The organism is Halomonas sp. LS-001 (genome assembly GCF_052983955.1).
In genome coordinates this window covers 2361333-2822705 of record NZ_CM129816.1, presented here as the reverse complement: position 1 = coordinate 2822705, position 461373 = coordinate 2361333, and the positions used below count along the sequence as shown (strand labels likewise).

The 461373-nt window shown below is 54.1% G+C and carries 391 protein-coding genes, 9 tRNA genes and 1 riboswitch (2 of these 401 running past the window's edge); of the genes, 264 read left to right on the top strand and 136 right to left on the bottom strand.

Translation table 11 applies throughout. The features are described from left to right. Positions 1-1174 carry the 3' portion of an RNA-binding domain-containing protein gene (locus ACU6TU_RS12705; RefSeq protein WP_447141771.1) on the top strand. The gene continues 233 nt to the left of window position 1, outside the view, so the window shows 1174 of its 1407 coding nt (coding positions 234-1407); its start codon lies beyond the left edge, outside the window; its stop codon occupies positions 1172-1174. Between the two features lie 281 nt (positions 1175-1455). Here ACU6TU_RS12705 and ACU6TU_RS12700 read toward each other — a convergent pair whose 3' ends face one another. Then, positions 1456-2730, bottom strand: a complete 1275-nt coding sequence (locus ACU6TU_RS12700; protein WP_447141770.1) for a type II toxin-antitoxin system HipA family toxin — start codon at positions 2728-2730, stop codon at positions 1456-1458. Beyond that, positions 2723-3040 carry a helix-turn-helix domain-containing protein gene (locus ACU6TU_RS12695; protein WP_447141769.1) on the bottom strand — a complete coding sequence of 106 codons (318 nt, stop codon included), beginning with the start codon at positions 3038-3040 and terminating at the stop codon, positions 2723-2725. Before ACU6TU_RS12695 ends, ACU6TU_RS12700 begins: the two co-directional genes overlap by 8 nt. A 174-nt stretch (positions 3041-3214) precedes the next feature. Here ACU6TU_RS12695 and ACU6TU_RS12690 point away from each other — a divergent pair, with 174 nt between their 5' ends. Beyond that, positions 3215-3691: a LabA-like NYN domain-containing protein gene (locus tag ACU6TU_RS12690; protein ID WP_447141768.1), complete on the top strand. Its 477-nt coding sequence runs from the start codon at positions 3215-3217 to the stop codon at positions 3689-3691. A 128-nt stretch (positions 3692-3819) separates the two neighbouring features. Here the strand turns inward: ACU6TU_RS12690 and ACU6TU_RS12685 are convergent, their stop codons facing one another. Continuing rightward, positions 3820-4116: a DUF1330 domain-containing protein gene (locus ACU6TU_RS12685; protein ID WP_447141767.1), complete on the bottom strand. Its 297-nt coding sequence runs from the start codon at positions 4114-4116 to the stop codon at positions 3820-3822. 575 nt (positions 4117-4691) lie between these two features. Between ACU6TU_RS12685 and ACU6TU_RS12680 the strand changes: the two genes are divergently transcribed. Continuing rightward, positions 4692-6347, top strand: a complete 1656-nt coding sequence (locus ACU6TU_RS12680) for an FMN-binding glutamate synthase family protein (protein WP_447141766.1) — start codon at positions 4692-4694, stop codon at positions 6345-6347. 107 nt (positions 6348-6454) lie between these two features. On the opposite strand, the gene ACU6TU_RS12675 is transcribed toward ACU6TU_RS12680, so the two are convergent. Then, on the bottom strand, positions 6455-7366 hold the full coding sequence (locus ACU6TU_RS12675; RefSeq protein WP_447141765.1) for a LysR family transcriptional regulator: 912 nt from the start codon (positions 7364-7366) through the stop codon (positions 6455-6457). A gap of 153 nt (positions 7367-7519) precedes the next feature. Here ACU6TU_RS12675 and ACU6TU_RS12670 point away from each other — a divergent pair, with 153 nt between their 5' ends. After that, positions 7520-8470, top strand: coding sequence for a pirin family protein (locus tag ACU6TU_RS12670; RefSeq protein WP_447141764.1), 951 nt, complete (start codon positions 7520-7522; stop codon positions 8468-8470). Between the two features lie 58 nt (positions 8471-8528). On the opposite strand, the gene ACU6TU_RS12665 is transcribed toward ACU6TU_RS12670, so the two are convergent. Next, positions 8529-9407, bottom strand: coding sequence for a pirin family protein (locus tag ACU6TU_RS12665; protein WP_447141763.1), 879 nt, complete (start codon positions 9405-9407; stop codon positions 8529-8531). A gap of 171 nt (positions 9408-9578) precedes the next feature. On the opposite strand from ACU6TU_RS12665, the gene ACU6TU_RS12660 reads away from it, so the two are divergent. The 4 genes from ACU6TU_RS12660 (at position 9579) to ACU6TU_RS12645 (ending at position 13945) form a co-directional block, all read left to right on the top strand. Next, positions 9579-11258 carry a mechanosensitive ion channel family protein gene (locus tag ACU6TU_RS12660; RefSeq protein ID WP_447141762.1) on the top strand — a complete coding sequence of 560 codons (1680 nt, stop codon included), beginning with the start codon at positions 9579-9581 and terminating at the stop codon, positions 11256-11258. A 162-nt stretch (positions 11259-11420) separates the two neighbouring features. Beyond that, a complete protein-coding gene (locus ACU6TU_RS12655; protein ID WP_447141761.1) occupies positions 11421-11993 on the top strand; it encodes an isochorismatase family protein in 573 nt (190 codons plus the stop codon). Further along, a complete protein-coding gene (locus ACU6TU_RS12650) occupies positions 11990-13372 on the top strand; it encodes a nicotinate phosphoribosyltransferase (protein ID WP_447141760.1) in 1383 nt (460 codons plus the stop codon). Before ACU6TU_RS12655 ends, ACU6TU_RS12650 begins: the two co-directional genes overlap by 4 nt. A 21-nt stretch (positions 13373-13393) precedes the next feature. Then, positions 13394-13945, top strand: coding sequence for a macro domain-containing protein (locus ACU6TU_RS12645; RefSeq protein ID WP_447141759.1), 552 nt, complete (start codon positions 13394-13396; stop codon positions 13943-13945). Between the two features lie 87 nt (positions 13946-14032). Here ACU6TU_RS12645 and ACU6TU_RS12640 read toward each other — a convergent pair whose 3' ends face one another. The 4 genes from ACU6TU_RS12640 to ACU6TU_RS12625 all read right to left on the bottom strand — a co-directional run bounded on the left by ACU6TU_RS12640 (position 14033) and on the right by ACU6TU_RS12625 (position 17177). Further along, complete coding sequence (locus ACU6TU_RS12640) at positions 14033-14686, bottom strand: hypothetical protein (protein WP_447141758.1); 654 nt, start codon at positions 14684-14686, stop codon at positions 14033-14035. Beyond that, the gene (locus tag ACU6TU_RS12635) at positions 14670-16043 is read right to left on the bottom strand and encodes an AAA family ATPase (RefSeq protein ID WP_447141757.1); all 1374 of its coding nucleotides are present in this window, start codon (positions 16041-16043) and stop codon (positions 14670-14672) included. Before ACU6TU_RS12635 ends, ACU6TU_RS12640 begins: the two co-directional genes overlap by 17 nt. Positions 16044-16120: 77 nt before the next feature. Then, positions 16121-16654, bottom strand: coding sequence for a hypothetical protein (locus ACU6TU_RS12630; protein ID WP_447144249.1), 534 nt, complete (start codon positions 16652-16654; stop codon positions 16121-16123). A 79-nt stretch (positions 16655-16733) separates the two neighbouring features. Then, entirely contained in the window at positions 16734-17177 is a 444-nt protein-coding gene (locus ACU6TU_RS12625) for a MerR family transcriptional regulator (RefSeq protein ID WP_447141756.1), read from the bottom strand. 73 nt (positions 17178-17250) lie between these two features. Between ACU6TU_RS12625 and ACU6TU_RS12620 the strand changes: the two genes are divergently transcribed. Beyond that, positions 17251-18288: an SO_0444 family Cu/Zn efflux transporter gene (locus ACU6TU_RS12620; protein WP_447141755.1), complete on the top strand. Its 1038-nt coding sequence runs from the start codon at positions 17251-17253 to the stop codon at positions 18286-18288. Between the two features lie 53 nt (positions 18289-18341). Here the strand turns inward: ACU6TU_RS12620 and ACU6TU_RS12615 are convergent, their stop codons facing one another. Continuing rightward, a complete protein-coding gene (locus tag ACU6TU_RS12615) occupies positions 18342-21491 on the bottom strand; it encodes an acyl-[ACP]--phospholipid O-acyltransferase (protein WP_447141754.1) in 3150 nt (1049 codons plus the stop codon). A gap of 197 nt (positions 21492-21688) precedes the next feature. Here ACU6TU_RS12615 and ACU6TU_RS12610 point away from each other — a divergent pair, with 197 nt between their 5' ends. Then, positions 21689-22552: a putative RNA methyltransferase gene (locus tag ACU6TU_RS12610; protein ID WP_447141753.1), complete on the top strand. Its 864-nt coding sequence runs from the start codon at positions 21689-21691 to the stop codon at positions 22550-22552. A gap of 248 nt (positions 22553-22800) precedes the next feature. Here the strand turns inward: ACU6TU_RS12610 and ACU6TU_RS12605 are convergent, their stop codons facing one another. Further along, positions 22801-23007: a cold-shock protein gene (locus ACU6TU_RS12605; protein ID WP_027336479.1), complete on the bottom strand. Its 207-nt coding sequence runs from the start codon at positions 23005-23007 to the stop codon at positions 22801-22803. Between the two features lie 314 nt (positions 23008-23321). After that, positions 23322-24326, bottom strand: a complete 1005-nt coding sequence (locus ACU6TU_RS12600; RefSeq protein ID WP_447141752.1) for an NADP-dependent oxidoreductase — start codon at positions 24324-24326, stop codon at positions 23322-23324. A 135-nt stretch (positions 24327-24461) separates the two neighbouring features. On the opposite strand from ACU6TU_RS12600, the gene ACU6TU_RS12595 reads away from it, so the two are divergent. Beyond that, complete coding sequence (locus ACU6TU_RS12595) at positions 24462-25937, top strand: hypothetical protein (protein WP_447141751.1); 1476 nt, start codon at positions 24462-24464, stop codon at positions 25935-25937. 144 nt (positions 25938-26081) lie between these two features. Here the strand turns inward: ACU6TU_RS12595 and ACU6TU_RS12590 are convergent, their stop codons facing one another. Beyond that, positions 26082-26849, bottom strand: coding sequence for an ABC transporter ATP-binding protein (locus ACU6TU_RS12590; RefSeq protein ID WP_447141750.1), 768 nt, complete (start codon positions 26847-26849; stop codon positions 26082-26084). Between the two features lie 482 nt (positions 26850-27331). On the opposite strand from ACU6TU_RS12590, the gene ACU6TU_RS12585 reads away from it, so the two are divergent. The 8 genes from ACU6TU_RS12585 (at position 27332) to ACU6TU_RS12550 (ending at position 48403) form a co-directional block, all read left to right on the top strand. Beyond that, positions 27332-27844 (top strand): RNA polymerase factor sigma-70, encoded by a 513-nt coding sequence (locus tag ACU6TU_RS12585; RefSeq protein WP_447141749.1) that lies wholly within the window; start codon positions 27332-27334, stop codon positions 27842-27844. A 138-nt stretch (positions 27845-27982) separates the two neighbouring features. Continuing rightward, on the top strand, positions 27983-28189 hold the full coding sequence (locus tag ACU6TU_RS12580; RefSeq protein ID WP_447141748.1) for a FecR/PupR family sigma factor regulator: 207 nt from the start codon (positions 27983-27985) through the stop codon (positions 28187-28189). Positions 28190-28426: 237 nt separating this feature from the next. Continuing rightward, entirely contained in the window at positions 28427-28672 is a 246-nt protein-coding gene (locus ACU6TU_RS12575; RefSeq protein WP_064236157.1) for an MbtH family protein, read from the top strand. Next, complete coding sequence (locus ACU6TU_RS12570; protein WP_447141747.1) at positions 28662-29402, top strand: thioesterase II family protein; 741 nt, start codon at positions 28662-28664, stop codon at positions 29400-29402. The genes ACU6TU_RS12575 and ACU6TU_RS12570 overlap by 11 nt, the downstream gene beginning before the upstream one ends. Continuing rightward, positions 29380-30081, top strand: a complete 702-nt coding sequence (locus ACU6TU_RS12565; protein WP_447141746.1) for a 4'-phosphopantetheinyl transferase family protein — start codon at positions 29380-29382, stop codon at positions 30079-30081. The genes ACU6TU_RS12570 and ACU6TU_RS12565 overlap by 23 nt, the downstream gene beginning before the upstream one ends. Next, complete coding sequence (locus tag ACU6TU_RS12560; RefSeq protein ID WP_447141745.1) at positions 30074-31075, top strand: TauD/TfdA family dioxygenase; 1002 nt, start codon at positions 30074-30076, stop codon at positions 31073-31075. The genes ACU6TU_RS12565 and ACU6TU_RS12560 overlap by 8 nt, the downstream gene beginning before the upstream one ends. 180 nt (positions 31076-31255) lie before the next feature. Beyond that, complete coding sequence (locus tag ACU6TU_RS12555) at positions 31256-36499, top strand: amino acid adenylation domain-containing protein (RefSeq protein ID WP_447141744.1); 5244 nt, start codon at positions 31256-31258, stop codon at positions 36497-36499. A gap of 3 nt (positions 36500-36502) precedes the next feature. After that, a complete protein-coding gene (locus ACU6TU_RS12550; RefSeq protein ID WP_447141743.1) occupies positions 36503-48403 on the top strand; it encodes an amino acid adenylation domain-containing protein in 11901 nt (3966 codons plus the stop codon). A gap of 74 nt (positions 48404-48477) precedes the next feature. Here ACU6TU_RS12550 and ACU6TU_RS12545 read toward each other — a convergent pair whose 3' ends face one another. The 4 genes from ACU6TU_RS12545 to ACU6TU_RS12530 form a co-directional block, all read right to left on the bottom strand. Then, entirely contained in the window at positions 48478-49407 is a 930-nt protein-coding gene (locus ACU6TU_RS12545) for an ABC transporter substrate-binding protein (protein ID WP_447141742.1), read from the bottom strand. 111 nt (positions 49408-49518) lie between these two features. Further along, complete coding sequence (locus ACU6TU_RS12540) at positions 49519-51720, bottom strand: TonB-dependent siderophore receptor (RefSeq protein ID WP_447141741.1); 2202 nt, start codon at positions 51718-51720, stop codon at positions 49519-49521. A 119-nt stretch (positions 51721-51839) separates the two neighbouring features. After that, complete coding sequence (locus ACU6TU_RS12535; RefSeq protein ID WP_447141740.1) at positions 51840-53132, bottom strand: lysine N(6)-hydroxylase/L-ornithine N(5)-oxygenase family protein; 1293 nt, start codon at positions 53130-53132, stop codon at positions 51840-51842. A 23-nt stretch (positions 53133-53155) separates the two neighbouring features. Then, positions 53156-54262 (bottom strand): GNAT family N-acetyltransferase, encoded by a 1107-nt coding sequence (locus tag ACU6TU_RS12530; RefSeq protein ID WP_447141739.1) that lies wholly within the window; start codon positions 54260-54262, stop codon positions 53156-53158. A 390-nt stretch (positions 54263-54652) separates the two neighbouring features. Here ACU6TU_RS12530 and fhuB point away from each other — a divergent pair, with 390 nt between their 5' ends. The 3 genes from fhuB to ACU6TU_RS12515 are packed head-to-tail and all read left to right on the top strand — an operon-like array spanning position 54653 to position 59122. Continuing rightward, positions 54653-56653 (top strand): Fe(3+)-hydroxamate ABC transporter permease FhuB, encoded by a 2001-nt coding sequence (gene fhuB / locus ACU6TU_RS12525; RefSeq protein ID WP_447141738.1) that lies wholly within the window; start codon positions 54653-54655, stop codon positions 56651-56653. Next, a complete protein-coding gene (fhuF, locus tag ACU6TU_RS12520) occupies positions 56650-57438 on the top strand; it encodes a siderophore-iron reductase FhuF (protein WP_447141737.1) in 789 nt (262 codons plus the stop codon). The genes fhuB and fhuF overlap by 4 nt, the downstream gene beginning before the upstream one ends. Before the next feature lie 28 nt (positions 57439-57466). After that, positions 57467-59122: a multidrug ABC transporter permease/ATP-binding protein gene (locus tag ACU6TU_RS12515; protein ID WP_447141736.1), complete on the top strand. Its 1656-nt coding sequence runs from the start codon at positions 57467-57469 to the stop codon at positions 59120-59122. Between the two features lie 12 nt (positions 59123-59134). On the opposite strand, the gene ACU6TU_RS12510 is transcribed toward ACU6TU_RS12515, so the two are convergent. After that, positions 59135-60127 (bottom strand): LLM class flavin-dependent oxidoreductase, encoded by a 993-nt coding sequence (locus tag ACU6TU_RS12510; RefSeq protein ID WP_447141735.1) that lies wholly within the window; start codon positions 60125-60127, stop codon positions 59135-59137. 105 nt (positions 60128-60232) lie between these two features. Continuing rightward, positions 60233-60859 (bottom strand): CDP-alcohol phosphatidyltransferase family protein, encoded by a 627-nt coding sequence (locus tag ACU6TU_RS12505; RefSeq protein ID WP_447141734.1) that lies wholly within the window; start codon positions 60857-60859, stop codon positions 60233-60235. Between the two features lie 268 nt (positions 60860-61127). Between ACU6TU_RS12505 and ACU6TU_RS12500 the strand changes: the two genes are divergently transcribed. Together ACU6TU_RS12500 and ACU6TU_RS12495 are read left to right on the top strand one after the other, a co-directional pair. After that, on the top strand, positions 61128-62000 hold the full coding sequence (locus ACU6TU_RS12500; RefSeq protein WP_447141733.1) for a tellurite resistance TerB family protein: 873 nt from the start codon (positions 61128-61130) through the stop codon (positions 61998-62000). Between the two features lie 2 nt (positions 62001-62002). Continuing rightward, a complete protein-coding gene (locus ACU6TU_RS12495; RefSeq protein ID WP_447141732.1) occupies positions 62003-62482 on the top strand; it encodes a phosphatidylglycerophosphatase A family protein in 480 nt (159 codons plus the stop codon). 11 nt (positions 62483-62493) lie between these two features. On the opposite strand, the gene msrA is transcribed toward ACU6TU_RS12495, so the two are convergent. Together msrA and ACU6TU_RS12485 are read right to left on the bottom strand one after the other, a co-directional pair. Continuing rightward, the gene (gene msrA, locus ACU6TU_RS12490) at positions 62494-63132 is read right to left on the bottom strand and encodes a peptide-methionine (S)-S-oxide reductase MsrA (RefSeq protein ID WP_447141731.1); all 639 of its coding nucleotides are present in this window, start codon (positions 63130-63132) and stop codon (positions 62494-62496) included. A 160-nt stretch (positions 63133-63292) separates the two neighbouring features. Further along, on the bottom strand, positions 63293-64201 hold the full coding sequence (locus ACU6TU_RS12485) for a LysR family transcriptional regulator (protein ID WP_447141730.1): 909 nt from the start codon (positions 64199-64201) through the stop codon (positions 63293-63295). Between the two features lie 153 nt (positions 64202-64354). Between ACU6TU_RS12485 and ACU6TU_RS12480 the strand changes: the two genes are divergently transcribed. The 8 genes from ACU6TU_RS12480 (at position 64355) to ACU6TU_RS12445 (ending at position 74383) form a co-directional block, all read left to right on the top strand. Beyond that, positions 64355-65863, top strand: a complete 1509-nt coding sequence (locus ACU6TU_RS12480; protein WP_447141729.1) for a CoA-acylating methylmalonate-semialdehyde dehydrogenase — start codon at positions 64355-64357, stop codon at positions 65861-65863. A 26-nt stretch (positions 65864-65889) separates the two neighbouring features. After that, on the top strand, positions 65890-67554 hold the full coding sequence (locus ACU6TU_RS12475; RefSeq protein WP_447141728.1) for a GMC family oxidoreductase: 1665 nt from the start codon (positions 65890-65892) through the stop codon (positions 67552-67554). 190 nt (positions 67555-67744) lie between these two features. Beyond that, positions 67745-67951, top strand: coding sequence for a cold-shock protein (locus tag ACU6TU_RS12470; protein WP_447141727.1), 207 nt, complete (start codon positions 67745-67747; stop codon positions 67949-67951). 192 nt (positions 67952-68143) lie between these two features. Further along, entirely contained in the window at positions 68144-68809 is a 666-nt protein-coding gene (locus tag ACU6TU_RS12465) for an alpha/beta hydrolase (RefSeq protein WP_447141726.1), read from the top strand. A 123-nt stretch (positions 68810-68932) separates the two neighbouring features. Continuing rightward, positions 68933-69613 (top strand): hydrogenase subunit MbhD domain-containing protein, encoded by a 681-nt coding sequence (locus ACU6TU_RS12460; protein WP_447141725.1) that lies wholly within the window; start codon positions 68933-68935, stop codon positions 69611-69613. Then, a complete protein-coding gene (locus ACU6TU_RS12455; protein WP_447141724.1) occupies positions 69610-71100 on the top strand; it encodes a complex I subunit 5 family protein in 1491 nt (496 codons plus the stop codon). Before ACU6TU_RS12460 ends, ACU6TU_RS12455 begins: the two co-directional genes overlap by 4 nt. Next, the gene (locus ACU6TU_RS12450; protein ID WP_447141723.1) at positions 71097-72602 is read left to right on the top strand and encodes a proton-conducting transporter transmembrane domain-containing protein; all 1506 of its coding nucleotides are present in this window, start codon (positions 71097-71099) and stop codon (positions 72600-72602) included. Before ACU6TU_RS12455 ends, ACU6TU_RS12450 begins: the two co-directional genes overlap by 4 nt. Continuing rightward, positions 72599-74383, top strand: a complete 1785-nt coding sequence (locus ACU6TU_RS12445) for a proton-conducting transporter transmembrane domain-containing protein (RefSeq protein ID WP_447141722.1) — start codon at positions 72599-72601, stop codon at positions 74381-74383. Before ACU6TU_RS12450 ends, ACU6TU_RS12445 begins: the two co-directional genes overlap by 4 nt. A gap of 166 nt (positions 74384-74549) precedes the next feature. Here the strand turns inward: ACU6TU_RS12445 and ACU6TU_RS12440 are convergent, their stop codons facing one another. Both ACU6TU_RS12440 and ACU6TU_RS12435 read right to left on the bottom strand, forming a co-directional pair. Then, positions 74550-75959 carry a PhoH family protein gene (locus ACU6TU_RS12440; RefSeq protein WP_447141721.1) on the bottom strand — a complete coding sequence of 470 codons (1410 nt, stop codon included), beginning with the start codon at positions 75957-75959 and terminating at the stop codon, positions 74550-74552. 163 nt (positions 75960-76122) lie between these two features. Beyond that, positions 76123-77010, bottom strand: coding sequence for a LysR family transcriptional regulator (locus ACU6TU_RS12435; protein ID WP_447144248.1), 888 nt, complete (start codon positions 77008-77010; stop codon positions 76123-76125). 108 nt (positions 77011-77118) lie between these two features. On the opposite strand from ACU6TU_RS12435, the gene ACU6TU_RS12430 reads away from it, so the two are divergent. The 9 genes from ACU6TU_RS12430 (at position 77119) to ACU6TU_RS12390 (ending at position 86671) form a co-directional block, all read left to right on the top strand. Beyond that, positions 77119-77988 (top strand): cation diffusion facilitator family transporter, encoded by an 870-nt coding sequence (locus ACU6TU_RS12430; protein WP_447141720.1) that lies wholly within the window; start codon positions 77119-77121, stop codon positions 77986-77988. A gap of 49 nt (positions 77989-78037) precedes the next feature. Further along, positions 78038-78505: a Cys-tRNA(Pro) deacylase gene (gene ybaK / locus ACU6TU_RS12425; RefSeq protein WP_447141719.1), complete on the top strand. Its 468-nt coding sequence runs from the start codon at positions 78038-78040 to the stop codon at positions 78503-78505. Positions 78506-78639: 134 nt separating this feature from the next. Next, positions 78640-80037, top strand: a complete 1398-nt coding sequence (gene dbpA / locus ACU6TU_RS12420) for an ATP-dependent RNA helicase DbpA (RefSeq protein ID WP_447141718.1) — start codon at positions 78640-78642, stop codon at positions 80035-80037. A 33-nt stretch (positions 80038-80070) separates the two neighbouring features. After that, on the top strand, positions 80071-80949 hold the full coding sequence (locus tag ACU6TU_RS12415) for a PA4780 family RIO1-like protein kinase (RefSeq protein WP_447141717.1): 879 nt from the start codon (positions 80071-80073) through the stop codon (positions 80947-80949). 116 nt (positions 80950-81065) lie between these two features. Continuing rightward, on the top strand, positions 81066-82961 hold the full coding sequence (locus ACU6TU_RS12410) for an ABC transporter ATP-binding protein (RefSeq protein WP_447141716.1): 1896 nt from the start codon (positions 81066-81068) through the stop codon (positions 82959-82961). Positions 82962-82989: 28 nt separating this feature from the next. Beyond that, the gene (locus tag ACU6TU_RS12405; RefSeq protein ID WP_447141715.1) at positions 82990-83997 is read left to right on the top strand and encodes a zinc-dependent alcohol dehydrogenase family protein; all 1008 of its coding nucleotides are present in this window, start codon (positions 82990-82992) and stop codon (positions 83995-83997) included. 88 nt (positions 83998-84085) lie between these two features. Further along, complete coding sequence (locus tag ACU6TU_RS12400) at positions 84086-84649, top strand: NUDIX hydrolase (protein ID WP_447141714.1); 564 nt, start codon at positions 84086-84088, stop codon at positions 84647-84649. Then, on the top strand, positions 84646-85812 hold the full coding sequence (locus ACU6TU_RS12395) for a hypothetical protein (protein ID WP_447141713.1): 1167 nt from the start codon (positions 84646-84648) through the stop codon (positions 85810-85812). Before ACU6TU_RS12400 ends, ACU6TU_RS12395 begins: the two co-directional genes overlap by 4 nt. A gap of 25 nt (positions 85813-85837) precedes the next feature. After that, entirely contained in the window at positions 85838-86671 is an 834-nt protein-coding gene (locus tag ACU6TU_RS12390) for a mechanosensitive ion channel family protein (protein WP_447141712.1), read from the top strand. A 65-nt stretch (positions 86672-86736) separates the two neighbouring features. On the opposite strand, the gene ACU6TU_RS12385 is transcribed toward ACU6TU_RS12390, so the two are convergent. After that, positions 86737-87468, bottom strand: coding sequence for a YebC/PmpR family DNA-binding transcriptional regulator (locus ACU6TU_RS12385; protein ID WP_447141711.1), 732 nt, complete (start codon positions 87466-87468; stop codon positions 86737-86739). 188 nt (positions 87469-87656) lie between these two features. Between ACU6TU_RS12385 and ACU6TU_RS12380 the strand changes: the two genes are divergently transcribed. Continuing rightward, positions 87657-88274 carry a LysE family translocator gene (locus ACU6TU_RS12380; RefSeq protein WP_447141710.1) on the top strand — a complete coding sequence of 206 codons (618 nt, stop codon included), beginning with the start codon at positions 87657-87659 and terminating at the stop codon, positions 88272-88274. Between the two features lie 156 nt (positions 88275-88430). Next, the gene (locus tag ACU6TU_RS12375) at positions 88431-88919 is read left to right on the top strand and encodes a glutathione peroxidase (protein WP_447141709.1); all 489 of its coding nucleotides are present in this window, start codon (positions 88431-88433) and stop codon (positions 88917-88919) included. Positions 88920-89246: 327 nt separating this feature from the next. Here ACU6TU_RS12375 and ACU6TU_RS12370 read toward each other — a convergent pair whose 3' ends face one another. Then, positions 89247-89636 carry a DUF7079 family protein gene (locus ACU6TU_RS12370; protein WP_447141708.1) on the bottom strand — a complete coding sequence of 130 codons (390 nt, stop codon included), beginning with the start codon at positions 89634-89636 and terminating at the stop codon, positions 89247-89249. A gap of 193 nt (positions 89637-89829) precedes the next feature. Here ACU6TU_RS12370 and fabV point away from each other — a divergent pair, with 193 nt between their 5' ends. The 8 genes from fabV (at position 89830) to astB (ending at position 98859) form a co-directional block, all read left to right on the top strand. Further along, positions 89830-91026, top strand: coding sequence for an enoyl-ACP reductase FabV (gene fabV, locus ACU6TU_RS12365; RefSeq protein WP_447141707.1), 1197 nt, complete (start codon positions 89830-89832; stop codon positions 91024-91026). Positions 91027-91099: 73 nt separating this feature from the next. Next, a complete protein-coding gene (locus ACU6TU_RS12360; protein WP_447141706.1) occupies positions 91100-91303 on the top strand; it encodes a hypothetical protein in 204 nt (67 codons plus the stop codon). Between the two features lie 169 nt (positions 91304-91472). Beyond that, positions 91473-92450 carry a GlxA family transcriptional regulator gene (locus tag ACU6TU_RS12355; protein ID WP_447141705.1) on the top strand — a complete coding sequence of 326 codons (978 nt, stop codon included), beginning with the start codon at positions 91473-91475 and terminating at the stop codon, positions 92448-92450. Positions 92451-92639: 189 nt separating this feature from the next. Beyond that, a complete protein-coding gene (locus ACU6TU_RS12350) occupies positions 92640-93854 on the top strand; it encodes an aspartate aminotransferase family protein (protein ID WP_447141704.1) in 1215 nt (404 codons plus the stop codon). 10 nt (positions 93855-93864) lie between these two features. Then, positions 93865-94989 carry an arginine N-succinyltransferase gene (locus ACU6TU_RS12345; RefSeq protein ID WP_447141703.1) on the top strand — a complete coding sequence of 375 codons (1125 nt, stop codon included), beginning with the start codon at positions 93865-93867 and terminating at the stop codon, positions 94987-94989. Continuing rightward, positions 94989-96017, top strand: a complete 1029-nt coding sequence (astA, locus tag ACU6TU_RS12340; RefSeq protein WP_447141702.1) for an arginine N-succinyltransferase — start codon at positions 94989-94991, stop codon at positions 96015-96017. Before ACU6TU_RS12345 ends, astA begins: the two co-directional genes overlap by 1 nt. A gap of 23 nt (positions 96018-96040) precedes the next feature. Beyond that, positions 96041-97513: a succinylglutamate-semialdehyde dehydrogenase gene (gene astD, locus ACU6TU_RS12335; RefSeq protein ID WP_447144247.1), complete on the top strand. Its 1473-nt coding sequence runs from the start codon at positions 96041-96043 to the stop codon at positions 97511-97513. Then, the gene (astB, locus tag ACU6TU_RS12330; RefSeq protein WP_447141701.1) at positions 97510-98859 is read left to right on the top strand and encodes an N-succinylarginine dihydrolase; all 1350 of its coding nucleotides are present in this window, start codon (positions 97510-97512) and stop codon (positions 98857-98859) included. The genes astD and astB overlap by 4 nt, the downstream gene beginning before the upstream one ends. A gap of 29 nt (positions 98860-98888) precedes the next feature. On the opposite strand, the gene ACU6TU_RS12325 is transcribed toward astB, so the two are convergent. From ACU6TU_RS12325 to ACU6TU_RS12275, 11 genes are all read right to left on the bottom strand, one after another. After that, complete coding sequence (locus tag ACU6TU_RS12325) at positions 98889-100001, bottom strand: aldose epimerase family protein (protein WP_447141700.1); 1113 nt, start codon at positions 99999-100001, stop codon at positions 98889-98891. A 127-nt stretch (positions 100002-100128) separates the two neighbouring features. Next, positions 100129-101517: an MFS transporter gene (locus ACU6TU_RS12320; protein ID WP_447141699.1), complete on the bottom strand. Its 1389-nt coding sequence runs from the start codon at positions 101515-101517 to the stop codon at positions 100129-100131. A 62-nt stretch (positions 101518-101579) separates the two neighbouring features. Continuing rightward, positions 101580-102644, bottom strand: coding sequence for a 1,4-beta-xylanase (locus tag ACU6TU_RS12315; RefSeq protein WP_447141698.1), 1065 nt, complete (start codon positions 102642-102644; stop codon positions 101580-101582). 359 nt (positions 102645-103003) lie between these two features. Next, positions 103004-103933: an SMP-30/gluconolactonase/LRE family protein gene (locus tag ACU6TU_RS12310; RefSeq protein WP_447141697.1), complete on the bottom strand. Its 930-nt coding sequence runs from the start codon at positions 103931-103933 to the stop codon at positions 103004-103006. 72 nt (positions 103934-104005) lie between these two features. After that, positions 104006-104620: a 2-dehydro-3-deoxy-6-phosphogalactonate aldolase gene (locus ACU6TU_RS12305; RefSeq protein ID WP_447141696.1), complete on the bottom strand. Its 615-nt coding sequence runs from the start codon at positions 104618-104620 to the stop codon at positions 104006-104008. A gap of 47 nt (positions 104621-104667) precedes the next feature. Then, on the bottom strand, positions 104668-105636 hold the full coding sequence (locus ACU6TU_RS12300) for a 2-dehydro-3-deoxygalactonokinase (protein ID WP_447144246.1): 969 nt from the start codon (positions 105634-105636) through the stop codon (positions 104668-104670). A gap of 5 nt (positions 105637-105641) precedes the next feature. Beyond that, positions 105642-106436, bottom strand: coding sequence for an SDR family NAD(P)-dependent oxidoreductase (locus tag ACU6TU_RS12295; protein ID WP_447141695.1), 795 nt, complete (start codon positions 106434-106436; stop codon positions 105642-105644). A 99-nt stretch (positions 106437-106535) separates the two neighbouring features. After that, positions 106536-107684 carry a galactonate dehydratase gene (dgoD, locus tag ACU6TU_RS12290; protein WP_447141694.1) on the bottom strand — a complete coding sequence of 383 codons (1149 nt, stop codon included), beginning with the start codon at positions 107682-107684 and terminating at the stop codon, positions 106536-106538. 61 nt (positions 107685-107745) lie between these two features. Continuing rightward, entirely contained in the window at positions 107746-108522 is a 777-nt protein-coding gene (locus ACU6TU_RS12285) for a FadR/GntR family transcriptional regulator (protein ID WP_447141693.1), read from the bottom strand. Between the two features lie 291 nt (positions 108523-108813). Continuing rightward, positions 108814-109053, bottom strand: coding sequence for a Fic family protein (locus tag ACU6TU_RS12280; protein WP_447144245.1), 240 nt, complete (start codon positions 109051-109053; stop codon positions 108814-108816). Positions 109054-109126: 73 nt separating this feature from the next. After that, a complete protein-coding gene (locus ACU6TU_RS12275; protein WP_447141692.1) occupies positions 109127-109291 on the bottom strand; it encodes a YhfG family protein in 165 nt (54 codons plus the stop codon). 186 nt (positions 109292-109477) lie between these two features. Between ACU6TU_RS12275 and ACU6TU_RS12270 the strand changes: the two genes are divergently transcribed. The 3 genes from ACU6TU_RS12270 (at position 109478) to ACU6TU_RS12260 (ending at position 112302) form a co-directional block, all read left to right on the top strand. Continuing rightward, positions 109478-110089: a DUF1294 domain-containing protein gene (locus ACU6TU_RS12270; protein WP_447141691.1), complete on the top strand. Its 612-nt coding sequence runs from the start codon at positions 109478-109480 to the stop codon at positions 110087-110089. 48 nt (positions 110090-110137) lie between these two features. After that, entirely contained in the window at positions 110138-111460 is a 1323-nt protein-coding gene (locus tag ACU6TU_RS12265; protein WP_447141690.1) for a DUF2252 domain-containing protein, read from the top strand. Positions 111461-111579: 119 nt separating this feature from the next. After that, entirely contained in the window at positions 111580-112302 is a 723-nt protein-coding gene (locus ACU6TU_RS12260) for a trimeric intracellular cation channel family protein (RefSeq protein ID WP_447141689.1), read from the top strand. Here ACU6TU_RS12260 and ACU6TU_RS12255 read toward each other — a convergent pair. After that, positions 112284-115304: a hypothetical protein gene (locus ACU6TU_RS12255; RefSeq protein WP_447141688.1), complete on the bottom strand. Its 3021-nt coding sequence runs from the start codon at positions 115302-115304 to the stop codon at positions 112284-112286. The two genes, ACU6TU_RS12260 and ACU6TU_RS12255, sit on opposite strands and share 19 nt — an antisense overlap. A 152-nt stretch (positions 115305-115456) precedes the next feature. Here ACU6TU_RS12255 and ACU6TU_RS12250 point away from each other — a divergent pair, with 152 nt between their 5' ends. From ACU6TU_RS12250 to ACU6TU_RS12230, 5 genes are all read left to right on the top strand, one after another. Further along, a complete protein-coding gene (locus ACU6TU_RS12250; protein ID WP_447141687.1) occupies positions 115457-116164 on the top strand; it encodes a DUF3581 family protein in 708 nt (235 codons plus the stop codon). A gap of 196 nt (positions 116165-116360) precedes the next feature. After that, complete coding sequence (locus tag ACU6TU_RS12245) at positions 116361-117344, top strand: TRAP transporter substrate-binding protein (RefSeq protein ID WP_447141686.1); 984 nt, start codon at positions 116361-116363, stop codon at positions 117342-117344. Then, positions 117344-117907, top strand: a complete 564-nt coding sequence (locus ACU6TU_RS12240; protein WP_447141685.1) for a TRAP transporter small permease — start codon at positions 117344-117346, stop codon at positions 117905-117907. The genes ACU6TU_RS12245 and ACU6TU_RS12240 overlap by 1 nt, the downstream gene beginning before the upstream one ends. Further along, entirely contained in the window at positions 117904-119169 is a 1266-nt protein-coding gene (locus tag ACU6TU_RS12235) for a TRAP transporter large permease (RefSeq protein WP_447141684.1), read from the top strand. The genes ACU6TU_RS12240 and ACU6TU_RS12235 overlap by 4 nt, the downstream gene beginning before the upstream one ends. Before the next feature lie 122 nt (positions 119170-119291). After that, entirely contained in the window at positions 119292-119525 is a 234-nt protein-coding gene (locus tag ACU6TU_RS12230) for a hypothetical protein (RefSeq protein WP_447141683.1), read from the top strand. A gap of 8 nt (positions 119526-119533) precedes the next feature. On the opposite strand, the gene ACU6TU_RS12225 is transcribed toward ACU6TU_RS12230, so the two are convergent. The 3 genes from ACU6TU_RS12225 to ACU6TU_RS12215 form a co-directional block, all read right to left on the bottom strand. Beyond that, positions 119534-120409, bottom strand: a complete 876-nt coding sequence (locus ACU6TU_RS12225; protein ID WP_447141682.1) for a transglutaminase family protein — start codon at positions 120407-120409, stop codon at positions 119534-119536. After that, positions 120406-122805, bottom strand: coding sequence for a circularly permuted type 2 ATP-grasp protein (locus ACU6TU_RS12220; RefSeq protein WP_447141681.1), 2400 nt, complete (start codon positions 122803-122805; stop codon positions 120406-120408). The genes ACU6TU_RS12225 and ACU6TU_RS12220 overlap by 4 nt, the downstream gene beginning before the upstream one ends. A gap of 113 nt (positions 122806-122918) precedes the next feature. Further along, on the bottom strand, positions 122919-123806 hold the full coding sequence (locus ACU6TU_RS12215) for a transglutaminase family protein (protein WP_447141680.1): 888 nt from the start codon (positions 123804-123806) through the stop codon (positions 122919-122921). A gap of 424 nt (positions 123807-124230) precedes the next feature. On the opposite strand from ACU6TU_RS12215, the gene ACU6TU_RS12210 reads away from it, so the two are divergent. From ACU6TU_RS12210 to ACU6TU_RS12200, 3 genes are all read left to right on the top strand, one after another. Beyond that, the gene (locus ACU6TU_RS12210) at positions 124231-125718 is read left to right on the top strand and encodes a circularly permuted type 2 ATP-grasp protein (protein WP_447141679.1); all 1488 of its coding nucleotides are present in this window, start codon (positions 124231-124233) and stop codon (positions 125716-125718) included. A 4-nt stretch (positions 125719-125722) separates the two neighbouring features. Further along, positions 125723-126718, top strand: a complete 996-nt coding sequence (locus tag ACU6TU_RS12205; RefSeq protein ID WP_447141678.1) for an alpha-E domain-containing protein — start codon at positions 125723-125725, stop codon at positions 126716-126718. A gap of 378 nt (positions 126719-127096) precedes the next feature. After that, positions 127097-128596: a CoA-acylating methylmalonate-semialdehyde dehydrogenase gene (locus ACU6TU_RS12200; protein ID WP_447141677.1), complete on the top strand. Its 1500-nt coding sequence runs from the start codon at positions 127097-127099 to the stop codon at positions 128594-128596. A gap of 110 nt (positions 128597-128706) precedes the next feature. Here ACU6TU_RS12200 and ACU6TU_RS12195 read toward each other — a convergent pair whose 3' ends face one another. Further along, positions 128707-129399 carry a hypothetical protein gene (locus ACU6TU_RS12195; protein ID WP_447141676.1) on the bottom strand — a complete coding sequence of 231 codons (693 nt, stop codon included), beginning with the start codon at positions 129397-129399 and terminating at the stop codon, positions 128707-128709. Positions 129400-129556: 157 nt separating this feature from the next. Here ACU6TU_RS12195 and ACU6TU_RS12190 point away from each other — a divergent pair, with 157 nt between their 5' ends. Beyond that, positions 129557-130147: a peroxidase-related enzyme gene (locus ACU6TU_RS12190; protein ID WP_447141675.1), complete on the top strand. Its 591-nt coding sequence runs from the start codon at positions 129557-129559 to the stop codon at positions 130145-130147. 121 nt (positions 130148-130268) lie between these two features. Then, positions 130269-130374, top strand: a riboswitch (TPP riboswitch). Continuing rightward, complete coding sequence (locus ACU6TU_RS12185) at positions 130364-131758, top strand: sodium:solute symporter (RefSeq protein ID WP_447141674.1); 1395 nt, start codon at positions 130364-130366, stop codon at positions 131756-131758. Its footprint overlaps the riboswitch before it by 11 nt. Here the strand turns inward: ACU6TU_RS12185 and ACU6TU_RS12180 are convergent. Continuing rightward, positions 131736-132914, bottom strand: a complete 1179-nt coding sequence (locus ACU6TU_RS12180) for an MFS transporter (RefSeq protein ID WP_447141673.1) — start codon at positions 132912-132914, stop codon at positions 131736-131738. The genes ACU6TU_RS12185 and ACU6TU_RS12180 overlap by 23 nt on opposite strands. A 136-nt stretch (positions 132915-133050) precedes the next feature. Here ACU6TU_RS12180 and ACU6TU_RS12175 point away from each other — a divergent pair, with 136 nt between their 5' ends. From ACU6TU_RS12175 to ACU6TU_RS12160, 4 genes are all read left to right on the top strand, one after another. After that, positions 133051-134265: a zinc-binding dehydrogenase gene (locus ACU6TU_RS12175; protein ID WP_447141672.1), complete on the top strand. Its 1215-nt coding sequence runs from the start codon at positions 133051-133053 to the stop codon at positions 134263-134265. Then, the gene (locus ACU6TU_RS12170) at positions 134262-135296 is read left to right on the top strand and encodes a proline racemase family protein (RefSeq protein ID WP_447141671.1); all 1035 of its coding nucleotides are present in this window, start codon (positions 134262-134264) and stop codon (positions 135294-135296) included. The genes ACU6TU_RS12175 and ACU6TU_RS12170 overlap by 4 nt, the downstream gene beginning before the upstream one ends. 266 nt (positions 135297-135562) lie before the next feature. Further along, positions 135563-136129, top strand: a complete 567-nt coding sequence (locus ACU6TU_RS12165) for a DJ-1/PfpI family protein (RefSeq protein ID WP_447141670.1) — start codon at positions 135563-135565, stop codon at positions 136127-136129. Between the two features lie 161 nt (positions 136130-136290). Continuing rightward, positions 136291-136653 carry a ribbon-helix-helix domain-containing protein gene (locus ACU6TU_RS12160; RefSeq protein ID WP_447144244.1) on the top strand — a complete coding sequence of 121 codons (363 nt, stop codon included), beginning with the start codon at positions 136291-136293 and terminating at the stop codon, positions 136651-136653. A gap of 131 nt (positions 136654-136784) precedes the next feature. Here the strand turns inward: ACU6TU_RS12160 and ACU6TU_RS12155 are convergent, their stop codons facing one another. After that, positions 136785-136970 carry a DUF1289 domain-containing protein gene (locus ACU6TU_RS12155; protein ID WP_447141669.1) on the bottom strand — a complete coding sequence of 62 codons (186 nt, stop codon included), beginning with the start codon at positions 136968-136970 and terminating at the stop codon, positions 136785-136787. Positions 136971-137541: 571 nt separating this feature from the next. On the opposite strand from ACU6TU_RS12155, the gene ACU6TU_RS12150 reads away from it, so the two are divergent. From ACU6TU_RS12150 to ACU6TU_RS11935, 44 genes are all read left to right on the top strand, one after another. Further along, entirely contained in the window at positions 137542-137715 is a 174-nt protein-coding gene (locus ACU6TU_RS12150; RefSeq protein WP_100821258.1) for a YqaE/Pmp3 family membrane protein, read from the top strand. Positions 137716-138020: 305 nt separating this feature from the next. Further along, positions 138021-138458: a DVU3141 family protein gene (locus ACU6TU_RS12145; RefSeq protein WP_447141668.1), complete on the top strand. Its 438-nt coding sequence runs from the start codon at positions 138021-138023 to the stop codon at positions 138456-138458. A gap of 80 nt (positions 138459-138538) precedes the next feature. Further along, positions 138539-140191 (top strand): polysaccharide biosynthesis/export family protein, encoded by a 1653-nt coding sequence (locus ACU6TU_RS12140; RefSeq protein WP_447144243.1) that lies wholly within the window; start codon positions 138539-138541, stop codon positions 140189-140191. A 186-nt stretch (positions 140192-140377) separates the two neighbouring features. Beyond that, complete coding sequence (locus ACU6TU_RS12135) at positions 140378-141175, top strand: ABC transporter permease (protein WP_447141667.1); 798 nt, start codon at positions 140378-140380, stop codon at positions 141173-141175. Between the two features lie 3 nt (positions 141176-141178). Continuing rightward, positions 141179-142264 carry a chain-length determining protein gene (locus ACU6TU_RS12130; RefSeq protein ID WP_447141666.1) on the top strand — a complete coding sequence of 362 codons (1086 nt, stop codon included), beginning with the start codon at positions 141179-141181 and terminating at the stop codon, positions 142262-142264. A gap of 28 nt (positions 142265-142292) precedes the next feature. Further along, on the top strand, positions 142293-142592 hold the full coding sequence (locus ACU6TU_RS12125) for a nucleotidyltransferase domain-containing protein (protein WP_447141665.1): 300 nt from the start codon (positions 142293-142295) through the stop codon (positions 142590-142592). Next, positions 142589-143077 (top strand): hypothetical protein, encoded by a 489-nt coding sequence (locus ACU6TU_RS12120; RefSeq protein WP_447141664.1) that lies wholly within the window; start codon positions 142589-142591, stop codon positions 143075-143077. Before ACU6TU_RS12125 ends, ACU6TU_RS12120 begins: the two co-directional genes overlap by 4 nt. 176 nt (positions 143078-143253) lie before the next feature. Next, positions 143254-144189: a DUF4351 domain-containing protein gene (locus tag ACU6TU_RS12115; protein ID WP_447141663.1), complete on the top strand. Its 936-nt coding sequence runs from the start codon at positions 143254-143256 to the stop codon at positions 144187-144189. A gap of 288 nt (positions 144190-144477) precedes the next feature. Continuing rightward, on the top strand, positions 144478-145413 hold the full coding sequence (locus tag ACU6TU_RS12110; protein ID WP_447141662.1) for an ABC transporter ATP-binding protein: 936 nt from the start codon (positions 144478-144480) through the stop codon (positions 145411-145413). Then, entirely contained in the window at positions 145410-146657 is a 1248-nt protein-coding gene (locus ACU6TU_RS12105) for a dTDP-glucose 4,6-dehydratase (protein ID WP_447141661.1), read from the top strand. The genes ACU6TU_RS12110 and ACU6TU_RS12105 overlap by 4 nt, the downstream gene beginning before the upstream one ends. A gap of 211 nt (positions 146658-146868) precedes the next feature. Next, on the top strand, positions 146869-147234 hold the full coding sequence (locus ACU6TU_RS12100) for a GxxExxY protein (protein WP_447141660.1): 366 nt from the start codon (positions 146869-146871) through the stop codon (positions 147232-147234). A 148-nt stretch (positions 147235-147382) separates the two neighbouring features. Further along, positions 147383-148297 carry a dTDP-4-dehydrorhamnose reductase gene (gene rfbD, locus ACU6TU_RS12095; protein WP_447141659.1) on the top strand — a complete coding sequence of 305 codons (915 nt, stop codon included), beginning with the start codon at positions 147383-147385 and terminating at the stop codon, positions 148295-148297. A gap of 180 nt (positions 148298-148477) precedes the next feature. Next, positions 148478-149383 (top strand): glucose-1-phosphate thymidylyltransferase RfbA, encoded by a 906-nt coding sequence (rfbA, locus tag ACU6TU_RS12090; RefSeq protein WP_447141658.1) that lies wholly within the window; start codon positions 148478-148480, stop codon positions 149381-149383. A gap of 45 nt (positions 149384-149428) precedes the next feature. Then, positions 149429-151366: a hypothetical protein gene (locus tag ACU6TU_RS12085; RefSeq protein WP_447141657.1), complete on the top strand. Its 1938-nt coding sequence runs from the start codon at positions 149429-149431 to the stop codon at positions 151364-151366. Next, positions 151366-153291 (top strand): hypothetical protein, encoded by a 1926-nt coding sequence (locus ACU6TU_RS12080; RefSeq protein ID WP_447141656.1) that lies wholly within the window; start codon positions 151366-151368, stop codon positions 153289-153291. Before ACU6TU_RS12085 ends, ACU6TU_RS12080 begins: the two co-directional genes overlap by 1 nt. Continuing rightward, positions 153284-154303 carry a tetratricopeptide repeat protein gene (locus ACU6TU_RS12075; RefSeq protein WP_447141655.1) on the top strand — a complete coding sequence of 340 codons (1020 nt, stop codon included), beginning with the start codon at positions 153284-153286 and terminating at the stop codon, positions 154301-154303. The genes ACU6TU_RS12080 and ACU6TU_RS12075 overlap by 8 nt, the downstream gene beginning before the upstream one ends. A gap of 75 nt (positions 154304-154378) precedes the next feature. Further along, on the top strand, positions 154379-155419 hold the full coding sequence (locus ACU6TU_RS12070) for an SDR family NAD(P)-dependent oxidoreductase (RefSeq protein ID WP_447141654.1): 1041 nt from the start codon (positions 154379-154381) through the stop codon (positions 155417-155419). Positions 155420-155486: 67 nt separating this feature from the next. Beyond that, positions 155487-156677 carry an NAD-dependent epimerase/dehydratase family protein gene (locus tag ACU6TU_RS12065; protein WP_447141653.1) on the top strand — a complete coding sequence of 397 codons (1191 nt, stop codon included), beginning with the start codon at positions 155487-155489 and terminating at the stop codon, positions 156675-156677. An 8-nt stretch (positions 156678-156685) separates the two neighbouring features. After that, the gene (locus ACU6TU_RS12060; RefSeq protein ID WP_447141652.1) at positions 156686-159934 is read left to right on the top strand and encodes a glycosyltransferase; all 3249 of its coding nucleotides are present in this window, start codon (positions 156686-156688) and stop codon (positions 159932-159934) included. A 33-nt stretch (positions 159935-159967) separates the two neighbouring features. Further along, positions 159968-160888 (top strand): hypothetical protein, encoded by a 921-nt coding sequence (locus ACU6TU_RS12055; RefSeq protein WP_447141651.1) that lies wholly within the window; start codon positions 159968-159970, stop codon positions 160886-160888. A 44-nt stretch (positions 160889-160932) separates the two neighbouring features. Beyond that, positions 160933-161916, top strand: a complete 984-nt coding sequence (locus ACU6TU_RS12050; RefSeq protein ID WP_447141650.1) for an NAD-dependent epimerase/dehydratase family protein — start codon at positions 160933-160935, stop codon at positions 161914-161916. 41 nt (positions 161917-161957) lie between these two features. After that, the gene (locus ACU6TU_RS12045) at positions 161958-162971 is read left to right on the top strand and encodes a sulfotransferase family protein (protein ID WP_447141649.1); all 1014 of its coding nucleotides are present in this window, start codon (positions 161958-161960) and stop codon (positions 162969-162971) included. Positions 162972-162993: 22 nt separating this feature from the next. Further along, on the top strand, positions 162994-164808 hold the full coding sequence (locus tag ACU6TU_RS12040; protein ID WP_447141648.1) for a glycosyltransferase: 1815 nt from the start codon (positions 162994-162996) through the stop codon (positions 164806-164808). Further along, complete coding sequence (locus ACU6TU_RS12035) at positions 164805-166121, top strand: glycosyltransferase (protein WP_447141647.1); 1317 nt, start codon at positions 164805-164807, stop codon at positions 166119-166121. The genes ACU6TU_RS12040 and ACU6TU_RS12035 overlap by 4 nt, the downstream gene beginning before the upstream one ends. Next, entirely contained in the window at positions 166114-167712 is a 1599-nt protein-coding gene (locus ACU6TU_RS12030; RefSeq protein ID WP_447141646.1) for a glycosyltransferase, read from the top strand. Before ACU6TU_RS12035 ends, ACU6TU_RS12030 begins: the two co-directional genes overlap by 8 nt. A gap of 7 nt (positions 167713-167719) precedes the next feature. Beyond that, positions 167720-169582 carry a GSCFA domain-containing protein gene (locus tag ACU6TU_RS12025; RefSeq protein ID WP_447141645.1) on the top strand — a complete coding sequence of 621 codons (1863 nt, stop codon included), beginning with the start codon at positions 167720-167722 and terminating at the stop codon, positions 169580-169582. A gap of 228 nt (positions 169583-169810) precedes the next feature. Then, positions 169811-170518 (top strand): phosphoadenylyl-sulfate reductase, encoded by a 708-nt coding sequence (locus tag ACU6TU_RS12020; RefSeq protein ID WP_447141644.1) that lies wholly within the window; start codon positions 169811-169813, stop codon positions 170516-170518. A 91-nt stretch (positions 170519-170609) separates the two neighbouring features. Next, the gene (locus ACU6TU_RS12015; protein WP_447141643.1) at positions 170610-171359 is read left to right on the top strand and encodes an IS5 family transposase; all 750 of its coding nucleotides are present in this window, start codon (positions 170610-170612) and stop codon (positions 171357-171359) included. 108 nt (positions 171360-171467) lie between these two features. Next, a complete protein-coding gene (locus ACU6TU_RS12010; RefSeq protein ID WP_447141642.1) occupies positions 171468-172583 on the top strand; it encodes a hypothetical protein in 1116 nt (371 codons plus the stop codon). Between the two features lie 6 nt (positions 172584-172589). After that, positions 172590-173465, top strand: coding sequence for an MBL fold metallo-hydrolase (locus ACU6TU_RS12005; protein WP_447144242.1), 876 nt, complete (start codon positions 172590-172592; stop codon positions 173463-173465). A 297-nt stretch (positions 173466-173762) separates the two neighbouring features. After that, the gene (locus ACU6TU_RS12000) at positions 173763-174737 is read left to right on the top strand and encodes a hypothetical protein (protein WP_447141641.1); all 975 of its coding nucleotides are present in this window, start codon (positions 173763-173765) and stop codon (positions 174735-174737) included. A gap of 42 nt (positions 174738-174779) precedes the next feature. Beyond that, positions 174780-175184, top strand: coding sequence for a nucleotidyltransferase substrate binding protein (locus tag ACU6TU_RS11995; RefSeq protein ID WP_447141640.1), 405 nt, complete (start codon positions 174780-174782; stop codon positions 175182-175184). Beyond that, the gene (locus ACU6TU_RS11990) at positions 175181-175501 is read left to right on the top strand and encodes a nucleotidyltransferase domain-containing protein (RefSeq protein ID WP_447141639.1); all 321 of its coding nucleotides are present in this window, start codon (positions 175181-175183) and stop codon (positions 175499-175501) included. The genes ACU6TU_RS11995 and ACU6TU_RS11990 overlap by 4 nt, the downstream gene beginning before the upstream one ends. Positions 175502-175729: 228 nt before the next feature. Further along, complete coding sequence (gene glmM / locus ACU6TU_RS11985) at positions 175730-177067, top strand: phosphoglucosamine mutase (RefSeq protein ID WP_447141638.1); 1338 nt, start codon at positions 175730-175732, stop codon at positions 177065-177067. A 187-nt stretch (positions 177068-177254) separates the two neighbouring features. Beyond that, on the top strand, positions 177255-178346 hold the full coding sequence (locus tag ACU6TU_RS11980; RefSeq protein ID WP_447141637.1) for a hypothetical protein: 1092 nt from the start codon (positions 177255-177257) through the stop codon (positions 178344-178346). 231 nt (positions 178347-178577) lie between these two features. Next, a complete protein-coding gene (glmS, locus tag ACU6TU_RS11975; protein WP_447141636.1) occupies positions 178578-180419 on the top strand; it encodes a glutamine--fructose-6-phosphate transaminase (isomerizing) in 1842 nt (613 codons plus the stop codon). 276 nt (positions 180420-180695) lie between these two features. Continuing rightward, positions 180696-181241, top strand: coding sequence for a dTDP-4-dehydrorhamnose 3,5-epimerase (gene rfbC / locus ACU6TU_RS11970; protein WP_447141635.1), 546 nt, complete (start codon positions 180696-180698; stop codon positions 181239-181241). A 96-nt stretch (positions 181242-181337) separates the two neighbouring features. Further along, positions 181338-183425 (top strand): glycosyltransferase, encoded by a 2088-nt coding sequence (locus tag ACU6TU_RS11965; protein ID WP_447141634.1) that lies wholly within the window; start codon positions 181338-181340, stop codon positions 183423-183425. Between the two features lie 65 nt (positions 183426-183490). After that, positions 183491-184657, top strand: a complete 1167-nt coding sequence (locus tag ACU6TU_RS11960) for a nucleotide sugar dehydrogenase (protein ID WP_447141633.1) — start codon at positions 183491-183493, stop codon at positions 184655-184657. Positions 184658-184721: 64 nt separating this feature from the next. Further along, the gene (locus tag ACU6TU_RS11955; RefSeq protein WP_447141632.1) at positions 184722-187772 is read left to right on the top strand and encodes a glycosyltransferase; all 3051 of its coding nucleotides are present in this window, start codon (positions 184722-184724) and stop codon (positions 187770-187772) included. Next, positions 187769-189160: an alginate O-acetyltransferase AlgX-related protein gene (locus ACU6TU_RS11950; protein WP_447141631.1), complete on the top strand. Its 1392-nt coding sequence runs from the start codon at positions 187769-187771 to the stop codon at positions 189158-189160. Before ACU6TU_RS11955 ends, ACU6TU_RS11950 begins: the two co-directional genes overlap by 4 nt. Positions 189161-189174: 14 nt before the next feature. Next, entirely contained in the window at positions 189175-191481 is a 2307-nt protein-coding gene (locus ACU6TU_RS11945) for a glycosyltransferase family 2 protein (RefSeq protein ID WP_447141630.1), read from the top strand. Between the two features lie 848 nt (positions 191482-192329). Further along, positions 192330-193373 (top strand): glycosyltransferase, encoded by a 1044-nt coding sequence (locus ACU6TU_RS11940; RefSeq protein WP_447141629.1) that lies wholly within the window; start codon positions 192330-192332, stop codon positions 193371-193373. Positions 193374-193528: 155 nt separating this feature from the next. Continuing rightward, positions 193529-194341, top strand: a complete 813-nt coding sequence (locus tag ACU6TU_RS11935; RefSeq protein WP_447141628.1) for a phosphoadenylyl-sulfate reductase — start codon at positions 193529-193531, stop codon at positions 194339-194341. Between the two features lie 144 nt (positions 194342-194485). Here ACU6TU_RS11935 and ACU6TU_RS11930 read toward each other — a convergent pair whose 3' ends face one another. Together ACU6TU_RS11930 and ACU6TU_RS11925 are read right to left on the bottom strand one after the other, a co-directional pair. Continuing rightward, entirely contained in the window at positions 194486-195946 is a 1461-nt protein-coding gene (locus ACU6TU_RS11930; RefSeq protein WP_447141627.1) for a cytochrome P450, read from the bottom strand. A gap of 82 nt (positions 195947-196028) precedes the next feature. Continuing rightward, positions 196029-197756 (bottom strand): SLC13 family permease, encoded by a 1728-nt coding sequence (locus tag ACU6TU_RS11925; protein ID WP_447141626.1) that lies wholly within the window; start codon positions 197754-197756, stop codon positions 196029-196031. A gap of 136 nt (positions 197757-197892) precedes the next feature. Here ACU6TU_RS11925 and ACU6TU_RS11920 point away from each other — a divergent pair, with 136 nt between their 5' ends. From ACU6TU_RS11920 to cysQ, 4 genes are all read left to right on the top strand, one after another. Beyond that, the gene (locus ACU6TU_RS11920; protein ID WP_447141625.1) at positions 197893-198801 is read left to right on the top strand and encodes a helix-turn-helix domain-containing protein; all 909 of its coding nucleotides are present in this window, start codon (positions 197893-197895) and stop codon (positions 198799-198801) included. After that, positions 198798-199700: a sulfate adenylyltransferase subunit CysD gene (gene cysD, locus ACU6TU_RS11915; protein ID WP_447141624.1), complete on the top strand. Its 903-nt coding sequence runs from the start codon at positions 198798-198800 to the stop codon at positions 199698-199700. The genes ACU6TU_RS11920 and cysD overlap by 4 nt, the downstream gene beginning before the upstream one ends. Beyond that, positions 199700-201604: a sulfate adenylyltransferase subunit CysN gene (cysN, locus tag ACU6TU_RS11910; protein ID WP_447141623.1), complete on the top strand. Its 1905-nt coding sequence runs from the start codon at positions 199700-199702 to the stop codon at positions 201602-201604. Before cysD ends, cysN begins: the two co-directional genes overlap by 1 nt. Before the next feature lie 106 nt (positions 201605-201710). Next, on the top strand, positions 201711-202493 hold the full coding sequence (gene cysQ, locus ACU6TU_RS11905) for a 3'(2'),5'-bisphosphate nucleotidase CysQ (RefSeq protein ID WP_447141622.1): 783 nt from the start codon (positions 201711-201713) through the stop codon (positions 202491-202493). Between the two features lie 79 nt (positions 202494-202572). On the opposite strand, the gene rfaH is transcribed toward cysQ, so the two are convergent. Genes rfaH through ACU6TU_RS11875 form a run of 6 tightly spaced genes read right to left on the bottom strand, consistent with a single transcriptional unit; the run spans position 202573 to position 214911 of the window. Continuing rightward, complete coding sequence (gene rfaH / locus ACU6TU_RS11900; RefSeq protein WP_447141621.1) at positions 202573-203085, bottom strand: transcription/translation regulatory transformer protein RfaH; 513 nt, start codon at positions 203083-203085, stop codon at positions 202573-202575. A 15-nt stretch (positions 203086-203100) separates the two neighbouring features. Continuing rightward, positions 203101-204432 (bottom strand): aminotransferase class I/II-fold pyridoxal phosphate-dependent enzyme, encoded by a 1332-nt coding sequence (locus tag ACU6TU_RS11895; protein ID WP_447141620.1) that lies wholly within the window; start codon positions 204430-204432, stop codon positions 203101-203103. Continuing rightward, the gene (locus ACU6TU_RS11890; RefSeq protein ID WP_447141619.1) at positions 204429-211868 is read right to left on the bottom strand and encodes an SDR family NAD(P)-dependent oxidoreductase; all 7440 of its coding nucleotides are present in this window, start codon (positions 211866-211868) and stop codon (positions 204429-204431) included. The genes ACU6TU_RS11895 and ACU6TU_RS11890 overlap by 4 nt, the downstream gene beginning before the upstream one ends. Next, positions 211865-213490, bottom strand: coding sequence for an LTA synthase family protein (locus ACU6TU_RS11885; protein ID WP_447141618.1), 1626 nt, complete (start codon positions 213488-213490; stop codon positions 211865-211867). Before ACU6TU_RS11885 ends, ACU6TU_RS11890 begins: the two co-directional genes overlap by 4 nt. Beyond that, positions 213483-214289 carry an SDR family NAD(P)-dependent oxidoreductase gene (locus tag ACU6TU_RS11880; RefSeq protein WP_447141617.1) on the bottom strand — a complete coding sequence of 269 codons (807 nt, stop codon included), beginning with the start codon at positions 214287-214289 and terminating at the stop codon, positions 213483-213485. The genes ACU6TU_RS11885 and ACU6TU_RS11880 overlap by 8 nt, the downstream gene beginning before the upstream one ends. A gap of 49 nt (positions 214290-214338) precedes the next feature. After that, complete coding sequence (locus tag ACU6TU_RS11875; protein ID WP_447141616.1) at positions 214339-214911, bottom strand: FlgO family outer membrane protein; 573 nt, start codon at positions 214909-214911, stop codon at positions 214339-214341. Between the two features lie 292 nt (positions 214912-215203). On the opposite strand from ACU6TU_RS11875, the gene ACU6TU_RS11870 reads away from it, so the two are divergent. The 14 genes from ACU6TU_RS11870 to ACU6TU_RS11805 all read left to right on the top strand — a co-directional run bounded on the left by ACU6TU_RS11870 (position 215204) and on the right by ACU6TU_RS11805 (position 229553). Beyond that, on the top strand, positions 215204-216187 hold the full coding sequence (locus ACU6TU_RS11870; RefSeq protein ID WP_447141615.1) for an OmpA family protein: 984 nt from the start codon (positions 215204-215206) through the stop codon (positions 216185-216187). Positions 216188-216731: 544 nt separating this feature from the next. Continuing rightward, positions 216732-217598: an MBL fold metallo-hydrolase gene (locus ACU6TU_RS11865; protein ID WP_447141614.1), complete on the top strand. Its 867-nt coding sequence runs from the start codon at positions 216732-216734 to the stop codon at positions 217596-217598. Positions 217599-217646: 48 nt separating this feature from the next. Continuing rightward, a complete protein-coding gene (locus tag ACU6TU_RS11860) occupies positions 217647-219464 on the top strand; it encodes a SulP family inorganic anion transporter (RefSeq protein ID WP_447141613.1) in 1818 nt (605 codons plus the stop codon). Between the two features lie 27 nt (positions 219465-219491). Beyond that, complete coding sequence (locus ACU6TU_RS11855; protein ID WP_447141612.1) at positions 219492-219680, top strand: YgaP family membrane protein; 189 nt, start codon at positions 219492-219494, stop codon at positions 219678-219680. Positions 219681-219690: 10 nt separating this feature from the next. Beyond that, the gene (locus ACU6TU_RS11850) at positions 219691-220152 is read left to right on the top strand and encodes a YeeE/YedE family protein (protein ID WP_447141611.1); all 462 of its coding nucleotides are present in this window, start codon (positions 219691-219693) and stop codon (positions 220150-220152) included. Beyond that, positions 220149-220556 (top strand): DUF6691 family protein, encoded by a 408-nt coding sequence (locus ACU6TU_RS11845; RefSeq protein ID WP_447141610.1) that lies wholly within the window; start codon positions 220149-220151, stop codon positions 220554-220556. The genes ACU6TU_RS11850 and ACU6TU_RS11845 overlap by 4 nt, the downstream gene beginning before the upstream one ends. Before the next feature lie 170 nt (positions 220557-220726). Beyond that, positions 220727-221410 carry a response regulator gene (locus tag ACU6TU_RS11840; RefSeq protein ID WP_447141609.1) on the top strand — a complete coding sequence of 228 codons (684 nt, stop codon included), beginning with the start codon at positions 220727-220729 and terminating at the stop codon, positions 221408-221410. Beyond that, on the top strand, positions 221407-222738 hold the full coding sequence (locus ACU6TU_RS11835) for an ATP-binding protein (protein WP_447141608.1): 1332 nt from the start codon (positions 221407-221409) through the stop codon (positions 222736-222738). The genes ACU6TU_RS11840 and ACU6TU_RS11835 overlap by 4 nt, the downstream gene beginning before the upstream one ends. Positions 222739-222777: 39 nt before the next feature. After that, positions 222778-223443, top strand: coding sequence for a c-type cytochrome (locus tag ACU6TU_RS11830; protein ID WP_447141607.1), 666 nt, complete (start codon positions 222778-222780; stop codon positions 223441-223443). Beyond that, entirely contained in the window at positions 223443-224507 is a 1065-nt protein-coding gene (locus tag ACU6TU_RS11825) for a c-type cytochrome (RefSeq protein WP_447141606.1), read from the top strand. The genes ACU6TU_RS11830 and ACU6TU_RS11825 overlap by 1 nt, the downstream gene beginning before the upstream one ends. A 549-nt stretch (positions 224508-225056) precedes the next feature. Further along, on the top strand, positions 225057-225740 hold the full coding sequence (locus ACU6TU_RS11820) for a methylamine utilization protein (protein ID WP_447141605.1): 684 nt from the start codon (positions 225057-225059) through the stop codon (positions 225738-225740). A 36-nt stretch (positions 225741-225776) separates the two neighbouring features. Further along, entirely contained in the window at positions 225777-228137 is a 2361-nt protein-coding gene (locus ACU6TU_RS11815; protein ID WP_447141604.1) for an EAL domain-containing protein, read from the top strand. Between the two features lie 124 nt (positions 228138-228261). Next, on the top strand, positions 228262-229047 hold the full coding sequence (locus ACU6TU_RS11810) for a DUF3034 family protein (protein ID WP_447141603.1): 786 nt from the start codon (positions 228262-228264) through the stop codon (positions 229045-229047). A gap of 35 nt (positions 229048-229082) precedes the next feature. Then, the gene (locus ACU6TU_RS11805) at positions 229083-229553 is read left to right on the top strand and encodes a group I truncated hemoglobin (RefSeq protein WP_447141602.1); all 471 of its coding nucleotides are present in this window, start codon (positions 229083-229085) and stop codon (positions 229551-229553) included. Between the two features lie 16 nt (positions 229554-229569). On the opposite strand, the gene dsbG is transcribed toward ACU6TU_RS11805, so the two are convergent. Further along, positions 229570-230346 carry a thiol:disulfide interchange protein DsbG gene (gene dsbG / locus ACU6TU_RS11800; protein ID WP_447141601.1) on the bottom strand — a complete coding sequence of 259 codons (777 nt, stop codon included), beginning with the start codon at positions 230344-230346 and terminating at the stop codon, positions 229570-229572. A 264-nt stretch (positions 230347-230610) separates the two neighbouring features. Here dsbG and nrdR point away from each other — a divergent pair, with 264 nt between their 5' ends. The 11 genes from nrdR (at position 230611) to ACU6TU_RS11745 (ending at position 243504) form a co-directional block, all read left to right on the top strand. Next, positions 230611-231108 (top strand): transcriptional regulator NrdR, encoded by a 498-nt coding sequence (nrdR, locus tag ACU6TU_RS11795; protein WP_447141600.1) that lies wholly within the window; start codon positions 230611-230613, stop codon positions 231106-231108. Continuing rightward, positions 231102-232241: a bifunctional diaminohydroxyphosphoribosylaminopyrimidine deaminase/5-amino-6-(5-phosphoribosylamino)uracil reductase RibD gene (gene ribD, locus ACU6TU_RS11790; RefSeq protein WP_447144241.1), complete on the top strand. Its 1140-nt coding sequence runs from the start codon at positions 231102-231104 to the stop codon at positions 232239-232241. Before nrdR ends, ribD begins: the two co-directional genes overlap by 7 nt. A gap of 77 nt (positions 232242-232318) precedes the next feature. Then, positions 232319-233461: a bifunctional 3,4-dihydroxy-2-butanone-4-phosphate synthase/GTP cyclohydrolase II gene (gene ribBA, locus ACU6TU_RS11785; RefSeq protein WP_447141599.1), complete on the top strand. Its 1143-nt coding sequence runs from the start codon at positions 232319-232321 to the stop codon at positions 233459-233461. Positions 233462-233535: 74 nt separating this feature from the next. Next, positions 233536-234024: a 6,7-dimethyl-8-ribityllumazine synthase gene (gene ribH / locus ACU6TU_RS11780; RefSeq protein ID WP_447141598.1), complete on the top strand. Its 489-nt coding sequence runs from the start codon at positions 233536-233538 to the stop codon at positions 234022-234024. Continuing rightward, entirely contained in the window at positions 234021-234518 is a 498-nt protein-coding gene (gene nusB / locus ACU6TU_RS11775; RefSeq protein WP_447141597.1) for a transcription antitermination factor NusB, read from the top strand. The genes ribH and nusB overlap by 4 nt, the downstream gene beginning before the upstream one ends. Before the next feature lie 36 nt (positions 234519-234554). Beyond that, complete coding sequence (gene thiL / locus ACU6TU_RS11770) at positions 234555-235520, top strand: thiamine-phosphate kinase (RefSeq protein ID WP_447141596.1); 966 nt, start codon at positions 234555-234557, stop codon at positions 235518-235520. Next, a complete protein-coding gene (locus tag ACU6TU_RS11765) occupies positions 235517-235990 on the top strand; it encodes a phosphatidylglycerophosphatase A family protein (RefSeq protein ID WP_447141595.1) in 474 nt (157 codons plus the stop codon). Before thiL ends, ACU6TU_RS11765 begins: the two co-directional genes overlap by 4 nt. A 40-nt stretch (positions 235991-236030) precedes the next feature. Next, positions 236031-237278, top strand: coding sequence for a DUF945 family protein (locus tag ACU6TU_RS11760; RefSeq protein WP_447141594.1), 1248 nt, complete (start codon positions 236031-236033; stop codon positions 237276-237278). A gap of 155 nt (positions 237279-237433) precedes the next feature. Continuing rightward, positions 237434-239887 (top strand): endopeptidase La, encoded by a 2454-nt coding sequence (gene lon / locus ACU6TU_RS11755; RefSeq protein WP_447141593.1) that lies wholly within the window; start codon positions 237434-237436, stop codon positions 239885-239887. A 213-nt stretch (positions 239888-240100) separates the two neighbouring features. Beyond that, complete coding sequence (locus ACU6TU_RS11750; RefSeq protein ID WP_447141592.1) at positions 240101-242290, top strand: methyl-accepting chemotaxis protein; 2190 nt, start codon at positions 240101-240103, stop codon at positions 242288-242290. A gap of 161 nt (positions 242291-242451) precedes the next feature. Further along, a complete protein-coding gene (locus ACU6TU_RS11745; protein ID WP_447141591.1) occupies positions 242452-243504 on the top strand; it encodes an oxidoreductase in 1053 nt (350 codons plus the stop codon). Between the two features lie 76 nt (positions 243505-243580). On the opposite strand, the gene nudE is transcribed toward ACU6TU_RS11745, so the two are convergent. Further along, positions 243581-244195, bottom strand: coding sequence for an ADP compounds hydrolase NudE (nudE, locus tag ACU6TU_RS11740; protein ID WP_447141590.1), 615 nt, complete (start codon positions 244193-244195; stop codon positions 243581-243583). 70 nt (positions 244196-244265) lie between these two features. Here nudE and yrfG point away from each other — a divergent pair, with 70 nt between their 5' ends. From yrfG to rsd, 9 genes are all read left to right on the top strand, one after another. Continuing rightward, positions 244266-244967 carry a GMP/IMP nucleotidase gene (gene yrfG / locus ACU6TU_RS11735; protein WP_447141589.1) on the top strand — a complete coding sequence of 234 codons (702 nt, stop codon included), beginning with the start codon at positions 244266-244268 and terminating at the stop codon, positions 244965-244967. After that, complete coding sequence (gene hslR, locus ACU6TU_RS11730) at positions 244957-245346, top strand: ribosome-associated heat shock protein Hsp15 (protein WP_447141588.1); 390 nt, start codon at positions 244957-244959, stop codon at positions 245344-245346. The genes yrfG and hslR overlap by 11 nt, the downstream gene beginning before the upstream one ends. Positions 245347-245381: 35 nt before the next feature. Beyond that, positions 245382-246257 (top strand): Hsp33 family molecular chaperone HslO, encoded by an 876-nt coding sequence (hslO, locus tag ACU6TU_RS11725; RefSeq protein ID WP_447141587.1) that lies wholly within the window; start codon positions 245382-245384, stop codon positions 246255-246257. A gap of 313 nt (positions 246258-246570) precedes the next feature. After that, entirely contained in the window at positions 246571-248127 is a 1557-nt protein-coding gene (locus ACU6TU_RS11720; protein WP_447141586.1) for a phosphoenolpyruvate carboxykinase, read from the top strand. Positions 248128-248306: 179 nt separating this feature from the next. Then, positions 248307-248819 (top strand): peptide-methionine (R)-S-oxide reductase MsrB, encoded by a 513-nt coding sequence (msrB, locus tag ACU6TU_RS11715; RefSeq protein ID WP_447141585.1) that lies wholly within the window; start codon positions 248307-248309, stop codon positions 248817-248819. 51 nt (positions 248820-248870) lie between these two features. After that, entirely contained in the window at positions 248871-251231 is a 2361-nt protein-coding gene (locus ACU6TU_RS11710; RefSeq protein WP_447141584.1) for a Tex family protein, read from the top strand. Between the two features lie 227 nt (positions 251232-251458). Further along, the gene (gene gshA / locus ACU6TU_RS11705) at positions 251459-253114 is read left to right on the top strand and encodes a glutamate--cysteine ligase (protein ID WP_447141583.1); all 1656 of its coding nucleotides are present in this window, start codon (positions 251459-251461) and stop codon (positions 253112-253114) included. Positions 253115-253141: 27 nt separating this feature from the next. After that, entirely contained in the window at positions 253142-253642 is a 501-nt protein-coding gene (locus ACU6TU_RS11700) for a disulfide bond formation protein B (RefSeq protein ID WP_447141582.1), read from the top strand. Positions 253643-253767: 125 nt separating this feature from the next. Then, the gene (gene rsd, locus ACU6TU_RS11695; RefSeq protein ID WP_447141581.1) at positions 253768-254256 is read left to right on the top strand and encodes a sigma D regulator; all 489 of its coding nucleotides are present in this window, start codon (positions 253768-253770) and stop codon (positions 254254-254256) included. Positions 254257-254328: 72 nt separating this feature from the next. Here rsd and ACU6TU_RS11690 read toward each other — a convergent pair whose 3' ends face one another. Further along, positions 254329-257391, bottom strand: a complete 3063-nt coding sequence (locus ACU6TU_RS11690) for an efflux RND transporter permease subunit (protein ID WP_447141580.1) — start codon at positions 257389-257391, stop codon at positions 254329-254331. Next, positions 257375-258466, bottom strand: a complete 1092-nt coding sequence (locus tag ACU6TU_RS11685; RefSeq protein WP_447141579.1) for an efflux RND transporter periplasmic adaptor subunit — start codon at positions 258464-258466, stop codon at positions 257375-257377. The genes ACU6TU_RS11690 and ACU6TU_RS11685 overlap by 17 nt, the downstream gene beginning before the upstream one ends. 248 nt (positions 258467-258714) lie before the next feature. On the opposite strand from ACU6TU_RS11685, the gene ACU6TU_RS11680 reads away from it, so the two are divergent. Beyond that, positions 258715-259689, top strand: coding sequence for a malate dehydrogenase (locus ACU6TU_RS11680; protein WP_447141578.1), 975 nt, complete (start codon positions 258715-258717; stop codon positions 259687-259689). Between the two features lie 134 nt (positions 259690-259823). On the opposite strand, the gene ACU6TU_RS11675 is transcribed toward ACU6TU_RS11680, so the two are convergent. After that, positions 259824-260480, bottom strand: a complete 657-nt coding sequence (locus ACU6TU_RS11675) for a histidinol-phosphatase (protein ID WP_447141577.1) — start codon at positions 260478-260480, stop codon at positions 259824-259826. A gap of 174 nt (positions 260481-260654) precedes the next feature. On the opposite strand from ACU6TU_RS11675, the gene ACU6TU_RS11670 reads away from it, so the two are divergent. Further along, positions 260655-261197 carry an RNA pyrophosphohydrolase gene (locus ACU6TU_RS11670; protein WP_447141576.1) on the top strand — a complete coding sequence of 181 codons (543 nt, stop codon included), beginning with the start codon at positions 260655-260657 and terminating at the stop codon, positions 261195-261197. Positions 261198-261239: 42 nt separating this feature from the next. Beyond that, positions 261240-263501, top strand: a complete 2262-nt coding sequence (gene ptsP, locus ACU6TU_RS11665; RefSeq protein WP_447144240.1) for a phosphoenolpyruvate--protein phosphotransferase — start codon at positions 261240-261242, stop codon at positions 263499-263501. 31 nt (positions 263502-263532) lie between these two features. Here the strand turns inward: ptsP and ACU6TU_RS11660 are convergent, their stop codons facing one another. Next, positions 263533-264321: an NRDE family protein gene (locus tag ACU6TU_RS11660; RefSeq protein ID WP_447141575.1), complete on the bottom strand. Its 789-nt coding sequence runs from the start codon at positions 264319-264321 to the stop codon at positions 263533-263535. Between the two features lie 208 nt (positions 264322-264529). On the opposite strand from ACU6TU_RS11660, the gene ACU6TU_RS11655 reads away from it, so the two are divergent. The 8 genes from ACU6TU_RS11655 (at position 264530) to ACU6TU_RS11620 (ending at position 272119) form a co-directional block, all read left to right on the top strand. Next, a complete protein-coding gene (locus tag ACU6TU_RS11655) occupies positions 264530-265753 on the top strand; it encodes a response regulator (RefSeq protein ID WP_447141574.1) in 1224 nt (407 codons plus the stop codon). Next, positions 265750-266547, top strand: a complete 798-nt coding sequence (locus ACU6TU_RS11650) for a sulfite exporter TauE/SafE family protein (protein WP_447141573.1) — start codon at positions 265750-265752, stop codon at positions 266545-266547. Before ACU6TU_RS11655 ends, ACU6TU_RS11650 begins: the two co-directional genes overlap by 4 nt. 17 nt (positions 266548-266564) lie before the next feature. Next, positions 266565-267353, top strand: coding sequence for a prolipoprotein diacylglyceryl transferase (gene lgt / locus ACU6TU_RS11645; RefSeq protein ID WP_447141572.1), 789 nt, complete (start codon positions 266565-266567; stop codon positions 267351-267353). Positions 267354-267422: 69 nt separating this feature from the next. Further along, a complete protein-coding gene (locus ACU6TU_RS11640; RefSeq protein ID WP_447141571.1) occupies positions 267423-268253 on the top strand; it encodes a thymidylate synthase in 831 nt (276 codons plus the stop codon). Next, positions 268250-268813, top strand: coding sequence for a dihydrofolate reductase (locus tag ACU6TU_RS11635; protein WP_447141570.1), 564 nt, complete (start codon positions 268250-268252; stop codon positions 268811-268813). Before ACU6TU_RS11640 ends, ACU6TU_RS11635 begins: the two co-directional genes overlap by 4 nt. A 33-nt stretch (positions 268814-268846) precedes the next feature. After that, the gene (locus ACU6TU_RS11630) at positions 268847-269602 is read left to right on the top strand and encodes a ProQ/FINO family protein (protein WP_447141569.1); all 756 of its coding nucleotides are present in this window, start codon (positions 268847-268849) and stop codon (positions 269600-269602) included. A gap of 241 nt (positions 269603-269843) precedes the next feature. Then, a complete protein-coding gene (locus tag ACU6TU_RS11625) occupies positions 269844-270932 on the top strand; it encodes a porin (protein ID WP_447141568.1) in 1089 nt (362 codons plus the stop codon). A 125-nt stretch (positions 270933-271057) separates the two neighbouring features. Beyond that, positions 271058-272119 (top strand): patatin-like phospholipase family protein, encoded by a 1062-nt coding sequence (locus ACU6TU_RS11620; RefSeq protein ID WP_447141567.1) that lies wholly within the window; start codon positions 271058-271060, stop codon positions 272117-272119. A 3-nt stretch (positions 272120-272122) separates the two neighbouring features. On the opposite strand, the gene ACU6TU_RS11615 is transcribed toward ACU6TU_RS11620, so the two are convergent. Both ACU6TU_RS11615 and ACU6TU_RS11610 read right to left on the bottom strand, forming a co-directional pair. Next, the gene (locus ACU6TU_RS11615; RefSeq protein WP_447141566.1) at positions 272123-273367 is read right to left on the bottom strand and encodes a capsule biosynthesis protein; all 1245 of its coding nucleotides are present in this window, start codon (positions 273365-273367) and stop codon (positions 272123-272125) included. Between the two features lies 1 nt (position 273368). Further along, on the bottom strand, positions 273369-275417 hold the full coding sequence (locus tag ACU6TU_RS11610) for a capsular polysaccharide biosynthesis protein (RefSeq protein WP_447141565.1): 2049 nt from the start codon (positions 275415-275417) through the stop codon (positions 273369-273371). Positions 275418-275644: 227 nt separating this feature from the next. On the opposite strand from ACU6TU_RS11610, the gene chrA reads away from it, so the two are divergent. After that, complete coding sequence (chrA, locus tag ACU6TU_RS11605) at positions 275645-276826, top strand: chromate efflux transporter (RefSeq protein ID WP_447141564.1); 1182 nt, start codon at positions 275645-275647, stop codon at positions 276824-276826. Between the two features lie 17 nt (positions 276827-276843). Here chrA and ACU6TU_RS11600 read toward each other — a convergent pair whose 3' ends face one another. Continuing rightward, the gene (locus ACU6TU_RS11600) at positions 276844-277125 is read right to left on the bottom strand and encodes an XRE family transcriptional regulator (protein WP_447141563.1); all 282 of its coding nucleotides are present in this window, start codon (positions 277123-277125) and stop codon (positions 276844-276846) included. Positions 277126-277285: 160 nt separating this feature from the next. Between ACU6TU_RS11600 and purE the strand changes: the two genes are divergently transcribed. After that, entirely contained in the window at positions 277286-277786 is a 501-nt protein-coding gene (purE, locus tag ACU6TU_RS11595; RefSeq protein WP_447141562.1) for a 5-(carboxyamino)imidazole ribonucleotide mutase, read from the top strand. Positions 277787-277803: 17 nt separating this feature from the next. After that, positions 277804-278919, top strand: a complete 1116-nt coding sequence (locus ACU6TU_RS11590; protein WP_447141561.1) for a 5-(carboxyamino)imidazole ribonucleotide synthase — start codon at positions 277804-277806, stop codon at positions 278917-278919. 109 nt (positions 278920-279028) lie between these two features. Here ACU6TU_RS11590 and ACU6TU_RS11585 read toward each other — a convergent pair whose 3' ends face one another. The 5 genes from ACU6TU_RS11585 to ACU6TU_RS11565 all read right to left on the bottom strand — a co-directional run bounded on the left by ACU6TU_RS11585 (position 279029) and on the right by ACU6TU_RS11565 (position 283530). Then, positions 279029-279793: a transporter substrate-binding domain-containing protein gene (locus ACU6TU_RS11585; RefSeq protein WP_447141560.1), complete on the bottom strand. Its 765-nt coding sequence runs from the start codon at positions 279791-279793 to the stop codon at positions 279029-279031. A gap of 284 nt (positions 279794-280077) precedes the next feature. Next, positions 280078-280806: an ABC transporter permease gene (locus tag ACU6TU_RS11580; RefSeq protein WP_447141559.1), complete on the bottom strand. Its 729-nt coding sequence runs from the start codon at positions 280804-280806 to the stop codon at positions 280078-280080. Then, positions 280806-281510: an ABC transporter permease gene (locus ACU6TU_RS11575; RefSeq protein WP_447141558.1), complete on the bottom strand. Its 705-nt coding sequence runs from the start codon at positions 281508-281510 to the stop codon at positions 280806-280808. The genes ACU6TU_RS11580 and ACU6TU_RS11575 overlap by 1 nt, the downstream gene beginning before the upstream one ends. Before the next feature lie 77 nt (positions 281511-281587). Then, positions 281588-282358 carry an ABC transporter ATP-binding protein gene (locus ACU6TU_RS11570; protein WP_447141557.1) on the bottom strand — a complete coding sequence of 257 codons (771 nt, stop codon included), beginning with the start codon at positions 282356-282358 and terminating at the stop codon, positions 281588-281590. Positions 282359-282549: 191 nt separating this feature from the next. Further along, entirely contained in the window at positions 282550-283530 is a 981-nt protein-coding gene (locus tag ACU6TU_RS11565; protein ID WP_447141556.1) for a succinylglutamate desuccinylase, read from the bottom strand. Between the two features lie 228 nt (positions 283531-283758). Here ACU6TU_RS11565 and wrbA point away from each other — a divergent pair, with 228 nt between their 5' ends. Then, complete coding sequence (wrbA, locus tag ACU6TU_RS11560) at positions 283759-284358, top strand: NAD(P)H:quinone oxidoreductase (protein WP_447141555.1); 600 nt, start codon at positions 283759-283761, stop codon at positions 284356-284358. A 74-nt stretch (positions 284359-284432) separates the two neighbouring features. Here wrbA and ACU6TU_RS11555 read toward each other — a convergent pair whose 3' ends face one another. From ACU6TU_RS11555 to ACU6TU_RS11540, 4 genes are all read right to left on the bottom strand, one after another. Continuing rightward, positions 284433-284789, bottom strand: a complete 357-nt coding sequence (locus tag ACU6TU_RS11555; RefSeq protein WP_447141554.1) for a DUF5362 family protein — start codon at positions 284787-284789, stop codon at positions 284433-284435. Positions 284790-284904: 115 nt separating this feature from the next. Beyond that, entirely contained in the window at positions 284905-285987 is a 1083-nt protein-coding gene (locus ACU6TU_RS11550) for a tartrate dehydrogenase (protein WP_447141553.1), read from the bottom strand. Between the two features lie 43 nt (positions 285988-286030). Next, positions 286031-286564: a lipocalin family protein gene (locus tag ACU6TU_RS11545; RefSeq protein WP_447141552.1), complete on the bottom strand. Its 534-nt coding sequence runs from the start codon at positions 286562-286564 to the stop codon at positions 286031-286033. Positions 286565-286850: 286 nt separating this feature from the next. Beyond that, positions 286851-287633, bottom strand: coding sequence for a M90 family metallopeptidase (locus ACU6TU_RS11540; protein ID WP_447141551.1), 783 nt, complete (start codon positions 287631-287633; stop codon positions 286851-286853). Between the two features lie 281 nt (positions 287634-287914). On the opposite strand from ACU6TU_RS11540, the gene ACU6TU_RS11535 reads away from it, so the two are divergent. Beyond that, a complete protein-coding gene (locus tag ACU6TU_RS11535; RefSeq protein ID WP_447141550.1) occupies positions 287915-288214 on the top strand; it encodes an MGMT family protein in 300 nt (99 codons plus the stop codon). 109 nt (positions 288215-288323) lie between these two features. Here the strand turns inward: ACU6TU_RS11535 and ACU6TU_RS11530 are convergent, their stop codons facing one another. The 8 genes from ACU6TU_RS11530 to hutC form a co-directional block, all read right to left on the bottom strand. After that, positions 288324-289892 (bottom strand): GNAT family N-acetyltransferase, encoded by a 1569-nt coding sequence (locus ACU6TU_RS11530; protein ID WP_447141549.1) that lies wholly within the window; start codon positions 289890-289892, stop codon positions 288324-288326. A gap of 58 nt (positions 289893-289950) precedes the next feature. Next, complete coding sequence (locus tag ACU6TU_RS11525) at positions 289951-290868, bottom strand: DMT family transporter (RefSeq protein ID WP_447141548.1); 918 nt, start codon at positions 290866-290868, stop codon at positions 289951-289953. A gap of 189 nt (positions 290869-291057) precedes the next feature. Continuing rightward, positions 291058-292404: a Na+/H+ antiporter family protein gene (locus ACU6TU_RS11520; protein WP_447141547.1), complete on the bottom strand. Its 1347-nt coding sequence runs from the start codon at positions 292402-292404 to the stop codon at positions 291058-291060. 75 nt (positions 292405-292479) lie between these two features. Then, entirely contained in the window at positions 292480-294030 is a 1551-nt protein-coding gene (gene hutH, locus ACU6TU_RS11515; protein WP_447141546.1) for a histidine ammonia-lyase, read from the bottom strand. Between the two features lie 29 nt (positions 294031-294059). Then, positions 294060-295739: a urocanate hydratase gene (gene hutU, locus ACU6TU_RS11510; protein WP_447141545.1), complete on the bottom strand. Its 1680-nt coding sequence runs from the start codon at positions 295737-295739 to the stop codon at positions 294060-294062. A gap of 71 nt (positions 295740-295810) precedes the next feature. Beyond that, positions 295811-296776, bottom strand: coding sequence for a formimidoylglutamase (gene hutG, locus ACU6TU_RS11505; RefSeq protein ID WP_447141544.1), 966 nt, complete (start codon positions 296774-296776; stop codon positions 295811-295813). Beyond that, positions 296766-297980 (bottom strand): imidazolonepropionase, encoded by a 1215-nt coding sequence (hutI, locus tag ACU6TU_RS11500; protein WP_447141543.1) that lies wholly within the window; start codon positions 297978-297980, stop codon positions 296766-296768. The genes hutG and hutI overlap by 11 nt, the downstream gene beginning before the upstream one ends. A 300-nt stretch (positions 297981-298280) precedes the next feature. Next, positions 298281-298997: a histidine utilization repressor gene (hutC, locus tag ACU6TU_RS11495; RefSeq protein ID WP_447141542.1), complete on the bottom strand. Its 717-nt coding sequence runs from the start codon at positions 298995-298997 to the stop codon at positions 298281-298283. Positions 298998-299213: 216 nt separating this feature from the next. On the opposite strand from hutC, the gene ACU6TU_RS11490 reads away from it, so the two are divergent. Continuing rightward, a complete protein-coding gene (locus tag ACU6TU_RS11490; RefSeq protein ID WP_447141541.1) occupies positions 299214-301226 on the top strand; it encodes an oxidoreductase in 2013 nt (670 codons plus the stop codon). Between the two features lie 58 nt (positions 301227-301284). Here the strand turns inward: ACU6TU_RS11490 and ACU6TU_RS11485 are convergent, their stop codons facing one another. Then, entirely contained in the window at positions 301285-301599 is a 315-nt protein-coding gene (locus ACU6TU_RS11485) for a high-potential iron-sulfur protein (RefSeq protein ID WP_447141540.1), read from the bottom strand. A 324-nt stretch (positions 301600-301923) separates the two neighbouring features. On the opposite strand from ACU6TU_RS11485, the gene ACU6TU_RS11480 reads away from it, so the two are divergent. The 4 genes from ACU6TU_RS11480 to ACU6TU_RS11465 all read left to right on the top strand — a co-directional run bounded on the left by ACU6TU_RS11480 (position 301924) and on the right by ACU6TU_RS11465 (position 307292). Further along, positions 301924-302199 (top strand): Lrp/AsnC family transcriptional regulator, encoded by a 276-nt coding sequence (locus ACU6TU_RS11480; protein WP_447141539.1) that lies wholly within the window; start codon positions 301924-301926, stop codon positions 302197-302199. A gap of 51 nt (positions 302200-302250) precedes the next feature. Then, complete coding sequence (locus ACU6TU_RS11475) at positions 302251-303108, top strand: DNA/RNA non-specific endonuclease (protein WP_447141538.1); 858 nt, start codon at positions 302251-302253, stop codon at positions 303106-303108. A 355-nt stretch (positions 303109-303463) separates the two neighbouring features. After that, positions 303464-305464: a nidogen-like domain-containing protein gene (locus ACU6TU_RS11470; protein ID WP_447141537.1), complete on the top strand. Its 2001-nt coding sequence runs from the start codon at positions 303464-303466 to the stop codon at positions 305462-305464. Between the two features lie 64 nt (positions 305465-305528). Further along, complete coding sequence (locus tag ACU6TU_RS11465) at positions 305529-307292, top strand: Ig-like domain-containing protein (protein ID WP_447141536.1); 1764 nt, start codon at positions 305529-305531, stop codon at positions 307290-307292. A gap of 311 nt (positions 307293-307603) precedes the next feature. Here the strand turns inward: ACU6TU_RS11465 and ACU6TU_RS11460 are convergent. From ACU6TU_RS11460 to ACU6TU_RS11450, 3 genes are all read right to left on the bottom strand, one after another. Continuing rightward, positions 307604-307690: transfer RNA gene (locus tag ACU6TU_RS11460), tRNA-Leu, on the bottom strand. 97 nt (positions 307691-307787) lie between these two features. Then, positions 307788-307874, bottom strand: a tRNA-Leu gene (locus ACU6TU_RS11455). Between the two features lie 76 nt (positions 307875-307950). Continuing rightward, positions 307951-308037 (bottom strand) — tRNA-Leu (locus tag ACU6TU_RS11450). A 282-nt stretch (positions 308038-308319) separates the two neighbouring features. On the opposite strand from ACU6TU_RS11450, the gene rnr reads away from it, so the two are divergent. The 9 genes from rnr (at position 308320) to ACU6TU_RS11405 (ending at position 316375) form a co-directional block, all read left to right on the top strand. After that, positions 308320-310731, top strand: a complete 2412-nt coding sequence (rnr, locus tag ACU6TU_RS11445) for a ribonuclease R (RefSeq protein WP_447141535.1) — start codon at positions 308320-308322, stop codon at positions 310729-310731. Between the two features lie 67 nt (positions 310732-310798). Next, a complete protein-coding gene (rlmB, locus tag ACU6TU_RS11440; RefSeq protein WP_447141534.1) occupies positions 310799-311623 on the top strand; it encodes a 23S rRNA (guanosine(2251)-2'-O)-methyltransferase RlmB in 825 nt (274 codons plus the stop codon). 253 nt (positions 311624-311876) lie between these two features. Continuing rightward, complete coding sequence (gene rpsF, locus ACU6TU_RS11435) at positions 311877-312269, top strand: 30S ribosomal protein S6 (RefSeq protein WP_447141533.1); 393 nt, start codon at positions 311877-311879, stop codon at positions 312267-312269. Positions 312270-312302: 33 nt separating this feature from the next. Continuing rightward, the gene (gene rpsR / locus ACU6TU_RS11430) at positions 312303-312530 is read left to right on the top strand and encodes a 30S ribosomal protein S18 (protein ID WP_100821415.1); all 228 of its coding nucleotides are present in this window, start codon (positions 312303-312305) and stop codon (positions 312528-312530) included. A gap of 12 nt (positions 312531-312542) precedes the next feature. Next, a complete protein-coding gene (locus ACU6TU_RS11425; RefSeq protein ID WP_447141532.1) occupies positions 312543-313394 on the top strand; it encodes a hypothetical protein in 852 nt (283 codons plus the stop codon). A gap of 15 nt (positions 313395-313409) precedes the next feature. Then, positions 313410-313856 carry a 50S ribosomal protein L9 gene (rplI, locus tag ACU6TU_RS11420; RefSeq protein WP_100821417.1) on the top strand — a complete coding sequence of 149 codons (447 nt, stop codon included), beginning with the start codon at positions 313410-313412 and terminating at the stop codon, positions 313854-313856. 129 nt (positions 313857-313985) lie between these two features. Next, positions 313986-315371 carry a replicative DNA helicase gene (gene dnaB, locus ACU6TU_RS11415; protein ID WP_447141531.1) on the top strand — a complete coding sequence of 462 codons (1386 nt, stop codon included), beginning with the start codon at positions 313986-313988 and terminating at the stop codon, positions 315369-315371. 80 nt (positions 315372-315451) lie between these two features. Continuing rightward, positions 315452-315745: a hypothetical protein gene (locus ACU6TU_RS11410; protein ID WP_447141530.1), complete on the top strand. Its 294-nt coding sequence runs from the start codon at positions 315452-315454 to the stop codon at positions 315743-315745. A gap of 327 nt (positions 315746-316072) precedes the next feature. After that, positions 316073-316375 carry a DUF6482 family protein gene (locus tag ACU6TU_RS11405; RefSeq protein ID WP_447141529.1) on the top strand — a complete coding sequence of 101 codons (303 nt, stop codon included), beginning with the start codon at positions 316073-316075 and terminating at the stop codon, positions 316373-316375. A gap of 135 nt (positions 316376-316510) precedes the next feature. On the opposite strand, the gene ACU6TU_RS11400 is transcribed toward ACU6TU_RS11405, so the two are convergent. Beyond that, complete coding sequence (locus tag ACU6TU_RS11400) at positions 316511-316906, bottom strand: thiol-disulfide oxidoreductase DCC family protein (RefSeq protein WP_447141528.1); 396 nt, start codon at positions 316904-316906, stop codon at positions 316511-316513. 81 nt (positions 316907-316987) lie between these two features. Then, positions 316988-318565: a cryptochrome/photolyase family protein gene (locus ACU6TU_RS11395; protein ID WP_447141527.1), complete on the bottom strand. Its 1578-nt coding sequence runs from the start codon at positions 318563-318565 to the stop codon at positions 316988-316990. A 110-nt stretch (positions 318566-318675) separates the two neighbouring features. Between ACU6TU_RS11395 and hemH the strand changes: the two genes are divergently transcribed. The 13 genes from hemH to rloA3 all read left to right on the top strand — a co-directional run bounded on the left by hemH (position 318676) and on the right by rloA3 (position 330434). Next, positions 318676-319749, top strand: a complete 1074-nt coding sequence (gene hemH / locus ACU6TU_RS11390; protein WP_447141526.1) for a ferrochelatase — start codon at positions 318676-318678, stop codon at positions 319747-319749. A 241-nt stretch (positions 319750-319990) separates the two neighbouring features. Then, positions 319991-322321: a putative monovalent cation/H+ antiporter subunit A gene (locus ACU6TU_RS11385; protein WP_447144239.1), complete on the top strand. Its 2331-nt coding sequence runs from the start codon at positions 319991-319993 to the stop codon at positions 322319-322321. Continuing rightward, complete coding sequence (locus ACU6TU_RS11380) at positions 322314-322745, top strand: Na+/H+ antiporter subunit B (RefSeq protein WP_447141525.1); 432 nt, start codon at positions 322314-322316, stop codon at positions 322743-322745. Before ACU6TU_RS11385 ends, ACU6TU_RS11380 begins: the two co-directional genes overlap by 8 nt. Before the next feature lie 36 nt (positions 322746-322781). Then, entirely contained in the window at positions 322782-323129 is a 348-nt protein-coding gene (locus ACU6TU_RS11375) for a Na+/H+ antiporter subunit C (protein ID WP_447141524.1), read from the top strand. Then, positions 323126-324724, top strand: coding sequence for a Na+/H+ antiporter subunit D (locus ACU6TU_RS11370; protein WP_447141523.1), 1599 nt, complete (start codon positions 323126-323128; stop codon positions 324722-324724). The genes ACU6TU_RS11375 and ACU6TU_RS11370 overlap by 4 nt, the downstream gene beginning before the upstream one ends. Beyond that, entirely contained in the window at positions 324721-325194 is a 474-nt protein-coding gene (locus ACU6TU_RS11365; protein WP_447141522.1) for a Na+/H+ antiporter subunit E, read from the top strand. Before ACU6TU_RS11370 ends, ACU6TU_RS11365 begins: the two co-directional genes overlap by 4 nt. After that, the gene (locus ACU6TU_RS11360) at positions 325194-325463 is read left to right on the top strand and encodes a monovalent cation/H+ antiporter complex subunit F (protein WP_447141521.1); all 270 of its coding nucleotides are present in this window, start codon (positions 325194-325196) and stop codon (positions 325461-325463) included. The genes ACU6TU_RS11365 and ACU6TU_RS11360 overlap by 1 nt, the downstream gene beginning before the upstream one ends. After that, the gene (mnhG, locus tag ACU6TU_RS11355; RefSeq protein WP_447141520.1) at positions 325456-325860 is read left to right on the top strand and encodes a monovalent cation/H(+) antiporter subunit G; all 405 of its coding nucleotides are present in this window, start codon (positions 325456-325458) and stop codon (positions 325858-325860) included. Before ACU6TU_RS11360 ends, mnhG begins: the two co-directional genes overlap by 8 nt. A gap of 303 nt (positions 325861-326163) precedes the next feature. After that, positions 326164-326343 (top strand): DUF2256 domain-containing protein, encoded by a 180-nt coding sequence (locus ACU6TU_RS11350; protein ID WP_447141519.1) that lies wholly within the window; start codon positions 326164-326166, stop codon positions 326341-326343. Further along, positions 326340-327746, top strand: a complete 1407-nt coding sequence (locus ACU6TU_RS11345; protein ID WP_447141518.1) for a DASH family cryptochrome — start codon at positions 326340-326342, stop codon at positions 327744-327746. Before ACU6TU_RS11350 ends, ACU6TU_RS11345 begins: the two co-directional genes overlap by 4 nt. An 11-nt stretch (positions 327747-327757) precedes the next feature. Next, the gene (locus ACU6TU_RS11340) at positions 327758-328246 is read left to right on the top strand and encodes a DUF3429 domain-containing protein (protein WP_447141517.1); all 489 of its coding nucleotides are present in this window, start codon (positions 327758-327760) and stop codon (positions 328244-328246) included. Positions 328247-328393: 147 nt separating this feature from the next. Beyond that, positions 328394-329719, top strand: coding sequence for a lytic murein transglycosylase (locus tag ACU6TU_RS11335; RefSeq protein ID WP_447141516.1), 1326 nt, complete (start codon positions 328394-328396; stop codon positions 329717-329719). Positions 329720-329855: 136 nt separating this feature from the next. Continuing rightward, positions 329856-330434 (top strand): retropepsin-like aspartic peptidase RloA3, encoded by a 579-nt coding sequence (rloA3, locus tag ACU6TU_RS11330; RefSeq protein WP_447141515.1) that lies wholly within the window; start codon positions 329856-329858, stop codon positions 330432-330434. A 69-nt stretch (positions 330435-330503) separates the two neighbouring features. On the opposite strand, the gene ACU6TU_RS11325 is transcribed toward rloA3, so the two are convergent. Next, entirely contained in the window at positions 330504-331217 is a 714-nt protein-coding gene (locus tag ACU6TU_RS11325; protein ID WP_447141514.1) for a 16S rRNA (uracil(1498)-N(3))-methyltransferase, read from the bottom strand. A gap of 132 nt (positions 331218-331349) precedes the next feature. Here ACU6TU_RS11325 and phaR point away from each other — a divergent pair, with 132 nt between their 5' ends. The 5 genes from phaR (at position 331350) to ACU6TU_RS11300 (ending at position 335022) form a co-directional block, all read left to right on the top strand. After that, positions 331350-331826: a polyhydroxyalkanoate synthesis repressor PhaR gene (phaR, locus tag ACU6TU_RS11320; protein WP_447141513.1), complete on the top strand. Its 477-nt coding sequence runs from the start codon at positions 331350-331352 to the stop codon at positions 331824-331826. A gap of 94 nt (positions 331827-331920) precedes the next feature. Next, positions 331921-333216 (top strand): phosphoribosylamine--glycine ligase, encoded by a 1296-nt coding sequence (gene purD / locus ACU6TU_RS11315; RefSeq protein WP_447141512.1) that lies wholly within the window; start codon positions 331921-331923, stop codon positions 333214-333216. 102 nt (positions 333217-333318) lie between these two features. Next, entirely contained in the window at positions 333319-333759 is a 441-nt protein-coding gene (locus ACU6TU_RS11310; protein ID WP_447141511.1) for an acyl-CoA thioesterase, read from the top strand. Next, a complete protein-coding gene (locus ACU6TU_RS11305; RefSeq protein WP_447141510.1) occupies positions 333759-334631 on the top strand; it encodes a phosphoribulokinase in 873 nt (290 codons plus the stop codon). Before ACU6TU_RS11310 ends, ACU6TU_RS11305 begins: the two co-directional genes overlap by 1 nt. 49 nt (positions 334632-334680) lie before the next feature. Then, a complete protein-coding gene (locus ACU6TU_RS11300; RefSeq protein WP_447144238.1) occupies positions 334681-335022 on the top strand; it encodes a histidine triad nucleotide-binding protein in 342 nt (113 codons plus the stop codon). Positions 335023-335103: 81 nt separating this feature from the next. On the opposite strand, the gene ettA is transcribed toward ACU6TU_RS11300, so the two are convergent. The 4 genes from ettA to ACU6TU_RS11280 form a co-directional block, all read right to left on the bottom strand. Continuing rightward, positions 335104-336765 carry an energy-dependent translational throttle protein EttA gene (gene ettA / locus ACU6TU_RS11295; protein WP_447141509.1) on the bottom strand — a complete coding sequence of 554 codons (1662 nt, stop codon included), beginning with the start codon at positions 336763-336765 and terminating at the stop codon, positions 335104-335106. 146 nt (positions 336766-336911) lie between these two features. Further along, the gene (locus tag ACU6TU_RS11290) at positions 336912-337145 is read right to left on the bottom strand and encodes a PA3496 family putative envelope integrity protein (RefSeq protein WP_447141508.1); all 234 of its coding nucleotides are present in this window, start codon (positions 337143-337145) and stop codon (positions 336912-336914) included. Positions 337146-337343: 198 nt separating this feature from the next. Next, positions 337344-337784, bottom strand: a complete 441-nt coding sequence (locus ACU6TU_RS11285) for a PAS domain S-box protein (protein ID WP_447141507.1) — start codon at positions 337782-337784, stop codon at positions 337344-337346. Between the two features lie 310 nt (positions 337785-338094). Beyond that, on the bottom strand, positions 338095-339408 hold the full coding sequence (locus ACU6TU_RS11280; RefSeq protein WP_447141506.1) for an MFS transporter: 1314 nt from the start codon (positions 339406-339408) through the stop codon (positions 338095-338097). 149 nt (positions 339409-339557) lie between these two features. On the opposite strand from ACU6TU_RS11280, the gene ACU6TU_RS11275 reads away from it, so the two are divergent. Further along, positions 339558-340433, top strand: coding sequence for a DMT family transporter (locus tag ACU6TU_RS11275; protein ID WP_447141505.1), 876 nt, complete (start codon positions 339558-339560; stop codon positions 340431-340433). Positions 340434-340447: 14 nt separating this feature from the next. Here ACU6TU_RS11275 and ACU6TU_RS11270 read toward each other — a convergent pair whose 3' ends face one another. Next, a complete protein-coding gene (locus ACU6TU_RS11270; RefSeq protein ID WP_447144237.1) occupies positions 340448-341086 on the bottom strand; it encodes an arylesterase in 639 nt (212 codons plus the stop codon). 160 nt (positions 341087-341246) lie between these two features. Between ACU6TU_RS11270 and ACU6TU_RS11265 the strand changes: the two genes are divergently transcribed. The 7 genes from ACU6TU_RS11265 (at position 341247) to ACU6TU_RS11235 (ending at position 350959) form a co-directional block, all read left to right on the top strand. Next, positions 341247-342029 carry an ABC transporter ATP-binding protein gene (locus ACU6TU_RS11265; protein WP_447141504.1) on the top strand — a complete coding sequence of 261 codons (783 nt, stop codon included), beginning with the start codon at positions 341247-341249 and terminating at the stop codon, positions 342027-342029. Next, entirely contained in the window at positions 342026-344596 is a 2571-nt protein-coding gene (locus tag ACU6TU_RS11260) for an ABC transporter permease (RefSeq protein ID WP_447141503.1), read from the top strand. Before ACU6TU_RS11265 ends, ACU6TU_RS11260 begins: the two co-directional genes overlap by 4 nt. 105 nt (positions 344597-344701) lie before the next feature. Continuing rightward, positions 344702-346180: a polyphosphate kinase gene (locus tag ACU6TU_RS11255; RefSeq protein ID WP_447141502.1), complete on the top strand. Its 1479-nt coding sequence runs from the start codon at positions 344702-344704 to the stop codon at positions 346178-346180. Positions 346181-346293: 113 nt separating this feature from the next. Beyond that, entirely contained in the window at positions 346294-347559 is a 1266-nt protein-coding gene (gene glyA, locus ACU6TU_RS11250) for a serine hydroxymethyltransferase (RefSeq protein WP_447141501.1), read from the top strand. Positions 347560-347737: 178 nt separating this feature from the next. Then, on the top strand, positions 347738-349756 hold the full coding sequence (locus tag ACU6TU_RS11245; protein ID WP_447144236.1) for a sensor domain-containing diguanylate cyclase: 2019 nt from the start codon (positions 347738-347740) through the stop codon (positions 349754-349756). Between the two features lie 102 nt (positions 349757-349858). After that, positions 349859-350806, top strand: a complete 948-nt coding sequence (locus tag ACU6TU_RS11240) for an AEC family transporter (RefSeq protein ID WP_447141500.1) — start codon at positions 349859-349861, stop codon at positions 350804-350806. A gap of 76 nt (positions 350807-350882) precedes the next feature. Next, positions 350883-350959: transfer RNA gene (locus ACU6TU_RS11235), tRNA-Arg, on the top strand. Positions 350960-351069: 110 nt separating this feature from the next. Here ACU6TU_RS11235 and ACU6TU_RS11230 read toward each other — a convergent pair. Further along, positions 351070-351435: a hypothetical protein gene (locus ACU6TU_RS11230; RefSeq protein WP_447141499.1), complete on the bottom strand. Its 366-nt coding sequence runs from the start codon at positions 351433-351435 to the stop codon at positions 351070-351072. 302 nt (positions 351436-351737) lie between these two features. Then, positions 351738-352922: a thiolase family protein gene (locus ACU6TU_RS11225; protein WP_447141498.1), complete on the bottom strand. Its 1185-nt coding sequence runs from the start codon at positions 352920-352922 to the stop codon at positions 351738-351740. Positions 352923-353310: 388 nt separating this feature from the next. Here ACU6TU_RS11225 and ACU6TU_RS11220 point away from each other — a divergent pair, with 388 nt between their 5' ends. The 6 genes from ACU6TU_RS11220 to ACU6TU_RS11195 all read left to right on the top strand — a co-directional run bounded on the left by ACU6TU_RS11220 (position 353311) and on the right by ACU6TU_RS11195 (position 358353). After that, positions 353311-353688: a cupin domain-containing protein gene (locus ACU6TU_RS11220; RefSeq protein ID WP_447141497.1), complete on the top strand. Its 378-nt coding sequence runs from the start codon at positions 353311-353313 to the stop codon at positions 353686-353688. 138 nt (positions 353689-353826) lie between these two features. Next, positions 353827-354162 carry a rhodanese-like domain-containing protein gene (locus ACU6TU_RS11215; protein ID WP_447141496.1) on the top strand — a complete coding sequence of 112 codons (336 nt, stop codon included), beginning with the start codon at positions 353827-353829 and terminating at the stop codon, positions 354160-354162. Between the two features lie 46 nt (positions 354163-354208). Continuing rightward, positions 354209-354949: a sulfite exporter TauE/SafE family protein gene (locus ACU6TU_RS11210; protein WP_447141495.1), complete on the top strand. Its 741-nt coding sequence runs from the start codon at positions 354209-354211 to the stop codon at positions 354947-354949. A gap of 389 nt (positions 354950-355338) precedes the next feature. Next, on the top strand, positions 355339-356112 hold the full coding sequence (locus ACU6TU_RS11205; RefSeq protein ID WP_447141494.1) for a hypothetical protein: 774 nt from the start codon (positions 355339-355341) through the stop codon (positions 356110-356112). 170 nt (positions 356113-356282) lie between these two features. Beyond that, positions 356283-357905 carry a BCCT family transporter gene (locus tag ACU6TU_RS11200; protein ID WP_447141493.1) on the top strand — a complete coding sequence of 541 codons (1623 nt, stop codon included), beginning with the start codon at positions 356283-356285 and terminating at the stop codon, positions 357903-357905. After that, entirely contained in the window at positions 357877-358353 is a 477-nt protein-coding gene (locus tag ACU6TU_RS11195; RefSeq protein ID WP_447141492.1) for a universal stress protein, read from the top strand. The genes ACU6TU_RS11200 and ACU6TU_RS11195 overlap by 29 nt, the downstream gene beginning before the upstream one ends. A gap of 143 nt (positions 358354-358496) precedes the next feature. Here ACU6TU_RS11195 and ACU6TU_RS11190 read toward each other — a convergent pair whose 3' ends face one another. Further along, a complete protein-coding gene (locus ACU6TU_RS11190) occupies positions 358497-358970 on the bottom strand; it encodes an ArsC/Spx/MgsR family protein (protein WP_447144235.1) in 474 nt (157 codons plus the stop codon). Positions 358971-359170: 200 nt separating this feature from the next. Between ACU6TU_RS11190 and ACU6TU_RS11185 the strand changes: the two genes are divergently transcribed. The 11 genes from ACU6TU_RS11185 (at position 359171) to ACU6TU_RS11135 (ending at position 369891) form a co-directional block, all read left to right on the top strand. Beyond that, positions 359171-359596, top strand: coding sequence for an arsenate reductase ArsC (locus ACU6TU_RS11185; protein WP_447141491.1), 426 nt, complete (start codon positions 359171-359173; stop codon positions 359594-359596). Positions 359597-360397: 801 nt separating this feature from the next. Then, positions 360398-361438, top strand: a complete 1041-nt coding sequence (gene arsB / locus ACU6TU_RS11180) for an ACR3 family arsenite efflux transporter (protein ID WP_447144234.1) — start codon at positions 360398-360400, stop codon at positions 361436-361438. Between the two features lie 29 nt (positions 361439-361467). Beyond that, the gene (locus ACU6TU_RS11175; protein WP_447141490.1) at positions 361468-362271 is read left to right on the top strand and encodes a universal stress protein; all 804 of its coding nucleotides are present in this window, start codon (positions 361468-361470) and stop codon (positions 362269-362271) included. A 116-nt stretch (positions 362272-362387) separates the two neighbouring features. Further along, positions 362388-362762, top strand: coding sequence for an arsenite efflux transporter metallochaperone ArsD (gene arsD, locus ACU6TU_RS11170; RefSeq protein WP_447141489.1), 375 nt, complete (start codon positions 362388-362390; stop codon positions 362760-362762). Positions 362763-362773: 11 nt separating this feature from the next. Continuing rightward, positions 362774-364528, top strand: coding sequence for an arsenical pump-driving ATPase (gene arsA, locus ACU6TU_RS11165; RefSeq protein ID WP_447141488.1), 1755 nt, complete (start codon positions 362774-362776; stop codon positions 364526-364528). Beyond that, positions 364525-364728, top strand: a complete 204-nt coding sequence (locus ACU6TU_RS11160) for a hypothetical protein (RefSeq protein ID WP_447141487.1) — start codon at positions 364525-364527, stop codon at positions 364726-364728. Before arsA ends, ACU6TU_RS11160 begins: the two co-directional genes overlap by 4 nt. 43 nt (positions 364729-364771) lie before the next feature. Then, entirely contained in the window at positions 364772-365644 is an 873-nt protein-coding gene (locus tag ACU6TU_RS11155) for an arsenate reductase/protein-tyrosine-phosphatase family protein (RefSeq protein ID WP_447141486.1), read from the top strand. Positions 365645-365872: 228 nt separating this feature from the next. After that, complete coding sequence (locus ACU6TU_RS11150) at positions 365873-366205, top strand: c-type cytochrome (protein WP_447141485.1); 333 nt, start codon at positions 365873-365875, stop codon at positions 366203-366205. Between the two features lie 77 nt (positions 366206-366282). Beyond that, positions 366283-366816, top strand: a complete 534-nt coding sequence (locus tag ACU6TU_RS11145) for an arsenate reductase (azurin) small subunit (RefSeq protein ID WP_447141484.1) — start codon at positions 366283-366285, stop codon at positions 366814-366816. A 13-nt stretch (positions 366817-366829) separates the two neighbouring features. Next, positions 366830-369322, top strand: a complete 2493-nt coding sequence (locus ACU6TU_RS11140; RefSeq protein ID WP_447141483.1) for an arsenate reductase (azurin) large subunit — start codon at positions 366830-366832, stop codon at positions 369320-369322. 122 nt (positions 369323-369444) lie between these two features. Then, a complete protein-coding gene (locus ACU6TU_RS11135; protein ID WP_447141482.1) occupies positions 369445-369891 on the top strand; it encodes a phosphate-starvation-inducible protein PsiE in 447 nt (148 codons plus the stop codon). A 55-nt stretch (positions 369892-369946) separates the two neighbouring features. On the opposite strand, the gene ACU6TU_RS11130 is transcribed toward ACU6TU_RS11135, so the two are convergent. The 5 genes from ACU6TU_RS11130 to ACU6TU_RS11110 form a co-directional block, all read right to left on the bottom strand. Further along, positions 369947-370750, bottom strand: a complete 804-nt coding sequence (locus ACU6TU_RS11130) for an ABC transporter ATP-binding protein (protein ID WP_447141481.1) — start codon at positions 370748-370750, stop codon at positions 369947-369949. Then, the gene (locus tag ACU6TU_RS11125) at positions 370747-371745 is read right to left on the bottom strand and encodes a FecCD family ABC transporter permease (protein ID WP_447141480.1); all 999 of its coding nucleotides are present in this window, start codon (positions 371743-371745) and stop codon (positions 370747-370749) included. Before ACU6TU_RS11125 ends, ACU6TU_RS11130 begins: the two co-directional genes overlap by 4 nt. An 8-nt stretch (positions 371746-371753) precedes the next feature. After that, on the bottom strand, positions 371754-372746 hold the full coding sequence (locus ACU6TU_RS11120) for a FecCD family ABC transporter permease (RefSeq protein WP_447141479.1): 993 nt from the start codon (positions 372744-372746) through the stop codon (positions 371754-371756). Then, positions 372743-373633, bottom strand: coding sequence for an iron-siderophore ABC transporter substrate-binding protein (locus ACU6TU_RS11115; protein WP_447141478.1), 891 nt, complete (start codon positions 373631-373633; stop codon positions 372743-372745). Before ACU6TU_RS11115 ends, ACU6TU_RS11120 begins: the two co-directional genes overlap by 4 nt. A gap of 112 nt (positions 373634-373745) precedes the next feature. Then, positions 373746-375977: a TonB-dependent receptor plug domain-containing protein gene (locus ACU6TU_RS11110; protein ID WP_447141477.1), complete on the bottom strand. Its 2232-nt coding sequence runs from the start codon at positions 375975-375977 to the stop codon at positions 373746-373748. Positions 375978-376975: 998 nt separating this feature from the next. On the opposite strand from ACU6TU_RS11110, the gene ACU6TU_RS11105 reads away from it, so the two are divergent. Then, entirely contained in the window at positions 376976-377947 is a 972-nt protein-coding gene (locus ACU6TU_RS11105) for a GlxA family transcriptional regulator (protein ID WP_447141476.1), read from the top strand. Between the two features lie 60 nt (positions 377948-378007). Here the strand turns inward: ACU6TU_RS11105 and ACU6TU_RS11100 are convergent, their stop codons facing one another. The 4 genes from ACU6TU_RS11100 to ACU6TU_RS11085 form a co-directional block, all read right to left on the bottom strand. Further along, positions 378008-379609, bottom strand: a complete 1602-nt coding sequence (locus tag ACU6TU_RS11100) for a BCCT family transporter (protein ID WP_447144233.1) — start codon at positions 379607-379609, stop codon at positions 378008-378010. 163 nt (positions 379610-379772) lie between these two features. Continuing rightward, positions 379773-380228: a thioesterase family protein gene (locus tag ACU6TU_RS11095; protein WP_447141475.1), complete on the bottom strand. Its 456-nt coding sequence runs from the start codon at positions 380226-380228 to the stop codon at positions 379773-379775. Next, positions 380228-381184 carry an L-carnitine dehydrogenase gene (locus ACU6TU_RS11090; protein ID WP_447141474.1) on the bottom strand — a complete coding sequence of 319 codons (957 nt, stop codon included), beginning with the start codon at positions 381182-381184 and terminating at the stop codon, positions 380228-380230. The genes ACU6TU_RS11095 and ACU6TU_RS11090 overlap by 1 nt, the downstream gene beginning before the upstream one ends. Next, the gene (locus ACU6TU_RS11085; protein WP_447141473.1) at positions 381181-382089 is read right to left on the bottom strand and encodes a 3-keto-5-aminohexanoate cleavage protein; all 909 of its coding nucleotides are present in this window, start codon (positions 382087-382089) and stop codon (positions 381181-381183) included. The genes ACU6TU_RS11090 and ACU6TU_RS11085 overlap by 4 nt, the downstream gene beginning before the upstream one ends. A gap of 210 nt (positions 382090-382299) precedes the next feature. Here ACU6TU_RS11085 and ACU6TU_RS11080 point away from each other — a divergent pair, with 210 nt between their 5' ends. Together ACU6TU_RS11080 and ACU6TU_RS11075 are read left to right on the top strand one after the other, a co-directional pair. Continuing rightward, complete coding sequence (locus ACU6TU_RS11080; RefSeq protein ID WP_447141472.1) at positions 382300-382728, top strand: Y-family DNA polymerase; 429 nt, start codon at positions 382300-382302, stop codon at positions 382726-382728. A 28-nt stretch (positions 382729-382756) separates the two neighbouring features. After that, positions 382757-382900, top strand: coding sequence for a hypothetical protein (locus tag ACU6TU_RS11075; RefSeq protein ID WP_447144232.1), 144 nt, complete (start codon positions 382757-382759; stop codon positions 382898-382900). Between the two features lie 155 nt (positions 382901-383055). Here the strand turns inward: ACU6TU_RS11075 and ACU6TU_RS11070 are convergent, their stop codons facing one another. Beyond that, complete coding sequence (locus ACU6TU_RS11070; protein WP_447141471.1) at positions 383056-384066, bottom strand: MaoC/PaaZ C-terminal domain-containing protein; 1011 nt, start codon at positions 384064-384066, stop codon at positions 383056-383058. Positions 384067-385039: 973 nt separating this feature from the next. Between ACU6TU_RS11070 and ACU6TU_RS11065 the strand changes: the two genes are divergently transcribed. The 4 genes from ACU6TU_RS11065 (at position 385040) to ovoA (ending at position 391945) form a co-directional block, all read left to right on the top strand. Then, the gene (locus tag ACU6TU_RS11065) at positions 385040-386908 is read left to right on the top strand and encodes a bifunctional diguanylate cyclase/phosphodiesterase (RefSeq protein WP_447141470.1); all 1869 of its coding nucleotides are present in this window, start codon (positions 385040-385042) and stop codon (positions 386906-386908) included. Between the two features lie 54 nt (positions 386909-386962). Continuing rightward, entirely contained in the window at positions 386963-388456 is a 1494-nt protein-coding gene (locus ACU6TU_RS11060) for an amidase (protein WP_447141469.1), read from the top strand. A 26-nt stretch (positions 388457-388482) separates the two neighbouring features. After that, a complete protein-coding gene (thiO, locus tag ACU6TU_RS11055) occupies positions 388483-389613 on the top strand; it encodes a glycine oxidase ThiO (protein WP_447141468.1) in 1131 nt (376 codons plus the stop codon). Between the two features lie 184 nt (positions 389614-389797). After that, the gene (ovoA, locus tag ACU6TU_RS11050) at positions 389798-391945 is read left to right on the top strand and encodes a 5-histidylcysteine sulfoxide synthase (RefSeq protein WP_447141467.1); all 2148 of its coding nucleotides are present in this window, start codon (positions 389798-389800) and stop codon (positions 391943-391945) included. 6 nt (positions 391946-391951) lie between these two features. On the opposite strand, the gene ACU6TU_RS11045 is transcribed toward ovoA, so the two are convergent. Genes ACU6TU_RS11045 through ACU6TU_RS11035 form a run of 3 tightly spaced genes read right to left on the bottom strand, consistent with a single transcriptional unit; the run spans position 391952 to position 395227 of the window. After that, positions 391952-393031, bottom strand: coding sequence for an ADP-ribosylglycohydrolase family protein (locus tag ACU6TU_RS11045; protein ID WP_447141466.1), 1080 nt, complete (start codon positions 393029-393031; stop codon positions 391952-391954). A 40-nt stretch (positions 393032-393071) separates the two neighbouring features. Further along, positions 393072-394010 carry a hydroxymethylglutaryl-CoA lyase gene (locus ACU6TU_RS11040; protein WP_447141465.1) on the bottom strand — a complete coding sequence of 313 codons (939 nt, stop codon included), beginning with the start codon at positions 394008-394010 and terminating at the stop codon, positions 393072-393074. Then, a complete protein-coding gene (locus ACU6TU_RS11035) occupies positions 394007-395227 on the bottom strand; it encodes a CaiB/BaiF CoA transferase family protein (RefSeq protein WP_447141464.1) in 1221 nt (406 codons plus the stop codon). Before ACU6TU_RS11035 ends, ACU6TU_RS11040 begins: the two co-directional genes overlap by 4 nt. Before the next feature lie 178 nt (positions 395228-395405). Between ACU6TU_RS11035 and ACU6TU_RS11030 the strand changes: the two genes are divergently transcribed. After that, on the top strand, positions 395406-396092 hold the full coding sequence (locus tag ACU6TU_RS11030) for a type 1 glutamine amidotransferase domain-containing protein (protein ID WP_447141463.1): 687 nt from the start codon (positions 395406-395408) through the stop codon (positions 396090-396092). Positions 396093-396215: 123 nt separating this feature from the next. Here ACU6TU_RS11030 and ACU6TU_RS11025 read toward each other — a convergent pair whose 3' ends face one another. Further along, positions 396216-397559: a M20/M25/M40 family metallo-hydrolase gene (locus ACU6TU_RS11025; RefSeq protein WP_447141462.1), complete on the bottom strand. Its 1344-nt coding sequence runs from the start codon at positions 397557-397559 to the stop codon at positions 396216-396218. A 200-nt stretch (positions 397560-397759) separates the two neighbouring features. On the opposite strand from ACU6TU_RS11025, the gene ACU6TU_RS11020 reads away from it, so the two are divergent. The 3 genes from ACU6TU_RS11020 (at position 397760) to ACU6TU_RS11010 (ending at position 401421) form a co-directional block, all read left to right on the top strand. Next, positions 397760-399217, top strand: a complete 1458-nt coding sequence (locus ACU6TU_RS11020) for a sodium-dependent transporter (protein ID WP_447141461.1) — start codon at positions 397760-397762, stop codon at positions 399215-399217. A gap of 250 nt (positions 399218-399467) precedes the next feature. After that, positions 399468-400388, top strand: coding sequence for an alpha/beta fold hydrolase (locus tag ACU6TU_RS11015; protein WP_447141460.1), 921 nt, complete (start codon positions 399468-399470; stop codon positions 400386-400388). Further along, entirely contained in the window at positions 400375-401421 is a 1047-nt protein-coding gene (locus ACU6TU_RS11010) for a patatin-like phospholipase family protein (RefSeq protein WP_447141459.1), read from the top strand. The genes ACU6TU_RS11015 and ACU6TU_RS11010 overlap by 14 nt, the downstream gene beginning before the upstream one ends. Positions 401422-401427: 6 nt before the next feature. On the opposite strand, the gene ACU6TU_RS11005 is transcribed toward ACU6TU_RS11010, so the two are convergent. Beyond that, entirely contained in the window at positions 401428-401994 is a 567-nt protein-coding gene (locus tag ACU6TU_RS11005) for a Smr/MutS family protein (RefSeq protein WP_447141458.1), read from the bottom strand. 246 nt (positions 401995-402240) lie between these two features. Here ACU6TU_RS11005 and prmB point away from each other — a divergent pair, with 246 nt between their 5' ends. From prmB to phaC, 5 genes are all read left to right on the top strand, one after another. Further along, positions 402241-403191: a 50S ribosomal protein L3 N(5)-glutamine methyltransferase gene (gene prmB, locus ACU6TU_RS11000; RefSeq protein WP_447144231.1), complete on the top strand. Its 951-nt coding sequence runs from the start codon at positions 402241-402243 to the stop codon at positions 403189-403191. 13 nt (positions 403192-403204) lie between these two features. Continuing rightward, on the top strand, positions 403205-404296 hold the full coding sequence (gene aroC, locus ACU6TU_RS10995; RefSeq protein ID WP_447141457.1) for a chorismate synthase: 1092 nt from the start codon (positions 403205-403207) through the stop codon (positions 404294-404296). Positions 404297-404447: 151 nt separating this feature from the next. Further along, positions 404448-404891, top strand: coding sequence for a hypothetical protein (locus ACU6TU_RS10990; RefSeq protein WP_447141456.1), 444 nt, complete (start codon positions 404448-404450; stop codon positions 404889-404891). Positions 404892-405076: 185 nt separating this feature from the next. Then, positions 405077-405502, top strand: a complete 426-nt coding sequence (locus ACU6TU_RS10985) for a phasin family protein (protein ID WP_447141455.1) — start codon at positions 405077-405079, stop codon at positions 405500-405502. Positions 405503-405583: 81 nt separating this feature from the next. Continuing rightward, a complete protein-coding gene (gene phaC, locus ACU6TU_RS10980; protein ID WP_447141454.1) occupies positions 405584-407449 on the top strand; it encodes a class I poly(R)-hydroxyalkanoic acid synthase in 1866 nt (621 codons plus the stop codon). 178 nt (positions 407450-407627) lie between these two features. On the opposite strand, the gene lnt is transcribed toward phaC, so the two are convergent. The 5 genes from lnt to miaB all read right to left on the bottom strand — a co-directional run bounded on the left by lnt (position 407628) and on the right by miaB (position 413071). Continuing rightward, a complete protein-coding gene (lnt, locus tag ACU6TU_RS10975) occupies positions 407628-409112 on the bottom strand; it encodes an apolipoprotein N-acyltransferase (protein WP_447141453.1) in 1485 nt (494 codons plus the stop codon). 91 nt (positions 409113-409203) lie between these two features. Next, positions 409204-410082: an HlyC/CorC family transporter gene (locus ACU6TU_RS10970; protein ID WP_447141452.1), complete on the bottom strand. Its 879-nt coding sequence runs from the start codon at positions 410080-410082 to the stop codon at positions 409204-409206. 26 nt (positions 410083-410108) lie between these two features. Then, complete coding sequence (gene ybeY, locus ACU6TU_RS10965) at positions 410109-410579, bottom strand: rRNA maturation RNase YbeY (RefSeq protein ID WP_447141451.1); 471 nt, start codon at positions 410577-410579, stop codon at positions 410109-410111. Continuing rightward, positions 410576-411640, bottom strand: a complete 1065-nt coding sequence (locus ACU6TU_RS10960) for a PhoH family protein (protein ID WP_447141450.1) — start codon at positions 411638-411640, stop codon at positions 410576-410578. The genes ybeY and ACU6TU_RS10960 overlap by 4 nt, the downstream gene beginning before the upstream one ends. An 87-nt stretch (positions 411641-411727) precedes the next feature. Then, the gene (gene miaB, locus ACU6TU_RS10955) at positions 411728-413071 is read right to left on the bottom strand and encodes a tRNA (N6-isopentenyl adenosine(37)-C2)-methylthiotransferase MiaB (protein ID WP_447141449.1); all 1344 of its coding nucleotides are present in this window, start codon (positions 413069-413071) and stop codon (positions 411728-411730) included. A 185-nt stretch (positions 413072-413256) separates the two neighbouring features. Here miaB and ACU6TU_RS10950 point away from each other — a divergent pair. From ACU6TU_RS10950 to ACU6TU_RS10935, 4 genes are all read left to right on the top strand, one after another. Next, positions 413257-413332, top strand: a tRNA-Asn gene (locus ACU6TU_RS10950). 47 nt (positions 413333-413379) lie between these two features. Next, positions 413380-413455 (top strand) — tRNA-Asn (locus ACU6TU_RS10945). A gap of 42 nt (positions 413456-413497) precedes the next feature. Next, positions 413498-413573 (top strand) — tRNA-Asn (locus tag ACU6TU_RS10940). 124 nt (positions 413574-413697) lie between these two features. Then, on the top strand, positions 413698-414066 hold the full coding sequence (locus tag ACU6TU_RS10935) for a metalloregulator ArsR/SmtB family transcription factor (RefSeq protein WP_447141448.1): 369 nt from the start codon (positions 413698-413700) through the stop codon (positions 414064-414066). A gap of 119 nt (positions 414067-414185) precedes the next feature. On the opposite strand, the gene ACU6TU_RS10930 is transcribed toward ACU6TU_RS10935, so the two are convergent. After that, complete coding sequence (locus tag ACU6TU_RS10930; protein ID WP_447141447.1) at positions 414186-416282, bottom strand: carboxy terminal-processing peptidase; 2097 nt, start codon at positions 416280-416282, stop codon at positions 414186-414188. Positions 416283-416505: 223 nt separating this feature from the next. Between ACU6TU_RS10930 and ACU6TU_RS10925 the strand changes: the two genes are divergently transcribed. Continuing rightward, positions 416506-417825, top strand: a complete 1320-nt coding sequence (locus ACU6TU_RS10925; RefSeq protein ID WP_447141446.1) for a M18 family aminopeptidase — start codon at positions 416506-416508, stop codon at positions 417823-417825. A gap of 59 nt (positions 417826-417884) precedes the next feature. Here ACU6TU_RS10925 and ACU6TU_RS10920 read toward each other — a convergent pair. The 9 genes from ACU6TU_RS10920 to ACU6TU_RS10880 form a co-directional block, all read right to left on the bottom strand. Continuing rightward, positions 417885-417961, bottom strand: a tRNA-Met gene (locus ACU6TU_RS10920). 70 nt (positions 417962-418031) lie between these two features. After that, positions 418032-419123, bottom strand: a complete 1092-nt coding sequence (ychF, locus tag ACU6TU_RS10915) for a redox-regulated ATPase YchF (protein ID WP_447141445.1) — start codon at positions 419121-419123, stop codon at positions 418032-418034. 105 nt (positions 419124-419228) lie between these two features. Further along, positions 419229-419822 (bottom strand): aminoacyl-tRNA hydrolase, encoded by a 594-nt coding sequence (gene pth / locus ACU6TU_RS10910; protein WP_447141444.1) that lies wholly within the window; start codon positions 419820-419822, stop codon positions 419229-419231. A gap of 135 nt (positions 419823-419957) precedes the next feature. Beyond that, positions 419958-420614 (bottom strand): 50S ribosomal protein L25/general stress protein Ctc, encoded by a 657-nt coding sequence (locus ACU6TU_RS10905; protein WP_447141443.1) that lies wholly within the window; start codon positions 420612-420614, stop codon positions 419958-419960. Positions 420615-420723: 109 nt separating this feature from the next. Further along, complete coding sequence (locus tag ACU6TU_RS10900; RefSeq protein ID WP_198518396.1) at positions 420724-421665, bottom strand: ribose-phosphate pyrophosphokinase; 942 nt, start codon at positions 421663-421665, stop codon at positions 420724-420726. A gap of 58 nt (positions 421666-421723) precedes the next feature. After that, positions 421724-421798: transfer RNA gene (locus tag ACU6TU_RS10895), tRNA-Gln, on the bottom strand. Between the two features lie 79 nt (positions 421799-421877). Continuing rightward, on the bottom strand, positions 421878-422765 hold the full coding sequence (gene ispE / locus ACU6TU_RS10890; protein ID WP_447141442.1) for a 4-(cytidine 5'-diphospho)-2-C-methyl-D-erythritol kinase: 888 nt from the start codon (positions 422763-422765) through the stop codon (positions 421878-421880). A 14-nt stretch (positions 422766-422779) separates the two neighbouring features. After that, entirely contained in the window at positions 422780-423421 is a 642-nt protein-coding gene (lolB, locus tag ACU6TU_RS10885; RefSeq protein WP_447141441.1) for a lipoprotein insertase outer membrane protein LolB, read from the bottom strand. A 38-nt stretch (positions 423422-423459) separates the two neighbouring features. After that, positions 423460-425223, bottom strand: coding sequence for a tetratricopeptide repeat protein (locus tag ACU6TU_RS10880; protein WP_447141440.1), 1764 nt, complete (start codon positions 425221-425223; stop codon positions 423460-423462). 162 nt (positions 425224-425385) lie between these two features. On the opposite strand from ACU6TU_RS10880, the gene hemA reads away from it, so the two are divergent. The 5 genes from hemA to ACU6TU_RS10855 are packed head-to-tail and all read left to right on the top strand — an operon-like array spanning position 425386 to position 429945. Next, positions 425386-426696 carry a glutamyl-tRNA reductase gene (gene hemA, locus ACU6TU_RS10875; RefSeq protein WP_447141439.1) on the top strand — a complete coding sequence of 437 codons (1311 nt, stop codon included), beginning with the start codon at positions 425386-425388 and terminating at the stop codon, positions 426694-426696. Beyond that, complete coding sequence (gene prfA, locus ACU6TU_RS10870) at positions 426693-427784, top strand: peptide chain release factor 1 (protein WP_447141438.1); 1092 nt, start codon at positions 426693-426695, stop codon at positions 427782-427784. The genes hemA and prfA overlap by 4 nt, the downstream gene beginning before the upstream one ends. Next, positions 427781-428641 (top strand): peptide chain release factor N(5)-glutamine methyltransferase, encoded by an 861-nt coding sequence (gene prmC / locus ACU6TU_RS10865; protein WP_447141437.1) that lies wholly within the window; start codon positions 427781-427783, stop codon positions 428639-428641. The genes prfA and prmC overlap by 4 nt, the downstream gene beginning before the upstream one ends. Positions 428642-428672: 31 nt before the next feature. Further along, on the top strand, positions 428673-429173 hold the full coding sequence (locus ACU6TU_RS10860; protein ID WP_447141436.1) for an Lrp/AsnC ligand binding domain-containing protein: 501 nt from the start codon (positions 428673-428675) through the stop codon (positions 429171-429173). A 4-nt stretch (positions 429174-429177) separates the two neighbouring features. Further along, positions 429178-429945, top strand: coding sequence for a HesA/MoeB/ThiF family protein (locus ACU6TU_RS10855; RefSeq protein WP_447141435.1), 768 nt, complete (start codon positions 429178-429180; stop codon positions 429943-429945). 81 nt (positions 429946-430026) lie between these two features. On the opposite strand, the gene ahpF is transcribed toward ACU6TU_RS10855, so the two are convergent. Beyond that, on the bottom strand, positions 430027-431583 hold the full coding sequence (gene ahpF / locus ACU6TU_RS10850) for an alkyl hydroperoxide reductase subunit F (protein WP_447141434.1): 1557 nt from the start codon (positions 431581-431583) through the stop codon (positions 430027-430029). Between the two features lie 163 nt (positions 431584-431746). After that, positions 431747-432310, bottom strand: coding sequence for an alkyl hydroperoxide reductase subunit C (gene ahpC, locus ACU6TU_RS10845; protein WP_447141433.1), 564 nt, complete (start codon positions 432308-432310; stop codon positions 431747-431749). 371 nt (positions 432311-432681) lie between these two features. On the opposite strand from ahpC, the gene ACU6TU_RS10840 reads away from it, so the two are divergent. The 4 genes from ACU6TU_RS10840 (at position 432682) to ACU6TU_RS10825 (ending at position 436837) form a co-directional block, all read left to right on the top strand. Next, on the top strand, positions 432682-433785 hold the full coding sequence (locus ACU6TU_RS10840) for a polyamine ABC transporter substrate-binding protein (RefSeq protein WP_447141432.1): 1104 nt from the start codon (positions 432682-432684) through the stop codon (positions 433783-433785). A 107-nt stretch (positions 433786-433892) separates the two neighbouring features. Further along, positions 433893-435077 (top strand): ABC transporter ATP-binding protein, encoded by a 1185-nt coding sequence (locus ACU6TU_RS10835; RefSeq protein ID WP_447141431.1) that lies wholly within the window; start codon positions 433893-433895, stop codon positions 435075-435077. 12 nt (positions 435078-435089) lie between these two features. Then, positions 435090-436001: an ABC transporter permease subunit gene (locus ACU6TU_RS10830; RefSeq protein WP_447141430.1), complete on the top strand. Its 912-nt coding sequence runs from the start codon at positions 435090-435092 to the stop codon at positions 435999-436001. Continuing rightward, positions 435998-436837, top strand: coding sequence for an ABC transporter permease subunit (locus tag ACU6TU_RS10825; protein ID WP_447141429.1), 840 nt, complete (start codon positions 435998-436000; stop codon positions 436835-436837). Before ACU6TU_RS10830 ends, ACU6TU_RS10825 begins: the two co-directional genes overlap by 4 nt. Positions 436838-436860: 23 nt before the next feature. On the opposite strand, the gene ACU6TU_RS10820 is transcribed toward ACU6TU_RS10825, so the two are convergent. Next, positions 436861-437070, bottom strand: a complete 210-nt coding sequence (locus ACU6TU_RS10820) for a CPXCG motif-containing cysteine-rich protein (RefSeq protein ID WP_447141428.1) — start codon at positions 437068-437070, stop codon at positions 436861-436863. A gap of 128 nt (positions 437071-437198) precedes the next feature. On the opposite strand from ACU6TU_RS10820, the gene ACU6TU_RS10815 reads away from it, so the two are divergent. Then, entirely contained in the window at positions 437199-437624 is a 426-nt protein-coding gene (locus tag ACU6TU_RS10815; protein WP_447141427.1) for a DUF3617 domain-containing protein, read from the top strand. 81 nt (positions 437625-437705) lie between these two features. Here the strand turns inward: ACU6TU_RS10815 and ACU6TU_RS10810 are convergent, their stop codons facing one another. Next, on the bottom strand, positions 437706-440822 hold the full coding sequence (locus tag ACU6TU_RS10810) for an efflux RND transporter permease subunit (protein ID WP_447141426.1): 3117 nt from the start codon (positions 440820-440822) through the stop codon (positions 437706-437708). Further along, positions 440822-441925 (bottom strand): efflux RND transporter periplasmic adaptor subunit, encoded by a 1104-nt coding sequence (locus ACU6TU_RS10805; RefSeq protein ID WP_447141425.1) that lies wholly within the window; start codon positions 441923-441925, stop codon positions 440822-440824. Before ACU6TU_RS10805 ends, ACU6TU_RS10810 begins: the two co-directional genes overlap by 1 nt. A 355-nt stretch (positions 441926-442280) precedes the next feature. On the opposite strand from ACU6TU_RS10805, the gene ACU6TU_RS10800 reads away from it, so the two are divergent. Continuing rightward, positions 442281-443495, top strand: coding sequence for an NAD(P)/FAD-dependent oxidoreductase (locus tag ACU6TU_RS10800; protein WP_447141424.1), 1215 nt, complete (start codon positions 442281-442283; stop codon positions 443493-443495). Between the two features lie 17 nt (positions 443496-443512). Here the strand turns inward: ACU6TU_RS10800 and ACU6TU_RS10795 are convergent, their stop codons facing one another. The 4 genes from ACU6TU_RS10795 to ACU6TU_RS10780 all read right to left on the bottom strand — a co-directional run bounded on the left by ACU6TU_RS10795 (position 443513) and on the right by ACU6TU_RS10780 (position 445633). Continuing rightward, positions 443513-443833, bottom strand: coding sequence for a YqjK-like family protein (locus ACU6TU_RS10795; protein ID WP_447141423.1), 321 nt, complete (start codon positions 443831-443833; stop codon positions 443513-443515). After that, complete coding sequence (locus tag ACU6TU_RS10790) at positions 443808-444212, bottom strand: phage holin family protein (protein WP_447141422.1); 405 nt, start codon at positions 444210-444212, stop codon at positions 443808-443810. The genes ACU6TU_RS10795 and ACU6TU_RS10790 overlap by 26 nt, the downstream gene beginning before the upstream one ends. Beyond that, positions 444212-444544 carry a DUF883 family protein gene (locus ACU6TU_RS10785; protein WP_447141421.1) on the bottom strand — a complete coding sequence of 111 codons (333 nt, stop codon included), beginning with the start codon at positions 444542-444544 and terminating at the stop codon, positions 444212-444214. The genes ACU6TU_RS10790 and ACU6TU_RS10785 overlap by 1 nt, the downstream gene beginning before the upstream one ends. Positions 444545-444631: 87 nt before the next feature. Beyond that, a complete protein-coding gene (locus ACU6TU_RS10780) occupies positions 444632-445633 on the bottom strand; it encodes a phospholipase A (RefSeq protein WP_447141420.1) in 1002 nt (333 codons plus the stop codon). Between the two features lie 289 nt (positions 445634-445922). Here ACU6TU_RS10780 and mscK point away from each other — a divergent pair, with 289 nt between their 5' ends. Continuing rightward, the gene (gene mscK / locus ACU6TU_RS10775) at positions 445923-449201 is read left to right on the top strand and encodes a mechanosensitive channel MscK (protein ID WP_447144230.1); all 3279 of its coding nucleotides are present in this window, start codon (positions 445923-445925) and stop codon (positions 449199-449201) included. Here the strand turns inward: mscK and ACU6TU_RS10770 are convergent. The 3 genes from ACU6TU_RS10770 to ACU6TU_RS10760 are packed head-to-tail and all read right to left on the bottom strand — an operon-like array spanning position 449198 to position 453265. After that, positions 449198-449953, bottom strand: coding sequence for a TlyA family RNA methyltransferase (locus ACU6TU_RS10770; RefSeq protein ID WP_447141419.1), 756 nt, complete (start codon positions 449951-449953; stop codon positions 449198-449200). The genes mscK and ACU6TU_RS10770 overlap by 4 nt on opposite strands. 11 nt (positions 449954-449964) lie before the next feature. Further along, positions 449965-452010 (bottom strand): hypothetical protein, encoded by a 2046-nt coding sequence (locus ACU6TU_RS10765; RefSeq protein ID WP_447141418.1) that lies wholly within the window; start codon positions 452008-452010, stop codon positions 449965-449967. A 31-nt stretch (positions 452011-452041) separates the two neighbouring features. After that, the gene (locus ACU6TU_RS10760) at positions 452042-453265 is read right to left on the bottom strand and encodes an ATP-grasp domain-containing protein (RefSeq protein WP_447141417.1); all 1224 of its coding nucleotides are present in this window, start codon (positions 453263-453265) and stop codon (positions 452042-452044) included. A gap of 183 nt (positions 453266-453448) precedes the next feature. On the opposite strand from ACU6TU_RS10760, the gene ACU6TU_RS10755 reads away from it, so the two are divergent. The 3 genes from ACU6TU_RS10755 (at position 453449) to ACU6TU_RS10745 (ending at position 455279) form a co-directional block, all read left to right on the top strand. Beyond that, complete coding sequence (locus ACU6TU_RS10755; RefSeq protein ID WP_100821561.1) at positions 453449-453775, top strand: DUF1820 family protein; 327 nt, start codon at positions 453449-453451, stop codon at positions 453773-453775. A 174-nt stretch (positions 453776-453949) separates the two neighbouring features. Then, a complete protein-coding gene (locus tag ACU6TU_RS10750) occupies positions 453950-454579 on the top strand; it encodes a TIGR04211 family SH3 domain-containing protein (protein WP_447141416.1) in 630 nt (209 codons plus the stop codon). A 52-nt stretch (positions 454580-454631) separates the two neighbouring features. Further along, positions 454632-455279, top strand: coding sequence for a thiopurine S-methyltransferase (locus ACU6TU_RS10745; RefSeq protein ID WP_447141415.1), 648 nt, complete (start codon positions 454632-454634; stop codon positions 455277-455279). Positions 455280-455337: 58 nt separating this feature from the next. On the opposite strand, the gene ACU6TU_RS10740 is transcribed toward ACU6TU_RS10745, so the two are convergent. Next, the gene (locus tag ACU6TU_RS10740) at positions 455338-455931 is read right to left on the bottom strand and encodes a YajG family lipoprotein (protein WP_447141414.1); all 594 of its coding nucleotides are present in this window, start codon (positions 455929-455931) and stop codon (positions 455338-455340) included. Positions 455932-456124: 193 nt separating this feature from the next. On the opposite strand from ACU6TU_RS10740, the gene rpe reads away from it, so the two are divergent. From rpe to trpC, 5 genes are read left to right on the top strand one after another with little or no spacing between them, the layout of a single operon-like run. Continuing rightward, entirely contained in the window at positions 456125-456826 is a 702-nt protein-coding gene (rpe, locus tag ACU6TU_RS10735; protein ID WP_447141413.1) for a ribulose-phosphate 3-epimerase, read from the top strand. Between the two features lie 12 nt (positions 456827-456838). Then, positions 456839-457507 carry a phosphoglycolate phosphatase gene (locus ACU6TU_RS10730; RefSeq protein ID WP_447141412.1) on the top strand — a complete coding sequence of 223 codons (669 nt, stop codon included), beginning with the start codon at positions 456839-456841 and terminating at the stop codon, positions 457505-457507. A gap of 40 nt (positions 457508-457547) precedes the next feature. After that, complete coding sequence (locus ACU6TU_RS10725) at positions 457548-458138, top strand: anthranilate synthase component II (RefSeq protein WP_447141411.1); 591 nt, start codon at positions 457548-457550, stop codon at positions 458136-458138. A 41-nt stretch (positions 458139-458179) separates the two neighbouring features. Beyond that, on the top strand, positions 458180-459199 hold the full coding sequence (gene trpD / locus ACU6TU_RS10720; RefSeq protein WP_447141410.1) for an anthranilate phosphoribosyltransferase: 1020 nt from the start codon (positions 458180-458182) through the stop codon (positions 459197-459199). 11 nt (positions 459200-459210) lie between these two features. Beyond that, positions 459211-460014, top strand: a complete 804-nt coding sequence (trpC, locus tag ACU6TU_RS10715) for an indole-3-glycerol phosphate synthase TrpC (protein ID WP_447141409.1) — start codon at positions 459211-459213, stop codon at positions 460012-460014. Between the two features lie 111 nt (positions 460015-460125). On the opposite strand, the gene ydiJ is transcribed toward trpC, so the two are convergent. Next, a protein-coding gene (gene ydiJ, locus ACU6TU_RS10710) for a D-2-hydroxyglutarate dehydrogenase YdiJ (protein ID WP_447141408.1) crosses the window boundary here: on the bottom strand, positions 460126-461373 show its 3' end. It continues 1869 nt past the right edge of the window; the window shows 1248 of its 3117 coding nt (coding positions 1870-3117); its start codon lies off the right edge, out of view — the gene reads right to left on this strand; the stop codon is at positions 460126-460128.

The following is a 461373-nucleotide window of genomic DNA, read 5'->3' as shown; positions in this document are numbered from 1 at the left end:
CCAGCCAACGTTGCTACCGAATATCTACCTGGAAACCCTGGAAGACAAAACCCTGATTGTGGTGCAGGTACACCGGGGCAGCCAATTGCCCTACCACCTGAAAAGCCACGGCCGGGACGAAGGCGTGTATGTACGCCTGGGAGCAACCAATCGCCCGGCCAGTCTGGAAATGATCCACGAGTTGGAACGCCAGCGCCTGTTGCAAAGCTATGATGAGCAGGCCGCCTGGCAAGTGGAACTGGGTGAGCTTGACCTCACGCCTCTCACCCAGGCTTTCGAGCAAATCGGCAAACCACTCGACACCGCCCGTATGAAAAGCCTGAAGCTACTCCGGGAAGAGCACGGTGTCGACCGCCCGACCCACGGCCTGATGATTCTGCTGGGCCTTTACGAGCAGGTGGAAATCAAGTGCAGCCGGTTCAAAGGCATTAGTATGGCGGTATTTTTGGATAAGAAAGAATACCGAGGCGATCTGTTTAGCCAATTGGCGCAGACTGAAGCCTTCATTAAAAACCATTTGCACCTGAAGGCGGAAATTCTGGGCCTGCAGCGCACCGAAACCTACGAAATCCCCATTCCGGCCATTCGCGAGGCCCTGGTAAACGCCGTGGTGCATCGTGATTACAGCAATGCCGGGCGTGATATCAAAGTCGGCATCTACGATGACATACTGAATATTGTCTCTCCCGGTGGTCTCCCAAATGGCCTCACCCTGAGCGAAGCCTTAAAAGGCCGCTCGGAAATCCGCAATAAAGTGCTGGCCCGGGTCTTCAAGGAGCTGGGTTACATCGAACAGTGGGGCAGCGGCATGAGCCGTATTCGGGAACTGTGTCAGCAAGCGAGCAACCCCGAGCCTGCATTCAGTGAGAGCGGGGATTTTGTGGATATTGAGTTTGCCAGGGATACCAGCCTGGCCTCTGAGGGTTCATGGCCAGAAGGTGGTCAAATAGGTGGTGCAATAGGTGGTGAAAAGGTGGTGCAATTAGACCTTACTGAGCGTCAGCAGGCCGTATTGATGTTGATCACAGAAAACCCGCGCAGAACACACCGCGAGATAGCCGAGGCTTTAGATATCAACCCCTCTGCCGTACAGAAACACCTCGATAAATTGAAAGCGGCTGGAGCCATTGAACGGGTTGGCGGTACGCGGGGCTACTGGAAGGTGAAGGTATGAGACGTGAGCGGCAAAACGTTGAAAACCATTCATGATGCGCGCTTGGCGGGTGTTTAACTCGTTTGGCTACACGCTTAAAACAGATGCTTCCCATTGATCAGCTATTTCTCCTCATTTAATGACCCGCACTATTCCTTGAGCTGAATACAACCCATAATCGGCTCATAATATGATCTGAATAGTTGGTGTAATCGGCTCATGTATACTTGGGAACAGCGCAATTGGATAAGGTGGCGCTCGGACGAGCAGACGCTATGGTGCACCTCGGATGCTACTGCTAATCAATCCCTTCCAACCTGGCGCAGCAGTGCCAGGTTTTGATCAATACGGCGTTGGATCATTTGCAAAGTCGCAGGACGTATTGCCTTGGGTAATAGCTTATCGGCGTTGGCTGAAAACTGGCTGGCTACCTCGCTGATGGTGTCTATGAGGAGGTTGGCATTCTGTGCGGAGATGTCGGCTTCTTCGGCAAGCTGCAAAAGCGCTGTGCGGTTGATCGCTAGCGCTTCACCCATCACATCCATCTGGTGATACCCGCCGGGTCCTTCGCAGAAGGTCACGTCATACGCGGGAGCCAGTTTCCACTGACCCGTAGGCGACATCAGGTAGGCGAAGTTCTTCGGGTGATCGTCCCGGTTATTGAAGGCAATATTGAAGACGATACGTTCGAAGGCGGATGCCATTTCCCGCACGTCATTGGTACAGAGCTGAGTTGCCCGTAGAAAGTTGACGTAGTCCAATGCGCCCGGCGACTGGTAATCGGCACCGGTAAATGCGGCGAGACTCTGCATGGGAATACGCATATCGTTCTGGCGATCAAAGCGTTTACTGGCAAAGGCGGCTTGTCCATCAGGAAGGGTGAAATACTCCGTGTCAGGGGTTGGAATACCGCACATTCGCAGACATTCGGCATAGACCATTTCAATAGCGCATACCTCTGCGTGCTCCTCCTTCGCTGGGAACTTAACCAGCCAGGCTTCAAGGCCCGAAGTGGCGGCGGTAGTGAAAGTGCCGGTTTGCGTATCGCGATAGATCAGTGCTTTTGGCCTAGCCCCTTGCGGGGAACCGCCTACTTGCAGCAACCGCTGCAAAAACTCCCCATCGCCACCCTGAAACACTTCCTGGATATCGACGGCAAGTTGATCGAGTGAGATATGTTCTTGAGACGCCAGCCCCTCGGGTTCTACCGGTTCGAACGTCATGGCTCCCATGGCATTGTTGCCAATATAGGCCAGTCGCTCTAATGCTCCGATACGTGCCGTAATAAGTCCCCGACGCCTGAAAAGACGGTCCATCAACAACATGCCCCAGCCATCAGGCAGGGCATCATAAACAGGGCCAGGCAGGCCCAGCTGGTGAGCCGGAAAATCTCGGCGAAGCTTGGGCCCTTTCAACGGTAACGTGTAAGAGGAAAGCTCCAATCCTCGCGCTTTAGCGTCATTGGTGTACTCAAACAGAATCTGGGGGCGGCCAGTGAGGGCCGTTGTTGATACCAGCGAGCCCCATTGCCAGCGCTCACCCCAGCCTTCGTAGAAAACATTGACTCGCTCAAGCATTGTCGGGCTTCCTTCTAATACGCTGACGATGGGTGCTGTCTTCGTAGCGTTGAATGTCGTCAATGCTTTCCAATTTTGGCAGGAACAGAGCCTCAAGCTCCTGAGTTCGGCCAAGCACCATGGCAATGCGCACCAGGTTTTCGAAGCCCACATTACGCCCGGCTTCCAGATTGGAGACTGTATTGGTGCCGATGCCAGCGCGACCGGCAACCTCTGCCTGAGTCATCTGTTGTGCCAGTCGCTCCGTGCGCAGGCGCTCACAGAGCCTTTTCACAATCTCGCTGGGCTTGCTGAGGTTTAAATCCAACATTTAGTCGATAATCGCCGTCTGGAGTGGGTAACATTAAAAACAGTAGAGGTAAAAGATACTCGCTAAAAATTACCAATTCCATTATTTTGTGTTTTAAATGCTTTTTTGAGGTTTAAGAATTAAAATACTGGATTTGTTTTCGTTAAGTTCAATCCCTGCCAAGGTCTATTTGTCATGACGAGCGTCGCCATTTTTGTGGATACCCAGAACGTTTATTACACCGTGCGCGAAGCCTACGGCAAACACTTCGATTATCGCCGGTTCTGGGTCAAGGTGACGGCAAACCGGGACGTGCTGGCTGCCCGTTGCTATGCCATCGACAAGGGCGACGCCAAGCAACGCGAGTTCCAGAATATTCTTCGGTCAATCGGCTTTGATGTCAGGCTCAAGCCGTTCATCCAGCGCATGGATGGTTCCGCCAAGGGCGACTGGGACGTGGGAATCACGCTAGATGCCATCGAGTACGCGGCGAAAGCGGATGTGGTGGTGCTGGTTTCCGGCGATGGCGATTTCGACCTGCTGGCGCAGAAAATTCGTGAAGTGCATGGCAAGCGCGTCGAGGTCTACGGCGTACCTCAGCTCACTGCGGCTTCTCTCATCAATGCCGCGAGCCAGTTCAACCCCATTGAACACGACCTGCTGCTCGGTTGAGGCAGCAGTCTTACTGACCCACTGAGCCGAATAGTTATCTTAATCGGCTCATGGTATGAGCCGAATAGGTGCGGCAATCGGCTCAGGGTTGATGACGGCTTGAGACGAGCCTGGAAGTGCGGCGAGAGTTATGTGGTTTCCAAACCATCTACAATAAACACGCGGTAATCCGCTCCCAGAAAGCGGTGTTTGCGGGCTTCCTGGTAAGCGGGGCTTTCGTACCAGGCGCGGGCGGCGGCCATATCGGCGAAGCGTAGAACCACTGCACCTTCCATACCACTGCCTTCCAGTACGTCAAAATCGCCGTAGAACGCCAGCGGCTGTGGGTCGTGTCCTTCACGGGCGGCTTTGGCCTTCTCGCTGTAGCGCGCCATTTCCTCGCTGTCGTGGGTGCGCTCTCGGGTCATGATGATATAAGCAGGCATGGCAGGTTTCCTTTTGCGGTTTTTAAACGTCAACAGACTCTTGAGCATAACATCGTCAACCAGTGCTGCCCTATGTAACAGGGCCTTGGAGAAGGATAGCTATCGATGAATCACCATCAAATATAAATATTTACCAGTAAAGATGGCAAAGCTCAGCTGGACGTCGCGCTGGAGCAGGAGACTGTTTGGTTGAGCCAGCTGAGCTATTTGGCAAAGATGTTCGAACCGTTAGCAAACACATCAGCAATGTGTATTCAGAGGCTGAACTGGAGAAAGAGGGAACTATCCGGAAACTCCGGATAGTTCGCCAAGAGGGTAAATGACAGGTTCGATGCCGCATCAAACACTACAACCTTGATGCGCGTACATTTCATATTGCTCAAAGACGGCTGACACTATAGCGATTGCGGCCGCATGCTCATCTAACGCCATGTCTACATAGGAACGGTATGAACGCTTACCACTGAAACAGCTCAAGATAACCGCCATCAGGCTGGTTGGCAGCCAGTCTGTTTCGTTATGCTAGGTGGCTATTTCGCCCGTTGGCGGATTGTTGATCAGGAGTGTGTATTTTTATGATGAAAGCCATGGGTTTGTCCCGCCTGCCTCATCGCTATGGCGTTTTTATTGCCTGCCTGATGTTGCTCGCGGTTTCGCTGGTGGGGTTGGCGTTTTCGTTGCTCTGGCTGTGGGGTGTGGTGGTTTTTGGTTTGCTGGCTGGCCTCGGGATTTATGATGTTACCCAAAAGCGCCGTACGGTGAGCCGAAACTATCCTGTTCTGGCGCATATTCGTTATGTTCTGGAGTCCGTCGGGCCGGAAATTCGCCAGTACTTCATTCAGTCGGATCTTGATGAGCGGCCGTTTTCCCGTGAGCAGCGGGCGGTGGTTTATCAGCGTTCGAAAAAAGAGGGCGACAAGAAGCCCTTTGGCTCATTACTGGATATGTACCAGCCCGGCTATGAGTGGATCAATCATTCCATGCTTCCACACGCCATTGAAGATACTGATTTCCGCGTTCGGGTGGGCGGTAGTCATTGCCGCCAGCCATACCTCGCCAGCGTATTGAATATTTCGGCCATGAGCTTTGGTTCGCTGTCGGGCAACGCGATTGAGGCGTTAAACGCGGGGGCAAGCAAAGGGGGCTTTTATCACGACACCGGTGAAGGCTCTATCTCCCGGTATCATCGCCAACATGGGGGGGATCTGGTCTGGGAAATCGGTTCGGGTTACTTCGGGTGCCGCAACGATGATGGCTCCTTTAGCGAAGAACGCTTTGCGGCAAATGCTCAGGATGAGCAGGTGAAAATGATTGAAATCAAACTGTCGCAGGGGGCCAAACCCGGCCATGGCGGCATTCTGCCCGCAGCGAAGGTCACCGCGGAAATCTCGGAAGCGCGCGGCGTGCCAATGGGGGAGGATGTTATTTCTCCGGCTGCCCACACAGCCTTTTCTACACCGCTTGAGTTGATGGCGTTTATTGCCCGCTTGCGCGAGCTTTCCGGCGGTAAACCGGTTGGGTTCAAACTGGCCATTGGCCACCCCTGGGAGTGGTTTTCCATGGTGAAGGCCATGCAGGAAACCGGGGAGCGGCCTGATTTTATTGTGGTGGATGGCGGCGAAGGGGGCACGGGTGCGGCGCCGTTGGAGCTTATCAACCGCGTGGGCGTACCATTAACCGAGGCGTTGATGCTGGTTCACAATACGCTGGTGGGTGTTGGGCTGCGTGAGGAAATCAGCATTGGGGCGGCGGGCAAGATTACGTCGGGATTCAAGATTGCGCGAACTCTGGCGCTGGGCGCTGACTGGTGCAATGCGGGCAGGGGCTTTATGTTTTCTCTGGGCTGTATTCAGGCGCTTAGCTGCCATTCCGACAAATGCCCCAGCGGTGTGGCGACCCAGGATGCTAACCGCAGCCGCCATCTTAATGTCGAGGATAAAACTGAGCGGGTCTACCAGTTTCACCGCAATACGTTAAAGGCGCTGGCGGAAATGCTGGGGGCTGCAGGGCTTAGCCATCCAAGCGAGCTGGGGCCTGAGCACATCATCCGGCGTGTTTCCGAGAACGAAATACAGTCCTATGATCAGGTCTTTAACTTCCTGACGCCCGATGCCTTGCTGAACGGGCCTTGCGAGCATTCCTTGTTTAAACTCTATTGGGATGATGCCCGCTCCGACTCTTTCTTACCGCCTTCGCGCATTGCCCGCCTGCGCTTGACCAAGCTTGAATAACTCACAGGCCAACTCGCCCGCCCGGTGCCATTTTGATAGGTGAGGGCAGCGGGTGGAGAGGCGTGAGAGGGCTAATAGGTGGAAGAAGGCTAATATGGGGAAGAGTGTCAGTGTTCAACGCTGATTTCTGCGTAGCGCTCAGCGAGAAAATCCAGCAAGGCTCTGACAGACGGCAGCAAACCCCGGCGGGAAGGGTAGACGACGTGAATGACTTCCCGCCGGGGTTCCCAGTCAGGTAATACCTGAACAAGATCGCCGGATGCCAGGGAATCTCCCAGCATCAAGCTGGGTAACTGAACCACGCCCACCCCCGCCAGTGCCGCATGATACAGCGCCGTCATATCGGTAGTGATAAAGCGTGGCGAATGCGCAATGCGTTGTTCTTCGCTGTCTCGTTGTAATTGCCATATATGGGCTTCTTCCGGCCTTGCGCGGTTCATACTGGGCATTCTGCTCAGCTCATCAGGTGTGGCTGGCATGCCCCACTGTTCGATCAGCGCTGGGCTTGCGACCAGGCATTGCCCACGATCCGACAACACTTTGAGAATCAAATCACTGTCTTCCAGCGGCAGGGGGCGAGCGCGAATGGCCAGGTCAAAGCCTTCGGCGACAGGGTCAATGTGGCGGTTGGTGCCTTCCAGATGCACCTGCACATCGGGGTGGCGCGCCATGAAGTCTGCCAGCATTTTGCTCACATGAAAGCTCAGTAATCCGGTGGGGCAGCTCATGCGGATAATGCCACAGGGCGTCTGTTTGGTTTCCTCGATGAACTGTTGAGCGGCCTCTGCTTCAACAAGCATGGCTTTGCAGTGCTGGTAGTAACGTTGGCCAATGTCGGTAAGCGTCAGATGGCGGGTTGAGCGGTGCAGAAGGCGAACATTCAGTTCCTGTTCAAGCGCGACCACACGTCGGCTGAGCTTGGATTTAGCGATACCCAAGGCACGCCCCGCCGGAGAAAAGCCCCCGTGGTCGACGACTTTCACAAAATAATACAGGTCATTCAGATTAGGGGTTGTCATGTGTTCCCTCTATGCAACGCTGCGTCTTGATTTTGAATCTAACCATCAAGGAATCGAAATACTACACTCTAGGTGTGCTGTCGCAATGTCTACACTTTGTACTCCTGTCTGTTAACTATGTATTCCTGTCCGCTACCTTATGGAGCCTTCTTTATGAGCTGGATGCCGACTATCGAGCCTCAGTGTCCTTTAGCAGGCAGTCTGCACGATATAGAAACCCTGATTGTGCCTCGTGCCCGTGATCTGGGTGGCTTTGAGGTCCGTCGTGCGCTGCCTGCCCCGAAACGGCAAATGGTGGGGCCGTTTATCTTTTTTGATCAGATGGGGCCAGCCGAATTTCTGCATGAGGAGGGGATTGATGTCCGGCCGCATCCTCATATCGGCCTGGGAACCGTGACGTATCTGTATCAGGGGGAGTTTGAGCACCGCGATAGCCTGGGCACGCATCAGATGATTTACCCAGGGGCGGTTAACTGGATGGTGGCGGGCAACGGAGTCACTCACTCAGAGCGCACCAGCCCTGCCACACGCCGGAACGGACACTCGCTGTTTGGTATTCAGACCTGGGTTGCATTGCCTGAAAGGCATGAAGACAAGCCAGCCAGTTTTGCCCATCACGGGGAAGAAACGCTGCCACTGCTGAAAGGCGAAGGTAAAGACGTGCGTCTGATTCTGGGAACCGCCTGGGGCGAGCAGTCGCCTGTACAGACGTTCTCGGAAATATTTTATGCCGATGCGGTATTAATGGCCGGCGCCAAACTGCCGTTGCCGGATGGTTATGAAGATCGCGGCATCTATGTGACCTCAGGGAGCATCATCATTGCCGGGGAAACCTTTGCGTCCGGGCGTATGATGGTGTTTCGTCCTGGCGACCCGATTACCGTGGTCGCGGGCGAGCAGGGGGCGCGGTTAATGCTGCTGGGTGGCGAAACCCTTAACGGGCCGCGTTATATCTCATGGAATTTCGTGGCCTCCTCACGGGAGAAACTGGAGGCGGCCAAGCAGGCGTGGATAGAAGGTGACTTCGAGCATGGGCGCTTTCATCTGCCGCCCGGTGATGATGTGGAGTTTATTCCTTTTCCGGGGCAGGAACGAAAAGGGTAAAAGACAGCACCGTGCTGGCTGCCGCCTGGCAGCCAGCGTTACGCTATCCCCCTTGATATCAGTCTGACATCTTGCCAAAGCGGCCACTGTTAAAGTTATTGATCGCTGCAATGATTTCCTGCTCACTGTTCATGACAAAGGGCCCATGCCCGACGACCGGCTCATTGAGCGGTTCGCCACTCAGCAGTAACAGGGCTGCGTCGTTGTTGGCTTCCAGCGTCAGTGTGTCTTCACTTCTGGAAAACTCGGCCACCTGCCCATCGCGCACAACCTCTTCGCCATTGACCAGCACCGTGCCTTTCAGCACCACCAGCAGGGTTGTCCAGCCTTCAGGCTGGGTCAGCGCGGTGGTTTTACCGCCGCTTAACTGCATATCCCACACATTGATTGGCGAGAACGTTTGCGCCGGGCCTGCGTGCTGGTTGTACTCACCGGCAATTACGCGAACGCTACCAGCGTCATCCGGCAAGGCCACCACGGGAATCTGCGCATTGAAAATCGCCTGATAGCCGGGCGTGGCCATCTTGTCCCTGGCGGGCAGGTTGACCCACAGCTGAACCATTTCCAGGGCACCGCCTGACTGTGTGAAGGCGGGCGAGTGAAATTCTTCGTGCAGAATGCCAGCGCCTGCCGTCATCCATTGCACGTCACCCGGGCCAATCACGCCGCCTTTGCCCGTTGAGTCACGGTGTGCCACTTCCCCCTGATACACGATCGTCACCGTTTCAAACCCACGGTGCGGATGCTGGCCAACTCCCCTGGGTTGCGTGGTGGGGGTGAAGTCCGCCGGGCCTGCGTGGTCGAGAAGCAGGAAGGGGCTTAATGACTCTGAGCGTGGGCCATAGGAAAACAGTGACCGGACGGGAAAGCCATCGCCTACCCAGTGGGGGCGAGGTGCGCTGGTTACCTGTGTTAATGTTTTCATCGAGCGTTGCATACTCACTCTCCTGATCAGCTAAAGATGCTGAAGAGAAGGGTACGCGCTGGGCGCTTCCCGGAATAGAGGGTGTGATTAAGACACTGTGTTGCATGGCTGGAACGCCGGTGAGTCAATCGCCCTTGGCCAGTTTAATGGATACGTTAGCGGACTTTTTAGGGTAAAACTTGTATGAACAACACTCGTTTGTGGCGGTTTTTGGCGCTGATTTTCATGCTGACGCTTTCCAGTATCTGCATGGCGCAAACTCAAGGGGATGAAAGCGAAAGTCCGCGCTGGTTTGTCATTGATGCGTTAAATACAGGTCTGGGTGATTTGCCGGAAGAGATGAAGCGAATGTCGCCCAGAGAAACCGTTCGCAGCTTTCTGGCGTTTACCGATGAGGGTGATTACAACGCTGCAGCGCACCTGCTGAATCTATCAGGCATCGACCCCGGCGAGCAGCAAGCGCAAGGGGCTGAGCTAGCCAGGCAACTGTCCGAGGTGCTAAAGCGTGGCGAATGGCTGGACCCTTCCGACCTGCCGGGCCGCCAGGATGCGGCGATCGAAGATGCGTCAGGGCAGAACCCACAGGCGGGTAAGCCGCGCCGTAACATCGAACTCGCCGCCTTGAAGGTCAAGGGTCAGGCGTACGATGTACGCCTCGGCCGCTACCGAGTGGATGAAAACGATCCTGTCTGGCTTGTCATGCCGGAGAGCGTTTCGTCGGTTGGGCTGCTGTATGACGAATACGGCCCTTCCATGCTGGAGCGCTATATTCCTGAGCGATTGAAGTCATCGTTCGGCTTTCTGAAAATCTGGGAATGGCTGGCGATTCCTGTTTTTTTACTCACGGTTGGAGCCGTTGGATTAGCTACCTATTTCCTCGTGAGGCTGATCGCACGCGTGTTACCGTCAGGCATATTAACCATTTTTGCCAATCAGATTGGTGTGCCTGTCGCGCTGATTGCAGTGTCACTGGTCACGCAGGCACTGCTGGAACATGTGGTGTCGTTTTCCGCGATTGCGACGACGACATTTCGCGTCATGTTGATCGCGATAATGGCCTGGGGCGCAGGCACGGTGGCGCTGCGGTTAATCGACACCATTATGCTGCGTATGACGCGGCGCCTGGTGGGGGAAATTGACGATACCAAGCCGAAAGATAAGCGTCGTCTGTTAACCACGCTATACGCCCTGCGCCGTGTGGTTATCTTGATCACGGTCATTGGTGTCTCGGTTTATGTGCTTGGGCAGATCCAGCTGTTTGAAACGCTGGGCATGTCGCTGCTGGCGTCTGCCAGTGTGCTGGCCGTGCTGGTGGGTATCGCGGGGCAGGCGGTATTGGGCAATATTCTTTCGTCGTTTCAGCTATCGCTGGCCAAACCGATTCGGATTGGCGACCTGGTGATTTTCGAAGACCAATGGTGTTATGTCGAAGGGATCTTTTATACCTTCATTCGTTTGCGTGCGTGGGATGAGCGACGTGTCATCGTGCCTGTCACGTATTTTGTCTCCAGACCCTTCGAAAATCTGTCGGTGAAGAGCACCAAGCTATGTCGATTTATAGAGCTAACGCTTCACCTGAACGCGGATGTTTCCCAGATTCGTGAGGCGTTTCTGGAATACGCCAAGGAAGAAAGCTGCGTGATAGAACACCACAAGCTGATGTGTTACGTCACTGGGCAAACGGCCCACGCACAAACCATTACCTGTTACATGATGACCTCTGACCCGATGGCAGGGTGGACCGCCGAGATGAACATTCGCGAGAAAATGATGGCGTATATTCGCGATCATCATGAAGACTGGTGGCCAAGGGAACTTATGGTGATCAGTCACGAAGGGGCTGCCCGCAAAGGGGGAAAATGAGGTGTCTTCCCTTGTCGCCGAGTATAACTGGGAAGAAAACACGCGGTAGGAAAAAAGGGCGTCTAGACGACCATCCGCCGCTTACCGGGTGAGCATTACAAAAATCTGCCTGTGTTTTCTATAATTAAGGGCAGAAATCCACTGACAAGCAGGTGCGTAACGATGCGGCCAGCTCAGTTGTTAAGCGAAGGCGATGCGATACTCGCCGTGGATGTTCAGAACGATTTCTGCCCGGGTGGGGCGCTTGCCGTAAAAGACGGGGATAAGGTTGTGCCAGTTCTCAACCTTTGGCTGGAAGCGGCGGCCCATAACGATATACCGGTAATTGCCAGCCGCGATTGGCATCCGGTCGATCATTGTTCTTTCCATCATCAAGGTGGCCCCTGGCCGGTTCATTGCGTTCAGGACACCAAGGGAGCCGCCTTCCATTCCGGTTTGCAATTACCCTCTGATGCGATACGCGTTAGCAAAGGCACGGCGTTTGACCGTGACGCCTATTCAGCCTTTGACGGCACCGGGCTGGCGGGTTATCTCAAACAGAGGGGAGTGAAGCGCCTTTGGGTAGGCGGGCTTGCTCAGGATGTCTGCGTGTTGGAAACCGTAAAAAGCGCCTGCCAATCTGGCTTTGAAACACATCTGTTGGTCGCTGCCACACGCGCGGTCGATCTCGATAATGCTGCGCAATCCTTGCAGGCAATGCGCCAGGCGGGCGCTCAACTAGTGGAGGATGGATGAGCCATCATTTCAGCGCGTTAGAAGAAGCGGAACTCGGTCTGTTTATTGATCTTTACGAACTGACCATGGCGAGTGCGTATCACGCTGAGGGCATGGACAAGCGTGCTGTATTTACCCTGCATTTTCGTAAACTGCCACCACAGCGCAATTTTGTTCTTGCCTGTGGCCAGCATTACGCTGCCTTGCTGGCGACGTCACTCCGCTTTCCGCCTGAGCAGGTGGCTCGGCTCAGAACGCTGGGCCGTTTTGATGAGAGCTTTCTGCAGTGGTTAGCGAATTTTCGCTTTAGTGGCGATATTCGTGTTTTACCCGAGGGAACACCGGTATTTCCCCACGAACCGATCCTGGAAGTCGACGCGCCGCTTGCCGAGGGGCAACTGCTGGAAACGCTGCTGATGAACTACGTCCATACCGAGTCTGTGTTGGCCACCAAAGCGGTGCGGTTGGTCAATGCAGCGAAAGGGCGGCCAGTCATCGACTTCGGCATGCGGCGTATGCACGGTTTCGATGCGGCCTTGAGAGGCGTTCGTGCTTATCGCGCGGCGGGCATCGACGCAACCAGCAATGTGTTGGGGAGCTTTCAGTACGGTCTGCCCGCCAGTGGCACTATGGCGCATGCCTATATCCAGGCGCATGATGATGAAACCGAGGCTTTCCGCGCCTATGCCAAACTTTACCCTGGCACTGTTCTGTTGGTTGATACCTACGATGCTTTGGCAGGCGTCGACAAGGTGATTCACCTGGTGAAAGAGGAAGGGCTTGATGTTAGCGCTATCCGTCTGGATTCCGGGGATCTTGGCAAATTGGCCAAGGCTGCACGCAAGCAACTCGATCAAGCGGGCTTGAGCGATGTAGGTATTGTGGTCAGCAGTGGCTTGGATGAGTGGGGTATTCGCGAGCTTATTGAGGCTGACGCTCCGGTAGACAGCTTTGCTGTGGGCACTAAGCTTGGTGTCTCGGAGGATGCGCCGGTATTGGATCTTGCCTATAAATTGACCGACTACGAGGGTAAGCCACGCCTGAAAAACAGCCCGGGTAAAAAGCTGTTGCCGGGGCGCAAGCAGGTATGGCGCTTTCGCGATAAGAACGCCCAGTACCTCTACGATGAAATCAGCCTTGAAAGCGAAACCCGTGATGGTGAGCCGCTACTGTTGAAGGCAGTTTGCGAGGGTAAATCTGTAGCCCCCGAGCCTGACCTGAACATAACCACGGAATGCGTGCGTGACGCATGCAGGGCGATGCCTGAACGCCTATTGGCAGTGGATGCCTGCGATCCCCCCTACGAGGTCAAAATCAGCGACGCGCTTGAGCAGCTTTATCATAAAGCGCTGGCAGATATTTCTGCCAATCAAGCGTCGACCGATCAACGCCCGGATTAAGAACCATGAGAGGAGAGCGCCATGAATGACCCAACACAGCGCGTCACCATTGAGTGTGTAACCGGAGATATCGCCAGACAAGCGGATATGGATGCTGTCGTGAATGCGGCGAATGCCGAGCTGATGCCTGGCGGCGGCGTGGCAGGCGCGCTTCACCGAGCAGCAGGCCCTCAGTTAGCAGAAGAATGTCGTAGCATGGCCCCGATTGCACCGGGGGAAGCCGTGTTGAGTCGCGGACATGACCTGCCCAATGCCTGGGTGATTCACTGCCTTGGCCCGGTATATGGCATCGACAAGCCTGCTGATCGTTTACTGGCAGATTGTTATCGCAATGCTTTGCAATTGGCGGATGAAAAAGGCGTCTCCCGAGTGGCATTTCCTGCGCTTTCTACCGGGGCTTTTGGCTACCCGGCTGATGAAGCCGCCCACGTTTGTGCCGAGACGGTCAAGGCGTGCCTGCCAACCTTGCAGCATCTGACGTGCCTGCGTTTTGTGCTATTTGATGATAATGCCAATGCCACAATGGAAGCGGCACTGATGCAAGCGGGTCTGAGGGTTACGAAGAAAGCTTGATGACATCTGCGAAGTTCTATCTGGCTATTGGTAATATGGCCAATAGGGTCTGGAGTTTTCAAGAACGGATTGATCGTTCCAATGAGGTTAATTGGTGGTGTTGGGTGAAGGGCTACTCAACCATTGTTGCAACACATTAACAACAACAGGGGCATAAGGTTCTAGTTTGCCATTCTTAGGCGTGCAGAGCTCGTCTATTAGCAGTTTGAGTAAAACATCATCTTCTAATCCTTCTTCTGGATCTACGCCTTGTGCCCATAACAGGTTATGGGAAAGGTATTTACGTTTTTCAATCAAACCTTTGTTGTTGCGCTCGTGGTCGCCCAGGTTTAGCACCGCAATCGAACGCCTTGCTCGTTCGGTTAGGCCACGTACTCGCCCGCTGATCATAAACTGGAGCTCACTTTCGCATTCATTCATCAGTGGGGTTAATGGAAGCGATTGTGAGCCATGTGCTGCATCACATTGATTTGACGTGGTACAGCTAGCAACGATGTTGCTGAAATTCAGGGTTTTATGTGGAGCAGTATCTTGCGCTTCTAAATGTTCATTCATGGTGTCGATGTTGGTGCCGCTTATATTTTGGCAGCAGTAGGCGCAGAGATAAAACTGCTCTTGAGTACACGCGTTACGTATCGCTTGGCGCTCAACCTCTGTCAACTGTTTATAACGGCCGTGCGGGTTTCGGTGCTTCCACGTGGCTAATGACGAGGGTTCGGTCCCTTTAGTGATTTTTTTCATGCCGAAGCTCCTGTTTACGTAGCAGTAGCTTTGCCTTGCTTAGCTCAAGGTTTCCGCCCGGTAGCACATGAGCCAGTGCGTGAAGTTGGCTCCGCGCTTTATCCAGTTGGCCGCTTTGAATGCAATCGAGCGCGTCATTGAATTGCTCGGCAATTTGCGCGTTGCGAATATGCGTATCCATCACGTCGAGCAGCACGGTGTTCGCATCTTGGCCGTATTGGGAAGGCACCTGTGTAATACTGCCATCGCTTAATGAGTAAATAAGAGCGTCTTTACATTCGCTGATCACCAGTGGCGAATGCGTGGTTAGAACGAACTGACAGTTGGGAAAGGTGTGCGTTAGTTGTTGAATAATACGCCGCTGCCAAGAGGGGTGGAGATGCATATCTACTTCATCAATCAATACGATGCCATCGCCTTGAAGAGGATCTTTCATGCCTGGATTCATCATGCCCAAACGGCGTGCTATATCCCCCACCAATGCAATGAGTGACTTTTCCCCTTGAGATAGTTGCGAAACATTGAGTGTTTTACCGTTTTTATCAATCGACATATGTAGACGAGGTTTACGACGAACGCGAAGGTTAGTAAACCCTGGCATAAAGCTGCTGATAGCAGTACGTACAGCGGTCAGCTGGTGATCTTTTGAAGACACTTTCATTTGTTGCAAAAGACCCCAAACTTCCGACCCTTCACCTGCCTTATTTAGCAGCGTATCAAGCGTGTCTTCTGGTAAGCCTGTTTCATTTTCGCTATCTTCTCTTTCACGAAACCACTCAAAAAAACGGCGAAAATCAACCCCTTGGTTAAGTGAGTTATCGTAACCATCAAGCTGGAAAAAACTATGTTTGCTTTTTATTTTCAGTGGAATATCCAGAACTGCTCGTTCGACTGGATAGAAGGCGACTAAGGGTAAACTGATAGTTTCTTGTGCGGTTAATTGGCGGCGGTAATGCTCGGCAAGACGTGTAGCATCTTGAAGTTTGGAGCTGGCGCTGGCTTTTTTGCCTTGGGCAGTTTTGGCTAGCGCCCACTGGTAAAGGTGGTCGTTAATGTCTGCATCAGGGTTGCTAGATTGTCCCTGCTCATCGAAAACGGCAATATCAATAATGGCTGATGTTTTGCCATTAAAAATGGCGTCTTCTGGTATAGGGCTGCCACTACCTTTTTCACTGCGAAGCCTTGCGACAAACCAGCTTAAGCTGGTGGCTAATGCCATCAGCACAGAAGTTTTTCCCGCTCCGTTATTACCGATAAAAACGGTGACATTGCCGTTAGATGAGAGCGAGGGAGCAAGTTCAACTTCTAAGTTCTGAAAATGGCCCAGATTGCTGATTCTAAAGCGTTGTATGTCCATCTTAGGCCTCTCGTTAGTGGCGATTCTGTATAAGGTTAAACCGATAGACACTCGCCAACAACTGACTAATCGGGTCTTTAATGCGGCGGGGTAATAGAGGCGTCATCGTCTTCGATATGGGTGCCAGGTTCAGCCACGAGTTCTAGGTGCTTATTTTCCAAAGTCGCCAAAGCAATCTTGTAGCAATCTTCGATATGGCTGTTACCCATGAGCTTCATGGCGGTAAAGCTAATACTGCCTGCCACTGCGCTACCAATGAAGGGAACAAACTTAGAAACGCCTTTGGCAGCAACCCTAACGCCCATCTTGTTGAGCAGCATGACGATTAATTTCCTAGTGATGTACTTTCCGGCAAGCTTGCTACCTGTATTGGAAATAGCGGTCATCACAAAGAGCCTGGTTTCGGTATCAAGGCCTTCGATTTGCTCCGGAGATAATCCAAACTGGGCATTAATTTTGGGAATTATGCGCATTAAGATGGCCATGTCAGAACCGATATCCAGCCCAGGTATGGGAATGATGGCGGTGCCCGCCGAGACCCCTGCACTTTTGGTCACCATCAAGTGGCATGACTTTTTAATGGCGTCGAGCTCTTCCCTTGTCTCAATCATGCGGCGTTCCTGTTTGGCGATGGGTGTCATAACCGTCATCGACGGTGGCGAGAAATTTGGTGTTGCAGGGGGCTGCCCCTTACGCTTTCACGTCTCCACAACCCCGCTCCTTGCAGGTGGGTTGGTGGTCATAGAGCGTTTGAATGATCTGACAGTTGGCCGTTTTTCCACCTCGGCATTGGTGAACCACTTGGCGTAGCTCTCCTGCCAGTGCCTGTAAGGACGCGATGCGCTCTTCCAGGTGTTCGAGATGGCGGCTGGCGATATCATCGGCGGCGGTGCAGTCGGTATCGGGGTTATCGGAAAGTACTAACAGTTCCTGAATACTGTGCAGGTCTAACCCCAGGCTGCGGCCGTGGCGAATAAAGCCAATGCGTTCCAGCGCCGCCTGATCATAAGCGCGATACCCTTGCTCACCCCGCTGCGGCGGTGCCAGTAACCCGAGCTTTTCATAATGGCGAATGCTTTCCGGCGAGCACCCGGTTCGGCTGGCAACTTCCCCAATACGATAGTGGCGTTTCATCGGCTTGACCCTGTAACGATTACAGGGTTTAGGCTAGTGGTTATTCTCTAGACTAACAAGTAGGTAACCGGTGATGACGCTGATCAATGAGCTATTGAGCATTGCACTGAGTGCAGCACCTTGGCTGATGCTGGGCTTGGTAATTGCGGGGCTAATAAAAGCGTTAATGCCAGAGCACTTGTTACAGCGCTGGATGGGCGGGCGTGGTGTGGGTAGCATTTTACGCGCAGCGGTAATTGGTATGCCGTTACCGCTGTGTTCCTGTGGGGCGATTCCTACTGCGCTGGCGCTGCATCGGGGTGGGGCAGGGCGTGGGCCAACGACGTCTTTCCTGATAAGTACCCCAGGCGTGGGCGTGGATTCCATGCTGATCACCAGCGTTCTATTAGGCCCTTTGATGGCGCTGGCGCGAGTGCTGGGCGCTTTGGTAACCGCGATAGTGACGGGTATTTTAGTGGGTGTTACCGGCCAGACAGCGCTGCCGAAAAGCCCCTCTGTTAGCAGCTGCTGTGCATCAAAGGGCTGCGCTTCTCAGGACGATACCGAGGCGAACGAACAGGCTGCCAAGTCAACGAGGGTAACCGCCGGATTGAAATATGCCTTCAGTGATTTATTGGATGACATCAGCCGTTGGATGTTTGCCGGTTTGTTGCTGGCGGGCGTGCTGGTGACCTTTGTGCCGCCTGAAACCCTGGTGGGTTTTTCGGGTGGTTTGTGGGCGCTACTGCTCATGGCGGTGATCGGCATTCCTTTATATATCTGTGCGACCGCCGCCACCCCGGTTGCCGCTGGCCTGCTATTGGCGGGCATTTCGCCGGGAATGGCGCTGGTTTTTCTACTGGCGGGCCCTGTGACAAGCCTGGCAACTCTGGCTATTCTGCGTCGCGAGTTTGGAAACCAGGCGTTGGCGGTTTATCTGGGCAGCATTCTGCTGGTAACGGTGCTGATCGGTTGGGTGTTTGACCAGGGGCTGGCGATGACGGGCTGGAACCCTGTTCAACAGGCGAGTCAGGTTCAGGAACTGTTACCCGCATGGCTAGAGTGGCTGGCTTTAGGCGCCTTGGTGCTGTTTTCTGTTCGTCCTGTTCGTAAACGCCTGTTGGGGTTTTAGGCAGGCAAAAGATTGCGACTTTTTGCCTTCTCTACAAGCGTATAGCCAGGTGATTACGCATGGCGCCCAGTCAGGGTTAAAAAGCCATCTTCATCGATAAATCCCTGGTCGCCGGTGACGAACCAGCGCTGGCCGTCGAACTCTTTAATGGCGGCTGCAGTGCGTTCTGGGTCGTTGAGATAGCCTTGCATCACCTGGGGGCCGCTGATCAGAATCATGCCGGTTTCTCCGCTAGGTTTTTCCTTGTAGCTCTGTGGTTCGACGATTTTTAGGCTGGTGCCGGGTAGCGGCATCCCGACGGTACCCGCTTTACTGCCCTGTTGCAGGGTCTGGTCGTGAGCCCCCAACGCATCCGGTAGGTTAACCGAGGCCACCGGGGCGGTTTCGGTGGCTCCGTAGCCGGTGTAAATCGGCGTATGGAATTGGCGCGTGAACTCACGGCAGGCACTTTCCTCCTGGGTATCGGCACTGATCACCACGGCGCGTAGGCTTTCCAGCAGGTGTGGTGGCAGGTCTGGACGTTGGCTCAAGCGCTGTAATAAGTCGGCGGTGCCAAACATGAGGGTCGCTTTGTGCCTGGCAATAGCCGTGGCAATGCCGGGAAGGTCGTCGGGGTCAGGATGGCAGACCAGCGGGAGGCCTTCGATCAGTGGCAGTAGCTGGGTTACCGTCAAACCGAAGGCATCAAACAGGGGCAGCGTGCCCATCACTACATCGTCATTGCGGGTATTAAGCACATCGGAGGTCTGCTTGATGTTGGCCATCAGATTACGGTGGCTCAGCATGACGCCCTGGGGCTTTGTAGTGTGGGTGCCGGGAAACACGATAGCGGCGGTAGCATCGGCATCGCGCTGGCGGCAGTAAAGGCGCTGAAGTAGCCATGCCGGCAGCAGGCGCACGCTAAGCCAGGTGCCAAAATATTCACTACGACCTCTATCGGCTTGCAGGTCCTCCAGGTAAACCACCTGGGTATCTGCGAGTTGTTGGACGATGTTTTGCCCTTGTTGCTGGCGGGTTTCGACGAAATCGCGTGAGGTCAGTACCGTATCGATACTGGCCTCGGCAAGGGTCGACGCAAATGCCGCCGGGGCGAGCGTGTCATTGAGGTTGACCAGAGTTTTACCCGCCAGCAGTGTTGCCATATTAGCCAGCGCGCCCAGACGGCTATTGGGCAGCCATACCCCCACGCTCTGCCCGCCTGTCAGTGATTCGATACGTCTGGCAATCAGCAGGCTGGCGGTAAGCGCCTGACCGGCCGTCAACGTATGGCCAAGAGAGTCGGTGAGTGCTGGTGCACTGAGGTTGCGTTTCACGCTGCGAATCCAGGCGTCAGGCAGCGAAGTCAGTTCGTTGATGGCATGCTGCCAGGAGTGGGTCGCCTGCTCGAAAATCCGCCGCTTGAGCACATCCGCAGGCGTATCTTTCGGCAGCGGCTTACCAAACGCCACGACAACCGAGCGATGCAATGGCGCGTTACGCAGTTCCTTGAGCTTGCTGGAAGAGCGGGAGAACTGGCTGCCCCATAGCCCGCGCAGGTAGAAGGGGACAATGCAGACCTCCGGGGTCGCCATGTGGCAGGCCCGTTCGTAGCCACGGCGCAGCTCACCCAGTTGGCCGTTGTGGCTAATCGCCCCTTCCGGGAACAGACATACCACTTCACCGTTGTTCAACTGTTCGGCAACCGCCGCCAAGGCGTTGTTGGCGCCTGTGCCACGCTCGATAGGAATACACCCCAGCGCTTTGAAGAACCCGCGTAGGTACCAGCGCTGATAAATATTCTTCAGCATCACAAAGCGCACCGGACGCGGGCTGGCGATTTGCACCATCGCCCAGTCTACCCAGCTGATATGGTTGCCGAGCAGTAGCACACCACCTTGGGCTGGCAGGTTCTCCAGCCCATGGACATCAACGCGATAGCGGCGAGTCAGCAGGAAGCTGAGCAGAAAGCGCACCAGGCTCTGGGGCAGTTTGAGAATTGTATAGGCGCCGCCCAGCATGGCGACAGCGGCGATCAGCAGCAACAGGTAATAGCTATCGACCCCCGCCAGAGCGAACAGCGCGGTAATTACCAGAAAGCCCAGCATGGAAAGGTTTTGAATCCAGTTATTGGCGGCCAGCACGGTGCCTAGCTCATGATCGGCCGCGTGAAACTGAATCAGTGCATTAAGCGGTACGATAAAAAGCCCGGCCATTATGCCGATAAACACGAAGTTCAGGGCCTGGCTGATTGGCGTGGTGAATAACGGTAAACACCACAGGCCAGCGGCAACGCCGATGGCACCTACCGGAATCAGGCCCGTCTCAATCCGGTTGCGGGACAGCTTGCTGGCCAGTAACGAACCCAGCGCAATCCCGACGCCACTGGCAGCAAGAATGGCTTGCAGCACCAGGGTGTTATCAATGCTCAGCGCGTCTTTGGCATAGGTGGGAAACGCCGCGAGTAATACCTGGCCCACCGACCAGAATGTCGCAAGACCGATAATGGACAGCCGGAGTACGGGTTGGCGTCCCAGGATGCTCAGGTTGTCTCTGAGTGCAGAGCCTTTGATGTACCGCCTCCAGGTGAGCGGGGTGGCAGGAGGCTGTGTTTTGTCTGGCTTCAGGCGATAAAGTGCTACCACCTGAAGCAGGCTGTTAATCACCAGTAGCCAGCCCAGCGGCGCAATGCTGCGCAGCAACGCATCGGGAGTGTCTGCGCTGGGTGAAATCCAGCTTTCAAACAAGGCAGTAAAGGCCACCGTGCCTGCCAGAATGGCTCCAATCGTCACCGCCTGTATGAGCCCGTTCGCTTCCGCCAGGCGGGGTTTGCCGAACAGCCCTTTTACCAGGCCATATTTGGCAGGTGAGTAAAACGCCGATTGAATCGCCAGCAACAGCGTCATGGCAAATGCCAGCCAAAACCAGCCCTGGTAGTAAGCCGCTGTAATGCCCAGTGAAACCGCGACGGCTCCCCAGGCGGAAACCTGTAAGATACGCACTTTCGGGTAGCGGTCCGCCACATGGCCTGCCGGGCTGAACAGTAAAATGAACGGCAGCAGGATAAGCCCATTCACTAGCGCCGTGAGCACGATCTGCGTTTCGCCGTCGTAGCTTTTAAAAATCGTGTTCTGAATGACGATTTTATGGCCCAGGTCCACAAAAGCATTCAGGAAAATGGCCATCAGGTAGGGCCAGGCGCCCGTAGTGCGCAGTAACGGTTGCATGTCATGATGCCTTGTAAACAGAAGTCAGAGCACTTTCGTTAAGTGCCGCTAATATTGCAACCCGAACCGTAAACGTTGTGTCATTGGGGCTTTTCGGTATCGTTATGCTTTACGTGACTCTGGAGCGATTCAAGCGTTTTAGCGATCAGCCAAAGAGAAAACGCTAGTCGGTTACATTTTTGCGAGTCTATATTTTTATGAATAGCTTTCCATTTCAAGCGCTGGCTTGCCCGTTAGACGGCCAACCACTTCAGCTGACAGGCAATACCTGGTGCTGCGCTGCCGGGCATAGCTTCGATGTTGCCAAGCAAGGGTATGTCAACTTACTTCCAGTGCAGCAAAAGCGTTCCACCGACCCCGGCGACAGTAAGCTGATGGTGGCGGCGCGTCAGCGTTTTCTTGAGGCAGGTTATTATCAACCCATTGCGCGCGCAGTCAGCAAGCAGCTGTTAAATCACGCTGAGTCTAACGCTGCTCAGCCATTGTTTAGCTGCCTGGATGCGGGCTGCGGAGACGGTTATTACTTGCGTGAGCTGGCTCGCGCTGCGCCAAGTGAGCAGCCACTTTCACTGATGGGGTTGGATATCTCTAAATGGGCTGTGTTGTCAGCGGCCAAACAGGACGTTAAAAAAGCTCCGTGCAGTCGTTGGGTGGTGGGCAGCAATGCACACCTGCCGGTGCAGACAGCAACGCTCGATAGCGTACTGTGTATGTTTGGTTTTCCAGTGCATCATGAGTTTGCTCGGGTATTAAAGCCGGGTGGCCTGTTAGTGCAGGTTGAAGCGGGGGCAGAACACCTGCGCGAGCTGCGGGAAATTATTTATCCCACGCTGAAACCGGAAGAAGCTGACGAACGGGCAGTGCCGGAAGGCTTTACGTATTTTGAATCGGAAACGCTTTGCTATTCAATAACGCTGGAAGGGCAAGCGACGATTGCTGACTTGTTATCAATGACGCCGCATCTTTACCGCGCAAGCAGGGAAGGTCGCGTTCGGGCAGCGGCACTTGATGAACTCACGCTGACGGTTGATACCCGGATAGTGGTATACAAGCAGTCGTAAGAACAGGACGTAACAAGAGACGTATCGAAAAATGGGTTATTGAATAAAAAATGGGCTATTGAATATAGAGTATCGGAAAGGCGAGTATTTAAAAACAGGATGTTTAAGAAGGGTGTTTATAAAAAAGGGGGGGTAGAAGAAGGTTGTTCAAAAAGGCGATTGAAACCTATAAACGCAACAAGGCCCGCCGAAGCGGGCCTAGCCATCTGAACCAGTTAAGGTTCGAGCAGACTCTTAATCGTTAACGATTAAGACGTTTGCTTGATGTTAGAAGCCTGAAGGCCTTTCTTACCCTGGGTAACGTCAAAAGAGACGCTAGCGCCTTCTTGCAGGGATTTGAAGCCGTCAGCTTGGATTTCAGAGAAGTGAGCAAAAAGGTCGTCACCGCCGTCAGAAGGAGCAATGAAACCGAAACCTTTAGTGTCGTTAAACCATTTAACTGTGCCAGTAGCCATGTTTAGATCCTTTCGCGCTTATGCGCCGTAATAAAATTCCTGGTGTTACCCAGATTGAAGTAGCGGGTAAAACAAAGAACACAATATCAGGGCTGCCGAAATAGATCGTACACTTCTGAGGACTTGCTTCTTGCTAACCAACTGACAACATAATGACATGCTTTAGCGCTTAGGTCAAAGTCTTTCGTGATTATTTTTAAGGGGCTATGTCTGTGACGTCTGCAACTGCTGATGGATTAACCCCCACCCGGTTCGTACTTTCGATTCGTGCTTTCCCGTTTTAACGGATGTCAGGGCAGGGGGAAGTAAAGTGATTAGTCCGTGAGTTTCACCAGCATCTTGCCGGTATTGCCGCCTTCAAAGAGAGCCAGAAACGCATCAGGCGTCTGTTCTAACCCTTCTTTCACTGTCTCTTTGTAGCTGAGTTTGCCTTGTGCTACCTGAGGAGCGACTTCCTGAAGGAAGCTTGCATACTGTGACCAGTGGTCGGCAACAATAAAGCCCTGCATCTTGGCTTTGCGTACCACCAGTTGAGAAAGGTTGCTTGGCCCAGGCGTGGGTGTTTCGGCGTTGTAGCTATCGATCATACCGCAGACAGCAATGCGCGCTCCTTCATTAAGCTGGCTTAACGCCGCCTCAAGGCAGGTGCCGCCAACATTCTCAAAATAGACGTCGATGCCATCGGGGCTTGCCTGCCTGATGGCGTCACTAAGTTCCTGAGCATTACGGTTGCGGTAGCTAACCGCCTTGATGCCTAAAGATTCAAGCCATTCGAGTTTGTGATCAGCACCGGCAATCCCGACCACATGGCAGCCCTTGGCTTTGGCGAGCTGAACCGCCAGGGACCCCACGGCACCACTGGCTGCACTGACCAGCACATTGTCGCCAGGCTGGCATTCGGCAATCAGGTTCAAACCTGTCCAGGCGGTCATGCCGGGCATTCCCAGCACGCCAAGATAGGCCTGATCAGGGATGCTGCTTTCGGGTAAAGGGGTCACGCTATCCCCCGGCAGCTGGGCAATATCACGCCACCCGCCCATATGGCCGACCTTATCGCCGACATTTAACGTCGCATGGTTGGATTCAATGACCTCACCTATTGCGCCACCTTCCATGGGTTTGCCAAGCTCAAAAGGCGGAACATAGGTACGAACACCGGTCATGCGGCCACGCATGTAAGGGTCCACCGACAGCCAGTGATTGCGAATGCGGACTTCTCCTTCGCCGAGGTCCGGCAGGTCCTGGCTTTCCAGTGAGAAAAGCGAGCGCTTGGGCAAGCCGGTGGGATACTCAGTCAGTGCAAAAAAGTGAGATTGCATGGATGTCTCCGTTGGGTGCGAATAATATAGACTTGTTTACAATGTGGAGATCATTAGCCTGCTTTCAAGTTTTATCGGAAAGTCGCTGATGATTAACGTTTTACATGACCGCTGTTTTTCAACCAGGACGCTCTGATGAAAAAGCCCTTTCCTTTTACCATGATGATAGTGGCTGGCGGCATAGCCGTGAGTGGCTTGACCTTCCCGGTGACGCCCAGCTTTGCTTCCACATCCGCAGAGCCTCCCTCTGAAAGCTCGATGAATGCTGAGCAGGATAACGTTGATCAGGAAAACGTAGATCAGGAAGCGCTGCCATCGGCGCTCACTGGACTTGACCGTATCACGCTTGGCGAAAGTACCCGCGGTGAAATCACCTCAGCGAGCGAACTGAACGGCAAGGATGGCAGCCGCTTTTTACGCTATGTGATTCGCCTGGATGAAAACGTTTTGGTGGAATTATCGCTCAGCGGTGCTTTACGCGGCGTGGTGACGCTATATAACGACCAGATGCAACTGCTGAAAAATGCCGAGACAGTTCGCCATCAGATTAACGAAAGCGGCGAGTATGTCGTGGTTATCAGTGGTGCCGATGCCCGTAGCTATGGCCCTTTTACGATTGATAGCCGTCTGGTTGAACTGAGTGATTCAGAAGCGCTTACCATGGGTACGCCCATGGATAGCTGGCTGGATAGCGCTGCGCGGGAAGTGACGCTGAGTATTGAAGACGCCGGTATGTACCGGATCGAAATGCGTGCCGAAGAATTTGATGCCTATCTGGAATTATCAGGCCCCAATGATTACTACCGGGAAGATGACGACAGTGCCGGTAACCTGGATGCCAGCATATCGGATTTCCTCGCACCTGGTGACTATACCCTCATCGCCCGTTCTGCTTTTGGTGATAGCAGTGGCCTTTTCACATTGAGTGCTGAGCCGCGTGAATTGCCTGGCGACGGTGAATTGCGTAACGACGGTAGCATCATGCCTAACGATACGCTCAATGGGTGGTTTAGCGGTCAGGACGTCGTTTATCAGCTCGAAATTGAAGAGGCTGGCATGTATCAGATCGACATGAGTTCCAACGATATGGATGCCTACCTGACGCTTGAAGGGCCAAATGGTTATTACCGGGAAGATGATGATGGTGCGGGTAATCTGAATGCGCGTATCGCCGATTTTCTGGCGCCGGGCAGCTATCAGCTAACGGCGCGCACGGCCTTCGGAAGCGGTAGCGGTTTGTTTGCGCTGGAGGTGAAGCCGCGTGAACTGTCGAATGATGTTGAATTGCGTAACGCAGGAGAATTAATACCCGGTGAAACGCTAAATGGCTGGTACAGCGGTGAGCCGCTGACGTACACCTTTACGCTGGAAGAGAGCGCGTTAGTCACACTGGATATGCGCTCAAGTGACTTTGATACCTATCTGGAACTGTATAGTGAAAACGTCTCGTATAGCGATGATGACAGTGCGGGAGGTACGGATTCACGCCTATCACAATCGCTGTTGCCGGGCACTTACACGGTTAATGCGAGAGGCTTCAGCGCCAGCGGTAGCGGCTTGTTCGAGCTGCACATGAACACTCAGCCAACGAAAATGCAGCCCGATATCTGAATATTTGTCGCCTTTTTCCTGCGTGCCCAGCAGGGGGAAGGTGATGACCTGTCAGCGCCACGTGGCTACGCCGAATGTGTTATTCGCAACCGCTTTTGTCAACGAATCAAACCATACCGATAAGCCGCTTAGCCCTTCATAAAGCTATTGGGCTACGGCAATGTTGTGGTTGCCGTTAGGGTGCTTCATGACCTTCATGGGTAGACCATAGATTGCTTCTAGGGTGCTATCGCACATCATATTGCCGGGCGTACCGTGGGCAAGCAGACGACCACTGTGTAGTGCCATCATTTCATCGCAGTAGCGCGAGGCCATATTGATATCGTGCAACACAATAATAACGCCAAGGTTGAGTTCATCACATAGATTGCGAACCAGCGCCAGCACTTCAATTTGGTGGGCGATATCCAACGCTGCTAGCGGCTCATCGAGCAGCAGGAAACGGCTGCCTTGAGCGAGTAGCATCGCCAGCCACACCCGCTGGCGCTCGCCACCAGAAAGCGTATCCACCAGACGGTCGGCAAAGGCTTCGGTGTGGGTTAGCGCAATGGCGCGCTCCACCGCGTCTTTATCCTTTTGCGTATGACGGCCCAATAGCCCATGCCAGGGATAACGACCAAAACTGACCAGCTCGCGGCCAGTTAGGCTTTCAGCACTAGGCAGGTGCTGTGGCAGGTAAGCCACCTGGCGCGCAAATTCGCGGTTGCCCCAATCACTCAATGGGCGCTGGTCAAAATGAATCTCCCCCTGGCTGGTGGGCTGCTGCTGTGCCATCAGCTTTATCAAGGTCGACTTTCCTGAGCCGTTATGGCCAATCAAGCCGTAGACCTTACCCTCATGAAAGCTATGATCAATTGGATTGAGAATCGGTTTGCCATTGATTTCAAAGGTAGCGCCTTTGACCTCGAACATGAATCACTCCTGATGGTGAGGTTGACCGTGACTGCCTATTCTAGTGCTAATGGTTCTCATTTTTAATAGAAGAGTAGAAAGATTTTCACTGGCGGCTGAATTTATTTAAGAACTGAGCGGCTCAGAGGCGTACCGGTGGGCAAATCATGGCTGTAACCTTTACATGCTTCGGTACGGTTTCGCGCTGCTTTTCTGACGCTTAGAAGGGTGACGCTTAGTAGGCGAGATAGAGTGCTCACTCAACTTGGATAGAAATCGCCATCCCGATTGCCAAGTGGTCAAGCGTCGTGGGTGGCTCTATGCCATTAATGACAATTCGATGACAGGAGCTGTTTTTTAGTTTGGTAGATCAGCTATTTAGCACATGCATATTCTTATAAGCAGAGGGTTAGGTCCGGCCGGTTGACTTTTCTACCTTTTAACGCAAATAATAATCATTATTAAATATTTGTTATATTGGCAACAAGGCAGGAGGCCGAACTGTGGATACCCAGACCTGGAGCGCTGAGTTAGAAGATATCTTCGTTAATCAGCGGCCAAGGCTCTGCTGTGTCGCTGCAAGAGTATTGGGCAATACGGATCAAGCCGATGATGTTGTGCAGGATGCCTATCTGAAAATTTCACAAGCAACCACGCTTTTCGAGGTAAAACAGCCTATATCCTACGTATCACGTGTGGTACGCAACCTCGCCATTGACCGCTGCCGTCGTTCCGCGTTTGAGTCTACGCTGTTTGCAAAAGAAGAGGAGGGGGATTGCGCCTCTTACGCGTCACATTCACCTGAGGTGATTGCAATTGATCGTCAGGCCCTGGCCCAGGTGGTGGAAGCATTGGACGAGCTGCCCGAGCGGACGCGACGTGCTTTTGAGCTCTATCGCTCAGGAAGTCATACCCAGCGAGAAGTGGCCCAACAGTTAGGTATTTCCACCACTCTGGTCAACTTCATGATTCGCGATGCGCTTACCCATTGCCGCCGATCGTTGCATGGGTGGTAAAGCTATTTAATGTGTCCCTTTGTGGTTGCTTTGTTACACTGTCAATCAAAAGCTATAGCGCTAAAAACGCTTCACGAAGCCGGTAGCCGTAAGTCGGTGGTAAATAGCAGGCAGTAGTAGCGAGGTTTAACATTAACGATGGATAACAATAGTGGCGATGATGCCGTTTGGCAAACGGCGCTAGACTGGCTGATGCGCGAGCATGAAGAGACAATGAGTGATGCTGATCGCGAAGCCTTGCATGCGTGGCTAGCGGCGTCTTCTCAGCATCGCCGGATATTCCATGAAGCCGAACAGTTATGGCTGCTAACGGGGATGGTTCCCCGAAGTGATGAACGCCACTAACAAAACGCTGCTTTTTGCTCCTTTCGTTTTTTGCCCCTTCCGTTTTTTGTCCCCGAGTTTTCTCCCTTGATGGTTTAACGTCTTTGACGTTTTAAGCGCAAGAGCCGCTTCCCCTCCGTATTTTTTCTGCTTTCTTTTTCTTCTGCATTAAATTTTCTGGTTCCTGACTCGTCATTAAGTAATGAGAAGCAATTGCGTTTTATTTCTCATTCCTTGTGTAACGATGAGGTCAGACCCATGACAAGCTGTTTTGATCGTGAAGATGGTGTTTTCCGTGTATTAGTCAACCACGAAGAGCAGTACTCCCTGTGGCCCGAGTGGAAGGCGATCCCTGCCGGTTGGACGGATACCGGCGTGCTTGGCGATAAGCCAACCTGCTTAGCCTATGTCGAAAAGACCTGGACTGATATGCGGCCACTTTCGCTGCGCCAGTGGATGGATGAGCAGGCCAGCGCCGAGGCGGAGCAGGTGAATGCAGGTTAAACGCTTAAGGCTGCTCTGCCTGCCCTGCGCCGGGGCCAGCGCCACCATGTATCTGCGCTGGAAACGCCAGTTGCCCGCCTGGGTCGAGGTATATCCCGTCGAATTGCCCGGGCGTGGCGAACGCCTGGGCGAACCGCTGATCGATGACTTTGAGACCCAGGTCGTAAGGCTCTGTGAAGAACAGGCAACACGCATGCGCGGCGACTTTGCCCTGTTCGGCCACAGTATGGGGGCGCTGCTGGCCTATGGCATGGCAGCTCGCCTGCGCGATGTGGGGCGTCCTCAGCCACGGATGCTATTCGCCTCAGGCAGTGCGGCCCCTTCAATGCGCGACCCGGAGCGCTTGGCAGGGCTGGATAATGATAAGGCCCTAATCGCGGATCTGCGCCAACAGGGCGGTACCCCGGAGGAAGTGTTCGAAAGCCCAGAGCTATTGCGCCTCACCCTGGATGTGTTGGCGTCGGACTATCGCCTGTGTCGCAGTTTCCGCTATCGCGGTGGGTCGGCGCTTGCTCACCCCCTGCAGGTACTCGCAGGGCGCGATGACGATATTGAAAGAGAGCGCTTGGAAGCGTGGCAGTGGGAAGCGGGTCGGGCATTCTCATTAGATTGGTTCGAAGGCGGCCACTTCTTTATTCGCCAGCAGCAAACGCAAGTGCTGGAGACTATCGAGCGGGCGCTGGCCCGACGGCTAGAGGAGGTGCCCCATGCAGCGCCTGCGGTTAGCTGAAGGGGTGCCCGAAGGGCTAGAGGTCTGGTGCCTGGCGCTCGACCTTAACGCCCCGGTAGCCGACGACGATGCTCGGCTGCTGAGCCAAGCCGAGTGGCAGCGCGCCCAGCGGCTTCGCCATCACGCCGATGTCGTGCGCGCCGTGGCGACACGCGCTGCCCTGCGGCGGCGGCTATCAGCGCACACTGGTATAGCACCAGAAAAACTGGTGTTCACTCGGAACGCCTACGGCAAACCCGAGTTGGAAGGCGCTGATGGGCCTGCCTTCAATGCCTCCCATTCTGGCAATGTCGCCTTGATTGCGCTCGCTTCCGGCGGTGCGGTGGGGGTTGATGTTGAGCGTCGCCGACCCGAAGCCGAATTAGCGCCACTACACGGGCTGGTGTTATCGCCTAGCGAACAGCGCGACCGCGGCGCCAAGCTGCCCTTTATGGAGCGCTGGGTGGCTAAAGAAGCGGTACTCAAAACCCTGGGTTTAGGAATCGCTGACCACCTGCAGGCGCTCTCGGTTAACCCAGCTTCAGTGTCGCCCACCAGCTACTGCCTTGAGCATTCGCTTCCCGTTTTATCACCTCTGCAAGCATGGCCGCTGCCCGCGCCGAGTGGCTATGCCGCTGCCCTGGGGTATGCCCAGAGCGAACGCTACTCAACGTCTTTTTTGGAGATCAATAATGGATAGCCAAAGCACAGCACCAACGCAACAAGCCAGCACCATATCCGAACGTCAGGGGCCTACTGATTCAGAGCTGCCCACTATTATTTCCCCCACTTACCCGGGGCAGCCGCTGCTGGAAGCCTTTGGCGATTTGCGTGCGGATATCGAGTCCCTGGTGGCCAGGGTGGGCGGCGTGCTGCTAAGAGGCTTCGATGTTCCCTCCGTTGACGATTTTCAGCAGTTTGCCGTTGCGTTTGGTCATCCGCTGCTGAGTTATGAGTTCGCTTCCACGCCACGTTCAGCGGTGTCATCGGGCATTTATACTTCTACCGAATACCCCGCGCACCAACATATTCCCCTCCACAATGAGCAGGCCTATACCCGCGAGTGGCCGATGAAAATCTGGTTCCACTGCGTCACAGCTTCCCCTGAAGGGGGAGAGACGCCGATTGCCGATAGCCGCGCCATTTTCCGCCGTATGCCAGCAGATATCCGCGAGCGCTTTGCCCCCGGCATTCTCTACGTACGCAACTACGGCGATTTCGATATGCCTTGGCAGCAGGTGTTTAACACCGAAGACCGCGCAGAAGTGGAGGCGTTCTGCCAACGCGCGGGGATTCGCTGTGAGTGGAAACCCGACGGCGATCTGCGCACCACCCAGCTGTGCCAAAGCATCGAGACCCATCCGGTCACTGGTGAGCAGGTGTGGTTTAACCAGGGGCATCTATTCCATGTCTCCAACCTGCAGCCAGAAGTGCGTGAATCGCTCGAAGAGCTGCTCGACCCCGAAGATATGCCGCGCAACGTCTTCTTTGCCGATGGCAGTCCCATTGACGATGCCATTTTCGATGAGATCCGCGGCGTGCTAGCCGAAGAAACGGTGATTTTTCCCTGGCAAGCGGGCGATGTGTTGATGCTCGACAACATGCTGGTTGCCCATGCGCGAACGCCGTTTAAAGGCCCGCGCAAGGTGGTTGTGGCCATGGCAGAAGGCCACGGCAACCTCTCCAACGACTGAACATAACGCCTCATCCCACGGCCAGGAGCTCCAGCAGGTACGCATATGAATATTAGGCACGCTCAGACAGCTTTAAGTAATCCATCTTGCAATGACGCGAACCACAACGAATTTTTTAGAAGCTATGTCGAGCATTTAAGTCGCTTAGCTCGTGAAAGGCCCAATGACCGGGCGCTGACAGTGGTGAACACTCAGGGTGAAATCACCCTTGATTACGCCACCCTGGAGCGGCGTTCCCGCGCCCTGGCCTGCGAGCTCCAGCAGCGGTTTGCGGTTGGTGAGCGTGCCTTGATCCTGCTGGATAATGACGAGCACTATGTGGTGGCCTTCTTTGCTTGCCTATATGCCGGAGTGATCGCCGTGCCGGTCTTTCCACCGGAGTCGGCCAAGCAGCAGCACCTGGTTCGTCTGCTTGCCATTGCCGCCGACTCCCAGGCTGTCTGTGTGCTTACCTCTACGACGATTATTGATGTGGTTGCCTCGGCAAGCGAAGGTTTCGGCAGTGCGGAATTGATCGCCGTGGATAGCGTAGATGCGGCCCACGCTGAACACTGGGTCGAACATTATCCAAAGCGTGGTGATATTGCCTTTTTGCAGTACACCTCAGGCTCCACGGCTACCCCAAAAGGGGTGATGGTCAGCCATGGCAACCTGATGGCCAACGAGCGTGCTATCGAGACAGGTTTTTCGATTGGTGCCGATGATGTCTTCGTTAGCTGGCTGCCGCTTTACCACGATATGGGCCTGATCGGTGGATTGTTACAGCCCATTTATCGCGGTATTCCTTTGGTATTAATGAGCCCCACCTTCTTTTTGCAGCGGCCGGTACGCTGGCTGGAAGCGATTTCCCGCCATCGTGGCACGATTAGCGGCGGCCCCGATTTCTCCTATCGGCTGTGCCTTGAGCGTATTCGCGACGAACAGATTGAGACACTCGATTTATCCAGCTGGCGGGTAGCGTTTTCAGGAGCCGAGCCGGTACGTTACACGACTCTCACTGGCTTTATTGAACGCTTTCGCCCGGCGGGCTTTGCCGCTGACACTGCAGCCCCCTGCTATGGCTTGGCTGAAGCCACGCTGCTGGTCAGCTGCAATTCACGCGGAACAGGCGTGGTGGGCACGGCTTTTTCGCAACAGTCGCTGGCCGAGGGGAAGGCCACTTCAGCGGTTGAAGGCAACACGCTGGTGGGCTGCGGCACGCCGGAACCAGGTCACACAATCGACATTGTTGATCCAGAGGGGCTTCACTCCCTGCCCGAAGGCGACGTCGGCGAGATCTGGGTCAATGGGCCCAGCGTGGCACATGGGTATTGGCAAAACCCCGAAGCCACGGCCAAAACCTTTGTTACCCGTCATGGGGTTAGCTGGCAACGTACCGATGCTTATGATGCCGATACACAAGGTCACGACGCTCGAGACGATCGCTGGCTGCGCACCGGCGATCTCGGCTTTTTACACCAAGGGCAGCTGTATATCGCTGGGCGTATTAAAGACCTGATCATTCTGCGCGGCCATAACGTCTACCCCCAGGATATCGAGTGCGCTATCGAAGTAGAGGTGGAGGCGGTGCGTAAGGGGCGCGTGGCGGCCTTTGCCGTGACCACGCCGGAAGGCGCCGAGGGGATTGGCGTGGCGGCAGAAGTCTCACCTGGTATGCAAAAGCTAGTGCCCGCCGAGAAGCTGGTCGCAGCGCTAAGTGAGGCAGTAGGATCCGCCTGCCATGAGCCGCTTTCTGTCGCGCTACTACTCAACCCTGGCGGCCTTCCCAAGACCTCCAGCGGCAAGCTACAGCGCAGCGCCTGTCGTCAAGGCTGGGAGGCGGGCAGTCTGGACGCCTACGCCATTCACGCCTTTGGGCATTTTGTCAGCGGTGGCGACGATGAGGACGCTAGTGGTGGAGAGTCATCGCACTCTACCGCAGAAGCTGGGAGCGAAACCGAGCAGACGTTAGCGACGCTCTGGCGCCAAGTGCTGGGCGATGACGACACTCAGCCGGAGAGTCAGCCGCTAGGCAGCAATGCCCACTTCTTTGCTAGTGGTGGTAATTCTCTGGCGGCGGTGCAGTTGGCGTCACGCATTAGCGATCATTGGGCGATTGATTTTTCGGCTAAGTCAGTCTTCGAGCATTTCTCACTGTCTGCTATGGCGAAGGAAGTCGAGCGCATAAGAAAGGATCATACCAATTCGGGTCGTTTGCCTATCCCAGTATTGTCAACTGCGCGTCGTGCTGAGCCACTGCCTCTCTCTCATGACCAGCAACGTCTATGGTTCTTATGGCAACTAGACCCTGAGAGCACGGCTTATCATATCGGTGGCGTTCTGCGTTTATCAGGCCAATTGAACACTGCAGCAATGCATGATGCTTTTGACGGTTTGATAGCACGGCATGAGTCGCTGCGTACCTTGTTTTACGTTGACGATGAGGGGGTTCCCAAGCAGTTAGTTAGACCTGACGTTTCCTTTGGCCTGGAAGTCGCTGATTTTCGTGGCATGTCGGCTGAGGAGGCCCAGCAGCGTGAGGATGACACGATACGGCGGATAAATGATGAGCCGTTCGATCTCTCAACAGGCCCTCTGTTGCGGGCGGCGTTGCTGCGTGTGAGCGACGATGCATATGCCTTGGTCGTTGTAATGCATCACATTATCTCCGATGGCGTATCGATGCAGATTATGCTCGATGAGTTGGCAGCTTCTTACCGCGCCCATATTTGTAGTGAGCCTGCTCAGTTGCCTGAGTTGAGTGTCCAATACGCTGACTATACAAGTTGGCAGCGTGACTGGCTGGCAGCCGGTGAGGGTGATAGACAGCTTGCTTATTGGCAACAACAGCTTGGCAGTGAGCACCCTGTGTTGGACTTGCCAACGGATCATCCCCGTCAGGCGTCGACGGCTAAGCGTGCCGGTCAGCATGAGTTTTCTCTTTCTGAAGAACTTCAAGAAGCCCTGTGCAGGCTCGCGGAAAGTCAGAGCACGAGCCTCTTCTCCGTGCTTTTGGCAGGTTTCCAAGGCTTGTTGCATCGATATAGCGGACAGCGAGAGATTCGCGTGGGAGTGCCAGTCGCTAATCGACAGCGTCAGGAAATAGAGGGGGTAATCGGTTTTTTCGTCAATACTTTAGTGTTGCGCAATGATATCGATAGTCGCCACTCATTTGAAACGATACTGACTCAATGTCAAGACGCTGTTATCGGTGCCCTGGCGCACTCAAACTTACCTTTTGAACAGCTAGTTGAAGCGCTACAGCCCGCACGTAGTTCGACTCACAACCCGCTTGTCCAAGTCATGTTCAACTATCGGCAAGAGGATCTCACAGCGTTTCAGACATTGCCCGATCTGACACTGACTGAGTCAGGGTTTCTTCAGCAGGATGCCCAGTTCGATTTAACGCTAGAGGTGCGGGAGTCTCCTGATGGACAGCTGAAATTCAGCATGGTTTATGCGTCGGAGCTTTTCGAGCCTGAGACTATTCAGCGCCTTGCGAGATATTTTGAGACATTACTGCAAAGGGTGCTTGCGTTACCAGGGCAGGTGCTGGGCGATATCGAGTTGCTTGAGAATTCCGAGCAGCAGCAACTTATTCGATGGGGAGTAAACACTCAAGGGCACTCCGATGCTGCGCCAGTCCATCATTTGATTGAGCAACAAGCGGTAGCAAACCCTGAAATCACTGCGCTTGTATTTGCTGATCAGTCACTCAGCTACGCTGAGCTTAATACCCACGCCAATCATCTAGCGCACTATCTAATCGACCTTGGAGTGCGCGTCGAAACCCGAGTGGGCATCGCCATGGAGCGTTCCATCGAAATGGTGGTGGGGCTACTGGCGATCCTCAAGGCGGGGGGCGCCTATGTACCGCTGGATCCCGAGTATCCCACGGAGCGGCTGGCTTTCATCGCCGACGATAGTGGCATCGAACTTCTGCTAACTCAGCACCACTTGCGCGAGTCACTGCCGGTCGCTGATGGCCTCAGCGTTGTCGAGTTGGATCGGCTGGACATTGCGCATCACGCTTCTAACAATCCAGCGGTAATGCTGCACGGCGAGCACCTCGCCTACGTGATTTACACCTCGGGCTCCACTGGGCGGCCCAAGGGCGCTGCCATCCGCCATGATGCTTTGACCAACTGCATGGTCTGGATGCAGGAAACCTATCAGCTCACCGATACCGATGCCGTGCTGCACAAGGCACCGTTCGGGTTCGACGTCTCGGTATGGGAGATTTTCTGGCCGTTAAGTGTCGGGGCACGTTTGGTGATCGCTCAGCCAAGCGACCACCGGGATCCAGAACGCATTATTGAGCTGATCCAGCGGCACGGCGTTACCACGCTCAACTTTGTGCCCTCCATGCTCAAGGCCTTTCTGGCCTATCCCGATGTTAAGACCAGGACGCGGCTCAAGCATATCATGTGCGGTGGCGAGGCCGTTCCAGCCACGCTGCAGCAGGACGTGGCTGAGTGTCTCGACGGTACCAACCTACATGATCTCTATGGTCCCACTGAAACCACCATTCATGTCACTCACTGGTGGTGCCGTGAGGATACACACCGCCAGATCCCCATTGGGCGACCCATTAGCGGTACTCGCACCTATGTCTTGGATGGTGAACTCAACTTGGTACCACAGGGCGTCTCGGGAGAGTTGTACCTGGGCGGGGTAAGCCTGGCTCGAGGCTATCTCAATCGCAGTGACCTCACGGCGGAGCGTTTTATCGCCGATCCGTTCACCGAGGGTGAACGCCTCTACCGCACCGGCGACCTAGTGCGCTGGCGAGAGGATGGTCAACTTGAGTACCTGGGTCGCCTGGATCATCAGGTGAAGATCCGCGGCCTGCGTATCGAGCTGGGGGAGATCGAAGCTGAGCTGCTATCGCAACCGGAAATTCGCGAGGCGGTGGTGGTTGCACAAGAAAGTCCTAGTGGCTCGAGGTTGGTAGCGTATGTAGTTTCACACGCTGAGGTAGAGCTTGACACTAGCGTTCTACGCGAGGCGCTGGGGCAACAACTGCCGGACTATATGGTGCCGGGAGTCGTGGTTACGCTCGATGTACTGCCTTTGAATGCTAACGGCAAGGTAGATCACAAGGCCCTGCCTGAGCCGGAGCTAGCCAATGGCTCGCACTATGAGCCGCCCCAGGGCGAGGTGGAGGAAGCACTGGTGGACATCTGGTCCGAAGTACTCGGCGTCGAACGGATAGGGCGTTACGACAACTTCTTCGAAGTAGGAGGGCACTCGCTTGCAGCAATTCAGATATCGGCACGTTTCACACAGCGCTTTGGAGAGACGTTGCCAGTACGGCTGATATTCGAATATCCGACGCTGGCGAAAATGGCAACACAAGTCACGTTAAAACAGGTGAATGCTGATGGTGGTCGCGCAAAGCGGCTCTCCACTATGGATCAACTGCTCAACGAATTGGAAGGGTGAAGCATGGAATTGGACGAAAGAAAGATTGCTCAACGTTTTGCAGAACTTCAGTTTGAGGCGCAGCGAAGTTTTCTGAATAAGTTGAGAAGTAGTGGGATCGATTTTCGTGAGCTTCCTATCGTGCCCGCTACCCGAACTGAGCAATTTCCGTTGTCATATTCGCAGCGTAGCTTATGGCTCACATGGCAGCTTGATCCGGCAAGCCCGGCTTATAACATGCCCGGTGTATTTCATTTGCAAGGCCCACTGGATGTTGCTGCATTCGAGTCGAGTGTGAATGACCTTGTGAGGCGTCATGAAGTACTCCGCACAATATATCCTCAGAACGAGGATGGAGAACCTCTGCAGGAGGTTCTCAGTGGCTGGCAGGTGCCGGTATTACACGATGATTTACAGCATTACGCCGAGTTAGCGCAGGAAAAAGAGCTACAGAGGCTTATTGGCGACTTCTCTCAACGCCCGTTTGCGCTTGATGTTGAACCACCATTCCGCATGGCAATCTGCCAACTGAGTACTAGCCACCATGCAGTTGCCATTGTATTGCACCATATCGCTTGTGACGGTTGGTCGATTCAATTGCTCATCGATGAGCTGTTCGAGTTTTACGAAGCCCGAATACAACAACGTGATGCAGCACTACCTTCGTTAGCCATTCAGTTTGGTGATTATGCGATATGGCAGCGGAGTTGGTTCGAGGCTGGTGAAATTGAGCGGCAGCTAGACCACTGGCGCCAGCGTCTGGGGGACTCACACACGCCTATCGATCTTCCTTTGGATCGCCCAAGAGGCATCCTGAAAACATCGAAAGTCGGCCAGTGTCATGCTCAATTATCTCGAGAGGTGAGCCACGGCATTCACCAGCTAGCCCGTGAGCATGGCGCTTCTTTATATATGGTGATGCTGTCACTGTTAAAGCTGACGCTACATCGTTTCAGTGGACAAAGCGACATAAGGGTAGGTTCTCCAAGTGCTAATCGAAACAAAGCTGAAACTCATGGTTTGATTGGTTATCTGCTCAATGTTCAAGTGCTGAGAACTTTATTAGAGCCTACCAATGGGTTTGCCAGTTTATTAGATGCCGTTAAAGAAACCGTGCTTGATGCCCAGGATTACCAGGATATTCCCTTCGATACTTTAGTAGAGGCGCTGCAGCCTGAGCGCCAGCCTGGCGTACATCCTCTATTTCAGATCAAGTGTACCCAACAGAAAGAGTTGGCAAGAGAAAAGAACGTAGGTGATTTAAAGGTACATCTTAAAGAGCTCAATGGCGGTGATGCTCACTTTGATCTAAGCGTTGACTTCACCGATACAACTGATGGAATTCGCTGCGTCTTTGCCTATGCGATGGCACTGTTTGACGAACAGACAATCAAGAGATTCGCCGGAGCACTACAAAGCCTAGCTGAGCAGGTGCTTAAAGAGCCAAGTACACCGTTGGCGTCGCTCGAAATCCCAGCCCCGAGTTCGGCGCTTGAAAGCAAGCCAACCGCATTTCCTTACGGCAGCGTCACTAAGCTCTGGGATCAAGCCGTTGAAGAACATTCCCAACAACTTGCGATGCAAGATGCACCGGATCATGGCGTCACTTATGCCAGCCTGGATGCTCAAGCTCAGCGTATGGCACAGGCACTAATCGCAAAGGGCGTTGGCGCCGAAGTGCGTGTTGCCATTCACGCCGAGCGCTCGTGTGAATACGTACTCGGTATCCTAGCCGTACTTAAAGCGGGTGGCGCCTTCGTACCGCTGGATCCACAACTGCCAACGGAGCGCCTAGCCTATCAACTGGCTGATAGTGGCGCTCACTTAATGCTGAGCAGCACACCCTGCGACTGGAGCGGTGACGTTCCGGTAATGGAATTGGCGTTTGCCGATGATATTCCGGCTGCAGTAGAACACGAACTGCCCGTCATCCATCCCCAGCAGACCGCCTATGTGATCTATACCTCTGGCTCCACGGGCAAGCCCAAGGGGGTAGCGGTAAGTCACGGTGCGCTGGCCAATTACGTGCAGGGTGTTCTGGAGGCGCTGGCGCTACCAGAAGGTGCCCGCAATATGGCGATGGTGTCGACGGTGGCGGCGGATCTGGGGCATACGGTGCTGTTTGGTGCCTTGTGCACCGGGCGCACCTTGCACCTCATTTCCCCTGAGTGCGCCTTCGACCCGGATGCTTTTGCGGCTTATATGCGCGAACAGCAGGTGGATGTGCTGAAGCTAGTGCCTAGCCACCTGCGGGCACTGCTGAGTGCTGTAAACCCAGCAGATGTACTTCCCCACGAGCGCCTGATTCTGGGCGGCGAAGCGACCGACTGGGCGCTACTGGAACGTATCGCCGAACTCAAGCCAAACTGCCAGGTGCTTAATCACTACGGCCCTACGGAAACCACGGTCGGTATTCTCACCCAGCAAGCCGACATGGCTGATCGAGGTGCCAGCACACTGCCGATCGGCACGCCGCTGGCCAATGCTCAGGCCTGGGTGCTCGACCCCTGGCTTAATCCGGTGCCGAAAGGCGTAGCTGGGGAGCTCTATTTGGGCGGGCCAGGGCTTGCCCAAGGCTATCTACAGCGCCTGGGGCAAACGGCGGAACGTTTCGTCGCCAGCCCCTTCCGTGGGGGGGAACGGCTCTATCGCAGCGGTGACCGTGTGCGCCAACTGGCCAACGGTAGCCTGGAGTTCCTTGGTCGTGAGGATGATCAGGTCAAGATTCGCGGCTATCGGGTGGAACCGAGCGAGATCGCAGCCCTGTTGCGCGATCAGCCGGGTATTGCAGAAGCTGAAGTAATTGCACGGGAAAACGAAGAAGGCCGCGCGCAACTGTGCGCTTATGTGGTGATGGCTGCCGGGAGCGATGTCGATGACGCCGCGTTACTCGCGCAGCTTGGCGAACGCGTGCCGGACTATATGGTGCCCAGCGCCATAGTACGGCAGGAGGCTCTGCCGCTAACCGCCAATGGTAAGTTGGATCGCAAGGCGCTGCCCGAGCCGTTGCAAGCCGGTGGTGGCAAAGCCTTTGAAGCTCCCCAAGGAGAAGCCGAGGAGGCGTTGGCAGCGGTTTGGGTCGACGTGATCGGCTGCGAGCAGGTGGGGCGTAACGACAACTTTTTCGAGCTGGGGGGCGACTCCATCCTCAGCCTGCAGATCGTCGCGCGCTCGCGAAAGCGGGGCTACAAGATAACACCCAAGCAGCTGATGGAAGGGCAGACCGTGGCCGCCGTGGCGGCGATGGCCACGCCCCTGGCGGCGGCCGCACCTAAACAAGCGGCTGCACCCGATAAAGTGGCTCCCTTTGCACTGTTGCCGGTACAGCGCTGGTTCTTCGAGCAGAACTTCGCCGAGCCACATCACTGGAATCAGTCGTTGATGCTGGAAGCGGCCAGTGGTGTAGATGCCGCGCTGTTACGGCGTGCCATTGAGGCCGTGGTCGATCACCATGGCGCCTTGCGGCTGCGCTTTGAGCGCGTTGGCGATAGCTGGCAACAAGCCTATGGCAAGCTAGCCGACGATCTCTTCGAGCACGTGGATTTAAGCGATCATGCGGATCCGGCGCAGGCCATCACTCAGGCCGCCGATGCTGCACAGCGCAGCCTAAGCCTGGCGCGGCCGTTCCGCGCCATCTGGATGGAACTGGGAGGCGAGCATGGCGGACGACTGCTGCTAGTGGCTCACCACCTGGTGGTAGACGGCGTGTCGTGGCGCGTGATTCTCGATGACCTGCAAACAGCCTACACGCAGTTAATTGCAGGCAAGACAATCGACCTACCACCGGCAACCACTTCGCTGGATGAGTGGGTGCGCACCTTGGCCGACTACGCCACATCCGAAGCGTTGGCTGAGCAACGCCCCTATTGGGAAAGCCTTGTCAAAGAGCCAGAGCCTAGCCTACCGGCACAAAATCTCCAGGGCAGCAACACCGTTGCCGATACCGCCTCGCTCGTTGGCAGCTTGTCTACCGAGGCGACCACGCAACTGCTGGGGCCGGTGCATAAAGCCTACCGCACCCAGGTGGATGACCTGCTCCTCACCTCGCTGTCGAGTGCCTTATGCCAATGGGCCGAACGAGACAGTGTACTGATCGAACTGGAAGGCCATGGTCGCGAAGATCTGTTCGACGGTGTTGACCTCAGTCGCAGCGTAGGTTGGTTCACTTCCCTCTATCCTGTTCGCCTGACGCCGGGTAATGCAGAGCCTAGCTCGAGCCTAAAAACAGTTAAAGAGCAACTTCGCCAAGTGCCTGACAAGGGGCTCGGCTACGGCGTGCTGCGCTATTTGAAAGAAGAGCCCGCGCTGGTGGGTGGCGCCTACCCCCAGGTCACTTTCAATTATCTAGGTCAGTTTGATCGCTCTCTGCAGGGCGATGCGGCCTGGCAGCTTGCCAAAGAGAACGCAGGACAATCCCGCGCACCGCAAAGCGAGCGCCGTACCTGGATTGAGGTAGTGGCCTGGGTTCAGGAGGGCCAACTGCGATTTGACTGGCATTACAGTCGCGAGATTCACAGCGAGGCAGCGATGTATGCCTTGCAAGCAAGCTTCCAAGCGCAGCTAGAGGCATTGATTGAGCACTGTGATAGCGGCGTTCGTGGTTCTACGCCATCGGACTTCCCGCTGGCGGGGCTGAGTCAAGCGCAGTTGGACGGTTTACGATTGGATGCCACCAATGTTGAGGACATCTACCCGCTGGCACCGATGCAGCAAGGGCTGCTATTGCATACCCTGCTCAATCCAGGCGCGGGTATGTACATGATGCAGGATCGTTACCGGTTTGCTTCGCCGATTGATGTCAACGCTTTCGAGAAAGCCTGGCAGCGAGTCGTCGAACGGTATGAGGTACTACGTACAGGATTCGTCTGGCAAACCGAAGACATGCAGTTGCAAGTGGTGTATCGGCGCGTCCCTTCGCCAGTGGAATATATCGATTGGCGCGGCATTGATGAGAGTGAGGCTGATCATCGCTTATCGGTGTTATTGCGTCAGGAACTGGATGATGGCTTCGATCTGGAACGGCCACCTTTGCTCAAGGTACGTCTTATCCAATTGGCGGAAAACCTGTTCTACGTCGTACAGAGTTTCCACCATATTCTGATGGATGCCTGGTGCCGCTCCCTGCTGCTCAGTGATTTCTTCCACTACTACGATGCCTATCGCCTAGGCACGAGTTACGAATTGACGCAACCAAGACCGTATCGTGATTTTATCGCTTGGTTGCAGCAACAGGATGCCAATGTGCTTCGCAACTATTGGCAACATGAGCTTGAAGGTTTCGATGAGGTAACGCCGATTCCTTACCTTAAGCCGCACGGTTCGCTCGACAGTGTTGCCACGGTAGCCGATGTATTCTCTTCTCTCTCTCTCAATGAGAGTGCAGGGCTACAGAGCGTCGCCCGGCAGCATCAATTGACGGTCAATACGATCGTACAAGGGGCATGGGCACTGCTGTTAGGGCGGCTTTCCCAGGTGGATGACATCCTATTCGGCGTGACAGTAGCTGGGCGTCCGCTAGAACTGGAGGGCATACAGGAGACGATGGGGCTGTTTATCAACACGATTCCTCTACGTGTGTCAGCGCCTTCGCCGCAAACATCTGTCCTTGATTGGCTACATGGGCTATTGGCGAAAAACCTGGAGATGCGTCAATACGAGCATCTGCCGCTAGTGGAAATTCAATCGCTAGGAGAAGGGCTACAAGGGCGCAGTCTATTCGATAGCCTCTTTGTATTCGAAAATGCGCCAATAGATACCAGCATCACGGAGAAAATTGAAGATCTTCATGTTTCCATCAAGGGGAACCGCACCCACACTAATTATCCCTTGACCGTAGTGGTAGTGCCTGGCGAGCAATTGATGTTGCAGCTCTCCTATGACGCCCGAAAGTTTGACGACTCCGAGGTCGAGAGACTGCTCTCGGGCTTCCGCCAAATCCTCTTGCAAATTATCGACAGCCCCGATGCTCTCTATCATGAATTGAACGTCTTACCTGTAGAGGAGGTGGAAAAGCAGCAGGTACAGTGCAGTGGGCAGTCGGTTGCTTATCCATTCGAGCGTGGCTATATCGACCTGTTCCACGAGCAGGTACGGATGCATCCACACCAAGTTGCCGTTCGCCATCAGGGAGACATACTCACTTATGATCAGCTAGACGACAACTCGGATCGTATCGCCCAAGCGTTGCGGCAAGCTGGGATAAAGAAAGATGATGTCGTGGCCCTGCATGCCGAGCGCGGCCTAGCGTTGCCAAGCATGATTCTGGGTACGTTCAAGGCTGGTGGTGCGTACCTAGCGCTGGATAACCGGCTTCCTGATCAGCGTATCGCCGATATGCTGGCGTCCAGCCGAGCATCGCTTCTGGTTGTCACCGCTGAGCAAACACCGCATCTTGAAACTGTGCTTGCATCCATGCCCAACCCGCCGCGGATGACAGTGTTCGAGGATCTCATCACGGCGGAAGGGCTAGAGGGGGATGTCACCGTATCGGTGCACCCTGATCAGGCTGCCTATGTCATCTATACCTCCGGTTCGACCGGTGAACCCAAGGGCGTAGTCGTTAGTCATCGTGGCATGCTCAATAACCAGTTGAGCAAGGTTCCCTACCTGGATCTGTCGGCCAGCGATGTCATTGCCCAGACCGCAGCGCTGAGTTTCGATATCTCCGTCTGGCAAACGCTGGCGGGGCTGTTGTGTGGCGCCAGCATCGATATCGTGCCTGATGAGATTGCACGCGACCCCAGTGCGTTGCTCCTTTATGTGCGCGACAACGGCATAACGGTACTGCAAAGCGTACCTGCAGTGATCCAGGGAATGTTGAACGCTGCCTCAGTCGACCTGCCAGCACTGCGCTGGCTGCTGCCCACGGGGGAAGCCTCCACCTCCGAGCTAGTGCGCCAATGGTTTGAGCGCTATCCAGCGATCCCATTGGTCAATGCCTATGGCCCTGCTGAATGTGCCGATGATGTATCCCTGCACTTGCTGCGTAGCGATGATAACGAGCACGTAGCCGTGGTGCCAATCGGTAAACCGGCCGATAACACCCAGTTAATCGTTCTCGACAACCAACTGAACCTACTACCAATGGGGGTGAGTGGCGAACTATATGTCGCCGGTGTCGGTGTTGGGCGGGGTTACCTGAACCAACCTAAGCTTACGTCAGAGCGCTTCGTGCCCAACCCGTTTGCCGATGTCCCTGGGGAGCGGCTCTACCGGACAGGTGATCTGGCCTGCTATCGCACCGATGGCGTGCTTGAATACATCGGGCGCACCGATCAACAGGTCAAGATACGGGGCCAGCGCATTGAGCTGGGTGAAATAGAGTCTCGGTTGGTGAAATTCGATGTGATACGAGAAGCGGCAGTGGTGGCCCAGGAGGGGCCAGGCGGAGCCAGGTTAGTGGCTTATGCGGTCGCCCAGGCATATGAATCGATCGATGCGACCGAGCTACGCGAACGTCTGGGGCAGGTATTGCCGGACTATATGGTGCCAAGTATGGTGATGATGCTCGATGCTTTGCCACTAACGCCCAACGGCAAGGTGGATCGTAAGGCATTGCCCGAGCCTGACTTCGCTAGTAGCTCGCAATACGAGCCGCCCCAAGGTGAGACCGAAGAGGCGCTGGCGGCGATTTGGAGCGAGGTGCTGGGTGTCGATCGGGTGGGTCGTCACGACAACTTCTTTGAGTTAGGGGGGCATTCGCTGTTGGCGCTAAGTGTGCTCGAGCGCATGAGGGTTCGAGGCCTGGAGTCTCAAGTACGAACGCTATTTCAGTGGCCCGAATTGGCGGCCTTCGCCAAGGCGCTGTCTCTAGGGCCTGAACGGGAGAGACTGGTTATACCGCCCAATAGGAATCCAGAGCATTGTCAGTCGATCAAGCCGGACATGCTGACACTGATCGATTTGGATATAGATCAAATCAGTCGTATAGAAGATGCAGTCCCAGGTGGAGCGACCAATATCCAGGATATCTACCCTCTGGCACCGTTGCAGGAGGGCATTCTTTTCCATCACCGATTACAGGAAGAGGGGGACACGTATGTACTCCCTTGCCTGCTTGGTTTTGATAGTAGGGAGCGACTTGAGCAGTTCGTTGCCGGTTTCAATCAATTGATTGCCCGTCACGATATTCTGCGCACTGCAGTACTCTGGGAAGAGCTTCATGAACCAGTGCAAGTGGTGTATCGGCGCGCTTCAGTAGAGGTGGAGTGGCTAGAGCTGAAGGAAACCGATACCTCGTGCAGCGTTTCCGAACGACTAAATGCCCATGTTGATCCTGAACATTATCGCATCGATGTACGCCAGGCGCCGATGGTTCGGGCGATTGCGGCACAAGATGATGAGCAAGGGCGCTGGTTATTACAGCTGCCCAGCCATCACTTAGTGCTGGATCACACCACACTTGATCTGCTGGTGGACGAGATTGCCCTCATCCAGCGAGGACGAGAGGGCGAATTGCCCAAACCGCTACCATTTCGAAACTTTGTAGCACAGGCAAGGTTGGGCGTGAGTCCGGGGGAGCATGAGGCTTTCTTTAGAGAGAAGCTGTGTGATGTAGATGAGCCTACTGCTCCATTCGGATTACTGGATGTACACGGCGATGGCAGTGGTATAGAGGAGATTCGCCTACCGCTGACAGCACAACTGGCCAAACAAGTTCGACAGCAGGCTCAGCGGCATGCTGTCAGCACTGCTACCCTATTTCACCTAGCTTGGGCGCAAGTATTGAGTAAGACGACAGGACGGGACGACGTGGTGTTTGGCACTCTACTATTTGGTCGTATGCAAGGTAGTGAGGGTGCCGAACGGGCATTAGGGATGTTCATTAATACGTTACCTATTCGTATCAGGTTAGGCACTAACAGCGTGGCCGACTGCTTACGCGAGACTTATCGTGAGCTTGCTGAATTGTTACACCACGAGCATGCCAGCCTCGGGGTAGCGCAGCGATGTAGCGGAGTGGCAGGAGGAGCTCCACTGTTCTCAACCTTGTTGAACTATCGTTATAGTGCTCCGAAGTGGGAAGGTGAAACCAACCGGGCGTTGGAAGGTATGGAAGCATTGGGTAATCGAGGTCGTACTAACTACCCAATTGTGATGTCAGTAGACGACCTTGGCGAGGGGTTCCAGCTGGTGGGGCAGGTTAGCCGCAAACTCGGAGCTCAACGGTTGTGTGATTATATGTGGGCGGCACTGGTCGGCATTGTGAGTAGTCTTCAAAAGGCGCCTCAGCAATCACTAAGTGAGATCAGCCTGCTGGGTAAAGATGAGCGGCAGTTGTTGAGCGAGTGGGGAGTGAATGCATACCGGCATCCCGATGCTCAGCCAATCCACCAAATGATTGAATGCCAAGCCATGAAGACGCCAGAGGCAATGGCATTGATCTTCTCAGAGCACCGTCTCAGCTACGGCGAGCTTAATATTCGTGCCAACCGTTTAGCGCACTATTTGATTGGCTTGGGTGTTCGTCCTGAAACTCGGGTGGGCATTGCCGTTGAGCGCTCTATCGAGATGGTAGTAGGGCTATTGGCTGTTCTTAAAGCTGGTGGTGCATATGTGCCGCTGGATCCCGAGTATCCCACGGAGCGGCTGGCGTTCATCGCCGACGATAGTGGCATCGAGCTACTGCTGACTCAGCGCCACTTGCGCGAGTCATTGCCGGTCGCTGATGGCCTCAGCGTTGTCGAGTTGGACCGGCTGGACATTGCGCATCACGCTTCTACCAACCTAGCGGTGGCACTGCACGGCGAGCATCTCGCTTATGTGATTTACACCTCAGGCTCCACCGGGCGGCCCAAGGGCACCGCCATTCGCCATGATGCCTTGACCAACTGCATGATCTGGATGCAGGAAACCTATCAGCTCACCGATACCGATGCCGTGCTGCACAAGGCACCGTTCGGGTTCGACGTCTCGGTATGGGAGATTTTCTGGCCGTTAAGTGTCGGGGCACGTTTGGTGATCGCCCAACCGGGTGACCATCGTGATCCAGAGCGCATCATCGAGCTGATTCAACGGCACGGCGTCACCACGCTCAACTTTGTGCCCTCCATGCTCAAGGCCTTCCTGGCCTACCCCGATGTGAAGGCCAGAACGCGGCTCAAGCATATCATGTGCGGTGGCGAGGCCGTTCCAGCCACGCTGCAGCAGGACGTGGCTGAGTGTCTCGACGGTACCAACCTACATGATCTCTATGGCCCCACTGAAACCACCATTCATGTCACTCACTGGTGGTGTCGTGATGACGCTCACCGTCAGATTCCCATTGGGCGACCCATTAGCGGTACCCGCACCTACGTCTTGGATGATGAACTCAACCTGGTACCACAGGGCGTTTCGGGAGAGTTGTACCTGGGCGGGGTAAGCCTGGCCCGTGGCTATCTCAATCGCAGTGATCTCACGGCGGAGCGTTTTATCGCCGACCCGTTCACGGAGGGTGAACGCCTCTACCGCACCGGTGACCTGGTGCGCTGGCGAGAGGATGGCCAGCTTGAGTACCTGGGTCGCCTCGATCACCAGGTGAAAATCCGCGGCCTGCGTATCGAGCTGGGGGAGATCGAAGCTGAGCTGCTATCGCAACCGGAAATTCGCGAGGCGGTGGTGGTTGCACAAGAAAGTCCTAGTGGCTCGAGGTTGGTTGCGTATGTGGTTCCCCAAGCCGATAGTGAGCTCGACACCAGCTCACTACGTGAAACGCTGGGCCAACAACTGCCGGACTATATGGTGCCGGGTGTCGTGATTACACTCGAGACATTTCCGCTGAATACCAATGGCAAAGTAGACCGAAAAGCACTGCCTGAACCTCATTTTGAGGAAAAACGCGAGTATGTGACGCCCTATACGCCAGAAGCCCTACAGCTCGCCGAGATCTGGCAAGAAGTGCTGGGTGTTGAGCGGGTCGGCGAGACCGATAACTTCTTCGAGTTGGGTGGGGACTCCCTGCTGAGCTTGACAGTGATGAGCCGGGTGCAAGCGCTACGGGACCCTGGGCTTAACTTCAAATTGTTCGATCTGATGCAGAAACCGACCATTGCGGATCTGCTGGGTGTGAGGAAAAACAGTGAGGCGCTGCCCAAAGGGGCAGTCATGCTAAATGGCGAGTGTGCTAACCAGCCACCGCTATTCTGCATCCATGCCGTAATGGGAACAGTTTTTGATTATCAGTCGTTAGCTCGGCGCTTGCAGGGAATATGCACGGTTTACGGACTACCTTGCCGAATGTTGACCGATCCACTGCATCGTGATTCCTCACTTAAAGCGATGGCTGATGACTATGTAGAGATAATACGCAGCATACAGCCTGAGGGGCCCTATCGGCTATTGGGGTGGTCTCTTGGTGGGGCATTAGCTGCGATGATCGCGGCTCGACTTGAAGGGCTAGGGCAAGATGTGAGTCAACTGGCTTTGATAGATCCCTATATACCGGGCAGTAGCCTGCATAGTGAGGATAGCTGGCAGCGAGATCTTGTTAGTTTCTCATCGGTCATACTGCCAGGTGCTTCGCTTGAAGCATTCGAAAATAATGAAGGGGGCATGAAAGCGCCGAGTGAGGAAGAAATTGCCATTAAATTGGAGAGGTCAATGACATCATCCGGTACAAATGGTCGCGAGGGTTACGCGGCACTGGGCAGTGAAGAACTCGCCCGAATCTTCTTTGTGGCAAGGCACTTAAAGCATCTTTCACTACAGCTTGATACCTTGCCAGCGTTAAACTGTGAAGTGGAGTGTTGGTGGGAAGCGGGAAGAACTTGGAAAGAGCAGCAGGCGCTGGTGGAACAGTTGAATAGTGTCCCGAAAACCTCAATTGAGACTCTCAATGATCATTTCTCAATCATTACGGATGGTGCTCTGTTATCTCAACTGGAGGAGCGGTTAGGAGTTGGTGCTGAGCAACACTCGTACGAAGTTGAGAGAAACCTATTTTGAATAATATAATTTTTTGAGTTTATAACTCTTAAGGTGGTTTCAGTAGCGCGCTAGATACGCTTAGCGCGCTTTGATTAAGTTTGGGTATCTGTTTGTAATGCTTCTTTGAGAGATTCAGCAAAGCGGAGCATGGAGGGGAAGCCTCCCCATGGCCAATAGTTTCTTTCCATACTGACCGACGTATCATCTAGCCAATGCTGCCATAACCCTGACTTTGGTAATGTTGAACCTGATATGTCTTGAGAATAAGCTGGGCGAAGAACAACGATTTGGCCTGTCAGTTCAAATGCTTCACGAACTGACAAGGTACTGAATCCCCAGTTGTTAGTAGATCCCTGCCAGGCATTTTCAAATCCAAGCCGTGTCAAAGCTGCATCTTCCAAGCTCCCAGGCCCATAGACACGTACATGTTGGTCGTCTCGGATTTCGATGATCAAGAGAGTCGCTGCAGGCCTTTCAATCTGTGTGGCAATCTCTGACATTCTGGCTTCTACAGAGTCAATGAATGCTTCGGCCTGCTGTTGCCCACCATTCAGCTCTCCCACATCTCTAGTCAATTGTTCAAGGCCTAGCCAAACATCAAGGCCTTTCGTAAATGGCCGGATTTTTATTACATGAGCAATACGGGAAATTTTGTCTTCTAAGTTTAGGTGAGCTGGAGGTGCGATCATTATTTCATCAGGTTTCAGTGATGCAAGGTATTCAAGGTTGGGTTGAAATCTAAGCCCGAGATCAAAGGCATCAGGAAGTAAGTGTTCTTGGTATAACTGTCTGTATTGTGCTAAGCCGGCTAAAGCAATGGGTGGTTGGTGTAAGGCACTAAGTGTATCTGCTGCAGCATAGTCAAAAGTAACATTACGCTGCTGATCATCAGCGTTAGCCGCAGATAATAAAATTAATATAAGGAAAATTGGTAATATAAGGTTTTTATATATTGATGATGTCATGTCGTCTTTGTATACTTTGATTAAAAGATAAAAAATTAAACTTTTTTGATCTGTCATTATAATAGAGGAGTTTAAATAAAAAACGAGATGCCTATGAGTATAAAGGCACCTCGATTTCTCATTTTAGCCTGAATATGTTTTTCTTAACTCCTCAATAGGACAAGCCACCTACCAACGATAGCTGACGGTTGCTGTCACATTGCGCTCTTCGCCAAAATGGCAAATCGTGGTGCTAGAGCAAGAGGAGGCATATTCTTTATCAAGGAGATTATTGGCATTGACCTGCAAGTTCATGCCCTCAAGATCGCTTGATAACATGCCCAGGTCATATTCCAACATGGCGTCGACCAGTGTATAGCCGTCTACCTGAAAAGTGTTTGTATCATTGCCCCATGTGGCGTCGTTGTAGCGCACGCCCGCGCCTATGCCCAATCCGTTTAACGCTCCCTTCGTGAATTCATATTTGCTCCACGCAGAGGCCATATGACGGGGCACGGCATAGGGCGTATTGCCTTGGGTTTCATCATTGGTCTCAACATATTCCATATCCGTGTAAGTATAGTTGGCGAGCAATGAAAGCTGCTCTGTGGGACGTAAGATGGCAGATAGTTCTAAGCCGCGCGAACGTACTTTCCCGATAGACTCATAGAATGATGTATTAGGAATGGCTTCAGAAACATTTTCTTGCTCTAGCTGATATACAGCAGCCGTGTATTGGTCGTTGCTGCCGGGGGGCTGATACTTGATACCTGTTTCGTACTGAGAGGCCTCGCTGGGATCTAATGCGTTGCCAGAAGCATCAGTCCTTGTAGCGGATGCTGCCTGATATGATTCCGAGTAACTGACGTAAGGGGAAATGCCATTGTCAAAGGCATATAATAGGCTGGCACGACTAGTGAACTTCTTATTGTTGCTTTCAGAAGACATGCCTAAGTTGGTGTAGGCAGTACTGGTGTCAGCCCAATCTTGACGCCCTGACAGGTTTAAACGCCAGCGGTTGAAGCTAATCTGATCCTGCAAGTAAACCCCAGTCTGTTCCACCTTGTTGATGAAGTTAGTGGGCGTTGCGTATGTGATTTGTGTGTTTCCATACTGTGGGTTGAAGGCATCCAGGTGAGACGCCGATCCGAACTGCCATTCTCCTGAATTGCGTTGGTACTGGTAGTCCACACCGGCCAGCAGCGTGTGTTCAAGAGACCCGGTCGTAAAATTCCCCTGTAGCTGATTATCTACGTGGTAGGCGTGCATTGACTCATCGGCTCTTGCGGCACGTCTATTTAGCAGATTACTATCGTTAACGTAATCGCTGGAATAAATTTGGTCATAATCGATATCCGCAGAGGTGAAGCGGAAGTTTTGCCGAGCCTGCCACTGATCGTTGAACTGATGTTCTAGTTGGTAACCTATTAGCCGTTGATAACGCTCGAACCCATTAACACCTGGCTCTCCATCAAAGAAGTCATTATTGATCCTTCTGCCATTATGATCTCGTATCGTTCCGTCAGCCGGTGTCCACCCGTAGTAGCCACTATTCGGCTCGTGTTGCAGGTAGGCCATTAAGGTCAGCGATGTCGCATCGGTTGGCAAGAACGTTAGTGAGGGAGCAATGGTATAGCGCTCGTTCTCTACATGATCGAACTGGCTGTCCGAACCACTCGCTAAACCCACTAGACGGTAGGCGACCTGTTGGCTTTCCCCTATGGGGCCACTGAAATCAAATCGTGCTGTACGTTTATTATGGCTGCCCGTTTCTAATTGGATCTCATGGCTAGGTGAGAATAGAGGGCGTTTGCTGGTTAACCCGACGAGACCACCAGGGTAGCTTTGTCCATATAAAACGGATGTCGGCCCCTTGAATACATCAATTCTCTCAAGAAAATAGGGATCAATTTGCAACGAATTGTAGCCTCCAACATCACCAGCCATTTTAAGACCGTCAAAATAGACGTTGTCGATACTACCGACGCCACCAAAGCCGCGCATATTAATGAAATCGTAACGATTGCCAAAACCGTTGCGGCCACCTGTGAACACGCCAGGGGTATAGCGTAGTGCTTGCTGTACAGACTTCGCACTTTGATCCTCGATCTGATCGCGAGTGACCACGGATACCGACTGGGCTGTATCCATCAGCGGGGTATCAGTCTTGGTGGCACTGAGACTAGTATCCGCGGTATATCCCTCAGTGGGTTGTAGTGCACCTGAAATTCTATCACCCGTTACGTGCACTGTAGGCAATGTATTCGCCGCATTGCTATCTAATTGCGTGCTCTGCTCAGCATCTTGTGCAAACACAGCTGCCGAAGAGCTACAGGCAGCCAGAGCAATGGCCGCCGTTAGCCACCGCTTGCGGAAAGTGGGTTGATTCACAAATGTTCTCCTTGCATGAAGTTCGTTTTAATTTTAAGTAAATGTTAATTATTATTGTTTGCATTATGAATATAGAATAACCGAAGTCAACCTCTTGTGAGCTTCGGGGTGGTCGGGAGCTATGGCGCGGTGGCTTCTTGCTTGCAGGGAGAAGGGGCATATAAGTCAGCTGTCTGATCCAGTGCAGTACAGATCTCACTTGTCCGTGCCGCCAAAATCGAAAGCAGAGTATCGCTTAAACCATGGGTGGGCTCGCAGCTGCCTTGCAGGAAAATAGCCGGTTTGAACCCGGGCTTGGTGTAGAGCTGATAATGACGATTGACGGCAAAGTCAGATAGATAGTCTTTAACCGGCGCCAGTAGCTGTTTATGAGTGTCGCGTACATAGCCGGTGGCTAACACCACGGCGTCGTAACGGGTGATATCCGTATGGCCAGTCTCCAGATCACGCACGTTTAGCTCGACGCCTTCTGGGCTTGCTTGACTGCCGATAACCTCATGGCGACGACGGAAGCGGTGGCGGGCCTGGCCGGTTACTTTTTGCTGATAGAACACATCGTAAATTTCCTGAATCAGCGCCAAGTCAGGGGCTGAGTAGTTGGTGCTTTTGTACTCTTGCAGCAGTGCTTCCCGCTGGCCGGTGGGGTTGTTGAACACGTAGTCGGTGTATTCGGGGTTGAATATCTCGTTAACGAATGGGCTATCGTCCGAGGGCTTAAAGGCCCATGCTCGGCTAATAAGATCCACCTGAATGCCTTCACGGTTGTGCAGATCAAGGAAGATTTCAGCGGCGCTCTGGCCCGCGCCTATCACTGCAATGCGTTTGGGAGCATCTTGCTTTGCCAATTCCCGGAGGTAGTGGCTGGAGTGGAAGACTCGGGGGTCGTCTTTTAGCCCAGCAAAGCATTCAGGCACATTGGGCGCGCCACCTACGCTGATCACCAGTGAACGGGTGAGCCTTTCCTGCACCGCGCCGCTCTCATCCCGTGAGCGAACACGAAGGTAGGCGACCTCGTCGTTGTCAGTTTCGGGCAGCACTTCAAAGACATCCTCACCATAAGCGCACTGGTGTTCAAAGTGGCTGGCCGTCCAGCTTAGGTAATCATTGAATTCGTGACGGCTGGGGAAGAAGGTCTGCAGGTTGATAAAGTCCTGCAGGCGGCCCTTGCTGTGAAGGTAATTGAGGAAGCTGAAACGGCTTCCTGGATTGCGCGGCGTGACCAGATCCTTGAGGAAAGAGATCTGCATATGGGCATTTTCCAGCAGCATATGCGGGTGCCAGGCAAAGCAGGGCTGGCGTTCAATAAAGAAAGCATCCTGTGCTTGCCCATCCTGGCGCTGCTCGTCGAGCGCAATGGCCAGGGCAATGTTGGAGGGGCCGAAGCCGATGCCGATCAAGTCGTGAATATGCATGAGAGTCCTCGTGGCTGACGTGTTTATAAGGTGAAGCGTGGGTCGGGTTGTGGCGCAGACCCAGGGTGCGAAGGCAGCGGAATCCAACTGCGCTCGTTAAAAAAGTGCTCGCGCATTTGCATGCCGAGCATGGCCCGCTTATGGGGAAAGTCGAACGCCTTAACGTGGGCGTAGCCGCACTGGGCAAGGTTGCGCAGCATCTTGGCGTTATCCACGCGGGGTTCGATCACCAGGCGCTGGGTGCGGCAGTCATCCAGAAACAGGTAGTGCGATATGGAAGGTAGCCAGGCCGCCACATAGGGCCGCCCGCGAAAAGCGGCTTCGCCGATCAGTACGTGCCAGCCGCGATCAAAGTCATCGGCAGCGTAATAGGCGCCGATGCGATCCTCCTTGGCCCAGTAGGTCTCGAAGTAGCCGAAGGGCTCGCCGTCGATACAGCCGATCAGTGGTACCACGCTGGGATTTTGCAACGTGCTCTCCAGCCGCTCGCGGTGCTGTTGCAAGTCACCCTGCTCCTCCCAGAAGTGGGCGACGACCGGGTCGTTCATCCAGCGGTTGAAGCGTTCCAGATCAAGTTCCAGGTTAAGGACGCGAAAACTCAGAGTGGCATTGAGCCAGGGAATATGACGCTGATAGACCGTGCCGCTGGGGCGCGGCGGGCGGCGTGGATGGCGCTTTCCGTTCTCCAGAATGGGTTGCTGCGGGTAGACGCGCATGGAGGGAGAGGTGAGCCAAAGGGTTGGCAACTGCCAAAATAGCTCCGCGTAGGCCCAGAGTTCTCCATGGCTATCTTTAACGGCGATGCCGGTTGCACACAGGTTGGCATGCAAAACAGTGGGTAGCTGAAGGCGTAGTGCAGCAGTGGCCGGGTTAAAGGCAAAAGCTCCTTCGATAGCCGCAAGTAACGCCGGGAGAGGTGGCGCGGAGCGCTGCGGCCAGCGCAGCGTCAAACGGTTGCTATCGTCCGCCAATGACCATTCAAGATGCTCTTGATCATCTTTTACGAGCAGCGACTGCGTGTTGGCATCACCAATGACTTGATAGCCGAAGCCCTCGGGCCATGAGAGTAATGAGGCTTCCGCAGGGCTTTCAGAGGGTACCTGTGTTTGTGCCTGGACAGAACGGGACACCGCAAAGCTCCTATTAATAAGAACGAATCACAAAAAAGAATCGAAAAATCTAAGAAAGAAACAGCCGGAAAAATTACCTGCCACGGGGTGGCATTACTCACTTCCTTACCTAAGGACGAATGAGAATGAGGCTTGTTTACATAAATATGGGTTAACTTTTTGCGGGCGCGGTTCGTCTGTAGAGGTAAGTGTCGATTGATGCAGTCAGAAAATGGCAAGCGATTGGCATGGATGATAGTCGTCAATTGTAGTGCTAATTATTATCATTTAGAATATTTGTTAATTTTTCAATCACTAACTCCCGCAAAATATTAAGGCTAATCCCATGACTCGTCTGCCTGTTGTTCCTCTTGGGGCACATTGTTCGGTGATGACAAAAGGTTGTTCGCTATGCTAAGTGCCTCGGTGTTTATCCAACGAGTGGGAGGGATGTCGCCCGCAAAAGCCTGCCTGTTACTGAGCCTGCCGATGGTGGTGCTGTTTTGGTTAGGCCTGCAGGGTCAGGGCGGAATAGTCGTAGGGCTTTACGCGCTTGTGGCCCCTGGGTTTGATAGCGTTAACGAGTTGCTGCTTTATTATGCTTGGTGGCCGCGCCTCTCGATTGCGCTGTTGGCCGGGGGCGGCTTGGGGCTGGCGGGTGTACTCATGCAGCAGGTGCTGCGCAACCCCTTGGCGTCGCCGACCACCTTGGGGGTCGCATCAGGCGCAAATCTGGCGTTGATGACTGCTACCTTGCTGGCACCGGGACTGCTTGTGGTTGGGCGCGAATGGGTCGCCTTGGTGGGCGGCGCCCTGGCAGTGGGGTTAGTGTTTTTGCTCTCATGGCGGCGCGGTTTGGCGCCGATCGTGGTGGTGCTGGCGGGTCTGGTGGTGAACCTTTACCTGGGAGCGCTCTCTACGGCGCTGCTGCTGTTTAACCACGAGGCGTTGTCGGGGTTGCTGATTTGGGGTGCGGGGTCGCTGGCGCAGAACGGCTGGGATGGGGTGGCGATCCTCTGGCCACGGTTGGCGATTAGCTGTGTTGCCGCCTGGTTTTTGCTGCGCCCCCTGGCAGTGCTGGAGCTTGACGATGCCAGCGCCAGAAGCCTTGGTGTATCGCTGACCTATCTGCGCTTTGCGGGCATGGGATTGGCGGTATTTATTACCGGTAGCATTGTCAGTGTGGTGGGCATTATCGGCTTTATTGGCCTGGCTGCGCCCAATATTGTGCGCATGGCCGGAGCCCGTCGATTAGGGCCAAGGCTACTCTGGTCGGCACTGCTTGGAGGCGTGTTACTGGCAACCACGGATCTCTTGCTACAGCAGTTCGGTGGCATGGTGGCGGCCTTCATTCCGACTGGGGCGATTACCGGGGCGCTGGGGGCGCCGCTGTTGATGTGGCTGATTCCCCGCTTGAAACTGCAGAGCGATCAGCCGCCGAAAGGGGCGGGCGTTTTCGCTCATCGCCATCCGGCACCTTTGCGTCTGGCGACGGGTTTAATCCTCGCATTACTGGGTGCGACGCTGCTTGGGCTGCTGGTCGGCCAGGGGGTTGATGGCTGGTACTTGCTGGCGCCGGATAACTGGAACGTGATGCAGTGGCGCATGCCGCGAGTGATGGCGGCTGCGGCCAGCGGGTTGATGCTGGCGATTGCCGGGACGATTCTCCAGCGCCTTTCCGCCAACCCCATGGCCAGCCCCGAAGTCCTGGGTATTAGTGGGGGCTGTGCCATTGCGCTGATTCTGGGGATTTTCCTGCTGCCCGCGCCGACCAATATGATGCTGATTGGCGTCGGTACCCTGGGGGCTTTCGCGACATTGGTGGTGTTGGTGGGCATCAACCGCAAGAGCGGTTATCTCCCCGAGCGTTTGCTACTCACCGGGGTGGCCGTCAGTGCGCTGTTTGATGCAGTGCGCAGCGTGATGCTGGCGGGGGGTGACCCACGTGGACAGCAGGTGATCGCCTGGCTGGCGGGCTCAACGTATTACGTGGATGTCACCAATGCCGTTGTCGTCGGTGGTATTGCTGCGGTATTGGCACTGGTCACGCTGCCCTTTACCCGCTGGCTGGATATCTTGCCGTTAGGCGCACCGACGGCCAAAGCGCTTGGGGTAACGCTGAACCGTGCCCGCCTGGCGCTGCTGTTGCTGGTGGCGCTGCTCACCGCCTGCGCCACCCTGGTGGTTGGGCCGCTGTCGTTTATTGGCCTGCTGGCACCGCATATGGCACGGCTGGTGGGCTTCTCTCGGGCAGGGCAGCATCTGCTTGGGGCAGCGTTGATCGGCATGTTGCTGATGGTGCTGGCGGACTGGGTCGGCCGTCAGATTATCTTCCCTTACGAGATACCGGCCGGCTTGGTCGCCTCCCTGATTGGTGGCGCTTACTTTATGTGGGGGCTGCGGCGGTTATGAGTCATGTGGCGGTCAAATCGAGTGAGTGCTCAGCAACGGTGGATCCCGCAGAGGCGTTGTTGGCGCTGTACCGCCAGCCGCCGCTGGATAACCTGAAACCCCCGATGTTTGGTCAACCTGATGAACCGACGCTGACAGCCTCTGCGTTGCTGGATCGAGACTGTTTGAGTGAGCAGCTGGCGCGCTACGGCCGCAGCCACGGTGACGATGCCGACCGCAAAGCCGTTGCTTCAATCTGGTCGAAGTATCATTTCAGTAGCGTCTCGATCCCGACGCTGGTGGCCAACCTGCTGTTGGGCCACGACCTGCCGATAGGTGGGAATGAGCTACGGCTGGCGTTGGGTGACAATGGACAAACGGCCCGTATCTGGTTGCCGCATGGTGGGGGCCCTGTGGTTTCTCATTTACCCCATGAGCGCTTTAGCACGCTGTTTGACGACCACTGCACACCATTGATCGAGTCGCTTGCTGCGATCTCGGGGCTTTCTGCCAAAGTATTCTGGAGCAATCTCGGTCACTACGTAGAGTTCGTAGGTAAGGCCTGCTCACGGCACCCGGAATTTGCTGGCGCAGGTGAGCCGCTGCTGGATTATCTCGATACCAAAACACTGCCTGATGGACGGCGCAACCCACTCTACCAGCCGGTGCGTTATCTCGAACTGGGCAGTGAAACACCCTCACGGGTGCGGCGGCTGTGCTGCATTAAATACCGGCTGCCTGGCGAGGCACTGTGCGGTGGTTGTCCGCTGAAACCTGAAAATAAACCGGCCAAGCGTCGGCGTTAACCTTTTGCGTTGCCAAGGAGTCTTGTTCGTGGAGCTATTGAGGATTGTCTGGCGTGATTACCGTTGGCCGTTTATGGCTGTGATATGTCTCAGCTTGGTCAGTGCCGGCCTGGGCGTCGGGGTCATTGCGTTTATCAATGAACGAATGCTGGGTACCTTTGCCGACCCCTGGCGAATTCTGCCAGAGTTTCTCGGTTTGGTGGGGTTGCTTTTGGCGATCACGCTGGCATCTCAGTTAGCCTTGACTACGTTGGGTCACCGCTTTGTTTATCGGCTGCGGGGTCAGTTGATCAAGCGCATTCTGGATACCAATATCGAGCGTGTCGAGCAGATCGGTAGCGCGCGCTTGCTGGCCAGCTTATCCAGCGATGTGCGGTATATCACCGTGGCCTTTGTGCGTTTGCCGGAGCTGGTGCAGGGTGGGGTGCTGACAGTCGGCGTCACTCTTTACCTGGCTTGGCTCTCGCCCGCGATGCTTGCCGTGACGGCATTGTGGGTGGTGTTTACGATTCTGGTGGGCATGCGCCTGGTGGCAAAAGTTTATCGGCATATGGCCAGGCTGCGCGACTCTGAAGACCGTCTCTACGAGGACTATCAGTCGGTCATCGAGGGGCGTAAGGAACTGGCGCTTAATCGCGACCGCGCCGAGTGGTTGTATCGCGATGTCTATACCCCTAACGCTGAAACGTATCGACACCATATCATTCGCGGTGATACTTACCATCTCAGCGCGGTGAACTGGTTCAATATCATGATGCTGGGCGCCATCGGCGTGGTGTTCTTTTTGGCCAACGGCCTGGGCTGGTCGTCGGCGCAGGTGGCGACCACCTTCTCGCTGACGCTGTTATTTCTGCGTGCGCCGCTGATTCAAGCCATTGGTGCTTTTCCGCCGCTGATCAACGCCCGGGTGGCGTTCGAAAAAATCAGTGCGCTCGATCTGGCCGAACATCACGAATCTTTCGGGCATTCCTCCCATCGTCATGAATGGCAAACGCTGGCGCTGGATCAGATCACCTACCGGTACCCCGCGGAAGAGGCGCGGCCGGGCTTTGCCATTGGTCCTATTGATCTGACGTTAAAACGCGGCGAGGTGATATTTCTGATCGGCGGTAACGGCAGTGGCAAATCGACTCTGGCCAGGCTTCTGACGGGACTCTACCAACCTCAAAGCGGCTGTATACGGGTCGATGGCAGGCCCCTGCAAGAGGAAGACTGGACGACCTATCGTCAGCACATTTCGGCTATCTACACCGATCTGCATCTGTTTGACCGCTTGATGGGGCCGGCAGGAGAGTCACCCGACCCGGCGCTAACGGAAGAGTGGCTGGCGGCACTGGGCATGCACAGTAAACTCGACTTCGATGGTGATCGGATCACCAACGCCAATCTCTCCCAAGGGCAGCGCAAGCGCCTGGCGATGCTATTGGCGGTGGCCGAACAGCGTGACCTGCTACTGCTCGACGAGTGGGCCGCCGACCAGGACCCTCAGTTCCGGCGCGTGTTCTACCGTGAGCTACTGCCGCAGTTAAGGGCGCTGGGCAAGACGCTGGTGGTGATCAGCCATGATGACCATTACTTTGACCAGGCCGACCGTCTGTTGGAGATGCGTGATGGCCAGCTCGTCGAGCTTTTCGGCGAACAGCGTGAAGCGGCCAGCCGTGATGCCGTGGCAAGGGTCAGTTAGCTGGCGCAGCGCCTAACGGGCGACCTCAGCCACAATTTCGTAGCTGCGCAGGCGGTCAGCATGATCATAAAAATCGCTGTTGATCATTAGCTCATCGGCACCGGTACGCGCCTGAAACGCCTCAAGTTCCGCTTTAACCGTCTCCGGCCCGCCAATAATGGCTGCCCCCAGAAACTGGCCGACCTGGGCCTGCTCAACCGGTGACCAGTCTAGCTGCTCAACCGGTGGCAATGAATGGGTCGGCTTGCCGCGGATCAGGTTTAAAAACTTCTGCTGCGTAGTCGTGGCCAGATAGTGGGCCATCGCATCGTTTTCAGCGGCCATGACCGGTAAGCCGACCATGGCATGGGGCTTGTCCAGGTGCTCAGAAGGACGGAAATTGTCACGATATAAGCGCAAAGCCTCGAATAAATACCCTGGCGCAAACTGGGCCGCAAAGGCAAATGGCAGGCCCAGCTTTGCCGCCAGCTGCGCGCTGTAGCCGCTGGAACCCAGCAGCCAGATAGGTACATGCGTGCCCTGACCAGGAACCGCTTTCACTCGCTGCTGAGGGTCTTCATCGGCCAGATAGCTGTGCAGCTCGTTCAGCAGTTGCGGAAAATCATCAACACCGGCATGGGCGTTCCGGCGCATGGCCTGCATTGTAGCGCCATCGGAACCGGGGGCGCGGCCTAACCCCAGATCAATCCGGCCAGGGTAGAGCGTTTCCAGCGTGCCGAATTGCTCGGCAATCACCAGCGGTGGGTGGTTAGGCAGCATAATGCCGCCGCTGCCGACACGGATTGTCGATGTTTGTCCCGCAATGTGACCGATCAAGACTGAGGTCGCTGCACTGGCGATACCCGCAATATTGTGGTGTTCGGCCAGCCAGTAGCGGGTATAGCCGAGCCGTTCGGTTAATTGCGCCAGCGCGACGCTATTACGAAAGGTCTCAGCGGCACTGCCTTCCTGGCGGATGGGCGCCAGGTCGAGGACGGACAGTGCGGTGGAAGCGAGTTGGCTCATGGATCACCTGCTAATCAATTCATGGGCACGTAAAGGAGAAAGTTGCTTAGCGTGCTTATTAATAGACTGTTATGCGGTCAGCGTGGGTGAATTGCAAGGGGGCGATTACCGATAGGCCAGCGCCCGGTAGCCACCCCATAGCCGGGTTACGGTGGTGATCAGGCAGGCAAGGGCGAAAAGACTGGCAAGCCAGGCAAAGTGTTGTGGAAACAGGCAGAACACAACCAGTGCGACCACGGTTTCGGTGCCTTCGGTCAGCCCTTCCATATAATAGAACGCCTTGTTGGGCAAGTCGGGGCGAACCGTCTCCTGCTGATCCGCATCGCGCTGCTGGGTGGCAATCGCAAAGGCCAGAAACGAGGTGCCTGTGCCAATAAAACCGAACAGTAAAAACGCAGCGGCCAGTGCGTTATCGGCGGGGTCAGCCAGGCCAAACCCCAGCACGACGGCGGCATAGAAAACAAAATCCAGGCCGATATCAAGAAAACCACCGGCAGTGCTTTGCTGGCCACTCTGGCGTGCCAATGCGCCATCCAGGCCGTCACCAATGCGGTTGATCACAATCGCCACCAGGGCGAGCCCGTAGTAACCAAAGGCCAACAGCGGAAGGGCGATGATGCCGATGATAAAACTCAACAGGGTCACTTGGTCTGGCGATAGACGGCCTTCAACGGCAGTCGCCAGCTTGAGTAGCGGGCGTTGCGTGAGTGGCATGGTCCAGCGGTCTAACATAGGATTTCCTCTAATAGTTGCATAGCGGGAAAAGCTCTCAGCCTAACAGTGTGGCGATGAGAGCAAACCTTACGACTTGTCGCAAAGCGGCAGCGGGAAAAATGGATGTTTGAAAAACGCTGCGCCGTAAAAGGCTGGATATTCAAGAACCTGTTATTCAAGAACCTGTTATTTAAGAACCTGTCGTAGCAAAAAATGTCAGTGAGGTATGATAATTTGCCGCATTATGTTGACGCGGTTAGCATTTTCCATCATCGGGAGTGTACCCATGAATGCCAGCAAGATTCTTCAACAATTGATGAAGCAGGCCTCAGGCGGCCAGCAGGGTAGTCAGCAGCGCCATAGCCAGCAGTCGCAAAGCGGCGGCCAGGAAGGTGGCTTTGATGTGCAGGGGATGTTGGGCGGTTTGGCTCGCCAGCTGGGCGGCGGTAGTAACCAGCGCAGAAGTGGTGGAAGTCAGGGTGGAAGCAGCTCAGGGCTAAATGTAAAAAGCCTGCTGGGTGGCGGTGCCATGGGGCTGTTGCTGGGCTCCAAGCGCGGCCGCAGCATGGGTGGCAAAGCGATGAAATATGGCGCGATTGCAAGCGTCGGCGCGCTGGCCTGGAAAGCCTGGCAAAGCTCTCAACAGAAAAGCGCTCAACAGGAAAGTTCTCAACAGCAAAGCCATCAACAGCAAAACCATCAACAGCAAAACTATCAGCAGAATAATACGCAGTCGCGACATGGCAACGCGACGTCTTCCTACGCACAGGAAGGCCAGCAAGTGGATGCACTGGAAGGTGAATTCCAGGAGCGCCGCAGCCTGGAGCTGCTTCAGGCGATGATCATGGCGGCCCGTGCCGATGGGCATATTGATGAACAGGAACAGGCGCTGATCAGCGAACAGATAGATGCGTTGGGAGCGGATGAGGAGCTTCATCGCTGGGTTCAGACGCAGCTCAATTCGCCGCTGGATGCCCAGGCGCTGGCCCGCGAAGCCGATTCCCCGCAGGCCGCACGGGAAATGTATTTGATCAGCGTTGCCGTAACGGATGATCAGAACCCGATGGAACGTGCCTGGCTGGATCAGCTGGCCAAGGCGTTGAACCTTCCACCTGATATGGCGGCGGAGCTGGAGCATCAAGCCCAGCAGGCAGGTTAAGCATGGAAGCACTGTGGTATTGGTTAGCCGTCGGCTTTGGCACAGGGTTATCACCGCTGGCACCGGGTACCGTGGGGTCTCTGCTCGGCGTGCCTCTGGCATGGTGGTTATTGGGGCGTTCGCGCCCCGTCGCCTGGCTGATTGTTGTGCCACTGATCCTGCTGGCGATTCCTCTGTGCCAGGTGGTGTCGACTCAGCTGGGCGGCAGTGATCACGGCAGTATCGTTGCCGACGAAATTGTCGCCTTTCCTCTGGTGGTGCTTGGGCTGAGTGCGGGTGCTGCACGCAGGCCGTGGGTGATGGCGATGGCTTTTGTCATTTACCGCTTTTTTGATGGATTGAAACCACCGCCCATACATTTTGCCGAGTTGGTCAGCGGTGGGTTCGGCATCGTGCTTGATGATGTGGTAGCGGCAGGGGTGAGCTTTGTCGTGCTGGCTCTGCTGTTAAAATCGATGAAACTGATGCGGCGGTCTTTTTGACCGCCCCTGAATCAGAATGTCGGGCCACCGGCTTCTTCGCCCCATACCTCTTCTAACCGGTCATCGCGTCCGCAGCTGAAACGGTAGAACTTATAACGCAGCGGGTTTTTCTGATAATAATCCTGATGATATTCCTCCGCCTCCCAGAAGGTATCAGCCGGTACCACCTGGGTGGCTATTTCGCGGCCAAAACGTGCTTCCATCTCAGCTTTTGAGGCTTCTGCCAGTTCGCGCTGTTCATCGTTGACATAAAAAATCGCTGAACGGTACTGACTGCCGACATCGCAGAACTGCTGATCCACTGCAAAAGGGTCAATATTACGCCAGAAAATTTCCAGCAGCTGTTCATAACTGATCTCGTCCGGCTGGTAATCGATGCGTACCACCTCAGCGTGGCCTGTATCGCCGCCGGTAATATCTTCGTAGGTCGGATTGTCCAGCTCACCGCCGATATAACCGGAAATGGTCGCCTGAACGCCGGGCTGATCATCGTAAGGTGGCTCCATACACCAGAAGCAGCCACCGGCAAAGATCGCCTCAGCGCTTTCTGACTCGTCGGCCGCTAATGAGGGCACGACCAACGCACCGGCCAGGGCGGTAACAACTGGCAGGAAGCGACGTGTTTGAGTCGATGTAACGGGGAAAGACATAATCGCTCCAATGATGGTTTCAAATACGGTTTTAATAACGGTTTTTAATAACCGTGTTTTTAATAACCATGTTTTTAATAACCAAGGTCTCAGTAACCGTAGGATCAAGGTGTACGGCATATGGACAAGCTTTGTACGTGACGGTTCCTTGTGTGATATATCAGTAACGGCTTGATGTCCAGACGTCATCAAGAATATTCAGCGCTGTTTCGATAGCGGGTTCATTTTGGCGTTCACGGTTCCAGATAAAACTTAGCGCGCAGGGCAGGCGGACATTCTGGGCAACGCACAGGCCGCTTTCCTGACGTTCCGCCATTGCCAGGGCGTCTCGCGCCAGGCTTAGCCCGACGCCAGCTCTGACCAGGTCAAGCATGCAGGCTTCCTGGTCAACCTGGGCGACCCGGTTGGGCTGAGCATTATGTTCTGCCATGACGCTACCCAGAAGGCGATGGTGGACGGAATCGGTAGGCGTGACAATCCAGGGCAAGCGCGCCATATACTCCCAGCGTGTATCCGCAAGGCGTGACTCCCAGCCGGGCGGCGCGACGACATGATAATCAAAGTGAGTGAGTTCACGGTAAGCAAGCGTGGGATGCTGGCTGCCGGTTCCCTCGCCAGGCGGTGCCAGATAAAACCCCACATCCAGATTGCCGCGCTCTACATGCCCCAGCACGCTGCCGCTCATGCCGTGGTGCAGCTCGGTTTCCAGCTGGGGCGCGCGTGCCATCAGGCGGCGCAGGAAATCGCCCAGGCGAATAAACTCCGGGTCGACAATGGTGCCGATCTTGAGTTGCCCGCGCAGCGTACTGTGAAGCGCCGCCGCCGTTTGCGAAAACGCCCTGGCGCTGGCCAGCGCCTGCTCGGCGGCAGGCAGCAGGGCCATGCCGTCGGCTGTCAGCGAGAGCCCCTGAGGGTGACGCCGAAAGAGGCTCAGCCCCAGCTGCTCCTGCAGCTGTTTAAGCTTGAGGCTGATGGCCGGTTGTGTCAGATGCAACTGCTGGGCTGCGCGGGAGACACTCCCGGTTTTCGCCACCGCCACAAAGGCGCGCAAACCGCCTAAATCGTGCATGACATTCCTTTTGATAGTGATATCAGTAAAGCTTATATCTGGCTTATGAATAACTCAATTGATCGTGGCGTTGGCTGAGCTAATCTGTCACTAGAGCGGCATTTCGCTGCTAAAGCTTAAACAAGGCTTAAATAAATCTTATAAGAGGGCGCCATGACAACTTCCATTGCACATTACGTTAACGGCCAGCGCACCACCGGCGAGAGCACGCAAACGCAGGATGTCTTCAACCCGGCTACCGGGGAAGTGACCGGGCAGGTCGCGTTGGCCAATAATCAGGATGTTGATCGTGCCGTCGATGCCGCGAAAGCCGCGTTTGCAGCGTGGGCTGATACACCGCCGATTCGCCGGGCGCGGGTCATGTTCCGCTTTCTTGAACTTCTGAACGCCCACAAGGATGAGCTCGCCGAAGCCATCACAAAAGAGCATGGCAAGGTGTTCACGGATGCCCAGGGAGAAGTGGCGCGTGGCATCGATATCGTTGAGTTTGCCTGTGGGATTCCCCAATTGCTCAAAGGCGACTATACCGAGCAGGTAAGTACCGGGATTGATAACTGGACAATGCGTCAGCCGTTGGGTGTGGTGGCCGGTATCACGCCGTTCAATTTCCCTGTCATGGTGCCAATGTGGATGTTCCCGGTCGCGATTGCGGCAGGTAATACCTTTATTCTCAAGCCAAGCCCCCTGGACCCCAGTGCGTCCCTGATGATGGCCGACCTGCTTAAGCAGGCGGGTCTTCCCGATGGCGTATTCAACGTCCTGCAGGGCGACAAGGACAGCGTGGAAGCGTTGATTGACCACCCGGATATCAAAGCCCTGTCGTTTGTCGGTTCCACGCCGATTGCCAACCTGATCTACGAGCGCGGCGCCCGGCATGGTAAGCGCGTGCAGGCGCTGGGTGGTGCTAAAAACCACATGGTGGTCATGCCGGATGCGAATCTCGATAAAGCGGTGGATGCGCTGATTGGCGCGGCTTATGGCTCCGCAGGCGAGCGCTGCATGGCGATCAGTGTGGCCGTGCTGGTGGGCGATATTGCGGATGGCGTTGTGGCCAATCTGGCAGAGCGGGCCAAAGCGCTGAAAGTGAAAGATGGCATGCAGCTGGATGCGGAAATGGGGCCGATCGTGACTCCTCAGGCCCATGAGCGAATTACCGGCTACATCAATAAAGGCGTGGAAGAAGGCGCTGAGCTGGTCGTGGATGGCCGTAACTTCGACGCTGGGAACACAGGCGATGGCTGCGCCGATGGCTTCTGGATGGGCGGCACCCTGTTTGATCACGTCACGCCTGAGATGACCATTTACAAAGAAGAAATCTTCGGCCCGGTGCTGGTGTGTATTCGCGTCCCGGATATCGCTACCGCCATTCAGCTGATCAATGATCATGAGTTCGGCAATGGGGTGAGCTGCTTTACGGAAAGCGGTAACGTGGCGCGTGAATTCGGTCGTCGCATTCAGGTGGGTATGGTCGGCATCAATGTGCCGATTCCGGTGCCCATGGCATGGCACGGTTTTGGTGGCTGGAAGCGTTCCCTGTTTGGCGATATGCATGCCTATGGGGAAGAAGGGGTACGCTTTTATACCAAGCAGAAATCTATCATGCAGCGCTGGTCTGACTCCATCGATGCGGGCGCTGAATTCGTTATGCCAACGGCAAAATAACGTCCATCTGTCGCCGGAGCCTGATCATGTCAAACGACCATAATAATACCAACGCCTTTGATTTTATCGTGATCGGCGCAGGCACCGCTGGATGCCTGCTGGCCAATCGTCTGAGTGCTAATCCGAAGCATCGAGTACTGCTGATTGAAGCCGGCGGACCGGATAACTACCACTGGATCCATATTCCAGTGGGCTATCTTTATTGCATCAATAACCCGCGCACTGACTGGCTGTTTCGTACCGAGCCCGACAAGGGGCTCAACGGCCGTTCGTTGATCTACCCGCGTGGCAAAACCCTGGGTGGCTGTTCGAGCATTAACGGCATGCTCTACCTGCGTGGTCAGGCGCGTGACTATGACCACTGGGCCGAGCTGACCGGCGACGATGCCTGGCGCTGGGAGAACTGTCTGCCTGATTTCATGAAGCATGAAGACCATCATCGCCTCGATGACGGCGGCGATGGTGACGAAGAGCATCGCCGTTATCATGGCCATGGCGGTGAATGGCGGATTGAAAAGCAGCGCTTGAGCTGGCAGGTGCTGGATGACTTTGCCAAGGCCGCTGAAGAGGCCGGTATTCCCTATACCGAAGACTTTAACCGTGGTGATAACGAAGGCGTTAACTATTTTGAGGTCAATCAGCGTGGCGGCTGGCGCTGGAATACGTCCAAAGCGTTTTTACGCCCCATCAAAGGTCGTTCTAACCTGACCATCTGGCATTCTACCCATGTGAACCGGCTGTTGTTCGACACTCAGGAGGGCACACCGCGCTGTAACGGTGCCGAGCTTCTGCGGGGAGGCAAGACCGTTAATGTCACCGCCAGCAACGAAGTGATCTTGAGTGCAGGCGCCGTTGGTTCCCCGCAAATTCTGCAGCTATCGGGGATTGGTGCGGCGGACCTGCTGCAACGTCACGGTATCGATATGGTCGCCGAGTTGCCCGGCGTCGGGGAAAATCTTCAGGACCACCTGCAGATTCGTTCGGTCTATAAAGTCCAGGGGGCCAAAACCTTGAACACCATGGCCAGTACGCTCTTCGGTAAAGCCATGATTGGCCTTGAGTATGTCGTGAAACGCACCGGCCCGATGAGCATGGCGCCGTCTCAGCTGTGTATTTTTACCCGCAGTTCAGATGACTACCAGCACGCTAATATTGAATACCACGTTCAACCGCTGAGCCTGGATGCCTTTGGACAGCCGTTACACAGTTTTCCGGCGATTACCGCCAGTGTCTGCAACCTCAATCCCAGCAGTCGTGGCACCGTGCGGATCAAAAGTCGTGACCCACAAACCGCCCCTGCCATTGAGCCTAATTACCTGAGTACGGAAGAAGACCGCAAGGTGGCCGCGGACTCACTACGCGTTACCCGGCGTATTGCCGAGCAGCAGGCGTTCGCCAAATACCAGCCTGAAGAGTTCAAACCCGGGCTTGAATATCAGAGTGATGACGAACTGGCCAAGCTGGCCGGTGATATCGGCACAACGATTTTTCACCCGGTAGGTACCACGAAAATGGGCCATGACGATGACCCGATGGCCGTGGTGGATTCAAAACTGCGTGTCAAGGGAGTGACCGGTTTGCGTGTGGTAGATGCCGGCATTATGCCGACGATTACCAGTGGCAACACCAACTCGCCCACGCTGATGATTGCTGAGAAAGCTGCGGGGTGGATCATTGCACCATCAAGGTGACAGTTTTTAACGGTAGGGTTGACGTGCGCTCGGTTAGAGCGCATGATGAGCGCAGTTGGTTAGCAAGTCGAACGTTGTCAGCAGTATTAAGACGCCTTAAGCGTTGAGTCTGGTGAAAGTTTCTTGTTTTACCCACTGCAATTCGGGTATTTCCCCGGCTTTAAATATCGCTTTATCGAGGGTTTCGATCATGGCAACTGGTACCGTTAAGTGGTTTAACGACACTAAAGGCTTCGGCTTTATTTCTCCTGACGACAATGGCGACGATCTGTTCGTGCATTTCTCAGAAATTCAGGCTGATGGCTTCAAATCTCTGCAAGACGGCCAGAAGGTTTCCTTCGACGTCACTCAGGGTAAAAAAGGCCTTCAGGCTTCCAACATCAAAGTTGTAGATTAATTTCTAGACAATGATGTTTACCATCAGCCGATAGCTGGTGTGTAGAAAAAACCCCGCTACGGCGGGGTTTTTTTGTACCCGTCAAAAATGATCGCAAGATATCAAGCTGATATTCTTCTGACAGCGTCTTGTTGGCTCGCTGTTAACGCGACTTTGCGCTAGGGTAAGGCTTTATTTTTGAAGGAGTCAAAGATGAGTGAGCCGGGTGAGTTGATTGTTGAACCAAAAAATGGGCAGCCTGCCAATGCCTGCGTTTTTATCCTGCACGGTCTAGGTGCTGATGGGCAGGACTTTGAGCCACTGGTGCCCGCGCTTTCGCTGCCAGATGATGCCAACGTGCGCTTTATCATGCCCCATGCACCACGTCTGGCAGTGACAGTTAACGGCGGTATGGTGATGCCTGCCTGGTACGATATTCTTGCCATGGACCTTGATCGGCGGGTGGATGAGCGTCAGCTGAAAATCTCAGCTGAACGTATTCAGGCATTGATTGAAGAGCAGATTGATCAAGGAATCGATAGCCAGCGGATTATCGTTGCGGGGTTTTCTCAGGGAGGTGCAGTAGCCTACCAGGCAGCACTTTCTTTCCCCCAACCGCTGGGTGGCTTACTGGCCATGTCGACCTATTTCGCCACGGCTGACAGCATAGAGTTTGCTGATGCTAACCGTGATATTGCCATCGAAGTGCATCATGGCAACTTCGACCCCGTTGTGCCGGAAAGCCTGGGGAAAAGTGGTGCTGAACGCCTGAAAGGCATGGGTTACAAGGTCAATTATCGCCAGTACCCGATGGCGCATGCGCTATGTCCTCAGCAGGTCAGTGATATCGGTAAATGGTTAGGTGAACGTTTATCCTGACCAAGTATCGAAAATTACAGTAAATAAGTTGCAGTAAAAGGTTGTAGTAAAAGTTTATAGCAAAAGGTTGTAGTAAAAAAAGACAGCACCTGCGTAGCCGGTGAAAGGAGTCAGCAAAGGCTTATGGTAGCTTCAATTGACTATGCAGAAAGCGGCTTAGCGCTATGCCTGGTAGCCGCTGCGCTTGCCTGTCTATTTGACCGCCACTTAAAAAGGGCGAGCGGTCTGTTTTTACTGTTTGCCTTACTGATGAGCCTTTCCTGGTGGCAGCTTGGGGCGCCCTGGTTGGCGCTGGCAGAGCTTGTGCTCGGCCTGGTGCTGACGGGGGGCAGCTTTTTTTATGCATTGAAAGCATTCCCTGCCACCGTCGAAAAGGCGCCCCATTATGACCGCTCCCATCATCGTTGGTCTCATGGTGTGGCTCGCGCGGTGTTGGCACTGGCGTGGAGTGTGATGATAGGCGGCGCCATTCGGTTTTTATTACCTGACATGGCCTACTCACTGACGGAGCATCCGTTGATCATTGCTGCCGTTATTATTGTCGCGACAGCAATGGGGGTATTTGCGCTACACAGACATATGCTACGCCGCTTAATGGCCTTTAATGTTTTAGGGTCTGGTGTGTTTCTGCTGCTGGCAGGAATGGCGGGTACCATGCCTGGTGCCCAGGCTTTGATCAGCGTAGGTTTAACCATTGCCTGGCTGGGTACTTTGTTAGGCGTGCTGCTAATTCGGCAACTGGTTTTGTTAGAGGGTGTGCTCTCACTGGAAAGCGACAGTGACGCGGCGAGGCATGCGCAATGATATGGCGTTTTGGCCTGCACGAAAGCACCTTTGAACCGCTGTGGTATACCCACTGGGCGCTGCTGGCAACCTTGATGTTGCCGATCCTTGCTGGCCTGTTAGGCGCGCTTTTTCCTCCGCGTCGTCTGTTCCCCGTTGCGCTTGTGTGCCTGCCAATTTTGCTGGCTGGCGCACTGTTGGTTGTCGACTACCTGCAAGTGGGGTTACTGCGCTGGCAGTGGGATATTGCAGGCGTTGAGCTGTCGCTGCGCTTTAATGGCCTGAGTGGTTTAATGTTAATGATCACTCAATGGGTGGGGGCGGCGGCCGCCTTGTACACGCCAGGACATTTGCAACTTACCAGCCCCGGTAAAAACGCGCGATGGCTGTGGCCGTTGATGGGTGTGCTGATCAGTGCGCTTACGCTTATTTGGCTAGCGGCAGATCTCTTAACTCTTTACGCCGCGTTAGAAATAATGGGGCTGGCTGCCGTGGGTATGATATTGCTTTCAGGTAAACCTGATGCACTGAAAGCCGGTATGCGATATGTGCTGTTAGCCTTGGTGGGGTCTCTTGCCTACCTGCTTGGTGTCGCCTTGCTGCTTGGGTATTGGGGAGAACTTGACCTTAAAACGCTGGCTGAGGTTGTTGAGCCTGGCCCGGTTTCCTGGGTGGCGGCTGCTCTGATAGGTGCAGGGTTGGCGCTGAAAGCGTCACTCTTTCCGCTTCACGGGTGGCTAACGCCTGTGCATGAAAATGCCTGGACGCCGGTGAGTGCACTGCATGCGGCATTGGTGATTAAAGCCTCGCTGTTTATGCTTATCATGCTGTGGGGCATTTTGCTTCCCGACGCCATGTTTGCTCCGCGCTTTGTGGCATGGCTAGGCATGCTGGCGATTGTCTGGGGCGGGCTCATTGCGTGGCGTGCCGAATCGCTGAAAACCTTGGTGGCATCTTCTACGGTAGGCCAATTGGGTTACTTAATGGTGGCCTTTCCCTTACTGCTTGGGCCTGCTATTTCGCCGCTGCCTGGCGCGTTGGCCTGGGAAGGATTCTGGCTACAGTTAATGGGTCACTCGCTGGCAAAAGCGGCAATGTTTATGGCTGTTGGCAATCTGATTATTGCCACTGGCGAAAGCTCGATCAAGGGGCTGGCGGGGACTAGCCGCCGGTTACCGCTATCACTGCTTATCTTTGGTATTGCATCCGTTACGCTGATGGGGCTGCCGCCTAGCGCAGGATTCACCGCAAAGTGGTTGCTACTCCAGGCGATGGTGATGACCCAGCAATGGGTAGCCGTTGCTGCGCTATTAGTAGGTACGTTGCTGACAGCTGCCTACGTGTTTCGTGTGTTCCGCTACTCCTTTGATGAAACCGCGCCTCGCCATCATTATCAACCATTAGCCCCCGGCATGGACCTTATTGCGCTTTGTTTGGCGTTAGCCGCGTTTGCGCTTGGCTTATTGGCTCACCTGCCACTGACGCTATTGCAGGGAGGTGGCGCATGAACGCGGCTTGGTTACCATTAACAACGTTAGCCGTCTCGCTCTTTGCGGCGGCGGTTATTTTCCTTCTACCTGAAGAGGCGCGGCGTCTGCGCACCAGCATCAACCTGCTTGCCGCTGTAAGTAAAATTATCCTGGTCACCTTGATGGTTGGGCGGGTTTCCCAGGGCTTTGAAGACACCTTCAGTTTCCAAATAGTGGGCGGCGTTGAGTTCGTATTGAGAGCCGATGCATTAGGGGTGATGTTTGCGGGGCTTTCTTCGCTACTTTGGCTGTGTACGACGATCTACGCTATCGGCTATTTGGAAGGGGAGGCAAACCGCAAACGCTTTTTTGGTTTTTTCAGTCTGTGTGTCGCGAGTACCCTGGGTATCGCGTTAGCCGGCAATCTATTCACGTTTCTGATTTTCTACGAAATGTTGACCCTTTCTACCTACCCCTTGGTTGTCCACTCCGGCACCGCCAAGGCGTTAGCAGCTGGGCGGGTGTATCTACGTTATACCTTGACGGCTGGGGTGGTACTGCTACTCGGTGTGGTACTGCTTTACAATTTGACGGGTGACCACTCGTTTGCATCTGAGCAGGGGTTATCGCCTTATCTCAATGATCATCGTGGTCTGTTGATACTGATATTTGCTTTGTTGGTGGGTGGTTTAGCGGTTAAAGCCGCCATGGTGCCGTTGCACGGTTGGCTGCCAAGAGCAATGGTAGCGCCTGCACCGGTCAGCGCGTTGCTGCATGCGGTTGCGGTTGTAAAAGCGGGTGCCTTTGGCATTCTTCGGGTGATCTATGATCTATATGGCATCGAGCTTAGCGTAGAGCTTGGTGTCACCACCGTGCTGGCTATTGCGGCGTCAATCACGATCATTTACGCCTCGTTACGCGCGATTGCCCAACAGGAACTCAAACCCCGTTTGGCATTTTCCACTATCAGCCAGGTCTCCTACGTCGTGCTGGGCGTTTGTCTGTTTGGCCCCTTCGGTACGATCGGGGCGCTGGCGCATCTTCTGCATCAAGGCTTGATGAAGGTGACGCTGTTCTTTTGTGCAGGTAACTACGCGGAAGAATTAGGTATCCATCGCATTGATGAGATGGATGGTGCCGGTAAACGTATGCCGCTGACCAGCCTGGCATTCACCGTGGGGGCGCTGGGAATGATTGGTCTGCCACCCGTCGCGGGCTTTATCACCAAGTGGTACCTGGGCGTTGGTGCCGTTCAGGCACAGATGTATTGGGTGGTGGCTGTTCTGGTCGCGAGCAGTACCTTGAATGCAATTTACTTTCTGCCCATCCTGCATCGCCTTTGGTTTCGCGAGGGGCCTGCTCATGGGAAAGGCGAGTGGCCAGATGAGCAGCGCCTTGGGCGTCTGGAAACCCACGGCTGGTTATTATGGCCAGCGGTTTTTACGGCGATGGTGAGTATTGGGGCAGGGCTTCTGGCGGGGTTGCCGTTTAGCCCATTGGACTGGGCGACCCGTGTGGCGATAGGGGAGTACCTGCCATGACCACGCTACTTTTGCTGGCGGCGTTGCTCTGGCCTCTGTGTATTGCGGGCAGCACTGTGTGGCAGGTGTATCGAACGCCTGCTGTTAGCCGTGACTATTTTTCGTTGCTGTGGATAAGCGCTTCCTGGCCTGCGTTACTGCTGGCCTTTAGTGGCGAGGCCCAATGGACAATCGATGCCTGGATGCTAGGCGGTGATTGGGCGTTAAATGCCCTGAGCCGACCGTGGCTCGCCTTTACGGCCCTGCTATGGAGTCTGGCGGCAGTTCATGCCCGGGGCTACTTTGGCGCAGAGCAGAGAAAAGCCCAGGCAGGCGATCAGAGCATTCAGCATCGATGTCAGCGCTTGGCACTCCTGTGGCCACTCACGCTGTCAGGCAATGTGCTGCTGATCATTGCGCAAGATATCGCGAGTTTTTATCTGGGCTTTGCACTGATGACGTTTGCTGCCTATGCCCTGGTGGTGCATAGCGGTAGTGACGAAGCGCGGCTTGGCGCAAGAGCATACTTGATCCTGGCCGTTATTGGTGAAGGCTTGATTCTCGGCGGCCTGCTTTGGGCAGCTGGCAGCGCAGAGACCCTGACGCTTCAAGGGGTGCAGGAAGGCATTGCCGGTGCTGAGCAGGGAGCCATGATGGCGCTTTTGTTGTGGCTTGGGTTTGGGGTGAAAGCAGGCATTATTGGTCTTCACGTGTGGTTGCCGTTAGCCCATCCAGTGGCACCTGCGCCCGCCAGCGCTGTGCTGAGTGGCGCGATGATCAAAGCAGGCTTGCTAGGGTGGATCAAGGTACTACCGCTGGGCGCAGAAGGGCTGTCGCCCGCACTTATTCAACTGGGCAATATCATTCTGGTGGCGGGGTTGGCTGCCGCGTTTGGTGCAGCGCTGTATGGCGTTTGGCAACGTCATCCAAAAGCGGTTCTGGCGTACTCCAGTATCAGCCAGATGGGGATGCTTACGGCCATGGTCGCCATGGGGCTAGCCGCGCCGGACGTGTGGTCGCTGCTGTTGCCGGGTGTGGTGTTATTTGCTGCTCACCATGCGCTGGCCAAAGGGGCGCTGTTTCTGGGCACCAGCATTAGCGAGCATATGCCCCGTTGGCCGCAGCCGCTGCTGTTTGCGTTGATTGCTTTACCGGGCGTGTCGCTGACGGGGGCGCTCGCGGCGGGGATGCTGAGTAAATGGAGCGTTAAGAGTGCGCTTTATGAAATGCATCACGAAGGGTTAATTATGTTATTGACCTGGGCGGCTATTGGCACCTCTGCGTTGGTCAGCGTTTGCGTATGGCGTCAGTGGCAGCAACGCCATTCAGGGGGCAGTGATGCCTTTCAGTGGGGCGCATGGCTGGCGGCTTTAGTCGCTGCTCTGGTGACCCCCTTGTGGCTTCCGCTTCCCGCGGGCAGCGTCAAGGTGCCGCCGGCGTCTGAGTGGTTGAGTCTTGGCTGGCCTTTCCCCGTTGGTGTCATGGTGGTTGTGATGGTGGTTTTGATCGGCGCTGGCTGGCTTCGCCGCGCGGCTGTTCAAGCGCCGCCTGCCGGTGATTTATGGTGGCTGTATAGCGTTGTCTGTTTAAAAGGGCTGAGCGTTTTAAGAGCTATCGCCCGTGCCTGTGCAAAAGTGAAAATGACGAGTGTTTCGGTTGCGATTGCGCTTGAACGAACGTTAATGGAGCAATTGAAGCGAGGGTTATTCGCAGAAGCATGGATGCGTCATCATGGCAGTGGCCTGATGATGGCGTTCGCTGTGATCCTGGCGCTTTTGTTGATGTGGGAGGGGTTGCGATGAACCCAGAGCAGGCCAGCTGGTTGAAGAATCAATGCCGCGCCCGTTAAAAAGCTTTTAACTCCTTAGGCGTTCCATCGAGTACCGTTCAATCAAGTACCGTACCGCCAGCCATAGCGGCTGGCGGTACGACGGGGTAATGGTTGCGATAATGTTTTACAGCAGCGGGTTACAGTAACTCTTCTGCAGCCAGTGCCAGGCGCGAGCGCTCGACACCTTTTAGTGTGATATGCCCTGCATGAGGCCAGTCTCTGAATCGCTCCACCACGGCGGCCATACCACAGGTATTGGCGGTCAGGTAGGGCGTATCGATCTGGCCCACGTTACCCAGGCAGACAATCTTGGTATTCCGGCCGGCTCGGGTGACCAGTGATTTCAGTTGTTTGGGTGTGAAGTTCTGTGCTTCGTCGATGATCAGGAAGGTGTCATTTAATGTCCGTCCCCGCATGAAGCTGGGCGCACGAATCTGCACCCGCGAGCCAATCAGCTGCCGGGTGGCGCCGTTATCCCAGGTGGACTCGCCTTCTTCATTGCGCAGCAGGTTATCCATATTGTCGTGGAAGGCCCCCATCCATGGCGACATTTTCTCTTCCTCGGTGCCCGGCAAAAAGCCGATGTCTTCGCCCATGGGGATAGGCGCGCGGGTAAACACTATCCGCTCAAACAGCTTGGCATCCAGCGTCTGCTGGAAGGCGGCGGCCAGTGTCATGAAGGTTTTGCCGGTGCCTGCATTACCGGCAATCGTGACCAGATCAATGTCCGGGTCCATCAGCAGGTTGAGGGTAAAGTTCTGGCGGCTGTCGTGGGCATGAACGCCCCAGACGCCCGCATGATGACGGTAGTTGGTCAACAGCTGAAGCCGAGCGGAAGAGGGCGAGAGTTCGCGCACGATGGCTTCGAATTCAGCGCCGTTTTCACTGTCAGATACCAGCATGCCGACATGCCAGTGGAGAGGCATCTCGCCGCTTAGCTGGTAGAAGGTATGGTGGTCCACCCGCTCAACGGTGACCTCCACGTTGAGAGTTTCCCACAGCGACGCCCCATCCTGTCCTACAGAGGTGTAAATCTGGGCGCCCTCAATCATGGCATCGCTATCTGAGAAGGCGCGGTCGTTCAGATAATCTTCCACCGGCACTTTCAGTGCAGCCGCTTTTACACGCAGGTTGATGTCTTTGGTGACCAGTACCACTGAGGCATCCGGGCGCTCGTCACGTAGCCGACAGGTCTCCGCCAGTATGCGGTTGTCGGGACTGTCGTCGAGGAAATCAAACGTTTTCAGGTCGTTATAACACAGGAAATGCAGGTGCCCTGATTCACCTCTAATGCGTGGAATCGGAATACCTTGCTGAATCTCATCAACGCTGACCTGGTTGGTCAAGTCAGAAAGGGTACGGCTAATCTGTCGTGCTGTGCGGGCAATCTCGCGTACGCCGTTTTTGTGTTTGTCCAGCTCCTCAAGCACGGTCATGGGAATTACCACGTCGTGCTCATCAAAATGGTAAAGCGCGGTAGGGTCATGGATGAGGACATTCGTGTCTAGAACATACAGCCGGGTCGCTTTCTTATCGAGTCGTACCATCGTGGAAATTACTCCTTGGTTGACGGCAACATCGACACTGGCAGATGAGCGTTACGCTTGGGTGACAATCATCTGTGCCGGTCTTCTAGCGTGTCCTGGGTCCTCCCTGTGACGTATTTTTTACAGAGTGAAAGGTGTTAGCGATTCTTTCCACTGTGCGGTTTCAACGTTTGGCGACATCGTGGCGCGTGGTGCCCAGAAACCGCGCCACCTGCGTCAATAGTGTCGTGGCCACCACGCCAAGCTTTTCCCCCTCCACATAGCGGTAATAGTGGCTGTCCAAAGCCAGATCGTGATTCAGTGCGCAAAGCTCATGAGTATCCAGTGTTTCTTTTGCCATGGGGTAAGGCAGTAATGCCCAGCCCGTCCCGTTGATTACTGCATCACGAATCACTTCGAACATGGTCAGGCCCAGGTAATTGGTGGAAAAAAGCGCCTCGCTGACCAGTTTGTCGCCTCGCTCATAGGTCAGGCACACTTCGGTGTATTGAGCGAGGTCATCGCGGGTCACGCTGGGAAGACGGCTAAGAGGGTGATGAGGTGCGGCGACCAGGCACATGCTTACCGGCGCCAGGCTGCTGGCATCAATATCGGCACCTTCAGCGGTATACAGTCCAAAGGCAATATCGACTGTCTGGCGCAATACAAATTGAGAGTGTTCCTGGGGCGGTAACAGGTAGACCGAAATTGCCGTGAGCGGATAACGCTGCTTCAGATCGTGCATTGCCTGTCGCCAGAAGGCTTCTGGCAAGGTGTCGTCTCGAGCAATGCATAGTTGGCTTTCAACACCCTGTAAATGCTGTTGGCATTGTTTTTTGATCCGGCTGGCGCTGGTCTGCAGACGGTAACAGTCCGGCAAGAGACTTTCGCCAACCGCAGTTAACTGAAGACTATTGCCTGAGCGCTCAAATAAAACCACCCCAAGCGTGTCTTCCAGAGCGTTAACAGCGGCGCTCAAGGTGCTGCGTTTCATGCCGGTTTGCCGCGCAGCAGCGGCAAATGAGCCGTGTTCTGTCACATCAATAAAGGCCTGTACCTGTTCTGATCGCATCATACGTCCTTTCTGAGCGCCAATAAGTTTAGCGCTGAGCGATTGGTGAAGCGTTAGTGTACTCACTATGATGGCGAGCGTTTAACACACTTTTCCGGAGTAAACCGCGTGAGCCCCTTTATCGCCGAGCGTCGTGGCCTACGATTATCTGCCATCTTTGCCAGTCTGTTAGCCTTCACCGGCCTTGTGTTGGGGTTGGCCAGTGGTTCAATCACCATACTGTTTGATAGTGGCTATTCGCTATTAAGCCTGGTGCTGGTGTTGTTTTCTCTTTTAGCACTGAAGCAGGCGCGTAAACCAGCAGATGATCACTATCCTTTCGGGCGGTTAACGGTAGAACCGTTAGCGGTGCTGCTTAAAGGGGTGGTGATTGCATTGGTGTGTCTGTTTTCACTGGTATCGGCTTTGTGGACCCTTGTTCAAGGTGGACGCCTGGTCACCTTGGATATTGCCCTGATGTTTGGTGTGGTTAACGTCGTTGGCTGTTTGTGGATCTGGTGGTTGCTTCATCGTTACGCCAAGGTGTCTTCATCATCGTTGTTGAAGGCTGAGCTGCGTCAATGGCAAATGGATACGGGGTTAAGCGCCGCCGTGTTACTAGGCTTTGCGCTTACCTGGGGGCTGACGCTCACGCCCTGGGCAAGTCTGGCACGCTTTGCTGACCCGGTGATGGTGCTGATCATTGCAGGATACTTTCTTCCAATGCCTGTCCGGATGGTGCGCGGGGCAATGCGGGAGCTAATGTTTGGTGAGCCGCTAGGCAGCGTCCGTCAGGAAGTCATGCAGGAAATGGCTGACTTCGATATCCTTGACGATGACGTTCGCTTAGCCCAGATCGGTAGCTTTCTGATGGTCGATATTCAGCTGGAAAAACACCAGATTGACACCGCTGAAGAAATCCTGGAAAGCGTCGAGCAGCATTGTAAAGTGCGTAATCTGCGCCCCGTGACCAGTATTACGCTGATAACCTCGGCTTAGGCCGTCACACCCTGTCACCTTGGTTCATGGTTTTACACGAGAGAGTTTCATGACACCGGCAATCAATAGTGTAAAGAAAGCAGGATTTGCGTTTCACCTGCATGAATATGAGCGCGATGCGGCGGCCCACTCCTATGGGCTGGAAGCGGCCGAAAAGCTCGGTGTGGCCGCTGATCAAGTGTTCAAAACCCTGGTGGTCAAGCTGGATGCACAACAGCTGGCCGTCGGTATTGTGCCAGTGAACAGTCAATTGGGATTAAAGCAGATAGCCAAAGCCGCCGGGGCGAAAAAAGCCGCGATGGCAGCGCCCGTCGAGGTTGAGCGCAGTACGGGTTACGTACTGGGTGGCGTTAGCCCGCTGGGGCAGAAAAAGCCCTTGGCTACCTTTATTGATCACTCCGCTGAAAATTTTGCCAGCATCTATGTCAGCGCCGGACGGCGAGGATTGGAAATTGAGCTTTCCCCCCATGATCTGGCAACGTTATGTCAAGGGCAGTTTGCCGTTCTGACCTCCTGATTCCCTAAAACTCGCTGCCTGAAAAATTCTTTAGCGCTTGTTCTCGTCAGCATAAAAGCAGTGTGCGGCACTTTCTGGTATGGTGCTTTACATTGTAGATTTGCTGGGCAATTGTGCCCCTTCAGGAATTTTCTGTGTCTGACACTTCTTTTACATCGCTTGCGCTTCCTCCTGCGCTATTAACCAATCTTGATTCTCTTGGCTACCATGTCATGACGCCTGTGCAGGCGCAAAGCCTGCCGCCGATGCTGGCAGGGCGAGACGTCCTGGCTCAGGCCAAAACCGGCTCCGGAAAAACCGCTGCCTTTGGTCTGGCACTGCTCGCTGAGTTGCGTGTCGAAGCGTTCGCGGTTCAGGGGCTCGTGCTATGCCCGACCCGGGAACTTGCCGACCAGGTGGCGGAAGAGCTGCGTCGTCTGGCGCGCGGTCTGCCCAACGTCAAAGTGCTTACCCTATGCGGCGGTGCGCCCTTCGGGCCGCAGCTGGCCTCTTTGGAACATGGCGCACACATCGTTGTGGGCACACCGGGGCGCATCGACGAGCATTTGCGCAAAGGCTCGCTGACGCTGGGCTCGCTTACTACTCTCGTGCTTGATGAAGCGGACCGGATGCTTGATATGGGCTTTCAGGACACCATTGATGCGATTATTGCCGAGACGCCGGCTGACCGCCAGACACTGCTGTTCAGCGCAACGTTTCCTGATGATCGGGCTTCTGGTGGCCTTGCCACGATAACCCGAGGCGTCATGCATGAGCCGGTTACCATCAAAGTGGCCGAGGTGCATGATGCAACGACCATTGATCAGCACTTTTATGAAGTCGCCAACGAAGAGGCGCGTTTTGCGGCCCTGAAACAGCTGCTGCTGGTCTATCGGCCGGCCTCCAGCGTGGTGTTCTGTAATACCAAGCGCGAAACCCAGGCCGTTGCCGAGCAGCTGATCGAGTCTGGTTTCAGCGCCGTGGCACTCAACGGTGATCTGGAGCAGAAAGACCGTGACCGTCGCCTGATTCTGTTTGCCAACCAGAGCGCGTCCATTCTGGTAGCCACGGATGTGGCGGCGCGGGGTCTGGATATTGCCCAGCTGGATGCGGTATTTAACTACCAGATTGCCCGTGAGCTGGACGTTCACGTGCACCGGGTAGGGCGCACCGGGCGTGCAGGCGCGAGTGGCATTGCCTGTACCCTGGTGACGCCTAAAGAGCATTACCGCCTGGAACGCCTGGAAGGGCTTCTGGAACAGCCGATTACCACCGAGCCGTTGCCCAGGCCTGCCCATTCCGCGCCGTTTGAACCGTCCATGGCAACGTTACAGTTAGCCGGTGGCAAGAAAGACAAGTTGCGCCCGGGTGATATTCTGGGCGCGTTGACCAGTGAAGGCGGCCTGCGGGGTGATCAGGTGGGTAAAATTAAAGTACTGGCCCGTTCGGCGTACGTAGCGGTGGCGTATGATGCCGTTCAAAAAGCCCAGGCCAAACTGGAGCGCGATAAACTTAAAGGGCGCGCTTTCCGCGTCCGTCGTATTCGCTATTGATCTGGTAATAAAGAGGAGCCGACGCAGCTAACCATGAAAATCCCTAAGCGATTACAGCCCCTGGTTGATGATGGAATGATCGACGAGGTGTTGGTGCAGTTAATGAGTGGTAAAGAAGCACAGGTGTATGTTGTGCGCTGCGGTGAAGACGTACGCTGCGCTAAAGTCTTTAAAGAGGCGAAACAGCGTAGCTTCAAACAGGCCGTGCAATACCAGGAAGGGCGTAAAGAGCGCAACAGCCGACGTTCCCGCGCCATGGCCAAGAAAACCCGCTACGGTCAGAAAGAGCAGGAACAGGCATGGCTGAATGCCGAAGTCGATGCGCTATACCGGCTTGCCGCTGCTGATGTGCGCGTGCCCGAACCGCATGGGTTTGTGGATGGCGTACTGCTGATGGAAATGATCAGTGACGCCGAAGGCAACGTGGCGCCGCGCCTGGATGAAGTGACCCTGACCGAGGAGCAGGCGCTGCGCTATCACGCCAAGATCATTCAGGACGTGGTACGTATGCTGTGTGCCGGTCTGATTCACGGCGACTTATCGGAATTCAACGTGCTGGTCGATGCCGACGGGCCAGTGATTATCGACCTGCCGCAGGCGGTGGATGCCGCGGGCAACAACAGTGCGGAGGCCATGCTGGAACGTGATGTGGATAATATGCGTGCCTACTTCGGTCGTTTCGCACCGGAACTGCTGACCACCCATTACGGCAAGGAAATGTGGGCCTTGTATGAATCAGGCAAACTGCATCCGGACAGCAAGCTGACGGGGGAATTTGAGCTGGATAGCCACATTGCCAACGTCGGTGAACTGATGGAAGTGATCGACGATGCCAAAGAGGAAGAGGCTGACCGTCAGGCGCGCATGCGCGGCGATGATGACGACGACGGTGAAATTCCCCAGCCGTATTAAATCGCTCTGCATTAACCCGCACTTCATTGAATAAGTACCGCATTTAGGCGAAACATGCCTGCCGGCGTTATTAAAAGCTGGCAGGTGTGATGGCCTCCCTTATGTAAGGACCTCCCATGTTGTCTCGTCTGCTGGCGCCACTGTTCCGTTACTTTGAAACACGGGTGAACCCCTATCCTGAAGGGGACGTGGCAACGCCACCGAAAGGGCTTCTGGCGTTTATCTGGCATTTTTCGCGGCCGGTATGGCCGTGGCTTTTGTTGATGTCAGTGGTGACGGCTTGCGTTTCCGCAGCGGAAGTGGTGTTTTTCAGCTATATGGGCGATCTGGTCGACTGGCTGAGCCACGTCGAACGGGCGGATTTCTGGTCGGATAATGGTGTTTGGCTGGCGGCAACGGGCCTGTTGGTGATTGTCGGTTTGCCGCTGCTGGTGCTCGTGCAATCTCTGGTGACTCACCAGAGTATCTTTGGTAACTACCCGATGATCGGCCGCTGGCTATCGCACCGTCATATGCTCAGCCAGAGCCTGGCCTTTTATCAGGATGAGTTTGCGGGCCGGGTGTCGCAGAAAGTCATGCAAACGGCGCTGGCGATTCGTGAAACCGTCACCAAAGTCATGGACCTGATGGTATATGCCATCGTGTATTTTAGCGGGGCGGCCATCCTGCTTGGGCGCGCCGATCCATGGCTGCTGTTGCCGTTGGGTCTTTGGCTGGTGGGTTATTTAAGCATCATGCGCTTTTTTGTCCCGCGCCTGCGTGATGTCTCCATGGCCCAGGCGGACGCCCGCGCGCAGATGACAGGGCGGGTGGTCGATAGCTACAGTAACATCCAGACCATCAAGCTTTTTGCGGACACCCAACGCGAACAGAGCTACGCCAAGGATGCCATGCAAGGCTTTATGGGCACCGTGCACCGCCAGATGCGTTTGGTCACCATCATGAGTGTCTGCCTGACCCTGCTGAATACGCTGTTATTGGTGGGAATCGCCGGTATGGCGATCAGTGCCTGGTATTTTGAAGCGATTTCCCTGGGCGTGCTGGCCATTGCGATTGCTCTGGTCATGCGTATCCGTTTCATGTCGGACTGGATCTTATGGGAAGTGGCCGGGCTGTTTGAAAATATCGGCACCGTGCAGGATGGCATGAACACCATCGCCCAGGAGCCAACTATCAAAGATGCGCCGGATGCCAAGGCGCTGACGGTGCCTGAGGGCAAGATCATCTTTGATGCCCTGCGCTTTCAATACGCCCAGGCGAAAGGGGAAAGTAAAAACGTCTTTGATGGCTTTAGCCTTGCCATTCAGCCGGGTGAAAAAATTGGCCTGATTGGCCGTTCCGGGGCGGGCAAATCGACGCTGGCCAACCTGCTGCTGCGGTTTTACGACCTGCAGGGCGGGCGGATTCTGATCGATGGGCAGAACATCGCCGACGTCACCCAGACCTCGCTGCGCCACCAGATAGGCATGGTGACGCAGGACACCTCGCTGCTGCACCGCTCGCTGCGCGATAACATTCGCTACGGCAGCCCGCAGGCTAATGACGGGGATGTCTGGCAGGCGGTGCGGCGTGCCCATGCGGATACCTTTATCAACGATCTGGTGGACCCTAAAGGGCGGCGCGGCCTGGATGCCCACGTGGGCGAGCGCGGCGTGAAGCTTTCCGGTGGACAGCGGCAGCGCATTGCCATCGCTCGCGTATTGCTCAAAAACGCCCCGATTCTGGTGCTTGATGAGGCCACCTCGGCACTCGATTCTGAAGTGGAAGCCGCCATTCAGGAGCAGCTTGATACGCTGATGGACGGTAAAACGGTGATTGCGATTGCCCACCGGCTTTCCACCATCGCCATGCTCGACCGATTGATTGTCGTGGATGAAGGGCGCATGGTGGAAAGCGGCACGCATCAGCAACTGCTGGCCCGGGACGGTATTTACGCCAGCCTGTGGCGTCGCCAGTCCGGCGGCTTTATCGGCCTTGATGATGACACTGAACGCCCCCATACACGTCAGTAAGTCATTCATGCTTAACCAGGAGCCCTTCATGCAAGCGATTCATCTGAAACAGCCCGGCGGACTCGATAACCTGAATGTTGTCGAGACAGACGCACCCGGTGAGCCGGGGCCAGGCGAAGTGCGTGTCCGTCTGCATGCCAGCTCGCTGAACTTCCATGATTACGCTGTGGCAGCGGGCATGATTCCCACCGAGGAAAACCGCATTCCGATGTCGGATGGTGCGGGGGTCGTTGACGCTGTTGGGGAAGGCGTTGATGAGTTTGCGGTCGGCGATGCCGTGGTCTCGACGTTCTTTCCGGGCTGGCTGGAAGGCCCAGCGAGAGTCGGCGATTTTCGCACCACGCCGGGCGATGGCATTGAAGGCTATGCCCGCGAGCAGGTGGTTGCGGCCGCCACGTCGTTTACTCATCAGCCTGAAGGATATAGCCATGCGGAGTCCGCGACGTTGACCACCGCTGGCCTGACTGCCTGGCGAGCACTCGTGGTTGATGGTGGATTAAAAGCGGGGGATACCGTGCTGGTGCTGGGCACCGGTGGGGTTTCCATTTTTGCGCTGCAGTTTGCCCGGATGATGGGCGCGCGGGTGATTGCAACGTCGTCATCAGATGACAAGCTGGAGCGTCTTAAAGCGCTTGGCGCCGAGCACGTCATCAACTACAAGACAACGCCTGACTGGGGTAAGGCCGTTAAGGCATTAACCAACGGTGAAGGCGTGGATCATGTAGTTGAAGTAGGCGGCCCTGGTACGCTACCGCAATCGATTGATGCGGTAAAAATTGGCGGGCATATATCCTTGATAGGCGTTCTGACTGGTCGGGAAGGCGAAATACCAACGGCTAAACTGATGGCTAAGCAGGCTACCCTGAAAGGCCTGATTGTCGGCAGCCGCCGCGACCAGATGGAAATGATTCGTGCCATTGATGCCAATGGTATGAAGCCGATCATTGACCGTGAGTTCGCGCTCACCGAGATCGCCGATGCCTTCCGCCATCAGGAATCCGGCAAGCACTTCGGCAAGATCTGCCTGACGTTCTAACGCCATATCCAGGCAATCACATATAAAATGATCCATAACGGCCATTCGCGTAGAATGGTCGTTTTTCATTCTGCCGGTATGACTTTCCATGCAAAAACTTGCTCACCTTGTCCATGACTCCCTCACGGACCCTGACCTGGAAAAACTGCGTGTGCTTGAACGCCATGCGGCTCGCGCTATCGTCACGCGGGAAGACAGGATCCTGCTCCTGTATACCGAACGCTACGATGACTTCAGCTTTCCTGGGGGCGGTATCGATGCTGGGGAAAGCCCTGAAACAGGCCTTCGTCGTGAACTGCATGAAGAAACCGGTGCCAGTGATATCGATATTGTCGACCACTTCGGTTTTGTTACTGAAATCATGCCGACCTGGAAGCCTCAGTGGGATGTGATGTATCAAACGTCTCACTGGTTTACCTGTGCTATCGGCGATGACCTCGGTGAGACACGCCTGGAAGATTACGAAATTGCCAATGGTATGTCGGCCCGCTGGGTGACGCTAAAAGAAGCACTCAATCATAACCGCTCGGTGATGCAGCGTCGTCCGTCGACCATGGGGCTCTCGATTCAGCGTGAAACGCTTGTTCTGGAACATGTTGCCAGAATGGCCGATGCGGTTGCTATCAATGACTCACGATGCTGTTCACCATGAAAAAGACCTTATCACCCTGGCAGGTGGTGACACTTGAGTCTTTTCAAACACCAGAACAGACCCAGGCCAGCCAGTGGCGTCGGAGCTGGCGAGCGGCGACGACCTGGATGGTGGGACAAGAAGCGTCTGAACGCCAGGCAAAGCGAGAAAGTGAGCTTCGCAAACTACCTGAAATTGCCTTGTCGCACTGGGTGCCTGCGATTGATTGGACGCCAGCCGCTGAAACGTTTAATCAGGCCATGGAAGAATTTTCCGAGGCACCGCTGATTATCTTTATTTCACCACCGCATGGTGGTCATGAAGCAGTAGTCAGCCACTGGGCAGAGCAACAAGATGTCAACTGTCTGCCTATCCCCACGTTTAAAGACATAACGACCGGCTGCCTGGACTGGGTTGAACACGGTCGTCGTCAGAATGATTGGGCCGTGCCAGCGCTTGAGCGGCATTTTTTACGTCATTCCCAGGGGCTGCAAGGGGTGCGCGAGCTGATAGAACGGGCGTTAAGCGGTCGCCTGGGAAAAGGCGTCATCGGGTGTGATAGCTGGGCCTATGCGTATCTACAGCAGGTGGTGGGTCTCGAGGGTGTTCCCGCGGTAACGTTGCAGGCGCTGGAAGGAGAGCATCTCGCCAGCTACTTTACACATCTGGCGACTGGCGAGGACTATCCAGCGGTATATAGCACCCGCACGGGAAAACAGGTGCTTGCCAGTCACAATGACAGCGCTGCCGACAAGACGTCAGAAACCCCTCATAAAGAGCTGCAGCGCTTGTCCGCCCACTGCCGGGGGCATTTAGGTATTGCCTGGCACTATTGGCGAGAACGATTGCGCGAGCCCGCTGAAAATGGCGATAGGGAAGGCCCTCGGGAATCGTCTCAAGCGCTTTGGTTGCTGGATGCTCTGGCAGAGGCTGAACTACCGGCAGATACGGGTGACGTGGCAACACTTTTGCTGCATACACTGTTAATTCATGGTGGACTTGACGATCAGGCCTTGGGCCATGTGTTGCCGTTTTCACATCATGAAGCGTTAAACGCAAGATTTTCATTGGCGCGTCAAGGCATCCTGCGTGACTATCAAGGGCGCTGGCAAGTGGCTCCCTTAAGCTATGCTAGCGTGCGACAACTGCTGGAATCGCGACACTACCTAGTTGATTCTCTTTAGGGTCTTTTGATATTGGAGTCTGTGCATGGACGAACAACAGCAATACACCCAGTTGTTTAATGACATCGATACTCAGGCGCTGATGACGTTAGGGATCGTTCTGGCGAGTACGGTGCTGTTGATTATTGCCAGCCAGTGGGGGTTTAACTGGTTCGCCAATCGTTTACACGGTCAATTGCGGTTTCGCGTGTTTGCCTTGGTACCGCTGACCCGCTTACTGATCTTGATAACCGCGCTGGCTATCGCTGTCCCCATTGTCATTGAGCCTTCGCTGCACAATATGGTGGCGCTGCTGGGAGCTGTTGGCCTGGCGATTGGCTTCGCCATGAAAGACTATATCAGCAGCCTGATTGCCGGAATCGTGTCTGCTGTCGAACTACCTTATCGGCCAGGGGACTGGGTCGAAATTGAGGGTGTATACGGTGAGGTAAAACATGTTGGAATGCGCACGGTAGATATCCAGACGCCGGATGATGACCTGGTGGCGATGCCGCACCTTAAATTATGGAATTCTGCCATCTACAACGCCAATAATGGCGGCATCAGCTTGATGTGTGTCGTAAGCTTCTATCTGCACCCGGCGCATGAGGCAGGGTGGGTGCGTAAAGCGCTACGGGATGTGGCGTTAACCAGTGCCTATCTCAAGTTCGATCAGCCAATTATCATCGTGGCCGAGGAGAAACCCTGGGGCACGCATTATCGCATTCGCGCTTATCCGGTAGACCCCCGGCAGCAGTTCCTGTTTATTACTGATCTGACCGTGCGTGGTAAGCAGGTGCTGAGCGCGGCGGGCGTAACGCCCGCGTTGCTCCCGCCTGATGCAGCGGTGGATGCGCCGAATGGTGCTCACCATCACTGACGGCATACTGGCAACCCGCCAAATGCCAACGGCAGAAGGCGGGGCCTGGGCTTATCAATCAGTCGTTATGCGCTTTGTTCGGGCATTTCGCCGCTGTGGTAGACATTCTGCACATCGTCGAGATCATTAAGCATATCGAGCATTTTCTCGAACATGGCAACGTCATCGCCCTCGATGGGGGTCGTGGTCTGCGGCAGAAACTGGATTTCGTCCATCTCGAAATCCACTTCACCGAAGGTATCCAGTAGCGCCTGCTTGGCCTTGGCGTAATCTGTGTGCGGCGCATAGACGGTGATTCGGTTATCTTCCTGCTCGATGTCGGTCACGTCTACATCGGCTTCCATCAGGGCTTCGAGCACGCCTTCTTCGTCTTCGCCGGTAAACGTGAAAATGGCGCAGTGGTCGAACATGTGGCTAACGCTGCCGGGCGTACCGATCTTGCTTTTGGTTTTGGTGAAACAGCCGCGCACATCACCAAATGTGCGGTTGGGGTTATCTGTCAGGCACTCGACAATCACCATCACATTGCCCGGCCCGAAGCCTTCGTAGCGGGCCGGTGAAAAGTCCTCACCGCCAGCGCCGCTGGCTTTATCCAGCGCCTTATCGATCACGTGGGAGGGCACCTGATCTTTCTTGGCGCGCTCAATCAGGCCACGCAGGCTCAGGTTGGCCTGTGGGTCGGTGCCGCCAGCCTTAGCGCAGACGTAGATTTCACGCCCATATTTGCTGTAAACCTTGGTTTTGGCATCGGCTGTTTTGGCCATGGATTCTTTACGGTTCTGAAACGCCCTACCCATAGTGGACTCCTGTGTTGATTGATTTGACGCTGCCTTGGAGGAGATCACTCTTGCCAGGCCAGTCGGTCTAAAACGTTCGATTTTACGCCACAAGCCGTTGGGCTTACAGCGTTATTGCATCTTGCTTTGGGTTAGACTAACGCTTGCTGGATTTGCCGCTATGCTCAAATAATGTAAGGAGATTCACGATGCCGTTAACGTTGTGGCTGTCACTGGTGGCGATTTGCGCCATGGGGGCCATGTCGCCTGGGCCAAGTCTTGCCCTGGTGCTTCGTCATACCCTGGGCGGTGGTCGTCTGCCCGGCGTTACAGCCGGTGTTTTTCATGCCTTTGGTGTGGGGTTTTACGCGTTACTGACTGTGCTTGGCCTGGGCGCCTTGATGGCGCGTTTTCCATTGGCGTTTCAGTTAGTGACCTGGGGCGGCGCGGCGTATCTGGCCTGGCTAGGGGTTAAAGCACTCCGCGCTGGGCGTTCGGGGGCTATTCAGGCGGGGGCCGCAATGACGACCAATGCTCAGGCGGCACGTGAAGGGGTGCTGGTGGCATTGGGCAATCCCAAACTGATTCTGTTTTTTGTCGCCTTGTTGAGCCAGTTTGTGTCGCCGGAGATGAGTATAACGGCCAAGGCGATTATTGTACTGACGGCAATGGTTATCGACGGAGGCTGGTATGTGCTGGTGGCGTTGGTACTGTCTCACTCAAAGGTGCTGCCCTGGCTTCAGCGGCGGGCCCACTGGATCAACCGGGTCACGGGTGTGATGCTTATTGCCCTGGCAATGCGTGTCGTGACCGGGCCGCTTTGGTGACCGGGTCGCTTAGATGAATCGTAAGACTGGCGCCACGTGTTGCTGCATGGCAAGGTAGTGGTTATTGAGTAGCGGGTGTTGAGTAGTAGGTATTTGAGTAGTGGGTATTGGCGTTGAATGGCAGACGTCGTTCAGAAAAACGTTAGCGAGGTGGCTATGACACTATACGATCAGGACTGTTACACCCATCTCGGCGAACCTTTCAACCTGCGTGCGTTGCGTGGCCAGGTGCTGCTGGTCGTTAATGTGGCAAGCAAGTGCGGTTTTACGCCTCAGCTCAAGGAACTGGAAGGGCTCTATCAGCGCTATCGTGATCGGGGCTTTACCATTCTTGGTTTTCCCTGCAACCAGTTTGGCCACCAGTCTCCGGAGAGTGCCGAGGCATTTTGCACCTTTGGTGAGCAAAGTTTTGGCGTTACGTTTCCGCTGATGGAAAAGGTCACTGTTAACGGACGCCACGTGCATCCCTTGTTCGATCATCTTAAACAGCAGGCACCGGGTGTGTTGGGAACACGCAGCATTAAGTGGAATTTCACCAAGTTCCTGGTGGCCCGCGATGGTCGAGTGATTGCCCGCTTCGGGCCGAAAGATCACGGCCCGGCGCTCAAGCAAGCGCTTGAGCAGGCACTCGATGAGCCGCTTTAAAGGATAAGTGACGGGTAATTGGCGGATTTTTTACCATAATCGCCGTATTGATATTAGTGAATGGTTGAATGAATTTACCTCATTAAAATTAGTTCGCGTAGGGCGGATTCCCGTCGTCATCCGCCATCCCGTATTTTTACCCATGGCGAATTTTTAAATGGCGGATTCACGACGCAATCCGCCATTGGTTCAAGATTGGCATCCATGCATCATCTGGCGCAATTGCCGTATTCAAATGGGTTGCATGGGGTTCGCCTGACGGCGAATTGGCGGCTTGCTCCGCGAAGCCGCCCTACAAAATCGGCGGCACAATTAACGTCCGGAGGATTAGGAAGGGAGCTGGCCGCGATGTACCATCAAGCGGTTCATGAGTTCATTCATACGGTGGCGGGTCATCATGGTGGTCAACCCCGAAAACAGCGCCCAGCGTTTGCGACGCCACCCGGTCAGGTTCAGGTTATGGCTGACCAGACGCTTCATCAGCTGGTAATCATCGAATTTGCGCCATTCGCTGGCGACGGAAAGCTGATAGCGCGCCATTACCGGCGCCAGCTCCAGACGAAACACCCATTCCAGTTCCTGCAAGCTCAGCTCGTAGCTCTCGATAACCTCGACCATCCGAGCGTAATCGCGTTCGCCAGGTTCGCGGTCCAGCCATAAAGGCGCCAACGCCAACCATAAATCGCCGCGCTCATCGACCAACTGCTGTGCGTTCATGCCACCTCCCGCGATGCCTTGATTCCGCCCGCTATCGTGCCTCGAACGTGAGGCTTTCTCAACCGTCAGACGCATGTCTCACATGTGAAATACACATGGGGGCGGACAGGGCGACGGCAGGCGGTTAGAATTGCCGACACAATAGCGCATGCGCTGATGGAAGTAATCTAACACTGGATAATAGAGGTTCGATGTGATTATTAAACCCAAGGTACGTGGTTTTATCTGCACCACCACTCATCCTGTTGGCTGCGAGCAGAACGTTCGCGAGCAGATTGAAGCCACCCGTGCCCGCGGGCTGGATAAAGCCAATGGCCCGAAGAAAGTGCTGGTTATCGGTGCTTCCAGTGGTTATGGCCTGGCCGCGCGGATCACCGCTGCGTTTGGTTATGGCGCTGATACGCTAGGCATCTTCTTCGAAAAGCCGGGCACTGAAAAACGCACGGGCACGGCAGGTTGGTATAATTCAGCCGCGTTCGACAAGCTTGCCAAGCAGGAAGGGCTCTACAGCAAATCGATCAATGGCGATGCGTTTTCCCATGAAGCACGTGACAAAGCCATCGAGTTGATCAAGCAGGATATGGGCGAGATTGATCTGGTGGTGTATTCGCTGGCATCGCCAGTGCGCAAGCTGCCCGATAGCGGTGAGGTCAAACGTTCCAGCCTCAAGCCGATTGGCGAGACATACCGTGCCACGGCCATCGATACCAATAAAGACGCCATCATCGAAGCGGAAGTTGAGCCAGCGACCCAGGAAGAAATCGATGACACCACTGCCGTGATGGGTGGAGAAGACTGGGAGCTGTGGATTGACGCGCTGGACAAGGCGGGCGTGTTGGCCAAAGGCGCGCGCAGTGTGGCGTTCAGCTATATTGGTACGGAAATCACCTGGCCGATTTACTGGCATGGCGCCCTGGGTAAAGCCAAGGAAGACCTGGATCGCGCTGCCACCGCCATTGATGCTCGTCTATCGCCGTCGGGCGGCAGCGCCAATGTGGCCGTGCTCAAATCGGTCGTCACTCAGGCCAGCGCAGCGATTCCGGTCATGCCGCTATATATCGCCATGGTCTATCGCATCATGAAAGAAAAAGGCCTGCACGAAGGAACCATTGAGCAGCTGAATCGCCTGTTCGATGAGAAGCTTTATGGTAGCGATGGCAGCACCGATGACGTCGGCCGTCTGCGTCTGGATGACTGGGAACTGCGTGATGATGTTCAACAGGCCTGTCAGGACCTGTGGCCTCTGGTCACCACCGAAAATCTCTTCGAGATTACCGATTACGCTGGCTATAAACATGAGTTTCTGAAGCTGTTTGGCTTTGAACGCGATGATGTCGATTACGATGCAGAAGTGAACCCTGTCGCGGACTTTGATGTCACTCAGTTGTAAGGGCATACCCCGACAGGCCCAATAATGTCTTGGATATGCCACTTTCGTTCATTGATTATCGCGGAGGTGCCCTATGGGTTCCCAGGAAAATCAGACCTCGAAAGGGCAAGAAGAGGACGTACTGCAACGGCGTAAGCCAGAAAATTTCGAAAAATCAGTACCTCAGCAGCAGCCGGAGGCAAAAAAGCCGGCCGGTAAACTGCCGTGGGTTTTGCTAGTGGTCATTGTCGGCGTTGTCGTTTTATTGGCAGCCTGGCTATTGGCTGGCGCTGATTAGATGATGCTGCTGGTTAATGTTCTGCCGGGCACTTGCCCGGCTTTTTTATATCCTAAGCCGCTTTTTTTTCGCACAGGTGTGTCGCCACTTGCTTATGTATCGCGAGCATGGCAATTAATAGGTAACCATGATTTTTACCACCGGTGTGGATAACCGACCATGACAACCTATGTCCCTGAATACTGTTGATCACGCCCAAGCGTTAACCCGACGGCGTGTTGCCTTTGTGCTGCTGCCTGGCTTTTCATTGCTGGCGCATGCCTGTGCCCTGGAGCCCTTGCAGATGGCCAATCAGCTCAGCGGCCAACTGCTTTATCAAACGGTGACGCTTAGCCTGAGCGATTCGCCGGTTCGCAGCAGTGCGGAACTTTCCCTGAATGCACAACATGCGTTGGGTTCACCGTTAGGGCCCTTGGATATGGTGTTTGTGTGTGCGCCTGCGCCGTTGCCTTATGGTTTGCCACCCAAGCTCAATGAATGGCTGCGTGATCAGCAAAGCCGCAAAGTCTGCCTGGGAGGGCTGGCGGGCGGGACGGAAGTGCTGGCGCGCTGTGGTTTGCTGGAAGGGTACCGGGCGACCTTGCCCTGGCAGCGTTTTGAAGCCTTTGCACAAGCCTATCCGCAGGTAGCGCTTTCCCAGCAACTGTTCGAAATCGATCGGGACCGGATTACCTGCGGCGGCGGCACCTCTGCCATGGATATGATGCTCACGCTGATCGGCGAACATCATGGGGCGCGCCTGGCCGAGCAGGTATCTGAACACTTTGTCTGCGACCGCATTCGTCTGGCCGACGAGCGCCAGCACGTGCCGTTAAAAAACCGCCTCGGCCATGCGCCGCAAAGTCTGATTGATGCAGTTACCCTGATGGAAGCCAATATTGAAGAGCCGCTTTCCACGCTGGAGCTGGCCGAGCACCTGGGGATTTCGCGGCGCCAGTTGGAGCGGCTGTTCAAGAAATATCTGCAAGCCGTGCCCAGCCGTTACTACCTGGACCTACGCCTCAATGAGGCGCGCAAACAGTTGCGTGAAAGTGATAGCCCGGTCGGCGATATTGCGCTGGGGACGGGGTTTTCTTCGGGTGCCCATTTTTCTACGGCGTACCGTAACCATTTTGGTCTAACGCCGCGAGAGGAACGCCTGATTTAAGAAAACCTGCTGAAAAGGCGTCGCTTTTGATAATTTACCGTCCCATCCCTGTAAGCAATCACACCGCCGCCCCCCGTATACTCGTTACTATACGATTCATCATGACAACGCATCGTCATTACAGATCATTGTCATTACAACGATGTCATCGACTGCTCGATGTTAACCGCTTTTCTGGAGGTATGACCCATGAGTACGACCCCGACACGTCAGGATTTTGATCACTACATGGCGCCCAACTACGCCCCTCAGCAGGTGATTCCCGTGCGCGGCGAAGGTAGCCGTCTCTGGGATCAGCAAGGGCGCGAATTTATTGATTTTGCCGGTGGTATCGCGGTCAACTCCCTGGGTCATTGCCATCCTGTATTGGTCAACGCATTGAAAGAGCAGGGGGAAACACTTTGGCATCTGTCCAACGTGTTCACCAACGAACCCGCACTGAAACTGGCCAAAGCGCTGGTTGAGCGTACCTTTGCCGATAAAGTCTACCTGTGTTCCTCCGGTGGTGAAGCCAACGAAGCCGCACTGAAGCTGGCACGTCGCTACGCCGTGGATCACTTCGGCGAAAAGAAAGACAAGATTATCTCGTTTACCCAGTCCTTCCACGGGCGCACCTTCTTCACTGTCAGCGTTGGCGGTCAGCCCAAGTATTCCCAGGGGTTCGGGCCAGTACCTGGCGGCATTCAGCATGCTACTTTCAATGATCTGGAAAGCGTACGCCAACTGGTTGGCGACGACACCTGCGCCATCATGGTCGAGCCGATGCAGGGTGAGGGCGGTATTCTTCCCGCGACCCAGGAATTCCTGCAAGGCCTGCGTGATCTGTGTGATGAAAACAATGCACTGCTGATCTTTGATGAAGTGCAGACCGGTGTTGGCCGTAGCGGTGAGCTTTACGCCTACAAGAATTACGGCGTGACGCCGGACATTCTGACCAGCGCCAAATCGCTGGGCGGCGGTTTCCCGGTCGGCGCGATGTTATCCACCGAAAGCGTGGCGAAATCCCTGGCGATTGGTACCCACGGTTCAACCTATGGTGGCAATGCTCTGGCGTCGGCTGTCGCCCTGGCAGCCGTTGAGTTTATCGATACCCCTGAAGTGTTGGACGGCGTCAAAAAACGCCACCAACTCTTCCGCGAGCACCTGGAAGCAATTAACCATAAGTACGGCGTTTTCAAGGAAATTCGCGGCATGGGCATGTTGATGGGCGCTGAGATGGCACCTGAGTACGAAGGTCGCGCCAAGGATATTCTGCCGCTTGCCATTGAAGAAGGCGTCATGGCGCTGATTGCCGGCCCTAACGTCTTGCGTATGGCGCCATCGCTGGTGATTCCCGAAGTGGATATCAAAGAAGGCATGGCACGCCTTGAACGCGCCATTGAGCGCCTGGTAGCCAAGGGCTGAGGAGAACGGGATGCTGATCATCCGACCGGTATGTTTTGGCGATCTGGACGCCCTGGTAAGCCTGGCAGAGCAGGCGACGCCGCGGTTGACCAATCTGCCCGCCAGTCGCGAACGCCTGGAAGAACGTATTGCACGCTCTGAAGCCGCGTTTCGTAGCGACGTTGAGTTTCCCGGCGACGAACATTATACCTTTGTCATCGAAAAGAAGGTCATTGAAAAGAAGGCCATTGAAAAGAAGGTCAATGAACGCAAGCCTGGGCAGAGTGATTCGACGGGTGAGGTGTTGGGCACTGCCACGATTCGTGCCCAGGCGGGCGCGGCGGAGGCCTATTACACCTACCGTCAGGAAACCCTGATTCACGCGTCCCAGCAGCTCAACGTGCGGCGTGAAGTGCAGACGCTGTCGCTTTCCCACGAAGCATCCGACGCCACCCTGTTGTGCGCCATGTCCCTCGACCCGCGCTATAAAGGCACGACGGCAGAAAGCTTGTTGCGCCGCGCCCGGCTGATGTTTATTGCCCAGTATCCCGAGCGTTTTTCCAGGATTCTGGCTGTGGCATTTCCCGGCTACCTGGATAGCAATAATACGTCGCCGTTCTGGGATAGCGTCGGGCAGCACTTTTTTGCCCGTGGCTATCAGGAAATGAATCACATTGCCGGCGTGCGTTCGAAAAGCTTCATTGCCGAGGTGATGCCGCAGTTTCCGCTTTATCTGCCGTTGCTGACGCCCCAGGCAAGGGCTGCCATTGGTCGTGAACACCCTGCTCATGAAGAGGCGTTAGCGGAAATGCTCGCAGAAGGGTTTGTGCGTTCACGCCACGTGGATATTTTCGATGCCGGGCCGATTGTGAAAGCCGATCGCGAGAGAATTGAAAGCATCCGCCATGCTGCCTGGCATCCGGTACGCATTCGCCCCGAACACACCCTGCCGGATGCGGAACCGGCGATGATCGCCAACCAGAAACTCGGTGACTTCCGCTGCCTGGTCGCCCGTTATGCGCTGTCACCTACGGGGCAGTTGATTCTCTCGCCTGAGCACGCCGATTACCTGGGCGTGGAAGAAGGGCGAGCCGTTCTGGTAGCGCCGCTGGCACTGCAAGCGGCGGTAGATGCACTCGACGAAGGAGAAATGTGATGCGCATTCGACCCATTGCCCGCAATGATCTTGATGGGCTTCAGGTGCTTGCGCAGCAGGCCGGTGTTGGGTTCACCTCGCTGCCGGACAACCGTGAGTTTCTGGCCAGCAAGATTGAATCGGCTGCCAGTGCCTTTGAAGAGCGCACGCCCAAAAATGATCGGCTGTATTTTTTCGTGCTGGAAGACGAAACCAGCGGCGAGCTGGCCGGTTGCTGTGCCATCGAAGGGGAAGTCGGCCACGATGTGCCGTTTTATCACTATCGGTTAGGCACGCTGGCGCATTCCTCGGTACAGCTGGATCTGCACCGCACCATCGACACCCTGTTCTTGAGCTCTGACCATACCGGCGATGCCGAGGTGTGCTCGCTGTTCCTGCGCCCGGAATTTCGCGGCGAAGCGCATAAACACCTGCGCAACGGGGCGTTGCTGTCCAAGGCGCGCTGGCTGTTTATCGCTCAGTTCCGCGACCAGTTTCCCGATAAAGTCCTGGCGGAGATGCGCGGCGTGTTTGACGAAAACAACCGCAGCCCCTTCTGGGAAAGCCTCGGCAAGCATTTCTTTCCGATGGACTTTGACGAGGCCGACCGCCTGACGGGTCTTGGCCAGAAGAGCTTTATCGGTGAGCTGATGCCCAAGTTTCCGATCTACACGACATTCATGTCGAAAGAAGCCCGCGACTGTATCGGTCAGGTGCACCGCCACACTCGACCGGCGTTGGAAATGCTCAAGAAGGAGGGTCTGCGCTGGGAAGGCTTTATCGATATTTTTGACGGCGGCCCGACGGTGGAAGCCTATATCGATGATGTGCGCGCCGTGCGCCATTCACGCCTTCATGAAGTGAAAGTATCGGCAACCGCTGGCGAGGAAAGCGTCAGCCGCTGGCTGGCGGCAACCACCGGGATGGTGAATTTTTCCGCCTGCTGGATTGGTCGCGCGCCACAGGATGATGTCATTACCCTCAGCGAAGACGAAGCACAGCGTCTTGGGGTCGTCTCCGGCGATACCCTGCGTTTACTCGAAACCTAGGAGACTGTATGCACGCCAAGCCCATGAATCCCCAACAACAACAGCTGATCAATGGCGCCTGGGTCACCGGCGAGGCCGCTGAGCTGAGTAAGCATGATCCGGTATCCGCACAGCCTCTTTGGCAGGGTGGCAGTGCCTCTGCCGAACAGGTGGAGGCGGCAGTCGCGGCGGCCCGTCAGGCGTTTCCCGCCTGGGCCAGAACGCCCTTTGCCGAGCGTCAGGCGCTGGTCGAGCGTTTTGCCAATGTCCTGGACGAGCGTCGTGAAGCGCTGGCCATCGCCATGGCCAGCGAAACCGGCAAACCGCTTTGGGAAACACGTACAGAAGTCGGCGCCATGATCGGCAAGGTGGCGCTTTCGCTGAAGGCGTATCATGAACGCACGGGCGAACGCGAAAAAGCGGTGGGCAGCACGAAGGCCGTGCTGCGTCATCGTCCGCACGGCGTCATGGCGGTATTCGGCCCCTACAACTTTCCGGGCCACCTGCCCAACGGCCATATGGTCCCGGCATTGCTGGCAGGCAACTGCGTGGTCTTCAAGCCAAGTGACCAGACACCACTGACGGCCGATTTGACCCTGCAATGCTGGCAGGAAGCCGGTCTGCCTGATGGGGTCATCAATCTGGTGCAGGGTGGCGTGCCGGTTGGTCAGGCGCTGGCGGCAAGCCAGGACATCGACGGCCTGCTGTTTACCGGTAGTGCCAAAGTCGGCGGCATGTTGCACCAGCAGTTTGCGGGGCAGATCGATAAGATTCTGGCGCTGGAGCTGGGCGGCAACAACCCTCTGGTGGTCAAGGACGTACCTGACCAGCGTGCTGCCGTGCTGGCCATTCTGCAGTCGGCGTTTCTATCGGGTGGCCAGCGCTGCACCTGTGCCCGGCGTTTGATGGTGCCGCAAGGTGACGCGGGGGATCGCCTGATTGATGCCTTGGCAGAAGCCATTAGCAAACTCCATGTGGCCGGGCAATTTGCGCAAGACCCAGCGCCGTTTTATGCGGGCCTGGTTAGCGTGCAAGCGGCGGATGGTCTGCTCAAGGCGCAGAATGAACTGGAAGATATGGGCGCGACGGTGATCAATCGAATGCAACGGCTGGAAGACAATACCAGCCTGTTGAGCCCCGCGCTGATTGATGTCACTGGGTTGAACGTTCCCGATGAAGAACACTTCGGCCCGCTGCTTAAAGTCTATCGTTACAGCGACTGGGATGAAGCGCTGCGCTTGGCCAACGATACCCGCTATGGCCTGTCGGCGGGCCTGATTGGTGGCGAACGCGCTGACTGGGATGATTTCCTGTTGCGTATTCGTGCCGGGATCGTTAACTGGAACCGTCAGACCACCGGCGCTTCCGGCGATGCGCCCTTTGGCGGCGTCGGTGATAGCGGTAATCATCGCCCCAGCGCCTTTTACGCGGCGGATTACTGCGCCTATCCGGTCGCTTCGATGGAAGCGGATAGCCTGGAAATGCCGGAAAATCTGCCACCCGGAGTTGACCTATGAGCCTTGTACAGGATGTTCGCGAGGTCAATTTCGATGGCCTGGTCGGGCCCACCCATAACTATTCCGGGTTGGCGCATGGCAACGTGGCGTCGATGAGCCACGGTGGGCTGGTTTCCAACCCGAAAGAGGGCGCGTTACAGGGGCTTGCCAAGATGAAGTCGCTGATGGACGCAGGCTATGCCCAGGGCATCCTGCCACCTCAGCAGCGCCCGGATGTTGGCGCACTGCGGGATCTGGGCTTCAGTGGTAGCAACAGTGAGGTGCTGGCTCGCGCTGCCCAAGAAGCCCCTCAGCTGCTGCGGGCTGTCTGCTCGGCATCCAGCATGTGGACGGCCAATGCGGGCACGGTGACGCCGAGTCTCGACGCGCCGGATAGCCGTGTGCACTTCACCCCGGCCAACCTGCAGTCGAGTTTTCATCGCTACCTGGAGCCGCAGACCACGGGTCGCGTGCTGCAGGCGATCTTTCAGGATGAACAGCATTTTGCGCATCATGCAGTGCTGCCTGCCACGCCCGCCTTTTCTGATGAAGGGGCAGCCAACCACACCCGGTTGTGCGGTGAGCACGGCGAACCGGGCGTTCATCTGTTTGTGTATGGCCGCCAGGCCTTTGGTGGCGAGCGGGAACCAACACGTTTCCCCGCTCGGCAAACCCTGGAAGCCAGCCAGGCAGTAGCTCGCCAGCACGGGCTGGTTGATGCGCAAACGGTGTTTGCCCAGCAGCATCCGGAGGCGATCGACGCAGGCGTTTTCCATAACGACGTCATTGCCGTGGGTAATGGCCCCGTTCTGCTGTATCACGAAATGGCGTTTCTGGATGAAACGCGCACGCTGGATGAGCTGCGGGCCAAAATGGCCACGCCGCTGATTCCGGTGAGGGTGCCACTGGAAGCGGTAAGCATGGAAGATGCGGTAGCCTCCTACCTGTTTAACTCCCAGCTGCTATCCAACCCGGATGGCAGTATGACACTGGTCGTGCCCAGTGAATGCCAGGAGCGTGAAGCCGTCTGGCGCACGATCCAGGACTTGATCCTGGCAGGCAATAATCCGATTGGTGAAGTGATCGTCAAGGATGTTAAGCAAAGCATGCGCAACGGCGGTGGCCCTGCCTGCCTGCGCCTGAGGGTGGCGTTATCGCAGGCAGAACGCGCCGCTCTGACCGGACGGGTATTGATGACGGACGCCTTGTACGATGACCTGACCGCCTGGGTGAATCGCCATTACCGCGACCACCTGGCAGTGGATGACCTTGCCGACCCTGAGCTTGCCACGGAAGTGCTAACCGCGCTGGACGAGCTGACGCAACTGCTGAAAATTGGTGCTGTTTATCCGTTTCAGTTGAAATAAAAGCCAGAACTTCAAAAAGCAGAATGGTCCTAAGACAGGGTTGAAAAAAGGTATTGGGTTTGCGAGCGGTAGACCTGATCCGGCTCAAGCCGGGTATTCGGAAAGGCAGGCTGATTAGGTGAGTCGGGAAAGTGCTGGGTTTCCAGCGCCAGACCATAACGGTGCTGGTAGGCTTTCCCGGCTTTTCCCACCAGAGCACCGTTAAGAAAGTTACCTGAGTAAAACTGTAATCCGGGTTCAGTGGTGCGGATCTCAAGCACGCGGCCACTAGCCGGGGCTATCAGGCGTGCAGCCATTACCAGTTTATCGGTGTGATGTTCTGGCTGCCTGATCACAAAGTTGTGATCAAAGCCTTGGCCAAGTTGTAACTGAGCATCAGGCGCCTTAATGTCTCTGCCGATGGCCTTGGCTGTTCTGAAATCAAACGGCGTATTGGCTACTGACGTTAATGTACCTGTCGGGATAAGTGCATCATCGACCGGCGTGATATAGTCCGCGGCAATCATCAACTGGTGATCAAGGATGTCGCGCTGCCCTTCGCCTTCAAGATTAAAATAGCTGTGCTGAGTCAGATTGACATGCGTGGCGGCATCACAGGTGGCGTGGTAATCCAGGGTCAGCCGGTTGTCATCATCCAGAAGATAGCGGATACATGCTATCAACTCTCCCGGGTACCCCTGGTCACCATCCGGGCTGGTCAGGGTGAGTTCCACGCCCGCTCCAGAAGCTGTCTCAACCGTTTTCGCTGACCAAAGGCGTTGGTCAAACCCCTGTTGCCCACCATGTAAGTGATTAGTCCCTTCATTGCAGCTTAACGTGTACGCTTGGCCGTTCAATGAAAACCGGCCCTGTTTGATACGGTTGGCATAGCGTCCAATCAAGGCGCCAAAATATGGGTTTTCCTGACGATAGCGTTCACTGCAATAGTCTGACAGGCTATTGAAGCCGAGCGTGATATCGCCGAATTCGCCATATTTGTCAGGGGTGCATATCGAGACAATCAATCCACCATAAGGGGATATTTTAACAGTGACGCCATTTCTGTTTTTTAACTCATAGACCTCAACTGCCTGGCCATCTTCCAGACTGCCGAAGTGGGAAACGGCAATACGATCACTGATTTTCTGATATGCCTTGGTCATAAATAAAAGCCTCCGGAAACGTCGTAAAAACGTTTTATTTCCTGAATGAAAGTCTTAAAAAGTACTGGCTAAAAAGAAAATAGCCCCATCCTTAACGACGGGGCTGTATGAGATATGCAGAATGTTATTAGCCGATGGGCTTTTCAGTCGTTGCCGTTGTAGCGGCAATACCATGACCCTCATGGAACTCACCACGGCTTAACTTTTCAACAATTGACGCATGTTCCTCTTCGGTAAATGTCATCTTCATCATGATGAAAATACGAATGAGCGCACCAAGCGCAGGCAGTAATGCAATGCAGAAGAATAAGCCAGACAAGGTTTCAGGGCTTTGTTCCGCATTGGGTACATAGTTAATGAAGGTCAGGATGATACCCGTGAGGCCACCTGCCAGAGCCACCGACAGTTTGCCGGTAAAGGTCTGTCCGGAGAAAGTGATCGCCGCGCAGCGCTTGCCCGAATAGTAGTAGGAGTATTCGACGGTATCCGCAATCATTGCGGAAATCAGCGGGTTGGTCATCATGAATATCGATGTAACAACGGCCAGCCAGATTAATACACCTGTGGTTGACTCATAGCCGGTGAGATAAAACCCGATACGGGCCACGATTTCCAGCACACACAGGGTAATAAAGATGTCCCGCTTTCTGAAACGCTTGGTGAGAACCGGTGTTGCAAGGCAGGCAATGGCCGAGCTGAAGGTGATAATACCAATAATGGACATCAGGGCTTCATTACCCATATTGTAGGTAAAAAAGTACAGATAAAGGCCATTAATAAGGTTGAAGAAAATATTCATGAAGAAAGCGGCAAGCACAAGGAACAGTGGCTTGTTCTTTCTAACCGCTCTTAACGTTTCTTTAAGCGTTACTTTTTGAATGCCGCGGGTAACAATGCGTTCTTTGGTATTGTAAAAGCCATTCCACATAAGCAGCAGGCCGGCACACATGAAGACCGCAACCGCAGGGAGGTAGCCCTGATCAGCGCGACCCTCAGAAAAGGCAGACGCCAGAAGCGGGAAGCACACCATAGTCGCACCGATGCCTGCATTAACACCCAGCATGGCAAAGGTGGCAGCTTTGGAGCGCTGCTGAGTGTCGTCGGTCATGACTGACGACATGGACCAGAAGGGCACATCGGAAATGGTGTAAAGAGTACCCCATAGAATGTAGGTAATACCGGCGTAAATAATTTTCGTGGCGGTATCACCTTCAATGGAATAGAAGGCAGCGATAGTCACCAGGGTAATCAATACCGGCGTAAATAGCATATAGGGGCGGAACTTACCGAATCTGGACTCCAGTGTGTCCATAAACCCGGCAATAAGCGGATCATTAACGGCATCCCATACCCGTGCAATCACAAAAATGGTGCTGGCGGCTAGCGGAGAAATGCCCAGTATGTCCGTATAGAAAAATAGAATGAAGGAGCCAACCAGGCCGAAACTGAAGCACTGGCCGACACCATAACCAAAGTATGAGAAAAGTTCTCTGTTAGGAATTTTACTCGTTGTCATTTTTTCTTTCCTTTTCTTCCCTGATTTTTATAAGTTTTATTAATTGTTAGCTGGTTAGCTGGTTAGCTGGTTAGCTGTTTTATGATGGCGATTTCTTCATTGTTGTAAGGTGTTCCATCTGCATGTAGCAGGTCATGAAACCATAAGTTTTTCTCCGTATTGTCTGCTTTAATGTGTGGCCAGGGGATATGTGTCTGTGTTTTTCCATTTACAAGCCCCCACTGAAAACAGCTGACATGCCTTTTTTTAAGTAAAGGTAACTGCTGTTTAATCGTGGAGCTGACATGACGAGCCATCCACTCCGTGCACATGATGGGACGCTCATGAATTTCCAAAGAGGAAACCATTTTTTCCATTTCCTCGTTCGAGGTATAGCCATGGAAGGTAATAACGTCAGATAAAGACAGTGCAAGTTGATCGGTGTCATTATCAAAATGAAACCGATATTCCGGGTTGTCATCCAATGTCTTCCAGGCAGCGACTGTCAGTGGCTGAGAAGGGTTGATCTCTCTGGCCCATTGGAAAGTTTGCTTCATCAGATCGTGGCTGAAGGACTCAGGTAAGCGTTTGAGATAATCTCTATCCTTTGCAGTGGAAAATACCATTCGATTGGTAGGTTCGTTATAGAGATCCCAGCAGATAACCCGCTCATCCTGCTGATAAGTTTCAATAATATCCTTTATGTAGTGTTCAAGCTTTGGCCACAGATCGGGCTGACACACAAAGCGGCGCCCTGGGCTTCCCAGCGCGATACTGTTATGAATACCTTCCAGTGGAGCAGGCTGCTTACCGGTTGTTGGCGGTTGATCTGAAAATTCGCAGTCATCCATTAAGGTCAGTACGACACCAATCGCGTGTTTGCGGCACAGAGTCAGAAAGGTGTCCAGACGTTGGTGCAGGGTATGCCGGTCTTCGGCCCATACCTGGTAAGACAGATTGGTGCGTAAACTGTTATAGCCGATGCTGGCTGCCCAGCCAAGCTCCTGGTCGATGATATCAGCGGCAAAGTCGTCTGCTTGCCACATCTCTATCCAGTTGCCTGCTGTGCGAGGTAGATAGTTGAAACCAACCAACCATCCGTGTTTTTCCTGCCAACGATTCGCCTGCTCTTTTGTCCATCTTTGCATATATCACCTGATGTTTTATCTGCTGGAGACAACATTTAATCCGGCTATTTTATAATTTTTAAATGTTGGATTTTTAGTGACAAATTAGTGTTTTAATAGATGACAAAAGAGGTAGTGTGGTGATCTGGTTTTCTTTTCACAGCATGCCTATAAGTTGCCTGGTCATGTTAATGAAGTGCTATAAATCAACCATTACTCTTTTGTCTAACATTTATTTTGATTTGTCTGATATTTTTAAACATTTAAAAAATTTAGCCCGTTTTTCAGCTTGGTATCCTGTCAGAATGTTCTGACTTACTACTATATCGCTGATTGACAAGGCACCGTCAGAAAGACCGAACTTAGTAATCAAACCTGTCTTAACGACTGAGTTTAAGTGCCGGCATGGCAAGGCCGGTGTTGTGTTTTAAATAATCGCTCAGGTCAATCTGGAAAAGCCCGCCATCAAAAGGCTCAGGGTCAGTCAGTCCTTCTCTTGCTGTTGTTATGTATAAGGTCTTGCGTTCAGGCCCTCCCAGCAATGGGCAGGAAACATGGCGTGCCGGGAGGCGAACGTGGGCAATTTCATCACCATCAGGGCTGAGTCGAACAACGCGCCCGGCTCCCCATAAAGCCACCCAAAGACATCCCTCATCATCCACCACAGCGCCGTCGGGCAGCCCACCGTGTTGGCTCTGCTCTGACCAGGGAACGGGGTCGATAAACTCACCCGTGGAAAGTCGTTGGGGAAAACCTTCGTCATCTAGCGCCCAGCGCATGATCCAACCGGTGGGGGTATCGGTAAAATAGGCATAACGGCCATCCGGCGAAAAACACAGGGCATTGGGGATGGTCAGCCCGTTACGCAAGCCGCTAAGCCTGCCGTGGTGTAGGCGATAAAGGGAGCCTGCGGCAGGTTCTGCATTTAACCCCATGGATGACAGCCATAGACTGCCGTGCATATCCACTCTGGCATCATTGCTGCGCGTGACAGGGTTATCGGCTTCAAATGCCATGAAATCTGACAGCTTCCCGCTTTTCGGGTCCAGCCGTGATAGCTGATTGGCAGCCACCAGCAGATAATCTCCCTCATCGGTGGGGGCGGCATAGGAGGTCTGGCGCGGGAGCGGTAAGATGACATGCCCACTACCGTCCGGTTGGCAGTCGTGCAGGCAGCAGCTGTTGATATCCAGCCAGTATAAACGCTGGCGCCCGGCGTCCCAGCCAGCGCCTTCACCTAGCTGGCACTGGCTGTCTACCAGCAGTTGCGCATGGCCAATACAAAGAGACTGAGTAGCGGATTGCGTCATGAAAGAGCCCTGTGCCAAGGAGGATAGAAAGATCAAGTCGAATAGACAGGTCAACCAGGATAGTCAGGTGTTTTAACGGCTGGCGGCTTGCCATGCAGCTACCAGGGACGCCGCATTCTGACCAACTTCAGTCGGGCTCATACCGGCGCGATATAAAGCACTACCCAGCCCGGCACCATGAATGCCCGCCTGGCACCAGTCGGAAAAATTGCTCGCATCGATTCCCCCCACCGCATAGACCTGGGTTTCCTGCGGCAGGACTGCACGCAAGGCCTGAAACCCTGTAGGCCCAAGCTGCCCGGCGGGAAACAGCTTGAGCCCGTTGGCGCCTGCCCGCAGAGCGGCAAAGGCTTCGGTAGGTGTTACCACGCCGGGGAAGCTTTGCATGCCAAGGCGTCGGCTTTCCTTGATGACATCGGTATTACAGTCGGGAGAAACAATCAGTCTGCCCCCTGCGTTATAGACGTTATTGACATCTTCCACGCTTAATACGGTACCGGCGCCCACCAGTATGTCGCTGTCGTGTTGAGCGCAGTGGTTTACTAGCGCAGCAATGCTTTTCAGCGGCGAGGGAGAGTTCAACGGCACTTCAATACGCTGGATGCCTTCAGCGATAACGGCATCAGCGATGGCGATGATTTCTTCGGGTTTGACCCCACGTAAAATGGCAATCAAGGGGAGTGACATAGTCGATTCCTGTCTGCTTGGGCCAAAAGGACGCGTTAGCGGTGAATTCAAGCCTTGTCTGGCTGATAAATATGGGTAAGACCCGCAAGCGTCATGTCGGTGTAGGTCTGCGCTTGCGGGCTGTCTGCCAGGCAGTCAAACGCCAGCTGGTAGCGTCGGCATAAATGGGCATTGCCAATCAGCACGATAGGTTCATGCTCGGGTAGTGCCAGGGCATGACCGGCGAGCTCAAGTCCAAGCAGCAGCCCTGACAGGCGTGCTCCCAGAAAAGGTTTGCGTGATTCATCCGTCGGAAGCTCAGGGTCAAGCAGGTCCTGGGCGCGTAGGGTGAAAAGTTCACGGTTAAGCTCGGCCGGTCGGGCTATGGCGGTTTTCACGCCTTGCACAAAGCAGGCCCGCTGGTCAGGGTGATCCAGGTTATCTGTCGTCAAGCTGTGTTTGAGTACCGAAGACTGGCTGAGCAGGGCAAATAGCTCGCCACTCATCACGGTAGCGAAGTGCTCAATGCGCCCGGCGTTAAGGCGTACCCATTTGGTGTGTGTGCCTGGCAGGCAGATCGTGCCGGTGAAGTCTGGTTGCTGGGCAAGTAAGCCGACTAGCTGGGTTTCTTCACCACGCATCACATCGTAATGGGGCGTCGATTGGCAAAGTCCGGGAATAATACTGACGCTCAGACGTGGATCCTGAACCTCCACTTTTACCAACTGCTGTGCCAGCTGGTCACCCAGGTGTGTCTGCGTATCATCCAGCGCCAGATAGGGGGCTTCTTTCCACCCTTGGCGGGCACCGGCCATACCACAGATGACAACCTTGATGACGGACGCTGACGGATCGCTGCACAGCCAGTCCTGAAGGATGTCCAGAAGCGCTTGCTCAAAGGTCTCGGGCCCTGCCAGGGAGAGCATGCCGCGCTGACTGTGTGCCTTGGCAATTACCTTGCCCTGAGTATCCAGACCCCAGGCACGCAGGTTGCTGGAGCCCCAGTCGACGGCCACCCAGGCTGGCTTGACAGGCATGGCTTTCACACTCGACCTCCATCAATCACCAGAGGCTGGCCGGTCATCATGCGTGATGCCGACGAGGCCAGAAACAGGCAAGGGTTGACCATATCACTGACCGGAATGGCTTCTTTCAGGCATTGTTGCTGCAGACATTCTTCGAGCGCCTCATCGCTTACCCAGAGCTGTTTTTGGCGCTCTGTCATCACCCAGCCGGGAATCAGACAGTTAACACGGATAGCATCCGGGCCAAGCTCTCGGGCAAGGCCCTTGGTCAACCCCATAATGCCAGCCTTGGCCGTGACATAGCTTGGGTAGCCAGAGAGGCCCAGAAGGTAGCTGTTGGACGACAGGTTGATAATCGATCCGGCTCCCAGCTCCCGCATGTCCGGCGCCACTGCCTGGGCGCTAAAAAACTGCGGGCGCAGGTTAATGGCCATGGCCTCATCCCACTGCTCGACTGTCCAGTCGTCCAGTGAATGGCGCGTATCACAGGCCGCATTGTTGACCAGAATACCAATCGGGCCATGCGCGTCGCGTGCCTGGGCAATGGCGGATTGCAACGCATCAATGGATTGAATATCACAGTGGATAAACAAAGGGCGGTTGGCGTATCTGGCTTCCATCTGGTCGCAGAAATCCGTTGCGTCAGCGATATCCACAAAGGCGACCCTGGCACCCTGGGCGATAAAGCCTTCGGTCAGTGCCGCTCCAATGCCAGAACCCCCGCCGGTAATAAAAACGCTCTTACCCGCCAGGTCTGGATAGAGGAATTCGGCAAAGTGAGGCGCTGGCGTCTTATGGGATAAGGTGGTCATGGTGTCGGCCTTCGTATTTTTGAAAAAGCGTTCTTGAGAAAGCGTTCTTTAGAAAGTATTAGAGAAAATAAAGATATGGTGTCAGGCAGTGCCAGAGAGCTACCACTCGGCGACCGAACCATCCTCATGCTGCCAGACCGGATTCCGCCAGCGATGGCCGGTTTTGGCGCGTTCTTCAACGTAGGCTTCATCGATTTCAACCCCCAGTCCGGGGCCTTGCGGAATGGCACAGAATCCGTCTTTGATGGCCAGAGCGGATTTATCCGTCAGGTAATCCAGAACATCGTTGTCCTGGTTATAGTGAATACCCATGCTCTGTTCCTGAATGAACGCATTGTGACAAACAGCGTCCAGCTGAAGAGAGGCTGCCAGGGTTAACGGCCCCAGTGGGCAGTGGGGCGCCAGGGCGACATCATGGGCAGAGGCCAGGGTGGCAATCTTGAGGCCTTCACTGATGCCGCCACAGTGAGACAGGTCAGGCTGAACGATATCCACCATGCCGTCCTGTAGCAGGTCGCGGAACTGGAAGCGGGTAAACAGGCGCTCCCCGGTGGCGATAGGCGTCGCAATGCCTTCCGCGATATGCTTGAGGGCCGGTAGATGCTCAGGTGCCACCGGCTCTTCAATAAACATAGGATGAAAAGGCTCAAGTTCGCGCAATAACATCTTGGCCATCGGGCGGTGCACACGGCCATGAAAATCAATCCCGATGCCGACATCCGGGCCGACGGCATCACGGACTTCGCCAACGCGGGCAACGGCTTCATCGATCTTGCGGTGTGAGTCAACAATCTGCATCTCTGGGGTGCCATTCATTTTCAGGGCAGTAAAGCCCCGGTCCACCAGGGCCTTGGCACCGATACCGACATCATGAGGCCGGTCGCCGCCTGTCCAGGCATACATGCGCATCTTTTCGCGAACAGGGCCGCCCAATAACTGATGGACAGGTACGCCCAGTTCCCTGCCTTTGAGATCCCAGAGCGCCTGGTCAATACCGGCGATCGCCGACATCAGAATAGGTCCACCGCGATAGAAACCGCCGCGGTACATGACATTCCACAGGTGTTCAATCTGCCTTGGGTCCTGCCCGATCAGATAATCACTTAACTCATGAACGGCAGCTTCTACAGTACTGGCCCGACCTTCGATGACAGGCTCTCCCCAGCCGTAATTGCCTTCGTCTGTCTCAATCTTCAGGAACAACCACCGTGGTGGTACTTGCCAGGTTTTCAGTCGAGTGATCTTCATGGGGATATATCCTTTATCAAAAGGGCAAGGCCGTGTAAGCGTGGCGACCAGCTGACTCGGGTTAGTTTGAAGGGGTATCTGATTCAGATATTGGGTTAATACGCCAACTTACCGGATTAACACCAATATCTTGAGCGGTGCGGGCAAGGACTTTTTCTGCCGCTTCACGCGCTTTAAATGGTTGACGCAGGCGAATGGCCTCAAGTAAATGGCGGTGACGCGCCATACTGTCATCCAGTGAATCTGCCTGATGGTGTGAGCGCTGTATCAGGGCAATAATGAGAGGTCGTAGAAGAACGCCCATTTGCCGCCAGACCAGATTGTGGGTCGCACGATAAATGGCTTCATGGAAAACAACATCAAAGTCGGCGTGTTCTGTGCGGCGCTGGGGATCATTTGCGGTTTTACACATACCATCAAACGCCGCTTCGATACGCGCAAGGTCTTGCGATTTGGCGGCTGATGCAGCGAGCTCACTGACAAAAGGCTCTACCGAGAGCCTGAAGGTAAAAATTTCTCTGACCAGAGAAGGGTGAGGATTATCCAGGGTGGTCAGCCACTCGCTCATCAATGGATTGAGTAAATGCCAATCGACGATATCACGCACGACAGTGCCGCGACCGGCGGTTCTCTCAATTAACCCGCACCCACTTAAAGTGGCCAACGCGTTGCGTACTTTATTGCGGCTGGCCGAAAAGTGCTGGCAAAAGTCCATCTCTCTAGGAAACGTATCCCCGCTAACCCACTGACCCGATAAAATGGCATGAGCCAGAACAGTGGCGAGAGCTTTGGCTCCGCCCTGGTCGTTAGGTGGTGGGAGTTGTGCGAGAACTTGCATGTGAGTCTCCTTAATGTTGGATATTAGGTTACTAATGTCAGACATTTTGAGCAATGCCAAAATAGCCGTATTTTTTTAGACCTTGGTCGATACAGTAAGGGGGATAAACAGCCGAGGTGCAAAGCTACCAGCGGGAACGAACGCCTAGTGCCGATCCATCGTTCGTCATTGAAATGTCCACCGTGCTTGACGAGCTGATGTAACGGCTAAAGATTGGTTCTGTAGACCCGTTTCAGTTGAGGTAAAGGTAACGGGTTAAACAACTAAAACGCCAAGGTGCTTGCCTTGGCGTTAATCATATAAAGGAGTGCCAATACATCGCTCGAAAATTAATTCTAAAGGTCGGTAATCGCAGTAATACCCAGCAATGTTGGCTTCTAACCATTCATTGCGTTCAAGTGGATGCCATGAAAGGTGGTAGCCACTGTTGATTATCAGGTGTTCAAAAAATAGCCGCTGAGCACGTCCATTCCCATCCCGGAAAGGATGAACAACATTTAAGTCAGCATATAGCTCTGCACACGCTGATATAAGGCCTGCTTTTTACGCAGTACATCGGTATCTGTGTAGCAGTAAGGATCCTGCCCTGTACCATATTTATCCATCAGCGAATTTTGTGCTTTTGATATTTCGCCAGCACATCGGCTTTGCTGGCCTTTGGCGCTTGAAAATCAACAGCGATTCCTTCCAGGACCATACTCGCTTGATAATTAGAACGGCGTACCTTCGCGTAATAGCGACGCTTTGTTTCCAGAGAAACGTTGTTCATACCGCCTCCTTAATAATTTAGTCCAGTATAGCGGAATAAGGGGGTGATTTTCATTCCAGGCTCTTTCTGAACAGGTGTTCCCGGCTTCCACTAAAAGCATTAGGGCACTTGCAGGCTAGGGGTGTGTCTATGATATTCGTGACGCTGTGTCACCAACAGACCTGAATCCAGGGAAGGGAAAAAATCATGGCGCTGACAGGCAGAATAATCTTTTGGGATGACGCAAAAGGGTATGGGTTTATCGAGACGGAGGCTGGCGGGGAGCGTGTATTTGTGCATATTTCAGCCTTTCAGGAAGAGGCTGGCCGACCTGGTCAAGGGCGCAAAGTAGTGTTTGAAGAAGGCACCGATAAACACGGCAAGCTGCGTGCTGAAAAGGCGACATTGACGGGGTTTGCTTTGCCCGGACTTGGGGCGCTGGTGCGTTATGCCAGGCGCCCTGGTGGGCGAGCCGTGGTGCTGGCGCTGGTGTTTTTGGGTGGTCTGGCGGCGCTGGTTTACTGGCAGTGGTTGCCTTTGTGGGTGCCAGTGGCTTATGGGGTGGTCAGCGTCGTGACGTTACTGATGTATTCCCGTGATAAAGCCGCTGCCCTGAAGGATAAACAGCGTACCCCAGAAAAAACGCTGCACCTTTTGGCACTACTGGGAGGCTGGCCGGGGGCGATGGTGGCGCAACAGTCACTACGCCACAAGTCACAAAAACGCAGCTTTAGGCGTGTATATTGGTTGACAGTAGTGATCAATCTGGCCGTACTGGGCAGTTGGATCGGAACGCAGTGGCCGCCATCCGGCGGTTAATGCCTATTGAGTACTGACAACTCACATCGCACAACACAAGGGGCCAGGATGAGCCAGCCACTTACCGGACACAATCGCCCGCAGCAGGTCATTGAGGCCATTCAAACGGCCAACGCCACGCTGAACAACGCAGACAGACAGGCTAAATTCGCCAAAATGGCGTTGTCACCCTATGCGTTTTTCCGTGGTTCCAACCACCTTTACTGGGATGATGTCTGGCACGACTGGCGTTTTGCCCTGTTTGGCGGTTGGCCGGAGACCCAGACCTGGCTTCAGGGCGATGCTCACGCCTACAACTTTGGCGCCTACGGGCATCATGATGACCAGGTGCGTTACGGCATGGATGATTTTGATGATGCCCTGGTGGCGGACTACCAATATGACCTGTGGCGCTTGGCCATCAGTGTGGTGCTGGATGCCCGTGAAAACCTTGAGCTGTCCGACAAGAAAACCGGCAAGGCGCTGAAGACGTTGCTCAAGGGGTACCATAAAACCCTGCGAAAGCACGATGACGGGTCAACGGTGGCAGCCGTGACGCTGGAAACCGCACGAGGGCCGCTTGAGCCTTTTCTACGTAAAGTGACTGACAAGCAAAGCCGCGCCAAAATGCTGGCTAAATGGACCGAAATCGATGAGCAGAAAGGCCGCCGTTTTGCCCAGCGGCCGGGTAAGCTTTCCAACCTGCCTGCCAATAAAGCCAGTCAGCTGACACGCCTGATTGAACAGGTGTATCAGAAAACGCTTAGGCACCCGGTGAAGGAAGAAGATGCGGATCACTTCAAGGTAAAAGATACCGCACGCCGCCTGGACGCAGGCACAGGCTCGCTGGGTCTGGAGCGTTTTTATGTGCTGATTGAAGGCGGGAAAGACCATGAGCATGACGATGTGATTCTCGACGTCAAGGAACAAATTCCGCCGGAAGCCGTTCGCCTGATGAATAGCGCTGAGAGGCTCGCCTGGCAGCGTAGCTTTATCAACGAAGGTATCCGCCACGCCGCTGCTTTCCATGCCATTGCTGAACACCCGGATCGCTATCTTGGCTGGATGGAATGGAATGACAAGGTGTTTTCCGTGCGTGAGCGTTCACCGTTTAAAAAAGATGTGCCGACCCATAAACTGTCGGGTGCTAAATCCTACCGCCAGCTCACTCGACAATGGGGGGAGATTCTGGCCCGCGAGCATCTGCGTGGGGCGCAGGCGCTGAATCAGGGGGATCACTCGCCCTTTGCTCAGGCGGTCTGCCAGCGCCTGGAAGCGCGTGAAGATACCTTCGTGCAGGTCGTGACAACACTGGCACTGGCCTATGCTGATTGCGTTACTCAGGATTATCAGGTGTTTATTGAGCATTTTCTTGCCACGACAGATCCCTGATACAGAAATTCGCAGGTGATAAGGTTAAGTAGAGTGCATGTTGTTCTATCCTTGGGGCACTGGATGGCGCTCAGGTTGTGCTAGTCTTGCCGCTTTTATCATCCTTGCAGGAGTGACCTGTGTCACAAGTCGTGTATTGGTTGGATATGGCGGGAGTGGTGGTGTTTGCCCTGTCGGGGGTGGTCCTGGCGTGCCGTCAGCGCATGGACCCGTTCGGCATGTTGGTGCTGGCAGCAGTGACCGGCATTGGTGGCGGTACGCTGCGTGATCTGGTGCTTGGCGTGCGGCCGGTTTTCTGGGTAACCGACCCCACTTACCTGTGGGTAGTGTTTGCCACTGTCGGGCTTTCCATGCTGGGGTTTCACTACATTCACCGTCTTTCGCGCGGCTTTCTTCCGGTGGCGGACGCCTTCGGTCTGGCACTGTTTACGGTGATCGGAGCGCACAAGGCGTTGCTGTTGGGAAGCCCCGGCGTGGTGGCGGTACTGATGGGCATGATGACCGGCGTGGCCGGCGGGATGATCCGCGATGTGCTGGCGCAGCGGATGCCCATGGTGCTGCGCGAAGAAATCTATGCCACGGCGGCAATCGCGGGTGGCAGTGTCTATGTCTTGCTCAACAGCCTTTTCGTGCCCGCGGCCATCGCGATTCCAGCCGGATTGCTGACGACCCTTGGGCTACGCCTTTCGGCGATTTACTGGCATATTTCCCTGCCGGTGTTTGCCTGGGTGACGTTACCGCCAAAAGAAACTGGCAGCGAAACGCCAGATGAACGGCGACGTTCGGCGGAAAAGGCGCGTGAGCGAGTCCGCATGATTCGCCGTCAGCGCGATAACAAGTGATCCGTTCGCCAGCGCTCAAACCAGCGTCTTGGCTGTAGTACCTTGAGGGTCGGTTCCTTATCAATCAACTCGATACCGACTCCCAGCTGGCCTAGCTGTGCATAGAGCGCGCCGTTTGCAGTACTGTCAGCCAATGTCAGATCCGCTAACAGCATCAGTGGGCCGCCGGACAGGGTCAGGCCGTTTAACGCTAGCTGCTTTTCTTCCAGCGTCAGCGAAGTATGACCGTCAATATCCCGGACACTCAGCAGACGCCCCAGCCAGTCACTCTCCCGGGCGCGGGCCAGAAACAGGCGCGCCAGCAAGCCACTATCCCGCAGCGCAAGATTGACCTCAGCGTTGAGCGTGAGCGGTGAATCCCACACCAGTGTGGCGTCTTCAAGCCCTAACTCGGCCCACCAACCGGCATCCTGATTCCCCGCTTCGCTTAGGTGGAGTACATTTTCCAGACGCAGAAAGGAATCATCCGCCTTGAAGCGCATGTTCTCAAGATCACCTTCCGTCAGCTTGAAATTCACATCAAGGTCGCCCTTAAGGCGCTGGTCGAGAAGGGTCAGCTCGGCACCAAAGGCGCGTAGGGTCACATTGCCTGAGCCATTCAGCCCCTGCAGTGTCAGCTCGCTGCTCAGGCTGGCTTCCCCGCCATGTAGTGCAACGCCAGCGCCTTCGGGCAGGTAATCATTATAGCGGCTGAGGTCCGGCACGCTGATCACAGGCAGGCTGATGCGCGTGGTGATATGGCGCGGGTCAGGGTTATCAATCAAGGCAGCAACCACCTCTGTGGTAGTGGTCAGGGTCAGGTGCCTGCCTTCCAGATCTGCTTGCGGGTCGCCCTGGCGCTTGAGCATAAAGCTCGGGATGCTCAGCGTCAGCTGCGCGCTTTCTGCGTCGCTACTGGGTTTAAGTGAAAGCTGAGCGGTGAGCTCGCCCTGGCCGGTGGCCTCATAATCCAGAAAGCGCACTTCCAGCGGGCTGGCATTTACGCGCAACCGTGTCGGGGCTTTCAGGCGGTTGCCCTGAAACTGGCCTTCTGCCAGCAGTTGCCCACCACCGCTGAGAGACAGCCCGTGAGCGCTGGGCAAAAAAGCATTCAGAAATCCCAGCTGCTGAACACTTCCTTCCAGCGTAAAGCGGCCACTGGGTGTGTCATCAACCTGCCGGAAGAGGCCTTCGCGCAGAACCAGCAGGCTTTCCAGCTGCTCATCCTGAGAGGCTTCACCAAGGCGCCATTGCAGTCGCGTACCGCTTAGGTCAAGCGCGCTGCCATCCAGAAGTGCTTCGTTGAGGGCAACATCCAGTTGCATGTTACTGGTCAGGCGATGCGTCTGGGTGGCGTTGCGCCAATCGGTGACCCAGGCGTTGCCACTTAGCGTGGCGGCGCCGCTCAGGCGTTGAGGTGTCAGGCGAAGGTCGCCCTGGCTGCGGGCTTGCCCACTGACCAGGGTGAGAGGAGACGGCGTGGGCAGGTAAGGCGTCAGATAGGACTGAAGGGCCGCAATATCAGGTAGCGTTGCATTCTCAAAGCGCAGTCTTGCGTTAGCTTCCTGCTGAGCCCGCTGCGGATCAGTGGGGCTATCCAGATTCAGCGTCAGGGCCGCGTCTTCCAGCAGGGTGCGTTGCTGGTGTTCAAGACGCGCGCGGCGAAGTGCCAGGTTAGCGCTCAGCGTGTCGGGGTCGCTTAGCTGAGCGTTCAAGGTGCCTTCGCCGCGAGTGGTAAACCCCAGGGCAGAGGCCTGCAGGGCGTTAGCCGTTACTTCCAGGGTGGCGGACTCCACCTGATCCATGGAAAACATCGCGTCGGCGTTGATCTCGCCATTGCCGGAAAGCGCAAGACCGCGTTCATCAAGCAGCTCAGCCAGGGCGGAACTCAGCGGACGTTCAAGCATATCCAGCCTGAGCACCTGGCCGCGCACCGTCAGGCGTGCCTGTTCCGGCGCGGCAACGCGATCAATCCGTGCATTGTCGAGTGAAGTATCTAGCGTTAAGGCGGCGGCGTTCACATAGGGTGGGGTATCAGCGTCAGTGAGCGTTTCGCCTATGGTGACGTCATCAAGTGCCACCTGCAGGGTTAAGGTGTCATCATCAGGCACTTGCAGGGTGATCATGCCATCACCGCGTGCCTGATGGCCGGGAGGGCGGTCGTCCGGGCGCGTCCAGCGCTGTTCGTTGCTGTCGCGTAACGCGGCTTCATCGACACGCACATTTAACGCGGGCGCAGCGAGGGTCAGCTGGCTACCGGTCTGCAGGTAGCCGTATTGAATGGAAAGCTGCGCATCAAGTTCACCGCGTCCATCGACCGCCAGCCAGGGCAGCGATGTCAGGTAAGGCATGAACACATCCCAGGCATCTGCAATGGCGCTCACCCTGGCCTGGCCGGATAACGCCTCGGCAAGTGCCGGGTTTAGGTCGCCGTCAGGCGTTGTCAGCGTGACGCTATAGAGCCGAGCGCTGGCATCAATGGCAATATCACGCGCCATGATAGCCCCGTCACTGTTACGCACCACTTGCCCCTGTTGCAGCTGGAGTCCAGCCTGGGGGATTTCCAGCGTATCGCGATTCAACGTTGTATCCCGCAGGCTGAGCTGACCATCGCCCTGTAGTGTCATATCACCAATCTGTAGGTGACGGATTCCCTCGGCTTCAAGGGCAACAATATGCAACTCGCCACGTAACAGGGCCAGCAACGAAAGGGTGAGAGTGGCCCGTTCGGCGTTAACTTCCAGCGGAAGCGCCGCCTCTTCCCTGGCGATCATCAGCCCTTCCACCTCCCAGCGCCCGGGGTGGTGGCTGCGGCCCTGGTCCCAGCGGATCTCAATGCCTTCCAGCTTGGAAAGCTGCTGGGGTAGCCATTGGCTGTTAAGCAGCCAATATGTCCCTGCTAACCATATGGCCACAAGGCTGAGTGTGACGATGCTTAATATGCCCAACCAGCGTGGCCAGCGGCGTTTGCCAGAGGAGGTGTCCGGGCGTGTTGGGGGCTCTTGTGCCGGGTCCGTATTCAATGGCTTTGGCCTCTTCCTGATGGCTTAAACGTCGTTGAGTGCGTCGTTGACTGCAGTTTGCCATGGTTTTGTGGCATGATGCGCGGCTGCATCACTGATGTTTCTTTTTTTCATTGATTTTTAACGTTAACGCTAGGCAGGCAGCAACCGCCATGTTCAAGGAATTCTACACCCGGCGCGGTGATTTTGTGGTGATCTCCGCGGCGCAGGCTAGCCGTTTCGCCAAAGGCGTTGCCGGTGACTACAACCCGATTCATAACCCGGACGCCCGCCGTTTCTGCGTGCCGGGAGATTTGCTGTTTGCGCTGGTGCTTGAGCGCTTTGGTTTGTGGCAGCAAATGGAGTTTCGTTTCACCAATATGGTGGGCGCGGATACGCCGCTGTGTTTTCGTGAAACTGAGCAGGGGGTTGTGCAGGTTTGCGATGAGCAGGGAAAGTGCTATCTGGAAGCCACCCGCCAGGGAGATGTCACGCGAGATGCGGCGGCCATTGAAGCCTTTGCCCGCTGTTACGTGGCGTTTTCAGGCAAGAATTTCCCGCATTACCTCAAGCCGCTGATGGAAACCCATGGGGTGATGTTCAACCCCAAACGGCCGCTGGTGATCTATGACAGCATGGGGTTCAGTCTGGAACGGCTGAATGCCCAGACGCCGGGGCTTGAGCTGACAGGCTCATCGCTGGATGTTCAGGGGAAACGTGCGGATGCCTTGCTGGACTTCTCCATCCAATCGGGTGGGAAGGCGGTTGGCGTCGGGTCGAAAAAGCTGGTGGTCAGCGGTCTGTGTGAATACAACGCCGAACAGATGGACGCCATTGTCGCTGAGTTCTACCGTCTTAAGGCGGCCTACGAATCAAACTGATAGCGCTACATCTATCGTCCTGGTTTGCGCCTGTCCGTGAGGGTCACGGGTGTCATTGCTGGCGATTGCTGGCGCGAGTGGGGTATTCTCGAAAGACTGGTTCTTTGAAGACCGGTTCTTTGGAGACTAGTTCTTTGAAGACTGAGCAGTTAACAATACCGAGACCCCACCGGCTGGACATATGAGGCGCTTTATCATGCAATTGAAAACGTTAACGCTGGCAATCACCGCAACGGCACTGGCAGCTTCTTCACTGGTCGTTCAGGCGCGGGACTTCCGCCTGGGCCTGATTACTCCCGCCCAGCACATGTGGTCGACCGAGGCGCAAGCCTTTGCTGAATCCCTGAGTGAGCGCTCTGAGGGTGAACACAGCGTTAGCGTCTTTCCCGCCCAGCAGCTGGGTAATGAAGCCCAGATGGTTCAGCAGCTGCAAACCGGCGCGCTGGATATGGCCTTTCTGACCATTGCAGAGATTTCCAACCGCATTCCCGATTTTGGTGCGCTTTACGCGCCTTATCTGGTCGATGATGTTAATCATGCGGCGAGTTTGCTGCGCTCGGAGGCTGCCGGTGAATTACTTGACCTGATGCCTCAGGAAGTCGGTCTGGTCGGGATGGGCTACGGCATGGTCGGCATGCGCCAGGTGTTGAGCCGCGATCCGATCACGAGCATTGACGATATGGATGGCCAGCGCCTGCGGATTACGCCCTTCGAGCCGATCCGTGATTTCTATACCGCCACCGGCGCCGCGCCAGAGCCTATGCCGCTGCTGGAAGTTTATGATGCGCTGGCCAACGGTCAGGTCGACGCCATCGACATGGATTTCGATTCGATCCTGATTCTGAAATTCTACGAACAGGCGGAAAATCTGCTGATTTCCAATCACATGATGTTTCCCATGGTGGGTGTGGTCTCCGGGCGCGTGTGGCGCGAGCTGTCAGCCGATGACCGTGAGCTGATCGAGACAACCATGGCGGAACATCTTGAAAACGTACTGACGGGCTTTGAAGCCATGGATGCCGCCCAGGAAGAAGAAATTCGCGCCCTGGATATCAATATTGTTGAAGCGGATGCCGAGTTCTTCTCGGAAGCTATCGCTGAGTGGGAAAGCATCTGGGCACCCAAGGCGCCCATGCTGGAAACCTTACGCGCCGAAGCGGAACGTTTACGAGCCGAATAATGCTGCAGCGTTTATCAACAGGGCTTGCCCGTTTGGAAGAAATGACCGCCGCGCTTCTTGCCGCGGCGGTGACGTGTCTGATACTGGCGAATGTTGCCATGCGCGCGGCGGGTCATCCGCTGTATTTCGTCAGCGAGCTGGCGATCTACGCCATGATCTGGATGACCTTTTTGATTGCCAGCGCAGTGCTCAAGCGTCGTCAAGGCATCGCCGTCACTCTGCTCAGTGATGTCCTGCCGCTCACCGGGCGGCGAATGATTGGCCTGTGGGTGGATGTCATCGTGGCATCTTTCGGCATTGCCATGCTGGTGCTGTGCTGGCGCTGGTTTCAACCGTTGTCACTGTGGCAGTCGGGGTTTGATATCAGCACCTTTCAGGGCAATACCTTCAACTTTATTTATTCGGAAAATACCACCACGCTTGGCATCAAAAAGCTGTGGTTCTGGTTGATATTGCCGTGGTTTGCGTTGTCCATCACCCTGCATGGCGTCGCAAATCTTATCGACACTCTGACGCACTGGCGGCACCCGTTAACCGACCAGCCAACGGAGACGCCGCCATGACGATTCTGGTGTTTTTTGTGTTGCTGTTTACCGCGGTTCCCATTGCCCTGGTGTTGGCGTTGACAGCCATGTGGTACATCCAGGTGTCAGGCAATACGGTGCTGTTTGAGTCTTATCCACAGCAGCTTTTCAGTGCCATCGAAAGTTACGGGCTACTTGCCATTCCACTGTTCATGCTGGCGGGCGAACTGATGAACGAAGGCGGCCTGACGCGCCGCCTGATTGCGCTGGCGCGGATTTTTGTGGGTGGTTTTCGCGGTGGGCTGGCGTATATCAATCTGGTTGCGAACATGATGATGGCCGCGATCATCGGTTCCGCTGCGTCACAGATTGCCATCATGTCGCGTGCCATGGTGCCTGCCATGGAACAGGAAGGGTATGCCAAACCGTATAGCGCCGCGATTACCGCTGCAGGCGGGCTGTTATCGCCGATTATTCCACCCTCCATGCTGTTTGTTTTGTTTGGCGTGATGGCTCAGGTGCCGATTGCCGACATGTTTATGGCCGGTGTGCTGCCAGGGCTGTTGCTGGGATTGACATTTTTTATCGTGATTGCCGTCGTCGGGCTGGTCGAGCAATATCCGCGCGGTGCCTGGCCGAGCCGTCGGCAGGCTTTGCATGATCTGTTGTGGGGGCTGCCAGCGTTATCGATCCCATTGATTATCATCGGCGGTATTTTGCTGGGTATTGCTACGCCCACCGAGTCGGCAGCGCTGGCATCTCTTGCTGCCTTACTGATAGGCCGTTTTGTGTATCGCGACCTTGCTCTGGGGAAGTTGCCGATGGTCCTGCGCCGCACGGCGACAAACGCCGGGCTGGTCATTATGCTGATAGCGGCGGCGGGCGTGTTTGGTTGGGTGGTCATTTATGAACAGTTGCCACAAATGGCCGCTGCCTGGATTGCAGCGCTGACCACGGACCCGTTTATCTTTCTGCTGCTGATGATAGGCGTATTGTTATTGGTGGGCATGGTCATCGATGGCATTGCCGCCTTGATTCTAGTGGTGCCGATTCTCCTGCCGATTGCCCAAAACCAGTTTGATATCAGCGCCTATCAGTTTGGTGTGGTGGTATGCCTGACGCTGGTAATGGGGCTGCTGACGCCCCCGGTGGGCGCTGGCCTGTACGTTGCCTCGTCAATGACCGGCGTCGCGCCATTACGCATCTTCCGCTCGCTGCTGCCATTTCTGCTGGCGACCCTGGTCACTTTGGTACTGCTGGCCTGGCAACCCTGGCTGACTGAAGCCCTGATAGGGCGTTAGATATTTTCAGTATGGGGTAATTAACAGGGAGGTATCATGGCTGAGCAAATCAACCTTCAACGCACGGACCATGACAGCCTCAGTTTGCTCAGGCGGTTTATGCCATACAGGAGGAGAAAAAAATGCCTTACGTTAATACGCTTCAGCGTTTGGAATTAGAGAAAGAACGTCAGGAAGGTCGTCAGGAGGGACTTCAGGAAGGGCTTCAGGAAGCCGAGAAGCGTGCGCTTGAGAGTAAGCGCAATGCCGCACGTAAGCTGATTACAATGACTGAAATGAACGATCAGTTAATTGCAGAAATTGAGGAGTTGCCTGTTAACGAAGTGGAAAAGCTGCGAGCTGAGACAAAGCACTGATCTCTCTTTTAGGTAGCGGGCGGCTCTGCTGGCATTACATCGACTTCTACCGCGAGCTGATGGTCGCCACCGCCGTTCATAACACCCTTGAGAGGGGCGACATCCGCATAATCCCGGCCCCAGGCCAGCACCGGGTGCTGTTCACCGGCGATGCTGCCGTTGGTGGGGTCCAGCGCTAGCCAGCCCCAGTCGGGTATCCATACCGCCAGCCAGGCATGCGAGGCATCAGCCCCCACCAGCCTGGGTTGGCCGGGAGGTGGGCGCGTTTCCAGGTAGCCACTCATGTAACGCGCCGCCAAACCGACTGAGCGCAATGCACCAATCATCAGATGCGCAAAGTCCTGGCAAACACCGCGTTGGCTGTTCAGCACATCGGCCAGAGGAGTGGCCAGAGTGGTAAAACTTGGATCGTACTCAAAATCTTCATAAATCAGTCGATTAAGCGCCAGCGCTGCCTCAACGATAGGGCGGTTAGGCGTGAAACAGCGACCAGCGAAAGCCGCCAGGTCAGCATGGCGACGTACAAAAGGCGAATCCAGGCGGTAAAGCTCGAGGTCAAATTCTCCCTGCTGATCGAGTTGTGCTGCTACCTGCTCCCAGCCGGGGGAGTGGCTTGGCAGCGTTGCTGGTGGCGCTGTCTCAATCGGCGTAATGGCAGTGACTTCCAATGCCCGATGTATCTCTTCCAATGAAAAATACAGCACCCGGTTGCCGAAAATGTCGCGGCGTTCCATTTGTACCTGGGGGGCTGGCAGAATGCTGAGCTCAGTGGCCCCGCATTGCTGCAGCTCGGTGCTGCGTGGGAGTACCCGAGCTTCGTTATGGCACAAGGTAACGGCGGCAGAATATTCGTAGCGGGTGGTGTGGCGCAAGGTGTATTTCATTGGCCAGGTTCCATGCTGATCAGCTGCTGGGTCTGTTCGACGTGGCTGAAGTGGCTTTGACTGATAGCGTCAGACAGCATGCCAAGCGGTGTTATCAGATCATTGATCAGGGTGTTGAGCGCCTGACTGGCTTCCGGGGTTTCGCCAACACGGCTAAGCTTCTCGATATCGGCGAGATGTAGCGCGGCATTGGCCTGAATCAGAAGCCGCCGCTCACTGTTGCGGTAAGGCGTCTCGCCGCCAGGCAGACGATCGATTTGCCGCTCAAGGCGTTTGAGCATGTAACCGACCGAACGAGGATTGCTTTCATCAAATAGCAGCAAATCAAGAATTGCCGCCGGATTCAGTTCACTGCGATAACGCCGCCGGTAGGCCGTAAAGTTGTCGGTGGTGGACAGTGCGACTTCCCACAGTGCCTGACCGGGAGAATCCGGGGCGCGAAGGATTCGCTGTATCAACGACAGCAAACCAAGCAGACGGTCGATAAAGCGCCCGATATCCATGAACCGCCAGCCGAAGTGATGGGGCATGGTTTCGTTGCACAAACCATAAAACGCCGCCAGCTGAGCTGACAGATTTTCACAGGTGCGTCTTGCCGTGCTGGTGCTGCGGGCTGTGCTGTGCCAGTCGACCTGCTGGCCGAGCTGATTGAGCACTCGCCAGGAGTCATCACCCAGGTGGTCGCGAACACTGCGTGCATTGTTCAAGAGCTGATTAAACAGTGCCTGCAACGCCAGCGGGTTGTGCTCATCAAATTGTTCCAGCAGCGCACCACGCTTGCGGGCAAAGTGGCTGTCTGTGGAGAAGGTCTGTTCCGTTAGCTGGATATTCAGGCTCAGCAGCAGTTGATCCAGCAGCCCATCGGCCAGTGCGTCCTGTTCGTATTCCATCAGGCGCAGCAGCGCTTCACGCAACAGTCGCGCCCGGATATCCAGGCGTTCTCCGTAGCGACCCAGCCAGAAGAGATGTTCCGCGACCCGGCTGGGAAGGTCCAGTCCATCTCGAGTGGTAACAATGGGTGAATGCGCCTGACGCATCTGGCTGACATGAGGTTGTGGCGTGTCGGCTGTTACCCAGACATCCTTGACCACCTGCGCTCCGAGAGACGAGGAGCCGGGTTGACCTGCCCAGGCGAGGCCGCCAGGCATCACACGGTATTCGCCGTGATTGTTGGCCCCCTTGGCCTTCAGCGTTTCCGGTGTCCGGCTGGTAAAGCAGCGCAGGTTTAAGGTGGTGGGCACCAGGCCTTTGAGGGTCGAGTCAAACACTGGGCTGGTCGACGCGGGAGTATCGGCATGCGCATTGCCAAGCAGCAGCGTTTCCCCAAGCAGGTGCTGGCATAGCCTGGGGAGTTCATCACGCAGTGGCGCCGCTTCGAGAATGCCTACTCCCGGTGCGTTGGATAGGGCTACCTTCCCCGCGCGCACCGCCTGAAGCAAGCCGGGTACGCCAACGCTTGAGTCACCACGAAGCTCCAGAGGGTCGCAGAGCGCATCAAGGCACTGGCGTAAGATGACATCGACGGCTTTTAGACCGCCCAGGGTGCGTAGCCATACCTTTGCATCACGTACCACCAGATCCTGACCTTCCACCAGGGGGAGGTTAAGGTAATTGGCAAGGTAAGCGTGTTCAAAATAACGCGGGCTGGCAGGCCCTGGGGAAAGCAGTACCACATTCGGTGCTTCACGATGCTCATTTGCCAGTGATATCAGTGCCCGATGATGCTGATCCAGAAAACTGGCCAGCCGCTTGAGTAGCGCGTTGCGGTACATGTCCGGCAGAGCGCGCGCCATCAGGATACGGTTTTCCAGCGCAAAGCCCATACCAGCGGGTGCCTGCAAGCGGTCCGCCAATACTCGCCACTGGCCCCTGGCATCGCGAATGACGTCAATGGCATGAAAAGTGAAAGGCGGGTGATCACTCGGCAATGAGCGATAGCAGGGCAGCAGTAATTCCGGCGTGGCAAGCAGGCTTTTAGCGGATAAAACACCCGCCTTGAACAGGGTGCGCGGGCCGTAAATATCCTGATAAAGAGCGCTCAAAAGGCGACTGCGCTGTGCCAGGCCAGTGGATAACGTTTGCCATTCTGTCTCTTCAATGACCCAGGGGAGTGGATCAACACGCCAGCTGCGCTCCTGGCTTTCTGCATGCATATTAAAGATCACGCCGTTCTCAGCCAGAAGGCGCTGGACTTCTTCATCCTGCTGTCGGCGGCCGTCATCACCCAGTCTCTCCAGTGTGGACAGCAGGCTTTTCCAGCCAGGGCGAAGCTTGCCATCGGCGTCCAGCATGGCGTCAAAACAATCAGGCGCCGCCTGACGCTGAGCGGTCAGGTAATCATCGACCAGCCGCGTTGTAAGCAGGGGCGAGGCTGAAGGTGTTGCGGACGAAGTCATTGGGCACGGCTATCCTGAGTCATGTGGAAAAGATTATCCTGCACGGCTGCCGATTCGCAAAGTGTCCATGTATCAACGCTTGCTAATTTCTATTGCTCTGGCAATCACGGTGCTTACAGCCTCTTTACCTGCATAACGACATCGAAGTCGGAGTCGCATGGGCTGGTCGTACCGGTAATGGCGGCAGCGCTGCCGATACTGGGCGTGGCGGCCAGGGGAATATGGCCTTCGCCAGCAAGAAAGCCTGATGTCGCATCCAGTCCGACCCAGCCAGCCCCTGGCAAAAAGACTTCTGCCCAGGCGTGAAGATCGCAAAAATCCTCTTTTATGTCATCGCTGGCAGGGCTTTCTGAGCTTTGCTCTGTCATTTCCGTCGGAGCCAGCTGGATCAGGTAACCGGACACAAAACGCGCCGCGAGTCCTAAATGGCGCAATACCTGGACCAGTAGCCAGGCGCTGTCACGGCAGGAGCCAATTCCCCGGAGCAGGGTATCTTCAGCGCTCTGTACGCCGGGCGCCATGCGCATCTCGTATTGAATGTCACGCTGTACACGCTGGTTGAGCGCGACCAGAAAATCGACGCTTGGGGTTGGCGTGCGCGCAATGCTATCCAGCCACTTAACCAGTTGTGGCCCTTGATCGGTGATTTCCAGATACGGCCCCAGTTCCTTTTGCAGCACGTCAGAATAGCGAAAAGGAAAAGTATCTGCCCCATCGTCAAGGAAGAAATCAAACGGGTTGATCGGCACCATATCGGCTTCAAGCGTAACGCTGATGCTCAACGTGTTGCGCGGCTCGGGGAACACCACGCGGGCATTAAAATTGCCGAACGGGTCCTGCTGCCAGTGGAGCGTGTGGTCATCGCCTGACACTTCCAGTGCATAGGCGTTGATCGGTGTTCGACACTGGGGCGCCGGGCGCAAGCGAATCACGTGGGGTGAAAGCCTGACAGGGCGGTCAAAGCGATAGGTGGTTCGGTGAAACAAAGCAACACGGGTCATAAGCCGCCCTCACAAAAAATCGGGACGTCTGGCATTCCATCGTTGCGAATGCCAAAGATGAAAACAGCGCATTCGCAGATAACCAGCACTGGCGTTCAATGCTACGCCAAAGCGTGCTTCAAAAGGGAGCCGCACGGAACAATATTTCCTTTTGGTGCTTCTTGGTGTTTTTTGATGCATCGGTTTTTGAAAGTGCTTTTTTTTGGTGCATGCAACTCCACTCGCGCCATTAATACGTTCGACAGTGTCTTGTTGATACATCAGTGCTTACCGCTTGGCACGTAACTTGCTGTGACTTACATCTGAAGATGCACGTTGAAGAAAGGTTTAACGGTCAGTCTGCGCTAAGCAGTATAAAAATAGACACCATAAGACATTACCCAATCAAGGTGTGATCTTAAATTGATGTGTGGAGAGTGCGCCAATGAGTCAGGTTAACTGGAATAACTATGCATGTGGCGACTTTTACGATGAGTTGCTGTCAGCGCCAGGCGTGCCACGTGCCTCGGCCATGGAGCTGTGCCGCATGCTGGAAGGCTTCAGTGCGCAGGAGTTGCAGGAGCGCAAAACGGCGGCTGAAGTGGCTATTCGCACCATGGGCATTACCTTCACGGTGTATTCGGAGGGCTCGATGATAGACCGGGCCTGGCCGTTTGATATCGTGCCACGGATTATTTCCGCCAATGAATGGCGCAGAACCGAGGCAGGCCTCAAACAGCGCGTGGAAGCGCTCAACCTGTTCATTGATGATCTCTACCACGATCAGAAAGTGATCAAGGACAAGGTGCTACCCGCCGAGGTGCTTGCCCAGTCGGTTAATTTCCGCACCCAGTGCGTGGGCATCAGCCCGCCTCGTGGCACCTGGGCGCATATCTGCGGCTCGGACCTGGTGCGCGGAGGTGATGGCACCCTTTACGTGCTGGAGGATAATCTGCGGATTCCTTCCGGGGTTTCCTACATGCTGGAAAACCGCAACGTTACCAAGCGGGTGCTGCCGGAGCTGTTTGATTCAGGCAAGATTCTGCCGGTAGATGATTACATTGCCCATCTCTACGACATGCTGGCAGGGCTATCGCCTCGCCCTTGGGATGACCCTCAGGTCGTTGTACTGACGCCGGGTATCTACAATTCCGCCTATTTCGAACATGCTTACCTGGCCCAGCAAATGGGGGTCGAGTTAGTGCAGGGCAGTGACCTGCTGGTCGATGAACACGATCGCGTCTATATGCGCACCATTCAGGGGATGCGCCGGGTGGATGTGATCTATCGCCGCATTGACGACGAGTTTCTCGACCCGGAAGCCTTTAATCCGGATTCGATGCTTGGTGTGCCAGGGCTGATGCGTGCCTGGCGCAGTGGCAACGTTGCGCTGGCCAATGCCCCCGGCGCTGGCGTTGCAGATGACAAGGTTGTCTATGCGTTTGTGCCTGAATTGATTCGTTATTATCTGGATCAGGAGCCCTTGCTCCCTAACGTGCCGAGTTATCTTTGCATGTTCGAAGATGATTGCCGCTATGTGCTGGATCACCTGGATGAGCTGGTGGTTAAGCCTGCCAATGAGTCGGGCGGCTATGGCATGTTGATCGGACCGCATTCGACCCAGGAAACACGCGATGAATTTGCCCGGCTGATCAAGGCAAATCCGCGTAACTATATGGCGCAGCCAACGCTGGCGCTTTCCACCACGCCGACGCTGGCAAACGGTCTTCCTCAGCCGCGCCACGTGGATCTTCGTCCGTTTATTCTGTCGGGTGCGGAAACCCATGTCACCATGGGCGGGCTGACTCGGGTAGCCCTTACCGAAGGCTCGCTGGTCGTGAACTCTTCTCAGGGGGGCGGCAGCAAAGACACCTGGATTATCGAAACTGACGAAAACCATGAAGCGGCGACCACTGCCGTACAGGGGGTCTAGCGCCATGTTGTCACGTGTAGCAGAAAACCTTTACTGGATGGCACGCTATATCGAACGTGCCGAAGATACCGCGCGCCTGTTAAGCGTCAATAGCCACCTGATGCTGGATTTGCCGCGTAACGTTCCCCTGGGGTGGGGGCCGTTGGTGGAAATGACCGGTAGCCTGGAAGCCTATCAACAGCGCTATGAAAGTTTTGATGAGCGTAGCGTCGTACACTTTTTATGTGCTGAGGCAAGCAACAGTAGCTCTATTTTGGCATCGCTTGCCAGCGCACGGGAAAATCTGCGCACCACTCGTGATGTGGTGCCGCGTGAAACCTGGGAAGAGGTCAATCAGCTGTATTTCTATATCGCCGATAACGCCGAAAGTAGCGTGAAACCGCGTCAACGGGACCGCTTCCTTCAGCACGTTATCCGTGGCTGTCAGTCACTGACGGGTCTGATTGAAGGCACCATGAGTCAAGGTTCCGCGCGCACCTTCATGGAGCTTGGCAGACAGCTGGAACGCGCCGATATGACCACACGCATTGTCGATGTGCGTTCGGCAAGCCTTTTGCCCAAGAACCCGGATGAACTGACGCCGTTTGAAAACCTGCAATGGATGAGCGTATTGAAATCGCTGACGGCGTATCAGATGTACCGTCAGCAGATTCGTTTGCGCGTACGCGGCCCAGATGTGCTGCGATTCCTTTTTCAGGATCCCTGTCTGCCGCGCTCGATTGCCTACAGTCTGGAAACCCTGGGCGAACAGCTGCAGTCTCTGCCGCGCTGCGATCGTGCATTGGCAACGGTGCTGATGGTGCGTGCAGACGGAAACGAGGCGGATGTCCAAAGCCTGGCTTACGCACCCAATGAGTTACACGCCTTTATCGATATTATGCAGATCGGTTTTGCCAATATTCACAGTGCCATCGCAGCAACGTATTTCGTCAACAATGATCGCGTGCCCAAGGTTGACCCGCATCAGGAGGAGAGAAGCACTGACGACGATGTTGCCTGACACGCAACGTGATGTTTCCGGTGGGCCTGCTCTTAACGGATAAAACAGGCCCTCTGGTTCAAGCCACTACTTTTCATCGGACGTTGCTTTTCATCAGATCACTTCTCTTCATCGAGTTTACTTATTTCCCTCTCCGGCGTAACGGCTTTCCTGTTGATTGATATCCCGAGCTGATGTCCCTCCTAAGGTCTGTCTCGGCGTTAACTCTTTTTATCCATATATTGACGCTTACGTCAACTTCCTGCTATACCATCCCCTGTTACCCATTCAGGCGCTGCCGTAAGATTGATTCCCTGCGTGCAGGCGACGAAAGGCGCGCATGACAAATACAACAGACACGCCCCTTTAACAGGTGCAAAAGCTAACTGGAGAGATGCCATGTCCGTTCGCGAAATCCCCATGTACATTGATGGTCAGCCGGTAAAATCACAGAGCCAGGATTGGCGTGATGTGGTTAACCCCGCCACGCAAGAGGTGGTGGCCAGGGTACCGTTCTGTACGGCGGAAGAAGTGGAACGCGCTGTCGCCAGCGCCAAGGAAGCCTTTAAAACATGGCGCAAAGTCCCCTTGGGCAAGCGCATGCGTATCATGCTCAAACTCCAGGCGCTGATTCGTGACAATACTGCTGAACTGGCGGCGATGATTACCGAAGAGCATGGTAAAACCCTGCCGGATGCGGAAGGTGAAGTGGGTCGCGGCCTTGAAGTGGTGGAGCATGCCTGCTCGATTACTTCCCTGCAGCTGGGTGAGTTGGCGGAAAATGCCGCCAGCGAAGTCGACGTCTACACCATGCATCAGCCGCTGGGTGTTGGCGCGGGTATTACCGCCTTTAACTTCCCTATCATGCTGCCATGTTTCATGTTCCCGCTGGCCATTGCCACGGGGAATACCTTTGTCCTCAAGCCCTCCGAGCAGGACCCGACGTCCACCATGCGTCTGGTTGAGCTGGCTCATGAGGCCGGTATCCCCGCAGGTGTGCTGAACGTGGTACACGGCGGGCCGGATGTGGCGAATCAGATTGCTGATCATCAGGACATCAAGGCGCTATCCTTTATCGGCTCCAGCCACGTTGGGTCGCTGCTCTATAACCGTGCTGCCGCCGCAGGCAAGCGTATGCAGTCAATGATGGGGGCGAAAAACCACTGCGTGGTCATGCCGGATGCCAACCGCAGCCAGGCGATTAACAATCTACTGGGGTCCGCATTTGGGGCGGCAGGGCAGCGTTGCATGGCGAACTCGGTGGTGGTGTTAGTCGGGGAAGCGCGTGAATGGCTAGGCGATATCGTAGCCGGTGCGCAGAGCATGAAGATCGGGCCTGGCACGCAGCGCGATGCGGATCTCGGCCCCCTGGTATCTCCTCAGGCTAAAGACCGCGTTGAACGTCTGATTACCGCAGGTGAAAAAGAAGGTGCCAAGCTGCTGGTGGACGGCAGAGGTTGCACGGTCGAAGGTTACCCGGACGGCAACTTCGTCGGCCCGACCCTGTTTGCGGATGTGACGGCGGACATGACCATTTACCGCGAAGAAGTTTTCGGCCCGGTACTTTGTGTGCTTTCCGTCGAAACCCTGGATGATGCGATTGAGTTCATCAATGCCAACCCCAACGGTAACGGCACCTCGATTTTTACCAACTCCGGTTGGGTAGCGCGTCGCTTCGAGACCGATATCGAAGTGGGTCAGATTGGTATCAACGTACCGATTCCAGTGCCCGTCGCCTACTTCAGCTTTACCGGTTCACGCGGCTCCAAACTGGGCGACCTTGGCCCCAACGGCAAGCAGGCGATTGCTTTCTGGACACAGACCAAAACGGTCACCGCACGCTGGTTCGAGCCGGAAAACGTATCCAGCGGCATCAACAGCACCATCTCGCTAAGCTAACAGCGCCAGATGCGGTAAAGCTAGGTTTATAAAAGAAGGGTTATAAAAGAGAAGTTGTAAAAAGTATGCCCCGCCAATGCGGGGCATATTGATAAATAAAGACAGCTTTCTCAAACCGAGTCGAAAAGCGGCAGAGTCTCAGTCAGAAGGTGCTCGAAAGGTTCCAGCTGGCTTTCATGCATTACCAGTATCGATGCTTCCTGAGTAAAGTGACGATCCGGCGGCGTTAAAAACGCAAACTCACCTTCTTCTAAATGGAATTCATGGATTTCGCGAATGCCTGCCGGTGTACGACACTGGCTGCTACGGTAGGCATCATCTTCGCTATATACCAGGCGATGATACATCTTGAAAAGTGTGTAAAGCGTCAGCCCACCGTTGAATTCAGGCCAGTGAGCGGGGCGAAGACGGATGTCCTGATCCAGCTTTTGACCATCTGCTAGCGCATTGGCAATCACAGTATCTAAAGGCGCCGCCAGCAAGCTGTTATCAGTGCATGGGAAAGTGTTGGCATGTTTGGCATCCGCATTGAACAGGGTGCTGACACGTTTAAGGTCCGCTAGGGTGTTCAGGGGATATTCCGCATATTGCAGCTCGCTGGGGTCATAACCACCGTTTTGCCAGCCATGGATCACCCTTAGCGTTAACAGACCTCGTTGCATAGGAATGACGGCAAGCTGGTGAAGCATCACGCGGATATGCAGCTGGCGCTCATGGCTTTCATTATCGAACGCATGATAAGGATCGGCGAAGAGATTGTGGAGGCGACCGGGGGTATGTTCCTTCGCTTCGTTGTAGCGCATGGGGCTTCCCTATAAGCAAACAATCAGCGCTGCAATGCGCATGCGCCAAAAAAGTAAACAAGCTTTAATTAATGCGGTGTTCAGTATGGCGAGCGTAGCAATAAAAGAAAAGCTTTTGACTCACGACTCACGACTCACAAAAACAACAGGAATCAGAATGAACACATCACTTAGCCGTTTCAGCGTACCGGAAGAGCTCAACGAGTTGCCTGATGATATCCGTGACACCATTCTGGCCGTGCAGGAAAAGGCCGGTTTTGTGCCCAACGTGTTTTTGATGCTGGCCCACCGGCCTGACGAATTCCGGGCGTTTTTTGCCTACCATGATGCCCTTATGGAGCGTGAGTCAGACACGCTAAGCAAAGCCGAAAAAGAGATGATAGTGGTAGCCACCAGCGCCCGTAACCGCTGCCTTTACTGCGTGGTAGCCCATGGCGCTCTGGTGCGCATTTACAGTAAAGACCCGCACCTGGCGGATCAGGTGGCGATCAATCACCGTACGGCGCCGATTAGTGAGCGCCATCGTGTCATGCTGGATTTTGCGCTGTATTGCGGCCTGGATGTCGGCGAGTTGACAGATGACTGGGAAGCACGCCTGAATGCGGTAGGGTTCACGCGTGAAGATATCTGGGATATTGGTGCCATTACTGCCTTTTTTGGCCTTTCCAACCGCCTGGTAACGCTGACAGGCACGCCGCCCAATAGCGAGTTCTATCTGATGGGGCGAGTGCCGCGCGACAAGAGCTGAGGCTTTACTGGCCTGGGTTTTAATTGCCCGGGTTTTAATTACCTGGGTTTTAATTGTCTGAGCTTTACTCGTTTATAGCAATCCGCAACAATAATAGAGTCTACTACTGACAACTTACATTCACTGTCGCCAGGGGAGCCTTAGGGCTGAGAATACGCGCCGTTGCGCGCAGACCCTGGAACCTGATCCGGTTCGTACCGGCGGAGGAAGTGCGACATGCCATATCTGACAGCCGCGGCGCTTGGCGCGGCACTTTTCTGTTTTGCTTTTTTGGGTCTGCGGGCGCGCTATGCCAATCATCTGCTTGGCGATAACGCCGTGGATGACTACCTTTCCGCACGTAACTCGCAATCTTCATTCACCATTGGCCTATCCTTTCTGGCCTCAGGCATGGGGGCGTGGATTCTGTTCGCGCCGCCGGAAATCGGTGCCTTTGTTGGCCCGGTTGCTCTGGCGGGGTATGCCATCGGGTCAGCACTGCCTTTTATTGTGCTGGGTTTATACGGTCCTAAAATCCGCCGTGCCCTGCCAAAGGGGCGCAGCATCGCCGAGTTTGCCCAGGCTTGCTACGGGCGTGGTGTACGCTACTGGGTAACGCTGGTATCAGTGGCTTACATGGCCTGCTTTCTGGCCGCTGAGCTAACGGCGATTGGTGCGATTACCGCGCTGCTTTCTGATGTGCCGCCTGCGCTGGTGATTCTCGGTGTGGCGCTCACTACCTTGCTTTATACCGCCGTTGGTGGTCTCAGGGCGAGCCTGGCCACGGACCGCTGGCAGGCCTGGCTACTGATTATCCTGCTGGTGATTGTTGGCGGCGTTGCCTTGAACGCGCTGCCTGAATTGCCAGCTGATGCCGTTATGCCCAGCGCGCCTATCGGGAGCGCACTGAGCGTGGCACTTACCCTGGTGATAGCAGTGACGGCCGCTAACCTTTTCCACCAGGGCTACTGGCAGCGGGTATGGGCCGCAGAAGATAACCGTAGCCTGGCACGCGGTGCCTGGCTGGGCGGTGGCGCGACCGTGGTGGTGGTCATGTTGATTGGTGGCTTGGGTATCGTGGCGGCGATGAGTGGGGTGGCCCTTGGCGAGCCACCTATCCCGTTTTTTGCGCTGCTGTCTGAAGCGCCGAACTGGCTGGCGCTCCCCGCCTTGGTGCTGGCGGTGACGCTGGTTGCTTCCAGCGTGGACACGCTGCAGAACGCTATCGCTTCCCTGGCCAGCGAGCAGTTCTCTGCGCAGAAAGGCTCACTGGGCGTGGCCCGTTGGGTGACGGTACTGCTGATGGTGCCGGTGGTAATTGTCGCGCTGCAGGGCGTATCGGTACTGCGTCTCTTCCTGATTGCCGACCTGCTCTGCGCCGCCATTGTGGTACCAGTGTTGCTTGGGCTGTGGTCGAGGATGACACCCGTCGCGGCCATTGCCGGTGGCGTTGCGGGCATGCTCGGTACCGTGCTGCCCGGTTGGGTGGCGCAAGGCAACCTGAGTGCGGGTGTGCTGGCGGCCACCTTTCCAAACAGCATTCCCACACTGGCGCCTTTTGTGGGTGCCTTGCTGGCCTCGACGCTGGTGAGCGTGATGATGGCGTTGCTCAATCGCCGAGCGGCCGTTTGAGGTAGCGTAAACGCAGAGCCAGCAGCCCCAGGCCGCTGGTTATCAAAATCACCAGCACGCCCAGCAGTAACGGAAAAGCCCCCGCGCCCAGCCAATCCAGCAAAGGGCCGGTCAGCGATGGAATGACCAGGGCGCCGCTACCCGCAGCGGTAAAGATGGCGCCTGTGGTTCGCCCATGCATTTCCATTACCTTGTTGCTTAATGCATAAAGGGTTGGAAAAAAGGCGGATGCGGCCAACCCGAATAACAGCGCGCCCACGCTCAAGGGCACCCAAAGCGCATGCAATGCTCCCGCAGTTGCCAGCCCCAGCGCCAAGCAGCCGCATAACACCACCCAGGGCGAAGTGATGCGCAACAGCGGTATTGCCAAAAGTCGCCCAGCAGAAAGTGACAGCCAGAACAGGGTCGCTAATATAGCGGCCTCTTCGGCCGCCATTCCCACCAGCACGCCGTAAGATGTTACCCAGCCCGCAAAGGTAATCTCCATGCCCACATAAAGGGCAAAAATCAGCATGAACAGCATCAGCAGAAGGCGGTCACTATGTTTGGGCGCGGCGTGTTGGATGTTGGTGTCTTCAGGTGGGCGTTTTTGCGGGCTGGAAAAGCGCAGTAACGGCAGTAAAGTGATCAATGCATAGGCACCTACGACCCAGAATGCCCACTGAAACTGGCCGGTCAAGGATAACGCCGCGACCATCACCAGCGGTGTCAGCATATTGCCAAAACTGAAGCAGAAATGCAGAGCGCTGATATTGGGGCCGGCATCGTCACCATGCAGCCATATCAGCAAGGTGTTACCACCGGAATTGAGCGCCACTTCGGCAAACCCCAACACCGCAAATAGCCCTGCCAGCAAAACCAGCAGCGGGCTGAAAGGAGCGATCAACAGTCCCGCGACCATAACGGCACCCATGGCAAACAGCACCCTGTGGCCATCAAAGCGGTCAAGCAACAGCCCAGTGATAAAGGCTCCGCTCATATTGCCCACCGCCCTGGCCGTAAACAGAACCGCGATCTGGCTCATGCTGGCATCCACGCTTTGGGCCAGATGTGGCAAGGCTGGCCCCAGCAGGCCACCTGTCATACCAATAGCGATGAACAGGGCAAAATAGCGCCAGGTCAACTGGCGGTGATAAACAGACGCAAACGGCAACAAGATCAATCTCCATTAAATTTTGCGGTTACCCGATGGCGCGACAGGCAAAGTTTGCTATCGTCGCCCAAGCTGCCTCCTGCAGCGAATGAACAACAAAGCTGAGAGATAGACATTGGATAATAGAAAGGCGTCTGCGATGACCCAACCCCCTGCTTCTCCCGCCCAGGCATCGGCTCATAGCGTGCCAGCTACCATGGCGGCCATGGTGCTGACAGGCCATGGCGATATCGACAGACTGGAATATCGTAACGATGTTGCCGTACCTCAGCCCAAGTCGGGAGAAGTGCTGGTGCAGGTCACCGCCACGGCCAAGAATAATACCGATCGCAAAGCCCGCGAGGGATTGTACCCGACCAAGGATAAAGGTGATGTCACTTCGTTTGCCATGGGGGGCGTGCCTACCTTTACCTTTCCGCGTATTCAGGGCGCGGATATTGCCGGGCGTATCGCAGCAGTAGGAGAGGGCGTAGACGCCAGTCGTATCGGCCAGCGCGGCCTGCTGGATTTCAATATCTACGCCGATGCCCGCCGGGATATCAACCTGACGCCGGACTATTACGGCCACGGCGCTGATGGGGGCTATGCCGAATACGTGGCTTTGCCAGCCGATCAGTTTCATCACATTCCTAACCCGGAACTGGCGGACGCAGAACTGGCCTCCATGGGGATGTGCTCTTACCAGACGGGGTATCACATGATGACCTCGGCCAGCATCTGCCGTGGCGAGCGGGTGCTGGTGACCGGTGCCAGTGGCGGAGTGGGTACGGCGCTGATTCAGCTGTGCCGTATCGTCGGCGCGATTCCTTACGCGGTTAGTCAGCCGGACAAAGCCGATGCACTGCTGTCGATGGGCGCAGAAGCGGTGATTGATCGCGGCGATCTGCCGACCTTTGTCGAGCGCGTGCTGGAACAGACCGGCGGCGCCCCGATTGATGCCGTGATGGACCTGGTGGGTGGCGAGATGACGAACCTGTTCATCGACACCATGATTCACGATATGAACGCCCGGAAAAGCTACCCACGCCTGTCGATTGCCGGTGCCAGCGGCGGCAACGTGAGTGAAATGATGTGGACGCGCATCTACCTGTATCAGGTGCAGATCTTCGGGGTTTCCCACGGAACCCGTGAAGAGGCCGAGCAATTGATGGCATGGATTCGCAGTGGCGAACTCAAGCCGGTACTGCATGCGGCATTCAAGCTATCAGAACTGCATGATGCCGAGCGCTATTTCGTCAACCGGGGAAGTAACTACCTGGGCAAGATTGTCATCGTTCCCGACAGTCAGTGGGACACCCACGGCGCACCCTTTAGCCTGGGGTCAGATCAAGCCAGCACAGAGGCCAGCCAATGAAAAACCGTCACACGCTTCAACTGATGGACACCCATGCCGGTGGTGATGTCAGCCGTATTGTGACCGGCGGTATTGATACCCTGCCGGGAAAAACGGTACGTGAGCAGATGGAATACCTGCGCGACGATGCGGATGGCCTGCGTGAGCTGCTGCTGTTCGAGCCCTACGGTATCCCGGAAATGTCGGTGGATCTGATCGTTCCTGCTTCCCACCCGGAAGCCGCCGCAGGCTATATCATCATGGAGGTCATGGGCTACCCGATCTATTCCGGTTCCAACACCCTGTGTACCGCCACTGCCGTACTTGAAGCGGGGATTGTCGAGAAATGTGAAGGCGTTCAGCATTTCAAACTCGAAGCCCCGGCGGGGCTGGTAAATGTCGAAGCCACGGTCAAAGACGGCGTGGTGGAATCGGTCACCTGTGAAGGGCTGCCCAGCTACATTGACACCTATCGTGCCACCATCAATGTGCCTGATATCGGCGAGGTAACCTATTCCGTGGCCTACAGCGGCGGGTTTTACGCACTGGTGGATGCCGAAGAGCTCGGCTTCAGACTCGTGCTGGAAGAAGAGCGGGCGCTGGCGGAATGTGCCTACAGGATTGTCGAGGCGATTAAAGCTGAACGTGGCTTCTCCCACTATACTCTGGGCGATGTAGGGCCACTGCCGTTTCTGCATTTCATGGGGCCGGAAGAGCGCATCGCAGATGGCTTCATTCGCTCGCGTTCCACGACCTACGTACACCCGGGGGTGATCTGCCGCAGCACCACCGGCACGGGCACCTCAGCACGTCTGGCATTGATGAACTACGAAGGGCGATTGAAGCTCGGTGATAAGCTGGAAACTGTCTCGCTGCGTGAAACCGGCTTTATCGGCACCTTCACCGGCACGCATCAGGCGGGAGAATTCGAAGTGGTAGAAAATACCACCACCGGCCGCAGCTATGTCCTCGCCAACTCGGAAATCGTCATCAACTGCGACGACCCGATGGTCAAATGCGGCAAGTTGCACCATATCCTCAGCGACCGGTAGCGTTTACGCTTTTAGCCACGGATAAACACGGATTTTCACGGATATAAACCCCCTGGTTTTTATTTATGGTTTTGGGTTTTGGTCTTATCCGTGTGCATCCGTGGCGGTTTTACCTCACTCCTCACAAGCCCGCAGGGCGTTCACTCCTCAATATTTCTTCGTAGTATCCGGTTAATACCCGCCATGCTCTGCAAGTTGCTAACCTCATTGATGTGGAGCTGTTTAAAAGCCATAACAATGACAATGACACGACAAGGAGCACAACTATGAGCAAACGCATTTTGATGATTACCGGCGATTTCACCGAAGATTACGAAACCATGGTGCCGTTTCAGGCCTTGATGGCAGTGGGGCACCATGTCGATGCCGTCTGCCCTGACAAAAAGGCGGGCGACACCGTGGCTACCGCCATTCACGATTTTGAAGGCGACCAGACCTATACCGAAAAGCCGGGTCATCGCTTTGCACTAACCGCTGACTTTGCCGCGGTTGACCCGGCAAGCTACGATGCCCTGGTGATACCCGGCGGGAGAGCCCCTGAGTATTTGCGCCTTAACGGTGCTGTACTGGCGATGGTGCGACACTTTTTCGACGCGGATAAGCCGGTTGCGGCTGTCTGTCACGGTGCGCAGCTGCTCGCTGCCGCCAAAGTGCTGGAAGGTAGAAAATGTTCCGCCTATCCGGCCTGTCAGCCGGAAGTCGAGCTTGCCGGTGGGCACTTCGCAGACCTTGAGGTAACGGATGCCGTCACCGATGGCAATCTGGTCACCGCCCCCGCCTGGCCCGCACACCCTGCCTGGCTTTCGCAATTCATGGCGTTGCTGAACCGTTAAATGCGGGTGATGAATACGAGTTGCTGTTCTATGCTGGGATGTACACTGTTTGCATTAATAGAGCGAAAAGCCTCGTATTCATCAATAAAATGGCTGTGTAGAAACAGCTATGCAGTAATGGGTATGTGGTGAGGGTATCTGGAGAGAGGGCTTTGAAAAGTATGTGCAAGCTGTTTATCAACGCTGACCCAGCGTTATGGCAAAGCCAGACGCACTCGCTACGTATTGATGGCATGGTGACCAGCGTGCGGATGGAAAATTACTTCTGGCAAGTGCTGGAAGAAATGGCGCATCGCGATGCGATGAACACCGCCCAGCTGATCACTCGGCTCTACCATGAATCGATTGATGCCGGTCATGATCTTGGTAACTTTACTTCCTTCTTGCGAGTGTGCGTGCTGCGTTACCAGGCGCTGCAGGTCAGTGGCGATATTCCTGTGAATTCGCGCGTCCCGGTTGGCTCGCTGGATGCCAAGGGCATTCTTGAGCGGGAACAGACAAGATCCCATCGCGCAGTGCACTAGACTTGACCTGGGTGGTGTTTAGCCACGGATGCACACGGATGAAACCCTTTTGGGTTTTGGTTTTTATTTGCCATTTTGATTTTGACCTTATCCGTATTTATCTGTGTGCATCCGTGGCAGGGTTTCTCCCTTCACACATACCCCTGTGCTTCCAGGCGTTCCCATACCGGGGCTTTGTCGGCCTCGGTCATCTGGCTCCAGCAGGCAATCTCATCCAGGCTACGCCCGCAGCCCTCACACAGCTGGTTGACCGAATCAATACGGCAGATCTGTACGCAGGGAGACAGCGGCCGCTTTTTGGCAGTAGGGTCAGTCATTGTTCAGGTAATCCCTTTGAATAAGTCAGAAATAGTGTCAGCAGCTCGACAGGGTAATCGGTAAATTGCCCATTGGCACCCCTGCAATCTCTGCTTATTCATCACTTCAGTGTCAGGTTTTATATTGACTCCTTGGTTTTCAAGGAACGAAGGTGGAATGTTCACGCTTTCTGAAGGCCTTTTCCGGCTCTGGCTCCTACTATTTACATGCCGGTTCAGGCACGTCAGAAAGGCTTTTGACGGAAGGCCTTTTATTCGTTGAAAGATATTAAAAATCGTCAATGGTAGGAACGTGAGGCAACAGGTACGGTCACACCCAACGACACGCTGCGCATTCGCTATACTGAAGTAGCAATGCAAGCAGGATTTTCACTCAAGATGCTTTCAAAAAGACGGATCCAGATACGCACTCAAATACTGTGTTAACGAATGTTGATAGTTTGTGTTAACTGCTTGTATGAACCGCTTTTGTTAACAGTTTTTGTGGTAATACTTTTTCAGAGAGTATCTGTATAACTTTGAAGGCATCTGTAGAAAATATCTGTATAAAAAAGCACAGGAGGCTTTACTCATGGCATTTACCGCGACCGACCCTATCAAGATTATTTTCGCTATTCTGCTCCCCCCGCTGGGCACTTTTCTGGAAGTTGGCTTCAAAGGGCATTTCTGGCTGAATATCGTGCTCACGCTGTTTGGCTTCATTCCCGGTATCATTCATGCGCTGTATGTCATTATCAAGCACTGACGTTTAAAGCTGAACAGGTTTAAAGCTAAACAGGTAGCAAAGTCGCCTTGGCGACTTGACCCAGTATCGGGAGGGCCGGTCTCTATTCCATGATGTGCGTAGCGATTAAGTAAGCGCTAAGAATATTAAGGATGTACAACCTTTGTCAACGTAGAGACCGGCCAGCGAATGGCCTACAATGGCATTTTGGCACCTCTCCTGCAGGGGGCCGGATGTTTCTTTCATCACTGCGCGCATGGACTGGGCAAGGGAATACGCCCGTTTGAATCCCAGGGCGGTAGCGTGCCTACAGCTTGGATACCGTAATGTCATTTCTCTCTATTTTTTCACGAACCGGGTTTTCAAGAACTGGGTTTTCACGAGCCGGGTTTCTGAGACCTAGCCTGCTGGTCATTGGTGCTGTCTTGTTAACTGGCTGTGCCACGCATTATCCACATGGCGACGCCGCTTCAGCGGGTTACGTACTCAACCAGGATTCTGCCCGGCCGATACAGGACACCAATCTGAACGGTTTTCTTGAGCAAGCACCGGCAGGAAGCGTGATCAACCTGGCGCAAAGCCCATGGGGAGCTGGCGTGGATATCTCGGCAGGTCAGATTTACCTGGCCGCCAGTGGTCGGCAGTGCCGCCGTTTGCAGGTGATGGGCGGCCAGCAGCCCCAGCGGGAAGCCCTGGTGTGTCGGGCGGCGAATGGCTGGGTCGACCAGCGCGTCATTACTGAATCAACCTCACGAACGCTATAAGGATGCCCAAGATGAAGGAACACGCAAACGCGGTTCGTGCCCACCTCGCCAAGCTGGCATTAACGGCTTCCATCAGTTGTATGACGGTTCTGAGTGCACCGGTCTGGGCGCAGCAGATCACTCAGCCTGACAGCATTTTGCCGGAAGACAGTGGCCAGTCTCAGCAGGTGGCAGATAATCCGCGTGCCGACTGGCGCAGCGGCACCTATGGGCCAGTGCCGCAAAGCGAGCGTGAAGCCATGATTGATGGTCTGCCGCCGTTTGGTGCCAACCTGTTTACCGGTGGTTTTCGTGGAGCCATGGGCGACGGTCTGAATCCTGGCTACCAGGTTAAACCGGGAGACCAGGTAACGGTACGCGCCTGGGGTGCCATTGAGCTGGATCGTGCTTTGCCCGTTGATGCGCAAGGCAATATCTTCCTGCCGGGGATCGGCCCGATCAACATCGAAGGGCAGAGTAGCCAGCAGGTGGATAACGCCGTGCGCAGTGCCATCACCTCGGTCTATCCAGACAACGTCGAAGTGTATACCAACCTGCAGGGTGTGCAGCCTGTGGCTGTCTTTGTTACCGGTTATGTGGAAAACCCCGGCCGGTACGCCGGTACGCCCAACGATTCCCTGCTGTATTTCCTCGATCAGGCAGGGGGGATTGACCAGGACCTGGGTAGCTACCGTCAGATTTACATCAAGCGCAACGACCGCGTAATTGCTAACGTTGACCTTTACGACTTCCTGATATCCGGTGATATTGCCCGCCCACAGTTCCGGGATGGCGACACTATTGTCGTGGAAGAGCGCGGTCCTGCCATTGCCGTCACTGGTGATGTGCATCGTGAGCACCGTTATGAACTGCTGAACAACCAGCTCAGCGGCAACGAAATACTCAATCTGGCACGCACTCAGAGCGGTGTCTCGCATGTGCTGTTGCGCGGAAGTCGTAACAGTGGCCCGATGGCAGAATATTATCCGCTGGATGTCTTTGCCCAGCAGACTGTACGCAGCGGCGATGAGGTCATGTTCAGCGCTGACAGGCGTAATGAAACCATTGTGGTGGAAGTTGAAGGCAGTTATTACGGGCCGTCCCGCTATGCACTGCCTCGTGATGCCCGCTTGAATGAGTTGCTGGATGCCATTGCCGTGCCGGAAAGCATGACAGCAGTACGTAGCATTTCATTACAGCGTGAAAGCGTCAGAAAACAGCAGGAACAATCGCTGGAAGATAGCCTGCGTCGTCTGGAAACGACTTACCTCAGCGCGCCATCCAGCACCAACGAAGAAGCCCAGGTGCGCATTCAGGAAGCCGAGCTGATCCAGGACTTCGTTAACCGTGCCCGTGAGCTTGAACCGAGTGGTCGTCTGGTGGTTGCCAGCAATAACGGTATTGCTGATATTCGTCTACAGGACGGCGACGTAATCACCATCCCTGAAGTCAGCGATTCCGTACTGATCAGTGGTGAAGTGGTGGTGCCTCAAGCGGCGGTTTATCAACCGGGAATGAACGTGATGGATTACATCATGAGTGCCGGTGGCTTCACCAACCGCGCCGATGACGATCATATCCTGCTGGTACGCCAGAACGGCGCCGTGATTGATGCGCGCACCTCGAGCCTTCGCCCAGGTGATGAAGTGCTCGTGATGCCCGCCGCACCCACGCATAACCTGCAGCTGGCCTCCACGCTGACGCAGATCCTCTTCCAGATCGCCGTCGCCACCCGCGTCGCGGTTGATCTGTAATTGTTTGCCACGGTTTTGGGCCACGGATGAACACGGATAACCACGGATAAGGTCAACAACGGAAAACCAAAAATATTTAAAAAAAGTTTTGGGGTTTATCCGTGGTTATCCGTGTTCATCCGTGGCTAGCGTTTTATTTACCCGTGGCTAATAACTAAATCAACTTTCCTCACTAAAAGTACCTTTATGGCTGATGTAAGAGCGTCCCGCACGCCTTGGCAGGTCACACGTAGTGTGTGGTACGCCATGTTCATGCGTGAAGCTATCTCGCGCACCATGGCTGACCGTATGGGCTGGTTCTGGATGATTTTTGAACCCGTCGCCATGGTTGCCATCATGGTGTTTATCCGCAGCTTTATTCGCGGTGGGCGGCTGATTGTCAACGCTGAATTCATTCCCTGGTTGATTATGGGGCTGATGGGTTTTTTCCTGGTTCGCGACGGAATGCTTCAGGGCATGGGGGCTATTAATAGCAATAGTGCCCTGTTTGCTTACCGTCAGGTGCGCCCGGTGGACCCGGTACTGGTGCGCAACTTTCTTGAAGGCATGTTGCGCACCTTTGTCTTTCTGCTGTTTATTGCTGGCGGCTTGATGCTGGGGCTGGATATGTCCCCGGATAATGCAATCCGCGCCATGGGGGGCTGGCTGTCACTATGGTCACTGGGGTTAGGGTTGGGGCTAGTTACTTCTGTCCTGGCTACGATGGTGCCGGAAGTCGGTCGAATCATCCGCATGCTATCACTGCCACTGTTGATACTTTCCGGGGTTATCCTGCCTCTGAACCAACTGCCGCATTGGCTGCTGGAATATCTGATGCTCAACCCCATTCCCCACGGTCTGGAAACCCTGCGTCTCGGGTTCTTCGAAAAATACCAGGTCGTGACCGGCACCAGTATGCTGTATTTCTGGCTATTTACATTATCTACAATCGCGTTAGGGCTGCTGTTTCACCTGCGCTTTGCTGAACGGTTAAAGGCAAAATAATCGATGCAACGTTTTCTTCGTCATAATCCTCATTGGCTTGTCGCGTTTATTGCAATCGCGGTTGTTACTTTCTACTGGTTTATCTGGGCGCAGGAACGCTATGTTTCCAACGCCACCGTCGTGCTGGAAAGCCCTCAGGTTGCCGCACCGGAAATCAGTTTTGCTTCCCTGATGGGCGGCAGCGGAGGCAATACCGCTGACCTGTTACTGTTGCGTGAGCACTTACTCTCAGTCGATATGCTCAAGCATCTGGATGAAAAGCTGGACTTGCGTGCCCACTACAGTGAGCACGGCGACATCCTGGCGACCCTGCGTATGCCCGATGGCCCCATTGAAGACCTGCACAAATATTATCTTCGACGCATAGAAGTAGAGCTGGATGAATACGCAGGCGTTCTGAATATTCGTGTGCAAGCGTACACGCCGGAATTTGCCCACCAGTTGGCAACCGAGCTGTTGCAGGCGGGTGAAAACCATATGAACGAAATGGGCCACCGCCTGGCGGAAGAGCAGGTCACCTTCCTGGAACGCCAGATGGTGCGCCTGGAAGAGCGCTTTGAAGAAACCCGCACCCAGCTGCTGGAATTCCAGAATGAGTACGGTCTGGTGTCTCCTACCACAACAGTTGAAAACATTAATCAGGTAGTAGCAACGCTGGAAGGTGACCTTGCCCGGCTGCAGGCACAGCGCAACGCCATGGCGAGCTACCAAAGTGCCCAGTCCTCTGACTTACGCCGGGTAGAGCGAGAACTGGCCGCCCTGCGAGACCAGATTATCGAGCAGCGTGACCGTCTGGCCCAGACCACTGGAGATTCGCTCAACCGCGTTTCTGCTGAATATGAAATGCTCGAGCTGCGCGCCCAGTTCGCCCAGGAAACCTACTCAAGCGCCTTGGCTGCACTGGAAAACACCCGCCTGGAAGCGGCTCGACAGCTCAAACAGGTCAGCGTATTGCAAAGCCCACTAATGCCGGAATACCCGACCGAACCGGACCGCCTCTATAACAGCGCGGTATTTGCCATTATCACCCTGTTCCTCTCGCTGATAGTCAGCATGATGATCATGATCATCAAAGACCACCGGGATTAATGAAACGTCAAATGCGAATGCCACCTCTATGCGCCTGAATGAGACTGACATTCATACCATTAAACGTGTGGTCACTGATGTATTCGGTGATCAGGCGTCAGTAACGCTGTTCGGCTCTCGGCTGGATGATAACGCCAGGGGCGGCGATATCGACCTGATGGTCAGCGTTGATCTACCTATTGAAGAACCGGCCTGGTGCATCGCCAGGGCTCAGGCAAAAATGATAATGGCGTTAGGAGACCGTAAGATTGATATTGTGCTGAATGCCCCGAATCTTACAAAAACCAGCATTCATAAGGTGGCCGGTACCCAGGGAATTGTCTTATGACGCTATCGCCCAACATACAGAGTCGGCTTGAGTTTCTGCTGCGTGTCATCAACAAGGAAATCCGCCATCTGCAGTATGCTGATCAACAGGTCTTTGGTAATGGGCTGCTGCTTGCCGATATTGAAAACCTTGAGCAAAAGCCTGATCTAGCGTTAAAGCTAGAAGCATTTGCTAGCCGCTTTTGCCGCTTACAGGACACATTAGGCGATAAGTTGCTTCCTGCGCTGCTGCGTGCGCTAGGCGAACCGGATAAAGCACTACTCATTAACCTTGATAAGGCCGAAAAATTTGGCTGGTTGAACTCTACAGAAAAGTGGATCGAGTTACGCCAACTCAGAAATCAGATGATTCATGAGTACATTGAAGAAGCCTATGTTCTGCATAACGCGCTAACCAAAGCGCACCAGAATATCACTACGTTGACGCACTTTGCCGAACGCCTGGAGACAGAAGTAAACGCACTGCTGAATCATGATGAGTGGTGAACTACAACCCCCAGCCCCGTCATTCCCGAATGGGGTAATCGGGAATCCATTTTGATCTTGGGTTTCGTCCGTGTTTTCCGTGAGGGTCCGTGGCTAATATCGGGTATTCCTTGCCAAACTGTGGCAGGCCATCAGTTGTTTTAAGAGCCCAACCAGGTAAGCCAGAGGGAACGGCTATGAATTCAAAAAAGGATAAAACAAGTCATGACCAGAACTTTAAAAACCTGATTCTGGATTATCCACTGGAAGCTCTAGCTTTCTTCGCCGCAGAAGAAGCAAGCGGTATAAACGCTGCCGAAACACGAATTACCCCTATTCGTCAGGAACAGCTTAAAGAGCGCTTAGGCGACCGGTTTCATGAGCTGGATGTGCCCTTGCTGGTGGAATGGCCCGATGGCCAACGAGAAGCTTTACTGTTTGTACTTGAGGAAGAAACCAACCCGGCACGCTTCTCGATTCATCGCCTGGCGCATTACACCCTGCATCTTAGCGAGCTCTTCAACACCCAGCGTGTTGTTCCTGTTGTGATATTCCTGCATGGGCGTGAAGGCTTACCTCAACAGTTGCAAATTAAAAGTGAACGGCATTGCTACTTACAGTTTAACTACCTAAAAACCGAACTGAGCCAATTGCCTGCTGCTGAATACATGCAAAGCGATAATCTCGTGGCGCGCCTCAATTTGCCTAATATGCAATGGCCTGAGTCTGAAAAAATAGAGGTTTATGCCAGTGCGATACATGGCTTGTTGACCTTGGAACCTGAGCTGGAAAAGCAACTTAAGTACATCGATTTTGTCGATATTTATGGCAGTCTCACGGAAGATGAGCGTCATGACTACCAGAAGCGCTATCCGCAGGAGGAAAGCAAAATGGCTGGTTTAGCAGAAAGACTCCGTAGTGAAGGCATGCAACAGGGCATGCAACAGGGTATGCAGCAGGGTATGCAGCAGGAAGCTCAGAATATGTTACGTAAGCTTATCAATTTGAAGTTTGGAGAGCTTCCCGTGTGGGCAGATGAAAAACTTCAAAGCGCCAGCACTGCTCAGCTGGAGAACTGGATGGAGAAGCTCCTGACAGCGAATAGCTTAGAAGTGCTGTTGGCCAATAAATGAAGAGTGAGGAAAAATTGAGGTGACGTGCTCCGCGAAGTCACCCTACAAAACCGAAAACACACCTTGAAGCAATGTATCGGAAAAAATACCGTGAAGTAACAATCGTTTAATCACGGTATTTCTTAGCCACGGACACTCACGGAAAACACGGAAAAAAACCTTTTTGATAAAGTAATTTTTTCTTTTTCTTTTGACCTTATCCGTGCCTGTCCGTGTTCATCCGTGGCCAAATTATTTTCTCCGCTTTCATCCGTGGCCAAAAGCCCAATATCTTCTGCGTAGCAACCCATGATCGAAGTCAAAAATCTCTACAAGCGTTACCACAACCACCACGGCAGTGACTGGGTGTTGAAAGACATCAACCTGACCTTTCCGAAAAATGTGAGTGTGGGGCTGATTGGTGCCAATGGCGCAGGCAAATCCACACTCCTGAAGTTGATAGCCGGGATGGATACCCCGGAACGGGGAGAAGTCATTCGCCATAGCCGGGTTTCCTGGCCGGTGGGGCTTTCCGGTGGCATGCAAAGCAATATGACCGGCCGTCAGAACGTCAAGTTCGTGGCGCGGGCTCAGGGTAGCGGGCCGGATGATGTCAAACGCGTGATCCAGTTTGTGGAAGACTTTGCGGAAATCGGCGACGCCTTTGACGAGCCAATTCGTACTTACTCATCGGGTATGCGCTCGCGTATTTCGTTTGGCCTTTCGCTGGCATTCAACTTTGATGTGTATATCTCTGATGAAGCCACCGCAGTGGGAGATCGCGCCTTCAAAGCCAAGGCAAAAGAGCTGTTTGAATCCAAGGTTGGCCAGGCTTCCATCATTATGGTGTCGCACTCAGATGGTATTTTGCGCGATCTCTGCCAGGCGGGTGTGTATTTGAAACAAGGGCGGGCAACATGGTTTGACGACGTCAATGAAGCCATTGATGCTTATAACGCCGATGTTGATGGCAAGAAAAAAACGCCGGTAGCGACGAGTGCAACTGCCAAGAAAACAGCGAAGAAAAAGCTGCCTGATAGTATTGAAGAAAGCGAAAAGTTGCTTGGAAAGCGAAAAAACAGGCTAAACGAGGTTAAAACGACCCTTGCGGAGTTAGAGGCAAAAGGAGGGGCGGATAACGTACGCAAGTTACTGGAAGAAGATTTGAAAAAGCGTCGCAGGGCCGTTAAAGCAGTAAAAAATCATATTGAAGTACTGCGCTCAGGAAAAGATCAGACATCATGAACACGCGTACTTTCCTTATTACCGGCGGTGCCGGTTTTATCGGTTCAGCCGTTGTGCGTGAGCTGGTTAACCATACCGCGCATACCGTTATCAATATCGACAAGCTTACTTACGCTGGTAATCTGGAATCTCTCGCCAGCATCGAATCCAGTCAACGCTATACCTTTGTTCAGGCGGATATCTGTGATGCCTCGGCCATGCAGGAACTATTCGAACAGCACCAGCCGGATGTGGTGATGCATTTGGCAGCCGAGAGCCACGTTGACCGTTCCATCGATGGCCCCGCTGAGTTTATTCAAACTAATGTGGTAGGCACTGCCGTGCTATTGGAAGTTGCACGCGCCTACTGGAAAGCCCTTCAGCAACAAGATGCTGCCAAGGCAGAAGCCTTTCGCTTTCATCACATCAGCACAGATGAAGTTTACGGCGATCTGGCAGAGGGTAAGGGGTTAGAAGTGAGGAGTGAGGAGTTAGCCCTCTCACCCCTCACCAGCCCGCAGGGCGCTCACGCCTCACAAGCAAGCGAAGCGCAGCGCTCACTATTTACTGAAGAAACGCCTTACGCGCCAAGCTCACCGTACTCGGCAAGCAAGGCCTGCTCTGACCATTTGGTGCGCGCCTGGCAGCGCACCTATGGTCTACCTACGCTGGTGACCAACTGCTCAAACAACTATGGGCCGTATCACTTCCCCGAAAAGCTCATTCCGCTGATGATTCTCAACGCCCTGGCGGGCAAGCCACTGCCGGTATACGGCAATGGCCAGCAGGTTCGAGACTGGCTCTACGTGGAAGACCATGCTCGCGCCCTTATCAAGGTAGCGACTGAAGGCAAAATCGGCGAGACCTATAATATTGGCGGGCATAACGAGCAGACTAACCTGCATGTTGTTGAAACTATCTGCGAGATATTGGACGAGCTGGTGTTAGGTGAGAAGTTAGATGTGAGGAGTGAGGAGTTAGGAGTGAGGAGTACCCCCGCACCCCTCTCAAGCCCGAAGGGCGCTCACGCCTCACAAGCGCAGCGCTCACATAAAGACCTGATCACCTTCGTCACCGACCGCCCAGGTCATGACGTGCGCTATGCCATTGACGCCAGCAAAATCGAACGCGAGCTTGGCTGGGTGCCGGAAGAAACCTTCGAAACCGGCCTGCGTAAAACAGTTGAATGGTATCTGAACAATAAGCAGTGGTGGCAACGCGTTCAAGACGGCAGCTACCAAGGCCAGCGACTGGGTAGTTTGTGAGTCTTGCACGGTTAAAAACGAATTAGCCACGGATGAACACGAAAAAACCGTTAAGGCCACGGATGAACACGGATATTCACGGATAAACCCCAACACCTTTTTTAAGAAACAATATTTTTATTTTTTATTTTTTATTTTGCGCTTTTGACCTTATCCGTAGTTATCCGTGTTCATCCGTGGCTTAGATAACGTGGCAAAAAAAGGATGCAGTATGCTCAAGGAAGAAGAGCTAACGTACAGAATCAGGGGTGCTATTTTTGAAGTCAGTAACCAGCTAGGTTCGGGGTTTTTGGAAAGCGTGTACCAAAAAGCGTTAGCTATCGAGCTATTAGCTCTTGGTCTACAAGTTGAAATTGAAAAACCTGTCAATATTTATTACAAGCAAAAAATAGTAGGTCAGCATCGTCTGGATATTCTTATTGAAGGCAAAATAATTTTGGAGCTAAAAGCGCAAGCCCAGGTTCCGGCATCGGCAGAAGCACAGCTCATCAACTACCTGCATGCTACTGGTTTGCCGATAGGGTTGCTTGTCAACTTTACTTACCCGAAAGTGTTTATAAAAAGAATCGTTATCTAAATTTTAGCCATGTCAGAACTGGCCACGGATGAACACGAATGAACACGGATAAACCCCAAACCCTTTTTTTTTAAAATATTTTTTGGTTTTTCGCTTTTGACCTTATCCGTGGTTATCCGTGTTCATCCGTGGCCTCAATGGTTTTACTATGAATATTCTCATCACCGGCGGTAACGGCCAGGTTGGCTTTGAGCTTCAGCGCCAGTTTGCCCTCTTCGGCAATATCCTCGCGCCAAGCCGCGCCGAGCTGGATCTAAGTAATACCAAGGCCGTAGAGTCTTATCTGGCTGAGCATCAGCCCGGCTTGATCCTCAACGCCGCTGCCTATACCGGCGTTGATAAAGCCGAAAATGAGCCAGAACTGGCCAGGCGCCTGAACGCTGGTTTGCCTGCCCAGCTAGCGGAATATGCGGCAGTAAATCAGGCCAGGTTAGTGCACTACTCCTCGGATTACGTCTACCCCGGCGATGGTAAAACGCCCAGGCAGGAAGATAGCCCTACAGGCCCGCTAAGCGTTTATGGCCAAACCAAACTGGAAGGCGATGAGGCGGTGGTAGCGAGCGGCTGTGAATACCTGATTTTTCGCACCAGCTGGGTGTACGCAGCACGCGGCAACAACTTCATGAAAACCATGCTTCGCCTCGGCCGTGAGCGAGATACGCTTAACATCGTCAACGACCAGATCGGCGCGCCCACGCCCGCCCGGCTGATCGCTCAAGTCACCATGCTGGCAACATCGCCACACAACTCACTATTCACCACTCACTATTCACCACTCACTATTCACATCCCGTCAGGTATTTACCACCTGGCCCCACGGGGTGAAACCAGCTGGCACGGCTTTGCTACTGAAATTTTCAAGCAAGCCCGAGAGCAGGGTGAAACGCTGGCGATAACCCCGGAAAACACCAGCAGTATTTCCACCGCGGAATACCCCACACCCGCCAAGCGCCCGCTGAACTCACGCATGGCGATTAGCAAGCTGGAAAACACCCTGGGAATTACACTACCCACCTGGCAAAGCCAGCTGGCGTTAACACTGAAAGAATACTTGGATAGTTAAAGTTAAATAAGTTTGAGCCACGGATGAACACGGATGCACACAGATAAACCCCAACACCTTTTTTTAATAACAATATTTTTTGTTTTTTGCTTTTGACCTTATCCGTGGTTATCTGTGTTCATCCGTGGCCAGAAACTGGTTTACACATTCGTGGCTAAACGTCATCACATAGAGATGAGTATGAGCAACACCCCAAACCGTAAAGGCATTATTCTCGCGGGTGGCTCGGGTACGCGGCTGCATCCTATCACCCGAGGTGTCTCCAAACAGCTGCTACCGATCTACGACAAACCGATGATCTACTACCCGATCTCGGTGCTGATGCTGGCAGGTATCCAGGAAATACTGGTGATCTCAACGCCGCAGGATTTACCCCAATACCGTAGCCTGTTAGGGGACGGCAGCGATTTTGGGGTCCGTTTTGAATATGCCGAACAGCCAAGCCCGGATGGTCTGGCGCAAGCCTTTATCATCGGAGAAGATTTCATCGGCGATAGCCCGGTTTGTCTGGTGCTGGGAGACAACATCTTTCACGGCCAGCATTTTTCGGATCAGTTGAAGCGGGCATGTGGCCAGCAGCAAGGCGCAACCGTGTTTGGCTACACCGTAAAAGACCCAACCCGCTTCGGCGTGGTGGAATTCGATGAAAACGGCACCGCTATCTCCATCGAAGAAAAGCCCACCATCCCCAAATCCCCCTACGCGGTAACGGGGCTGTACTTCTACGATAATGACGTAGTGGACATTGCCAAACAGGTCAGGCCTTCAGGCCGGGGCGAGCTGGAAATTACTAGCGTGAACAATGCCTATCTGGCACGCGGCGACCTCCGCGTAGAGCGTTTTGGGCGAGGTTTTGCCTGGCTGGACACCGGCACCCATGACAGCCTGTTGGAAGCCAGCCAATACGTGCAGACCATCGAACATCGCCAAGGGCTGAAAATCGCCTGCCTGGAAGAAATTGCCTGGCGGGAAGGGTGGATAGACAATGCAAAACTGCAACAGCTGGCAGAGCCTTTGTGCAAAACCCAATACGGTGAATATCTAAAACGGCTACTCACGCAAACGAATGAATTCTCAAAAAATTAAAAGTAGCATAATGTTTCAAATGGTCAGTAAAGGAGCCATCCCTACATGCCACGGGTAATCTATCTGGGCTTGCAAGCCTTCGCGAACGAGCCGCAAGAATTATTGCCGACGGCGGAACCCCCGCTGGCATTGGCGACGCTGTCATCCGCTGAAAATGAAACGCCGTTGAGCCATGATGGCCCCTTGTTGCTGCAACAATTGACCCAGGATGACCAACGCCTCCTGAATGGCTGGTTGAAGCAGGATAAAAAGCGCGAACTGACCATTGCCTGGCCGCAGCCACAAGGTTGGCTGGCCGCTCGTCTGAGGCAGAGCGCAGACCCACAGGCAGCACTGGAGGAATGGCAGCAGCAGAGCAAAGAACTACTCCGGCTTTTCCGTGCCGCCCGCCGCCAGGTAAGGCTGGTAGGCTATGCCCCCGGTAACCCGCTGGAAACCCTGACTTCACCGGCTGCCGGTGAGCCGTTGCCGCCGGTGTATCAACTGGCAGCGGCTCAACTGTTGGCTCAGCAAGCAGCGGTTCAGGAGGTGCATGATTATCTTCTGGCCAGCAGCCAGGAAAGCCATGACGAACCGCTGGAAAGTCATGCGCTGGTAGCAGCGGTGCTGAAAAACCACGACCAACAGCATCAGGCTGAAAAAGAAAATCATCAATATCGGGAGCAGCTCCAACACGCCAATACAGAACGTGACCGCCAGCAGCAGGAGCTTTCCCGCCTGAAGGGTGAGCTTCAGCGTGCGCATGATGACCAGGCGCACTACCTGGAACAGCTGCAAAAAGGGCAGAGTCAACTGGAAGAACGTAATAGCGAGAAACAGACGCTGACTCGGCAGATAGAAGAAGTGGCTGCTTCTGCTGATGAAAATGGCCGACTACTCAAGCAGGCCAATGCTAAACTAGCTCAGCGACAAGGTGAGTTAACAAACCTGAAAGAAGAAAACTCGCTTTTACTTGCACAGTTACACAATGCTCAAGAAGCTTTGGGAACGCAAGTTAATGAGCTAAAAGATTTACGACGGAATAGAGAAAAACAACGAAAAGAAATTCAACAGAACAAACAAAAATTATTGAAAAATACAGAGGAAAATTCATTTCTGTTAACCCAGCTGAATGGTGTTCGGAAAGAGTTGGAGAAGTGCATCTATGAACAGCAGCAGCAAGAAAAAGAACAGCAAAAAGAGGCCGAAAAAAGTCATCAGCAACGATTAGAGTTTGAAGAAGAAAATACTTTGCTATTACAGCAACTGAATGCCATTCAAGAGGCTTATGAAAAACTGACTTATGAAAAGAAAGAGCTAGATAAAACGCAAGAAAAAGCGAAAGAAAAAGCCTTAGAATTGCAAGCTGATCGAGACAAGCTGAAAACTGAGCGAGATAAACTGCAAGCAACAAATTTAGAAAGCAAGAAAAAACTAAATAGCGAATTAAGGAAGCTGGACCAACGGGTAGCCGAGTTACACAAAGCGCAGGAGCAGTTGGAAAAAAGTAGCCTCGATCAAGCCTACCTACGCCAGCAGCTGGAAAAGCGCCAGAAAGAGTTGAACATGTTACGTGCGAATAGCCAGCAGCATATTCACCATCTGGAACGCCTGGTGCAATGGCTGCGCGTTCATGCCCAGCGCCACGCCGCCGCCGCTTACCGTGAAATTCGCAGTTACAAAAAAACGCTACCCAAGCAGGCCGCCATGCTTGAAGCCAGCCGGTTCTTTGATGCCGACTGGTACCGCGAGCAATACCCGGATGTTGCCCAGGCGGGGCTCAAACCAGCCGAGCACTTCATCAAGTTCGGCGCGATTGATGGCCGCGACCCTGGCCCGCTGTTCAGCACTGATTTTTACCTCACCTTCTATGAGGATGTGGCAGCATCCGGGCAGCATCCCTTGCTGCACTATTTACGCCATGGTGTGACGGAACAGCGCGAAACCCGACCGGAGCAACGCCATCTGCCTGCCCCCCAAACGTCAGCCGAAGAGGGTAAATAATGCGCCAGAACGCCGCACTGCTTGTCCACATTGGCCCCCTGCGTGAAGAAAGTGAAATACTGCTTGAAAAAGCCAGCCAGGCAGCGCTGCTAGCGCCGCTTACTGCACTCACACCGGCGCGCCAGAAAACGCTGCAGGAAGCGCTGCCAGCCCTGCACCTGGCAGACCTGCCGGTAACGCCGCCCGGTGGCGAAGCGGTGTGCTATCTCTATGCGCTGCAGGATTTCAACAGCCTGGCGCCTGCCAGCGAGCTAGCCCAGCTTTACCCTGGCCTTGGCCAGGCGCGCCAGAAAACACTGGAAACCCAAACCCTGCCGCAGGCACTAGAGCAGGCTGAGTTAACCCAGGCAAGGATCACGCATCTGGTTATTGAACAACCTGAAATAGCACTGGGCCTGCTCCAGGCGTTCAATCATTCCGGCCTGCTGGAAGCGTTGACTCACTTATGGGTGCGAACCAGCCCGTTGCGCCTCTATGAAGACATGGCCACGGATGCAGAGTTGGCCGAGTGGTGCCAGCAGCATGGCTTTGAAAAGGTAGACGTGGAAGCCGACGACCCGGATTTCTATCTGCAAAGCTTCAAACGTAACCCGCTGTATAGCCAGCTCAAGTCATCACAAGCGGAGTTAAATACCGCACAAAGCGACCTTGAAGCTCGCAACGCCGAGCTTAAAAAACTGACACAAGCCCGCGACAAGTTGACTCAGCAGTTGGAAGCGGCTCAGCAGAAGTTGAAAGAGCAGCAAACGCAGGCAGAGCAGAACGTAGAAAAGCACCAGCAGCAGCTGAATGAAAAAGAGTCCCAGATAAACGAAAGCAACCTCGAAATAAAAAAACTGACACAATCACAGGATAAACTGACCCAACAGCTCAAGGCGGCTCAGCAACAATTGAAAGAGCAGCAATCGCAGGCAGAGCAGAACGCAGAAAAACTCCAGCAACAGCTGAAAGAGCTAAAGAAACAGCTAGCAAGCAGCCAGCAGCAGGCCAATGCCCATCAGCAGTCAGCGCAAGAGGCACAGGATGTCGCAGAGAAGGCAGAGCAACAGCTGAAAGAAAAGGCCGATCAGCTAACAAAACAGCAGTCTCAGGTTAAGCAGCTCAAAGAAGAAAACGCATCACTTAATGACAAGCTGGAAAAGAGCCAGCAGCAGGCCAATGCCCATCAGCAGTCAGCGCAAGAGGCACAGGATGTCGCAGAGAAGGCAGAGCAACAGCTGAACGAAAAGGCCGATCAGCTAACAAAACAGCAGTCTCAGGTTAAGCAGCTCAAAGAAGAAAACGCATCGCTCAATGACAAGCTGGAAAAGAGTCAGCAGAATGCCAATGCCCATCAGAAGTCAGCGCAAGAGGCACAGGATGTCGCAAAGAAGGCAGAGCAACAGCTGAACGAAAAGGCTGATCAGCTGACAAAACAGCAGTCCCAGGTTAAGCAGCTCAAAGAAGAAAACGCATCGCTCAATGACAAGCTGGAAAAGAGTCAGCAGAATGCCAATGCCCATCAGAAGTCAGCGCAAGAGGCACAGGATGTCGCAGAGAAGGCAGAGCAACAGCTGAACGAAAAGGCTGATCAGCTGACAAAACAGCAGTCTCAGGTTAAGCAGCTCAAAGAAGAAAACGCATCACTTAATGACAAGCTGGAAAAGAGCCAGCAGCAGGCCAATGCTGAAAAGGAAAAAGCGCAAAAAGCCGCCGACCAAGCTGAAAGAATAAAGCACGAAAAAGAGGAAATACAGTTAAAGCTTGAGCAGATAGAAAAGGAAAAAGATGAGCTTGAGCAAAAAGTCGCAGGCCAAGAAAATGAGCGAATAGAGTTTAAAGAACAGAATGATGCGCTTAAAAAGCACAATTATAAAATTCAGCAAAATATCGTAAGAGTTGAAGCGCAACTTCAGCTGATTAAAGAGTTTGTTTTAAATGAATAAACCCAGAAGAAATAAACGCAAGGTTCCTGCCCAGAGAACCAGGCAGTATGACAAAGCACAGGAAGAATCAGAAAGTACACTACCTGTGACTACAGAATGGTTACCCGTCGGAGATGATGCATGTAAGCTGGAAAATGCTAGAACCCAATGGCAGTTTGGTGACTGGCAGGCATTGATAAGCCTTACAAAAGAGAACATGCAATCAAGTGCAGATCGCGTTAACCTTGCGATATTGTGTGCATCTGCTCATCAGCAGCTCGGACAAATGCAACAAGCAAAAAAAATGATGCATCTTGCAAGGGATTGGGGAGCGAGCAAAAAGGAAGTTGCGAACATAATGATCAGTGGTGTTCACAACACGCTTGGACGTATTCATGCATTGACTGAAGATAGTGATGCAGCTTTTGAAAACTATCGTAAAGCGTTAATGCTTGATCATAATTCATTGCCGCCAGACTACTTGGTAAAAGCAAGAATTGCTAATGAGCTGGATAATCTGGAAAAAGACCTTACCCAAAAATTAATTTCGAAAAAATCTTTTGAATCGTCAAATTTACCCGTGTCTCATAAAGAGCATGCAGATCATTTGAACGTAAAAGAAGCACAGAACAATTGGGGAGCAGGCAACTGGCAGGCGCTGGTTAAACTGGATAATGCAACCCTACCTGATCAGCCTAGTCGAATTATGCTGGGAATTTTTGCCGCATGCGGGTATCAGCAACTGGGGAATGGTCAGGAAGAAAGAAGATGTGTAGAGATGGTGCAGCAGTGGGGAGCATCATCAGATCAGATTAAAAAATTTCTTCTGTCAGGTGTTTATAATCGCTTAGGGCGTGCAACGGCATTATTGGAAGAATATGAAAGCTCCTTTCATAATTTTAAACGTTCTTTAGTACACGTATCCCATTATATTGATGAGCCTGAAGAACACCTTGAGTCACGTGTGTGTTCTCAACTTGCTGATATTTCGGAGAAAACAGTAATGAGTGTGCTTGAATATTTGGATAGATAACACTCCTTTGGTTTGTTATACTCTAAATGTGTCATAAACGGCTTTTATATAGCCACTTAAGCAGGATGTAAAAAGATGGAACACCTTAAAAATAAGTCAGTGCTCGTAACCGGTTGTTGCGGAACAGTTGGCTCTGAATTAGTAAAACAGCTTTTGGAAAAGTTTGAAGTTGGCCACCTAATTGGTATTGATAATAGTGAATCTGAATTATTCTTTATTCAGCAAGAGTTTCAAGAATATCAAAATGCTAATTTCTTCCTGGCTGATATGCGTGATCGCTCCAAGCTAACACGCTTGTTTAAGGGCGTGGATGTTGTTTTTCACTCTGCAGCATTCAAGCATGTCGTATTGTGCGAGCGTTCTCCTTTTGACGCAGTGCAAACAAATATCCATGGCGTACAGAATGTTATTGAAGCTGCTTATGATGCAGATGTTGACCGTGTTATCTTCACCAGTTCTGACAAAGCGGTAAACCCTACAAATGTCATGGGAACAACCAAGCTTATGGGTGAGCGGTTGATTACAGCAGCTAACAACGCCCAGCGTGAACATAACACTATTTTTAGTTCTACTCGTTTTGGAAATGTGCTTGGCTCACGGGGGTCGGTCATTCCAATTTTTAAAGAGCAGATCAAAAAGGGCGGTCCTATCACTCTGACTGATGAGAAGATGACCCGCTTTATCATGAGTATTCATGAAGCAACACGCTTGGTTATTGACTCAAGTTTGATTGCACGAGGCGGTGAAGTATTTGTAACAAAAATGCCGGTTATTAATATTAAAGATCTTGCTGAATGCATGATTGAGGAATTAGCTCCGGTATATGGTCATCAACCAGAGGATATTAAAATAAAGATTATCGGCTCCAAGCCAGGTGAGAAACTTTACGAAGAGTTGATGAGCAGTGAAGAGACGCGCCGCACTTGTGAGCTGGAAGATTACTTTGCTGTCCTTCCTGCCTTGAGTAATATGTATAAAAATATCCAGTACGATTATCCGGGGAAGTTATCAGATAGTATTACCAATCCGTATAACTCTGAGCTGGAGCCAACGCTATCTAAAGAAGAGCTAACAGCTTTTTTACGTGAACATCAACTGCTGGATGAAGCAGTCTGATTTGATAGCTAAAGTTACTTTAAGTTATAATTTTTATTGATTGAACTAAAGTTAAAAAGGAAAGAAAATGTCTTCACATGTTTTGATTCTTGGTGGTGATGGTTACCTCGGTTGGCCGACGGCAATGTATTTTTCACAGCGTGGTTATGAGGTTACTGTCGTAGATAATTACCTACGTCGTCACGCATGTAATGAAATTGACGTTGGTATGCTGTACCCCGTACCTACACTTCAGGAACGAGCAAAAATCTGGTACGAGCATACAGGCAAAGAAATTAAAGTTGTGATCGGAGACCTAACCGATCCAGAAGTGATGCGTTCATTGTTTAATGGCAACTTCAAGTACGACTGGGCTATTAATCCGCAGTTTTCAGGTATTCCGGAAACCGTTGTCCATTATGCTGAACAGCCGTCTGCGCCTTATTCACTGATGGACTATAAGCGTGCTGATTTGACACTTACTAATAATCTTCGCGTCACTAATAACCTGGTGTTCGCAGTTCGCGATTATGCGCGCGATACTCACATCATCAAGCTTGGTACTATGGGTGAGTATGGTACGCCTAATATTGACATAGAAGAAGGTTGGCTGGAAATTGAACATAAGGGCCGTAAAGGCAAGTTCCTGTTCCCACGTCAGGCGGGCTCGCTTTACCACACCACTAAGGTAATGGACACCGACCTGATGTGGTTTGCTGTGCGCATGTGGGACTTGAAAGTTACAGACCTGATGCAAGGTCCGGTATACGGTAACGAAACCGAAGAATCAGCCATTGATGAGCGCTTGAATACTATCTTTAATTACGATGAGGTGTTCGGTACTGTTGTTAACCGCTTTGTTGTTCAGGCTATAGCCGGTTACCCCCTGACGGTTTACGGTCAAGGCGGGCAGACACGCGGTTATCTGAACATCAAGGACACGTTGCAGTGCGTTCACATGTCAACAGAAACTCCTGCCAGTAAAGGCGAGTTGCGCATTTTCAACCAGATTATGGAAACTTTCAGCGTAAGTGAACTGGCAGAACTTACCCAAAAAGTGGGTAACAAACTTGGCTATAATGTAGAAGTCAAGAGTATTGAAAATCCACGTAAAGAAGCAGAAGAACACTATTACAACCCCACATATCATGGATTGATTAATATCGGGGTAGAGCCACATTATCTAACTGACGATGTGATGGAACAAATGTTACGCGTTGCGGATCGTTACAAGGACAATATCCGTAACGATGTCATTTTCCGTGGGGTTAAGTGGTAACCTGCATAATGATAATAGATTTTACTAAAAAGCAGGAATCCGCTCTGGCCGCCTTTAAGGCGGCCAGGCTGCTTTTTCAACAGCAACGTTTTAGTGACGCCCGTGCTAAATCTTACGAATACAAAGCGCTAATCAACTATCACGATTTTGCAACTGTTGATCGACGTCCAGAAAAACTTCCAACCTGTACTGCAATTATTGTTATTCACAATGGCAGTCAAGATGTTTTTAATTGCATCGATACGCTTCTTAGCCAGAAAGAAGGCCAGTCTTTAGAAGTTATCATAGTTGATAATGGCCATAACGAGCAGCTGGAAGAATGCCTTAAAAAAAGGTCTATCTTATACATACATTGCCCCATAAACTTTCTACCTTCCGAGGGGAGAAATGTAGGAGCTGCTTTTTCACGCGCGCCATTGCTGCTATTTATTGATGATGATGGCCTACCTTGTGAAGATTATATTTCCCAGGCAATTCTTGCCATGTCAAATACGTCGGTAATGGGGGTACGGGGAAGAGTTCTATCACGTAGTAAAGATGGCGCTGTTAGCCCGCACTATGACCTTGGGGAAAAGCCCAGGGGAGAGGCTTCCTTCAACCTTGAAGGCAATATGGTGATTCGCCGCCATATATTCAGGGCGGTAGGGGGGTTCGACCCTCTTATGTTTGGTCATGAAGGACATGAGCTGGCTGAACGATGCCGACGTCTAAAGCCACATGCTCAGATTAATTACTGGCCTGGACTTGTTCTTAAACATGATTTTGCTGTGGGTGACCGCTTGGTAGCCAAGCGCGAGCGTCAGACATTAGGGGAGGCTTACCGCCACTGGCTGAAAATGCAAGAGTTACCCATTGTCTCAGGTGAACCTGTTGAGAATAAAATGGGTACCAGCCTGGTAATGCATCTAGACCCAGAAACTGAGCCTGTAGATGTAATAGAGTATCTTGAGCCATTGGCTGAAAAGTCATCAAGTGAACCAACAGAGGTGCTACTACTGATAAAGGCGCCATTTACCCAACAACAAGCCATCATTAGAACTGTTGTGAAACATTTTTTGGGCCGGCTTAGTATAAAGGTGTTGCCAGCAACTTATTGGTTATTACCGGGCTTGGTGAGGTTCTCGCGTTATTCAAAAATGTTGCTTGTTGATGAAGCATCAGTAGTAGCGCCTTTTACGCTTGAGTATTGCCTTGAACTGTTCGAGATAGTTAGCAGCAGCTGGTTACCAGTACCCTTACAATGTTTGCACTCAAGCCAGAGATACTATGGCAGTCTGATGAGTAAAGAAAACTATCTGAAGGGCTGCCAGCACGTTAATAAAAACGGAGCAGTCACGCTCCAGGTGTTCTCGGAAACCCTGGAGCAGCTACCGTTGGAAACCTATCAACAGCTTAAGAGGCAGCTGGCGAAACGCAAAGCACAGCAACATCTCGCACAACGCCAGCATCTGCCTACATACCTTGTTAATAGGGTGGAAACTCCATCCAATCGAATCGTTCACACCACAGAATACTTTCGGGATGAAGACCTGACAGCTTGGCATCCGCCTGTAAATAAGACGTTGAAGATTGCTTTTATAGGTAGCGAGGTGCTATTCGATAAATTAGCGACCGTTGTAGAGACGGTTGATCTGATGAATCGTCAACAACTTGCCGATGAGGAGATAACAGCCGAGCCAAACGTTGCTTGCCAATTTGATCTCCTCCTGGTGGAATCGCAGTTATTGTCCAGTGGCCAGAAAGCCTATGAAGATACTTGCAGGCAATGGGCTCTAGCTTTCCAGAAAGCCGGTGTTCCTTGCTGTTTCTGGTATACGGAACCGGTCCACCACCTGTATCTTATTCAGGAACTGGCCACCGTATTTGACCACGTAGCGACGGTTGAACAGGAAAGTGCCATCGCCCTACAGTACTATCTTGAAAAACAGAGCAAGGCTCTGCCGGTTTCTGTATTGGGTCCCTGTGTTGCGCCAGCCCTTGATAATGCCATTCGTCAGTTCAAAAAGCCGTCATTCAAAAACCTGCATGTACTTTATGATGGATGGGCAGACCTGATTGAGTTTCAGGAAAATCGTTTACTTATCGAGACGCTAAAACGGGATGATCTGCTAGTGGCAGATGCCAGTTGGCAGTTTAATCAGCTGAAGTTAAAAGATATACCAGGTCTTGAGGCTAGTGTCCTGGGGTATTTGACACCTCACCAGCGTCGCCAAGCGCTAAAAGAGTTTAATGTGGTCTTGCTGACATCAAGAACCCTGAAATCATCGGCCGCCATGCGGCAGGAAGTGCTGGAAGCCTTAGCCGCCAAGGCACATGTTATCGTTTATCTGCATGAAAACGATACTATGACATTCGGTGAGCTGGATCCATATATTGAGTATCATCGAGAAGCTGATGTATTGGCACATCGTCTGGAAACGCTGAAAACAGACCTCTGGCAATGTAAAAGCCGCGTTCAGCCCGGTTGGCGTCGTGTTCATCAACAACATAATATTCAGTGCCGCTTGGCCCAATGGTTGAAGCTGGCAGGCGTTGATAAAAAGCTTGGTGAGCAACCACTGATCAGTTGTCTGACGGTTACCAAGCGCCCGCAATGGTTACATAAGATAATAGATAATTATCTTCAGCAAGAGTATCCAAATAAAGAGCTTTTGATTGCACTGAATACGGATCAGGTTGATAGGCAAGCGATTGCCCGGGAAGTGCAAGAAAAGGTGCCGAGTGCGCAGATATTTCAGTTTGGCAGTGAACGCAATCTTGGGTTTTGCCTTAACTGGTTGATCAGGCAGTCGCAAGGGGCTTACTGGGCCAAAATGGATGATGACGACAGCTATGGGCCGAACTATTTGATGGATTATTGGCTCAATACTCAGGCGCTTGATAGCGATCTGGTGGGTAAAAAAATGAGCGCCACCTACTTCGAGGCGCTGGATAAAACTCTCTATCGTGATTCTGACACGCTGTCTGCCAGTGATTTTATACTTTATGAAGGTAACCATCATCATATGGCAGGGGCAACTTTTTTTGCTAAGCGTGACTTACTGAATCTGAATCCCTTTTCCGAAAGCCGACGTTCATCTATTGATGTTGAATTTTTCCGAGGTGCGTTGCAAAAGGAGCAAAGTGTAATGTTAGCCGACGATTTCAACTTCACCGTTTATCGAGCCGCTGACAAACAGCACCATACCTGGAAAGAAGATGATGCTATTTTGATGAATAAAGCTAGAGAACTTTCCAGTCAACAGGTTAATGTTTAACCAGTACAGTGAAAAAATTAAAGGAGACATTTCGTGAGCCAGTCTGGCGTATCCATACTGCTAAGAGCAGGGAATAACAAGGAAGCAGCCAAGAAGTTTTTGGATCAGTTTATCAAGGTGAATACCTATCAGCCAGTTGAAGTGATTGTTTTATTCAATGAGCCAGAGCAGAAACACCTACAGCTGATGACAGACTATGCAGGAAAAATACGCTTAAAGATTTTTCCAGCAAAAGGGCGCTTGTTCCCTAAAGTGGACCCTCAGGTATCCCATGAAAATATTTTTATCGCCAGTACGCCTCTGATACTTACAGATGACATTTTGCCCAATGCGATTAAAAGCCTGGAAGCTCAGAAAAGCAACATTAAGTACGCTAAACCTATTGAAAAAACGCTACTCACTAAAAAATCTGTAATAGCAAACTGGGAAAATAATTTTCTGAACGCACCACTCACCACCTTAGAGAAAGTAGCAACTGAAGGTAGTCGTACCAAAGAAAAACCCAAGCAGGAAGCCGAAAAGCCTAATATTCAGCAGGGGGCAGCAAAAAATCAATCACCGAATAAGCCATCGGGTAGTGGCAATGAGGCTAAGTCAAAAGTAGCCAATCAAGCCGCCAAGACACCTTCAAAACCCGCCACCACACCTGCTGCCAAGCCTGTAGTATCTAAGAATATAGAGGCAGATAATGCTGCGCTGGATAAAAAAATTAAAACGTTGGAAGAAGAGCTTGTGGCTTTGGATACTGAGCTGGCACAGCAGTACCAGGAAATCGATAAACTTGATAAGCAATATGACGAAATTTTCAGTCAAGATAATGCTGAAAAGGCTATGCAGCTAAAAGACACACTTAAAGAAAAAGTGTACAAGGCAAACGAGAGACTTAAAACGTTGAAAAGCCAACATGATGAGTTAGAGCGGTTACGAATTAGAAGGTTCAGTATTACTAACTGATTTTTTAAATTCTTGCTGAGAAATTACTAATAAGGTGTTAAAAGATGATGGATAATAACGCAATTCTGATAACTGGCGGCTGTGGGTTTATTGGAACATCGCTTATTGATGCGATTCTTCAAAGTGGCAGCCAGCAGCCTATTCGTGTACTGGATAGCCTGGTAACTGGCAGCCCTGACGATTTAGCTGAAGTCACAACATTTGAAACACTGGAGGCTGACAAACTGGAGCAGGCTTCCAAGCAGGTGGTGCTGGTTAAAGGTGATATTCGGGATGCTGCACTGGCAGAAAAAGTAGCCAAAGGCGCATCAACAATTGTTCATTTAGCTGCGAATACAGGCGTAGGCCCTTCTGTTGAAGACCCGCGATTGGACATGGAATGCAATGTGGTGGGTACCTTCAATATGTTGGAAGCTGCGCGCAAGCAAGGAGTAAAGAAATTTGTTTTTGCATCCAGCGGTGCGCCGGCAGGTGAAGTGGAGCCTCCGATTCATGAAGAACTGCCACCACATCCGGTTTCTCCTTATGGTTCCAGTAAGCTGGCAGGTGAAGGGTATTGTTCCTCTTACAATAAAACCTTCGGAATCGATACCATCTGTCTGAGATTTGGTAATGTGTATGGCCCGCGTTCCAAGAACAAGGCCAGCGTTGTGGCCAAGTTCATCAAACAGGCGTTGGCGGGAGAAACCTGTGCCATTTATGGTGATGGTACCCAAACCCGCGACTTTATCTATATTTTTGACCTGATTCGCGCCATACAGTCGGCTATGGAAGCACCAGTAGGTGGAGAAACCTTCCAGATCGCCACAGGCCGTGAGCGCACGGTGGGAGAAGTTGCAGAGCTGATTGCCAAAAACCTTGAATCGCATGGTAAAACCATGAGCATCAAACACGAAGCTAAACGCCTGGGCGATGTAATGCGTAACTATTCTGATACCACTAAGGCAAGAACCGTTCTGGGGTGGCAGCCACAGATGGATATCAATGAAGGTATTGCAGCCACTATTCAGTGGTTTTTGTCACGCTAAAGACAAGGTATTTCTTCAGCGCCTCCAGAGGAGGGTGATGGATGGCACCAGCGGAAAAAAAGCAGAACGAGCCGGAAAATAAACGTGAAGTGGTTGTGGTGCTGGGTGTGGGCCGCTCCGGAACATCGTTAGCGATGCAGGCATTGCAAACGCTGGGGGTGCGTGTATCAGAGAATATGATTCCCGCCAATGTCAGCAACCCAAAAGGGTTTGGTGAAGATGCGGATATTGTGGAAATACACAAAGCATTACTGCAAGCATTAACCCCTAACCCAAGCATGCCGTTAATTGAGGGTTGGCAGAATACGCCTGAAGCGAAAAAAGCATTACAGCAACTGAAAACACTGGTGGAACAGCAAGTTGACGCAGGGCCTGAAATCTGGGCTTTCAAGGACCCGCGTACAGCTACCTTTCTTCCGCTGTGGATGCGACTATTCAACCAATTGAAAATAGTGCCGCGTTTTATTCTTGCCATACGTCAGCCCAATGCTGTTATCAGTTCTTTTGCTCAGCAGTATGGCAATGATCAGGCATTTGCTGAGCTTATCTTTCTGCTTCGTACGCTGGATGCCTTGCATCATACTGGAGGAAATTGCCATCTATTGCCTTATGAGGACTGGTTTAAACATCCTTCTCAAACGCTGCAGCAATTAGCGGATTTCGTGTTTGATAGTGCCACTGACCTGAAAGGAGTTGAGCCGCCCATAGTGCCGACTCTGAATCGAGCCGGGTATACAGATATAACGATACGCAACCCCATGGTGCGGTCACTCTATCAATCTTTAGAGGCTTGTGCGCATGAGCAGCAACCACGCGACGTTTTAATGCAGCAGGTACAAGAGCAGCGCGACATGATCGAAGGTTTTATGCCTTGGAGTACCTTTGCTAGAAACCAGCAACAGCAAAAACAGAAGTTTCAGCAGCAGACTGAGCAGGCACAGCAAAAAGCAGAACAGCATGTAAACTGTCAGCAGCAGCTTCAACGTCATCAAGCGGCTCTGACGGAATGGCAGCATAGCTTTTCCGCTTTGGAACGTCTGCTGCATCTATATTGAATACAGGATGTAGCTTTTATTTATGAATATGCTCAAACACTTAAACCGTCCCTTGACACCTGAACGAAGCCTTAGCAAGCAATTGAGTTGGTTACCGGAAAAAATGGAATCCTTTCCTAAGTCACCTAACTCTTCGCTGACAATTGCCTTGATTGCTGGAGATCGTCTGTACTGGTCATTACAATCAGAGGGAAAGGTTCTGGCACTGACCGAGAGCAACTGGCAGTGGGTGCTGAAATATGGCGATATCGACCTGGTGCTGATCGAGTCTTGTAGTGAGACAGCGACGGGAGACTGGTTCATGGCGCAGACAGCTCCGGAGCTAGAGCAGGGGCTTTTGGGACAAATGGTGCAGGCCGCTAAGACTTACGAAATTCCAGTAGCTTATTGGTTCACACTGGACGAGCAATATGTGCCACTTTATCAGTCTATGCTTGATTGGATGAGACATGTTTTCTGTGCAGATAATAGAGTGGTAGCAGCACTGGAATCTCAAGGTAACAAAGCGACTTATCTACCACCAGCTGTTCAGCCTGCACTATTTACCAAGCTTAACCAGTATACGCCGAAGAAGAAAAATTTTTACCGCGTAGTCTGTGATGATCTGGTAGATGTCATCCAATCCTGGGAGGGGCGTGAAAGTTTCTATCAGGACCTTCAGGAATTCGGTGGTCATTTCTATGATTCCAGAAACCAGGTTTGGCATACCAAAACCAAGAAACTGGATCTTAAAGCGGAACACCTGCTAGGAACCGTTGATGTGCAGGCTCGTGCAGCGCTGTTCAAGGAAGCTCGTACACTGGCTGTTTTGAAAAGTGGAAGCCGGACACGGACAGATATGCAATGGTCTATCGTTGAAGCAGCTGCCAGCCACATGACTGTGATACGAGAACCGGGACTGGATGTAGGAGACTTTGAATCACTCTGCCTGCAACCGTGCAATCGCGATCAGTTTTTTGTTGAATTGGTGCGGCATGATAAAGACCAACTCTACTATGAACGCCTGGCGCAGAAAACCTGGCGTGCAGCCTTGATGGAACACACCTATTCTCATCGGCTACGCACGCTGTGTGAGACGTTGCAGCTGCAACATGACTGGGTGGAGTTTCCTTCAGCAGCCATGATCACCCCATCCTATCGCAAGAAATTTTTCGAACGAGCTAAGGAAAGCTTTACCTGTCAAACCTACCCAAATAAACATTGGGTGATGGTTTTTAATGGCCCCTATGAAGATTTTTCAGAGGTCAAGACAGAAACTGAGAAAGTTGAAGGAAGTCAGGCGATATATGTCCCCGCCGAATTGCATGCGGGGCCGTGTATGAACGCGGGGATACAGAAAGCGCCTGCTCAATATGTCTTCCGAATGGATGATGATGATTATTATGGTGATAATTACCTTTTAGATTTGATACTGCATACGAAAGTAATAGATTTTGATGTGATTGGAAAAGTGTTTCGAACATTTGTTATGAAGCAAACTGATCCCGAAGCCACTTTTTATAGAACCGTGAAAAATCTTTCTTTTACAAAGCCTTCATATTGCTTCGCGCGTGATTTACCTACAGGCGTAAATTTCTTAGCAGGCTGTTCTCAAGGTGGGAAGAAAAAATTTATGAGCCTGAATCCTTATCCAGAAAAAAATTTTGGTTCTGTTGATAGTCAATGGTTAGATCGATTAAGGTGGATAGGTAAAGGTGTGATTGTATGTTCAGATGATCTGAACATGGTTGTAGACAGGCGAATTTATGGAGATCATACATGGGATGTTGATATGAAGCAGTTTTTAAATAATTCAAAAAAATACTGTTCTGATTATCAAGAAGTGATGTTTATATGAAGATATTTATATTTTGTGGTCCTTTAGCCTTTGGTAAAGGTGGTATGGAGAAAGTGGCTGCAAATCTTGCAAATTACTTAAGTCCTCAAAATATAGTTACTTTAGGTTATTTTTCTAGAGAGGGGCAAACAGAACCAGCTTATGAAGTAGATCCGCAAGTAATATTGGCACCTTGGGTCTTTAAGGCAGAAGGCAGTCGGCTTGCTTATTCAAAAAGAATTATAGAAAGTCAATCAGATATTTTTATTTATTTTGGAGCGTCTTCTCAGGCTATACAAGTAATAAGCCTTCTGTGGAAATGTAATATACCTATCTTAATGCATGAGGGAAGTAATCCAGAGCGTGTAATTACAACTAACTGGGCTTTGCCAAGAAAAATTTCAAGATATGAGGCAGCATGGGAAAGAGAGCTTATCTATGAACACGCAACTGCAATTCGCTTTACGATGCCTGAGTACCTTAATTCATTACCAATTGAGATGAGATATAAAGCTAGAGCATTTCCTAATGCGTTTGCAATCCCAGAAGAATGGGGGCAAGGTGATCTTAATAAGCGAATAATAAATGTTGGTGGTCTCAAGCCAAATAAGGACATCATACCGCTGCTGGATGTTTGTCGAGAATTATTTGATATTTTTCCAGAATGGAGCCTTCATGTCTTTTCAGCAAAAAATAAAACGGCAGAGGGTGAGAAGTACGTAAAAGAAGTTGAGGAAAAAATTCATAAATATAAGCTAAAGAAAAATATTTTTATTCGTGGGGAAGTTGATGCTCTTGAAGAAGAATATCTGCATTCAGATATTCATATTATCACATCTTTTTCAGAAGGCTTAAGTAATGCTGTAGCTGAAAGCATGACATATGGGATTCCAACTATTGGTATCAAAGATGTTCCTGGAGTCGATGGTTTAGTAAAACATGGAACTAATGGTTTTCTAGTTGATAGAGGTAATTTAAAAAATGATCTTTTGTTATATCTGAAGAAGTTGATACAGGATGAGCAATTGAGGAAAAAACTTGCACAGCAAGCTCGCCAAGATTCGGCCATGTTTGATCCTCAAAAAGTCAATAAGGAGTGGGAACGTCTGATCCAATATACAGTAGGAAAAAAGATAGGGAGAAAATATGCGGAACAAGAAAAGCACTACCAGAAATTACGGGGTGATTTTTACAGAAAAGTGGTTAAAGGTTTCGGGGTGGAAACAGGTAGTGAGGAAGCTTGTCGAGAACTTTTGAACGCTCAACAGCCAAATGAGTCGCTTTTGGCTGATAAAGAGATAAAAGCAGAACGTGGTAGGTGGATAGATGAATAATTCTGCAGGTAGGCATCTTCTTTTATTTGCTTCCGGTCAGCTTGATAATATTGGTGGAATACAGCGTTCATATCAGATTCTCACCGAATACCTGATAATGAAGGGATGGCGTATTACACTTTTTGGTTTTGCTAAAAGCCTGTCTAAAACTCCTGATCCTGCCAGCTTGGCCGCCCCTTTAAGTAAAAGTGTTAATGTTGAAATATTGCCTTCTCAAATAAAAAATAATGAGATTTTTGACTATGTTGTTGAGAGAGTTTCTACTTTAAGGGTTGATGTAGCACTTGTTGTGAATAGTTCACCTAGAGCTGTTCCTTTTTTGGCTGTGGCAAGTTTGTTAAATATGCCATTGGTATATTCAATGAGGGGAGCGCCTGAATTCTGCTTGAAATATTTGTGGCCTTGCAGGAAAGTTTTTGATGTGCCCTTTAAGGGTTCTGATGCTGTGCACCTTTTAATGCCATCATATCAAAACACTATTTCCCCAGAAGAGAGAAGTAAAGTCGCAATAATTCCCAGTCAGATTGAGCCTGCAACTTCCTACGCATCACCTGAAAAGCCAAATGAAAAAAAACGCTACAAGGTACTTTATTCAGGCCGGCTTTCTTTTGAAAAGCAGATACACCATTTGATTAATGCGTTTGCTCTGCTAGCGCATGATTTTCCCGAGTGGGACTTACAGATCATTGGTAATGGCCCCTTGGAGAAAAAGTTAAAGGAGCAGGCACAGCGTACAGAGTTGGGAAAGCGCATTGAGTGGTTGAGTGTAGACAATACCGAGGCCATGTATCAGCTATATCCGAAAGCGCATCTGAAGGTACTGCCATCTGAGTATGAAGGCTGCCCTATGTCTCTGCGAGAGGCGATGGCCCATGGGCTGCCTGTAATTGCCTATGACACCTGTACCGGTAGTAACGAAATCATTGAGCATGGTGTAGATGGTTTGCTGGCCTCTGCAGATAAGCCAGTGGAAGGCCTTCTGAATGCAATGAGAGAGTTGATGTCTGATTCCATGCGAAGGGTTGAAATGGGCAAACGCGGTATAGAAAAAGCGACACAGTATCTACCGGAGCCTATTAATCAAAAATGGGAGCAGCTGTTGCTTTCGGCGATAGATCAGAAAAAAGAAGAAATGTCAGCTTCTTCTGAGAAAAAGAAACTTAAGCTGTTAGAGAAATTGGCAGTGGAAGGTACTTTTGGAAGTACCATGATTTTTGATAAGGATGAAACTCTTTATCAAAAATATCGTAATGAGTTTTTAATGATTTACGGTCACCGGCTTTTTGATGACCGCTACTACCTTGAAAGCTATCTTGATGTAAAAGTATCTGGCCAAGATCCCCTGTTGCATTACCTTTCGAAAGGTTGGAAAATTGGTTATAACCCTTCGCCTGAGTTTGATACAGAACGATATGAAGCCTTGTATATGGAGTATGTTGAAGAAAAAGATATTTGCCCTTTAGTCCACTTTTATAATAAAGGTGCATTTGAAGGTTGCTTCCCTCCACAGGCAGATAAAGCATATTATGAAAAATGGCCAGGACGAAAGCCGAAAATTCCATATTCAATAATCGATGACTTAATTAGGTAAGGTTTTTATGAGTTCAAAATTTAAGTTTGTTGTTTTTGGTTCTTGTCTATCTGCCCATATTGCTACAAGACTTAGAAAGAAAGGCTTTGAATATCTTGGAGCCTTAAGGCACGTTAGGTCAGATGTTTTTTTAAATTCACTTGATAATCTAGGTGGATTTACACTTAGTGAAAGTGATATTAAAGATATCATTGAAAAGCCAGGCTTAGATCCTGTAAGAAAAAAGAAGATTGAAGATATTTTAACTCAAAATTCAAAGGAGAGTTTAAATAGTTTTGTAGATAAGGTTAAAAAATCCGATTTTGTTCTTTTTGATAACCAATATGATTTAGCTCGTTCTAAATTTTTTGTAAAATATAGAAATTATGATCATGTTGTGTCAAATCTGGGTGTGGGAGCGCTTGATTTAAAATCTAAAAATATGGGTGTTTTGCCAGACGAAAGTTTTAAGCTATATGGTAATTTATATCAAAGAATATTAGAGATTAATCCTGATGTTAGGTTTTTATTTGTTCAGTATCCTATTCTTGATGGTGAGGATCTTTCCCCTGATCGAAAGGAGCGAGTTAGACGTTCAGTGTTAACTAGCTCATACCGTGATTTATGGAGCTTTTTATCTACTCCATTATTTAAAGTATCTGTTGATTATGCGAGTGATAAAAATATTAATCATTTCAAGCCAAAGGTTTACGATAGTCTTTCAAATATAGTTGCAGGCATAGTTGAAAAAAATCAAAGTCCAGCTGGCCCTAAGGTTAAAGTATTAGAGGGCTTTGAGCGTAAGGTATCATCTCCTTATGCAAACCTTCCTGATCGCCAGTATTGGAAACCCGCCGTAGCTGAACCTTATCCGTTGTCCATTAATGATCTTTATCGCAAAAAATTTGATATCGGCATTGAGGATGCAGTAGCCACCTGTGGCAGTTGTTTTGCGCAACATATCGGTAAGCGATTAGACCGGAAAGGTTATAATTACATGGATGTTGAACCAATACCTGAGAAGCTGCCGACAGATAAAGCGAAGGCATTGGGTTACGGCATCTATTCAGCCCGTTACGGCAATGTCTATACCAGCCGACAGTTGATTCAGCTCTTCGAGCGTGCCTATGGTGAGCTTGATTTTGACGAAGTGTGGAAGGATAAGAAAGGGCGCTACGTGGACCCTTTCCGTCCCAATCTTTGTGGAGAAGGGTATTCCACCGCAGACGAAGTACTCCATGAGCAGCGCCAACACCTGAGCAATGTGCGGCGGATGTTTGAAACTCTGGATGTTTTTGTATTTACCATGGGTGTAACTGAAACCTGGATCAATCGCCAAACAGGTGCTGTGTACCCTATTTGCCCCGGTGTCACTGCGGGTACCTATGATCCTGACCAGCATGAGTTTGTCAATCTGGATTACGCTACGATTCTTGAAGAGATGGAGACATTTTTGTCACGCTTGGGTAGCGTCAATCCCAACGCCAAAGTCTTACTGACGGTCAGCCCGGTACCGCTAACGGCCACCGCTGAAGAGCGCCATGTACTGTTATCAACGATGGCATCCAAATCAATTCTGCGTGCGGTGGCAGATCAACTCTATCGGCGCCATGCTCACGTGGATTACTTTCCTTCCTACGACATCATCATGTCGCCACCCTATAAAAGCATGTTCTTCAAGAACAACCTGCGCAGTATCCATGAAGAAGGAGTGGATTATGTAATGTCACATTTCTTTGCGCAGCATCGTCTTGAAAATGAAATTGATTCAATATCAGACGGTTTATCAGCCTTGCAAAAGTCAGCTCCACCACCTGATTCAGAAGAAGATGATGAAGCTTTTTGTGATGAAGCTTTTTTAGAACTTGAACGCAATAATACAAATAATTAAGTCACGGGTCGTAGTTGATTAAATGCACAAGATTCGACACATGTAGACAACTAGATGAATTCTCTTTCTATACTCATCTAGTTGTCTATATGAATCCTTGTATATTCTTTTATGCGCTAACAAAATCATAACTTATTCTTTTGTGTTATTTTTGTGTTGCGTTAGCCTGTAGGTATAAAGTGAAGTTAAAGCTTCACGTTTTTTATTGTCAGGTAAGGAGAAACGCACATGGATCACAAAGTAGCCGCACAGGCGTTTGATATTGGAAACACCAATGCGATGCTGGAAAACCATAGTGCTCAGCAGCGTGTCGAATGGGCATTGGATAATCTGCCGGGGTCATTTGTGCTCAGCTCCAGTTTTGGGATTCAATCTGCTGTTCTTCTTCATCTGGCTACCCGTATCCAGCCTGATTTGCCTGTTCTACTGGTGGATACAGGCTATCTCTTTAAAGAAACCTATCAGTTTATTGAGTTGTTAACTGAGCGTTTGCAGCTGAATCTCAAGGTTGCTACACCGGACTATACGCCAGCACGGCTTGAAGCTTGCCATGGAGAATTATGGGAGCAGGGGCTTGCCGGGCTTACTCGCTACAACCAGCTGATGAAAGTCACTCCCATGGAGAAAGCGCTGGATTCCCTGCAAGTGGGTACCTGGTTTGCCGGGCTGCGTCGGCAACAATCCGGTTCCCGCGAGGACCGCTCTGTGATTGAACAGCGCCAAGATGGGCGTTATAAGGTATATCCGCTGATTGACTGGCATAGCCGTGATATACATCGTTATCTGACAGAGCACGATTTGCCTTATCATCCTCTCTGGGAAAAAGGCTATGTGACAGTAGGGGATTGGCATACCAGTCAGCCTTTACAGCCAGGTATGCAAGAAGAGGAAACACGTTTCTTTGGTTTGAAGCGTGAATGTGGGTTACATCTCTAGGGCGTGTTGACGTTTGCTCAAAGATGATTTGGCAGGATAGGGGCAAGCTCGCAGAATAAAGGTTCTCACGCCAACAAACTGCGAGCTTGCAATGCCACGACAAATGCTCACGGATGAACACTGGTCGAAGCTGAAACCTATCCTGCTTCAACAAGGTATCTATGACAAGGCCAACCTGCGCACTACTGTGGAAGGCATCTTTTACCGGATGCGCACTGGCTGCCAGTGGAGAGACCTGCCAGAGGCGTTTGGGTCCTGGAATACTGTCTATAAGCGCTTTAACGCCTGGTCGTCGAGCGGCAAGCTAATGAGGGTTTTCAGCACGTTAGTGGAAGATCCTGATGTCGAGTGGCTGTTCATTGATGGCTCTTACATTAAAGCACACCAGGACAGTACAGGGGCCGCCACCGAGGAGACAGAAGCGATTGGTAAAAGCCGTGCAGGCAACACCAGCAAAATTCATCTGGCCGTTGATGCTTACGGACTTCCCAATACCTTCAGAATAACGGGCGGTGAGGTACACGACAGCACAGAAGCTCAGGTATTGATTGATGACTTGCCGGCAGGTGATTCGCTAGTGGCTGACAAAGGCTATGACAGCGAGCGTATCCGCGAGCAGGTTGAGGCAAAGGGTATGGAGGCTGTGATTCCACGCAGGCGTAATTCGAAAAAGGGAAATGCCAGTCTCGACAGAGGGTTATATCGCTACCGGCATCTCGTCGAGAATGCCTTTGCCCGATTGAAGCCGTATCGCGCCATCGCGACGCGATACGATAAACTGAAGCGAAACTACGAAAGCATGGTGGCCTTGGCCTGCGGCTTTTTATGGTTACCAATGTGAAAGGTCAACAGACCCTAATACGTTTCCAATTTTCTTGAGCTGTGTCTGTTGTTCTTATGTCTCCCGATGCGATACTGAGTTTTTTCAGTCTTGCATCGGGATTTGTTTATGTCTGGCCCTCCGCATATTCTGGTTGCCATTTCCGGCCATGGTCTGGGGCATTTAAGTCAGGCCAGTGCCGTTATTAATGCATTGACGCTGTTAACGCCTGAATGTCACTTCACTATTCGCTCCCCGCTTGCCACTGCGACACTTAGACAGTGGATAATCGCTGATTTTGTCCACCATCAGGTTGAAGATGACATTGGTATGCGTATGTCGAATGCGCTGGATGTCGATATTGGTGCCAGTGAGGTAGCTTATGCGCATTTGCATAATGCGTGGGCTGAGCGTGTTTCTGATCTTGCCTTTCAGATGCTTGAAGAAGACGTAACGCTGGTTCTCTGTGATATTGCCTACCTGCCGCTTGCGGCGGCTCAATCTGCACGAATTCCCAACGTGGCTTTGTGCTCGCTGAATTGGGCTGATGTGATGGCGCGCTACTTGGATAGCGAACGGGTAAACCAGTGGTTAGTCGATATCAGAAAGGCCTATCAACAGGCGAATCTTTTTATCCTCCCGACTCCCAGCATGGCCATGCCTTGGCTTGATAATTATCTTGAAGTCGCGCCTATCGGACGTGTTGGTCGATCCCACTGGCATAGAGTCGCTGCCTACCTGGAAGCGGGTGAAAATGCATATATTGTCCTGGTAGGGATGGGAGGGATGGCACTCAGATTGGATCCACATAACTGGCCAACGGCTATTAACGGTCATGCTGTTCACTATATTGTGCCGGATAGTCTGTTGGCAGAGATGGCAACGCCTTCTGAGCTGTTTTATCCGTTATCAGGCTTGAAGTTGCCTTATCATCATGTCATGGCGTCTGTAGATCTTATGCTGACCAAACCAGGCTACGGCACTTTTGTTGAGGCAGCTGCTACCGGCTTGCCAGTTATCTATGTGGCCAGAGACGATTGGCCTGATTCCCAAAGTCTGGTTGGCTGGCTGTCAAGCAACGGCTTGGTCAGAGAGATTACAAGAGATGCCATTGAGGAAGGTGCTTTCATTCAGGAAATGGAAGCATTGCTTACGCAGGGGCGTTATTCGCCGATATCTCCGGATGGTGCTGTTCAGGCGGCAGACGCCATTATTTCTCTTTTGAACAATGTTGAACGCAGGTAACTGATGATGACCAACGCGGTAATTAAAGATTTCTTTGACGCAGATTCCAATACTTTTAGCTATGTCGTAAGCGATCCTGAGACTAGAAAGTGTGCCGTGGTGGACTCTGTTATGGATTTTGACTATGCCTCCGGCACGGCAGCGTTTGAATCCGCCGATGAGATTGTTGATTACATACGTGAACAGGGGCTTTCCGTTGAATGGATTCTGGAAACACATGTGCATGCTGATCATCTTTCTGCAGCCCCCTATATTAAAGAAACATTAGGGGGGCAGTTGGGAATTGGTGCGCAAATCATTCGTGTTCAGGATATTTTTGGCAAGGTATTTAACGCGGGTACTGAGTTCGAGCGCGATGGTAGTCAGTTCGACAGGCTTTTTGTCGATGGCGATACATTTAGTATCGGTAATCTGTCGGTACGTGTGTTGCATACACCGGGCCATACGCCTGCGTGTATGGCCTACCTGATTGATGAGGCATTGGCCTTTGTGGGGGACACGCTATTCATGCCTGATTTCGGCACGGCACGCTGTGATTTTCCTGGCGGCGATGCGCGCGAGTTGTTTCGTTCTATTCAGAAACTGCTCAGCCTGCCAAAAGAAACACAGCTTTATATGTGTCACGATTATAAAACCAGTGACCGCCAAGAGTTCAAGAACACCACGACAGTTGCCGAGGAGCGTCAGCATAATGTTCATGTGCATGAAGGTATCAGTGAAGATGAATTTGTGAAAATGCGTACGACACGTGACGCTAAACTTGCAATGCCGCGTTTGTTGATGCCTTCTGTTCAAGTCAATATGCGGGCAGGCAAGATGCCGCCTTCTGAAGAGAACGGTCAGCACTATTTAAAAATACCCCTGACAATTAAAGAAGCGTAACTTCTCTCTCATTAAGCACGAATTTTAGCTAGGCAGTTTGCCGCGGACCAACACGGATAAAACCTTTTTAGACCACGGACGCTCACGAATAAGAAAAATTCAAAAACAAAACCGTAAAAAATTTTTGGGGTTTTAGGTTTTCGTCCGTGTTTTCCGTGAGGGGCCGTGGCTATATCGGTCTTGCTCACTTGGCGGTGAGTTGGTGGCTTGTTTCGCGAAGTCACCCTACGGTGGGTAGTTAATCATCCGGCATCCTACAGCTAGGCATAACGTGAGAAACCAAAGTCGATATCCTCAATGCCACTATTTTTTATACATATTCCCAAAACCGCTGGCACCAGTTTTCGGCTTGGGGCTGAGGCGTATTTTTCGCGAGAGCGAATTGTTTACGATTACGGCCCGGATTCTGACGAAACGTCTTCTTTAGTTCAGGCATCATTGTATGTCGATCAGCCTGATTTCTGGCAGTTCAGGCAGGCGTTGTTTGCTGAGAACCCTGCCATGGTGGCAGGCCACGTGTCTGCCGGGCGTTTTGTTTCGCTTTTGGGTGTGGAAAACACCGTTGCTTTTGTGCGTGAGCCGCTGCAGCGGATTGCGTCTGAATATGGGCATTTTGTTCGGAATATGAACTACCAGGGAAGTTTCAGAGAGTTTTATTCCCGCCCCGCTATGCATAATCGCCAACGTAAGGCACTTCAGGGAGTCAATATTGAAGCGCTTGGGTTGTTGGGGGTGACGGAGCGTTATTCGGAAAGCCTGGAAATGCTGAATGCGCGTTTTGTTACCTGTATTTCCAGGCGAGAAGATAATCAAGGGAAGGAGGGGCTGAAGGCTGAGCACAGGCTTAATCAGGAAGATATTACTGAGCTCCAGCGGTTAAATCAGCAAGATATGACGCTTTATCAGAATGCCTTGGCGCTGTTTGATGCGCGTTATCAAATGTTTAAAGCAAACCTTCCCTGGGCTCATGCCCGCCTGGCTGAGGCGAACACGCACCGCGTTAGCGGCTGGGCCTGGTGGGCGGGTAGCCATGAAAGTGATAAACGGGATGAGCCATTGGACATTGAAATCTGGGTCAACGATGAGCTTGTCAGTACTGTGCGGGCGTTGGAATTTCGCAAGGATTTGTGTCGTGTTTTACCGCCACGCGGAGGTTATGTGGGGTTTCATTTGCCGATGAAGCTTTCCCCGCGCGATCAGGTGCAATGCCGGGTGGCTTCGACGGGGCAGTGGTTTCCGCTAAGCCCGCGACGTGTGTTGGCACAGGCATGAGATATCCATCATACGGTTCATCGAATCAGGGGGAGAGTCAACGTGGGTGAGTATGACATTCGTTGGAAGCAGCGTTACCAGCAATACGCTAATGCTTTTAAACTGCTTGAGTACGCCATGCGTATTCAAAAGCCCAGCATTGTTGAACGTGCCGGTATCATTCAGTTTTTCGAAATGGCATTTAAGTTGGCCTGGAAGTTGCTCAAGGATTATCAGCAAGCAGAAGGGTTTGATGTCAATAGCCCGCGTTCTGCTATCAAGCTGGCCTTTCAGAATGGTTTGGTCGAAGAGGGGCATTGTTGGATGCAGGCTCTGGAAGATCGTAACCTGACGACTCATACCTATAATGAGGCAACGGCAGTTGCCGTTGAGCAGAAGATCCGTGAAGACTATTACCCTTTGTTGGTGAATTTGCATGATCATTTTCAGGAAATGATTCAACCATGAACCTGGAGGAGCAAACCGGCCTCACCGCTAACGATATTGAGCAAATTGTTCAAGCCGCCAGACGTCAACCGGAAATAAGAGGCCTCGTCCTTTTCGGTTCTCGTGCGAAAGGTAATTATCGTAAAGGCTCTGATGTTGATCTGGCGGTAAAGGGCGATGGTGTAGGTTATAACTGTGTAACGAACCTGGCGCAGCAGCTTAACGAAGAGACCTTGTTGCCTTATCAGTTTGATGTTCTGGACTATAATGCGCTGACTAACCCGGCCCTTAAAGCGCATATAGACAGAAGGGGAGTTAATCTGTATTCAAACGCTTAATATCAGAAGGTTATACAAAGATAGCCAGGTAGTCGGTGGTCTCGGACTTTTGTTGTAAAGCCGTGTGAAATTACTGATGGTGGCTCGGCGGGTGAATCCAAATGGGTTCCCGCCAAGGGTATGCGGAAATGACGGCTTGAGAGAGGTTGTCATTCCCGACACAATCGGCTGATTGGTCTGAATCTGGCATGATATATTGTTGATGTATTTTTTAAAGGTATGATTTTTATGCGTAAATACTTTGGTACTGATGGGGTGCGTGGGCGTGTGGGCGAGTTTCCGATGACGCCGGATTTTGCCATGAAGCTGGGCTGGGCGGCTGGCCAGGTATTGGGTGCAGAAGGGGTCAGTGAGGTGTTGATTGGCAAGGATACCCGCGCCAGTGGCTATATGCTGGAATCCGCCATGGAGGCGGGGTTTTCCGCTGCCGGGGTGGATATTGCGCTGGTAGGCCCGCTGCCGACCCCTGCCATTGCATACCTGGCAACGACATTTCGTGCCCATGCGGGGGTGGTGATCAGTGCTTCGCATAACCCGTTTTATGATAACGGCATCAAGCTGTTTGCCAAGTCAGGCCTGAAACTGACCGACGAACAGGAGCAGGAAATCGAGCTGTGGCTGGACCGTGCCTTTGAAGAGGGCATGACCTGCGTGAGTTCGGAAAAACTCGGCAAAGCGCGGCGCGTCGATGACGCGGCAGGGCGTTATATCGAATATTGCAAATCACACTTTCCTGGCCAGCAGAACCTCAACGGTTTGCGGTTGGTCGTCGATAGCGCTAATGGCGCGGCTTACAGGGTAGCGCCGGCGGTTTATCGTGAATTGGGCGCTGAGGTCATCAGCCTTCACGATCAGCCGGATGGTGTGAATATCAACCATCAGTGTGGCGCAACAGAACTTGCCAGCCTGCGTGCGGCGGTGATCGAAAAACGTGCGGACCTGGGCATTGCGCTGGATGGTGACGCTGACCGTTTGATGATGGTGGATCACACCGGTTCTGTGGTTGATGGCGATGAACTGCTGTTTCTGATGGCGCGTGAGGCTCAGGCAGAAGGTTATACCGGTGGCATCGTAGGGACTCAGATGAGTAACCTGGGGCTGGAGTTGGCATTAGCGGAGCGCGGTATCCCGTTCAAGCGGGCAAAAGTCGGTGACCGTTATGTAATGGAGCAGCTAAAAGCCACAGGGTGGCGAATTGGTGGTGAAGGCTCTGGGCATTTGCTGAGCCTGGATCACGCCTCTACCGGGGATGCGATTATTGCATCGGTGCGCGTGCTGGCGTCTTTGCAAAAGCGCAACGTAACGTTGAACACGGCTAAGCAGGGGATGCGCAAGCTGCCGCAAACCTTGATTAATGTGCGCTACCAGGCTGAGCCGGACGTTGACCCGTTGGATGTGGAAACCGTTAAAGCCGCTGTTGCTAATGTGGAAAAGCATCTTGGTGAAGCTGGCCGGGTGCTGCTGCGTAAATCGGGTACGGAGCCCTTGATACGTGTGATGGTAGAAGCGGAAGATGCGCAGATGGCAAACCGCTGCGCCCGCGAAATTGCCGATGCCCTTGGGTGAGATAACCACGCAATATAATGACTTGTGTTGCCACGGATGAACACGGATAGGCTCGGATAAAACCCGTTTTAATGTTTTTGGTTTTTGACCTCATCCGTGCTTTCCGTGTCTATCCGTGGCCTTACTCAACAGCATTTACATGGCATAACTGGCCAATTTTAAGCCGTATTAACAAGGAGTTTCGGTGGTGTCTAATCGCCCCAAGTTGTATTTGCACATGGGTACGCATAAAACGGGAACCACGGCGCTGCAGGTTTTTTCTGTTGCCAATCAAGAGGTGTTGCGTCGTCAGGGCCTTCTTTACCCGGATTTTTCGCCGTTTATATCCCGTCTGAAAGATGGCCATCATTCCTGGGCGCATGCGTTTACATATCAGCCAACCAGGTTATCCAACGTACAGGCGCAGGCGCTGGTAGGCTACTGGCAAACGGAAGCTGTTGAGCATAATCTATCAGTGATCGTTAGCGCAGAGGCAATGTATCGCCATGTGATTGGGCAGGGCGATTATCGTATCAAGCGTAAGCGTTATCTTACGGCTCTCAAGAAAGTATTGAGCTTTTTTGATGTGGTACCGATCGTGGTCTTCCGCCGACCGGACGATTATATCCGTAGCCTTTATCAGGAATCCGTTGCTAATGCTTCCAGGCAGCTTCAGTTACCGGCGTTTGCCGATTATGTGGCGAATCCGCCTGCTGGTGTGAATTACAGGGCGAATGCCAATGTGATTAATCAGGTGTTTGGTACCATACGGGTGTTGTTGTACGAAGACCTGACCGCCAGTGAGGGGTCATTGGGTGAGTCGTTTTACCGTGCATTGGGTTATTCTCTGGAAGGGCATACGCCAACAGAGAGAGTGCGTACCAGCCTGACCCCGGTAGAAACGGTGATCAAAAACGCGGTTAACCAACACTTCAGTTCACGCGAACAAAGCCACGCGTTTATCGAGAAGCTACGTGAGCCTGAAATGCAGGCACTGATCGATCAGGCTTACCCGGAGCCTCATTATGATTTATGGCCGGATCTGGCAAGCCGAAAGACGTTTCTTACTAGCCGTGAGGAGGATCTTATCAAATTGCGAAAGCGCTATCTTCCTGACCGCAAAGCGCTTTTTTCGCCATTAAATACATCTGAGAAAAAAACGGTGGTAGCGGCGCCTCCTCCTCCCGAGTCTTTAATGCAGCACGTCATGAACTGTTTGCCTGTTAATAATTTAGCCACAGATAACAATTTAGCCACAGATAACAACTTAGCCACGGACACACACGGAAAACACGGATAAAGGCAAAAGCAAGTAAATGAAACCCAAAAAGCCTTTTGTGGTTTTCGTCCGTGTTGACTGTGAGGGTCCGTGGCCAGGCAGTTTTTATCTGTGCCTGCCGGTGTTCATCCGTGGCTAAAGATGGAATTGGCCTCGGACACCATTCACGATTCGTCTTGAAACCATTACCATGGGTACTACTGCTCTGGGCTTGGCTCATTATCACTATCACCATTAAGAACAGGAACGTCTATGTGTGGCATTGTCGGCGCAATCGGCGCAACGGAATGTACTCCCTTTCTACTTCAGGGCCTGAGAACACTTGAATACCGTGGCTATGACTCTGCTGGGCTGGCGGTGCTGCACAATGGCTTGCAGCGCGCCCGCGCCAAAGGGCGTGTGGCTGAGCTCGAAGCCCGTGTGGCAGAAAAGGCAATGCAGGGGCAAGTCGGCATTGCCCACACCCGTTGGGCGACCCATGGCGTACCTGCAGAACATAATGCTCATCCACATATCTCTGACGGCCTGGCGGTTGTGCATAACGGCATCATCGAGAATTATGAGTCGTTGCGCTCCATGCTGCAGGGGTTTGGGTATGTGTTTACGTCTGACACTGATACCGAAACCATTGCCCACCTGATTCGTGCTTGCCTGAAGGGCGATATGGGCGAGCCGGCCGTTGATCTTTTTGCGGCGGTGCAAGCAGCCGTGGCGCAATTGCAGGGGGCATTTGCGCTGGCGGTAATCAGCGAAGATGAGACAGATACCCTGATTGTGGCGCGTGAAGGCTCGCCGTTAATGCTGGGCGTTGCCGAGGATGGGTATTATGCGGCGTCAGATGCGTCGGCATTGCTGTCTGTCACACGGCGCATGATGTACCTGGATAATGGTGATGTGGCCAAGCTGACGCGCCAGGGTATCACGCTGGTTGATGGCAATGGTCAGCCGGCTGAACGTGCGGTGATCACCTCAAGCCTTTCTGCAAATGCGGTGGAGCTGGGTGAGTTTAATCACTACATGCAGAAGGAAATCTTCGAGCAGCCTCAGGCGCTGGGTAATACGCTGGAAATGATCAGTGGTGCTGGGAAGCTGGAGCCGGGTATCTTCGGCGCTGAAGCCGCCGACGTTTTTCAGCAAATAGACTCGGTGCTGATTATTGCCTGTGGCACGTCGAGCTACGCTGGGATGACGGCGAAATACTGGATCGAGCAGGTGGCAGGTGTGCCCTGCAATGTTGAAATTGCCAGTGAATACCGTTACCGGGTGAGTGTGGCGAACCCGCGTCAACTGGTGGTGGTAATTTCCCAGTCAGGTGAAACAGCAGATACCTTTGCGGCGCTGGAACATGCTAAAGCCCAGGGCCAGAAGCACACGCTGGCGATCTGTAATGTGCCGGAATCCGCCATTGTGCGTGAAACTGCGTTGCGCTTTATTACTCGCGCCGGGCCGGAAATCGGGGTGGCCTCTACCAAGGCATTCACCACCCAGTTAAGCGCGCTTTTCCTGCTGACACTACTGCTGGCCAAGGCTAATAAGCGCCTGAGTGAGAAAGACGAAAAAGCCTACCTGGATGAGCTACGCCATCTGCCGGTTGCGGTGGATAAAGTGCTGGCGCTGGAACCCAGCATCGAAGCCTGGGCCAAGCATTTCGCTAACAAACATCATGCGTTATTTCTTGGACGTGGTCGCCATTACCCGATTGCACTGGAAGGCGCGCTCAAGCTGAAAGAGATCAGCTATATTCATGCGGAAGCCTATCCGGCGGGTGAGCTTAAACACGGCCCGCTGGCGTTGGTGGATGCCGAAATGCCAGTGGTCGTCATTGCACCTAATGATGAACTGCTGGAAAAGCTCAAGGCCAACATGCAGGAAGTTAGTGCCCGAGGCGGCCAGCTGTATGTATTTGCCGATGGCGATAGCCGTGTGAGCGAAAGCGAAGGCGTAAATGTACTGCAGATGCCCGAGCACTATGGTCTGTTATCTCCTGTGTTGCATGTGGTCGCGTTGCAGCTTCTTTCGTACCACGTTGCCTTAGTAAAAGGCACCGACGTGGATAAGCCACGCAACCTGGCGAAAAGCGTCACGGTTGAGTAATGAACCTGCGTCATTAATTCAGCCATGTTGATGATATACCGGTTTTTGCAGGGTGGCTTCGCGAAGCAAGCCACCTACTCTGCCGTGAGGCGAGCCGGGTTATGGTGCCGAGGCTGAGAAATGGCGGATTACGCCGTGAATCCACCCTACACGGGGCATTTTGAAAACGCCGAAGCAATTCGAATACGGTGAAGAAATTCGAATATTTACCTTAACAATGGAAATACAGGCTCGTGTGTTAGGCTATGGTTTTTTTCAGAACAATGGCCTTTTGACATGCAGTTTGAGCCTCAGGCAGTACCCGATGTTGTATTGATGACACCGCGCGTTTTTGGTGACGAGCGCGGTTTTTTCATGGAAACCTTTCGCCACAGTGCTTTTGTTGAGCACTGTGGCGATTTTGCGTTTGTACAGGATAATCACAGCCTGTCGCGTCAAGGCATTTTGCGCGGTTTGCATTACCAGTATCGGCAGCCCCAGGGCAAGCTGGTCCGGGTGATACGGGGAGAAGTGTATGACGTGGCGGTTGATATGCGCCAGGCCAGCCCCACTTTCGGCCAGTGGGTCGGTGTGACGCTGTCTGCTGCGAACAAGCAGCAACTTTGGGTGCCGCCAGGTTTTGCACATGGTTTCTATGTGCTGAGTGAAGAGGCTGAATTTGTCTACAAGTGCAGTGATTATTATGCACCTGGGGATGAGGTGTCACTGAGGTGGGATGACATGGATTTAGCAATTGACTGGCCTTTGCTTGACCAGCAGCCGCCCATGCTTTCCGCCAAGGACGCTGAGGCGGTGGCGTTTCGTGAGGCACCGACGTTTTGATATGTCACGTTTTGACATACCGATGTTTTGCTGTGCTTACGTTTTGATTAAAACCAGGGCGGCTTGGGCTGCCTGCCAACCTGTATGGCTTTGAACATGAACCAGACAACGTTTGAATCGCCCTTTGCTGAAGGTAATAGCTTATTTCGTCAAGGAAAGTACGAGGATGCCATCAATGCCTATCTGCAGGCGATTGACAGGTATTCTGCCTTTGAACCTTATTACGTCAACCTGTCTGAAGCCTTGCTTGCCAGTGGCAAGGAGGGGGGTGAGGCAAATGCCGTTCTACAAGCGGTTACTGCCAAGGGGAATGCGTTAGTTACAAAAGAAATGTATTCCAATGTCAAAAGATCAAGATTGGTTAACAGCAAATGGTATCTGGAGGAGTATAAAAACTTTCTCCCTAACGGTATCGATGCCGTCATGCATTACCTGGTTTTAGGTTGGCGTCTTGGGTTTAATCCATGTAAACGTTTTAATACTAATGGTTACCTGGAAAATAATGGTAAACATATGCAGCGTGGCGAAATGCCTCTACTGCATTATCTTTACAAGCACAATGAAAGTAGCTTTAAAATTGCTAACCAGAAAAGTAAGAAGAATAATGAGTTAGCTGAATTGGCGATCAAACTCTGGAGTGGTCACTCGATCACATCAATGAAGGTTCTGCGCGAAATTCACGAGAATGAAAACCTTGACGGTGATAAGCGCTGGTCAGCACTTTGGCAAGCGGCTCGCTGGTTGTTTTTCTGCGGCCATATAGAGGAGGCCTTAAGCTATGCAACGGCAATGGAAAATTTGCCTGATGTTAATAGCTTAAGAAAAGAAACTGTATATCTGAAAGCCTTCTGCTTGTTAGCGCTAGAGAGGAAAGGTGATGCTGCAGAGGTATTGCAGCGCTATATTGCTAAAAATGAACGGGATGCAGATGCCCGGTTTGCCCTGGCAAATGCGATTGATAACGACGAAGAGCGCTTGGAGGTTATCAACAAGGCGTTTGGCTTGCACGGATTTTCGGGTATACAGCGCAAGGATGAAAGGTTGCCGCTTTCCATTTTAAATATTAAGGGAGAGAGCGATCAGGAGGTTACCGAAGGAAAAAAAGTTTCCATCGTAATGCCTATATATTGTGCCGGTCATCAAGTCCGTATAGCGATAGAATCACTGCTTAATCAAACTTACAAGAACATTGAAATTATTGCTGTTGATGATTGTTCAACAGATGATACGTTCACTATCCTTCAGGAAATTGAAAAAGAGGATTCACGTGTCAGGGCGATACAGCCGTCTGAAAATGGGGGGGCCTATGCGGCACGGAATTACGGGCTCAAGTTTGTAACAGGCGAATTGATCACAACGCATGATAGTGATGACTGGTCGCACCCTCAGAAAATCGCCAGGCAAGTAGAGTATATGGAACAAAACACGTCTGTGATGGGCTGTTCCGTTCACTGGGTTCGAGTTCGCGATGATTTGTCATTCACTCAGAATTGGCGTCCTGTTAAGCATATCATCCATTGGAGCCAGTCTTCCTTCATGTTTCGTAGGGAGGTGCTGGAAACGCTAGGGGGCTGGGATGTCGTGAGAGTTGGAGGCGACACAGAGTATATATGGCGGATGCAAGCTTTTTATGGCAATTCATCGCTGGCCAAAATATATCCTGATACGCCATTGGCTTTGGCCTTAGATGAAGATGCTTCTCTTACGCGAACCAAGGCAACGCATGTACGGACAGTTTATTTTGGTCTCCGTCATATCTATCGTGAAATTTGCCGTTGGTGGCATGTGACGCAAAGTGAGCTGCATATTTCAGGTAGTGAATCGAAACGTATCTTTCCTGCACCGAGAAATATGTTTGAACGTCAGGAAGGGCCGCTTGTGTTTGGAGCGGTTATAGCGGGTGATTTTTCACGCCTTGAAGATTGTTTGAAGGCGGCGGATTACATAGGCCAATGTGGTAGCGAAAAAGTCGCGCTTTTTTATTGGCCTGATTTTGATAAAACCACTGACTCTTTATGTAATCTGTATTTTGAGTTGCTGCGAGAAAGTAAGGTGGAACCCGTAGTAATGGGCCAAGAGATAGAAGCAAAAGAGTTTTATATAACAGATAAGAAGCTACTGGACTTTCCACTGGACGGCTATCCTGAAATGACAGGCTTTAAAAGCTGGCAGCCAATCAAATAACGTTTAATTATGATCAATGTGTTGGTTTTAAAGTGTCTGTGCCAGAACTTGGGTGAAAAAAGATTATGAAAATTGCGGTGGCAGGAACCGGTTATGTCGGGCTTTCGAATGCGCTGCTATTGGCGCAGCATTATGACGTAGTCGCGGTGGATATCGTCAAAGAGCGGGTGGAACAGCTCAATCAGCGTCAGTCGCCTCTTGAGGATGCCGAGGTGTCAGCCTTTCTGGCTCGGGAAGATATTCATTTTCATGCCACCCTGGATGCAGAAGAGGCTTATCAGGCGGCAGATTACGTGATTATCGCGACGCCAACAGACTATGATCCGGCCACCAATTACTTCAATACGCAAAGTGTTGAAACGGTCATACAGCAGGTGATGGCGGTTAACCCCAGCGCGGTGATGGTGATCAAATCGACGGTGCCGGTGGGTTATACCGTGGAGGTCAGTCAGCGCCTGGGGACACATAACGTTCTGTTCTCGCCCGAGTTTCTGCGTGAAGGCAAGGCTCTGCACGATAACCTTTATCCGTCGCGCATTATTGTGGGGGAGCGCTCCGAACGTGCGGCGACGTTTGCTGAATTGCTCAGACAGGGGGCCATGGATCAGAATGTTGAAATACTGCTGACCAACAGCACTGAGGCGGAAGCCATTAAACTGTTTGCCAATACTTACCTGGCGATGCGTGTGGCGTATTTCAATGAGCTGGACACCTATGCTCAGACCCATGGGCTGGATACCCGTCAGATCATCGAAGGGGTCGGGTTGGATCCGCGTATCGGCAAGCACTACAACAACCCAAGCTTCGGCTATGGGGGGTATTGTCTGCCAAAGGATACCAAGCAGCTGTTGGCCAATTATCAGGATGTGCCCAACAACATGATTCAGGCCATTGTAGAGGCGAATCGTACCCGCAAGGACTTTATCGCGGAATCTGTCTTGCGGCGCAATCCTGGGGTCGTGGGTGTTTATCGCCTGATTATGAAGGCCGGGTCGGATAACTTTCGGGCCAGCGCCATGCAGGGTGTGATGAAGCGGCTCAAGGCCAAGGGTATAGAAGTTGTGGTATATGAACCCGTGCTGGAAGACACGACGTTTTTTGGTTCCAGGGTGATACGTGATTTTGACGATTTTACTGCGCAGTGCGATGTGATTCTGGCCAATCGCCTGGTCGACGAGCTTGCACATGTAGCGGATAAAGTCTTTACCCGTGATCTGTTCGGCAGTGATTGATCTTTCAGCAACAGCGTGTTGACGCCATATACAATGTGCCTTTTGGCCCCGAGGAGATTAATTAGTGTGGACATGGATTGCTTCGTTAATGGGGGCCAGGCCTGACGCGAGAAAACGCCGCCAGTCAGGAGAAAGCTTCACGGATGACCCGCCTGATGATTTCGATAGTCAATGGTATTTGAGTGCTTACCCGGACGTCGCCGCTAGCGGTATCGACCCATGGCTGCATTATCAGCGCCATGGGCGCGCGGAAGGGCGTTTGCCACGTCGCAACCGTGTGGTTGCCTGGGATCATGCGCTGTGGCGTGGTGCGGATGCCATCATGGTGCCGCGCCTGGAGTGGCTTATAGAGGCGGCTGATGCATCGCCGGAGGAGCGCCAGCAGGCTCGCTGGGCGCTGGCCCGCTGGTGGCCCTGGCAACATAACTGGAGCGTGCTGCCTGGGTGGTTGTCGCCGTTGTTGGTTGAGTGGCCTGTGCTCTCGGGCGATACGTCCAGAGCCCCTGCGCTACTCGCGGTTGAGGCGTGCACCCGCCTGGCGCTGGCGGCAGATGAGCGCACAAGCGGTGCGTTGTTTGATACGCAATATAACTCGGTGATGTACCAGGCGTTGTCAGCTTTGCAACAACATGACGATGACCATGCAGATACGTTTCTGGCTCAATCCAACGCAGCACTGGCTCAGGCAGCAATGGCCCAAGCGGCACCGGCTCAGAACGATCAGGCGCAATTGAGCCCGCTCAATGCGATGTGGGCAGCACATGGATTGGCCACGGTGCGCAAAGCTTCTGAAAAAAAGCCGCTTACGCTGGATAATCTGGCGCCGGAAGAAGCTGCGGCCAAGTCCTCAGCAGCTCCCCGGACGCCACGAGTGAGTGTGGTGATACCGCTTTATAACGCGGTGGCCTCCATCTCAACCGCTTTGCGGAGCCTGTTTGAACAGCGCTTTTCTGGTGCGCCGATTCCTTTTGAGATAATTGTGGTGGATGATGCCAGTGTGGATGCTGGCGTGGCAGCGGTTGAAGCGCTCCGTGATGACTGCCCAGCCCATATTGAGTTGCGTATCATCCGTCATGCGGCCAATCAAGGGGCGTATGCGGCACGCAACACCGGTGTCGCTGCCTCGCGTGGGGAACTGATTACCACCCATGACAGTGATGACTGGTCGCACCCGGATAAACTGCGCCTGCAGATTGAAGCACTGAACCATATCACCAGCGCAGAGGCTTCGATTTCCTGGTGGGTCAGGGCGACGCCGACCCTGTTGTTTCATCGCTGGCGCCTTGATAACGAGGGCTGGGTTTATCCCAATCTGTCTTCTTTAATGGTGCGCCGTGAGGCGTTGAACCGCGTGGGCTTCTGGGATGATGTCAAGGTGAACGCCGACAGTGAATTTCGCGAGCGTCTGGAGGCCATTTTTGGTGAGGGCGCTATCTGTGAAGCTTTGCCGGGTGTTCCTTTGTCTTTTGGGCGCTCTGATGCGTCATCACTGAGCCAGCATAGTAGTACGCATCTGGTGACCCAGTTTCTGGGTGTCCGTCATGACTACATGGCCAGTGCCCGTCGTTGGCATCAAGCGGCGGCACCTGACGGGCTTTTCCTGGCACAGAATCCCACACAGCGTCCTTTTTACGCTCCCCCTGCGATTTGTCGTGAACTGACTCAGCAAGCCGTTTATCAGCACCCTCTGGATATGCTTCAGGCAGCGCAGTATGAGCCCACACCATGGTTTGATGCGGGCTGGTATCTGCGCACCCACGTTGATCTACAACAGGCGCTGGTAGACCCATTAACACATTTCTGGCAGGAAGGTGAGTCGCAAGGGCGTGACCCTGGTCCGTCTTTCAGTGTGTCTGGTTATCGCTATTTATACGCTGAGGAAATGGTTGACGATGAGTCAGCCCTGCTGCATTTCCTGCACACAGGACATGACGCCGACTATTCACCCAGGCCCATAATCCCAGGCGTCTGCTCGTCTGTTGAAGGGCAGCCTACTGTGCTGGTGTGTGGGCATGCCGCTGGGGAAACGCTTTACGGTGCCGAACGTAGCCTGCTGGATGTGGTTCAGGGGTTGCGCAGGCTTGGTATGAACGTAGTGGTAACACTGCCAAGCGCAGTAAACCGGTCGTATGTTGATGCCTTGCTGGCGGAAACGTTGGCCGTAGCAATCCTGCCATATGGCTGGTGGCAAAAAGGTAAGCCCGTTGAACCTGTCACACATGATTACTTTTGTCAGTTAATTCAGCAGTTTGATATTGCCGTACTGCATGTAAATACTGCCGTGCTGGATGAACCGCTGCATGCTGCTCGAACTGTGGGGATTCCTACGGTAATGCACGTACGTGAACTGCCAGAACATGATAAAGCGCTCTGCGAAACGCTCAACGCTTCTGCCGCTGACATCATGCAGCGGGTGCGTGAGCTTGCCGATATTCCGGTGGCGAATTCACACTGTGTGGCGGCCGCCATTGGCTGTGAACGTACGATGATTGTGCCGAACACGATTGATCTGGCACCTTTGTTAGCTTTGCCTGTCAGAGAGGCTGGCGACACTCTGCGGGTCGGCATACTTAGCAGCAATCTGGCAAAAAAAGGGCTTGCGGATATTCGCCAACTGGCTGATTTGTTGAGCCATCATACGGAGCAAATCGAAATCTGGTTATATGGCCCGCCAACGCCAGATCTGGCCACGCTTCTTGATTCCCAGGGGCAGCAGAGCTGCAGAATCATTGATGGTGGTTACATTGACTCCCCCGCATTGGCCATGTCCAAGCTGGATGTGGTATTGAATCTTTCGCACTTTCAGGAGTCTTTTGGACGTACCGTATTGGAAGCCATGGCTGCTGCTCGCCCTGTGGTGTGCTACCACTGGGGGGCTTTGCCAGAGCTGGTGATTTCGGAAAAAACCGGCTATCTGGTGCCTTTGGGTGATGTTGATGGTGTGGCCACCCGCTTAGCCGCACTGGCGGATTCTCCAGAATTACGCCAGCGCTTAGGCCAGGCAGGACGTGAGCGTGCGGTTGCCTGTTTTGGCCCGGACGCACTGCAAGAGGCATTGGCCAGGGTTTATGCCAGCGCATTGAATGGAGATCCGAGGAAGCAACGTCACGTATGAGCATGGTGAACTGGTTATCGCGTCAGACTCGCGCTGTCACGAACAAGCGTGATGAACTCCCTGTTGACAAATGGATGCTGGACTATCCATCCCCTGAACGTGAGGCGCTAATAGACGCTTCAGGTCGGCGGGTGCAAGGCTGGTTACTGATGCCTGAGGGTAGCGAAGCAATGCTTGGACAGGTACGGATTGTGGTTCAGTGGTCAGCTGAACAGGAAGGCGTCTATCCGCTGGATGTTGAGCGGCCGGATGTCGTCGAAACCGTATTGCAGGCAGAGCCTGGCAAGCACCTGCAGTCTTGCTGTGGGTTTCGTTTTCATGTGCCTGCGCATATTGCTCATTTTCGTTTGCTGATGACCATGGGAGAGCAGCGCTGGTTGTTGGAAGACGTAGCTGTCACACCGGTTTCAAAACCGATGTCAGCCCCTTTGAAGGTACTGGAAGGCAAGCAGGGTTGGCTGTTTCTTGATAATGATACCAATGCCAGCGTTGACCAGTTTCGCGGTCGCCTGCGGTTGACCGATAAAGGCATGAGTGACTGGCAGACGTATCTGCAAGGCGTTGATCAACTGGCAAAACAACGCAACATCCCCTGGCGGATGCTGATTGCGCCCTCCAAGGAAAGTGTGATGGGGGAGGCTTACCACCCTTATGATGCGGGGGATGGCCCCATGTCACAATTGTTAAGCCTTCGCGAGGCTTGTTCAATTCTGCATCCTGTCAAAGCGTTAAAAAAACTCGGCGATCGGGCATTTATTCCGACCGATACCCACTGGACTCAGCGTGGCGCCAAGGTTGCCAGTGTGGTGTTGGCAAAACGCTTGAGGCTTGATTTTCGCCGTTATCGGCAATCTCTGGCTAAGGACCGCTATGTAAAGCATGAGATGGGGGGCGATCTGGGTAACAAGTTAACACCGCGACAGAAAAGTTGTGTCGATATTCTGCGCTCATTCAAATACCAACCCTATAAGCGCTACGATAATGGCTTGCCTAATTTCGGTCGGATCATCGTATTGGAATATCCCGATGCGATCGAGCAGGGGACAGCGTTAATTTTTGGTTCATCGTCGAGTTATTCGATGTTTAATTACCTGTGTCGCTTGTTCCAGCGTGTCATTTTTATCCATTCGGCGGGTAATCTTGACCCGGAAGTGATCAATGCTACCCAGCCTGACTATCTTGTTATTCAGACCAATGGCCGTTTTGTGATTCAGATTCCGCTGTTGGATCAACCGCTTGTCGAGACTATTCGTGATAAAGTGTCTCGACTGGAAAAAGATGATAAGGCATTGGTATGCGAGCGCTATATTCACGCAGATTCAGCGTACCTGCGTGATGTTGGCCTTGAACGATGGGATGAATATGCGAGAACAGTGTTGAGATGCTGAAAGTGATCAGAAGCGTGTCGGCAAAGACAGCGGCAAAAGTATTCGATGTGACGCAACGTTGGTTGAGTCAACAAGCGGGTGGAAAACCTTTTTGGCATCGTGAACCGGTGTTTCATCCCTGGCAGGCTGATGATGATCAGCTGCAGTTTGAACTGGTAGGGGAACGGCCCTGGCCAGGCTGGAACATGATTGAGCTGGATGTAAACGGCGACGAAATGTACGGCGTGGCCACTATTACTGTAGAAGCCCGCCATAAACGCTTTCAGCTGGGTATTCCGCTACGCCCGGGTAAAACAGCCAAGCGTCTTGTCTTCATGCCGTTCGGTGTGAAACGCATCCTGATTACCACGGTTAATGCCATGGGCGCGTTCCAGGTGCAGCGTTTGCGCTGGGTGTGGTTGACGCCCTGGTTTGCTCATGACCGGCTGGCACGGCGCCTGTCGAGCATTCATCCGAATTATAAAGGCATGAGCAGGCGTCAAGTGTGGCGGGCCTTGCATCAGGAATCCGTGGCACGAGCCTGTAGTTGGAAAAGTATTGCTCTGGCGGAACATACCCAAACCTTTATGCGCTCGTGTGCGCACTATAACTATAGTGATTGGGTAGTGAATGTTGAGCCTGAAATTGACAGACTTCCGGCTCACTGGCAGCCCGATGACCTCATTGCTTCGCCCACTTTTGCTGTGCTTTTGCCACTGCACGAAGAAGAGTTCCAGCGAGTTGGGATGGACGGTTTAAAACAGACGCTGGAGTCTTTACGGGCGCAGAATTACCCACAATGGGCGTTAAGTGTTTCAGTTTCTTCTGAGTTGCCTGAAAAGCTGGCCCATGCGATCAGGCTAATGATTCATCAGACGTGTGAAAAAGCGTCTCGCGTTAGCGTTTGTCGTGAATCAAGCCTTACAGCACTGAGTCACCATGCATTTATCCATTCAACCGGGGAAGGCATTCTGAGCCTTGCTCCTGGCGATGTGTTGGCGCCGGAAGCCTTGGCCAGAGTCGTTGACGGCTGGCTTGATGAGCCGGATTGTCAGCTTTTTTATGCCGATGAAGATGTATTGGGCAGCGATGGACAGCGCGCTAAACCACGCTTCAAGCCGCAATGGAACCCGGACCTGTTGCTATCATCCGGCTATATTGGCCGAATGACGGTTTATAAACGCCGGATGTTGTGGCGTCTTGAGGTTTATCAGGGAATTGGCCGTCGGATACGTGGGGAATTAACGCGCCCGGATATCGATCACGCCCAGGCACTGCGTTTCCTCTCCTGGCAGTATCAGCGTGAAGAGTCCGCTTCGGTGGCAGTCAAGCACTTGCCCTGGATGCTCTACCATCGCCATATTGCCCACCATGATGCTGATCAGCAACGTCAGGACTACACCGGTTCGCTCGTAGAGGACTGGGTTCAGTTTACCTTGCCTGGTTGTGATGCCAGCGTTACTCATGGTCAGCTGCCTTTTAGTGCGCATGTTCACTGGCCGATCAATGAAAAGCCACCGCTGGTCAGTTTGCTGGTGCCAACCCGTGACGGTGTGGATATTCTGAAACCCTGTGTCGACCGTATTCTGGAATTAACAGAATATCGCCACTTTGAATTGTTGATACTGGATAACCAAAGCACCTGTCCGCGCACGCTTACCTATCTGGCTGAGGTCGAGGGGCGTGATCCTCGTGTCAGGGTGCTGCGCTGGAATCATCCGTTTAATTATTCAGCGATCAATAATTTCGGCGTGCGGCATGCCAAAGGTGAGATCATCGGTCTGGTCAATAATGACATTGAACCGATTGATGGTAGCTGGCTGGCAGAAATGGTACGGCAGGTGTTGCGCCCGGAAATTGGGTGCGTGGGGGCAAAACTTTATTACCCGAATGGCACCCTGCAGCATGGCGGCGTTATTCTTGGGTTGGGTGGTGTTGCCGGTCATGCGCACCGCTTTTTTCCGCGTCAGTCCGATGGTTACTGTGGCCGCCTGAAACTGGCACAGAACCTGACCGCCGTGACGGCCGCCTGCTTGTTGCTGCGCAAAAATGTGTTCAACGAGGTGAATGGGTTGAATGAGCCACGCCTTGCCGTGGCTTACAACGATGTCGACCTGTGCCTGAAAGTCCATCAGGCCGGGTATCGCAACCTATGGACACCTTATGCAGAGCTTTATCATCACGAATCCATCTCCCGAGGAGCGGATGACACCCCGAAAAAGCGTGCTAGATGGCTGAAGGAAATGGCCTATATGCGCCGTACCTGGGCGCATTTGCTGGATAATGACCCTGCCTACAATCCGAACCTGACGCTGGTGTATGAGGATTTTTCGCTGCGTTAGGCTAGTGAGGAGTGAGCGCTGGTGGGTTTTGTAGGGTGGCTTCGCGGAGCAAGCCACCAACTCGCCGCGAGGCGAGCCGGATGCTGGTGCCGATATCGAGAAACGGCGGATTACGTCGTGAATCCGCCGTTATATATTTCCCATGGTTGAGGTCGGTGAGGGCGGATTACGCCGGGAATCCGCCCTACGTTAATGATGTACCAGGTTTTGTAGGGTGGCTTCGCGGAGCAAGCCACCAACTCGCCGCGAGGCGAGCCGGATGCTGGTACCGATGTCGAGAAACGGCGGATTACGCCGTGAATCCGCCCTACGTTAATGATGTACCAGGTTTTGTAGGGTGGCTTCGCGGAGCAAGCCACCAACTCGCCGCGAGGCGAGCCGGATGCTGGTACCGCGAGAAACGGCGGATTACGTCGTGAATCCGTCCTACGTTAATGATGTACCAGGTTTTGTAGGGTGGCTTCGCGGAGCAAGCCACCAACTCGCCGCGAGGCGAGCCTGAGGCTGGTGCCGATATCGAGAAACGGCGGATTACGTCGTGAATCCGTCCTACGTTAATGATGTACCAGGTTTTGTAGGGTGGCTTCGCGGAGCAAGCCACCAACTCGCCGCGAGGCGAGCCGGATGCTGGTACCGATGTCGAGAAACGGCGGATTACGCCGGGAATCCGCCGTTGTATATTTGCCATGGTTGAAGTCGGTGAGGGCGGATTACGTCGTGAATCCGCCCTACGTTAATGATGCCCCAGGTTTTGTAGGATAGCTTCGCGAAGCAAGCCGCCAACCTGCCGTGAGGCGAGCCTGAATTGATAGGGTTCCATCCTGTTAAAAAATGATTGAGTAGAGTCAATGAGTGAGCGCTGGTTGGTGTTAAGTGACGGGGCGCGGCCGACCGAGGATATCTATTTCCTTGAATCGGTCGCGCCTCTTTTGCGTGCTGGTGGGGATGATGTTGGGCGACTGGATATACGTGGCTGGAAGGGCTGGTTAGCCAAAAAGCTGCTGCGCCGTATGGTGGGCGTTAATCTGATCATCTGTCGCTCGTTGCCAAGACGCTGGATTGACTGGCTGCAACTACACCGTGCTCAGTTTGGACGTGTGGTCTATGTGATTGACGATGATATCGAAGCGGCAGCCAGCGATTTAACGCTTCCTGATCATTACCGACAGCGTATGGCGGACATTGCTGAGCGACAGGCTGGCTTGCTGGCGTTGTGTGACGAGGTGGTGGCGTGCAGCGATGCGCTGGCTGCACGCTTTCGTTCGCGTCATTCCTCGGTATCGGTATTAACCCCGCCGCTGCTGGCTCAGCTGCCTTCTGTTACGCATTTTGAATCACCTCCCTCTCGGCAGGCGCCGTGGCGTATTGGTTTTCATGGCACGCGTGCTCACCTGAATGATCTGGTGCATATATCACCTGCATTGCAAGCCCTTCAGCAGCAGCGGGAGGACAGTACCATTGAAATCATGCTGGGTAAGCACACACCTGCGTCTCTTTGTCAGTTACCTCGGGTGACGACGCCTGATCCGCTTTCGTGGCAGGCATTTCGTCGGTATCAGACCCGTCATCAGATCCATATCGGGTTAGCGCCGTTGTTGGAGTCACCGTTCAATCAGGGTAAGTCATTCATCAAGTTTCTGGATATTGCGGCGATGGGCGGCGTAGGTGTCTATGCTAACCGCTACCCATACACGGAAATTGTGCGTCACGGTGAAAATGGGTTTTTGGTAGATGATGAACCAGAAGCCTGGCAGATGGCACTCAACGACTTGCTGGATAACCCTGAAGTGGCCGCCAGAATGGCACGTACTGCCGCATTGGATGCCAAGCGTATTGGCGACCCACGCCATACATTGGCATTTTGGCAAGGTCTCAAAGACGTAACGTTGTAAAGCAAGCGCTGTAGAAGCGATTAAGGTGCCCATGGAGCAGCGCAAAAGCTATATACTTTAATCGAATCATAAAATTATTTTTTATTCTTTTATGTTCTTTGTGATATGCGGCTATGATGGTGGCATTCTCCATCCTTACCAGGGGAGGTGCGATCATGGCGCTATCCGCCCATCACACTGAACATGAATTATCAGCATCTGGATTGTCTGCTTCAGGCTTATCGGTTGCCAGGCAATCTTTTTCAGAATCATCGTTAGCAGCCGCTTCTGCTTCAGAACTGTCTGCTTCAGAACTATCGGCAGCCAATCAGGCGCTGGAGCACCAATCAGCCGAGGAGCGGGTTGAGTGGTCGCTGGCGCACTTGCCGGGTGCTTTTGTGCTGAGTTCCAGTTTTGGCATTCAGTCAGCGGTCTTGCTGCATCTGGCGACACGTATTGAGCCTGACCTGCCCGTTCTGCTGGTGGATACAGGCTACCTGTTCAAGGAAACCTATCAGTTCATCGAGACGCTCACAGAGCGCTTGCAACTGAATCTCAAGGTGGTGACACCTGACATGTCACCCGCCAGACTGGAAGCCAGTTACGGTAAGCTGTGGGAGCAGGGCGCTGAAGGTATTACGGATTATAACCAGATGATGAAGGTGGCGCCGATGGAGCAGGCACTGGAGGATCTGGGCGTTGGCACCTGGTTTGCTGGATTAAGACGTCAGCAATCTGGTTCCCGAGGTGAGCGTCCGGTTATCGAGCAACGACAGGATGGGCGCTATAAAGTGTATCCGTTGATTGACTGGTCTAACCGCGATATTCACCGCTACTTGACCGAGCACGATTTGCCTTATCACCCTCTGTGGGAAGAAGGCTACGTCACCGTCGGGGATTGGCATACCAGTCAGCCACTGCGTCCGGGTATGCAGGAAGAAGAAACCCGCTTTTTCGGCCTGCAGCGTGAATGCGGTCTGCATTTGTAGCGGTTTTGTGCCACGGATAAAACCTTTAGATCATTTTTGGCCACGGATGAACACGGATAAAAACCCAACAATTTTTTAGGTTTTAGGTTTGACCTTATCCGTGTTGATCCGTGTGTATCCGTAGCCTTGTTTCCGTGTCTTTACTCAGCGTGGGTTCAGTGTCATCGGTAGGCCACCTTCTGGGCGCAGTGTCAGGCGGCACTCAATCTCTGTTTTGTGATCCGGCAAGCAGTGCGGTGTGAACTGCTGTGCCAATGTCGCCAGACACAGGATGCCTTCATATAACCCGAAGCGCTTACCCAGACAGACGCGTGGCCCCACGCTGAAAGGTAAGTAGGCAAATTTATCGGGTCTTGGTGCGCCGGGCATAAAGCGCTCAGGTATAAAGTGATCCGGCGCTTCCCACAGTTTGCGATGACGGTGTAACAGCCAGGGAACAGCCAGAATAACGCTGTTACGGGTGACTTTGCGGTTGCGTATCTGGTCTTCTTCTCTGGCCTGGCGGCTCAGTAAAGGGACTGGCGGATACAGGCGCATCGATTCTTCAAATACTGCCCGCGTGTAAGGAAGCTGATCGATATCATCGAACGTCGGTGTTCTCACCTGTAAAACGCTATCGAGTTCGTGTTGCAGCTTCGCCATGGCATCGCGATCATAATCCAGCAGGTACCAGCACCAGGCTAGCGAGTTGGCGGTGGTTTCATGGCCTGCCATAAACATGACGATAGCTTCATTGCGTACCGCGTTTCTTGCATGCGGGCAGCCGCCTTTGGCGGGATCCCCCATTTGTTCAATAAAACTCTCTATCAAGCTGAAACGGCCTGATTCCGCGCCTTGGGTGTTCATGTGACGATCAATAATACGGTCAATCACCTCATGTACCTGCTGTGCCGAATACCGCGTTCGCGCACGACGTCTTGGGTTGCCAAACAGTTTCAAAAACGGCAGCCCTAGCATATTGGCAAGATCAAGCTGTTCGGCGTGTTGCTGATATTCGCTAAAGCCTGCCACAACCTGCTCAGCTTCTTTGTCCGTTGTGTCGTCACCAAAGATGGTTCTGCCGATAATTCGGGCAGTGAGGTGCGCCATTTCCTTGAGCATATCCACGGGCTGGTCAGCGGCCTTTTGGTGCCACTGGCGAGCGGTTTCTTCAGCGGATGCTGTCATCACCTTGGTAAATTCGGGTAGCAGGCCATTATGTAATGCGGGTGCGCACTGTTTTCTGCGGGTGCGCCATAAATCGCCGTCGCTGACAAACAATCCGTCGCCAAGAAGTGGCGTTAGTGCTTGGCGCATATGTGGGCTTTTGCGGTCGTAGTTGGCATGCTCGGCGAGAAATACGTGGCGAACGGTATCGGGGCTGTTGCACAGAATGTAATTCTGGTTCAGCAACGTCATCTTCGACGTGCGTACTGAATAGTCACGTTCGCGCCATACACGGAGCAGGTTGTGCTGTGCCATATGCATGCGCTGCATCATGCTGGAATCAGCGGCGGCATGAGCAACACTCACCGGAGGTGCCTTTTTCTGAGCGTTTAAAAAAGCATCCTGAAGCGAATCGTGAATGGAGGTAGCCACTTCGGCAGGCGCAGCAGTTGGGCACATAAGCAAAGGGCCTTCTGGGCGATAGTGATATGTGGCTACCTAGTTTACATTATTTTTAATGCATAAGTTGTATGGCGCTCAATCAAAAGGGAAATACCAGCGGCGTGATGATGAGTACGGCGGCGGAGTAGGCAAGGCTGACAGGTAGGCCTGTTTGTAGAAAGTCGGCGACGCGGTAGCGACCAGGAGAATAAACCATCAAATGCGTCTGGTAACCAAACGGAATTAGGAAACAGGCGCTGGCACCATAAGCAACCGCCATCACAAAGGGAAGTGGGTCGGCGCCAAAGGCTTGAGCAGTGCTCCATGCGACCGGAAACGCAAGCGCGGCAGCGGCATTGTTGGTAACAGTTTCCGTGAGCAGCAGGGTCAGCAGATAACAGCCGATAAAAGCAGCATAAATACCATAGCCGCTGAACATGGCCTGCATGCCTTCTGTCAGCAAAGTGGCAGCCCCCGAGCTCTGCAGTGACTGGGCAATGGCCAGTGCCGAGCCGATAATCAGCCAGAGTTCAAAGGGAAAGCGGCGGCGAAGCTCCGTCACGCTAAGCACCTTGCCAACCAACAGCCCGCCGAGTAATAGCATCAGCCCATGAAAAAGTGGTAGCACATTAACTGTGGCGAGGCCGATAACGGCAATAAAACCGCTGAGTGTTAGCACGCTTTCACGGCGATTAAGCTGCGGCCGCTTGAAGCTGCCACTTAGCAGGTGGAAGTTGCGATCCAGATTGCGGTGTTGACGGAAATCCGCGCTTACCGCCAGTAGCAAACAGTCACCGACGCGCAGCGGAATCTTGCCAAGCTGGCCTTCTAGGCGTTTTTCGCCGCGCCGTATGCCAACCACGCCTGCGCTGAACATGCTTCGGAAGTCAACGTCCTGCAGGGTTTTGCCGGGGAGTTCCGATTCGTGAGAGATGACGACTTCCACCAAATTGGTGGCCAGCACATCGTCAGCCTGATGACCAAACAGCGTTAACCCTTGAAAGCGTTGCAATGCCTGAACTTTATTGGTCTCCCCGGTGAATACCAGGGTGTCGTCGGGCTGCAGAAGCTCTTCTGGCCCGACTGGGCTGATAAGACGACCGTAGCGCTCGATTTCCAGCAGGTAAAGGCCTTCCAGGCGGCGCAGGCCGTTTTCTTCAATGCTCTTGCCGACCATAGGGGACTGGGCGTGAAGGTCGGCGGCTAGAAAGTAGGAAAGCTTTTCTTCTGTATCTTCCGGGTGATGGTGTGGAAGCTTCTGGGCACGCCACAGCAAAACACCGAAAGTGATCAGCGCTACGGGAAGACCCACCAGGGCAAACTGGAACATGCCAAGCTCGTTGCCCGCCGCATTCAGATAAAAAGAGTTGACCACCAGATTGGTGGAAGTGCCGACCAGCGTGGTAATTCCTCCCAGAATGGAAGCATAGGAGAGAGGAATCAGCAGGCGCGAGGGGGCAATATGGTGCTGGCGGGATATGGCACCGAGAAAAGCTGCGACAACGGCAGTGTTATTAAGAAAGGCGGAAAGAACAGCCGTGGTGCCCATCAGGCGTGCCGTCGCAAAGCGTGAATCACCTTTTAGCAGGCGGCTGGATAGCCAGTCCAGTAACGGTGAGCGCTCCAGGGCAAGTGATACCAGCAACAGCAACAGCAAAGTCGCCAGCGCCGGGTTGGTAAATTGCGCTAGCAGCGTTGAGGTATCTACCAGCCCCGTCACCAGATATACGCCAGCCAGGCTGACAAAAGCCGTCGCGGGTTTGACTCGCCCGCTGATCAGGCAGGCGAGCATAATGGCGATGGAAACGAGAACAGCCCAGGGCGTCATCGGTGAGTGTCCTTTAATATGAACGAGTGGCTTGCTCAATTTTACGCAGCCTTTTATGATGGTGTCTAATCTTTGATGTAACTGAGTGGCTTTTGTATTTTAAATCCTTAGCAAACAGTGAGTTAAAAAACTTTAAATGACTAAACATTTATCGCCTGAAAAGTTAAATGAACGCCGTATCAAGGCGGTTCAGTTGCGCTTGGATGGTCTCACTGTGGTTCAGGCGTGCGAGCTTACAGGGCTATCAGCACCGACAATTTCTGCTGCCTGGAAAGCGTTTCGTGAGGGCGGCTGGTCCGCTGTGCCCGTTCAGTCTCGTGGTCGCCACAAGGGGCAGGCGAATGTGCTGGCTGCGCCGCTAAAAGCGACGTTATGGCAAACTCTTTATGAGTTGCCAGCAGAAGGCGAGCCCGGCTGGAGCAGTGCGGCCCTGGCACAGCGCGTGGAAACGGTTCACGCTAAAGCGCTCACTCAGCGGGCGGTTGAACACTGGTGGCAGGACGAGCAGCTCAAATTAGATGCCTGGGCGCTGGCCCCGTTGAGCAAAGAGCGTTCAGCGCGAGGGCGTTGGTACCGTCAGGCAGTAATGCCTGCGTTCAAGAACGTTAATGCTGCTACGCATCGCTGGCAGGGCGGTGTCCGTCATCTTCCCCTTCCAGGCGGCTCTGTTTATCAACTGTATTTCCATGGTCCGCGTGGCCGGTTGTGGATGCGCTGTTTCAGGCGTCCGCCCGTTGCGCAGGATTATCTGACATCGCTGAAGGCACTGGCGGCCAATGGCCCAGCCGCACTGGTATTCCATGGTGCTGTCTTGAGCGCTGCCCCTGAGTTAACGGCATGGCTTGCCGCTCAGCGGGATTTCTGGCTGGTACAGGTACCAGCAGATATTGGCCTGGTGCGCGGCGGATCTGTTCACACTGGCTTTAAAAGAACTGTTTCCAATAGTTCTGTTTCAAGTACTTCTGTTTCAAGTACTTCTGTTTCAAGTACTTCTGTTTTCAATAACTCTAACTCTGATTCCAAACGCAAGCAGGTAAAACGATGACATCCCTTACCCATTTACAACGGCTGGAGGCGGAAAGCATCCAGATCATGCGGGAAGTGGTCGCCGAGACGGATAATCCGGTGATGCTCTATTCCGTCGGCAAAGACAGTGCGGTCATGCTGCATCTGGCGCGTAAAGCCTTCGCCCCGTCACCGCCTCCGTTCCCGTTGATGCACATTGATACTCGCTGGAAGTTTCGTGCCATGTACGATTTTCGTGATGTTATGGCACGCGAAAGTGGCATGGAGCTGATTGTGCATATCAACCCGGAAGGGATTGAGAAAGACGTTAATCCCTTCACACATGGTTCGGCGATTCATACCGAAATCATGAAAACCGAAGGGTTGAAGCAGGCGCTCGATAAATACGGGTTTGATGCTGCCTTTGGTGGTGCGCGTCGTGATGAAGAAAAATCGCGTGCCAAAGAGCGTATTTTCTCCTTCCGTACAGCTCAGCACCGCTGGGACCCAAAAAACCAGCGCCCGGAGCTTTGGAAGATCTACAACACGCGTAAGCATAAGGGTGAGTCCATTCGTGTCTTCCCGCTTTCCAACTGGACAGAGCTGGATATCTGGCAGTACATCTATTTACAGAACATCCCGATTGTACCGCTTTATTACTCTGCCGAACGCCCGGTCGTTGAGCGTGATGGTGCTTTGATCATGGTTGACGATAAGCGGATGCCGCTTGAGCCAGGCGAAGTGCCAATGATGCGCAAGGTGCGTTTCCGTACGCTGGGGTGCTATCCGCTGACAGGGGCTATCGAGTCCGAAGCTGATACGTTACCGGCCATCATTCAGGAAATGCTGTTGACCAATACGTCCGAACGTCAGGGGCGCGTGATTGATAACGACAGCGCCGCTTCGATGGAGAAGAAAAAGCAGGAGGGGTACTTCTAATGGCACATTCATCCGATATGATCGCCGCAGACATCGAAAGCTACCTGAAATCGCATGAGCATAAAGGGCTGTTGCGCTTTATTACCTGCGGTAGCGTTGATGACGGTAAAAGCACCCTGATTGGTCGCTTGCTGTTTGAATCCAAGCTGCTGTTTGAAGACCAGCTGGCCTCCATTGAAGCCGACTCCAAGAAATACGGCACCCAGGGCGGCGATATGGATTTCGCTCTGCTGGTTGATGGCCTGGCGGCGGAGCGCGAGCAGGGCATTACCATTGATGTGGCCTACCGGTTTTTCTCCACCGATAAACGCAAGTTTATTGTTGCCGACACCCCAGGGCATGAGCAGTACACCCGTAACATGGTGACCGGCGCATCCAACGCTGACGCGGCAATTCTGATGGTGGATGCGCGTCATGGCCTCATGACACAGACGCGTCGTCACAGCTTCCTGATGTCACTGATGGGCATGCGCCATATCATTGTGGCCATCAACAAGATGGATCTGGTCGATTATTCCAAGGCCCGCTTTGATGAGATTGTCGAAGAGTACCGTATCTTTGCCAAGCAGCTAGGGCTGGAAAACATCACCTTTATTCCGATGTCGGCGCTGAAGGGCGATAACGTCATCGAGCATAGCGCGAAGATGCCCTGGTACCACGGCACCACCCTGATGGGCTACCTGGAAACCGTGGAAGTGGATGACGAGCGCCTGCAGCGCGACCTTTTCCGCATGCCGGTGCAGTGGGTTAACCGCCCCAATCTGGATTTCCGTGGTTTTACCGGCATGATTTCCAGCGGTATCGTCAAACCGGGTGATGAAATCCGTGTGCAGCCTTCTGGCAGCACCAGCAAGGTAGCCCGTATCTATACCTTTGATGGTGATCTGGAGCAGGCAGTGGCAGGCCAGTCGGTCACGCTGCTGATGGAAGACGAAATCGATATCTCGCGTGGCGATGTCATTTCCGGCGTTGCTTCTCCGGCCCAAACCGCGGATCAGTTCGAGACGTCGCTGGTGTGGATGCATGATGATCCCTTGCTGCCGGGGCGACCTTACCTGATGAAGCTGGGTGCTCAGACCGTCAGTGCGACGGTGACGGATATCAAATATCAGATCAACGTCAATACCCTTGAGCATACGGCCAGTAAGCAGTTGGATCTGAATGGTATCGGGGTCTGCACGTTGAGTCTGAATAAAGCGGTCGCCTTTGATCCCTACAAAGAAAATCAGGATACCGGCGGCTTTATCCTGATTGACCGTATGACCAACAATACCGTGGGCGCCGGTATGCTTAATTTTGCCCTGCGTCGTAGTCAGAATATTCACATGCAGCATGTGGATATCGACAAGCAGGCACGTGCTGAAGCCAAGGTGCAAAAGCCAGCGGTGCTGTGGTTCACCGGACTTTCCGGGGCGGGCAAATCAACCATTGCCAACCTGGTCGAGAAGAAGCTGTTTGCCCAGGGTCAGCATACCTACCTGCTGGATGGCGACAACGTACGCCACGGGCTGAACCGTGACCTTGGCTTTACGGATGCTGATCGGGTTGAAAACATTCGTCGCGTGTCTGAAGTTTCGAAGCTGATGGTGGATGCTGGTCTGATCGTGTTGACCGCCTTTATTTCGCCTTTCCGCAGCGAGCGCCGTATGGCCCGCGACCTGCTGGATGATGGCGAATTTATTGAGATCTTCGTCGATACGCCGCTATCCGTTGCGGAAGAGCGTGACCCGAAAGGTCTGTATAAGAAAGCGCGTCGTGGCGAGCTGCAGAACTTCACGGGCATTGATTCCGCTTATGAAGCGCCTGAAGCAGCGGAAATTCATCTGAATACCGATAAAATGCAGCCCGAAGAAGCCGCTGATGCGGTTATTGCGGCATTACGTGAACGCGGTTTAATCAACTAACTTGTCAAGCAGATGATATTGCCCCGCTAACCCAAGGTTAGCGGGGCGTATCTTGCCAGGATGCACGTTGATTATTCGTGACACGACTCAGCATAAGGACATAAGTATGGCGTTAATTGATCAAGCGCTGCTAGAGAGCGTCGAGGCGATTGCCCGCGAAGCGGGTGAGGCCATCATGACGGTCTACGCACGCGACTTTAGTGTCGAAGAGAAAGAAGATAAAAGCCCGCTAACCGAAGCAGATAAAGCCGCCCATGAAATCATCGCTAAAGGGCTGAATGCCTTGCCGCAGGGTATTCCGGTGCTTTCGGAAGAGGATGAAGCCGGCTTTTCCGGTGCCGATAATGATGGGCGTTACTGGTTGGTGGACCCGCTTGACGGCACCAAGGAGTTCATCAAGCGAAACGGTGAGTTTACCGTCAATATCGCCTTGATCGAGCAGGGTAAACCGGTGCTTGGCGTGGTAATAGCGCCTGCCTTGGGAACAGCCTACCTGGCGGCAGAAGGTCTAGGGGCTTTCAAGGTCGCTGAAAATGGCGAGCGCCATGCGATTCAGGTTGCCGGGAAGCCAGACGGTGGCAAGGCCTGGCGGGTCGTCGGTAGCCGTTCTCACCCGAGCCCTGATCTGGCTGCCTGGCTGGATGACCTGGGTGCCCACGAGATGGTGCCGATGGGCAGCTCGCTCAAGTTGTGCGCCATTGCCGAAGGGGCAGCTGACGTTTACCCGCGCCTTGGGCCTACCTGCCTGTGGGATACCGGTGCGGCTCACGCGGTGGTTGAACAGGCGGGCGGCCGGGTGGAAAACCTGGATGGCACGCCGCTTAGCTATGCCACCCCATCTGAAAAGCTCAACCCGCATTTTATTGTATGGGGCTGCGGTAAGGCGTAAGGTGAGCGCCTTTTGGGCTTGTGAGGGGTAAGCGCCCTTCGGGCTTGTGAGGAGTAACCCCTCACCCCTCACCCCTCACTCAGACCTTGTTCAACTGATGCACGCTCATCTCGATCTGCTGGGGGCGCTGGAGCATGTTGATCAGAACGATGGCACGCTCTTCGCCTTTGGTGCTTTTGAAGATCGCTTCCAGGTTTTTGAAAGGGCCTTCGGTAATCGTGACTTTTTGCCCCGGCGTGAAATAGCTGTGGATGCCATCCTGTTCATGTGGCTGTTGCTGGAGTGTTTCGATCAGTGCATTCGAGACCGGTATCGGTGTGTCTCCGAAAGTCAACAGTTTAAGAACGCCACGGGTTGAGCGAATCGGCCGCCAGTTGCTGGCAATCTGGTCAAGGCGGATAAACAGATAGTGCGGGAATAGCGGTTCACAGACGTTACCCAGCTTGCCGCCGCGCCTGCGCTTTACATTCAGGACGGGATGAAACACCTCGTAGTCCTGGTTGCCGAGGTTTTCCGCCGCCCGAAAGGACTCTCCGCCCTTACATTGAATCACGTACCAAGCCGCTTCCGATTGATTAGTCGGCACTGACATGAATCATCCTTGTCGTTATCTGTTGTTGTCTAGGAGTTTAGCCAGCGCGTCCAGCGTCTGATCAATATGGGTTTGCGTGTGCTCACAGGACAGGAAAAACCGTAACCGGGCACTTTTTTCAGGTACCGCCGGATGCAGAATCGGCTGGACGTTCATCCCTTGTTCAAACAGTGCATGGGAGAGGTGAGCGGCCAGTGGCGAGCTGCCGACGATAATCGGCACCACGGCAGCGCCGATACTGTGGCCGGTATCCATGCCACGGGCATTGGCCTGCTCCAGAAAATAGCGGGAAATGGCATGCAGCTTTTCAACCCGTTCGGGCTCATCGGGCATGAGTTCCAGCACCTTAAGCGATGGCGCTGCCACCTGAGCCGGCATGCCGACACTGTAGAGAAAACCGGGGGCAAAGTAGCGCAAGGTTTCCACCAAAGGAATGCTACCAGCAATATAGCCGCCACAGCCGGAGAGCGTCTTGCTCATGGTGCCCATCCAGATATCCACTTCCCCAGGAGCAATGCCGAAATGCTCTCGCAGGCCGTGGCCGGTATCGCCCAAAACACCAAAAGAGTGCGCTTCATCAACCATCAGCCAGGCCTGATGGCGTTGTTTCAGCGCAATCAAAGCGGGCAGGTCGGGAATGTCACCGTCCATGCTGTAGAGGCCTTCCACCACGATCAGCGTACGCTCGAACTGGTGGCGGTGACGCTCCAGCAGGGCATCCAGTGCCGCTATGTCATTGTGGCTGAATGGCATCCGTTTGGCGCCGGAAAGCTGCGCTCCTACAAGTGAGCTGTTATGGATGTACTCATCGTGGAGAACCAGATCCTTAGGCCCCAGCAGATAGCCTAACGTAGAAACGTTGGTGGCATGGCCGCTGACGAATGCCACCGCGTCGTCTACCTGGTAGGCCTTGGCAATGGCCTGTTCAAGCTGCTGATGAATCGGACGCTCACCGGAAACCACCCGGCTGGCAGACACCGAGGTGCCATAGCGCTGGACGGCCTCAGTGGCGGCCAGATTAACGCGTGGGTCACCCGAGTAACCCAGGTAGTTATAGCTGGCAAAGTTAATGCACGTTCGTCCATCAATCACGCTGGTCGCACCGGCGGTCCCTTCATGGACTTTAAAGAAGGGGTCTTTCAGGCCCAGCTGCTCAGCGCCCTGACGCATCATGGCGATTTGCTGATAGCCCGGATGAGCATCAAAACGGGTAAAGCGCTCAGGAACATGCCGCGATGCAGAGCGCGGTTGGCCAGTAAGGCTGCCACTTCCCGCGGTACGCGGTGTGGGTCTTTGCCTGGCCTGTTCAAGTAACTGTTTTTTGAGTTCTGAGCGCTTGGCAGTCATGTGGCCTCTTGGGTGGATGAGGAGCGGGTGGCCTGCGGTGACGATTGCAGGCCTTCGGCTCCATGACGAGCGGCGAGAGAGGCTAACGCATCTTGCGGTGCATCTTCAACATCAACATCACTATGCTGCATTTTCTGGATCAGGACCGCCGCCAGTTTGTCCAGCGTTGAGGCTTCACTCAGCACCATCACCGGGATAGCGATGCCCAGCCGATTTTCGATAGCGGTCATCAACTCTACCCCCATCAGCGAATCAAAGCCCATCTCATAGACAGAACGCTGGGTATCGATTTTATCTTCTTCGATGAGCAGTATGCTAGCCAGCTCAGCCCGCAGCAGGTCAGTCACTGCTGCGTGCAGCTCGTCTGGCGGGAGAGTTTCCAGCATGGCGCGAATATCACTGCTGTCACCTTCTGGCTGCCCATCATCATCACTGGTGCGGGCGATTTCCATAAAGCGCGGCGTGCTGGCGGTCGGCAGAAAGCGCGCCAGCGCGCTCCATTCCAGTTCCAGCACCCCAAGGCTTGGCGATGTTGCTGAAGAGGAAAGCAGCATCTGTTCTAGCACATTCAGCGCATCATCGGAGTGCAGTGCCGACCCGCCAAGGCGCTCCTGAAGGGCATCCCGGGTACGCGTATTGCGTGCCAGGAACCCCACGTCTTCAATGGCGCCCCATCGAACGCAGGTCGCCGGTTGGCCACGTTGGCGGCGCGCGGCCGTAAAGGCTTCAAGCCAATGGTTAGCGGCCACATAGTTAGCTTGCCCAGGGTTACCGAACAGCGTGGTAGCGGATGAGTAGACTACGAAGAAATCCAGCGGGCAATCACGGGTCAGGGCATCCAGATGGCGTGCGCCATCAATCTTGGGTGCCAGCACCTTGTGAATTCGTTCGGCATCCAGATTGCGAATCAGGCTGTCATCAATGACGGTGGCCGCGTGAACGATACCGTGTAGCGGGGGAAGTGCCTGATGGGCATGGGCAATAACGTCGGCAAGTGCCTCACGATCCGTAATATCGCAGGCAGCGGCCAGAACGTTCACGCCCTGGGCTTCAAAGGCGGCAATTGCGCTTTGTGCTTCTTCTCTGGCGGGGCCGCTGCGGCTGAGCAGTATCAATGCTCTGGCGCCTTTATCCACTAGCCACTGTGCGGTTTTCAGACCGAAACCGCCAAGGCCGCCGGTCACCAGGTAGCTGGCTTCAGCGGGAAGCCTGAGCACGTCGTTGCCTAACGGTGGTTTGTTGCGCGCCGCTATGGGTTGCTCATAGGTCACCACGACCTTGCCGATCTGGCGGGCCTGCTGCATATAGCGGAAGGCATCAATCACCTGGCTGTGATTGAAGGCCGTAAACGGTAGCGGGCTGAGAGTGCCATCGTTAAACAGCGCCATCATTTCACCGAACAGGCGTTGCGTCAGGGCGGGCTGTACCTTCATCAGCTGGTCGGAATCAATCCCGAAGTAGCTGAGATTGTTGCGGAACGGTCGCAGCCCGATATGGGTGTTTTCATAGAAGTCGCGCTTGCCAAGCTCCAAGAATCTGCCAAATGGGCGCAAGGCGCGCAGGTTCTGGTTGATCGCCTCCCCAGCCAGCGAGTTAAGCACCACATCCACGCCTTCGCCGCCGGTGTCCTGAAGGATTTCTTCGGCAAAGGTTAACGAGCGCGAATCGTACAGGTTGTGAATCCCCATCAGATGCAGGAAGTCACGTTTCTCCTGAGAACCCACGGTGGCGTAGATCTCAGCGCCTAACCACTGGGCGATCTGCAGGGCGGCGATGCCTACACCGCCTGCCGCGCCATGGATGAGCACTTTCTCACCGGGTTCCAGTCGCGCCAGGTGTTTTAGCGCGTAGTAAACGGTGAAGAAAGTGGTTGGGATAGTAGCAGCAGCGGAATAACTGATGCCTTCCGGTAACGGAGCGACCGCATGTTGGCCAGCAATCAGGCGGTCACTGAAGCTGGCTGGCCCGAAACCGACCACGGCGTCCCCGGGCTTCAGGTGCGTGATGGCATCGCCTACGGCGGCGACTTCGCCGGCAAACTCAAGGCCCAGCGTTGGGCCGGCAAAGCCGTTTTCGATGGCTTCATCCGAGAGCAGGCCCAGGGTGTACATGACGTCGCGGAAGTTGAGGCCTGTGGCCTTGACCTTGATTTCCACGTCCTGCGCGCCCAGAGCGGCAAGCTTGCGCGGACGCCATTGCAGCTGGCGCAATTGTCCCGGCATGGCAAAGCCCAGCGTCATGGCTTGATGAGGAGCATCAGCAGTTGCTGATTGGCTTGGCTCCGCAGTGTCAGGATTCGGCGGCGTCAGGGTACGCAGGCGAGTCGCAAAGCGTTGCCCCTTCGCGGTAATGGCAATCTCGTTTTCAGCGTCCGGGGTGCTCAGCGAGGCGGCACAGGCGTTTATCGCTGCTGTGCCGGGTTCAACCGGCAGATCAATCAGACCAACTTTGTGCTCGACGGCTTCATTGGCCAGCGAGCGCCCGAAACCCCATAAAGCAGCATCCTGCGGCACTATATCTGCGCCAGGTATTGGATCCGCGGCAGATGCTGGCTGCCAGAGCGCGCTCACCCCTTGGGTTGTCAGCCACAGCGTCGCGGGAATGCGAGCTGCTTCGAGAGTGAGCGTCCATTCTCTGGCCAGCTCACAGCGTTGCGTCTGGGCGTGACTGGTCGTGTCATCGTCACTGTCCCTGTCGCGCAGATCGACGACATTGAGCGCAAGTTCCGCCCAGTCGGCCAGCGGCGCCTGAGTAAGGGCGTCGTCAAGCAGGGTAGACGGAGAGGCATCACTCACCATCAGGCAGGTGGGGTCACCGCGTTTTTCAAGGCTGGCGACCAGTGAGTTGGCAAGCGGGTCTTCCGAATGAGCGGCTATCAGCAGATGACGCTGCGTTGGCGAACAGGCCGTTCGCTGGCTTTCCTGAAGCGCGGTGGCGTGAATCAGGTAAGCGCCATTGTCACTGCCCTCCAGGGCGGTGGGTGGCGTTGCCAGCCAGCCGGTATTGGTGAGCCACTGGCTTAGCATGGCAGGTTCAAGGGCCTGGCGGTCGATGCCCGGTGTGGCTAGCAGGTCGTCCATCCAGCGGCCGGGGTGTACGCCCAGCAGCAGTACCTGAGCGCCCGGCGCCAGCATGGCGGGCAGTGACTCGAGTAGCTGGAAGGTGCGTTCAGGATGAGTGACATCCAGGCTAACCAGGGCAAGCTGTGCCTTTTCGCCAGCATTCAGCGTCGGTAATGTAGTGTCCAGCGAGTGAATGTCCAGCAGCGGATAGTGCTCCTGGAGTTGTTCGGCCTGATGCAGGCTTGCCTCCGTGGTAGCCACAATGCGCTGGTGGAAGCTGTCTTCCAGCGCCGTTGCTGTGCTGGTAACCCGGTGAGCAAGGTGCTCCAGCAGTCGTTCACCCAGCGCCGGGACGCAGCAACCCGCTTCCAGAAGCCGCAGGCGCTGACCCGTAGGCTGGTTTTCCAGCAGGCTATCCAGCAGGCTGGTTAATTGCTGGGCAATACTTTGCCAGCCGCTCTCACCGATCAATACGCGGTTAAGGCGGCTGAGTTGTTCATCGCTGATGCCCAGAGTGTCGATATCTCGCGTGCCGGAACGCAGTGCTTCGCGGTGCAAACCAAGGCGGCCGACCAGGTGAACGGGCGCAAAGTAATCAGGGTATTCCTGCACCAGTAATTGCCAGATTGCCTGTGGCGTCGGCTGGGCGTCATCGCTCTCAGGTTCGCTGAACGCTTCGCTCAGACGGTCAAGTAGGGGCGCGACTTCGTTGGCGTAGCGCTCGCCCGTTTGCTCGCTGTAAGCGCTGATCAAATGCCCAAGGCGTTCCATGGCGTCGTCGGGAGGAGCGAAGCCGTTGTTTTCCAGTGGCGCCGGGGTTAGCTGTACGTCGAGATAGCTTAATGCCTGGTCATGGGTCCGGTTCAGTCGAATCGCCTTGAAGCGCACTTCTGAAAGCACCGCGACGGCGTTACCACTGGCATCATAAAGCTCAAAATCCGCGGTGAACGAGTGCGGCGAACGTTTGCCCATCACGGCTCGGGCCAGGGCCGGCGGGCCAGCCTGGGTATCCAGCTGAACCCGCCCAACGCGAACCGGAACAAACGCAAGTGAGTCGGTGTTTCCGCGCTGAGCGAGCAGCGGGATAAACATCTGGAAGGCGCTGTCGAGAATGCCGGGATGCAGGTACAGCCCCTGCTGTGAGGCTTGCAGTGGCTCATTGGTGACTATCTCACCAATGACGCTATCGCCCTCAATCCAGCCGTGGCTGATCGCCTGAAACGCCCCCTGGTAATGCAGGCCGAGATGTTCTGCCATGGCCAAGTGCTGATCAAGAGTATAATCCGGCAAACGCTGCGGGCGGCGCGGAGCCGAACGCGTGAGTAACGAGCCGCAGGTTTCCTGGAGCATTCGGGCCACTGCGTTGAGTTGCCATTCCTGACCAACCGCGGGTTCACGGGATCGAATTTCCATGCGCCCATCCTGTTCGCCCATATGCAGGCGCATCATCCGCCCATGCGGCGTATCGAGCAGCAGCGGCGCGCGGATTTCCAGCTCTTCAATGTCCACCTGTGGCGTATCCTGACGCTGCAGGGCGGCCGCCAGCGCTAATTCAACAAAACCGGCGCCAGGGAAAACAGCGCCTTCGCCGACCACATGACCTGATAGCCAGGGTTGGCGCTGAACGTCCAACTGGCTTTCCCAGGTGCGCTCCTGCTGGGCAAGCGGGTAGCCAAGTAACGGGTGCTGATAATAACGGTTGAGGAGCCCTTGGCTGTCACTGCTGGGAGTCACCCATAGTGACTGGTGCTGCCAGGCGTAGCGGGGGAGGGCAACCCGCTGGCCTTCCACCGGGAAAAAGCGTTTGGTGTCGACCGCGACACCGCTAAGCAGCAGCTTGGCAAGGCTAAGCGCCAGACACTCAGGGCCAGATTGGTCTCGCTCTACACTGCTGAGAACAACCCCCTGGGTATCTTCTTCACGCAGCGTGTCAGTCAGGTAGCGGCGCAGAATGGGGTGCGCGCCAATTTCAACAAAGACATTAAAGCCTTGTGTCACCAGCACATTGGCCGCCGCATGAAATCGTACCGGTTCACGGATGTTTCTCCACCAGTAAGTGGCATCCAGTGACTGGCCATCCATTATCTCGCCGGACACCGTGGAAATATACGGAATGCGGGTTTGGCATGGGGTGATGTCGGATAGCGCTTCAATTACCCCGGACTGGATCGCATCCATGGCAGGGCTGTGGAATGCGTAATCCAGCGGCAGACGTTTGGCGAAAATACTCTGTTCACCCAGCGCTGTCTCCAGCGCTGTCAGTTGCAATGGGTCGCCCGCCAGGGTCACGCCGCTGGCGCTATTGATACCCGCCAGACAGATTCCCTGGTAGCCGGGTTGCTCCAGCCATTCCTGAATGGCATCCGCGCCGAGGGCGACAGCTGTCATCTGCCCCTGGCCACGCGTCTTGCCCTGAAAGTGGCTGCGGTAATGAATGACTTTCACCGCATCGGCAAGTGACAATGCACCTGAGGCCCAGGCGGCTGCGACTTCGCCAACGCTATGGCCGAAAACGGCCACTGGGCGTACGCCATTCTCAGCCAGCCAAAGGGTCACGGCTACCTGGAGCCCAAACAGGGCTGGCTGGGCAATTTCCGTGCGCTCCAGGCGGTTTGCGCCATTTTTACCGCTAAGCTCCTTGCGCAGCGAAAAACCGCCCAGAGGTTCAAATAACTGGTCGACCTGCTCAAGCGCGGCAGCAAAAGTGGCGTCCTGTTCCAGTAGGTCGCGGCCCATGGCTTCCCACTGACAGCCGTTCCCGTCGTAAACAAACACGGGGCCATTAGCATTCGAGAGTCTGTCGAACGTGGTAACCGCAGGAAGAGCACAGGGGGCGTCGCTGCCATCAACGAAGTGAGTCAGCGCCGCCGCCGCCTGCTCAGCGCTGTGGGCAAACACTAGTGCGCCTTTGATGTGGTGCTCACGGCGCTGATAAAGCGTGTGGGCAATATCGTAAAAGGTGTCACCGCTTGCGGCGCGAAGGCGAGCCACCAGGCGTTCAATGTTTTCGGTCAGCGCTTCGTCACTGCGCCCGCTGATGCGAATCGGAAGCGGATGTTCCGGTGAAGCTTCCAAAGCAGGTTCGGTGCGTGGCAGAGCGTCGGGCGGGCTTTCCAGAATCACGTGAGCGTTGGCACCACCAAAACCAAAAGAGTTAATGCCAATGACCAGACGGCCGTGTTTTTTCAGCGCCTGAGCTTTTGTAACAACGGTGATGTTCCACTCGTCAAACTTGATCTTCGGGTTGAAGTTACGAATGCCGATTGTGGCAGGTACTTCGCGGTGCTTAAGGCTGTAAAGCGCCTTGGCAAGACCGGCAACACCTGAAGCGGTTTCCAGATGACCAAGGTTGCTTTTTATCGAGCCAATGAGCAGTGGCGTCTGGCGGTGTTTGCCGAGCGCTTCGCCGATGGCGCGACTTTCAATCGGGTCACCGACGGCAGTGCCGGTACCGTGAGCTTCAAGGTAGTCGATTTCGTCTGGCGTAATGCCTGCCTGCTGATAGGCGCGGCGCATCAGGTCTACCTGGGCGCTGGGGTTGGGCACCGTCAGGCCCGACTTATGGCCATCCGTATTGACAGCTGAGCCTGCCACAACCGCCAGGATGTTGTCGCCATCAGCCAGTGCATCGTCATAGTCCTTGAGCATGAATAGCCCGGCACCTTCCGAACGGACATAGCCATTGCCCGCTTCGTCGAACACCTGGCAGCGCCCGGTGGGGGAAAGCATGCTGGCTTTAGAAAAAATGATAAAGCCGTAAGGATGCAGGTGCAGGCTGATGCCGCCCGCCAGCGCCATGTTGGTTTCACCGCTGCGGATTGCCTGGCAGGCCTGATGAAAAGCGACCATGGATGACGAACAGGCGGTATCCAGCGACATGCTGGGGCCATGCAGGTCAAACACGTAAGAGACGCGGTTGGAGGCAATGCTGGAGGTATTACCGGTGGCAGTAGAGGCATCTATGGCCGCCATGTCATCCGCCATACGGTAAGAGTAATCCAGGCTGGCGACGCCAAGAAATACGCCGCACTGACTGCCACGCAGGTCAGCGGGTTGGATGCCTGCGTCTTCAACGGCTTCCCAGGCCAATTCCAGCAGCATGCGTTGCTGCGGGTCCATGTTGGCAGCTTCACGAGGGGAAATGCCAAAGAATTCGGGGTCAAACCCACTGATATCGCCCAGGCTACCAGCCGCAAAGCTGACACTGGTGCCCGGATTACGCTTGTTAGGATGCCCGAAGGTTTCCTGACTCCAACGATCCGGGGCAACCTGCGTGACAAAATCCTTTTCGGCTTGCAAATCCTGCCAGAACGTTTCAGGGGTCGTGCCAGGGAAACGATGGGCGGCGCCGATAATGGCAACGCGTTTAGTCATTCTTGCTCCTGATGTTCTGGTATCGCCTTGCTTACATCTTTCTTTATATCGCGTTCGAACACCTGTTTAAACAGGTGGATGCCCAATTCTTCGGCCAGCAACACCGATGAAGGGCTTTCTGGCGTACCTGATAATAACGATGTCGGCGCTTCAGAGGGCGCCTGAGCCCTGCCGGTTGACCATATCACATAAGGGGTCGTGCCATCAGGGGCACCATAATGCCCGTATGCTTCTGGCAATATAGGTACGTGGTCCCCATACCAGCACAGCACGCCAGATCTTGTCGATGTTTGCAGGCTGTGTTTAATATTGTTCAGCATTTCATCGGCCTGGCGTAGATGATTCAGATAAACTGCCAGATCCTGCTGATAAATGGGCAGTGGCCATTTTGCATCGGGCAGTGTCTCATCCAGTATTGAGCGTGACGGCGATTCAAGATGTAAGGGGCCGTGATTTTCCATAGTGATCGTAAAAATAAACAGTGGCCTATTATCTTCATCTTTGAGCAGTCGTCCAATCTTTCTCGCCACGGCAGCATCACCTGTGTATTGCCCCGCTTTATCGGATTCGCTAAATGCCTTTATATCCAGGAAGTCTTCAAAGCCCATTCCTGGCATGACCTTGTCGCGCAGATAGAAGGAAGCCGGGTAAGGGTGAACACAAATACAGCGATAGCCGGCCTGCTGAAATAATGAGGCCAGGCCTGCTACCGATTGACGAGCCAGGCTGCGGTAAGGGTTGAACTGACGTGCCCCCCAGGCCTGCGGGGAAATGCCCGTTAGCACGGCGGCTTCGGTTCTTACCGTATTGGCGCCCCAGGCGGGCACTTTGAGCTGGCCATGCTCCAGTGCTTGCTGGCAAGTGGTATCAAAGTGGCGTAACAGTTGCGGGGCTACGTCGGGACACCAGGTTCGCGGGTCCATGAACGACTCACTTTGCACCATGATCACATTGGGCTGAGTTGATGATGGGCTGGATGGCGGCTGCATCTCACTAAAGGGAGATGTAGGCAGTGATGATGGGGCGCGAAACAGGGCAACACCATACGCCCACAGGCTGGTAAACAGGCCCAGTTGGTCAATGTCCTGTCGGGGCTCCAGCAGCGGGGGCGGTGTTTTCTGCCAGGCGCTGACAAGCAGTAATCCACCGGCGGTTGCCAGACCAAGACTGATCGCCATAAACGTAACTGGGCCTGCCTGTGATGCCAGAGACGGCTCCCAATAGAGGAATGCCGCGATGGCAGCGGCGCCAGCACTGCTGGCGGCAATGGCAAGACGGATTCCAAAAAAAGGCACGTAGAGGCGAGGATGCTTGATCGCATCCCAGAAATACTCAAAATCGTGGCAGATAAAAGGTTCGTTCAGGGTTCGCGATTTGGTGTTGCTGGCCTGCACGACGACCAACTGCAGAGACAGGATAAACACCACCGCAAACCACGGGCGTTGCAGCACCAGCGTGAAAAGCCCGAAAAGCAGTAGCCAGCTGCCCAGATGCATCAAGCCTGGGGCAATGCCTCTTTGCCACAGCGAACGTGGCTGCGGGCGGAGCAGCTGCTCAATCAGCAGGGTTCCAATAGCACCTGTGATCATGGGCAGTATGACAAGTAAGAGGCTTTCAACCATTTGGCGTCTCTTCTTGTGTATGGTCAAACCCCAGTCGCTTGATAATACGTTGTGAGATGGCGGCAGGAAGAACGGCCAGCCACCAGGTGCCCATATTGAGAGGAAAAGGAAAGCTGACCCGTGCTTTATTGCGCTCGATGCCGCGCTGAATGATGGCCGCTGCCTTGTGGGCCGGTATTTCAAAAGGCTTGGGGCCCGGCATTGCTTTGCACATCGGTGAGGTGACGTAACCCGGCATGATGACGGTTACGCCGATACCAACGGGTTCAAGCAAGCCACGTAAGCCTTCTCCGTAAGCCTTGATGCCCGCTTTGGTGGCGCTGTAGGTTGGCGTGTTGGGCAGGCCGTGCCAGCCCGCCAGAGAGCTGATAAACACCAGCTGGCCGCTACCACGCTGACGCATGGCGGGTACCAGATGGTGCGTCATGGCGACGGGGATTCTCAGATTGATATCAATTAATGAGGTAACGTTATCCAGCGATTCCAAGCGGCCAGCTCCAACAGGGTGAGTGTTTTGCCCTGCATTGAGTATGGCGACATCGGGAAGGTTCCCCTGGTTTACGCTTGTTAGCCATTCCGCCAGCGCCTGGCTGTCGGTCAGGTTGACCGAGCTAGTGGTGACCTCAGCCCCCTTGTCGCGGCAGCGTTCGGCCAGGTGCTCGAGAACTTCACGGCGACGTCCATGCAGAATCAGATGGTTGGAGGTCTTGGCGTAGGCCATGGCAAGCGCACCACCGATGGCACCTGTGGCGCCGGTGATAAGAATGCACTGAGCTTGAGAGCGAGGGGCGCTATTCAATGGACGTTATCTCGTAAAGTAAACTCAAGGTTGTGATTCAGGTAGCCTGTTACCAGCTACCATCGTCCAGTAGGCTGCGAATATTGTTATCCAGCCGGATTTGAAAGTCGGCGCTGGCAAGAACCATAGCATCGGTTGAGCGTACCAGACGGGTGCTGATGTAAAGATAGTCTTCGCCCTGGGCATAGGTGCCCATGAGAATGGAGCGTGCATCCATGTGTGCGCTTGCTCGGTGAAGTTGGCGTGACAGGATCAGTTCGCCCACGCTTTCTTCTATGAACAGGCTATCGCGCATCTTGACTTCGCGTAGCTGCATACCCTGACGCACAAGGGCCGAGGCCATGATTTCTGAACTGATGCGCCCCAATGTCGAAGAGCTGTCAAGGTTGTCGATATCAACAAAGGTAGCCGCAATCATTGGGCTGTAACGCAGAATGTCCGGATGATGGCTGATCATTTCCTCAGCTGCCTGATGGGCGAGCTCAGAAAGGCTTGGTGGTTCTACCTCAGTGGTTGTGTTGTTGCCGAAGTTTTGGCAGCCCGCCAGCAATACACTAAAAATGCTGATTAATAACCAGCGAAAGAGGTAGACGTAAGCGCCTGAAGCATGTGATGCGTTCATACAGCTTCCTGCTTGAAGTAACGGTAAGTGTCGACTCTGTAAGTTACAGCTTTTGTAAAGGGGTCGCCATCGAGCGTTTGTCATGTCAGCATTCCTGTGGCAACCGCTTTATTTGCTAACCGAGCGGTAGTCAGAGCCTCGAGTTAAAATCGGTTTTTGAAACCGGTTCTTAAAAACAGTTCTTGAAAACAGTTCTTAAAAACAGTTCTTAAAACAGAACTTTATAAACCAGTTTGCCATGCTTACCACGAATCGGCCATGAGGCGCTGCAATTGAATGAGTGATAAACCGGATGCTTGAAGATCATCGTCGTGGCCCGCGACACGACTCATTGCTTAAAGCACACCACGAAGATGATAGCGATAGTGCCTGGATGATCAGTTACATCGATATCATGACCCTGCTGGTCGCACTGTTTGTGATTGTACTGGTGGCGGCGGAAGCGGCAAACCCTGGCTGGCTGGTGAAGTCGCGTCAGCCGGAACGGGTTGAACCGCCCCCAGCCCGTTTTGAAGTGCCGCTGCCTGCGACTCTGGTAGAGGCTCGTGAGTGGCGTGAAACCCGTCCTGTACCCCGTGGTCAGCTTGACCCTGCCGCCATCAGCGCTGCGTTAGGGGTGGCGGGGTTGCCGCCAAAGGTGGGGGCGGGTCTTCCTCCTTTACTGGCCAAGCCTGAGGAAAAGGTGGGTGAGCCGTCGCTTCCTTTACCGCGTTTGATGCTGCCCTCAGGATTTGACTTGCAACAGCCGTTGGCCGATTTCATGGTTGTGCTGACCGATAGGCCGCCGGTCAATGTTGAGGAAATTGATAATGATGCGGTTGCCTCTGCCGTGGCATTAGAACAGGCGCTTTCACAACAAGTCGAAGCGTCCGCTTATTTACCTGATCTTGATGGAGTGGAAGTTTCACGTGTTTCCGAAGGTATTAACCTGCGTGTACAGGATCAGCTGCTATTCCCGAGTTCCGCAGCGGATTTAACCGAAAATGGCAGCGGCCTGGTGTCGTCGCTGGTGTCGACGATTCAGCGCTATGAGGGAGATGTGTCCGTTGAAGGGCATTCTGATAGTCGGCCGATCAATACACCAGAGTTTCCGTCTAACTGGGCACTTTCCAGTGCTCGTGCCATCGCAATTGTCGAAGCGCTTGAAGCGGCAGGAGTTGACGCTAACCGGTTGCGAGCCGTAGGGCGGGCCGCCACTCAGCCTCTTGCCAGTAACGACACGCCGGAAGGTCGTGCGCGTAATCGCCGTGTAGAAGTGATTATCCACGTGGAGTAAACGTAACCGCCAGAGGCAAATTGCCAAAAAAAGCCCGCCGGGGGAGGCGGGCATCAAAGGGCTTGGCTCACTGCAGCCCATTGGCATAAGGGGATGGGTGTACAAGTCCACCAATGGGTACAAGATCAGTATAGCTATTTACGCTCTGTTGGCAAGGTGTTGTCTCACTTTTTTTTAAATAAATATAATTTTTCACCTTGCACCTTGCACCTTGCACCTTGCACCTCGCACCTTGCACCTCGCACCTCGCACCTCGCACCTCGCACCTCGCACCTCGCACCTCGCACCTCGCACCTCGCACCTCGCACCTCGCACCTCGCACCTCGCACCTCGCACCTCGCACCTCGCACCTCGCACCTCACACCTCGCACCTCGCACCTCACACCTCACACCTCTATTGTTACGGATGTTTTAATTATCAGGTTTTATATTTCAAAATAATATAAACATATAACATTTTTTGCGTTATTCTATTGCCATATGCTGCGCGGCTGTTTGACTGGATGGTTCGCAGATAAATATCGGTAATACGAGGGAGGCACCCATGAGTTCCCCACAGGTAACGCATTTCTTTGACGAACCTACCAATACCTTCAGCTACGTTGTAAAAGATCCGGATAGCAATGCCTGCGCGATTCTGGATTCCGTACTGGATTTCGACTATGCAGCGGGCCGAACTGATGTGCGCTCGGCAGACGCTATTATTGCCTTTGTACGTGAACATAAGTTGAGCGTTGAGTGGATTCTTGAAACCCACGTTCATGCTGATCACCTTTCGGCAGCGCCTTACCTGCATGAGCAGCTTGGTGGCAAAACTGCCATTGGCGCCAACATCACTGTGGTTCAGGAGGTGTTCGGTAAAGCCTTCAATGCTGGCACTGAGTTTGCGCGGGATGGTAGTCAGTTCGATGCACTGTTCAAGGAAGGCGACGTCTTTGCTATCGGTGGCATGGAAGGTCATGTGCTGCATACGCCGGGCCATACACCTGCCTGCCTGACGTATGTGATCGGTGACGCTGCCTTCGTTGGCGATACCCTTTTTATGCCCGATTACGGCACGGCGCGCTGTGATTTCCCCGGTGGCGATGCTCGTGCGCTTTACCATTCGATCCAGAAAGTGCTGGCGCTTCCGTCAGAGACTCGGCTGTTTATGTGCCACGACTACAAAGCACCGGAGCGCAGCGACTACCAGCATGAAACAACGGTTGCCGAACAGCGCGCTGCCAACATCCATGTGCATGATGGAATCAGTGAAGATGAATTTGTGCGCATGCGTACCGAGCGGGACGCCACACTGGGAATGCCAAAGCTGATTATCCCCTCGGTGCAGGTCAACATGCGTGCCGGTGAAATGCCGCCTGCCGACGATAACGGTCAGGTCTATCTGAAAGTGCCGGTCAACCGGTTTTAAAAACGACGCCAGTGCGCCTGCGATGTCTCCCAACTTCAAGGCGATGGAGTGAATGTGAAACGCTACCTGCCAATTCTGCAATGGCTGCCGCACTATCAGCGCGAAACCCTGACCCGCGATCTGCTGGCGGCGGTGATCGTCACGATCATGCTGATTCCACAGTCGCTTGCTTATGCAATGCTGGCAGGCCTGCCAGCAGAAGTCGGGCTTTACGCCAGTGTGTTGCCATTGGTGGCCTATGCAATCTTTGGTACCAGCCGGACATTAGCGGTAGGGCCTGTTGCGGTGGTGTCGCTGATGACCGCTGTCGCATTAGGCAATATCGCTACGCCCGGTAGCGCGGAATATGTGGGGGCCGCTTTAATACTGGCGTTGCTTTCGGGGCTTATTCTGACTCTGATGGGGCTGGCGCGGCTGGGGTTTCTGGCGAACTTTCTGAGCCACCCGGTGATTTCCGGTTTTATTACTGCGTCAGGGTTGATCATTGCCGCAGGTCAGTTGCGCCATTTGCTGGGAGTCGAGGCAGCTGGGCACAATCTGGTTGAATTACTGATCGGCCTGAGCCGCGAGTTAGCCAATATCCACACGGCGACGTTATTGATTGGCTTGGGAAGCCTGCTGTTTCTTTACGCTGCCAGGCGCTGGCTGAAAGGCGGGTTACTCAAAGTGGGCGCACCGAGTATGGTTGCCGACCTGTTAACCAAGGCTGCCCCTATTGTGGCCGTTATCGTCACCACACTTGTGACCTGGGGTTTTCAGCTGGATCAGAGCGGTGTCGCCGTTGTGGGGGCGATTCCTGCCGGGTTGCCGCCCATCAGCCTGCCAGGATTTGATGTCGACTTGTGGCAGGAGCTGCTAATGGCAGCTCTGTTGATCAGTATTGTCGGCTTTGTGGAGTCCGTGTCGGTAGGGCAAACGCTTGCCGCCAAGCGTCGTCAGCGTATTGACCCTAACCAGGAGTTGATTGGCTTAGGGAGTGCCAATCTTGCGGCGTCTTTTTCAGGTGGCATGCCGGTGACCGGTGGTTTCTCGCGCTCGGTGGTGAATTTTGATGCAGGTGCCCAGACGCCAGCTGCCGGTGCCTTTACGGCCGTCGGGATCGCATTGGCGGCGCTGCTGCTGACGCCGCTGATTGCTTATCTGCCGGTGGCTACTCTGGCCGCGACCATTATTGTTGCCGTGCTCAGTCTGGTGGATTTCCCCATCATCGTGCGTACCTGGCGTTATTCACGCAGTGACTTTGCCGCCATGTTTGCCACGGTGATAGTCACCCTGGGTAATGGGGTGGAAAGCGGAATTCTGGCAGGCGTAGGCCTGTCGTTGGCACTACACTTATATCGTACCAGTCGACCCCATAGTGCCGTGATCGGCCGTGTGCCCAACAGCGAGCATTTTCGCAATATTGAGCGCCACCAGGTCGAAACCGTGCCGTTTTTATGTATTTTGCGCGTTGATGAAAGTCTCTACTTTGCCAATGCCCGTTATCTTGAAGATACCGTGATGGAAGTTGTTAGCCGTAATCCAGAGGTCAAACATTTGGTGCTGGCCTGTCAGGCCGTCAACGTGATTGATGCCTCAGCGCTGGAAAGTCTTGAAACGATCAATCATCGCTTGAGAGATGCCGGTGTTTCCCTGCATATGGCGGAAATTAAAGGCCCTGTGATGGATCGGCTGCAGACAACGTCTTTCTGTAAGGAGCTGACTGGCTTTGTCTTTCTCAGCACCTACAGTGCCTGGGTGGCGTTGACCCAGCCGTCCAATGCGCTCTATCCAGAGCAGTCAACCTGCCCGGAAGCATCCTCTTTATCCCTGCTGTTTGATGGTGATGACGTCATTGCATCCGCAATGCCGGTTTCAGAAAGATGATTCAATAATCAATGAAAGGAGTTTGAAATGAAAACTAACGTAGGTGGTTTTGACAAGATAGCGCGTATCGTTGTTGGTGCGCTGCTGATTATCCTCGCGTTGACCGGCACTATCGGCGTCTGGGGCTGGATTGGTGTGGTTCCGCTGGCAACCGGTTTAATGAATTCCTGCCCGGTGTATTCGTTACTGGGGATCAGTACCTGTAAGACTAAATAAGGAGAGCAAAGTGGACTGGACAGCAACCCTGCAAGGGCTTATCGGGGGAGTTCTCATCGGTCTGGCAGCCGTCTGGCTGATGGGAACGCTGGGGCGTATTGCGGGCATTAGTGGCATTGTCGGTAACCTGCTGACTCAGCGCCCTGAAGGTGACAGCGCCTGGCGCGTTACCTTTGTGCTGGGCATGATCAGTGGGCCGCTGGTGGTGATGGCGTTAGGTGGCGGCCTGGGCAATGTGGTAAACGCGCCGGGCATGGTGATTGGCGAGCCTGCAGGCGGTGTTGTGTTGATGCTGGTGGCGGGGTTACTGGTGGGGTTGGGAACCGGCCTGGGCAGTGGCTGTACCAGTGGGCACGGCGTGTGTGGCTTGGCTCGCCTGTCCCCGCGTTCCTTGGCGGCCACTCTTATGTTTCTGCTGACGGCGATGGTCACTGTCTACCTTGCTCGCCATGTGCTGGGAGGTAGCGCATGAAAATGGTAATGGGCTATATCGCCGGTTTGCTGTTTGGCTTGGGGTTGGCCATTTCGGGGATGACTGACCCTGCGCGGGTTCTGGGCTTTCTGGATATTGCGGGTGCCTGGGACCCTACGCTGATGTTTGTATTGGGCGGTGCTGTGGTAACCAGTTTTATTGGTTACCGCCTGGTGTTCAAACGTTCGGCCCCCGTTTTTGGTGAGCGCTTTCAATTGCCGACCCGGCAGGATCTGGATAGCAGATTATTAGGCGGCGCCGCACTGTTCGGCATTGGCTGGGGGTTGTCAGGGTATTGTCCAGGGCCTGCGATTGCATCGATCAGCGGTATTTCCGTGCCATTAATTGCCATGCTGGTCGCCATGGTGGCGGGCTGGTTTGTGGCGCGGCGGTTCAGTCATTGAGCCGGGTGGTGCGCGTTTTACGCGATGAGTGATGGGTTCTTTAGTCGTGTATCTGCCCCTGCTGACCTTGTCGGCAGGGGCTTTTTTTGCGGTGAAGGCAATGTTGAGCCCAGGCTTAACGTTGGGTTAATGCTGCCTTGTCATGCTGCATATTAACCAGAGGATCCGTTATGCATGTTTTGCTGGTGGAAGATGATGCCCTGGTCGCTGCAGGGATTCGTTCGGGGCTTATGACCTACGATTTTGTGGTTGATCACGTGGCAACGTTACAGGCAGCACGCCAGGCACTGGCCACGGTGACCACCGATGTTGTGGTGCTGGACCGTGGTATGCCGGACGGCGATGGCCTGATGTTACTCGAAGAGTGGCGTAATCACGGGGTGGATATACCCGTGCTGATATTAACGGCACGGGATGCCGTACGTGACCGCGTCGATGGCTTGCACAACGGTGCCGACGACTACCTGGTTAAACCATTTGATCTGGATGAACTGGTGGCTCGTCTTTACGCCCTGTTGCGGCGGGCCTCCGGTCGCAGTAGCGGCGTCATTCAGCATGGTGCGCTGACACTCGACCCGGTGGGGCGCCAGGTCACGGTTCACGGCATGCCGGTGATGCTGTTGCGTCGTGAACTGGTATTGCTGGAAGCCTTTCTCTATGCCCCACGAAGTGTGCTGACCGCCGATCAGCTGAAAGACAGTCTTTACGGCATGAACGAAGATGTAGAAAGCAATGCGTTGAACGTTCACATCCACCACCTGCGCCGCAAGCTGGGAACTGGCGTCATAGAGACGGTGCGCGGCTTGGGTTATCGGCTGGGTAAAGCAGAGGCTCTTGGTGGAGAGAAAACGTGAGTCTGCGTATCCGGCTGTTGCTGACACTTGGGGTCACCTTGCTGGTGTTGTGGGGCAGTGCGGCGGCCTGGTTGATGTGGGATCTTGAGGAAAAAGTGGTGGAAACCCTCGATCAGCGTTTGGCGCAATCGGCACGAATGGTGGCCGGACTAATGTTGCAGTTGCCTGTCGAAGCATGGGAGCAGGCTGATCAGCGTGCGTTGTCAATCCCGCCGATTGAAGGGTTGGCGTGTCAGGTGCATTCCCCGCGGGGAGAAATCGTGGCGCGTACGCATTCGGATATGGAATCGATCCTTACCCCGAAAGAACAAGGTCACGCTTACCGTAAAAAAGGCGATATGACCTGGCGGGTGTTTACCTATGAACGAGGCGGACTGACGATCACCACGGCTGACCGTATGGATGAACGCGACATGCTGCTTGGGGATGTTATGAAGGTTGCCGTCGTGCCTTTTGTTTTCGCTCTGGTAGGAAGTCTGTTGGCGCTATGGGTTGTGGTCTGGCGTGGCCTGGCACCGTTGGCGCGGCTGCGGGAATCGCTGGCCCACCGACACCCGGACGCATTAGCCCCTATCGCCACTTATGGCGTGCCGAGAGAAATTCGTCCCTTGATTGAAACACTCAATGGTTTGCTGGCTAAAGTGCAGCAAACCCTGATCCGCGAGCAACGGTTTACCAATGATGCTGCTCACGAACTGCGCACGCCGCTTACCGCGATCAAAACGCATCTGCAGGTAGCTGGCCGGGTGGAGGGTGAGGCGGCGGTGGCATCGTTGGCTCAGGCAGAGCAGGGCGTTGTGCGTTTGAGTCGAACGCTGGACCAGCTGTTGATGTTGGCACGGGTTGAGGGGCGTTTGCGTTTTGATGACGGTGAAGAAAGTTATGTGGCAGAGGTGGCCAACTGCGCCATGGCAGATTCACAGGCCACAGATTCTGGGCGTTTTTTGGTACCTGAACAGTGGCCAGTAGCGATATTGGCGATTCCTCGTGAATTGGCCATTACTGCACTGCGTAACCTGCTGGATAACGCCCTGTGCCACGGCCCGAAAGATCAGCCAATCGCGTTGAGTGCCCATTGGTTGGAGGGAGAACGGGCCGTGGTTTTTCGTGTAAGAGACCATGGTGAGGGTGTCTCTGAGGAAACGCTAGAACAGTTGCCTAAGCGTTTCTGGAGAGCCAGCAAGGCGCAGGGTAGCGGTCTTGGGCTGGCGATAGTGGCGGCGATCGCTGAGCGCTTTGAAGGACGCGTGGCTTTTTATAACGCCACGGATAGCGGCCTGGTTGCCGAGTTCGTTATACCAGCGTCTTTACTGGCTACCGGTGAGTAGCTGACGTTGATTATTATAATTTCATAGGGGAAAACCGTGATGAGCAAGAGGATACTGGGCGGGCTAGGCCTGCTACTCGGCGCTGGTTTGGGCGTAAACAGCGCATTAGCGCTGGAACCAGGAGACCCGCAGCGGGGCCAAACAGCAGCGGTTACCTGTACGGCCTGCCATCAGGCGGATGGCAGTGGAATGAATATGCCGGGAGGTGAATCCTGGCCGCGCCTGGCAGGGCTGGATGCCGGTTATATTGAAAAGCAATTGCATGACTTCAAATCAGGCCGTCGCCAGAATGCCAGCATGATGCCGTTTGCCAACATGCTGAATGACCAGCAGATTGCTGATGTAGCGGCTTATTACAGCCAGATGGACGTTACCGCTGCATCTGGCGGTGAAGATGCCAGTGACGCCTTGCTGACGCGTGGCGAACAGTTGGCTAATCGGGGGGATTGGGATGATTACGTTGTCTCCTGTGCTAGCTGCCACGGCCCTGGCGGTGGCGGAGTGGGGAGTGATTTCCCCGGGATTGCCAGCCAGCACGCAGGGTATATCAGCGCCCAACTACACGCCTGGAAAGAAGGCGAACGCTCAAATGACCCCCAGAACCTGATGGGTGCGATTGCCAAGCGTATGAGTGATGAGGACATTGACGCAGTCTCGGCGTGGTACGCAAGCCAGACGCCCAGCGTGGAAGAGGGGGAGAAATAATGAACATGCATAAAAAAAGTCTGGTAATGGGCGTGGCGGGTGCCTCTATGGCCCTGATCGCTGGCGGCGTCGTTGCGCAGTCCGCAGATGGGAGCGAATCGCAGGCAACGCAAGCGCCTTACCAGACGCTTGTTGAATTGGGTTATCCGGCGCCCCAGGAAAACGAATTGGTGCATGTTCCGCCCACCATGGCTGATCTGGAAGAGGCGGATATTCACCCGGAGCTCAAGAAAGTCATTCGGCGTGGCTATGAGTTGTTTACTGACACGCAGCAGTTACGCGGTGAAAACGTCTTTAACGATATGAATTGCTCCAGCTGTCACCTGGGAGAAGGGCGACAGCCATTCAGTGCGCCGGTCTGGCCAGCGGCGGTGACGCTGCCGGATTTCCGTGGCAAGAATCAACACGTCAATAACCTTGAAGAGCGGATTGCCGGCTGTTTTGCCTATTCCATGAACGGTACGCCGCCGGAATACGGCAGTGACGATATGCTCGCGCTGTCGGCGTATCACCAATGGCTGGCCACCGGTGCGCCGATGTATCCGGACCAACCAATTTACGGCCGCGGTTTCCCGGCCCCGGAACGCCCTGAAGCACTTAGCTACGCGAATGGTGAAACGGTCTATCAGGAGCAATGCGCTATCTGTCACCAGGACGATGGTGCTGGGCATTACGAAAACGGCGAGTATGTCTTCCCGGCGCTATGGGGAGATGGCTCCAATAACTGGGGTGCTGGGATTGTCCGCACGCATACCGCCGCAGGGTTTATCAAAAACAACATGCCGCTTGGGCAGCCGCTGTCGCTTTCCGACCAGGACGCCTGGGATGTTGCCTACTTCATGACGCGTCAGGAGCGCCCCCAGGATCCGCGCTATGCCAATGCGGGTGATGTTGACACTATGTTGGAGCTCTTTGGTCCGACGTTTCATAAAAACTCCAGCTACGGGCAAGTGCGCGAGCACGATGGGCATCGATTGGGAGACCATGCCAACTGGGGCGAAAAAGGTGACGAGGTTGTGCCCTGGAATGTCGGCGTACCACGTTTCGAAGATCTGGAAGACTGACGCCATATTCTGTCGGCTCCCGTAACCTCAAACGCCTGACCGGCCAAAGCGGGTCAGGCGTTTTACGCATGGCTTTACGACGGCGATTGGTTGGAATGGTTTGCTCACGACTACCTGTATGATCTCAGCGAGCATTGAAGTCAGGAAACTATGTCTGTAAGTGCTAGATTTGTCGCCATAAAGCACTAAAAATGATGTAGGGTGTTAGGGTCTGTTGACGTTTCATCACGAACCGCGTTGCTGCATCAAAATGTGCCAGACAAGGCGCGGAACGCCGTTAAGGGTGGTTCCCTTCTCAAGTTTCGCAACGCAGTATGGTGCATTTTGAAGCGCAACCCGAAGGGCTGGGTCAGTTTTTATCCGCTGCGGCGTTAGTCGTCGTTCATTTGGAGTTACCAAACGTCTCTCCTCCTGCCTTGCCCCGAATAAAAACTGACACCAGCGCGGCCGTGAATGAAACGTCAACAGACCCTAAAGAATCAGTCGGATATTATTGCCCTAATTGTCAATGGAATGACGCCCCACCTATCATGTTGCAGGTGTTCATTCATGCTTTCTTCACGCTCTGCCGTACATCCATCCCGTTATATCAAATGGCTACCTGGTTGTGTCGCCATGCTTCTCAGCATTGATGTCCTGGCTGCTGAGGTGAACGTTACTGACCTGAGCGGTGCGCCGTTAAAGAATGCTGTTGTGGAAGTGTTTATCAACAATGCTGAGGTGTCGGCGACTCAAACGGCCAGTGTTATTCAGCGTGATGCAACGTTTCATCCGCAGGTGATTACCGTACCGACTGGAAGCCAAGTGACGTTTCCCAATAAAGATACGACACGCCATCATGTTTTCTCATTCTCGCCAGCGAAAACATTTGATCTGGAGTTGTACCTGAGTGAGACGCCAGAGCCTGTTCATTTCGATACGCCAGGAGTTGTCGTACTTGGCTGTAATATTCATGACCATATGCAGGCGTTCATCGTTGTTAGCGATGCACCTTATGCCGCGTTAACCGATACGCAAGGGCAGTTGCTGATTCCTGATCTGCCGGAAGGGCAGCATCGTATGCGGGTTTGGCATAGCCGCATGGATGACAGTCAGTCTGTCTGGTGGGAAGGCAATGTCAGTGATGGGGACAGCATGAATGTCAGTGTTGCACTAAACGCTCTGCCATCTGAGCCACCAGCCCTTTCCCCATTGCAGCAGCGCTTTCAAGAAGCGACAACCCGCACCGACTAAAAAAGTGCCAGCCCTAAATATGCTACAGAGGTATCTATGCGATTTCGCACGCGATTAATGCTGGTGCTTCTGGCCGTTGTGATAGTTTCCCAACTTGCAACGGGCATGGCATTTTTACGTGCCACCCAAAATGATGCCCAGGAAAAAGGTAGTCAGCGCCTTGAAGTCGGCGCTCGCGTGCTCCATCAGCTGCTTGATATCCGTGGCGATCAGCTGCGTAATAACGTGGCTATTCTGGCCGACGACTTTGGGTTCAAAAGTGCAGTAGCGACTCAGGATACCGCTACGCTGTATTCGGTGCTGGCCAACCATGGTGGCAGAGCCAACGCCGATATGGTCATGCTGACGGACCTGAACGGCAATATTCTGGCCAGTAGCCACCATCCTCAATCAGATCCGATGCCGTTTACAGAGCTTTTTCAACGTGCTCAGCAGAACGGTAGCGGAGTCAGCGTGGTGATCAATGACGGTGAACCCTATGAGTTCGTGCTGATGCCAGTACGCGCCCCGAACCTGATAGGCTGGGTAGGGATGGGGTTCTTGATTGATGAAGACCTGACCGACGAAATCAATGCGCTCACCGGGCTTGAAGTGAGTATTGTCACCTATTCATCAAACGGCGATATTGACTATCTAGCCAGCTCCCATGGAGAGACACTTGCCAGGCGCCTGATGGTCAATCATGGCGACAAGTTGATGGATGGCACCGATACCACTCAGACCCAGATGTCGGATAACAACACTTATCTTTCCTACGCATCACCATTATTGGCCGATGCACACTATCAATCCTTTGCTCTTTTTCAGCTTTCCCGGGAAGAGCTTTTGAGTGCCTATCGCCATTTGCAGTGGCAGTTATTGAGTATTGTCGGGCTGATGTTGCTGGCAACACTGGCGGTTGCGGTATGGAGTGCACGCAGCATCAGTAAGCCGCTGATTGCACTGGCCCAGATCGCCCAGCGTATCGGTAAAGGCGAGCATGTCAAACGCACTTACGAAGGCACCGCGTTTTCAGAAACAGAGCTAATGGCCAATACCCTGTTTTCCATGCAGGACGACATTGCCAGGCGTGAGGCAACGCTGTTTCATCAGTCACGCCATGATCTTCTGACGGATCTTCCCAACCGCATCCGCGCGCTGGAGGATATTCAGCAATACATCATTCAGCGCCAACCCTTTACGTTACTGCGCTTTACCATTAACGATTTTCGCAATATCAACGATACGTTTGGTTACGCCTTTGGTGACGACTTGATGGTTGCGATTGCAAGACGCATTCAGGCACTGCATTCATCCGGTATCACGGGTTATCGCCTGGACGGCAACGAGTTGATGCTGCTCATCCATCAGGAACAGTATGGCGCCAACAGGCGGGTGGAGCTGATGAGCAGACTTAGTGAGCCCGTGGAACTTAAAAAATCGATGATTGTACCTTCACTTTCGACCGGTGAAGTGACGTATCCCACCCATGGTGAGAGCGCTCAACTGCTACTAAGACGTTCAGATATTGCCCTCGACCAGGCGCGTCAGCATCAACGTAGCCACGCCTGTTATATGGAAGGTCAGGATGAACAGCATCTGCGCCAGTTAATGCTGATTCGTGATCTGAATGAGGCGATCAGTAATAATGAATTATGGATGGCCTACCAACCCAAAGTGGACACTCGAACGGGCAACGTCTATCAGTTCGAGGCGCTTATGCGCTGGCGACATCCTACGTTAGGGTTTGTGCCTCCTGATGAATTTATCAGTCTTGCGGAGCGCTCAGGCACTATCGGAAGGTTATCCAGTTGGATGTTGGGACATGTATGTCAACAAATCAGTCAATGGAAAAACGAAGGGCACTCTATTTCAGTGGCGGTCAACCTATCGGCCAGCGACGTGATCAATGCTGAAATGCCCGGAAAAATCAGCGAAATCTTAAGACATTACGATCTTTCTCCAAAACTGCTGTCACTTGAAGTGACGGAAAGTGCCGTTATGCAGGATGTTGAGGCGGCAACTAAAAATCTGCTTGAACTGAGTCAGCTGGGTCTCAGAATTGCCATTGATGACTACGGCACCGGTTATTCATCATTAGCGCAGATCAGACGCCTGCCAGTGGATGAACTTAAAATAGACAAGTCATTTGTGCTCAATCTGGATACTCAGGAAGAAGATCTTACCATTGTGCGTTCAACGATTGAGATGGGGCATAATCTTGGGTTAAAAATTGTTTCAGAAGGGGTGGAAAATATCGCTAGTGCGAAACTGCTCGACGCCCTTGATTGCGATTATTTACAGGGATACTGGATCTCCAGGCCTATGCCCGCCAATGACGTCGTTGATTGGTTAGACACTTTTACCCTCCTCGTAGACGGTCCTCCTGATCATCAAGAAAGCACTGATCATCAATAAAACAATGACCATCAACAAAGCAATGACCATCAAGAAAGCAAAGAGTTAAATCATGTGCTTATTCTGCTTTTCCAGGCCAACTGTACTCGCGGCTGCAATATCTATCACCATTTTGCTGGCGAGCATGCCTTCCTTCGCCGGTAGCCGAATTCTTGGGACCGGAGCGGTGAGTGCCATTGAAGGAGCCGCTGGTGGTGGTTTATCGCCCTGGGCGGTTTTGACCAGTACGGCCAGTGAAAACGAAACAGGTGTTACCGCTTCAGTTAGCCGCGCCCAGGTCGATGATTTTCGACTTAACGTCGCGTCAGTCAGCGCTAACCTTTATGACCGCCTGGAGCTTTCTATTGCCCGTCAGAACTTTGAGTTGACCGCTATCGGTGGTGAGCTTGAACAGGATATTTACGCCGCTAAAGCCCGCCTGTTCGGAGACGTTCTGTATCATCCGCTGGGTATCTGGAGTGCAGGTGTGATGCACAAACGCCTGGTAGATGGCGCAGTGCCGACCGCGTTAGGTGCGAGTGACACCCGTGGTAACGATGTTTATCTGAGTGTCAGTAAGCTTTTTTTTGATGCTATATATGGCCGTAACCTGCTGCTTAACGCCACACTGAGAAACACGGCGGCCAATCAAGGGGGGCTGTTGGGCTTCGGTGGTGATCAAGGCAGGCGTAAGTGGGTGGCGGAAGGTGGCGCAGGCATTTTTGTCACGCCTGACTGGGTCGTTGGTGTTGAGTATCGTCAGAAACCCGACAACCTGAGTGTCGCCTGGGAGGATGATTGGCAAAGTGTTTACAGCGCCTATTTTTTCAATAAACACCTGTCGCTGACGGGCGCCTGGCTGGATCTGGGCGACATTGCCGGGTTTCCCTCCCAGCGCGGCGGATATGTCTCTTTGCAGGCGGCGTTCTAGTCCCACTATTTCCGTGTGAACAATGGAGGCATGTCATGCCGATGGCCAGAAAAGCCCACTTTCTGACGGGGCCGACAACGTTATTATCCAGCATGCTTTTTGCAACGGTCCTGCTTACCGCTGGCTGCGTTGCGCCGACCACGCCAGAGCCGACGCTCTATGACCGCATGGGTGGGCAGTCAACGATTAACGCCGTCGTCGAAAATCTGCTCTATCGCGTGGCAGACGATGACGAAATCGTCAAATTTTTTGCCAACACAAATATTGATCTGTTCGCTGAATCATTTGCCACGCAGCTTTGCGATATCAGCAACGGCCCTTGTGACTATGATGGCCCACCCATGGACCGTGCGCATCAGACGATGGGAATCACCGATGCGCACTTCAATCGCCTGGTAGCTTATCTGGACGCCGCCATGCGAGAAGAAGGGGTGTCGCTAGCGGCCCGTAATGATCTGCTGGGCCGGCTTGCACCGCTTTACAGTGACGTCATGCGCTTGCAGTGAGGTGCTGCCATAAACGTTATTTTTCACTTCCCATCATTTCTTCCAGACGTTCCTGGCTGGGCATACCTTCGATGCGGCTGATGCGTACAACGCCATCTTCGTTGCGATGCTGATAAGCACTGGTGGGGGTGGCATAAAGCCCCAGCTCCTCAAAAAGCTGGTTGTTGGCAAACACCTGCTCTTCGATTGCGCGGGGTTGAGCGCTAGGCTTGATCTCATCGCCTTGTTTATGAGCGGAAAGACTGGCGGAAGGGTCGTCCGCCCCTAGCAGGGCAGCGGCTTTGGCGGGGCTATTGTCTTCAAGAATGCCGACCATGATATGACGAAGCTGTACATCGCCAGCCTCGACCCAGGGGCGCGACGCTTGCCAAAGTTGTAAGCAATAAGGGCAGTTCGGGTCGGTAAAGGTATAGATCACTTTAGGCGCTTGCGGATCACCATCCTGAATCCAGTGGCTGTCTTCGAGAAGCGCCCATGTCTGGACTTCCAAGGGAGCCCGAACATGTTCATCAAACTGTGGTTCTGTCAGGTCATTTCCCTGGTTATCCATCAGGGTGCCAACGATGGCATGCTCCCCGTCCGGCGTCAGGTAAACGGCCATTTCGCGCCCCTGACTGCTGGCGCCAAAACCGGTCAGCCCGCTGGGCGCACTGAACTGGCTGTGTATTTCGATACCACGCTCTTTAAGGGCCTGAATGGGCGCAGGTAGCGATGTGTCAGCCGCGAAGGTGTGGCTTGCCAGCAGAGAAAAAGAAACTACCAGCGGTGAGAGTCTGACAATCGAGGTTAGCATGCAATTACTCTTTATAATGGGGAGTCGGGGGTTTGTGTAAGAAGAAGGTGTTGGCAAACCGTGTTAGCGTTACCTGATGAAGGCTAGTATGCCAGTATCCGGTTAACCGGCAATTATGTATCGCGCGGATAGTTGCCGGTGTCGCAACGGATCAGGGTGAAAAACTGCATAAAACCTGTTAAATCGCTACAATGCGTTTACCTTTTGTATGCCAGCCCAGGTGTCAGCGACATCTGTTCGCTATCTTGATAACAGGTTGATGTCATGCATTGCCCTTTTTGTGGTGCTAACGATACTCGAGTCACTGACTCACGTCTGGTGGCTGATGGCGACCAGGTTCGCCGACGCCGCCAATGTGCCGCCTGCCATGAGCGGTTTACGACCTACGAAACTGCCGAGCTGATTATGCCACGGGTGGTCAAGTCCGACGGTTCTCGGGAAATGTTCGATGAGCGTAAACTGCGTGCGGGTATGTTGCGTGCACTGGAAAAACGACCGGTCAGTGCGGAAGCCACCGAAGCGGCCATTGAACGTATCCGGCAAGGGTTGCGGGCGCGTGGTGACCGTGAAATCAATGCCCGTGAGGTTGGCGAACTGGTGATGCAGGCGCTCAAAACGCTGGATCAGGTGGCCTATATCCGGTTTGCCTCAGTGTACCGCAAGTTTCAGGATCTGGACGAATTTCGCGCGGAAATTGATCGTCTTTCCCAGGAACCTGAAACGCCAGAAAATACCGAAAACCTGCCGCGGAGACCATCGTGACGGTGTTTACTCAACAGGATCATGGTTACATGGCGCGAGCACTGCATCTGGCAGAACGCGGCCTTTACACCACCGCGCCCAACCCACGAGTGGGTTGCGTTATTGTTCGCGATGGCCAGGTTGTCGGAGAAGGTTTTCATCGACGTGCCGGTGAGGCGCACGCCGAGGTAAATGCCTTGCGTGATGCTGGTGAAAAGGCGTGCGACGCCACGGCTTATGTAACGCTGGAACCCTGTTCGCACACCGGTCGAACGGGCCCTTGTGCTGTGGCACTTTACAAGGCCGGTATCAAGCGCGTGGTGGTGGCCATGGTAGACCCTAATCCGCAGGTGAGCGGGCGCGGTATCGGGCAGTTGCGCGATGCGGGGGTTCATGTCGACGTAGGGCTGCTGGAGGCCGATGCCCGGCGGCTTAACCCTGGGTTTGTCTCACGTATGGAGCGTAAGCGGCCCTTTGTGCGTCTGAAAATGGCCATGAGCGTCGATGGACGAACGGCCATGGGGTCCGGGGAATCCCAGTGGATTACTGGTCCCGAAGCAAGGCGCCAGGTGCAGCAGTTGCGTGCGCGTTCCAGCGCGATTCTAAGCGGTGTCGAGTCGGTGATCATGGATGATTCCCGCTTGACCGTTCGTATTGAAGAGCTAGGCCTTTCAGACGCTGATGACATTGCCCATCGCCAGCCCTTACGCGTGATTGTGGATACGCATCTGCGTTTGCCTCTGGCGGCTGCCTGTCTGACGGTTCCTGGGCGAACCCTGATTATGACGACGTCGTCTGCTGGTAACGATGAAAAACGTCGTAAACTTGAGCATGCGGGTGCTGAAATTCAGGTATTACCGGCTGGCGATGATGGTCGCGTTGAGCTGGCTGGCCTGTTGGCATGGTTGGCGGAGCACGAGCAGGTTAACGAATTACTGGTGGAAACCGGTGCGACGCTTGCCGGTGCTCTGCTGGACGCCAGGCTGGTAGACGAAATGCAGCTTTTCATGGCGCCGACGCTGTTGGGCGGCGATGCTCGTGGGCTGTTCCATTTGCCCGGTCTGGCGCGTATGGCAGACCAGCGGCAACTGACCATTCACGATATCCGTGCGGTCGGTCGCGATTGGCGGATCATTGCCTCACCCCGTGACTAGGGTCTAGCGCAGTTTGCCGAGTCAAGGTACCCTGACGCGCGACTTCGCACGTAATGCGACTCAGATTGGGAGATTTCATGGCGCACTCCTCTGGGGGCTTGGCCCCTATTGCAGACCTTATTGACGATATTCGCCAGGGTAAGATGGTGATTCTCATGGATGATGAGGATCGCGAAAACGAAGGCGATATCATTATGGCAGCTGAAAAAGTTCAGGCTGAACATATCAACTTCATGGCTCGCCATGCCCGCGGGCTGATCTGCCTACCGATGACCCGTGACCGCTGTGAGCAGTTAAACCTGCCGCTGATGGTAAAGGATAATGGGTCCGGTTTTGGTACCAAGTTCACGCTTTCCATTGAAGCGACCGAAGGGGTGACGACGGGAATTTCCGCCGCCGACCGCGCGCGGACAGTGCAGGCGGCAGTTGCGGCGAATGCCCGGCCAACGGATATTGTCCAGCCAGGGCACATCTTTCCGCTAATGGCAGAGCCCGGTGGCGTGTTACGCCGTGCAGGGCATACCGAAGCAGCCTGTGATATGGCGGCACTGGCTGGGTGTGACCCCAGCGGCGTGATTTGTGAAATCATGAATGACGATGGCAGCATGGCGCGTCGTCCAGAGCTTGAAGCCTTTGCTCAAGCGCATGATATCAAGATGGGCACGATTGCCGATCTGATTCATTATCGTATCGTCAATGAGCAGACGGTCGATCACGTAGAAGCCTTGCCTCAGACAACAGCGTTTGGCGACATGACACTGCATGTGTTTCGTGACCGCATCCAGGGCGCGCATCATCTCGCCTTGGTGAATGGTCAGCCAACACCGGATCAGGCGACAACCGTGCGTGTGCATCTGGCGGATACCCTGCGTGATGTGATGGGGCTGATGAAAGATGGTCAGGAACGTTGGGATGCCCAACGGTCACTGGCGGAAATTTCTCACTCAGCACCGGGTGTTTTTGTGTTGATTGACGATGCACGCCCGCATCAGGACCTGAAAGATCAGCTGGATATCCTGCTTGACCGAGTGCGTCAGCCGCGTACCAGCGATTCTGATGGGGCAGGGAACTATCTGACCATCGGCACCGGCTCGCAGATTCTGCGCCACCTTGGCGTGGGCAAAATGCGTCTGCTCAGCTCGCCATGGAAGTTTTCCGCGCTTTCAGGCTTTGATCTTGAAGTGGTTGAACGCCTGAATCCGAACGGGACTAGCGAGTAAGCCGCCGGTTGTGCAGCGTGTTTTCCAGCCGTTTTATTTTCTCAGCAGGACTCATTTTTAGCAGGAATAAATTGATGGAACCCCTTTCTCAAGTTGAAGGTAACTTTTTTGATGTCGATGGCCGTTATGTCATCGTCGTTGGCCGTTTTAACCACCACGTCGTGGATAGCCTGGTCGAAGGGGCGGTGGATAGCCTCGTCCGCCACGGTGTGGATAGCGAGCAGATTCAGATCGTCCACGTGCCGGGCGCCTGGGAACTGCCACTTGCTGTCAAGAAAGTGCTCAAGACAGTCAAGCCGGATGCGGTCATTGCGCTGGGTGCTGTCATCCGTGGGGGAACGCCTCACTTCGAGTATGTGGCCGGTGGCTGTAATACAGCAATGAACTCTTTGCAGCTTGAGTTTGATACGCCGGTGGCGAATGGTGTGCTGACCGTCGAATCCATCGAGCAGGCCATTGAACGCGCAGGCACCAAAGCGGGTAACAAGGGTACGGAAGCAGCGATGGCGGCAATGGAGATGGTGTCTTTGCTGCGCGCGCTTTCGCCGGAGGCTGAGCAATGAGTCAACCCCGTAAATCGACGGCCGCTCAGGAAAGTCGCCATGCGGCGCGCGAGCTGGCAGTCCAGGGGCTGTATCAGTGGCAGATGACCGGTAAGTCGATGACCTCGATTGAAGCGGAGTTCCGTAGTCAGAAGCCGGATGATGATCTGGAAGCGCATGAAAACTGGGCTGAAGTGATGAAAATCGCTGATCTGGCGCTGTTTCACGATCTTCTGCATAATACGGCGCGTTGCAAGGAAGAGCTGGACCGTGAGATTGCGCCACTGTTGGATCGCCGCCTGGTTGACCTGGATGCGGTCGAACTTGCCATCCTGCGACTGGGCGCTTATGAGCTGGCCAAGCGTCACGAGGTGCCTTATCGCGTGGTGATCAATGAAGGGGTGGAGCTTGCTAAATCCTTTGGTGCCACTGATGGCCATAAGTACGTCAATGGTATTCTGGATAAGCTGGCAAGTCGCCTGCGTAGCGCCGAGGTCAGTGCACGTCGGCGTTAAACGGCACGTGTCTGACGGGGCGTTCAAGGAGGCGGTGTGTTAGCCGAATTTGATCTGATCCGACAGTTTTTTACCACAGGCGTTGGTCGCGGCGTGGCCTTGGGTGTTGGCGATGATGCAACTTTGCTGGCGCCAGATGCGGGTCAGCAGCTCGTGGTCAGCGTCGATACCTCAGTGGTGGATGTGCATTTTCCTGCGTCGGCGCCAGCGAATGCCATTGGACATCGCGCCCTGGCAGTGGCGCTTTCGGATCTTGCCGCCATGGGGGCTACCTCGCGCTGGTGTCTGATGGCGCTGGCGCTGAATCAGCGTGAATGGCCTGATGATGCCAGTATCACTGCGTGGATGAGCGCCTACTCCCAGGGGTTTCTGTCGCTGTCTGGCAAGCATGAAACCGCCCTGGTGGGAGGTGATATTACATCCGGGCAGTTGGCTATCAGTGTGACCGTCATGGGCGAAGTGCCAGCGGGTCAGGCACTGACGCGCCGTGGTGCCCGGTCTGGGGACATTATCGCCGTAACCGGTCAGCTTGGCGGTGGGGCTGGCGGCTTGCACCTCTGGCAACAAGGAGAGCGCGACCTCTCGCATCCTTTGCTTGAACGCTACCTACTCCCGACGCCCCGGCTTGCTGCCGGGCAGGCGTTGCGCGGTCTTGCCTCGGCTGCGCTGGATATTTCCGACGGTCTGCTAGCGGACCTTGGCCACCTGCGGCGGGCTTCCGGCGTGGGGGCGCATCTTGATATGGAGGCATTACCGCTGGCGACAGGGCTGACAGAAACACTGGATCTGTCGGGTGCTCGTCAAGCAGCGCTGAGCGGTGGTGACGATTATGAACTGCTGGTCAGCCTGCCTCCTGAACACTGGACAGCGGCGCAATCTGCCTTGGCAGAATTACAGATACCATTAACGGCTATCGGGCGATGTATCGACACACCGGGGGTCCGCGGTGTAATGTCTGAAAGCCAGGATGGCTGGCAACATTTTGTGGGAGATACGCCATGAATAAAGCGCCCGCGAGCGTTTGGCGACGCCCCACTCACTTTTTTGCCTTTGGTTTGGGCAGTGGCGCCGCTCCTTTCGCGCCAGGCACGTTTGGTACCCTGGCGGCGATTCCGTTCTACTGGTTGATGGCGGATCTGCCACTTGGCTGGTACATGGGTATCACTCTGGTGAGCTTTATTGTCGGGGTGTGGTTATGCGATAAAACCTCGCGTGATTTGGGGGTTCATGACCATTCCGGCATTGTCTGGGATGAGTTCGTCGGTTACTGGATCACCATGGCGGCAGTTCCTTTTTCCTGGGAGTCTGCATTATGGGGGTTTGTGATTTTTCGTGTATTTGATGTGCTCAAACCCTGGCCCATACGTTGGGCGGATCGCCGTGTAGCAGGCGGATTTGGCATTATGATTGATGATGTCATGGCAGGGTTGTACGCCTGGAGTATCATACATCTATGGTTCTGGCTGCACTGATCCGTTTTCCTGACTGAGCGGTGTTCCAGGGAGTGACACCATGCACAAGGAACGACTTGTTGTCCCTATTCTCGCTGTGTTGGCGGCGCTATGGATGGCCGCTCAGCTACTTTCCAGCATCCTGTTTGAGCACAGCTTGCGCCAGGCACTGGATGATCTGAACGCACGCGGTGAATGGCGGATGCAGCGGGTGGAGAGCCAGCCCGGTTGGTTAAATTCGCATGGGCGAATCATTATTTCGCCCTTGTTAGGACGGCCGTGGCAGCTTGAAGTGTCGTATGAAGCACGCCATGGGCTGTGGAGCACCGATGTTGAAGGTTATTTACGGCCAAGACTGGATACTCAGTTGCAACAGGCCGTTGGGGATGTCCTGGTACGTTCCTACCCACGCTGGAAAGGGCGCTACCATACGCTAAGTGGACGTACGGAGTTACGTCTGGCGCTGGCTCCGGTCGTTATCGAACAAAACGGCCGAAAGCTGGATGTGCGTGGTGCGCGGATGCGCATTGAAGGCATGTATGGTGACTGGCGTCTGAATGCCATGATCGATGCGTTGACCCTTACTGACCGTGAGGCCACGCTGCAGCTTAGCCCTATTGAGCTGCAAAGCCGCTATACCTACATCGACGATGCCTATCATTTCAATCAGCACGATCATCTGCATATTGGTGCCTTGACGCTTACCCATCCGGATCTCGATATCAATGTGGCGCCGATTGATGTGCGCAGTGAAATGCGCCTGGATGAACGCGAGTTGCGCATTATCGGAGAGCTTGTGATTGGCGAGTCTGTGCTGACCAATGACGCCCCTGATACCCCCATTCTGCAGGGCCGGATCTCTGCAGAACTGTCACGTATCAATGCCGATGCAGTGCGTCAGGTGTTTGCCCAGTTGCGTCAGGAAGCCGCCTGGGGAGACAGCACCATGCCTGTCGCCGATGGGCTGTTAGAACGCCTGGAACCTGGCATGCTGAATGCCCTCAAGGACTCGCCACGGCTGGATATCAACACGCTGGATCTCGACAGCCCCTTGCTTGATATTCAGGCCACTGCAGAGGGTGCCTTTTTCTTCGATGCGCGGAATATGCAGGAACTGAGTATCGTGAATGCTGATGACGCCGCCATGCAAACTCGTTGGCGCTCACGTCTGGATGGCGATATTACCTGGAATGATGCGCCGTCCATGGCCGCGCTGTGGCTGGGTTTGCCGATCAGCACGCGCTCTCTCACCTTTGATCTCATCCAGGGTAACTGGCGGGTCAATGGCCGCCCGATGCCCGAGTTTTAAGTACGGGGTTCTAAATAAAGAGTTTAAGTGCCGCCGGGATAGTCTCGGTGACCGCTATTTAAATGACCTGCCTTGAAGTTTCTCTCTGTCGCCCGCATTCCTTAAGCAATGTCAGGCGGCGCTTGTCGTCGCCAATTATCTTTAATGGAGGGCGCATGAGCGACCAAAACGATCATCACCAAGACGACGCATCCGAATGGTTGGCAGAAGACGAAACGTCTGCCTATGACGCTTCATCGGAAGAAGACTATCGCTCCGATGGTGAAAAAGTGCATTCATTGATTGCGGCCAGTGACACGCTGCCGGAACGTATTTACCTGTTGCCGATCCATAACCGGCCGTTCTTTCCCGCCCAGGTGCAGCCGCTGGTCATTAACCGCGAACGTTGGGAAGAAACTATACGCCGGGTAGGTAACACACCGCACCAGACCATCGGTGTGGCTTTTGTGGGTGAAGCTGGTATGGATTCACTCAGCCAGGATGATTTTCCCGACGTGGGTACGGCCGTCAAGGTCCACAAGCTGAAAAGGGAAGATCAGCAGATTCAGTTTATCGCCCGGGGCTTGCAGCGCTTCAAAATCCAGCGTTGGCTCTCCAAGGAACCGCCGTATCTGGTGGAAGTTAGCTACCCCAAGGAGCCGGTGGATGCGGAAGATGAAGAAACCCGCGCCTATGCCATGGCGATTATTAACGGTATCAAGGAACTGCTGCCGATCAACCCGCTTTATGGGGAAGAGCTAAAACACTACCTCAATCGCTTCAGTCCCAATCAGCCGGGGCCGCTGACCGATTTTGCGGCGGCAATTACATCGGCCAAAGGTCCGGCATTGCAGGATGTGCTGGCCACCTTGCCGGTTAGTGAACGCATGCAGAAAGTTTTGCCGTTGCTACGTAAAGAAATTGACGTGGCGCAACTGCAAAGCGAAATCAGCGAGCAGGTCAATGCGCAGATGCAGGAACGTCAGCGCGAATTCTTCCTGCGAGAGCAGCTCAAGGTGATTCAGCGGGAGCTGGGTATTTCCAAGGGCGATCGTGAAAACGATGTAGACACCTTCCGCGCACGTCTGGAACACCTGACGGTGCCTGAGCGAGTGCAGGAGCGCATTGACGAAGAGCTCAACAAGCTAAGCGTTCTGGAAACCGGCTCGCCGGAATATGGTACCACCCGTAATTATCTGGACTGGCTGACCTGCCTGCCGTGGGGCGTCACCAGTGATGACAAGCTGGATCTTTCTCACGCCCGCAAGGTGCTGGACCGTGATCATGATGGTCTGAAAGACGTCAAGGAACGGATTGTTGAGTTTCTGGCAGAAGGCACCTTCAAAGGCGATGTCGGCGGTTCGATGGTGTTGCTGGTGGGCCCCCCCGGCGTTGGTAAAACCTCGATTGGTCGATCCATCGCCGAAGCATTGGGGCGCAAGTTCTATCGCTTTTCGGTGGGCGGGATGCGTGATGAAGCCGAAATCAAGGGTCACCGCCGCACTTACATCGGGGCAATGCCGGGCAAACTGGTACAGGCATTCAAGGAAGTTGAAGTCGAAAATCCGGTGATCATGCTGGATGAGATCGACAAGCTGGGCCAATCTTTTCAGGGCGACCCGGCCTCGGCGCTACTTGAAGTGCTGGACCCGGAACAGAACGTGGATTTTCTGGATCATTATCTTGATGTGCGAATGGATCTGTCCAAGGTGCTCTTTGTGTGTACCGCCAACACCCTGGATTCCATCCCGGCCCCGCTGCTTGACCGAATGGAGCAGATTCGCCTTTCGGGCTATATCGCGGAAGAAAAACTGGCGATTGCCAAGCATCACCTGTGGCCTAAACTTCTGAAGCGCGACAATCTGACGAAAAAGCACATTAACCTGACCGATGCAGCCCTTAAACAGGTTATCGAAGGTTATGCTCGCGAGGCCGGTGTCCGCCAACTGGAAAAACAGCTGCATCGGATTGTCCGTAAAGCGGCGGTCAAGCTGTTGGAAAACGAACAGCAAAGCGTCAAGGTATCGGTGAAAAATCTTGAGGAGTTCCTGGGCGCGCCGATTTTCCGTAAGGAAAAAGTCCTTAAAGGCGAAGGTGTCGTGACGGGGCTTGCCTGGACATCAATGGGCGGGGCGACTTTACCGATTGAAGCTACCAAGGTGCATGCACTGGACCGTGGTTTCAAGTTGACCGGTAAGCTGGGTGATGTCATGCAGGAGTCAGCCAACATTGCTTACAGCTACACATTGAGCCACTTAAAAGATTATGGCGCGGATGCTGATTTCTTCGACTCAGCCTTTGTCCATCTGCATGTGCCGGAAGGTGCCACGCCAAAGGATGGGCCGTCGGCGGGGGTCACGATGACGACGGCATTATTGTCGCTGGCCAAGCATCAATCGATTGATCGCCCGCTGGCCATGACCGGTGAGCTAACCCTGACCGGTCAAGTGTTGCCGGTCGGTGGTATTCGAGAAAAGGTGATTGCCGCGCGGCGCAGCGATATTTTTGAGCTGATTCTGCCCGAAGCGAATCGGCGCGATTATGCGGAACTGCCAGATTACCTTCGCGACGGAATGACGGTGCATTTTGCCAGTCGCTATCAGGATGTTGCTAACGTCGTATTTGGCTGATTTTTCCATTCATCACGCTTTATCCCATGATGCCTGACAGAACGCCACGTTGATCACGTGGCGTTCTGCGTTATGGCGGATCAACGTTATTCAACGAAAGTGCTTGTTTCCAATGGCGAATCTACTTAGTGTTGTACATTGTTTCTAATGATTAATTTGGGGCTGGCTTTATCAAAACCCTGCCTGACTTAATGGTGATTTTGAGAGATAACAATGCGCAATAATCAGCCCGTTACACGTCAAGAATATCTTCTGAACGAAAACGACGTTCTTATCTCACGCTCTGATCTTGAAGGGAATATCACTTACGCTAATCCAGTGTTTGTCAGAGTCAGTGGCTATAGCCATCAGGAATTGATTGGTGCGCCTCATAACCTGCTACGCCACCCGGATATTCCACCCCCTGTATTTGCCGACCTTTGGAAGACCCTGAAAGCTGGTTATACCTGGCAGGGCACGTTAAAGAATCGACGCAAAAATGGCGATTTTTACTGGGTGCAGGCGACCGTTGCGCCACTGAATGATGATGGAAAAGTGGTTGGCTATACGTCGGTGCGTCGCCCGGCAAACCGCAAGGATATTCAGCGTGCTGAGAAGGTTTATGCCGATATCATGCAAAGAGGTAGCCTGCGCGGTATAAAACTGCATCGTGGGGCGATTCACCGCTCGGGGGTGACCGGGTGGCTGGGACGCTTCAGTTTCAGCAGCATGCAGGCAAAATTGATCGGCATGGTGCTGGTGTCTGTTGTGTTGCTTGCCGTGGCGGGCGGACTCGGGGTGTATGGTCTGATGCTGTCAGGTGAGCGACTTGCTCGTTTGAACCAGGCCGGCCTTGAAGACGTGGCAAGTCTTCAGGCGATTGAACGCGTATTGAACCAGCAGGTGAATGCACTTGAGCCCGCTGTGCGCAATCCACGCGGAGCGGATATACCCGCGTTGGTGGCAGCCTGGCAGGAGAGTGAAGCGCGCCTCATGTCGCGCTGGCAAGGTTACAGCAAGTCGGACCAGACATCCTTGCCTGGCGTTGAGTCATTCCAGCAGCAGTTTGGTCAGTTGCGTGATGGGATCAGCAACACTTACACCGCACTGGATAACGGCAGTGGTTTTGAAGCCTATGAGCACTTAAATGATGGCGTTCTGCCTTTGCTGGATGAGATCCAGGCGTCAGCCGACAGGCTGGTTGCTAATGAGCGCGAATTCGCCGCCAATCTGATGAATGAAGCGGAAGCGGGGCGGCAGAAAATGCTGATCGCGCAAGGCGGGGTGCTCGTGGTGGGTATCAGTATTATGGTGCTGCTCAGCGTGCTGATTCTGAAAGCCTTGATGCGTTCCATTAATGATGCGCGGCGGGTCACCTTCCAGATTGCGGCGGGCAACCTGGCGACACAGATCAAGCATGAGCGTCAGGATGAGTTGGGAGATCTATTGAACTCGATCCGTACCATGCGCGTCTCGTTGTCAAGTATTGTTGGTGACGTAGAAAAGCGGGTCAACGTGGTTACGCCAGCGGCACAACGTATTGCTCGGGAAAATGAGGATCTGGCGTCACGTACAGAGCAGCAGGCGTCTTCCCTGCAGGAAACCGCCTCAAGTATGGAGCAGATAACGGCCACGGTGCAGCAGAATACCGGCAATGCCCGCCAGGCCAGCAAACTGGCGGGAGAAAACGCAGCGGCCACCCGGGATACCGGCGAGCAGATGCAGCATCTGGTTCAGCGCATGGAACGTATCGCAGAACGTTCTTTTAAGATGAATGAAATTATCGGTGTCATCGACGGTATTGCCTTCCAGACCAATATTCTTGCCCTGAATGCGTCAGTCGAAGCGGCACGGGCAGGTGAGGCGGGTCGTGGTTTTGCCGTGGTCGCCAGTGAGGTGCGTCAACTGGCAGGGCGCAGTGCTAACGCTGCCAGCGAAATACGCCAATTGATTGATGCTTCGCACAGTGAAATCAAAGGCGGGAGCGAGGCGGCGAAAAAAGCTGAGTCTTCTATTGAAAAGGTCGTCGCTCAGGTGATGAAAGTCAGCGACCTGATGGAAGAAATCACACTGGCCTCGGAAGAACAAAGTAGTGGTATCGCTCAGATCAATACGGCCGTTACTGAAATGGATCACGTCACGCAACAGAATGCCAGCCGTGTTCAGTCTATTGCCGAGTCTGCCAGTCAACTGACCCAGCAGGCTTACGAACTGGCCAATGTGGTGGCGGCGTTCCGTGTGGAAGGGAGTCAGGAAGAAAATGTGGGGCTGGCGCTTGAGCGTCTAAAAGGGGAGGCGCAACGCGTTGAATCGCTGACACTGCCAGGCAGCAAGCCAACGGCATCATCCAGAAGGGAGGAGAAGCCAGGACGTTATGTGGCGCATCAGGAACCCCAGGGTCAGGAAGATTGGGAAACCTTTTAAACGGCCTCATGCAGGTGTGGTTTGGGTCTGGCCTTTGGAGAAAGCGCATGCCACCATCGAAAAGTGTTGTCTTGCTGGCAGTATGGTGGCCTGTATTCCTGTTTCTGCCCGTCAAAGTATCCTGTCAAAGCAACTCCTATCAAAGTAACTAAAGGAATGTAATGAAGGCGATTATCAATGTGGGTCTCATTGGCTATGGGTTTGCGAGTAAAACGTTTCATGCGCCGCTCATACAGGCAACCGAAGGTCTCGATCTGGTGGCGGTTTCGTCAAGCGATGCTGCCAAGGTGCAGGCGGATCTAGAGGTTGAGATCGAGCATCAGGCGCAGGCATTGTGTCAGCGAAACGATATTGATCTGATCGTCATTCCGACACCTAACGATACCCACTTCCCGCTTGCCAAGGCTGCGCTGATGGCAGGTAAGCATGTGGTGGTCGACAAGCCGTTTACCGTGACGCTATCAGAAGCCAGGCAACTGAAAGCACTCGCCATTGATAAAGAGCGTCTGGTGTCAGTGTTTCATAACCGCCGTTGGGACAGTGATTTTCTGACTATCAAAGCGTTACTGGAAGCCGGTACCCTAGGCCGTATTACCGGGGTGGAATCGCGTTTTGATCGTTTTCGCCCGGACGTGCGTGATCGCTGGCGTGAAAAAGCGCTTCCCGGTGGAGGGATCTGGTATGACCTGGGTCCGCATCTGCTTGATCAGGCCTGTGAACTGTTTGGCATGCCGAATGCAATCCTGCTGGATTTAGCCACGCGCCGGGATAACGCCAAAGCCGATGATGACTTTCTGGCACTGCTGGAGTACAACGGCTTCCGTGTCAGCTTGAGTGCCGGGACCCTGGTTGCCGAACCCACACCGCGCTTTCGGCTTCATGGAACGAAAGGCTGCTACTTCAAGTACGGGCTTGACCCCCAGGAGAACCGTTTAAAAGCGGGTGAAACGCCCACCCCGGCTTGGGGCGAAGATACGGCGGGTACGCTGACGCTTCGAGAAGGGGACGGCGAAGAGGCACCTTTAGTACGCCATGAGCATCCTACTCTGCCGGGTGATTATCTTGCCTATTACCAGGGCGTTGCCGCAGCCATTCGCGATAAAGCACCCCTGCCTGTCGATATTGATGACGCGCTGCGTAACATGCTGCTGTTAGAAGCGGGACTGGACAGTCATCGCCAACGGCGCTGGATAACACTCAAACCGCATCTTTGATAACCGTCTGTGTCTGGCCAAGGAGACGACTCCCTTGGCCGGCCTGTCTCACGACGACTCATTGATAGCTTGTCTCTCACAACCAATTTGTCGCGTTGCTGTGTTTCTCTTCACGTAACTTGTCGCGTGCGATATATAACGCAGCGATGGCGCGGGCTTCGTGAAAATCTTCGCGCAACAGTAGGGCGGGCAGCTCTTCGATGGGATGGGTTTCGACGACCAGCGGCTCAGGCTCGTCGCCCGGCAGGCGCTTGGGGTACAGGTCGGTTGCCATCAACACCTGCATACGGTGGCGCATATAGTTGGGTGCCAGCGAAAGCTCAACCAATGGCTCAATGCGCCGCGCGCCGAAGCCACATTCTTCCATCAGCTCACGGTTGGCCGCGGTGATGACATCCTCGCCTGGGTCAACCAGCCCTTTGGGTAGCGTCAGAACATAATCTTCAAAGCCTGCTGCGTATTCTCGAATCAGCAAAACGTGATCCGGGTCAGGCATGGCGATAATCATGACGGCGCCTCGGTCTGCGCCAGTCAGGCGTTCAAACTGTCGCTCTTCACCGTTGGAAAAACGCAGGTCCAGCGACTCGATATGGAATAAACGGCTTTTAGCGACGCTAGTTCGTTCCAGAATTTCTGGTTTGCGAAGATAATCGGTTGGCGTCCCGGAAGAGGGGGATTGATGGTCAGTCATTGTGTCTCCGTGGCTGCAAAAAACGGGTTGCGCTACAATAGCATGCTTATTCTTTCAGACTGGAGCGGCAATGATTGATTGGCGCGAGATCGATACTGTCCTGCTGGATATGGACGGCACCCTGCTGGATCTGCACTTCGATAGCCATTTCTGGCTAGAGCACCTGCCTAAACGCTATGTTGAACTGCATCAGCTTGATGAGGCATCGCAAGCGAGGTTGACGAAAGAGCAGCTGATCGCACGCATCACCGAGATGCGGGGTACCTTGAACTGGTACAGTCTGGCTTACTGGAGTCGCGAACTGGAAGTGGATATTGTGGCGCTAAAGCGCGAAGTGCAACATCTGATCGGCTTGCGCAGCGATGCCCTGGATTTCCTGACCTGGTTAAAACAGGCTCATCCCCGTGTTGTTCTGGCGACCAACGCTGACCGTGCCAGCCTGGCGTTAAAATTGCCGCTTACAGGGTTGGAAAACTACCTCGATGCCATCATCTCATCAGAAGATGTGGGCGCCGCCAAGGAAGAGCAGGCCTTCTGGTTCGCCCTTCAGGAGCGAGAGCCTTTTGACCCGGCTCGCACGCTGTTTATTGATGACAACCCTCATGTGCTGGAAAGTGCGCGTGAATTCGGTGTGAAACACCTGTTGGGTATCAAGCAACCCGATAGCCAGCGGCCTGAAAAAGAGCTGCAGGAATTTATCGCCCTGGATACATTTGCCCAACTGCTGCCAGGTAACTCGCCGGGCAGCGAGGAGAGCCTTAATGAGCGATAACGTTCGCTTGGATAAGTGGTTATGGGCCGCGCGTTTTTTTAAAACCCGCGCCCTGGCGAAAAAAGCCATTGAAGGTGGCAAGGTTCACTATGACGGTGCGCGGGTAAAAACCAGTAAAACGGTTGAACTGGGTGCGCTCATTCGTGTTCCCCAGGGGTGGGATATCTTTGAGGTGGAAGTGATCTCGCTTTCTGACCAGCGCCGCGGCGCTCCAGAGGCGCGCAAGTTATATGCGGAAACCGAAGAGAGTATCCAGCGACGCGCCAAGGAAGCCGAAGCAAGACGCCTTACCAACGAAGTCATGCAGCATCCGCTGAAGCGACCTGACAAAAAACAGCGGCGAGATATCCAGCGTTTCCAGCGCCAGCAGGGCGACTAAACACGTCTTCTTTTTACTTCTCCAATGGGGTCTCTATGTCTGACCAAATTCAACGTTTCCTGTTTGATCAAACCAACGTGCGCGGCGAGATTGTTACCCTGGATCAGGCCTACCAGGAAGTGCTGGATCGACATGCCTACCCTGATGCGGTTAATGCACTGCTGGGAGAGCTGCTCGCAGCGGTGGCGCTTTTGACCGACACCGTCAAGCTGGATGGCACGCTAAGTATTGAAGTACGCGGCCAGGGCGTACTGTCGTTGCTGATGGCAGAGTCCAACCCAGGGGGTGAACTGCGCGCCATCGCACGTGTTGCAGAAGATGCGGCCTTGCCGGAAGAAAGCGCCTCTTTTCGTGAACTGGTAGGGGATGGGCAGATCGTTATTACTCTGGACCCGAAAGACGGAAATCGCTACCAGGGCATTGTGGCGCTTGATCATGACGAGCTGGCAGGCTGTCTGGAAGCTTATTTCAGTCAGTCCGAACAATTGCCGACCCGGTTGTGGTTGGCAGCGGATGGAAAACGAGCGGGCGGCCTGCTGCTGCAACGTCTGCCGAATGAATCCCAGAACCAGGACGTTGATGCCTGGGAGCGGAGTATCCATCTGGCTGCAACGATCAAGCGCGAAGAGCTGCTTGGCCTTGAGCAGCGAGACGTTCTGTACCGTCTTTATCATGAGGAAACGGTGCGGGTATTCGACCCTAAGGCACTGCGCTTTGGTTGCACCTGCTCGCGTGAACGTATGGCGGGTTCGTTAATGACACTTGGCGCTGATGAGCTGCGTCATATTCTGGCGGAACAGGGCTCGATTGATACCCAATGTCATTTTTGTCACTCGGAATATCACTACACAGCAGCAGAAGTTGAAACTCTTTTGGAAGATCCCGCCGCGCCTGCACCGACAATTCATTGATGCTGTAGTCGTAAATAAAAAAAAGATATTGAAAGACGCTGGACAATAACTTGCTGGATTATCAACTGAATTTATGTTTGTAGCAAACAGTTGTTTTAACCATATATTGCGCTGCAATACAAAATATTGTGGCTATGTTGTAGTTTAACTACATAATATTTGCTTTAAGCCCCCATTTTCCGGGGGCTTTCTTTTTGTCATAATGCCCGCGATTTTAGTGAGCCCGACCCATCAAGTGTGGTCTGGGATGTTTTTTGCAGGCGTCGGAGACGCCGGGTAAACGAGATAATTGGCCCAAGGCCCAGGAATCGACATGACCACGACTCAAGCTGCCCCTCAAGTCCACGTAAACCTGACCAGTGCTGAATTGATCGAGCGCGCCGTGGCTCGTGGAGAAGGTCGCCTGTCGGCGAACGGATCCTTGGTGGTGAGTACCGGTGAACGTACCGGTCGCTCTCCCAAGGATCGCTTTATCGTTGACGAGCCCTCGACCCGAGATAGCATCGACTGGGGTAGCGTCAATCGTCCGTTCGACGCTGAAAAATTCGCCACCCTGTGGGCGCGAGTCAATGATTACCTGGAAAGCAACGATAACTACGTTTCAGAATTGCACGTAGGAAGCGACCCGCAACATTATCTGCCGGTACGCGTCACCACTGAAACGGCTTGGCATAACCTGTTTGGCCGCACTATGTTTGTTCGCCCTGAGGTTTACAACCCGAGTGCTAAAGACACCTGGCAGGTTTTTAATGCACCACACTTTATTTGTGAACCGAACCGTGACGGTACCAATGACGACGGGTGCGTGATTATCAACTTTGCTGAGAAGAAAGTGCTGATTGCCGGTATGCGTTACGCTGGTGAAATGAAAAAAGCCATGTTCTCGGTTCAGAACTACCTGCTGCCTGACGCCGACGTCCTGCCGATGCATTGTTCTGCCAACGTGGGTGAAGACGGCGAAACCTGCCTGTTCTTTGGTCTTTCCGGCACCGGAAAAACAACGCTTTCGGCAGATCCTGCCCGCTACCTGATTGGTGACGACGAGCACGGCTGGGGTGACGGCACCGTTTTCAACATGGAAGGTGGCTGCTACGCCAAGTGTATCGACCTGTCCGAGAAAAATGAGCCGGTTATCTGGAACGCAATCAAGTTCGGTACCGTGCTGGAAAACGTCGTGCTGGATGACCGTCGTGAGCCGGATTACGCCGACGATAGCCTGACCCAGAACTCACGCGCCGCCTACCCGCTGGAACACATCGAAAAGCGTGTGCCGGAAAACCTTGCTGGCGAGCCGAATGCTATCGTCTTTCTGACCTGCGATATGTCGGGTGTTTTACCGCCGGTTTCCGTGCTTTCCAAGGAAGCCGCCGCTTACCACTTCCTGTCGGGTTACACCGCCAAGGTAGGCTCGACTGAAATGGGCTCTTCCGAAGGGCTGGCTGCCACTTTTTCTACCTGCTTCGGGGCACCGTTCTTCCCACGTCCAGCCCGTGAATACGCGGACCTGTTGATCAAGCGCGTTGAGCAGAAAGACGCTCAGGTGTACCTGGTTAACACCGGCTGGACCGGAGGTGCTTACGGTGAAGGTGGCTCACGCTTCTCGATTCCGACCACGCGTGCGATTATCAGTGCGATTCAGTCCGGCGTTCTGCGTGACGTGGAAACTCAACAGGTTGATGGCCTGAACCTGCAAGTGCCGATGGCTGTACCAGGTGTGGATTCCAGCCTGCTTGACCCGCGTGAAACATGGGCTGACAAGGATGCCTACGACCGCCACATGCGGGATTTGACCGCCAAGTTTGTTGATAACTTCAAGAAATTTGAAGGCGTCAATAACGCAATTAGCCAAGCGGGCCCGCAGCTGACCTGATTAGAAGGGAAGCTGATGTGGCTAACAATGTGGCTGACAAAGTTACAAGAAATATTAAATCGTAGAATATTAAATTGTAGAACATCAGGTTAACTTCGTGGTCTCAATGAGGCAGTGCCAAGGCACTGCCTCATTTTTTTGTATTACGTTTATTTATTATGGTTAAGAGGGCTGTGCCAATGAAGCGTCGTCAATTTTTAGGTTTGGCTGGGCTAACGGGCTTGGCGGGTGCGCTTCCCGGTGTTTCGTTTGGCTTTCCACGGCTGGACCTTGAAGCCGCCCCTGGGCTTGAAAAACTTGAATTAAGCGAAGCACAGTGGCGAGAGCGCCTGTCGGAAGATGCCTTTCATGTGCTGCGTAAAGAAGGCACGGAGCCTGCGTATTCCAGCCCGCTGGATAAACAAACCGGGGAAGGGGAGTACCGCTGTGCGGGCTGTGACCTGGTGCTGTTTACCAGTGCCATGAAATATGATTCTGGCACCGGCTGGCCGAGCTTTTTCGACCATGTTGAAGGGCATTTGCTGACCAAACTGGATTTCAAGCTGGTCTGGCCGCGGACGGAATACCACTGCGCCCGCTGTGAGGGACACCAGGGGCATATTTTTGAAGACGGCCCGGAACCCACCGGCTTGCGCTGGTGCAACAATGGAGTAGCACTGCGTTTTGTTCCCTCTGAGGCGTCAATGGGCTGATTGTGATACCTTGTCGGCTTTATCACAGGCTGCATGAGATTGTTGCAATATATGGATGTCAATCAGCGTATTCTCACCCGTTTAGCGGATGAGCTTGGTGTTCGCCCCCAGCAGGTATCGGCCACAGTGGCGCTTCTTGATGAAGGCGCAACAGTGCCCTTTATTGCTCGCTACCGTAAAGAAGTCACTGGCGCGCTGGATGATATCCAGTTACGCCAGTTGGACGAACGGTTGCGCTACCTGCGAGAACTTGAAGAACGTCGAGCCGCCGTGGTGGCCGCCATTGATGAACAAGGTAAACTGACCCCGGATTTAACCCATCGCCTGGAGGCTGCCGATACCAAGCAGCGCCTTGAAGATCTTTACCTGCCTTTCAAGAAAAAACGCCGTACCAAAGCGCAGATCGCCCGTGAAGCCGGGCTTGAGCCACTCGCCGACGCTCTTCTAGCCGACCCCACGCTGACGCCTGAACGTGAAGCCGAACGTTACCTGCGGCCAGCAGAGGGCGAAACCTCTGCGGTTGAAGATGCCAAGGCGGCGCTGGACGGTGCCAAACAGATCCTGATGGAGCGTTTTGCCGAAGACCCTGAATTAATTGGCCAGCTGCGCGAGCGGCTATGGCAAGAGGGCGAGCTGAGTGCCCGCGTGCTGGAAGGGAAACAGCAGGAAGGCGCGAAGTTTTCTGATTACTTCGAACACGACGAAAAACTTGCAAGGGTGCCGTCACACCGAGCGCTTGCCATGTTCCGTGGCCGCAACGAAGGTGTTTTAAGTCTGGCCATCCGCCTGCCGGGCGAAGATGACGCGCCGGTGCACCCCGCTCAGGTTGCTATTGGCAAACATGTTGGTGTGCGAGATGAGGGGCGCGCTGGCGACAAGTGGCTGAGCGAAGTCGTACGCTGGACGTGGCGGGTCAAACTCTACACCGCACTGGAAACCGAGCTACTCGGCCGCTTGAGAGAAAAGGCCGAACTGACTGCTATTGAGGTGTTTGCCGCTAACCTCAAGGATCTGCTGCTCGCAGCGCCTGCCGGTCAGAAAGTTACCCTGGCGATTGACCCTGGCCTGAGAACCGGCTGTAAAGTGGCGGTAGTGGATGCCACGGGGCAGTTCGTCGATCAGGCCACGATCTACCCGCATGCGCCGCAAAAGCAGTGGGATCAGGCGCTGCTGGAGCTTGCACGCCTGGTGCACAAACACGGGGTGGCGTTGATCGCAGTGGGCAATGGTACGGCGAGCCGTGAAACCGATAAGCTGGCAGGTGAGCTGGTCAAGCACATGGCCCCGGAACACCGCCTGAGCAAGGTCATGGTGTCTGAAGCGGGGGCTTCAGTTTACTCCGCGTCTGAATATGCATCCCGCGAATTTCCTGACCTCGACGTGACAGTGCGCGGGGCGGTTTCCATTGCCCGTCGTCTGCAGGACCCGCTGGCGGAACTGGTAAAAATCGAGCCTAAATCCATCGGTGTCGGTCAGTATCAGCATGATGTATCCCAGTTACAGCTTTCCAAATCCCTGGAAGCGGTGATTGAAGATTGTGTGAACGCCGTTGGCGTGGATCTCAACACCGCGTCCAGTGCGCTGTTATCACGAGTCGCAGGGCTGTCGGCGACGCTGGCCGAAAATATTGTCACCCAGCGCAATGCACAAGGTGCTTTCAAAAGCCGTAAAGCGCTTCTGGACGTCAGCCGCCTGGGGCCAAAAACCTTCGAACAGTGCGCTGGCTTTTTGCGTATCAGCAACGCTGAAAACCCGCTTGATGCCAGTGCAGTTCACCCTGAGGCCTATACGCTGGTAGAACGCATTGCCAAGCAGAACCGCCGCGATATCAAAGGCTTGATTGGTGATAGTGCGACACTGAAAGCTCTTAAGCCTGCCGACTTTGCGGATGAGCGCTTTGGGGTGCCTACGGTCACGGATATTATCGCAGAGCTGGATAAACCGGGCCGCGATCCGCGTCCTGAGTTCAAAGCGGCAGAATTCCGGGAAGGGGTAGAAACCCTCAACGATCTCAAACTCTCCATGGTCTTGGAAGGGACTGTCACCAATGTGACCCATTTTGGCGCTTTTGTGGATATTGGCGTGCATCAGGATGGCCTGGTGCATATCTCGGCGCTTTCTGGCCGCTTTATCGACGACCCACGTAGTGTGGTCAAAGCGGGGGATATCGTTACGGTAAAAGTCATGAGTATCGATATCCCCCGTAAACGGGTGGGGCTTTCCATGCGCCTGAACGATGAGCCTGAGGCCTTGCCTGGTGAAGTCTCCGGCGATGCTAAAAAGCGTCAGTCAGACAATCAGCGCACGACGGCCAGGGAAGGTGGCAAGCGCAAGCCTTCGAAGCCGGTTCAAGAGCCTGCAGCCGTGGGTGCTCTCGGTGCTGCTTTGTTGAAAGCTCGCCAAAGTAAATAACCTGGCGAGAGTATTTCATGGTTAAGGCAAGCATTAGGGGCTGTTAACGTTTCATTCAGGGGGCGCGATGAAACGTCATAAGGCCCTAATAGCGTCAAACTATTATCGTCTTGCCTTGATTGTTATATCAATGCCGCCATATCCTGCGTCTCAGCGCCGCTTGATCGGCATAAAAAAACGAGTTCATCCGCCACTGGCTGGCGGACCAGACACAAGGAGTGTTCACCTTGTCTGAACCACTCACAGTTACATCATCAGCAGCTGCAACACCCCTGGAGACTTCGGTAGAGCGACTTTTGCCGGTGGCAAAAGCGGGTCGTCTTGGCCGTCTGCGCCGTGGTATCGAAAAAGAAGGGTTACGGGTGGATGTCGATGGGCGCGTTGCCCAGACACCTCATCCATACGCGTTAGGCTCAAAGCTGACACATCCGCATATCACCACGGATTATTCAGAAGCGCTGCTTGAGTTCATCACGCCTGTATATTCGGAGCCAAAAGAAGCACTGGCATTCTTATCCGACCTGCACACTTTTACCTATCAGCAGCTTGATGATGAGTGGATCTGGCCGAGTAGCATGCCGTCGCGGCTCTCGGGTAACGAAAGCATCCCGATTGCTGATTTTGGTCGTTCCAATGTCGGCACGATGAAGCATGTTTACCGTAAAGGCCTGGATGTGCGCTACGGGCGTATCATGCAGGCAATAGCGGGCGTGCATTACAACGTTTCCCTGCCCGATAGCATGTGGAAAGTCCTGCAGACGCTTGAAGACGAAGAGAGTACGCCGTTCAACGATTATCGTTCGGCGCGCTATTTCGCCCTGATCCGCAACTTCCGCCGCCATAGCTGGTTGTTGCTCTATCTGTTCGGTGCTTCACCTGCCATCGACAAGAGCTTTTTGCCCACCGGTCGTGTACCTGAAAAATTGCATGAGCTGGATGCCGAGACCTACTATGCGCCGTACGCGACCACGCTGCGCATGTCGGATCTTGGCTACCAGAACAAGGTCCAGGAGCAGCTCAAGATCTGCTTTAACTCGCTGGGTAATTACGTCAATACGCTGCGTCATGCCATTTCATCCAGCTGGCCAAACTATGAAAAACTGGGTGTGAATAACGCCGGTGACTGGCAGCAGCTGAATGCGAATATTCTGCAGATCGAAAACGAGTACTATAGTGATATTCGTCCCAAACGGGTCGCCAGGCACAACGAAACGCCAAGCCAGGCACTAGAGGCGCGGGGGGTTGAATATATCGAAGTGCGCTGTCTGGACCTGAACCCGTTTGATGCATTAGGGGCGACGGAAACTCAGATCCGTTTTGTTGATACTTTCCTGATGTGGTGTCTGCTTAGCGATAGCCCATGGATCAGCGACGAAGAGTGTGACGGTCTGGATGATAATCGCCGTCTGGTGGTCGAGCGTGGTCGTGACCCGGCCCTGATGCTCACCCGTCAGGGGGAGGCTATCAGCGTGGCAGACTGGGGCGGGAAAATCTGCTCGGAAATGAAGACGGTCGCCAGGTTGCTGGATGCCATGGAAAAAGGCACACCGCATGCTGAAGCGATTGAAATCCTGGCGCCTGCCCTGCAGAATCCGGATTTAACGCTTTCGGCGCAACTGCTGTCGAGACTGCATGAACAGGAAGTATCGTTAAGTGAGCTGATGCTCAGTCTGGCAAAACAACAGGGCGCTGCCCTGCGTCAGCAGCCAATGTTGCGTTCTCGCGAGGCCCTGCTGGATCAGTTGGTGGAAACCTCTCACCAGCAACAGCATGATATCGAAGAGGCCGATGAAGTGAACTTTAGTGCGTTTCTGGAGACTTACTTCGCTAGCGCACGAGAATCCCGCCTGACGGCATTATCTAGTGCAAAGGAACTGCTTTAACAGAACCGTTTTTAAGGAACCGTTTTAATGTTGTTATCGACACGAAGTGTGGCGTTGGTGGGTGTGGCTTTCTGTGTTTTGATGATGGCGGTAGCATTGGGGCTTCAGTATATCGCCGGGCTTGCACCTTGCCCGCTATGCATCTTTCAGCGGGTAGGTGTGATCGCAACGGCCATCGTGCTTGTGATAGCGGCGATACACAATCCGGTAGGGCGGGTGGGCAAGGCGCTATACGGTACCTTAAGCCTGATCACGGTTGGCGGCGGTGTCTTTGTGGCCGGTCGCCATATCTGGTTGCAGTCTTTGCCGGCTGATGAAGTGCCCAGTTGCGGGCCTGATCTAAGCTACATGATGGATATGTTGCCGCTGCAGGATGTAATTAATCGGGTTCTGTCCGGTTCCGGTGAATGTGCTGAGATTGATTTCATACTACTGGGGCTGTCACTCCCCGCCTGGACGTTAATTGGCTTCGCTGTGCTGGCACTGGCACCGCTGAGACTCATCTGGCTTTCGTTAATCTATCGTTAACCCATCGTAAGGTTGACAGCAACCGGCGGACAGGAGAGGCTTGATTAATGTTAACGCTGGTAACCCGATTGTCACTCCAGCGTGTCTGATTCAACGTGTTCCGCTTGATAACAGGGAGATGTCCCATGCTCGAAGATTGCAAGAATGCCCTGGAGCGCTGGGGCGGAGTTCATTCACTCATCGACCGTTGGCTACAGCAGCGCAAAGCACTGCTGGTGAGTTTTATCGCACTCAAGGATGCCTGCGATGCGGAGTTGGAAGGCATTGATAAAGCCAGTGTCGATGCTTTTAGTGAATTACTGATGGACTACATCAGCGCTGGGCATTTTGAGGTGTATCCTCAGCTCGCTGAAGAAGCCAGGGCGTTTGAAGACGAGGCAGGGCTTGCATTGGCCGAAAAGCTGCTGGAACGTCTTGAAATGTCGACGGAAATGACACTGGCGTTTGATGATGACTATGCCACGCCGGTGCGCTGTCAGCAAAATCTGGCGCGCCTGCCTGCCTGGGTGGACCGTCTCGCCAAGGGCCTGGCAGAGCGCTTTGCACTAGAAGACCAGCTGATCGCTCGTCTGCATGCTGCGCATAGTCCTCAGCATGCGCAGTCGCCGGCTTAAGCTCTTTTCGTATGGTGTCAATTAAAGGCCATTTGCATGGCCTTTAATGTTTTAATTTACTTCCTCGCTTCATCACTTTTTCCCACCAATCACCAGCATGCAGGGCGTTAGCAGCAGCGTAAGGGCAGTGGCGAAGGTCAGGCCGCCCGCAATGGCGCTGGACATCTGTGTCCACCATTGAGCAGAAGGGGCATTGAAACCCAGTGCTGGTGCAAAGAGGTTGACGTTAATGCCCAGCACCATTGGCATCAGGCCCAGCACCGTCGTAATGGCAGTGAGCAGCACCGGTCGCAGGCGAAGAGTGCCTGCTTCCAGGGCCGCCTGTGAAGAGGACATTCCCTGGCCGCGCAGTTCGTTATAGGTGTCAATCAAGACGATATTGTTGTTCACCACAATACCCGCCAGGGCGATAATGCCCATGCCAACCATCACAATGCCAAACGCCTGGCCCGTGATAAGCAGCCCCATCAAAACGCCTGCGGTAGAGAATACAATGGCTGAAAGCACCAGTGCGGCCTGATAGTAGCTATTGAACTGAGTCACCAGAATCAATGCCATCAGCCCGATGGCGATCAAGAAGGCGCTCGCCAGGAACTGCATGGATTCCTGCTGATCTTCCTGCTCTCCAGCAACATTGACCATCAAGCCATCCGGGAGCTGATCCTGACCTGCGTCGAGAAGTGCCTGGAGGCGCTCATCAGCTAGAAACCCTGGCGCTAAATCTGCCTCGATGGTAACCGCACGACGTCCATCAATGCGGTTCAACGTGCCCACTTTGGGCGCAGGCGTAATCTCGACAAAGTGTGAAATAGGCACCTGTCCGCGTGGGGTGTTGATGGTTAATCGTTCAAGCTGATTGAGCGTGCGCCAGTTTTCCGGAAGGCGCACGCGAATGTCCACTTCGTCGGTGACGGTGGGCGGACGGTAGTTAGCAACTTGAAGGCCAGTCGTCAGTAGCTGTACGGCACTGCCAATGGTGGTGATATCTGTGCCCATGCGGGCAGCGGATTCTCGGTCAACGTTCACTTGCCACTCGACGCCAGGCAGGCTGCGGTTATCCTGAATATCGGTAAAGCCGCCCAGCTCGCGCATCAGTTGGGTAATTCGGTCAACCCCCGCGTCCGCTGTATCCGGGTCGTTAGCGCTGACTTCCAGTACGATAGGCTTCCCGCCGCCAGGCCCCATTTCCTGTTCGCGGAACTCCAGAATGATGCCAGGGAGGTCTTGGGTGCGCTTGGCCATGTCGTCCAGAATGGTCTGGGCAGGGCGGCGCTGATACCAGTCGACAAACTGGAATTGCAGCACACCGATGACATCGTTGCCCATTTGCTGGTCAGGCACGGCAAAAGAGCGCGCATACAGCGCTTCCACTTCCTGCATACCGCCGAGGCGACGTTCGACTCGCTGTAGAATGGCATCGGTTTCTGCGGCGGAAAAATCACCTCGGGCGCGCACCAATACCTGAGCACTATCGGGCTCCACACTGGGGAAGAAATCAACGCCATGGTTAAAGCGAGCGTAGCCGGTATAGATCAGTGCAATCAGCAGGACGGCAAACACCAGCACCCAGGCGGGATGCTGCAATAAATGGCCTAGCAGGTGACGATAGCCGCGTCCAAGCAGAGTGCTTTCATCCGCAGGCTTCGGCTTGCCAGGTGCGGTATTGGCTGTGCGGGTAAATAATCGACCTAGCGTTGGGAGAAAGATGAGTGCCATGGCCAATGACGCGAGCAGGCAAAGAATGACCGTTGCAGGCAAGTATTTCATGAATTGCCCGACCACGCCTGGCCAGAACAGTAATGGCATAAAGACCGCAAGGGTAGTGGCGGTTGAGGCAATCACTGGCCAGCTCATTCGTGAGGCTGCATTCAGCCACGCCTGATGAGGTGACTGCCCTTCATGCAAGTGGCGGTCAGCGAGTTCACTGACCACGATCGCGCCATCCACCAGCATGCCGGCAACCAGAATCAGCCCAAAAAGCACCACGATATTAAGCGTAAAGCCCAACGACCAGATCAGTAGGATACCGGTTAAAAATGCGCCAGGAATGGTCAGGCCTACCAGCAGCGCCATCCGCCAGCCCATCACGGCCACCACGACAATCAGCACCAGTACGACAGCGGTGAGAACGTTGTTCAACAGCTCAGAGAGCATGTTTTCAACCGTGATGGACTCATCCAGAATGGTGGTGATACGTAGCTGTTCCGGCAGCAGGTCACCTGCCTGTTCAAAGCGTTCCCATACGGCATCAATGGTGGCGATGATGTTGGCCCCGGCGCGCTTGGAGATTTCCAGCACCACCGCGGGCTGGCCATCAATGCGGGCGAACCCTGCCGGATCTTTATAGGTAGGCAGAATCCAGGCAACGTCGCCAAAGGTGACGACCCGCTCACCCTCCACCTTGACCGGCATCTTCATGACATCATCCAGGGAGGCAATAATCCCAGGCACCTTGAGCGCCAGTCGCCCAGCTCCTGTGTCCAGGCTGCCCGCCGCCACCAGGCGATTGTTGCGTGATACCTGGTTAAAGAGCGTGTCGAAGTCAACGCCGTAGCTTGCCAGTACCAGTGGGTCGACAATGATTTCTAGAAGATCTTCGCGGTCACCGGCAATATCGACTTCAAGTACGTCGGCGATCCCTTCGATTTCTTCTTTCAAACGCCGTGCAATCATGACGCGCTCACGCGTCCCCAGCTCACCGGAAAGACCGATACTCAGTACCGGAAACTCTGATACGTTGACTTCCATTACCCTGGGTTCATCGGCTTCGTTGGGCAGGCTGCTACGCGCAATATCGACGCGCTCACGAACATCGGAAAGGGCGGTATCGGGGTCAAACCCCGGGTCGAACTCCAGTGTGACCGAGCCGTGTCCTTCACTGGATTGCGCGGTAAATTTTCGCAGCCCTTCGATGCCGCGCAGTTCCTGCTCCATCGGGCGAATCAGCAGCCGTTCACCGTCTTCCGGGCTGACGCCTTCCAAAGAAAGTGAGACGTAAATGATCGGAATGGTAACGTCGGGGTTGGCTTCCTTGGGAATCACCTGCCAGGCCGCGATACCAGCCAGCAATAACCCAGCCAATAACAGCAGAGTAGTGCGTGTGTGGGTGAGAGCCGCATTAATCAACTGACGCATGACCACCTTCCTGGGCAGACACTGGCGTAACGGTTTCTCCGGGGCTGACTAAACCAGCGCCCAGAGTAATCAGCGCAACCGGGTCAGGCAGGCCCACCACGTAAGCGCGTTCGGTGTCGGCGCTGACCAGTTCAATGGCGGTCTGGGCAACCTTGTTGCCTTCAACAACGTGTTTGATGGCTAACTGGCCCTGGTCATTCAGGTTGAACAAAGCAGGGGAAAGCGTATGCACCTGACGTTGGGGCAGCGTCACGGTGAATTCGGCGCTGCCTCCCGCCAGACGTTGTCTTTCAGGATTATCGAGCGTCACTTCGATATAGAAACTGCGGGTGGCTTCTTCTGCGCGACGACTTATGTAAGACACCTCGCCGGACAGTGAACTGCCATTGAGGAGTCGCGCGGAGACGGGTAAACCAACGCTTAGTTGGCCTATCTGTTGTTGAGAGACCCAGGCAACGCCCGTTAAGCGCCGGTCATCAATCAGTCTCGCCCACTCTTCACCGGGCTGGAGTAAATCGCCAAGTTCTACTTGTACTTGATCCAGTACGCCGTCGAAAGGAGCGGTGGGGCGGGTATCGTTTATCTGCTTCTCAAGCTGGGCTACTTGGGCGGCACTGGCGCTTAGCGCGCCTTGTCGACGAAGCAGTTCCGGTTGGGATATCAACTCGCGACGCCGCAGGTTCTGGGCGCCTGCAAGCTCTGCTTCTGCGAGTGCCAGTTCATCACGGGCTTGCTTTAAGCGCTCGGGCAGGGCGTTGTTATCCAGTACCAGCAGAGTGTCTCCCTGGCTGACGCTATCCCCTTGGGCAATGGGCTTTTCTGCGACATAGCCTGTCACGTTGGCACGTAGCCGGGTTTCCCGCTCAGCCGTTAACTGGCCCTGGAGAATTTGCTTGGGAATATAAGGCGTGCTGTGCTGGTTGAGGATCTCTACCGTCGGGAGGGTATCGCGCTGCGTTGCATTCGATTCAGGCGGTGCGCTTTGGAAGCGTTGAAAATCGCCAAGGGCAAGCCACAGCACCAGCGCCAACATGATCAGGCAGGCCAGAGCGTAAGAAAAGGGAATTCGTCGCATAGGGTGTTGATATCCGTATTAACCCAAAAAATCATCAGTCAAGGCGCACTGAAAGGTAAGGCTCATTATCCGCTATACCTTAGCGCAACTGGTGTCTGGCAGCGAGTGCCAGGCCGCTGCAAGAATCGCGACTAGCCTCATGGATGATTGAGTTTTTGCACATCTAGGCATACCATCTTTGCGTCTTGAGTTCTGTCGATTCACTCTCAGGCGAGAACCCACACTAGGCGAACCATCAAGGAGCAATGATGAAAGATCCCGTACGTATTGCGATAACCGGCGGTGCCGGCCAGATCAGTTACTCTCTTATTTTCCGCATCGCCGCTGGCGATATGCTGGGGCCGGATCAACCTGTCATTCTCCAGCTTCTCGAAATTCCCCAAGCCATGGATGCCTTGAATGGCGTTGTCATGGAAGTCAATGACTGTGCTTTTCCGCTGGTACAGGACATTGTGGCAACAGATGATCCAAACGTTGCCTTTAAAGATACCGATTTCGCCCTGCTGGTAGGTGCCCGTCCGCGTGGCCCGGGTATGGAGCGTAAAGATCTGCTGGAAGCCAACGCTGCCATCTTCTCTGTACAGGGTAAGGCGCTGAACGACCACGCCAGCCGTGACGTGAAAGTGCTGGTCGTTGGTAATCCTGCCAACACCAACGCCTTGATTGCTTCCTGCAATGCGCCTGATCTGGATGCCGGTCAGTTTACCGCAATGACGCGTCTGGACCATAACCGTGCGCTGACCCAGCTGGCTCAGAAAACCGGCAAGCATGTGACCGACGTTGAGAACATGATTATCTGGGGCAACCACAGTGCTACCCAGTATCCTGATCTGGCACAGTGCAAAGTCGACGGTAAAGCCGCGTTTGATCTGGTGGAACGCGACTGGTACGAAAACGACTTTATCCCGACGGTACAGCAGCGTGGCGCGGCGATCATCAAAGCACGCGGTGCGTCTTCAGCAGCGTCTGCGGCGTCTTCAGCTATCGACCATATGCGTGATTGGGCGCTGGGTAGCGATGGCATCGTCAGCATGGCGATTCCGTCTGACGGTAGTTACGGCATCGAAGCTGGCATCATCTATTCCTACCCGGTCCGTTGCCAGGGTGGAAAGTACGAAATCGTTCAAGGTTTCGAACTGGATGCTTTCAGCAAAGAAAAAATGCAAGCGACCGAAAAAGAACTGCGTGATGAGCGTGCGGCGGTTGAGCACCTGCTCGGCTAAGCATGTTTTATTGAGCGCCTGAAAAAAGCGCTCGGTTAACGCAGAACCCCGCAAGCATGCTTGCGGGGTTTTTCAATCTGGTCACTTACGACTCACGACTCACGACTCACGACTTACGACTCACCACTCACCACTCAATCCCGCAGGCTCATAACCCGCCATTGGCGTTCTTCGGCCACCTGGCGCAGGGTGTTGTCGGGGTCTACCGCGACAGGGTGGTCCACCTGTTCAAGCAAGGGTAAATCGTTGTGGGAGTCACTGTAGAACCATGCGCCATCCAGTGTCAGGTCCTGTTGCTCCAGCCATTGCTCAAGGCGAGTGACCTTGCCTTCGCGAAAACTGGGCACACCTGTCACCTTGCCAGTGTAGTGGCCATCAATGATTTCAGGTTCGACGGCGATCAGGTGATCAATGCCCAGGCGCTCGGCAATTGGGCCGGTGATAAAGCGGTTGGTCGCCGTAATGATCAGCAGCGTATCGCCTTTGGTGCGGTGACGTGCTACCAGTTCTTCTGCCTTGGATAATATGTGCGGCTCAATTTTGCTGGCCATAAACTGCTGATGCCAGGCAGCTAACTGTTCAGGGCTGTGTTCGGCCAGAGGTTTCAGGGCAACTTCAAGGAAAGCCGCAATATCCAGTGTGCCTGCATTGTAATCCGCCATGAAGCGCTCATTGGCTTCCCGGTAGGCAACGGGGTCAACGGCTCCCTGTTCGAGCAGAAACTCACCCCAGGCATGATCGCTGTCGATGGATATCAGCGTATTATCCAGATCGAAAATGGCCAGACTCACGGCGTTCCCCTTAATGGTATCTTGGTCGTCAATATGATGACTAATGGTGGTTGGCAAGGCGGAAAATTATCGCAGAGTCGCACTGGTTTCACCACTTAGCGTTATATTGTATTGATACGCTTGTCTTCCTTGTGGAAAAATGGGGGCAACTAAAAATTTATTAAGGTGACGTCCGTGATCGACGCAGACGGCTTTCGCCCTAACGTTGGCATTATTATTGCTAATGCTCAGGGGCAACTGCTTTGGGCGCGTCGTGTAGGGCAGAATGCGTGGCAATTCCCTCAGGGAGGCATTAAGACAAGTGAAACGCCGCATCAGGCACTCTTTCGTGAGCTGCATGAAGAAATCGGTCTAACCGCTGATGACGTTGATATTGTCGCTTGCACACGAGGGTGGCTGCGCTACCGCCTACCACGTCGCATGATTCGAACCCATGCCCGGCCGGTATGTATCGGCCAGAAACAGAAATGGTTTTTATTGCAGATTCGATGTCAGGAAAGTCAGATCTGCATGACCTCAACCCCCAAGCCTGAATTTGACGGCTGGCGTTGGGTCAGTTACTGGTACCCGCTTGGGCAGGTTGTGCCTTTCAAGCGAGAGGTGTATCGCCGTGCGCTACGCGAACTTTCACCTCGACTTCAGCGTATTGCCCAGGATGGCGGCGCGTCGCTGATAGAGTCGCCATCCTTCGGTTCCTCACAACCCGGCGAACCCTAATTTTCCTCAGCGAGGCCCATCATAGTGAAAAACAAAATGTCCATGCTTGAGGTACTACGACGCGTTATCCAGGAGGTTAATGGCGCGCGTAATCTGGATGCGGCGCTGGCCACCATGGTGCGCCGGATTCGCAAGGCGATGCAGACAGATGTGTGCTCCTTCTATTTGTACGATCAGGAGCTTGAGTCACTGATACTGATGGAAACCATCGGCCTGCGTACCCAGGCAGTAGGGCGTGTTGTCTTGCCGTTAGGGGAAGGTCTGGTGGGGCTTGTGGCCAAACGCAGCGAGCCGCTCAATCTGGAAGAGGCTCAGCTACACAAGCAATTCCGCTATTTTGAATCAACCGGTGAAGAGCGCTATTCAAGTTTTCTGGGCGTGCCAATTATCCATCAGCGCCAGATGCTGGGTGTGCTGGTCGTGCAGCAGGCAGAAAAACGCCGTTATAACGATGAAGATGAAGCGTTTCTGGTCACCATGGCAGCACAGCTGGCGGGTGTGCTGGCCCATGCCTTGGCGACAGGTAATCTGACCCGTCCTTCATTGGCGGGTAGCCAAGCCACTTTTAAAGGGGTGGCGGCGTCACCCGGTATCGCCATGGGCGAGGCGGTAGTGATAACGCCCCCCGCTGACCTCAATAGCGTGCCTGATCTGGTGCCGCGCGATGTCGATTATGAAGTGGCTCGCCTCAAGGAAGCGGTCAGTAAGACCCGAGATGAGATTCGCGCAGCGGCAGAGCGTCTGGTCAACCGTATTTCGGCTCAGGAATTTGCGCTGTTTGATGTCTATCAACAGATGCTGGGTGAGGCAGCGCTGACCGAAGAAGTCGAAAAGCGCATTCGTGAAGGTCAGTGGGCGCCTGGTGCCCTGGCCGATGTGGTGCGTCGGCATGTGCAGTATCTGGAGCGCGTTGATGATAACTACCTGCGCGAACGTGCCGCCGATATTCGTGATCTGGGGAGGCGAGTGCTTGCCCACCTTCAGGAAGATACGCCTTCCACGCCCGATAACTATCCGGAAAACGCGGTGTTGGTTGGTGATGAAATCAGTGTGGCCATGCTTGGCGAGGTGCCACGTGAGCGATTGAAGGGGCTTGTGTCGGTCCGCGGCTCCAGCACCTCCCACGTGGCGATTATTGCCAGAGCGATGGGTATTCCGACTGTGCTGGGTATGGTGGATCTACCGCTGCCGCGTCTTTCGGGAGCGCCAGTGGTGCTGGATGGGCATCGGGGGCGCTTATTCGTTCGACCCAGCCCAGAGCTCAAAGCCCACTACACGATCCTGATTGAGGAAGAAAAAGCGCTTTCGGCATTGCTTGAGCATGAACAGGATCGTCCCAGCCAGACGCCGGACGGCCATGATGTCCCTTTAATGGTTAATACCGGACTTGCTGTCGATGCGGTGGCGCTGCTGAAAAGTCGTATCAGTGGTGTCGGGCTTTACCGTACAGAAGTGCCCTTTATGATTACGGAACGTTTCCCTGGCGAAAATGAACAGACCCGCCTGTACCGTGACCAGCTGGAAAGTTTTGCGCCGCTACCCGTGGTGATGCGTACCCTTGATATCGGCGGAGATAAGGATTTGCCTTATTTCCCGATTGAAGAGGCCAACCCGTTTCTGGGGTGGCGGGGAATGCGTGTGACCCTGGATCACCCTGAAGTGTTAATGGTCCAGCTGCGGGCGATGTTGAAGGCGTCACAGGGGATGAATAATCTCTATGTGCTGTTTCCGATGATTACCAATGTTGAAGAAGTCGATGAAGCTTTGCGCTTGATGGAACGTGCCATTGAAGAACTGGGCGAAGAAGGCATCGATGTGGAACGGCCTAGCGTAGGGGTGATGATAGAAGTGCCCGCAACGATCTATCAGATGGATGCGCTGGCCAAACGTGTCGACTTTTTCTCGGTAGGCAGTAATGATTTGACCCAATACCTGCTGGCCGTAGACAGAAATAATCCCCGTGTGTCGGATCTTTACGACGCCTTGCATCCCGCCTTGCTGGGTGCGCTGGTGGAGCTGGCACAGGACGCCAAACGGCTGGGTAAACCCATTTCACTATGCGGCGAGTTGGCGGGAGACCCCGCTGGCGCGCTGTTATTAATGGCGATGGGTTTCAATACGCTTTCCATGAATGCGCCGAACCTGCCCAAGGTGCGTGCGGCAATTCGCCGGGTGACATTGGTCGATGCCAAACAGTTGCTTGATGAAATCATGCAGCTGGACACGCCCGCGCTGGTACATACACACCTTGAGGCACGTATGGAAGCATGGGAGCTATCCCACCTGATGCCGCCGAAATCCTGATAACAGCCTGTATGTCGGCAGTGCCGCTGTCTCAGGCACGGGTACTGCCCACTTCAAGAGTTACTTCTCCTGCAGGTGCCGCCATCGGGCCAAAGCTCTGCTCAGTGATTCGGATGCGCCCGTCGCGTTGAAGCGTCAGCCAGGTGGTGGCCCTTGTACCGTAGTTTTCACCGACAATAAAAGCGGCCGACAGCTTTTTCTCAAGTGTCTGATCAATGCCGGTATCTGGCAATGATTCCCACGCTGCTTCATCGCTTTGTTGAATGGCCTCCAGGGAAGCTTCTGGCCAACGCGAAATGGCGCCATTGGCGGAATATCTGGTTTCTTTTAACAGCGCGTCCTTAAGTTTGATTGCTTTCGGCCATGGCGTATCGAGATTGGCATTTGATAACACATGAACGCCTGCACTGACGCGGGTAAGGGATATGTGTTCACGTCCACGATACATATGCCAGAGCGTCTGTGGCGTCGCCACCAATAAGTTAAATCCGGCATAGCCGTTCGCCTCATGGCGCAATGTCTCAAGCCAGCTTTCAATGTTTGGACAGGTCAGTGCCTGACGCACCAGTTCCCCTCGGCTAGGCGCATTGGGCGGTGTTACAAGCCTAGGATCACGAACATTAGTGAGTGCCGCCACCCGGCCCATATGATTGACCGCTAACCAGGAACCACCGGCTTCCAGGTCTTTGCCTCCGGTGATCGGCGCATGGTTCCAGTGATGCAGTGGGCGGGTCGGACGTTCATGAAACTCATCGCGATTGCCGATCAAACGTAAGGGCGTGGGTGTTTGTGGTTGCCAATCAAAGGCAAGAAGACACATCGTTGGTTTCCTGATAGTAAGAGAAGCGGCGGCGTATCGATAATGTGGCTGACAATGGAGTAACGCCAGAGACTGGTTAACCTGCATGACACAGACACATGCGCCGCGTAAACTGGCAGCGTTTTTTCGCGACACGTTGATATTTGGCAATCATGCTGTATCGAGCACATGACTGTAAACAGGCGTGCAGCCAACAGGAAGGCCTGATATGAAGGGGAATCACCACAAGGAGCATTTCTGGCGCATTGTTATATGGCCTATTCTTTGGCCGTGGCTGCTGGCTCAGCTGGCGCTGGTCGTCTTGTGTTTACTGGTAGCAGGCTTGATCTGGGGGGCAACGCCGCCTCAGACATCGTGGATTGCCGTCATGGGAATGATGGCAGCCCTCATGCTGGGAAGCAGTTTGAATGTCGGCGCGTTTATTGTGATGTTACGCGCTCGGGTGAGACGCAGTGAGCAAACCTTTGAACAGACGGTAGGCGAACTTGAACAGCATGTGGCAGCGCTTGGTGCCAAGTGTGAGCGCATGGGGATGGCGGCGGTTGTTAATAACCGATCCTGGAATCAGGCAGATCTGGTGGCCCGTCTTAAAAGTGTTAACTACCAGCTGATTGTGATGCGCCAGGCAGGCTATAAGGCAGTGCCATCGACTGAGCAGACTCAAGTGAACTCTCCCCAGACGCTATTGGATGATCTGGCGCATACCCAGCAGCAGTTAGATCATCTTCAGCAAGGTCGGGATCGGGCAAGAGAAGAGTCGCGTCTGAAATCCGGTTACCTGAACCTGCTCCAGCGGGAAACCCACCTACTGTTCCAGCAGGTCGATCAGTGGTCACCTTCGGGCAGTACGGGTGTCACCAGCCAGGATCTGACCGAACTGAAAGAGCGTCTGGCCGATGTCAGAGCTCTATTGGCCAATCTTGTTGAAGAAGCGCCTGTTCAGGCCGGTGGAAGTGTTCCTGTCTCAGCGAGACGAGCTAAAGTCCTGGTGGTAGATGACGGCCCTGTCAATCTGATGCTGGCAAAGCAGGTAATGGAAAAGCAGGGGTTGGAGGTTACCGCTGTGGATAGTGGCCAAAAAGCTCTTGCTTGCCAGCAGCAGCAACATTTTGATCTGGTGTTTATGGATATTTTTATGCCTGATATGGATGGCCTTGAAACCAGTCGCCGCTGGCGGGCGTTTGAAAAAACGCAACATCATGAAAGCAGTATTCTCGTGGCGCTCACTGCCAATGCCGATAGTGCGGGTCGCAAGCGTTGTCTGCAGGCAGGCATGAATGATCTTCTCGCCAAACCGTACCAGCCCGAAAGCCTTATCAACCGAGTGGCTGCCTGGTTCCCCGATGAGAAATTTCCCGATAAACGTTTTTCCGATGAACGTTTTCCTGATAAACACCTTCCCGATGAACATAACGAGACTTTAATGCCATGACGGTAATGTTGATGTTTCTGGTCTATCTGGCGCTGGGTGCAGCTGCTGGCACCATGGCAGGATTGTTTGGTGTGGGCGGCGGCCTGATCATTGTGCCGGTACTGGCACTGGCCTTCGAATGGCAGGGCATTGCCCCTGAGGTATTGATGCATCTGGCGATTGGTACGTCACTGGCGACAATCGTGGTAACAGGGGCTTCTTCGACCTATGGCCATTTTCGTAAGGGAAGTGTTGATAAACCCTGGTTTATGGCGTTGCTTCCCGGCCTGATGCTGGGTGCCATTGTCGGTGTGTTCGTTGCGGACAATTTATCAGGCACACTATTAGGTACCCTGTTTGGTATTTTTGTGTTGCTGGTAGCGCTCAAAATGGTGATGGGTCTGTCACCTAAGCCAGGAAGTCGAACACCCAGCAAGCTTGCGATGATGATAGCAGGTGGGGTTATCGGCGCTGTTTCTGCCTTGTTTGGCATTGGTGGTGGCACGCTCACGGTACCCTGGTTGTCACGTTGCGGGGCAAAAATGACCCAGGCTGTGGGAACCTCTGCTGCCTGCGGATTGCCTATTGCTCTGTTGGGAGCATTGACCTTTATTGTGGTCGGCTGGGGCAATCCATTATTGCCATCAGCAGCCTCTGGCTATGTGATGTGGCCCGCATTTCTGGGCATCGTCTTAATGAGCGTTCCGTTCGCACGCCTGGGTGTCAGGTTGGCGCATGTCTTGCCTGCGCACATGCTGCGTTACGCCTTTGCCGCCTTGCTGACCGTCGTCGGCTTGCGTTTTATCTTTGCTTGATTGTGTAGAGAATATGAATGATTGCTTACCCGGATATTGACCCTGTTGCGATTGCTGTTGGCCCCCTGCAGGTGCATTGGTATGGCCTGATGTATGTTATCGGGTTTATAGCGTTCTGGTGGCTGGGCGGACGTCGTGCCGCGCGGATTGGCCTTACCCGCGATGATATTGGCGACTTGCTGTTTTACGCTGCCATCGGTGTTGTGCTGGGGGGGCGGTTAGGCTATGCGTTTTTCTATGGCCTTGGGCAGTGGGCAAGCGACCCTTTGTGGGTATTTCGTGTATGGGAAGGCGGTATGAGCTTTCATGGCGGGCTGTTGGGTGTCTTGTTAGCTGCCTGGCTTTATGCGCGCAAAAAGCAGCTGGCCTTTTTTACCCTGACAGACTTTATTGCCCCTTTGGTACCCATTGGCCTGGGCGCTGGACGTATTGGCAACTTTATCAACCATGAGCTGCCGGGCCGAGTGACCAGTTTGCCCTGGGGGATGCCATTTCCCGGTATGGGGTCTGAGCCTCGCCATCCGTCGGCGCTGTATGAAGCCCTGCTGGAAGGTGGCGTTCTGTTTGTGTTGCTGTGGTGGATATCCGCGAAACCGCAAAAACGCGGGCTGGTGTCGGGCGTTTTCCTGATCGGGTACGGTGCCTTCCGTTTTCTTGTCGAGTTCGTGCGTATGCCAGATGCTCACATTGGCTATCTTGCCTTCGGCTGGTTCACGATGGGAATGCTATTGACGCTACCTATGATGGCAATGGGGCTGGTTTTTATTATCTGGTCACGACAGCAGCCCGTTGATACAGCCAGTTGATACATGCTGGCGGCTTGATGTGTGCGTGTATAGAATATGACGCCAAATGCTTTCAAATCGGGAATCTCTGTGACTGCAACAACGTCCAATCCACAAGACGCGCTTGAACAGCCGTACCTTGACTTAATGCGCACTGTGCTGGAACAGGGTGTTGATCGAGGGGATCGCACGGGGGTGGGTACGCGCTCGGTATTTGGCCATCAGATGCGCTTTGATTTATCCCGCGGTTTCCCGCTGTTAACGACCAAAAAGCTACATCTGCGTTCTATTATTCATGAACTGCTATGGTTTTTGAAAGGGGATACCAATATTGGGTATCTTCAGGAAAATGGCGTGCGAATCTGGGATGAATGGGCCGATGAAAACGGTAACCTGGGGCCTGTTTATGGTTATCAGTGGCGCAGCTGGCCTCGTCCTGAGGGCGGAAGTGTTGACCAGATCCAGCAGCTGATTGAACAGATAAAGACCAACCCGATGTCACGTCGGTTGATTGTCTCTGCCTGGAATCCGGCGCAGGTTGATGAAATGCAGCTGCCTCCCTGTCATTGCCTGTTTCAGTTTTATGTGGCACAGGGGCGCCTTTCCTGTCAGCTTTATCAGCGTAGTGCGGATATCTTTCTGGGCGTGCCGTTTAACATCGCAAGCTACGCATTGCTGCTTGGTATGGTGGCGCAGGTCACGGGGCTGAAGCCGGGAGAGTTTGTTCATACCCTGGGGGATGCGCATCTTTACAGTAACCATTTTGAACAGGCGCAGGAACAGCTGACGCGCACGCCCTATGATCCACCTAACCTGCTGCTTAATCGTCAGGTTGATGATCTGTTTGCGTTTACCTTTGATGATATCGCGATAGAAAATTACACCGCCCATCCCCACATCAAAGCAAAGGTAGCCGTATGACCACCCGGACATCGTCTTCTAATACCTTATCTTCTACTACTTTTGAACCGCTGGTGCCGATTGCCATGATTGCTGCCATGGCGAAAAACCGCGTGATTGGTGTGGAAGGAAAACTGCCCTGGTATCTGCCGGAAGACCTTAAGTTTTTCAAACGCATGACCCAGGCAAAACCTTTGGTCATGGGGCGTAAAACCTTTGCCTCCATCGGCAGACCATTGCCTAATCGTTTGAATATTGTGGTCACACGGGATGTTAACTGGTCCCATGAAGGCGTAAAAGTGTGTCATTCTCTTGAGGATGCACTGATGTTGGCCGACCAGCAGGCGACCATCGAAGCGGCTGAGGAAATCATGGTGATGGGCGGTGGTGAGATTTATGCTCAGGCAATGCCTTACGCGCAGCGTTTATATATTACTGAGGTTAATGTTGACGTGACGGGAGATGCAAGCTTTCCTGCTGTAGAGGAAGAGCAGTGGCAGGAAGTGCAGCGGGTAGCGGGGGTTCCGCAAGCGGAGCAGCCAGACTATGATTTTGTTGTCTATGCGCGTCGACAGGCGTGAAAGGCCAAGGAGACCGTGATGCCGGTCAACGTGATGCAGTTACTGGATGACCTGGAAGCCAAGATAGAGCGTGCGCAGCGGTTGATTAACGTGCTGGAAGCACAAAACCGTCAGTTGACTCAGCAGCTTGCTGACAATACTCAACCTTTATCTCATCCGTCGGAGCGCCCGTTGGACGTAGAGGCGCCCGTTTTTAAAAAAACTGCTGAAAAAACTGCTGAAAAAACTGATGACGCTTGTCAGGTGGAGGCACCTGCAAAGCCGCCAACGCCTCATGAGTTATTGAATCAATGGTATGAGCGCTATCCACACGCCTTTTTTAAAGGGCATACAAAACCGCTCAAGGTCGGCATTCATCAGGACCTTGCTGATCGGGAGCCGTGGTCAAACAAATTGATTCGTCGAGCGCTGGCCAATTATGTCAATTTGCCTCGTTACGTCAAAGCCATGCGCGAGGGCGCGGAACGTATCGACCTTGAGGGTAATGTGGCGGGTGTCGTTGACCCCCAGGCAGCAGAATTTGCCGCGAATAAACGCAAGCCAAAAGATTCTCCTGATGCAAACAGTGCGCGGGATAAAAAGAAACAATCCGAAAAGATGCCATCCCGTCAGCAGGCGGTCAGACAAAAAACCTCCGCTGCTAAAAGCGCGTCGGGCAGGAAAGTGGTTCAGCAACCAAAAGCCCATAACCCCCATGTGACCCGGCCACCAGAGGCAGCCAATCAGGATTCGACACTGAGTCTGGAAGAAAAACTGGCAAACCTGCAGGCCAAATTTAAGGCGCATTGAGACAGGTTGGGTTCCGTGAGGTTCCAAAAAAAAGCGGGAATAATTAAAGAACAGTGTTTTTTTCTATTGCGTTCCTTCAAATCCCGGTATAAGGTTCTACCTGCGAGCATTGGAACATAACAAGGAGGGTGGAAATCTGTTACGGCTGTAAAGCCACTTAAAAAAACAGACCCACCCACCAATACAGGCAAAATAGCCTGATTAAACGATCGAAACAGTAAGCTAGTTAAGGAACCTACTCATGAAAAAGACACTTTTAGCGACTGCAGTTGTTAGCGCATTGGCTGCCATCGGCGCTACCTCCAGCGTCCAAGCGGCTACCGTTTACGACCAGGACGGCACCAAACTCGACGTCTATGGCCGTATTGCCATGGGCATTCGTGGTGGCGGCTCTGAAGCCGGCCCGAATGACACCAAAGTAGATAACGGCCCAGAATTCGTTGACGTCTACTCGCGTCTTGGCTTCCGCATGAGCCAGCAGATCAACAACGATCTGTCTACCTTTGGTCGTCTGGAATGGCGCTTTACTGGCGATGAGCGCAACACCAGCAGCGGCTTCAACGAAATCCGTCAGAGCTACCTCGGTCTGAAGAGCAACCAGCTCGGTACCGTTCAAGCGGGTAACTTCGACAGCTTCTATAACCAGTTCGTTTCTCTGCCGTTCGATGTTTACATTGATCGCGGTTTAGAGTTCTCTGGTCATCCGACGCAGTCGCGTGGCGACTCCATCGGTTACTACACACCTAACCTTGAAGGCTTCACTGTCTTCCTGCAGGCCAAGCACTACAGCGTACGTGATCTCAACGAATTTGATACGCAAACAGGTCAGCGTCGTGAGGAAGGTAACGTAGTTGCTGCACAAGGTGGTGTTCAGTACGAACAGGGCCCGATCACTGTCGGTCTGGGCTTCGTTGATGACGTCATTCGTGGCGGCGGCAACGGCGAAATCAAGGGTGGTGTGATCGGTTCCTACGCGGTTAGCGATCAGGTTTCTGTTCGTCTTGGCTACGAAGGCCGTGAACACAGCGATACTATGGGTGGCGGTTATGATACTGTCGGCCTGGGTGCTTCTTACGCAACGGGTCCTTGGGCGTTCAATGCTGACGTCTATGACGTTGCTCCGGATGGCGACGCGGACAGCCGTACTGCCTGGGCACTGGGTAGCTACTATAAAGTTGCCAGCAGCTTTGACGTCTTCCTGGAACTGCATCAGGCTGATCAGCAGTCCATCAGCGTCAGTGCAAGCCTTGACGGCCTGGATTCCAGCCTGGAAACTGAAACTGCCAGCGATGACGTTTACTGGCTGACAGGTGCTCGCTACCACTTCTAAGCCTTTGGCTTGAATAGTAGTACTTGCGCTTTGTAAGCATCACACAGTATGTGTGAACAAAACCGGCTCCCATGGGAGCCGGTTTTTTGCATTAATGGAAATAATACAGGGGTAGGAGGCATATCATGGCCAAGGCAGACTGCAAGCATATTGATCTCGCTCTGCAGGGAGGCGGCTCACATGGCGCGCTAACCTGGGGAGTGCTTGACCGGTTGCTGGAAAATGAGCGCCTTAAAATTGTGGGGGTTAGCGGCACCAGTGCAGGTGCCATGAATTCGGTGGTGTTGGCCGATGGCTTGCATCGTGGGGGGCGTGAGGGCGCGCGCGAAGCGCTGCATGATTTCTGGCGAGGGGTCAGCGATGCGGCTCGGTTCTCACCGATCCAGCCGGGATTCTGGGACTTGCTGATGGGTAATAACAGCCTGGATAACTCGCCTACCTATCTGATGTTTGAGAGCCTTAGTCAGCTGGTTGCGCCGGAAAAACTCAACCCATTAGGTATCAACCCGCTGCGCGACCTTGTATGCAAGCTGGTGGATTTCGAACGGGTCAATGCCTGTCTAAGCGCCAAGGTGTACGTCACAGCGACCAATGTCAGAACGGGGCGAGCAAAGGTGTTCAGCCAACCTGACATTAGCGTGGATACCGTGATGGCGTCGGCCTGTCTACCGTATATGTTTCCGGCGGTGGAAATCGATGGTGAGGCGTATTGGGATGGCGGTTACAGCGGAAATCCGGCGTTATTTCCATTAGTGGACGATCAGGATTGCCAGGATTTAGTGGTGGTGCAGGTGAATCCGTTCGAGCGCCAGAAAAAGCCGGAAAGCGCCCGCGATATCACCAATCGCATCAATGAAATCACCTTTAATACCAGTCTGGTAAAAGAGCTGCGCAGTATTCAGCTGCTGCAACAGTTGATTGATGGTGAAGGTCTCGAAGTAGAGCGTTATCGCTCAATGCGGATACACCTGATTCATGCCGAACAGGAAGTGGAAAAGCTCAGCGCGTCCAGCAAGATGAACGCCCAGTGGCATTTTGTTTCAAGCCTTTTTCATCAGGGGCGCAATTGGGCAGATCAATGGCTCGAGGCGAATTTCGACGCTCTGGGTGAACGCTCTACGTTTGATCTTGATGCCGTGTTCAGTGATACCTTTCGACCTGTTGGGAGTAAAGGTAACCAGAAATAATGATCAGGGTAAAAGCGCTTCCAGAGGTGATGGGCAGGCTTCCAGGTTTCTTGCCGCATTATTGACCGCAATATCGATACCTGGCTGACAGTAGAACCCGCCGTTGATCTGTGTCGCGTGCATGACGGTGCGATAAAAGTAGTTGAACAGTTGCGGGTTGGGCGGCATGGGAGCCTGCCAGAAATCCGCTAGCGTGCCCTGGTGAGTCAAGCCGGGCAGTTGATAGATCGGGTCGCTAAGGGCGTATGTTGGGCAGCCTTTCTCTAACGACACAATACCGACAGTGCTGTTGACCGTGACCGTGCCCGCCGCCTGTTTAACCAACGGATTCAGGTCGCCAGATTCGAGATAAACGATACGCTTCTCCAGCCCGAAGCGACGACTCAGCTCTGAGATGAGAGCAGGGTAATTGACCAGCCCCATATCTAATGGATGGTTTTTGATACACAGCAGGGCGTCGGAGGCAGCCGTCGTGGCAAAGGATGCCATGACATGCTCAATGACCTCCTGCATGTTATTAAATGGCGAATGGTCACGAATCTGGGCATCGGTATTAAGCTGAAGCGGCAGCATGAAAAAACGCTTTCCAGATGCCAGTAGCGTCTTTATCCGCTTGGCATCACGACGCTTCCATAGCAGCTTGAGCTGACTGAAGCGTTTGGCATAGCCAAGATACTCAGTGGGGGCGGTAATGGGTGAATGGTTACGGTAATGGGGAGCGACCAGCGGATTGCCAAGCCCTGCTGCGTGATAACACATATCATGCAACGCACGGATCTTGAAAGACGAGCGGAAATAGACCGGCTTTTCTGGACCAGGCAGGGCTTTTCCGGTTTCATAAAACCAGTTGGGGTCTTTGGGGAGTAATGAGTGTCCGTTGACGCCTTCGCGTTCCAGCGTAATCCAGAACGGGCGAAAGTAACCTTCTTCAAAAACATGGCTACGCACGCCAGCCGCTGGCGCATTATCCACTGCAGGGCGATGGATAGGCCGACGGTCACCGAATAATATCTGGTCAGTTATATCGTAATGTTGCCACAGGTCTTTAACATAGTCGCCCAATTCATCAGGTTTGCCGCGAAACAGATGACTTTCGCTATGGGTCTGCTGCCAATAAAGTATATCACCCGCATTGAAGTTGACCTTGACGACGCGATGACCGTCGTCGGCCAGACGCCGCGCGAGGCGCGGATAAAACGGTGAACAGACACCTTGTAAAAAAAGAAAGGCACGCTTTTGCTGCTTCAACTTAGTGTCTTCCTATCAGTAGGTTGCGGTAATGGCGGTAGAGTCTCTGTTTCCACGTCAGGGGGGTTACATGCGAACGGGCCTGTTCCAGTAGTGTGATGACACTTTCTATATTGCATAGCTGGTGTGTTGCCGGGTCGGCGTAGCCAGGATACACAATCAGAGTGCCGGCCAATAACGCCTCCAGTGATAACCGGCGTTGCCGACGTGAACATGATAACGCATCTCTGGTTAACCCCCATCCTGCGTAGAAGGGTAAACCGTAGGTGTGCACGTCTTTGCCACGCAGCAGCGCTTCAAAACCGGTCAGTGAACTCATGGTATGCACCGCATCGACGCGTTCCAGCAAGGCCGTGATGTCGCAGTGGCTAACATCGATATCATACTGTGGGCATGCTTCTGCGGGCAGTTGGCCTAACCTTGCACCAGTGAGCACATCCGGGTGAGCTTTATAGGCAATGATGGCATCAGGCTCGGCCTGGCGCACGGCGGCCAGCAGCGCCGCGTTGGTCTGTATCTGCGGAGAGCCACAGGCAATCGAAGCATCGCTTTCGACCTGCCCGGGCACCAGCACAATCCGTCGGTTCTCAGGAAAGGCGAGTGCCTGATCACCCTTAATGTTGTATTTCGAAAGTTTTAATGCCACAAGTCGCTGGCGAAGCTGGCGCGCGCGCTGGCAAAGATGTGCATCAAAGGTGTAATGATTAAGAATGTTCTCGAGATCACTGGGCTGGCGCGCATCGTAGTAGATGCCACTGTGATCTATGACCAGCGAGAGAGGCTGGGTGAGATCAACCCCAAGTCCTACTGAGCGCACGAAGCCATCTTCCATCTTCCAGAAGTGGGACGTTTCCGCCTGTTGCTCGATGGAAGCCGTTTTCAGGCGGCTAGCCCATACCAGTATCCGTGCATGCGTATCAGCGTCGCCTACGGAAGTTGAAGAGGTATCAGGAAGCGCTTTCTGATAGGTAATGCTTGCCTGATCACCCAGGAAATCCTTGATAAAACGTTTTTTCCACCCGGAAAAGCCACAGGCTAGCCATTGCCCCCGGTAGCGCTCCTGCTGACGACGTTGATCAGCAATCAGATCGATAGAGGCTTCCAGCGTGGACGCTTCAAGGGTATACGGGTTGGCGTAGCGGGTGTAGCGCAGGTAAGCTGCCGCAAAGACCTCGTTCAGACGGCGTTTGCGTTGTCGGCGTGGACAGGGAGTCGCGTCATGGGTTAATCCCCAGCCAGCATAAAAGGGCTGGCCAAAGCAGTGCACCTGCTTACCCGCCAATAAGGCTTCGAAGCCAAGCTGACTGGTGACGACGTAAACATGTTCGACGCAGTCAAATAAGGCCCAGGGGTTGATGTCATCACCGATAACCCGGCACCGGGGATGATCGAAAGCCGAGTCAAAATGACCGGTTTTTTTCCCCGCAATGACATCAGGGTGAACCTTGATAAGCAGCTCGGCTTGCGGATGCTGCGCCAGCGCGGTATCCAGCATTAGCTGAAAGCTGGCCGCGCTGGCCTGGCCATAGGCAATCGATGCGTCGCCAGCCGTTTGGTCAACAATCAGAATGTTGTCTTGTCTAGGCAGGTCAAGCGAGTGGTCAGGGGCATGGTTATATTTTGACAGCCGGTAATGAGCCAGTCGTCGAATGCATTCGTCAGACCGTTCCAGCTCCCGGTGGGTGAACTCAGCGTGGTTAAGCAGCTCTTCAAGGTCGGACGGACGCGATGCATCGTAATAAATGCCGCATTTGTCTACGACCATGCTCAATGGCTGGTAACCTTGAGCCCCAAGCCCCAGCGAACGTAAAAAACCGTCTTCGAGAGCCAGATACGGTAGCTGATGCCGTTGGGCGTATTGTCGGGCGCGTTGACTGGTAGGCTTGAGCCCCCAGCCAATCACCACATCAGGCTTGGGTGTTAATGGCAGAATTTTCCTGAAATGTGCCACTTCAGGCAAGAAAGCGGAAAGTGCCGCAATATTCCTGATGCCTTGTGACGTATAGCCTGCCGTAACATTTTCCATGGAAGCCTGAAGAGAAGGTGTCATTGAAACTGGCTGTGGAACATACGTGAAAAGCAAAAACGACGCAATTCAAGCACAGCCCTATGATGTCATTTTAACGTAAGAAAGAGTCAGTAAATTTAGCCTATTTTGCATAAGTTAACTAACAGCGTTATTCAACAATCGTTTTTTTCACCAATTGTTTTTTTTCAACAACAGTTTTCAAGAACAGCTTTCAAGAACAGCTTTGTTCAACAACAGGTTTATCATCGATGGGTATTGAGACCTCGCCAAAGCGTGACGTGTTCTACGCATTTCTGTTACTGGGGCTGACATCGTTTGGCGGGCCAGTGGCGCATTTGGGATTTTTCCGCGATGAGTTTGTATTGCGTCGGCAGTGGCTGAGTGAGCAAGCCTATGCCGACCTGGTGGCGCTTTGTCAGTTCTTGCCAGGGCCGGCAAGCAGTCAGGTAGGGTTTGCGCTGGGGTTATTGCGCGCAGGCCCGTGCGGGGCGGCGTTGGCATGGTTGGCATTTACCTTGCCCTCGGCAATTTTGCTGCTGCTGTTTGCATTAGGGGCTGGATTAATGGAGGGCCCGATTGCTGATGGCCTGTTGACGGGGTTGAAAATTACGGCGGTGGCGATTGTCGCTCACGCTGTGTGGGGGATGGCCAGTCACCTGTGTCCGGATAAAAGGCGCGCAGGCATCGCGCTGGCCAGTGTGTTTGTGGTGCTGCTGCTAAACGGCCCTTTAGGGCAGGTGAGTGCAATTTTGCTAGGTAGCGTGGCGGGCTGGATACTCTGCCGGGATTCGTCGGTGGCGCTTAGTGAGCCGTTGCATTTTGCATTGTCACGTCGAGTCGGGGTTATCGCATTAGGGCTGTTTACTGCCTTATTGGTCGGGTTACCACTGCTGGCCGGTTATGCTCCCTGGCTTGACGTGATGTCAGGCTTTTATCGCGCAGGGGCGCTAGTGTTTGGTGGCGGTCACGTGGTGTTACCGCTGCTGGAGGCGGAAGTGTTGCAGTCAGGTTGGGTGAGTGCCAACGAATTTTTGACCGGTTACGGGGCTGCCCAGGCGGTTCCAGGGCCTTTATTCACGTTTGCGGCTTACCTGGGTGCACTACTGCCAGGCTTCAACGCTCTGCTGGGAGCCATGCTGGCACTTGTGGCCATTTTCTTACCGGGTTTTCTTTTATTGATCGGCGTGCTGCCGTTCTGGAATGATTTTCGTCAGTGGGCGAGTGCTCAGGCATTGATGCGAGGTGCAAATGCCGCCGTGGTCGGGATTCTGGCCACGGCGCTTTATCATCCTGTGTGGACCAGTGCGATTGTCGGACCTTATGAGTTCGCCCTGGCGCTGACGGGTTTCCTGCTGCTAAGCGTGTGGAAACTGCCCGCTTGGGCTGTGGTGATCGTCATCGCCAGCGGCGGCATCCTAATGGCATTTTAGACGCGGTTCGGGAGGCGTTAGTGCAACGGTGCCTGCTCCTCCAGGGTGCGACGCAACTGGTGCAGGTCGTCTACATTGAGATGTTCAAGTCGACCGGCGAGCAGATCACTGACTTTTTGAACTGGCAGGCCTGCTTGCCGTGCGATATCGCGGCAACCGAACTCGGAAACAGCAATATGGCGAGTAATTATACGCATCAGGCGTGTGCGTTTTTCAAGTTCCCTGACGTCAAGTTCGTCAGGGCCGCTTCGCGGAGGGTCGGAAAGATCCGTTTGCGCAGAAGGGCGTACCGTGCTCATGTGGCTCCAATAATCTGAAATGACCTGCACACAATGACGTGTGATGAAACGGTTTTCAATACTTCATTAGGTGAAATTTCGACGTCGTGACCTATGCGCCGTTTACGTCTCGCTCTGGTAGACTATGCGCTTTCATTTTAAGCGACTCGAGGAGTGAAACATGGCAGCGAAAGGCGCACCCCGCGTTGGGGTAATCATGGGGTCCAAATCAGACTGGCCGGTGATGGAACATGCCGTGCTGATGTTGGAAAAGCTTGGCGTTGATTACGAAACCCGCGTGGTATCCGCTCATCGCACGCCTGACCTGCTGTTCGAGTATGCGAAAGGCGCCGCTGAGCGCGGTCTTCAGGTGATTGTTGCCGGCGCAGGGGGCGCTGCCCATTTGCCGGGCATGGTCGCTTCCCAGACGCCTTTGCCAGTGCTAGGCGTGCCAGTGGAATCGAAATCCCTGAAAGGCCTGGATTCCCTGCTCTCAATTGCTCAGATGCCGGGCGGAATTGCGGTGGGGACCCTGGCGATCGGTAAAGCGGGTGCCACCAATGCGGGGCTTCTTGCCGCACAGATTGTCGGGCTGCAAGACCCTGGCGTCCGCGAAGCCGTCGAGCATTTTCGCGCCGAACAGACTCAGGCCGTGTTGGATAACCCCGACCCTCGTCCGTAAGAAACAGGAGCAACAACATGAATATTGGCATTCTGGGGGCCGGGCAGCTAGGGCAGATGCTGGCGCTAGCCGGTTATCCGTTGGGCAACCGTTTTACGTTTCTGGATACCACCGGCCATCCGAGTGCCGGTATCGGCGACGTTATCATTGACCCTGATAATCAGCATCTTGCGGATTTTCTGGAAAAGGTCGATGTGGTGACGTATGAGTTTGAGCATCTGCCGGTTACGTTGGTGAGGGAAATCGAAAAGCACAAACCGGTTTACCCTGGCAGTCGTGCGATTGAGATATGCCAGAACCGGGTGGAAGAGAAGGCGTTGTTTGATCGTCTGGATATTCCCACGCCGGTCTATCGCGTGGTGGAAAGTGCACAGCAGCTAGAGGAAGCCGCGCGCGAACTGGGATGCCCGGTTGTAGCGAAATCGGTTACCGAAGGGTACGACGGCAAAGGCCAGGCTGTCATCAAGCAGCCGGAACAGGCCGCCAGCGCATGGTCGGATATTGGTCATTCCAAGCTGATTGTTGAGGCTTTCGTGGATTTCGTTCGCGAAGTATCGATGATTGCTGTGCGCGGACAGGACGGCAGCGTCAAATCTTATCCGATGGCTGAAAATCAACATGTCGATGGCATTCTGCGTTATTCGGTAGCGCCATTGCCTGACCTACAGGCTAGCGTGCAGGAGACGGCTGACCGCTACATTCATGCGCTGTTGGATGAACTTGACTATGTGGGTGTGCTGACGCTTGAGCTTTTTCAGACGAGTGACGGCCGCCTTCTGGCCAATGAAATGGCGCCTAGGGTACATAATTCCGGCCATTGGACCATGAACGGTGCGATTACCAGCCAGTTCGAAAACCATTTGCGCGCGATTCAGGGGCTGCCGTTAGGTGAGACCAGCTCCCTGGCCCCCACCTGCATGATCAATGTGATCGGGCGCGAAGCTGACAATATCAGCGTGTTACGTTTGCCGAATGCGCATTTGCATCGCTATGGCAAGGACGAACGGGCAGGGCGCAAGCTTGGGCATATCAATCTTCTCGCTGACACTCACCGCGAGTTGATGGTGAAAACACAAGCCTGCGCATCGCTTTTACCGGACGCGCCAGTGCCGCATATGACATTCGAACATTAACGCTTTTTTTAATCCTGAGTTACCCAGCAGGTGATCATAAAAAAACCTCTCCTGAAATACTGGAGAGGTTTTGAGGTTTTAAACGTCGAGCCTGTCTTGTGCAGCGTTATTATTCGCCGAAGTAACGCGTATGGATTTCTTCGTAGGTGCCGTTTTCCTGAAGCGTGGATAATGCTTCGTTAAACTGCTCAGCCAGTGCTTCATCGCGCTGACGGAAGGCAATGCCGAAGCCTTCTCCGAAGTACTCCTTCGGTTCAGTGATCATTTGACCCACGACCTTGTAGTCGCGGTTGTCGCTTTTCAGCAATGTGGATTGACCCACTGGAAAATCAAGGAAGACGATGTCCAGTCGCTGGGCTTCCATATCCAGCACCATGTCATCGGCAGTCGAGTAGCGGTTGATGTCGGCAACGTCGCCGTACATGTCGGTGACATAGTTATCCTGCAAAGTACCGCGCTGAACGCCAATGGTCATGTCTGCCAGCGTTGTCTCGGTTGTATCGGCAAGTTCGCTGCTGGACGGCGCAAACCAGGCCGAAGGCGGTGTGATATAGGGCTCAGAGAAAAGCACCTGTTCACGACGCTGCTCATTGATGGTCATTGACGACATGATCGCATCATATTTACGCGCCAACAGGCCGGGAATAATGCCGTCCCAACCCTGTACGACCCATTCGCACTGAATGCCGATTTCGGCACACAGCGCATTACCCAGGTCGATATCAAAGCCGGTGAGTTCGCCTTCGGGAGTGCGGTATTCCATTGGCTCGTAAGGAACATCGACGCCGATACGGATCTCTTCGTAATCGCGTGCTTGAGCGCTTATTGCTGCAACGGCAAGTCCAAGCAGAGAAAGCGTTAACATTTTTTTCATTGTGGTTCTCCAATATGAATCAGGATACCTGTTAACCGGAACATCTATTAATCAGGTATCTGGTAATCAGGGTATCTGGTAATCAGGCTAGCTAAAGGTTCTTGTCTAACTTAACCCAGTCAGGCGTTAAAGCAAAAAGACGCATCAACGCTTGAACCAACGTTTGTTTCAAGTCTGTCGTTTCATCCCTGTTGTTTCAGCCCTGTTGTTTCAGCCCTGTTGTTTCAGCCCGGTGACATCCGTTATATGGCCTTTGTTGACAAAGCAGCCCATGAGACGATTTTTCACGACATTGGCTGTAAATGTGCCAGCAATTTTTTCTCTAGGTAGCGGAAAAAGTACAGAATCGCAAAGGTCAGGCATAGATAAATGGCTGCCACAAACAGGAAGGCATCGAAAGGGGCGTAAAAACGCGCATAAACAAAACGAGCCGCTCCGGTTAGATCCATGATGGTCACCACGCTGGCAATGGCGCTGGCATGCAGCATGAAAATGACTTCGTTGCCGTAAGCGGGCAGTGCGCGCCGAAAAGCGCTCGGCAGTACGATCCGTCTGAGCATCAGATTGGTGGACATACCATAAGCGCGTGCCGCTTCAATCTCACCTTTGGAGGTGGATTTGATGGCTCCACGGAAAATTTCTGTCGTATAGGCCGCCGTGTTCAGTGTGAACGCGATCAGGGCAGGCATGAACGGATCTTCAAGAATTACCCACAGCCAGGTGTCCTGAATGCCGTCCACAAATACTACACCGTAGTAGATCAGGTAAAGCTGGATCAGCAAGGGCGTACCGCGAAACACATAGGTGTAGGCAAAAATCGGCCACTTGATCCAGCCCCGTTTAGAACTGCGGCCAATGGCCAGGGGAACGGCCAGCACAAGGCCAATCAGTAATGAGAGAAACACCAGCTGAACGGTAACGGTCAAACCATCGGCGTAATAAGAGAGGGTTTGCAGCGTGAAGATACTGTTGTCGGCCAGCAGCGCTTCTAGCTGATTCATCAGAGCCTCCATTAGTCAGCCTCCCCGTAGCCAATGTCATAGTGTTTTTGAAGGCGCGCGAACATCCATTCGGAGGCGCTGGCAATCAGCAGATAAATCAGTGCCACCGTAATCATGAAGGTGAAAGGTTCTTGCGTTGCCTTTGATGCCTCTGCAGCAATTCTCACCATGTCGGAAAGGCCGATCACAGAAACCAGTGCAGTTGTCTTGAGCAGTACCATCCAGTTATTGGAAAGCCCAGGCAGTGCGTGGCGCATCATCTGTGGAAAACGAATGCGGCGAAATACCAATGCACTGCTCATGCCATAGGCTTTACCGGCTTCGACCTGACCATTATCAACCGCCATAAAAGCGCCGCGGAAGGTTTCGCCCATGTAAGCGCCAAAGATCAGCCCAATCGTGACAACGCCGGCGACAAACTCGTTGATATTGATGAAAATATCAATATCGAACTGATAGTAAAGCCAGTCTGTCACCACGTTGACACCGATCTGTCCGCCAAAGAAAAGCAGCATCATCAGCACAAGATCGGGCACGCCGCGTATAACCGTGGTGTAGACAGTGGCGGTACGGTGCGCTAACCAGCTGCGTGACATTTTTGCTGTGGCGGTGATTAAACCCAGAAAAATGGCCACCAACAGGGAAAGTAATGCCAATGACAAGGTGACACCTGCGCCTTCGAGCAGGCGTGGGCCGTAGTCATGGAGATCAATCATGATAAACCTCGCTTTTTGATATCGTAGCCTGCAGTGGCTCAAGGCATGGCTGCCTCAATGCCATCGGCAGCTGGATATCAATAGTTGGGTGCCAAAAATTGTTTCAGGCGCGGTGACTGCGGGTTATCGAGCACATCGGCAGGCGGGCCGGCTTCTTCCACACGGCCTTCATGCAAGTAGATGACCTGGCTTGAGACGTCTCGGGCAAAGCTCATTTCATGGGTCACCACGACCATGGTGCGACCTTCCTCGGCAAGGTCGTGCATTACCTTGAGGACATCACCCACCAGCTCCGGGTCAAGCGCTGACGTCGGTTCGTCAAACAGCATCACTTCAGGGTCCATGGCCAGCGCACGGGCGATGGCGCCGCGCTGCTGTTGCCCGCCCGACATCTGAGCCGGATAGGCATCCGCGCGATGCGACAGGCCAACACGCTCCAGCAAGGCATAAGCATGCTCGATCGCTTCCGCTTTGGGTTTTTTCAGCACATGAATCGGCGCTTCGATGATGTTTTCCAGCAGGGTCATGTGGGCCCAGAGATTAAAGCTCTGAAACACCATGGACAGTTTGGCGCGCATGTTGACCACCTGACGCCAGTCGGCAGGCTCGCGGCCATGTTTGGTTGTCTTGAAGATGATTTCTTCACCGTGAACGATCAGGTCACCTTCATTGGGCTGCTCAAGCAGATTCATGCAGCGCAGAAACGTGCTTTTCCCCGATCCTGAAGCGCCAATCAGGGTGATGACATCGCCCTTATGAGCTTGCAGTGAAAGACCTTTCAGCACTTCCGTGTCGCCGAAGCGCTTGGTGATATTGCGTACTTCCAGTGGGATGGGCGTTGCGGCCATCTTTTTGACTCCAGTACAGGGGTTGCCGCAGCAACGTGGCAGTATGACGACATCATGATGATGAATAGCATTATTATATCTGACATTAGTGAAAACGGTTAAAACGCGTTTCACTGGGTTGTTGCTGGCGGTAATCAGGTTGTTTTTATGGTTGTTAACGTATATTGATCTGCGACATCGAATTCTTGAATTTAATCGGCAGGCACAGGGGCAACCAACAAGGCGGCCCTGGCACCGATTTCCACATTGGCGTTGGGGAATACCACGTGCAGGGGCTGTTCGCCGACCTTGACAGCGTGAGGGCCATCTTCAGCCAGCAGGGTGCCTGGCGGAAACGCCGTAAAGTTGGGAATGTCATTGTCAAAGCACAGGGCAAAGTCATTACCTTGACGCATGATCTCCTGCTGAACTTGAAAATAGACCATTTGATCGGCGGGGGCTGACACTGGCTTCTGCCCACCAGCAAGCGAGGCAAGCAGAGCCAGCATGGGCTTAAGCGAGGTAAGGTCATTGGCACCAAACGGCGCAACGCGCCCCAGCTCAAAGGTGAATGCCTGAGCGCCATGGTAGTGCTTGCTGTAGTGCGAAAACGTCCAGCTGTGTTGATGCTGGTGCAAAATCGCCTGCATATCAGCACCCGCCAGCCACACCCACTGCTCCTGTGACGTGGGTGATGCAGCAAATGGCTCAACTGCAAAGCGTGGGTAGAGGCTTTCGCGGATGGCAGTGTGCAGATCATAGTGCAGCGCAGGCAAGTGGGCATGGCGCTGATAAAACGCATCAATCTGGCTCATCAATTCCCGAGCCCGAGCCGGTTCATCACCGCTAAGGTTCATGCCGCGTTCAAACAGGCGATTGAGGTTAGTGGAAACAAATCGCTCTGACTGACGCAGTGCGGGAAGGTTGCCAAGAATCACCAATAACGGTGCGCCAAGAGACATCACTCCGGCTTCAATCTGTGCCAGTAATTCGCCGATCAGTTCAACCGGTGCGGTTTCGTTGCCGTGAATCGCCGCAGAAAAGACACAGGCGTGGGCATTGGGAGCTAGCGTCTCTGGGGTAAGCTCCAGAATGCCCGGAGCGTGAAGCGTATAAGTGCCAGACGCTAACGGGCCGCTGCGGCGCGATGCCGGTGCCCCTTCAAGCGTCCAGTCAAGCCATTCAGTTAGCATGCGGCATTCCTGGGTATTATTTTGGTCATTACCATTACCCGTTTGGCTGTTAGGCACAAGAAGAGAGGTCGAAGCAATGAAAAAGCCGGTGCGCAGGTGAAACAATTAATCAATTCGACTGAGTGAGTCGAAAACATTCGCTTTTATCCGCGCGGCGCGGCGCTATTCTGATGTCATCACATAACGCATTGATTATGCGCTCACAAATGACATTTAAGGAGCTGCAACATGACTAAGGTACTGGTGCTTTATTATTCCATGTACGGACATATCGACACCATGGCGCAGGCGGTTGCCGAAGGCGCAAAAGAGATTGATGGTGTGGAAGTAACGGTCAAGCGTGTGCCGGAAACCATGCCAGCGGAAGCCTTCAAAAACGCGGGCGGTAAACACGACATGACAACGCCAGAGGCGACACCCGATGAATTGGCGGATTACGATGCGATCATTTTTGGCACGCCGACTCGGTTTGGCAACATGGCAGGTCAGATGCGTACCTTTCTGGACCAGACGGGCGGGCTGTGGGCCAGCGGCGCGCTACGCGGCAAGGTTGCCAGTGTCTTTACTTCAACCGGTACCGGCGGCGGTGATGAGCAGACCATTACCTCTACCTGGACGACGCTTGCCCACCACGGCATGATCATTGTGCCGATCGGCTATGGTGTGGAAGACCAGTTTGATATTTCCAGAGTCAGTGGCAATACGCCTTATGGGGCTGCCACATTGGCGGGTGCCGATGGTTCGCGTCAGCCAGATGAAAGCGAACTGAAAATTGCCCGCTTCCAGGGCAATCTGGTCGCTCAAACAGCAGCAAAACTGGCCGGTTAACTTATGTAAGATTGGCGAACGCTTCTCCTGATCAGGGGAAGCGTTTGTATCGTCAAAAGACCCTAATGTCTTTCTTAACCGCCCATCATACCCATCATTCCAACAGCCCCAAACAACATTCCTGCTATGGCTATTGCCAGATAGATCAAAATTAACACACCAAAGATAGTGAAGTAGGTTTTAAGCTTACCCAAGGTAAACTTCATTTCTCGTGCATCGCCACTGTCATAAACACGTCCGGCAGCGCCGGCGGCCTGCATCAGAACCCAACCAGCCCAGATAGGAATCCACGCCACTATGATGCCGATAATGGAAATAGCGGTTAATAATCCAGATATAATCAGCATCACACCGGTGAGTTGCATCCAGAATTTGGCGCGGTAAAGCGGTTCTATCAGATCACGAAGTTGTTCTTGCGTATTGTTTTCCATAGCGTCCTCAATTTTGCCTTTTAATGTGTATTTGATTAGTCGGATAATCATTGCGGATGCGCGTCTAAAGCATCAAGCAGGTTAGCTAAATATCAACACACATGATAATCCGTCATCAGGCAGGTAATCCATTAATGCGGTCTGTAATCGCCTTACCTAACGTCTGGGTCGTACCTTTGCCGCCGATATCCGGTGTCACAATAGCAGGATCACCTTCCTCAAGTACGCCTTCGATAGCCTTGACAATGGCATCAGCGGCGGCTTGATGGCCCAGATGCTCCAGCATCATGGCGCCCGACCATATCTGGCCAATCGGGTTGGCAATGCCTTTGCCCGCAATATCCGGTGCACTGCCGTGTACCGGTTCGAATAGGCTGGGAAAGTTGCCTTGCGGGTTGATGTTGGCCGAGGGCGCAATGCCAATGGTGCCGGTGCAGGCGGGACCGAGATCGGAGAGAATATCGCCGAACAGGTTGCTGCCTACCACCACGTCAAACCAGTCCGGGTGGAGGACGAAGTTGGCGGTGAGAATATCAATATGAAACTTGTCCACAGCAACCTCGGGGTAGTCATGTGACATGATTTCCACCCGTTCATCCCAGTAGGGCATGGTGATGGAAATGCCGTTGGATTTGGTGGCCGAAGTGAGCTTTTTACGCGGACGCGATTGAGCCAGTTCAAAGGCGTATTTGAGCACGCGATCCACGCCGGTGCGGGTCATCACCGTCTCCTGAATGACGACTTCGCGGTCAGTGCCTTCAAACATTTTGCCGCCAACGCTGGAATACTCGCCTTCGGTGTTTTCTCTGACCACGTAAAAGTCGATATCCCCGGGGGATCGCCCGGAAAGCGGACTTTTGATGCCTGGCATCAGCTTACAGGGGCGCAGATTGATGTATTGATCAAAACGGCGCCGGAACTGCAATAAGGAACCCCACAGCGAGATATGATCCGGCACGCTGTCTGGCCAGCCGACGGCGCCATAAAACAGCGCATCAAAGTCCTTGAGCTGCTCGAACCAGTCATCCGGCAGCATCTTGCCGTGGGCCAAATAGTAATCGCAGCTGCCAAATTCAAAGGTCTGGAAATCCAGCTCAAGCGAGAATTTTTGTGCGGCGGCTTCAAGTGCCCGCAAGCCTTCAGGCATGACTTCAGTGCCGATGCCATCACCGGCAATCACCGCAATACGCTGGGTCATGATAATTCCTTAATGTCTGGTTGTTATTGAACGTTAACAAGCCCTAGCGAGGGCAGCTCTCACCCTGTGCCACGTCGATTAATTCATCGGTGGGGAAGTCCAGTTCGGCGGCACGTTGGCGTAGACGGTTTTCGGTGGCTTCATCCATTTGCGGTGAGCGCGAAAGTATCCATAGATAATCTCGATTGGGTCCGGATACCAATGCCCATTGGTAATCTGCATCAAGCGCCAGGATATTGTAGCCGCCATAGAAAGGACCAAAGAAACTGACCTTTAAGCGACCTACGTTTTGTTCTTCAATAAAATAGGCGCGGCCTTCGGCTTCATCCCAGGCTTGTTCTTCAGCGTTATAACCCCGATTGATCACGCGGACACCGCCGTCGTCACGCAGGCTGTAATTGGCCGTTACACACTCCAACCCGCGTTCAAACGAGTGGTCCAGACGGGCGATTTCATACCATTGGCCAAGGTAGCGATCCAACTCGAAGCCGGTAATGGCCTGGGTGCCGGAAGGAATGCCGGTGCAACCGGCAAGCAAGCCCAGCCCCATTGTCATGGGGATAATGCCAATGCGCATGATGATTCTCCTGCAAAGATTAGGGTCTGTTGACGTTTCATCACGAACCGCGTTGCTGCATCAAAATGTGCCAGACAAGGCGCGGAACGCCGTTAAGGGTGGTTCCCTTATCAAGTTCCGCAACGCAGTATGGTGCATTTTGAAGCGCAACCCGAAGGGCTGGGTCAGTTTTTATCCGCTGCGGCGTTAGTCGTCGTTCATTTGGAGTTACCAAACGTCTCTCCTCCTGCCTTGCCCCGAATAAAAACTGACACCAGCGCGGCCGTGAATGAAACGTCAACAGACCCTAACGATGAAAACGCGAGAGCGGCTTCTGATTGAAGTAACGACAGAGTAACCCATAAAGGTTCGGATAGGCGTCTGCGAGAATCGCGGGCGCACAGAAAAAGGCTTCGCAGCAGACAGCAAAACATTCGCCGGGATGACTGGCTGCATAGTCATCAATGGGGGTAGGTTGGCCATGTTGAAGGCGGTATTGCAGATCATTCCATACGGCAGAGAATATACCATGCCACTCAGCAGGGGTAATGCTCTTAGGCAAGGGAGGGAAGCCATCAATATCAATGGCGTTGCCCATATCCAGCTTGTGGGCAAGTTCATGGATCAAGACGTTATAGCCGTTGAAGTCACCGCTTTCCATCAGGTCGGTAAAGGAAAGTACCACCGGCCCCTGGTAAGACGTCTCACCAGCACGCTCGTCGGTATATGCATGCACAACGCCATACTCATCCATTTCTTCTACCTGACGGGTAAAGCCGTCGGGCAACAGTACGATTTCATGAAGGTTCGAAAAGGCATCCATATGCTCGAAGTTGCTCCATCCCAGCGTTATCAGGCAGGCCTGACCTGCCAGTACCAGATACGCTGGTTGGTCGAAAGCAACGTCCTGTAGCTGAGGATGGAAGGTAATGCGTTTTTGCGCCAAAAACTGCCAGGCACGCTGACCCAGCTGTTCAGCCTCTTCGTCATCAAGTGAGTACAGTAACGCAACGCGCTGACGGGCAGTTTGCCAATCAGCGGCAGGAAAACGGCGAGATGATCGGGTCGGACTTAGCCAACGAAGGGGCATGGGCGCAGACCTGTGGTGATCACAAAAGGTAAGCAGAAACATTCATTAATATGTTTCTTATACTAAGGGCGAAGCTGTTTTGCAATCCCTTACTTAAGCTACCCTAAGTCTGTAGATATATCTGCCTGCTGGCAGGGGCGTAACCGGCCTTATGGAACCAGTCGTATGAAACTGGTCGCATGAAACGACAGAAACGTTCCGCTACACTAAGAGCCGCTTTAAGGCGTTGAAAGACGTTCTTCAAGCCGTTGATCAAACGCCTGAATTCGTGAGGGATAGGCATGCCGCGCCCTGAACTGCTTGAACAGATTTATACCATCGTTGATCAGATTCCTGCCGGACGGGTAACCACGTATGGGCGCGTGGCGGCGATGACCGAGGGTGCCACACCGCGCATGGTAGGCTCGGCGATGCGTCATTTGCCCAAGGGGCATCAACTGCCCTGGCATCGAGTGATTGCGGCTTCACTGAAGCTAGCGGACCACGCTGGCGCAGAACGCCAATATCAGAAATTGCGTGACGAAGGGGTGATGTTTGATCAGAAAGGGCGTGTTCCGGCTCATCTTGTCTGGCCTGACTGAAGCGTCAACATACCCTGACCTGCGCTTTAAAACATAACGCCGCCTGGGTCTATGGGCCAAGTTCATAGTAGGCGACGTTATGGGTTTATTCTTTCGCTTGTTTTTCCGCTTATTCTTCCAGGTTGGCACCGGATTTCCAGGACCAGTCTCTCCAGCGCAGATCAAACAGATCCTTGCGGCGGTCTTTGAGGTTGGTCACCGAGCCTTCGGCACGCAGTACGGTCAAGCGCGTCAAATCCAGATCCGAGAAAAAGATCATCTCGGTATTTGGCGTGGTTTCGGCCAGCACCGCATCGTGAGGGAAGGCAAAGTCAGAGGGCGAGAAAACCGCTGACTGGGCGTACTGGATATCCAGATTTTCGATTGACGGCAGGTTGCCGACGCTGCCACACAGCACTACATAACACTCGTTTTCAATGGCACGCGCCTGCGAACAGTGCCGTACACGCAGATAACCGTTTTTGGTGTCGGTCCAGAAGGGGACAAACAGAATATCCATGTCCTGATCGGCCAGCAGGCGACACAGTTCCGGAAATTCCACGTCATAACAGATCATGATGCCCACGCGACCCGCGTCGGTCTCGAAAACCTGCAGATCATCACCGCCTTCAATTACCCAGTCACGCCGCTCTTGAGGTGTGATGTGCAGCTTGGCTTGGCGTTCAACCGTACCATCGCGATGAAACAGATAGGCGATGTTGTAGAGTCGGTCATCTTCGCCGACCTCAATCATCGAGCCGCCGACAATATTGATATTGTAGGACACCGCCATCCGCGAAAGCTCGGTTTTGAACTGTTCAGTAAAGCTGGCAAGAAAGCGTATGGCCGCCATCTGATCCTGCTGGGCGGCGCGGTCCTGCAGGCCCATTAAGGGGGCATTGAACAGTTCGGGAAAGACCGCGAAGTCACTCTGGTAATCCGAAAGCGCATCGACAAAGTATTCAATCTGCTGCAGGGCGGCTTCTACCGACGAAAATTCACGCATTTGCCATTGCACGGCGCCAACGCGAACCTGAGTCGGGCGCGTATCCAGAATGTTGGCAGCAGGCTCAAAAAGAATGTTGTTCCATTCGAGCAGGGTCGCGTAACCCTTCGACTGTTCGTCTTCCGGCAGGTACTTGCGTAACAGGCGCTTGACCTGGAAGTCATTGGCCAGCTGGAAAGACAGAATCGGATCGTAGAGCTCCTTGCGAGATACCTTGTCAATATATTCGGTAGGGCCCATTTCATCTGAATGCTGGTGATACTCGGGGATACGCCCGCCCGCCAAAATCGCCCGCATGTTAAGGGAGCGGCAGAGTTCCTTGCGCGCTTCATACAAACGGCGGCCCAGGCGGTAACCGCGATAATCAGGATGAATCAAAACATCCAGTCCATACATCGCATCGCCGTCGGCATCATTCAGAATGACTTCACGGTGACCAATCAGGTCGTCGTACTTATGCGGGTTAGAGAACTCGTCGTAATCTACCTGCACCGTCAAGGCCACCCCGACGATAATGCCGCCATCTTCAATGGCGATCTGCCCATCCGGGAATTCGTGAATCAGCTTGTCGATCGTATGTTTGGGCCAGGCACCACCGATATCGTGGTAAACCGCATCCATCAGTGCTTTGAGCTGAGGATAATCCTCAGAGGTTAAATTGCGTGTATTTAAGTGCAGGTCATCTAGAGACATGGCGTTCCGGTTCTCGAAAGTCAAAAAAATATGACGCTATCTTACCATTTTTGTTGCGTTACTGTTGAGAGCGCTCTGCCTTTCGCTGTGCCAGCGTTTGTCTGAATGGCAGGGTGAACGTCTGTGCCATGATGACACCGCAGAGAATCAGCAGACCACCGATAACGTGGAAGATGGCCAGTCGTTCGCCGAGAAAGATCATGGCAATGATGGCACTGAACAGCGGCATCAGGTTGATAAAGATGCTCGCCTGATTGGCTCCGATCTGACGTACCGCCCGCATCCACAGGAAGGTGGTGATGATTGATGCCGGAATGCCTGCGTAGGCAATCAGCCAGATATTATGGCTGTCTACCGGTGTCATTGGCCCCAGCAAATAAGGGGGGAGCAATATCAAAACGGCAAAGCACACCTGGCCATACAGCATCACCCAGGGCGGCAGTTTCATCTGCCAGCGTTTGAGCATGACGCCATACATGGCATAGCAGGTAGCTGCCACCACCATCAGCGCATCTCCCGGTGACACCTGGAGTTGTAGTAATGACAAGGGGTTGCCTTGCCCGAGCAGTACCGTCACACCAAAAAAGGCCAGCACACCGCCGACAATACCACCGAATGTGGGTGGTTCACGCAGTATCAGAGCGCTGAGCAGCACGGTTAGCAGGGGGACCATCGCAGCCAGAATGCCCATGTTAGTGGCCGACGTTGTCTCTGCCGCAAGGTAAGCCAGCCCTTGCCATAAGCCCATTCCCAGCATGCCCAGCAAGGCAAGTTTTGGCCACTGTTGACGAATTTCATCACGATGACGCCAGGCCGCAGGCAGCACAAAAGGCGTCATGATCAGCAAAGCCAGCAACCAGCGCAGAAAGGCAATACTACTCGGTGCAATACTGCCAACCGTAAGCTGGTTGATGGTCATGTTGCCTGACCAGATCAATACCGTGGCCAGCGGCGGCAGAAAGTAAATCAGTCGCATGAAAAAATGTCCCCACTATTATTAGCTGGCTAATGTGACGTGGATAGAAACAAACGACAAGAGGAAAACGCAAAAAGCCCAGCGCGATTAACTCGGCTGGGCGAAAGTTGGTTGGGATAAGCTTGGCTGGATAAAGACTCACTGGACCATAGTGATCCGTTTGGATTGCACTGTTTACAAGATCATGGCTTACAAAATCATGGCCGCGACCCATCCAAAGGCAATCAGCGGGATATTGTAGTGCAGGAAGGTCGGCACAACGCTGTCCCAGATATGGTCGTGCTGGCCGTCGGCATTGAGACCAGCGGTTGGGCCAAGCGTGGAATCCGACGCAGGTGAGCCAGCATCACCCAGTGCCGCGGCAGTCCCTACCAGCGCCACGGTGGCGAGTGGAGAAAAGCCAAAATTCAGTGCAAGCGGGACGTACAGTGATGCAATGATGGGAATTGTCGAGAACGATGAGCCGATACCCATGGTAATAAACAGGCCCACGAGCAGCATAATCAGCGCCGCCAGTCCTTTATTATCACCAATGATGTCTGTGGAACTGCTGACCAGTGCTTCTACTTCACCGCTGGCCTGCATCACGCTGGCGAAGCCCGCCGCGGTAATCATAATAAACCCGACCAGGGCCATCATACGCATGCCTTCAGTGAAGATGCCGTCTTGCTCATGCCAGCGGAAGACGCCGCTTAACGAGAGCAGGGCAAAGCCAAAGATACCGCCTAAGACCATTGAGCCGGTGTAGAGCTGTACCGCGACGGTGCCTACCAGCGCGATTGCCAGCACGGCTTTTTGCCAGCCTTTCAGGTGCTGGGCCGCTTGGGCTGGGGTTTCATCGCCTTTGGCGAGGTCGCGGTCCTGGTAGTTTCGGCCTTTGCGGTAGCTGAATAGCACCGCAACCACAAGACCCAAGGCCATACCACCGATAGGAATCACCATGGCCATGGGCACCATGCCACGGGTGATTTCCAGCCCGAACTCGGCACCGCTTTCATTCAGGTTGGTGAGCAGAATATCGTTGAGAAAGATAGCGCCAAATCCTACCGGCAATAACATGTAGGGGGCGGTAATACCGAAAGTAATCACACAGGCGACGAGTCGGCGGTCGAGCTGGAGGTGGTTCATCAACTTGAGCAGTGGCGGTACCAGTACCGGGATGAAGGCAATGTGCACCGGAATCAGGTTCTGGGAACTAACCGCAGCAGCGAGCAGAGCGGCCAGAAGGATATAGGTCACGGTGCGGCGACTGCTGCCCGAATCATCCACATGAAAGCGGCGAATAGCGCGGTCTGCCATCACTTCGGTAATGCCCGAACGGGAGAGCGCGACAGCAAAGGCCCCCAGCACAGCATAGGCCAGGGCCACGGTGGCACCGTTGCCAAGGCCGTCGTTAAAGGCATCGAGAATGGCATTGATAGGCATGCCTGAATAAAGCCCGCCGACCAATGTGGCGACAATTAAGGCAAAGACAACGGAAACGCGGGCAAGACTAAGACTGACCATAACGAGGATGGCCAAAACGATAGCATTCATGAGTCGCTACTCTTGTCGTTGGAATTGTAGGCGGTACCTTCCCGCCACCATGGGTAGCGGGAAGGCCAGGGTGATTTAACGCTGGCTTGGCAAGGTGCCAGGCCGAAGCAGGTGGCTCAGCGTTCTGGCTGCCAACAGGTTGCTGGCGGCTTCGATGTCTGGGGCAAAGAAGCGGTCCTGATCGTAATGAGTGACATGCTCACGCAGCAACTGCTTGGCTTTTTCCAACGCTTCAGTGGTATTCAAACCGTGTCGCATATCGAGCCCCTGGCAGGCGCTTAGCCATTCAATCGCCAGAATGCCACGCACGTTATCGGCCATTTCCCATAACCGCTTGCCCGCCGCCGGTGCCATGGAAACATGATCTTCCTGGTTGGCGGAGGTGGGCAGGCTATCCACGCTATGGGGGTGTGCGAGGGCTTTGTTTTCACTGGCAAGGGCAGCCGCCGTTACCTGAGCGATCATAAATCCAGAGTTGACGCCGCCTTTTTCAACCAGGAAGGGCGGCAGCTGGGACATGTGCTTGTCCATCATCAAGGAGATGCGTCTTTCCGCCAGCGCGCCGATTTCGGCAATCGCCAGGGCTAAGTTATCAGCCGCCATGGCGACCGGTTCGGCGTGGAAGTTGCCGCCGGAGATAATGTCATCGCCATCCACAAACACTCTGTCAGTAAAAACTAAGGGATTGTCGGAGACAGCGTTGATTTCCGTAGCCAACACCTCGGCAACATGACGAATCTGCGTCAACGCAGCGCCCATCACCTGTGGCTGGCAGCGCAGCGAGTAAGGGTCTTGCACTCGATCGCAGTTGGCGTGGGAGTCGCCAATGTCGCTAGTTTCGCCAAGCAGATGCCGATAAGCGGCGGCTGCGTCTATCTGGCCGCGCTGACCTCGCGCCTCATGAATACGCGCATCGAACGGTGAGCGTGAACCTAACGTGGCCTCAACCGTGAGAGAGCCGCAAACCGTGGCGGCGGCGAAGAGATCTTCGGCATCAAACAGGCCGCGCAGTGCGTAAGCGGTGGACACCTGGGTGCCGTTAAGCAGCGCCAAACCCTCTTTGGGAGCCAGCGCAATGGGGCTAAGACCGGCGACTTTTAGCGCTTCTTCGGCACTGAGCCACTCACCTTTGTGGCGTGCTTTGCCTTCGCCAATCAGCACCACACTCATGTGGGCCAGCGGCGCAAGATCACCTGACGCACCCACAGACCCTTTGAGCGGAATATGCGGGTAAACCTCGGCGTTGATCAGTGCGAGCAGCGCATCCAGGACTTCGCGACGAATACCGGAAAACCCGCGTGCCAGACTATTCACTTTAAGCACCATGATGAGTCTGACCAGGCTGTCATCCATGGCAGCGCCTACACCGGTGGCATGGGAAAGTACCAGCGAGCGCTGCAGTGCTTCCAGGTCTTCATCGGCAATACGTGTTTGCGCCAGCAGCCCAAACCCGGTGTTAATGCCGTAGACCGTGCGGTTTTCGTCGACCACACGGTTGACGCAATCGACACTTTTTTGAATTGCTGCGTTGGCACTGCTTGGCAGGCTAACCGTGACCGGTGATTGAAAGACCTGGCGCGCCTGCGCCAGGGTCATTTTGCCGGGCTGAATATCAAGATGGGGCATTAGTGGTACTCCTTGTCGTTGTTGGATATCTAGCGGTTCAGCATCGGCAAATCGAGGCCGTTTTCACGGGCAGATTCTTTAGCAATGTCGTAGCCTGCGTCTGCGTGGCGCATAACGCCAGTACCTGGGTCGTTACGCAGCACGCGGCCGAGTCGTGCGTGGGCATCGTCGGTGCCGTCGGCGACGATAACCACGCCGGAGTGTTGGGAATAGCCCATGCCGACACCGCCACCGTGGTGCAGCGACACCCAGGTCGCTCCCCCGGCGGTGTTGAGTAGCGCATTCAGCAGCGGCCAGTCGGAGACGGCGTCCGAGCCATCCAGCATGGATTCGGTTTCACGGTTGGGGCTTGCCACGGAGCCTGAGTCCAGGTGATCACGGCCAATCACCACCGGGGCTTTCAGCTCACCGTTTTTGACCATCTCGTTGAAGGCCTGGCCAAGGCGAGCGCGATCTTTCAGACCCACCCAGCAGATGCGCGCGGGAAGGCCTTGGAAACTGATGCGTTCGCGGGCCATATCCAGCCAGTTGTGCAGGTGTGGGTCGTCAGGGATCAGTTCTTTAACTTTCTGATCGGTCTTGTAAATATCTTCCGGGTCGCCTGATAGCGCTGCCCAGCGGAAGGGGCCAATCCCCTGGCAGAATAAGGGGCGAATATAGGCGGGTACAAAGCCTGGAAAGTCGAAGGCGTTCTCAACTCCTTCTTCCTGAGCCATCTGACGAATGTTGTTGCCGTAATCAAAGGTCGGCACGCCCATTTTCTGGAAGTCGAGCATGGCCTGAACATGCACTGCCATGGATTGCTTGGCCGCTTTGACGGTCGCTTGTGGCTCGGATTTTCCACGGCTGACGTACTCTTCCCAGGTCCAACCTGCTGGCAGGTAGCCATGTAGCGGGTCGTGGGCGCTGGTTTGGTCAGTCACCATATCGGGCTTCACGCCACGCTTCACCAGCTCAGGCAATACATCGGCGGCGTTCGCACACAGGCCAATCGAGACGGCTTTGCCTTCGGCGGTATAGCGTTCGATGCGCGCTAATGCATCGTCGAGATCGTCTGCTTGCTCGTCCAGGTAACGCGTGCGCAGGCGGAAGTCGATGCTGGTTTGCTGGCACTCGATGTTGAGTGAGCAGGCACCCGCCAGGGTAGCGGCGAGCGGCTGAGCGCCCCCCATACCACCCAGGCCCGCGGTGAGAACCCAGCGGCCAGTCAGGTCACCGTCGAAATGTTGGCGACCCGCTTCCACAAAGGTTTCGTAGGTGCCTTGAACAATGCCTTGAGAGCCAATGTAAATCCATGAGCCTGCGGTCATCTGGCCATACATCATCAGGCCTTTGCGATCCAGCTCGTTGAAGTGCTCCCAGTTGGCCCAGGCGGGCACCAGGTTGGAGTTGGCAATGAGTACGCGCGGGGCGTCTTTATGGGTTTCAAAGACGCCTACCGGTTTGCCGGATTGCACCAGCAAGGTTTGCGTGTCTTCCAGGCGTTGGAGCGTCTCGACAATTTTGTCGTAGCACTCCCAGTCACGCGCAGCGCGGCCAATACCGCCATACACCACGAGATCCTCAGGACGTTCAGCCACGTCAGGGTGGAGGTTATTCATCAGCATGCGCAGCGGGGCTTCGGTCAGCCAGCTTTTGCAGCTCAGTTCACTGCCGGTGGGGGCAGCAATCTGACGGGATGTATCGTGGCGTTTGTCGTTAGTGGACATGGCGAAACTCCTCTTGAGTCATCGGTTTGTTATTAAAAGACGAGTGATAGATGGATCAACGAATTCGAGCGCTAGGTGTCGAGCGCTAATTGAAAAACGAGCCGGGCTGCCGCACGGGCGGTGCGGTTATCAATGTCATGGTCAGGATTGAGCTCGGCGAGATCGGCTAAACGGAGCTTGCCGCTGTCGCGAATCACCTCGATCAAGGGTTCGATCATTGACAGTGTGATCCCCCTTGCTGCCGGGGCGCTGACACCGGGGGCCTCGGCGGCGGGCAGTGCGTCCAGGTCGATGGTTAAATAGAGGTGGTCACAACGTGCGATAAAACGCTCTAAATCGCGCTGAAGCCTGGGCAGGTTGGCCGGATGAAAGTCCCGGTCTTCACGAACCGTGACGCCGAGTTGTGCGGCACGATTAAACAGTGCGCGGGTATTGGCGGCGCGGCTGATGCCTAAACAGGCGTAGCGAAATGGCCAGCCGCGTTGGGCACATTGATCAGCAATTTGCGCGAAAGGCGTACCGGAAGAACGCACGTGGCAGGGGTCGCGCAGATCGAAGTGGGCATCAAAGTTGATGATGCCGATGCGCGGGGCCTTTTCGTCGTTGTCCGCGAGGTGCTGGGCAAGCCCCAGCCAACTGCCGTAGGCCACTTCATGACCACCACCCAGCACAATGGGGAAGTGCTCAGCCTTAAGCAGCGCCGATACTTGATCAGCGAGAGCCTGTTGGGCCGTTTCTAAGGCATCGCCTTCGCAGCGCACATTTCCTGCATCATAGGCGGGGCCAGCGCGATGCCATGCCAGCGGCGCCAGTGCTTTACGCAGTGCCACTGGGCCTTTTGCAGCACCAATTCGGCCCTGGTTTCTGGCAACACCGGCGTCGCTTTCAAAACCTAATAATGCACAGCCCGGCGATGATGTCTGGCTGAGCGGCTGGATCTTCTGATGCCAGCGTTCACTGCCCGGTTCAGGGTCTGTCCGTCCCGTCCAGAGCGACATGTCGATTTTTTCGTCATTGGCGTTACGGTTAATAGCCATGGGTAAGCGCTCCTTGGAACAACCGCTGGCGAAGGCGCCCAGGCTGTACGGCGTAAGCGAGCTCGGCGGGCGCATCGATATCCCATACGCAGATATCGGCTTCTGCGCCTTCGTGGATGCGCCCTTTACCTGCCAGCCCTAAGGCGGTTGCCCCGTGGGACGTCATGCCTGCCAGCGCTTCCTGGGGTGTCAGGCGGAAGAGCGTGCAGGCCAGGTTGAGCATTAATGTGGGCATAAAGAGGGGGGAGCTACCAGGGTTGGCGTCGGTCGCCAATGCCATAGGCACACCTGCATTGCGCAGGGCAGCGATAGGCGGTTGTTGCGTTTCCCGTAAGGTATGAAAAGCGCCAGGCAATATTACCGCCACGCTACCTGCCTCACGCATGGCAGCAATGCCGGCGTCATCCAGGTATTCAATATGGTCAGCAGATAGCGCACCGTGGCGAGCGGCCATGGCCGTTCCGCCCAGGTTGGAGAGCTGCTCGGCATGAGCCTTAATCGGCAAACCATAGGCCTTGGCCGCTTCAAATACGCGCTCGCACTGTTCCACCGAGAAGGCAATCTTTTCGCAGAACACATCAACGGCATCGGCCAGCCCTTCGGCCACTGCGGCGGGGATCATCTCCTGGCAGACAAGCTCGATGTAGCCGTCGCTGTCATCCTTGTATTCCGGGGGAAGGGCATGGGCACCCAGCAGCGTAGTGACTACTTTTACTGGCAGTATATCGCCGAGACGCCGCGCAACGCGTAGCATCTTGAGTTCATCGTTGACGGTGAGTCCGTAGCCAGACTTAATCTCTACGGTGGTAACGCCGTCGGCAATCAGGGCTTCTAAGCGCGGCTTGGCCAGCGTTAGCAGTTCATCTTCACTGGCTTCGCGGGTGGCGCGAACGGTGCTGAGAATGCCGCCTCCCCGTTTAGCGATTTCCTCATAGCTAGCCCCTTCAAGCCGCGCTTCAAATTCTTCAGCCCGAGACCCGCCAAAGACAAGGTGGGTGTGGCAATCCACCAGCCCCGGTGTCATCACGCCACCGCTGCCCATGTCTGTGCAGCCATTGGCGAGTTGCTCGTTGAACTCAGCCATGGGCGACAAGGAGATAATATGTGCTCCCTCGGTGATAACGGCCATGCGGTCGGGCAATGTCCGCAGGCCATCGAAGACGCTGATGTTGCGCCACAGACGACGATCCGCTGCATTCGACATGAGGAACTCCTTTCTAGGCGGCTGTGAATGACTTAATGTATATACAATTAAGGTCAATCCAAGCGGGTTCGTCAAGATGTCGAATGACAAATTGCACTAAAGGAAAAAAGAGCAAATATGTGGTATTGCATTTAAATCCTTTAAAATCATTAACTTAAAAGATTTAAAAAGGGGTGCTGGAGGGAGTGCGGCATAATTGGGGTAGACTAATGTCTAAATATTAAAATCGCTTGTTAGGAGTTTAATGCTTATATGTATATACATTTTGGGCGGGTAGGGGTGACTTATAAAGTACAAGCCTCACGACGCTTGGCGATGCACCGAGGAGCGCAGCTTGTAGCGGTCGCCTGGGTGCAGTAAGCGGGCATAGCTGATGAGCTGCTCGCCTGACCAGGTACGCCGGATCATGCTCAGGCAGGGGGTCACGGTATCGATAGCCAGCCAATCGGCGGTTTGCTGATCAACCAGCACGGCTTCAACAATGTGCTCAACGTCAGTAATCGGGCAGGCGGCTACTAACACTTCGTTAGGCGTGTGCAGCGCGAAGTCACTTTTTAAATAGTCGGGTACCCAGCGGGGATTCACATAGCGGTTTTCAAGCTGAATAGGCGTGTTGTCTTCTAAATGCACAAGCAATGTCTGAAATACACGGCTACCCAGGCGCACGCCTAAGCGCAAAGCGACTTCATCATCGGCTTCGATAGCGTCGCAGACCAGTACGCGGTTACTGTAACGGTGCCCCCTGAGGCGGACTTCATCAGCAATGTTATACACCTCGACCAGTGACGACTCTGCCTTGCGATCTGTTACAAAGGTACCGAGCCCTGGCTGGCGCGTTAGGTAGCCTTTTTGTACGAGATCACGAATCGCTTTGTTCGCGGTCATACGGCTGACGCCAAAATCACGAGCCAGCTGTTCCTCAGGCGGAATCTGGTGATGCGCCGGCCATTCGCCGCCTTGGATTTTGTTGAGCAGGTGTTGTTGAATCTGTTGGTAGAGGGGTGGCAACGTGCTCATGGCATCACTTGTGTCATTAGGAGTGTCTATACAATTAAAGCAGCATAGCGTATCACGCCTGTTTATAAGAAGAGTGTTTGAGAAGTGTATTTGAGAAGAGTGTTTGAGAAGAGTGTTTGAGCCATTGGTCGATTCGGGGTGTACCTTGCTGGCACAATGTCATACGCTTGTTTGAATGAGCACAAAAAATAACATCTGTTTGAACGAGGAAGCCCGATGACTGCTTACCCACACCTGTTTCAGCAGCTACAGCTTGGCCCTTTGGCGTTGCCTAACCGCATTCTGATGGGCTCGATGCATACCAATCTGGAAGAAACGCCAGACGGCTTTGCCCGGCTGGCGCATTTCTACGCGGAACGTGCGCGCGCAGGCGTGGGCTTGATTGTTACCGGGGGTATTGCACCCAATCCGGAAGGGGCGGTGTTTCAGGGAGCCAATGCACTCACAGACGAGTCTCAGCTGGCAGAGCATCGCCAGGTGGTAGAGGCGGTTCACGCCGCAGGCGGGTATCTTTGCATGCAGATTCTGCACGCAGGGCGTTATGCCTACTCACCTGATCTGGTGGCACCCTCTGCCATTCAGGCGCCGATTAACATGTTCGCCCCGCGAGCGTTGGAAAGCGATGAGGTTGAGCAGCAGATCGCCGACTATGTGCGCTGTGCCCGTTTGGCCCAACAGGCAGGTTACGATGGCGTTGAGATCATGGGCTCGGAAGGGTATCTGATCAATCAGTTTATCTGCCAGCGCACCAATCAGCGTGACGATCAGTGGGGCGGGAGTTTTGAAAACCGTACGCGCTTTGCGATTGAAATTGTACGCCGTGTGCGTGAAGCGGTGGGTGCATCTTTTGCGGTGATTTTCCGCCTGTCGATGATTGATCTGGTTGAAGACGGCAGTAGCCAGGAGGAAGTCATCGCGTTGGCCAAGGCCATCGAAGCAGCGGGAGCGGATGCGCTGAATACCGGTATTGGCTGGCATGAAGCCAGGGTGCCGACCATTGTCACCAGTGTGCCACGGGCTGCCTTCACACGGGTCACGCAGCGGCTGCGCAGCGAAGTCGCCTTACCGCTGATCACCACGAACCGGATCAATATGCCGGACGTGGCCGAACAGGTGCTGGCCGACCATCATGCTGACATGGTTTCCATGGCGCGCCCGTTTCTCGCCGACCCGGAATGGGTGAGCAAAGCTCAAAAGGGGCTTGCCGATGAAATCAATACCTGTATTGCCTGTAATCAGGCCTGCCTTGACCACACCTTTGCAGGCAAATTGACGTCTTGTCTGGTCAATCCCCGTGCCTGCCACGAAACGCAAATTGTTCTGGCACCTGCTGACGTTGCTAAACGCATTGCAGTTGTAGGGGGTGGGCCAGCTGGGCTTGCCACTGCCGTCACAGCGGCCCAATGCGGCCATCAGGTTGTGCTGTTTGAGCGTCAGAGTGAGCTGGGCGGTCAGTTCAACTATGCCCGCAAGATTCCGGGCAAGGAAGAGTTTGATGAAACTCTGCGTTATTTCCGCGTCATGCTGGAAAAACACGAGGTAGACGTGCGTCTCAATACGGCGGCTGATGTAGAAGCCCTATCGGCATTTGACGAAGTGGTTCTGGCCACTGGCGTACGCCCACGCGGGCTGGACCTTCCCGGTGCTGAGCATCCCAGCGTGTTGTCCTATGCCGAGGCGATCAGCCAGCCGCAGCGAGTGGGCAAGAAAGTTGCCGTGATCGGTTCAGGTGGTATCGGTTTTGATGTGGCAGAACTGCTGGTTAACCAGCTGCCAACCGCGCTGGATATTGACGCCTGGTGTGACGAGTGGGGCGTGGACCTTGAGGTCAAACAGCCCGGTGGTTTGAAAGCCGCGCAGCACCCGGAAAGCGCCCGTGAGGTAGTGATGTTGCAGCGCAAGACATCCAAGCCCGGCAAGAATCTGGGTAAAACCACTGGCTGGGTCCATCGTGCTTCGTTAAAGCAGCATGGGGTCAAAATGCTTGCCGGTTGTGAATACCTCAGGATTGACGATCAAGGCCTACATCTTCTTCACAACGAAGAGCCGCTGGTACTGGCGGTCGATAACATTATTGTGTGTGCCGGACAGGAATCCGTCCGTGACCTGCTGATGCCTTTGGAACAGGTGGGCACCAAGGTGCATATTATTGGCGGGGCGGATGAAGCGGCCGAGCTGGATGCCAAGCGTGCCATTGAGCAGGGAATGCGAGTCGCTACTCAACTTTAGGCAATAAAAAGCCCGCTGAAAGCGGGCCTTTGCATCATGGTGATGGAACAGGGTTTGCTTAAGCAGCAGCTGTCCAGGACTGGCACCAGCCATTCGGCTCAACACTGTTCTGCGGGAACAGCTGACAACCTTGATTATCGGCCGTGTAGAACATGCAGTTATCACAAACCTCGCCTTCTTCGTAGGCGGGGTGGTCGCTGGCATCGCTGGCGTCTTCTACGTAGTTCAGCGCTTGTGCATTCGTTGCGGACGGATCAAGACGTGGCAGATCCTGAGCAAAAGCGGTTTTGGAAAGAATGCCAGCACCCAGCGGTAGTGCCGCAAGGCCGAGCATTGTATTACGCATGAAGTCACGACGGCTTTGATTGGCCATGATTTCTCCTTATCGTCACGGTCTGACGTTTAGTCACTCTAAAGGGTGGTTTTCCACCTCTACTAGACTCCGACAGAACCTGCCTAACGGAGTTCACAGTTATCTTAGCGGATGCGCTGACAGAGTGCGAATAAGCTTACCCGTCAGCGACAATTCGCCACGTAAGGCATGGGTATCGTATTGGCGGGGGCGCTGTTTTCTCTTTACTGCGAACTAAGCCGTTGCCCTGTATACTGCGACCAAGCTTTTACTCAACAATGCATCCTATTCAATACCGTGTTTCATTCAACACTACGTTTTTCAACAACAGGCGAGGCTCTTTCCATGCAAAATGCCGTCATACTGATCAATACCGAAAAAGGCCAGGTGAAATCGGTAGCTGAACGTCTGGCCGACGTTGAGGGCATCAGTGAAGTCTACTCTACTTGCGGTCGCTACGACCTGATCGCCATTGCCCGTACACGAGACTTTGAAAGTCTGGCAGAGCTGGTGACCGAGCGGCTGAATGCCGTGGAAGGTATCAGCGATACCGAAACCCTCAACGCCATGCAGGTGCATTCGCGCCATGATCTGGAAACCATGTTCTCGGTAGGCTGGTAGCGCCCGTTTCCAGCTGCCATCTTCCCTGTTTTACTAAAAGGAGTTAGTACCGTGGGTCGTGTATTGTCGCGTTTTCGTCGTCATGGCCGTCGTCTTGCCATCACCGCTGTATTTGTTGTGATTGGCTCGGGGCTGTGGCTGTTTCAGGAGCAAACCTACCGTGATGACTATACCTGGGAAGGGGTGCCGACCTGGGATGAGCTTAGCCTGAACTCGTTTCACCGCGTGATGCGCAACGACGGCTACCTGCTGGGCTGGTCGGATGTGCGTGCTGGTGCGCTATGGGTCAGTTATCAATTAGCCGCCGTTGATGATGCGTCTATTGGCAGCCGCCCTGGCTTCTCGGCTGACTGGCGAACGCTATGGCCGATCGGGACTAACAGCTACTCAGGCAGCGGCTACGACCGTGGGCACCTGGCGCCTAATTATGCCATTGCCGCGGTGCACGGCCGTCAGGCGCAGGTGGATACCTTCCTGATGAGCAATATGTCGCCGCAAACGCCGGGGCTGAACCGCCAGCTCTGGCAGCGTCTGGAAGAAGCCGTGATGGACCATTTTGCCCCGCGGTTTGACCAGCTACAGGTAATCACCGGCCCGATTTATGCCGAAGGCTTTAGCAACGTGATGGATCGCGTGGGTTTTGTGGAAATACCGATCGCCTTCTACAAGATCATTGTCGCCCCGGCCCCGGAAGCCCCAAGCGCGCTGGCATTTATCATGCCGCAGAACGTGCAGGGCAACGAGCCGCTGGATGATTACCTGGTATCCATCGACGAGGTGGAACGGCAAACCGGTTTGAATTTCTTCCCGGATATCACCCCCGCAACCGAACAAACCCTGGAAGGCCAGATACGCACTAACGGCTGGGCGCTGGAGGAGGTCGCACGCAAGCCCGGGCGGTTTCAGTAATAACGCTATTCCTGATTGAGACGATCAGCGGTATGAGAAGCAAATTGTAGCATCAAAGGGAAGGGGGCAGTGTTCTAGCATACTGCCCTCTTTTTTATGTGGTGGTGTGTCTCTTATCCTATTGTCTAGTATTTTTTTGTAGCTTTTTTGAGAAATGCCCCTCCTCTTTAGTGATAAAACTGCTAAAGTTTGCATATGGTTAACATTATGTAAGCTTTTTTTGCATTTATTACTTATGTACATGGTGTGTAGGTGATAAACGATTGGTATTTAAGTAAATATTGGTATTTAAGTAAATACTGTTGAAAAAACAGTATCTGTTCTGCGTGGTGTGAGCATTGCAGGGAAAATTGACATGTCATCTTTAGTGATTCCGGGAGAGCCACTTGGCAACCTTGATGGCAGCGATATCCTTGAGGCTCATTCTTCTACAAATGAAACCAATGAAGCGGGAACTTACCGTATGAGTAACATAACAAACGACCTCTCTTCTTCCATGATGTCAAACGGCGTGGCTTTCAGTGGTACCTCCCTTCTTTCAGGGCTTGGGGGCGAAGCAGGGTTTGGGGAAAATATTCTTCCGAGAAATGATGATAGTTCAACAGCCGAGATTGATATTTCCCAGGTTTTTGAAAATGGAATAAATTTTTTCGGTCGTGAATTCAATAGTCTTTGGGTTAATAATAACGGCAGTGTGACCTTTAATGGGGCACGCAGTGCCTTCACCCCATCCGTCATTACCGAGAACTCCGGTAACCCGGAAATTACTCCTTTCTTTGCTGATGTTGATACCCGGGGTGGAGAAGCCGAAATCTCTTCAGCGGGAGGAAATTCTACGGGCTCCAATCTGGTTTATTATGATTTCGATACGGTAAATGATCGTTTTATTGTCACCTGGGACGATGTGGGTTATTTCTCCAGACAGACTGACAAACTGAATGCTTTCCAGCTGATCCTTTCTGATCGTGGGCAGGGTGATTTTGACATCGAGTTTCGCTACGAAAATGTTGAATGGACGACAGGTTCAGCGAGCGGTGGAACGGACGGGTTAGGTGGACAGGTTGCGCGTGCTGGGTATACCGCAGGCACGGGGGATCCTGATGCATTTTTCGAGCTACCGGCTTCGGGTGATCAAGAAGCGATCCTGGCCCTCGATGAAGTTGAAGGAAATACTGGTCAAATTGGTCAATGGTTATTTCCGGTGCGTTCAGGTGACATTGTCAGTGCAGACATTCCGCCTCTGCCAGACCCAGCTGCAGCAGGCGCTGTTTCCGGTGACCCCCATCTGGTCACTCTTGATGGGTTGGGGTACGACTTTCAGGCAGTCGGTGAGTATGTGCTGTCCAGAGGAGCCCAGAATTCTGATTTTGAAATACAGGCTCGTTTTGTACCGATCGGTGATAACGCCAGCGCGACATCTGCGGTAGCAACGTCAATGGGTAATGTTGACGTCATGATAGACGCCACCAGTCAGACTCCTATATTAGTTGACGGTGTTGAAACAACAGTTGACGATTTCTCATCCATTGCCGTTGGCGATGACCGGATCTATAGAGAAGATAATCGCTATACCTTTGTGTATGCCGGTGAAGATGGTGTGGTCAACGAAGGTGATAGCCGTCTGATCGTCGATCTTGTGAATGATCGTGTCGATTTCCAGGTGCGTCTTAACGAAGAACTGGCTGGTTCCGTTGAAGGGTTGCTGGGTGATGGCGATGGCGATACTTCCAACGATGTAGCTCTGGAAGACGGTACGGTATTGGAGCGTCCCTTCGCGTTTGAAGATCTTTACGGCGAGTATCGTGACGATTGGCGGGTCTCAAATGAAGGCGACAGCCTGTTTAGTTACGCTGAAGACGAAAGTCTTGAAGGTTTTTATGATGAAAGTCACCCCAACAGTATCATCAGTGTTGATGATCTTGACCCTGAAACACGGGCTGAGGCAGAGCAGCTGGCGTCTGATGCAGGTCTGACACCGGGCACCGTCAGCTTCAACAATGCTGTACTGGATTATGGCCTGACAGGTGATAATAGCTTTATTGATTCAGCCGTTTCAGCTCCACGCGTAGCGACAGAAGATTTTATTGAAGTCAGCCCACCGGAAGATAATGATGAACTCCTGGTGGCAGCCGACTTCAACAACGATGGCGCCATTGATGTGGATGATCTGCTGATTTTCCGCGAAGTGTTCGGTGCCGATGATTTCGAGGAAGGCACAACAGAAGCCGATGCCGACCTGGATGATAACGGCGCTGTTGACGTTGATGATCTTCTGATTTTCAGAGACGTTTTCGGTCAGACAGTGGATGTGTCTGAGACAGTGATGGGAGTGTCTGAACTTAGCTACGAATTCTGATGCTTACAGGGCATCTTATGCCATCTTTATACCGTATTTATATTAATTTTTTTGGAGTGCAATAATGGCGAGCCTTTCCTTTCAGCCTTCCAGTTCCGAACCGTTTGCAGTAGGTGATACAGTCACCTTTACATTGGTGGGTTCAGATCTGCCTGCTCTCGCGGGTGTTTTCTTTGACCTGACCTATGATGCGTCGATTCTGAGCTATCAGGGGGTTGAGTTTGATGAGCGACTGGACTTCCAGACAGATCGAGATGAGCCGAGTGATGCCAGCGGTCAAATAACACTGGAAAATATTCAGGGGGGCACTTTCAACAATGATCCCTCCGGTGACTTTACTGTGGCGACTTTGACCTTTGAGGTTCTTGCTACCGGTGATGCTGCAGTTAATGTGGCGCCACGTGGGTCAGATGGTCGCTTCTTTGTTGATGCTGATAACAATGCGGTGAATGTCAATACGCCGAGCCCAGCCAACATCGTGGTTTTACCCCCTAACACCCCGCCGGTTGCCATGGATGATGCAACAGTTACCAGCGAAGATGAATCGGTCATCATTAATGTGTTGGCCAATGATAATGACCCAGATGGCGACGACCTGACAATTACAGAGCTGGGCACCTCCTCTAATGGCCAGGTGGTCAATAATGGTGACGGTACTGTCACCTATATTCCTGCTGCTGATTTCAATGGCTCAGACAGTTTTACTTACACCATTGATGATGGCCGTGACGGCACAGCCACAGCTACTGTTGATGTCAGTGTTCTGGCGGTTAACGATGTGCCAGTCGCACAGGACGATGCCGCAGCGACTAATGCTGGAGAGTCGATCACCATTGATGTACTGACCAATGATTTTGATGTCGATGGTGATGTGTTAACGGTAGTTGGGCTTGGCGAAGCTTCCAATGGCGAGCTTGTCGATAACGGCGATGGTACAGTTACCTACACCCCCGATGAGAATTTCACGGGAACGGATACTTTTTCCTACACGATTGATGATGGTAATGGTGCCACCGATACGGCGGCAGTCTTTGTTGATGTGACGTCGGTATCAGAAGGTTCAGTTGATTTCTGGAACTGGTGGTTCGGTTTGAATAACGGCGGCAATCCTGGACAAGGCATTAATCTTGCTGCCAACAATGACGAAATTGCCGGTCGTTTTGGTTGGCAGGTCGATGGAAATTTCTTTGCGGACAATGGGAATGGCGTTGACCAGCTTCCTCAAGGAACAGAAATTACCTCTATTGCCGGGCAGTCGGTGGTGTTTGGTGATGAAATTGCTCTGGAGTCCGGTGCCACCGTGGTTGTGCAGGAAAACGGTGACTTTATTTATGACCAGGGGTCGGCCTTTGCTTCCACCGAAGCGGGTTCATCCGTCACTGATAGCTTTGAGTACATGATTGCCACTAGTGATGGGCAGTCATCTTCCGCTGTTGTCTCAGTTGACCTGGGTGAAGCAACGGACACCGTCAGTTTTTCGGCGGTTGAAGCGCTTTATCAGGTGGCATTTGACCGCGAGGCCGATGCGGGAGGTCTTGAATACTGGTCAGGCGTCATGGATGAAGGTAACAGCCTGTTTGATATAGCGGACTTCTTCTTTGATTCTGAAGAATTTGCCAGTGTGAATGGCGATGACATGGATAATGAAGACTTCCTGGCGTTGCTTTATGACAATGCGTTTGAGCGCACGCCTGATGCGGGTGGTGTGGAATACTGGAGCGGCGCATTAGAAGATGGCGTGGTGGATCAAGGCGATGTGATGGCGTACTTTGCCTCATCCGATGAAATGCAGACCAAGTACCTGGCGGAAGGCTTTATCTTCGCCTGATAGCAATGCCTGGTAGTTAAACGTCGTCATCAACTAAGCGGCTATTCTTATTCGGTGTCTGAAACAGCCGAAAAGGGTAGTCGCTTTGTTGTTTTGATCAGATAGCCGCGGTAATAACGTCAGTGGCTAAACGCTGGGCGTGTGTCATTCAAGAAATTTTGAAGTATGGGGTAGAACCAGAAAGCGCTAAAAACGAGAGGAAGTACTATTGCTACGCGTGAGAAGGATGCTTATAGGAAGTCTTGATTATAGAAAGTACAGCGACGAATAGAGAGAGATGTTAAGAAGAATACTTGAGATATCAACAATATTGGTGCCCAGGAGAGGACTTGAACCTCCACGACCATACGGTCACTAGCACCTGAAGCTAGCGCGTCTACCAATTCCGCCACCTGGGCTTGAGCAATACTGTTGTTTTGCCTGTCAGTTGCTACCTGTCAATGAACAATCAAAGTTCGACTGACAAAGTAAGTTTTAACTAACAAAGTGTTCGATTGGTGCCCAGGAGAGGACTTGAACCTCCACGACCATACGGTCACTAGCACCTGAAGCTAGCGCGTCTACCAATTCCGCCACCTGGGCGAACACTTACCGCAATTACGGTTTTTTACTGCGCCATCATTTATCAGGCAGCTTTAATAAAGCTGATGAAATGATGTGGTGCCCAGAAGAGGACTTGAACCTCCACGACCATACGGTCACTAGCACCTGAAGCTAGCGCGTCTACCAATTCCGCCATCTGGGCAATTGGCGCGTATGATACCGAGATGGTCATGAAATGCAAGTATTTTCCTTGTCTTCCGGTGATGTTATTAAGTGTTTTTCGTCGCTCTGGTGAGAATTCTTGTACTTACGTGGTTGGGTGATGCTGCGAGCAGCGCTATACTGGAGGAATGATCAAACATAACCAAGTAAATTTCAGCTGTATTGCCGCTGACCCCGCTAGTAAGCGACACCAGCCGCCTGCGAAATCTCACCGCGCCATCGCCCAATTAGCTGAAGAGAAAGAATCAAGGATGCTGACCGTATGAAAAAGTGGACGCTGAGTGACGACCCGCACGCGAGCCGTGAAGCACAGAAATATGATAATCCGGCCCCGAGCCGTGAATATTTGCTGGATGCCCTGGAAACTTACGGCAAGCCCATCACCCATGAAAATATGAGCCGCGTACTGGGGATTGAGGATGAAGATCACCAGGAAGCGGTGCGTCGTCGTCTGGCGGCAATGGAACGTGATGGCCAAGTGCTGCGTGACCGCCGTGGTGCTTACGCGCTGATTAACAAACTTGACCTGATCAAGGGCAAAGTGCTTGGCCATCGTGATGGTTTCGGGTTTGTGCTGCGTGATGATGGCAAAAAGCCTGACTTGGTATTGCCACCACGCCAGATGCGGCGTGTCTTCCACGGCGACCACGTCCTGGTGCGCGTGAGTGGCCGTGACCGGCGCGGGCGTGACGAAGCCACCATTGCTGACGTGATCTCGCGTAATACCCAGACCATGGTCGGGGTTTATCGCAGCAATACGCCGGAATTTGGCGTGCTGGTGCCGGAAAATCCGCGTATTACCCAAGAGGTGATTATTCCGCACAGCGCCTCTGGCGGTGCCAAGGATGGGCAGGTGATTTCTGCCAACATCACCCAGCAGCCAGCTACTCGGGTTCAGCCAGTGGGTGAGGTGATTGAAGTGCTTGGGGAGCGGATGGACCCAGGCATGGAAATCGATATTGCGATTCGCAGCTATGACATTCCAGCGGAATTCTCGCCTGAAGTCATGGATCAGATTTCCACCATTTCTGCGGAAGTTGTTGAAGCGGATAAGCAGAATCGTGTTGATTTGCGCAACACTCCTCTGGTGACCATCGATGATGAGTCCGCCAAGGATTTTGATGACGCGGTCTGCGCCTGGAAAACCAAGTCGGGCAGCTGGAAGCTACTGGTTGCTATCGCAGATGTGTCTCACTACGTTCGCCCTGGTGAGCCGCTGGATAATGAAGCGCGCACTCGAGGTACCTCGGTGTACTTCCCAGGGCAGGTCGTGCCCATGTTGCCGGAATTGCTTTCCAACGGTTTGTGCTCGCTGAATCCTCATGTAGATCGTCTGGTGATGGTCTGCGAGATGAATATCTCCAAATCGGGGGCGATCAGCCGCTACCGTTTCTATGAAGCGGTGATGAACTCCCATGCGCGCCTGACCTATAACAAGGTCGCGGCCATTCTTGACCAGGAGAGTGAAGATGGGGAGACGCTGCGTAAAGAACACGCCAAACTGGTCAAGCCGTTAAACGACCTGCATGAACTGTATGAGATTTTATTTAAAGCGCGCCAGGAACGCGGAGCGCTTGAATTTGATACCACTGAAACCGCCATCATCTTTAATGATGAACGCAAGATCGAAAAAATTGTGCCGCGTAAACGCAATGACGCGCACAAGATGATTGAAGAGTGCATGCTGGCTGCCAACGTCGCCACGGCACGTTTCCTGGACAAGCACGATCTTCCGGCTCTCTATCGTATTCACGAAAAGCCGACGCCGGAGCGCCTCGACAAGCTGCGCCTGTTCCTCAATGAGTTGGGCTTGACGCTGCCAGGTGGCGACGACCCGACGCCGCAGGATTACCAGGCGCTACGTGAGACGATCAAGGATCGCCCGGATGCCGACATCATTCAGACGGTGATGCTGCGCTCAATGAATCAGGCGGTGTATTCGCCCCAGAATGAAGGGCACTTTGGGTTGGCCTATCAGGCGTATGCGCACTTCACCTCGCCGATTCGCCGCTACCCGGATCTGCTGGTGCACCGCGCGATTCGCTCAGTGGTTCGCGGGCCTCGCCAGACCAATACGGTGTTGCGGGTAGAAGGTGCGCCGGTTGAGCCGCCAAGCAAGTGGTGCCCGTATACCTTTGAACAGATGGTTGAGCTGGGCGAGCATTGCTCTATGGCCGAGCGCCGCGCTGATGACGCCACCCGTGATGTGGAAAGCTGGCTGAAATGCGAGTTCATGTCCGACAAGCTGGGCGAAACCTTCGATGGCACGATTGCTTCAGTGACTCAGTTCGGCCTGTTTGTTCGCCTGGATGAGTTCTACGTGGAAGGTCTGGTCCATGTGACCTCGCTGCCGTCGGATTACTACCATTATGAAGCGGAGAAGCACCGTCTCAAGGGCGAGCGTACCGGTACGACCTATCGCTTGGGTGACGGCGTGACGATTCAGGTGGCGCGGGTTGATATGGACGACCGTAAGATCGATTTCGGCCTCGCGGATGAAAAGCCGCGCCCGCGTCGTCAGCCCCGTAAGCGGCCTGCTGAAGCCGGCGATAGCGCCAAGCCCGGTACGGCCGACAAGAAACCCGATGATAAAAAACCGGGTGAAAAAAAGCCGTCGTCAAACCGGCGCGGTCCGCAGCGCTCCAGACGTTCGCGTAAGCCGTCTGCCAAATAACGCTGGGCCAGGGTAAGTTGGGCATCGTTAAGTCAGGCAAGGTCAGTCAGATAGATTAAGGAACACCATGAAGTCGGCTTCACGTCGCGGGGCGAAAGCCCCCAAAGGGCCTAAAGGGCCTAAAATGCCAGAAGGGCTGGACGTTGTTTACGGCGTTCATGCCTTGCAAAGTCTGCTTGATCGTGGAGAAGCACCACGTGAACTCTGGCTGCAGACCGGCGCGGAAAAACGTCTGCAGGAATTAGCGGCTCAGGCGCAGCAGATGGGAGCGCGCATCGTGGCGCAACCGCGTGATGTGCTGGATCAGATCAGCCAGGAGGCCTCTCACCAGGGCGTGGTAGCGTTCTGCAAACCTCTGGTGGCTGAAGGGGAAGAGTCGCTGTGGCTTAAGTTGCGCGCCTGGTCGGCTCCGACGCCACCTTTGCTGCTGGTGCTGGATGGGGTGACGGATGTGCATAACTTTGGTGCCTGCCTGCGTAGCGCGGATGCAGCGGGAGTGCATGGCGTGATTGTGGCCAAGGACAAGGCCGCGCCGTTAAACGCAACAGTCCGCAAGGTTGCCTGTGGCGCAGCAGAAATGGTGACGGTTTATCAGGTGACCAATCTGGCACGTGCCCTGGAAAAGCTTAAACAGGAAGGTGTGTGGATTGCCGGAACCGCCGGTGAAGCGGTCACCAGCCTCTATGACGTGGATTTCACCGGTCCAATGGCATTGGTGATGGGGGCTGAAGGCAAAGGGATGCGCCGCCTGACGCGTGAGGCCTGCGATCACCTGGTGAAGCTGCCGATGGCAGGCCAGGTGTCGAGCCTGAATGTGTCTGTCGCGACTGGTATCTGCCTTTTCGAAGCCGTTCGTCAGCGCCAGCTTGCAACTCAAGCGATTGCCAACTAAAATGCATGCGCCTGTTTATCCATTAAACGGGTGTTGCGTATCGTCTCTTCTATCCGTCCGTGCTGTTTAACAGCGTTGGAAAGAAAGAAATTCATACGGCAGGGGCAGTGCCAAACGCACTGACTCCCGTTCTGCTTGATGCTACCGGGCCGTTCACGGCAAACCGGAGTAATTTCAGTCAACTCCTTGCTTCCCTGTTGTCCTATGGTTTTTCCAAGGTGCTGAGGAAGCTGTCAAACCGCAAGGAGATCCTATGCGTCATTATGAAATCGTGTTCATGGTCCACCCGGATCAGAGCGAACAAGTGCCGGCCATGGTCGAGCGCTACACCAGCATCGTTTCCGAAAATGCCGGTACTGTGCATCGCCTTGAAGATTGGGGCCGTCGTCATCTGGCTTACCCGATCAACAAGATCCATAAAGCTCACTACGTGCTGATGAACGTTGAGTGCAACGGTGAAACGCTCGAAGAAATCGAGAATATCTTCCGTTTCAACGATGCCATCATCCGTAGCATGGTGGTACGTTGCAAGGAGGCCGTCACCGAAGCCTCTCCGATGATGAAACCGGTAGAAGAGAAGCGTCAGCGTCGCGAAGAAAGACCGCGCGATGAATCTGAGTCGGAATCAGAATCCGAATCTGCCTGATTTATCCACCACCTGCTTTAAGGAGCTTTATCCATGGCACGTTTTTTCCGTCGCCGTAAGTTTTGCCGCTTCACTGCTGAAGGTGTCAAGCAGATCGATTACAAAGATCTCGACACGCTGAAGGCTTACATCACCGAAACTGGCAAGATCGTTCCGAGCCGTATCACCGGAACCAAAGCACGCTATCAGCGCCAGCTGGCAACAGCTGTCAAGCGCTCACGTTATCTGGCACTGCTGCCCTATACCGATAGCCACCAGTAAGCGAATAACGTAATGCTGGCATTTGCCCGATGGTTCATGAAAGGCACGCCATACGCAGCTGGTGTGGCTGCTTTAGCCACCTTCATGCCGTGGCTTTACTGGCTGGGTGCAGCCATTGCCGGGCTGGTAACGCTCAGGAGTGGGTTTGCACCCGCCTTGCCGGTTATCATCGCCACCGCTGTTCCCGCTGGCTGGTGGTGGATTCAGGGTGATGTGATCCCGTTGGCAAGTGTTCTGCTTGTGACATTGATGGCGGTGGTGCTTAGAGAAAGAATGCATTGGGGAATAACCCTGATAGCAGGCACCGTCGTTGCATCGGTCATGGTGCAGATGGGGATTTTCAGCCCGCCGCAAGGCACTGAAATGATGCTGGAGCAGCTGCGCCAGGGCTCTCAGGAAGTGGATGGAATGCTCACTGAGCTGACCAATCAGGGTTACGACCCCCAGACACTGGCTACGTTGGTGGTGGGAAATGTAACAGGATTGGTCGTGTTTCTGTCAGCCATCGCCTGCCTGGTTCTGGCGCGTAGTTGGCAAGCGGGGCTATATAACCCTGGTGGCTTTCGGACTGAGTTCCACGCTTTTCGGCTGACCCCTAAAGAGCTGTTGGTGTTATTTGTCATCGGCGTTGCGGGAATGTTGCTAGGCGTTTATGCCCTGGCGATGCTGAGCTGGATTCCGCTACTGGTTGCTGGCATTGCGTTGATACATGGTGTTATTGGACTAAAAGGGATGAACGGGCTGTGGTTGGTGGCATTTTATATATTGCTGATCACCACCTGGCCTACGATTCTCATTGTGCTGCTTCTTGGGTTGATGGATACATTCGCGAACGTTCGCGCCCGTCTTGCCCGCAGCAATTGACAAGAGGTTTACGAGATGGAAGTCATTCTGCTCGACAAAATTGGTAAGCTGGGCGGCCTCGGTGACAAGGTCACTGTTAAGCCTGGTTACGGTCGTAATTTCCTGGTGCCTTACGGTCATGCCGTACCGGCCACCAAAGACAACATCGCCGCGTTTGAAGCACAGCGTGCCGAGCTTGAAGCACAGGCAGCCGAGCGCAAAGCAGAAGCTGAAGCCCGTGCTGAGCAGCTCAACGATATCGAGCTGTCACTGGTTTCCAAAGCGGGTGATGAAGGCAAGCTGTTCGGTTCAATCGGTCCGCGTGACCTGGCAGATGCTATCTCTTCTGCTGGTATCGAAGTGGCGAAAAGCGAAGTTCGCATGCCGCAAGGTCCGATTCGTCAGACTGGCGAGTATGACATCGATATCCACCTGCATGCAGAAGTGGATGCGACCGTTCGCATCGTGGTTATGGCTGAGTAAATTCAGTCTGTAAGCATAAAGCGACATATAAAGGGCGCGGGCAATCCCCGCGCCCTTTGCTGTTATAATGGCGGCAATATTGGCAGGCAGATTTCAATAGGCCCCGGGAATGTGTGAATCAAGGAGTGCATGATGCAGGATTCCGCTGATCAGGAAACGGCCGCTCTCAAGTTGCCCCCACATTCTCTGGAGGCTGAACAGTCCGTGCTGGGCGGGTTGATGCTGGATAACCAGGCCTGGGATAACATATCGGATCGTCTCGTATCCGACGATTTCTATCGTTATGAGCACCGTCTGGTCTTTAACGTCATGATTCACCTCGCGGAAGCAGGGCAGCCGCTGGACGTCGTGACATTATCCGAAGCTCTGGAAGCGCGCGATCAGTTGGACACGGTGGGAGGCCTTGGGTTTCTGGCCGAACTGGCGCGTAATACGCCCTCTGCCAGTAATATTCGCGCTTATGCGGATATCGTGCGTGAACGAGCCACCTTGCGTAAGTTGATTCGCGCTGCCAACCAGATTGCCGAAGGGGCCTTTGCGCCTCAGGGCAGGCCCGCCGATGAGCTGCTTAACGAAGCAGAGCGGCTAGTCTTCCAGATTGCCGAAGAGCGCCCTAAAACGGGCGGCCCGATTGGCATGAGTGACTTGCTGACCAAGGCGGTCGACCGCATTGATGAGCTGTTCAATCTGAAAGGCCAGATGACCGGACTGTCCACGGGGTTCCGCGATCTGGATGATATGACCTCAGGGTTTCAGCCTTCGGATCTGGTGATCATTGCAGGCAGGCCCTCGATGGGCAAGACCACGTTCGCGATGAACCTGGTGGAACATGCGGTCATTGCCAGTGACAAGCCCGTCATGGTGTTTTCCATGGAGATGCCTGCGGACTCCCTGATGCTTAGGATGCTGTCATCGCTTGGGCGGATTGACCAGACGCGAGTCAGAACCGGTCAGCTGGAAGATGAAGATTGGCCGCGCCTGACGTCTGCGGTGAACCTGCTAAAGGACAAGCAGCTGTTTATCGATGATACATCGGCACTGTCACCTAATGAGATGCGCTCGCGTATCCGTCGTGTGGTGCGAGAGCATGGCAATATGGCGATGATCATGATCGATTATCTACAGCTGATGCAGATCCCCGGTTTTTCTGAAAATCGTACCGGAGAAATCTCGGAAATTTCACGTTCCCTGAAAGGTCTGGCAAAAGAATTCAATTGCCCGGTGATTGCGCTTTCCCAGCTTAACCGCTCGCTGGAACAGCGTCCTAACAAACGGCCGGTGATGTCGGATTTGCGTGAATCAGGGGCGATCGAGCAGGATGCCGACGTCATCGCGTTTGTTTATCGTGATGAAGTGTATAACCCGGACAACCCGGATAATCAGGGCCTGGCAGAGCTGATTATTGGTAAGCAGCGTAACGGCCCGATAGGGGCCGTGCATATGGCATTTATTGGCAAATACACGCGCTTTGAAGATCTGGCACCGGATAGCTATGGCGAGGCATTTGGCGACTGATTTGAGCTTTTCAGAGTCGTTCGTATAATACTTTCTTTACACTTTTTATCTATTTGGCTGATAGAACAGGAGAAGATGCAATGGCAGGTGGTTTCCGTCGCGGCAATCGACAGCGTGCGCCTAAACTTCAGGCGCGGGGCGAACTGCAGTCACTTGAGCGGGAAGGCCCCTTCAAGGAATGGCTGGGGATGCCGGATCTCTATCGCTACTTTCTGGTCGTCGATGGTGAAAAATACAGCTATCAGACCGAAGATAGTGAGGTGCCGGTAGCCGTGGGTGATCAGGTGGTATTCCGCTATAAAGAAACCAAGGCGGGGAACTGGATCGACCGTAACTCATTGGGTAAAGCAATTGATCCTTCTGAATATCAGTAAGCGGTAAAATGCTTGGTATGTTTCATTTCGCCAGCACGCACAATAATAAGAATGGCTGCTTACGCCTTTTGTTCTTAACGATTCATCTGTAATTACCTGCTGATTTTAATTACCCATCAACCGTCGAACCCTACTTTCCGTGAGGAACGCTTGTAGGGTATAAATGTCATATACCTGACATTAACGGGCAACGGCAATGTCATAGCAAGCAGGCATTGTGAAATTTAGATGCCAGCAGGCGCTACCAATTGTGGCTTAGTGACAGTTATCCGTTGGCGGGTGATTAACGGAAATACTAAAAAAATAATGCGGACAAAAGAGGTGTTTATGGAACTCAAGGAATTAAAAAAGTTTGTCGCCAGTCACGATAACTTCGAAATTCGGGTTATCACCCATTCCGGCAGCCGTTTCTATCAGGTGGAACTGGAAGACGTTGAAGGTGAGCGACATATGCTGACGCAGCGCGCTAAACCAATGCTTTTTCGTGCGCTGGACGACGTTTATATGGAACTTAAGCGTTCAGGTGTTCATCGGGCTTACCTGGTTCAGCATGTGCCCCAGGATGAAGTGATTGGCCGTGACGCACACTATGATTCGCCGCTCACTTCGCGAATGCCGCTCGTCTTTTAAGCGAATATATTATATTAGCCGAGGATAAGCGGGTGCTTGGTTAATGAGTGCTTGAACAGTACCTACATGGTTGTCTGCTAATATTAAGTTCAACCACTTGCAGTTATCGACTTCTGTATTAACTCAACGCAAACATCAGGTCTTTTTGCGTTTGTCCCACCATCTTCCTAGCCTGATGCGATAGCGCGCAAACAGGCGATATCCGGCATCCATGATACGGTTAATGCCGGGCAGGCAGGAAAATCTTACCAGCCGCTGATAGCCTAAAACGGCATAGAGTGCGCGGCTGGCATCCATTCCGATATACCAGTGACCGGCATTGTCCAGTACATGCAACTTACCCATCATGGTGCCAAACAGTGCGCCATGTTCTCCGTCAAGAAACGCCTCCTCCTGAATATCTACCAACCCGATGCGCCGGTGATGGCGATGCCTGGCCAGCCAATCCACTTCAACGCGGCAGAAGGGGCAGTGGCCGTCGTAAAAAAGCGTGACAGGCGCTTTGGCATTTAATGCGTCTAAACGGCTCATAGAAACCTCGTTTGATAAGTCTCAGTCAGAGATCAGTCAGCTAGTCTTTATTCAGCTGGTCTTCAGTTAACTAATCTTCAGTTAACCAGGCTCAGAAGAATACCCTGCCGTGTGCACGGCTTGGCCATAGCCGGGTGTTGTCGGCAACTGACTGAGGAAGTGCTCGGCCTGCTGGTACATGGCTTCGCGTTTTTCGTCTTTCATACGGTCAAGGGAGCCATAGATCAGTTTCATGCGAGGGTTTTGCGCCAAGGCTGGACGGTGGGTTTCCAGAAAATGCCAGTAAAGACTGTTAAGCGGGCAGGCTTTCGGGCCCGTGACCTGTTTTGGTGAATAACGGCAATGCTGGCAGTGGTCCGACATTTTATCGATGTACTTGCCCGAGGCGCAGTAGGGTTTGGAGCCCATTAGCCCGCCATCGGCATGTAACACCATGCCGAGTGTATTGGGTAATTCGACCCACTCGCAGGCATCGGCATACACCGCCAGGTACCAGTCACATAATGCTTCGGGTTTGATGCCGCACAGCAGCGCGAAATTACCCGTCACCATCAAGCGCTGAATATGGTGCGCGTAGCTGTTCTCGATAGTCATTTCTATCGCTCGCTGAAGGCAGCGCATATCTGTATTGCCGTCCCAGAAAAATGCCGGTAAATCGCGTTGGAAACCAAGCGCATTCTGCGTTTTGTACTCAGGCATCTGTGTCCAGTACAGGCCACGTACATATTCACGCCAACCGAGGATCTGGCGGATAAACCCTTCCACGGCGTTGATGGGCGCTTTACCCGCAAGGTATTGCTGTTCAGCAGCATCACAGACTTCACGAGGAGAGAGCAGCCCAATGTTCAGCGCCACGGATAGCCGTGAGTGAAAAAGAAACGGTTCCTGGTCGCTGATGGCATCCTGATAACGACCAAAGTCGGCCAGACAGTGGGCAATGAAGTGGTCTAACTCATCCAGCGCCTGTTGCCGGGTGACCGGCCAGTTAAAGTTGTCGGTACTGCCGATATGCTCACTGAAGTGGTGGTTGGCGGCATCCAGAGCCTGTTGCGTTATCTCATCAATCGAGTGCCTGACGACTTGTGGCGGGGAAAATGAGGCCGGTAAAGGCTCACGGTTATCGTGATCAAAATTCCACTGGCCACCCAAGGGTGTTTTACCATCCATCAGCAGTCCAGAACGTTTGCGCTGCTCGCGGTAAAAGTATTCAAGACGTAGCTGTTTACGTCCTTGTGCCCATCGGGCGAAATCATCGGGAGTGGTAAAAAAACGATCATCCTCAACCAGCTGCCAGGGAATTGTCGCGTTAGCGCGAGATTGAATGGCGTCCCACAAGCGCCATTCGCCCGGGCGAACCACCAGAATATGATCGCACCCATAAGCCTGCGCCAGACGTTCAGCTTCGTCGATCAATGAATGCGTGTTATCAGGATCATCGAGCGCGCTGTAATGCACCTGCCAGCCCTGTTCACGTAGCGTCTGGGAAAAATGTCTCATGGCCGCCAGAATAAGCCCGATTTTGTGGATATGGTGGGGCACATAGCGAGCTTCCTCAGCGACTTCACATAGCGCGACGACGGCGTTATCAGGCAGTTCGCGAAGCGTGGGAAGGGTAAGCGATAGCTGATCACCCAGCACCAGTATCAACGGCTTGGACATGAGTTTACCTACTATTATACAAATGATGTTGATAGTATAACTTTATGCCGCCTTTTGGCTAACAATGATACCATTTAACGTAAATATGCTTTTAGCCGCAGGAGACTGACATGACAGCAGAGGTAGAAATGGATCAACCCGGCGAAGGTCGTCTGGCACATGCGCCGGACGATCACCCGCCAGTAGCTCCGGCAAAAGTTGGCGTCGTGCTGGCCAACCTGGGAACGCCGGATAACACGGATTACTGGTCCATGCGACGCTACCTGAATGAGTTCCTGTCTGATAAGCGGGTGGTCGACTATGCGGGCTGGAAGTGGCAGCCGTTGTTGCAGCTGATCATTCTGACCAAGCGCCCCTTTTCATCGGGCAAGGCCTATAAAGGCATCTGGAATACCGAAAAAGATGAAAGTCCGCTGCTGACAACCACGCGCGCCCAGACCGAGAAAATGACCGAACGGTTGAAAGCGCTGTATGGTGATAATGTCGAAGTGGATTTCTGCATGCGTTATGGCAATCCCTCTACCGAAAGCGTGCTGATGCGCATGAAGGAAAAGGGCTGCGAGCGGATTGTGTTTTTCCCGCTTTATCCTCAATACGGCTCGCCAACCACCGCGACGGCCAACGATCAGGCTTTTCGTACCCTGATGAAGATGAAATGGCAGCCTTACATCCGTACGGTGCCTGCTTATTTTGAGCATCCGGCCTATATTGAAGCGCTGGCGAACTCGGTAAAAGAAGCCTACGACGGACTGGACGGTCGTCCGAGTAAGTTGGTGGCCAGCTATCACGGTGTACCGGAGCGTTACTTGCTGGAAGGCGACCCCTATCATTGCCAGTGCCAGAAAACGACCCGTTTGATGCGTGAGAAACTGGGCTTTACCAAGGAAGAGGTTGATACCGCGTTTCAGTCGCAATTCGGGCCTGAGAAATGGGTAGGGCCTCAGACGGTGGACCATGTGGCGGCGCTTGCCCGTCAAGGGCACAAGCATATTGCCATTCTTTCGCCTGCGTTTTCGTCTGATTGCGTCGAAACCCTGGAAGAAATTCAGGAAGAAATTTACGAAAGCTTCATTGAGGCAGGCGGAGAAACATTTACTTACATCCCTTGCCTGAATGATCGTGATGATCACATCGAAGCATTGCTGCAGGTCATCAATAACGAGCTGGCAGGGTGGCTCGCCTAGCCTCTCTAAACGCTGATTGTCCTGATAACGTTGCTCTGAAAAAGGCGGCGACCCGTTGGTCAGCTGCTTTTTTCATGTTAAAAACAGGCTAGCTTGAGGCATCTTGTAAATTTAACAGCAGTATATTTAAGACCTGTATATTTAAAACTGTCTATTGGGCCGTCTATTAGAAAGCCATGTGATTTGCCAGAGCGGTAAGTCAACCGCTGACGAAAACTGCGTTTATAAAGGAGGTTCCTTGATACAATTAATGGTTATCGCAGGGTTTTTGTCAGCGGCGTCCGTGCCTTTATTGCACCGTTGGTTTGGTGAAAAAACCAGTGGCGTGCTGGCGCTATATCCCGCATTACTGGCGGCCTGGTTGCTCGGGCAGGCGCCGGATGTCTTTACCAGCGGCGCTTTGTTATTCGAGGCGCAGTGGGTGCCTTCCCTGGGGATTGGCCTCACCTTCATGCTGGATGGTCTGGCATTGCTGTTTGGCCTGTTGATCAGCGTGATAGGCGTATTTGTGGTGATTTATGCAGGTGGCTACCTTAAAGGTCATCCTGATCTGCCGCGTTTTTACATTGCCCTGATCGCGTTTATGGCCTCAATGATGGGGCTTGTGCTGGCTGATGATCTGCTGACGCTGTTTATCTTCTGGGAACTGACCAGCATCACCTCGTATCTGCTGATTGGCTTTAATCACAGTGACCTTGATGCACGCAAATCGGCTCGCCAAGGGCTTTTTGTCACCGTTGCCGGCGGTCTGGCCTTAATGGCCGGGCTTGTTCTGCTGGGCGTGGCCAGTGGTCAGTGGTCTTTTTCGGATATCCGTGCTGGCGAAATGAATCTGCGTGAGCACGCGCTTTATACGCCAATGCTGATTTGCCTGCTGATCGGGGCATTCACCAAATCGGCCCAGTTCCCGTTTCATTTCTGGCTGCCCAACGCCATGGCAGCGCCAACGCCCGTGTCTGCCTATCTGCATTCTGCCACCATGGTGAAAGCGGGCATTTATCTGCTGGCGCGATTGCAGCCTGAGCTGGGTGGCACAACGTTATGGATCATGACGCTTTCGGTGGTCGGAGGGGTGACCATGTTCACCGGCGCCTTCATGGCCATCCGGTTTACCAACATCAAAAAGCTTCTGGCATATTCCACGGTGATGGCCTTAGGTGCGCTCACCATGCTGCTGGGTATAGGAACTCACACGGCCATGGTCGCTTTTGTGGCATTCATGCTGGCCCATTCGCTTTATAAAGGCTCGCTGTTTATGGTGGCCGGTGCCCTTGACCATGCTACGGGTACCAAGGACGTCACGGCGATGGGGGGCTTGCGTGCATTGATGCCAGTCACCAGTGTCATTGCGCTGGTGGCCGCGCTTTCACTGGCCGGGGTTCCGCCATGGCTTGGGTTTATCGGTAAAGAAATGCTGTTCAAATCAGCGTTGGCGGCGGATACCTATCAGGGGCTGTTGATGCTGTTGGCTTTTGCTTCTGCCGTTCTGACTATCGCCGTTGCCGCCATCATTGCACTTCGTCCTTTTTATGGCCCGCGTCTGGTGACGCCGCGCGAACCGCATGAGGCACCTGTCAGCATGTTACTGGGGCCTGGCATATTGGCATCACTTTCGCTGTTGATCGGTGTTTTTCCAGGGCTGGTTTCGGGCCTTGTGGCCGCCACGGTGACGTCATTGACAGGGCAGCCGTCGGATGCCGATTTATCCCTTTGGCATGGCTTCAATCTGGCGCTGGCGATGTCGGTCGTAAGCCTGGTGCTCGGGTTTGTAATCTTCCGGCGCTGGGATGCCGTGAGATCACGACTGGCTCTGCTGTCACCCTTGATGCGCTATGGCCCTGAAGCGGGCTATGAAGCCTTGATGGAGGGCGTGGCGCGGATATCCGTATGGCAGACGGATGCGCTGCAAAATGGGTATATGCGTAACTATATCCTGGTGATGTTGCTGACATTGATTGCGCTTCTGGTCAATTCGCTTCTGGTACGTCATTCGCCAATTGTCAGCTTTACACTGGATGTGCGCTTTTATGAGGCCATGGTTGTTGGCACCATGGCGCTGGGGGCGTTATTTGCCGCCGTTACCCATTCGCGACTCGGTGCCGTGGTGTCAGTTGGTATCATGGGGCTTTCCATCGCACTGATATTTGTCTTTTTCAGTGCGCCGGATCTGGGTATTACCCAGTTGCTGGTGGAAACCTTGACCGTCATGTTGCTGGTGCTGGTGCTGTTTCGTTTGCCGCGTTTTACCAATCTATCAACGACGCTGGAACGCGTTCGTGACGGGTTAATCGCGGGAGTGATGGGAGGCCTGATCTGTCTGTTAATTCTGACGGCCTGGAGTATCGACCAGTTTTTGCCCATTTCGGGCTATATGATTGAAAATAGTGCACCGTTGGCTCATGGGCGGAATATCGTCAATGTGATTCTGGTGGACTATCGGGCATTGGACACTTTAGGTGAAATATTTGTGCTGGCTCTGGCGGCAATCGGTGTGATTGCCATGTTGAAGTTTGAAAGCCAGTCAGCCAATGGCGCCGCCAAGGCCGCCCGGAAGGAGTCAAACGATGGTTAAATCCGGCACGATTATTCTCAATACGGCCGCGCGTTTCTTAATGCCACTGCAACTGTTGTTTTCGGTATTTCTTCTACTGCGTGGGCACGATGAGCCAGGAGGCGGATTTATCGCCGGTCTGGTGGCAGCCGGTGCCTTTACCTTATATATGTTCGCCTTTGGTGTGACTGCCACGCGAGGCGTTCTGCGCATGGTGGACCCGCGTGATTTGATCGGTGTGGGGCTATTACTCGGTATGCTTTCGGTTGTGCCCGCCTGGTTTGCCGATCAGGCCTTCATGACCGCGCAGTGGTGGACGATACCGGTGGTTGATTTCAAAGCGTCTACGCCGCTGATCTTTGATATCGGTGTCTACCTTGCCGTATTGGGAGCGGTGACAGGGATGGTTATGTCGTTGATGGAGGTCGATAAAGATGAACCATAAACGTCTCAGTGATTGCAGTTTAACGGGAGGCCCTTTATGGAACCCTTGATGGCCGTGGGCATCGGCGTCCTGTATGCCACCGCAATTTTCCTGATGCTCAGACGCTCTATCGTCAAACTGGTGATTGGTCTGATGCTACTGTCCAATGCCGCCAACCTGCTGATTTTTACGACGGCAGGCATGACGCGAGGCGCACCGCCTCTGATACCTGAAGGCATGATGGCACCCGTCGGCGTGGTGGCTGATCCACTTCCACAAGCCTTGGTACTGACCGCTATCGTGATCGCTTTCAGCGTGATGGCGTTTGCCGTCGTGTTGATCCGACGTGCCTATGAAATCGTCAAAGCCGATGACCTGGACAAGATGAAGGAAACCGACACGTGAGGCCCGAGGTTGCGCTGCCCGTTCTGTTGCCCCTGTTTTCCGGGGCTATCTCTCTTCTGTTCTGGCGTTCCCGTCAGATGCAACGTTTCCTTGCGGTCGCAGGTAATCTGGCACTGCTGGTGGTTAGCCTGTGGCTATTTGTCGGCACTCTTGATGAGGGCTACATCACCATTGAAATGGGAGGCTGGTCGCCACCCTTCGGGATCGTATTGGTAGCGGATGTTCTCAGCGCACTGATGGTGCTGATGACCGCTATTGTCGGCCTGGTGATCGGTATCTACTCCCTCGCCACAACCGGGCGCGGACGTGAAAAATTTGGCTATTATCCCTTGATGCACCTGCTTCTGGCCGGTGTGGCTGGGGCGTTTCTGACCGGTGATCTGTTCAACCTCTATGTGTGGTTTGAAGTGATGCTGGTGGCCTCCTTCGCGCTGATGATTCTGGGTGGTGAGCGGCCACAGATGGAAGGAGCAATCAAATACGTCACGCTGAACCTGTTGGCATCGATTATCTTTCTGACGGCTGTTGGCCTGACCTACGGAACGGTTGGCACGCTTAACATGGCGGATATCGCACTGCGTCTGGATGCAGCGGAACACAGCGGTATGGTTGAAGTATTAGCCGTCATGTTCATGGTGGCGTTCGGGATTAAAGCGGCGGCTTTTCCGTTATTTTTCTGGTTGCCAGCGTCTTACCATACGCCGCCGGTTGCGGTTTCGGCTCTGTTTGCTGCCTTGTTGACCAAGGTCGGCGTGTACTCTCTGTTTCGCGTTTTCACGCTGATTTTTGACCAGAGCATGGCGTACCTGCAGGACATCATGCTGTGGGCGGCTGCGATTACCATGGTCACCGGTGTTCTTGGGGCTGCCGCGCAGTTTGAATTCCGGCGTATCCTGTCTTTCCACATTGTCAGTCAGATCGGTTACATGCTGTTGGGGCTTGCCCTTTACACGCCGCTGGCAATTGCGGGTGGCGTGTTTGCGGTAGTGCATAACATGGTGGTGAAAACCAACCTGTTCCTGATCAGTGGCATTACACATCGCCTGCAGGGCACCTATCAGCTCAAAAAAATGGGCGGCTTGTATCGTGAGCGCCCCTGGCTTGCCGTGGCGTTTTTTCTCTCGGCGTTTTCGCTGGCAGGTATTCCACCGCTTTCCGGCTTTTTTGCCAAATTTGTGATAGTGCGTGCAGGCATCGAAGCCGAAGCCTATGTGGTCACCGGCATTGCGTTGGCTGTTGGCTTCATGACGCTGTATTCGATGGTTAAACTATGGAATGAAGTCTTCTGGAAAACGTTGCCTGAAGAGAATCACGTGCCGGATGAAATCACCCCAAGCGGTGATGATGGGCGTTTGATCAAGCCAAGTCTTGGCATGATGTATTTCCCCGTCATGGTGATGGCAGCGGCCACCTTGATGATAGGGGTGTTTGCTGAGCCCATTATGCAAACCATGAACCTGATAGGTGACCAGCTACTGGCTCCGGAGCATTATATCGAGGCAGTGCTGGGTGTGGCGGCCGGTAGTGAGGCTGACTGGATTGATCAGGTGACGGCTCCACAGGATGACGCACAGCGCGAGGGGGAAACGCCATGACAGGTGCAATCTGGAACCTGTTGTTGGGGCTTGCCTGGGTGGTGTTATCGGGTGAGTTTACGGGACTTAATTTATTGGTGGGGCTCGTATTCGGCTATATCACACTGGTGTTGATTGAGCCTCAGCTGGATGCCTTGCGAGGTTATCCGGCACGCATTCCACGAATCATTCGATTTGTCGGTTTTTTTATCAAGGAGCTGGTACAGGCCAATTTGCGGGTTGCCTTTGATATTGTGACGCCACCCTGGCATATGCGACCCGGCGTCATCGCCATGCCACTGGCTGCCAAAACGGAAATGGAAATTACCATGGTCGCCAACCTGATTTCATTAACCCCCGGTACGCTGAGCCTGGATGTATCCGATGATCGCAAGGTCCTGTACATCCATGCCATGTTTTTAGATGACGAAGAGGGACTGCGTCGTAACCTCAAAGAGATGGAGCACCGCGCATTGGAGCTTTTTCGCTGATGAACCATGTCTATCTGATTGGCCAGATCATTATGAGTCTGGCGTTGGTGCTGGCCTTTGTGCGCGTTGTGCGAGGGCCGAGCCTGCCTGACCGCGTAGTGGCTATGGAATTATTTTCTACCACAGTGGTAGGAATGGTGGGGTTGCATGCCATCAAGTCGGGGGTTCCCAGTTTTCTTGATGCCGCGATTGTGATTGCGCTGATGGGCTTTCTGGCAGCAATCGGTTTTGCACGTTTTCTGGAACGGGGAGGGCCCAGGGATGATTGAGTTTATTAAAGGCACTTTTATCATCGCTGGTGCGTTATTTATATTGTTGGCCGCCGTTGGTCTCCTGCGCTTGCCTGACCTGCTCACCCGAATGCACGCCACGACCAAGGCCGCCGCCCTGGGCGTCATGCTGATCATGCTGGCCGCCGCCATGCATTTTGCGGCAACGGGCGTGGTGGCCAGGGCGCTGGCTGTTGTCGTGTTTATTTTAATGACAGCGCCGGTGGCGGCCCATGTTCTGGGACGGGCGGGGTATTTTGTCGGTACCAGACTATGGAGTGGTACCGTCAAGGATGAGTTGCGCCCCAATTACGACCCGCTGACGCACGAACTGAAAAGTGGCATGGAGACTCGTGAAAATGCCAAGCGTCAGCCACGGGATACTGACCCGGACTGAGGGCCTGAAAGGGCTGTTAACGCCCCATCCCGGGCCGCATTGTCAGGTCTGATTTCAAGCCATTCATATGAATGGCTTTTTCGTTTGTATAAAACGCTTTTATGGACCGTTTTTATAAACCGTTACCAGGGGCATATGGCGAACGACAGTCAATGGCTGGTGGTTGTGAATGGTGGTTGTGGCTGGTGTCTATGACAGGAGGTTGTGACGTGTGGCTAGTGGCTATAGATGTAGATAGTGGTGTTGGGTAGCATTGCTATGTACAATACTTATACTTAAAAACTTATTTGTCGAATAATAGCTATGCGACGTAAAGCCGACTTACCCCATAAAACCTGCCTTCTTTGTCAGCGACCTTTTGCATGGCGAAAAAAGTGGGCTCGAGACTGGGATAACGTTCGCTACTGCAGCGAACGTTGTCGTAGAGCGGCAAAGAGTCGAGCCGTGAATGCCGCGCGGCGTGACGAGGAGGCAAGGCCATGACCCGTTCTATCGTTGATGTTGTCTGGTTACATAATGAGTTACGTATTGCCGACAACCCATTGCTGCATTTTACTGAGCCTCCCGAGCAGCTACTGTGTGTCTATGTGCTGGACGAGCGATGGCTGGAGCCTGCACTAGCAGGCCAGACCATCGCGCGGGTTGGCCCGCCACGGCTGCGTTTTCTCTGGCAAAGCCTGATGGAATTACGTGGCGAGCTTTTAAAGCTGGGGAGTGACTTATTAGTCCGCATCGGTTCTCCCGCTGATGAGGTGGCTAAACTGGCCAACCACCTCAACGCGCGTACCATCCGCGTGGCGCATCAGCCAGGCATTGAGGAAAACCAGCAGATCAATGCCATTGCGCCGTTATTGGAAAAAGGTACGCAGCTTGATGTAGTGGAGAACAACTCACTACTTGCCAGTGAACAGCTGCCTTTTGCTCTGTCCGATTTGCCTGGAAGTTTTTCAGCGTTCAGACGTAAAGTAGAAAAGCACTGTGATGTGATTAAGCCGAGCCATGCTCCGGTGACATTGCCTCCCTGGCCCGAGGCGCCGAGAGGGTTTCCCGCCTTGAAGCAGGTGTGTGAAATGTCAGCAGACTGGTATCCCGATGAGCGTAAAAATCTGGTCTGGGTGGGCGGAGAGTCGGCCGGACGGGAGCGCTTGAATGCGTTTATCTGGGAACATGATGGCCCGGCCACCTACAAGCAGACGCGTAACGGTTTATTAGGCGATCATTTTTCGACCCATCTTTCTCCCTGGTTAGCTCACGGCTGCCTCTCGCCTCGTCAGGTGGTTCATGAAGTGAGCATCTGGGAAAGCAAGCACGGCAGCACTGAGTCCAGTTACTGGATTTTTTTTGAACTGTTGTGGCGCGAATATTTTCATCTGGCCGCACAGCTTGAACAGCAGCATTTATTTGGTCGGGCTGCATTACCCGAGCCGGACGAAGCGTTTACTGCCTGGCAGCAAGGAACAACAGGTCTGCCGTTTATTGATGCGGCGATGACGGAACTTGCCAACACCGGTTGGATGTCTAACCGTGCCAGACAGAACGTCGCCAGTTTTCTGGTTAAAGATCTCAACGTTGACTGGCGCCTTGGTGCGACCTGGTTTGAACACTGCCTGATAGATTACGATGTGGCCTCGAATTGGGGGAACTGGCGTTACGTGGCTGGTGTCGGAAGAGACCCACGCCAGGATCGTTATTTCAACGTGCTCAAGCAGGCGAGTCACTATGATCCGAAGGGAAACTATGTCGCTCACTGGCTTCCGGCACTTGAATCACTGCCGGAAGGGGCGGCGCGGCATCAGCCCTGGCGTGCATCGCCATCGCGATTTTCACCGCCAAGGGTAGCGCCGCAGGCCTGGGAGCCCTGGCTGATCAAGAAAGCGACATCATAAAAGGAGGCTAAGTGAGTTCGCCGCGTTTACCATCGCCACTAATGACCCGTCATCGCACCGCATGGGGTCTCGGAATGTCGGGCCTGGTGCCTTTTATTGCCTGTCTGTTAGTGGCATTTTTTGGGCCAACGGTCTGGCAAGTCTCCGCTGTATACGCATTTCTGTATTACAGCGCAGTGATTCTTTCGTTTCTTGGTGGCGCTCATTGGGGCGCTGTGATGCAGCGTGCTGACGGTGAGCGCGTGACTGGCGATGTGCGTCGACTGGCACTGGCCATGTTGCCAAGCCTGATTGCCTGGCCCGCTTTGATGTTAAACCCAGTTGTGGGTCTCTGGGTGCTGATGATCGGGTTTGTGTTGATCTGGATATATGACCTGAGCCGAGAAGGGCGCTTTGGCTGGCCGGCCTGGTATCTGCTGTTGCGCTCTGTGTTAACCGTGGTGGTGGTCATCGCACACGCAGGGATGGTGCTGCGGCTGGGAGACAGCGCCTGGGGCTAAGGCAGGTAAAGGGCTTACCCTCATGTCAAGGGGCCTTTTATTTTGCTATTGTCTGTTCGCTTTACAGACCACTTTTATCATCGATTAATCTTGGTATTGATCGTTATTTTCAGACTGTTGTTATAGATTGCTTAAAGGACTAACTGCATGGCGCGTTTCACGTTGACTCTAAAACCTTATCGCCCCTTTTTACTGGGTGCTTCCGTGGTGCTGCCACTGACTCTGCTGTCGGCGTGTGCTTCAGCCCAGTCCCAGACAGCACAAATCGATACCTCCGATACATCGCAAAACGCTCAGCAGGAGGCGCAATCACCGCAGGTCGAGGCAAATCAGACCCAACCAAATCAGGCCGAGTCTCAACAGAGCTATGCCAGTTTCAATGCCTGGCTTGAGGCGTTTCGCCGTGACGCCGCGGCAGAAGGGATCAGCCCACGCGCACTATCAGCACTGGATAACGTGCGTTACCTGGAGCGGGTGATTGAGTTGGATCGCTACCAGCCTGAATTTGTACGTCCTGTCTGGGAATATCTGGACAGCGCGGTTTCAAGTACTCGCGTCACGAATGGACGCGAAAAACTCGCCGAACACCGCCAGACCGCCGCGCAAATGCAGCAGCGCTATGGTGTGCCTGCTGAAATCATCGTGGCGATCTGGGGTATCGAAAGCAATTATGGCGGCAACTTTGGTGATTTCTCAGCATTAAATGCCTTCGCCACCCTGGCCTATGACGGGCGCCGTAGCGATTTTGCACGCGGTGAACTGCTGGCCGCGCTGCGGATTATTGATAGTGGTGATATCGCAGCAAGCGATATGATTGGATCCTGGGCGGGGGCCATGGGGCATACCCAGTTTATTCCCTCAAGCTTTGAGGCTTACGCCAAAGACGGTGATGGCGACGGTCGGCGTGATATCTGGGGGAGTATTCCTGATGTCATGGCGTCAACCGCCAATTACCTGGCGCGTGCCAACTGGCAGCCTGGCCAGCCCTGGGGCGTTGAAGTGGCACTTCCTGCTGGCTATGACTACGCCCAGACCGAGCGTCGCAGCAGTGCTGAATGGGCGGCCCAAGGGGTGCGAGCCATGAGTGGTAGCCTGCCTTCTTTTGACAGCGCTGCGGTGATCGTACCCGCAGGCGCGCAAGGACCCGCCTTTATGGTGGGGCCAAACTTCCGTTCCATTTTGCGTTATAACAACGCCACCAGCTATGCGTTGGCCGTGGGGACCCTGAGCGATGCGATTGCCGGGCGTGCGGGCATTCAGCAGAGCTGGCCCCGTGATGAGGTGCCGCTAACCCGTGATGACGTACGTGAACTTCAGCAGGGCCTTAATGCGCTGGGGTATAACGTAGGGGGTGCCGACGGCATTATGGGGCCGAACACTCGCAACGGCCTGAGGGCTTTCCAGCGTGATCAGGGAATGGTGCCTGATGGCTTTGCAACGCAATCCGTGCTGGCACGGATCAAGCAGCGTTAAACGATTCTGTCATAGCGTTTACCCGGAGATCCATATGGCGCTTCTGAAGCACAGCCTGGACAGCGTTACTTGTCAAACGACTGGCCGTCACGTAAGCCGCAACGTTAAAGTTAAACCGTTGTTCAAAGCAATGTTGATGGCAAGCGTTCTATTGACCAGCGCCTGGTTACCCACGGCTCTTGCCGACTCAAAAGGTCAGGAAGAAAGCAGTGGAGAACGGTCTGGAGAGCGTTCTGGAGAAAACGAAAAGGTGTTTGGCTGGGTAGAAAACGCCGTGATGATGCCATGGGGAATTCAGGTCAAGGCAAAGCTTGATAGCGGCGCCTTGACCTCCTCGCTGGATGCGCGTGATATTGAAACCTTCACGCGCCGAGGTGAGGAATGGGTGCGCTTTCGCTTGAAACTTGAAGATCAGGAAAGTGGTGAGGTATTCAGTGACGAACTGGAGCGCCCACTATATCGGGATTTGGCTGTGCGTGGCGCAGGCGGGCGTGATGAACGTCCGGTGGTACTGCTGGAAGTGTGCATGGGGGATACCACTTACGAAGAGCAGTTCAGCCTGCGCGATCGTGAAGACATGAACTACCCAATGCTGCTGGGGCGTCGGACCATCAGCCATCTGGGGATGTTGGATGTGCGCGAAACCTTCATCCACAAGACCCCTACCTGTAATGAAAAAACTCCCTTTGTCGCGCATGAGTCCGACAAAGATTAAGCTGCCTTATTTCTGGACGCTTCCACATTCCACAGCCACCGATTCAGGTGGCTGTTTATGTCTTCGGGCCTAGAACAATCTGGCCAACAAGGCGGTCACGGCGGTTTCTACCCGTAGAATACGCGGCCCGAGGTGAATGCCTTCGCAGCCAGCGGCCAATAGCTTCTCTACTTCCCACTCAATAAAGCCGCCCTCCGGCCCGATCAACAGAAGGGTCTTTTCATCTATGCCACGCGGGCAAGCATTTGGCATGCCGGGATGAGCCAGTAAACCACGTCGAGCATCTAACAACGCTGGCAGAACGTCCTCCACAAAGGGCCGGAAGCCCTTGCGCAAGATCACGTTTGGCAATACGGTATCCTTTGCCTGTTCCAGCCCAAGAAGCAGATGCTGATGGATTTTGCCCTCATCCAGCTCCGGCGATTGCCAGTAGCTTTTTTCTACGCGTCGCGTATGCAGCAGGGTGATGTCCTTGACGCCGAGCGCCGTGACATGTTCCAGCGAGCGCGCCAACATGCGTGGCCGTGGTAGGGCGAGTACCAGATGGACGGGTAGCGCAGGCGGCGGTGGGGTGTCCAGAGATTCCACCACGAATCTGGCATGTTGCGCATCCAGGCTGAGTAGTCTGGCCTTGCCAAGCAAGCCGCCTAACAAGCCGACTGAAAACCTGTCCTGTGGCTTAGCCCGGTGAACATCACGTAGGTGGTGTAGGCGGCGTGCGTCGTGAATGATGAATTCGTCTGGCGCAATCGCCTCTTTCGGGTCAAGTAAGATAACGTTCATGAGCTTCGCTGTGCAGGTTCAGGGGTGGTCATTGCAATGATAATGATCTCTGTGCTTGCATGGCGACGCAGGGCAGGCACAATAGCGACAAAGAGAATAACAGCTTTATTTCGTGTTTTAAGGAGAGTCGCCGTGCGCGTGATTCGTAAGTATGCTAATCGCCGTTTGTATGATACCGAGCAGAGTCGCTATGTCACGCTTGAAGACCTGCGCAAACTGATCCTTGATGAAGCCCCTTTTCGCGTAGAAGAGGCAAAAAGCGGTGAAGATATTACACGCACCATTCTGCTCTCGATCATCATCGAGCAGGAACAGGCGGACGGTGAATCAGAAGTGTTTTCCAATGATCTGTTGGCCCAGTTGATTCGCGTCTATGACATGTCCTCGCCACTTCCGCTGGCTCGCTACCTGGAGCAGGGTACGCAGTTGATGCTGGAGCAGCAAAAGCGTATGCAGGACCAGTGGCAGAAAGCCATGCGGCATTCGCCGATGGATTTCATGCGTGAGCTTGCCGAAGAAAACATGCGTTTCTGGCAGAATACCGTCAATAAAACCGGGAATGCGCCCGGCATGGGGTCTCATAAAAAAGATGACAAGACTGATACCTGATCAGTCGTTGCAGGAGCCATGCGACAGCCGGACAGGCTGTGGCATAATACGGCCCTGGTTGTTTTGACGAGGCTCCCTGCCGAAAAGGAATCACATGAAGGTTTTGATGATAGGCGGCGGTGGCCGCGAACATGCGTTGGCCTGGAAGCTGGCGCAGTCTGATAGGGTAGAAAAAGTGCTGGTAGCGCCCGGCAATGCCGGAACGGCTGCCGAGCCCAAGCTGGAAAATGTCGACCTTTCCGTCAGCGATCTGGAAGGCCTTCTGGCGCTTGCCAAAGAGGAACAGGTCGGCCTGACCGTGGTTGGTCCGGAAGCCCCGTTGGTGGAGGGTGTTGTCGATCTGTTCCGGGCGGCTGGCCTGCCCATTTTTGGCCCCACCCAGGCAGCGGCCCAGCTGGAAGGCTCGAAGTCGTTTACCAAGGATTTTCTGGCCCGCCATCAGATTCCTACCGCTGCGTACCAAACCTTTACCGCCGTTGAGCCGGCGCTTGAGTATCTGCAGCAGGTCGGCGCACCGATTGTCATCAAGGCGGATGGCCTTGCCGCTGGCAAAGGCGTGATTGTGGCCATGAACGAAGCGGAAGCCCAGATAGCGATCCGCGACATGCTCGAAGCCAACGCCTTCGGTGATGCCGGTGCCCGCGTGGTGATCGAGGAGTTTCTGGAAGGCGAAGAAGCCAGCTTTATCGTCATGGTTGACGGCGAGAATGTTGTGTCCATGGCCACCAGCCAGGATCATAAGCGGGCCTATGATGGCGATGCAGGGCCCAACACTGGCGGTATGGGCGCGTATTCGCCCGCGCCGGTGGTCACTCCAGAAGTAGATGCACGCATTATGGAGCAGGTTATCCTGCCAACGGTAAGAGGCATGGCCGCCGAAGGCGCCCCCTACAACGGATTCCTGTATGCAGGGTTGATGATTGATGAGGTGGGCAACCCCAAAGTGATCGAATTCAACTGCCGCTTTGGTGACCCGGAAACCCAGCCGATCATGTTGCGTCTTACCTCGGATTTTGCCGAGCTGTGTCTGGCTGGGGCGAAAGGGGAACTGGCTGGACGCACCTGCGAGTGGGACCCGCGTGCCGCTGTTGGCGTGGTAATGGCCGCCGGTGGCTATCCCGGCAGTTACCGCAAAGGCGATGTGATCAGCGGTCTGGATGCCGCCGAACAGCATGGTTGTAAGGTGTTTCATGCCGGGACGGCGCTGTCTTCGGACGGCCATGTCACCACCTCAGGCGGGCGAGTGCTGTGTGTTGCTGCCTTGGGGGAAAGCGTCTCCAAGGCTCAGCAGCAAGCCTATCAGGGCATTGCCGACATTCACTGGAACGGCGCTGAGTACCGTTCGGACATTGCCTATCGAGCCATCGCCCGTGAGCAAGCTCACGACTGACTCAACGCCCACTTACTCATAAGGCGCCGCCACGAAGCATGTAAATGGAGCCTGTCGTATGTGGAACCGTCGTATGTGGACCTTTAGTATGGAGCATGTAGCATGGAGCGTGTAACTCTCGACTTTCCCGTTGATGACCTGATTCATCGTCATGCGCTGAATGTGCGCGTGACCGATATGAACTATGGCCGCCATCTGGGACATGATGCGCTGGTATCGCTACTCCATGAGGCGCGTTTACAGGCTTTGATGTCGCTGGGATTCCCTGAATGGGATATGGCGGGCTACCCCAGTGTCGTCGTCGATCTGGCCGTGCAATACCAGAGTGAGGCGCGTTTTCCTGATGCGCTGGTGATTGAAACGGCGATTCCTCAGCCTGAAGGCAAGGCGCTCACGGTCTATCACCGCGTGATGGCGGAAGAGGGCGCACGCACGGTCGCCACGGCACGCCTGAACCTGCTGGTCGTGGACCCTGACAAAGGGCGTCCGGTGGCGGTACCTTCCCAGGTGATGGATGCGTTATCCAAAGCGAGAGACGCTTAATGTCTCGTGAATATCCGATTATATCCGTCACGGGCTCATCGGGAGCAGGCACCACCACTGTTCGGCGCAGCTTTGAGCGTATGTTCCAGCGTGAAGATGTTCACGCTGCCATGGTGGACGGTGATGCCTTCCACCGCTATACGCGCAAGGAGCTGCACCGCATGTTTCGTGAGGAGCCCGAGCGCAAGGATGAGCTGTCTCATTTTGCCGTGGAAGCCAACCTGCTGGATCGGTTGGAAGGGCTTTTCAGCGAATATGGTGAGCATGGTAGCGGCCAGTTTCGCCACTATATCCACGCAGAAGATAAGCAAAAAATCGAAGCCGGTTACCGGGTGGGGACCTTCACCGAATGGCAATCGCTGCCAAGCGGGACGGATCTGCTTTTCTATGAAGGGCTGCATGGGGGTCTGGTGACCGAGGAATATGATATCGCCCGTCACGTGGACCTGATGATTGGCGTGGCACCGACCATGAACCTTGAGTGGATTCAGAAAATTGACCGCGATACCAAAATGCGTGGTTACTCCCAGGAAGCGGTGATTGACACCATTCTTGGACGTATGGACGATTACGTGCGCTATATTCAGCCGCAGTTTTCTCGAACCCACATCAATTTTCAGCGTGTGCCGACGGTCGATACCTCCAACCCGTTTGAAGTGCAGGATATTCCCACCGACTCGGAATCTTTCGTGGTTATTCGTTTCCGCGACCCTTCAACCGTCGACTTTCCCTGGTTGCTGGCGATGATTCAGGATTCGTTCATGTCTCGGCCACACACGCTGGTGGTGCCTGGTTCGCGCATGTCGCTGGCAATGGAATTGATACTTGCGCCGTTGGTGCGTCATCTGCTCGCCCAGCGGCGTTTTCGCTAAGCTGATATAGGCGGCGTTTGTGTTCGCCGCCCTTGATGAGGAGTCTTCCATGGACTGTCTGTTCTGCAAGATGATCAACCGAGAAATTCCGGCGGATATCGTTTATGAAGACGACGACGTGCTGGCGTTCAATGATATTAACCCGCAGGCGCCGACACACATTCTGATCATCCCCAAAAAGCATATCGCCACGCTCAATGACATCGAAGAGAGCGATCTGGCGATTATTGGCCGTTTACAGTTCACAGCGGCCAGGCTTGCCAAGGAAAAAGGCTTTGCTGAAGACGGCTATCGTGTGGTGATGAACTGCAACGAAATGGGTGGCCAGACGGTGTATCATATTCACATGCACTTGATGGGTGGACGCGAATTTACCTGGCCAGCAGGCTAGCATGTAAAAAAATGGCGAGCATAAAAAGGGCACCTTGACGGTGCCCTTTGCGATTGCCCGGACAAATTGGCCAATTGGCCGTCAGGCGTCGATACGCTTGTACTTCATGCGCTTAGGCGTGTCGTTGCCCACCCGCTTTTTATGGTCTTCTTCGTATTCGGTGTAGTTACCGTCAAAGAATACCACCTGAGAATCCCCTTCGAATGCGAGGATATGCGTCGCGATGCGGTCAAGGAACCAGCGGTCGTGAGAGATCACCATGGCACAGCCGGGGAAGGCAAGCAGGGCTTCTTCCAGTGCTCGCAGGGTTTCAATATCCAGGTCGTTGGAGGGCTCATCCAGCAGTAACACGTTGGCACCCTGTTTCAGGGTCTGTGCCAGCTGCAGGCGTCCACGCTCACCGCCGGAGAGTTCATCAAGGCGTTTCTGCTGATCATTACCCTTGAAGTTAAAGCGCCCCACGTAAGCGCGCGAAGACACTTCATAGCCATTGATATTGAGAATATCCTGACCATCGGACACGGATTCCCAAACGGTCTGTTTGTCGTCGAGGGCATCGCGCAGCTGTTCGACATAGGCGATCTTGACGGTCTCACCAATGACAACTTCACCCGCATCGGGCTGTTCCTGGCCGGTTACCAGCTTGAACAGCGTCGATTTACCTGCGCCGTTACCGCCGACGATACCGACAATGGCACCTGGCGGAATGGTGAACGAAAGGTCTTCGTACAGCAGTTTGTCATCAAAACGCTTGGAGACATTGTGAAACTCGATAACCTTGTCGCCAAGGCGTGGGCCAGGCGGAATATAGATCTCGTTGGTTTCGTTGCGTTTCTGGAAGTCGCCAGACTGCATTTCTTCAAAGCGGTTAAGGCGCGCCTTGCTTTTGGCCTGACGGCCTTTGGCATTGGAGCGAACCCATTCCAGTTCCTGCTTGATCGCTTTCTGACGCGTAGCTTCCTGCTTGCTTTCCTGATTCAAGCGTTGTTCTTTCTGCTCAAGCCACTGGGAATAGTTACCCTCAAAAGGAATTCCCTGACCTCGGTCAAGCTCAAGAATCCAGCCAGCGACGTTATCCAGGAAGTAGCGGTCGTGGGTGATAGCGACGACAGTGCCGTTATAGTCATGCAGGAAGCGCTCCAGCCAGGCCACTGATTCGGCATCAAGGTGGTTGGTCGGCTCATCAATCAGCAGCATGTCCGGGCTTGAAAGCAGCAGGCGGCAAAGGGCTACACGGCGGCGCTCACCACCGGAAAGGTTGCCGACCTGGGCTTCCCAGGGGGGCAGGCGCAGGGCTTCGGAGGCAACTTCAAGCTTGCGCTCGATGTTGTGAGCATCCGCCGCCTCGATGATGTTTTCAAGGCGCGCCTGCTCGCTGGCAAGGGCGTCAAAGTCGGCATCAGGCTCTGCATAGGCCATATACACGGCATCCAGCTTTTCCTGTGCTTCCTTGAGCGCGCCGAGGGCTTCCTCAACGGTATCACGCACGTTTTTTTCGTCGTCGAGTTCCGGCTCCTGCGGCAGATAGCCAACATTGATGCCCGGCATCGGACGAGCTTCACCTTCAAACTCTTTATCGACACCGGCCATAATGCGCAGCAGTGTAGACTTACCCGCGCCATTAAGACCCAGTACGCCAATTTTGGCGCCCGGGAAAAACGACAGCGAAATATCTTTGAGAATCTGTTTTTTGGGCGGCACGATTTTGCCAACCCGATTCATGGTGTAAACGTATTGCGCCATGGAAATCCGATAGGTTGAGAAATGAAAGTCAGTTGCGACTCGGTTCGTGATCTTCAGTAGAAGATAATAGTGCCCAGCGTACGTAAAGGCCAGAACCGAAACATTCTGTATCCTATCACAAGCGCTCGACGTAAGACGGCAATGGCCTAATCTTCGTCAGTATCCCAGCCATCATCAAGCGCCTTGCGTAAGCGGCGTTCTTCCAGGAGAGCCTCAACGCGGCGGCGTGCGCGCAGGGTGTCGTTTTTATTGGAACGACTTCGACTGTAATGCTCGTCATTGACGGCATCAACAGGGTCCAGGTCGTCAGTCTCAAGAAAGTCTGATGCGTTATCAGACGGGAACTGGCTGGTATCACGATTCAGGGGGTCACGGCGCATATCAAGGCCCTCCAACCCAAGCCGGTAAACCGGCAGCTTAAGGCTTCACCATGGTGAAGGTTTTCGCAATAAAGTGACCGCAGTAATACGGTTCTTATCGCCTTTATCGCTGTATAGCCTTGACCGGGTTGGAGATCAAGTGGCTGAGCCGTTTTTTATGATAATTAATACAACCAGACGCCCGTCAGGCGTAGCGGTTTACTGAAGCGTATCTTCCTTCTGTTGCTTCAATGCCTCAAGCGCCTGCTGGGCTTCGACGCGTTCTGTGACGTCTTTCTGAACACCAATGTAATACATCAGTTTATCGTCTTCGTCATAAACCGGTGTGATGGACAGCTCATTCCAGAAAGCACTGCCATCCTTTCGGTAGTTGCGTAGCACTTCACGGGAAGGGCGGCCTTCCTTGAGTGCCAGACGAATGGCCTGAAGCGCATCCTGATCCCGGTCATCGTTCTGCAGGAAGCGACAATCGCGATACAGGATTTCGTCCGCGCTATAGCCGGTCAGTCGCTCAAAGCCCTTGTTGACGTAAATCAGTATGTTTTCATCGCCTTCCTGCTCGGCAACGACAATACCGTCTTCGGACGCGTCGACAATGCGTTCAAGTAATTCCGGGCTGATCAAGGGTGATCGTTTCATTAAAAGGTTCCTGTTGCAGCTCCAGTTATTGCCGATAACCATAGAGTGTAAAGTGAGTGAGCCATGGTCAATCGGTACATCTTTGAGTGCTTTATCATTTGTTTAACAATCTTCTGGAACAGAATAGCAAATGTCGCGTTGCCTAGCTTGCTATCAGACTCATATTGTCGAGCTATTCAAAGCATTGCAACACTACCAACCGCTGTTGGCCGTGTTTAATTCAAGCCGCCAGTGAAATCTGGGCTTTTGAAACACGCTTTTTTTAAAACATGTTTTTTAAACACGATCTCCTGACGGTTCCGTACGCCGACTATTCGACTTCAGGTAGCTGCCGGGCGCTGAGCATGGCGCCAAAGGCCGTGACAGCCAGCACGACCAGCAGCGCCGGGCTACCCAGCCACTGGGCCAGACCGCCGAGAACGCCACCTACCACCAACATCAAAACGCCGGTCAGCGTGTTGGAAAGCGCCACATAAAGTGCGCGGTTATCCTGGTTTGCCATATCCATCAGATAGGTCTTACGGCCTAACCGCACGCCGTGGTGAACAATGACCAACAACCCGTAAATCAGCGCATAGGGCCAGATCGCTGTGCTCCAGGTGGCCGGTACCCAGGCAAGCAGGGCACCGAGCAGGCAACATACCAGGGTGCCAATCGCCGCATCACGCATCACCTGACGGCTGGAAGCATCCGCGCGCTTTCCCCACAGTGGGTCAGCAAGCATGCCCGCTATGCCTGATACAACAACCAGCAGCCCAAGACCACCCAGCTGAGTGCCGCTTTGCTGCTGGCCCAGCAGCGCCATATAAGGCAGAGCCAGAGCGCTTGAAAGCAAAAGCGCACGGGCAAGATTGAAGTGCAGAAAGGTACGGTCTTCCTTGAGCAGCGAAAACCCCAGCTTGATACTGTCCCAGGCGTTTTCTCCCCCTTTCACAGCGCCAGGGGTTTCCTTGATGCGCGCTGCGCAAAAGGCATTCAGCGCCCAGCCGATGGCTGCCGTGGCTAATAATATCGCCAGTGCCCACTGGCCAGGGCGATCATCAAACAGCATCAACACACCCCCTGCGAGCAGGGTGGCACCACCGGCCACGCTACCGCTCCAGCCCATCAGGGTGCCGCGGCGTTTCTTGGCTATGGTTTTGCCCATCACATCCTTGGTGGCAATTGAGGAAAGCCCCCGTGCCAGTGACAGGGCAACCAATACGATCAACACCAGACTGCCGCCCAGCGTCCCGCCGCTGGTCACAGCGAGCAGGGCAAGTGCTAACGCACACAACGCCTGAAGCAGCCCCCCGGCGACCCAGACCCACTTGCGCTGAGGTTTAAGACGGATGAAGCCTGCCACAAAAATCTGTGGTAATAGAGCGCCGGACTCACGAATCGGCACCAGTAACCCCACCATCCATACGGGCGCGCCGATAATCCCCATTAGCCACGGCAGCACCAGCCGGGCGCTGGATAGTTCGTCCGCCAGTTTGTTGCCAAATGATGCCCATAGGTGGCGCATGAAGTTGCGCGGTTGCTCCTGGCAGGCACTTTCCGGGATGTCATCGCACAGGCGGCTGTCTTCATCACCTGTAAGCCATTCATAGAGCTTGGTCTGGGAAATGTCGGGTCCTGCCATTAAGCCTCCGCGGCTGTTATGTTATAGGCCGTCATCGGACAAACGGTTCGATGAAATGGCAAGTCAGCGAATGAATACGCCTTGCCAGCGTAGCAAGATTTTACATTTCAAGGGAGCATCAGGATGCCATCTTTCGTAAGTGGTGGATCATGACACAAGATAAACAGGCAATGTTGTATGGGTTGGGTGCCGTCATGCTGTGGTCAACAGTGGCCACTGCCTTCAAGGTGGCACTGGAATGGATGACGCCTCTGGAGCTGATGTGGATTGCAGCCCTGGTGTCCTGGTTGCTGATGGGTGTATTGGTGGTCATGCGTGGCCATGGCCGGCAGGCGCTGGCGCGAGGCTGGCGCACGGCGGCCTGGGCAGGAATGATGAACCCGGTGGCATATTATCTCGTGCTGTTTGCCGCCTACGACCGCCTGCCCGGTCAGGAAGCCATGGCGCTGAATTATACCTGGGCGCTGGCCATGGCATTGCTGGCCGTGCCGATACTGGGGCAGCGGCTGACACGCACGGATATCATCGCGGGCCTGGTGGCTTACGCGGGCGTCTGGGTTATTGCCACCCGTGGGCAGGTGTTTAATGTGCAGTTTGCCGACTCGTTAGGGGTGCTGCTGGCCCTGGCGTCGACGCTGCTGTGGGCGCTTTACTGGTTGCTCAACGCCCGTGATTCGCGTGAGCCGCTGGTAGGGCAATGGCAGAACTTTACCGTTGGCTTGCCTGTGCTGACGGGGCTTCTGATCGTTGGTCCGGGCTTTACCTGGCATGGCTGGCCTGCTTTGGGTGCCGGGGTATATGTGGGCCTGTTTGAAATGGGTATTGCGTTTATTCTGTGGCAACTGGCGGTGCATAAAGTCTCGCGCACCGCCAAGGTGTCTAACCTGATCTTTCTGTCACCGCCCATATCGCTGCTGTTGCTGTTCTGGGTTGTTGGCGAGCCTATCCTGCCTTCCACCCTGGTGGGGCTGGTATTCATTCTGGCAGGGTTAGGGCTTCAGCAGCGTCAGAAAGCCGCTGCCTGAATACTGAGAATTGCTCAGTTGGCCGTTTGCTGAGCAAGCTGGCGCTCTAACCTGGGGGCCAGCACAGGCCAGACGTTTTCGACAATCAGGGGCTGCGCTTTCTCATTCGGATGAATGTCATCGCTTTGCATCAGGTTGTCATTCAGGGCGATACCTTCCAGCAGGAAAGGCAGGAAAGGCACATCGTAGTGATCCGCAAGCCGGGTATAAACCTTCTTGAAGGCATCGCGATAGGCCTGGCCGTAGTTAGGCGGAATATCAATCCCCAACAGTATGACCTCAGCGTTGATGGCAAGGCCCTGCTCAATCATATCGGCGAGGTTGTCATGCATCTGGGTGGGGGAAAGGCCGCGTAAACCGTCGTTGCCACCAAGTTCGAGAAGAACCATGTCAGGCTCATGCTGTCTCAACAGTTCGGGAAAACGTTGGGCACCGCCGCTGGTGGTTTCACCACTGACGCTGGCATTGATAACCTCGACGTCATTCCCCAGACGCTCTGCCAGCAGGGCGACCCAGCCCTGATCCTGCTCCATATTGTAGGCGGCACTCAGGCTGTCACCCATCACCATAAGCTGCAGGCGTTCATCGGCATGGGCCGTGTTTGGCGAAAGCAGACTGAACGTGACCACCAATGCCATCATCACACACGCCATCGAAGCGCTCTGCACGGAAGACGTTCGCCAGGCGTGATAGATTGTTTTCCCCTTGCGATGAGGATTCAATGGGTGGCAATACTCAACGACACTGCGCAAGCAGGCACGAATCCCGCCAGTGCCAGTTAAATAGTGACTACTTAAAGAGGTACTACGCTTCATGTCCGACTCCTCTGATTCATCATCCCGTGTTACATCTCAACCATTGACCACCTCAGGCGCACAAGGTGCAGAAAATACCGTGCTGCAAGCCAAATCACTGTGTAAGTCCGTGACCAGTGGTGAACGCACGCTGACGATATTACAGGACCTTTCGTTGGACGTCGTGGCGGGGGAAAGTGTCGCCATCCTGGGGAAAAGCGGGGCAGGAAAATCCACGCTGCTGGGCTTATTGGCCGGGCTTGATATCCCAAGCGAAGGGGAGTTGGTCATGTTCGGTCATTCCCTTGGCCGCCTGGATGAAGATGGACGAGCCGGGTTGCGGGCCGGGCGGGTCGGCTTTGTGTTCCAGAACTTTCAGTTACTGCCGACATTAAGCGCTTTGGAAAACGTACTGTTACCGCTTGAACTGTCGCCGCGCGCCGGCGAAGCATCCACTGCCCAGCATTGGCTTGGACGGGTGGGACTCGGGGAGCGCACGGAGCATTTGCCCAAGCAGCTTTCCGGGGGAGAGCAGCAACGGGTCGCCATAGCCCGTGCGTTCGTGACCGACCCCGAGCTTGTGCTTGCCGATGAGCCCACCGGTAACCTTGACCCGGAGACAGGTGGGGAAGTGATTGATTTGCTGTTTTCACTGAACCGCGAAGCCGGTACCACCCTGATTCTGGTGACCCACGACCACGCGCTGGCGCGCCGCTGTAGCCGCTGTCTGCGCCTGGAAAACGGGTGCCTCACGGCATTTCAGCCAGAAGATGCCAATGCCCCCGCCGAGGAGCGTGCATGAACCCCAATAACGTTCGTCTTGCCGGGCGAAGTCTGCGGCGAGATCTGCGCGCCGCGGACGTGCGTGCCCTGTTTGCCGCCCTGGTGCTGGCCGTGGCGGCTTCCACCATGATTGCCTTTTTTATCGATCGTCTGGAACGGGGCCTGGAGCGCCAAGCCAGCCAGTTACTGGGTGGTGATCTGGTCATCGAACAACGTGACCCGTTTTCGCCAGAGGTACGCGATGCCCTGACGCAGGCAGGGTTTGAATTGAGCGATCAGGTGGACCTTGTCTCGATGATTCGTCAGGGCGAGCGCTTTCAACCCGCCAGCCTCAAGGCGGTGGATGATGCGTACCCGCATTACGGGACCTCGCATGTCGACCGGGGAAACGGGGTCGAAATGCTGGCCTTTGGGCCGCCGCCCGGTGAGGCCTGGGCGGATCCACGCCTGGTCAACCTGATTGATCTCTCACTCGGTGACGAGGTGCAGGTGGGGGAAACCTCACTGGTCGTCAGTGGTTTTATTGAACGTGAAGCCGATCAGTCCGCTGGGTTTGGAGGTTTTAACCCACGCCTGATGGTACACGTGGATGACCTTGACGCCACCGGCCTGATTCAGGATGGCTCACGGGTAGAGTTTGAAATTCTGGCGGCAGGCCCACCCGAGGCGTTGGACGCGGTTCAGCCGCTGCTCAATGAGTTACGTCTCGCGGGCGTTGAAGTGCGTGACATCCGTGATGATCGCCCGCAGCTGGGCAATGCCCTGGAGCGGGCAGAAAGCTACCTGGGCATTGCCGGGCTTGCCGCTGTGCTGTTGGCGGGTGTGGCGGTGGCCATGTCGACCCGACGTTATGTGGAACGTCACCTGGACACTGCCGCGCTGTTGCGCTGCTTTGGTGCCAGCCAACATCAACTGGTGGTGATTTTTTCGTTACAGCTGATTGGGCTGGCGCTGGTGGCCTCAATTCTTGGCGCAATATTGGGGTTGATCGGCCAGGCTATTTTGCTGGCATTGTTAGCCAGTTTTCTGCCCATGACGTTACCAGCGCCTGGGTTTATGCCGCTGTTGCTGGGCGTTTTTACCGCGATTGCGGTGTTGGTGGGGTTTGCCGGGCCAACGCTGTTACGCATTCAGCGGGTGAGTGCTCTGAAAGTGTTGCGCCGGGAGCTGGACCCGCTACCGCCATCCGCCTGGCTGGTTGTGATATTTGCGGCACTGGTCTTTGGAGGCCTGCTGTGGCTTTACTCTGGCAGTGCGGTGCTGGCGCTTGCGTTACTGGCCGGTGGTGGCGTACTGCTGGCCGGGCTTTGGGGGCTGGGTAACTTACTGCTCAGCGGTGTGCTGCTGCTTGTCCAGCGCTTCAAAGGGCATAGCGAGTGGCACCAGGCACTCCGCCTGGGCGGCCGCCAGTTGGCGCGGCGGCGTCAGGCCGGGCTTGGCCAGCTGCTGGCCTTTTCGGTCACGTTTTTCGCCATGGCCATGATGGTGCTGGTACGCGGCGACCTGTTAACCACCTGGCAGGCGCAGCTTCCCGAGAACACCCCCAATTACTTTGCGATTAATATTCAGCCGCCTGAGCGGGATCCTTTTGAGGACGCGATTGCCCCTCATGTGGCCGAGCAAAGCACCTTGTACCCGATGGTGCGTGGACGGATGACGCAGATTAACGGCATGGCGGCGCAGGAAGCCGTTAATCCCGAAGCGCGTGGCGACAACGCCCTGCGCCGTGAGTTGAACCTGACCTGGCAGGCCGAGATCCCGGAAGGCAACGAATTGGTGGCGGGCGAATGGTTTGATGACTATACGGCGGAAGCGCCATCCAACTCCGGCTGGATGGCAGAAGTGGACGCTGTTCCAGCGCCGCGCGCCGCGCCTATTTCCATGGAAGATGGCTTGGCAGAAAGGCTGGGATTAAACCTGGGTGATGAAATCGTTTTTAGTGTGGGAAGCAATGATATTGTGACCCGCTTAACCAGCCTGCGAAGCCTGAACTGGGACAGCTTCAAGCCGAATTTCTACGTGATATTCCCGCCGGGTGTGCTGGAATCCTACGGGCATAGTTTTATTACCGCGTTTTATCTGCCGGAGGATGAGCAGAACCTGATGCGCGAGCTGGTCGAGCGCTTCCCAGGCGTGACGCTACTCAATGTGGATGCCATTCTCGGCCAGGTGAGGGATGTGCTGACCCAGGTCACGCGTGCCATTGAAATGATTCTTATACTGGTTTTGCTGGCCGGGGTTAGCGTGCTGTATGCCGCCCTGACCGCGAGCCGCCCGGTGCGGGCGCACGAAAGTGGGTTGCTGCGCGTGTTCGGCGCTGGCAACCGGATGATTTCGCGTATTCAGGGGGCCGAGTATGCACTGCTGGGGTTCGCCAGTGGCCTGATGGGGGCCGCCCTGGCAGAAATTGCCACGGCGCTGCTTTACGCCTACTTGCTGGATCTGCCTCCCCGCCCGCATTTCATGCTTTGGCTGCTGCTACCTCTGGGAGGTGCATTGCTGATTGGCTTGATTGGCCACTGGCTGTCGCGAGGGCTGCGTCGTCAGGCCCCCGCTGCAAGCCTTGGGTTACTGGGCGAAGCATGAGCAGGCCTCCCTTCCATACCGTTGGAAGGGAGGCAAGCCAAGGGCCTCGTACCGCCTGGCCAACCAGCTAGATTGCTAAAAACAGCGTATCAAATAAGGATGACAATGACGGGTCGTGAAGAGAAAACGCGTCGTTACGCGCTATTACAAGCCCAACTGGAGATGGCGCAGCGTCAGGATAAAGCCGTCATGCTGGTCGTGGCAGGTCATGCCGCAACCCATAAAAGCGTGCTGGTGAACCAGCTCAATCACTGGCTGGAAAACCGCCAGACCGAAGTTCACGCCCTGGCACCCAGTGAGGAAGACCGTTTGAGACCTTACTGGTGGCGTTACTGGCGGCGTGTGCCCGCGCGTGGCCGCGTCGGAATATTTGTTCACGGCTGGTACGGGGATGTGCTGTTTGCCCGTGTTGAACAGCGCATTCAGGCAGGCGCCTTTGCCGACCGGCTTGATCAGATCAATGACTTTGAAGCCACGCTTGCCCATGAAAATGTCGTGATGGTGAAGGTCTGGCTGGATATCGACGAAACCCGGCAAGCCGAACGTCTGCATAACCTGCAGGCCGACCCTGCTCGCGCTTGGCAGATCAATGAAAGCCACTGGCAGCGCCATGCCCAGTACGCCGCCATTCAACATCACGCCAAACGCCTGCGTGAGGCAACGCATACGCCTTACGCGCCCTGGCACTGCATTGCCAGTGAAAGTGCGGAGCAGCAGCTGGGTGAGATTACGCAGTTATTACAGGCGGCACTGACACAACCGCCATCAAGGCCTTCGCCGCCGGCCTCTGCATTGCCTGGCGGGCTGCCTGAAAAAACGGATTCTCCCCGGCGGGAACTGACCTCGCCAAAATCCCCAGAGGGTGAATGTAACGACCTGAAAACCAACAGCGACGGTAAAATAGCCAAAAAAGTCTACCGTCAGCGGCTGGCTGAATTGCAGGCACGGCTTGCCTATAACCATCGGCGCTGCCTTCAGCGCGGCATCCCGGTGGTGTTAGCGTTTGAAGGGCACGATGCCGCTGGCAAAGGGGGCAGTATTCACCGCGTGACCACCGCACTGGATGCGCGCTACTACCGCGTTTACAGCGTGGCAGCACCAAGTGATGAAGAGCGCCTTGAACCCTGGCTGTGGCGATTCTGGCGTCGTTTGCCGCGGGATGGTCGTGTGGCGATTTTTGACCGAACCTGGTACGGACGTGTCCTCGTCGAAAGGGTGGAAGGGCTCGCCGGGGAAAAAGCTTGGCAGCGCGGCTTTACCGAAATCCGTCACTTTGAAGCCCAGTTATTGGCCCATGGCGCCGTGGTTGGCAAATTCTTTCTGGCCATCAGCAAGGAAGAACAGCTCAAGCGCTTCAACGCACGGGCAAATACACCCCACAAACAGCACAAGCTGACCGACGAGGACTGGCGTAACCGCAAGCGCTGGGATGACTATCAGCTAGCACTGTACGATATGCTGGCCTATACCCACTGCCATGGCGCTCCCTGGCATCTGGTTCAAACCGACGATAAACGCCTGGCGCGGCTGACGGTGTTAAGCCAACTCAATCAGCTGCTGGAGAACCGGTTAGGCAGCCCATGAAAAGCGTTCATACAGCACGTGACCAACAAGCAATGAAACTCGTGTCAAGCTGCGTTATGATAACGGCCTAGTTATTTCTTTCAGATTGCCTTTCGCTACGAGGTTTACCGCCGATGTTCAGCCGCGACATGAGAATTTCCGGATTCGATGATGTGCTATTTGATGCCATGCAGAAGGAAGTGGAGCGCCAGGAAGCCCACATCGAACTGATCGCGTCCGAAAACTACGCCAGCCCCCGTGTGCTTGAAGCTCAGGGTAGCCAGCTGACCAACAAATATGCCGAAGGGTATCCGGGCAAGCGCTACTACGGTGGCTGCGAGTTTGTTGATATTGCTGAAAATCTGGCGATTGAATACGCCAAGGAACTGTTCGGTGCTACCTACGTCAATGTGCAGCCGCACTCCGGCTCCCAGGCGAACAGCGCCGTTTTCCAGGCGCTGGTCAAACCCGGTGATACCATTCTGGGCATGAGCCTGGATGCGGGTGGTCACCTGACGCACGGCGCCAAGCCGAACTTTTCCGGTAAGCACTACAATGCCATCCAGTACGGGCTGAACGACCAGGAGCTGATTGATTACGATCAGGTGGCGGCGCTGGCGCGTGAACATCAGCCGAAAATGATCATCGCCGGTTTCTCAGCGTATTCGCAGATTATTGATTGGGCCAGGTTCCGTGAGATCGCCGACGAAGTGGGCGCCTACCTGCTGGTGGATATGGCTCACGTATCCGGCCTCGTGGCGGCAGGGGTTTACCCAAGCCCGCTGCCGCATGCCCACGTGGTGACGTCAACGACCCACAAAACCTTACGCGGCCCGCGTAGTGGCGTGATTCTTTCCGCCGAAGGTGATGCCGAGATCGAGAAGAAGCTGCAGTCGGCTGTCTTCCCGGGTGGCCAGGGTGGCCCGCTGATGCACGTGATCGCCGCGAAAGCGATCTGTTTCAAGGAAGCCATGCAGCCGGAATTCAAGGCCTATCAGGAACAGGTCGTGAAAAACGCTCAGGTCATGGCCGGTGTGTTCATGGATCGCGGCTTTGATATCGTCTCTGGCGGCACCGAAGATCACCTCTTCCTGCTGTCGTTGATCAAGCAGGGCGTGACCGGTAAAGACGCAGACGCCGCGCTGGGCCGTGCGCATATCACCGTGAACAAGAACGCCGTGCCTAACGACCCGCAAAGCCCGTTTGTCACCTCCGGCCTGCGCATTGGTACGCCTGCCGTGACCACCCGTGGTTTCGGTGAAGATCAGTGCCGCCACCTGGCGGGATGGATCTGCGATATCCTTGATGTGCTGGCGCGTGGCGAAGACACCAGCGAGATTGAAGAGGCTGTCAAAAACAAGGTGGAACAGGTGTGTTCACGTTTCCCTGTCTACCAGTAAGCGCACGTCATGATGTTGGCGGGTATTTTCGCTGACTTTTAACATTAAGGGTGCCTTCTGGCACCCTTAATGCATTTAGAACCGGTGAACAGGCGTTGATTGCCAATCGTTTTCTTTAGCGTAGAATTATAATTTTACATTTTACTGTCATGAACGCTGTTTCATGGCGTTAGAAGGAATGCACGTGGCACCAATGAGCTGGAAAACCTTGCGTTGGGTGCGCACCTTACGTGGCCAACTGGTTCTCGGCCTTGCCCTTACATGGTTAGTTATTATTACGCTGGTACTGGCAATGGCCTGGTACTTTGGGGAATCCATGCTCCAGCAGGGCAACATGGCGAACCTGCGTTATGATGCCGATATGCTGGCAGATGAAGTGTCTCAGCAGATGCGCTCGCGCATGGATGCCCTTGAACGGGTTGCCGATACACTGAAAGGTGAGGATGACACCGCAAGGGTAAGAGGCATACTGGCTCATAATGACTCCTTGCTGGAATGGTTTGAAGGGTTGGTTGTTGCCGACGCTGACGGCGTGATTGTTGCCGACTGGCCAGCGCTGGACAATCGCATCGGTCTCAAAAGCGGCAACTCAGAATTCTTTCGTATGCTGGAAGGCACGCGCCAGACTTATGTGAGTGAGCCTTTTATTGGCCCAGTCAGCCAGTACCCCATGGTGTTAGTAAGCGTGCCCCGGTTTGGAGAGGAGGGCGAATTTGCCGGTTATATCGGCGGCATTGTCAGCCTGAAAACTAGCGGGCTGTTTTCCCGGCTGGCGCGTATGCAGCCAAGTGAAGGCAGTTACGTTGTGATCATGACGGCATCGGGAAAAATTCTCTATCACCCCGATCGCGAGAAAATCATGAGTGACGTGCCGTCTCCCGCTGATTACCCCTGGCTGAACCAGGCGCTGGATGGCTGGCAGGGGCAGGTCAAAGGCCCCTTGATGAGCGGGCAGTATGGCCTGCAGTCCTACGCTCAGGTATGGCCGGCCGGCTGGATTGTCGGGCGTTTCCTCACCATGGAAGAAGCTCGAATTCCACTCGCCGGTTATATCAAAACGCTATGGTGGGCCTGGCTGCTACTGGTCCTGCTAATGCTGCCCTTGCTATGGTGGATTCTTGGTCGAACGTTACGTCCCCTGCGTCAGCTGGAAAGGCAGATTGGTGAAGTTGGGCTGGGGCAGCGCCGAAATGTCTTGCTATCGACCACCATGCGCGAGCTCAAGGATGTGTCTTCGACCTTCAATCGGGTAGAGAGAGAGCGTCAGGTACTGCTGACCAGCCTTCAGGAGCGGGAAGCCTTTCTGGATTCTATCTTCAACGCCACGCCCCAGGGCATGTTTGTGGCCAACTTTGATGGCGAAATCACCTACATGAACCCTGCGCTTCTGGATATGCTGGGCATTTCCTCCACTCTCCCCATGGCGAGCTGGGTGCAGCAGCTACATCCGGATGACCGTACCGGTGCAGTGGATATGTGGCAGCATAGCCTGAAAACACACACGGATTTTGTCCGCCAGCTGCGCTTTATTCGTGCTGATAACGAAACCCTCTGGCTGGATATTCATGCGCGGGTGGTGATGGTTTCCCAGGCGGACCATTCGTTGGGCATGGTCGGCATGGTCAAGGATATTACCGAACGCCGTGAGAAGGAGGCCCTGCAGCGTTGGGAAGCTGAGCACGACCCGCTTACCGGCCTTCTGAACCGCCGTGGCTTTGAGCGCCGTCTGGATGAAGCGTTTGCCGAATTTCAGAAAACCAGCACTCCCTCAGCGCTATTGCTGTTTGATCTTGACCACTTCAAACCGATCAATGATGAAGGCGGCCACGCGCTGGGGGATGAAATGCTGCGGCGGATTGCCCAGGTGGTTGCCTGGGAAGTGCGCCGCAGTGACCACGTAGCGCGCCAGGGTGGGGATGAGTTTGGCGTGCTACTGCCCAGCTGTACGCTCAACCAGGCTAAAACCATCGCGGAATCGTTACGCAAAGCCGTTAGCGAAATTTCCGTGACCCATGAGGAGAAGGAATACAACGTCACCTTAAGTATCGGCGTGACGTCTTTTGATGAAAACGATCACGGTATTAGCGATGCCATGGCCCGAGCGGATGCCGCCAGCTATGAAGCCAAGGGAAGAGGACGCAATGCCCTGGTGGTCAATATTGCCAGTACAACGGATACCGAAACGTTGTTTGAATGAATCACGCAGGCTGCTTTTAAGCTTCGGGATTGACCGCCAAATGTTTATTATAAGCGTGCTAATTATTTGGGAAAAATACGCGATTAATCGAGGATCTCGCCTGTGGGTCTGTTGGAACTGTTTGCACGGACGTTGGATGTCACCTTGCCCGTGTTTGCCATGGTATTCCTTGGGGTAGCCCTCAAACGGCTTGGCTGGATTGATTCCGCCTTTGTCTCTACCGCATCAGCACTGGTGTTCAAGGCTACCTTACCCACGCTGATTTTCATGAGCCTGATACACGCCGACCTTGACGTCGCGCTTAACCTGAAGCTCATGGTGTTTTTTGCCCTCGCCACCTTAGGGCAGCTCCTGTTCAGCTGGTTCTGGGCGACACAGCGGGTGCCGTATGAAGATCGCGGCGTCTATATTCAGGGAGCCTTTCGCGGCAACTGCGGCGTTGTCGGGCTGGCGCTGGCCGCCGCCATGTACGGCAGCTACGGTCTCTCTGCCGGGGGAGTGCTGCTTGGTGTGGTCATACTGACCTACAACATTCTTTCCGTGATTGTGCTCAATGCCTTTCATCCCGGAAAGCGCACCGACTGGCGCAGTTTATTGATCAATATTGCCAAAAACCCGCTGATCATCTCCGTTGTAGTGGCCGTGCCCTTTGCCGCGTTTTCCATCCCTTTACCCGGCTGGGTGATCACCTCGGGGGATTACTTTGCCTCCTTAACGCTGCCGCTGGCGCTGATCTGCATCGGGGCCACGCTCTCGGTCAGCTCGCTGCGTAAAGGTCACCAGGTAGCCCTCGGCTCCAGCCTGCTGAAAATGGTGGTTTTGCCATGCCTTTCCACCCTGGTGGCCTGGTGGGTGGGGTTTTCCGGGCGTGAACTGGGCCTGCTGTTTCTGTTCTTCGCAAGCCCGACCGCCGCCGCCAGTTTCGTCATGGTCAAGGCACTGGGTGGCAACACCGCGCTGGCCGCCAACATCATCGCCCTTACCACGCTGATGGCCAGCCTCACGGTGACGGTGGGTGTCTTCGTGCTGCAGTTACTCGGCTGGATTTAACCCGCTGATCGCAAGGGCTTTTTGCATCCGGCGGTTGGCGCTGCCGCCGTCAGCCGTTATACTGTCGCCTCTTTATGTCCCTGTAGCTCAGCAGGATAGAGCAGCCGCCTCCTAAGCGGCAGGTCGCAGGTTCGAATCCTGCCAGGGACGCCAGTTAAATCAGTAGGTTGCTACTATCCTATCTCTTTGAAACCCCCGTTTTTACCCTTGGTTCCCCTAGTGGTTCCTCTGGATTTGCAAGCACTGGAAAGACTTGCTGGCATTTAGTCAGGCATCTTTTCTCGGCGCATCAGCCACCCATGATGATGGATCTCCTGACACCATACGAAGCTACTTGACTCAAAAGTGTTATAGTTAGTAGACCCTTGGTTGATAGTTGATAGTTGATGGTTGTTAGAATGGTGCTTTTGCTCAAGGTTACTGCCTTGATGCCAGTCGTATGCATGTTGGCCTGCCCGACAGACGATCTGGAGCACCATCTCGACCAGTGAGGAAAACAAAATCTTGCGCGTATATTGCTTCTCGCATGTCGATTCGAACCAGCGGTCGAGCCGCTCGGTGTTGAGCAGGCGTTCAAGCAGAACACGCACTATCACGCTCGTAGGCGCGTGCTCGGGAAAGCGTTGCAAGACACCGTCCAAAATCAGTTCATTAGCACGACCACTGTGTATACACCGCAGACAAAAATTACCTTTCTTTAGTCTTGATCGCCAGTATGAAGTTGATCTTCTGTTTGCCTTTAGGCAGAGGCTTATGGAAGCAAGTCCGGCTAACCAGGGAGAGCGGGCTGTATTGCAGCTACGTTGGTAACAGGTCGCCAGGACTCACTGCCAAATGCTTCCTCAATTTGGCGCTCTAAAAGGTCAGGATTAGATCTCCTCATGATGCACATGCCAGGCGAACTGGATGCAGGGGGCGTCTACCGCCATGGTTACAGGGTTTCCAGTGCCAGGGCGATGCCCTGCCCGCCGCCGATGCACAGGGTCACGATGCCGCGACGCTCGCCGTTGCGCTGCATGGCATGCAGCAGGCGAGTGGTTAGCACTGCTCCGCTAGCGCCGATGGGGTGGCCGTGGGCGATGGCGCCGCCTTCCATGTTGACGATGTCTTCCGGTAGCCCCAGCTCGCGCTGACAGGCCAGGGCGATGGCGGCGAAAGCCTCGTTGATCTCGACCCGGTCGAGATCACCCACCGACCAACCGGCCCGCTCAAGCGCCTGTTTGACGGCAGGTACCGGGCCGATGCCGAAGTAATCCGGCTCGACGGCGCCGACGCCGAAGGACACCAGTCGAGCCATGGGGGTAAGTCCCTGCTTTTCGGCCCAACCCTGCTCGGCAACGATCATCGCCGCCGCGCCGCTGTTGAGTCCCGGGGCATTGCCTGCGGTGATGGTGCCCTCCTTGCGGAAAGCGGGTTTCATCTTGCTGAGCGATTCAAGCGACGCATCGCTGCGGTTATGCTCGTCACGGGCGAAGGTCGTGGTGCCCTTGCGGCTGGTGAGTTCCACGCCGGCGATCTCGGCATCGAAGTGGCCAGCCTCCTGAGCCCTGGAGAAGCGCTGCTGGGAGCGCAGCGCCCACTTATCCTGATCTTCTCGAGAGATGTCATAGCGGCTCACCAGATCCTCAGTATGCCAGCCGGAGTGCTTGTTGCTGAAGGCATCGTTGAGGCCGTCGAGCAACATGGTGTCGAACATGGTCACATCGCCCATACGTGCGCCCCAGCGACCTTGGGGCAGCACATAGGGCGCGCGGTCCATGTTCTCCATGCCGCCGGCGATGGTGCAGTCGGCCATACCGCTCCAGATCTCCATGGCGGCGCTCGCTACTGCCTGGGCCCCAGAGCCACAGACGCGGTTGACGGTAAGCGCAGGCACGTCTACCGGCAGGCCGCCGCCAATACCGGCCTGGCGGCTCGAGTTCATGCGACAGCCCGCTTGGATGACATGCCCCATGATCAGTGACTGTACCTTGTCGGCGGCCAAGCCGGATCGAGACAGGGTTTCCTGAATGACCCGCGCACCCAGATCCGTGGCAGGGGTGTCCTTGAGGCTACCGTTATAAGTGCCGATGGCGGTGCGAACGGGATGGCAGATAACGACGCTACGTGATGACATGATAAGTTCCTCGTATCAATAAAGGGATGGTTCCGAAGGTTCGCCTTTTGGTATAGCACACCAATCGCATTGTTACCGTGACATGCATCAAGCCCAGCGGAAAAGGGTGATTCAACGTGCGGCGCCTTCGGACGCGGTGGTGAGCAAGATGGCTGGAATGGGCCGGCCCGACGGTCAAGCTCAGGGCGATCACTTTAAAAGTGCTGGTTTTTCAGATGCCGCTTGTCAGATCAGAAGTATCTTTTTGACTGTGAATTCGTCTTCTTTACAGTAGCAAATTCATTATTCCAATAACTTCCATGTTTAGTGTTTTAGCTATTATATAGATGGGATAAAAGTCTGAAGATCAGTGCTTTTATCTGCAAGAAATCTAATTTCGGAGATGAGCATGAAAGAAATCGACAAAACCACACTACCTATCGTGCAAATGGCAAAAGACAATGACGAGTTTCGTCAGGTGCTCTGGACGGGAGACAACACACAGTTGGTGTTAATGGCGATTCCGGAAGGCGGTGAAATCGGTGGCGAAGTTCACGAAGGCCACGATCAATTACTCTATTTTGTTGAAGGGAGTGGCGAAGCCAAAATTGGCGATACTACCGTGGCTGTAGAGCCGGGTGATGTCAGTATCGTGCCCTCTGGCGCTTTCCATAATTTCCGCAATACCGGAACCGCAATGCTTAAACTTTACACCACATACTGCCCGCCAGAGCATGCTCCTGGTACCGAGCACGAGACCAAAAAGCAGGCAGATGCTGACGAATAAACGAGCGCGGGGCAGTAAGTCCCGCTTTTCGCACGAACCATCAACTTTAAAACGATTAGCGTATGAGGCTTTGTAAACGTGGATAGCATCCAATTTTCCGATTATTTACGCCGTTTCGATTATCAGGAACGCTTGGATATGAAGATTCAGATTCCTGAACTGCTGGAGCTGTATGCCGACAACAAGGCACAAATCGTCGACATTCGCTTTACCGAGGAATACACCGCCTGGCGTATTGGTTTCGGCCAGCATATTCCATTGAATGAGTTGCCAGACCGCCTTGGTGAACTTGACCGGGATAAGACCATCGTCACGATGTGTCCGCATTATGACCGAGCCGAGATAGCCCGGCTGTACCTCACCCTGGAAGGTTTCAATGCGCGATACCTGACCAGCGGTATGTTGGGCGTTGCCGATGCACTGCGTGGCGATAAGGCACGCGACTACATGGCGCGTTTAAACGATCAGCAGTAATGAACCAACATCGGCCAGCTGGTCGGCATAGAGTTCCGAGATCTTTATGACGGTATTCGACTACGGCATTTATTTTGTTGTGACGTTCATCGTCTCAACAGTATTTGCGTCAGGCGGCGTGGGTTCCGCAGTAGCACTGGTGCCCATATTTTCGATGATGGGATTACCGTTGAATCTGGCCAAAACCATCGGCCTGTTCGTTAATTCAGCCTCTACGATTGCTGCCTCGACCATCAATGTACGCAGAGGGTTAGTTGATTTCCGCTTTGCTTTACCTTTGGTGGTTTCGGTGTTGGTGGCAACGCCCATTGGTGCGTGGCTCAGCCAGTACGTTTCCGAGGTGCTCGTCCAGTGGGTGCTAACGGCCTTTTTGATGGTCAGTTCCGGATTGCTGATTTTCTCCCGACGGGAAGCCAAGGCTGCCTACGACCGCGCCTGGGTGATGTTGGTGCTCGGTGGTGCGGTTGGCCTGGTATCCGGGTTGGTTGGTGTGGGTGGTGGCACACCTATTCTTGCCGTGTTGCTGTTGCTGGGCTTCGACACGAAAAAAGCCGCTTATGCTGTCAGCTTTGTTATACCTTTTTCAACGCTGGGCGGGTTTTTCACCTATCTCAGCTTTGTTGAGATGGACTGGCCTTTATTAGCCATTGTGGCCGTGGCAGCTATTTTTGGCGGTTTCCTGGGGCAGCGGGTTATGCAGCTACACATGAATGCTGCTCAGGTCAAAAAACTCATTGCCATCATTTTGTTGATCCTTTCCGGGAAAATGCTCTGGACACTGCTGTGAAAAAGCTTGCCCGATTAGCGATAGATAGATGCCAGGGAAGACAATCAGCCATTTGAGTCTCTGATGTTCACCATCAGCATCCATGAAACCAGAAATGTTAATAGAATGAATTGCGAGGCTAACTGTGTACAGAGCACACAAGGAGCATCATAAAAGTCAGAAGGTCGGTTGGCTGCGTGCAGCTGTAATGGGGGCCAATGATGGCGTTGTTTCTACTGCCGCATTGATTCTCGGCGGGCTGGCAGCCTACACAGGCGGTGCTAATGTCGTCAAAGGTACGTTGCGCGTTACATTTTGGGGTTCCATGGCGATGATAGTTACCACTGGAATAGGAAAGTTATTTTAAACAGAACCGGGTTTCTCGTAATTAAGTAGAGGATTAGTACTATATGAAATTAAAAGCAATCATTCTCGTCGCCAGCTTTGCATTGGCCATGATGTCGGGCACTGCCGTGGCTGAAGACACCGACATCACGGTTCGAGTCATGAGTAAAGATGCCAAATTCGTAGGCACCAGCATGGGGGGCGTTCGAGTAATTCTGCGCGACCAGGAGACGGGTGAGGTCCTGGCAGAAGGTGTCACCACTGGCGGCACCGGCGACACTGCAAAAATCATGCATAAAAATGGTGGTCGCCGCGCTGCCATGGCTGACGAATCGGCTGCATCCTTCAAAACCACACTGGATCTCGACCGCCCCCGGTTAATCGAAGCAGACGTCTATGGGCCGCTTGCCCAGCCACAAGCTGCACATGCTGCAAGTGCCACCCAATGGGTTATTCCCGGCGGCCACCTTTCGGTTGGAGATGGCTGGGTTATTGAATTGCCGGGCCTTGTGGTCAACGTATTGGAGCCGGCTGCTGCCCAGGGAGTATCAGCTTCGCAAGTCGACAGTGTTTCAGTGCGCGCCAATGTCATGATGATGTGCGGTTGCCCAATCACCTCAGGCGGACTTTGGGACGCCAACAAGTTTGAAGTTGGCATGACTATCTCCAAAAACGGTGAAAAAGTGGGCGAAGAAGCCATGTCTTATACTGGAAATAGCAGCATGTTTAGCGGTGAAATGCCCGTCACAGAGCCAGGTGTATACGAAATAATCGTTCATGCTTACGATCCCAGGAATGGTAATACCGGTATCGACAAAACGACCGTTGTTATTGACTAAGAAGCAATGAAAGGGAGACAGCAGAGTATCGATATGACAACAACGATTCGCCTATGGGATCTACCTACGCGCTTGTTTCACTGGCTACTGGCTGATGCTGGGGCTAGCTTTACTGCTTAATTTTACTGCTTTTAGTACTAATTCTGATGAATAGAAATAGAGGGCTCAGCATGCTTGAACGGCTGCAACAACGACTGGGGCTACAGACGATACCCGGTATATTCTTTACCTCGGCCGCCGTTGCCATCGTGTTTGTCGCGCTGGCAGTACCGTTCGACGAGCAGGTTGCTGGCAGTTTCGGTGTGCTGACCGGCTGGGTCGCCCGAAATCTTGGTTGGTTCTATATTCTCTCGGTGTCTTCGCTGCTGATTTTTCTATTGGGCCTGGCGGTCAGTCGTTATGGCAGCATTCGTTTGGGTGGTGATGACAGCCGCCCAGATTACTCCAACCTTACCTGGTTCACCATGTTGTTTGCCGCTGGCATCGGCACTATTCTCATGTTCTGGGGGGTGGCCGAGCCGGTATCGCATTTTGCCAGCCCGCCCTTTGATGGCGTGGATTCCCGAAGCGAGCAGGCGGCCACCGATGCCATGACCATCAGCCTGTACCATTTTGGCCTGCACACCTGGACGATTTTTGCCATGCCGGGCCTGGCCATCGCTTATTTTGCCTACCGTCATAATCTGCCCATGCGCATCAGTAGCCTGTTTTATCCGGTGTTGGGTGACCGCGCTTTTGGTCCTCTGGGTTGGGCAATCGATGTTGTCGCCGTGCTGGGTACCTTGTTCGGCGTTGCTACGTCGCTGGGGCTGGGTACTTTGCAGCTCAACAGTGGTCTGAACTACCTGTTTGGCATACCCACAAATGGGTTTGTGCAGGTGGTGCTGATTATGGTGATTGCCAGTATCGCCGCCGTTTCGGTGGCGCTGGGGCTGGACAAAGGCGTGCGCCGACTGTCCCAGCTGAACATTATTCTGGCCATGTTATTGATTCTGTTTGTCGCCGTAGTCGGTCCCACTATTTTTATTGCTGAAGGCATGGTGCAAAGCGTCGGTGACTATTTTGACGCCTTGCCTTGGCTGGCATTCTGGACTGAAACCTTTAAGGAAACCGATTGGCAGCGCCAGTGGACCTTGTTCTACTGGGCCTGGACCATTTCCTGGGCGCCCTATGTGGGTATTTTCATCGCCCGTATTTCCCGGGGCCGCACTATCCGTGAATTTGTCGCCGGTGTGTTGTTTGCACCCACGGCGTTTACTCTGGTGTGGTTCGGGGTGTTCGGGCTGTCAGCCATTGAGGTTGAGTCCGTCGGCCAAATCGCGCTGGCCGAACAGGTCCAGCAGGATCCGTCGGTTGCTATCTTTGCTTTTCTGGAAGCCTTCCCGCTGGCGGAAGTTGCTTCGGCCTTAAGTGTGGTGATTATTGTGATTTTCTTCACCACCTCGTCAGACTCCGCTTCTCTGGTGATTGACATGCTCACTCGTCGGGAAGATCAGCCCTCGCTGGTGCGCCAACGCATTTTCTGGGCTGCGGCCCAAGGGGTGGTGGCGGCCACGCTGCTTTTGGCCGGTGGGCTGGAAGCGTTGCAGAATGTGATTACTTCGTTGGGCCTGCCATTCTGTCTGCTACTGTTGTTCATGGCCGTATCCCTGTTCCGGGCGCTGCGGGCCGACTACCGTGGCTATGATGTGACAGACCTGGTGAAAGGGCGAGCCTTCCCGGAAGTTGAAGCCACCGAGAGCGAACCGAAACAGGAGAACAACGATGTATCAAAAACTGCTGATCGCTATTGATCCGGATGATGATCACGAAGGTCGGCGAGCACTGAATGCTGGGCTTAGCCTCCTGAATGACGACGGTGAACTGCACTTGGCTAGCGTGTATAGCCCCGGCGGCGGTGGGTTCTTTCCGCATGTCACTGAAGAGGCGCCGGAAGAGAAAGAAGCTGAGGTGCGCAAAAAACTGGACCTTCTGGTGCGCAAATATTTGCCCATGAACAGGGAGGCCACCATTCATGTGGTGGCCGGTAGCATTAGCGAAAAGCTGGTGGGCTTGTCGGGCCAGCTGTGTGTGGACCTGATAGTGCTGGTGTCCCGGGGCAGCAACAGCCGGTGGAAGCTGCGCAAAGCGACGGTAGAGTACGTCTCAGTAAATGCACCGTGCCGAGTTCTGGTGCTGCCAGCGCTGGAAAAAGCCGAGGGTGAAGCTACCGACGATACCGAGGATAATGTCGGTGCTTAATCCAACAAGGATAGCTGGTCAGAATTCGCGGTAGCGAGTTCACTGGATTTGGTATATCAGGGACGATCCGGGCTTTTCATGCGTCGTTTTAACCGTGTTGTGCGCCAACATAAGAGTAGTAGCGTCATAATCCATGCCTCGGCCTATTGGGTCAGGCATAACCTTCCCCTGCATCCTTTCTCCACCTCGTTCGTCTTCATTGGTACTGATGACTTTAAAAGTGTTTCACCATCTTCCTTGACGAAGTGCGCTACTGGATGCTCAGGGAGATTCAGCACCGTCTCTGAGGGTCGGCATAGCCTGGTGCCCTTATGTGTCACCACAATCGGGCGGTTGATCAAAATTGGTTCCGCCATCATGGCATTGATCAGCTGCTCATCCGCCAAGGGGCCACACACCGCCGGATGCTCTGCGCAGCAGTCGTTCACCAGGAAGCGGATTGCCTCCTGCATGTGATTCAGATTCGCCCGATAGATGATCGAGCGCCCTTGGCGACGGGATACCACCAGACCTGCCCACGACAGTACCGACAGGTGCGCTGACATCGTGGCATGTGGCACCGCCAGCTGCCGTGCGATCTCACCGGCGGGGAACCCACTCGGTTCCTGTTGAACCAGCAGGCGAATGACATTTAGGCGTGTCCCTTGGGCCAGAGCGAAAAGCCCTCAATCATTTCTGATGTTTTCATGTTTCTAAAAACATGGAATTATTGTGAGCGCGTCAAGTCCCTTCCACAAGTAAAGGCGTTGAAAGTCCTGGAAGTATAAATATCTATCTTCGCATATATATGAAAAATCGTATTGATAAGGCCCAGCTGATGAGACAGCGACGTGTTCTATTCCTGTGTAATGCCAATTCCGCCAGGTCCCTAATGGGAGAAGCCCTGTTACGCCATTTGGCTGGCGACCGCTTCGAAGCAGTCAGCGCTGGCTCTGAACCCGATCAACCCCATGAGCTAACCTTGGCTACCTTGAGCAAGCAAAGCATCGACACTCAAGGGCTCGCCAGCAAGTCCCTGGACGACTTTGCCGGCGAGCATTTCGACACAGTGATCGTGCTCTGCGACAAGGCCTATCAGGCGTGCCGCGACTGGCAGGGCAGCAGCGATGAGTTTCTCTATTGGAATATCCGCGATCCGCGCCTGATCCAGCGGTGGGATGCTTACGAGCAGGCGTTGGCAGAGATCCGTCAACGGCTGATGCTGTGGCTGGAGATCCAGGGGCGCGACGACATGGAGCGCTGAAACTTGGTTCATTGAGACCTACAAGTAAATTCAAAGCGAGGTAACCATGATTTTGCGTATTGGTATCAACGGATTCGGGCGCATCGATCGGCTGACGCAGGGCAGCCTGTGGCCCCACATCGAATCGGGCGAGGTCGAGATCACGGCGTCGAGTGTGTGACCAAAGGCTTCACGGGTAAATAGCAATAAAAGCTATTTTTAATTGTAACAGTGAGTTAGAAACATTTTAGAGGATCGGTCTCACGGATTCAGGTGGGATTTTCAGGATTGTCGATCAACGTCTCCATCTGCTCCAGCGTTCGCGCACCTCGAACGATCTGGCCGTTGATAAAAAATGGTCAAAAATCTTCCCTGACGAAGGTTCTGCTGTCAATTGAAAGAAACATGATGCCACTCAGGTATGCTGGTACTCATCCCCAACAACCTTCTGGGCTTAATTCTCCTGCTTGCGGGTATGGCGATGCGGCAGAGCCTCCTAATGATTCTCATCGCACTGACGCTTCTTATACGAATCTTGACATAACGCCTGACTCAGCGCAGAGTCTTGTTATTGGATATATATGGATATGCGTATATTAGTATGTGCGTAATATCCTTCTCGATGCGGCTACCGGGTGCCGAGAAGCGCCACTGGGGGTTGCCGGACCCGGCAAACGCCCCGAGGCCAGAGGATGAAGTTATGCAGCAGTTCCGTATTGTGCGCGATGGCATCAGGACACGGGTTGAATCTTTAATTAGCGATGAAATTGATGGAGGTCAAGCGTGAGTGCAACTGATAATACCCCCAATATCAAAGAAGGTATGGGGCTTTTTGAGCGTTACCTGTCGGTCTGGGTGGCGCTTGCGATTGTGGTTGGTATTGCCGTGGGTCAGTTCGCGCCCGTGGTGCCCGATGTGCTGTCGCGTTTTGAATACGCCCAGGTGTCGATCCCGGTCGCGATCCTGATCTGGGCGATGATCTTCCCGATGATGGTGCAGGTGGATTTTAATTCCATCGCGGGCGTACGCCGCCAACCCAAGGGTTTGGTCATTACCACGACGGTGAACTGGCTGATCAAGCCCTTCACTATGTTCGCCATTGCCTGGTTTTTCCTGCTGGTAGTCTTCGAGCCGCTGATCGAGGCGGGCTTGGCTCGTGAGTATCTGGCCGGCGCTATTCTGCTGGGAGCAGCGCCCTGTACCGCCATGGTGTTCGTTTGGAGCTACCTCACGCGTGGCGACGCCGCCTACACCCTTGTGCAGGTATCGCTCAATGACCTCATCATGCTGTTCGCGTTTGCGCCCATTGTCATGTTCCTACTGGGCCTGTCGGATATGACCGTTCCCTGGGCGACGATCGCGCTGTCGGTCTTTCTCTACATCGTGATTCCTCTGGTGGCTGGGTATGTTACGCGCCTCTACGTGATTGCCAATAAGGGCATCGACTATTTCGATAACATCTTCATGAAGCGTCTAGGCCCAGTGACACCTATTGGCCTGATCCTGACGCTCGTGCTGCTGTTCGCGTTCCAGGGTGAGGTGATCCTTCAGAACCCGCTGCACATCGCGCTGATTGCTGTGCCGCTTATTCTCCAGACTTTCCTGATCTTCGCGATTGCCTACGGCTGGGCCAAGGCCTGGAAGGTGCCCCATAGCGTGGCGGCCCCAGGGGCCATGGTCGGCGCTAGTAACTTCTTTGAGTTGGCCGTGGCAGCCGCTATTTCGCTGTTCGGGATTCATTCCGGTGCGGCATTGGCCACCGTGGTCGGCGTACTGGTCGAGGTACCATTGATGTTGGGGCTGGTCTGGATTGCCAACCAGACCCGCCAGTATTTCCCGGAAGAGCAGGTAAGTGGTCGATGATCGGACGAAATATTCAAGAGGAGTGAGTGATGTTTAAGCATGCATTGATTGGCATTGATTTTTCACCCGCCTGGCCCTGTGTGCGCAGGCGAGTTGAAGCATTGCGGGATTGGGGGCTGGAGAGTGCGACCCTGGTGTACGTGCTCAGCAGCCGGTACCCGGCAGTGCCTGAGGAAAGCCACAGGGCCTACTACGAGCAGCGCCTGACCGAGGAGGCCGACCAACTTGCGTCACTGGGGCTCAGTGTGGATTGGCAGATCCGAACCGGTGAACCTGGCGCCGAGCTGGTTGCGGCCGTTGGCGATACCAGCGCTGATCTGTTGCTGATGGGCAGTCAAGGCCACAGTCGTTTCCATGAGTTTTTCCTGGGCAGTACCGCGTTGGATGTCGCGCGGCTGGCCCGGTTGCCGTTGTGGCTGGAGCCAGTGGGAGAGCAGTGTCTGGCAGCAGATAAAACCATCCTTCTGGCCACAGATGGTTCCACGGCGGTGAAAGCGGCGGAAGCGCTTTTTGCTGACTTGGCCAAGCAGGCGCAGAGAGCGCTGGCAGTAACGGTGCTTGAAGACCCCGAGAGTGAGGACAAAGCCGTTACGGAGGCCAGGGCGCATCTGGCTGCGCTTTCTGACGGGATGCCATCACTTGAGACCCGGATCGTGGCGGGTGACCCACATCGCGCGCTGCTTGAGACGGCCATAGCGGAAGATGTGGACCTCCTGGTGCTTGGCAAGCGGGGGCGCAATCCCCTGCAGCAGCTGCTGATGGGGAGTGTCGCCGAGGCGGCTTGCCGTGGGTTGGATGTGCCCGTGTTGCTGGTGCCGGGAGAGAGCGATTGAAGTCACAAACGCTGATGGTCTCTCAAACGATAGATGAGCAATGTTGCGTACACCGAATCTAGTGTAGAAAAACAGAGATATTCCTCAGTCCGATGCTATTAGAAGGGGAAACAGAAATGACCACGATAACGGTTTATGATCCAGCCATGTGTTGTTCAACTGGCATTTGCGGCACCGATGTCGAGCAACCGCTGATAACGTTTGCCGCCGATCTGGACTGGCTGAAAAGCCAGGGCGTGACGGTGCGGCGAATTAACCTTAGCCAGGAACCCATCGAGTTCACGATCAATGAGGACGTGAATGCGTTAATGCAGGCTTCCGGAGGCGATGATCTACCGGCGGTTCTGGTTGACGGCAAGATGGTTTCCAAAGCGCGCTATCCCGCGCGCAAGGAGCTGGCTGCCTGGAGTAATCTGCCCTTTGAGGATCAGGATACCTGCGCATCAGCTACGTCCCACTGCTCATCAAACACAAAAAGTTCCTGCTGCTGAGAATAACGAAAATGTTCGATAATCTGCCTAAATTCGTATTTTTCACCGGCAAAGGGGGCGTTGGTAAAACGTCTCTGGCTTGCGCAACCTCCGTTAACCTTGCGGACGCAGGGCAGAAAGTGTTGCTGGTAAGCACCGACCCGGCGTCCAACGTGGGCCAGGTATTCGACACCCGCATTGGCAATCACATCACGCCGATTGCCAATGTTCCCGGCCTCGAAGCACTGGAAATCGACCCCGAAGCGGCGGCGGAAGAGTATCGTGAGCGGATCCTTGGCCCTATACGGGCCAGTCTGCCGGAGAAAGCTGTAGCCAACATCCAGGAACAATTATCGGGTGCCTGCACCACCGAGATTGCCGCGTTTGATGAGTTCACTGCGCTGCTCACGGATGAAGCACTTATCGGGCGCTACGACCATATTATTTTTGACACCGCACCTACCGGCCACACCATCCGGCTACTCAAGTTACCCGGTGCCTGGAGCGGATTTCTGGAAACCGGAGGCGATGCCTCCTGCCTCGGACCTCTGGCCGGGCTGGATAAGCAGCGTGAGCGCTACGCGGCCGCCGTCGAAAGCCTTTCTAACAAGAATCTGACCCGCCTGATTCTGGTGGCCCGGCCCCGGGAAAGCTCAATGGCGGAAGCCGCGCGAACCCACCGGGAGCTGGCTGATATCGGCATAGGCAATCAGCATCTCGCCATTAACGGCATGATGCCGGCTGAAGCGTCGGACGATGCCCTGGCCACCAGCATAATCGAGCGTGAACGCACAGCCGTGGAAGAATCCGATTCAGAGCTCGCGGGTTTACCGCAAAGTCACTTCTATCTACGCCCTGAAAATCTGGTGGGGCTGGATGCCCTGCGGCGGATGAATCAGCCGGTGGAAACCATGGGCTCCGAAACACCCCGGCGTGCCCTGGACAATCTGCCACCTCTGTCCCGCCTGGTTGATGACATTGAGGCCGACGGTAAAGGTCTGGTGATGACCATGGGTAAGGGCGGCGTGGGCAAAACCACCATTGCAGCGGCTGTTGCCGTGGAACTGGCCGCCCGTGGCCATGAGGTATTGCTGACCACCACCGACCCGGCGGCCCACCTGACTGAAACCCTTGCGGGTGATGTCGACAACCTGACCGTTAGCCGCATTGACCCCGAGGTGGAAACCCAGGTCTACCGCGACCATATCATGGCAACCCGCGGTGCCAGCCTGGATGCAGAGGGCCGCAAGATGCTGGAGGAAGATCTGCGTTCCCCCTGCACCGAGGAAATCGCAGTGTTCCAGGCCTTCTCCAAAATCATACGGGAAGCCGGTCGTAAATTTGTGATCATGGATACCGCGCCAACCGGGCATACACTGTTGCTGCTGGATGCCACTGGCTCATACCACCGGGACATCATGCGTCATGCCGGAGAAACCAATGCACGGATGGTGACACCAATGATGCGTCTGCAGGACCCGACGCAAACCAAAGTGCTGATCGTGACCCTGCCGGAAACCACACCGGTGCTGGAAGCCGCCCGCCTGCATGACGACCTGAAAAGAGCGGAAATCACACCCTATGCCTGGGTGATCAACGCCAGCCTGGCGGCCACCGATACCAACCACCCACTGCTGGTCGCACGGGCCGCAACCGAAGCACCGGAAATAGCCCGGGTCGAAGAATCCCTGAGTGCCCGCTATTCGGTCGTTCCGATGCTGGCTGACGACCCGGTCGGGGCCATGAAATTGCGTGCGCTGGTCGGGCGCTCGGAGGAACGGGTATGAGGACTGCGGCCCTGGACATGCCCGAAACGCCCCTTGTCAGTGGCGACTGGCTGGCCGCGCCGGGCGGTGACTTTTCTCGTGAGTCTCGAAGTCCGGGCCTTTCCCTGACTTCGAAGGGATTAACGAGAACCATCACTCAGTCTACCCAACCCAAAAATGGCAATACCGATACCGACAAAACGACTATTGTTATTGAGTGAAACTTCCAGACTGTTGGTATTGATGGCACCTTGAGGAACCACTATGACCCGAATTCTGTTTTTGTGTGTCTCCAACTCAGCCCGCAGCCAAATGGCAGAGGGCCTGGCAAGGCAACTGTTGGGCGAAAATGGCGAGGTGATGAGCGCCGGCTCCCAGCCATCGCAGGTTCATCCGCACGCCATCACGACCATGGCGGAAATCGGTATCGATATCAGCCAGCAACAGAGCAAGTCAGTGGACGCCATCGACCCAGCCGCAATCGATATGGTCGTTACCCTGTGCGCCGAAGAAGTCTGCCCGCTTCTGCCGGGCAAAGTGAAACGCCTGCACTGGCCAATCAGCGACCCGGCCAGCGGCACGAGCGACCAGAACCGTGAAGAATACCTGGCACAGTTCCGCATCGCTCGCGATCAGATCAAAGCCCGCATCGCCGTTTTGTCAGGCTTGCTCGACATACCGCAAAGCCCTTCGGCGGAAGAGTTTCATGGCAGCATTCGCGTCGGGGATCTACCTGGCAGCGTGCGTTTTTATGCTTGGCTGCTGAACACCTGGCCGAAGGAATGGACTCATCGCTATGCGACCTTTATTCGCAATGACCTGAACCTCAATTTTGTCCTGGTGGTTTCAGACGGCAAGGCGTTGCACCACGACACCCTCTACCACCTGGGTATCGGTGTTGCTGACCGGGATGCGGTGATCGCGGCTTATCACAAGGCCGTCGCCTTTGGCGCGCTCATTGAAAAGCCGCCGCGCACCACCTGGAAGGGCACGCCCCTGCATGAGCTGTGGCTGACCGACCCTGATGGCACGCTGATTGAAATCTATGCCCGCCTGACCGACGCTGAGTTGGCGCAAAAACCCGCTGACGAATCACCGGAGTTTCTGGTGCCGGGTACAGGCCCCGATGCGGTCTGATATGCAATTAATTGAATTTGTTGGCGGTACAGCCCCATCGAAAGAGATGGTGTGCACGGGGTATACAAGAGTTAGCTGAACCAGCCTGAGTCGGCCACGCTCCTCCGACAGTCGTTTAAGAAAAGATTAACGTACTGTCTGAGGTTAGTTGACTACCACTGTGTGGCTTCCTAAGGTCATTAAGAAAGGCACCTAATCGTGCTTAAAAAATATAAAAGGATAAATCTCATGAGTCTAAAACGCTATACGATTGCCGGCCTGTTTGTACTAGGCACGACCTTCCCCGTACTTTCGGCCGCTGCGGATGCCGAAGCTGGCGAAGCCAAGGCAGCGGTCTGTGCAGCCTGCCACGGTGAAAACGGCATTGCCCAGATACCGGGTTATCCGAATCTGGCGGGTCAAAATGAGCAATATCTGGTGTCGGCGCTGAATGCCTATAAAAACAAGCAGCGTAGCGGTGGCCAGGCATTGACCATGCAGGGCCAGGCGACGGCGCTGAGCGCCGACGATATTGCCAACCTGGCGGCTTTTTATGCCAGTCTGCCGGCAAGTGGTGAATGATCAGGCTTTAGGCGACCTTAACGGAATGCCTGTAAGGGTTGTAAATGCACCCATAAGAAAAAGATCTGGAGAGTGAGATGAAACTTTCAAGAAGACAGTTCCTTGCCTTTACCGGCACGACCGCAGCGGGATCAGCCGCTCTGGGAGGGAGCCTGCTGTTGAACCCGGCCCATGCCGCTGAGGGCAGCAAGCAGCCCGGCAAAGTAAATCTGGACTACCCCACGACTGCGGTCAGCAAAGCGGGCGATCTGAAAGTCGGACAGCCAGTGTCGTTTACCTATCCGGATGCTTCGTCACCATGCACTCTGGTGAAGACCGGTCGTAAAACCCAGGGTGGCATAGGTCCAGACGGCGATATTGTTGCCTACAGCATTCTGTGCACCCATATGGGTTGCCCGGTCAACTATTCCGTCGAGGAGCGCACCTTCAAATGCCCCTGCCACTTCAGCGTGTTTGATTCTGAACTGAATGGCCAGATGGTATCTGGCCAGGCGACGGAAAACCTGCCCCGGATTCTTTTAAGCTACAAGGATTCCGATGACTCTATCACGGCAGTTGGTGTAGAAGGTCTTATCTATGGCCGCCAGGCCAATATTTTGCCAAGCGCCTGAGGAGGAATGCATTATGTTTGAACACAAAGAGGGTCGAATTGCATTACCCCCGGCTAACGCCCAGAAAACTCAAACCTGCTGCCATTTCTGCATCGTCGGCTGCGGTTATCATGTGTACAAATGGCCCGCTGATCAGGAAGGCGGGCTGGCGCCTGATCAAAATGCCCTCGGCCTAGATTTCCGCAAACAGGTCCCGCCCTTGCAAGTCACCATGACCCAGACGATGACCAATGTCATCCAGGACGACGATGGTAGTTACCATCGGATCATGATCCTGCCGGACAAGGATTGCAAAGTAAACGGTGGGCTGTCCTCTACCCGTGGGGGCCAGATGGCGTCCATCATGTACTCGCCACAGACACCGGTCGGCAGTAAGCGGGTAAAATACCCGAGGGTTCTCGCCGGCGATGAATGGCGGGATTCTAGCTGGGAAGAGGCCATTGCTCTCTACAGCCATCTGACCAAGCTGGTGTTGGATGATGCCGGCCCGGACCAGCTGATGTTCAATCTGTTTGATCACGGTGGTGCTGGCGGGGGCTTCGAGAATACCTGGGGTACCGGCAAGCTGATCTTCACCGGGCTGGGCACAAAGATGGTTCGCCAACATAACCGCCCGGCCTACAATTCCGAATGCCACGCCACTCGTGACATGGGCATCGGCGAGCTGAACAACAGCTACGAAGACGCCCAGATAGCGGATTGCATCTTCACCGTTGGCGCTAACGCCTATGAGACCCAGACCAACTATTTCCTCAACCACTGGCTTGCTGGTCTTTCCGGCCAGTCCGTGGACAGAAAGCGGGAAGTCTACGACGAAGGCGAAACCATCCAGCCAACCCGGATCATTCTGATCGACCCCCGCAGGGCTCTCACAGTGGCCCTTCTTGAGGAGGCAATCGATAACGATAACATCTTGTTCCTGGATATCGAGCCGGGCACCGACACCGCTCTGTTCAACGGCCTGTTGACCTACGTGGTTGACCAAGGCTGGCAGGATGACGAATTTATCAAGGCGTACACTACCGGCTTCGAGGATGCCGTTAACGCCAATCGCATAAGCCTGGATGAAACCAGTCGCATTACCGGCATCAGCAAGGACAAAATCATCCAGGCCGCGGAATGGGCCTATAAACCAAAAGAATCAGGCCACTCCCCCCGTACCATGCACGGCTACGAAAAAGGCATTATCTGGGGCAACGATAACTATCGCATCCAATCCGCCCTTGTGGATCTGGCGCTGGCCACCCACAACGTGGGTCGCCGGGGAACTGGCGTTGTACGGATGGGCGGCCACCAGGAAGGCTACTGCCGGCCGCCTTATCCAGGTGGTCGTCCAGCCCCTTACGTGGATCGGGAGATCCTCCAGGGTAATGGCCAGATGCTGACCTCCTGGGCCTGCAATTCCTTCCAGACCACCCTAAATGCCGAGCAGTACCGCAATGAAGTCCTGCGTCGCAGTGATATCGTCAAGCAGGCCATGCGCCAGGTGCGCGGTGCCGGGCCGGAGGAGATGGCGAAAGTCATCCATAAAGCGGTTAAGGAGGATGGCGGCCTGTTCGTAACGGTCATCGACCTCTATGCCACCAAGTTTGTCGAGGCCGCGCACATGGTGCTGCCTGCCGCGCATACCGGTGAAATGAACCTGACCTCGATGAATGGCGAGCGGCGCCTGCGTCTATCGGAGAAATTCATGGACCCCCCAGGCTCTGCCAAGCCGGACTGCCTGATTGCCGCCGACATTGCCAACGCCCTGCGCAAGCTTTATGAAGCAGAGGGCAATGCCGACATGGCCAAGCGCTTTGAAGGTTTCGACTGGAAAACCGAAGAAGACGCTTACAACGACGGCTTCCGTCGTGCCGGCCAGCCCGGGGCACCGGTTATTCATAGCCAGGGCGGGGCTACAGGTCATCTGGCCACCTATGACCGGCTGCGCGCTGCGGGCAATAACGGCGTTCAATTGCCCATTAAAGAGTACAAAAATGGCGAGTTGATCGGGACGGAAATGCTGTACACCGACAACAAGTTCGATACTGACGATGGCAAAGCACATTTCCTGCCAGCGCCCTGGAACGGTTTTCCAGAGATGGTCGATGAGCAACGCAAGAAGTATCGATTCTGGATCAACAATGGACGTACCAACCAGATCTGGCAAAGTGCTTACCATGATCAGCACGTTGAATTCCGTCGCGGCCGCTATCCCATGTCCCCGCTGGAAATCAATCCGGAAGATGCAAAGGATCTTGGCATTGAATCCGGCGATCTGTTGGAGCTATTCAATGACTATGGTGCCACGACGGCGATAGCGTATCTGGAACCGGACATCAAACCGGGCCAGGTGTTCATGATGGCCATGTACTTCAACTCGGTGATGGGAGACCTGGTCACCCCCTGGACCGACCGCCATCATATCCCTTATTACAAAGGAACCTGGGCGGATATCCGCCGAATCGGCAAGATTGATGACTATGCTGACAAGGTGAGTTTCAAGCGTCGAAGATACGTCTAGAGTAGAGTCGGGCGCCCTATGGAAACAGGCGCCCGTTCTTTGGTCTTATTGGCGATTATTATTTACGTTAACTTCGCCAAAAAGACACTTCAATGACAATTTTTTTCGGAAAAGGTACGGTCATGAAAGATCCAGATTCGAGCAGTACCCCTAAGACCGACAATCCGGATGAAAACAGACCTGAAACTCCGCAAATCAGCAGTAAAGAACAGGTTATCGTGGTTGGGGGCTTTAACCTTATCCAGAAGCTGCTATTGATTGTGACAGGGCTTCTGACTCTGGGTGCGGCGGGGGTGGAAATTCTGGGAGTCTACGAAAAAGGGGAGGTTGAACTTGCCGATATTCTGTTGCTGTTTCTCTATACCGAGGTAGTTGCTATGGTGGCAGTGTCCTACACCGGACAGGGCTCAGTGTTTGTCTACCCGATTTTTATCGCGATTACGGCACTGGCGCGACTGATCGTCCTGCAGGGCAAGGACATGAATCCACAGAACATTTTGTTTGAGGCTGGAGCTATTGTGCTGCTGGCGATCGGAGCTATGATCATTTTGCGTTTTCCCCGATCTTAACAGTCAATTGAGCCGACGCGCTCTGAGACAACAAAGCATGATGTAAAATCGAAAATCAGGAGCCGAAATCGGGCCCGCCGGAGTAGGCCGCATAGGGTAAACACAGAGGTGTCCCCCTGCGTGGATCTAAAATGACGTCCGACTCGACCCCGAAAACCTGGCGCAGCATCTGCGCCGTCATTACCTCCGCTGGCTTGCCGTCGGCGGCAATCGATCCTTGATTAAGCACAACCATTCGATGCGCAATTCTCGCGGCCTGATTGAGATCGTGTAGTACGATGACAATCGTCCGGCCCTCTTCGGCATTCAGCCTCTCGACAAGTTGCATCAACTCAACCTGATGGGCCATGTCCAAAAAGCTGGTGGGCTCGTCAAGCATCAAAATATCGGTATCCTGCGACAGCGCCATGGCAATCCAGGCTCGCTGTCTCTGGCCACCCGACAGGGATCCCAGCATGCGGTCTGCGAACGATGTCATCCCGGCAAGTGCCAGCGCACGGTCTACGGTCGCGCGATCCCCTGGCGCCGAGCCCTGGAAGGCCTGGCGCCAGGGGTGGCGGCCATAGCCCGCGAGATCTCGCACGCTAAGCCCCATGGGTGCTTCAGGGGATTGTGGCAGCAAGGCCAATCTGCGGGCGACAGCCCGCGCTGACCAAGATTGAATCGGCTTACCTTCCAACAGCACTTCGCCGCGTTGTGGGCGCAGAATGCGCGCCAGAGCCTTGAGCAACGTTGATTTACCTGATCCGTTCGGCCCCACGAGCGCTGTGATTTCGCCCGGGATGATCGCAAGCGACAGGTCGTTGATCACGGTCTCGCTTTCGTAGTGAAAGTGAAGGTGGTGGGCTTCGATGGTCATCCTTTCTTGTCCTTTCCGTTCCACATGAGCCAGATAAACCAGGGCGCTCCCAGAGCAGAGGCAACGATTCCGGCTGGCAATTCTACCGGCGCAAAGACGCTCCGCCCGATAAGGTCAGCAGCAACCGTGACCGCTGCTCCGCAAAGTGCTGCCAGCGGCAGCGCCACCGCATGTTTCGGTCCGACCATAAGACGTGCCATATGGGGTGCAACAAGGCCGACAAAGCCGATACCGCCGGAAAATGCCACACCTGCCCCAGCAAGACCCACCGCGATTGCAGCAGCACGCAGCCGACAGCTATCGACCGCAAGTCCTCTGCCTGCCGCGGTTTCATCATCAAGGGACAATAAATCAAGCTGCCGGGTCTGCGCTGCCAGTGCCAACGCCAGTATGGCAAGCCAGGGAGCCAGTGTAGCGCTCGCAGACCAACCAGCTCCCGACAGGCTGCCGGACAGCCATACTGTTGCCGCACTGTAAAGCTCTCGATCAAGACCCATGGCAATCACTAAAGTTACCGCACCAATCAGCGCGTTCATGCCAATCCCGGCAAGCAGCAGGCGCACGGGCGCAATCACACCGCTCCGCCGCGCGGCGACAGCGGTGACGATCGCCGCGAAGGCGGCGCCCGCAAACGCTACTGCCGGTCGCCAGTGGGGCTCGACGGCAATGCCATTGGATTGGAGCCAGATGAGACCTGTCACCGCGAGTCCTGCTCCGGCGGTTAGCCCCAGAATGCCGGGGTCGGCAAGACCGTTTCGAGTAATCCCCTGGAGAATCGTCCCCGCGAGCGCCAGCGACGCTCCGGCAAGCGCTGCCAGCACCAGCCGCGGCAACCGTATCGACCAGACGATCAGGGAAGTGCCCGGATCACCCGTACCCAGGAGCGCACTGAACAGCGCAGATGGATCAATGTTCATTGATCCGGTCCCAAGCGATAACGTCGCCAACGCCAAAAAGACCAGCCCGACGATGAGAATAGGCGAGGAAGATTTCATGGCTTTCGTCATACAGCCCGCGCGCTGCGTCGCGCTATCCAGATCAACACGGGCGCGCCAATGAGCGCGGTCAAAAGGCTCACCGGCGTTTCATGGGGCGGGTTAAGCGTCCGGGCGGCAAGGTCAGCCCCAACCAGCAGGGTGGCTCCGATAAGCCCGGCCATTGGAATAATCCGGCGATAGTCCTGGCCAACACTGAAGCGGGCCAGATGGGGAGCGGCCAGCCCGATAAAGCCGACCTGCCCGGCGATGGCGACTGCTGCCCCGGCAAGTAACAGGGTTGCGACGGCGGCAACGGAGCGTGTCAGAATGACTCGCGCACCCAGCGAAGCCGCTACATCTTCTCCCAACGCCAGAAGCGACACGGCAGGACTGGCCAGCAACGCAATCAGCAGCCCGGTAACGATCCAGGGTGCTGCCAGGCGGAGTTCATCCCAGCCAACTCCCTGCACACCACCGGCGGTGAAAAAAAGCACATCCTGGGCGATTTCGCCAACGATCACCACACCACTGCCTATCGCTCCCAACAGCGCTGACACCGCAGCACCGGCCAGCGCTAACCGCAGCGGCGCAGATGCACCGCCCGCCGCCAGTCCTAGCCCGAGTGAAAGTCCTACACCGATACCCGCGCCCAGAAACGCGCTGGCGATCAGCGCGACGAAAGGCGCCCCGGGCGCGACGACCAATACGCTCGCCAGTCCCAGACCAGCCCCGGCATTCAACCCCATCAATGTGGGGCTGGCCAGCGGGTTGCGTGTCACCCCCTGCATCAATGCCCCGGCAACGCCCAAAGCGGCCCCAACCATCAACGCAGCCAGCACACGGGGCATGCGCAGATCACGCAGAACCAGATGATCGGTGTTCTGCGAATTTAAGTCACTCAGTACTTCCATGAGTGTAGTCGCGTCAGCGTTACCTGCCCCCTGTGTTAGTGATAGGGCTGAAATGCTGATCATCATCATCAGCACTAATGATACTCGCAGTGGTTCTTGATATATCATGCAGACAGTCCAAATATATTGCCGATATCATCAAGAACACGCCCAAAGCTGATCGGCCCGACGGACTGATTCCACCACGCCATGTTAACGCGATGAACCCGCCCGGCCTGCACCGCTGGCAACCGGCGCCACAATTCGGTTTGCTCGATTGAACTCATGCGCGCCTCATCTTCCGCCATCAGCAGTAGAACATCAGCGTCGATCTGCGGGATGATCTCCATTGAAATGGTAATGTTCTTTTTATCTATTGGGGTCAGCGCATGGGGTATCAGCCCAAGGTCGCGATACATTACCAATCCTGCCCGCCGTTCACCGCCATAAATCCGGATATCTTTCTGGCGCACCCGCAATAGCAGCACCGTGGGCCGGCGCCCGCGATTGCCAAGAGTTTCACGCATGTTTGCCACGCGCCGATCATAGGCATTGATCGCCTGTTCAGCCTCAGATTGACGACCCAGCCTGTTCGCCAATGCTGTCATGAATTCGCGCCAGTCGTCTGCCGGCTCGTTCAGCAACAACGTTGGCGCTATGGACCCCAGCAGGGAAGTCTCGCTGGCAAACCGAGCAGCCTGACCGACGATGAGATCGGGTCGTATACCAATAACCGCCTCGTAATCGGGCGCACTGTGTAATCCAACCGAAACGACATCGCCCAGCGCGTCTGCCAGGTGCTGCGGGGGAGCGCCACTAGCACGCATCGGCATGGCCACAGGTGGCAATCCCATCGCAGCCAGCATTTCCGCAAAAAAAGCGTCGAGGGCAACGATACGCTTTTGATTTTCTGAAACTTTCAGGTTAACGGGGTCGTGGAGCACTTGTGCATAAGCCCAAGGAGCCACTAACCCGAGAGCTATTGCCTGAACCAGGGAGCGTCGGAGAATATTCAAAATAAAATTGACCCCGGATTGTCGATAAAAAATTCGGGCAAGATTAACAGAAACCTTGCCCGAAAGCGGTTTGGATCGCTCACTTCAAATTGGGAGACTGTAAAAGCAGCTATCAATAGGTCCAGTTCAGGCGTGCAAACACCGCCTGGTAAGTGGGCTCGCTGGTGTGGGTAGTAGAGAGAGTCTCACCATTATCATCCCGAATCTGGTCGACCCGGTCTTCAGCCTGGCCGAGCAGATTAGTGATGCTTAACGACAAGTTCAGGCCATCGGCTAGCTCGGTATTGCTGGATAGGTCAAGCCGCGTGCGTGATTCAATCGATTGGTCGAGGAATCCGCCGCCGGTGAGCGGCTGAGTCTGATCAACCGATGTGACGTGGTTGACGGCAACGCCCAGGGTCGTGTTCCAGGGCGCAACGAAATAATCGACACCGATGTTCCCGAACGCGTCCGGTTGATTGAGGAAAGGACGAGAACCGTCGTTGATTTCATCAACGCTGGAGTCGGTATAGCCTGCGTTGCCCCAAAGGGTGAAACCGTCAAGGCCAATGCCAGTAAGTGGTGCACGCGCTGAAAGTTCAATGCCCCTGGCTCGGGCATCGCCCACGTTCTGCGGGGTGGCCACAAAGCGATTACCATCCTGTTCAGTAACTTTTTCGATTTTATCCTCAAACATCCGCTCAAAAAGGTTGAGCGAAACATGGCCACGATTATCAGCAAAATAGTGGTCAACACCTAGATCCAGACCCCAGATGGATTCCGGATCCTGCCGTGGATTGCCCTGAATATCAGGATCAGCGGCTGTGCCGTCTTCTTCATCAATGGAGGGCGAAAGGTCACGCAAATCCGGTCGCCGTAGTGTGCGCGCAACACCGAGTCGCAGATCCGTCTGTGGTGTTGCGCTAAACACCGCATTAAGCGATGGCAACAGAAAATCGGCATCGTTGGCGGTTGATTCGCCAAAAAAATCTGTTGTTTCGGTTTCCGAATTTTCAAGGCGCAGGCCACCAGTGACTTGCAAGTTATCACGCACCTGCCACACATCCTCGGCGAAAGCGAAAAGGATATCCTCGTCAATTTCAAATATCCGGTCTTCGCGCGGCGGACGCTGTGACCCATCGCGAATTTCGCCGTTTGTTTCGTCATGCCCGCGCAACTCGGCACCAACACCAAAATTTAATGAATGGTTGTTGGCTTGCACTTGTAGAGTCGCTTCCGGGCGAGTCATTTCCAGGTCAATGAGTTCAGTCCGCTGGCGTTCCCGGTTCACACTGCCATCAGCGTTGAAGCGTGTCTCGTCGCGCTCGGTGTCGGTCTCCCCCCGTTGCCAGTCGAGATTCATGCGCAGACTTGCGGACTTGGTAACATGGCGCTGCCAGCCAGCACGAAAGCCATAGCTCTCACGTACCCGTTCACGGTTCTCGTTACTCACCCGCTTAAGCGTCACTTGATCTGCTTCCAGATCGGTCTCAATGTCATCACGAAATTCCGTGGTACGCAGATAAAACGGATCAAGCTCGAAACGCCCCAGTTCGTCGGTTTGCAGCGCCAGCCGCGGCATCAGATTGATTTGGTCAAAGCGCCGCTCGTTGAGTTCAAGTTTTCCACCGTCGGGTGCTCCGCCAGCATCGAACTCGAACTCATCCTTGCTCTCGCTGCGCCGAAAACGCTGCACAGAGCCAGCCAGCATGATGTCCAGAGGACCTGCCTTGGTGGCGGTCGAAAAACTCAGCTCACCCTGCTCGCCATTGCCCTCCAGATGACCAGCACCAACCGCAAGCTCGGATTCTTGCATCTGCTCGACGCCGTTTTTCAGAACTATATTGACCGTGCCTGCCGCACCCTGGCCCGGCAGGCTGGCCCGTGGCGAGCGAACCACCTCGATCCGTTCTACCAGCCCGGTGGGGATTCGGTCGACTTCAAAGCCGCGCCTGGATTCACCATCAATCATTGGCCGCCCGTTTACCAGCACTTGGGTATACTCTCCTGGCAGGCCTCGCAAGCGAACTTCACGCGAGCGGTTGGCACCGTCATAAGTGACACCTGGCACGCGCTGTAAAGCATCTCCCAGGGCTTGCTCGTTATATTGCTGTAACTGCTCCGCTGTGATGACTTCAATCGAATTAGGCGCTGAAGCCTTCAGCTGTACCGCGCGTTGCGCCGATGTATCCACCTCACCGAACACGGTTATTGGGTTCAACATCTGGGCGCCTTCGCCTGATTGCGACGGCGCGGGCGTGGCCTGAGCCAACGCGAGCTGAGTAGAGCCGGTGATAAGAAATGACAGCACGACAAGCGTAGAGTGAGAAACAGAGCGCGGAGAAAGGCTAAATTTCATTTTCATGTAAATCCCTTGGCCTTAATTATATGAATAATAATTGTTATTGTTTACATTATATCTAGCATATGACTACGTTGGCAATTATTTTCTGAGCTTTCCATTGGCGAGATCAGTACCTAGAAAATATCAGTAAATAGCTGATATATAATAAAAAAAATTATTTTAACCTTTCATCCGGCTTGCTCTATTCTCTCAATCAAATTCCGCGCTGGCAGTCGCACTCTCGCCAGTCAGATAACTTCTTGACCACCAGCTGAAACCTTGAAATCGCCGGCGTCGACAACATCAATAGCCGCTTCCCCTCGTCACAAGGGATATGTTCCAGCGGTGTGATCAAGAGCTATATGGGTCCGCTTTACCTGGGTATGAGCGACTTATGACGCCATCAAAAAATTCTCGCTGGCGGTGATAGGAAAAGTATCGGCGCCGCCATCACGGATTTAGGTATCAGTTTTCTTTCACCGAAGTGTCATGTGGGAAAGATAATATTGAGTTTTGCCCTTAGAAGTTGGTAGCTATGTCGCAACGCAAAAGCCAGCCTTTAAGTGAAGCCGAAGTCGAGCTCTTGGTTCAATTAGCTAACGGTAATGCGCTGGCACGTCAGCGCCGCAAAGATCGCGACCACAAAACAAATGGCCCAAAACCTCCACTGGAAAAGGAAAGCTAATGGCTTTATCAGGTTGGCAATCATGGCCGCTATTTTGACCCTACACCTACATATTCCGTGAACCAGATTACTGAATAGCTTACCAGTGCCTGAGGTGAAGTTACTTATTTATGGTAGACGGTATTGACAGCGCTTTGCGGCGCGTTTATCGACATCAAGAGAGCGGGCAATCGTTGATGGCCGACAAGGTCTCTTTGACAGACCCTGGGTGAAGAAGGACCTGCTCTCCGGTTTCAGAGGGTAGACTAATAATTTGAGCTTTACTTTGAGCTAGCTCGATCTGATTGTCAGAAAAAACTCTTCCTATAACGACTCTTGATAAGGAGTCAGCGAATTGCGTTTAAACTATCATGGCGAAATGCCAGAGCGAATAGGGTTTGTTTTATTACCTCGCTTTTCAATGATGGCATTTTTCTCTGCTGTCGAACCTCTTCGAATTGCCAACCGTATGAGTGGGCGTCCACTGTTTGACTGGACGTTATTCAGCCTGGATGGTGAACCGGTGAGCGCCAGTAACGGTATGACACTTCTGGTTGATCAGCCGATTGGGGAGTATCTTGATTTGCCATCACTTGCGGTCTGTAGTGGCTTTGAACCCGATATATATGTGACGCGACCATTAGTCAGTTGGTTGCATCGCTTAGAGGATGCAGGGTGTGCGTTAGGTGGCATTGACACAGGATGCTTCGTCTTGGCTAAGGCGGGGTTACTCAAAGGAGAGCGGGTAACGTTGCATTGGGAAAGTCTGCCCGCCTTCCAGGAACGCTTCCCGTTAGTCGATACATCTGACGAGCTTTTTGAGCTGGGTGAGCATCGTTTCTCCTGTGCAGGTGGTGCCGCCGCTATGGATATGACGCTAGAAGTTATCAGGCAGCGTCACGGCGCCAAGCTGGCGGTGGATGTATCCGAGCAGCTTATTCATGAGCGCCTTAGAAACCGGCATGATCAGCAACGAATGACGCTCGCACGCCGCTTAGGAACCCACAACCGGCGCTTAATTGAAGCCATTGCGATGATGGAACGCCATCTGGAAGCCCCCCTTTCTCTCAAAGAAATCGCCGAGCGGGTGGGGGTGTCTTCCCGCCATCTTCAGCGTTTGTTTGAGGATCAGCTACACCGAACACCCCGTCAATGGTATTTATCACTCCGTTTAAGTCGCGCTCAGCGTCTGTTGATGGAGACAGATATGGCCGTACTGGATGTAGCCGTTGCCTGTGGGTTTTCTGCGAGCTCCAGTTTTGCACGTGCGTTTCGCTCACAGTTTGGGGTTTCACCGATGGAAGTCCGGTGCCAGTCTGATACCTGAGTTGGTTTGAGACTAATCATCAGGTGCTGTAGCGCACCTGATATCATCAGTATTGCTAATTTAGCGTCTTCTGCGCCTTGCTTCGAGTGTCTCGCGGAACAGCGAAAGGAGTACGCCGACTGTCATCACAATGATAACGAAACTGAGTGGTAAGGCCGCAGCGATGAGTGCTGTCTGCAATGCCGTAAGACCACCGGCAATCAGAAGAACGGCGGCCACCAGGCCAATAACGACACCCCAGAAAATACGGAAGCGTTTTGGTGGCTCATCGGTGCCCAGCGATAAAATCGTCGTTAATACCAAAGTGCCGGAGTCCGACGACGTCACAAACCAGCTCATCAGCAGGAAAACCATCATTGCTGAAAGTAACCAGCTAAAAGTGTCATTGTTGACTATACCATCAGCGGTCGCAAACAGGGCAGAAGGCAGGTTCCAGGCGTTAACAAGCTCGATAATACCAGCGGTACCTGGCCCATTCACAGCATTGAGCTCCTGATGCATGGCGTTGCCCCCAAAGATAATCAGCCAGATAAAGATGATCATCGTAGGAACAAAAAGAACCCCCAGCACAAATTCCCGTAATGTGCGGCCCTTGGAAATCCGGGCGATAAAAAGACCGACAAAAGGTGCCCACGCCAGCCACCAGGCCCAGTAGAAGATTGTCCAGCCCTGTTGCCAGGCGGCAGTCTGTTCCTCTTCTGCATACCAAAGCCCCATGGGAATGACGTTGACAACATAATCCAGCAGCGTCTCACCGAATGCCATGATAAGCCACAGCGTGGGCCCACCAATGAGAAACGTGCCGACAACGACCAGAGAAACCCAGATATTCATCTCGGAAATCAGACGAATACCGCCGCGCACGCCCGTCACAGCAGACAGTATGGAAATGACAGAAATGCCTGCGATAAGCATCAGCTGAGTATTGAGACCAGGGTCGACACCCACCAGCCGCTCCAGACCGACGGCCATTTGGCTAACACCAAGCCCGAGAGATGTCGCTACCCCGAAGACGCACCCCAATACGCCCAGAATATCGAACAGATGCCCGATGGGGCCAAAGATGCGCTCCCCAATAAAGGGGTGTAGCGCCGAGCGCAGGGCGAGAGGCAACCCTTTGCGATAAGCAAAATAAGCCAGCGACATACCTACGATGACATAGATGGCCCAGCCGTGAAGCCCCCAATGAAAAACCGTTACGCGTAATGCATCGATCGCGCGATCGTGCCCGATCGCTGTGGCGCCCGCCATATCTGCATGCGGGTTATTGGGGTAGCCAAAGGCGCCGGTATCATCAAGGTAGAAAATGGGCTCAGCAACGCCAAAAAACAGTATGCCAATACCGATACCCGCTGAGAAGAGCATGGAAAACCAGGCAAAATTGCTGAACTCAGGGCGGCTGTCATCCGTGCCGAGCCGTATGCTGCCATAACGGCTGAAAACAATAAAAACGCATACGACTAACAGCAGCATAACGGTAATCAAGTAGTAGGCGCTGAAGGTACTTTCAATCCATGCGCGCGTAGCCCCAAAGAGGCTGCTGGCTGTTTCTGATCTAAACCCGGTAAACAGCACGAAAAGCAGTACCAGGCTGCTAGCGGTCAGAGTCATGCCTTTATGCATGCCTTGAAAAAAGCCACCTTGGGCCAGCTCGGTCACCATATAGTCTGTACTGAGCTCAACTTTGGGTGAGTCGACAGGCGAAGAGGGTCTGGGTCGATGCGGGGGAGTATCCATAGTATATTCCTCATTAACCGGACGTCGGGCCGGTAATCCCAATGGGCCGTCAGAGTTGCGGACGGTATTTGTTTTTTTAACGGGAGCTTTAACGGCGAATAGCGATGGTGCGACCAACCAGCTCTGGCCAGGCCGAAGAAGGCGACCGTGGTAAAGCCAAAATGGCGTCTTCAACAGGAGCTGGAAAGGGAGCAGGGCGGCCGCTATCGAGATCCATGCCCATCAGCATTTGCTCACTGCTGGCCAGCAGGTTGCCTTCTTCATCCTGCATCCTGAAAAGAAGATGCAGACGCTTGGTATCCTGATCCAGCAGGCTCAGCGTTACGCTCAGTGGTTGACCTTCGTGAGCTTCACGGCGATAACACAGGTGCGTCTCAAGGGTGTAGAGGGTATAGCGATGTCGGCTACGGTCTGTGGCGTTCAAGCCAACTTTTTCCATGAGAGCGTCAACGGAAAGTGAGAAGACTCGAGCGTATTCGGCGTCGTTCATATGGCCGTTATAGTCAACCCATTCACTGGCAACGCGTTTTTCCAGAATCACCATCAAATACGCCCTTCCAGGCCTTCGGCCTCGGGCCAGTATTTTTGTACCAGGCCAAGAAGCTCCACCAGGAAATCATCCCGGCGGCGATCCAGTTCTGCCACGGGGCGTCCGGCCGCCTGGTGCTCACAGCCTGAAACGACACGATCAATCAGCTCATCGGTGAGTTCAGGTGCTTCAAGCTTGGTCCAGGGTAGCTTGAGAGCCGGGCCAAACTGCTCCAGCATATGGCGCATGCCTTGCTCTCCTCCTGCCAGGTGGAAGGTCAGGAAAGTCCCCATCAGTGGCCAACGTAAACCACAACCATAGACCACCGCCGCGTCGACTTCTTCAGTGGTTGCGACGCCATCATTTACTAAATGCAAAGCTTCACGCCAAAGTGCTTCCATTAGGCGATCTGCCAGATGACCCTCTATTTCCTTGCGTACCTGCAAAGGCCGCATGGCCAGTGACTGATAACGTGCCATGGCAGTATCTATGTGATTTGATTGCGTGGCATTGCCTCCCACCAGCTCCACTAACGGCAGTAAGTAGACCGGGTTGAAAGGGTGGGCAACGATCACGCGCCCAGGGGCTTTCTGGCAGTCCTTCTGTAAATCGCTGGGTTTGAAGCCTGAGGTGGATGAGCCAATGATGACGTGCTTTTTTGCAGCGGCATCCAAGGTCGCCAGTACGTCGCGTTTCAGCTCAATTCGTTCAGGTACGTTTTCCTGGATCAGATCCGCATCCGTCACGGCCTCTTCAATGCTGTCGACGAAGCGTAAGCGTGATGAGCTGGCGTTTTCTGCCAAGCCTAGGCGGGTTAAAGACGACCAGGCATTGTCAATAAAAGCACGTGTGCGTGCGGGTGCCTGAGGGGCTGGATCAAAGGCAACAACGTCCCAGCCTTGTGCCAGAGCTCGGGCAATCCAGCCATTACCGATAACGCCGGTGCCGATGACTGTCAGCTGGAGGCTCATACATCACCTCCTGAACGGTGAGACCCGTGCGGATCGCGCAGAGACAGGTGAACGCGTGTCTCTGCAGGAGTCATGATGTTGGCCCCAAGGTTAGTGATAATGGAAGCCGCTTTTTCTACCAGCTGACCATTGGTTGCCATGACACCTTTTTCCAGATAAAGGTTATCTTCAAGGCCAACACGGGCATGGCCACCCAGAAGAACCGCCTGAGCCAGCATGGGCATCTGCTGGCGGCCAATGCCAAACGCTGCCCAATGAGCGTTGTCAGGTAGTTTGTTGCACATGGCCAGCATACTTTCGGTATCGGCCTCAGCTCCCCAGGGAATACCGAGGCAGAGCTGGTAGAGCGGGTCACCGTCAATCAGACCTTCCTGCTGTAACTGGCGCGCAAACCAAACATGGCCCAGATCAAAGCATTCAAGCTCGGGTTTGACACCGGCAGCCTGGACAAGACGGGCATGCTCACGTAGCCAGTCAGCCGGGTTGATATACACCATGTCACCGAAGTTAAGGCTGCCGCAGTCGAGGGTGCAGAGTTCGGGCAGAAGGGCTTTGACAGGCGCATGGCGTTGCTCGGGTGTCTGGATATCGGTGCCAGGCCCCCCTAAGGTTGGGTCCAGCGCATCCGGAATCCAGTCACCGCCGCCGCCAGCGGTAATGTTCATCACAATATCAACGCCTGAGTCACGAACGCGTGCCATGATTTCACTGAAGTGCGCCTGTGAATGACTTACACCACCTGTTTCGGGGTCGCGCACATGAATATGGGCCACGCTAGCGCCGGCTTTTGCAGCCGTAATACAGTCGTTGGCAATCTGTTCAGGCGTGATGGGAACATTCGGGTTCTTGCCTGTCGTATCGCCTGCACCAGTGACTGCACAGGTTAAAATCACGTTCTTATTCAATGATGTCTCCGTTACTGGGCTGAATGGTTGGCTTATTGTGGTGATAAGCGACCGGCCTACGTTGACATTAAGCGACATTAAGTAAACGCAAAGCGACTTAAGTGAATAATGTCAGCATCTAAGCATCGTAAGCTACAATGCTTTTAAGGTTAGCGGTCTGCGTGATGCGCTGGTCGGCCTGTTGGACGATATGCTGTTTGGTTTGCTGTAATGGCGTTGGTGGGTTGCAATAACTTCTATGTTTCCTGCGAGCGGGTCTTCAACCCAGCACTTGAAGGGGGGGGGGGTGGTGGGGGGAGGCTTTCCAATAACGACGGCTGTATTGTCGCTCGATCAAATGAGCTGAAAGCGCTTGGTGTCGAGATGGGAAACGCCAGGCACCTGTTGTCACCTGCCTTGCGTCTCCAGGTGATTGTGCTATCAAGCAACTACGTGCTTTATGGAAATATGTCGCAGCGAGTCAACGAAGTATTGGCCGGATTCTCACCCCATATCGGAATCTATTCGATTGATGAGAGCTTTGTCGGATTTCAGGATTTTGACCCAGATACCCTTGAGAAACGTGGACACAAACTACGCGCTACCGTTAAACAGTGGACGGGAATCCCTGTCTCGGTGGGATTTGCCCCGACCCAGTGACGATAGCCGAGAGCTGATTGCGGTCGCGATGCAGGGACTCAGGCATCTTTGGCGGAAAGGTTATCACTATCACAAGGCTGATGTGATGCTGCTGGATCTGTCTCCGAAAGCCAATCGCCAGCTCACCCTGACAGAAACCCCACAAACTGATGTAGGAGGAAATCAAATGTAGGAGGTTAGGGTCGCTAACCGACACAGCCATTTAAATGCCAACCTGATGCAACAAAGGATCCGCGAGGCTCGCCGGTCACGATACGGCGCTGACCAGGTATTGATGCCTGTTTGATCATGCGAAATCCACATGAAATAACGAAGAGCCCTATTTCTCTACATACTTGCATCGGCGTTCGGTGGGCGATTTACATGTCCAAAAGCAATTAACTGTCCTTCTTCACTAACGACCTCGTAATAACCATCTTTCTCACGCAGTAATGCACATTGCTGAACATAAGCAGGGTTGGTAAATGTCATCTCTATCTGATCAATTGTATCATTCTTATCCGCAAGCCAATGGGTAACAAGGTTGCGAACACAAAGGCCTTGTAAAAATGGTCTCTTGAAACCAAATAATTTGGCGCCGAGATTTGAAGTGTGAACCGGGTTCATGTCACCTGAGATATTTCCAAAGCCCCGTGCCATGCCATTGCCTATTTGTGTCTGTTGACTGGTGCTTTCGATATCGGATTCAAGTTTAGATGTGCGTCTTCTCAACCCCATTAATTCGTCTGAGCTGGACGTGGCTTTAGGTATTTTTTTAATGTCTTCCGGTTTGAGGTTTCGTATTAAAAAGCTGTCTTCTACTCGACCAATTAACTCTTTATCTGAGTTGGTGATTTGGGCTTCCAAAATGACTAGAGCGCGATTACGCGGTATGCTCGATACTTGCTTGAGTCGGCAGGCAACGTTTTGCTGGTGCGCCTGGATGTAAGCAGAGGCGCCTTTTGGGTATTCAGTCTTATGTTTGACATGCAGTAGATGTCTGAAATTGAAATTAAGATCAGAAAATATTTTTGTATATAACAAGGTGCCAACGCTTTGGCTATAGAGAAAAGGCACATCGCTATTAGATTTTAGGTGTGGTTGCATCTTGTCAAAAAAAACTTTCCAGCGCTCTTTGAGCACAGGTGAAAGATGAAAGTCGGTGGCATAGCATGGTGTATTCACAGACTGTAGCCTGTGCTTTATAAGTAGGTTTCGTATTGTGCCACGCCAATAGTGTGCGGCATATTTCCAAGGAGTCTCAACACTAGGAAGATTTATGTTTATTAAATCAGGGGTGGGGAAATGAGAACTTCCTAAGTCTGGATAGACATTTGTTATATCTTGGTTATTTTTCATTAGTTAGTTTCCGTCAAATGTTTGTTTTGGGTAGGGTAGCCAAACAGCCCGTTGCAAATGTTTGACTTTTTTGGAAAAACTGTCGATCTATACCTGTTTTATATTCATACCGTTCAATGTTACCGCTACCGGCGCGAATCTGACCGCACGAGGAAAGGCCGCTGGCAACGTGTCTTTATCGGTAACAGCACCCAACTCCCAGCAGTCAATGAGGCCGATGTGCCCAACATGCCTGAACGGCGTCGGTTCAACCTACTGCGATGTTTTCGGGAGTGACTTGCCGCTGCCTTCTGTAAGCGTTGCAAACGCTGCGGTGGATACGGCTCATGATTTCCTCGCTTTTTAGATGGTAATTTTTTACAACCTTAAGCGTTTGAAAAAGACGTTTCTTCCACTCAGCGCTACACTTGAGGGGGTTTGATCAGAGATCGCTTGAGGGCGGGGCAGGCCAGGTCCAGCCGCAGCGCTTGGTATGGCCCTAAAGTGGTCATCACCTACGGGTCCATCTGGGAACACGCATTATCGCTAACCCAGGCGGGTATCCCGATGAATTTACAACACCTTGCTTCTTGCCTGATCTCGTCGTGGAAGTGCCGACGTCTGGTTAATGTGGTTTTCCTGTACCGTCAGCGAGACAAGGTAAAACTGCTCTGGATGGCTATGATCTGAAAGATATTCAGCCTCATAAAACACAGGGTTTTCAGTGTGCTGGCTGATTGTTTGCGCCTTTTGCAGCGCTTTTCTTGATGTGCTGTGACGCATGAAAAACGTCGTATCACCCGTCCATCAAGCCTCACAACGGCAGCACTATGTCAAGGTACAGCAAGTAGTATGTCTTAACGACATCGGAGGACTACACTCATAATAATCGCGAAGAAAATCGTTAATCATAAGGTTCTGGCGTTAACGGGCTGTATCTGAGACCCTGACATGGAGGCTTCATAAAAGAAACGATGTCTGCTACCCCGGGTACGTGACCAAACATACAGTTGTCGTTCCACTCGTTTTTGGAAAGGTTTCTGGAAAGTTTTTTGGAAGGGCTTCTGAAGATGTTTCTGGAAATTATCAGGAGGTAAGAAAAATGCCAAGTAAAAGTGGCTCTAAAATACCTCTTTCCTCAGCCAAGAGTTATGCCTCTTCTCTATCGTCTGCATCCAGGAGTGTGCAGGGTTTCTATGAGATGGTTGAAAACCTGCCAATGGTCGCTGTACAGGGTTATAACAAGAAGCGCGAAGTTATTTATTGGAATGAAGCAAGCCGTCGTCTCTATGGTTATACAAGAGAGGAGGCGCTAGGACAATTACTGGAAGATTTAATTATCCCGGATGATATGCGTGAGGGCGTGATTGCGGCTCATCGTAATTGGATAGACAACAATGTAAGTATTCCCACCGATGAAATTGAACTAAAGCATAAAGATGGTCATCTGATCCCAGTTTACTCCAGTCATGTGATGATCAAGCAGGATACTGGCGAGTACGAAATGTTCTGCATTGACATCAGCCTGCAGGAACAAAAAAAAGCAAACAACGCGTTATATAGGATGGCAAATTTTGATGACTTAACCCAACTGCCTAACAGGCGGTTAATGGAGTTTGAGTTATCCAAATATCTCTCCGTTGCAGAACGGATGCCGCAAAGCGAAGTGGCTGTGGTATTTATTGATCTGGATAACTTCAAGCTGATCAATGATACCCTTGGGCATCATTATGGTGATGATCTCTTGAAAAAGGTAGCTGAGCGGCTGAATAACGAAATTCGCGGCTGTGATCTTCTGAGCCGTTTTGGCGGTGACGAATTTGTCCTGTTGCTGTTTAATTTTGATGGGCCGGAAGGCATTAATGAAACGCTTCGTCGTATGATTAATTTGCTGGATCAAGGGTTTTTTCTCGATGGGGTGCGTTACCAGGTGACTGCCAGTTTTGGCGTCAGCCTTTATCCTGAAGATGGCTCAACGGTGGCAGGGCTTATGGGTAACGCTGATGCTGCCATGTACCAGGCGAAAGGGTCTGGTAAAAACAGTGTTTGTTTCTACACGTCAGATATCAATGATCGATTAGTTCATTATCAGAATATTACCGCACTTCTTCGACAGGCCCTGGCGGACGAGAGCCTGCAGCTTTATTTTCAACCACAGGTTCATTTGAAAGACGGAAATATATATTCCTGTGAGGCTCTTTTGCGATGCTTCGATGAAAACTCCCAGCCGGTTTCTCCTGCGATTTTTATTCCGGTAGCGGAAAAGTCAGGACTCATTAATCGAATCGGTGACTGGGTGATTGAAGAGTCCTGCAGGCAGCTTAAAGCCTGGAAGGGTACTGTGCTTGAAAATATGCGCGTTGACATTAATTTATCGGGTCAGCAACTTACTAATCAGAACCTGGCTGACTACATTCTGCAAACACTTAACAAGTATGAGCTCACGACGTCTCAATTAGGCGTAGAACTTACCGAGAACGAAGTGATTGGTGGTGATGGGGAGCAAATAAAGCAATTGAGGAAACTGAAAGAGGCTGGTATCCATATATCTATTGATGATTTTGGCACCGGTTACTCATCTCTTGTTTATTTGCGAAAATTGCCTGTTGCCAGCCTGAAGATTGATAGAGGCTTTCTTCACCATACAATGAAAAATGCCAGTGATATGGCTATCTTGCAGGCGATCATTACGGTTGGGCACTCCCTGGGCCTAACGGTGGTGGTAGAAGGTGTTGAAACCACTGAACAAGATACTCTGGTTAAAGAGCTAGGCTGTGATTTAGCGCAGGGATTTCTTTACGCAAGGCCGATGCCAGCAAATCAGATGCCTGATTTTTTCTCCGCCAGAAAGTGGCCGTACTGAAAAAGCTGTTACTGCTCCATCGCCGCCATTTCCTGAATAACTGCGAGCCCTGCGATGCACTTTGATGACTATCGGCAATTCGATGCCACCGGCCTTGCTGAGCTGATTCAGCGCGGTGAGGTCAGCCAGAACGAGGTTTTTGAGGCGGCGGTAAGCGGGATTGAGACGCTAGATCCCAGCCTTAATGCGGTAGTGAGAACGCGCTTTGCTAAGGCGCAGCAGGAAAGCCAGCAATGCCCGGCAGGCTCGGTGTTTGCCGGTGTGCCTACCTTGAGTAAAGACTTGCTGATGGCCATTTCCGGTGAGCCGTTGGCCTTTGGTAGCGCGGCGTTGTCTGCGTGGTGCCCCAGTGAAGACTCGCTGATCATCCGCCGGGCGAGAGCGGCAGGGCTGGTGGTGATGGGGCAAACCGCAACACCCGAGCTTGGCTTGATGGGGATTACCGAACCCAAGGCCTTTCCCCACCCGCAAAACCCATGGCAGAAAGGTTATTCCCCCGGTGGTTCCAGCGGCGGGTCTGCCACGGCGGTGGCCAGCGGCATGGTGCCGATTGCCCTGGCGGGGGATGGCGGCGGCTCTATTCGCATTCCGGCCAGCTATTGCGGGCTGTTCGGTTTCAAACCGTCTCGCGGGCGAGTGCCACTTGGGCCTGCACATGGTGAGGTGTGGCAGGGCGCCGTGATTGAGCATGCGTTGACCCGCAGCGTGCGTGATAGTGCGGCGCTGTTGGAACAGATCAATGGCATGGCGCCCGCTGGCCCTTATCCCATTCCGCGTGAAACCGGTTATGTGGCGGCGTTGGCGTCTGCCCCTAAGCCGTTGCGCATTGCTATCTCGATGGGGGATTTTCTCGGCCAGGGGCTTGGCACCCAGGTCAGCGCGGAGGTGAAAATAGCGGTGGAGAAAGCCGCCAAGGCGTTGGAGGCCATGGGCCATGAGGTTGAGTGGTGCTCTCCGCCGGTGGATGGCGATGCCCTGGCCGATAGTTACCTGACGCTTTATCTCGGGCACCTGGCAGCGGATCTGCAGTGGGTCAGCCAGCAGACCGGCGTGGCCGTATCTCGCTTGGCCATTGAGCCTTCCACCCGTGCGGTAGGTCGTTTGGGTGCCCGGCTGTTGGCGCGTGATTACGAAACAGCCAAGCGCTACTGGCATGTGGCGGCTGAGCAGATGAGCCAGTTCCATCAGCGTTATGATGCCTTGATCATGCCGGTTGCGGCGGGCGCGGCCCCCAGAATCGGGGAGCTTTACCCTTCGGCAGTTCGCGAGCGGTTGATGTCATTGCTTGCTATTCCAGGCCTGCCTTCCCTGGCATTGAAAGCCGGAATATTAAAGCGTCTGGCAGCAGATGCCTTGCAGTACACACCGTTTACCCAGCTGGCCAACCTCACCGGGCAACCGGCCATGTCAGTGCCGTTTCACACGGCGGAGAATGGCTTGCCCATCGGGGTGCAGGTGTTGGGGCGTCTGGGCGATGACAAACTCATGCTGCAACTGGCCGGCGCATTGGAGCAGCATGAAGATTGGCGCTGTGTGTCTTTTACGTAACCCTTGGCCGTTGGATGGAGTGTAATGTGAGCGATTTCCTGATCGTGGGCGGCGGCGTCATCGGTATGATGACGGCGTTGCAGTTAGCCGATAGCGGCGTTAGCGTGACCCTGGTGGAGCGTGGCGAAACGGGGCGCGAGGCGTCCTGGGCGGGGGGCGGTATTGTGTCGCCGCTTTACCCCTGGCGCTACAGTACGGCCATTTCCAATCTTTCCCGCTGGTCGGAAGGCTTTTATCCAGAGCTTGCGTTGCGCCTGCTGGAAGAAACCGGCATCGACCCTGAATATCGCCAGAAGGGGCTTTTTTACCTGCGGGTCGATGATGAAGATAACGCCCTGGCCTGGGCGCGGCAGGTGAGTAAGCCACTGGAACGTGTCAGTGCCGATTTTCTCTACGCCAGAGAGCCCAAGGCGGCGCCGAACTGTGATTCCGCGCTGTGGATGCCGACGCTTGGCAGTATCCGTAACCCTCGTCTGGTGCGTGCCTTGCGCACGCGCCTGGCGGCCATGCCCCAGGTAACGCTGCGCGAAGGGGTGGCGGTCAGTGGCTTTGAAACATCCGGCACTCGGGTGACGGGCCTGAAAACCTCAAAGGGCAGCCTTCGAGGCGGGCAGACCATTGTGTGTGGCGGTGCCTGGACGGCACAACTGCTTGCCACGCTGGGCGTCAGCCTGCCGGTGCGCCCGGTGAAAGGCCAGATGATTGTCTTTAAAGCGCCACCTGGGCTTGTCAACCGCGTGGTGCTGATGGACGGGCGCTATGTCATTCCACGCGCTGATGGGCGGGTGCTGGCGGGCTCTACCCTGGAAGAGACGGGATTTGATAAAACGCTGTCTGACGAAGCGCGGGCGTCACTATGGGAAAGCGCGACGCGTATTATTCCGGCGCTTGCCGACTGTGAGATTGAGCATCACTGGGCAGGGCTGCGGCCCGGTTCGCCGGATGGCGTGCCTTTCATCGGGCAGCTGCCGGGGTTTGATAACCTTCACGTTAATGCTGGGCATTACCGCAATGGCCTGGTGTTGGCGCCTGCTTCCACGCGATTATTGGTCGACCAGCTATTGGCGCGGCAACCTATTGTTGACCCGGCACCTTATTGGCCGGGCCAATCAGTGGCATGGTCGCGTCAGGGCGACATTCAGTCTTCTGTGACGTAATAAACTGTCACGTAATAACCTGTGCCGTGATGATCTATGCCGTAATAAAAAACAGGGCGTCGCGCCCGCAGTACGCCGATCCTGGAAATCTCCGTTGAAAAAAAATGCGTGTTTTAAAGCTTTTTTGTACAACTAGTGATAACTTTTGTAGAAGAAACTCTTTTTAATAAAAGGTGCCTACAAGATGACGTTCGCTACATCGCCTACCGGGCTGCAAAAATCGAGAAAAGACGAGCTGTTTCCACGCACCGTGATGCTTGCGGGTAAGGATCCTGAGGCAACGCGCAACGAAATTGAGGCGTGTTTTACCGCTACCTTTGACCGGTACGAGTCGCTTTTCACCACGCTGGTCAGCGAAGAATCCTATATTCGTAAATCGATTTCCCTGCGGCATCCGCTGATCTTCTATCTTGGGCATACCGCCACGTTTTTTGTTAATAAGCTGGTGCTTGCCAAGCTGTTACCGGCGCGTATCGACCCCAATATGGAGTCCACCTTTGCCGTTGGCGTGGATGAAATGAGCTGGGATGACCTCAATGAAGACCACTATGAGTGGCCGTCCGTTGACGAGGTGATGGCATACCGTGGCAAGGTTCGCAGCGCCGTGTTGACGCTGATCCGTGAGCTACCTTTGAGCTTGCCGATCAATTGGCAGAGCCCATTCTGGCCGATTGTCATGGGGATTGAGCACGAACGCATTCACCTTGAGACGTCGTCGGTGCTGATTCGCCAGCAACAACTTCATCTGGTCACCCCTCAGCCGGAATGGGAGCCTGTTCGGGTGAGCGGTGAACCCCCGGAAAACACCCTGATCAGCGTGCCAAAAGGCGAGGTGACGCTGGGTAAATCCTTCGATGACGCCTATTACGGCTGGGACAACGAATATGGCCATCATCACGCTGACGTAGATGAATTCAAGGCCAGTCAGTTTCTGGTCAGCAACAGTGAATTCCTGGAATTTGTCGAGGCGGGTGGCTATCTGACCGATGAGTTCTGGACGGAAGAAGGCCTGGGCTGGCGCAATTTCGCCGAGGCGAAGCATCCGACCTTCTGGGTGTGGAATAACGGATGGTCGCTACGCCTGATGACAGAAGAAGTGGAAATGCCCTGGGATTGGCCGGTGGAGGTCAACTTCCACGAAGCCAAGGCGTTCTGCCACTGGAAGAGTGCGCAGACCGGCCAGCCGGTGCGCATGCCGACCGAAGATGAATGGCATCGTCTGGCTGAGGAAGCGGGCGTTTCTGAGCTTGAAAGCGATTCACCTGCCAATGCCAACCTGCACCTGGATCACGGGGCGTCTTCCTGCCCGGTAACGCGCTTCCAGCATGGCCAATGGTTTGATGTGGTCGGCAATGTCTGGCAGTGGGTGGAAACTCCCACCTACCCGTTCCCGGGCTTTGATGTGCATCCGCTCTACGATGACTTCACTACGCCGACATTTGATAACCAGCACAACCTGATCAAGGGCGGCTCGTGGATTTCCTGCGGCAATGAAACACGGCTTAGTGCCCGCTATGCGTTCCGGCGGCATTTCTTCCAGCATGCGGGCTTCCGCTATGTGGTGTCGGATGCCGAAGTCAAGATGCCTAGCGCCTACTATGAAAGCGATGCACGCATGGCCGAATACGCCGAATTCCACTATGGCGATGAGTGGTTTGGTGTGGCCAACTTCCCCCAGACCCTAGCGAACAAGGCGTTGGACTGTATGGCGGATCGCCAGAAAGTCCGTGCGCTGGATCTCGGCTGCGCCAGCGGGCGCTCAAGCTTTGAACTGGCCCGTGAGTTTGAGCACGTGGACGGCGTGGATTTCTCTGCCAACTTCATCCGCCAGGGCGTGGAAATGGCCGAGCAGAAAGTATTGCGCTATACACGGGTGGAAGAAGGTGAACTGGTCAGTTATCAGGAGCGCACGCTGGAAAGCTTGGCGCTGGAAGACGCTGCCGAGCGGGTTAGCTTTCATCAGGGGGATGCCTGTAACCTCAAGCCGCAGTTCAGCAATTATGACCTGGTGCTGGCGGCTAATCTGATTGACCGGCTGTACAAGCCGTCACAGTTTTTACAGACCATCCATGAGCGCATCAATGCCGGTGGTATTCTGATGATTGCGTCGCCCTATACCTGGCTGGAAGAGTACACGCCCAAGGAAGAGTGGATTGGTGGCTTCAAGAAAGATGGAGAGAATGTCAGCACGCTGGAGGGCTTGAAAGCTTTGCTGGAGCCTAACTTCCGTATGATCCGTGATCCCGAGAAGGTGCCTTTTGTTATCCGAGAAACCATGCATAAATATCAGCATAGCCTCTCGGAAGTCACGCTGTGGGAGCGCCGCGCCTAAGCGCTTTTAAGCCACCAGGCGTTCAATGGCCCGGTTAATCGATGCATGTTCGGTTAACCGGGCATAAAGGTCTTCGTCAGCCTCGGCGTTGATCAACCCAAGCAATACGCCTAACACCGCCCCCCGATGAACGTTATCTCCGCCAATTTCGGCATTGATCTGCAACGCTTTTAACGGCGTCTTGTGGTATCGGCTGGCCAGGTAAAGCACGGCAGGCCAGGCATCCGTGATATAGCAGGCGGTGGAGAGTGCGCCGCCGACGACCTCGCGGTCGGTGTATTGGCTGTTCACCAGCTGTTCCAGCTTGCGTTTGGGCAGCCCCCGCGTGGCGTTAAGTAACGATTCCTTTACCGCGTCGTCGCCGTTTCTGAACAGCAGGCTGTCGATCAGTTCGACATAGGCATCACACACATCAGCCAGAAAGTTGTCCGGGTGCGTCAAGGCAAGGTGCTGACGACACCGCTTGCGGGTTTCCGCCAGCGAGACGCCTTTGAGGCGTTCACTGATCGCCAGGGGGGCAATCGTCACCAGCCCGCCGATTGACGGCGTGTCGTGAGTGACCGCGCCGCATTGCCTGGGCGGCAAGCCTTTTTCAAGATTGGCAAAAAAGCCCCGATGATAGGATTCTGCGTAGGTATCCGGGTGAGCGGGCGTCTCTGCAGTCATCAGCTGAATGTAAGCTGTCAGGAAGGCATCACTATCGTAATGCGCGTCAGGTTCAGCCAGGGTGTTCATCAGCGTTAACGCACAGTGAGCGTTCAGGGTGTTATCCCCTGGTTGCATCCCCTGGTGGTAGTGAACGTTGGGGGTGTCCCAGTAATTCTGTTTACCTTTAAGAATAATATTACCGACCACGTCAGACTGTGGCTTGCCGGACTTTTTGCGGCCACCGCCGCTGGTGGAGTGCAGCGACATGATGGATGACGGGTGGAAAACAGGCGGCGCTTCGAACGTTGTGATGCCGTCTGGAAACGCCCGGTCAATATCGTGAACGTTGTAGAACCAGTGCACAGGCATGGCCAGCGCATCTGCTATGAACAGGGTCTTGAGTGCAGCGCTTGCTCGTGTCGTTACCTTGGGTGTCATATGACGCCTCCTTTGGCGGGTTTTATCAAGCCCTGCAGCACTAAGACGCCGATGGCATCGGGTAGCGCTTGGTGGATTTGCCTGCCTTGACGATCTGGCCGGGAACGTCATGACCGACCAGCTCCGGAAGGGTTGCGGCTACGTTCAGTAAGGCATCCAGATCAACGCCGGTAGTGATGCCCATGGATTCAAACATGTGAACCAGATCTTCGGTGCAGACGTTGCCGCTGGCGCCGGGGGCAAACGGACAGCCGCCAAGGCCACCGAGGGAAGCATCAAAACGCTGAATACCGGCCTGCCAAGCTGCCATGGCATTGGCCAGCCCCATGCCCCGTGTGTTGTGGAAGTGGGCAGTGAAAGGCGTCTGTGGCCAGCGCTTACGCACGGCGCTGCATAGCGTGTGTACCTGCTGGGGGTTCGCCATGCCGGTGGTATCGCACAGGGTGATGCCTTGAATGCCAAGTTGGATCAGCCGCTCGACCAGTTCCATCACCCGTTCTGTCGGCACCTCGCCTTCAAAGGGGCAGCCAAAGGCAGTGGATAGCGAGGCATTGATGAAAATGCCAATGCCTTGGGTGGCTTCCAGAATGGTGGCGAACTGTGCCAGCGACTGTTCCGGCGTCATGCGCAGGTTGGCCTGGCTGTGGCTTTCACTGGCGGACATTACCAGGTTGATTTCGTCCACATCGCAGGCCAGCGCACGCTGTGCGCCTTTCAGATTGGGCACCAGCACGCTGATCTCGACCCCCTGACGACGCTGAATGGCGGTGACCACGTCGGCCGCATCGCGCAGGTTGGGAATGGCTTTTGGCGATGTGAATGAGGTGGCTTCGATGCGCTTGAGCCCCGTGGCAGAGAGCGCATCGATCCAGCGGATTTTTTCATCGGTGGGGACGAACCTGGCTTCGATCTGCAAGCCGTCTCGGGGCGCGACTTCATTGATCTCGACGGTGGGGTTGCCCTGGAAAAGGTGGCTCATGAGGATATCTCCTGAAGAACGCCTGCCTGGCGGAGTCTGGCGCGGGTTTCGTGGTCGATCCCCAGCTCGTCAAGTACGTCGTCGGTGTGCTGGCCGAGTGCTGGCCCACCATTGCCCAGCCGACCCGGTGTGGCGCTGAGTTTGGGCAGTACCCCCGGCACCTTTAACGGCTTGCCGCTAGTGCGGGTGAAGGTCTGAATCATCTCGCGGGCCAGATAATGCGGGTCGGCGGCAATGTCTGCTGCCGTGAAGGGGTAGCCGACCGGCACTCTGGCTGCATCCAGTGCCTTGAGAATTTCCTCACGCGGGCGCTGCTCGCTCCATGCCTGAATGGCGGAATCAATCATGTCTGCCTGCTGGCTGCGGCCATCGTTGTGGGCGAGGGCTGGGTCGTTGGCCAGGTCTTCGCGGCCTATTACGTCCATCAGGCGTTTGAAAATGCTGTCGCCGTTGCCAGCAATCAACACATAGTCGCCATTCAGGCAGCGGTAGGCGTTGGAAGGCGTGATGCCGGGCAGTGCGCTACCGCTGGGCTCGCGGATCTCCCCACTGGCATCATATTCCGGCAGCAGGCTTTCCATCATCGCGAAAACGGATTCATACAGGGCGACATCAATTTCCTGACCCAGGCCACTACGGTTTCGCTCCTGAAGGGCCATTAAAGTGCCTATCACCGCATACAGGGCAGAAAGTGAATCGCCAATGCTGACGCCAACCCGCACCGAGGGTTCGCCGGGCTGGCCGGTCAGGTAGCGCAGGCCACCCATGGCTTCGCCAATAACGCCAAAGCCGGGTTTATCGCGGTACGGGCCGGTCTGCCCGTAACCTGAAATATGCACCATGATCAACCGAGGGTTGAGGACTGACAGAGCCTCCCAGCCCAGCCCCCAGTTATCCAGCGTGCCGGGGCGGAAATTCTCCACCACAACATCGGCTTCACGCGCCAGCTGTCGCACCAGCGCCTGGCCGTCTTCGCTGCGCAGGTCCAGCGCCACCGAGCGTTTGTTACGGGTTTGTACGTGCCACCAGAGCGAGGTGTCGTCTTCAATCATTCGCCATTTGCGAAGCGGGTCGCCGGTGCCCGGCGGCTCGATCTTGATCACATCCGCGCCAAACTCGCCCAGCATCTTGGTGGCAAAAGGCCCGGCGATCAGTTGGCCAAGCTCCAGAACCTTCAGCCCCTCAAGCGGAAGCTGGCGTTCTTGGGGAGTGCTCATGGGAAAGCTCCTTTTGTTGGTGTTGTTCCGCAGTATATAACGCTAAAGAAAACCTGTTGATGGGGAGGGGTTGTATTTGTCTTATACACCTCCATGTAAGGGTTAACGGTGTTGGTTAACCCATTACATGCCATGCGGTTAGCTAACCCTCTGACTCTGATCAATCGCAGGAGAATACATGAGCAAGCGCATTCTGGTAGTACTGACCTCACATGATCAACTGGGTGATACCGGTAATAAAACCGGTTTCTGGCTGGAAGAACTGGCTGCCCCGTATTACGCCTTTAAAGATGCAGGCGCGACGTTAACGCTGGCATCACCGAAAGGCGGGCAGCCGCCGCTTGATCCTGCCAGTGATGCAGAAGATAGCCATACTGACGCAACGCGTCGCTTCGAGAAAGATGCTGAAGCTCAGGCAGCTCTGGCGGCGACTCATCGTTTAAGTGATATGAACGCGGATGACTTTGATGCCGTGTTCTATCCTGGTGGCCATGGCCCGCTGTGGGATCTGGTAAACGATGCAGACTCCATTCGTCTGATCGAAACCTTTATTGCCCAAGGTAAGCCGGTGGCAAGTGTTTGCCACGCGCCGATTGTGCTGATTAATGCCAAAAACACTGATGGCGAACCGCTGGTGAAAGGGCGTGAAGTCACAGGCTTTACCAACGGTGAAGAAGACGCTGTTGGCCTTACCCAGATTGTGCCGCATCTGGTGGAAGATGCGCTTCAAGCGTGTGGCGGCGTTTACTCCAAAGCCGACGACTTTGCGCCTTATGTGCGTGTGGATGGCCAGTTGATTACCGGCCAGAATCCGCCGTCCTCGGCTCCCACGGCTGATGCCTTGCTGGAATGGTTCAAGAACTGAGGCGTGAGTGGTAATTCGTGAGTAATTCATGAATCTCAAGTCGTAAGAAAATCAAAAGCCCGCCCTGTTTGAACAGAGCGGGCTTTTCTGTCGCTGATGATTCATCAGCGTTTCAGCCTGGCGTTACTTGCTTTTCTTGGGCTTTTTGGCTTTTGCGTCTTTCGGGTCTTGCTTGGTGTCGACGTCTTGCTTAGCGTCTTTTTTTTCGCTCTTGCTGTCTTCTTCCGGCTTATCGCTTCCCTGATGGGGCAGCGGGCTGGCCTGATCCAGGCGAGGGTGATTATCCAGGAACTCGCGCTTGAGATCAGGGATAGCGTCGAGCGCTTTGATCGTGTGGGTCAGCGCATGGATCGCGGCCAGCACGTCCTGGGTGTTGCCCGTTTCGGAAATGGTGTGCATGTTGCGAATCGGGAAGCCCACTGAGGTCGCGGCGCTATCAATCGAGGCCAGTACCGCGGCCATGCCGTCAGTGCCGGTATCCACGCCGACAATATCGCGCTGCATGGGAATGTCGTTGTCGCTGGCTGCCTTGGCAATCACGCGGTTAAGCTGCTCGCTTGCGATGGAGCCCACGGCCATGGTGAAGCCTTTGCCCATTTCCAGCGGTTGCATGCGCTTATCGCCAATGCCGGGGGCGGCGACGTAATCGTGGTTCACATCAACGCCAATCAGGGCATCCGGCTTGAGTTCTCCAGCGAGCACGCGGCTACCGAAACGGCCGATTTCTTCATAGCTGGCAATGGCGAACATGACGCGCACCTGCTTGGTGCCACCCGCTTCGGCAATCAGGCGGGCAATTTCGGCAGTGACAAAGCAGCCCAGGCCGTTATCCAGATAAGCACCGTAAAAGGTGTCAGGGCTGAAGCCGCGACGGATCGGGCGATCAAAGATAACTGAGTCCCCGGGGCGAACACCAAGGTTAAGCACCTGCTGCTTTTTGTTCTCGCCGTGAATCTGTAGATCCAGATAAATCTGCTCTTTCTTGATGCCTTTTTCGCCGGTACGAACCGCTGGATCGGAGAAGTGAATTGCGCCCAGCGCTTCAACGGTGCCGCCTTCAATGCTGCGGTAGCTGCCGGGGGCATCGGGGTCTTCGCTGAACAGCTTGACCTCGTGGCCGATCAGGACAGTCGGCAGAAAAGAATCGGTATTGATCCAGATCTTGCCGTCTTCGCCAATGGAGCGCACCTGCATGCGGATCTTGTCAGCGTGACCGATGATCATCAGCTTGAACATGTCATCTTTGCCCGGGTGGGTGTCGAGCACCACACCGGCATTGCCACGAAACTGATGCAGGTGCCAACCTTTCGGCGCAAAGCGCTCGAAATAAGGCTTCAGCACGCCATACGTCATGGCACCTTCAAGCCCTACGGGGCTTGGGGCCGCGAGAATGTCGCGCATCAACTGAAACTGCTCGTCAGCCATAGGCTGCGTCCAGGGGTGGGTGTTTTTGACGCCTTCGCTCATTACATTACTCTCCTTCATCATCTGCCTGAACATCGGCAATTTGCTTAACACCTCTAGTGTGCCAGAAAGCGCCGGGGTTTGCGTGGCTGATCATAGCCTTAATATTCCCGTTGGCACGGGGATTCAGGTACGTACAAGCCGTGGGCATTGCCAGCAAAATCGACTAGGATAGTCGCCTTTTTTACGGCAAGGGTGGAAAAATGGCTTCTGGGCAAGCGCGTATTCAGTGGCTCGGCCGCTGGGGGTTTTTACTGGCGGCAACGGGTTCCGCTGTAGGGTTGGGCAATATCTGGAAGTTCCCCTATATCACCGGGGAGTTTGGCGGTGGTGCCTTTGTGCTGGTCTACCTGGCCTGCATTCTTGCGGTGGGGGTGCCGGTCATGATGACGGAAATTGCCTTTGGCCGTCGGGGGCAGGGCAGCCCGGTTGATGCGATTCGCTGCGTGGTGAATGAGTCGGGTAAAGGGTCCGCATGGTCGCTGCTTGGCTGGATGGCGATGCTATGTGGCTTTTTGATTCTGTCATTTTATGTGGTGGTGGCTGGCTGGTCGTTTTCCTATCTATGGAAAATGCTGACCGGTGGTCTGTCGGGTAGCAGCGTTGATGATATGGCTGCCATCTTTGGTGCCAATAACGCTAACCCCTTTACCCTGGGTGGCTGGAGTACCCTGGTGACACTCCTCACCATGCTGATTGTGGGCAAAGGCGTTCAGGAAGGCATCGAGAAAAGCGTGAGCTGGATGATGCCTGGGTTGGTCGTCATGTTGCTGGTGCTGATTGTTTATGGAATGTTTTCCGGCGGCTTTGGCCAGGCGGTGAGCTTTCTGTTCTCCTTCGAGGCGGGTAGTTTATCCAGCGAGGGGATGCTGGCGGCGCTGGGGCATGCATTCTTTACGCTTTCACTGGCGTCTGGCGCCATTCTGACGTATGGCAGCTATTTGCCTAAGTCGGCGTCCATTGCCCGTACAACCCTGAGCGTTGCACTGGCGGATACCGTGGTTGCCTTGATGGCAGGGCTGGCAATCTTTCCGGTGATTTTTGCCAACGGCATGGACCCGGGCGAAGGGCCAGGGCTGATTTTCATGAGCTTGCCGCTGGCTTTCCAGGCAATGCCGTTGGGTACGCTATTTGGCATCCTGTTTTTTGCCATGCTGTCCATGGCCGCGTTGACATCGTCTATTTCCATGGTGGAAGCAACCATTTCCTGGCTATGTGACAACAAAGGAATTTCCCGGCGTACAGCAGCATGGGGTACGGGTATTGTGCTGTGGCTGATCAGCACCATGGCGATGCTGTCATTTAATCTTGGCGCTGACTGGACGCTGGCGGGTAGACACTTCTTTGGTTGGCTGGATTACCTGACGTCGCGCTTGATGATGCCGTTGGGTGGCCTGGGCACGGTAATACTGGCGGGCTTTGTATTGAAATCTGATGCGCTGCGTGAAGAGTTGGGGCTGTCGCGCTTGCCCTACATCCTGTGGCTTGCCATGGTGCGCTACGTTAGTCCCTTGGGCATTCTGGTAATTTTTGTTGATGCGTTAGGGGTATACTCGGTCAGCTTTGCGCAGCACTGGCCATGGCTTCTGTGGATTCTGGTAGCGGTGTTCGTGGTCGGTGAAGTGGTGAGTCCGCGTCTTTTCAGGGCGATGTCACGCTAGCCGGTTCGCCAGGTTGGCTTCAGTCTAGCGGGCAAGCCAGATACCAACCGCCAGCGCGCTGATGACAGTGATGATAAAAATCAGATTACGGGTGCGTGTATCGCGACGCTGGTTCATAAGGGCCTCTTGCAATCAGAAAATGGATAACCGTCAATTGTGCATCGCATGGTAGCGGCTCGGAGAAAAAGCGTCACGCAAAGATCGGCGCTAAGGAATGACAAACACAACCACAACCAGGGTGGAGAAAACCATGACGACAGCGGATCAACCGCAAGCGCTTGAATTGGCCAATGGGCGTCTCGCGGCATTGAGCTGGGGACGCCAGACAGCGCCTGTATGGTTAGCCTTGCATGGCTGGCTGGATAACGCGGCCAGCTTTAGTCGCCTGGCGCCAAGCTTGGCCCACGCTCTGGATATTCGGATTGTCGCGTTGGATTTTCGCGGTCATGGCCATTCTGCTGTTCTGTCAGCGCCAGAAACGCCAAGTGCCATGCAGGATATCGCTTTATGGGATTACTGCCACGATGTGCTGGATGCACTGGACACACTGGAAATAGAGCAGGTGACGTTACTGGCCCATTCGATGGGCGCCGCCGTAAGTTGCCTGTTGGCAGCAGCGCTGCCTGAGCGGATAGAACAGCTGATATTGCTGGATGGCCTTGGGGCATTGACCTCACCGCCAGAAGAGGCCTCAACGCAACTGCGCAAGGGGCTGCTTGCCCATCGTCGTCCGGCCTCTCAGACACCACGCTATGCAGACCTTGAAAGCGCCGTTGCCGCTCGTGTGGCGGGTGGCGTTACGCCGATTGATGCCGATACCGCGCGGCCACTGATGGCACGCAATAGCCGGTTGGGTAGCGATGGGCAGTGCTATCTGCGTACCGACAGGCGCCTGATGAAACCCTCCATGGTGCGCTTTACACCGGATCAGGTGCAGGCGCTGCTGAATGACATACGCTGCCCGGTTCTGCTGATCGAAGGGGAGCAGGGGATTCTGGGTGACCGCCAATGGGCTGTCACATGTCGCCGTGCCGTGGCAGATCTTGTCCGCCATGTGCTCCCCGGCGGACATCATTTACACCTGGAACAGGCCGCCGTGCCACGTGTAGCCAGCACGATTGTGGATTACCAGCTGACTCGAAAGGACGCATTGCTGCATGCAACCCCATAAGACACTTCCGGCAAATACCTCACCTGCAGCGCAGCGTGAACAGTTCACCTCAAGCGGAAAAAAAGTTGCGTTGGTTCTGGGCAGCGGCGGTGCCCGTGGTTATGCCCATATCGGTGTGATTGATGCCCTGGAAGCCAATGGCTATGAGATTGTTGCCATCGCTGGTTGTTCCATGGGCGCCCTGATTGGCGGTGTATATGCGGCGGGAAAACTGCCGGAATATCGTGACTGGGTCTGCCAGCTGGATTATCTGGATGTGCTTAGATTGGTGGATGTCACCTGGAGCCCAATGGGTGCGATGCGTGCCAATAAAGTCATGCAAAAGCTGGAAAGCCTGATTGGCGATACGCTGATTGAGAACCTGTCGATGCCGATGACCACAGTGGCCACGGATCTGGTGCGTCAACGTGAAGTCTGGTTTCAGAAAGGGTCTCTGTTACAGGCGATTCGTGCCTCCATTGCGGTGCCCGGCGTGATTACACCCGTGCGTTTGGGTGACCAGGTGCTGGTCGATGGTGGCTTGCTTAACCCGTTACCGATCATGCCTATGCTGGCGAATCACTCGGCGGATATGGTGCTGGCGGTTAATGTCACGGCGCATAGCCCTCAGCCAATCACGCTGGAAGCCATGTTGCCCGACCTGGGGAAAGATGAAGATGCCGACCCACGTAGTGAAACCCTGCGCCAACACGATGAACAGGTAGGTGGCTGGGTTGGGGACGTGCGAAATGCAACCCGTCGGCTATGGGAAGGTTTGGGCAGCCTGGCAGGTGATGAAGATGAGGGGCCTGAAAGTGACGAAGAACGCGGCAGGCGGGATTGGGGCAAACTGGATATGATTCTGGAATCGTTTGATATTACCCAGGCAGCGTTGGCGAAATACAAGATCGCCGGGTTTCCGCCAGATATTCTGATTGAAGTGCCCAAAACCGTGTGCAGCGCTTATGAATTTCACCGCGCCAAGGAATTGATTCAACTGGGCCGGATGCTAACCGACGATGCTTTATCGAAATACCGGCCTGCTGGTGAATAACAGACCCTAATGACCTTTTCTACGCAGCAACACATAGAGGGCGCCGGTGCCGCCGTCTACATCGGTAGCAGAGCAGAACGCCAGCACGCCAGGCCATTCCCGTAACCAGGTATTGGTGTGGCTTTTGAGTACCGGATAATTGGCATCCGCGCCCCATGCTTTGCCGTGTACGATCAAGACGCTACGTATGCGTTGATGGACGGCATCGCGCAGAAAACTTTCCAGCTCGGCACGCGCCTCATCCAGCGTATAGCCATGTAAATCAAGGCCTTCCTGCCAGCCAAGCTGGCCACGTTTGAGCTGGCTTAAGGTGCGCCAGGGCAAGTCTGGTACGCTAAATTCCAGATACTCCGAAGGCCGGACAGCCTCCACACGCCCATCCGAGGTGCGCCCGTTATTCTGCAACGACTGGTTTTCGACGGCGGCACGTCGACGCGCTTCATGGGAAGGCTGGGCTTTTCTCGGCTTGCCTGGGTCAGCGCGGTTGCTGACGATGCGACGAACACCCGCTGTTTCCAGTGCGTGGCGAAAGACGTTGATCTCTTCCTCTTTGGGCGGATACTGACGGGTCATGGCAAGCTCTGATGAAAGCGGGCGTAAAAAATCCGGACGTGAATTGCCGGGCAACAGGACCGTATTTTAACGCGTAATGTTAAAACGTAATTAAAAAAACCAGTCAGCGCACAGTATAGCGGTATATGCGCTGCTGTGAACCGGCTGGCGTGAAAGGTACAATCTTCTCTATTAATAACGTGTCATCGTCAATCAGGAGCCATTGTGGCAACGTTTTCTTCTGCTGAATCTGTTTCTACTGAACTTATGCAAGGTCCCGATACCGGTACCTCTACCCTGTGTCTGCCGGATACCGAACTGGCTCAGGAGTTATACACGCTGCGCGATTATCTGCGCTGGATCGCCAGCGAGTTTCATCTTGCCGGGCTGTATTATGGTCATGGTACGGAATCTGCGTGGGATGAAGCCGTCGCGTTATGTCTGGGCGCGCTGCATCTGCCGTGGAATATTGACCCATCAGTGCTTGAGGCGCGCCTGCTGCCAATGGAGCGTACGCGCATTGTGGCGCTCACTCGAGCACGCATCAGCAGCCGTCGTCCGTTACCGTACTTGCTTGGCGAAGCCTTTTTTGCCGGGTATCCCTTCAACGTTGATGAACGGGTTCTGATTCCGCGTTCGCCCATGGGGGAGTTGATTGAAGATGGTTTTGCTGCCTGGTTCCCGGAGGAGCCGCCCGAGCGTGTTCTTGATCTATGTACCGGCTCAGGCTGTATCGGTATTGCGACAGCCTTGCATCTGCCGACCAGTGAAGTGACATTGGCTGACATCAGTCAGGACGCCCTGAGCGTGGCACGTGAAAACATCACTCGCCATGAGTTGGGGGAGCGCGTTCGTGCCGTGGAGTCCGATGTATTTGATAGCCTGGAAGGTCAGCGCTTTGATCTGATCGTCTCCAACCCGCCCTATGTGGATGCTCGCGATCTGGCCACCATGCCTGCTGAATTTCGTCATGAACCAGCACTGGCATTAGGCGCTGGCAGTGATGGTCTGGATATCGTCCGGCGCATTCTGCGTCAGGCGCGGGAGCATTTGACGGATGACGGCTGGTTGATTGTCGAGGTCGGCAACTCTGATCGCCACCTGGAAAATGCGTTTCCTGATGTGCCATTTATGTGGCTTGAATTCGAGCGCGGTGGCCAGGGTGTGTTTGCCCTGAGCGCCGCTGAACTCGACGCCCATGCGGCGTCTCTAGTGTAAAGGAAATACGCCCATGTCCGGCAATACCATTGGCAAACTGTTTACCGTAACCACCTTTGGCGAAAGCCATGGCGCCGCCCTTGGCGCAATCGTGGATGGCTGCCCTCCCGGGGTGGCGTTGAGTGAGGCGGATTTACAGCGTGACCTTGATCGCCGTCGCCCCGGCAGCTCACGCCATACCACTCAACGCAAAGAGCCGGATCAGGTGCGAATCCTGTCCGGTGTGTTCGAAGGCATGACCACCGGTACGTCGATTGGGCTGATGATTGAGAATACCGATCAGCGCTCGAAAGACTATTCGAAAATCAAGGATCAGTTCCGCCCGGCTCACGCAGACTACACCTACCATCACAAATACGGTCATCGCGATTACCGTGGTGGGGGGCGCTCCAGTGCTCGTGAAACAGCGATGCGCGTGGCAGCCGGTGCCATTGCCAAACAGTTTCTGGCCGGCCAGGGCATTGCCATCCGTGGCTACATGAGTCAGCTAGGCCCGATCAAAATTGATTTTAAAACCTGGGACTCGGTTGACGATAACGCCTTTTTCAGCCCCGACCCGGACAAAGTGCCTGAGCTGGAAGCCTACATGGATCAGCTGCGCCGCGATCAGGACTCGGTAGGTGCCGAGATAACCGTCGTCGCAGAAGGGGTGCCGGTCGGGCTGGGTGAGCCGGTATTCGACCGCCTGGATGCCGAGCTGGCCCATAGCCTGATGAGCATCAACGCAGTTAAGGGAATTGAAATTGGCGATGGCTTTGCCAGCATTGATCAGCGTGGCAGTACCCATCGTGACGAAATGACGCCGGAAGGCTTTCTTTCCAACCATGCGGGCGGTGTGCTGGGGGGCATTTCCAGCGGCCAGCCGATTGTTGCCCGCCTGGCGCTCAAGCCGACGTCCAGTATCACCACGCCGGGCCGCTCTATCGATGTTCACGGTGAACCGGTTGAAGTGGTGACCAAGGGGCGCCATGACCCCTGCGTTGGCATTCGTGCCACGCCGATTGCCGAAGCCATGATGGCGATTACCCTGATGGACCACTGGTTGCGTCAACGCGGGCAAAACGCCCACGTCAAGGTAGATACTCCCCATCTTGGGCAATGCTGAAACTGGGTTAACGCTTTATGGCGTCATCATAGTGTCATGGCTAAATAGTGTCATGGGCTAAGGTGAAACTCGGATTTGACTGCTACACTCAGGGAAAAGCAATAAAGAAAAAGTAATACAAGAAAAAGCAATAAAGAAACAGGAACTGCCAATGAAGATTAATGTTGAATTTGACCTGACCCCTGATGAGTTTCGCCAAGCGCTCGGGCTACCGAATGTTGAGGCCTTTCAGAAAAACCTGCTGGACAACATTCAGCGGCAAATGGAATCCGGGGAGGATGGCTATGACCCCATGAGTCTGATGCGTCCTTTTCTACAGCAGCCAATGATGCAGCAAGGGTTGTCGCAAGGGCTGTCAAATTTCGGCACCTATCAGCAGATGATGCTGGATATGCTTAAGCAGGCCGGTAATGCCAGCTACAGCTCAGGTGGAAGTGCCAATAATGACACCCCTTCTGGCGAACAGGGAAAAGCGGGCGCTAGCCGTAATACATCAAATTCAGACAGTGAAAGCAGTCAGAATAGCAGCTCGGCAAAAAGTAAAACCGGTACTGCCTCAGCCAATTCACGCGCCAAGCGTTCAAATACTGAATAGCGGCACTGAATGGTAGTGTCGCTTTGTGGTAGGTAGTAGCTCGGTGATTGGTAAATTGTTGCAACGCAGCGTGTTAGGGTTTAGTCTTTTTGCAGTGCAGCATAGACTTTTATTCAGCAGCTTTTTTCTGAAGCCAGTCGTATTTTCTGAAGCCAGTAGTCTTCTCTAAAGAAAGGAGTAATACAATGCAAGATAAAATGATGGACGCTTTCAACACGCAAACTCGCCAGATGTTTGAGCCGATGCGCAAAGTGAATTCGCTGATGCTCAACAACATGGAAAAAATGACTCAGTACCAGCTGGAAGCCATGAAGCGCTACAGCCAGATGGGTACTGACCGGATGCGCAGCGCATCTGAGATCAACGATGCTGAAGGTATGCGTGAATTTGCTACCAAACAGTCTGAAATGCTGAATGAACTTTCCCAGCAGATGCAGGAAGATGCTCGTATCATGGGTGAAATGAGCATGGAGTTCAAAACGGAAATGGAAAAAATGTTCAGCGAAGCAACGCAACAGATGAATGAACAAGTAAGCGCAACGGCTAAGAAAGAAGAAGCGCCTGCTAAAGCAACCAGCCAGGCATCACGTGGCAATAACGCCAAGAGCTGAGTCAACGAACTGACGGCGCCAGCGTAAAGGCGCCGTATTTGTTTTTTCAGTTAAAAGCGGCTTGCCGGGGGGAGTGTGAGTATGCAATCAGAGTGGGAAATGCCGTCACAGGTAGATATGGATACCTGGAATGCTCAATTGAAAGACATCGGTGAGCAATACCAGGGGTTGATGCAGGATCTGATGGCGCGGATGGCGCCCAGCGAAGCGGCAGATTCTGTTAACAAGGATATGCGTGAAAGCTTTGAAGCTGGCGCGCAGGCGCTGATGCAGAACCCCACCCTCTTATGGCAAACGCAAGCGCGTCTGCTGCAGGATCAATGGCTTTTGTGGCAACAGAATGCCCGAGCAATGGCGGGAGAGCAGGTTGAACCGCTGATTCAGCCAGCCAAAGGTGATCGTCGATTCAAGGATGATGCGTGGACCCAAGAGCCTCAGTATCTTGCCGTTATGCAGCAATACCTGCTGTTCTCGCAGCTGGTAGAGGAGCTGATTGATAGCCTGGACGGACTGGAAGCAACGCAAAAGCAGCACCTTAAATTTTATGCGCGTCAGTTGGTTAACGCCATGGCGCCGACCAATTTTCCGGCAACCAATCCTGAAGTCATGCGGCGTACCATTGAAACCCGTGGCCAGAATCTGGTTGACGGCTTGGCACTTTTACGTGAAGACCTCTCCAATTCGGCAGAGGGTATCAACGTACGCATGACCGACCGCGAAGCCTTTGGAATAGGTGACAATATTGCGGTTACGCCGGGTTCCGTTGTGTATGAAAATGAGCTGATTCAGCTGATTCAGTATACGCCGACCACGGAAGAGACCTTCAAGACACCGCTTTTGATCGTGCCGCCCTGGATCAACAAGTATTATATTCTTGACCTTCGCCAGGATAATTCTCTGGTGAAATGGATGGTCGATCAGGGGCACACCGTATTTTTGATTTCCTGGCGCAATCCAGGGCCTGCTCAGCGTGACATTACCTGGGCGGACTATATGCAGATGGGTCCCATCAGTGCCATTGAAGCGATTGAACAGGCCTGCGGTGAAAAGTCAGTTAACCTGCTGAGCTATTGTATTGGCGGCACGCTGACGGCTTCAACAATGGCCTACCTGACCAGCACCCGGCGCGGGCGGAAGGTAAAGTCAGTGACTTACATGGCGACCCTGCAGGATTTCCGTGACCCTGGTGATATCGGCGTCTTCCTCAATGAAGGCGTGATAGAAGGCATTGAGAAAACCCTGGATGAAAAAGGTTATCTGGACGGCCGTTCCATGGCGTATACCTTCAATCTATTGAAGGAAAACGATCTTTTCTGGTCCTTCTACGTCAATAACTATCTGAAGGGTGAGCCACCGGCCGCATTCGACCTGCTTTACTGGAATACCGATGGCACTAACCTGGCTGCCGGCACCCATGCCTGGTACTTGCGCCATATGTATCTTGAAAACCGTCTGGTTGAGCCTGATGGCCTTGAGCTGGATGGCGTGAAAATTGATCTGCGCAAAGTTTCGACACCCTGTTACTTTGTGTCCACCAAAGAAGATCATATTGCCAAGTGGAACAGCACCTATTATGGCGCGCTGTTGCCGAAAGGGCCGGTGACGTTCGTACTGGGGGGCTCTGGTCATATTGCCGGTATCGTTAACCCGCCGCACAAGAACAAGTACGGCTACTGGACCAACAGCGAGCTGCCTGAGACGCATCAGGAGTGGTGGGAGGGTGCAACCGCCAATGAAGGTTCCTGGTGGCCTCACTGGCAGAACTGGATGGTCGAAAACGGTTTTGCTGACAAGGAAAAAATGCTGCCGGCACGTCAGCCTGGGGAAGGTGAGTTAACGGTCATCGAACCTGCACCAGGCCGCTACGTCCGCCAGACAATTCCCGAAGTGATCAGCGAAGCCACGGCTGAAGCTGACAAGACCGCCTCAGCTACCAGTGGTCGGTGATGTACTGTTTTTGAACTGATAGGTTTTTGAACTGATAGGTTGCTAGACTGACAAGTTGCTGAGCTGGCAGGTAGTTGGGCTGATAAGTTGTAGAAATGACAGACACAAATAATCTGCAAAAAAAACAGGGCGCCCCCAAGAGGGCGCCCTGTTGTCGTTTGGCGTTATACAAAAGCGGTTACGAGGCGGGTGACTTTTTTCTTAGCCGCAGTGAGGGCAGTACCAACAGGCTGGCGAGTAACCAGGTGGGCCAACTGCCCATTTGCGTAAAGGGCGTCAAGCCATCCATTGCGTAGAATTCGCCGTTCAGCGTCGTGGTTTCAAACTGAGGGACACGCTGGGTGATATGACCCTGAGAGTCGATAATGGCAGTAATGCCATTGCTGGTAGCACGCAGCACATAGCGGCCGTTTTCCAATGCCCGCAGGCGAGCCATCTGCAGATGCTGATGGGGGCCGATGGAGCGACCAAACCAAGTGTCGTTGGAAACGGTCACAATCGCTTGACTATGGCGGGCACGACTGGCGACCAGCTGAGGGTAAATAATCTCGTAGCAGATGGCATTGCCAAGGGTGATGCCCGCGGCCTGCATGGGCGGTTGCTGGCTGGTGCCGGAGGTAATGAAAGACGTCGGCAGGTCGAAAAAATTGATCAGGCCACGCAGCACACTTTCCAGTGGAAGGTATTCACCAAACGGCACCAGATGCTCTTTCTGATAATCACCCTCGACGTTACCCACGCCAATCATGCCGTTAAAGTAACGCTCTTCCTGTTCATCACGCTGCAGAATACCGGTGATCAAAGCGGTCTCGGCGGGCAGGTCGGATTGCAGGCGTTCAAGCACCGGACGAGCCTGATGTTCCAGCATCGGCAGCGCCGTTTCGGGCCAGATGATCAGGTCGGTATCGTCGACCAGTGCCTGGGTCTGCTCGACATAGGTTGCCACCGCACTGCGCTGGCCTTCGGCGGTCCATTTGATCAGCTGCGGCAGGTTGCCCTGCACCATGGCCACTTGCGTGGGGTTAGCGCTTGGCGTCGTCCACTGGTTTGGCAAAACCGCAGGTACTAGCCAGATGGCCGCTAAAGGCAGGATTGTCCACCAGCGGCGCTGGGTGATCAGCGCGACCAGCAACGTGCCGCTAAAAACCATCAGCAGAGACAGCAGGTAAACGCCACCGATTGGCGCCCAGGGGGCGAGGGGTGAGTCGACCGCACCCGTGCCCAGGAGCAGCCAGGGAAAACCGGTAAACAGGTAGCTGCGCAGTACTTCACCGAGCACCCAGACCCCCGCAAAACTGAGCAGAGAAAGGCTGGGTGAGGTAAAACGTCGATAGGCCCACAGCGTGGCCGCAAAAAACAACGCAAGTACAAAGACAAAAAGCCCCGTGAGCAGGCCTGCCAACAAGGGGCCGGTATTGCCGTAATCATGAATGGATACGTAAACCCAGGAGGCACCGCTGGCAAACAGGGCCAGCCCGTAGCAGAGCCCTTTAAGCGCTGCCTGTGAGGCGGTCAGCGAGTGAGTGCCCCAATAGACCAGTGCAGCGGCAATCGGCGCGAGCCACCACAGTTCGAAGGGTGAGGCGGTGAGTGTTGTCAAGCCGCCTGCAACCGCCGCCGCCACAAGCTGCCAGCCAGAGGAGGGAGAGAATCCAGTGTGCATCAATGACTATCCTTATCGATAGACGCCGTGGTTGTGAAGATGGCTGTGAAGGTGGTTGTGAAGATGCTTGAAGGCGATATCACGTAAGCAATCAATCGTCTTCATTACCTTCTCTGTCGTCGAAATGGACATCGAGCAAACGAATACGGCGGTTATCCGCATTCATTACCACGAAATGCCAGCCCCTCAGTGACGTCTGTTCGCCCCGCTTGGGCAGGTGGCCGAACTGCTGCATCACCAGCCCCCCGACGGTATCAAACTCGTCATCGGAAAACTCGGTGTTGAACCGCTCGTTGAAATCTTCAATCGGCGTCAATGCACGTACCGCAAAGTGACCGTCTTCCAGTGCGCGAATATCATCTTCTTCGTCGGTGTCGTGTTCATCTTCGATATCGCCGACAATCTGTTCCAGAATATCCTCGATCGTGATGATACCGGCAGTGCCGCCATATTCATCGACCACTATCGCCATGTGGTTGTGGGTGTCGCGGAATTCTTTCAGCAGGCTGTTGAGACGTTTGGATTCAGGAATGAACATGGTCGGACGCACGATATCATCCAGCTTGAAGGCATCCCGCTGAGCCTGAGTCTGCGACAATAGCGGCAGAAGGTCTTTGACCAGCAGAATACCCTTTACATCATCCAGGTTTTCCCCGATGACCGGATAACGCGAGTGGCCGGTTTCCTGTATCAGCGGCAAGTAATCATCGCTGGACTGATCGATCGGAATGGCGGCAACCTGCGAACGCGGAATGAGAATCTCGCGTACCTGTTGGTCACTGATTTGTAGCGCACCTTCAATAATCATCATGGCATCCTGATCGAGCTTCAGGCGGCCAGCCGTGTGGCGCAGGAAGGCCATCAGCTCGTCTCGGGAGCTGGGCTCGTCGTTGTCGCCGGTCAGGGCCCCAAATAGCTTCTCAAGCCAGGATTTCTGAGGAGGTGCGGTGCTCGATCGGTCTTCGCTCATGCGGGTTATCTCTTGTTTTGACGGCGTTACAGCGTTTCATTCAGATAAGGGTCAGGTATATCAAGCTCGGCGAGAAGCGTGCGTTCAAGCTGCTCCATTGCCTCCGCTTCTTCGTCCTCAATATGATCATAACCCAATAAATGCAAGGTGCCATGAATGACCATATGGGCATAATGCTGAATAAGCGGCTTATGCTGCTGCTGTGCCTCCTTGGCTACGACAGCATGGCAGATGACCAGGTCGCCGAGTAGCGGCAGGTCAATGCCAGGGGGTGCCTCAAAGGGAAAGGACAGCACGTTGGTCGGCTTGTCCTTGCCGCGGTAATCGCGGTTGAGTGCCTGGCTTTCGTCGGCATCAACCACACGAATCGTCAGTTCATGGCCAGACGCATCCGCATGGTGTTCAAACACGACATTCACCCAGCGTTCCAGCTCCTCGGGGCTGGGCAGCTGAGGCTCCTGCGTGGCTACCTGATAATCGACGACCGCTGTTGTCACGGTTTGCTGTCCTCGCGTTGTTGCATACGCGCTTCCCGTGCCTGCTGGCGCTCTTCACGCTGCGCGCGTTCTTTGACTTCCTGCTCGGATTCAAAGGCGTCATACGCTTCGATAATACGCTGTACGAGCGGATGGCGAACCACATCCTTGGCCGCAAAGTGTGTCACGCCAATGCCCGGGGTATCCTTTAATACATCCAGCACCTGGATTAAACCGGAACGTTGGCCGCGCGGTAGATCGACCTGGGTAACATCGCCGGTAATGACCGCTGTCGAGCCGAAGCCGATACGGGTCAGGAACATTTTCATCTGCTCGGGCGTGGTATTCTGGCTTTCATCGAGAATGATGTAGGCGTTGTTCAGGGTGCGGCCACGCATATAGGCGAGGGGGGCAATTTCAATGACCTGCCGCTCTATCAGTTTGGCAACCTGCTCAAAACCGATCATTTCATACAGGGCATCGTAAAGCGGGCGCAGGTAAGGGTCGATTTTCTGGGCCAGATCGCCGGGCAGAAAGCCAAGTTTTTCTCCGGCTTCAACCGCCGGTCTCACCAGTAGAATACGGCGAACTTCCTGCTGATTCAGCGCTTCAACCGCTGCCGCCACCGCCAGATAGGTTTTACCGGTGCCAGCTGGGCCAATGCCGAAGTTGATGTCGTGCTCGCGGATACTTGACACATAACGCTGCTGATTCAGTCCGCGCGGTTTGATCATGGTACGCGGGGTACGCATGATGACATCGCCTTCATCCGGCTCCTCTTCTTCTGAGAGAGCTTCGAGACCGGATTCCTGAAGAAACAGATGCACTGTATCGGGGTCAAGCTCGCTGGCCGAAGTTTCGCGATAAAGGTGTTCCAGAACATTGGCCGCTGCCTTGATACGGTTGGCGGCGCCTGCAAGCTGGAAGATGTTGCCGCGGTTACGCAAGGTAATGTCCAGGCGGCTTTCTATCAGCTTAAGATGCTCGTCCTGCTGACCACAAAGGCTGGCAAGCCGTTGCGGGTCATTGGGTTCAAGGCTGAGCGTGGTAATGCGATTGGCCTGAGAAGATGGCTGGCTCAAGAGTAAGAAACCCATTCGTTAATGTGTGTAAGGCTCAGCTTACTGCCCCGAGTGGCCTCGGGGCAATTACCTGATGGAAGAGAGCGATTAATAACGTTCTGCAGAAGCCAGTTCACCGCGCAATGAATTGGGTAGCGCCTCGGTGATATCGACATCGACAAAGTAGCCGATCAGCTCAGTTGGATTGGACGCGCGGAAATTAACGACGCGATTGTTTTCGGTACGCCCGGACAGTTGTCCCGGATCCTTGGGTGAAAAACCACTGACCAGAATGCGCTGCTGGCTACCCACCATACGCCGGCTGATGTGCTGGGTTTGCTGGATAATCCGCTCCTGCAGAATGGCAAGCCGCTGTTTCTTGATTTCTGCAGGCGTGTCATCGGGAAGCGCGGCAGCCGGTGTGCCGGGGCGAGCAGAATAGACAAAGCTGAATGAGTGGTCGAAGCCAATACGATGGATCAGGTCCATTGTGGCTTCAAAATCGTCTTCAGTTTCACCCGGAAAGCCGATAATAAAGTCAGAAGAGAAGCTTATGTCCGGACGGTTGGCGCGGATACGCTCCATTTTTTCAATGTACTCTTCCGCCGTGTGGCCACGTTTCATGGCATTGAGAATACGATCAGAGCCTGACTGTACCGGCAGATGCAGATGGCTGACCAGTTCAGGGATTTCGGCATAGGCGTCGACCAGGCTGTCGGTAAACTCGACAGGATGTGACGTCGTGAAACGAATGCGGTCAATACCATCCACTTCAGCAATGCAGGCAATCAGTTCGGCCAGATCAATTTCGTCGCCAAGGTCGTTCTCACCCCGGTAAGCATTGACGTTCTGACCCAGCAGATTGACTTCACGTACTCCCTGGTCCGCCAGATGGATAACTTCGTCCATCACCGCTTCAAAGGGGCGGGAAACTTCTTCCCCACGGGTATAGGGCACAACACAGAAGGTGCAGTACTTGGAACAGCCTTCCATGATGGAAACAAACGCGGTTGCCCCATCGGATTTTGGCTGCGGAAGATGGTCGAATTTTTCAATTTCCGGAAAAGTGACATCGACCGCCGCGATCTGGTTGTTGCGTCGCGAATCCAGCATGGAAGGCACCCGGTGCAGTGTCTGCGGGCCAAATACCATGTCCACATGAGGGGCGCGTTTACGCAGGGCTTCACCTTCCTGACTGGCGACGCAACCGCCCACCCCGATGACCAGATCCGGGTTGGCATCCTTGAGCTTTTTCCAGCGCCCAAGTTGGTGGAATACCTTCTCTTGCGCTTTTTCGCGAATAGAGCAGGTATTCAGCAGGATAACGTCAGCCTCTTTCTCGTTATCGGTCAATTCCAGCTGGTGTGATTCGCCGAGTAGGTCCGCCATTCGCGAGGAGTCGTACTCGTTCATCTGGCAGCCGTGCGTTTTGATAAAGAGCTTCTTCGCCATCGGTACCTGTCATCTATGAGTCGTCGGGGGACGAGGGATGAATGAAAATGCCATGGGCAGCGTAAAACGCTGCCTCTGTGTGTGTGCATTATACGGATACAAGAAACCCGGTGCTAGCATTCACCTATAATCAATACTTGACCGGAGCATTTTCATCAGTATACTACGCACCGTGTTTAGGCAGTTCCTCGATAGCTCAGTTGGTAGAGCAAATGACTGTTAATCATTGGGTCACAGGTTCGAGTCCTGTTCGAGGAGCCAATACTGGTAACGAATTGCCAGCTAAACGCAGCAGCAAAATGTAACGTTCCCCGATAGCTCAGTTGGTAGAGCAAATGACTGTTAATCATTGGGTCACAGGTTCGAGTCCTGTTCGGGGAGCCAGTTGCTGGATATGTTCTGCTAGACATGTATTACGCTAAATGTTCCCCGATAGCTCAGTTGGTAGAGCAAATGACTGTTAATCATTGGGTCACAGGTTCGAGTCCTGTTCGGGGAGCCAGTCGTATTTTTCCAGCTATTTTCAGTTCCTGCCTTTTTCAGTTCTTATCTTGTAGATCCTCATTGAGTCGACAGTTCGTTATACTACTGGCTGTTTATTCGGCTACAAAGGATTGATCTGCTCTGTGAGTTATCCAACGTCACCGCTATTAACGCCGCTTCAGGTCTTCAAGTGTCTGAGCGATGAAACACGTCTGTCACTTGTGCTGCTGCTTGCCCATGAAGGCGAGCTTTGCGTATGCGAAATGACCCACGCGCTTGCGCTGTCTCAACCAAAGGTATCGCGTCACCTGGCGCAATTACGCCAGTGCGGCCTGCTGCATGACCAGCGAGATGGGCAGTGGGTGTATTACCGCCTTTCCCCCTGTTTGCCCGCCTGGGCACAGGCTATCATTGATGCAAGTCGAGAAGGGGAGCGCTATCGTATGGAGCCGTTGCTGCAGCGTCTGCAGAAAATGGGCGATCGTCCTGCGCGCCGTTCTGCGTTGTGCTGAAAACTGTGTTGAAAGTCGTGTTGAGTGTTGAAGAGCGAGCATAAAAAAACCGAGGCCATTAGCCTCGGTGTCAGTTTGTCATTTTCGACAAATTAAAGTGCTAGTCTGCCGCTAGAAACCTAGCGATTGACCAGTCGCTGAGAAGCTTGAAGCTGAGCGTAATCAAGAAGAATTTCTGCGGCTTCCAGCACTTGGGCACGTTCAGCTGGCATAACGTCTTCCTTGTCTTCTTTTTCGCCTTCGCTGACGGAGTCAGTGTCTTCTTCGGTATCGGTGCGAGTGCTTGCCCACTCTTCCAGTGGTTCGGCGCCTAGTGCGGTGCGTCGATGGTTTTCCAGGGCGAGCTGTTCCGCTTCCTGGGCCTGCATCTCTTTCTCACGTTGTTCACGGTTCAAGCTGACGGTTGTATGCTGCTCGCGCAGTTGGCGAGCAAGTGCCGTCTGGCGTTCCAGATAAAGAAAGTTCGGGTTGTCTTCGGCGCGAACACGGTAGCGCGCTGCTAGGGTGTTGATGAAGTTTTCCGGATCACCGTAGCGGCGGTACTGGACATTTTGCACGGAATCCCAGGCGAGCGCATGATCAAGGCTGCTTTCACCGATCCGCTCAGGGTCAATATCTGCAGGGAATTGAATGTCCGGCTTAACGCCACGGTTCTGGGTGCTATCGCCTGAAATGCGGTAAAACTTGGCGCGGGTGATCTTAATTTCACCATGGCTCAGCTCACTGAGCGTCTGCACGGTACCTTTGCCAAACGTGGAGGAGCCCACCACAATGCCACGGCCGTAGTCCTGAATGGCACCGGCAAAAATTTCCGAGGCAGACGCCGACAGGCGGTTCACCAGAACCGTCAGCGGGCCATCATAAAGTGTACCGGCATCGCTGTCGCCATACAGCTGGATGCGCCCTTTGGCGTCTCGCACCTGCACGGTAGGGCCCCGGTCAATGAATAGTCCTAGTAGGCTGTTGGCTTCCTGTAATGCGCCACCACCGTTATTGCGCAAATCCAGGACGATGCCTTCAACGTCGGCCTGTTTCAAGTCCATGATCTTCTTGGCAACGTCACGGGTCGTACTGCGATAATCGTCTTCACCTGCCTGCCAGGCATCAAAGTCAACGTAAAAGGTGGGCACCGTGATGACGCCAACTTTATGCTGTCCGTCTTCGCGTTCAATATTAATCACTTCACTCTGAGCGGCCTGATCTTCGAGCTTGACCGTGTCGCGAGTGATTTCCACCGTGCGGGTGCGAGTGATATCAACCGCCTGAGCGGGAATGATTTCCAGGCGAACCACGGTGCCTTTAGGGCCACGGATCAGGTCGACGACGTTATCCAGGCGCATCCCGATCACGTTAACAAGCTCGTCTTCGTCTTCCTGGCCAACGGCCACGATGCGGTCAGCCGGTTCGAGGACATCCGCCTGATCAGCCGGGCCACCTGGCACCAGGCTTGAAACCTTGACGTATTCGCCATCGGCCTGAAGCATGGCGCCAATGCCTTCAAGGGAAAGGCTCATCTGAATATCAAAGGATTCGCCCTGGCGAGGTGACAGATAGCTGGTGTGGGGGTCAATCGTCCCTGTCACTGCTGACATCAGTAGGCCGAAAACGTCTTCAGATTCCGTCTGCTCTACGCGGGAAAGCTGACCCTTGTAGCGCTGGCGTAAAGTGGTTTCGATCTGTTCGTCGTCCTGCTCCGCAATCGCAAGGGTCAAGGCAGCGTTCTTCAAACGCTTTTCCCAGAGCGCATCCAGTTCACTGATGGAGGTTGCCCAGTTGGCATCCTCACGATCAATCTCAAGGCGTTCGTCGCTATCAAAGCGGTAGTCAAGGCCTTCATCGATACGATCAAGCAGCCATGTCAGGCGAGCTTCGCGGCGTTCGTTGGAACGTTCGTGAAGTGCAAAGGCTTCGTCAAGATTGCCTTCAAAAAGTAAATCGGCCATTTGCGATTCGAGGTGACGATAAGGCGCGATATCACTTTCCAGCAGATAGAGGCGCTGGGTATCCAGGTTATCCAGATAACGCTGAAACGCTTCGGAAGACCAGTTGTTATCGAAGCTGACGTCGGCATAATGACCGTAGCGCAGGGAGTCGGCGATTTCGACGGCGACTTCCCGCTGTTCGTCTGTTGGCTCCAGTGCCCAGGCAGTCGGGCTGCCAATGGCCAGCGCGGCTGCCAGCGTCACCGAGCGCGTAAAAGTTGCAAACCAGCTCATTAATCAGGCTCTCCTGGATATGTGTGCATTCATGCAGACAGTGTGTATTTATGACTGGCAATTTGACGTTGAGTTGCGAAATACAGTCAATCTTCGCTGTCAATCAACGTTAATCGCTATCTGCTGCGATAACAGTGGCATCAATACTTGCATGATTTAATCAAGTATTGTAACAGCTCCTGGCCGTGGCTGAGACTACTTCATCATTGTTAAGAGGATTTTCATGTCAAACACTTTTAATGCGGCTCTTTTGGAGAGGCTGTGCAGGTTTTTGCAGGCGTCTCCGACCCCCTGGCATGCAACCATCAATATGGCGACGCGTCTTGAAGAGGCGGGCTATCAGCGGCTGACAGAAACGGCCGCGTGGCAGCTGGCGCCGGGGAAACGTTACTACGTCACGCGTAACGACTCATCCATCATCGCTTTTCAGTTGCCGGAAAAAGCCCCTTTAAGCGCACTACGCATGGTGGGGGCGCATACCGATAGCCCGGGGTTGCGTTTGAAGCCGAATGCCACCCAACGGAGTGCAGGCTGGTTGCAGATGGGAATTGAAGTGTATGGCGGTGCTTTACTGGCCCCCTGGTTTGACCGTGATCTGGGGATGGCTGGGAGGGTGCACCTTCGCCAGTCAGATGGGCATCTGAAAAGCATTCTTCTCAATGTGGCAGAGCCGGTCGCCATGGTGCCGAGTCTGGCAATTCATCTTGACCGGGAGGCGAATAACGGCCGTGCCATCAACCCGCAAACCCAGATGGCGCCTGTTCTGATGCAGGGTGACGAGGGTGACCTGAACTGCCTGCTGCAGGCATGGATCAAGGCGCAACACGGGATAGAAGATGCCGACATTGTGGATTTCGAATTAAGTCTTTATGACCTTCAGACGCCGTCTCTGGTCGGCGTGAACCAGGAGCTGGTGGCCAGTGCGCGGTTGGATAACCTGCTGTCCTGCTTTATGGGGCTGGAGGCGTTGCTGGCGAGTGATGGCCAGCAAGGTGCCTTGCTTGTTGCCAATGACCATGAAGAAGTTGGGAGTGCCAGCGCCTGCGGTGCCCAGGGGCCGTTTCTGGGGGATGTGTTGCGCCGCCTGAATGCTCAGTTGGGGGCTGGTAGCGAAGAATCAATGATTCAGCTGGTTCAGTCTTCCTGCATGATTTCCTGCGATAACGCTCATGCATTGCACCCTAATTTTCGTGATAAGCACGATGAACAGCACGGTCCGGCGATTAATGGAGGGCCGGTGATCAAGGTAAACGCCAATCAACGCTACGCGACTAACAGTGCGACTGGTGCGCTATTCCGTGATCTTTGTCGCGAAGCGCAGGTACCTGTTCAGGCGTTTGTCACCCGTGCCGATATGGGCTGTGGGAGCACGATTGGGCCTATCACCGCTACTCAGGTGGGCGTGCCGACCGTGGATGTCGGTGTGCCTCAGTGGGCGATGCATTCCATTCGCGAGACGGCAGGGAGTCAGGATGTCGGTCATCTGGTGAAAGCGTTAACGGCGTTTTATAACCGTGCTGACCTGGGCCTAGTTGACGACTGAGCATAAAAAAAGTCCGCTAGCGTTTCAGTAAACTGATGCTTAAGCGGACTTTTTAAATCTGGTGGCTACGCCCTGATTTGAACAGGGGACCCCATCATTATGAGTGATGTGCTCTAACCAGCTGAGCTACGTAGCCATTCAACGGAGGCGAATATTACTCAGTGCTTCCCTTTCCGTCAAGTCCTTTATGTCATTGCGTAAGGGAATCAGACATTGAAACGGAAGTGAATCACATCGCCATCCTTGACGATATACTCCTTGCCTTCCAGACGCCATTTGCCCGCATCCTTGGCACCCTGTTCACCGCCAAGGCCAACAAAGTCTTCATAGGCAATAACTTCGGCGCGAATGAAGCCTTTCTGGAAGTCTGTGTGAATAACACCGGCGGCTTCCGGGGCGCTGGCACCTTCTTTCACTGTCCAGGCGCGAACTTCTTTCACACCGGCGGTAAAGTAGGTCTGCAGGCCCAGGAGGGCATAGCCTGCACGAATAACGCGATCCAGACCCGGCTCTGACATGCCGATTTCATCCAGGAACATGGCGCGCTCGTCGTCGTCAAGCTCAGCTATTTCGGCTTCGATCTGGTTGCACACCGGCACCACAACGGCGCCTTCTTCGGCGGCAATGTCGTTAACAATGTCAAGGTAGGGGTTGTTGTCGAAGCCGTCTTCATTCACGTTGGCGATATACATGGTGGGCTTGAGGGTGAGAAAGCCGAAGCTTTTCACCTGCTGCTTTTCATCTTCGCTAAGGTCAAAGCTGCGCAGCGGCATGCCTTCTGCCAGGTGCGGTTGAATTTTGTCCAGCACGGCTTTGGTGGCAATGGCGTCTTTATCCCCCCCTTTAACCACGCGCACCAGGCGCTGGCTGGCTTTCTCGACGGTATCCAGGTCGGCCAGGGCAAGTTCAAGATTGATGGTTTCGATGTCGGCGCGTGGGTCAATCTGATTGGCAACGTGAATCACGTTGTCGTTATCAAAACAGCGCACCACATGTGCAATCGCCTGGGTTTCACGGATATTGGCCAGAAATTTGTTGCCCAGCCCTTCACCCTTGGAAGCACCCGCGACAAGCCCGGCAATATCGACAAATTCCATGGTGGTTGGCAGCACTTTTTGCGGTTTGACGATGCTGGCCAGCTTATCAAGCCGTGGGTCGGGCATAGGGACGATGCCGACGTTCGGTTCTATGGTGCAGAAGGGGAAGTTTTCTGCATCAATGCCGGATTTGGTCAGTGCATTGAACAAGGTGGATTTGCCGACGTTAGGAAGACCGACGATACCGCAGTTAAAGCCCATGGGAATTTCCTGAAAGAGATTCGATGAAAGATGTTCGATGGAATTTGTTAAAGATATTCTACGCGACGCCACCGAATACGCTAAGCGTCACGTTTCACTAATCCATTATTCTGGTGTGGCAGAAAAACGGTGCTGACGATTCATGGCGTTGGCCCAGTCACCGCTGAGCGCCTTTGGCAAGGTCGCGACGCACTCATCAAGCGTCTGCTCGATGGCTATCTGCTCGTTTTTGCCTGGGCGGCCCAGTACATAGTTGACCACTTGACTGGCGCTGCCAGGGTGACCAATGCCGATGCGCAGCCGATGGAACTGCTTTTGGTTGCCCAGGGCGCTGGCAATGTCGCGCAAGCCGTTGTGACCGCCATGACCGCCTCCCGTCTTGTAGCGCGCCTGCCCAGGGGGCAGATCAAGTTCGTCATGGGCAATCAGAAGCTGTTCTGGTGAAAGTTTGAAAAACTGGCATAACGCTGCCACTGAGGCACCGCTACGGTTCATGAAGGTTGTAGGGTTCAGCAGATGGACAGTATGGCCTGCAAAAATGACCTTGGCATACAGGCCCAGGAACTTTTTCTCAGGGCGAAGTTGAGCGTGCGCTTCACGGGCCACGGCTTCAACTAACCAGGCCCCGGCGTTATGACGCGTCGCAGTATATTCCGGGCCGGGGTTGCCCAGGCCGATCAAGGCGGATACCTGGCTCATCGTTACCTCCGTGGGGCATGTTTTTGAAGGAAATAGTTTCGAAGGGGGCCTGTACGTCAAAAAAAATCAAGCGCCAGGGGCGCTTGATCATGGTACTGAAAAGGGGCCATCAATGGCATGGCCCCAGGCAAGCGCTTACTCAGCGCTATCACCTTCAGCGTTTTCATCTTCGCTATCGGCAGCTTCGTCTTCGTCTTCATCGCTACCACGGACTTTCATCTTGGAAACGCTGAGGATGGCGTTGTCGTGATCTTCGCCGTGAGACAGATCAACCGATGTAACACCCGCCGGCAGTTTAAGGTCAGACAGGTGAAGCGTTGTGCCCACTTCTGCCGCGGAAATATCAATTTCCAGGTAATCGGGCAGGTCTTTCGGCAAGCAGCTGATCGCCACTTCGTTGGCGAGAACGTGCAGTTCGCCGTCCTGGTCCTTGATGCCGACACAGACATCTTCACCGGTCACGTGCAGCGGCACGTTCATGGTGATTTCGTGAGTCGCATCAACACGCAGGAAGTCAGCGTGAGTCAGCAATGGCTTGAACGGGTGACGCTGCAGATCACGCACCACCACCTGCTGCTTCTTGCCTTCGATATCCAGCGTAATAACCGAGGAGAAGAAAGACTCGTCTTCGATGGCCTTGTAGAAGGCCGTTTTTTCAACGGAAATCGACTGCGGCTCTTGTGTGCCACCGTATACAACGGCAGGCACTTGCTGATTCGCACGACGCAGGCGGCGGCTCGCACCTTTCCCCAGGTCATGGCGAATATCGGCTTTAAGGGTAAAATCGGACATGTTAATTGCCTCTTGGTTAAAGTAAGGAAACGCCGCCGACCGCGACCAGACGACGACGCTCCCAAGAGCTCCGGAGTGGAGCCGTGTATGTCAGACGCTGATGGCCACCTCAGTGGAACATGGCGCTGACAGATTCTTCGTTACTCACCCGACGAATGGCTTCTGCAATCAGACCGGCAACGCTGAGCTGGCGGATGCGTCCGCTGCGGCGTGCGGTGTCTGAAAGAGGAATAGTGTCGGTCACTACCACTTCATCCAGCACTGAGCTGACGATATTATCGACAGCGGGACCGGAAAGAATGGGGTGAGTCGCGTAGGCGACCACGCGCTTGGCACCGTGATCTTTAAGGGCCTCACCGGCTTTGCACAGCGTTCCCGCTGTATCAATCATGTCGTCAACGACGACACAGGTGCGGCCTTCAATTTCGCCAATGATGTGCATGACCTGGGCCTGATTGGCCTGTGGCCGGCGTTTATCGATAATGGCCAGGTCTGCATTCAGCTGCTTTGCGATGGCACGGGCACGTACAACGCCGCCGACATCCGGTGAGACGACGACGAGATCGCTGTAATTCTGGCGTTCAATATCGTCAAGCAGGATCGGTGAGCCGTAGACGTTGTCAACCGGCACGTCAAAGAAGCCTTGAATCTGGTCGGCATGCAGATCCATGGTCATAACCCGGTCAACACCGGCCTTGACCATCATATCGGCAACCACTTTGGCTGAAATGGGGACCCGCGCAGAGCGTACGCGACGATCCTGGCGGGCGTAACCAAAGTAAGGCATGACCGCTGTGATTCGCGTTGCCGAGGCACGTCGAAGAGCGTCAACCATCAGGATCATTTCCATCAGGTTGTCGTTGGTCGGTGCACAGGTAGACTGCAGGATAAAGACATCCTTACCGCGCACGTTTTCGTTGATTTCAACCGCGATTTCACCGTCGCTGAACTGACCTACTGTCGCATTGCCCATACGACTATCAAGGCTGTCAGCAACCTTACGAGCAAGCTCGGGATTGGCGTTCCCGGCGAAAACCATCAATTTTGACACGCGCAGCCACCTTTGCAGTGTTGGGATTCGTGGGAGAGAACGCAGTTTAATGCTGAATTGGCTGGGGTACCAGGATTCGAACCTGGGAATGCCGATACCAAAAACCGGTGCCTTACCACTTGGCGATACCCCAGCAATAAAGCTCAGAAACCGGTCCTGCTTTATCAAGGGCCGATACTCAGGATACTTGTCGGATCCAGCAAGGGGTGCGTTCAGTCACCCAGAGCATTATGCAGAGGCGAGCGGTTTAGTCCTTTCGCTACCCATGTCGGCCAATATTGTTGGGCCTGATGAGCAACGTGGTCAGCGGCGGCCTGTGTTGCAAATTCGGCAAACACACAAGCCCCTGTTCCGGTCAGATGCGCCTTCGCAAAGCCATTCAACCAATCAATGACTTCCGCGATAGGCGGATAACGCCGAGCAACGACTGCTTCGCAGTCATTACGCCAAGACGACACTCCCCCCTGCAGTGCGCGCGCCATGGTAATAGGCGGCGTGTTGCGTGTCAATTGCGGATCCTGGAAGACCGCTGGCGTTGAGACACTGACGCCGGGGTGAATCACCACAAACCAGGGGGTATCCAGCGTAACAGGTGTCAGCTGTTCACCGACACCTTCAGCCCAGGCGCTGGTGCCGTGAACGAAGACCGGCACATCGGCGCCCAGTTGCAAGCCAAGCGCTGCCAGGTGTTGGGTGGAAAGCCCCAACTGCCACAGGTGGTTGAGGCCAACAAGGGTCGTGGCGGCATTTGAGCTGCCGCCGCCCAGTCCTCCGCCCATGGGTAATATTTTTTCTTCGATTGCCAGCGTGACACCGGCTTGGCAACCCGTTGCCTTTTGCAGAAGACGTGCCGCGCGCATCACCAGATTATCTTCGCTGGCAATATCCGCAAGATCATCGTGCAGCGCAATGTGGCCATCTTGTCTTAAGCTGAAAGTCAGCGTGTCACATAGGTCGATCAGCTGAAACAGGGTCTGCAACTCGTGATAGCCATCTGCGCGCTGCCCGACAATGTTCAAAAGCCGGTTAAGTTTGGCCGGTGCAGGCAGGCGCAGGGTATGTGTCTGGGCAGAGGGTGCTGGATAGGATGCTTCTTGCATGCTGACCGATGACCTTATTGGCTGTCTGGTTGCCATTGGTTAATGACCAGGGTAACCCGCACCTCGTCATACTGCATGACCAGGCGACGAGGCAGCCAGAGTGAGTCGACGCGCTCCCAGTCACGGTAGTCAATGGTCCAGCCATCCTGCATCAGGTGATTGGGGAAGCCGAGTTCGTCAGTTTCCAGTTGATAGTTGCGGCTGTCATCAGGCAGACCTTTCACCCAGAAAGGCAGCGCGCCCACGGGTAACGACCAACCAAGCTGTTCCTGCATCAATGCTTCGGGGGATTCGGCTTCGAAACGTCCTTCGCTGTTGGTCAGGCTGAAGCGGCCTTCGCGGCCTTCAAGGACGGTTCGCCCACCGCCGAAGGGGCCGCTGACCAGAAGGCGGAAATAATGCGGGTATTGGCTCCAATCCAGATTGGCGCTGGTATTTTCCTCGGGGGAGCGAAGCCCGGCCTTGCCTGCTATTGTCCAGGTTTGCATGGCTTCCAGCTGGCTCTGCTGGGCTTTCCACTGGCCTAGCTGGCGGCTGGTGTCGTCCACGGGAGTCGAGGTGGCGCACCCGGTGAGCAGCGCAAGCGCGAGTGCCACGGCGGCAAAACGTGAGGCCTGAAAGTGACGTGAAGCGGTAGTAATGACGCGTATTGGCATGTTGACTCCATTCAGATAGGGGCAGCTAACGGCTAGCTTCAGGGTGTCAGACCAGGAAGCCGTTCCAGAAGTTCGTCAATGGCAGGGTGCTCAGCGGTCTGTTGCATCATGGCGTCGAGAAGCTCACGTGCTTCCCGGTCGCGACCGAGGGCGTGTAGCACTTCTGCCAGATGCGCCGCGATTTCCTGGTCGGGCATGATGTCGAAGGCGCGCTGTAACCATCGAACGGCGCGTTCTGGTTTGCCCTGACGATAGTAAACCCAGCCAAGGCTATCCAGAACGGCAGGGTTGTTGCTGTCCAGTTCGTGGGCACGTTCAATCAATCGCTGAGCTTCATCAAGTCGCCCGGCAACATTTTCGTCAGCCAGGGTGTAGCCAAGCGCGTTAAGTGCGTTTGCGTTGTCCGGGTCATTGGCCAATAAGCGTTTGAGATCGGCTTCCATCTGTTCCAGGTTGCCTGCCTCCCAGGCGCGCATGGCACGTTGATAAAGCAGGGTGCTGTCATCTGGTGTGCGAGTGAGTTCGCGATCTAACAGTTTATCAGCCTCCGATGACTGGCTGTTTTCATCAAGTAATTGAACTTCCAGCATCAGTAGGCTGTTGTAGTAATCATCGTAACGCATGCGCTCGATGCGCAGGAATGCCCGTGCATCCATCAAGCGCTCATTATTGATCAGCATTTGGGCGGCACGTGCACGGGCAGCAATAAATTCATCGCCTTCACTGACCTGACGGTAATAGAGAAGGGCGTTGTCAATTTCCTGCTCCGCCAGTGAGATTTCACCCAGCAGATAATAGGCAAGATCGGGAACCTGGGGTTGGCCAATAAAAGGGAGTAGCAGTTGCCGGGCAGGCTCGGGATAACCTTCTTCCAGGTACAGCTGAGCCAGCGCCAGTCGCAGCTCATCGCCTCCGGCATGGCTTTCCAGAAGCTGATCTGTCTGATTCTGGGCAGCGCTAATATTGCCCAGACGGATTTCTGACTGAGCCAGCAAAAGAATAAGGCGCGCATCGTCCGGGTTGTCTTCAAGGCCACGGCGGGCTGCCAGACGCGCGTTTGCGTAGTTCTGGGTTTCCATTTCCAGGCGTGCTCTGGCTAACCCCAGATCACGGGTATCCGCACCCTGTGCTTCTGCGGCATCAAGATTCCTTTTCGCGGCCTGAAACTCACCTAATGACGTTTCCAGTAACGCAGTGGCAATCAGAGCATCGGTATGATGACTGAGCTCATCATTACCCGGTGTGGTTAGATGCGTTCTAAGGCGCTCAACAAGGGCAGCCAATGGGGCATTCTCGGCAATCGCAAACTCTGCCAGGGCCGTCAGGTCAGCATGTTCACCGGCACGTGTAATGATCAGGCGCTGATCAAGGCTCTCAAGCCATTGGCCCTGCTGCAAGGAGATGGCGGCCAGCAAGCGGTTGGGTGCCGTCGTTTCCGGGGCCAGCGCCTGCCAGCGCTGGGTCGCTGCTCTCAGCAGTTCAGGCTGGTTGCCAAATCGCGCGGTAAACGTAGCCCGCTCAGCCAGCGCAGCGACAGGGTAGCGTTGTGTGGCGTCCAGATAGCTCTGAGTGGCACGCTGATAATCGCCGCGCTGAGCGGACAGCTCGGCGCTGAGCAGCAGGCTGAGGCCCTTGGCATCAAGACCTCGGGTGACCGGCGGTGCATTAAGCATCGGGTCATCATTCAGAAAGCTGGCAACGTGCTGATCTGTCTGGCCAGGTATCAGTTGGCAGCCTCCCAGCATGAATGCCGTGGCCATAGCAGGGATTAAGGCGTTATGAATAGCGCTTGAGCGTGGCATGCATCTCTCGATTCGTTGGCCGAATGCCCAGCATAGCGGCTTGAGGGAAGATGGCAAAGTGGTATGGGCCAGTTGAGGGTGGATTGTGATAGAATAATTGTCTCAATATTCAAGCATTCATCTCACATTCCAGACCGACACACTAGCGAAGACGCTTACCGCATGACGCTTCTTGCCTTGGGAATTAATCATCGTACCGCCACGGTTGCCGTGCGCGAGCAGGTCGCTTTTACGCCGACGCAGCTTGAGTGTGCGCTGGAGGAACTGCGTAGTCTGCCACAAATCAGTGAAGCGGCGGTGCTATCGACCTGCAATCGCACTGAACTTTACTGCGTTACTGACATGTCGGGCGAGCAAACCGTACTTAAGTGGCTCGGTCGCTTCCATAATCTGCATGTGGATGAGCTGACACGCTGCGCCTATCACTATCTGGATGGCGACGCCGCCCGCCATTTGATGCGGGTAGCCGTGGGGCTTGACTCCATGGTGCTCGGCGAGCCGCAGATTCTGGGTCAGCTCAAGGATGCCTATCAGCAGGCTCGCCAGGCCCGTGGCCTGGGCGGTGAGCTGGAACGCCTGTTTCAGCATACCTTTGCCGTTGCCAAGCAGGTACGTACTGAAACGGGAATCGGCAAAAATCCGGTGTCAGTTGCTTATGCGGCGGTCAGTATGGCCAGCCGTATCTTTGACGATTTCAGTCGTTCACGCGCCTTGCTGATCGGTGCCGGTGAAACCATCGAGCTGGTTGCCCGCCACCTGACAGAAGCCGGGGTTCGCCAGCTAACCGTTGCCAACCGAACCCGCGAGCGGGCCGAGAAAATTTCGGTCGCCCTGGGCGGTGAGGCGATTACGCTGTCAGAAATTCCGGACGCACTTGAGCATGCTGATATCGTGATCTCGTCAACGGCAGCCCCTTTGCCCATCGTCGGCAAGGGGATGATGGAGCGGGCACTGAAAAAACGCCGCCATCGTCCTGTCTTTATGGTGGATATTGCGGTACCGCGTGATATCGAGCCAGAAGTCGGCGAACTGGCGGATGTCTTCCTGTATACCGTTGATGATCTTGAAGAGGTCATCGAAGAAAACCGTCGTCATCGTCAGGTGGCGGCGGATCAGGCGGAATCCCTGATCGAACATGGTGTCAGCAGCTGGCAGCATGAGCGACGCGTGCGTCTTGGCGGGCATCTGATCCGCGAATACCGTCAGCATGGCGAAGCCTTGCGTGACCTGTCTCGTGATCAGGCGCTGGAGCGTCTGGCCCGTGGCGAAGACCCCACTGCCGTGATTGAGCGCCTGGCTCACCAGCTGGCCAACCGCCTCATGCATCAGCCGACGCAATCCATGCGTGATGCCGCCTCGATTGAAGAGCATACACTGCTGGATGCTGCGCCACGTTTATTGCTGCCTGCCAAAGCTGCTTTTGAAACCCCACCTGCCGCCAAGCGCCGCCAGAAGGATAATTCACCCGCATGAAAGAGACGCTGCGCCAACGACTGGATAGTTTTGTTGAACGTTTCGAAGAGCTTTCGCTGCTGCTATCGGAACCCGATGTGATTCACGATCAGAAATGCTTTCGTGATTACTCCCGCGAGTACGCCGAGCTGGGGGAACTGGTGTCCCATTGGCAACGCTACCGTGATATTGAAGGTGATATCGATGCCGCCGAACAGCTGATGCGCGACAGCGACGCTGATATGCGTGAGCTTGCCGAGATGGAACTGTATGAAGGTCGCGACAAGCTTGCCTCGCTTGAAATTGATCTTAAACGTCTATTGATACCCAGAGACCCTGATGATGGCCGTGGGGTGTTTCTCGAGGTTCGGGCGGGTACCGGAGGAGATGAAGCTGCGCTGTTTGCTGGCGACCTGTTCCGCATGTATTCCCGTTACGCGGAAAACCGCGGCTGGAAAGTAGAAGTCGTGAGCGCTAGCCATGGTGAGATGGGCGGTTATAAAGAAATCATTTCACGCATCAAGGGCGATAGTGTCTATGCGCGGATGAAATTTGAGTCCGGCGCGCACCGCGTTCAGCGGGTGCCTGCGACCGAGTCCCAAGGCCGTATTCACACCTCAGCCTGTACGGTTGCGGTGATGCCGGAAGTTGACGACGTGGGGGATGTTGATATTAACCCCTCTGACCTGCGCGTAGACACCTTCCGCTCGAGTGGCGCGGGCGGGCAGCACGTCAACACCACCGATTCGGCGATTCGCATTACCCACTTGCCCAGCGGTGTAGTGGTGGAATGTCAGGAAGAGCGTAGCCAGCACAAAAACCGGGCCAAGGCCATGTCGCTGCTGGCATCGCGACTCAAGCAGAGCGCGGAAGATGCCCAGCGCCAAACCCAGGCCGATGAACGGCGTTCTCTGGTAGGCTCCGGTGACCGCAGCGAACGTATTCGTACCTATAACTATCCTCAGGGACGGATTACCGATCACCGCATCAATCTGACGCTTTACAAGCTCAATGAAGTGGTCAGCGGTGAGCAGCTGGATGACGTGATTGAACCCTTGATTCATGAGTATCAGGCTGAGCAGCTGTCAGCCTTGCAGGGTGGCGAATGACCCTGGATGGATTGCTGGTGCAGGCCGCACAACGTTTACGTCAGGCCGGGTCAAGTTCCCCGCGGCTGGATGCTGAAGTGTTGCTGGCAGACTGCCTTGGCCGAGACTGTACCTGGCTTTACACCTGGGGAGATCGTCACTGCGATCATTGGTCGCAGGCACGTTTTGATGCGCTGGTGGCAGCGCGTGCTTCCGGCATGCCCGTAGCCTACCTGACGGGTGAGCGTGAATTCTGGGGGTTGGCGTTGATGACCTCCCGCCACACGCTGATCCCGCGCCCGGATACCGAGACTCTGGTTGAAGCGGCCCTTCAGCGGGCGCCTGGTTCCAAGGGCCAGTTGCTCGACCTTGGCACCGGCACCGGCGCCATTGCGTTGGCGTTCGCCAGCGAGCGCCCGGGATGGCAGGTGGTGGGTGTGGATATTCGCCAGGAAGCGGTTAGCCTGGCGCAGCGTAACGCCGAGCGCCTGGAAATCAATAACGTAACGTTCCTGCAGAGCGACTGGTTTGAGGCGCTGGCGCAAAACCAGACCTTTTCAGCCGCCGGTGACAGGGCGTTTGATCTGATCGTCAGTAACCCTCCCTATATTGCGGAAAATGACCCTCACCTTGCTCAGGGAGATGTCCGCTTTGAACCACGTTCTGCATTGGTCGCTGCCCAGCAGGGAATGGCCGATCTGACTCATCTGGTTCATTCTGCCCGTTCATTTTTGCGCCCCGAGGGCCAGCTGCTGCTCGAGCATGGTTTTGCCCAAGCGGCCAGGGTTCGTCAGGCGTTTATTGAGGCGGAATATCAGAACGTTGAAAGCCTGCATGACCTGGCAGGCCAGGAACGGGTTACGCTTGGGAGTTTATGACATCGTCGTGATGCTTTGACTGGATCTTGCCATGAAACCCAAAAATAGAATGCTTGACCGTATTGATCTTAAAATTCTGCGTTCTCTACAGGATAACGCGCGTATTTCCTATGTGGATATTGCCGCCGAAGTGGGGCTTTCCACCACGCCCTGTCTGGAGCGCGTGAAACGCCTGGAGCGCTCAGGCATTATTCGCGGCTATCAGGCGCTGCTTGATCCCCAGGCGTTAAAAGCCAATTTGTTGGTGTTTGTGGAGATCAGTCTGGAAACCCAGTCGCCCGCTGTGTTTGATGAGTTTCGACGTTCAGTGGAAAAACTGCCGCAGATTCAGGAGTGCCATCTGGTCTCGGGGCAATTTGACTACATCCTGAAGTGCCGTATTCCCGAGATGTCCGCTTACCGTCAGCTGCTGGGAGACGTGGTGCTGACGCTGCCCGGCGTTAAAGAATCCAAAAGTTATGTGGTGATGGAAGAGGTGAAAGAGAGTTTTAATCTGCACATACCTGATTTCGAGGAATTTGAGGATAAGTAAGCCGATGATGGATGATCAGTCCCTGCTTCGCTACAGCCGCCAGATTATGTTGCCCGAGGTGGATATTGAAGGTCAGGAGCGCCTGCGTAACGGGCATGTCCTGATTGTCGGTGCCGGTGGGCTCGGCTCTCCCGCAGCGCTTTATTTATCTGCCGCTGGGGTGGGGCGAATCACCATTGCGGATGCCGATACGGTTGAGTTGTCCAACCTGCAGCGTCAGATCGCCCACCGGCAGGCAAGTATTGGCGAGAATAAAGCCTGCTCGGCAAAAGCCAGCATGCAGGGACTCAACCCTGACTGCGAAGTGATAGCGGTGGAGGAGCACGTAGAAGGGGAAGCGCTGATGGCGCTGGTGGCATCGGCGGATGTGGTGCTGGACTGTACGGATCGTTTTTCAAGCCGCTATGCCATTAATGCGGTCACTCAACAAGCGGGCGTGCCGCTTGTCTCTGGGGCCGCCATTCGTTTTTCCGGTCAGTTAGCGGTGTTTGATCCGCGTCATCCGCAATGCCCCTGCTATGCCTGCCTGTATCCTCCCGATGATAGCGGTGATGATGCGTTGAGCTGCGCGGAAAGCGGCGTGATGGCCCCGTTAGTGGGGTTGATTGGCTGTTTTCAGGCAATAGAAGCGTTCAAACTTCTCAGCGGTGCTGGCCAGACCCATCAGGGCTTATCCACCTTTGACGGCTTAAGTGGTCAGTGGCGGCACTTTCAGGTCCGGCGTGACCCGCAGTGTCAGGTGTGCGGCTCAACCGTTGATAAGGGTACTTAAACGACAGAATGCCCGCTGGGCAGCGGGCATTCTGTCAGACGTTCACGTCGCTGAGCCGTTCAACGACGCGTCAATGGCCAATCAATGACGAATCAGGTAATCAAAGGCACCCAGTGACGCCTTGGACCCTTCCCCCATGGCAATGATGATCTGTTTGTAGGGCACGGTGGTCACATCACCGGCAGCAAATACGCCGGGCACTGAGGTCATGCCGTGAGCATCAACGATGATTTCGCCGCGCGGTGACATCTCGATGGGCGAGTCTTTCAGCCATTCCGTGTTGGGTACCAGGCCAATCTGAACAAAGATACCTTCCAGCGTGATGGTTTTGATCTCATCGCTGCTGCGGTCTTTATAGATAAGTCCGTTGACGCGCTTGCCGTCGCCGGTGACTTCGGTGGTTTGAGCGTTGAGAATGATATCGACGTTGGGCAGGCTTTTGAGCTTTTTCTGCAGCACGGCGTCTGCGCGCATTTCACCCATAAACTCTACCAGGGTGACGTGACCGACAATGCCCGCCAGATCAATGGCCGCTTCAACGCCAGAGTTACCCCCGCCGATCACGGCAACGCGCTTGCCTTTGTACAAGGGGCCATCACAGTGAGGGCAGTAGGCCACGCCTTTGTTGCGATACTCCTGCTCACCGGGTACGTTCATTTCCCGCCAGCGTGCGCCGGTGGCCAGCACCAAGGTTTTACTTTTCAGCTTGGCGCCGGATTCGAAGGTGATTTCGTGCAGGTCACCTTCAATGTCAGCCGCGGTCAACGTCGTGGCGCGCTGAAGGTTCATGACATCAACGTCGTATTCCTTAACGTGTTCTTCCAGGGCGCTGACCAGCTTGGGGCCTTCGGTATGGCTGATTGAAATGAAGTTTTCAATACCCATGGTATCAGCAACCTGACCACCGAAACGTTCTGCGGCAACGCCGGTGTTAATGCCTTTACGGGCAGAGTAAATGGCCGCTGAGGCACCGGCAGGGCCGCCGCCAATCACCAGCGTATCAAAGACCGCTTTTTCGCTGAGCTTTTTCGCCTCGCGTTCAGCTGCCCCTGTATCGACTTTAGCCAGAATCTGTTCCAGGCTCATACGGCCCTGGTCAAAGGGTTTGCCATTCAGGTAAATGCTGGGCACTGACATGACTTCTCGCGCTTCTACCTCATCCTGAAACAGGGCGCCATCAATAGCGGTGTGGCGAATATTCGGATTGAAAATGGCCAACAGGTTAAGCGCCTGAACGACATCGGGGCAGTTCTGGCAGGAAAGTGAGTAATAGGTCTCGAACAGCATGTCGCCGTCGAGCGACCTGATCTGATCCAGAATCTCATCCGAGGTTTTTGGCGGGTGGCCGCCGACCTGGAGGAGTGCCAGCACCAATGACGTGAACTCGTGACCCATCGGAATACCGGCAAATACCACGCCGGTCTCTTCGCCAGGGCGGTTAATCGCAAACGATGGCGTGCGGCTATCCTGGCCATTGGTATGCAGCGTGATCTGTTCGCTCAAGCCGCTGATGTCTTCCAGCAGGCCAAGTAATTCCTGTGACTTGGCACCGTCATCAAGGGACGCAACGATCTCGAACGGTTGAGTCACTTTTTCCAGATAAGCTTTCAACTGATTTTTTAAATTGGCGTCCAGCACGATAGTGGCTTCCTCTTAGTCTGACGAATATGGTTCTGATAAATATGTTTCTGATGAATATGGTGCTGACAAAAAAACACCCGGGTTCAGTGCCCGGGTGTTGCGTCGCCATTTGGAACGATTCCTGTCTGGCAACCATCAGTCTGTGGCACTGATAAGCCGTTTAGATTTTGCCGACGAGGTCCAGAGACGGAGCCAGTGTTTCTTCGCCTTCTTCCCACTTGGCCGGGCAGACTTCGTTCGGGTTTTCACGAACGTACTGAGCGGCTTTAACCTTGCGCAGAAGCTCTTCAGCGTTACGGCCGATGTTGCCCGCATTGATTTCGACAATCTGGATTTTGCCGTCCGGGTCGATAACAAAGGTGCCACGCTCAGCAAGGCCTGCGTCTTCGATCAGGACTTCAAAGTTACGAGAAATCTTCAGCGTAGGATCGGCAACCATTGGGTACTGAAGCTTATTGATCGTTTCAGAGCTGTCGTGCCAGGCTTTGTGGGTGAAATGGGTGTCGGTTGAGACACTATAGATTTCAACGCCCAGCTTTTTGAAAGCGTCGTAATTATCCGCCAGGTCACCAAGCTCCGTTGGGCAAACGAAGGTAAAATCGGCCGGGTAGAAGAAGAATACCGACCACTTGCCCTTGAGATCCGACTCATTCACGTCGATAAATTCACCGTTCAGGTACGCAGTCGCTTTAAACGGTTTTACTTCAGTATTGATCAAAGACATTCAGAAAATCTCCATTTATGAGTGAATGTTGGTAAGAAAAACTAGTGACGATAGTAGCGAAGTACGACCAATGGCTAAAATTGTAAAAAACCATCCGCTTGATAGTGCAACGCTATAAACGCTTTCTGCAAACGTTTGGCTATCTCACAGGTGGGGGCAGGAAGACGTGAATACAAGAAATTTCCACATAAACTTGCGATAGTTGTCACTGCACCGCAAAATTTGCTCGGCTGGCATCATCGCTCAGGCGGTGCCTCACATTTTGCCGTAAGCTTGGCAGAAATTTATGACGGTCGTGTATGACTGATGTGTATGAAATAGTTGTTAACTAACTGTTTTTTGGATGACGAATGGTAAAAAGGAGTCGTAAGATGAGGAATCTTCACAAACTTTCAGTGGCCGTTACGGCTATTTCTTGTGCCGTAGCGGCTGTGAGTGCTCAAGCAAATGAAGTGCGCGTCTATAACTGGTCAGATTATATTGCGCCTGAAACGCTGGAAAAATTTACTGATCAGACTGGCATCGATGTTGTTTACGATGTGTTCGACAGTAATGAAGTGCTGGACGCTGCGTTGCTTTCCGGGCGCTCTGGCTATGATGTCGTGGTTCCTTCTACCTATTACCTGACACGTCAGATCAAGGCCGGTGTTTACCAGGAACTTGATCACGAAAAACTGCCCAATCTGGAAAATCTCGATAACCAGTTGCTGCAAAGTCTGGATGTTGTCGATGAAGGTAGCCGCTACTCAGTGCCTTACATGTGGGGCACCAACGGGATTGGCTACAATGTTGAGCGTGTGACTGACATCCTCGGTGATGATGCGCCTCTCGACAGTTGGGCATTATTGTTTGACCCGGAAATTACTTCCCAGCTTGCGGAAGCCGGTTGCGGGCTTTCAATGCTGGATTCCGGTTCCGAAATGCTGACGCCAGCCCTGGCGTATCTGGGCCTTGATCCGCATAGCAATGCAACGGAAGACCTGCAGGCCGCCGGAGATCTGATTGCATCGGTACGCGATGACCTGACCTACTTTCATTCCTCACGCTATGTAACGGATCTTGCCAATGGCGATATCTGCGTGGCGGCAGGTTACTCCGGCGATGTTTTCCAGGCAGCAGATCGCGCCGAAGAAGCGGGCCATGATTTCACGATTGCCTACACCATTCCGAAAGAAGGCGCCGAGCTGTGGTTCGACATGATGGGCGTGCCGGCCGATGCGCCAAACCCGGATAATGCGCACGCCTTTATCAATTTTATTCTCGAACCGGAAATTGCCGCCGAGATTACGGAATATGTCCGTTACGCCAACCCCAACGCGGCGGCAGATGAATTTTTATCCGATGAAATTCTTAACGACCGGGCGATTTACCCAAGCGATGAGGTGATGGAAAACGTTTATGTGGTGGCAGCAAAACCGCAGGACGTTCAACGCACCCGCACCCGTATCTGGAACCGGGTTAAATCCGGGCGCTGATTCTGTTGTTGTGTTACTTCCAGCGGGCTGCTAATCAGCCCGCTTTTCTTGTTTGTTACCTTGGGTAGTGTCTGCGTTACGTCGCAGATATCGTGATGGGGGAAGGCATGGTTACAACACCCTTGCCAGATGAAGCTGCTGGATTGCCGAAAACTTCAAGTGATAGCACCGCGCGTGCGCCCGGTAAGGCTCCGCGTTTTCGCGAGGATATCGTGCTGGAAGTTAAGCGCCTGACCAAGCGTTTTGACGATGCGGTGGCGGTAGATGACGTCAACCTGCAGGTAAAGCGTGGAGAGATTTTTGCGCTGCTCGGCGGGTCCGGTTCGGGAAAATCGACGCTGCTGCGAATGTTGGCAGGGTTTGAGACGCCCAGTGAAGGGCGAATCGTGCTGGATGGCACCAATATTACGCAGATGCCGCCGCATAAACGCCCGATCAATATGATGTTTCAGTCCTATGCACTGTTTCCCCATCTGACGGTGGCACAGAATATTGCCTTTGGTCTGAAGCAGGACCGTCTACCCAAGGAAGAAATCGAAGCCCGCGTTACCCACATGCTTAAACTGGTGCATATGCACCGCCTGGCCAAGCGCAAGCCCCATCAACTTTCCGGTGGCCAGCGTCAGCGGGTGGCGTTGGCCCGCTCATTGGCCAAACGGCCGAAACTTCTGTTGCTTGATGAACCCATGGGCGCGCTGGATAAAAAGCTGCGTACCGAGATGCAGCTGGAAGTGGTCGAAATTATCGAGCAGGTAGGCGTTACCTGCATCATGGTGACGCATGACCAGGAAGAAGCCATGACCATGGCGGACCGTGTGGCTATCATGAGCGATGGCTGGATCGAGCAGGTAGGGTCACCGGTAGACATCTATGAAAGCCCGGCCAGTCGTATGGTGGCGGAATTTGTTGGCACCGTGAACATGTTTGAAGGCGAAATTACCAAAGATGCGGCAGATCACTGCTACATCGTGTCACCTGATCTGGAACGCCCCCTCTATATTGATCATGGCATTACCACTCAGGCTGACAGTCGCCGGGTATGGGCGGCGTTACGTCCCGAGAAAATCTGGCTGACCCGCCAACAACCCGAAGGCGATTACAACTGGGAGCAGGGCAAGGTCGAAGATATTGCCTATCTGGGGGGCTTTTCGCTTTATTACATCCGTACTTCTCGTGGCCAGCTGATCAAGGTGAGTATGGCGAATACCGAGCGGCGCGGTGACCGTCCCACCTGGGAAGACTCGGTATACGTCTATTGGCAGGATCATAGCGCCATCGTGCTGAATCGCTAGGAGGCCATCATCATGTTGCCTATCAAGGCCAAAGCCTGGCTGAAGCAATGGAAGCTGGGGCGCAGAGCCGTTATCGCGCTGCCGCTTCTGTGGTTGACCCTGTTCTTTCTGATGCCTTTTGCGCTGGTGCTGAAAATCAGCCTCTCTGAGGCAGCGATCAGCATACCGCCCTATGGGCCACTGGTTGAATATGCGGATCAGACGTTAAATGTCTTTCTGAACCTGGGCAACTATCTGTTTCTGTTCAGTGACTCGCTTTATGCCGCGGCCTATTGGGGGTCAATCAAGACGGCCTTTGTTGCCACTGTTGTCTGTCTGCTGCTTGGGTATCCCATGGCCTATGCCATGGCGCGGGCGCCGTCACGCTGGCAATTGATTCTGTTGCTGCTGGTGATGCTGCCATCGTGGACGTCGTTTCTGATCCGGGTTTATGCCTGGATGGGAATCCTGAGCAACAGTGGCTTGATTAATAATACCCTGCTATGGATGGGCGTGATCGAGACGCCATTACAGATGATGAATACCCAGTTTGCGGTGATCATCGGCATTGTCTATGCCTATCTGCCGTTTATGGTGCTGCCGCTATATGCCCATCTTTCGCGGTTGGATAATGCCTTGCTGGAAGCCGCTTCCGACCTGGGGTCGCGGCAGATAAATACCTTCATCAAGATTACTTTGCCGCTTTCCACCGGGGGCATCATTGCCGGTTCAATGCTGGTGTTTATTCCTGCTGTCGGAGAGTTTGTCATTCCTGAGCTGCTTGGTGGGCCGGATTCGCTGATGATTGGTAAGGTGCTGTGGGAAGAATTCTTCCTTAACCGTGATTGGCCGGTTGCCTCAGCGCTGGCAATGATCATGTTGCTGTTACTGCTGATACCGATTGTGTTCTTTCACCGTTATCAGTCGCGGGAGCTGGAACAATGAAGCTTTGGCAACATCGGCCGACCTTTACTACCGTCATGCTGGTGATCGGCCTGATATTTCTCTACCTGCCCATGCTGGTGCTGGTGGTGTATTCGTTTAACGAATCCCAGCTGGTGACGGTATGGGCGGGGTTTTCGCCCAAATGGTATGGCGAGCTATTTGCCGATGAACAGATTCTCTCAGCGGTGTGGACCAGTCTGCGGGTTGCCTTCCTGGCCGCCAGTATGGCCGTGTGCCTGGGGACGATTGCCGCCTTTGTGATGACCCGCTTTGGCAAATTTCGCGGAAAAACAGCGTTATCCAGTATGGTGACGGCGCCGCTGGTTATGCCTGAAGTGATTACGGGGCTTTCGCTGTTGCTGCTGTTTGTGCAGATGGCACAATTGATCGGCTGGCCCGCGGACCGGGGTATGGCGACAATCTGGATCGCTCACACGACCTTCTGCAGTGCCTATGTTGCCATTGTGGTGGCTGCCCGTTTGCGGGAAATCGACCGTTCCATTGAAGAAGCTGCCATGGATCTGGGCTCGCCGCCGATGAAAACCTTTTTCACGGTGACTTTGCCCGTTATTTCACCGGCACTGGCGGCTGGCTGGCTGTTGGCGTTTACCCTGTCGCTGGATGATCTGGTGATTGCCAGCTTCGTGTCTGGCCCGGGGGCAAACACCTTGCCCATGGTGGTGTTTTCTTCGGTACGCATGGGGGTTTCACCGAAGATCAATGCGCTGGCTACCCTGATTATTCTGGTGGTCTCGTTAGCCACGCTGATTGCCTGGTTCTTGATGCACCGTAAGGAAAAAAAGCGTCGGCTGGCGCTGCAGCGTGCTGAGGGTTAATAACGGGAAGGCTGGTTGAGTGCCTAGAGCACATCGTCATCGCGACCTACGCGCACCTGTTCGAGCTCGCCAGTGATCAGGGAAACACTGATCTCCAGTTGAATCGGGGCGCAGCAGCGTTGGCAGTCTTCCCAGGTGGTATGGCTGCCCTGAGACGCATCAACCAGCAGGGTCATCGGTGTTGCGCAGTAGGGGCAGTCGATCTCATAAGGGATCAAGGCATCATCATTCATTGCTGGTCTCCTTATATCAGACAGAGCGGGCAGCGTTCGGCGTCGGGAAACACTGTGCAGAGGCGCGCATCTGGCCATTGAATGGGTTAGGATAATGATTGAACATTGTTTAATAGAGTGAGGATAGCATGTCTTTTCGTTTTTTGATGGCCGCTGCGGCCCTGTCGCTTCCCTTTGCTGCCCAGGCACAATCCCCTAACGTGATGCCGGGGCAATGGGAGTTTACCAGCGTTACCCAGATCCAGGCGGATGTGGATATTCCGGATCAGACAGATACCGAACGCCAGTGCATTAGCCAGGAAGAGCTGGACAGCGCAGACTTCGGATTTATCGCTGAAGAAGAAGGCTGCGAGCTTTTGGATCAGTCCATGGATGTTGACGGGCTTTCTTACAGCATGGTCTGTCGTGCCGACGAAGGTGAAGCCAGCATTGATGGTGAAATGCGCTTTATGGGCGAGCGTATCGAAGGTGACATTGAAATTGTCACGGAATCGCCGATGGGCGCAATGACCATGAGCACGCGTATTGAAGGCGAGCATCTGGGCGATTGCTAACGCTGCCATACAAAAAAACCGCCCTGTTGGCTGCTTGTAGCTGACAGGGCGGTTTTTTTACGGACAGAAGATCAACAGGCCTTAATGGTTGTCAGGTGCTGATGTTTCCAGTTCACGTTCCAGTTGATGGCTGACGGCATTGGGTGAACCAGTGCGGCGTGCCAGCAGATCATAGGCAACCGGTACAACAAACAGCGTAAACACGGTGGCAGCACCCACGCCTGCCATGATGACGGTGCCAATGACCAGGCGTGATTCCGCGCCGGGTCCTGTTGAAATAATCAGCGGAATAGCGCCTGCCATGGTGGTTACCGCCGTCATGAGAATCGGGCGTAGGCGAGTGGTCGAGGCTTCGATCAGCGCTTCCCGGAAAGCAAAGCCCTGGTCGCGAAGCTGGTTGGTGAACTCCACAATCAGAATACCGTTTTTGGCGGCAAGCCCGATCAGCATGACCAGACCCACCTGACTATAAATATTCAGTGACTGCCCGGTGACGTACAAAGCAAACAGCGCACCACTGATTGCCAGGGGAACGGTCAGCATGATGACAAAGGGATGGACAAAACTTTCAAACTGCCCGGCCAGTACCAGAAAGACGACCAGCACGCCTAATACCAACAGGAAGGTTGTGGCACCACTGGCTTCCTGATAATCCCGTGAGGCGCCTTTCACATCGGTCTGCGCTTCGGCGGGGAGCACCTCGGCAACGGCGTTGTTGAGGTATTCCAATGCTTCGCCTAATGGATAGCCTGCGGCCAGATCAGCCTCAATCGTTACTGCCCGCAAGCGGTTATAGCGGTTGAGGTTACTGGGGCCGGCAAAGTCCGTCATGCTCACCAGACTGGCGAGGGGAATCAGCTCGCCGGAACGGGCCGAGCGCACCTGAATATTTTCCAGCGAGCGCGGACTCGGGTTGGCACCGCTTGCGGCTTCGAGAATAACGTTATACTCCTGACCTCTGTCCACATAACGGGTGACGCTACGCCCACCCAGAAGAGTTTCCAGAGTGCGGCCAATTTCGGTAACGGTGACACCGAGGGCAGCTGCGCGGGTGTAGTCGATATCCACTCTTAATTGAGGCTGGTTTTCTTCAAAATCGCTTTCCAGTCCGGTTAAACGCGGATTATCGGATTCAATATGCGCAATCAGGGTGTCACGCCACTCGGCCAGCTGTTCGTAGGTGCCGCCACCCAGCACAAACTGAACGGGTTTCTCTGCGTTTGAGCCAAAGCCCTGACGCATGACGGGGAAAGCGCGCACTCCCGGTAAGTCTGCCAGCGACTGACGGACCTCCTGCATGATAGGCCAAGCGCTGCGGCGTTCGCCCCAATCCGCCAGATTAACGATGACAAAACCACCGTTAAAGTTTTCGATATTGCCCCAGCCCCGAGGTGCCCGTACCAGCACGCGCTCGACTTCACCTTCATCCACCATGGGCAGCATGCGGGCTTCAATTTCATTCATGTAGTCGAGCATGTAGGCGTAGGTGGCCCCGGGCGGGCCATTAACGAGCACGAAGAAATTGCCACGGTCTTCCTGAGGCGTGTACTCATTGGGAAGCTGCTCGTTGAGCCACAGCATAGCGCCGATCAGGGCGAAAAAGGCGACAACGACTAGCCAGCGTAGCGCTAACACACCGGTTAACAGGCGTCGGTAAAGCTGTCGTGAAAAATCCAGTAATGCCTGAACGCCACGGGCGATCATACCGTCATGCATATTGGCAGTGAGAATCTTCGAGGCCATCATCGGGGTCAAAGTGAGGGCTAGAAGGCTGGATAATGCCACGGCAGCGGCCAGCGTCAGCGCAAATTCCGAGAACAGACGGCCAATATCGCCCTGAAGAAAGCTCAGTGGAACAAAGACGGCAATGAGCACCAGGGTAGTGGCGATGACCGCAAACGCTATCTGACGCGAACCGCGATAAGCGGCCACCAGCGGTGTTTCGCCATATTCCTGCATGCGTCGGTGAATGTTTTCCAGCACCACAATGGCATCATCGACAATCAGCCCGATCGCCAATACCAGGGCAAGGAGGGTTAGAAGGTTAATGGTAAAGCCCATGATCGCCAGTGCGGCAAAGGTGCCTATCAAGGCAATGGGAACCGTCACCGCCGGAATGAACGTGGTGCGGATATTGCCAAGGAAAGCGAAAATGACCAGAACCACCAGCCCCATGGACACAAACAGAGTGATGATGACTTCCTTGATGGCGCCGGAGACAAAGACGGAGGCATCGAAATTCATGCTGAGCGACATGTCATCCGGTAACGTTGCCTGAATCCGGGTCATGGCATCCTGAGCCCCCTGGGAAATCTCCAGTACGTTGGCCGTTGACTGTTTCATCAGGCCAAGCCCGACCAGGGGAATGCCATTGCCGCGAAAGATGGTGCGCTCTTCCACAGAACCGATCTCGACCCGAGCCACATCGTCAAGACGAATCAGGTAGCCGTTATCACTTTCCGCCAGCACCAGGGAGCGGAAGTCTTGCGGGGTGTTGAAATTACGCGGCAAACGCACGATGAACTGGCGTTCTTCAGACTCGATAGCACCGCCAGGCAGCTCAACGTTCTCTGCACGCAGGGCCTGTTCCACATCGCCTGCTGTCAGTTGACGGGCCGCCAGGGCGTCGGCATCCAGCCACACGCGCATGGCATATTCACGGCCACCCCCCACACGTACCTGTGACACGCCGGGCAGTACAGAAAGCTGGTCAACCAGGTAACGGTCAGCGTAATCAGTGAGTTCAGCCATGCTGTAGTTTTCGCCGGACAGACTCAGCCATAACACCACATCAGAGCTTGAGTCCGCTTTCTGTACCTCCGGTGGGTCGGCCTCATCCGGCAAGTTATCGAGGGAGCCGGAAATCCGGTCGCGAATGTCGTTGGCGGCGGCATCAATATCCATATCAAGGCTGAATTCAACATTGATGCTTGAACGACCATCCTCGCTACTTGATGAAATCACTTCGATGCCTTCGACGCCCGAAATGCGGTCTTCAATCAACTGGGTGATGCGGGTTTCAACAATGCTGGCAGAGGCACCGGGATAGCGGGTATCTATGCCGACGACGGGAGGGTCGATGGACGGATATTCCTGCAATGGCAGGCGTTGCAGAGCCAGTAAGCCGAACGCCACGATCAGGGCGGCTAATACGGTTGCCAGCACGGGCCTTTGGACAGAAATGTCTGAAAGTCGCATTAACGTGGCTCCTCGCGGCGGAGCAGCTCGGCAATGCTAGTGGTGTCATCAATAATGCCCAGAAGATCTGGCTGCTGGCCTTCGCGAACGCGCTCCGTACCATGCGCCACCACCAAGTCACCCTCTTCTAGACCACTGATAATCTCAACTTCCCCTTCACGGCGTGATCCTAATTCGACTTCCTGCCAACTGACCCGATTGGCATCTTGCTCATCCAGCTTCCAGACAAAGTGATTCTGGCCTTCTGGCACAATAGCTGACTCAGGAACGACCATTGCCGAACGGGCAGTGGGAGCGAGGGTGACTTGCATCAGCATGCCGGGGCGAAGGTTTAGCGAGGGATTGTCGACCACGGCACGAACCGTAACACTGCGAGAAACCGGGTCGACCCGAGTGCCGACGGTGGCAACTTCTCCCTCGAACACATCCTGTGGGTAGGCGGCGCTGGTTGCCGTCAGTGACAACCCTGACTCAAGCTGGCCAAGGTAGACCTCAGGAAGGTTGAAGTCGAGCTGCATGATATCCAGCTTATCCAGCGTCACCAATGACATGCCTGGTGTCACCAGTGCCCCCAAGCTGATGTTGCGAAAGCCCATGCGTCCGCTGAATGGCGCTGTCAGCCGGTAGTTGGTCAAGCGGGCTTCCAGGGCATCGGCCTCGGCGCTGGCTTGACGCAGGCGGGCCTGATTATCTTCAACATCGGCACGCGCCGAGAGGTTGCGCTCCTGAAGTTGGGTGACGCGGTTGAGCGCGTTGCGACGTTCGTCCTGCAAGGCTCGGGCGGCTCTAAGTTGCGCCTGTTCTTCGGTATCATTGAGCTGAACCAGCAATTGTCCGGCTTCCACCAGTTCTCCATCGCGGAAATTAATCTGCGTGATGGTGTCGGTCACTGTGGCAGACAGTGTAATGCTTTCATCTGCATCCAGAGTGCCGAGCGCTTTTATTGGGTCGGACCAGGACGTCAGGGCCACTTTTGCTGCAATGACGGGAGGAGGTGATTGTGCCCACGCAGAGTGGCTGATGATGACCGCCATGCAAAGCAGTGCCAAGGAAGACAAAAAACGTGGCTGTCGCCGCAGAAAGTGGCATCGATAGCGAATCATAAAGGTCAGAGCGCCTTGGGAATGGATAATGGCAACGGATTATAAAGGGTTTTCTTAAATGTCAGTCTAAAATACCCGTCCGTTAAGGCCGGGATCAGTATTTATACATATACGTAAGTTATACTATAAAAGCGTATGTGTACATTTTTTGTCGGGTATTTCAGTGCCTGCTCCAGTGTGATGGCGCTGGAGATTCTCGGTGTAACTGGTACCCTGATCAGCCTTTGAGCGATTTTGCTTAAAACTGTTCGCTTAGAACCGTTCTTCTTAAAACCGTTCTGCTCAGTGCTGATTTCGTACTCGGCAGGCCATGTTTTCACCTTTACCTTATTATCTCTTTGACAGGAACCTTGCGATGACCCAGGTTGCCACTAACCATGTCGCCACAACCTATGACGTGGTTGTTATCGGTGCCGGTGCGGCTGGGCTGATGTGTGCGGCACAAGCAGGCTATGCCGGCCGGCGGGTTGCTCTGTTGGACCATGCCAACAAGGCAGGAAAGAAAATTCTGATGTCGGGCGGTGGCCGTTGCAATTTTACCAACCTGGGCACGACACCACAGCACTTTTACTCGCAAAATCCTTATTTCAGCATTTCGGCGCTTAAGCGCTATCGTCCGGAACATTTTGTGGAACTGGTCGAGCGCCATGGCGTTGACTATGTCGAAAAAGCGCCAGGACAGCTGTTTTGTGCTTCTTCTGCCAAGGATATTGTTCAGGTGCTGCTGACCGAGGCGCAATGGGCCGGTGTTGATGTGCAGTTGAAAACCCGTATTCATCGTCTGGAGCGTGAGGGAGAAGGTGTCTGCCTTGAAACCTCCCTGGGGCGTATCAGCGCCGGGGTGGTGGTAGTCGCGACGGGAGGGCTGTCGATTCCGACGATGGGGGCCAGTGGCTTCGGTTATGAGATTGCCCGCCAGTTTGGTCTGGAAGTGCTTCCTACGCGCCCCGCCTTGGTGCCGTTTACATTGAGTGATCCCTGGAAATCACGCTGCGCCTCACTCTCCGGCGTTAGCCTGGATGTCGATGTGCAATGCGGCGAACGGCATTTCAAAGAGCCGATGCTGTTTACCCACCGTGGTTTATCAGGGCCATCCATGCTGCAGATTTCCTCATTCTGGCAACCGGGGGAAACTCTGAGTATCAACTTATTGCCCGACGAAGATGTGGCAAGCAGTCTAAGAGAGGCGCGCGAACAAACGCCTAAACGCAAACTTCAGACCTGGCTGGGTGAGCGGTTTCCCAAGCGGGTTGCTCAGGCACTAACGCAGTGGTATGGCGCTGAACATCAGGAAACGCCCCTGGCCCAATACAGTAATGCCCAATTGGATGAATGGGCACAACGTCTCAACCGCTGGCAATTAAAGCCTGCTGGCACAGAGGGGTGGCGAACGGCGGAAGTGACGCTGGGCGGCGTGTCAACGGATGCTATCTCATCGCGGGATTTCAGTGTTAAAACACTTCCCCAGTTACGTTTCATCGGGGAAGTGCTTGATGTGACAGGGGAACTTGGCGGCTATAATTTTCAGTGGGCATGGGCCAGCGGCGTTGCCTGTGGGCAGGCGTGTTAGAGACAGAACGCACACAACTAGCGAGTGAGGTGACGCACTCTTTTGGCGACGGCATAGCCCGCCAGTGCCTTTTTACCCAGAGAGGCCAGGCGGCCAGGGTGACGGGCAAACCGCCAGACAAGAACACCACCAAGCAGAAAAAGTGGTTTCCTGAAGCGCATCACTTGCTGCCAGGTGGCATCAATCGGCGCCGCAGCACGTTGAAGGCGCAGGCTATCGACCATGATGTCGATACGTTGCTGTTCAAGCGTTTGCAATAATGCCTGCTTGCGTTCACTCGTCGACAGGTTAGCCGATAAATCCGGCGGTATTTTAGCGCTTGTTTTCGGCGTTGGCATCCTGTTCAAGCTCCAGCAGGGCGCGGTCGGTTGAGAATTGCTTGAGCGTTTCTTTAAACATTGTATGCTGCCTGGCCTTACGAATCGCGGTGAGCGCGAGTATCAGGCTGATGGTAATCAACACACCGGCACTAATGGCGATAGCGGCAATGCGGTAGGTATCCCAGAACAGTATGATGACCAGCGCGGTAAGTGTGGCGACACCCAGCAGCAATAGCACCAGGCTTGCACCGGCCAACAGCATCAATGTGAGCAGACGTGCGCGTTCTTCTTCAAGCTCCAGTACCGCTAACCGCAAACGCGTCTCGCCATTGGCGAGAAGCGTTCTCAGCAAGCGCTTGGCCGCGTCGAACGTGCGTTGGCCAGGCCCTGATGCCATTATTTACGTCCGAGCAGAAGACCCACAACAAGCCCTGCGGCTGCGCCAATACCAATGCTGGTCCAGGGGTTTTCATGCACATAGCGATCACAGCTATCCGCCTGGTCGGAAAGCGCGTCACGAGTGTCGGTGTAAATACGTTCGCCACGGGCTTCAAGGCGGGCGCGCGTTTCCTTCAGGCTGCGCTCAGCGCGGTTTCGCAGGTCGCGCATCTCTGAGCTGGCATCTTCAGACGTCGCGTTGACCAGTTCCTCAACCGTTTCAGTGAGGTGACGCAGATCGTTTTTCAGCTGTTCGGATTGATCCGCATATTTTGATGAATGTTTGCTCATAGTCGTATTCCTGTTATGGGTGATAAATAATCATGTTGCCTGATGATGTCAGGGTAACACTCGCTCCACCTGAGACAACACCGCTCTTTACCGGTTCAGTCCGGTCGGCGTGAATAGTGGGTTCAAGCTGAAACCCAGGCTGAGGCGATGAACGCGGTGATCATAATCAATCAGGCTCTCACCGTATCCATAATAATATTGCACGTGGGCGCGTAAGCTGTTGAAAACAGGCCAGCTGTAGTCAATCTGGGCGCCATGATTGCCAGCGCTTGGGTTGCCGCGCCACTGAGCAATAATTTCATGGTCATCATTCAGGCGTTTGGCCAGGCGCAGATCGCCATAGCCCATATAGCGTTCAATATCCGGATTGTCATCTTCGCTTTCCTCCTCAGGGACACGCCAATGAGGAGCTAGCACAAATGCCCAATCGCCACGCTGAAAAGTGCTTTCCGCATAGACGCGGTTCCAGCTGCGGGAAAGGTCTCCTGAGCGACCATTAGATTCATGGTTGATCGCGATACGATTACGGGTGTTCACCCAACCCAGGGCACTCCAGGCATTGTCAAAATCGATAAATAGCTCTGGCTCATAGTTTGTCTCACGAAAAGGCGATGAGGCATCTGTATTATAGGCTTGCCACCAGCTACGTTGTGAATAGCCAAAGTAAAGGTCGCCATGATTCGCAAGCAGACCCTGAGCAATGCCGACCTTAACGCTCAGCTGGAATTTCAGCTCGTTTTTATTCGGCGGGTCATTCGGATCAATCTGGCGAAAACTATCATGGTTGGGGTTGGTGTTGTAGCTCACCGGCAGTAGATAATTGGTGCGATGCGTGGTGATGGCAAAAGGGTTGCGGTTAGAGGCCTGCTCCAGGTCGCGGCGCTCATTGAGATCATCGATGGCAATGTTTTGAGGTAATGAATGCGGCTGAATTGCCTCACTTTCATTAACATTTGGGGTCGTTGCTTCCGGCCAGGTTTCCAGCGCTTGCTGTAACACGTCGAGTTCGTTGTTAAGTGCCTTGATGCGTGATTCAATTTCTGCTCGATTGGTCGGTTGGGCATGAGCCGCCATATCGGAGGCTGCCATGCTCAATATAGCGATTGGCACAACGTACAAAAACCGTCGAAGTCGAGAGACCATTTTAATGACTCACTAGCAGTAAAACAGACATAGTAGCGCTTTTTATAAGGTTCTGTCTGCCAGAGTGTCAAAGCAACCTGTATAAGCATCACTTAATGCGATAGAACCAGAAATTGCGATGGTTTGGGCCTATTGATAGCGACATTGACAATGTTAACTTGAGCGATCACGCCCCGCCTTTTATGAGGAACTCCAGGTGTCAGAAATTTTCAAGCTGCGACGTACCGGCGGGTGGATGCTACTAGCGTTTATCCTGCTGATCAGTATCTTTTCTACGGCGATGGCGCTTGAGGTAGATGGTGTGCCTGACCGTGAGGTGTTAGTAGAACAGCTTGCGGCGCTGGAAGCCACAGAGGGTGAACTTAGTGCCCAACAGGTGCGCGATAAAGAGGCGTTAGAGGCCACGGTTGCTGCCTATGACCGGTTGATTGCACTGGAAGAACGCCAGCGCACACTGGAACAGCGGGTGGATCGGGCACCCAATGATCTGGCAGCCTTAGAACGTGAGTTGGCGCAACTGGAAGACAATGATGCGTCATCGTCGATGATGCAGCTTAATGATCAGTCGTTGTCTGAACTGGAGGTCAAGCAGGCACAGGCCGTCGCGAAGCTGCAACGCTTACAGGATCAGTTGGCGGACATCAATGCACAGTTACTGTCTGCACAGACGCTGCCTGAGCGTGCTCAACAAGCCATTGCGAGCGCCCTGCAGCGTGTCGAGCGTTTACGTCGTGAGCAGGATGCCAGTGAAACACTGCAGGATGAGACGCCGCTGAATGCCAATAATGCTCCAGGATTGATTCAACTGCGCCTGGAGCGCGTACTTGTCGAGCGGGAAGTCGCGTTTCATCAGCTTGAGCTGAGTACCAACAGCCGTTTGCGTGAAATTGCCCAGCAGCGTCGTGACCTGATCATGCTGCAGGTGTTGCATCAGGAAGAGCGGCTTGAAAGGCTGCAAAGTGTGATTGATCGAAAGCGTCGCCTTCAATCTGAGCAGGCCATTGCCGATGCCGCGCGGGATAATTCCCTGATTGGTGCGGGGCATCCCTTGGTCACACGTGCCCAGGAAAACAATCAGACGCTTAGTCAGGAGCTTCTGCGCGCCACTGACCGTGCCAACAGCGTTGTGCGTGAAAATATCGATACCCAGCGGCAGTTGGAATACACCCGCCAGTTACAGCGCAGCCTCAACGAACAGATTGATGCCATCCGCGGCAGTCAATTACTTTCACGTATACTTCGTGAGCAGCGCCAGTCTCTGTTAACGGTAGCCGACCGACGTGCTTTGAAGGATGAAATTGCGGACCTGCGACTCAAACAGTTCGAACTGATTCGTCAGCGCGACGAGCTTCGCTACAGCGACCAGCTAGCCTCCAAGCGGCTGGCAGAGGCAGGGCTTGAAGAAAACACTGAGTTAAAGGAGGCGTTGATACGCCTTTATCAATCTCGCCGCGAACTGGTTGAACAGCTTGAGCAGGCCTACGGCACCTTGTTGAGTGCCGCCATTGAGCTACAGCTCAATCATCAGCAATTGGTGAGCATTACCACGGATCTGCGCGCCACGATCGACGAGCAGCTGTTCTGGGTTGCCAATAGCCGACCATTGGACATGAACTGGCTGCGTAGCCTGCCATCAGCGCTGCAAGATGAATGGTACTCGGGCGAATGGCGAAATGTTATTTCGACTCGGCTATCCGTTGGCTCCTGGTCCATTCTCCAGGGGGTACCCCTGTTTTTGCTGGCGACGGCTCTTTTCCTGTTTCGTCAGCGTATTAAACGGCGGCTAGGTGAGCTGCATGCTCAGGTAGGACGGCTTAAAAGCGATACCCAGCTGCATACCCCCAAAGCAGTGGCTTTAAACGCTCTGCTGGCATTGCCCAAGCCCAGCCTGATGGCAGGTTTCGGCCTGCTGTTGGGGTTCCAGGCGCTATTGCAGGTAGCTTTACTCTGGGCTGTTATCGCCTGGGGACGGAGAATTCTGGTCGTCACTGGCGTGGCCGAGCAACACTTCAAATGGCCTACTGGCTACATCAATCAACTACGTTCGCTGTTGGGGTGGCTGGGTGTCGCCATGGTGCCAGTCGTCGCGATTGCGGCCATGGCAGAAGACATTCAGACACCGCTTGCCATGCGGCCGGTGGCATTCGCATTGTTGACCGTAGGGCTGGCCTTGATGAGTTTACTGCTGGTGAAACTGGTCATGGCGCACCTGCCTTTCTTCGGTCTGCGCTTGTTTCGCCTGGCACTGGGGTTTGGTATGGCGGCTGTGCCACTGATCATGCTGGGACTAGTCGCATGGGGATATGAATACACTGCCCTCAAGCTGATCCAGCGTTTTGTCGTTACCCTGTATATCCTGGGAATGTGGATTGCCGTGGAAGCTACTGTTGTACGAAGCCTGGCAGTCGCCGCGCGTCGTCTGGCCTATCATCGCGCTCTGGCCAGGCGCACGGCGCTGATGCAGGAAAGCGGAGAAGGCGGGCTCGAGGTGGTAGAAGAACCGCCGCTGGATATGGAGCAGATCAATGCTCAGTCGTTGCGGCTTTCCAAACTGATCCTGCTGATTGCTTTCAGTGCGCTGATTTATGGCGTATGGGCTGACCTCTTGGGCGTGCTGAATTATCTGGATCAGGTGGCATTGCTGAATCTTTCTGATGAGCCGCTGGTCGAAAATGTTCTGTCAATTTCTGATTTTTTCACGGCGCTGTTTATTGTTGCAGTGATGACCATCATGGCGCGCAACCTGCCAGGGTTGCTGGAAGTGATGGTGTTATCGCGGCTGTCACTCAAGCAGGGCAGTGCCTATGCCATTAGCTCCTTGCTTTCCTACACCATTGTCGGGGTTGGTGTCGTAATGTCGCTGTCTGCCATGGGGGTTTCATGGGACAAACTGCAGTGGCTGGTGGCGGCCTTGAGTGTCGGCCTGGGGTTTGGTCTGCAGGAGATCTTTGCCAACTTTATTTCGGGCTTGATTATTCTGTTCGAGCGCCCGATTCGTATCGGCGACACCATTACGATTGGGAATTTACACGGCACGGTTAACCGTATCCGTATCCGTGCGACAACGGTGACAGATTTTGATCGTAAGGAAATCATTATTCCCAACAAGACCTTTGTGACCGATCAACTGATCAACTGGTCCCTGTCGGATAATATCACCCGGGTAGTGCTGACCTATGGCGTCGTTCACGGCTCGGATCTCGCCATGGTCAATAAATTATTGCACCAGGCAGCGCATGAAAATCATCGTGTGCTAAGCGACCCGGAACCGCAGGTGTTCTGCCTTGACTATGGGGCGTACAGCATGAACTTCGAACTGCGTATTTTCGTCAATGACATTATGGATCGGCTGTATGCGGCGGACGAAATCAATTGCCGGATTGATGACCTGTTTCGTGAAGCCAACATCCGCGTGGCATTCGAGCAGATAGATGTCTGGCTGCACAATGATCATTCAGCACCGGTACAGATACAGTCAGTCTCAGCGAAAAAGCCGCAGATTTCCAAAGATTAACGTTTGACTGCATGAAGCAGGAACTCCCGATTACCATCGCTGCCGGTAATCGGGCTTTCCTGCCAGTGCAGCACCTGTAGGCCATTGTGGGTACAGGCATCGCGCAATTTACTTTCAACCTCGGTGAAATGTTCCGGGTTGCGAACAACGCCGCGTTTATCCATGGCCTGAGGGGTTAATTCAAACTGCGGTTTGACCAATGAGAGCAGCTCGCCGCCTAGGGGAAGTAGTACCGCAATCTCTGGCAGTATCAGCGTCTGGGAAATAAACGAAACATCCATGACGGCAACATCAATTGGCGTACTGTGTAGCTGGGAAATAACCTCGCGCTCCTGGCTCATCCGGCGGGCATTGATGCCTTCCAGACAGATCACGCGAGGGTCATCGCGCAGTGAACTGTCCAGTTGCCCATGGCCCACCTCAATACCAATGACCTGCGCGGCTCCAAAACGTAAGGCGCAATCACTGAATCCGCCTGTTGATTGGCCGATATCCAGCACGGTGCTGGCATCAAAACGCTTGTCAAGCGTGAGTAGAATGGCTTCCAGCTTGAGCCCCGCACGTGACACATAGCGTTCTTCCGGGTCTTCCGCCACCTGAAGGGGGGTGTCATCAGGCAGCTTTTCACTGGCTTTAATGAGCGTTTTTTGCGTATCCAGACGCGTAACGCGCCCATGGCGGATAAGCCGCTGGGCGCGAGTACGTGAGGAGGCCAGCCCGAGGCTGACCAGTAACTGGTCGAGTCGTAGCATGCGTTTATCGGTCAGGTATCGGGAGACTCGGAGGATGAAGGGCCTTCTTCTGCCTGAAGACCGGTTGGCGGAAGTCGGTCGGCGCCCCAGCTGCGAACAATATAGCCATTCACTCTGGACAGTTCAGCGTCGGTCACGGTGGCAAGCTCACCAGGCTCCAGCGGGTCATAATGGTAAATATACAGTCGCGAGGCAAACTGCTCGAAAGGCAGCGATGCTTCGCCAAAGCGCTCACCATGACCAGAGGTACTGACCACAACTCCATCTCCCCAATCCTGACCGCTATCGTTATTGGGGTTATAAAAGTAGATACGCATCTCATCGTCGGGGCCAAGTGACGCCCGTAAGATGGTGATGGCGTGCCATCCGATAAAGCGCGCGGCACTATCCGTAACGGCAATGCCAGCCGGTTGCGGATGAATCAGCGGCTGGTTGCCATTGTAATAAGGGTGATAGCTTGCGTAGAAATGGCGCAGGAAATTCTCGACATCAGTTAACTTGCCAGTGGCGACGTCGACATTGATACTGAAGCCACGGCCCGCCCACCAGCCGTGGAATTCAGGGTTGACCCAGCGATGTGGGTCACCCTCGCGGCTAATGCAGCGACGGCCCATCTCGGCGTAAATACGGTCCAGATGCGGCACCACAATCAACGACACCGGGTCGAGGTCGATAGGCAGCTCTTTGGCAACGCCACTCAGGCTTGCCATCGATGAAATCGCCTGGCCTTCGAAGTGCATGATGATTTCGTCATCCCGCGCCGCCCAAACAACCATCTGTAGCATGTAATCGGGGTCGTTATACGCCCACATCGAAAGCGCACGTGCCGACTGGCAGGTGGGGTTATTGCCCTGACCGACGCCAAGTGGCAGACCCAGCATGCACAGCACACCTTCCAGCAAGCGTGCTTTGGGTGACGCGCTCTCACCGAATGCAATGTTCAAACGTGACTGAGACCAGTCGGACAGTTTGAGACTCAGCTGGCGCCAAAGGGCCGGGGCAACGGGCGACTGGTAGAGAATGCCGCGTTCCAGCGTTAACGCCAGCCCATATACTGCCTGACTGGTGGCGGGGTAGACGCCGCTGCGGATCAATGCATGAACCAGCTCGCGATAGCACAGCAGGCAGTCGCGGCCAGTCGATGATAGCCCCAGTGCTTCGGCGACCAGGTGATCGCTGACATCCAGTAAATGGCGGATGAGTACGGGGTGGTAAGGAGATACCAGCCCGGTATCATGCATGGCACGGGCAAACCCTGTCGCTTCGGCTTGAAGCGCGGCGTTATCCATGCGTTCCAGCCGTTCACGATAGATATCAACACCGGGGTCTTCCTGACACGCCTGAGTGGGGCCAAAGACTGAGCTGACCAATCGGGCGGCACCTTGACCGCTGGTGCCGAGGTCAATATCAGGGTTGGCCTGGCACAGAGCGATTTGGGTAATCATCTGCTTGATAGCATCGACCTGAATCGGTCGCTGCTTGAGGATGCGCCAGATTTCATCAATCAGACGATCAACAATGTGTTCATAGCCGATGCGTTCGGCAAGATGCTGAAAAAGATGACGTGAAATGGATGCCAGACGCCCCTGTGTTTCACGTTCGGCCTCTGACGGCGCAGAGAACAACAGCCACAAGTTGATGGCCATTACCTGAGTGAGATAATGATGAGCGTGCTCGGCGGATACGCTGGGGTGAACGTAATCACCCTTGGCAACCGCAAGTAATCTTAGTTCACTCAGTGATTCAATGACGACCACATTGGGGTCGGCGCTTTTCAGTGCAAAGGTTGTTAGCGATGGCACCAGAAACTGGGGGGTTGCCCAGTCTGACCCTTCGAAAATACCGGACGCCTCCAGGGTGGCGGTACGGGCCTCGATAGCCGCGCAGCCACCTGGCTGAAGCAACAGACGCCGCGCGGTATCGAACACCCGCGGCAGTTTGGCCGGTTTGGAAAACGCAGGCGCCTGCGATAGCAGGCGAACAGCGTCCTCCAGGTTGTTAACCAGTAAGTTCAGCTTCTCTTCTCCCTGAGGAGACGTATCGTTTTCCGTCGTCACGGTGACTCCTTATCCCAGCTTATAAAAGGGATTATACATAGAAGTCGAGGTCTTCTTGATGTTTTAGTAAATCGCGGATGGTATGCGCGTCATCGCCTTTAAAGTAAATCAGACCCCAATGCGTCCCGAAAGCGGTGCGTTTGGTGACGGTTTCTTCCATTGGCGACGTAAGTTCGTGGGATTCAAAGTAGGGGTGATCTTCCACTTCTTCCGGGATTTCCAGACGGCTGACAACGCGACGACGCGGGTAAACACCGAAACAACCGGCATAACCATCAGCATCGACCACTTCTTTCGGGAAGAAACTGGCCACTTCTTCCGGCGTTGTTTTCGGGTCAAATACCAGCATGGAGGCTTGATAAGCATTGAAGCCGTAAACCCGCTCAAGCAGTTCAAAAACCTTGAAGCCAGGCGGACGATAAGCCACTTCGCCAAAGTACATCTCACCATCACTGGTCACGAAGTACTCCGGGTGAATCAGACCGAATTCGATATCAAAGGTTTTGATCAGTTTTTCAATCTGAGCCGTGATCTGCGGACGATATTTTTCGATTTCCGGCGAACCAGGGACGAAAACGGAATAGCCAAGGGTGACGTATTCAGAAATATTCAAAAAGGCTATCTTGCCATTGTGAATCCAGGCTTCAACGGCAAATTCCCAGCCATCCAGGTGAGATTCCATCAACACCGGAAATTCTTCCTCGGGGATGGTATCAACTTCATCCGGGGTACGGATGATACGGTGGCCAAGGCAACCTGCCTTATCAAAGGCTTTGAGGTGAATCGGATCGTTGGGGTCGCCATCCAGCTTGAGCAGTGTCTGGTTAACACGCTTGAGAAAGCGAACGACGTCCTCTTTATCGTGGGCTTCTTCGAAAATGCCGACACGGATGCCACCCAGCTGTGCGCGGCGTTTCATCAGCGCTTTGTCACGCAGCAGCAGCGATTGCCCGTAAAGGCGGGGGTTATCCAACAATACCGAGTTAATGGCACCTGCCCATTCAACCGTTTCCTCGAACATCGGAATGGCCACATCGACACCTTTCTCTTTCAGTGTCTCGGCAATTTCCATGGAGCGGTCGTTCAGGCGCTCGAAATTCCAGGGAACATAGGGGATGTCGTGCTTCTGGCAGTAGTCCTCGGCCCAGTCGGGAGCAACCACGATATAGCGTCGATCAAACATTTCCGCAGCTTCAATTGCATTGAGACTCCAGCCAAGTAAAGCAATAAATCCTTTGTTGGGATCTTTCTGCATTATGATAACTCCTGCGTGAAATGACTAAATCGTGAATTACTGGTTACTTTTTCTACCATACATGTCTGAATTGGCATCGGCTATGGTTGCGTGAACCATGAGTCAACGCTTTGCAGGCAAAATGCCCGCGCTGTGGTAGGCTTGCGGGTTTTATAGATTCAAATGTCAAAAGGATAGGTCAAGATGGCGGCTAAGCCGATTTATCGCGTCGTCGTTCACCAGCAGGGTGAAGTTTGGGAACTCTATGTGCGTGAGATTTTCCAAAGCGAACTCTGGGGGTTCATCGAAGTGGAAGAGTTTGTGTTTGGTGACGCCAAACGTGTCGTTGTCGACCCGGCGAGCGAGAAGCTTGAGCGCACGTTTGAGGGTGTGACACGTAGCTATTTACCGCTTAACGCCATCGTGCGTATCGATGAAGTGGAACGGGAAGGGGCGTTGAAAGTGGTCAAAAGTGAAGCGCGCGTCGCTGAGTTTCCGCGCCCGTTCCCCATGCCGTCGCGTGACAAATGAGCAGGCCGGTCAGGCATTGATTATCAGTGCCAACGGCTGTTTTCAGCGACAGGCGATCTGAACCTCGTGCTTATTTGAGTACGTTTACTACGTACTTTTTGTCACAAGCTTTCTTCCACATACTATTTGTTACGTACGGTTTGTTACGTACTATTTATTGTTTTAGGACGACCTATGAAAGTCACTCAATGCCGTGCACGCGCCACGATGGCGATGCTGTTGTTCAGCCTGGCCAGTGGTTCCGCGTTTGCTCAGTCCAATGAAGCCTGGGTGAGCGATGAGTTAAGCACTTATGTACGCAGCGGTCCGACCGATGGTTATCGTATTATCGGCACTCTGACGGCAGGTGAGCAGGTTGATGTGCTTGAGAGCAGTGGCGATTACACCCGCGTGCGCGACAGTGACGGTGATGCCGTTTGGGTGTTAAGTAACGAGATTCAGGATACGCCCAGTGCGCGCGAAAAATTACCCGAGCTGGAGCGTCAGGTCGAGGCATTATCGACCGAGCTTGAAGGCATTAATGAGCAGTGGGAACAGCGCGTGGCTTCCATGACAGAGACTCTGGAGTTGCGTGAGGATCGGTCGGAGGCGATGGAAAGCCGCAATGCAGCGCTTGAAGAAGAGGCGGAGCTGCTGCGCCAACAGGTGCGCGCCTTGCAGGCACGTCTGGATACTCAGGAAGAGGATCTGCTGATACGCTACTTTATGTATGGCGGTGGTGTCGCGGGTGCCGGTCTGATTGTTGGCCTGATTGTGCCGCATTTGCCGCGTCGTCGGAAAAAACGTGACCGCTGGTTTCAGTAACCGCAGAGTTATTGCCAGGTTATCGTTCAGTTATCAATGACGGAGTTTCCGGATGCGTGACCAATGGCTTCAGCGCTGGCGTGAAGGGCGCATCGGTTTTCACCTGGAAGATACCCACCCGGCACTGGTGCGTTTCTGGCCGGGGCTGAAGATTCCTGCTGGTACCAAGGTGCTGGTGCCGCTGTGTGGCAAGAGCCTGGATATGCGTTGGCTGGCCGAGCAGGGCTATCCGGTATTGGGGGTTGAACTGGCACCGGAAGCCATTGAACAGTTTCTTGAAGGTCAGAAAAGTCACGTTCCGCAAGGGGGCGTGTCGCGATACCGTCAAGCGGGCTTTGATGTTTCGCGCCAGGGCATGGTGGAGCTTTGGCAGGGAGATTTCTTTCACCTGCATATTCGTCAGGTGAATGAAGTGGGCGCTTTTTATGATCGTGCCTCGCTGATTGCCTTGCCGCCGGCAACGCGCCAACGGTATGCCTTTCACCTTGCACAGTTGATCCCGCCCGGCTCCCATGGGCTACTGGTGAGTCTGCATCATGCTGATGGTGATGCAGGGCCTCCCTATAGCGTCAGCCGAACCGAAGTCGAAGCATTGTTCACGCCTAATTTTGAACTGACTGAACTGGCGGTGGGCGCAGAAGATGAGCGTGGACGTACGGAAAGTGTCTGGTCGCTTTCACGGCGCGGGCCGCTGGATTAGTGCCAGGGTCTTGTTGACGTTTCATCCAGCGGCCCCTTGGTGATGCATTGGTGCCGCTCTAACGAGCCAGCAATTCCCCTAGCTGGGGGTCATTGAATGCGCGGTTCAAACCATCGCTCAGCAACTCATTGAGCATGCGGGTATTGGCCGTCTGGTTGGGCTTGACCGCATAACTCTGTACGCGCCGTGACGTGTAAGTGCCGGTATACGTGGTTCCCTGATGACGTGCAATGGCCCGCATTACCCCTTCGATATTGGCTTCATTCAAGCCCATCTGGCTGCTATCCCCGTGAACATACTTGAGGCTTGCCAACTCCAGGGTGAGCACCGGGCGTCCCTCTTCCTGTTCCTGGGTGGGTGTGAAGCCCATATCGCGTACTGCACGCTCCGCCTCTTTTTGCAGCGATGGCACCAGTTGATGGCTATCGACGGTGATAACCGACGTTGACATTCCCTGGCCCGTGCGGCTGCCGATCACATCGGAATCCCGAGCATCCTGAGCAAATACCGTGACGAGCTGGCCCTGCCCAGACTGTGGAACCGGCGCATTGCGCATTGGAGACAGGGTGAGGTGATGAGGGCTTGCGCATCCGGCAAGCCACAGGCCTGCCAGCAGCACGCAGAGCAATTTGATTAAAGAACGCCGATGCATGAAAGTCTCCTTTAGACTCAACGTAATGGATTGACCCAAAATAGTGAAAAGCGAATTAGCAGTATACCCGCTCACGCTGCCTGTGCATTGACTTCCTGCGGAAGCGTTTATGGTTCGATTGCTTATAATCGCAGAATCTCACGCAAAGGCTCTGGTATCATGGTTGTTTTTCCAGCCAGACAAGGTTTCATTAATGACGACGTCCCGCGATTTTGTGATTGCCCCCTCGATTCTCTCCGCCAACTTCGCGCGTTTGGGAGAAGAGGTCGATAACGTGCTGGCATCAGGTGCTGACTGGGTGCATTTTGATGTCATGGATAATCACTATGTGCCGAATCTCACCATTGGGCCGATGGTTTGTGAGGCGCTGCGCAAGCATGGCGTGACGGCGCCCATTGATGTGCATCTGATGGTCAAGCCGGTTGATCGCGTCATCGGTGACTTTATCGACGCCGGGGCCAGCATGATTACTTTCCACCCCGAAGCCTCTGAGCATATCGACCGCTCACTGCAGTTGATTCGGGATGGCGGCTGTAAGGCGGGGCTGGTGTTTAATCCGGCGACGTCGCTGTCACATCTTGATTACGTGATGGACAAAATCGACATGATTTTGCTGATGAGCGTTAACCCCGGTTTCGGTGGTCAGGCTTTCATTCCCGCCACGCTGGATAAACTGCGTGAAGCGCGCGCGATCATTGATGCATCGGGCCGTGATATTCGCCTTGAAGTGGATGGTGGCGTCAAGGTTGAGAACATTGCTGACGTTGCCGCCGCCGGGGCGGATACCTTTGTGGCCGGGTCGGCCATTTTCAGTGCCCACCAGGCGGATGATGCCAACGGTTATAACAGCGTGATCGAAAAAATGCGCGCCGAGTTGGGCAAGTCAGCAAAATAACGGAGGCTCAAAGTGCACTCACGCCTGAAAGGCAAACAGTTGATTGCTTTCGATCTTGATGGCACCTTGATCGACTCTGTTCCTGATCTTGCCGTGGCGGTCAGGAAGGCGCTGAATGACGTTAGCTTGCCCGCGCCAGACGATGAACAGGTAAGAGACTGGGTGGGTAATGGTGCGCCGGTGTTGATTGAGCGGGCGCTGGGCTGGGCAGCCAGAAGTGAACCGGACGCAGCGTTAAATGAACGCGTTTACCAGGCGTTTATGCAGCACTATAGTGATGCGCCCGATCAGTTAACCCGTCTTTATCCAGGCGTGATTGAAGTATTGGCTGCTATGGGTGCGGCCGGGATGCATCAGGTGCTTATCACCAACAAGCCAGAGCGGTTTATTGTCCCGATTTTGTACCACTTTGACATGTTGAATTATTTTGATTTGTGCTTAGGAGGTGATTCGCTGGCGCACAAGAAACCGCACCCGCTACCGCTTTTGCATGCCGCCAATTACTTTGCTGTAAAACCTGAAACCTGTGCCATGGTGGGGGATTCCCGACATGACGTAGCGGCAGGTAAAGCGGCCGGGTTTGTGACCTTTGCGTTGCCGGGAGGGTATAACCATGGCGAGCCGATTGCCTTGAGTGAACCCGATGCTTTACTTAATTCTCTTTATCAACTGATTGGCTGATGAAACGTCAACAGACCCTAAAATAATGGATTATATGGTGATGGCTCCAAAAATCTTGATGTTGGATAATTACGACAGCTTCACATTCAATATCGTCCAGTATCTTGAGGAGCTTGGGGCTGACGTTATTACGTATCGCAATGATGATGTCAGCCTGGCACAGATTGAAACCCTGGCACCCAGCCATATCGTGATTTCACCTGGCCCCTGCACCCCCAACGAAGCCGGGCTTTCCATGGATGTGATCCGGCATTTTGCGGAGAAACTTCCGATTCTGGGGGTCTGTCTGGGGCATCAGGCAATTGCCCAGGTGTATGGTGGTAGAGTGGCGCGTGCCCCACAGGTGATGCACGGTAAAACATCAGCCATTGTGCATGACGGTCAGGGCGTGTTTGCCGGGCTTGATAACCCGCTGGAGGTAACGCGGTATCATTCGCTGGTGGTGGAAAGTGACAGCTTGCCTGCGTGCCTGGAAATTACCGCCCGGACCAGCGATGAAGACGTAACGCCTCACCTGATCATGGGGTTGCGCCATCGCGAGCTGGCTATCGAAGGGGTCCAGTTTCATCCTGAATCGATACTGACGCGTCAAGGTCATGCGTTATTGGCCAATTTTCTGAAGCGTGCCTGACACACATCGACTATTACTGCAGCCTGGAGGCTCACGAATTCATGCACATGCGAGATGCGATTAACGCCGTGATGAAGCGGGAAAACCTCACCTTTGATCAAATGCATTCTCTGATGCGCCAGATCATGACCGGTGAAGCAACGGATGCCCAAATCGGCGGCTTGCTGGTTGGCTTGGCGATGAAGGGGGAAAGCGCGGAAGAAATCAGTGCCGCCGCGCAGGTGATGCGTGAGCTGATGAAGCGTGTGCCGCTGAATACTGACAATGTCGTGGATATTGTCGGCACGGGGGGCGATGGCGCGAATTTGTTTAATGTATCGACCGCCGCCAGCTTTGTGGCCGCCGGAGCCGGGGCGCACGTTGCCAAGCACGGTAACCGTAGTGTGTCTTCTTCATCCGGTAGTGCTGACTTGTTTGATATTGCAGGTATTTATCTGGATCTGAGCCCGGAGCAGGTCAGCCGCTGTATCGAACAGGTCGGGGTTGGCTTTATGTTTGCGCCCAACCACCATCCTGCCATGCGCCACGCCATAGGCCCGCGCCGTGAAATGGGCGTACGCACCCTGTTCAATATCCTTGGTCCCTTGACCAACCCTGCCGGTGCGCCTAATCAGGTACTGGGCGTATACGCGCCTGAACTGGTACCGTTGATGGCAGACGTTCTTCAGCATCTGGGAAGCCGACATGTCATGGTGGTGCATTCCGAGGATGGGCTGGACGAAATTTCTCTGGCTGCGCCAACGCTTGTTGCGGAATTAAAAGAGGGCACGATTCATCAGTACACGATTGAGCCTGAAATGTTTGGGATCGAACGCCAAAGCCTGGCGACGCTGAAAGCCAACAGCGCAGCAGAAAGCTTGCAGCTGGTTAAGGCCGCGCTGGCTGGAGAAGGTGCGGCGGCGGACATGGTCGCGTTAAACGCTGGGGCAGCACTTTACTGCGCCGGTATTGCTGATACCCTGAAAGAAGGGGTGATGGTGGCACAGGACGCCCAGGCATCAGGCTTGCCATTGGAAAAACTGCGAGAGCTGGCGCACTTTACCAGCGTCTTCAAACAGTAAGAGAGTCTCTTATGTCAGATCAGGCAACGCCCACTATTCTTACCCGTATTCTGGCTCGTAAAGACCAGGAAGTAACAGAGCGGCGTCAGGCAGTTTCCGAAACCGACCTGCTGGCGCTGGCCAAACAGCAAAGTGCGCCGCGCGGCTTCATTGAAGCACTCAATCAGCGCATTGCGGCTGGTGACCCGGCAGTGATTGCGGAAATCAAAAAAGCCTCGCCCTCCAAAGGGGTGATCCGCGAGCATTTTGAGCCTGCAGACATTGCCCTCAGCTATGAGCAGGGTGGTGCCGCTTGTCTGTCCGTGCTCACCGATGCGGATTTTTTTCAGGGCCATGAAGACTTTCTGATCGCTTCACGCGATGCCTGCTCGTTGCCGGTGATTCGCAAGGACTTCATCACCCATGGCTATCAAGTGTCGGAAGCGCGCGCCATCGGCGCTGATTGCATCCTGTTGATTGTGGCCGCGCTGGATGATGCGGCGCTGCGCGATCTCAATCAGCAAGCCAATCAGCTGGGCATGGATGTGCTGGTCGAAGTGCATGACGCGCAAGAGTTGGAAAGGGCGCTGGCGCTGGATCTTAAACTGGTGGGTATTAACAACCGCAACCTGCACACCTTTGATACCAGCCTTAACACCACGCTGGACCTGCTGGTGCACATTCCTCAAGACGTCACTGTGATTACCGAATCAGGTATTCATACCCGTGACGACGTTGAGTTAATGCGTGATCACGAGATTAATGGCTTTCTGGTGGGAGAAGCCTTTATGCGTGAAGAAAACCCAGGCCAGGCACTCAAAAACCTGTTTTTCTAGAAAACTCCATGGTTTGATTTATCGAATCTGTTCATCCGCCCTGTTTAAACGGGGCGGATGTGTTTTTAGCGGATGCGTTTTTGGCGAATATGCTTTAAAAGATTGATCGGGCTATTTGGCCGCCCGCAGCTGAGTAAGTAACGCTTGCAACGGGTGAGAAAGCGTCTGCTGAGAGAAACGTTTCACCTGGCTGCGGCAGGAATAGCCGGTAGCTAACAGCCTGTCGGTTTGGCTGTCATCTTCCACCTGAGGCTGCCAGGATTGCGCGTAGATGGTTTTCGACGTTTCGACATTGCGGGTTTCGTGGCCATAAGTCCCCGACATACCACAACAGCCAGTATTGGCCAATTCAAGCTTCAGCCCGAAGGCGGCAAACACCTGCTGCCATGCTTTGGGGCTGCCGGGTGCATTGGTTTTTTCGGTGCAGTGAGACAATAGCCGGAACCCGGGATCCTCAAGAGTGAGCCCCTGGGGTGCCAGGGTATTCAGGCGTGTGGCCAGCCATTCCTGTAGCAGCAGCACCTGCGGTACGGCGTCCTGACCGAGTGCTTTAACGTATTCCTGGCGGTAGGTCAGGGTCATGGCCGGATCAATACCCACCATGGGCACATCAAAACGCGCAAGCGTGGTTAAGCGTTTGGCCTGTTGGCTGGCTGTGCGCTCAAAAGCGCCCAGAAAACCTTGCACGTGCAGGGGCTTGCCGTTGGCAGAAAAAGGCATCACAAACACGCGTAGCTCAAGGCGGCTAAGCAGTTCGACAATATCCATTACCAGTCTGGCTTCAAAATGCGTAGTGAAGGCATCCTGGACCAGAATAACGCTGTTGGCACGCTGTTTTTCTGTCAGCATGGAAAGTGCCGTAGGCGTTGCTTCGGCGACGCCCCAGGCACGTAACTGCTTTTTAACGCTGGCGCGGGATACCTCGGGCGAATCGCTGATTCCCAACCCTTTACGCATCAGGGCATCTACCCAGCGCTGGCGGATCAAAGCGTTATAAAACGGCGCCGCACTCGCCATGGCAGGAAGCATATGCTCAGTGCCCCCTACGATATAGTCACGTAACGGGCGTAGGTAACGGCCGTGATAGACCTCCAGAAACTGCGAACGAAACTGCGGCACGTTAACTTTGATCGGGCATTGCCCCGCGCAGGATTTACACGCCAGACAACCGGCCATGGCGTCATAGACCTGGTGCGAGTAATCGTGGTGCTGTTGCCTGCTGAGTGTATTGATCATGCGTAGCGGGAAGCTCTTGATGAAGCCGAAAGCGCCTTCGGCTTTTTTCTTGCGCGATTCTTCCACCACATCAATACCTGCCGCCTGCTGTAGGCGCAGCCATTCACGTATCAGGCTGGCACG

Coding starts and splice junctions, on each gene's coding strand:
- ACU6TU_RS12465 (WP_447141726.1), top strand. CDS start 68,144: ATGAGTGAGCCGGGTGAGTTGATTGTTGAACCAAAAAATGGGCAGCCT.
- ACU6TU_RS12510 (WP_447141735.1), bottom strand. CDS start 60,127: ATGAGCCAACTCGCTTCCACCGCACTGTCCGTCCTCGACCTGGCGCCC.
- ACU6TU_RS12440 (WP_447141721.1), bottom strand. CDS start 75,959: ATGGTACGACTCGATAAGAAAGCGACCCGGCTGTATGTTCTAGACACG.
- ybaK (WP_447141719.1), top strand. CDS start 78,038: ATGACACCGGCAATCAATAGTGTAAAGAAAGCAGGATTTGCGTTTCAC.
- ACU6TU_RS11490 (WP_447141541.1), top strand. CDS start 299,214: ATGACTGCTTACCCACACCTGTTTCAGCAGCTACAGCTTGGCCCTTTG.
- ACU6TU_RS12470 (WP_447141727.1), top strand. CDS start 67,745: ATGGCAACTGGTACCGTTAAGTGGTTTAACGACACTAAAGGCTTCGGC.
- ACU6TU_RS12035 (WP_447141647.1), top strand. CDS start 164,805: ATGAAGATATTTATATTTTGTGGTCCTTTAGCCTTTGGTAAAGGTGGT.
- ACU6TU_RS11570 (WP_447141557.1), bottom strand. CDS start 282,358: ATGGCCGCAACGCCCATCCCACTGGAAGTACGCAATATCACCAAGCGC.
- rloA3 (WP_447141515.1), top strand. CDS start 329,856: ATGGCAAGCGTTCTATTGACCAGCGCCTGGTTACCCACGGCTCTTGCC.
- ACU6TU_RS11940 (WP_447141629.1), top strand. CDS start 192,330: ATGAGTGAGCGCTGGTTGGTGTTAAGTGACGGGGCGCGGCCGACCGAG.
- ACU6TU_RS12635 (WP_447141757.1), bottom strand. CDS start 16,043: ATGGACATACAACGCTTTAGAATCAGCAATCTGGGCCATTTTCAGAAC.
- hutH (WP_447141546.1), bottom strand. CDS start 294,030: ATGCCCCATCTTGATATTCAGCCCGGCAAAATGACCCTGGCGCAGGCG.
- aroC (WP_447141457.1), top strand. CDS start 403,205: ATGTCCGGCAATACCATTGGCAAACTGTTTACCGTAACCACCTTTGGC.
- ACU6TU_RS12475 (WP_447141728.1), top strand. CDS start 65,890: ATGTCAAACGACCATAATAATACCAACGCCTTTGATTTTATCGTGATC.
- ACU6TU_RS12195 (WP_447141676.1), bottom strand. CDS start 129,399: ATGCGCTACAACGAAGCGAAGGAACATACCCCCGGTCGCCTCCACAAT.
- ACU6TU_RS11245 (WP_447144236.1), top strand. CDS start 347,738: ATGCACGTGGCACCAATGAGCTGGAAAACCTTGCGTTGGGTGCGCACC.
- ACU6TU_RS12065 (WP_447141653.1), top strand. CDS start 155,487: ATGTCTTCACATGTTTTGATTCTTGGTGGTGATGGTTACCTCGGTTGG.
- ACU6TU_RS10990 (WP_447141456.1), top strand. CDS start 404,448: ATGAAGATTAATGTTGAATTTGACCTGACCCCTGATGAGTTTCGCCAA.
- ACU6TU_RS12450 (WP_447141723.1), top strand. CDS start 71,097: ATGAACGCGGCTTGGTTACCATTAACAACGTTAGCCGTCTCGCTCTTT.
- purE (WP_447141562.1), top strand. CDS start 277,286: ATGGCAGCGAAAGGCGCACCCCGCGTTGGGGTAATCATGGGGTCCAAA.
- ACU6TU_RS12570 (WP_447141747.1), top strand. CDS start 28,662: ATGCAGGTTAAACGCTTAAGGCTGCTCTGCCTGCCCTGCGCCGGGGCC.
- ACU6TU_RS12125 (WP_447141665.1), top strand. CDS start 142,293: ATGCGCCTGAATGAGACTGACATTCATACCATTAAACGTGTGGTCACT.
- phaC (WP_447141454.1), top strand. CDS start 405,584: ATGCAATCAGAGTGGGAAATGCCGTCACAGGTAGATATGGATACCTGG.
- ACU6TU_RS12300 (WP_447144246.1), bottom strand. CDS start 105,636: ATGCCTGTCAAGCCAGCCTGGGTGGCCGTCGACTGGGGCTCCAGCAAC.
- ACU6TU_RS12560 (WP_447141745.1), top strand. CDS start 30,074: ATGGATAGCCAAAGCACAGCACCAACGCAACAAGCCAGCACCATATCC.
- ACU6TU_RS11520 (WP_447141547.1), bottom strand. CDS start 292,404: ATGAATGCTATCGTTTTGGCCATCCTCGTTATGGTCAGTCTTAGTCTT.
- ACU6TU_RS12105 (WP_447141661.1), top strand. CDS start 145,410: ATGAACACGCGTACTTTCCTTATTACCGGCGGTGCCGGTTTTATCGGT.
- ACU6TU_RS11950 (WP_447141631.1), top strand. CDS start 187,769: ATGAGCATGGTGAACTGGTTATCGCGTCAGACTCGCGCTGTCACGAAC.
- ACU6TU_RS10740 (WP_447141414.1), bottom strand. CDS start 455,931: ATGCATCGGCGTTCTTTAATCAAATTGCTCTGCGTGCTGCTGGCAGGC.
- ACU6TU_RS12535 (WP_447141740.1), bottom strand. CDS start 53,132: ATGCATATTCACGACTTGATCGGCATCGGCTTCGGCCCCTCCAACATT.
- ACU6TU_RS11480 (WP_447141539.1), top strand. CDS start 301,924: ATGCAAAATGCCGTCATACTGATCAATACCGAAAAAGGCCAGGTGAAA.
- prfA (WP_447141438.1), top strand. CDS start 426,693: ATGAAAGAGACGCTGCGCCAACGACTGGATAGTTTTGTTGAACGTTTC.
- ACU6TU_RS11150 (WP_447141485.1), top strand. CDS start 365,873: ATGAGTCTAAAACGCTATACGATTGCCGGCCTGTTTGTACTAGGCACG.
- ACU6TU_RS11990 (WP_447141639.1), top strand. CDS start 175,181: ATGAACCTGGAGGAGCAAACCGGCCTCACCGCTAACGATATTGAGCAA.
- ACU6TU_RS10760 (WP_447141417.1), bottom strand. CDS start 453,265: ATGCAGAAAGATCCCAACAAAGGATTTATTGCTTTACTTGGCTGGAGT.
- ACU6TU_RS11185 (WP_447141491.1), top strand. CDS start 359,171: ATGAGACAGCGACGTGTTCTATTCCTGTGTAATGCCAATTCCGCCAGG.
- glmS (WP_447141636.1), top strand. CDS start 178,578: ATGTGTGGCATTGTCGGCGCAATCGGCGCAACGGAATGTACTCCCTTT.
- ACU6TU_RS12315 (WP_447141698.1), bottom strand. CDS start 102,644: ATGCAAAGATGGACAAAAGAGCAGGCGAATCGTTGGCAGGAAAAACAC.
- mscK (WP_447144230.1), top strand. CDS start 445,923: ATGCTACTAGCGTTTATCCTGCTGATCAGTATCTTTTCTACGGCGATG.
- ACU6TU_RS11840 (WP_447141609.1), top strand. CDS start 220,727: ATGCATGTTTTGCTGGTGGAAGATGATGCCCTGGTCGCTGCAGGGATT.
- ACU6TU_RS11395 (WP_447141527.1), bottom strand. CDS start 318,565: ATGTCCAAGCCGTTGATACTGGTGCTGGGTGATCAGCTATCGCTTACC.
- ACU6TU_RS11465 (WP_447141536.1), top strand. CDS start 305,529: ATGGCGAGCCTTTCCTTTCAGCCTTCCAGTTCCGAACCGTTTGCAGTA.
- astB (WP_447141701.1), top strand. CDS start 97,510: ATGAGCCTTGTACAGGATGTTCGCGAGGTCAATTTCGATGGCCTGGTC.
- ACU6TU_RS11825 (WP_447141606.1), top strand. CDS start 223,443: ATGAACATGCATAAAAAAAGTCTGGTAATGGGCGTGGCGGGTGCCTCT.
- ACU6TU_RS12245 (WP_447141686.1), top strand. CDS start 116,361: ATGCAATTGAAAACGTTAACGCTGGCAATCACCGCAACGGCACTGGCA.
- ACU6TU_RS12665 (WP_447141763.1), bottom strand. CDS start 9,407: ATGCAACGCTCGATGAAAACATTAACACAGGTAACCAGCGCACCTCGC.
- dsbG (WP_447141601.1), bottom strand. CDS start 230,346: ATGCTAACCTCGATTGTCAGACTCTCACCGCTGGTAGTTTCTTTTTCT.
- ACU6TU_RS11135 (WP_447141482.1), top strand. CDS start 369,445: ATGAAAGATCCAGATTCGAGCAGTACCCCTAAGACCGACAATCCGGAT.
- ACU6TU_RS12625 (WP_447141756.1), bottom strand. CDS start 17,177: ATGAAACGCCACTATCGTATTGGGGAAGTTGCCAGCCGAACCGGGTGC.
- prmC (WP_447141437.1), top strand. CDS start 427,781: ATGACCCTGGATGGATTGCTGGTGCAGGCCGCACAACGTTTACGTCAG.
- ACU6TU_RS12070 (WP_447141654.1), top strand. CDS start 154,379: ATGGAACACCTTAAAAATAAGTCAGTGCTCGTAACCGGTTGTTGCGGA.
- ahpC (WP_447141433.1), bottom strand. CDS start 432,310: ATGTCTTTGATCAATACTGAAGTAAAACCGTTTAAAGCGACTGCGTAC.
- ACU6TU_RS10925 (WP_447141446.1), top strand. CDS start 416,506: ATGTCAAACACTTTTAATGCGGCTCTTTTGGAGAGGCTGTGCAGGTTT.
- ACU6TU_RS12015 (WP_447141643.1), top strand. CDS start 170,610: ATGCCACGACAAATGCTCACGGATGAACACTGGTCGAAGCTGAAACCT.
- rplI (WP_100821417.1), top strand. CDS start 313,410: ATGGAAGTCATTCTGCTCGACAAAATTGGTAAGCTGGGCGGCCTCGGT.
- pth (WP_447141444.1), bottom strand. CDS start 419,822: ATGAGCCAGGTATCCGCCTTGATCGGCCTGGGCAACCCCGGCCCGGAA.
- ACU6TU_RS11255 (WP_447141502.1), top strand. CDS start 344,702: ATGACGGGTCGTGAAGAGAAAACGCGTCGTTACGCGCTATTACAAGCC.
- rlmB (WP_447141534.1), top strand. CDS start 310,799: ATGAAGTCGGCTTCACGTCGCGGGGCGAAAGCCCCCAAAGGGCCTAAA.
- ACU6TU_RS11930 (WP_447141627.1), bottom strand. CDS start 195,946: ATGTGCCCAACTGCTGCGCCTGCCGAAGTGGCTACCTCCATTCACGAT.
- chrA (WP_447141564.1), top strand. CDS start 275,645: ATGGGTATTGAGACCTCGCCAAAGCGTGACGTGTTCTACGCATTTCTG.
- ACU6TU_RS11535 (WP_447141550.1), top strand. CDS start 287,915: ATGCCGCGCCCTGAACTGCTTGAACAGATTTATACCATCGTTGATCAG.
- ACU6TU_RS10800 (WP_447141424.1), top strand. CDS start 442,281: ATGACCCAGGTTGCCACTAACCATGTCGCCACAACCTATGACGTGGTT.
- lon (WP_447141593.1), top strand. CDS start 237,434: ATGAGCGACCAAAACGATCATCACCAAGACGACGCATCCGAATGGTTG.
- fhuF (WP_447141737.1), top strand. CDS start 56,650: ATGAGTCATGTGGCGGTCAAATCGAGTGAGTGCTCAGCAACGGTGGAT.
- ACU6TU_RS10815 (WP_447141427.1), top strand. CDS start 437,199: ATGTCTTTTCGTTTTTTGATGGCCGCTGCGGCCCTGTCGCTTCCCTTT.
- ACU6TU_RS12545 (WP_447141742.1), bottom strand. CDS start 49,407: ATGACAGATCAAAAAAGTTTAATTTTTTATCTTTTAATCAAAGTATAC.
- ACU6TU_RS12645 (WP_447141759.1), top strand. CDS start 13,394: ATGAATGACCCAACACAGCGCGTCACCATTGAGTGTGTAACCGGAGAT.
- ACU6TU_RS11580 (WP_447141559.1), bottom strand. CDS start 280,806: ATGGAGGCTCTGATGAATCAGCTAGAAGCGCTGCTGGCCGACAACAGT.
- ACU6TU_RS11685 (WP_447141579.1), bottom strand. CDS start 258,466: ATGCGACGAATTCCCTTTTCTTACGCTCTGGCCTGCCTGATCATGTTG.
- ACU6TU_RS10825 (WP_447141429.1), top strand. CDS start 435,998: ATGAAGCTTTGGCAACATCGGCCGACCTTTACTACCGTCATGCTGGTG.
- ACU6TU_RS12185 (WP_447141674.1), top strand. CDS start 130,364: ATGCCATATCTGACAGCCGCGGCGCTTGGCGCGGCACTTTTCTGTTTT.
- ACU6TU_RS11005 (WP_447141458.1), bottom strand. CDS start 401,994: ATGACCCGTCAGTATCCGCCCAAAGAGGAAGAGATCAACGTCTTTCGC.
- ACU6TU_RS12400 (WP_447141714.1), top strand. CDS start 84,086: ATGCAAAAACTTGCTCACCTTGTCCATGACTCCCTCACGGACCCTGAC.
- ACU6TU_RS11960 (WP_447141633.1), top strand. CDS start 183,491: ATGAAAATTGCGGTGGCAGGAACCGGTTATGTCGGGCTTTCGAATGCG.
- ACU6TU_RS11765 (WP_447141595.1), top strand. CDS start 235,517: ATGAATAAAGCGCCCGCGAGCGTTTGGCGACGCCCCACTCACTTTTTT.
- ACU6TU_RS12690 (WP_447141768.1), top strand. CDS start 3,215: ATGACGAGCGTCGCCATTTTTGTGGATACCCAGAACGTTTATTACACC.
- ACU6TU_RS12700 (WP_447141770.1), bottom strand. CDS start 2,730: ATGCTTGAGCGAGTCAATGTTTTCTACGAAGGCTGGGGTGAGCGCTGG.
- ACU6TU_RS12325 (WP_447141700.1), bottom strand. CDS start 100,001: ATGACCAAGGCATATCAGAAAATCAGTGATCGTATTGCCGTTTCCCAC.
- ACU6TU_RS11045 (WP_447141466.1), bottom strand. CDS start 393,031: ATGACACCCAAGGTAACGACACGAGCAAGCGCTGCACTCAAGACCCTG.
- ACU6TU_RS11935 (WP_447141628.1), top strand. CDS start 193,529: ATGGCGCTATCCGCCCATCACACTGAACATGAATTATCAGCATCTGGA.
- ACU6TU_RS11220 (WP_447141497.1), top strand. CDS start 353,311: ATGAAAGAAATCGACAAAACCACACTACCTATCGTGCAAATGGCAAAA.
- ACU6TU_RS11365 (WP_447141522.1), top strand. CDS start 324,721: ATGACAGGTGCAATCTGGAACCTGTTGTTGGGGCTTGCCTGGGTGGTG.
- ACU6TU_RS11635 (WP_447141570.1), top strand. CDS start 268,250: ATGACCACCCGGACATCGTCTTCTAATACCTTATCTTCTACTACTTTT.
- ACU6TU_RS12480 (WP_447141729.1), top strand. CDS start 64,355: ATGACAACTTCCATTGCACATTACGTTAACGGCCAGCGCACCACCGGC.
- trpD (WP_447141410.1), top strand. CDS start 458,180: ATGCACATGCGAGATGCGATTAACGCCGTGATGAAGCGGGAAAACCTC.
- ACU6TU_RS11210 (WP_447141495.1), top strand. CDS start 354,209: ATGACGGTATTCGACTACGGCATTTATTTTGTTGTGACGTTCATCGTC.
- dnaB (WP_447141531.1), top strand. CDS start 313,986: ATGATGCAGGATTCCGCTGATCAGGAAACGGCCGCTCTCAAGTTGCCC.
- yrfG (WP_447141589.1), top strand. CDS start 244,266: ATGATTGATTGGCGCGAGATCGATACTGTCCTGCTGGATATGGACGGC.
- ACU6TU_RS11620 (WP_447141567.1), top strand. CDS start 271,058: ATGGCCAAGGCAGACTGCAAGCATATTGATCTCGCTCTGCAGGGAGGC.
- ACU6TU_RS11070 (WP_447141471.1), bottom strand. CDS start 384,066: ATGAAAAATAACCAAGATATAACAAATGTCTATCCAGACTTAGGAAGT.
- ACU6TU_RS11025 (WP_447141462.1), bottom strand. CDS start 397,559: ATGAGCGAAGGCGTCAAAAACACCCACCCCTGGACGCAGCCTATGGCT.
- ACU6TU_RS12620 (WP_447141755.1), top strand. CDS start 17,251: ATGACGCTGATCAATGAGCTATTGAGCATTGCACTGAGTGCAGCACCT.
- ACU6TU_RS11470 (WP_447141537.1), top strand. CDS start 303,464: ATGTCATCTTTAGTGATTCCGGGAGAGCCACTTGGCAACCTTGATGGC.
- ACU6TU_RS11410 (WP_447141530.1), top strand. CDS start 315,452: ATGGCAGGTGGTTTCCGTCGCGGCAATCGACAGCGTGCGCCTAAACTT.
- ACU6TU_RS10755 (WP_100821561.1), top strand. CDS start 453,449: ATGGCGGCTAAGCCGATTTATCGCGTCGTCGTTCACCAGCAGGGTGAA.
- ACU6TU_RS12350 (WP_447141704.1), top strand. CDS start 92,640: ATGAGTACGACCCCGACACGTCAGGATTTTGATCACTACATGGCGCCC.
- ACU6TU_RS12025 (WP_447141645.1), top strand. CDS start 167,720: ATGAGTTCAAAATTTAAGTTTGTTGTTTTTGGTTCTTGTCTATCTGCC.
- rnr (WP_447141535.1), top strand. CDS start 308,320: ATGAAAAAGTGGACGCTGAGTGACGACCCGCACGCGAGCCGTGAAGCA.
- ACU6TU_RS10830 (WP_447141430.1), top strand. CDS start 435,090: ATGTTGCCTATCAAGGCCAAAGCCTGGCTGAAGCAATGGAAGCTGGGG.
- ACU6TU_RS12610 (WP_447141753.1), top strand. CDS start 21,689: ATGAATAGCTTTCCATTTCAAGCGCTGGCTTGCCCGTTAGACGGCCAA.
- ACU6TU_RS11865 (WP_447141614.1), top strand. CDS start 216,732: ATGAGTTCCCCACAGGTAACGCATTTCTTTGACGAACCTACCAATACC.
- ACU6TU_RS12275 (WP_447141692.1), bottom strand. CDS start 109,291: ATGAACAACGTTTCTCTGGAAACAAAGCGTCGCTATTACGCGAAGGTA.
- ACU6TU_RS12030 (WP_447141646.1), top strand. CDS start 166,114: ATGAATAATTCTGCAGGTAGGCATCTTCTTTTATTTGCTTCCGGTCAG.
- ACU6TU_RS11080 (WP_447141472.1), top strand. CDS start 382,300: ATGGCGTTGGTGGGTTGCAATAACTTCTATGTTTCCTGCGAGCGGGTC.
- ribBA (WP_447141599.1), top strand. CDS start 232,319: ATGGCGCACTCCTCTGGGGGCTTGGCCCCTATTGCAGACCTTATTGAC.
- ettA (WP_447141509.1), bottom strand. CDS start 336,765: ATGGCGCAATACGTTTACACCATGAATCGGGTTGGCAAAATCGTGCCG.
- trpC (WP_447141409.1), top strand. CDS start 459,211: ATGTCAGATCAGGCAACGCCCACTATTCTTACCCGTATTCTGGCTCGT.
- ACU6TU_RS11540 (WP_447141551.1), bottom strand. CDS start 287,633: ATGCCCCTTCGTTGGCTAAGTCCGACCCGATCATCTCGCCGTTTTCCT.
- ACU6TU_RS12615 (WP_447141754.1), bottom strand. CDS start 21,491: ATGCAACCGTTACTGCGCACTACGGGCGCCTGGCCCTACCTGATGGCC.
- ACU6TU_RS10970 (WP_447141452.1), bottom strand. CDS start 410,082: ATGAGCGAAGACCGATCGAGCACCGCACCTCCTCAGAAATCCTGGCTT.
- ACU6TU_RS10930 (WP_447141447.1), bottom strand. CDS start 416,282: ATGAGCTGGTTTGCAACTTTTACGCGCTCGGTGACGCTGGCAGCCGCG.
- ACU6TU_RS12390 (WP_447141712.1), top strand. CDS start 85,838: ATGGACGAACAACAGCAATACACCCAGTTGTTTAATGACATCGATACT.
- ACU6TU_RS12045 (WP_447141649.1), top strand. CDS start 161,958: ATGGCACCAGCGGAAAAAAAGCAGAACGAGCCGGAAAATAAACGTGAA.
- ACU6TU_RS11040 (WP_447141465.1), bottom strand. CDS start 394,010: ATGAGCCACCTTTTCCAGGGCAACCCCACCGTCGAGATCAATGAAGTC.
- ovoA (WP_447141467.1), top strand. CDS start 389,798: ATGACGTTCGCTACATCGCCTACCGGGCTGCAAAAATCGAGAAAAGAC.
- rpe (WP_447141413.1), top strand. CDS start 456,125: ATGACGACGTCCCGCGATTTTGTGATTGCCCCCTCGATTCTCTCCGCC.
- ACU6TU_RS11200 (WP_447141493.1), top strand. CDS start 356,283: ATGCTTGAACGGCTGCAACAACGACTGGGGCTACAGACGATACCCGGT.
- ACU6TU_RS11590 (WP_447141561.1), top strand. CDS start 277,804: ATGAATATTGGCATTCTGGGGGCCGGGCAGCTAGGGCAGATGCTGGCG.
- ACU6TU_RS11215 (WP_447141496.1), top strand. CDS start 353,827: ATGAAGATTCAGATTCCTGAACTGCTGGAGCTGTATGCCGACAACAAG.
- ACU6TU_RS10855 (WP_447141435.1), top strand. CDS start 429,178: ATGATGGATGATCAGTCCCTGCTTCGCTACAGCCGCCAGATTATGTTG.
- ACU6TU_RS10750 (WP_447141416.1), top strand. CDS start 453,950: ATGAAAGTCACTCAATGCCGTGCACGCGCCACGATGGCGATGCTGTTG.
- ACU6TU_RS12385 (WP_447141711.1), bottom strand. CDS start 87,468: ATGGGTAGGGCGTTTCAGAACCGTAAAGAATCCATGGCCAAAACAGCC.
- ACU6TU_RS11485 (WP_447141540.1), bottom strand. CDS start 301,599: ATGGCCAATCAAAGCCGTCGTGACTTCATGCGTAATACAATGCTCGGC.
- ACU6TU_RS12040 (WP_447141648.1), top strand. CDS start 162,994: ATGAATATGCTCAAACACTTAAACCGTCCCTTGACACCTGAACGAAGC.
- ACU6TU_RS12455 (WP_447141724.1), top strand. CDS start 69,610: ATGATATGGCGTTTTGGCCTGCACGAAAGCACCTTTGAACCGCTGTGG.
- ACU6TU_RS12080 (WP_447141656.1), top strand. CDS start 151,366: ATGCGCCAGAACGCCGCACTGCTTGTCCACATTGGCCCCCTGCGTGAA.
- ACU6TU_RS11875 (WP_447141616.1), bottom strand. CDS start 214,911: ATGAACGCATCACATGCTTCAGGCGCTTACGTCTACCTCTTTCGCTGG.
- ACU6TU_RS11895 (WP_447141620.1), bottom strand. CDS start 204,432: ATGACTGCCAAGCGCTCAGAACTCAAAAAACAGTTACTTGAACAGGCC.
- ACU6TU_RS10880 (WP_447141440.1), bottom strand. CDS start 425,223: ATGCCACGCTCAAGCGCTATTCATAACGCCTTAATCCCTGCTATGGCC.
- ACU6TU_RS12060 (WP_447141652.1), top strand. CDS start 156,686: ATGATAATAGATTTTACTAAAAAGCAGGAATCCGCTCTGGCCGCCTTT.
- ACU6TU_RS11710 (WP_447141584.1), top strand. CDS start 248,871: ATGGATGTCAATCAGCGTATTCTCACCCGTTTAGCGGATGAGCTTGGT.
- ispE (WP_447141442.1), bottom strand. CDS start 422,765: ATGCAAGAAGCATCCTATCCAGCACCCTCTGCCCAGACACATACCCTG.
- ACU6TU_RS12215 (WP_447141680.1), bottom strand. CDS start 123,806: ATGACCCGTGTTGCTTTGTTTCACCGAACCACCTATCGCTTTGACCGC.
- ACU6TU_RS12660 (WP_447141762.1), top strand. CDS start 9,579: ATGAACAACACTCGTTTGTGGCGGTTTTTGGCGCTGATTTTCATGCTG.
- arsB (WP_447144234.1), top strand. CDS start 360,398: ATGGGGCTTTTTGAGCGTTACCTGTCGGTCTGGGTGGCGCTTGCGATT.
- ACU6TU_RS11160 (WP_447141487.1), top strand. CDS start 364,525: ATGAGGACTGCGGCCCTGGACATGCCCGAAACGCCCCTTGTCAGTGGC.
- ACU6TU_RS11810 (WP_447141603.1), top strand. CDS start 228,262: ATGCCTTCCTTCGCCGGTAGCCGAATTCTTGGGACCGGAGCGGTGAGT.
- ACU6TU_RS12310 (WP_447141697.1), bottom strand. CDS start 103,933: ATGACGCAATCCGCTACTCAGTCTCTTTGTATTGGCCATGCGCAACTG.
- ACU6TU_RS11195 (WP_447141492.1), top strand. CDS start 357,877: ATGTATCAAAAACTGCTGATCGCTATTGATCCGGATGATGATCACGAA.
- ACU6TU_RS12435 (WP_447144248.1), bottom strand. CDS start 77,010: ATGCGATCAGAACAGGTACAGGCCTTTATTGATGTGACAGAACACGGC.
- ACU6TU_RS11075 (WP_447144232.1), top strand. CDS start 382,757: ATGCAGGGACTCAGGCATCTTTGGCGGAAAGGTTATCACTATCACAAG.
- ACU6TU_RS11815 (WP_447141604.1), top strand. CDS start 225,777: ATGCGATTTCGCACGCGATTAATGCTGGTGCTTCTGGCCGTTGTGATA.
- ACU6TU_RS11325 (WP_447141514.1), bottom strand. CDS start 331,217: ATGAACGTTATCTTACTTGACCCGAAAGAGGCGATTGCGCCAGACGAA.
- purD (WP_447141512.1), top strand. CDS start 331,921: ATGAAGGTTTTGATGATAGGCGGCGGTGGCCGCGAACATGCGTTGGCC.
- ACU6TU_RS11920 (WP_447141625.1), top strand. CDS start 197,893: ATGACTAAACATTTATCGCCTGAAAAGTTAAATGAACGCCGTATCAAG.
- ACU6TU_RS11660 (WP_447141575.1), bottom strand. CDS start 264,321: ATGTGTCTTCTTGCCTTTGATTGGCAACCACAAACACCCACGCCCTTA.
- ACU6TU_RS12010 (WP_447141642.1), top strand. CDS start 171,468: ATGTCTGGCCCTCCGCATATTCTGGTTGCCATTTCCGGCCATGGTCTG.
- ACU6TU_RS12695 (WP_447141769.1), bottom strand. CDS start 3,040: ATGTTGGATTTAAACCTCAGCAAGCCCAGCGAGATTGTGAAAAGGCTC.
- nrdR (WP_447141600.1), top strand. CDS start 230,611: ATGCATTGCCCTTTTTGTGGTGCTAACGATACTCGAGTCACTGACTCA.
- ACU6TU_RS11585 (WP_447141560.1), bottom strand. CDS start 279,793: ATGAAAAAAATGTTAACGCTTTCTCTGCTTGGACTTGCCGTTGCAGCA.
- rfbD (WP_447141659.1), top strand. CDS start 147,383: ATGAATATTCTCATCACCGGCGGTAACGGCCAGGTTGGCTTTGAGCTT.
- ACU6TU_RS11015 (WP_447141460.1), top strand. CDS start 399,468: ATGACGACAGCGGATCAACCGCAAGCGCTTGAATTGGCCAATGGGCGT.
- ACU6TU_RS10745 (WP_447141415.1), top strand. CDS start 454,632: ATGCGTGACCAATGGCTTCAGCGCTGGCGTGAAGGGCGCATCGGTTTT.
- ACU6TU_RS12675 (WP_447141765.1), bottom strand. CDS start 7,366: ATGACAACCCCTAATCTGAATGACCTGTATTATTTTGTGAAAGTCGTC.
- lolB (WP_447141441.1), bottom strand. CDS start 423,421: ATGCCAATACGCGTCATTACTACCGCTTCACGTCACTTTCAGGCCTCA.
- dgoD (WP_447141694.1), bottom strand. CDS start 107,684: ATGAAGATCACTCGACTGAAAACCTGGCAAGTACCACCACGGTGGTTG.
- ACU6TU_RS11650 (WP_447141573.1), top strand. CDS start 265,750: ATGACGGTAATGTTGATGTTTCTGGTCTATCTGGCGCTGGGTGCAGCT.
- ACU6TU_RS11270 (WP_447144237.1), bottom strand. CDS start 341,086: ATGGCGTGTGTGATGATGGCATTGGTGGTCACGTTCAGTCTGCTTTCG.
- ACU6TU_RS10780 (WP_447141420.1), bottom strand. CDS start 445,633: ATGGCAGCCTCCGATATGGCGGCTCATGCCCAACCGACCAATCGAGCA.
- rpsR (WP_100821415.1), top strand. CDS start 312,303: ATGGCACGTTTTTTCCGTCGCCGTAAGTTTTGCCGCTTCACTGCTGAA.
- ACU6TU_RS10985 (WP_447141455.1), top strand. CDS start 405,077: ATGCAAGATAAAATGATGGACGCTTTCAACACGCAAACTCGCCAGATG.
- hutG (WP_447141544.1), bottom strand. CDS start 296,776: ATGGCTATTAACCGTAACGCCAATGACGAAAAAATCGACATGTCGCTC.
- ACU6TU_RS10795 (WP_447141423.1), bottom strand. CDS start 443,833: ATGCCAACGCCGAAAACAAGCGCTAAAATACCGCCGGATTTATCGGCT.
- ACU6TU_RS12270 (WP_447141691.1), top strand. CDS start 109,478: ATGGCGCTGACAGGCAGAATAATCTTTTGGGATGACGCAAAAGGGTAT.
- ACU6TU_RS11760 (WP_447141594.1), top strand. CDS start 236,031: ATGCACAAGGAACGACTTGTTGTCCCTATTCTCGCTGTGTTGGCGGCG.
- ACU6TU_RS12155 (WP_447141669.1), bottom strand. CDS start 136,970: ATGACTGACCCTACTGCCAAAAAGCGGCCGCTGTCTCCCTGCGTACAG.
- prmB (WP_447144231.1), top strand. CDS start 402,241: ATGCAAGGTCCCGATACCGGTACCTCTACCCTGTGTCTGCCGGATACC.
- ACU6TU_RS11690 (WP_447141580.1), bottom strand. CDS start 257,391: ATGCGTCAGTTGATTAATGCGGCTCTCACCCACACACGCACTACTCTG.
- ACU6TU_RS11205 (WP_447141494.1), top strand. CDS start 355,339: ATGAAATTAAAAGCAATCATTCTCGTCGCCAGCTTTGCATTGGCCATG.
- ACU6TU_RS12630 (WP_447144249.1), bottom strand. CDS start 16,654: ATGATTGAGACAAGGGAAGAGCTCGACGCCATTAAAAAGTCATGCCAC.
- ACU6TU_RS11035 (WP_447141464.1), bottom strand. CDS start 395,227: ATGAGCACTCCCCAAGAACGCCAGCTTCCGCTTGAGGGGCTGAAGGTT.
- ACU6TU_RS12115 (WP_447141663.1), top strand. CDS start 143,254: ATGAATTCAAAAAAGGATAAAACAAGTCATGACCAGAACTTTAAAAAC.
- ACU6TU_RS12135 (WP_447141667.1), top strand. CDS start 140,378: ATGGCTGATGTAAGAGCGTCCCGCACGCCTTGGCAGGTCACACGTAGT.
- ACU6TU_RS12650 (WP_447141760.1), top strand. CDS start 11,990: ATGAGCCATCATTTCAGCGCGTTAGAAGAAGCGGAACTCGGTCTGTTT.
- hslR (WP_447141588.1), top strand. CDS start 244,957: ATGAGCGATAACGTTCGCTTGGATAAGTGGTTATGGGCCGCGCGTTTT.
- ACU6TU_RS12460 (WP_447141725.1), top strand. CDS start 68,933: ATGGTAGCTTCAATTGACTATGCAGAAAGCGGCTTAGCGCTATGCCTG.
- ychF (WP_447141445.1), bottom strand. CDS start 419,123: ATGGGCTTTAACTGCGGTATCGTCGGTCTTCCTAACGTCGGCAAATCC.
- ACU6TU_RS12380 (WP_447141710.1), top strand. CDS start 87,657: ATGCCGTTAACGTTGTGGCTGTCACTGGTGGCGATTTGCGCCATGGGG.
- ACU6TU_RS12250 (WP_447141687.1), top strand. CDS start 115,457: ATGTTCAAGGAATTCTACACCCGGCGCGGTGATTTTGTGGTGATCTCC.
- ACU6TU_RS12345 (WP_447141703.1), top strand. CDS start 93,865: ATGCTGATCATCCGACCGGTATGTTTTGGCGATCTGGACGCCCTGGTA.
- ACU6TU_RS12075 (WP_447141655.1), top strand. CDS start 153,284: ATGAATAAACCCAGAAGAAATAAACGCAAGGTTCCTGCCCAGAGAACC.
- ACU6TU_RS11310 (WP_447141511.1), top strand. CDS start 333,319: ATGGAGCGTGTAACTCTCGACTTTCCCGTTGATGACCTGATTCATCGT.
- ACU6TU_RS11425 (WP_447141532.1), top strand. CDS start 312,543: ATGCTGGCATTTGCCCGATGGTTCATGAAAGGCACGCCATACGCAGCT.
- ACU6TU_RS12240 (WP_447141685.1), top strand. CDS start 117,344: ATGCTGCAGCGTTTATCAACAGGGCTTGCCCGTTTGGAAGAAATGACC.
- ACU6TU_RS12210 (WP_447141679.1), top strand. CDS start 124,231: ATGAGTCAGGTTAACTGGAATAACTATGCATGTGGCGACTTTTACGAT.
- ACU6TU_RS12295 (WP_447141695.1), bottom strand. CDS start 106,436: ATGACCACCTTATCCCATAAGACGCCAGCGCCTCACTTTGCCGAATTC.
- ACU6TU_RS11855 (WP_447141612.1), top strand. CDS start 219,492: ATGAAAACTAACGTAGGTGGTTTTGACAAGATAGCGCGTATCGTTGTT.
- lgt (WP_447141572.1), top strand. CDS start 266,565: ATGATTGCTTACCCGGATATTGACCCTGTTGCGATTGCTGTTGGCCCC.
- ACU6TU_RS11285 (WP_447141507.1), bottom strand. CDS start 337,784: ATGAAACGATCACCCTTGATCAGCCCGGAATTACTTGAACGCATTGTC.
- ACU6TU_RS11335 (WP_447141516.1), top strand. CDS start 328,394: ATGGCGCGTTTCACGTTGACTCTAAAACCTTATCGCCCCTTTTTACTG.
- ACU6TU_RS12190 (WP_447141675.1), top strand. CDS start 129,557: ATGAACACATCACTTAGCCGTTTCAGCGTACCGGAAGAGCTCAACGAG.
- ACU6TU_RS10805 (WP_447141425.1), bottom strand. CDS start 441,925: ATGATTCGCTATCGATGCCACTTTCTGCGGCGACAGCCACGTTTTTTG.
- ACU6TU_RS12375 (WP_447141709.1), top strand. CDS start 88,431: ATGACACTATACGATCAGGACTGTTACACCCATCTCGGCGAACCTTTC.
- ACU6TU_RS11845 (WP_447141610.1), top strand. CDS start 220,149: ATGAAAATGGTAATGGGCTATATCGCCGGTTTGCTGTTTGGCTTGGGG.
- hutI (WP_447141543.1), bottom strand. CDS start 297,980: ATGTCGAATGCAGCGGATCGTCGTCTGTGGCGCAACATCAGCGTCTTC.
- astD (WP_447144247.1), top strand. CDS start 96,041: ATGAATCCCCAACAACAACAGCTGATCAATGGCGCCTGGGTCACCGGC.
- astA (WP_447141702.1), top strand. CDS start 94,989: ATGCGCATTCGACCCATTGCCCGCAATGATCTTGATGGGCTTCAGGTG.
- ACU6TU_RS12220 (WP_447141681.1), bottom strand. CDS start 122,805: ATGACTTCGTCCGCAACACCTTCAGCCTCGCCCCTGCTTACAACGCGG.
- ACU6TU_RS12495 (WP_447141732.1), top strand. CDS start 62,003: ATGGAAGCACTGTGGTATTGGTTAGCCGTCGGCTTTGGCACAGGGTTA.
- ACU6TU_RS12505 (WP_447141734.1), bottom strand. CDS start 60,859: ATGTTAGACCGCTGGACCATGCCACTCACGCAACGCCCGCTACTCAAG.
- ACU6TU_RS11010 (WP_447141459.1), top strand. CDS start 400,375: ATGCAACCCCATAAGACACTTCCGGCAAATACCTCACCTGCAGCGCAG.
- cysD (WP_447141624.1), top strand. CDS start 198,798: ATGACATCCCTTACCCATTTACAACGGCTGGAGGCGGAAAGCATCCAG.
- ACU6TU_RS11400 (WP_447141528.1), bottom strand. CDS start 316,906: ATGAGCCGTTTAGACGCATTAAATGCCAAAGCGCCTGTCACGCTTTTT.
- ACU6TU_RS12370 (WP_447141708.1), bottom strand. CDS start 89,636: ATGAACGCACAGCAGTTGGTCGATGAGCGCGGCGATTTATGGTTGGCG.
- ACU6TU_RS11110 (WP_447141477.1), bottom strand. CDS start 375,977: ATGAAAATGAAATTTAGCCTTTCTCCGCGCTCTGTTTCTCACTCTACG.
- ACU6TU_RS11155 (WP_447141486.1), top strand. CDS start 364,772: ATGACCCGAATTCTGTTTTTGTGTGTCTCCAACTCAGCCCGCAGCCAA.
- rfaH (WP_447141621.1), bottom strand. CDS start 203,085: ATGTCAGTGCCGACTAATCAATCGGAAGCGGCTTGGTACGTGATTCAA.
- ACU6TU_RS11890 (WP_447141619.1), bottom strand. CDS start 211,868: ATGACTAAACGCGTTGCCATTATCGGCGCCGCCCATCGTTTCCCTGGC.
- ACU6TU_RS12100 (WP_447141660.1), top strand. CDS start 146,869: ATGCTCAAGGAAGAAGAGCTAACGTACAGAATCAGGGGTGCTATTTTT.
- ACU6TU_RS11305 (WP_447141510.1), top strand. CDS start 333,759: ATGTCTCGTGAATATCCGATTATATCCGTCACGGGCTCATCGGGAGCA.
- ACU6TU_RS11630 (WP_447141569.1), top strand. CDS start 268,847: ATGCAGTTACTGGATGACCTGGAAGCCAAGATAGAGCGTGCGCAGCGG.
- ACU6TU_RS12170 (WP_447141671.1), top strand. CDS start 134,262: ATGAAAAACCGTCACACGCTTCAACTGATGGACACCCATGCCGGTGGT.
- ACU6TU_RS11225 (WP_447141498.1), bottom strand. CDS start 352,922: ATGTCATCACGTAGCGTCGTTATCTGCCATCCCGTTCGCACCGCCATC.
- arsD (WP_447141489.1), top strand. CDS start 362,388: ATGACCACGATAACGGTTTATGATCCAGCCATGTGTTGTTCAACTGGC.
- hutC (WP_447141542.1), bottom strand. CDS start 298,997: ATGAGCACGTTGCCACCCCTCTACCAACAGATTCAACAACACCTGCTC.
- ACU6TU_RS12595 (WP_447141751.1), top strand. CDS start 24,462: ATGAAAAAGCCCTTTCCTTTTACCATGATGATAGTGGCTGGCGGCATA.
- cysQ (WP_447141622.1), top strand. CDS start 201,711: ATGGCGTTAATTGATCAAGCGCTGCTAGAGAGCGTCGAGGCGATTGCC.
- ACU6TU_RS11140 (WP_447141483.1), top strand. CDS start 366,830: ATGTTTGAACACAAAGAGGGTCGAATTGCATTACCCCCGGCTAACGCC.
- glyA (WP_447141501.1), top strand. CDS start 346,294: ATGTTCAGCCGCGACATGAGAATTTCCGGATTCGATGATGTGCTATTT.
- ACU6TU_RS12205 (WP_447141678.1), top strand. CDS start 125,723: ATGTTGTCACGTGTAGCAGAAAACCTTTACTGGATGGCACGCTATATC.
- ACU6TU_RS10785 (WP_447141421.1), bottom strand. CDS start 444,544: ATGAGCAAACATTCATCAAAATATGCGGATCAATCCGAACAGCTGAAA.
- ACU6TU_RS12150 (WP_100821258.1), top strand. CDS start 137,542: ATGGCATTTACCGCGACCGACCCTATCAAGATTATTTTCGCTATTCTG.
- miaB (WP_447141449.1), bottom strand. CDS start 413,071: ATGGCGAAGAAGCTCTTTATCAAAACGCACGGCTGCCAGATGAACGAG.
- ACU6TU_RS11350 (WP_447141519.1), top strand. CDS start 326,164: ATGCGACGTAAAGCCGACTTACCCCATAAAACCTGCCTTCTTTGTCAG.
- hemA (WP_447141439.1), top strand. CDS start 425,386: ATGACGCTTCTTGCCTTGGGAATTAATCATCGTACCGCCACGGTTGCC.
- rfbA (WP_447141658.1), top strand. CDS start 148,478: ATGAGCAACACCCCAAACCGTAAAGGCATTATTCTCGCGGGTGGCTCG.
- ACU6TU_RS11095 (WP_447141475.1), bottom strand. CDS start 380,228: ATGGTGATTCTGGAAAAACGCGTTGCCAGTGAATGGGTTGACTATAAC.
- ACU6TU_RS12225 (WP_447141682.1), bottom strand. CDS start 120,409: ATGAAATACACCTTGCGCCACACCACCCGCTACGAATATTCTGCCGCC.
- ACU6TU_RS12680 (WP_447141766.1), top strand. CDS start 4,692: ATGATGAAAGCCATGGGTTTGTCCCGCCTGCCTCATCGCTATGGCGTT.
- ACU6TU_RS11030 (WP_447141463.1), top strand. CDS start 395,406: ATGAGCAAGCGCATTCTGGTAGTACTGACCTCACATGATCAACTGGGT.
- ACU6TU_RS10770 (WP_447141419.1), bottom strand. CDS start 449,953: ATGCTACGACTCGACCAGTTACTGGTCAGCCTCGGGCTGGCCTCCTCA.
- fhuB (WP_447141738.1), top strand. CDS start 54,653: ATGCTAAGTGCCTCGGTGTTTATCCAACGAGTGGGAGGGATGTCGCCC.
- ACU6TU_RS11805 (WP_447141602.1), top strand. CDS start 229,083: ATGCCGATGGCCAGAAAAGCCCACTTTCTGACGGGGCCGACAACGTTA.
- arsA (WP_447141488.1), top strand. CDS start 362,774: ATGTTCGATAATCTGCCTAAATTCGTATTTTTCACCGGCAAAGGGGGC.
- ACU6TU_RS12230 (WP_447141683.1), top strand. CDS start 119,292: ATGCCTTACGTTAATACGCTTCAGCGTTTGGAATTAGAGAAAGAACGT.
- ptsP (WP_447144240.1), top strand. CDS start 261,240: ATGCTTGAGGTACTACGACGCGTTATCCAGGAGGTTAATGGCGCGCGT.
- ACU6TU_RS11300 (WP_447144238.1), top strand. CDS start 334,681: ATGGACTGTCTGTTCTGCAAGATGATCAACCGAGAAATTCCGGCGGAT.
- ACU6TU_RS11290 (WP_447141508.1), bottom strand. CDS start 337,145: ATGCGCCGTGACCCCCTGAATCGTGATACCAGCCAGTTCCCGTCTGAT.
- ACU6TU_RS11020 (WP_447141461.1), top strand. CDS start 397,760: ATGGCTTCTGGGCAAGCGCGTATTCAGTGGCTCGGCCGCTGGGGGTTT.
- ACU6TU_RS11545 (WP_447141552.1), bottom strand. CDS start 286,564: ATGCGCATTGGCATTATCCCCATGACAATGGGGCTGGGCTTGCTTGCC.
- mnhG (WP_447141520.1), top strand. CDS start 325,456: ATGATTGAGTTTATTAAAGGCACTTTTATCATCGCTGGTGCGTTATTT.
- ACU6TU_RS11145 (WP_447141484.1), top strand. CDS start 366,283: ATGAAACTTTCAAGAAGACAGTTCCTTGCCTTTACCGGCACGACCGCA.
- ACU6TU_RS11575 (WP_447141558.1), bottom strand. CDS start 281,510: ATGATTGATCTCCATGACTACGGCCCACGCCTGCTCGAAGGCGCAGGT.
- ACU6TU_RS12020 (WP_447141644.1), top strand. CDS start 169,811: ATGGATCACAAAGTAGCCGCACAGGCGTTTGATATTGGAAACACCAAT.
- ACU6TU_RS12550 (WP_447141743.1), top strand. CDS start 36,503: ATGGAATTGGACGAAAGAAAGATTGCTCAACGTTTTGCAGAACTTCAG.
- ACU6TU_RS12235 (WP_447141684.1), top strand. CDS start 117,904: ATGACGATTCTGGTGTTTTTTGTGTTGCTGTTTACCGCGGTTCCCATT.
- ACU6TU_RS10725 (WP_447141411.1), top strand. CDS start 457,548: ATGGCTCCAAAAATCTTGATGTTGGATAATTACGACAGCTTCACATTC.
- ACU6TU_RS12140 (WP_447144243.1), top strand. CDS start 138,539: ATGACGGTTCTGAGTGCACCGGTCTGGGCGCAGCAGATCACTCAGCCT.
- glmM (WP_447141638.1), top strand. CDS start 175,730: ATGCGTAAATACTTTGGTACTGATGGGGTGCGTGGGCGTGTGGGCGAG.
- ACU6TU_RS11405 (WP_447141529.1), top strand. CDS start 316,073: ATGGAACTCAAGGAATTAAAAAAGTTTGTCGCCAGTCACGATAACTTC.
- ACU6TU_RS10790 (WP_447141422.1), bottom strand. CDS start 444,212: ATGGCATCAGGGCCTGGCCAACGCACGTTCGACGCGGCCAAGCGCTTG.
- ACU6TU_RS11830 (WP_447141607.1), top strand. CDS start 222,778: ATGAGCAAGAGGATACTGGGCGGGCTAGGCCTGCTACTCGGCGCTGGT.
- hemH (WP_447141526.1), top strand. CDS start 318,676: ATGACAGCAGAGGTAGAAATGGATCAACCCGGCGAAGGTCGTCTGGCA.
- rsd (WP_447141581.1), top strand. CDS start 253,768: ATGCTCGAAGATTGCAAGAATGCCCTGGAGCGCTGGGGCGGAGTTCAT.
- ACU6TU_RS11130 (WP_447141481.1), bottom strand. CDS start 370,750: ATGACCATCGAAGCCCACCACCTTCACTTTCACTACGAAAGCGAGACC.
- ACU6TU_RS12200 (WP_447141677.1), top strand. CDS start 127,097: ATGTCCGTTCGCGAAATCCCCATGTACATTGATGGTCAGCCGGTAAAA.
- ACU6TU_RS12160 (WP_447144244.1), top strand. CDS start 136,291: ATGTGCAAGCTGTTTATCAACGCTGACCCAGCGTTATGGCAAAGCCAG.
- ACU6TU_RS12640 (WP_447141758.1), bottom strand. CDS start 14,686: ATGAAAAAAATCACTAAAGGGACCGAACCCTCGTCATTAGCCACGTGG.
- msrA (WP_447141731.1), bottom strand. CDS start 63,132: ATGTCTTTCCCCGTTACATCGACTCAAACACGTCGCTTCCTGCCAGTT.
- ACU6TU_RS12405 (WP_447141715.1), top strand. CDS start 82,990: ATGCAAGCGATTCATCTGAAACAGCCCGGCGGACTCGATAACCTGAAT.
- ACU6TU_RS11870 (WP_447141615.1), top strand. CDS start 215,204: ATGCTTGAAGATCATCGTCGTGGCCCGCGACACGACTCATTGCTTAAA.
- ACU6TU_RS12175 (WP_447141672.1), top strand. CDS start 133,051: ATGACCCAACCCCCTGCTTCTCCCGCCCAGGCATCGGCTCATAGCGTG.
- ACU6TU_RS11260 (WP_447141503.1), top strand. CDS start 342,026: ATGAACCCCAATAACGTTCGTCTTGCCGGGCGAAGTCTGCGGCGAGAT.
- ACU6TU_RS12130 (WP_447141666.1), top strand. CDS start 141,179: ATGCAACGTTTTCTTCGTCATAATCCTCATTGGCTTGTCGCGTTTATT.
- rpsF (WP_447141533.1), top strand. CDS start 311,877: ATGCGTCATTATGAAATCGTGTTCATGGTCCACCCGGATCAGAGCGAA.
- ACU6TU_RS11090 (WP_447141474.1), bottom strand. CDS start 381,184: ATGAGCCTCCAGCTGACAGTCATCGGCACCGGCGTTATCGGTAATGGC.
- ACU6TU_RS12165 (WP_447141670.1), top strand. CDS start 135,563: ATGAGCAAACGCATTTTGATGATTACCGGCGATTTCACCGAAGATTAC.
- ACU6TU_RS11360 (WP_447141521.1), top strand. CDS start 325,194: ATGAACCATGTCTATCTGATTGGCCAGATCATTATGAGTCTGGCGTTG.
- msrB (WP_447141585.1), top strand. CDS start 248,307: ATGAAGCGTCGTCAATTTTTAGGTTTGGCTGGGCTAACGGGCTTGGCG.
- ACU6TU_RS11750 (WP_447141592.1), top strand. CDS start 240,101: ATGCGCAATAATCAGCCCGTTACACGTCAAGAATATCTTCTGAACGAA.
- ACU6TU_RS12670 (WP_447141764.1), top strand. CDS start 7,520: ATGAGCTGGATGCCGACTATCGAGCCTCAGTGTCCTTTAGCAGGCAGT.
- ACU6TU_RS12355 (WP_447141705.1), top strand. CDS start 91,473: ATGTCCCTGAATACTGTTGATCACGCCCAAGCGTTAACCCGACGGCGT.
- ACU6TU_RS12410 (WP_447141716.1), top strand. CDS start 81,066: ATGTTGTCTCGTCTGCTGGCGCCACTGTTCCGTTACTTTGAAACACGG.
- ACU6TU_RS12565 (WP_447141746.1), top strand. CDS start 29,380: ATGCAGCGCCTGCGGTTAGCTGAAGGGGTGCCCGAAGGGCTAGAGGTC.
- ACU6TU_RS12500 (WP_447141733.1), top strand. CDS start 61,128: ATGAATGCCAGCAAGATTCTTCAACAATTGATGAAGCAGGCCTCAGGC.
- ACU6TU_RS11625 (WP_447141568.1), top strand. CDS start 269,844: ATGAAAAAGACACTTTTAGCGACTGCAGTTGTTAGCGCATTGGCTGCC.
- ACU6TU_RS11965 (WP_447141634.1), top strand. CDS start 181,338: ATGAACCAGACAACGTTTGAATCGCCCTTTGCTGAAGGTAATAGCTTA.
- ACU6TU_RS10835 (WP_447141431.1), top strand. CDS start 433,893: ATGGTTACAACACCCTTGCCAGATGAAGCTGCTGGATTGCCGAAAACT.
- hslO (WP_447141587.1), top strand. CDS start 245,382: ATGTCTGACCAAATTCAACGTTTCCTGTTTGATCAAACCAACGTGCGC.
- hutU (WP_447141545.1), bottom strand. CDS start 295,739: ATGTCCACTAACGACAAACGCCACGATACATCCCGTCAGATTGCTGCC.
- ACU6TU_RS12575 (WP_064236157.1), top strand. CDS start 28,427: ATGACAAGCTGTTTTGATCGTGAAGATGGTGTTTTCCGTGTATTAGTC.
- ACU6TU_RS12120 (WP_447141664.1), top strand. CDS start 142,589: ATGACGCTATCGCCCAACATACAGAGTCGGCTTGAGTTTCTGCTGCGT.
- ACU6TU_RS12685 (WP_447141767.1), bottom strand. CDS start 4,116: ATGCCTGCTTATATCATCATGACCCGAGAGCGCACCCACGACAGCGAG.
- ACU6TU_RS11655 (WP_447141574.1), top strand. CDS start 264,530: ATGAAGGGGAATCACCACAAGGAGCATTTCTGGCGCATTGTTATATGG.
- ACU6TU_RS12110 (WP_447141662.1), top strand. CDS start 144,478: ATGATCGAAGTCAAAAATCTCTACAAGCGTTACCACAACCACCACGGC.
- ACU6TU_RS10820 (WP_447141428.1), bottom strand. CDS start 437,070: ATGAATGATGATGCCTTGATCCCTTATGAGATCGACTGCCCCTACTGC.
- cysN (WP_447141623.1), top strand. CDS start 199,700: ATGGCACATTCATCCGATATGATCGCCGCAGACATCGAAAGCTACCTG.
- ACU6TU_RS11120 (WP_447141479.1), bottom strand. CDS start 372,746: ATGATATATCAAGAACCACTGCGAGTATCATTAGTGCTGATGATGATG.
- ACU6TU_RS11280 (WP_447141506.1), bottom strand. CDS start 339,408: ATGGCAGGACCCGACATTTCCCAGACCAAGCTCTATGAATGGCTTACA.
- ACU6TU_RS12050 (WP_447141650.1), top strand. CDS start 160,933: ATGATGGATAATAACGCAATTCTGATAACTGGCGGCTGTGGGTTTATT.
- ACU6TU_RS11885 (WP_447141618.1), bottom strand. CDS start 213,490: ATGGTTGAAAGCCTCTTACTTGTCATACTGCCCATGATCACAGGTGCT.
- ACU6TU_RS12590 (WP_447141750.1), bottom strand. CDS start 26,849: ATGTTCGAGGTCAAAGGCGCTACCTTTGAAATCAATGGCAAACCGATT.
- ACU6TU_RS11380 (WP_447141525.1), top strand. CDS start 322,314: ATGGTTAAATCCGGCACGATTATTCTCAATACGGCCGCGCGTTTCTTA.
- ACU6TU_RS12395 (WP_447141713.1), top strand. CDS start 84,646: ATGAAAAAGACCTTATCACCCTGGCAGGTGGTGACACTTGAGTCTTTT.
- ACU6TU_RS11745 (WP_447141591.1), top strand. CDS start 242,452: ATGAAGGCGATTATCAATGTGGGTCTCATTGGCTATGGGTTTGCGAGT.
- ACU6TU_RS12580 (WP_447141748.1), top strand. CDS start 27,983: ATGGATAACAATAGTGGCGATGATGCCGTTTGGCAAACGGCGCTAGAC.
- ACU6TU_RS12360 (WP_447141706.1), top strand. CDS start 91,100: ATGGGTTCCCAGGAAAATCAGACCTCGAAAGGGCAAGAAGAGGACGTA.
- ACU6TU_RS11345 (WP_447141518.1), top strand. CDS start 326,340: ATGACCCGTTCTATCGTTGATGTTGTCTGGTTACATAATGAGTTACGT.
- ACU6TU_RS11275 (WP_447141505.1), top strand. CDS start 339,558: ATGACACAAGATAAACAGGCAATGTTGTATGGGTTGGGTGCCGTCATG.
- ACU6TU_RS12600 (WP_447141752.1), bottom strand. CDS start 24,326: ATGCAATCTCACTTTTTTGCACTGACTGAGTATCCCACCGGCTTGCCC.
- ACU6TU_RS10840 (WP_447141432.1), top strand. CDS start 432,682: ATGAGGAATCTTCACAAACTTTCAGTGGCCGTTACGGCTATTTCTTGT.
- ACU6TU_RS10905 (WP_447141443.1), bottom strand. CDS start 420,614: ATGTCCGATTTTACCCTTAAAGCCGATATTCGCCATGACCTGGGGAAA.
- ACU6TU_RS12485 (WP_447141730.1), bottom strand. CDS start 64,201: ATGCACGATTTAGGCGGTTTGCGCGCCTTTGTGGCGGTGGCGAAAACC.
- ACU6TU_RS11060 (WP_447141469.1), top strand. CDS start 386,963: ATGCACTTTGATGACTATCGGCAATTCGATGCCACCGGCCTTGCTGAG.
- ACU6TU_RS11175 (WP_447141490.1), top strand. CDS start 361,468: ATGTTTAAGCATGCATTGATTGGCATTGATTTTTCACCCGCCTGGCCC.
- rfbC (WP_447141635.1), top strand. CDS start 180,696: ATGCAGTTTGAGCCTCAGGCAGTACCCGATGTTGTATTGATGACACCG.
- ACU6TU_RS10810 (WP_447141426.1), bottom strand. CDS start 440,822: ATGCGACTTTCAGACATTTCTGTCCAAAGGCCCGTGCTGGCAACCGTA.
- ACU6TU_RS11720 (WP_447141586.1), top strand. CDS start 246,571: ATGACCACGACTCAAGCTGCCCCTCAAGTCCACGTAAACCTGACCAGT.
- nudE (WP_447141590.1), bottom strand. CDS start 244,195: ATGACTGACCATCAATCCCCCTCTTCCGGGACGCCAACCGATTATCTT.
- ACU6TU_RS11820 (WP_447141605.1), top strand. CDS start 225,057: ATGCTTTCTTCACGCTCTGCCGTACATCCATCCCGTTATATCAAATGG.
- ACU6TU_RS11610 (WP_447141565.1), bottom strand. CDS start 275,417: ATGACACCTTCTCTTCAGGCTTCCATGGAAAATGTTACGGCAGGCTAT.
- ACU6TU_RS11525 (WP_447141548.1), bottom strand. CDS start 290,868: ATGCGACTGATTTACTTTCTGCCGCCGCTGGCCACGGTATTGATCTGG.
- ACU6TU_RS12145 (WP_447141668.1), top strand. CDS start 138,021: ATGTCATTTCTCTCTATTTTTTCACGAACCGGGTTTTCAAGAACTGGG.
- ACU6TU_RS11100 (WP_447144233.1), bottom strand. CDS start 379,609: ATGGTGACCGAGCTGGCCCAAGGTGGCTTTTTTCAAGGCATGCATAAA.
- ACU6TU_RS11600 (WP_447141563.1), bottom strand. CDS start 277,125: ATGAGCACGGTACGCCCTTCTGCGCAAACGGATCTTTCCGACCCTCCG.
- ACU6TU_RS12285 (WP_447141693.1), bottom strand. CDS start 108,522: ATGCAAGTTCTCGCACAACTCCCACCACCTAACGACCAGGGCGGAGCC.
- ACU6TU_RS12605 (WP_027336479.1), bottom strand. CDS start 23,007: ATGGCTACTGGCACAGTTAAATGGTTTAACGACACTAAAGGTTTCGGT.
- ACU6TU_RS11565 (WP_447141556.1), bottom strand. CDS start 283,530: ATGCTAACTGAATGGCTTGACTGGACGCTTGAAGGGGCACCGGCATCG.
- ACU6TU_RS10860 (WP_447141436.1), top strand. CDS start 428,673: ATGAAACCCAAAAATAGAATGCTTGACCGTATTGATCTTAAAATTCTG.
- nusB (WP_447141597.1), top strand. CDS start 234,021: ATGAGTCAACCCCGTAAATCGACGGCCGCTCAGGAAAGTCGCCATGCG.
- ACU6TU_RS11125 (WP_447141480.1), bottom strand. CDS start 371,745: ATGAAATCTTCCTCGCCTATTCTCATCGTCGGGCTGGTCTTTTTGGCG.
- ACU6TU_RS11555 (WP_447141554.1), bottom strand. CDS start 284,789: ATGGAAAACAATACGCAAGAACAACTTCGTGATCTGATAGAACCGCTT.
- ACU6TU_RS12655 (WP_447141761.1), top strand. CDS start 11,421: ATGCGGCCAGCTCAGTTGTTAAGCGAAGGCGATGCGATACTCGCCGTG.
- lnt (WP_447141453.1), bottom strand. CDS start 409,112: ATGCACACTGGATTCTCTCCCTCCTCTGGCTGGCAGCTTGTGGCGGCG.
- ACU6TU_RS12415 (WP_447141717.1), top strand. CDS start 80,071: ATGAAAATCCCTAAGCGATTACAGCCCCTGGTTGATGATGGAATGATC.
- ACU6TU_RS11680 (WP_447141578.1), top strand. CDS start 258,715: ATGAAAGATCCCGTACGTATTGCGATAACCGGCGGTGCCGGCCAGATC.
- ACU6TU_RS12320 (WP_447141699.1), bottom strand. CDS start 101,517: ATGACAACGAGTAAAATTCCTAACAGAGAACTTTTCTCATACTTTGGT.
- ACU6TU_RS12305 (WP_447141696.1), bottom strand. CDS start 104,620: ATGTCACTCCCCTTGATTGCCATTTTACGTGGGGTCAAACCCGAAGAA.
- ACU6TU_RS12445 (WP_447141722.1), top strand. CDS start 72,599: ATGACCACGCTACTTTTGCTGGCGGCGTTGCTCTGGCCTCTGTGTATT.
- ACU6TU_RS12005 (WP_447144242.1), top strand. CDS start 172,590: ATGACCAACGCGGTAATTAAAGATTTCTTTGACGCAGATTCCAATACT.
- ACU6TU_RS12085 (WP_447141657.1), top strand. CDS start 149,429: ATGCCACGGGTAATCTATCTGGGCTTGCAAGCCTTCGCGAACGAGCCG.
- ACU6TU_RS12265 (WP_447141690.1), top strand. CDS start 110,138: ATGAGCCAGCCACTTACCGGACACAATCGCCCGCAGCAGGTCATTGAG.
- ACU6TU_RS11700 (WP_447141582.1), top strand. CDS start 253,142: ATGTTGTTATCGACACGAAGTGTGGCGTTGGTGGGTGTGGCTTTCTGT.
- ACU6TU_RS11265 (WP_447141504.1), top strand. CDS start 341,247: ATGTCCGACTCCTCTGATTCATCATCCCGTGTTACATCTCAACCATTG.
- ribH (WP_447141598.1), top strand. CDS start 233,536: ATGGAACCCCTTTCTCAAGTTGAAGGTAACTTTTTTGATGTCGATGGC.
- ACU6TU_RS11530 (WP_447141549.1), bottom strand. CDS start 289,892: ATGTCTCTAGATGACCTGCACTTAAATACACGCAATTTAACCTCTGAG.
- ACU6TU_RS11550 (WP_447141553.1), bottom strand. CDS start 285,987: ATGACCCAGCGTATTGCGGTGATTGCCGGTGATGGCATCGGCACTGAA.
- wrbA (WP_447141555.1), top strand. CDS start 283,759: ATGACTAAGGTACTGGTGCTTTATTATTCCATGTACGGACATATCGAC.
- ACU6TU_RS11375 (WP_447141524.1), top strand. CDS start 322,782: ATGGAACCCTTGATGGCCGTGGGCATCGGCGTCCTGTATGCCACCGCA.
- ACU6TU_RS11925 (WP_447141626.1), bottom strand. CDS start 197,756: ATGACGCCCTGGGCTGTTCTCGTTTCCATCGCCATTATGCTCGCCTGC.
- ACU6TU_RS12000 (WP_447141641.1), top strand. CDS start 173,763: ATGCCACTATTTTTTATACATATTCCCAAAACCGCTGGCACCAGTTTT.